328 protein-coding genes, 12 tRNA genes, 6 pseudogenes and 1 riboswitch are annotated in these 383,396 nt (G+C 40.1%); of the genes and pseudogenes, 146 read left to right on the top strand and 200 right to left on the bottom strand.

All coding sequences use genetic code 11. The features are described 5' to 3' along the window. Nucleotides 1-766 precede the first annotated feature (766 nt). From recD to AAEU30_RS03395, 7 genes are all read right to left on the bottom strand, one after another. Nucleotides 767-2,755: an exodeoxyribonuclease V subunit alpha gene (gene recD / locus AAEU30_RS03365; RefSeq protein WP_421959319.1), complete on the bottom strand. Its 1,989-nt coding sequence runs from the start codon at nucleotides 2,753-2,755 to the stop codon at nucleotides 767-769. Next, entirely contained in the window at nucleotides 2,752-6,342 is a 3,591-nt protein-coding gene (recB, locus tag AAEU30_RS03370) for an exodeoxyribonuclease V subunit beta (RefSeq protein ID WP_421959320.1), read from the bottom strand. The genes recD and recB overlap by 4 nt, the downstream gene beginning before the upstream one ends. Beyond that, nucleotides 6,329-9,661 (bottom strand): exodeoxyribonuclease V subunit gamma, encoded by a 3,333-nt coding sequence (gene recC, locus AAEU30_RS03375; protein ID WP_421959321.1) that lies wholly within the window; start codon nucleotides 9,659-9,661, stop codon nucleotides 6,329-6,331. The genes recB and recC overlap by 14 nt, the downstream gene beginning before the upstream one ends. A 147-nt stretch (nucleotides 9,662-9,808) precedes the next feature. Further along, entirely contained in the window at nucleotides 9,809-10,861 is a 1,053-nt protein-coding gene (locus AAEU30_RS03380) for an alkaline phosphatase D family protein (protein ID WP_421959322.1), read from the bottom strand. Further along, nucleotides 10,858-11,985 carry an alkaline phosphatase family protein gene (locus AAEU30_RS03385; RefSeq protein ID WP_421959323.1) on the bottom strand — a complete coding sequence of 376 codons (1,128 nt, stop codon included), beginning with the start codon at nucleotides 11,983-11,985 and terminating at the stop codon, nucleotides 10,858-10,860. Before AAEU30_RS03385 ends, AAEU30_RS03380 begins: the two co-directional genes overlap by 4 nt. A 60-nt stretch (nucleotides 11,986-12,045) precedes the next feature. After that, entirely contained in the window at nucleotides 12,046-14,397 is a 2,352-nt protein-coding gene (locus AAEU30_RS03390) for a TonB-dependent receptor domain-containing protein (protein WP_421959324.1), read from the bottom strand. Between the two features lie 233 nt (nucleotides 14,398-14,630). After that, nucleotides 14,631-15,674, bottom strand: a complete 1,044-nt coding sequence (locus AAEU30_RS03395) for an alkene reductase (protein ID WP_421959325.1) — start codon at nucleotides 15,672-15,674, stop codon at nucleotides 14,631-14,633. Between the two features lie 141 nt (nucleotides 15,675-15,815). On the opposite strand from AAEU30_RS03395, the gene AAEU30_RS03400 reads away from it, so the two are divergent. Together AAEU30_RS03400 and AAEU30_RS03405 are read left to right on the top strand one after the other, a co-directional pair. Then, a complete protein-coding gene (locus AAEU30_RS03400) occupies nucleotides 15,816-16,397 on the top strand; it encodes a TetR/AcrR family transcriptional regulator (protein ID WP_421959326.1) in 582 nt (193 codons plus the stop codon). Between the two features lie 78 nt (nucleotides 16,398-16,475). After that, a complete protein-coding gene (locus tag AAEU30_RS03405; RefSeq protein WP_421959327.1) occupies nucleotides 16,476-16,871 on the top strand; it encodes a DUF2750 domain-containing protein in 396 nt (131 codons plus the stop codon). A 55-nt stretch (nucleotides 16,872-16,926) separates the two neighbouring features. Here AAEU30_RS03405 and AAEU30_RS03410 read toward each other — a convergent pair. From AAEU30_RS03410 to AAEU30_RS03500, 19 genes are all read right to left on the bottom strand, one after another. Next, a tRNA-Ser gene (locus AAEU30_RS03410) sits at nucleotides 16,927-17,014 on the bottom strand. Nucleotides 17,015-17,166: 152 nt separating this feature from the next. Further along, entirely contained in the window at nucleotides 17,167-18,207 is a 1,041-nt protein-coding gene (gene nadA, locus AAEU30_RS03415) for a quinolinate synthase NadA (protein WP_421959328.1), read from the bottom strand. A 120-nt stretch (nucleotides 18,208-18,327) separates the two neighbouring features. Then, a tRNA-Lys gene (locus AAEU30_RS03420) sits at nucleotides 18,328-18,403 on the bottom strand. Between the two features lie 71 nt (nucleotides 18,404-18,474). Next, nucleotides 18,475-18,550, bottom strand: a tRNA-Lys gene (locus tag AAEU30_RS03425). A gap of 71 nt (nucleotides 18,551-18,621) precedes the next feature. After that, a tRNA-Lys gene (locus AAEU30_RS03430) sits at nucleotides 18,622-18,697 on the bottom strand. 78 nt (nucleotides 18,698-18,775) lie between these two features. After that, nucleotides 18,776-18,851: transfer RNA gene (locus AAEU30_RS03435), tRNA-Lys, on the bottom strand. Nucleotides 18,852-18,928: 77 nt separating this feature from the next. Next, nucleotides 18,929-19,004 (bottom strand) — tRNA-Lys (locus tag AAEU30_RS03440). 90 nt (nucleotides 19,005-19,094) lie between these two features. Further along, nucleotides 19,095-19,170: transfer RNA gene (locus AAEU30_RS03445), tRNA-Lys, on the bottom strand. Between the two features lie 168 nt (nucleotides 19,171-19,338). Beyond that, nucleotides 19,339-20,091: a tol-pal system protein YbgF gene (ybgF, locus tag AAEU30_RS03450; protein WP_421959329.1), complete on the bottom strand. Its 753-nt coding sequence runs from the start codon at nucleotides 20,089-20,091 to the stop codon at nucleotides 19,339-19,341. Between the two features lie 13 nt (nucleotides 20,092-20,104). After that, entirely contained in the window at nucleotides 20,105-20,647 is a 543-nt protein-coding gene (gene pal / locus AAEU30_RS03455) for a peptidoglycan-associated lipoprotein Pal (protein WP_421959330.1), read from the bottom strand. Nucleotides 20,648-20,681: 34 nt separating this feature from the next. Next, on the bottom strand, nucleotides 20,682-22,040 hold the full coding sequence (tolB, locus tag AAEU30_RS03460) for a Tol-Pal system beta propeller repeat protein TolB (protein ID WP_087534445.1): 1,359 nt from the start codon (nucleotides 22,038-22,040) through the stop codon (nucleotides 20,682-20,684). Nucleotides 22,041-22,049: 9 nt separating this feature from the next. After that, nucleotides 22,050-22,979: a cell envelope integrity protein TolA gene (gene tolA, locus AAEU30_RS03465; RefSeq protein WP_421959331.1), complete on the bottom strand. Its 930-nt coding sequence runs from the start codon at nucleotides 22,977-22,979 to the stop codon at nucleotides 22,050-22,052. Nucleotide 22,980: 1 nt separating this feature from the next. Then, entirely contained in the window at nucleotides 22,981-23,415 is a 435-nt protein-coding gene (gene tolR, locus AAEU30_RS03470) for a protein TolR (RefSeq protein WP_087534447.1), read from the bottom strand. After that, nucleotides 23,402-24,103: a protein TolQ gene (tolQ, locus tag AAEU30_RS03475; protein WP_421959332.1), complete on the bottom strand. Its 702-nt coding sequence runs from the start codon at nucleotides 24,101-24,103 to the stop codon at nucleotides 23,402-23,404. The genes tolR and tolQ overlap by 14 nt, the downstream gene beginning before the upstream one ends. Nucleotides 24,104-24,996: 893 nt before the next feature. Next, on the bottom strand, nucleotides 24,997-26,004 hold the full coding sequence (ruvB, locus tag AAEU30_RS03480) for a Holliday junction branch migration DNA helicase RuvB (protein ID WP_421959333.1): 1,008 nt from the start codon (nucleotides 26,002-26,004) through the stop codon (nucleotides 24,997-24,999). A 7-nt stretch (nucleotides 26,005-26,011) separates the two neighbouring features. Beyond that, nucleotides 26,012-26,632 carry a Holliday junction branch migration protein RuvA gene (gene ruvA, locus AAEU30_RS03485; RefSeq protein ID WP_421959334.1) on the bottom strand — a complete coding sequence of 207 codons (621 nt, stop codon included), beginning with the start codon at nucleotides 26,630-26,632 and terminating at the stop codon, nucleotides 26,012-26,014. A 2-nt stretch (nucleotides 26,633-26,634) separates the two neighbouring features. Next, nucleotides 26,635-27,159 carry a crossover junction endodeoxyribonuclease RuvC gene (gene ruvC, locus AAEU30_RS03490; RefSeq protein ID WP_290208565.1) on the bottom strand — a complete coding sequence of 175 codons (525 nt, stop codon included), beginning with the start codon at nucleotides 27,157-27,159 and terminating at the stop codon, nucleotides 26,635-26,637. Nucleotides 27,160-27,304: 145 nt separating this feature from the next. Beyond that, nucleotides 27,305-29,806 carry an ABC transporter permease gene (locus tag AAEU30_RS03495; RefSeq protein ID WP_421959335.1) on the bottom strand — a complete coding sequence of 834 codons (2,502 nt, stop codon included), beginning with the start codon at nucleotides 29,804-29,806 and terminating at the stop codon, nucleotides 27,305-27,307. Beyond that, on the bottom strand, nucleotides 29,796-30,509 hold the full coding sequence (locus AAEU30_RS03500; RefSeq protein WP_087534453.1) for an ABC transporter ATP-binding protein: 714 nt from the start codon (nucleotides 30,507-30,509) through the stop codon (nucleotides 29,796-29,798). Before AAEU30_RS03500 ends, AAEU30_RS03495 begins: the two co-directional genes overlap by 11 nt. On the opposite strand from AAEU30_RS03500, the gene AAEU30_RS03505 reads away from it, so the two are divergent. Beyond that, the gene (locus AAEU30_RS03505; RefSeq protein ID WP_421959336.1) at nucleotides 30,510-31,130 is read left to right on the top strand and encodes an arylesterase; all 621 of its coding nucleotides are present in this window, start codon (nucleotides 30,510-30,512) and stop codon (nucleotides 31,128-31,130) included. It abuts the gene before it with no gap. A gap of 109 nt (nucleotides 31,131-31,239) precedes the next feature. Then, nucleotides 31,240-31,316 (top strand) — tRNA-Pro (locus AAEU30_RS03510). 168 nt (nucleotides 31,317-31,484) lie between these two features. Here the strand turns inward: AAEU30_RS03510 and AAEU30_RS03515 are convergent. From AAEU30_RS03515 to AAEU30_RS03535, 5 genes and pseudogenes are all read right to left on the bottom strand, one after another. Further along, the gene (locus AAEU30_RS03515) at nucleotides 31,485-31,772 is read right to left on the bottom strand and encodes a Mu transposase domain-containing protein (RefSeq protein ID WP_421959337.1); all 288 of its coding nucleotides are present in this window, start codon (nucleotides 31,770-31,772) and stop codon (nucleotides 31,485-31,487) included. 38 nt (nucleotides 31,773-31,810) lie between these two features. Further along, nucleotides 31,811-32,370 (bottom strand): annotated as a pseudogene (istA, locus tag AAEU30_RS03520) (IS21 family transposase); the annotation flags it as partial. A 595-nt stretch (nucleotides 32,371-32,965) separates the two neighbouring features. Further along, complete coding sequence (locus tag AAEU30_RS03525) at nucleotides 32,966-34,855, bottom strand: putative bifunctional diguanylate cyclase/phosphodiesterase (protein WP_421959338.1); 1,890 nt, start codon at nucleotides 34,853-34,855, stop codon at nucleotides 32,966-32,968. A 218-nt stretch (nucleotides 34,856-35,073) separates the two neighbouring features. Beyond that, the gene (locus AAEU30_RS03530; protein WP_421959339.1) at nucleotides 35,074-37,599 is read right to left on the bottom strand and encodes an EAL domain-containing protein; all 2,526 of its coding nucleotides are present in this window, start codon (nucleotides 37,597-37,599) and stop codon (nucleotides 35,074-35,076) included. Nucleotides 37,600-37,971: 372 nt separating this feature from the next. Then, nucleotides 37,972-39,018 (bottom strand): annotated as a pseudogene (locus AAEU30_RS03535) (transposase). A gap of 101 nt (nucleotides 39,019-39,119) precedes the next feature. On the opposite strand from AAEU30_RS03535, the pseudogene AAEU30_RS03540 reads away from it, so the two are divergent. After that, nucleotides 39,120-39,308: pseudogene (locus AAEU30_RS03540) on the top strand (cation:dicarboxylate symporter family transporter); the annotation flags it as partial. Between the two features lie 45 nt (nucleotides 39,309-39,353). Here AAEU30_RS03540 and AAEU30_RS03545 read toward each other — a convergent pair. The 6 genes from AAEU30_RS03545 to AAEU30_RS03570 form a co-directional block, all read right to left on the bottom strand. Next, on the bottom strand, nucleotides 39,354-40,349 hold the full coding sequence (locus tag AAEU30_RS03545; protein ID WP_421959340.1) for a sterol desaturase family protein: 996 nt from the start codon (nucleotides 40,347-40,349) through the stop codon (nucleotides 39,354-39,356). A gap of 12 nt (nucleotides 40,350-40,361) precedes the next feature. Next, on the bottom strand, nucleotides 40,362-42,566 hold the full coding sequence (locus tag AAEU30_RS03550; RefSeq protein WP_421959341.1) for a TonB-dependent receptor family protein: 2,205 nt from the start codon (nucleotides 42,564-42,566) through the stop codon (nucleotides 40,362-40,364). A 9-nt stretch (nucleotides 42,567-42,575) separates the two neighbouring features. Further along, on the bottom strand, nucleotides 42,576-43,853 hold the full coding sequence (locus AAEU30_RS03555; RefSeq protein WP_421959342.1) for an imelysin family protein: 1,278 nt from the start codon (nucleotides 43,851-43,853) through the stop codon (nucleotides 42,576-42,578). Nucleotides 43,854-43,946: 93 nt separating this feature from the next. Then, complete coding sequence (locus AAEU30_RS03560; protein ID WP_421959343.1) at nucleotides 43,947-45,719, bottom strand: DUF4856 domain-containing protein; 1,773 nt, start codon at nucleotides 45,717-45,719, stop codon at nucleotides 43,947-43,949. 294 nt (nucleotides 45,720-46,013) lie between these two features. Next, nucleotides 46,014-47,027 (bottom strand): protease SohB, encoded by a 1,014-nt coding sequence (sohB, locus tag AAEU30_RS03565; protein WP_421959344.1) that lies wholly within the window; start codon nucleotides 47,025-47,027, stop codon nucleotides 46,014-46,016. 111 nt (nucleotides 47,028-47,138) lie between these two features. After that, nucleotides 47,139-49,568, bottom strand: a complete 2,430-nt coding sequence (locus AAEU30_RS03570; RefSeq protein ID WP_421959345.1) for a VolA/Pla-1 family phospholipase — start codon at nucleotides 49,566-49,568, stop codon at nucleotides 47,139-47,141. 252 nt (nucleotides 49,569-49,820) lie between these two features. Between AAEU30_RS03570 and AAEU30_RS03575 the strand changes: the two genes are divergently transcribed. Continuing rightward, nucleotides 49,821-50,573 (top strand): YciK family oxidoreductase, encoded by a 753-nt coding sequence (locus AAEU30_RS03575; protein WP_421959346.1) that lies wholly within the window; start codon nucleotides 49,821-49,823, stop codon nucleotides 50,571-50,573. Nucleotides 50,574-50,631: 58 nt separating this feature from the next. Here AAEU30_RS03575 and rluB read toward each other — a convergent pair whose 3' ends face one another. The 4 genes from rluB to AAEU30_RS03595 form a co-directional block, all read right to left on the bottom strand. Beyond that, nucleotides 50,632-51,501, bottom strand: a complete 870-nt coding sequence (gene rluB / locus AAEU30_RS03580) for a 23S rRNA pseudouridine(2605) synthase RluB (protein ID WP_087534338.1) — start codon at nucleotides 51,499-51,501, stop codon at nucleotides 50,632-50,634. Next, nucleotides 51,498-52,088: an SMC-Scp complex subunit ScpB gene (gene scpB, locus AAEU30_RS03585; RefSeq protein ID WP_421959347.1), complete on the bottom strand. Its 591-nt coding sequence runs from the start codon at nucleotides 52,086-52,088 to the stop codon at nucleotides 51,498-51,500. Before scpB ends, rluB begins: the two co-directional genes overlap by 4 nt. Before the next feature lie 148 nt (nucleotides 52,089-52,236). Then, on the bottom strand, nucleotides 52,237-52,758 hold the full coding sequence (locus AAEU30_RS03590) for an EF-hand domain-containing protein (RefSeq protein WP_421959348.1): 522 nt from the start codon (nucleotides 52,756-52,758) through the stop codon (nucleotides 52,237-52,239). A 206-nt stretch (nucleotides 52,759-52,964) separates the two neighbouring features. Beyond that, complete coding sequence (locus AAEU30_RS03595) at nucleotides 52,965-53,396, bottom strand: exonuclease III (protein WP_421959349.1); 432 nt, start codon at nucleotides 53,394-53,396, stop codon at nucleotides 52,965-52,967. Between the two features lie 238 nt (nucleotides 53,397-53,634). Between AAEU30_RS03595 and xthA the strand changes: the two genes are divergently transcribed. From xthA to rlmA, 3 genes are read left to right on the top strand one after another with little or no spacing between them, the layout of a single operon-like run. Beyond that, nucleotides 53,635-54,441, top strand: a complete 807-nt coding sequence (gene xthA / locus AAEU30_RS03600) for an exodeoxyribonuclease III (protein WP_421959350.1) — start codon at nucleotides 53,635-53,637, stop codon at nucleotides 54,439-54,441. A gap of 6 nt (nucleotides 54,442-54,447) precedes the next feature. Next, nucleotides 54,448-55,122, top strand: a complete 675-nt coding sequence (locus tag AAEU30_RS03605) for an energy-coupling factor ABC transporter permease (protein WP_421959351.1) — start codon at nucleotides 54,448-54,450, stop codon at nucleotides 55,120-55,122. After that, nucleotides 55,119-55,919, top strand: coding sequence for a 23S rRNA (guanine(745)-N(1))-methyltransferase (rlmA, locus tag AAEU30_RS03610; RefSeq protein ID WP_421959352.1), 801 nt, complete (start codon nucleotides 55,119-55,121; stop codon nucleotides 55,917-55,919). Before AAEU30_RS03605 ends, rlmA begins: the two co-directional genes overlap by 4 nt. Here rlmA and yfbV read toward each other — a convergent pair. Further along, complete coding sequence (gene yfbV, locus AAEU30_RS03615) at nucleotides 55,916-56,362, bottom strand: terminus macrodomain insulation protein YfbV (protein ID WP_087534345.1); 447 nt, start codon at nucleotides 56,360-56,362, stop codon at nucleotides 55,916-55,918. The two genes, rlmA and yfbV, sit on opposite strands and share 4 nt — an antisense overlap. A gap of 298 nt (nucleotides 56,363-56,660) precedes the next feature. On the opposite strand from yfbV, the gene AAEU30_RS03620 reads away from it, so the two are divergent. From AAEU30_RS03620 to AAEU30_RS03650, 7 genes are all read left to right on the top strand, one after another. After that, nucleotides 56,661-57,875 carry an acetate kinase gene (locus AAEU30_RS03620; RefSeq protein ID WP_421959353.1) on the top strand — a complete coding sequence of 405 codons (1,215 nt, stop codon included), beginning with the start codon at nucleotides 56,661-56,663 and terminating at the stop codon, nucleotides 57,873-57,875. A gap of 1 nt (nucleotide 57,876) precedes the next feature. Next, nucleotides 57,877-60,027: a phosphate acetyltransferase gene (gene pta / locus AAEU30_RS03625; protein ID WP_421959354.1), complete on the top strand. Its 2,151-nt coding sequence runs from the start codon at nucleotides 57,877-57,879 to the stop codon at nucleotides 60,025-60,027. A gap of 218 nt (nucleotides 60,028-60,245) precedes the next feature. Continuing rightward, on the top strand, nucleotides 60,246-60,638 hold the full coding sequence (locus tag AAEU30_RS03630; RefSeq protein ID WP_421959355.1) for an ACT domain-containing protein: 393 nt from the start codon (nucleotides 60,246-60,248) through the stop codon (nucleotides 60,636-60,638). 2 nt (nucleotides 60,639-60,640) lie between these two features. Continuing rightward, on the top strand, nucleotides 60,641-61,135 hold the full coding sequence (locus AAEU30_RS03635; protein ID WP_421959356.1) for a PTS sugar transporter subunit IIA: 495 nt from the start codon (nucleotides 60,641-60,643) through the stop codon (nucleotides 61,133-61,135). A gap of 5 nt (nucleotides 61,136-61,140) precedes the next feature. After that, entirely contained in the window at nucleotides 61,141-61,488 is a 348-nt protein-coding gene (locus tag AAEU30_RS03640) for an ArsC family reductase (RefSeq protein ID WP_421959357.1), read from the top strand. Beyond that, entirely contained in the window at nucleotides 61,485-62,615 is a 1,131-nt protein-coding gene (gene dapE, locus AAEU30_RS03645) for a succinyl-diaminopimelate desuccinylase (RefSeq protein ID WP_421959358.1), read from the top strand. The genes AAEU30_RS03640 and dapE overlap by 4 nt, the downstream gene beginning before the upstream one ends. Next, nucleotides 62,612-63,310 (top strand): M15 family metallopeptidase, encoded by a 699-nt coding sequence (locus AAEU30_RS03650; protein WP_421959359.1) that lies wholly within the window; start codon nucleotides 62,612-62,614, stop codon nucleotides 63,308-63,310. Before dapE ends, AAEU30_RS03650 begins: the two co-directional genes overlap by 4 nt. Here AAEU30_RS03650 and AAEU30_RS03655 read toward each other — a convergent pair. Beyond that, complete coding sequence (locus AAEU30_RS03655; RefSeq protein ID WP_421959360.1) at nucleotides 63,288-64,154, bottom strand: DMT family transporter; 867 nt, start codon at nucleotides 64,152-64,154, stop codon at nucleotides 63,288-63,290. The two genes, AAEU30_RS03650 and AAEU30_RS03655, sit on opposite strands and share 23 nt — an antisense overlap. 172 nt (nucleotides 64,155-64,326) lie before the next feature. Between AAEU30_RS03655 and AAEU30_RS03660 the strand changes: the two genes are divergently transcribed. Genes AAEU30_RS03660 through AAEU30_RS03675 form a run of 4 tightly spaced genes read left to right on the top strand, consistent with a single transcriptional unit; the run spans nucleotide 64,327 to nucleotide 67,259 of the window. Beyond that, nucleotides 64,327-65,700: a COG3014 family protein gene (locus tag AAEU30_RS03660; RefSeq protein ID WP_421959361.1), complete on the top strand. Its 1,374-nt coding sequence runs from the start codon at nucleotides 64,327-64,329 to the stop codon at nucleotides 65,698-65,700. An 8-nt stretch (nucleotides 65,701-65,708) separates the two neighbouring features. Beyond that, nucleotides 65,709-66,134, top strand: a complete 426-nt coding sequence (locus AAEU30_RS03665) for a YcfL family putative periplasmic lipoprotein (RefSeq protein ID WP_087534355.1) — start codon at nucleotides 65,709-65,711, stop codon at nucleotides 66,132-66,134. Nucleotides 66,135-66,144: 10 nt separating this feature from the next. Next, on the top strand, nucleotides 66,145-66,774 hold the full coding sequence (gene lpoB, locus AAEU30_RS03670) for a penicillin-binding protein activator LpoB (protein WP_087534356.1): 630 nt from the start codon (nucleotides 66,145-66,147) through the stop codon (nucleotides 66,772-66,774). Nucleotides 66,775-66,791: 17 nt separating this feature from the next. Then, complete coding sequence (locus AAEU30_RS03675; RefSeq protein WP_421959362.1) at nucleotides 66,792-67,259, top strand: outer membrane lipoprotein; 468 nt, start codon at nucleotides 66,792-66,794, stop codon at nucleotides 67,257-67,259. A gap of 46 nt (nucleotides 67,260-67,305) precedes the next feature. Here AAEU30_RS03675 and AAEU30_RS03680 read toward each other — a convergent pair whose 3' ends face one another. Then, nucleotides 67,306-68,523 (bottom strand): pyridoxal phosphate-dependent aminotransferase, encoded by a 1,218-nt coding sequence (locus tag AAEU30_RS03680; protein ID WP_421959363.1) that lies wholly within the window; start codon nucleotides 68,521-68,523, stop codon nucleotides 67,306-67,308. 118 nt (nucleotides 68,524-68,641) lie between these two features. Further along, nucleotides 68,642-68,986, bottom strand: coding sequence for an Hpt domain-containing protein (locus tag AAEU30_RS03685; protein WP_421959364.1), 345 nt, complete (start codon nucleotides 68,984-68,986; stop codon nucleotides 68,642-68,644). A gap of 138 nt (nucleotides 68,987-69,124) precedes the next feature. On the opposite strand from AAEU30_RS03685, the gene AAEU30_RS03690 reads away from it, so the two are divergent. Both AAEU30_RS03690 and AAEU30_RS03695 read left to right on the top strand, forming a co-directional pair. Beyond that, nucleotides 69,125-69,730, top strand: a complete 606-nt coding sequence (locus AAEU30_RS03690) for a tRNA-uridine aminocarboxypropyltransferase (RefSeq protein ID WP_421959365.1) — start codon at nucleotides 69,125-69,127, stop codon at nucleotides 69,728-69,730. After that, nucleotides 69,727-70,500 (top strand): CLCA_X family protein, encoded by a 774-nt coding sequence (locus AAEU30_RS03695; protein ID WP_421959366.1) that lies wholly within the window; start codon nucleotides 69,727-69,729, stop codon nucleotides 70,498-70,500. The genes AAEU30_RS03690 and AAEU30_RS03695 overlap by 4 nt, the downstream gene beginning before the upstream one ends. A 20-nt stretch (nucleotides 70,501-70,520) precedes the next feature. Here the strand turns inward: AAEU30_RS03695 and AAEU30_RS03700 are convergent, their stop codons facing one another. The 3 genes from AAEU30_RS03700 to apbC form a co-directional block, all read right to left on the bottom strand. After that, nucleotides 70,521-72,998 carry a putative bifunctional diguanylate cyclase/phosphodiesterase gene (locus tag AAEU30_RS03700; RefSeq protein ID WP_421959367.1) on the bottom strand — a complete coding sequence of 826 codons (2,478 nt, stop codon included), beginning with the start codon at nucleotides 72,996-72,998 and terminating at the stop codon, nucleotides 70,521-70,523. Nucleotides 72,999-73,135: 137 nt separating this feature from the next. Further along, on the bottom strand, nucleotides 73,136-73,726 hold the full coding sequence (dcd, locus tag AAEU30_RS03705) for a dCTP deaminase (protein WP_421959368.1): 591 nt from the start codon (nucleotides 73,724-73,726) through the stop codon (nucleotides 73,136-73,138). 4 nt (nucleotides 73,727-73,730) lie between these two features. Beyond that, nucleotides 73,731-74,810, bottom strand: a complete 1,080-nt coding sequence (gene apbC / locus AAEU30_RS03710) for an iron-sulfur cluster carrier protein ApbC (protein ID WP_421959369.1) — start codon at nucleotides 74,808-74,810, stop codon at nucleotides 73,731-73,733. Between the two features lie 176 nt (nucleotides 74,811-74,986). On the opposite strand from apbC, the gene metG reads away from it, so the two are divergent. The 3 genes from metG to AAEU30_RS03725 all read left to right on the top strand — a co-directional run bounded on the left by metG (nucleotide 74,987) and on the right by AAEU30_RS03725 (nucleotide 78,835). Next, complete coding sequence (gene metG / locus AAEU30_RS03715; protein WP_421959370.1) at nucleotides 74,987-77,011, top strand: methionine--tRNA ligase; 2,025 nt, start codon at nucleotides 74,987-74,989, stop codon at nucleotides 77,009-77,011. 149 nt (nucleotides 77,012-77,160) lie between these two features. Next, on the top strand, nucleotides 77,161-77,331 hold the full coding sequence (locus AAEU30_RS03720) for a DUF6435 family protein (RefSeq protein ID WP_421959371.1): 171 nt from the start codon (nucleotides 77,161-77,163) through the stop codon (nucleotides 77,329-77,331). 748 nt (nucleotides 77,332-78,079) lie between these two features. Next, nucleotides 78,080-78,835: an SDR family NAD(P)-dependent oxidoreductase gene (locus AAEU30_RS03725; protein ID WP_256826188.1), complete on the top strand. Its 756-nt coding sequence runs from the start codon at nucleotides 78,080-78,082 to the stop codon at nucleotides 78,833-78,835. Between the two features lie 133 nt (nucleotides 78,836-78,968). On the opposite strand, the gene lepB is transcribed toward AAEU30_RS03725, so the two are convergent. Further along, nucleotides 78,969-79,619 (bottom strand): signal peptidase I, encoded by a 651-nt coding sequence (gene lepB / locus AAEU30_RS03730; protein WP_421959372.1) that lies wholly within the window; start codon nucleotides 79,617-79,619, stop codon nucleotides 78,969-78,971. Between the two features lie 187 nt (nucleotides 79,620-79,806). On the opposite strand from lepB, the gene AAEU30_RS03735 reads away from it, so the two are divergent. Both AAEU30_RS03735 and AAEU30_RS03740 read left to right on the top strand, forming a co-directional pair. Beyond that, a complete protein-coding gene (locus tag AAEU30_RS03735; RefSeq protein WP_421959373.1) occupies nucleotides 79,807-80,502 on the top strand; it encodes a flagellar brake domain-containing protein in 696 nt (231 codons plus the stop codon). 72 nt (nucleotides 80,503-80,574) lie between these two features. After that, nucleotides 80,575-81,024, top strand: coding sequence for a GNAT family N-acetyltransferase (locus tag AAEU30_RS03740; RefSeq protein ID WP_421959589.1), 450 nt, complete (start codon nucleotides 80,575-80,577; stop codon nucleotides 81,022-81,024). Between the two features lie 31 nt (nucleotides 81,025-81,055). On the opposite strand, the gene AAEU30_RS03745 is transcribed toward AAEU30_RS03740, so the two are convergent. The 3 genes from AAEU30_RS03745 to AAEU30_RS03755 form a co-directional block, all read right to left on the bottom strand. Continuing rightward, nucleotides 81,056-82,411, bottom strand: a complete 1,356-nt coding sequence (locus AAEU30_RS03745; protein ID WP_421959374.1) for a hypothetical protein — start codon at nucleotides 82,409-82,411, stop codon at nucleotides 81,056-81,058. 111 nt (nucleotides 82,412-82,522) lie between these two features. Continuing rightward, entirely contained in the window at nucleotides 82,523-85,240 is a 2,718-nt protein-coding gene (locus AAEU30_RS03750; RefSeq protein WP_421959375.1) for a TonB-dependent receptor, read from the bottom strand. 691 nt (nucleotides 85,241-85,931) lie between these two features. Next, nucleotides 85,932-86,354 (bottom strand): hypothetical protein, encoded by a 423-nt coding sequence (locus AAEU30_RS03755; RefSeq protein WP_421959376.1) that lies wholly within the window; start codon nucleotides 86,352-86,354, stop codon nucleotides 85,932-85,934. A 341-nt stretch (nucleotides 86,355-86,695) separates the two neighbouring features. Here AAEU30_RS03755 and ccoN point away from each other — a divergent pair, with 341 nt between their 5' ends. From ccoN to ttcA, 11 genes are all read left to right on the top strand, one after another. Beyond that, on the top strand, nucleotides 86,696-88,129 hold the full coding sequence (gene ccoN / locus AAEU30_RS03760) for a cytochrome-c oxidase, cbb3-type subunit I (RefSeq protein ID WP_421959377.1): 1,434 nt from the start codon (nucleotides 86,696-86,698) through the stop codon (nucleotides 88,127-88,129). Nucleotides 88,130-88,141: 12 nt separating this feature from the next. Then, complete coding sequence (gene ccoO, locus AAEU30_RS03765) at nucleotides 88,142-88,816, top strand: cytochrome-c oxidase, cbb3-type subunit II (protein WP_421959590.1); 675 nt, start codon at nucleotides 88,142-88,144, stop codon at nucleotides 88,814-88,816. Nucleotides 88,817-88,821: 5 nt separating this feature from the next. Then, the gene (locus tag AAEU30_RS03770; protein WP_421959378.1) at nucleotides 88,822-89,007 is read left to right on the top strand and encodes a cbb3-type cytochrome oxidase subunit 3; all 186 of its coding nucleotides are present in this window, start codon (nucleotides 88,822-88,824) and stop codon (nucleotides 89,005-89,007) included. Further along, nucleotides 89,004-89,969: a cytochrome-c oxidase, cbb3-type subunit III gene (gene ccoP / locus AAEU30_RS03775; protein WP_421959379.1), complete on the top strand. Its 966-nt coding sequence runs from the start codon at nucleotides 89,004-89,006 to the stop codon at nucleotides 89,967-89,969. The genes AAEU30_RS03770 and ccoP overlap by 4 nt, the downstream gene beginning before the upstream one ends. Nucleotides 89,970-90,117: 148 nt before the next feature. After that, nucleotides 90,118-90,609, top strand: coding sequence for a FixH family protein (locus AAEU30_RS03780; RefSeq protein WP_421959380.1), 492 nt, complete (start codon nucleotides 90,118-90,120; stop codon nucleotides 90,607-90,609). A 9-nt stretch (nucleotides 90,610-90,618) separates the two neighbouring features. Beyond that, nucleotides 90,619-92,994 carry a heavy metal translocating P-type ATPase gene (locus tag AAEU30_RS03785; RefSeq protein WP_421959381.1) on the top strand — a complete coding sequence of 792 codons (2,376 nt, stop codon included), beginning with the start codon at nucleotides 90,619-90,621 and terminating at the stop codon, nucleotides 92,992-92,994. Continuing rightward, the gene (ccoS, locus tag AAEU30_RS03790; RefSeq protein ID WP_421959382.1) at nucleotides 92,991-93,158 is read left to right on the top strand and encodes a cbb3-type cytochrome oxidase assembly protein CcoS; all 168 of its coding nucleotides are present in this window, start codon (nucleotides 92,991-92,993) and stop codon (nucleotides 93,156-93,158) included. The genes AAEU30_RS03785 and ccoS overlap by 4 nt, the downstream gene beginning before the upstream one ends. Continuing rightward, a complete protein-coding gene (locus AAEU30_RS03795) occupies nucleotides 93,151-93,822 on the top strand; it encodes a sulfite exporter TauE/SafE family protein (protein ID WP_421959383.1) in 672 nt (223 codons plus the stop codon). Before ccoS ends, AAEU30_RS03795 begins: the two co-directional genes overlap by 8 nt. 36 nt (nucleotides 93,823-93,858) lie before the next feature. Beyond that, on the top strand, nucleotides 93,859-94,593 hold the full coding sequence (locus tag AAEU30_RS03800; protein ID WP_421959384.1) for an FNR family transcription factor: 735 nt from the start codon (nucleotides 93,859-93,861) through the stop codon (nucleotides 94,591-94,593). Between the two features lie 92 nt (nucleotides 94,594-94,685). Beyond that, a complete protein-coding gene (uspE, locus tag AAEU30_RS03805) occupies nucleotides 94,686-95,609 on the top strand; it encodes a universal stress protein UspE (RefSeq protein ID WP_421959385.1) in 924 nt (307 codons plus the stop codon). Between the two features lie 87 nt (nucleotides 95,610-95,696). Next, nucleotides 95,697-96,605 (top strand): tRNA 2-thiocytidine(32) synthetase TtcA, encoded by a 909-nt coding sequence (ttcA, locus tag AAEU30_RS03810; RefSeq protein ID WP_421959386.1) that lies wholly within the window; start codon nucleotides 95,697-95,699, stop codon nucleotides 96,603-96,605. A gap of 67 nt (nucleotides 96,606-96,672) precedes the next feature. Here ttcA and secF read toward each other — a convergent pair whose 3' ends face one another. From secF to AAEU30_RS03825, 3 genes are all read right to left on the bottom strand, one after another. Beyond that, nucleotides 96,673-97,590, bottom strand: coding sequence for a protein translocase subunit SecF (gene secF, locus AAEU30_RS03815; protein ID WP_421959387.1), 918 nt, complete (start codon nucleotides 97,588-97,590; stop codon nucleotides 96,673-96,675). Further along, nucleotides 97,587-99,428 (bottom strand): protein translocase subunit SecD, encoded by a 1,842-nt coding sequence (secD, locus tag AAEU30_RS03820; protein WP_421959388.1) that lies wholly within the window; start codon nucleotides 99,426-99,428, stop codon nucleotides 97,587-97,589. The genes secF and secD overlap by 4 nt, the downstream gene beginning before the upstream one ends. Nucleotides 99,429-99,520: 92 nt before the next feature. Further along, nucleotides 99,521-99,991, bottom strand: coding sequence for a hypothetical protein (locus AAEU30_RS03825; RefSeq protein WP_421959389.1), 471 nt, complete (start codon nucleotides 99,989-99,991; stop codon nucleotides 99,521-99,523). Between the two features lie 370 nt (nucleotides 99,992-100,361). Here AAEU30_RS03825 and AAEU30_RS03830 point away from each other — a divergent pair, with 370 nt between their 5' ends. The 4 genes from AAEU30_RS03830 to AAEU30_RS03845 all read left to right on the top strand — a co-directional run bounded on the left by AAEU30_RS03830 (nucleotide 100,362) and on the right by AAEU30_RS03845 (nucleotide 106,573). After that, nucleotides 100,362-102,110 (top strand): ABCB family ABC transporter ATP-binding protein/permease, encoded by a 1,749-nt coding sequence (locus tag AAEU30_RS03830; protein ID WP_421959591.1) that lies wholly within the window; start codon nucleotides 100,362-100,364, stop codon nucleotides 102,108-102,110. Nucleotides 102,111-102,219: 109 nt separating this feature from the next. Next, nucleotides 102,220-104,304 carry a M13 family metallopeptidase gene (locus AAEU30_RS03835; RefSeq protein WP_421959390.1) on the top strand — a complete coding sequence of 695 codons (2,085 nt, stop codon included), beginning with the start codon at nucleotides 102,220-102,222 and terminating at the stop codon, nucleotides 104,302-104,304. Nucleotides 104,305-104,505: 201 nt separating this feature from the next. Next, on the top strand, nucleotides 104,506-105,219 hold the full coding sequence (locus AAEU30_RS03840; RefSeq protein WP_421959391.1) for a YebC/PmpR family DNA-binding transcriptional regulator: 714 nt from the start codon (nucleotides 104,506-104,508) through the stop codon (nucleotides 105,217-105,219). A 79-nt stretch (nucleotides 105,220-105,298) separates the two neighbouring features. Next, nucleotides 105,299-106,573: a leucine-rich repeat-containing protein kinase family protein gene (locus tag AAEU30_RS03845; protein ID WP_421959392.1), complete on the top strand. Its 1,275-nt coding sequence runs from the start codon at nucleotides 105,299-105,301 to the stop codon at nucleotides 106,571-106,573. Nucleotides 106,574-106,642: 69 nt separating this feature from the next. On the opposite strand, the gene gap is transcribed toward AAEU30_RS03845, so the two are convergent. From gap to glk, 5 genes are all read right to left on the bottom strand, one after another. Continuing rightward, a complete protein-coding gene (gene gap, locus AAEU30_RS03850; RefSeq protein ID WP_421959393.1) occupies nucleotides 106,643-107,647 on the bottom strand; it encodes a type I glyceraldehyde-3-phosphate dehydrogenase in 1,005 nt (334 codons plus the stop codon). 18 nt (nucleotides 107,648-107,665) lie between these two features. Then, a complete protein-coding gene (eda, locus tag AAEU30_RS03855) occupies nucleotides 107,666-108,286 on the bottom strand; it encodes a bifunctional 4-hydroxy-2-oxoglutarate aldolase/2-dehydro-3-deoxy-phosphogluconate aldolase (protein WP_421959394.1) in 621 nt (206 codons plus the stop codon). A gap of 34 nt (nucleotides 108,287-108,320) precedes the next feature. Continuing rightward, complete coding sequence (edd, locus tag AAEU30_RS03860; RefSeq protein ID WP_421959592.1) at nucleotides 108,321-110,171, bottom strand: phosphogluconate dehydratase; 1,851 nt, start codon at nucleotides 110,169-110,171, stop codon at nucleotides 108,321-108,323. Nucleotides 110,172-110,597: 426 nt separating this feature from the next. Continuing rightward, on the bottom strand, nucleotides 110,598-111,611 hold the full coding sequence (locus AAEU30_RS03865; RefSeq protein ID WP_421959395.1) for a LacI family DNA-binding transcriptional regulator: 1,014 nt from the start codon (nucleotides 111,609-111,611) through the stop codon (nucleotides 110,598-110,600). A gap of 36 nt (nucleotides 111,612-111,647) precedes the next feature. Then, a complete protein-coding gene (glk, locus tag AAEU30_RS03870) occupies nucleotides 111,648-112,649 on the bottom strand; it encodes a glucokinase (RefSeq protein WP_421959396.1) in 1,002 nt (333 codons plus the stop codon). Nucleotides 112,650-112,973: 324 nt separating this feature from the next. On the opposite strand from glk, the gene AAEU30_RS03875 reads away from it, so the two are divergent. After that, nucleotides 112,974-113,993, top strand: a complete 1,020-nt coding sequence (locus tag AAEU30_RS03875) for a LacI family DNA-binding transcriptional regulator (protein ID WP_421959397.1) — start codon at nucleotides 112,974-112,976, stop codon at nucleotides 113,991-113,993. On the opposite strand, the gene AAEU30_RS03880 is transcribed toward AAEU30_RS03875, so the two are convergent. Continuing rightward, nucleotides 113,990-114,754, bottom strand: coding sequence for a hypothetical protein (locus AAEU30_RS03880; protein ID WP_421959398.1), 765 nt, complete (start codon nucleotides 114,752-114,754; stop codon nucleotides 113,990-113,992). The genes AAEU30_RS03875 and AAEU30_RS03880 overlap by 4 nt on opposite strands. 1,035 nt (nucleotides 114,755-115,789) lie before the next feature. Between AAEU30_RS03880 and AAEU30_RS03885 the strand changes: the two genes are divergently transcribed. The 4 genes from AAEU30_RS03885 (at nucleotide 115,790) to AAEU30_RS03900 (ending at nucleotide 123,128) form a co-directional block, all read left to right on the top strand. Beyond that, the gene (locus AAEU30_RS03885; RefSeq protein ID WP_421959399.1) at nucleotides 115,790-116,719 is read left to right on the top strand and encodes a GGDEF domain-containing protein; all 930 of its coding nucleotides are present in this window, start codon (nucleotides 115,790-115,792) and stop codon (nucleotides 116,717-116,719) included. A gap of 314 nt (nucleotides 116,720-117,033) precedes the next feature. Further along, nucleotides 117,034-120,006, top strand: coding sequence for a TonB-dependent receptor (locus AAEU30_RS03890; protein ID WP_421959400.1), 2,973 nt, complete (start codon nucleotides 117,034-117,036; stop codon nucleotides 120,004-120,006). Between the two features lie 93 nt (nucleotides 120,007-120,099). Beyond that, on the top strand, nucleotides 120,100-121,641 hold the full coding sequence (locus tag AAEU30_RS03895; protein ID WP_421959401.1) for a tryptophan halogenase family protein: 1,542 nt from the start codon (nucleotides 120,100-120,102) through the stop codon (nucleotides 121,639-121,641). Continuing rightward, a complete protein-coding gene (locus tag AAEU30_RS03900; protein ID WP_421959402.1) occupies nucleotides 121,638-123,128 on the top strand; it encodes a tryptophan halogenase family protein in 1,491 nt (496 codons plus the stop codon). Before AAEU30_RS03895 ends, AAEU30_RS03900 begins: the two co-directional genes overlap by 4 nt. Before the next feature lie 95 nt (nucleotides 123,129-123,223). On the opposite strand, the gene AAEU30_RS03905 is transcribed toward AAEU30_RS03900, so the two are convergent. Continuing rightward, the gene (locus tag AAEU30_RS03905) at nucleotides 123,224-125,803 is read right to left on the bottom strand and encodes a glycoside hydrolase family 3 protein (RefSeq protein ID WP_421959403.1); all 2,580 of its coding nucleotides are present in this window, start codon (nucleotides 125,801-125,803) and stop codon (nucleotides 123,224-123,226) included. 295 nt (nucleotides 125,804-126,098) lie between these two features. Here AAEU30_RS03905 and AAEU30_RS03910 point away from each other — a divergent pair, with 295 nt between their 5' ends. The 3 genes from AAEU30_RS03910 to AAEU30_RS03920 all read left to right on the top strand — a co-directional run bounded on the left by AAEU30_RS03910 (nucleotide 126,099) and on the right by AAEU30_RS03920 (nucleotide 130,098). Continuing rightward, nucleotides 126,099-127,427: a GH1 family beta-glucosidase gene (locus AAEU30_RS03910; RefSeq protein ID WP_421959404.1), complete on the top strand. Its 1,329-nt coding sequence runs from the start codon at nucleotides 126,099-126,101 to the stop codon at nucleotides 127,425-127,427. 72 nt (nucleotides 127,428-127,499) lie between these two features. Beyond that, nucleotides 127,500-129,026, top strand: a complete 1,527-nt coding sequence (locus AAEU30_RS03915) for an MFS transporter (protein ID WP_421959405.1) — start codon at nucleotides 127,500-127,502, stop codon at nucleotides 129,024-129,026. 70 nt (nucleotides 129,027-129,096) lie between these two features. After that, nucleotides 129,097-130,098, top strand: a complete 1,002-nt coding sequence (locus AAEU30_RS03920; RefSeq protein ID WP_421959406.1) for a LacI family DNA-binding transcriptional regulator — start codon at nucleotides 129,097-129,099, stop codon at nucleotides 130,096-130,098. A gap of 7 nt (nucleotides 130,099-130,105) precedes the next feature. On the opposite strand, the gene AAEU30_RS03925 is transcribed toward AAEU30_RS03920, so the two are convergent. Continuing rightward, entirely contained in the window at nucleotides 130,106-131,050 is a 945-nt protein-coding gene (locus tag AAEU30_RS03925) for a LysR family transcriptional regulator (RefSeq protein WP_421959407.1), read from the bottom strand. Nucleotides 131,051-131,180: 130 nt separating this feature from the next. Here AAEU30_RS03925 and AAEU30_RS03930 point away from each other — a divergent pair, with 130 nt between their 5' ends. Then, nucleotides 131,181-132,128, top strand: a complete 948-nt coding sequence (locus tag AAEU30_RS03930; protein ID WP_421959408.1) for a sodium-dependent bicarbonate transport family permease — start codon at nucleotides 131,181-131,183, stop codon at nucleotides 132,126-132,128. 86 nt (nucleotides 132,129-132,214) lie between these two features. On the opposite strand, the gene AAEU30_RS03935 is transcribed toward AAEU30_RS03930, so the two are convergent. Beyond that, entirely contained in the window at nucleotides 132,215-132,622 is a 408-nt protein-coding gene (locus tag AAEU30_RS03935) for a hypothetical protein (protein ID WP_290208627.1), read from the bottom strand. Nucleotides 132,623-133,044: 422 nt separating this feature from the next. On the opposite strand from AAEU30_RS03935, the gene AAEU30_RS03940 reads away from it, so the two are divergent. The 6 genes from AAEU30_RS03940 (at nucleotide 133,045) to AAEU30_RS03965 (ending at nucleotide 137,938) form a co-directional block, all read left to right on the top strand. Beyond that, entirely contained in the window at nucleotides 133,045-133,206 is a 162-nt protein-coding gene (locus tag AAEU30_RS03940; protein ID WP_421959409.1) for a hypothetical protein, read from the top strand. Between the two features lie 175 nt (nucleotides 133,207-133,381). Beyond that, complete coding sequence (locus AAEU30_RS03945) at nucleotides 133,382-134,359, top strand: MvdC/MvdD family ATP grasp protein (RefSeq protein ID WP_421959410.1); 978 nt, start codon at nucleotides 133,382-133,384, stop codon at nucleotides 134,357-134,359. Then, entirely contained in the window at nucleotides 134,356-135,243 is an 888-nt protein-coding gene (locus AAEU30_RS03950; protein WP_421959411.1) for an SDH family Clp fold serine proteinase, read from the top strand. Before AAEU30_RS03945 ends, AAEU30_RS03950 begins: the two co-directional genes overlap by 4 nt. 10 nt (nucleotides 135,244-135,253) lie before the next feature. Further along, nucleotides 135,254-135,754: a MauE/DoxX family redox-associated membrane protein gene (locus tag AAEU30_RS03955; protein ID WP_421959412.1), complete on the top strand. Its 501-nt coding sequence runs from the start codon at nucleotides 135,254-135,256 to the stop codon at nucleotides 135,752-135,754. 4 nt (nucleotides 135,755-135,758) lie between these two features. Then, the gene (locus AAEU30_RS03960; protein WP_421959413.1) at nucleotides 135,759-136,301 is read left to right on the top strand and encodes a hypothetical protein; all 543 of its coding nucleotides are present in this window, start codon (nucleotides 135,759-135,761) and stop codon (nucleotides 136,299-136,301) included. 17 nt (nucleotides 136,302-136,318) lie between these two features. After that, nucleotides 136,319-137,938 (top strand): ABC transporter ATP-binding protein, encoded by a 1,620-nt coding sequence (locus AAEU30_RS03965; RefSeq protein ID WP_421959414.1) that lies wholly within the window; start codon nucleotides 136,319-136,321, stop codon nucleotides 137,936-137,938. Nucleotides 137,939-138,206: 268 nt separating this feature from the next. On the opposite strand, the gene AAEU30_RS03970 is transcribed toward AAEU30_RS03965, so the two are convergent. The 5 genes from AAEU30_RS03970 to AAEU30_RS03995 form a co-directional block, all read right to left on the bottom strand. Beyond that, nucleotides 138,207-138,557, bottom strand: a complete 351-nt coding sequence (locus tag AAEU30_RS03970) for a EutQ-related cupin domain-containing protein (RefSeq protein WP_087534535.1) — start codon at nucleotides 138,555-138,557, stop codon at nucleotides 138,207-138,209. Then, nucleotides 138,554-139,870, bottom strand: coding sequence for an NAD(P)/FAD-dependent oxidoreductase (locus tag AAEU30_RS03975; RefSeq protein WP_421959415.1), 1,317 nt, complete (start codon nucleotides 139,868-139,870; stop codon nucleotides 138,554-138,556). The genes AAEU30_RS03970 and AAEU30_RS03975 overlap by 4 nt, the downstream gene beginning before the upstream one ends. Nucleotides 139,871-139,873: 3 nt before the next feature. Next, complete coding sequence (locus AAEU30_RS03980; RefSeq protein WP_498049581.1) at nucleotides 139,874-141,265, bottom strand: FAD-dependent oxidoreductase; 1,392 nt, start codon at nucleotides 141,263-141,265, stop codon at nucleotides 139,874-139,876. A 95-nt stretch (nucleotides 141,266-141,360) separates the two neighbouring features. After that, entirely contained in the window at nucleotides 141,361-142,779 is a 1,419-nt protein-coding gene (locus AAEU30_RS03990) for an aldehyde dehydrogenase family protein (protein ID WP_421959416.1), read from the bottom strand. Next, on the bottom strand, nucleotides 142,780-143,967 hold the full coding sequence (locus AAEU30_RS03995) for an aromatic ring-hydroxylating oxygenase subunit alpha (RefSeq protein WP_087534531.1): 1,188 nt from the start codon (nucleotides 143,965-143,967) through the stop codon (nucleotides 142,780-142,782). 358 nt (nucleotides 143,968-144,325) lie between these two features. Here AAEU30_RS03995 and AAEU30_RS04000 point away from each other — a divergent pair, with 358 nt between their 5' ends. After that, on the top strand, nucleotides 144,326-146,011 hold the full coding sequence (locus AAEU30_RS04000) for a BCCT family transporter (RefSeq protein ID WP_421959417.1): 1,686 nt from the start codon (nucleotides 144,326-144,328) through the stop codon (nucleotides 146,009-146,011). A 70-nt stretch (nucleotides 146,012-146,081) separates the two neighbouring features. Here AAEU30_RS04000 and AAEU30_RS04005 read toward each other — a convergent pair whose 3' ends face one another. Together AAEU30_RS04005 and AAEU30_RS04010 are read right to left on the bottom strand one after the other, a co-directional pair. Then, the gene (locus tag AAEU30_RS04005; RefSeq protein ID WP_087534529.1) at nucleotides 146,082-147,008 is read right to left on the bottom strand and encodes a LysR substrate-binding domain-containing protein; all 927 of its coding nucleotides are present in this window, start codon (nucleotides 147,006-147,008) and stop codon (nucleotides 146,082-146,084) included. A 196-nt stretch (nucleotides 147,009-147,204) separates the two neighbouring features. Continuing rightward, nucleotides 147,205-148,476, bottom strand: coding sequence for a porin (locus AAEU30_RS04010; RefSeq protein WP_421959418.1), 1,272 nt, complete (start codon nucleotides 148,474-148,476; stop codon nucleotides 147,205-147,207). Between AAEU30_RS04010 and AAEU30_RS04015 the strand changes: the two genes are divergently transcribed. After that, nucleotides 148,475-148,597 (top strand): hypothetical protein, encoded by a 123-nt coding sequence (locus AAEU30_RS04015; protein ID WP_254911258.1) that lies wholly within the window; start codon nucleotides 148,475-148,477, stop codon nucleotides 148,595-148,597. The two genes, AAEU30_RS04010 and AAEU30_RS04015, sit on opposite strands and share 2 nt — an antisense overlap. A gap of 192 nt (nucleotides 148,598-148,789) precedes the next feature. On the opposite strand, the gene AAEU30_RS04020 is transcribed toward AAEU30_RS04015, so the two are convergent. Next, entirely contained in the window at nucleotides 148,790-149,197 is a 408-nt protein-coding gene (locus AAEU30_RS04020; RefSeq protein WP_421959419.1) for a hypothetical protein, read from the bottom strand. Nucleotides 149,198-149,539: 342 nt separating this feature from the next. Further along, nucleotides 149,540-151,000 carry a MocR-like pyridoxine biosynthesis transcription factor PdxR gene (gene pdxR, locus AAEU30_RS04025; protein WP_421959420.1) on the bottom strand — a complete coding sequence of 487 codons (1,461 nt, stop codon included), beginning with the start codon at nucleotides 150,998-151,000 and terminating at the stop codon, nucleotides 149,540-149,542. Nucleotides 151,001-151,107: 107 nt separating this feature from the next. Between pdxR and AAEU30_RS04030 the strand changes: the two genes are divergently transcribed. Both AAEU30_RS04030 and AAEU30_RS04035 read left to right on the top strand, forming a co-directional pair. Beyond that, nucleotides 151,108-151,884, top strand: coding sequence for an aldolase (locus AAEU30_RS04030; RefSeq protein ID WP_421959421.1), 777 nt, complete (start codon nucleotides 151,108-151,110; stop codon nucleotides 151,882-151,884). 10 nt (nucleotides 151,885-151,894) lie between these two features. Further along, entirely contained in the window at nucleotides 151,895-152,779 is an 885-nt protein-coding gene (locus AAEU30_RS04035) for a dihydrodipicolinate synthase family protein (protein WP_290208625.1), read from the top strand. A 92-nt stretch (nucleotides 152,780-152,871) separates the two neighbouring features. On the opposite strand, the gene AAEU30_RS04040 is transcribed toward AAEU30_RS04035, so the two are convergent. Both AAEU30_RS04040 and AAEU30_RS04045 read right to left on the bottom strand, forming a co-directional pair. Continuing rightward, complete coding sequence (locus AAEU30_RS04040; RefSeq protein ID WP_421959422.1) at nucleotides 152,872-155,286, bottom strand: collagenase; 2,415 nt, start codon at nucleotides 155,284-155,286, stop codon at nucleotides 152,872-152,874. A gap of 600 nt (nucleotides 155,287-155,886) precedes the next feature. Further along, nucleotides 155,887-156,294 (bottom strand): hypothetical protein, encoded by a 408-nt coding sequence (locus tag AAEU30_RS04045; RefSeq protein ID WP_145233028.1) that lies wholly within the window; start codon nucleotides 156,292-156,294, stop codon nucleotides 155,887-155,889. Between the two features lie 482 nt (nucleotides 156,295-156,776). Here AAEU30_RS04045 and AAEU30_RS04050 point away from each other — a divergent pair. From AAEU30_RS04050 to AAEU30_RS04060, 3 genes and pseudogenes are all read left to right on the top strand, one after another. Then, nucleotides 156,777-157,016: pseudogene (locus tag AAEU30_RS04050) on the top strand (LexA family protein); the annotation flags it as partial. A 16-nt stretch (nucleotides 157,017-157,032) separates the two neighbouring features. Then, nucleotides 157,033-158,061, top strand: a complete 1,029-nt coding sequence (locus AAEU30_RS04055) for a RelA/SpoT domain-containing protein (protein WP_421959423.1) — start codon at nucleotides 157,033-157,035, stop codon at nucleotides 158,059-158,061. Nucleotides 158,062-158,090: 29 nt separating this feature from the next. Further along, nucleotides 158,091-158,858, top strand: coding sequence for a toll/interleukin-1 receptor domain-containing protein (locus tag AAEU30_RS04060; RefSeq protein WP_421959424.1), 768 nt, complete (start codon nucleotides 158,091-158,093; stop codon nucleotides 158,856-158,858). Between the two features lie 40 nt (nucleotides 158,859-158,898). Here AAEU30_RS04060 and AAEU30_RS04065 read toward each other — a convergent pair whose 3' ends face one another. The 7 genes from AAEU30_RS04065 to AAEU30_RS04095 all read right to left on the bottom strand — a co-directional run bounded on the left by AAEU30_RS04065 (nucleotide 158,899) and on the right by AAEU30_RS04095 (nucleotide 163,944). Beyond that, a complete protein-coding gene (locus AAEU30_RS04065) occupies nucleotides 158,899-159,714 on the bottom strand; it encodes a hypothetical protein (RefSeq protein ID WP_421959425.1) in 816 nt (271 codons plus the stop codon). 76 nt (nucleotides 159,715-159,790) lie between these two features. Then, nucleotides 159,791-159,940, bottom strand: a complete 150-nt coding sequence (locus AAEU30_RS04070; protein WP_008111716.1) for a hypothetical protein — start codon at nucleotides 159,938-159,940, stop codon at nucleotides 159,791-159,793. A 168-nt stretch (nucleotides 159,941-160,108) separates the two neighbouring features. Further along, entirely contained in the window at nucleotides 160,109-160,645 is a 537-nt protein-coding gene (locus tag AAEU30_RS04075) for an ImmA/IrrE family metallo-endopeptidase (protein WP_421959426.1), read from the bottom strand. A gap of 10 nt (nucleotides 160,646-160,655) precedes the next feature. Continuing rightward, nucleotides 160,656-161,006, bottom strand: coding sequence for a helix-turn-helix domain-containing protein (locus AAEU30_RS04080; protein WP_421959427.1), 351 nt, complete (start codon nucleotides 161,004-161,006; stop codon nucleotides 160,656-160,658). Nucleotides 161,007-161,644: 638 nt separating this feature from the next. Further along, nucleotides 161,645-162,097 carry a hypothetical protein gene (locus AAEU30_RS04085; RefSeq protein ID WP_421959428.1) on the bottom strand — a complete coding sequence of 151 codons (453 nt, stop codon included), beginning with the start codon at nucleotides 162,095-162,097 and terminating at the stop codon, nucleotides 161,645-161,647. A 128-nt stretch (nucleotides 162,098-162,225) separates the two neighbouring features. Then, the gene (locus AAEU30_RS04090; protein WP_421959429.1) at nucleotides 162,226-162,660 is read right to left on the bottom strand and encodes a GIY-YIG nuclease family protein; all 435 of its coding nucleotides are present in this window, start codon (nucleotides 162,658-162,660) and stop codon (nucleotides 162,226-162,228) included. 69 nt (nucleotides 162,661-162,729) lie between these two features. After that, the gene (locus AAEU30_RS04095; protein ID WP_421959430.1) at nucleotides 162,730-163,944 is read right to left on the bottom strand and encodes a tyrosine-type recombinase/integrase; all 1,215 of its coding nucleotides are present in this window, start codon (nucleotides 163,942-163,944) and stop codon (nucleotides 162,730-162,732) included. A 138-nt stretch (nucleotides 163,945-164,082) separates the two neighbouring features. Here AAEU30_RS04095 and sbcB point away from each other — a divergent pair, with 138 nt between their 5' ends. Further along, a complete protein-coding gene (gene sbcB, locus AAEU30_RS04100; protein WP_421959431.1) occupies nucleotides 164,083-165,534 on the top strand; it encodes an exodeoxyribonuclease I in 1,452 nt (483 codons plus the stop codon). 84 nt (nucleotides 165,535-165,618) lie between these two features. On the opposite strand, the gene AAEU30_RS04105 is transcribed toward sbcB, so the two are convergent. From AAEU30_RS04105 to AAEU30_RS04155, 11 genes are all read right to left on the bottom strand, one after another. Further along, nucleotides 165,619-166,323 (bottom strand): hypothetical protein, encoded by a 705-nt coding sequence (locus AAEU30_RS04105; RefSeq protein ID WP_421959432.1) that lies wholly within the window; start codon nucleotides 166,321-166,323, stop codon nucleotides 165,619-165,621. After that, entirely contained in the window at nucleotides 166,320-167,060 is a 741-nt protein-coding gene (locus AAEU30_RS04110) for an iron transporter (protein WP_421959433.1), read from the bottom strand. The genes AAEU30_RS04105 and AAEU30_RS04110 overlap by 4 nt, the downstream gene beginning before the upstream one ends. Beyond that, on the bottom strand, nucleotides 167,047-167,373 hold the full coding sequence (locus tag AAEU30_RS04115; RefSeq protein WP_421959594.1) for a cupredoxin domain-containing protein: 327 nt from the start codon (nucleotides 167,371-167,373) through the stop codon (nucleotides 167,047-167,049). Before AAEU30_RS04115 ends, AAEU30_RS04110 begins: the two co-directional genes overlap by 14 nt. A 13-nt stretch (nucleotides 167,374-167,386) precedes the next feature. Further along, on the bottom strand, nucleotides 167,387-168,691 hold the full coding sequence (locus tag AAEU30_RS04120) for an ATP-binding protein (protein ID WP_421959434.1): 1,305 nt from the start codon (nucleotides 168,689-168,691) through the stop codon (nucleotides 167,387-167,389). Then, a complete protein-coding gene (locus AAEU30_RS04125) occupies nucleotides 168,691-169,350 on the bottom strand; it encodes a response regulator transcription factor (RefSeq protein WP_421959435.1) in 660 nt (219 codons plus the stop codon). The genes AAEU30_RS04120 and AAEU30_RS04125 overlap by 1 nt, the downstream gene beginning before the upstream one ends. Before the next feature lies 1 nt (nucleotide 169,351). Next, nucleotides 169,352-169,999, bottom strand: coding sequence for a hypothetical protein (locus tag AAEU30_RS04130; protein WP_421959436.1), 648 nt, complete (start codon nucleotides 169,997-169,999; stop codon nucleotides 169,352-169,354). A gap of 2 nt (nucleotides 170,000-170,001) precedes the next feature. Further along, nucleotides 170,002-170,796, bottom strand: coding sequence for an SDR family oxidoreductase (locus AAEU30_RS04135; protein ID WP_421959437.1), 795 nt, complete (start codon nucleotides 170,794-170,796; stop codon nucleotides 170,002-170,004). Continuing rightward, nucleotides 170,793-171,482 carry an iron-containing redox enzyme family protein gene (locus AAEU30_RS04140; RefSeq protein ID WP_421959438.1) on the bottom strand — a complete coding sequence of 230 codons (690 nt, stop codon included), beginning with the start codon at nucleotides 171,480-171,482 and terminating at the stop codon, nucleotides 170,793-170,795. The genes AAEU30_RS04135 and AAEU30_RS04140 overlap by 4 nt, the downstream gene beginning before the upstream one ends. Further along, a complete protein-coding gene (locus tag AAEU30_RS04145) occupies nucleotides 171,479-172,951 on the bottom strand; it encodes an AMP-binding protein (protein WP_421959439.1) in 1,473 nt (490 codons plus the stop codon). Before AAEU30_RS04145 ends, AAEU30_RS04140 begins: the two co-directional genes overlap by 4 nt. Further along, the gene (locus tag AAEU30_RS04150) at nucleotides 172,951-173,589 is read right to left on the bottom strand and encodes a thermostable hemolysin (RefSeq protein ID WP_421959440.1); all 639 of its coding nucleotides are present in this window, start codon (nucleotides 173,587-173,589) and stop codon (nucleotides 172,951-172,953) included. Before AAEU30_RS04150 ends, AAEU30_RS04145 begins: the two co-directional genes overlap by 1 nt. A gap of 190 nt (nucleotides 173,590-173,779) precedes the next feature. Beyond that, entirely contained in the window at nucleotides 173,780-174,661 is an 882-nt protein-coding gene (locus tag AAEU30_RS04155) for an NAD(P)-dependent oxidoreductase (RefSeq protein ID WP_421959441.1), read from the bottom strand. 122 nt (nucleotides 174,662-174,783) lie between these two features. Between AAEU30_RS04155 and AAEU30_RS04160 the strand changes: the two genes are divergently transcribed. The 3 genes from AAEU30_RS04160 to AAEU30_RS04170 all read left to right on the top strand — a co-directional run bounded on the left by AAEU30_RS04160 (nucleotide 174,784) and on the right by AAEU30_RS04170 (nucleotide 177,331). Next, complete coding sequence (locus AAEU30_RS04160; protein ID WP_087531631.1) at nucleotides 174,784-175,305, top strand: glutathione peroxidase; 522 nt, start codon at nucleotides 174,784-174,786, stop codon at nucleotides 175,303-175,305. Further along, nucleotides 175,271-176,251 carry a 2-hydroxyacid dehydrogenase gene (locus AAEU30_RS04165; protein WP_421959595.1) on the top strand — a complete coding sequence of 327 codons (981 nt, stop codon included), beginning with the start codon at nucleotides 175,271-175,273 and terminating at the stop codon, nucleotides 176,249-176,251. The genes AAEU30_RS04160 and AAEU30_RS04165 overlap by 35 nt, the downstream gene beginning before the upstream one ends. A gap of 357 nt (nucleotides 176,252-176,608) precedes the next feature. Further along, the gene (locus AAEU30_RS04170; protein ID WP_421959442.1) at nucleotides 176,609-177,331 is read left to right on the top strand and encodes a hypothetical protein; all 723 of its coding nucleotides are present in this window, start codon (nucleotides 176,609-176,611) and stop codon (nucleotides 177,329-177,331) included. A 195-nt stretch (nucleotides 177,332-177,526) separates the two neighbouring features. Here the strand turns inward: AAEU30_RS04170 and AAEU30_RS04175 are convergent, their stop codons facing one another. The 3 genes from AAEU30_RS04175 to AAEU30_RS04185 form a co-directional block, all read right to left on the bottom strand. After that, nucleotides 177,527-178,006: a zinc-ribbon domain containing protein gene (locus AAEU30_RS04175; RefSeq protein ID WP_421959443.1), complete on the bottom strand. Its 480-nt coding sequence runs from the start codon at nucleotides 178,004-178,006 to the stop codon at nucleotides 177,527-177,529. A gap of 5 nt (nucleotides 178,007-178,011) precedes the next feature. Beyond that, a complete protein-coding gene (locus AAEU30_RS04180) occupies nucleotides 178,012-178,416 on the bottom strand; it encodes a biotin/lipoyl-containing protein (protein WP_421959444.1) in 405 nt (134 codons plus the stop codon). Nucleotides 178,417-178,498: 82 nt separating this feature from the next. Further along, on the bottom strand, nucleotides 178,499-179,821 hold the full coding sequence (locus AAEU30_RS04185; protein ID WP_421959445.1) for a sodium-dependent transporter: 1,323 nt from the start codon (nucleotides 179,819-179,821) through the stop codon (nucleotides 178,499-178,501). Nucleotides 179,822-179,974: 153 nt separating this feature from the next. Between AAEU30_RS04185 and AAEU30_RS04190 the strand changes: the two genes are divergently transcribed. Beyond that, nucleotides 179,975-180,724, top strand: a complete 750-nt coding sequence (locus tag AAEU30_RS04190) for a 4'-phosphopantetheinyl transferase family protein (RefSeq protein ID WP_421959446.1) — start codon at nucleotides 179,975-179,977, stop codon at nucleotides 180,722-180,724. Here AAEU30_RS04190 and lysC read toward each other — a convergent pair. Then, entirely contained in the window at nucleotides 180,698-182,098 is a 1,401-nt protein-coding gene (gene lysC, locus AAEU30_RS04195; protein WP_421959447.1) for a lysine-sensitive aspartokinase 3, read from the bottom strand. The two genes, AAEU30_RS04190 and lysC, sit on opposite strands and share 27 nt — an antisense overlap. A 75-nt stretch (nucleotides 182,099-182,173) precedes the next feature. Further along, a riboswitch (Lysine riboswitch) is annotated at nucleotides 182,174-182,345 on the bottom strand. Nucleotides 182,346-182,459: 114 nt separating this feature from the next. Beyond that, nucleotides 182,460-183,707, bottom strand: a complete 1,248-nt coding sequence (nhaD, locus tag AAEU30_RS04200; protein ID WP_421959596.1) for a sodium:proton antiporter NhaD — start codon at nucleotides 183,705-183,707, stop codon at nucleotides 182,460-182,462. 162 nt (nucleotides 183,708-183,869) lie between these two features. On the opposite strand from nhaD, the gene AAEU30_RS04205 reads away from it, so the two are divergent. The 4 genes from AAEU30_RS04205 to AAEU30_RS04220 all read left to right on the top strand — a co-directional run bounded on the left by AAEU30_RS04205 (nucleotide 183,870) and on the right by AAEU30_RS04220 (nucleotide 189,194). Beyond that, nucleotides 183,870-185,150 carry an MksB family condensin complex protein gene (locus AAEU30_RS04205; RefSeq protein WP_290208656.1) on the top strand — a complete coding sequence of 427 codons (1,281 nt, stop codon included), beginning with the start codon at nucleotides 183,870-183,872 and terminating at the stop codon, nucleotides 185,148-185,150. Nucleotides 185,151-185,155: 5 nt separating this feature from the next. Then, nucleotides 185,156-185,701: a condensin complex protein MksE gene (locus AAEU30_RS04210; RefSeq protein ID WP_087531640.1), complete on the top strand. Its 546-nt coding sequence runs from the start codon at nucleotides 185,156-185,158 to the stop codon at nucleotides 185,699-185,701. Beyond that, nucleotides 185,701-188,478 (top strand): Mks condensin complex protein MksF, encoded by a 2,778-nt coding sequence (locus AAEU30_RS04215; RefSeq protein WP_421959448.1) that lies wholly within the window; start codon nucleotides 185,701-185,703, stop codon nucleotides 188,476-188,478. The genes AAEU30_RS04210 and AAEU30_RS04215 overlap by 1 nt, the downstream gene beginning before the upstream one ends. A gap of 167 nt (nucleotides 188,479-188,645) precedes the next feature. Continuing rightward, nucleotides 188,646-189,194, top strand: coding sequence for a DUF4136 domain-containing protein (locus AAEU30_RS04220; protein WP_290208661.1), 549 nt, complete (start codon nucleotides 188,646-188,648; stop codon nucleotides 189,192-189,194). A gap of 62 nt (nucleotides 189,195-189,256) precedes the next feature. On the opposite strand, the gene AAEU30_RS04225 is transcribed toward AAEU30_RS04220, so the two are convergent. After that, nucleotides 189,257-189,757, bottom strand: a complete 501-nt coding sequence (locus tag AAEU30_RS04225; RefSeq protein WP_421959449.1) for a peptide-methionine (S)-S-oxide reductase — start codon at nucleotides 189,755-189,757, stop codon at nucleotides 189,257-189,259. A 156-nt stretch (nucleotides 189,758-189,913) separates the two neighbouring features. Between AAEU30_RS04225 and AAEU30_RS04230 the strand changes: the two genes are divergently transcribed. Continuing rightward, nucleotides 189,914-191,770, top strand: coding sequence for a TonB-dependent receptor plug domain-containing protein (locus tag AAEU30_RS04230; RefSeq protein ID WP_421959450.1), 1,857 nt, complete (start codon nucleotides 189,914-189,916; stop codon nucleotides 191,768-191,770). 68 nt (nucleotides 191,771-191,838) lie between these two features. Here AAEU30_RS04230 and AAEU30_RS04235 read toward each other — a convergent pair whose 3' ends face one another. Further along, the gene (locus tag AAEU30_RS04235; protein WP_421959451.1) at nucleotides 191,839-192,102 is read right to left on the bottom strand and encodes a YkgJ family cysteine cluster protein; all 264 of its coding nucleotides are present in this window, start codon (nucleotides 192,100-192,102) and stop codon (nucleotides 191,839-191,841) included. Nucleotides 192,103-192,228: 126 nt separating this feature from the next. Between AAEU30_RS04235 and AAEU30_RS04240 the strand changes: the two genes are divergently transcribed. The 3 genes from AAEU30_RS04240 to AAEU30_RS04250 all read left to right on the top strand — a co-directional run bounded on the left by AAEU30_RS04240 (nucleotide 192,229) and on the right by AAEU30_RS04250 (nucleotide 198,211). After that, nucleotides 192,229-193,401, top strand: a complete 1,173-nt coding sequence (locus AAEU30_RS04240) for an efflux RND transporter periplasmic adaptor subunit (RefSeq protein WP_421959452.1) — start codon at nucleotides 192,229-192,231, stop codon at nucleotides 193,399-193,401. Nucleotides 193,402-193,404: 3 nt separating this feature from the next. Then, the gene (locus tag AAEU30_RS04245; RefSeq protein ID WP_421959453.1) at nucleotides 193,405-196,584 is read left to right on the top strand and encodes an efflux RND transporter permease subunit; all 3,180 of its coding nucleotides are present in this window, start codon (nucleotides 193,405-193,407) and stop codon (nucleotides 196,582-196,584) included. A gap of 172 nt (nucleotides 196,585-196,756) precedes the next feature. Next, entirely contained in the window at nucleotides 196,757-198,211 is a 1,455-nt protein-coding gene (locus AAEU30_RS04250) for a serine hydrolase (RefSeq protein WP_421959454.1), read from the top strand. Nucleotides 198,212-198,238: 27 nt separating this feature from the next. Here the strand turns inward: AAEU30_RS04250 and AAEU30_RS04255 are convergent, their stop codons facing one another. Further along, entirely contained in the window at nucleotides 198,239-199,174 is a 936-nt protein-coding gene (locus AAEU30_RS04255) for a LysR family transcriptional regulator (protein ID WP_421959455.1), read from the bottom strand. 110 nt (nucleotides 199,175-199,284) lie between these two features. Here AAEU30_RS04255 and AAEU30_RS04260 point away from each other — a divergent pair, with 110 nt between their 5' ends. Next, nucleotides 199,285-199,941: a nitroreductase family protein gene (locus AAEU30_RS04260; protein ID WP_421959456.1), complete on the top strand. Its 657-nt coding sequence runs from the start codon at nucleotides 199,285-199,287 to the stop codon at nucleotides 199,939-199,941. A 39-nt stretch (nucleotides 199,942-199,980) separates the two neighbouring features. On the opposite strand, the gene AAEU30_RS04265 is transcribed toward AAEU30_RS04260, so the two are convergent. From AAEU30_RS04265 to dapB, 5 genes are all read right to left on the bottom strand, one after another. Next, entirely contained in the window at nucleotides 199,981-201,024 is a 1,044-nt protein-coding gene (locus tag AAEU30_RS04265) for a S66 family peptidase (protein ID WP_421959457.1), read from the bottom strand. A 170-nt stretch (nucleotides 201,025-201,194) separates the two neighbouring features. After that, nucleotides 201,195-201,671 (bottom strand): transcription elongation factor GreA, encoded by a 477-nt coding sequence (gene greA / locus AAEU30_RS04270; protein ID WP_421959458.1) that lies wholly within the window; start codon nucleotides 201,669-201,671, stop codon nucleotides 201,195-201,197. 51 nt (nucleotides 201,672-201,722) lie between these two features. Then, nucleotides 201,723-204,941 carry a carbamoyl-phosphate synthase large subunit gene (gene carB / locus AAEU30_RS04275; protein WP_421959459.1) on the bottom strand — a complete coding sequence of 1,073 codons (3,219 nt, stop codon included), beginning with the start codon at nucleotides 204,939-204,941 and terminating at the stop codon, nucleotides 201,723-201,725. Between the two features lie 16 nt (nucleotides 204,942-204,957). Continuing rightward, nucleotides 204,958-206,094, bottom strand: coding sequence for a glutamine-hydrolyzing carbamoyl-phosphate synthase small subunit (carA, locus tag AAEU30_RS04280; RefSeq protein WP_421959460.1), 1,137 nt, complete (start codon nucleotides 206,092-206,094; stop codon nucleotides 204,958-204,960). Nucleotides 206,095-206,301: 207 nt separating this feature from the next. Beyond that, nucleotides 206,302-207,102, bottom strand: a complete 801-nt coding sequence (dapB, locus tag AAEU30_RS04285) for a 4-hydroxy-tetrahydrodipicolinate reductase (RefSeq protein WP_421959461.1) — start codon at nucleotides 207,100-207,102, stop codon at nucleotides 206,302-206,304. A gap of 267 nt (nucleotides 207,103-207,369) precedes the next feature. On the opposite strand from dapB, the gene AAEU30_RS04290 reads away from it, so the two are divergent. Together AAEU30_RS04290 and AAEU30_RS04295 are read left to right on the top strand one after the other, a co-directional pair. Beyond that, nucleotides 207,370-208,683 carry a Na+/H+ antiporter NhaC family protein gene (locus AAEU30_RS04290; RefSeq protein WP_421959597.1) on the top strand — a complete coding sequence of 438 codons (1,314 nt, stop codon included), beginning with the start codon at nucleotides 207,370-207,372 and terminating at the stop codon, nucleotides 208,681-208,683. 144 nt (nucleotides 208,684-208,827) lie between these two features. Further along, nucleotides 208,828-209,604: a nucleoside-binding protein gene (locus AAEU30_RS04295; RefSeq protein ID WP_421959462.1), complete on the top strand. Its 777-nt coding sequence runs from the start codon at nucleotides 208,828-208,830 to the stop codon at nucleotides 209,602-209,604. A gap of 65 nt (nucleotides 209,605-209,669) precedes the next feature. On the opposite strand, the gene AAEU30_RS04300 is transcribed toward AAEU30_RS04295, so the two are convergent. From AAEU30_RS04300 to AAEU30_RS04360, 13 genes are all read right to left on the bottom strand, one after another. Next, entirely contained in the window at nucleotides 209,670-210,458 is a 789-nt protein-coding gene (locus AAEU30_RS04300) for a putative porin (protein WP_421959463.1), read from the bottom strand. Nucleotides 210,459-210,677: 219 nt separating this feature from the next. Beyond that, entirely contained in the window at nucleotides 210,678-211,052 is a 375-nt protein-coding gene (locus tag AAEU30_RS04305; RefSeq protein ID WP_421959464.1) for a PH domain-containing protein, read from the bottom strand. Further along, nucleotides 211,052-211,963 carry an ABC transporter ATP-binding protein gene (locus AAEU30_RS04310; protein WP_421959465.1) on the bottom strand — a complete coding sequence of 304 codons (912 nt, stop codon included), beginning with the start codon at nucleotides 211,961-211,963 and terminating at the stop codon, nucleotides 211,052-211,054. Before AAEU30_RS04310 ends, AAEU30_RS04305 begins: the two co-directional genes overlap by 1 nt. Continuing rightward, nucleotides 211,960-212,778: a DUF2705 family protein gene (locus tag AAEU30_RS04315; protein ID WP_421959466.1), complete on the bottom strand. Its 819-nt coding sequence runs from the start codon at nucleotides 212,776-212,778 to the stop codon at nucleotides 211,960-211,962. Before AAEU30_RS04315 ends, AAEU30_RS04310 begins: the two co-directional genes overlap by 4 nt. 122 nt (nucleotides 212,779-212,900) lie before the next feature. Then, on the bottom strand, nucleotides 212,901-214,082 hold the full coding sequence (locus AAEU30_RS04320; protein WP_421959467.1) for a cystathionine beta-lyase: 1,182 nt from the start codon (nucleotides 214,080-214,082) through the stop codon (nucleotides 212,901-212,903). 13 nt (nucleotides 214,083-214,095) lie between these two features. Next, nucleotides 214,096-215,019, bottom strand: a complete 924-nt coding sequence (gene nudC, locus AAEU30_RS04325) for an NAD(+) diphosphatase (protein WP_421959468.1) — start codon at nucleotides 215,017-215,019, stop codon at nucleotides 214,096-214,098. Between the two features lie 135 nt (nucleotides 215,020-215,154). Next, nucleotides 215,155-215,949 (bottom strand): glucosamine-6-phosphate deaminase, encoded by a 795-nt coding sequence (gene nagB, locus AAEU30_RS04330; protein WP_087531663.1) that lies wholly within the window; start codon nucleotides 215,947-215,949, stop codon nucleotides 215,155-215,157. A 216-nt stretch (nucleotides 215,950-216,165) separates the two neighbouring features. Further along, on the bottom strand, nucleotides 216,166-217,308 hold the full coding sequence (gene nagX / locus AAEU30_RS04335; protein WP_421959469.1) for a transmembrane glucosamine N-acetyltransferase NagX: 1,143 nt from the start codon (nucleotides 217,306-217,308) through the stop codon (nucleotides 216,166-216,168). A 63-nt stretch (nucleotides 217,309-217,371) separates the two neighbouring features. Next, nucleotides 217,372-218,490: an N-acetylglucosamine-6-phosphate deacetylase gene (gene nagA / locus AAEU30_RS04340; RefSeq protein WP_421959470.1), complete on the bottom strand. Its 1,119-nt coding sequence runs from the start codon at nucleotides 218,488-218,490 to the stop codon at nucleotides 217,372-217,374. Beyond that, nucleotides 218,490-219,404: an N-acetylglucosamine kinase gene (gene nagK / locus AAEU30_RS04345; RefSeq protein ID WP_421959471.1), complete on the bottom strand. Its 915-nt coding sequence runs from the start codon at nucleotides 219,402-219,404 to the stop codon at nucleotides 218,490-218,492. Before nagK ends, nagA begins: the two co-directional genes overlap by 1 nt. A 349-nt stretch (nucleotides 219,405-219,753) precedes the next feature. Further along, entirely contained in the window at nucleotides 219,754-219,966 is a 213-nt protein-coding gene (locus AAEU30_RS04350) for a helix-turn-helix transcriptional regulator (RefSeq protein WP_421959472.1), read from the bottom strand. Between the two features lies 1 nt (nucleotide 219,967). After that, nucleotides 219,968-220,396 carry a hypothetical protein gene (locus tag AAEU30_RS04355; protein ID WP_290208693.1) on the bottom strand — a complete coding sequence of 143 codons (429 nt, stop codon included), beginning with the start codon at nucleotides 220,394-220,396 and terminating at the stop codon, nucleotides 219,968-219,970. Between the two features lie 141 nt (nucleotides 220,397-220,537). Beyond that, a complete protein-coding gene (locus AAEU30_RS04360; RefSeq protein WP_421959473.1) occupies nucleotides 220,538-221,056 on the bottom strand; it encodes a LabA-like NYN domain-containing protein in 519 nt (172 codons plus the stop codon). 154 nt (nucleotides 221,057-221,210) lie between these two features. Here AAEU30_RS04360 and AAEU30_RS04365 point away from each other — a divergent pair, with 154 nt between their 5' ends. Continuing rightward, nucleotides 221,211-221,837, top strand: coding sequence for a hypothetical protein (locus tag AAEU30_RS04365; protein ID WP_421959474.1), 627 nt, complete (start codon nucleotides 221,211-221,213; stop codon nucleotides 221,835-221,837). After that, complete coding sequence (locus tag AAEU30_RS04370) at nucleotides 221,834-222,580, top strand: DUF3307 domain-containing protein (RefSeq protein ID WP_421959475.1); 747 nt, start codon at nucleotides 221,834-221,836, stop codon at nucleotides 222,578-222,580. The genes AAEU30_RS04365 and AAEU30_RS04370 overlap by 4 nt, the downstream gene beginning before the upstream one ends. Nucleotides 222,581-222,623: 43 nt before the next feature. Here the strand turns inward: AAEU30_RS04370 and AAEU30_RS04375 are convergent, their stop codons facing one another. Next, nucleotides 222,624-224,024, bottom strand: a complete 1,401-nt coding sequence (locus AAEU30_RS04375) for a DEAD/DEAH box helicase (protein ID WP_421959476.1) — start codon at nucleotides 224,022-224,024, stop codon at nucleotides 222,624-222,626. Between the two features lie 219 nt (nucleotides 224,025-224,243). After that, nucleotides 224,244-225,083: an isopenicillin N synthase family dioxygenase gene (locus AAEU30_RS04380; protein ID WP_087531673.1), complete on the bottom strand. Its 840-nt coding sequence runs from the start codon at nucleotides 225,081-225,083 to the stop codon at nucleotides 224,244-224,246. Between the two features lie 245 nt (nucleotides 225,084-225,328). Here AAEU30_RS04380 and AAEU30_RS04385 point away from each other — a divergent pair, with 245 nt between their 5' ends. Together AAEU30_RS04385 and AAEU30_RS04390 are read left to right on the top strand one after the other, a co-directional pair. After that, the gene (locus AAEU30_RS04385; RefSeq protein ID WP_421959477.1) at nucleotides 225,329-226,531 is read left to right on the top strand and encodes a bifunctional alpha/beta hydrolase/OsmC family protein; all 1,203 of its coding nucleotides are present in this window, start codon (nucleotides 225,329-225,331) and stop codon (nucleotides 226,529-226,531) included. 91 nt (nucleotides 226,532-226,622) lie between these two features. Then, nucleotides 226,623-226,946, top strand: a complete 324-nt coding sequence (locus tag AAEU30_RS04390) for a hypothetical protein (protein ID WP_421959478.1) — start codon at nucleotides 226,623-226,625, stop codon at nucleotides 226,944-226,946. Between the two features lie 38 nt (nucleotides 226,947-226,984). Here AAEU30_RS04390 and AAEU30_RS04395 read toward each other — a convergent pair whose 3' ends face one another. Together AAEU30_RS04395 and aspS are read right to left on the bottom strand one after the other, a co-directional pair. After that, a complete protein-coding gene (locus AAEU30_RS04395) occupies nucleotides 226,985-227,578 on the bottom strand; it encodes a pentapeptide repeat-containing protein (protein ID WP_421959479.1) in 594 nt (197 codons plus the stop codon). A gap of 88 nt (nucleotides 227,579-227,666) precedes the next feature. Then, nucleotides 227,667-229,445, bottom strand: a complete 1,779-nt coding sequence (gene aspS, locus AAEU30_RS04400; protein WP_421959480.1) for an aspartate--tRNA ligase — start codon at nucleotides 229,443-229,445, stop codon at nucleotides 227,667-227,669. 202 nt (nucleotides 229,446-229,647) lie between these two features. Between aspS and AAEU30_RS04405 the strand changes: the two genes are divergently transcribed. Continuing rightward, entirely contained in the window at nucleotides 229,648-230,496 is an 849-nt protein-coding gene (locus AAEU30_RS04405; protein ID WP_421959481.1) for a DUF72 domain-containing protein, read from the top strand. A 4-nt stretch (nucleotides 230,497-230,500) separates the two neighbouring features. After that, nucleotides 230,501-231,001: pseudogene (locus AAEU30_RS04410) on the top strand (M48 metallopeptidase family protein). A gap of 30 nt (nucleotides 231,002-231,031) precedes the next feature. Here the strand turns inward: AAEU30_RS04410 and AAEU30_RS04415 are convergent. Then, the gene (locus tag AAEU30_RS04415) at nucleotides 231,032-232,045 is read right to left on the bottom strand and encodes a DUF5924 family protein (protein ID WP_421959482.1); all 1,014 of its coding nucleotides are present in this window, start codon (nucleotides 232,043-232,045) and stop codon (nucleotides 231,032-231,034) included. 178 nt (nucleotides 232,046-232,223) lie between these two features. Here AAEU30_RS04415 and AAEU30_RS04420 point away from each other — a divergent pair, with 178 nt between their 5' ends. Both AAEU30_RS04420 and AAEU30_RS04425 read left to right on the top strand, forming a co-directional pair. Beyond that, entirely contained in the window at nucleotides 232,224-232,586 is a 363-nt protein-coding gene (locus AAEU30_RS04420) for a hypothetical protein (RefSeq protein WP_421959483.1), read from the top strand. Nucleotides 232,587-232,657: 71 nt separating this feature from the next. Beyond that, on the top strand, nucleotides 232,658-234,625 hold the full coding sequence (locus tag AAEU30_RS04425) for a TonB-dependent receptor plug domain-containing protein (protein WP_421959484.1): 1,968 nt from the start codon (nucleotides 232,658-232,660) through the stop codon (nucleotides 234,623-234,625). Between the two features lie 79 nt (nucleotides 234,626-234,704). On the opposite strand, the gene queE is transcribed toward AAEU30_RS04425, so the two are convergent. Then, the gene (queE, locus tag AAEU30_RS04430; protein WP_087531683.1) at nucleotides 234,705-235,370 is read right to left on the bottom strand and encodes a 7-carboxy-7-deazaguanine synthase QueE; all 666 of its coding nucleotides are present in this window, start codon (nucleotides 235,368-235,370) and stop codon (nucleotides 234,705-234,707) included. A gap of 130 nt (nucleotides 235,371-235,500) precedes the next feature. Here queE and queC point away from each other — a divergent pair, with 130 nt between their 5' ends. Next, on the top strand, nucleotides 235,501-236,181 hold the full coding sequence (gene queC / locus AAEU30_RS04435; RefSeq protein WP_356948015.1) for a 7-cyano-7-deazaguanine synthase QueC: 681 nt from the start codon (nucleotides 235,501-235,503) through the stop codon (nucleotides 236,179-236,181). Nucleotides 236,182-236,231: 50 nt separating this feature from the next. Here queC and AAEU30_RS04440 read toward each other — a convergent pair whose 3' ends face one another. After that, nucleotides 236,232-236,681 carry a methyltransferase family protein gene (locus tag AAEU30_RS04440; protein ID WP_421959485.1) on the bottom strand — a complete coding sequence of 150 codons (450 nt, stop codon included), beginning with the start codon at nucleotides 236,679-236,681 and terminating at the stop codon, nucleotides 236,232-236,234. Nucleotides 236,682-236,842: 161 nt separating this feature from the next. On the opposite strand from AAEU30_RS04440, the gene AAEU30_RS04445 reads away from it, so the two are divergent. Beyond that, nucleotides 236,843-237,085, top strand: a complete 243-nt coding sequence (locus tag AAEU30_RS04445; protein WP_087531686.1) for a hypothetical protein — start codon at nucleotides 236,843-236,845, stop codon at nucleotides 237,083-237,085. Here AAEU30_RS04445 and AAEU30_RS04450 read toward each other — a convergent pair. From AAEU30_RS04450 to AAEU30_RS04470, 5 genes are read right to left on the bottom strand one after another with little or no spacing between them, the layout of a single operon-like run. Continuing rightward, nucleotides 237,072-238,097 (bottom strand): hypothetical protein, encoded by a 1,026-nt coding sequence (locus AAEU30_RS04450; protein ID WP_421959486.1) that lies wholly within the window; start codon nucleotides 238,095-238,097, stop codon nucleotides 237,072-237,074. The two genes, AAEU30_RS04445 and AAEU30_RS04450, sit on opposite strands and share 14 nt — an antisense overlap. 59 nt (nucleotides 238,098-238,156) lie before the next feature. Continuing rightward, a complete protein-coding gene (locus AAEU30_RS04455) occupies nucleotides 238,157-238,828 on the bottom strand; it encodes a tRNA (adenine(22)-N(1))-methyltransferase TrmK (RefSeq protein WP_421959487.1) in 672 nt (223 codons plus the stop codon). Between the two features lie 7 nt (nucleotides 238,829-238,835). Further along, on the bottom strand, nucleotides 238,836-239,765 hold the full coding sequence (locus AAEU30_RS04460) for a class I SAM-dependent methyltransferase (RefSeq protein ID WP_421959488.1): 930 nt from the start codon (nucleotides 239,763-239,765) through the stop codon (nucleotides 238,836-238,838). Continuing rightward, complete coding sequence (gene uvrB / locus AAEU30_RS04465) at nucleotides 239,758-241,758, bottom strand: excinuclease ABC subunit UvrB (RefSeq protein WP_421959489.1); 2,001 nt, start codon at nucleotides 241,756-241,758, stop codon at nucleotides 239,758-239,760. The genes AAEU30_RS04460 and uvrB overlap by 8 nt, the downstream gene beginning before the upstream one ends. Then, nucleotides 241,755-243,134, bottom strand: coding sequence for an MATE family efflux transporter (locus AAEU30_RS04470; protein ID WP_421959490.1), 1,380 nt, complete (start codon nucleotides 243,132-243,134; stop codon nucleotides 241,755-241,757). Before AAEU30_RS04470 ends, uvrB begins: the two co-directional genes overlap by 4 nt. 1,106 nt (nucleotides 243,135-244,240) lie before the next feature. Here AAEU30_RS04470 and AAEU30_RS04475 point away from each other — a divergent pair. The 12 genes from AAEU30_RS04475 to nth all read left to right on the top strand — a co-directional run bounded on the left by AAEU30_RS04475 (nucleotide 244,241) and on the right by nth (nucleotide 253,529). Beyond that, nucleotides 244,241-244,317, top strand: a tRNA-Asn gene (locus AAEU30_RS04475). Between the two features lie 21 nt (nucleotides 244,318-244,338). Then, a tRNA-Asn gene (locus tag AAEU30_RS04480) sits at nucleotides 244,339-244,415 on the top strand. Nucleotides 244,416-244,439: 24 nt separating this feature from the next. Next, nucleotides 244,440-244,516, top strand: a tRNA-Asn gene (locus AAEU30_RS04485). A 24-nt stretch (nucleotides 244,517-244,540) separates the two neighbouring features. After that, a tRNA-Asn gene (locus AAEU30_RS04490) sits at nucleotides 244,541-244,617 on the top strand. 150 nt (nucleotides 244,618-244,767) lie between these two features. Beyond that, nucleotides 244,768-246,711, top strand: coding sequence for an EAL domain-containing protein (locus AAEU30_RS04495; protein WP_421959491.1), 1,944 nt, complete (start codon nucleotides 244,768-244,770; stop codon nucleotides 246,709-246,711). Nucleotides 246,712-246,917: 206 nt separating this feature from the next. Further along, nucleotides 246,918-247,499 carry an electron transport complex subunit RsxA gene (gene rsxA / locus AAEU30_RS04500; protein WP_087531693.1) on the top strand — a complete coding sequence of 194 codons (582 nt, stop codon included), beginning with the start codon at nucleotides 246,918-246,920 and terminating at the stop codon, nucleotides 247,497-247,499. A 1-nt stretch (nucleotide 247,500) separates the two neighbouring features. Next, nucleotides 247,501-248,055 (top strand): electron transport complex subunit RsxB, encoded by a 555-nt coding sequence (gene rsxB, locus AAEU30_RS04505; RefSeq protein WP_099295825.1) that lies wholly within the window; start codon nucleotides 247,501-247,503, stop codon nucleotides 248,053-248,055. A gap of 8 nt (nucleotides 248,056-248,063) precedes the next feature. Further along, nucleotides 248,064-250,478, top strand: a complete 2,415-nt coding sequence (gene rsxC / locus AAEU30_RS04510; protein WP_421959492.1) for an electron transport complex subunit RsxC — start codon at nucleotides 248,064-248,066, stop codon at nucleotides 250,476-250,478. Then, the gene (gene rsxD / locus AAEU30_RS04515) at nucleotides 250,475-251,533 is read left to right on the top strand and encodes an electron transport complex subunit RsxD (RefSeq protein ID WP_421959493.1); all 1,059 of its coding nucleotides are present in this window, start codon (nucleotides 250,475-250,477) and stop codon (nucleotides 251,531-251,533) included. The genes rsxC and rsxD overlap by 4 nt, the downstream gene beginning before the upstream one ends. After that, complete coding sequence (gene rsxG / locus AAEU30_RS04520; protein ID WP_421959494.1) at nucleotides 251,530-252,165, top strand: electron transport complex subunit RsxG; 636 nt, start codon at nucleotides 251,530-251,532, stop codon at nucleotides 252,163-252,165. The genes rsxD and rsxG overlap by 4 nt, the downstream gene beginning before the upstream one ends. Continuing rightward, complete coding sequence (locus tag AAEU30_RS04525; RefSeq protein ID WP_421959495.1) at nucleotides 252,162-252,860, top strand: electron transport complex subunit E; 699 nt, start codon at nucleotides 252,162-252,164, stop codon at nucleotides 252,858-252,860. Before rsxG ends, AAEU30_RS04525 begins: the two co-directional genes overlap by 4 nt. A gap of 36 nt (nucleotides 252,861-252,896) precedes the next feature. After that, nucleotides 252,897-253,529 (top strand): endonuclease III, encoded by a 633-nt coding sequence (gene nth / locus AAEU30_RS04530; RefSeq protein WP_421959496.1) that lies wholly within the window; start codon nucleotides 252,897-252,899, stop codon nucleotides 253,527-253,529. Nucleotides 253,530-253,599: 70 nt separating this feature from the next. On the opposite strand, the gene AAEU30_RS04535 is transcribed toward nth, so the two are convergent. After that, entirely contained in the window at nucleotides 253,600-254,481 is an 882-nt protein-coding gene (locus AAEU30_RS04535) for a transporter substrate-binding domain-containing protein (protein WP_421959497.1), read from the bottom strand. A 390-nt stretch (nucleotides 254,482-254,871) separates the two neighbouring features. On the opposite strand from AAEU30_RS04535, the gene AAEU30_RS04540 reads away from it, so the two are divergent. The 3 genes from AAEU30_RS04540 (at nucleotide 254,872) to gloA (ending at nucleotide 256,664) form a co-directional block, all read left to right on the top strand. Beyond that, nucleotides 254,872-255,417: a hypothetical protein gene (locus AAEU30_RS04540; protein WP_421959498.1), complete on the top strand. Its 546-nt coding sequence runs from the start codon at nucleotides 254,872-254,874 to the stop codon at nucleotides 255,415-255,417. Continuing rightward, nucleotides 255,323-256,075, top strand: a complete 753-nt coding sequence (locus tag AAEU30_RS04545) for a GGDEF domain-containing protein (protein WP_421959499.1) — start codon at nucleotides 255,323-255,325, stop codon at nucleotides 256,073-256,075. The genes AAEU30_RS04540 and AAEU30_RS04545 overlap by 95 nt, the downstream gene beginning before the upstream one ends. A gap of 190 nt (nucleotides 256,076-256,265) precedes the next feature. Then, complete coding sequence (gene gloA, locus AAEU30_RS04550; protein WP_421959500.1) at nucleotides 256,266-256,664, top strand: lactoylglutathione lyase; 399 nt, start codon at nucleotides 256,266-256,268, stop codon at nucleotides 256,662-256,664. A 465-nt stretch (nucleotides 256,665-257,129) separates the two neighbouring features. Here the strand turns inward: gloA and AAEU30_RS04555 are convergent, their stop codons facing one another. Next, nucleotides 257,130-257,762 carry a GNAT family N-acetyltransferase gene (locus AAEU30_RS04555; RefSeq protein WP_421959501.1) on the bottom strand — a complete coding sequence of 211 codons (633 nt, stop codon included), beginning with the start codon at nucleotides 257,760-257,762 and terminating at the stop codon, nucleotides 257,130-257,132. Between the two features lie 337 nt (nucleotides 257,763-258,099). Between AAEU30_RS04555 and AAEU30_RS04560 the strand changes: the two genes are divergently transcribed. Together AAEU30_RS04560 and AAEU30_RS04565 are read left to right on the top strand one after the other, a co-directional pair. Then, nucleotides 258,100-258,366 carry a hypothetical protein gene (locus AAEU30_RS04560; RefSeq protein ID WP_421959502.1) on the top strand — a complete coding sequence of 89 codons (267 nt, stop codon included), beginning with the start codon at nucleotides 258,100-258,102 and terminating at the stop codon, nucleotides 258,364-258,366. 13 nt (nucleotides 258,367-258,379) lie between these two features. Further along, a complete protein-coding gene (locus AAEU30_RS04565; protein WP_421959503.1) occupies nucleotides 258,380-259,153 on the top strand; it encodes a Zn-ribbon-containing protein in 774 nt (257 codons plus the stop codon). A gap of 39 nt (nucleotides 259,154-259,192) precedes the next feature. Here the strand turns inward: AAEU30_RS04565 and syd are convergent, their stop codons facing one another. After that, entirely contained in the window at nucleotides 259,193-259,732 is a 540-nt protein-coding gene (syd, locus tag AAEU30_RS04570; RefSeq protein ID WP_421959504.1) for a SecY-interacting protein, read from the bottom strand. Between the two features lie 59 nt (nucleotides 259,733-259,791). Here syd and queF point away from each other — a divergent pair, with 59 nt between their 5' ends. Next, nucleotides 259,792-260,637, top strand: coding sequence for an NADPH-dependent 7-cyano-7-deazaguanine reductase QueF (gene queF / locus AAEU30_RS04575; protein ID WP_421959505.1), 846 nt, complete (start codon nucleotides 259,792-259,794; stop codon nucleotides 260,635-260,637). A 13-nt stretch (nucleotides 260,638-260,650) separates the two neighbouring features. Here the strand turns inward: queF and AAEU30_RS04580 are convergent, their stop codons facing one another. The 4 genes from AAEU30_RS04580 to AAEU30_RS04595 are packed head-to-tail and all read right to left on the bottom strand — an operon-like array spanning nucleotide 260,651 to nucleotide 267,812. Further along, nucleotides 260,651-261,523, bottom strand: a complete 873-nt coding sequence (locus AAEU30_RS04580) for a peptidylprolyl isomerase (protein WP_421959506.1) — start codon at nucleotides 261,521-261,523, stop codon at nucleotides 260,651-260,653. A 34-nt stretch (nucleotides 261,524-261,557) separates the two neighbouring features. After that, the gene (locus tag AAEU30_RS04585; RefSeq protein WP_421959507.1) at nucleotides 261,558-262,388 is read right to left on the bottom strand and encodes a transporter substrate-binding domain-containing protein; all 831 of its coding nucleotides are present in this window, start codon (nucleotides 262,386-262,388) and stop codon (nucleotides 261,558-261,560) included. Nucleotides 262,389-262,395: 7 nt separating this feature from the next. Next, complete coding sequence (gene tamB / locus AAEU30_RS04590) at nucleotides 262,396-266,088, bottom strand: autotransporter assembly complex protein TamB (RefSeq protein ID WP_421959508.1); 3,693 nt, start codon at nucleotides 266,086-266,088, stop codon at nucleotides 262,396-262,398. Beyond that, a complete protein-coding gene (locus AAEU30_RS04595) occupies nucleotides 266,088-267,812 on the bottom strand; it encodes an autotransporter assembly complex protein TamA (RefSeq protein WP_421959509.1) in 1,725 nt (574 codons plus the stop codon). Before AAEU30_RS04595 ends, tamB begins: the two co-directional genes overlap by 1 nt. A 163-nt stretch (nucleotides 267,813-267,975) precedes the next feature. Here AAEU30_RS04595 and AAEU30_RS04600 point away from each other — a divergent pair, with 163 nt between their 5' ends. Beyond that, nucleotides 267,976-268,302 carry a ribonuclease E inhibitor RraB gene (locus AAEU30_RS04600; protein WP_421959510.1) on the top strand — a complete coding sequence of 109 codons (327 nt, stop codon included), beginning with the start codon at nucleotides 267,976-267,978 and terminating at the stop codon, nucleotides 268,300-268,302. 34 nt (nucleotides 268,303-268,336) lie between these two features. On the opposite strand, the gene radD is transcribed toward AAEU30_RS04600, so the two are convergent. The 11 genes and pseudogenes from radD to AAEU30_RS04655 form a co-directional block, all read right to left on the bottom strand. Continuing rightward, a complete protein-coding gene (radD, locus tag AAEU30_RS04605) occupies nucleotides 268,337-270,091 on the bottom strand; it encodes a DNA repair helicase RadD (RefSeq protein WP_421959511.1) in 1,755 nt (584 codons plus the stop codon). Nucleotides 270,092-270,155: 64 nt separating this feature from the next. Then, the gene (locus AAEU30_RS04610) at nucleotides 270,156-270,458 is read right to left on the bottom strand and encodes an H-NS family nucleoid-associated regulatory protein (RefSeq protein ID WP_421959512.1); all 303 of its coding nucleotides are present in this window, start codon (nucleotides 270,456-270,458) and stop codon (nucleotides 270,156-270,158) included. 96 nt (nucleotides 270,459-270,554) lie between these two features. Beyond that, complete coding sequence (locus tag AAEU30_RS04615) at nucleotides 270,555-271,145, bottom strand: Hpt domain-containing protein (protein ID WP_421959513.1); 591 nt, start codon at nucleotides 271,143-271,145, stop codon at nucleotides 270,555-270,557. Between the two features lie 452 nt (nucleotides 271,146-271,597). Next, entirely contained in the window at nucleotides 271,598-272,206 is a 609-nt protein-coding gene (gene recR, locus AAEU30_RS04620) for a recombination mediator RecR (protein WP_421959514.1), read from the bottom strand. An 8-nt stretch (nucleotides 272,207-272,214) separates the two neighbouring features. Then, nucleotides 272,215-272,541, bottom strand: coding sequence for a YbaB/EbfC family nucleoid-associated protein (locus AAEU30_RS04625; protein WP_004588122.1), 327 nt, complete (start codon nucleotides 272,539-272,541; stop codon nucleotides 272,215-272,217). A gap of 58 nt (nucleotides 272,542-272,599) precedes the next feature. After that, nucleotides 272,600-275,044: a DNA polymerase III subunit gamma/tau gene (dnaX, locus tag AAEU30_RS04630; protein WP_421959515.1), complete on the bottom strand. Its 2,445-nt coding sequence runs from the start codon at nucleotides 275,042-275,044 to the stop codon at nucleotides 272,600-272,602. 4 nt (nucleotides 275,045-275,048) lie between these two features. Continuing rightward, nucleotides 275,049-275,588, bottom strand: coding sequence for an adenine phosphoribosyltransferase (gene apt / locus AAEU30_RS04635; RefSeq protein WP_099297043.1), 540 nt, complete (start codon nucleotides 275,586-275,588; stop codon nucleotides 275,049-275,051). Nucleotides 275,589-275,716: 128 nt separating this feature from the next. After that, nucleotides 275,717-275,839: a hypothetical protein gene (locus AAEU30_RS04640; protein WP_254911145.1), complete on the bottom strand. Its 123-nt coding sequence runs from the start codon at nucleotides 275,837-275,839 to the stop codon at nucleotides 275,717-275,719. Nucleotides 275,840-275,910: 71 nt separating this feature from the next. Next, the gene (locus tag AAEU30_RS04645; protein WP_421959516.1) at nucleotides 275,911-276,660 is read right to left on the bottom strand and encodes an HvfC family RiPP maturation protein; all 750 of its coding nucleotides are present in this window, start codon (nucleotides 276,658-276,660) and stop codon (nucleotides 275,911-275,913) included. Nucleotides 276,661-276,664: 4 nt separating this feature from the next. Then, on the bottom strand, nucleotides 276,665-277,516 hold the full coding sequence (locus AAEU30_RS04650; RefSeq protein WP_498049582.1) for an HvfB family MNIO-type RiPP peptide maturase: 852 nt from the start codon (nucleotides 277,514-277,516) through the stop codon (nucleotides 276,665-276,667). Between the two features lie 81 nt (nucleotides 277,517-277,597). After that, nucleotides 277,598-277,969, bottom strand: a pseudogene (locus AAEU30_RS04655) (HvfA family oxazolone/thioamide-modified RiPP metallophore); the annotation flags it as partial. A gap of 180 nt (nucleotides 277,970-278,149) precedes the next feature. Between AAEU30_RS04655 and AAEU30_RS04660 the strand changes: the two are divergent. Next, complete coding sequence (locus tag AAEU30_RS04660; protein ID WP_421959517.1) at nucleotides 278,150-279,106, top strand: tRNA-dihydrouridine synthase; 957 nt, start codon at nucleotides 278,150-278,152, stop codon at nucleotides 279,104-279,106. Between the two features lie 72 nt (nucleotides 279,107-279,178). Then, nucleotides 279,179-279,520, top strand: coding sequence for a TraR/DksA C4-type zinc finger protein (locus tag AAEU30_RS04665; RefSeq protein WP_421959518.1), 342 nt, complete (start codon nucleotides 279,179-279,181; stop codon nucleotides 279,518-279,520). A 26-nt stretch (nucleotides 279,521-279,546) separates the two neighbouring features. Here the strand turns inward: AAEU30_RS04665 and AAEU30_RS04670 are convergent, their stop codons facing one another. The 10 genes from AAEU30_RS04670 to pyrC form a co-directional block, all read right to left on the bottom strand. After that, nucleotides 279,547-280,599, bottom strand: a complete 1,053-nt coding sequence (locus AAEU30_RS04670; RefSeq protein ID WP_421959519.1) for a hypothetical protein — start codon at nucleotides 280,597-280,599, stop codon at nucleotides 279,547-279,549. 109 nt (nucleotides 280,600-280,708) lie between these two features. Further along, nucleotides 280,709-281,968, bottom strand: coding sequence for a tetratricopeptide repeat protein (locus AAEU30_RS04675; RefSeq protein WP_421959520.1), 1,260 nt, complete (start codon nucleotides 281,966-281,968; stop codon nucleotides 280,709-280,711). A 10-nt stretch (nucleotides 281,969-281,978) separates the two neighbouring features. After that, nucleotides 281,979-282,596, bottom strand: coding sequence for an energy transducer TonB (locus AAEU30_RS04680; RefSeq protein WP_087531728.1), 618 nt, complete (start codon nucleotides 282,594-282,596; stop codon nucleotides 281,979-281,981). Continuing rightward, complete coding sequence (locus AAEU30_RS04685; RefSeq protein WP_087531729.1) at nucleotides 282,596-283,000, bottom strand: ExbD/TolR family protein; 405 nt, start codon at nucleotides 282,998-283,000, stop codon at nucleotides 282,596-282,598. The genes AAEU30_RS04680 and AAEU30_RS04685 overlap by 1 nt, the downstream gene beginning before the upstream one ends. A gap of 14 nt (nucleotides 283,001-283,014) precedes the next feature. After that, nucleotides 283,015-283,539, bottom strand: coding sequence for a MotA/TolQ/ExbB proton channel family protein (locus AAEU30_RS04690; protein WP_087531730.1), 525 nt, complete (start codon nucleotides 283,537-283,539; stop codon nucleotides 283,015-283,017). After that, the gene (locus AAEU30_RS04695) at nucleotides 283,539-284,903 is read right to left on the bottom strand and encodes a MotA/TolQ/ExbB proton channel family protein (protein WP_421959521.1); all 1,365 of its coding nucleotides are present in this window, start codon (nucleotides 284,901-284,903) and stop codon (nucleotides 283,539-283,541) included. Before AAEU30_RS04695 ends, AAEU30_RS04690 begins: the two co-directional genes overlap by 1 nt. Nucleotides 284,904-284,909: 6 nt before the next feature. Continuing rightward, entirely contained in the window at nucleotides 284,910-285,680 is a 771-nt protein-coding gene (locus tag AAEU30_RS04700; RefSeq protein WP_087531732.1) for a DUF3450 domain-containing protein, read from the bottom strand. Between the two features lie 448 nt (nucleotides 285,681-286,128). Continuing rightward, complete coding sequence (locus AAEU30_RS04705; protein ID WP_421959522.1) at nucleotides 286,129-286,752, bottom strand: response regulator; 624 nt, start codon at nucleotides 286,750-286,752, stop codon at nucleotides 286,129-286,131. A 374-nt stretch (nucleotides 286,753-287,126) separates the two neighbouring features. Next, complete coding sequence (locus tag AAEU30_RS04710; RefSeq protein ID WP_016707789.1) at nucleotides 287,127-287,336, bottom strand: cold-shock protein; 210 nt, start codon at nucleotides 287,334-287,336, stop codon at nucleotides 287,127-287,129. 311 nt (nucleotides 287,337-287,647) lie between these two features. Continuing rightward, entirely contained in the window at nucleotides 287,648-288,700 is a 1,053-nt protein-coding gene (gene pyrC, locus AAEU30_RS04715; protein ID WP_421959523.1) for a dihydroorotase, read from the bottom strand. Nucleotides 288,701-288,920: 220 nt separating this feature from the next. Between pyrC and AAEU30_RS04720 the strand changes: the two genes are divergently transcribed. Next, a complete protein-coding gene (locus AAEU30_RS04720) occupies nucleotides 288,921-291,290 on the top strand; it encodes an EAL domain-containing protein (RefSeq protein WP_421959524.1) in 2,370 nt (789 codons plus the stop codon). Nucleotides 291,291-291,358: 68 nt separating this feature from the next. Here the strand turns inward: AAEU30_RS04720 and AAEU30_RS04725 are convergent, their stop codons facing one another. Both AAEU30_RS04725 and bamC read right to left on the bottom strand, forming a co-directional pair. Next, entirely contained in the window at nucleotides 291,359-292,747 is a 1,389-nt protein-coding gene (locus AAEU30_RS04725; RefSeq protein WP_421959525.1) for a YjiH family protein, read from the bottom strand. Between the two features lie 67 nt (nucleotides 292,748-292,814). Further along, nucleotides 292,815-293,876 carry an NlpB/DapX family lipoprotein gene (bamC, locus tag AAEU30_RS04730; RefSeq protein WP_421959526.1) on the bottom strand — a complete coding sequence of 354 codons (1,062 nt, stop codon included), beginning with the start codon at nucleotides 293,874-293,876 and terminating at the stop codon, nucleotides 292,815-292,817. A 346-nt stretch (nucleotides 293,877-294,222) separates the two neighbouring features. On the opposite strand from bamC, the gene AAEU30_RS04735 reads away from it, so the two are divergent. Continuing rightward, on the top strand, nucleotides 294,223-294,756 hold the full coding sequence (locus AAEU30_RS04735; RefSeq protein WP_421959527.1) for a glycine cleavage system transcriptional repressor: 534 nt from the start codon (nucleotides 294,223-294,225) through the stop codon (nucleotides 294,754-294,756). A gap of 10 nt (nucleotides 294,757-294,766) precedes the next feature. Next, nucleotides 294,767-295,243 carry a thioredoxin-dependent thiol peroxidase gene (gene bcp, locus AAEU30_RS04740; protein WP_421959528.1) on the top strand — a complete coding sequence of 159 codons (477 nt, stop codon included), beginning with the start codon at nucleotides 294,767-294,769 and terminating at the stop codon, nucleotides 295,241-295,243. Between the two features lie 42 nt (nucleotides 295,244-295,285). Here bcp and AAEU30_RS04745 read toward each other — a convergent pair whose 3' ends face one another. After that, nucleotides 295,286-295,972 (bottom strand): DUF3334 family protein, encoded by a 687-nt coding sequence (locus tag AAEU30_RS04745; protein ID WP_421959529.1) that lies wholly within the window; start codon nucleotides 295,970-295,972, stop codon nucleotides 295,286-295,288. A gap of 118 nt (nucleotides 295,973-296,090) precedes the next feature. On the opposite strand from AAEU30_RS04745, the gene cmoA reads away from it, so the two are divergent. From cmoA to AAEU30_RS04770, 5 genes are all read left to right on the top strand, one after another. Further along, a complete protein-coding gene (gene cmoA / locus AAEU30_RS04750) occupies nucleotides 296,091-296,816 on the top strand; it encodes a carboxy-S-adenosyl-L-methionine synthase CmoA (RefSeq protein ID WP_421959530.1) in 726 nt (241 codons plus the stop codon). 15 nt (nucleotides 296,817-296,831) lie between these two features. Then, nucleotides 296,832-297,800: a tRNA 5-methoxyuridine(34)/uridine 5-oxyacetic acid(34) synthase CmoB gene (cmoB, locus tag AAEU30_RS04755; RefSeq protein ID WP_421959531.1), complete on the top strand. Its 969-nt coding sequence runs from the start codon at nucleotides 296,832-296,834 to the stop codon at nucleotides 297,798-297,800. Between the two features lie 209 nt (nucleotides 297,801-298,009). Next, the gene (gene purM, locus AAEU30_RS04760) at nucleotides 298,010-299,062 is read left to right on the top strand and encodes a phosphoribosylformylglycinamidine cyclo-ligase (protein ID WP_421959532.1); all 1,053 of its coding nucleotides are present in this window, start codon (nucleotides 298,010-298,012) and stop codon (nucleotides 299,060-299,062) included. Beyond that, nucleotides 299,062-299,709: a phosphoribosylglycinamide formyltransferase gene (gene purN, locus AAEU30_RS04765; RefSeq protein WP_421959533.1), complete on the top strand. Its 648-nt coding sequence runs from the start codon at nucleotides 299,062-299,064 to the stop codon at nucleotides 299,707-299,709. The genes purM and purN overlap by 1 nt, the downstream gene beginning before the upstream one ends. Beyond that, nucleotides 299,666-300,457, top strand: a complete 792-nt coding sequence (locus tag AAEU30_RS04770; RefSeq protein WP_421959534.1) for a DUF3108 domain-containing protein — start codon at nucleotides 299,666-299,668, stop codon at nucleotides 300,455-300,457. Before purN ends, AAEU30_RS04770 begins: the two co-directional genes overlap by 44 nt. A 577-nt stretch (nucleotides 300,458-301,034) precedes the next feature. On the opposite strand, the gene AAEU30_RS04780 is transcribed toward AAEU30_RS04770, so the two are convergent. Together AAEU30_RS04780 and AAEU30_RS04785 are read right to left on the bottom strand one after the other, a co-directional pair. Further along, entirely contained in the window at nucleotides 301,035-302,066 is a 1,032-nt protein-coding gene (locus tag AAEU30_RS04780) for an RDD family protein (RefSeq protein ID WP_421959535.1), read from the bottom strand. A gap of 31 nt (nucleotides 302,067-302,097) precedes the next feature. After that, nucleotides 302,098-302,814 carry an enoyl-CoA hydratase/isomerase family protein gene (locus AAEU30_RS04785; protein WP_421959536.1) on the bottom strand — a complete coding sequence of 239 codons (717 nt, stop codon included), beginning with the start codon at nucleotides 302,812-302,814 and terminating at the stop codon, nucleotides 302,098-302,100. 192 nt (nucleotides 302,815-303,006) lie between these two features. Here AAEU30_RS04785 and AAEU30_RS04790 point away from each other — a divergent pair, with 192 nt between their 5' ends. From AAEU30_RS04790 to AAEU30_RS04800, 3 genes are all read left to right on the top strand, one after another. Next, complete coding sequence (locus AAEU30_RS04790) at nucleotides 303,007-303,651, top strand: NAD(P)H-binding protein (RefSeq protein WP_421959537.1); 645 nt, start codon at nucleotides 303,007-303,009, stop codon at nucleotides 303,649-303,651. A 199-nt stretch (nucleotides 303,652-303,850) separates the two neighbouring features. After that, entirely contained in the window at nucleotides 303,851-304,435 is a 585-nt protein-coding gene (locus tag AAEU30_RS04795) for a hypothetical protein (protein ID WP_421959538.1), read from the top strand. Between the two features lie 82 nt (nucleotides 304,436-304,517). Next, complete coding sequence (locus tag AAEU30_RS04800; RefSeq protein ID WP_421959539.1) at nucleotides 304,518-304,889, top strand: hypothetical protein; 372 nt, start codon at nucleotides 304,518-304,520, stop codon at nucleotides 304,887-304,889. 73 nt (nucleotides 304,890-304,962) lie between these two features. Here AAEU30_RS04800 and AAEU30_RS04805 read toward each other — a convergent pair whose 3' ends face one another. From AAEU30_RS04805 to AAEU30_RS04840, 8 genes are all read right to left on the bottom strand, one after another. Beyond that, nucleotides 304,963-306,522 (bottom strand): AbgT family transporter, encoded by a 1,560-nt coding sequence (locus AAEU30_RS04805; protein WP_421959540.1) that lies wholly within the window; start codon nucleotides 306,520-306,522, stop codon nucleotides 304,963-304,965. A gap of 160 nt (nucleotides 306,523-306,682) precedes the next feature. Next, nucleotides 306,683-306,958 (bottom strand): YfcL family protein, encoded by a 276-nt coding sequence (locus AAEU30_RS04810; protein WP_256826936.1) that lies wholly within the window; start codon nucleotides 306,956-306,958, stop codon nucleotides 306,683-306,685. Beyond that, nucleotides 306,959-308,101: an ATP-NAD kinase family protein gene (locus tag AAEU30_RS04815; protein WP_421959541.1), complete on the bottom strand. Its 1,143-nt coding sequence runs from the start codon at nucleotides 308,099-308,101 to the stop codon at nucleotides 306,959-306,961. Beyond that, on the bottom strand, nucleotides 308,091-308,645 hold the full coding sequence (locus AAEU30_RS04820) for an elongation factor P hydroxylase (protein WP_421959542.1): 555 nt from the start codon (nucleotides 308,643-308,645) through the stop codon (nucleotides 308,091-308,093). Before AAEU30_RS04820 ends, AAEU30_RS04815 begins: the two co-directional genes overlap by 11 nt. A gap of 294 nt (nucleotides 308,646-308,939) precedes the next feature. Next, on the bottom strand, nucleotides 308,940-309,242 hold the full coding sequence (locus AAEU30_RS04825; RefSeq protein ID WP_421959543.1) for a hypothetical protein: 303 nt from the start codon (nucleotides 309,240-309,242) through the stop codon (nucleotides 308,940-308,942). A 305-nt stretch (nucleotides 309,243-309,547) separates the two neighbouring features. Further along, on the bottom strand, nucleotides 309,548-310,672 hold the full coding sequence (locus tag AAEU30_RS04830) for a GIY-YIG nuclease family protein (protein WP_421959544.1): 1,125 nt from the start codon (nucleotides 310,670-310,672) through the stop codon (nucleotides 309,548-309,550). A gap of 204 nt (nucleotides 310,673-310,876) precedes the next feature. Beyond that, nucleotides 310,877-311,314, bottom strand: a complete 438-nt coding sequence (locus AAEU30_RS04835) for a hypothetical protein (RefSeq protein ID WP_182797760.1) — start codon at nucleotides 311,312-311,314, stop codon at nucleotides 310,877-310,879. A 390-nt stretch (nucleotides 311,315-311,704) separates the two neighbouring features. Beyond that, complete coding sequence (locus AAEU30_RS04840; RefSeq protein WP_421959545.1) at nucleotides 311,705-312,646, bottom strand: hypothetical protein; 942 nt, start codon at nucleotides 312,644-312,646, stop codon at nucleotides 311,705-311,707. A gap of 175 nt (nucleotides 312,647-312,821) precedes the next feature. Between AAEU30_RS04840 and AAEU30_RS04845 the strand changes: the two genes are divergently transcribed. Continuing rightward, nucleotides 312,822-314,368, top strand: a protein-coding gene (locus AAEU30_RS04845) for an IS3 family transposase (RefSeq protein WP_421959546.1) whose coding sequence is annotated in 2 segments (ribosomal slippage) — nucleotides 312,822-313,281 and nucleotides 313,281-314,368 — 1,548 coding nt in all. Because the reading frame shifts where the segments join, the coding sequence is not laid out codon by codon here. Between the two features lie 3 nt (nucleotides 314,369-314,371). On the opposite strand, the gene AAEU30_RS04850 is transcribed toward AAEU30_RS04845, so the two are convergent. The 3 genes from AAEU30_RS04850 to AAEU30_RS04860 all read right to left on the bottom strand — a co-directional run bounded on the left by AAEU30_RS04850 (nucleotide 314,372) and on the right by AAEU30_RS04860 (nucleotide 317,899). After that, a complete protein-coding gene (locus tag AAEU30_RS04850) occupies nucleotides 314,372-315,139 on the bottom strand; it encodes a hypothetical protein (protein WP_421959547.1) in 768 nt (255 codons plus the stop codon). Nucleotides 315,140-315,478: 339 nt separating this feature from the next. Next, complete coding sequence (locus AAEU30_RS04855; RefSeq protein ID WP_421959548.1) at nucleotides 315,479-315,847, bottom strand: DUF4112 domain-containing protein; 369 nt, start codon at nucleotides 315,845-315,847, stop codon at nucleotides 315,479-315,481. Between the two features lie 51 nt (nucleotides 315,848-315,898). After that, nucleotides 315,899-317,899 (bottom strand): winged helix-turn-helix domain-containing protein, encoded by a 2,001-nt coding sequence (locus AAEU30_RS04860; RefSeq protein WP_421959549.1) that lies wholly within the window; start codon nucleotides 317,897-317,899, stop codon nucleotides 315,899-315,901. Between the two features lie 129 nt (nucleotides 317,900-318,028). Here AAEU30_RS04860 and AAEU30_RS04865 point away from each other — a divergent pair, with 129 nt between their 5' ends. Together AAEU30_RS04865 and AAEU30_RS04870 are read left to right on the top strand one after the other, a co-directional pair. After that, a complete protein-coding gene (locus tag AAEU30_RS04865; RefSeq protein WP_421959550.1) occupies nucleotides 318,029-320,029 on the top strand; it encodes a fused MFS/spermidine synthase in 2,001 nt (666 codons plus the stop codon). Nucleotides 320,030-320,133: 104 nt separating this feature from the next. Further along, the gene (locus AAEU30_RS04870) at nucleotides 320,134-321,300 is read left to right on the top strand and encodes an aldo/keto reductase (protein ID WP_421959551.1); all 1,167 of its coding nucleotides are present in this window, start codon (nucleotides 320,134-320,136) and stop codon (nucleotides 321,298-321,300) included. A 39-nt stretch (nucleotides 321,301-321,339) separates the two neighbouring features. On the opposite strand, the gene AAEU30_RS04875 is transcribed toward AAEU30_RS04870, so the two are convergent. The 3 genes from AAEU30_RS04875 to prmB all read right to left on the bottom strand — a co-directional run bounded on the left by AAEU30_RS04875 (nucleotide 321,340) and on the right by prmB (nucleotide 324,177). Further along, entirely contained in the window at nucleotides 321,340-321,990 is a 651-nt protein-coding gene (locus AAEU30_RS04875; RefSeq protein WP_421959552.1) for a glutathione S-transferase family protein, read from the bottom strand. An 87-nt stretch (nucleotides 321,991-322,077) separates the two neighbouring features. Continuing rightward, entirely contained in the window at nucleotides 322,078-323,175 is a 1,098-nt protein-coding gene (gene aroC, locus AAEU30_RS04880) for a chorismate synthase (RefSeq protein WP_421959553.1), read from the bottom strand. A gap of 66 nt (nucleotides 323,176-323,241) precedes the next feature. Beyond that, the gene (gene prmB, locus AAEU30_RS04885) at nucleotides 323,242-324,177 is read right to left on the bottom strand and encodes a 50S ribosomal protein L3 N(5)-glutamine methyltransferase (RefSeq protein ID WP_087531763.1); all 936 of its coding nucleotides are present in this window, start codon (nucleotides 324,175-324,177) and stop codon (nucleotides 323,242-323,244) included. Nucleotides 324,178-324,324: 147 nt separating this feature from the next. Here prmB and smrB point away from each other — a divergent pair, with 147 nt between their 5' ends. Together smrB and AAEU30_RS04895 are read left to right on the top strand one after the other, a co-directional pair. Further along, entirely contained in the window at nucleotides 324,325-324,882 is a 558-nt protein-coding gene (gene smrB / locus AAEU30_RS04890) for an endonuclease SmrB (protein WP_421959554.1), read from the top strand. A 48-nt stretch (nucleotides 324,883-324,930) separates the two neighbouring features. Beyond that, on the top strand, nucleotides 324,931-325,854 hold the full coding sequence (locus tag AAEU30_RS04895; RefSeq protein ID WP_421959555.1) for an AEC family transporter: 924 nt from the start codon (nucleotides 324,931-324,933) through the stop codon (nucleotides 325,852-325,854). A gap of 12 nt (nucleotides 325,855-325,866) precedes the next feature. Here AAEU30_RS04895 and AAEU30_RS04900 read toward each other — a convergent pair whose 3' ends face one another. The 5 genes from AAEU30_RS04900 to sixA all read right to left on the bottom strand — a co-directional run bounded on the left by AAEU30_RS04900 (nucleotide 325,867) and on the right by sixA (nucleotide 333,370). Further along, the gene (locus AAEU30_RS04900) at nucleotides 325,867-329,100 is read right to left on the bottom strand and encodes a toll/interleukin-1 receptor domain-containing protein (RefSeq protein WP_421959556.1); all 3,234 of its coding nucleotides are present in this window, start codon (nucleotides 329,098-329,100) and stop codon (nucleotides 325,867-325,869) included. A 2-nt stretch (nucleotides 329,101-329,102) separates the two neighbouring features. Next, nucleotides 329,103-331,376, bottom strand: a complete 2,274-nt coding sequence (locus AAEU30_RS04905; RefSeq protein WP_421959557.1) for an NAD-binding protein — start codon at nucleotides 331,374-331,376, stop codon at nucleotides 329,103-329,105. A 231-nt stretch (nucleotides 331,377-331,607) separates the two neighbouring features. Further along, a complete protein-coding gene (locus AAEU30_RS04910; RefSeq protein WP_421959558.1) occupies nucleotides 331,608-332,345 on the bottom strand; it encodes an SDR family oxidoreductase in 738 nt (245 codons plus the stop codon). A gap of 95 nt (nucleotides 332,346-332,440) precedes the next feature. Beyond that, complete coding sequence (locus AAEU30_RS04915) at nucleotides 332,441-332,791, bottom strand: RidA family protein (protein ID WP_421959559.1); 351 nt, start codon at nucleotides 332,789-332,791, stop codon at nucleotides 332,441-332,443. A gap of 102 nt (nucleotides 332,792-332,893) precedes the next feature. Next, the gene (sixA, locus tag AAEU30_RS04920) at nucleotides 332,894-333,370 is read right to left on the bottom strand and encodes a phosphohistidine phosphatase SixA (RefSeq protein ID WP_421959560.1); all 477 of its coding nucleotides are present in this window, start codon (nucleotides 333,368-333,370) and stop codon (nucleotides 332,894-332,896) included. Between the two features lie 176 nt (nucleotides 333,371-333,546). Here sixA and AAEU30_RS04925 point away from each other — a divergent pair, with 176 nt between their 5' ends. Next, nucleotides 333,547-336,267, top strand: coding sequence for an insulinase family protein (locus AAEU30_RS04925; protein ID WP_421959561.1), 2,721 nt, complete (start codon nucleotides 333,547-333,549; stop codon nucleotides 336,265-336,267). Nucleotides 336,268-336,436: 169 nt separating this feature from the next. Further along, nucleotides 336,437-338,569 (top strand): putative bifunctional diguanylate cyclase/phosphodiesterase, encoded by a 2,133-nt coding sequence (locus AAEU30_RS04930; RefSeq protein ID WP_421959600.1) that lies wholly within the window; start codon nucleotides 336,437-336,439, stop codon nucleotides 338,567-338,569. 353 nt (nucleotides 338,570-338,922) lie between these two features. On the opposite strand, the gene efpL is transcribed toward AAEU30_RS04930, so the two are convergent. Further along, the gene (gene efpL, locus AAEU30_RS04935) at nucleotides 338,923-339,495 is read right to left on the bottom strand and encodes an elongation factor P-like protein EfpL (protein ID WP_421959562.1); all 573 of its coding nucleotides are present in this window, start codon (nucleotides 339,493-339,495) and stop codon (nucleotides 338,923-338,925) included. 192 nt (nucleotides 339,496-339,687) lie between these two features. On the opposite strand from efpL, the gene AAEU30_RS04940 reads away from it, so the two are divergent. After that, nucleotides 339,688-340,074 (top strand): MmcQ/YjbR family DNA-binding protein, encoded by a 387-nt coding sequence (locus tag AAEU30_RS04940; protein ID WP_421959563.1) that lies wholly within the window; start codon nucleotides 339,688-339,690, stop codon nucleotides 340,072-340,074. A 179-nt stretch (nucleotides 340,075-340,253) separates the two neighbouring features. Here AAEU30_RS04940 and fadJ read toward each other — a convergent pair whose 3' ends face one another. Both fadJ and fadI read right to left on the bottom strand, forming a co-directional pair. Then, nucleotides 340,254-342,527 (bottom strand): fatty acid oxidation complex subunit alpha FadJ, encoded by a 2,274-nt coding sequence (gene fadJ / locus AAEU30_RS04945; protein ID WP_421959564.1) that lies wholly within the window; start codon nucleotides 342,525-342,527, stop codon nucleotides 340,254-340,256. After that, a complete protein-coding gene (gene fadI, locus AAEU30_RS04950; protein WP_421959565.1) occupies nucleotides 342,527-343,837 on the bottom strand; it encodes an acetyl-CoA C-acyltransferase FadI in 1,311 nt (436 codons plus the stop codon). The genes fadJ and fadI overlap by 1 nt, the downstream gene beginning before the upstream one ends. Nucleotides 343,838-344,123: 286 nt before the next feature. On the opposite strand from fadI, the gene AAEU30_RS04955 reads away from it, so the two are divergent. From AAEU30_RS04955 to AAEU30_RS04995, 9 genes are all read left to right on the top strand, one after another. Further along, nucleotides 344,124-345,080: an AAA family ATPase gene (locus AAEU30_RS04955; RefSeq protein ID WP_421959566.1), complete on the top strand. Its 957-nt coding sequence runs from the start codon at nucleotides 344,124-344,126 to the stop codon at nucleotides 345,078-345,080. Between the two features lie 3 nt (nucleotides 345,081-345,083). Continuing rightward, complete coding sequence (locus AAEU30_RS04960; protein WP_421959567.1) at nucleotides 345,084-346,028, top strand: DUF58 domain-containing protein; 945 nt, start codon at nucleotides 345,084-345,086, stop codon at nucleotides 346,026-346,028. A gap of 2 nt (nucleotides 346,029-346,030) precedes the next feature. Further along, a complete protein-coding gene (locus AAEU30_RS04965; RefSeq protein WP_421959568.1) occupies nucleotides 346,031-346,468 on the top strand; it encodes a DUF4381 domain-containing protein in 438 nt (145 codons plus the stop codon). Next, nucleotides 346,461-347,447, top strand: a complete 987-nt coding sequence (locus AAEU30_RS04970; RefSeq protein WP_421959569.1) for a vWA domain-containing protein — start codon at nucleotides 346,461-346,463, stop codon at nucleotides 347,445-347,447. Before AAEU30_RS04965 ends, AAEU30_RS04970 begins: the two co-directional genes overlap by 8 nt. Further along, nucleotides 347,447-349,354 (top strand): vWA domain-containing protein, encoded by a 1,908-nt coding sequence (locus AAEU30_RS04975; protein ID WP_421959570.1) that lies wholly within the window; start codon nucleotides 347,447-347,449, stop codon nucleotides 349,352-349,354. Before AAEU30_RS04970 ends, AAEU30_RS04975 begins: the two co-directional genes overlap by 1 nt. Further along, entirely contained in the window at nucleotides 349,348-350,985 is a 1,638-nt protein-coding gene (locus AAEU30_RS04980; protein WP_421959571.1) for a BatD family protein, read from the top strand. The genes AAEU30_RS04975 and AAEU30_RS04980 overlap by 7 nt, the downstream gene beginning before the upstream one ends. A gap of 63 nt (nucleotides 350,986-351,048) precedes the next feature. Continuing rightward, entirely contained in the window at nucleotides 351,049-351,606 is a 558-nt protein-coding gene (locus AAEU30_RS04985) for a sigma-70 family RNA polymerase sigma factor (RefSeq protein ID WP_087531781.1), read from the top strand. After that, nucleotides 351,606-352,394, top strand: a complete 789-nt coding sequence (locus AAEU30_RS04990) for a DUF3379 family protein (RefSeq protein WP_421959572.1) — start codon at nucleotides 351,606-351,608, stop codon at nucleotides 352,392-352,394. Before AAEU30_RS04985 ends, AAEU30_RS04990 begins: the two co-directional genes overlap by 1 nt. 162 nt (nucleotides 352,395-352,556) lie before the next feature. Beyond that, entirely contained in the window at nucleotides 352,557-353,396 is an 840-nt protein-coding gene (locus AAEU30_RS04995) for a Tim44 domain-containing protein (RefSeq protein WP_421959573.1), read from the top strand. A 68-nt stretch (nucleotides 353,397-353,464) separates the two neighbouring features. Here AAEU30_RS04995 and AAEU30_RS05000 read toward each other — a convergent pair whose 3' ends face one another. Both AAEU30_RS05000 and cysS read right to left on the bottom strand, forming a co-directional pair. Continuing rightward, the gene (locus tag AAEU30_RS05000; protein ID WP_421959574.1) at nucleotides 353,465-354,349 is read right to left on the bottom strand and encodes a DMT family transporter; all 885 of its coding nucleotides are present in this window, start codon (nucleotides 354,347-354,349) and stop codon (nucleotides 353,465-353,467) included. 122 nt (nucleotides 354,350-354,471) lie between these two features. Beyond that, nucleotides 354,472-355,851, bottom strand: a complete 1,380-nt coding sequence (gene cysS / locus AAEU30_RS05005) for a cysteine--tRNA ligase (RefSeq protein WP_421959575.1) — start codon at nucleotides 355,849-355,851, stop codon at nucleotides 354,472-354,474. Nucleotides 355,852-356,001: 150 nt separating this feature from the next. Between cysS and ppiB the strand changes: the two genes are divergently transcribed. Further along, complete coding sequence (gene ppiB, locus AAEU30_RS05010; protein ID WP_421959576.1) at nucleotides 356,002-356,493, top strand: peptidylprolyl isomerase B; 492 nt, start codon at nucleotides 356,002-356,004, stop codon at nucleotides 356,491-356,493. Nucleotides 356,494-356,614: 121 nt separating this feature from the next. Further along, complete coding sequence (locus tag AAEU30_RS05015; RefSeq protein WP_421959601.1) at nucleotides 356,615-357,361, top strand: UDP-2,3-diacylglucosamine diphosphatase; 747 nt, start codon at nucleotides 356,615-356,617, stop codon at nucleotides 357,359-357,361. A gap of 20 nt (nucleotides 357,362-357,381) precedes the next feature. Here the strand turns inward: AAEU30_RS05015 and miaE are convergent, their stop codons facing one another. After that, nucleotides 357,382-358,140, bottom strand: a complete 759-nt coding sequence (gene miaE, locus AAEU30_RS05020) for a tRNA isopentenyl-2-thiomethyl-A-37 hydroxylase MiaE (protein ID WP_421959577.1) — start codon at nucleotides 358,138-358,140, stop codon at nucleotides 357,382-357,384. A 194-nt stretch (nucleotides 358,141-358,334) separates the two neighbouring features. Here miaE and AAEU30_RS05025 point away from each other — a divergent pair, with 194 nt between their 5' ends. Next, entirely contained in the window at nucleotides 358,335-358,934 is a 600-nt protein-coding gene (locus AAEU30_RS05025; RefSeq protein WP_421959578.1) for a Yip1 family protein, read from the top strand. Nucleotides 358,935-359,084: 150 nt separating this feature from the next. On the opposite strand, the gene purF is transcribed toward AAEU30_RS05025, so the two are convergent. The 10 genes from purF to fabB all read right to left on the bottom strand — a co-directional run bounded on the left by purF (nucleotide 359,085) and on the right by fabB (nucleotide 373,218). Further along, nucleotides 359,085-360,611 carry an amidophosphoribosyltransferase gene (gene purF / locus AAEU30_RS05030; protein ID WP_421959579.1) on the bottom strand — a complete coding sequence of 509 codons (1,527 nt, stop codon included), beginning with the start codon at nucleotides 360,609-360,611 and terminating at the stop codon, nucleotides 359,085-359,087. A gap of 18 nt (nucleotides 360,612-360,629) precedes the next feature. After that, nucleotides 360,630-361,124 (bottom strand): CvpA family protein, encoded by a 495-nt coding sequence (locus AAEU30_RS05035; RefSeq protein WP_058561253.1) that lies wholly within the window; start codon nucleotides 361,122-361,124, stop codon nucleotides 360,630-360,632. A 61-nt stretch (nucleotides 361,125-361,185) separates the two neighbouring features. After that, the gene (locus AAEU30_RS05040; RefSeq protein WP_421959602.1) at nucleotides 361,186-361,833 is read right to left on the bottom strand and encodes an SPOR domain-containing protein; all 648 of its coding nucleotides are present in this window, start codon (nucleotides 361,831-361,833) and stop codon (nucleotides 361,186-361,188) included. 11 nt (nucleotides 361,834-361,844) lie between these two features. Beyond that, nucleotides 361,845-363,110 (bottom strand): bifunctional tetrahydrofolate synthase/dihydrofolate synthase, encoded by a 1,266-nt coding sequence (folC, locus tag AAEU30_RS05045; RefSeq protein ID WP_421959580.1) that lies wholly within the window; start codon nucleotides 363,108-363,110, stop codon nucleotides 361,845-361,847. Nucleotides 363,111-363,135: 25 nt separating this feature from the next. After that, nucleotides 363,136-364,011: an acetyl-CoA carboxylase, carboxyltransferase subunit beta gene (gene accD, locus AAEU30_RS05050; protein WP_087534643.1), complete on the bottom strand. Its 876-nt coding sequence runs from the start codon at nucleotides 364,009-364,011 to the stop codon at nucleotides 363,136-363,138. Between the two features lie 151 nt (nucleotides 364,012-364,162). Continuing rightward, a complete protein-coding gene (gene truA, locus AAEU30_RS05055) occupies nucleotides 364,163-364,957 on the bottom strand; it encodes a tRNA pseudouridine(38-40) synthase TruA (RefSeq protein ID WP_421959581.1) in 795 nt (264 codons plus the stop codon). A 117-nt stretch (nucleotides 364,958-365,074) separates the two neighbouring features. Beyond that, a complete protein-coding gene (locus tag AAEU30_RS05060) occupies nucleotides 365,075-369,364 on the bottom strand; it encodes a FimV/HubP family polar landmark protein (RefSeq protein WP_421959582.1) in 4,290 nt (1,429 codons plus the stop codon). 357 nt (nucleotides 369,365-369,721) lie between these two features. Continuing rightward, nucleotides 369,722-370,738, bottom strand: coding sequence for an aspartate-semialdehyde dehydrogenase (locus AAEU30_RS05065; RefSeq protein WP_421959583.1), 1,017 nt, complete (start codon nucleotides 370,736-370,738; stop codon nucleotides 369,722-369,724). A gap of 13 nt (nucleotides 370,739-370,751) precedes the next feature. Beyond that, a complete protein-coding gene (locus AAEU30_RS05070; RefSeq protein WP_421959584.1) occupies nucleotides 370,752-371,894 on the bottom strand; it encodes a 4-phosphoerythronate dehydrogenase in 1,143 nt (380 codons plus the stop codon). A gap of 109 nt (nucleotides 371,895-372,003) precedes the next feature. Further along, on the bottom strand, nucleotides 372,004-373,218 hold the full coding sequence (fabB, locus tag AAEU30_RS05075) for a beta-ketoacyl-ACP synthase I (RefSeq protein WP_087534539.1): 1,215 nt from the start codon (nucleotides 373,216-373,218) through the stop codon (nucleotides 372,004-372,006). Between the two features lie 181 nt (nucleotides 373,219-373,399). Between fabB and mnmC the strand changes: the two genes are divergently transcribed. The 4 genes from mnmC to AAEU30_RS05095 all read left to right on the top strand — a co-directional run bounded on the left by mnmC (nucleotide 373,400) and on the right by AAEU30_RS05095 (nucleotide 378,215). Continuing rightward, nucleotides 373,400-375,418 carry a bifunctional tRNA (5-methylaminomethyl-2-thiouridine)(34)-methyltransferase MnmC2/FAD-dependent 5-carboxymethylaminomethyl-2-thiouridine(34) oxidoreductase MnmC1 gene (gene mnmC, locus AAEU30_RS05080; protein ID WP_421959585.1) on the top strand — a complete coding sequence of 673 codons (2,019 nt, stop codon included), beginning with the start codon at nucleotides 373,400-373,402 and terminating at the stop codon, nucleotides 375,416-375,418. A 25-nt stretch (nucleotides 375,419-375,443) separates the two neighbouring features. Then, on the top strand, nucleotides 375,444-375,770 hold the full coding sequence (locus tag AAEU30_RS05085) for a hypothetical protein (protein ID WP_421959586.1): 327 nt from the start codon (nucleotides 375,444-375,446) through the stop codon (nucleotides 375,768-375,770). A gap of 112 nt (nucleotides 375,771-375,882) precedes the next feature. Further along, complete coding sequence (locus tag AAEU30_RS05090) at nucleotides 375,883-376,737, top strand: transporter substrate-binding domain-containing protein (protein WP_421959587.1); 855 nt, start codon at nucleotides 375,883-375,885, stop codon at nucleotides 376,735-376,737. Beyond that, complete coding sequence (locus AAEU30_RS05095; protein ID WP_421959588.1) at nucleotides 376,734-378,215, top strand: methyl-accepting chemotaxis protein; 1,482 nt, start codon at nucleotides 376,734-376,736, stop codon at nucleotides 378,213-378,215. Before AAEU30_RS05090 ends, AAEU30_RS05095 begins: the two co-directional genes overlap by 4 nt. Before the next feature lie 39 nt (nucleotides 378,216-378,254). Here AAEU30_RS05095 and AAEU30_RS05100 read toward each other — a convergent pair whose 3' ends face one another. Further along, a complete protein-coding gene (locus tag AAEU30_RS05100; protein WP_421959603.1) occupies nucleotides 378,255-383,387 on the bottom strand; it encodes an Ig-like domain-containing protein in 5,133 nt (1,710 codons plus the stop codon). Between the last annotated feature and the right edge of the window lie 9 nt (nucleotides 383,388-383,396).

A 383,396-nucleotide genomic window follows, 5' to 3' on the forward strand; every position in this document is an offset into this window, starting at 1 on the left:
AAAAACATTCTTTGCTAAATCAATAGCCAATATATTAGTATCTTTCATGTATGGACTCCTTTGGTTAATCTTTTGTCGGATTAAGACCGTACCTCCTCAGGGAGAGGGAGTCCATACATCTAGGTTCTAGGTTCTAGGTTCTAGGTTCTAGGTTCTAGGTTCTAGGTTCTATCGTGAATCATGATGCGAGAAAAGCAATACGCGTATATTTATTCTTGAGGCCATGGTTATGTAGAATGGCTTTTAGTTGATGCACTAAAAACTATTAATGGCTAGTGAAACAATTAGCAAATTAAATCTGTTAGCCTTTGTTCTTAGATTTTATAAGAAACTTTACTGCTCCAAAGTAAACAAATGGTGCCATTACATATAAAACTAACAGTGAATCAAAAACTAAGAGCCAGGTTAAGATAACTGATTTGTCTTTTGAGTCACATAGCTCTCGAAATAAAATGCTAAAGCAATCGCCATCAATTGAAGTCAGAATATATACTGCGATGCACAGTAGAATAAAAACAACAAATACTCTTTTGAGCATTTCATCTCGGAGCTTTTTATTGGGTTTAACTTTCAAACATTTCTCCAAAAAACCTTACTCAACTGAAAATATAAGTATGCTGAATACTGTAGCTTCTAATGACTTGCTAACTTTACTCTTGCTAACTCGCAAACTGAAACAATCACGGCTAAAGCCTGTTCCTACAAGAAAAATTTAACACCGCGCTAGTCTATAACCTCGCTAACTTTACTCTTGCTAACTCGCTGGCTAACTCAACCTAGCCAACCTCTCATATAACCCTGATGCGCGGCTGACTGATTTACTCATGGCCGTGAGTAACACGTTTTTGTCAGCTACCAGCTCAAAGGTGTGCTTAGCCCGAGTAATACCCGTGTAGACCAATTGGCGATTTATACCTGCGGTTGCTTGATTTGCAGGGGGTAAAATCATGGCGGTGTAGGCAAATTCTGAGCCTTGTGATTTATGTATAGTCATTACATACACTTTGTCATGAGCAGGGAGTCGTGCTGGAGAAAATGCCCGTTCATTGCCCTGCTCGTCAATAAATACCGCTTTTAGCTGGGCGTTTTCATCATGCAGTAAAATACCAATATCACCATTGAACAGTTTTAATTGATAGTCGTTTTGCGCAATCATAATAGGCAAGCCTAAATAATGGCGGTTATTTGCATGGGTGTTAATCAGGCCAAGGTTATGTAATTGCTTTTCAATGCGTAAGTTTAAGCTGTTTACGCCGTAATCACCTTCACGCACGGCGGCGAGTAATTGGTATTGAGTAAATGCTTGATGAATATCTGCACTCGGCGCACCTTGTTTAATGAGGTTTAAATACTCACTGTAATGGCGAGCACAGCTTTGCACCAGTTTTTCAATTGGCTTAGTGACAATATCGTAATCTAAAACAACGTCGTTAAATTTGCCTGAATAGATTTCCTGTTCAACATAATTAAGCTTACCGCTATTGTTAGTGTTAACCGCAAAGGCCAGCTCACCAATGCCACTTTTAGCATCAAAGCGATAACTGTGTTGTAAAAACGCGATGCAATCGGCCAATGCAAATGGGCTTTGTTGTGGTTGAAGCTTTTGCTCACCTTTAAAACACAGCTGATTAAGCTCGGTGCAGCGCACATCAGAATAACTCGGCGTGTGCCCAAGAGCCAACCCTTGGCATAAGTCGCTCATTACACTGCCGGTATCTACCGACGCTAACTGGTCTTTATCGCCGAGTAATATTAACCTTGCGCGAGCGGGTAATGCCTCGATTAGTTTAGCCATCAGTGATAAATCAACCATCGATGCTTCATCAATGATCAGTACATCAACATGCAATGGGTTACTGCTGTTATGTTTGAACTTATTGGTAAAGGGTTTAACCCCAAGCAATCGGTGAATAGTTTGCGCCGTTTGCGGAATATGTGGCTCAACATCACTTGGGATCAGCGCTTTTAATTGCTGCTTAGCCCCTAAAATAGATTCACTTAACCGCGCGGCGGCTTTACCTGTTGGTGCCACCAGCTTTATGCTTAACGGTGCACTTTGATACAGTGATTGTAAAATGGCTAATAACTTGGTCACTGTGGTGGTTTTACCCGTACCTGGGCCACCTGTAATAACACTAAAACCTTTTGTGGCCGCCATAGCACAAGCTACTTTTTGCCAATCGAGCCCTTCTTTGGGGGCTTTATCTTCGGGGAAATAGTCATTGAGCAACTTAGCAAGCGCTGCTTCGTCTATTTTAATTTCACGCTTACTCATAGCTAACAAGCGTGAAGCGAGCGTTTGTTCGTATCCTGCAAGACGCGCAAAGTAGAGCCTAGTACCAAATAAACACAATGGTTGTTGCTCACCCACACTTGGATGCGACTCTAAACTACGAACCGCTCGGTGAATATCAAACTCATCACTAAATGGGCTAACTGTATCGGGTGATGAGCCTTGTGCTTTATTAAAGTCAGACTTTCGTAAGTTAAAAGGATTTTGCCAATTTACATCATCTAGATTTAAACAGCTGTGTTGGCTTTGCCCTGCTACGCACAGCAGTAAAATTAAATTAAATACATCGCTATTATCAGCACTGCTAACTACATGCCCAGTTAAAAGTTCAGCGAGCTTTACATCAACCACTCGCAGGCGCTCTTCACTCACTAAATAATCAATTAACGGCACAATATCTACTGTGTTATCAGGCTCAGCAGCTAATATTGGTAATTCATTTATTACATCGACTTCGCTCATGATGCCTCTCCTTTGATAGCTGCGGGTTGAGTAAATAAGCCATCTAAAATAGCCACTTGCTCTGTAGTGAGTTTATTAAAGAAGATGCCTTTACCTTCACCCATGCCCCGTAAAAAGGTGTAATACACGCCGCCTAAGTGTTGCTCGACGCTGTAGTTTGCAATGCGCTGCTTTAACAAACGGTGCAGCGCCACCGTGTAAATTAAATACTGCAAGTGGTATTGATGGCTACTCATGGCTTGCTCAAGGGAGTCTTGCTCGTAGTCGCTGGGCTTATTACCTAAGTAATTCGATTTATAGTCCAAAATATAATATTGCCCTTCAAAGCAAAATATTAAATCAACAAAGCCTTTTAATAACCCTTTAACATTCAAAAACTCAAGATTACTTTGGTTAAACCCAAAATGCTTTATAAGCACGGCATTGAGCTGTTTGGCGTTTAGGCTCTCAAGAGGTAAATTAAACTCCATCTCCACTAAGCAATCAGTCGGTGGCAGTACACTTAAGCTTAACCCTTCGTTATTAAGTGGGCATTGCAGGGCGCTGAGTATCCACTGCTCTGCGGTTTCTTGCCAGCTGCTATCTATGTGGTATTTTTTTAAGCTCTTTTCTACGACACACGCGAGGTTTTGCTCACTGTTCGTCGAGTGCGTGATGGGGCTGGTAAAATCAATTTGCTCAAAAATTTCATGTAAGCAACTACCGGGCTTAGCGCCTTTAGGGAAACTGTATGGCGATTTAACGTCTTCTTGCTCTGCAGCAAATTCGTCTTTTTCGTGATCTTCGTCACTGCGACCTGGTTGTATATGATCAGTGTGTTTTTTAAAGCTCAAGGCACTAAAGCTGGTAGCGCGCCAATCTTTTTCAATGTCTACGGTCACATTATTAACGCTGAGATTAAGCTTTGAGCTTTGCGTTGATGCCAATTGCAACGAGCCCTGCTCTAGCAACTGCTCACTGGTAAATTCTGTGTATTGCATCGCTTTGTTTTCATTACAAAATGCCTTTAAGTGATTACGCCATACTTCGCTACTTGTAATATCAAGCCCTGCAAATAAAACATGACCCAGTGAGCTACTTTGTATAGCAAGTCGCTTGCTCTGCCCTTGCCCTAAGTTATACATGCCAATGGCACAAAAATGAATGGCTCGCGTAAGCGCCACATACAATAAGCGTAAATCTTCAGCTAGGCGCTCTTGCTCAGCTTTTTGCAATGCATCATCCGCTTTACTTAAGTCGTAAATAAGTTGCCCATCTTTATGATACAAAGCCTCTTTAGTTTCACGGTACCCACTGGCAAATGGCATAAACACCAACGGGAACTCCAGCCCTTTTGAAGCATGCATAGTCACAATTCGTACTAGGTTAGCGTCACTTTCTAGGCGTACTTGCACCGCCTCACCATCTTGCTGACTAACCTTTTGCGCAAACCAGCGTAATAGCCTTAATGTGCCTTCAAGTTCAATTTGCTTTTGTTGGAGTATTTCACTTAAATGGCGGTAATCGGTGAGCCAGCGCTCTACGTTATAGCCTAAACCTTGCCATTTCGCGCTTAGTTGATTGTGGCTTAACAGGTGCTCTAACATCGCCATGGCACCTTGTTTATGCCACATTGCAGTTAAGGAGGAAAAAAAGTTAAGGTACAATTGCCACTTTTCTTCATCGTCAGCCAGCGCATAAATCTCGTTATAACTTAAACAAAACAGCGGCCCTGCTAATACACCGCGCAGTAATGATTCATTATATTGACCATGCAGCGCAGTTAAAAAGTTAAGCAAATGATGGCTAAGCTCTTGGCTAAATACGCTATCGCGGGATAAATACACACTGGCAATTTTAGCGTCGCTCAGTGCTTTTTTAATAATTTGTGCTTCTAATCGGTCGCGTACCAAAATACAAATATCGGCAGCGGTTACTGGTGTTTCACCAATGCAGGCACGGCCTTCTTGCGCTTGGTTGAGTAAGGTGACTACTTTATTGGCAAAATGGCTTGCTAAATGGTGCTGCCCAACCCCTTTGTTGGTGGGCTTTTTACTGTCATCGGCGGCGGTATCGGTAAATACACAAAACTCAAACGCCTTAGCGGGTTTACCGTCGATTAAGAATGATTCATCGGCCTTTTTGCCTTTGGCTTCCACCGGATTAAATGGAATGGCCTCATTATAAATAAAGCTATTATCGTGCTTAGCAAATAACTTATTAACGCTGCTTACCACATCACTACTTGAGCGAAAATTAGTGCCTAAGGTAAATTGCTTATCCTGCGAAACTGCATGCTTTGCGCCAATATAGGTAAAAATATCTGCGCCCCTAAAGCCGTAAATCGCTTGTTTAGGGTCACCAATCATTGCAAGTGTTGTATTTTCTCGATTATAAATTTTACTAAAAATACCATATTGAATTGGGTCGGTATCTTGAAATTCATCAATCATCGCCACTGGGAATAACTGAGCTATTTTTTGCGAAAGCGTATCGCCTTGCTCACTGTTAAGCGCATTGTGTAAGTTACTTAATAGATCATCAGGGGTGATCACGCTTTGCTCTGCTTTACGTTTAACAATGGCTGTTTTAACCCAGCTTGCAGCGTGTTGAGTAATGGCTATGCCGAGCCCTTCGTTAATGGTGCTGCTTAGCTTTGCAAGCTCATCAAATTGAGGCAGTAATTCATGGCTAAATAAAGGCTGATTCTTTTTATAATTACCCGGGTCGCTTAAGTTATCGCTACTCCAGACTTCAAACGAATACTTACTTGTGCCAAATTTAAAAAATAGCTCATCACCACGACAAAAATCCTCAAGCGCTTGTAAGCTGCCTTTTCGTCCTGGGGTTTTGGAGCCACTGAGTCCTGAGGCTTTTACTGCTGCAATAAATTCGCTGTCTAAACACGCTTGTTTAAAGCTGGGTATTTTATCTAAATACTCTTCACGCGCTTGCCATACATCATCAAGTTTAATCGTAGGAGTAATGAGCGCATTGCCTTTATTTAGCAAACTCGATACTTGACTAAACAATGATTCAGGGGCTGGGAAGATATCTAAAATGGCATCGGTTTTTTCTTTATTCAGCGGGTAGACAAAAGTACGCCAAAAATCTTTAATGGTCTCAAGTAATATCTCACGCTCATCGAGTATAAATTCTAAATTGAACGCTACACCAGATTCAAACGCATGTTGTTTGAGCATACGCTGACAAAAACCATGAATGGTGAAAATGGCCGCTTCATCCATCGACTTTGCCGCGGCATCGAGTAAATCAAAAGCACGGTGTTTATCTTCAATGCTTGCAATGATCTCGCTTACCAAATCATCTTTCGTTTTTAAACCAAGTAATGCATCGCGCGTTGCAATTATACGAGCACGTACTCTGTCTTTAATTTCCTGCGTAGCGGCTTCGGTAAAGGTTACAACCAAAATTTGCTCAACGCTCAGTGGTTTATTTACTTCACAAAGCGGTTCATCCGCTATTTGCATGCCGAGTAAATAACGTAAATACAAGCCAGTAATCGTATAGGTTTTACCTGTGCCTGCACTGGCCTCAATTAAACTTTGCCCCGTAAGTGGCATTGTGAGCGGGTTAAGCGCTTGCATAATCGCTCTCCTTAGCGTGGTTAATTAATGGCGTAAGGAGTGTATTGCTCCACTGGGTAAATTCTTCTTGGCAATCTAATAGTGATTGGGTAGTTAAACGAATATAGGGGTTTTCCCCCTCACCGCGGCCAATGTACTGCGGGCTAAATTTATTAATCGCTTTATTAATATCACCCTCGGATTTTACGTATTCATAACTACTGGCCGGAAAAAACGCCACTGGTGATTGCCTCAGTGCCGCGTATAAACTAAACCACTGGTTTAATTGTTGTTGTGCGTACTCTGCACTTAATGGCGCAAAAGCGATTTGTTTATCTAAACCTAAAATTAAGGTTTCAACAGGATGGCCCATCACTTGAGCCGTTAAATGATAAATAAAGCCTTTAATTAGGTCTTTGGCTTTAATACTGGCGCTTCTGTAAAATACTTGTTTTTGTAAATAAATATGATTGAGCCACCCTTCAAGTTGGCTGCTTTGCGTTTTACCATCAGCATCTTCACACGTGAGTGTTAAAGACACTTCAACTGGCTCATGTTTGCCATTCGCAATATGTGTTTTCACTTGCCCTGCAAGCGCGTCAACACGGTGCTCCATACTTTCAAAAATGAGATCGCCGACATTGGCTTGTGGTAACTCGCCACGTTGCAATATTTGTTCACGACTCAGGGGCATATCGAAAATGGCCGCTTCGAGTATTTCATCTAAATAAAAATAACGTTTAAGGGCATCAACACTAAACGGCTCTTCATCTTTAGCCACATCATTAAACTCAGGTAAGCGCAGGCCCAAGGTTTGCTGATAAAAGCTTTCATGGGGGTTACAAACACTGCGAATAAACACATCAAGATCAAGACTCTCAGGCATAGCAACATCAAGTTTGCTAAGTGACTCAGGATTTATGGCCTCTGCCGGCAACCACACTGGGTTATAACTGTGCTCATCAAACGCTAATTGCGCAGATGATTGCTCGCTTGGCATATAATAGTGGCGATTAAATGGCTGTAGCCGCTGCGCTTTTACTAAACAATCTGGCAAGGTTTGCTCGCTTTCCTCAGCAAAAGTAAAGCTGCGACCAATGTATTCTAATAACTCACTCACCAGCGTGGATGGCATGCGTGGTTGGTTGTCAAAACACGAACGACCAATGTAACTCATATATAAATTATCGCGGGCACTGAGGAGCGCTTCTAAAAATAGATAACGGTCATCAAGTTTTCGTGATCGGTCACCTTTTTGCTTTTTAGAATACGGCACTAAATCAAAACCAATAGGTTGTACAGTACGTGGGTAGTCGGCATCGTTTAGCCCTAGCATACACACTACTTTGAATGGCACGGCGCGCATCGGCATCAGAGTACAAAAATTAACTTGGCCAACTAAAAAGCGCTGGCCAACGCCTTTTTCTTGAATGCCCTGTTTGATTAAATAGCTAACAATACGCTGCGACACCACTTGAGTGTAATCACCATTTTCATGGTGTTTTTTCAGCTCATCGAGCACTTTTTTAAGTACTAAAAGATCCCAGCTATCATCGCTTTCACTTTCATAAATGGCTTCAAGCAGCTCATCTAAAATATCGGCTTTATTTGTTAGGGTGTCATCTGGGCTTAAGCGTTCTTTGAATGTTTGCAATACATCAATAAAGTGTACTAATTTATTGAGTGTATCGAGTGCCATACCCTCGACTTCATCAGCGCTGTAAATGCCCTCAAATGGAATTTGCTCATCACGCTGTGCTATACCGAGCAATAAACGGTTCAAGCCGTGTTGCCAGGTGTTTAAATCTATTGCAGGTAAGTCAAAGCCACTTTTATGTTCGGCATTAATGCCCCATTTTACCCCTACTCGCTCCAGCCAGTATTGAATTTGCTCGTACTCATGAGGCTCTAAACTAAATTTTTCGGCAATTTGTGTTACTTGCAGTAAATCTAAAATATCAGACACGCCAAAACGCGAAAACGGTAAGTTGGCTAGACTTGCAAACGAGCTCAGTACTGGTTTTTCCTGCTCTATGGCTAAATCAGCTAATGCATACGGAATATGGCGCTTGCCTTGCGCACCGCCAAATACCGCTTCAATATACGGGCTGTAGGTGCCAACATCAGGCATCATCACAATGATGTCTTTTGGTGTGAGTGCTGGGTTTTGATGAAACAAGTTAAGCAAATAATCATGCAGGCGCTCAACTTCGCGAAGCGGCGTATAACAATCGCTTACAATAATACTGGTGTCACCTACGCTTATTGGCAGTTTACCTTCATCATTGATAAACCACTCTTTATTTAACATTAATGATTCACCTTTAAATGCCAATTGGTATATTTCGCTTTGAATTTTACTCAGTAGTGAATCATCAAAGCTGTCGGTGAAACCGTCAATCCAGTTAGCGTCAAGTTGTACAAGCTGCTCAAAATAATCGCGGCCTAATTTACCCCACGATGACAGCAGCGGATTGCCAATAAAGTAATATTCTTCATCGGGTTTACTAGCCGTATGCTGAGCAGCATCAATTAACGGAGTTTTAGCGTATTTAGCGGCAATTTTTGCTGCAGTTTTTTCATCAACCACATCCCCCCAATAATGTTCACTGGGGTTAAAAAAGAATAAAAACACCTGTGTTTTTTTACTTAATGCATCAAAAATTTCCAGCTGAGAGCTGGCTATGGCCGATATACCAAATAGACTAATGCGTTTTGGCAATAGGCTCTCGTCCATAGTTTCAAGTGCTGCCAGTAATTTACCTTGCATATTGGCTCGATGAAACTGGCTTTGCCCAAGCTCAACACTTAAAGCAACTATGCGCCGCCATAAATCCGGTTGCCAAGGGGAAATACTAATGTCTACGTCATCAAGGGCATCTTTGCCGCTATCCCAGGTTGCAATCCAGTGTGGGCGATACATTAAATATTGGTCGTACACGTCGGCTATTTTTTCACACAGAGCAAAGGTTTTTTGCCCGTCTAAATCCCCTTCTAAGTAGGTTTTAAGGGGTAAATATAGCGGCTCATCAATGCAATCAGGTAAAATTGTAAATATTTTCCATGCAAGGTTTGGTTTATTAAACGCAGACTCTTTGGGCACGTTTGGCAATAATTGTTGATAAAGCTGCCAAATAAAGCTGGAGGGCAAAGGAAAGTCCACCTGCGCTGCAATACCGAGGTTTTCACTTAAGCCTATTTTTAACCACTGCGACATACCCGGCGATTGCACCAGTACCACTTCTTTTTCAAACGGGCTGGGTAAAGGGTATTTGTTTAGCAGGTTATGAAATTGCGCTTGCAGGGTTTCCATTCGGTTAGATTGAATAATATTGAGCATTGCGACACTGTCCTTGCATGAGATAAAAACAGTGTAAGATATTTTCAATTACAGGGGTAGCCATTAACGGTTAATGGCGTTAATAAATCAGGCGGTTAGCTTAAAGTTAATCGCACAGAGCAACATTTACTCTGTGCATGTGAATTTCTAGTTATACGGGCTAATGCTCGATAAACTAAATTGGCTTTGCATGATCACTTTGCCATCAATGCCTTTGAGCTGTAATGAAATAGCTGGATCTGTTTGTTGCCAATCAATGCTTAAATCACCATAGTTAACTTGATGCGTATAATCGCCGACACGATGTTTATTTGGACTAACATCTTTCCATTTTTCAGTTAGGCCAGAGCTTGTCATTTCAACCAATGGGTAGTTAAGGTTTTTACTGTATTTTGATATTTCACCCCAATGCGTATCACCACTGACAATAATGACCCCATTTACTTTATGCTTTTTTATCAGTGCAAATAAACGATTACGGTCTTCGGGGAAGTTTGCCCATGATTCCCAGCCAGTAAAATCTGGTAATAGCTGTAAACTTGAAGCAATAAGTTTAATAGCAGCAGGCTTTTTAAGCTCTTGCTCAAGCCAAAACCACTGAGCTTCACCTAACATCGATGCTCCCTTAACCTCTGTAGGGCTATATGGACCTTGATTATTCGCTTTACGCTGAGTGTAGTACTGCTTTTCGCTCACGTGATTAAGTGCGTCACGATTCCAGCGTAAATCAGGCATGATCACCCTCACTGTTTGATCTCCCTCACCATACATGTACGAGGTATATATACCATCAGGGCGTGTGCGGCGGATTGAATCTCTTGGTTCGCCAAAAAAGTCGAGCATGATTTGCCGTGATTGCTCTTTGTGTGAGTACTCTTTCCCGGCATCATTTTGACCAAAATCGTGATCGTCCCACATGGCAATAATCGGCGTGTTCGCTTTTAACGTTTTAAACTCTGGCTTTGCACCCAACTTTTGATATTTGTCGGCAAGCACGGTCATATCATTGGTATCACCGTAAATGTTATCCCCTAAAAAGATAAACAAATCGGCATTTTCGTTATTAATTGCATCAAATATTGGAATGGCTTTATCTTGGTGTCCACACGAGCCAAACAGAATTTTATTCGGTGTAATTGCAGCTACTACATTAAAGCTAAAAAAAGCACAGGTTATAAGGGCTATGTTAAATCGTTTCATTTTAAAATCTCGTTAATTGCAGGTGCCATATTTGGGTTAAGTTGCTGTGGATTTTGCCCTAATACTTTTAATACAGTGGCTGCAACTTGTGCTTGTTTAAATTCTTGCTCAGTTTTCACTAAATCTGCTTGCTTTATAGCCGGTCCCATTGCTGCCAGCCATATATGATCAGAGCCAACAATCCCCTCAGGAAATGCTTTACGTCCTTGTTCTGATTGAGCGAGTGCACGCTTTGAGCTATGGTGCTGCCAGTCATTAGCATGACTGCCACGGCCATGATCTGTAATAACAATCAAGGTAGTGTTATTTTTATAGCCTTGTGTTGTTTGCAGCGTTTGCCATAAGTCTTTAATAAACGCATCGCTTTGTTTAGCTGATTTTAAATAGTGATCGTAATCACCATCATGGGCAAAATCATCAGTTTCACCAAGGCTTATTACCAGTAGCTTAGGCTTTTTAGCCAGTAAATAGGCTTTAGCAAAGCGATAGGTAAAGCTGTCTAAACGCACATTATGCCAAGGGCTCGGGATCTCATTTTGCATGGCATTGAGTAAGTCCGCATCATCTGATAGTTCAGCATCAATAGGCATGAACCCCGCATTTACGTATACGCCACTGCGCTTATCATTAACGATATAAGGAAACACATCCCAACTACCAAATAATGCAGTTTTATTTTTGTATTCGTCCTGTTGTTGTAACAGCTCTAAAATGGTTTTATTTGGGTTATAGTTTTTATCGTTACTATTAATATTTTCATCAACAGTACCGGTGAGAATTTCGTTATATCCCGGATATGAAAAATACCATGGGTTACTCACCGACATACGCGAACCATTTTCTCTATCGCCTATAATAACGCCGCCTTCTGCCATAGTTTGAGTAATAAATGGCATCAATAATTGCTGGCGGTGTTCAGGGTTGTTATGCCAAAATTCATTGTTTAATTGTTCTTTATTTTTTACAAAATCCACGTTGTTTATTAATGCTTTGTCAGCGCCAGTAAATACTTCTTGCCAACGTACACCATCAAGTGTTACTAACACGACATTTTCTGCAGCATTTACCCATGTACTCGTTATAGCAAGTAGCCCTAGCACTATTATTTTTCTTAATGTGTTCATTTTATTACCTTAAAAAGTAAAAAGCCCATCAAAGATGGGCTTATAAACTAATGCTAATACTTAAAAATTAGCAGTAAATGTCAGTGCTGCAGTACGCAGCGCACCAATAAAGTAGGTAGAGCCGTTACCTGTGCCGCCGCTTAAGTATTGTTTGTCTGTCACATTTGTCACTGCAAGAGCAATATCAATTGATTTGAATGCCCCTGCATTTATTTCTGCGTAGTAGCCTGCGTTAAAATCAATCACGGTGTAACCATCAACCTCATTGCGCGCGCGTGTTTGTTCGTCAGTCCATGCACCTAAACGCTCACCGGTGTATTTAGCCGAAATACCAAAACGAAAATCTCCGCTGTAGTAATCAGTAGAGAGCACAAACATGTCACTGGGTGAATCAATTACATCATCGCCCGCTGTAAAGCTTGGACCTGCACCATCAATCAGTTCGCCATTAGCGTATGAACTTGGGTCGTCAGATGCATATTCAGAGCTATTATTAGTGTACGAGGTATAGATATTCCACTCGTTTGTTAGCATATAACTTGCGGATAGCTCAAAGCCTTGTGATTCAATACCACCCACATTTATGTATGAGCCATTAGTACCAATAGTGTAATCAATACCACTGGTATCACTGCCTGGCGCAATAAAGGTAATACGGTTTTCAAATTCAATTGAATATGCGGTAGCTGTTAAACTTAAACGGTCAGCTTGGTAACGTACACCAAAATCTAGGTTCTCTGCCGTTTCAGGCTCTATGTCTGTCAGCGCTGAACTATCACGTTCTAAAACACCGTCTTTGATCGCGGCAAAGTTTTCGCTGTAGCTTGTAAATAACTCTGTGCTGCTACTGAGTTGATAAAGCACACCCGCACTAAATAACACATCTGAATCACTATTGATTTTATCTGAGGTTATATCGTTAAAGTGGTCGTACTTTTGTAATTCAACCAAATATTGCTTAGCACCTAGGTTTAGGGTGAAATCCCCTAATGCCATTGAGTCTTGGATATACCATTTGAATGTGTCTGTATCAAACGTGTTTTTGTACTGAGTCCAATATGGTGTGCTATCAAAATGATGATAAACGCGAGCATCAATAACTTTATGCCAATCACGCGATTCATCACGCTCTGATTGCTCATACCAAATACCCGCTTCAATATCATGCATACCAAACGTTACGCTATAGTCTGCAGTTAAGCCCAAACGGTTTTTATCATAATGGGTATGACGATACGACATAACCGGCGTTGCTGAATCATCATAACACGCTGGGTTTAAACTAGGACCTGACTCCCACGGCCAACTTAGGCTTTCGGTACAGTTTTCATCAGGTGCGAGTGGATTACCGTCACTGTCTGCAAACCCATATGAACCCGCATTTGAGCCGCCTTCTGTTGTTGGGTTTCCTTCATCATCAACAGGGGTAGTTAAATAAGGCGGGATCCAATCTCCACGGCCCGAATTTTTATGATAATACGGGCTGATAGTTAATAATGAAGATGGCGTAATCGCGTATTCAAATTTTACATAACCCAATGTATTTTCACGAAGCGTCCCCCAGCCTTCTGCGAACATTTGGTCAAAATGTGGGGTGCCCGTCCAATTCCACGTAAGTTGATCCCAATCAGGCGTTTGTGCAAATTGTTCAAGGCTTACACTGTTGTAGTTAGTTTCGCTGACATCATCATACGATAAACGGCCAGAAACCGTTAATGCATCAAAGTTAGATACAAACTTAGCTTCAGCGTGTTGATTGTCTTTACCGCCATTACTGCCATCACCAATCCAACGACTTGTGTTGGTTTGTGAATAACTCACATACGCTTGAGTGTTATCAAAAATAGTACCTGTTTCATGCTTAAAGTAATAACGTGTGGCGTCATGGTCACCGTTGGTATAAGCAAATGTAGTACTTTTATCAAGGCTTGGATCTTTACTAACAAAGTTAAATGTACCGCCAAGTGCTTCAAGCGATGCTGATGCGATATCAGAGGTTCCTTGACCTACTTCTACAGTTGCAAGGTTTTCACTGTCTAAGTATCGATTCGCTTTAGCGCCACCGCCATAATTCGAGCCCCCATTTGGAATACCATCAACAGTCATACCCAGCTGTTGTTGATTACCATCAATACTAAAGCCTCGCATTGTTATGGTGGTCGACCAATCATCACCGCCAAAGGCGTCACCTTCGTTTATACTTATGCCGGGTAAGTTATCAATAACGGCTAATACACTTGATACAGAACTTTGCTGTTCAAGCATTGAAGGCTCGATAACGTTATTAGCATAACTAGTTGGTTTAGCTACTACTGTAACTTCTTCTATTTCGGTGGCATTGGCAAAGCTATTTGAAGAAAAAGCCAAAGCAATAGCTAAGCTCAAAGTGGTTTTCTTATTGAAAGCGCGCATTGTTGTCCCATTTACAATTGTTGTTTTAAATTCGGGCAAAGTATGGCGACTTTAAATGACAGAAAAATTAGTTTTTACTTACCATACAGTTACAAAGGTATGTACTTTTTGTGGCTAGTAATAAGAAGATATAAGAAAAATCAACTAAATACAGCTCCGTATTTAGTTAAATCGAATTGAATTTTAACTAAGCGCACGGCTTTATTCATGCGCTTAGTGATAGAGTCAAATAGCTATACCAAATTACTTAACATCGCATCATCATATTCAACGAGCTCTTTGTTATTTGCTATCTTATTAATATAATCTGGATTTGCAATAAACGGGCGACCAATAGCAATTAAATCAAACTGATTGTCGTTTATGGCTGCTTTAGCAGATTCAAAGCTATAACTTCCCACCCCAACGAGTGTGCCGGAAAAACTAGCACGTAAATATTCTGAGGTTGTTTTGTCTTCTAAACTGGCAAAGCGCATGCTGTCGTCAAAAATACCTCCATGTAAATAAGCCAACTCTCGTGTGTTTAACTGCGCTATTAAGTAATCAAAAACCGCTTTATCACGATTATCTTCTTGCATATTAAAATACGCCCCCGGAGATAAGCGCAGTGCTGTATTATCTGCTCCAATTGCGTCTATAACTGCATCAACCACCTCAAGTGCAAAACGCGACATATTTTCTGGGGCCTGGCCATATTCATCATCGCGCTGATTAGACGCATAATGTAAAAACTGGTCAATTAAATAACCATTAGCACCGTGTATCTCCACACCATCGAAACCGGCTTCAATCGCATTTTCAGCCGCTTTTGCATAATCAGCCACTAGGCCTTTAATATCTTCAATAGTCGCCGCCTTTGGTGTTTGATAAGTCAGCTCGCGCATTCTGGGTACTGACCCTTCTATGCCAATGGCTGACGGTGCGAGTACTTCGCCATCAAAAAAGTGAGGATGTGCAACACGGCCAACATGCCAAAGTTGAGCAAACATTTTACCGCCATTAGCATGTACGGCATCGGTTACTTTTTTCCAGCCTTGAATTTGTTCACTGCTAAATAAGCCAGGTACGTTAGGGTAACCTTGCGCATCAGGGCGAATAATAGTCGCTTCACTAATAATTAAACCAGCATCAGCACGACGAGCGTAATAATCTACCATAGCTTGTGTTGGCACTAAGTTGTCATCGCTCATGCAGCGGGTTAAGGGTGCCATTAATACACGGTTTTGCAGCTCAATGCTGTTATTAAGTTTAAACGGTTTGAGTAAATCTGTGGCCATTGTAATAAATCCTTATCTTGAGTATATATTCAAGATAAGGATGGTTAGCTTATTATTCAAGGGTAATTTTGAATATTTGTTCAAGATTAAGTAAACTAGAACATTAAGCCCTTCTTACACTATTTGCTATAGAGATAATTAATGAGAGTAGCTGAATTTGACCGTGAATACGTATTACGTCAAGCCATGCTTGCATTTACACAATTTGGTTATGCTAAAACCAGTATGCAAAAGCTCACCCAAGTTACCGCATTACACCCCGGCTCTTTGTACGCTGCATTTAAAAATAAGAAAGGTATTTTTTTAGCCGCAATTGAACAATATCAAACAGATAGAAACCAACAATTTACGGCTCTATTTTGCGATCACAAACCAGTGCTGCCAAGCTTGCGCAACTATATAGACTCTGTGGTGGCTGAATGTTTAAGCGGTAATAGTATGAAAGTATGCCTGCTAACTAAAAGCATCAGTGAAGTAGAAGGACAAGACGAGCAAATTAGTAAAGTATTAAGTGCAAATTTAAATGCCTATGAAAATGCCCTTGCCAAGCAGTTTACTCGCGCTATAGATCAGCAAGAGATAAGCACCACACGTTCGGCCAAACAACTTGCACGATTTTTAGCTATGGGCCTATATGGTCTGCGTACATATGCATTAACCAACAGCAATATTGAAGACATAAATCAGCTAGCAAATGATTTATATACATCAATTACGAATTAATTTTAAAGCAATCGATAATCTGTCATATTAGTCAATATACTAAAGTAAAACGATAGCCAATCAAAAGTGAGCCTCTATATGAATAATGCAACAGCGAGCGCAACTGAAAAGTTCGAAACAATCCTTGGATTAGGAGCAAAAAAACGACTGGCATTTATGTTCGAAACCGTCCAAGAGTACAAACAAGTATGGATATTAAACGACGATGACGGCTGCGTTATGCTGGCAAATGAAGATGATGACTGCGTACCAGTTTGGCCTGAGCGCATTTACGCAGAAGCATGGGCAACCGGCGAGTGGGAAAACTGCACAGCGAAGGCTATTCCTGTGAAAGACTGGCAAAGCCGTTGGACTCCAGGCCTAGAGCAAGATGACTTACTGATCGCGGCTTTTCCAACAGAAGAAGACGACGGCACAATCTTGTTCCCTGATGAATTTGACTCACAATTAAGCGCGAAAAAGAAACGCTATTAATTTAATAACGTAAAAAGCAAAAAAGCGACCTAGGGTCGCTTTTTTTGAATTTGAATGGCGGTGACGGAGAGATTCGAACTCTCGAAAGGTTGCCCTTTACACACTTTCCAGGCGTGCTCCTTCAGCCACTCGGACACGTCACCGCAAGCGTTATTTTATAACGCGGCGTAATAGTATGAAATAGCGCACAATGGTGCAAGGTGTTTTTCAGCATTGTATTTCAATTGCTTAGTATATACACAAAAAAGGCCGTTAATCTTTAAAATAACGGCCTTTCGCAATAACATTTAAGGTATTAACGCTGTAATGATGCTGAGAAATCAAGCATACGATTAAGCGACTTGAGTGCACCTTCACGAAGACCCATATCCACAAAGACCTCTTTACCATTTACATCTAGTAAAGCTTCCTCAATGGCTTTGAGGCCGTTCATTGCCATCCACGGGCAATGCGCACAACTTTTACACGTTGCGCCTTCACCTGCCGTTGGTGCTGCTACAAACTCTTTATCTGGGCATAGCTGCTGCATTTTATAAAAAATGCCACGGTCGGTGGCCACGATAAACTTTTGGTTATCCATTGTTTGCGCCGCTTTGATCAACTGACTGGTTGAGCCTACAGCATCAGCTAACGCGACTATTTCAGCGGGTGACTCAGGGTGAACCAATACGCCAGCATCAGGATACAGGGCTTTCATATCTTTAAGCGCTTTAGTTTTAAACTCATCATGTACAATACACGCGCCATCCCACATGATCATATCAGCGCCGGTGTTCTTCTGAATATAAGCGCCAAGGTGCTTATCAGGGCCCCAGATGATCTTTTCGCCCATTTCATCTAGATGCTCAACTATTTCAAGTGCGCATGATGAAGTAACAATCCAATCAGCACGTGCTTTAACGGCTGTTGAAGTATTGGCGTATACAACCACTTTACGATCAGGGTGCTCGTCACAAAACGCAGAAAACTCATCAATTGGACAGCCAATATCAAGCGAGCATGTTGCTTCAAGCGTTGGCATGACGACGGTTTTATTTGGCGTTAAAATTTTAGCTGTTTCACCCATAAAGCGAACACCAGCAACAATGATCATATCTGCATCATGTTTTGCGCCAAAACGCGCCATTTCTAATGAATCGGCGACACAGCCACCGGTTTCTTCAGCAAGCGCTTGAATTTCAGGATCAGTATAATAATGGGCAACAAGTACCGCATTTTTATCAATTAATAGTTGTTTTATACGTGCCTTATATTGCGCTTGCTCATCAACATTCAATGGAGCTGGCTTAGGAGGAAAGATGTATCCTTCAGGCATAATAGTTTGAGCTAAACTCATTTCTCGACCACTTAAATCTACAGTGCATTTATGGGGTGAATTATACGAGAATATAAAGCTAAATAACAGTAGTGGTTACGAACTCAAAGGGAAAAATATAAAAAGAAAGGATACCAAGAATGGTGGGTCATGATGGACTTGAACCATCGACCAATGGATTAAAAGTCCACTGCTCTACCAACTGAGCTAATGACCCGCTCTTGTGCTACTGATTGAAATAGCTGTTGCGTGAATCCGCCGATTGATACCATTCAATGGTACAAAGAATGGTGGGTCATGATGGACTTGAACCATCGACCAATGGATTAAAAGTCCACTGCTCTACCAACTGAGCTAATGACCCGCTCTTGTGCTACTGATTGAAGTAGCTGCTACGTGAATCCGCCGATTGATACCATTCAATGATACAAAGAATGGTGGGTCATGATGGACTTGAACCATCGACCAATGGATTAAAAGTCCACTGCTCTACCAACTGAGCTAATGACCCGCTCTGATTGTGCAATCTGCACTGCGTAAATCCGCCGATTGATACCATTCAATTCTTAGCATAAAGCCAAATAAAGAATGGTGGGTCATGATGGACTTGAACCATCGACCAATGGATTAAAAGTCCACTGCTCTACCAACTGAGCTAATGACCCGCTCTAATTGTGCAATCTGCACTGCGTAAATCCGCCGATTGATACCATTCAACCCTTAGCATAAAGCCAAAAAAGAATGGTGGGTCATGATGGACTTGAACCATCGACCAATGGATTAAAAGTCCACTGCTCTACCAACTGAGCTAATGACCCGCTCTAATGTTACAACTCAATGTAACTAAACAATACGTAAATCCGCCGATAAAAGACCATTCAAATGTTAACATAAAGCCAACTTTAAAATGGTGGGTCATGATGGACTTGAACCATCGACCAATGGATTAAAAGTCCACTGCTCTACCAACTGAGCTAATGACCCGCTCTTTTTGCCGCAATTTGAGTGGTTGAACCATTCGTTTGCTGCGGGCGCTTATAATACTTATTTAAAAAATGAGTGCAACAGAAAATGTCTCTTTTTTTAAGTTTTTATGTCTAGTTGACCAATTTTAGACCGCTTATGACAAAAAGCAGTCTAATCAAGCTCATTCTACATTTTTGCTAGGCGTTCTGTGGCCAATTTTGCAGCAGTGGTACTTGGGTATTGGTTGATCAGTTCGTTCAAGGTTTTTGTTGCTTGATCTGCTAATCCTTGTTCTTGTAACAAAGTACCTAATTTTAACATCGCATCAGGACGCTTGTTTGAATTAGGAAATTCGTTAACAACTACCCTAAAGTGTTCAGAGGCATTAACTGGATCATTTTTGATTGTCAGTAATTGCCCTAACCAATAATGCGCATTAGAGGCATACACTGATTCTGGGTACGTCGTTAAGAACGTTTGAAATTCCGGAATCGCTTGATCGTACCGCTTATCCTTCATTATTAATGCCACTGCACGTTCATAAGCTTCGTTCTCTGATAAGTCAGAGCTTATTGTTTGTGATGTCGCTTGCTCGGTATAATCGGGCTGAGCGCTTTGGCTAGGTTGTGAGTAAGCTTGGCTAACACGGTTTTCAATTTCTTGATAAAGCTCGCGTTGGCGCTGAAGTACTTTTTCAAGCTTATAGCTTTGTTCTTCGGTAATACCGCGAACTTGGCTAACTTCATCTTGAAGTACATTTAGCTGTTGCTGTAATTCAACTTGTAATAAGTTTCGTGACTGCATCATATTCTCTAATGCAGCTAGGCGTTTTTCAATGCTTGATTGTGAACTTGCAGCTTCTGAAACAGGAGCGGGAGCAGCCCAAACTTGGGTGCTCCCGCTCAATATCATGGCTGCCAAAATAATTTTCGGCTTCATAATGTCTCTAATCTTAGTAAACTAGTACCGCACGGCGGTTTTTTGCGAAAGCTGATTCAGTACGTGACTTAACCATTGGCTTCTCTTCACCATAGCTCACAACTGACATTTGGCTAGCTGAAACACCTAAACTTTGTAAGTATTTTTCAACTGCTTGACCACGGTGCTCACCAAGTGCAATGTTATACTCTGGTGTGCCACGCTCATCTGCATGACCTTCAATAAGTACTTTAACCGATGGGTTTTGTACTAAGAACTCAGCGTGTGCGCGTAAAAGCTCGCCGTACTGACCTTGAATAGTCGCTTTGTCAAAATCAAAGTAAATTACTTGTTCTTGACGAAGTGCTTCATATTTTTCACGAAGCTCTTCTTGTGCTTGCTGTTCAGGAGTTAATGTTGCTACTTCTACAGTATCGTTTTGCGTAGTTTGTTCAACAGTTCCTTGGTTTGATTGGTTTGCAGCACCTTCATCGATATCTGAAGATGAGCTACAAGCCGCTAGAGTCATAACTGGCACAGCGATTAACAGGCCTTTAAGTATTTTATTAAGTTGCATGAGTAGATTCCTATATTGAGTAAACTAGCAATTATTACTGCAAGTATGGCGACCAAGCTGGTGCCTTTACTTGTCCGTTTAGCACAGGTAAGCGTGCCTTAAAGCGACCGTCCATTGATACCAGCGCCAGTACCTGTTTATTATTATGAAGCGTGCTATAGATAATCATTGAGCCATTTGGTGCTATGCTCGGTGATTCATCCAAACGCGTTCGTGTTAATACTTGAAACGCGCCACTAGCCAGCTCTTTCTTAGCAAGATGGTACTGTCCGTTAGTTCGGTTAACCATCACTAATTCTTTGCCGTCTGGGGTAATTGAACCTGCCAGGTTCATGTCGCCATCGAATGTCATTCTTTGTGACCTACCGGTTTGTAAATTTAACTTATAAATCTGAGCATTACCACCCCTTTCAGAGGTAAACAGGATTTCTTGACCATTCGGATGCCAAGATGGCTCGGTATCTATGCTACGGTGATTTGTAAGACGCGTTTCTTTACGCGTTTGCATATCTAACATATAGACTTCTGTTGCACCGTTTCTGTCTTTAGATAACACGAGTAATAATTTTGTACCATCAGGTGAAAATTGAGGCGCTCCATTGATGCCTTCATGGCTGGTGATCAGCTCACGTTTACCTGAGTATAAATCTTGGATAAAAATTTGGCTTTGGCGATTTTCAAACGTTACATAAGCAAGCTTAGTTCCATCAGGAGACCAAGCAGGTGACATAAGCGGCTCTTTTGAGCGTAATAGCACTTGCTCGTTAAACCCATCGTAGTCAGCAACCACTAGTTGATATGGCTTAGGCTCATCATCACGCACGATTACATAGGCAATTTTAGTTAAAAACGCACCGCGCTCGCCAGTTAACTTTTCATAAACAACATCACTTATACGATGAGCGTACCGTCTAAAGCCTGTTTCAGAAATCACACTTTCACGTGCTTCTTGTACGTGATCTTGGCTTTTAATTAGTTTACCGTTACTCATCATTTGTGTTTCGCCTCCCGTGATTTGGCCACGAATAACATCAACAAGTTCATAACTCACTAAATAGCGCCCATCGGTTTGCTGTTCGACATTGCCAACTAATATAGCTTCAACACCCAAATTGACCCACGCAGAGTAATCGATATCACTGTCTTTACTCGGTAATTGCGGCATATCATTTATACTAATAGGCTTAAATTTACCACTGCGCATTAAGTCAGCGGCAATTACTTCACTGAGTTTTTGCGGTATTGGGCCCACACCATTGTATTGAAAAGGCACGATAGCAATGGGGCGTGCACCATCGATCCCTTCTGTAATGACAATTTCAAGTGCAGCATTAGCTACACTTGTAAAGCCAATAACTAAAATTAAACAAACTGCTTTTAACTGGTTGAACATACCATTCCTTTAAAATTGTGGCTTAATTGTTAAGTTAATATTTTTTAATTGCTCAAATACGTCTTTATCTTTCGATACAGGTAACGTGTCAGCCATGCGAACAGCACGAAGAGCAGCTTCACACACCAATTTATCACCCCCTAACGATTTGACCTGAGTCACTAGGCCGTTAAAACCTAAGCGAATATTCACTCGACACTGTTGATTTTTCATTTTTTCATCAATTAACAGATTTTGTTGAATACGGGCCATTATCAGGGCTTTATATTTATCAACTTCAGAAACAACTTGTTGTTGACGTACTTTATTACGTGCAGCTTGCTCTTTCGCTAATTGCTCTTGTAGCATTTGTTCTTGCAACGCTTTTTGACGTGCTTGCTCTGCAGCTTCGGCACGCTTTTTAGCTTCTAGCTCTTGACGCTTTCGCTCTTCTTCTGCTTTTTTAAGGGCATCTTCTTCAGCTTTGCGTTTATCGGCAGCTGCTTTTGCAGCTTCTTCAGCCTCTTGCTTTTGCTTTTCAGCTTGTTGTGCTTTTGCACGCTCTTTCTGTTCAATTTCACGCGCTTTTTTTGCTTGTGCTTGAGCTTGAGCCGTTTCTTTTTCTTTAGCTCTGCGTTCTTGCTCTAACTTTTTGATCCGTCTTGCTTCTGATTCACGTTGCTTACGTGCATCAGACGCTCGGCGTTCTAAGTCACGAATACGCTTATCTTCAGCGCGCTTTTTGTCATTTTCTTTACGTTTTAACTCGGCAACTTTTTGCTCAACCATTTTTTGATCAACAGTGACTGCGGAGACTGCATTTTCAGCCTCTGGCATAGCTTTGGAGTTTAATGTCACTTCTAATACTTTTGGACTCGGCGTATGAAAGTTCGCGGTGCCAAACAGCACACCTATAATCGCCAAGTGTAACAATACAGACTTTACTACTGAAGCACCCATATTAACCTTTACTTCCTTCAAATGACTCAGTCATCAAACCGACCGAAGGTACACCCGCATTCTTTAAAAAGTCCATTAATAATAGAACTTCTTGATAAGATACTTTACCTGAACCTTTAATCATCACTGGTGTTTCTGGGTTTTTCATCAATTGTAGTTTTATAACCGCAGCAACATCGAGTGCCTCCATAGGCTCCTCGGGATCGGTGCCAATACTTACATAATACTTACCCGCTGAGTCAATTGACGCAATAATAGGGGGTGTATCTTTTGTATCAACTAAATCAGACTCTTCCATTTTAGGTAAATCAACTTTAACACCATGAGTAATTAAAGGTGCTGTTGCCATAAATATAATTAGTAGTACCAGCATTACGTCGATGTAAGGAACTACGTTTATCTCTGCAACAGGACGACGCTTCTTACGCTGATACATTCGCTTTTGCCTCTATTTGTGTAGCTGCTTGACGGTGTAAAATATTTGCAAACTCTTCCATAAAGTTAATATAGTTTGATTCAAGCTTTTCTACTTTGTTTGCAAAGCGGTTGTAAGCAATAACGGCTGGGATAGCAGCAAATAAACCCATGGCCGTTGCAATCAAGGCTTCAGCAATCCCTGGGGCTACCATTTGTAGTGTTGCCTGCTTAACTTCACCAAGTGCGATAAAAGCATTCATAATGCCCCATACTGTACCAAACAAACCTATATATGGGCTGATTGAACCCACGGTTGCCAAAAACGATAAACTTGATTCTAATTTTTCAATCTCACGGGATAAAGCAACACGCATTGAACGATGGGTACCTTCCATAACAATACTGGCGCTTTGAAATGAGGTTTTCTTGTGACGAGCAAACTCTTTGAAACCTGCCACAAATAGCGCTTCAATACCAGTGGCACTGCTGCGTGACGAAATTTCATTGTAGAGCTTACTTAAATCGATACCAGACCAAAACTTTTGCTCAAATCGCTTTGCATTTAACAATGCATCTGAAATAGCTTTTTTACGTTGAAAAATAATAGCCCATGACATAATAGACATGCCAACTAACGCTAACATCACTAATTGTACCAATACACTTGCTTCGAGGATTAAATCTACAAAATTAATTCCTGATCCCACAATAAACTCCCAATTCAATTTCTTGTTAAAGTCGTACTTTTTATAAAGTGCGACTATGACCAATAATATAGCCAATAGTTCAGGCTAGTGTATCCACTGCGCAGTGAACTGACAACGCTGTTGCTACGAATTAGCAGCAAAAAACGGTGAAAACCCAACTGAGTGCCTCTTTATTGTGCAACCGACGTAAAATAATAGATTACAGTTAAAATAACAATATTATATAACAACAGCCTATTCGATTATTTATATCAAAAAACCGATAAAAAACCCCTGCTTTATTCATTATCCGTGCATAAACAATCAAAAACCAACAAATAACTAAGATTAGCCAAAAATAAACTAATCTATAACAATAAAACACAAAGCATTAAAAACCTTAAATAACATAACGATAAATAACCTTCATGAATTTAATGAGCAAAAATAAAACAAATTAAAAAGTTTTGATATTAGTTTTTTTAATCTGAAAATAAAATTTTTCTAGTTTGAACAAAGCATCGCTTTTACGTATTATTTACTCATACTGAGCTAGCGCAGTAATAGCTAACACTATTAAGCCCAGTTCATTCGTAATATGATTCTGATTTTTCGTATTACACCGCTTAAAGCACTCATGATAAAACATGATTTAATTAAGCTGTATACTCTGGATTACTTCCTTCAACTTGTTGTTTGCCCGCATGTTTATGCGGGTTTTTTTTGCCCACAGAAAACCCGCTGCTACAAATTATGACTTACACGATAGAGGTTTCTAGCTTAACAGCATGTGAATTTTTAATGGTGGGTTTTAATTATCATCTTAGGTTTGTATAGATGACAATCAGTTGGTCAAGTACCAAACAAAAGTTACAGTAAATACAGCTCTACTGACGTAAAGCTGTATTATAAAATCAATCTTTTTTGGGGAGTAAGCCAAAGTGGTGATAAGCATTATCGGATACTATACGCCCTCGTGGGGTTCGTTGAATAAACCCTTGCTGGATTAAAAATGGCTCAATAACATCTTCAATCGTTTCTTTTTCTTCACCGATGGCAGCTGCAAGATTATCCAGACCAACCGGTCCGCCCATAAATTTTTCAATAATGGCGAGTAAGTATTTACGATCCATGTAGTCAAAACCACTTTTATCAACATCAATCATATTAAGTGCCAGCTCTGCAACTTCGGCGTTTACAGTACCGTCTGATTTAACTTGTGTGTAATCTCGTACACGTCGTAATAACCGGTTAGCAATACGCGGGGTGCCTCGTGAGCGTTTAGCAATTTCAGTTGCACCGTCATCACACATTTCTAAATTTAAATAATGTGCAGAGCGCCCCACTATCGTAGATAAGTCAGTAATTGAATAAAACTCTAACCGCTGCACAATGCCGAATCTATCGCGTAGTGGTGACGTCAAAGAGCCTGCACGCGTTGTTGCACCTATTAATGTAAATGCTGGTAAATCTAATTTTATTGAGCGCGCTGCTGGCCCTTCACCAATCATTAAATCAAGTTGATAATCTTCCATCGCAGGATAAAGTATTTCTTCAACTTGTGGGCTTAATCGGTGTATTTCATCAATAAACAACACATCACCTTCTTCAAGGTTAGTTAATAACGCCGCTAAGTCCCCTGCTTTTTCAAGTACAGGGCCTGATGTAGTTTTAATATTTACATTTAACTCATTGGCTACAATATTAGCTAAAGTTGTTTTACCTAGCCCTGGAGGGCCAAATATTAATAAATGATCGAGTGCTTCACTTCGACTACGTGCCGCTTCAATAAATATTTCCATTTGCTGTTTAACATGAGGCTGACCTGTGTAATCTGCCAGTAATTTTGGCCTTATGGCACGATCAACAACATCTTCGTTACTTTGCTCGCTTGCGTCTATGAGACGATCCGCTTCAATCATGGTTTACTCACAACATTGATTTTAGAGATTCTTTAATTAGATTCTCTGTAGACATACCCGGCTTACCAACAGCTTTAACTGTTTTTTGTGCTTGAGCTAGTTTATAGCCTAAAGAAACGAGTGCAGATACAGCATCGTCTGCTGCATTATTTGCGACCAGCGTATCGTTTGCAACCGGTTCAATAACTGCATTATCGCTAAATGGTGTGAATAAGTCATTACCCCAGTCTTTTAGCCTGTCTTTCATTTCAAGTACAAGGCGTTCTGCGGTTTTTTTACCAACCCCTGGTAGTTTTACTAGGCTGGTTGCATCTTCATTGTTTACACAACTGACAAACTGTTGCGCCGACATACCGGATAAAATTGCAAGTCCTAGCTTTGGTCCTACCCCATTTGCCTTTAATAACTCACGAAACAACGCTCGCTCCACTTTATTATTAAAACCAAATAATAATTGTGCATCTTCTCGAACCACAAAATGGGTATAGACTAGGGTGTTTTCGCCTATATTTGGTAAGTCATAAAAACAGGTCATGGGCATGTTTACTTCGTATCCAACACCGCTGACTTCAATGAGTATTTCTGGCGCTTGTTTTTCAACTAACACACCATTTAAGCGACCGATCATATTTATTTCCTTAATCTTCCTCTAACGGTTTTTGAAGCACTACCCGCTAGTTTTATTAAATTTTGCTCAGAGTGTGCATGGCAGATTGCAATGGCAAGCGCATCTGCAGCATCAGCTTGAGGAGTACCTGGCAACTTTAAAATATTTTTAACCATTTGCTGTACTTGGGATTTGTCAGCCCCGCCGTGCCCAACTACAGCTTGCTTTATCTGCCTAGCTGAATACTCAAACACAGGTAGTTCAGCCATTGATGCACCTACAATGGCAGCCCCTCTGGCTTGACCAAGCTTTAATGCAGAGTCTGGGTTATGAGCCATAAAAACTTTTTCAATTGCAAACGTAGTTGGCGAAAACTGCTCGATAAGCTGGCTAACACCTTGGTAAATCATTTTTAATCGAATAGGAAACTCATGTTCAGCTAATTTGATACAGCCACTGCCTAAGTAGTTAAATTTAGCGCCTTGGTGCTCAATGACACCATATCCCGTTAAACGAGAGCCGGGATCGATCCCTAAAATAATAGCCAAACGCTACCCTACACCTATTAATCTTTTATATGGCAATAATGCCAGAGCACTGTATAAATTACCAGTGCATTGTTAACTTTAAATAAATCAAAAAAATACCCGCTAATGCGGGCATTTAAAATCAACTCATAAGCTTATTTTAGACTTAAGCCAGTGAACGCAATAATCCTTGTGTATTTTTGCGCATAGTTCGGGCAATCATTAAATAACCTAACGCAGCTACAAATACACCACCAGCGATAGGACCAATTAACCAAATATGCGGGTGTAATTTACCTGCTAGTTCAAACATTTCTCTTTGTACAATAAACAATGCTAGATCACTGATAAGCGCTGCGACAAACCCAGCGGTAATACCAAGCAGTAAAAATTCATACAAGGTGGCATTTTTTATTAATCTGCCTTTCGCGCCCAAAGTACGAAGTATTACAATTTCTTGCATACGTTCACCAAGACTTGCCTGCACTTGAGAAATAAGGACTAGAGCACCACACAAAACAACAATCGCTAATACAAAGCCTATTGCCAACGATACTTGCGAAATGGTAGATCGAATTTGCTTAACAAAGCTATCAACATCAATCGCATTAATTGTTGGATATGTACGTAAAAGCTCACTAAAATCTTGTTTTTGCTCTGCTTCAATACGTACTGACGATATATACGTTGCAGGAAAATCGGCTAATACATCTGGGCTTAAAATAATAAAGAAATTAGGTTTTAAGGTCGCCCAGTTTACTTTGCGTACACTAGTTACTTTCGCGTCAAACGACTGTGCGCCAATTAAAAACGTTAACGTGTCTCCGAGTTTAATATCAAGCCTATCAAGCATTGATTGTTCAACTGATGCCTCAGCAGTCGCATCATCAGCAAACCACTGCCCATCAATAATTTCATTATGGGCCGGCGGCGTTGCAAGCCAAGTTAAATTAAGCTCACGACCAATACCTGAGCGAGCTTCTTCATCTTTTTTCTCATTATCTTCAAGTGAGACTTCGCGGGCAACAAGTTCACCATTTACCGCATTTACACGGCCACGTATTGTGGGGTAAAACTCTGAAACAAGGATGTCTTTTTGCGCCAAAAAGGTATTTACTTCAGGCAACTCAGTTTCAGTTATATTGACTAAAAAAGCATTTGGTGCATCGCTGGGAAGTTGTGATTCCCAATCTGAGATCATGTCATTCTTAAGTACAATTAAAAACAAAAGCAATTTGATTGCCAATGAAAAACTAATCAACTGCACGGCATTGGCATTTGCCCGCTTTTGAATAGATGCTATCGCTAACGACCAACTATTACCTGGGCGTAGGCCAAGTTTACGACCCCCACCAAAAATTAATCGCGACAAGCCAAATAATAAACCAATCAGTACAAGGGTAGAGATAAATAAAATTGCAGTTATTTTTAAATTATTACTAAACAACCACATTAATAAAAACACTGTAACGCCAGACATCGCTAAGTGCACTTTACTCACTAATAACTTATCACCTAAATTGCGTCGTAATACCCTCAATGGCGGTATATCGAATAGGTCAAGTAACGGTTTTATTGAAAACATTACCGCACAAATCACACCGGTGCTAATAGCCACAAGCCATGGCTTTATACCTGCAGCGGGTAACGTGTTACTCATTGATTTTGCTAGGTAGTCTGTAGCCACTTCTTGTAAACCAAAGCCAATTAGTAAACCAATCGCAACAGAGAAAAAACACACCATTGATAAATGCAGTAAATAGATTTTACGTATTGTAGTGCGGCTTCCACCAAGGGTTTTCATCATAGCGACAGGATCGTATTGACGCTCACAATAACGTTTTGCCGACACTGCAATTGCCACAGCCGCTAAAATAATACCCAACAAACCCGCTAACAACAAAAAGCTCTCAGCACGGTTTAAGCTTCTCGCAATGGGTGATTGTCTGTCTTTTACACCATACCATTGCTGGTTTTCTTTCATTTGCGGCTTTAACCAGGTGTAAAAATCGCTAATATCTCCTTCGTCGCCGGCATAAAGTTGACGATAATAAACCCGACTACCCGGTTGGATCACTTGCGTTTTCGCTATATCAGCTTCGTTGAGTAGTACCCGTCGACTACTTGAAAATATATTAAAAGGCGCGTCTGGCTCTTCGACTAAAACTTTTTCGATAGTAAATTGCGCAGCACCCAACTCAACTATATCGCCCACTTTTACGTTCAAAGCATAAAAAACAGACTCGCTAAACCAGACATTGCCAACACTTGGCCCTTTTGTTGCTATTTCTACATCGCCTGTCAAAGATGATTTAATTTTTAACTCACCTTTTAACGGGTAGTGCTCAGACACGGCTTTAACGGAACTTAATTGCATTTCATCATTAGCAAAAAGCATAGTGTCAAAGTAAGTTAGTTTGGCCGTTTTTAAATTATAGCTACCGGCCTCAGATAAATAATCATCAGGTAATGCATGGCTACTTGCCAGTACACGGTCTGCAGCGATAAAGGCACTGCTTTTTTGTGCAATACTTTGGCCTATTCGATCAGTTACCATCGATAAAGTTAAAACGGTTAAAACAGCCAATGAAATAGCTGCGCAGATCACCGTTAGCTCGCCGCGACGAAATTCACGGCTAAACAGTTTTAATGCTAATTTAGCCCACATTCGCCACATCCTCACTCGTATCTTTTACGAGCTTGCCCGCTTCGATTTGCAAAATGTGCTGACATTTTTGAGCGAGCGCTTCATCATGGGTCACTAAAATAAGGGTCGTACCGTGGGATTGGTTTAGATCAAACAATAAAGATTCAATCATTTTACCATTTTTACTGTCTAGATTTGCCGATGGCTCATCAGCAAATAAAATCTTAGGCGTGCCAATAAATGCGCGGGCAATCGCAACTCGTTGCTGCTCCCCTCCAGATAGTTGCGACGGATAGTGCTCTACACGATGACTCAAACCTACTTTTTCAAGTAGCTCAAGCGCCTGTTGCTTTGCATTTTGCTCCCCTGCAAGCTCTGCCGGTAGCATCACATTTTCAAGCGCAGTTAAGCTTTGCACTAACATAAAAGATTGAAACACAAAGCCAACTTTAGAAGCTCTTAGTGCGGCACGAGCTTCTTCGTCTAATGAATGCAGTGGTTCGCCATCCAAAAAGATTTCACCTTCGCTTGATTGGTCGAGCCCTGCCAGTAAACTCAATAATGTTGATTTACCTGAGCCAGACGTACCAACAACCGCAACTGAATCGCCAGACTTGACATTAAAGCTGATGTCACTGAGGATGGGCAAATCCCCTTCAAGGGTTGATACCGTTTTAGAAAGACCATTAACCTGAATAATATTTAATTGAGATAGCGCTGACATATGATGCATTCAATCCTACGTTTTATATTCGTTTTACTGTTAGTAATCAAACCACTTACCGCTGCAGCTGACAACACAATTTTAATTTTAGGAGACAGTTTAAGTGCCGCCTACGGGTTAAAACAAGAGCAAGGCTGGGTTAAATTGTTACAAGATAAATACGACGCCGAGCAAGCAAATGTACAGCTTATAAATGCCAGCATCAGCGGTGAAACCACCGGCGGCGCTCTACGTCGTTTAGAAGGCCTACTCAATGAGTTCAGCCCTAGCCATGTACTTATTGAACTTGGCGGCAATGACGGCCTGCGTGGCTTTCCTATTAAAAAGCTACAAGACAATTTAACGTCTCTCGTACAAACCAGTAAACAGGCAGATGCGCAAGTGGCGATTATGGAGATACATATACCACCTAACTACGGGCCACGTTACACAGGTATGTTCACTGATAGCTTTACAAAAATCGCAGATGAAACAAACAGCTACTTGATGCCTTTTTTCGTACTTAAAGTTGCAACAGATAACAGTTTGATGCAGAACGATAATATACACCCTAACAAAACAGCTCAACCAATGCTACGAGATGAGATGTATAAATCGATCAATGATTGGTTAGATGACTAATTTTTTATTAGAGCTAGGTGATTTTTTCGCTTAGCTCGCTCAATAAACGTTCAAACAAACCAAAGCTTATTGATTTTTCAAAAATATTACGTATATTGCTTCACATCGTCGGTATGTAGCGCAGCTTGGTAGCGCACTGTCATGGGGTGGCAGGGGTCGAGAGTTCGAATCTCTCCATACCGACCATTTAATTCAATACCTACCTCTATTGAAAAGTCTCTTTTTAAAACTAGAAACGCTTCATGTAACCCCTGTATTATTTTTTATAGTCAGGCATTCAAACTCATTGCTTTAATTATTTTTGCATACGTAATAGTTGCGAATCCCCTACAGCTTACACATCAAATCCAGCAATCAGCAAAAATGATGTGAGCGAGGATGTTGTGCGATTAAGGTATCGTCATGATAAAGCTGTACTAGCTGATTGGTTATGTTTGCACATAATTGTTTCTTAACCCACTGATACGGCACACTGTAATAATGTCTTTCTATTTCAACATGATAATCAATGTGTACTCGCACCGTTTTGATTTGTGTATTGTGGTAGGGCTTTTGAGGGAATGGCTTTAATACTGGTTTATCAACAATGTCAAAGAGTTGCTTGAGTGACTGTTGATATTGCTTCATCACCTTATTGTTCATTACATCAAGTAGCTTTGCTATTTCTTGATTTAAGTGCGCTAAGCTGTAAAAAAAGTTTGGCTACGCAGACGTGCCATGATCCAACGCTCAACAATTTGTACACCGACTTCAGCCTTCGATTTATCTTTGGGTTTATAAGGTCTAGCGGGTATGACCGCGACGTTAAAATACTCGGCTAGTTGATGATACGTGGGGTTTAAATCTGGCTCGTAGCGACAGGGTTTACTAACGGCACTTTTTAAGTTGTCGGGAATAACAAGCTCAGGCACTCCGCCTAAAAATTCAAAGCAACGCGCATGACTCATCACCCAATCTTCAAGTTGCTGGCTATACGTTGCCTCAGCATAGGTATAATTTGATGCGCCGAGTGCGGCAACAAACACTTGAGCAGTTCGTGTCTCCTGCGTTGTAGGGCATATGATGGTCAGTGTGGGGCCACAATAATCCACAAACAGCTTTTCACCCCTTTATGATGTTGACGCATCGATAACCGTTGTTTTCCCACCCATTGCCGATAGGCGCGCCAGAAGTGGCTGTAGGTGTAATAAGGCTCTCCGACTTTCTCACGTAATTCATCGAATACTAACTGCAACGTTAAATGTTTATGCTGCTTTAAATCCCTGTTGATAGCGAGCTAAACAGGTGTTGGGGATCTTTTTTTACGGGTTGAGAAGTCCCTGATTTTTGTATTAAGAAAAGCACCGTGTTACTTCTCTTCAGGTAACGGCCATTGGTTTAAGCCTAACTCATTGGCCTTTTTAACGTAATTAGCGACGGTCCCAGGGGAGAAATTAAGCTTCTGGCGATCTCTCGATGGGATAACTTTGCTGAATATTTCAGCCGTAAAATAACATGTAATTTACTCATAGATATAGGTATTGTTGAAATGATTGTTATCCTCATCAAATGATTTAGATAACGGTTTAACATACCTACAAAAATGATAAAACGTGAACTCAGAAACGGATGGCATTAAGCTTTGATTGGCAAAATCATTAAGAACTCAAAAGTGATCATTATCGAGTGATTTTCGTGATCAAAGCTGGGGAGAATATGCAATCTACCACTAGACTACTGATTGAACAGAAAAAACAATATGGCAGCAGAACATATAGCACTCGCCCATAAAAGCTTTACTAATTCATCGCGCATAGCAAATGAAGCACTGTTGTGCAATAAGTATTGATAGTCAATCAAGTATTTAAAGCATTAAGGAACTCACCCCATTTAAGTGGGCGCGATAAATAGTAGCCTTGTGCCCAATCACAGCCGTGTTCTCTTAAATATGTTAACTGTGCTTCTGTTTCAACACCCTCGGCAATTACACGAAGATCATAGAGTTTGGCCAAGCTTTGAATTATCATCACCATTTTATTACGCGCCTCACGTTCTGAAAAGAGATCATTCACAAATGACCTATCGATTTTCAAGCAATCAGCTGGGTAGTGGATTAATTGATTAAATGCCGTATAGCCAGTTCCGAAGTCATCTAATGCTATGGACACTCCAAGCTCATCTAAGGCTTTTAAGATCCTTAGGCAAGTAATGTCACCTGCAACGAATGCAGTTTCAGTTACTTCAAGCTCAACACTTTCAGGTTTAATTTTATGATAATCCAATAATTTTTTTATTTGTATAGGAAATGCCTCGTTATGCAATTCTACACCTGAAATATTAATGCAGATCTTTCCTTTAAAATTGTGCTGATTTTGTAAAATACCTTGCGCTTGTAAGGCATTATCGATGACCCATAAATCGATATCTTTGATCAAACCGGTTGCTTCTGCCACGGGAATAAATTGATCAGGCCCAACCCCTTTTAGTTCAGTACTTTGACACCTAAGCAGCACTTCAACAGCAACAATGCTGTTATCTTCGCAGTCAAATATTGGCATATACACTAAAGAAAAATGCTTTTCATTCAGAGCTAGCCTTAGACCCTTCTCAATCAACTGACGTTGTTGCAGTTTGTCAGCAATTTCTTGGGTAAAAAATCTAAAGCAATTACGACCGTTATTTTTAGCGTCATACATCGCAGCATCAGCGTGATGGAGTAAATCAAAGGGCTCAGTGGTAATATCTGGATACACAGCTATTCCTATACTGGCATAGACCATGTGATCAAAATCATCAACCTTAAACCCCCCTTCAAAAATATTCAAGATACGTGTTGCAACGGTGCTAGCATCAAGCGGATCTTTGATGTTGGGTAATAGTACAACGAACTCATCGCCAGCTAATCTTGCTAGTATTTCTGCCTGTGGTTTGTGCAACTCATCAGAAGGACGAATAGTTTCCCTTAGCTGCTCGCTGAATTTAAGTAATAGCCGGTCACCCGCTTCATGACCATACTGATCATTAACCTGCTTAAAATTATCTAGGTCGATATACAACAAGCCTAAGCGTTGTTTATCTTTCTTTGCTCGGGTTAGCATGCGTTCTAGATTAAATTTAAAGCTCCAACGATTGGGGAGACCTGTGAGCATGTCGTAATAAGCCATCTGACGGATATCATCAGCATGCAGTTGCAGAATAGTTTGGTATGCCTGCTCCTCTGAACGCAAGGCTGCGAGGCAGATAGCATTCAGTGCCAACATTGTGAGCATAAAACGAATTGCTTCAGCCAGTGAGTAGCTAGTCATTAACAAATTGGTCAGCGGTGTAAATAATACCAGCATACTGGCAGCACTGAAAATACCAAACACACATACAGCAGGCCAAAAGCGGTTAATAAAGAGGTTGATGGCAACAATAGGGTAAATCCATAACATTCCAGTATTACTCTCACCACCCGTGATTAGTAAACACATTGATAAGATAAGCAGAATACCGCTCAAAATCCTCGCGGCTTGTTCGACATTGCCACTTAGCTTTAATAGATAAAGATTTGCAACACCCAGAATGGCATTGAGTATTAATATGGAGCCTAGGAAGTAAGCACCATTGATTAAGCTTAAACTCCCAAATGTAGTAAGAAATATAACACCCAATATAGTTAAAACCTGACAAAGCGTGTGGCGGCGGCGGTGTCTTACGGCCAACATTTCTTGCTGACCAACTTTCATTTCTTGTATGTAAGTCATGCTAAATATAATTCCTAAAAGGATATAGTAAGCTAAAGTTACTCAGCAATAGTTACTATCCCTAGTTCAAACTTGCCCAAAGACTTGATATATATAGAATAAAAAGCATATCTCATATGTCAAATAAGCTCTTGGATCGGCATGTAGTTTCTACAATAATATATGGCTACTTGATGGTAGTCAGCTGTTAAAGTTGATGATTAAGGGGGAAACCTATTTCAACAATTCTCAATGTAATCAATTAGTTGCTCTATTGGTAAAGGCTTAGAGAAAAAATACCCTTGAATTCGAATGTCTTTATGTTTCGCTAAATAGCTGATTAACCTTTCATCTTCAACCCCTTCCACAACAACTACTTTACCCAAATCAAAACAAGCAGTTATTATAGTGTCTAATAACCGTCTTTCCTTTGAATCTACCTCAGCTCCTAAAGTAAATTCACGGTCAATCTTAATAATATTTGCTGGTTGATTAGCGAGCGAAGACAAACTTGAATATCCTGTGCCAAAGTCATCAATAGCAACGTTTACTCCTAATTCAATCAGGTCATGGAGGGTGTTTTCCAATATCGTTTTTTCCTGAAAAGAGGACTCAGTAACTTCGACTGTAAAGTTGTTGAATAAAATATTCCCTTGTGTAAGTAATGAAGTTAAATTACTAGAAAAACCTTTCTTCACAATGTGTTTTGTTGAAAAATTAACAGCAACAATAATATTTTGTAGCTGTGGATACTTTTTTATATCACTAATAACTTTATTTAAGACTAACTCACCCACTCTAACGACTTGCTCTGTTGTTTCTGCTACAGGAATAAACTTAGCAGGAGAAACCCAGCCTCCTTTTTGTGGCCACCTTACTAGCGCTTCGACTCCGGTAATAGTTTGGTTATTCAAGCAATGAATAGGTTGATAAAAGACCTCTAATTCATTATTTTGAATAGCTTTGTATAAATTATTTCTTATTTCAATAGTTTCTTTATAAATATTTTCCATAGATTGTTGGTAGAGCTCAACTTGATTACCACCATGCTTTCTTGCTTGCTCTAAAGCTATATTCGCTTGTTGCACATTATAATTAATGTCAAAAGAGGCTAGTTGTTCGTAATATACAGCTCCACAACTAGCTGTTAAATTCAATTCAATATTTCCTAAATAATATGCTTTGGAAACCTCTAGCAAGATGTTATTTAATTTCTCTTCTAATTCAGGAAGGTGTGTATTAGTAAAATACAAAATAAAACTATCTCCAGTCCCTCTAGCAACAATAATTGAATTGTCATCGTGTTGGGCTCGACTCGATATTCTCAGAGCAACGTCCTTTAAAAGCTGATCACTAGTTTTGTGCCCGAGCGTATTGTATGTAGCTTCAAAAAAATCTAATTTTAGAACAGCAGTTGAAAAGCCATTTATCACTTTCATTGATTGTAGGTTTGTGAACACTTGATTTAAGGCTTCTAGCCGTAAAAGGCCTGTAACCTCATCATATTTAGCTCTGAGCTCTGCAAGCCTAGATGAATCAGCGATTAAAACGACGACAAAGACAAAAGCGAAAGTAAGCCAGAGAATAAGTTGATTTATAACTGTACTTCGATGGATAGCTATATAATTGTTTATAAAGCTAAATGTATTATGTTCAACTAAGCCCTGCACAGAAATTTTGTTAGCAATGAAATAATTATAGCCTGATTTAAGCTCTGCGAGACTTGCTCTTTTTTTATCTTTAAAATCTACAGAGAAATATACTTGAGGAGTTAACTCGATGTAGGTGTCATACTTGCTAAAATGCTTTAAATAATCCTTTTCCAACAATAAATTCATATCTAATAGCGTTAACAAATAAAACTTACTGCCATCACTAAGCTTGATAGGCGCTAAGAACATGAGTATAGGGATTTCTGAATTCAGAGTTAATGAGTTTGCAGCAAACTGAATATCTTTTGAGCTCTGCCTCATCCACGCTTTTATTGTCGGCTTTTCAAGCATCCCATTAGCGTAAAATGTTTTTGCAAAGTCGTTACCTGAATAGAAATCCAACTTTTTGTCGACAACCAAAACACCTTTAATTACTTCATAGTCTTTTGTGTAACTTTTTGCGTCAATATTTACTAAAGTCTTGAAATTATCATAGCTGAGGCTTTCGACCCTTTCTCTGATTCTAGCAACTGCTTGTTTTTGTGAGCTAAGATTTTTATTTAACATAGATTCAATTAAATGGACTCTTTCTCTTGCGATAGCTTCCTCATTTTTGACTACGTTTAAGGAGCTTTGATGCCAGATTGCCGTTCCAGAGAAAATAATAATAAACGCTACTAGTTTAATACGATTGCCATCAACTGACCGAACGTTTTTAAAATATATCTTAATTAAAAATGCTGAAAATATGATAAACAAAAAAAGAGGTGCTAAAGATAGAGTAAATGGATTTCGATCAATCCAGCCTAGGTTCACATTAACATCCATATGGAACAAAAATGAAAATTGAATGAACAAAAAATACACAAAGAAAACAGGTACCAGTGAGAGACAAAACTTTTTTGATTTTATAGAAGAATCAACATTTTTCAAAAGAAGTAAAATAAGAAAAACTAGAGCTGAAATGATGGCTGCCGTAGGAGTTATTACACTCATAAGTTCATATTTATAAAGCATGAACTCACTAAGACCTAGAATGGAAACCACAAGGCAAAAATAGGATATTATACTATAAAGTACACTCGCTGCATTTCTTGTGACATTGAATTGCATACAGTACCTTTAACATTTTTCTGATTATTCATCATTTTAGAAGTATTAGATTGTTTATGCAACCTAAGAATAATCTACTAGTAATATGCACATGGGACTTCTCGCTTTACAACACACAATCATTATTTATAAACTATTATTCCTTGACTGATAAGTCCGCTATGGTGAAGGGCTAACTTGACACCCACTCTAATTTTACAAGTAAAAGCTGTGTTTTTATATTTATTTTTTAGGTTAATAATTAATGTTTCACGGCTGCGTTACTTCATTTCATTCAGTAAATAAGCCATTATCACCTTTAAACCTAAATTACACGCATAGAAACAACTGCACCATTGCAGTAACAACTTTTTCTGATGAGTAAATTAAGTTTTATGCAAATAGCTTCTCACTGTTACTAATATTCGCGCGCCATTTTCTATTTAAGTTTTCACAGTAACCTGCTTGTGATGATGGTCTCCCTACGGCACCATGAAATACACGTGTAAATTGGGTTGTGAGTTTTAACCAGTTTTCTGGAGATATGTTTAACCTTGCTAGCAAAGGGAGGTTCATATTATCAATATACCCTCGCTTATCCTCTTGCATTACTCGCCCTGTTAGCTCAACTAGTTCAAGGTACGATTTAAGTTCAAACGGTAGCCCTTTTGGCATAATTTGACACGGCATACCTGCAAAGCGAAGTAGTTGTTTTGGTTGTTTACCTTCTTTTGCGTATATTAGCCGCTTTTGAACGCTGGTATGGACAGATTCTTCTGGTGTGTTAGCCATTTTTGCTCTAATCGGATTTAAGTCTACATAAGCCATACAAGCTGCAAGTGCTGCTTCATCTAGTAAAGCGTGTGATTTTAAGCGACCTTCCCACAAATTTATAGGGAATAAATTTGAATCCCGTTAGGCGGCCCGAAGGGTGAGCGCCGTGGATGGCAGCGAATAAAATCGGCCTGTGCAGTTATCTTCTTTATTTGCCCTGCGAGCAATACCTTCATTTAATAGCCGCATAAACCAGCTAATACTTGATAAGCGTTCGCGGTATTGTTTGACAGTTTGATTAAAAAAGATGTGTTCTGATTTGCTTAGCTTTTCACCTTGTACGTATTTTTGCGTTAGCAAGGTGCCTTTACACAGTTTATGCCAGCGAATAACAATTGCTTTGTCATTCAACCTGTTTGCCTTTTTATCATCGACATACAGGACTAAATGGCTGTGGTTACTCATTACAGCATAAGCACACACATCAATACAAAATACTTTGGCTAACTCTAATAGCTTATCTTCAACCCAGTCTCTGCGGTGTTCGTAGGATTGGCCAGTAAAATGATCTTCACCACATAAAAATGCACGCCGAACGCAACGTGAAATACAGTGATAGTACTTTGTATCTGCCAAACTTACTTGACGTTTTCTTGCAGTAGCCATATTTCACCCTGTTTGTTTTTTATACTAATTAAACATTAGTGAAAAATTGGCGAGATACAAACTTTATAATGGGTGTCTCGTTTATTTTTTGTTTATTTTTAATTGAGGGAATTGCAATTATTATTGGTGTTGACCGCTTACTTGACATGACTCGTACAGCCGTTAATGTTACTGGAGATTGTATGGTTACCTGTGTTGTCGCAAAATCAGAAGGCCAATTAGATGAAACTGTATTTAATGACTCTAATGCCGCAAAAGAACTGGAAGACTACCACCAAAAAGTGAGCTAAGTTCTCATAATACATAAAGAGCCAGCCTATGCTGGCTCTTTTAGTTCATACCGTTTTATTTTGTATTTCAGTGGTTTTTTTTGCCAACCTGCTGCGCTTAGGAACAACACTTTTAACCGAGTCAACTATCGGTTTCGTATAAATCGCCCAAATCGAGTTATGCCCCGCATCATAGTTCCCCACACCAATTGAAATTTTTCCGACTTGATCTGCACGGAGCAACGTACCAAAAAGCTTATCCCAAATAGCGAGTGCTGACCCTAAATTGGTATCAAAGTGTTTGGGGTTATCGCTGTGGTGAATTTGATGTTGTGCTGGGCTAATAAACCAATTCTCAGCGCGCCTTCCCCAACTAAGCCAAACATGTGAATGGCGCAGATTTGAACCCATTGTATTAAATACAAACACGAACACGTTAGCCCCAAGTACATCGAACATTGAAAGCTGGGGGCCAAATATGTAAAAACATACACCGACCACCATTCCTTGCGATAAAGCCATCCGACAAGCATATAGATAACTTTCAAACGGGTGCGAGCGGTATATGGTGAAAGGAGTTAGTACTTTAGCCGAATGATGAACTTTGTGATAATGCCATAAAAATGGCACTTTGTGTAGCGCATAATGTAGTAAAAACCTCGAAAAGTCATCGGCAATAAACAGTAAGATTGTAAAAACCGTGATCACTGCGCCTTTTGGTATAATCCATGGGGAGGACTCACCAAAAACCGTTTCTATAAGATCTGTTGTTGCCAAGGCTATAGGCACCATCGTTAACACAATGGGCCCAAACAAAAGCGCTTTTAGAATGCGGTTATAAAACCACAACTGGTAATCTTGGCGAGCACTGGGCGCCCACCAGATTTTTTTTGCAAACATAAAACGAAAAAACCCCTTTGTGGTTTTTTTTGTTTTACGAACGCTATAGACAAATAGAGCGAGTAAAAAAGCCATGATGATATAGCCAATAAAAATGCGTTTATTGGGGTCAAACAAATAACCAGGTGTTTGGGCTAATGTTTGCCAAATTGTATCTATCATGACTTATCTCATTTAAAAACTAAATTTATAACCTACTGTAAGTGTTCTAGGTTTACTCGGTCTTGCACCATATGGACGCCGGCTGACAAGCTTATCGTCATCAAATAGGTTATCTAGTTTTAGATAAATTTGACCATAATTAACTAAATCGTAACCCGCAGCTAAATCAACCACAGTACGAGATGGTACATGTTTGCCCGCTAGCGCAAGATCAAAGCCTTCATACGACACACCTGCTGTTTCAGCCATGTCACTGGTATATTTAACCAGCATATCAACATACCAGTCATTGTGGCGCACACCTAAGTTTAAACTTGCTTGATGATCAGCTAAATAAGGCAAACTATCTCCCGCTCTAACATGACCCCATTGTATAAACTCGGAGAAGAACTCTTCTTTAAATTCACTATCAGTGTATGTGTAAGTAAAATTAATAGGCAAATCGAGTGTGTCTGTTAGTGTATAAGTGTGTTTAAATTGGGTTTCAAGCCCCCAAACATCCACTTCACCACCACTAAAAGAGCGGTCTAGTTGTGCTTGACTGCCGCAATTTGACTGCCCGCAGCTTTCAGTCAGGTTACTGTAATCATTTAAAAAGCCGACAACTTCAAGCGTCGTATTACCGTTATTAAAACGACCACCTAGCTCATAGTTAACGCTTTTTTCAAACTCATCTTCGCCGTCTTTCACTGCCGTTGCGGGGCTCGAAGGAACAAAACCTTGATGAACACCAAATAATAAGCCACTGTTATCGCTTAATTGATAAAAGCCACTAACACCTGGTAACCATATCTGGCTGGTCTTTTGTTGCCAATCATCCCCCTCGCCTGCTGAGTCATTTTGATATTCCATATCCATAAACTCACCACGTAAACCTAAACCGAGAGTTAGTTTATCGAGACTAATTTGATCTTCAACATACACAGACCATGCACCTGTCGATTCAGTGTTTTGGGTTGTAAAACGACGAGAACCATCAACGAGTGTATTTATGCTATCAGTCATAGCATAAGTGTCTTCAAAATGATCGCGCTCGATTTCATCTTGATGCAAACGTATACCAAATGAGAGTGTGTGAGCTAAATCGAATAATGCTAGCTGCCAGTTACCATCGATTTGAATACCTTGCGAATAATAACTTCTGTCGTTAGTACCCATGTTCAAAAAGTAGTTTGTCTCTCCTGCCACTACTGAGTCTCGTTGGCCAGTAATTACGTCATACTGCCCTGAAAACTGCTCTGGGAACGCAATAATATCGGACAAACTTGCACTACTATTTGAAAGACTATTGAGCTTTAACCAAGCGCGTTCATAATCATTTCGATAAATTCGCGTTGTTAGGTTTAAATCTTCACCACTCAATTGGTGGGTAAACATAATTTGCGTGTGCTTAGTATCCATATTCGCAGGTTGGCTAGCTGCATAGCGGCGATATGGATTTTCATTAAAGTCTTCGTCGGTTAATCCTAAGTAAGTTTCATCCGATTCTTCGTCAGCATACGACAATTTAAGCTCAAGGCGTTGATCATATTCCTGGCCTGCGATTTTATAATCTAACTTAACTAAAAAATCGTTTTTATCAAAGCCGGTATCATCACCACCATCTAACTCTTTAAAGCCATCCGCTTTTAAAGTAACACCTTCAACTAAAAAGCCAACGTCACCGATACGATCGCCATAATAACCATGCGCTTTTTTATACCCATCAGAGCCAATGGCTAAATCAAGTGCCCCTGATGCATAATCAGGCACTTGGCGAGTTACCAAATTTAAGGTACCCGCAACAGTTTGAGGACCATATTTAATAGCAGCAGGACCTTTGAAAACCTCAACGGCGGTCATCCGTGTTGTTACTGGGAAATAATATGCAGCCGGGGCAGAATAAGGTGATGGGCCTATTAGTACACCATCTTCTAAAATAGTAATTTTTTTACTTCGCTCAGGCGTCACACCACGAAAGCCTATATTCGGGCGCAAGCCATAGCCATCTTCTTGGCGAATATTCACACCCGGCACTTGAGCTAAAATACGGTGGATATCATCGTATTCAAACTCTTCAAGCTGTGCTTCATCAATTAATGTTGCAGAGCCTGCTTCTGTGCGTAGACTAGTTTGGTGACTAATAATTTGTATATGTTCAAATTCTTTATCTTTTGCAAAACTATTGAAACCTGTAGCGGCAAGACTTACAGCTAAGGCTAATTGCGTGTATCTCATTATTTATCCTTAGTCGTTATCGCCAGCAGACGTTTTTGGTAACTCTAAAGCAAGCTCGTTGATAAAGTCGTTTTTCAACTCATCGGTGATATTTTTTACTTTGCTGTGAACCTCGCGAACCTGCTCTTCATTATCTATTAAAGCAGTGCCAAGATCCGTTTCAATAGCTGTAATGGCCGCTTTACTTTGGGCTATACCCTCTAACATACGCTCTAATGTCGCTGTTGCTTGCTCGTCGTTAAGGTAATCATCAAAACCGATTAGCTCATCGCTACCTTCTAACTGACCAAGTAATAATGCTTCAAAAGCGATAATGTTAGCTTTTATATTGGCTAATGAGCTTTTTGAATCAACACTTTCAACATCTTCTGGACAAGCCGATGTTCCACACGAGTTTGGAAAAATACCAATAGGCTCCGCTATTTTTTTGTCTTTCACTACTTCAGTTAAATAAAATAACGCATCAGAGATATGATTGAGCGCAGCATGTGCACTGTCAAATTGTGAACCTGATTGACCAGCTGTTTTGAGTTGCATTGCAAAACCTGTGTCGCCCAGCCATTTATCGAGAAGTTCTGAACTTGAATTGACAACATCTGTAGCGGCTGTCACTGCAAATTCACAACGGGCTATTTTTCTATCGTGTACAGTGCGGTTATTCCAATTAGCTAGTGCATCATTAGTAACACTGCAATGATGGTCATATTGCTGATTAAATAAAACGTGCTGAAGTGCAAACATGCCGCGACGAGTCGCTGTTCGTGCAGCAATATCATAAGGCCGCGTTTGGTCTTGGTTGATCACTTTATCTTGATGATAAACAACATCTTGGTCGATACCACAACGGCTAATTGCAGGCCATGAGTAAATACGGCTTCTTAATTCACCATTATTGCTAATTAAAGGCCCAACCTGCATCATTTCAACTTGTTGCCAACTAGCCATGGTTTCTAGCCAAGCTGATTGCGCCGATACTAATGCTGTAGCGGCTTGCTCTGAGCTTGATTGAATGCTTTGCTGCTCAAATTGACAATAATTACTAATGGTTTGTTGCTGTAATTGAGCTTGAGTTTGAAATAGTTCAAATGCAGGTGTGATCACATTATCAACGAGACTCGAAACCAATTTTGCTTCATCAAAGCTAGCACCTGAATTTGGCTGCGTATCTTCAGTTACAGAATCATTAAAACCATCGCCTTGGTTACTCGAGGTACTCTCACCGCATCCAGTCAAGGCAAATACAACTGCGAGACTCACAGTGGCTAACTTAATCTTTGCTATATACATATTACATCCTAATACAACGACAAAAAGGCTAGCTTCAAGCTCGGAGCTCTCCACTAACCTTTTAATTTGGCTTAATCGCCTATGTAATTGAACTTACCAGTTACTAACATTCTCAGCATTAAAACCATATACTTGTTGCATAAGTTCACGTGCCTCTTCTAGATCAGTTTTGTATTGAGCAATTGCATCTGCGTCAGTTAACACTGGTGCATCAGCAAATAATGTATGTAATTGAGCAAACTTATCTTCATTACCTTGCGCGTTGAATGGGCTGAACGGGCTAAATTGGAAATTCAAAGCAAAACCTTTCATTTCACCATAGTGTTTAGCTAAAGTGGCAAAGTCCTCTGCTGAGTATTCACCTGTGCTGATAGTCTCTAAGTCAGCAATGGTGTCATTAATGTAATGAACAACCGTCGCTGCAATTGCATATTCCCAGTTAGCAACCGCATCATCACGATACCCTTTAAGCTCTGTCATTTGCTCATCAGTCAAAGCAGTGCCAACGGCTTCATTAATAAGCTTACGACCGGAGATAAATGCATTCATCGCCGCAGCTGTAAAGTCAGTTCGAACCTCAGCACCACGATCACGTTTTGCAGCGTTAGTTGAGTTACCCCAATTATACTCAGACGCTAAATCAATTTGACCATCACTTGAGTAATCGTTATAACCAGCTTTGAATTCATCACGACCATCTTTTGCAGCGATTTCGTCATCGCTGTATTCTAAGTAATTGCGCGCCGCACCAAAATAGCCGAAGCCTTCATCGAATTGATGCTCCAGTGCAGTGTATGAAGTGCCATCTTTTTGGCTTGTTATATTATCGGTCTCTAAACCTTGTTCAAGGTAGTCATCAGTTCCCTGCGAGAACATCACTGCCCCTAGAGTATGCTTTTGAATTAATTGGTTTAAATCTAAACCTTGTGCAGTGATATATAAGTTAGTGATTGGGTTGCCCGCAGGATCCGTTAACACTTCACCACTATTATGTTTATCAATATTGGTAGCTAATAAATCAAAATAATAATAAATTAGACCTTCAGGTGTTTTCGCTTGCGTACCAAAGTCAGTCCAGCCTAGAAATGTGCCATCTACTAACCAGTCTTTGTACATTTTAGCTGCATCTTCACCTGCCACTTTACCCGATAGCTCTTTACCTGAAGAAGAGATATCAGCAAATGATTTTTGCACACTATCTGCTGGCACAAAGCTCATCGTGTTGTCTTTTACAGCTTCATAATCACCCCAAAGCGCCATAAGTTGAGCTTTTACATCATCGCCGGTCAGGCTATTATTGGTAACATATTCTGTTGTTAGCTGGCCTACGTAATGCTTGATTTCAGCTGATAATGCATGGCGTGCAATTTGACCCGTATAACTTACTGAAGAACCATCGCTTCCAAGCTTTGATGCAAATTCATAGATATTTTCACCATCAACAGCCTCTATATCCGTTACGCTCACGTCTAATTCTTTAGTGAAGCTAAGACCGCCTGCGTCTGTAACAGTAATTGCCACAGTTACTTGCGCTTCTTGTTCAAAGTTTAATGCAATACCGCTTTTAAGTTTAAGCGTGGTGTCATTAACAATTTCAAATCTATCTTCGTCATCTGCAAGAGTAAATGTAAGCCCTGAATCAGTATCATCAGTTGCTGATAAAGTCCCCACTTCGCCAGCTATTACATCATCATTTACTACTGCAGCTGATAAAGTGATGTCTGAAGGGGCTGTGTTCGCTGGAGCAGTTGTATCAGAATCATTGCCATTATTGTTGTTATCGTTTGAGTCTGAACCACCACATGCGGTTAAACCAAGTGTTGCTGCAAAAATAGCAGTACTAAGAAGTGTTTTTTTTAAGATCATTATATTACCGTTTAGTTGTAACCATTAATGGTAATCTTACACGCTTTATTAAATGGGAATCAATACTATCCTCATTTATTTGTTAGAAAAACTTAATTTAGTTTTAAATTTTACTAAAACTAATAAAAACCATAGACAGCAAGCAATACAAAAAAACTAAGTTTTTTGTTCAAAGCAGTACATTGAGATGAGTAGGATAATAAATTGTTTAAAGTAAGGGTAATTAGGCAAGCAGTTAAGTAATACAAAGATGAGTATCACTGAGGATACTCATAATATGTTTAAAAAATATAGTTACGGTTTTAGCTTAGCAAAGCGAGAATACAAAGATACACCTACAGATCCAATTGTCGTAGAAAGACCTATTGCAAGCTTATCACTTAGGTTCTTTTTAATTTTATAACTGACTTTATATATCTGTTTTTCTTTGTACTGAGCCATAAGTAAATCATCACTGGTATTGATTTCATCGACTAAGCCTTTATCAAGTGCTTGAGCCGCAAACCAATGTTCCCCTGTCGCAACGCTATCAATGTCTAAGCTAGGGCGTTGTTCAGTCACAAATTGTTTAAACAAACCATGAGTTTGCTCTATTTCTTCTTTAAATTTCTCACGTCCTTTATCGGTGTTTTCGCCAAACAACGTCAATGTACGTTTATATTCACCAGCAGTGATTTGTTCAAACTCTACGTCATTCTTCTTAAGTATTTTATGAAAGTTAGGAATTTGAGCAATCACACCGATTGAACCGACAATCGCAAATGGAGCGGCAACAATTTTATTAGCGACACAAGCCATCATATAGCCGCCACTGGCCGCTACCTTATCAATAGCCACCGTTAAGTTAATACCTGCTTTAGTTAATCGTTGTAGTTGAGACGCCGCTAAGCCATAGCCATGTACTACACCACCACCACTTTCTAATCGTACAAGTACTCTGTCCTTTTCTTTATCAGCAAACGTTAAAATTGCGCTGATTTCTTCACGTAAGCTGTCAACTTCATGAGCGTCAACACTGCCATTAAAGTCAATTACATACAATCTAGGTAATGGTGCTGGTTCGGTTTTTTTTGCCTCAGATTTTTGCTTTTTCTGATACGTTTTTAATTCTTTTTTCGATAAAGTGCTCGAAATAAAGCTATCTTTTAGTTCTGTTAATTGCTCAGATAAGTCATCTACAACAATCTCACCTTTTTTACTTTTAGGCTTAACTGATGAAGCAACAACAATAGTAACAACTGCTATAGTAGCAATCACAAAAGTAATGGTTTTTGCGAAAAACAAACCATATTCATATAAAAATTCCAAAAATATCTCCAAGTACTTTTATTTAATTGGCAACAATTTACCATGCTTTACAATAAAAAAAAGCCACACAAGGTGGCTTTTTACTTATTGGTTGAATTGAGTACTATAAATCTATTCAGTTACGACATCTGAGTTAGTAACTTGTAAAAACAGGCCGCGACTCTTTAAGAAGGTAGCGATTTGCATCTGCATTTCTGAGGTTACAGCAGGGCTTGCTTCAGGTGATAATACTGAACTATGGCCGCCATCAGTAAATTTCACAACATAGCTACCAGGCGCTTCATTTGGTCCTTGCGTAGTTGCTACAGTAGCAAGTCCCATTAGTTTAGCCAGCGGCAACGAACCTGCGATTGGGTTTATCGATGTAGTTGGCGGTATAACTTGATCTTTCTTATTACCTTCGCCATCACCTACAACCACATTCATATATACAGGCGTACCGAGCGCTTTAACAGCCGCAGCATAGTTGGTTGGGTCACCGCTGTCTAATGCAGTTTGAGAAGCAAACGCAAATTGTGACATTACACCTTGAATATTGGCAATTGTAGTTGTTTCGCCCGCAACGGTTAAAGAAGTCATGTATTCAATATAACCACATGAAATGCTTACTTGGCTATCTTCACTTTCGCCACAATTAGCTACTGCTGGACCTTTGCGATAAGCATCAAATTCAGCAGATTCATCGGTGCCAGCGGCAAGTAAAACAGAGCCTTGTACAAAGGGGCCAAAGCTTGCAGATTCTAACAAGAAGCTTGCAATACCGCCACCACCACTTGCTAAAGCAACCGCTTTAACATTGAAAAAGCCATCTACTTGGCTATCTAATGGTGTATTCGCTTGAGTCACAAATGCAGGAGCCACAATTGAACCGAGTGAATGGCCAATAAATGATACATCCTGTGCGTTCAGTGATGGGTCATTAGTAAAGTTCAAACCAAAACGTAAACCCAATAAATCAGCAGCTGACTGCCTTAAATTATCACGCGCTACCAATAATGATTGTAAATTCATATAAGCAAGTACAGAACCCGTTGACGCATTAAAGTCATCGTTCCCATCGCCATCAACATCAATACCACGCTCACCATGAACAGGGTGGTCAATTGCAACAGTAGCAAAACCCTGCAGTGTTAAAATTGCAGTTAACGCTAGCATGTCTTCTTTTTTAGATGTAATACCATGCTGCATAATCACTACAGGCCAGCCGTTCTCTGGCATTGTCAACGCTTCCATATCAAGTTGACCACGAATTGCATTTAAAACAGGCAAAATTGGTTTTGTAACCTGAGTAGGCACATTAGCCATAGCTTGGGTTTTCGGGATAGAATTATATTTAGTTAAGTGCTTCGTTGTATCTAAACCTAAATCACGTAAACGACCATCACTTAAAGCCGCACATGTGGCATCATTAATTGAGATAGGGTCAGTAGGGAATGCATTCCCAGCAGCAGCTTGATAACCTAGAACAGCGACTGCGTTATCACACATGCCTTGCCAATATGTATCAGCTAGATCTGATATTTTTTTACCTGTCGGAGTTGATAGGTACATTGGTAGCATAATACTACCCTTTTGATACTCTGTTGCTTTAAAAAGTGCATACTCTGGTGTATCAGGCAAACCTAATACCGTCTGCACATTGATCATAGTCTCTGGTGTAGAGGTTGGTACTTGCAAAGTTGGCATGGGTAGCGCTGAATTTTGTAAACTTCCAGCAAGCATTGATTTAATGGTGTTAAGTACAGGGCCAACTGATTGGATTGTCATAGCAGCAGAGTAAATAATTTCGTCTTTACTAATGGCGCCACCGGAGGTGACCACATTTTCGTAACTATTTACGGCACCTTGTAAACCCAACTGAGCTTCAGTGATTAATGGAGCTTCTTGTTTAACAAGTCCGTATGTTGAGGAGGGCTCTATCGAGCGACCTAACGAATCTTTTAAATCTGTAGTTAATACATTAACGTAGGAGCTGCCCGCTTTAAACGGCTTAAGAGGAATAACTGCCACGGCATCACCACTGGCTTGAGTTATAAAGTCAACCCCAAAAGTTAACTCGCCAATCAACTTACATGCTGTGCCTGCAGGTGCTTGTGAACATTCTGCATCCGTTAGGCTTGCGCCCATAATTACTTCAAATATTCTTACAGCACCAGGGGCAGCCGCAGAAGATGCATCTAAACTAACACCCTCTGGCACATCGTCACTGACAAATGTTGGCATAACGAGATCTATTTTGTACGGAACTTGGCTAGACCAACCATCTAGGGCTCCTAGTGCCATTGATGGATCAGCATAGTCTGCACGCGGTACTGATACGCCATCTTCATCTAATTCATCCGGAATATTAATCGTGCCATCTTTTGTGCCACTCATTAACAGGTCATTCGGTACGGAAATATCTCCGTTAGCAGGGTCAAAATAAACGGTCGCAGTAGGGATAACCGGTGGTGTGTCGTTCTTCACATCTTCTAACGTTTCACCGCCGCCGCAACCAGCAAGTGCAGCTGTAATTGCGAGTGAGAGTAGCATTTTTTTCATATGATTTGCTCCGCACATAATCTTATTTTTATTGTGTGTTCAGTTGAATAAGTATAGTTAATGGTTCTAATTTATTGTCATGGATATTGTCAATAATAGTTAAAATAATGTAATTAGTTTATTAATGAGACATTAGACCAGTTAAAGTTAACGTAAAGTTTCAAATTTCGCCACCTTATTTTGCAATAAATTCGATAACTTGGGGATTTGCTATGTTAAAATCACAAAAATTGATACTTTTGGACCTCTATTATGCAGACCTATAAAGCGGCTAAAAATGCCCTGCAAGACAAAGTTATTCTGATCACGGGTGCTGGCGATGGTATTGGCCGCGTTGCGGCTTTAACTTACGCGCAACACGGAGCTACAGTAATCTTACTTGGCAAAACAACTAAAAAGCTAGAATGCGTGTATGACGAAATTATTTCTTTAGGTGGACCAAAGCCAGCGATAGTGCCAATGGATTTAAAAGGCGCAACGAAACAAAATTACCGTGATTTAGGCGTTACCATTGAACAGCAATTTGGTAAATTGGATGGTTTATTAAATAACGCAGGCATCATCGGCTCATTAGGCCCTTTAGAGCACTTTTGCGCCTCAACGTTTGACAACATTATGAAAGTGAATGTAACCGCACAAGCGATGATCACTAAATATATGTTTCCAGTATTACGCAAATCACCTAATGCTTCAGTTATCTTTACTTCGTCAGGAGTTGGTCGCCAAGGTCGTGAATTTTGGGGAGCTTATGCTATTTCTAAATTTGCGGTTGAAGGCATGATGCAAACGTGGGCTGCAGAAGTTGGCAAAACTAATATTCGTATAAATTGTATCAACCCTGGCGCTACTCGTACTTCAATGCGTGCAACGGCATACCCTGGTGAAGACCGAGATAAACTAGCAACACCAGAAGACTTAATGCCTACTTACTTATATCTAATGAGTGATGACTCTAAAGATATTAACGGGCAGTCATTAGATGCGCAGGGAAAAAAGCCTGCATAATCCGATGCTAAAATAGAAAAGCCGCTCTAAAGCGGCTTTTTTGATCTAATGCGGTGAGTTAACGGCGTTTAGTTTGCTTCACACGGTTGTTGTGCTTTTTAACCGCTTTACGTATTTGGTTAATTTTGGCGCGTTTATCTTTGCGCTTTTCAGGCATAACTGACAGTTTAGTTTGTGTTTCACGACCCAGTTTTACAGTTTTGCGTAGGTAGTTAACAGTTTCTAAATCAAGTTCGCTCCAGCCACCTTGTGGTAAACGCTTATCAAGCTCTAACTTTCCGTAGCGAATACGAATTAGACGAGAGACTTCCACCTCTTGAGATTGCCATAAACGACGCACTTCACGATTACGCCCCTCAGTTAGTGTGACATTATACCAGCGATTAATTCCCTCACCGCCAAGTGGTTTTATGTTTAGAAATTTAGCCATACCATCTTCAAGCTCAACACCTTTGGTTAAGTTCTTAATAGTCTCATTAGTCACTTCACCAAATACCCGTGCAGAATACTCACGTTCAACTTCATAACTTGGGTGCATTAAACGGTTAGCCAACTCACCATCATTAGTAAATAACATTAAACCAGCTGTATTGATATCCAAACGACCTACAGCAATCCAACGTTCGCCGTCAATGCGTGGTAAGCGATCAAACACGGTGCGGCGCCCTTCTGGGTCTTTACGTGTACACAATTCACCTTCAGGTTTGTTGTACATTATTACGCGGCAAATACGCTCCGCTTTTTCTTCAATTTTAACGGTGTGGCCGTCAACACGGATTTGGTCGGTCTCTTCGACCCGATCACCTAACTTAGCAACTTTACCATTTACACTCACACGATTTGCATCAATGTATTTTTCCATCTCACGACGTGAACCTACGCCAGCACGGGCTAGGACTTTTTGTAACTTTTCACCTTGTATACTCATTCGGATAGTTCTCTCACAGAAGGATCACTCAATAACTGATCTATTTTACTTTGTTGCTGCTTTGGCAAATCCGGTAAATTATCAAGACCCGTTAACGAAAAATAATCTAAAAATTGTTTTGTAGTCGCATATAAAGCAGGCCTTCCTGGCACCTCTTTATGGCCCACCACTTGTACCCACTCTCTTTCAAGTAAGGATTTCATAATTCCAGAACCCACAGCCACACCACGGACTTGCTCGATTTCACCACGTGTAATAGGCTGACGATATGCAATGAGTGACAGTGTTTCTAACAGCGCCCGAGAATATTTAGGCGCTCGCTCTTGAAATAAGTTACTCAGCCATGGAGCTAAACTTGCACAAGCTTGAAACCGATACCCACTGCCGACTTCGACTAATCGAATACCCCGCGTTTGATAATGAATTTGAATATCATCAATAGCATCATTAACTCGCGACATCGATACGCTTAATTCACTTAAAACGGTTTCTTTAAGGTGCCGCTTACTTAACGGCTTACCTGCAACAAAAATTGCCGCTTCAATGATTTCAATAAGTTGCTCATCACTAATTCGTTTTGTTGCCATTTAAATAACCATTTAAGAATAGACGCGCTAAAGGTTGGATATTATGAGCGTTATATTATGACAGAACATTAGCTAGGTTGGAAAATTTATTATCTAAAAAAGCAAAAATGCCAGCATAAAGCTGGCATTAGTATCACTAAAAATAAAATTAGCTATTTTTTACCATTTCAAGAGCTTCATCTTCAGCAACGTCACTACCATGAGTTTTGATATAAGTGACAAATTCGTTTTTGCTTACACGCTTGTCTTTATTGCTATCCATATAACCAAAGTGATTTGAAATATCGTCATCGTTTGCTTCAACGACTGAGATATAACCATTACGATCGTTATCTAATGACTTAAAATCACTTTCAATCGGATCAAATTTTGCAATTTCTGCCTTAAATGCTGACTCAGTTACTTCGCTGTCTGTTGCAACTTTACCTGTATTTAGGTGAGTGTAATTTGCAAATTCTTTGCGGCTAATTTGCTCATCCATATTGGTATCGATGTTTGAAAAATGCTCCCAAATATCGTCATCGTCAGCTTCGACTTTAGAAATATAGCCATCATCATCATTGTCTAAGCTACCAAAATCACTATCGATTTTTGCAAGAGAAGAATTCGCTGAACATGCGCTTAGAGTAAGAGCGGCTAAAATAGTTGATGCAAGTGTTAACTTTTTCATAAGACGTTTCCTTGTAATAAATAAAAATTAAATTCAAACGAAATAATACAAGGACTACGCCAATATTATAAACACCATACTATCAACAAGTTAAGTTGCTATAGATTTCACCTACAGAATGAGACTATAAAATGATTGCACGACTTTTGTAAAAATTGCAGGCATAAAAAAAGCGCTAATCAGCGCTTCTTTACAATAATTAACCGTTATATTGCTGCATTTTGATAACGTTTAACAAAATCAGTTACTGGCTCTCCATTACAGCGTAATGAGTTTAAGTTGCCAATTTTTTCACGCACAGGTGTAAGACCTTGCTTTACTGCAGTAACACAAAGTTGAGTTTCAGTTTGATCATTGGTGGCAAACACTTCTACAACTTTTACATTACGCTTTGTATTACTCTCTTTTTTAGCAATATCACGAATGTCTTGACCATTACATAAAATACTCTGTGAGTGACGAGAGATAAAAATACCATGTTGGTGAGCTACTTTACGTGCGGCAGAAAAACCTTCGTTTGCACTAATTGAGCAAAGTTGAGATTCAATTTTTTTATCAGCACTGAAGTACTGAGCTGCTTGAGCAACGTGAGAGAGTGAAGCTGTTGCAACGAATAAAGTTAAAAGCTGTTTTTTCATGATTTACCTTTATGAATATGGAGTGAACGGGTGAATTTCGCGCATTATATATACAAGAAAAATCAGATCAACTGAATAATCAATTTAATTTTTTAATTAATTTAAGTTTAACAATGTTTAATATTTAATCATCATTTGTTCAACATTAGTCCACTTATATTTCCAAATAATCACATGTACCATCGACATTTTAATGATAGAATTTGTCGCAAATAAATATGCACTTTAGGCCAATAATATGAAAGTTATTTCATTTAACATCAATGGGCTTCGCGCCCGACTTCACCAACTTCAAGCTATCATTGATAAACATCAACCTGATGTTATTGGCTTGCAAGAAATCAAAGTACATGATGAAGCTTTCCCTTTAGATGATGTACAAAAAATGGGTTACCACGTTTACTTTCATGGCCAAAAGGCTCATTACGGTGTAGCTATGCTCTGTAAGAGTGAGCCTAAGTCAGTATTTAAAGGTTTTGCTTCTGATACTGATGAATCACAAAAACGTATGATCAGTGTAACCGTTACACAAGAAAATGGCCGAGACCTAACGGTTATGAATGGCTACTTTCCACAAGGTGACAACATTAATCACGAAACAAAGTTTCCTTATAAGCGCCAATTTTATAAAGATCTTATGACTCACCTTGAGACTAACCATACTTCGGATGAAGATGTCATCGTCATGGGAGATATAAATATTTCTCCAACCGATTTAGACATTGGTATTGGCGAGCCAAACCGTAAACGCTGGTTAAAAACTGGCAAATGCTCTTTTCAACCAGTTGAACGTGAGTGGCTAGCTACATTAATGAATTGGGGCTTTAAGGATACCTACCGTGAACTTTACCCTGACACAGGTGAGCAATACTCTTGGTTTGATTACCGCTCAAAAGGGTTTGATGACAACCGAGGCCTGCGTATCGATGTAGTCCTTGCTACGCCAGCATTAGCAGCACGCTGTACCGATGCAGGTATTGACTATGAATTAAGAGGCATAGAAAAGCCGTCTGATCATGCGCCAATTTGGTCAACTTTTAGTTAATTTACAATGTTTAATAACCCTGATCTTACAGTTCTTATCAGTATGAATATGCTATTGGTTTTATGGCTTGTGGTTGGGGTTATTGCTTGGAGCAGTTTTGATAAAGCACTCTATAAAAGCCTTATTACAACACCTGCACGTCAAACCGGCGTATTTTCCTGCGCAATCGTATTCTGTGTTTTATGGCAGATTAAAGCGGGTATTCTACCAGGCCTTGAACTCCACATATTAGGTGTCACCGCTATCACTTTAGTGCTTGGTTGGCGCTTTGCTATTTTAAGTGCACTGTGCGCAAGTGCTCTGCTTGTAGCTTTTGGCCAACTTAGCTTAGTACAATTGCCCTTACATTTATTATTAACAGCATTTATTCCTATACTGTTTACTTACGCTGTTTTTATTATTTGTTATAACCTATTACCGCGCCATTTCTTTATTTATATATTTATCTGCAGTTTTTTATGCGCAGCGTTAGTCAGTTGCGTTAAAATAGCGACAGTAAGTGCCTTTTATTATTTTTCAGGAAATTATAATTGGTATGAATTAAGTGAAAATTACTTATACCTATGCGCCATTATTTGGTTTCCTGAAGCCATGCTAAACGGCATGGCTATTTCCATACTTATTACTTATCGCCCACACTGGGTGAAAACATTCTATGACAAGGACTATCTAGACTCATGAGTCTCGCGTATCAATGCCCTTTATGCCAAACAACTTTGCAACTAAGTGAAAAATCACTGCGTTGTGTTAATAATCATACTTTCGATTATGCTAAAGAAGGCTATGTTAACCTCTTACCCGTGCAAAATAAAAACTCAAAACAGCCTGGGGATAACCTTGATATGGTGCAAGCTCGACGAGCATTTTTAAGCACCGGGCACTATCAGTTTTTACAACAAGCAATTGCTGAGCTTGTCGCAGGGCTTACTCCAAAGAGTGTGATAGATTTAGGTTGTGGAGAAGGCTTTTACACACACGCAATTGCAAACCAGTGCCAAAGTAAGGTGTATGGTGTTGATATATCTAAGTCAGCCATTAAATATGCCGCCAAACGCTATGAAAACTGCCAATTTAGTGTTGCCTCAATAAGCCAAGCTCCATTTTCTGATAGTCAAGCTGATGTTCTTGTGAGTATTTTTGCGCCATTATTTGAACAAGAGCTCGCTCGTTTATTGAGCCAAAATGGTTCACTGATTGTCGCAAGCCCAGGCCCTTGGCACTTAAAAGAGTTAAAACAAAAAATTTATAGAGAAGTAAACGCACATACACCTATTGATGTGCCTAGAGGTTTTACATTAACCCAACAAGGTTTAATTGAACAACAGGTGAAACTTGGGTTTGAGGACGTTAAAAACCTGATTACTATGACACCATTTGCATGGAAGTTTAGACCAGAACATTGGCAAGAATTAGAGCAACAAGGTGAACACACTGTCACCCTGTCATTTTATGTAAGTCATTTTACTAAAGTTGATTAGAGGTTTTCTTTAGTAAAAGCACGGTCCATTTTATCAAACATATCGTTAAGTAAATGGGCCAAATCTGCGTAGCGTGGTTTGTTTTTACCCAAAGCACCTTGGTAACCATTAGCCACCATTTTAGTATGAAGCTCTTTAAACCAATGTTCCATTGCTGGTTCAAGTGTGGTCTCTGCACGCTTACCTAACCACAACAGCCCTTGTAGCGGCAAAGATAAAAAGAACAGCGCTACGGCAATCGCTTGCGGTAAAAAATCACTTCCTAGATAATTAATTTGCATAAATAACGTTAACATTGCCAATATCGGCATAACTGTAATTGCATGTTCAGTGGCTTTAATGACCTTAAACTCAGCAAATAACGGGGCTAGCTCTTTTCGCATTGGCCACTTTTTTGCGTACTCTCGACCAGTTTGGACTTGTGACATCACACTTTTTTGCATCATGACTCCTAGGTGTCGCTAGTTTAACGGTTAGACTCTTTGAGTGTACCATACCCAAAACGACATTCCTTTGTAAAATCTAATTACTATCCTTGTGTTTGATCAAGGTTATGGCTAACGTTAATTCAATAAATGAGTTAAAATATTTAAGCATTAAGTCAACTAGACTTTGGTTTAATCATAGTTGTTAATCGGCAAAATACTATTTATCTTTAGCCTGTATAGCACTATCACAATAGATATACATCAGCTTAACTTAATGCGCACTTACAGACATACACAATAATGAGACTTTTATATGCCTTTGCAACCGAGTTCCCCCCACCATGTGCTTGTACTTAATTGTGGAAGTTCAAGTTTAAAATTTGCGATTTTAGATGCGCAAACATCTGATGAAGTTATTTCAGGCCTTGCTGAACGATTAGGCTCGGACACTCCATCGATTAAATATAAGTTTCAAGGCAAAAAAACTGTCGTTGAACTTGATAAAGGCCAAGCACATGCAAACGCGATAGATACGTTAGTTAAGCTCATTAAAGATCATAGTTTGGCAGAAAACCTGATTGCTGTTGGTCACCGTGTTGTTCACGGTGGAGAGCATTTTACTAAATCAGTACTCATTGATGAATCTGTTATTGAAGGTATAACAAAAGCTGCGGCTCTTGCTCCATTACATGGCCATGCAAATTTATTGGGTATCGCTGCTGCACAAGCCTCATTTAAAGGGCTCCCACAAATAGCCGTTTTTGATACTGCATTCCATCAAACAATGGAACAAGTTGCTTATCTATATGCCCTACCTTACAAGCTTTACACCGATTATGGAGTGAGGCGCTATGGCTTTCATGGCACCAGCCATTATTACGTTGCAAGTCAAACAGCCAAGTTACTAGAAAAACCTCTAGAGCATAGCAACTTCATAAGTGCGCACTTAGGCAATGGCTGCTCGGTATGCGCCATTAAAAATGGGATAAGCGTTGATACGAGTATGGGACTCACCCCTCTTGAGGGCTTAATGATGGGAACCCGCAGTGGTGATATAGACCCGGGATTATTTAATTTTTTAACTACACAGCTTGATTATAGCGCAGCTCAAATTGATGACTTATTAAATAAAGAAAGTGGTTTATTAGGTATCAGTGAGCTGTCAAATGACTGCAGAACTATTGAAGACGCAGCGGTAACTGGAAACAAAAGAGCGATGCTTGCTCTTGATATGTTTTGTTATCGTCTTGCAAAACAAATTGCCGCATTTATGGTGCCAATACAACGCTTAGACGCACTTATTTTTACCGGCGGCATTGGCGAGAACTCAGATATAATTCGTCAAAAAGTAATCAAGCAACTTGCCTTTTTAGGGTTAGATTGTGATGAGCAAGCAAATTTGAATGCTCGTTTTGGTAGCGAGGGCATAATCAGTTCAGCACATGCTAATACAACCGCTGTTGTAATGCCGACCAATGAAGAGTGGGTAATCGCCCGCGATGCTGCAACCATTGCACAGGAGCAATAATATGGCTCGTCGAATTATGTTAGTCCCAATCTCTACCGGTGTTGGTTTAACGTCGGTGTCAGTCGGTTTAGTACGTGCACTTGAACAAAAAGCGGTAAAAGTAAATTTTTTTAAACCCATCGCACAACCCCGCTCTGGCGAAACAGGGCCTGAAAAATCAACCTTAATTGTTACGCAAGGCTCACCTATAAACCCACCGACACCATTTGCATTAGATTATGCAGAGCAAATGATCGGCGATGGTAAAGGTGATGATTTACTTGAAGAAATTGTAGAACGCTTTGAAAGCACTATCAGTAATGATGAAGTTGCGATTATTGAAGGTATGGTGCCTACACGCCGCCAACCTTACGCTGGCCGGGTAAACCGTGAAATAGCCCAAACCTTAGGTGCTGAAATTATTTTTGTACTGACCCCAGGCAATGACAGTAACGATCACATTGAAGATAGATTAGAAATTGCCGCTGGTTATTATGGTGGCGTAGGCCATGCACGCGTGCTTGGTTGTATATTTAACAAAGTAAATGCCCCGCTTGATGATGAAGGTCGTGCCCGTGCCGACTTAGTTGATTCGCATAACCCTGAGGCGCTTGAAAATGAGCTTAATCGCTTAGCCTCCTTGCCTATATTCAGAAAACACCCTTTTATGTTGCTCGGTTCAATACCTTGGGACTTTGAATTAGTTGCACCTCGTGTAAAAGATTTAAGCAATTATTTAAAAGCACAAGTGCTCAATGAAGGGGATATGGCACACAGGCGATTGCGCCGCGTGACATTTTGCGCACGAACTGTATCAAACATTCTTAATCACTTTACCCCTGGCGCATTACTTGTAACACCAGGAGATCGCTCTGATGTTTTAGTCGCTGCATGCTTGTCTGCAATGAATGGAACTAAAATTGGTGCCATTTTACTAACGGGCGGTTTTATGCCAGAACCTCGCATAATGACGTTATGTGAACAAGCAATGGCAACAGGTCTACCTATTTTATGCACAGACGCAGATACTTGGCGTACCTCTTTGTTATTACATAACTTTAATATGGAAGTACCCTGTGATGATGAACAACGAATTGACAAAGTCAAACATCATAACGCAAGCCATATTGATTCTGACTGGTTAGACACGCTTGCGCAAAGTGTGGGTAGAACCCGTAAAATGTCACCTCCTGCATTTCGTTATTTACTAACAGATAAAGCACGTAACGCCAATAAAACGGTTGTTTTACCTGAAGGCAACGAACCACGTACTATTAAAGCTGCCGCTATCTGCGGACAACGCGGTATCGCAAAAACAATTTTACTTGGCGATCGAGAAGAAATTCGCCGCGTTGCAAGCCAGCAAGGTGTTGAGCTAAATGAAAATGTAACCATCATAGAGCCTCAATCTGTACTCAATGATTATGTTGCACCTATGGTTGAAATTCGAAAAGGCAAAGGCTTAACTGAAGTTGTAGCCCAAGAACAGCTGCAAGATAATGTTGTATTAGGCACCATGATGTTAGAGCGTGGTATTGTTGATGGCTTAGTGTCAGGTGCTGTTAATACCACTGCAAATACAATAAGACCGCCACTGCAATTAATCAAAACAGCCCCAGGCTCTTCGTTAGTATCATCGGTGTTTTTTATGTTGTTACCTGATCAAGTACTGGTCTACGGTGATTGTGCAATTAACCCAGATCCAACCGCCGAGCAACTGGCTGATATTGCAATTCAATCCGCCGACTCTGCTCAAGCGTTCGGTATTGAGCCACGAGTCGCGATGATAAGTTACAGCACAGGTACTTCTGGCACTGGCGCTGATGTTGAGAAAGTTCGTGAAGCAACAAAACTTGCTCAACAAAAGCGTCCTGATTTAATTATTGATGGTCCACTGCAATACGATGCAGCAATTATGGAAAATGTGGCACTGAAAAAAGCGCCGAATAGCCCTGTCGCTGGTAAAGCTACTGTATTTATTTTCCCAGATTTAAATACTGGTAACACAACCTATAAAGCCGTACAAAGAAGCGCCGACTTGATCAGTATTGGTCCAATGCTGCAAGGTATGCGTAAGCCCGTAAACGATTTAAGTCGTGGTGCTTTAGTTGATGACATTGTTTACACGATTGCTTTGACTGCAATTCAAGCAGCTCAAGTGAGTGATAAGTAGTATTTTATGATGGTGTAAAGCAATGCCCTTTTGCTTTACACCATCGCTGTCGTTTATCTACCCAAATTAAAAATGAACGCTATATTAATACCTTAAGTCGGTTATACCTTTTTAATCCCATTGTTATCCACAGAAATTGTGGACAAGATTACTCTTTTATTCGACCCTTTTAAACTATACTATTGATAAACCAAGGTGGTTAAAGAAAAGGGCTTTTAATGTCGAAACAAACGTTACAACTTCACAGTACTGAATTTACTATTCATAGCCTTGATGTTGATAGCCCTGTCCCAACTGAATTATTCAAACAAACACTGTTTTTCATTGCTAAAACGTATGATGAACTATCGATTGTATGTCCAAGTGATTTTGCTATTAAAAGCCTTGATGCTGAGCACAATTGGTTAGCTCTTGAAGTTGTTGGGCCACTCGGGTTTTCACTAACAGGTATCATGGCCAATATTTCTGGCGTATTAGCCCAAGCTAATATCTCTATTTTTGCCATATCAACCTATGATACCGACTACGTGCTGGTGAAAAAACAAGCCATTAATGATGCTATAAAATCACTTAAAAAAGACGGTTACACTGTAATAGGTGACTCAATCTAAGAATGCAAAATAACGATATAACTTATTTGCCACAGCAGCAAATTAAAACTAATACCTTGGCTATTTGCAGTCCTTTTAGCGGCAAAGTTCTCCCATTGAGTGAGCATCCAGAGCCCTTCTTCAGCTATGGCACTGTTGGCCCTGGTATTATGGTGGAGTTAACTAGCCACAAAATATTATCTCCATTTGATGGCATTTTATTACAAGTAAAAAATGCGGGGGGAGAGTTTATTTTGCAAGCAAAAAATGGTCTAAAAGTGTTAATTAATTTGCACTTTGACCAAAAAAACGACATTCACCATACCCATATTGCACAGCTCAATGGTAGTAAAATAACCAAAGGCCAACGACTTGCTTACTTTGATTTACGTGATTTAACCACCCCGCTACTTGCCAGTTTAATTTTGTTAAACGGCCATCAGTTAAAGCCGATGTATTTTTCTTTGTCTCATGTCAATGCTGGGACTGACACTCTTTTAACATTAACTAAGAAGTAAATAATATGACCACTCTTTACGGTATCAGTAATTGCGATACGATAAAAAAAGCAAAAAAATACTTAACAGATAAAAACATCGATTTCACTTTTCATGACTATCGCAAAGATGGTGTAAGCCTTGAGATGATCACAGAGTTTGCTGCCCATATTGATTGGCAAGACTTGGTTAATAAACGTGGCACAACTTATCGCCAATTATCTGATGAGCAAAAGCAAAATCTAGACAAAGACTCCGCACTTAGTTTATTAGTGGAGCAACCTGCAATGATAAAACGCCCTGTTATGATCCATGATCAAAGCTATCATTTAGGTTTTAAACCCGCTCAATTTGATGAGATTTTTGGCCTATGAAAAACCCTGTTATTGAACTTGCCCAAGCACTTATTCAACGCCGCTCTGTAACACCTGAAGATGCAGGTTGCCAAGCGATGATGAACGAACGTTTAGCAGTACTTGGTTTTAATATCGAATCACTGTTTTTTACAGATACTCTAAATACCTGGGCTAGGAAAGGTCAGCAATCTCCTCATTTCTGTTTTGCTGGCCACACTGATGTTGTACCCACCGGACCTGAACAGAACTGGCAACATCCACCTTTTTCAGGATTAGTAGAAAATGGTATGTTACATGGTCGCGGAGCTGCTGACATGAAAGGCTCGCTGGCTGCGATGATTGTAGCTACTGAACGGTTTGTAGCTAAGCACCCTGATCACAAAGGCTCTATTTCATTTTTGATCACCTCCGATGAAGAAGGCCCGTTTATCAATGGCACCACTAAAGTAATTGATACCCTTGAACAGCGTGGCGAAAAAATAGATATGTGTTTAGTCGGTGAGCCTTCTTCTCGCGATATGTTAGGCGATGTGGTTAAAAACGGCCGCCGTGGTTCTTTGACCGGCTTTTTGAAGGTTAAAGGTGTACAAGGGCATGTCGCATACCCGCATCTTGCTAAGAACCCGATCCATCTGGCAGCGCCTGCGCTTAGCGAACTTAGTCAAACTCAATGGGATAATGGGAACGCATTCTTTCCGGCAACCAGTTTTCAAGTGTCTAATATCAATGGCGGTACTGGGGCAGGCAACGTGATACCTGGCGAACTTGAGATTCAGTTTAATTTTAGGTTTAGTACTGAGGTCACGCATCAGCAATTGCAGCAACGTGTGAATACCATATTACAAGACTATGATTTTGATTATGAGCTAAATTGGATCGTGAATGGCCAGCCATTTATTACTGAAGGCGGCCCATTAATAGAGGCCACTGTTGCAGCTATAAAATCAGTAACAGGCCTTGATACTGCACTTGAAACCTCGGGAGGCACATCAGATGGCCGTTTTATAGCGCAGACAGGCGCCAAAGTAATAGAACTTGGTCCTCGTAATGAAACAATTCATAAAGTAGATGAATGTGTAAGCACCGATGACTTGATCGAATTGAGTGATATTTATGAACAAATATTGGAGAAGCTATTAGTATGAGCGCCTTATCACTAAACCCGTTACAGTTATCTGCATGCGCAACGGGTTGCAGTGACGCACATTTGGTTGATTTCGCTAACCACCGTATTCATGTCGGTATAGTGGATGACTTTATAGCATTGCAAAATGCCGCAAAACAAGCTGGCTTTGAGCTTACAATAGCCTCTAGCTTTAGAGATTTTGAGCGACAAAGTACCATTTGGAATGCTAAATTCTCTGGCGTTCGCCCTGTGCTTAACAAAGATCAGCAGCCAGTTGATTTATCAACCTTATCAGAACTCGATATTTGCAATGCAATATTACTCTATAGTGCATTGCCCGGAGCGAGCCGCCACCATTTTGGTACTGATGTTGATATATTTGACCAAGCCGCCATTAAGCAAGGCTACAAATTACAGCTTGAGCCGCATGAGTATGAAGATGAAGGCCCCTTTGCAGCGATGACAACTTGGCTTAACGATAACCTAGTGAAATTTGGTTTTTACCGCCCTTATGAGAAAGATTTAGGCGGGGTTGCACCTGAACCTTGGCATATTAGCCATATTGAGCAATCACATATTATGTGTGAAGCAATCAATATCGAGGTGCTTAGTAAGCTAATTCAGCAAAGTGATCTACTGGGTAAGCAAACCATTTTAACCCACCTACCCGAATTATTTGAACGCTATGTTACTAATGTGTCGGCGCCGATTTAGCCATCAGAAAAACCAATACAGCGCCAAGGATCACGGCGCTGGCTATAACAAATTGCACCGTTAAGGCTTCGCCTAAAAATATCACACCTGCAATAGCCGCCAAGACAGGCACGCATAATTGCACCACTGCTGCCTGACTGCTTTTTAATAATGGAAGAGCGATATACCAAATACTATAACCTACCCCTGAAGCCACAGAGCCTGAAACACACGCAAGTAAAACTCCTTGCCAACTTATTTGAGATACCGCCATAAAGCCTATAATCATCAATACAGGTAATGCGACAATGCTTCTAGCAAAATTATAACTTGTCGCTTTAAAAGGCGCCTCACAGCTTTTACCTCGAATACTATAAATTCCCCAAGCAATACCACTCAAGGTCATTAATAACGCCGGTAATAACGATGGCACAGCAGCAGATGGCAGCATTAAATAAACGAAGCCAGCAAGCGCCACAAAAAATGCTAACCATTGCACCATTGAAAAGCGCTCTTTGTTGAAGATCCCCCACCCTATCATGGTCAACTGCACCGCTGAGAATAATATGAGCGCACCTGTTCCTGTATCCAGCTCAACATAAGCAATAGAAAAGCAAAGCGCATAAACAAGTAAACTCATACCACTTCGCCAACTCCCCCGCTCTTGGGTAATAACAGTGTGCTTAGTTGCAAAACGTTTTTGTTGAATTAATAAAATAACTCCTAAGCATATCGCACCACTGAATAAACGTATCGACGTAAAGTTCCATGGATCAATTGACCCATCGGCTAATGCCATGCGTGCAAGTAAAGAGTTACCAGCAAAGGCAACAAGCGCAAGTACTGTATATATTATTGCTTTCAAATCTATTCCTTATTAGCTGGCTTTTACCTTTGAACAAGCTGTAGCAGGGTATCAGTTTTCATAATACCCATATAGGCTAATATAAATTAAATGCTACGAATTTTTACATTGTTTATCATCAACCATTAATAAGACTATGCTAATGTATATTAAAAGCATAAAGGAGTGACGTGTGAAGCGCCGTTTTATTGTTGGATTGGGTTTTATATTAGCGAGTATCAGTGGCTGTAGCACAGTAGGCTTTGGTGATCTTTTCACTGATTATGCAACGCAAATAAACCCCGTACGTCAAGCGATACGTGTGAATGATGTCACTGAAGCTCAGCAACTTTTACCCAGTAATTCGCAATCGCATAGCAACTATTTGCTCAATCAATTGGAGCATGGGCGGTTAAACGATTTGAGTAATCAAAATAGTAAAGCACAAACAGATTACGAAGCTGTGTATCAACAAATGGAAAACATTCGCCAAGCAGCAAAAGTGCAAGTATCGAGCGGTCTTGAACAAAGTAATGCATTGCTAACCAATGACTCTGTGATTGCCTATGAGCCAGCACCTTACGAAATGAGTATGCTGCACAGCTATAAAGCACTTAATTATGTGTTTAATAATGATATAGAAGGTGCACTGGTTGAAGTACGCCGAGCTAACAAAGTACAAGTTGATGCTTTAGCACAAAACCAAAGTGAAATTGATGCCACGGTTAAGGAAGCACAAAAACATTACCCGAGTATGGATGAGGTAATTAAGAACGTAAAAAATGGCTACCAAAATGCCTTTACGTTTTATCTTTCTGCGCTACTTTATCAAAGTAACAAACAATTCGACGATGCTTACATTGATTATAAAAAAGCATTAGAAATAAACCCTGACAACCGCTACTTACAGCAAGATGTCATGCGTTTAGCAAAGCAACAAGGCTTTGATCAAGATTTAGAGCAATTTATCAAGCGTTTTGGTCAACCTAAGCAAGCAACTAGCAATGGCGAGGTAGTTGTAATTATTGAGCAAGGATTGGTGCCTCAAAAAGATGAGTTTGTATTACGTTTACCCATTTACACCTCTCGAGGTGACGCACGCTTTTACAGTTTAGCGATGCCTGTTTATAAAGACAGTGCATTTGTACCCGCGATTGAGCAGATAAAGATTGCCAGTCAAAATGTATCACTCAGCCCTTTGGTGCGTATAGAAGCGTTAGCAGCTAAAACATTACAAGAGCAAACACCAGCACGTGTTACTCGCCAGGTATTACGGTTAGTTGCAAAAGAAAAAGTACGAGCTGAACTTGCCAGAAGTGGCGGTGATGTTGGGAATATCTTAGCAAATATCTATAACTTAGCATCAGAGCAAGCTGATACACGAAGCTGGTTAACTTTGCCAAATCAAATAAGTGTTGCACGTACAGATATTACAGCTGGAACACATACATTAAACATTGGTAACAATCACCCAGATATAAACTTTGAAGTTAGTAAGCAAGGGTTAACGTTGATTTACCTAACCTCTATTAATAATTACTTTAACTCTCATGTAGTGCAACTTTAGGAGCGACCATGAAAATTTTAATACCAATACTCGCGGTATGTATACTGGCAGGATGTTCCAGCAGACCAACAACATCAGGTGTTGCAGTGGAGCAATCAAGTGCACAATATCAGCAACAGTTAAAAGTAAACAACCCTGAGCTTGGAAAAAAATTAGCAATTACAGACGTCAAGACGCGACAGACAAATCAACTGACTGATGTTGTTGTTACATTGTCGAGTCAATATAAAAAATCACAGTATTTACAATACCAATTTACGTGGTACGACAGTGATGGCTTTGTAATAAAAGGGAATCATTCTCCTTGGCAGGCACTTACATTGTTTGGTTTTGCCAATATACAATTGCCGGGGCTTGCACCTACTTCTGACGCCGTTACTTTTTCGCTCGCGGTACGTGAAGTTTCCACCGAAGCACAAGAATTTGAAGATTAAGGAAATAAACATGAATACTATTAATCAAAAAACGACTTTTAATAAGCTGTCAGGGTTTGCTTTAGTAGGTTTAAGTGTGCTCACTTTAGCCGGTTGTGCTAATAAAGCAGTCGTCAGTTATGGCGATGCACAAGCAGTTGAAACCACGGATATCAATTTTGGTTCTACTGATCTACAAAAAGTAGCAACACAAATGACAGATTCACTACTTTCTTCCCCTGTAGTGGGAACTATGACAGCTAACAGTCGCCCTATCGTATTTGTCGAACGTATAAAAAACAAAACCAGTGAGCATATAGATACTGAATCAATTACTGACTCTATCTCGACTCAGCTGTTACGCAGCGGTAAGTTCCGTTTTGTTGATATGGGTCGTGTTGAAGCTGTACGCGAGCAATTAAACTTTCAAAACGTAGACGCACTAATCGATCCATCTACTGCGGTTGCATTTGGACAACAAGTGGGTGCGCAGTACATGCTTTATGGCAACTTATCGAGCATTGTTAAATCTAACGAAGATAAAGCTGATGTTTATTATAAGTTCACAATGCGTTTAATGGATCTAAAAAGTGGTTTAGTTGAATGGGCCGATGAAACTGAAATACGTAAAACGCGTGAAAAATCAACCTTTGGCTGGTAATAGCTAAGGAGAAAACCATGAAAAAATCAGGGTTAATTCTGTGTACAACACTGTTATTTACTGCACCTAGTTTTGCAGCATATGAACGAAACAAAGCAGTACCAGTGCAACAAGTTCTATTTGGTGAAGTAAGATCAGTACGTAACATCACCGAACAAGAATTGGTACAAGATAAAGCAAATGGCTGGAAAACCTTTGGCGGTGCTTTACTTGGCGGTGTTATTGGTAATCAATTTGGTGGTGGTAGCGGACGTACCGCAGCCACTATCTTAGGTTCAGTGATTGGTGGAAGCATTGCCCACAATAAACAACAAATCAGTCATTATAATGAATACCATTTAGTTGAGTTGATGATAAAAGTCGAAAACGGTGAGCAGTTTATGGTAGTACAAGACGTAGACAGCCAAATGCGCTTTAATACTGGCGATGATGTTCGTTTAGTCTACTTATCTGATAACACAGTCAGAGTTGATAAATCCTATTAGAGTCCTAGTAAAAGCGAGCACTGGTTGCTCGCTTTTATTTTTTAAATCAAGCTTGTCGATAATGAGTAAAAAACCGCTGCATCTTGCCCATCGCCGATTTTAAGTCATCTTTGTTGGGTAAAAAAACCAATCTAAAGTGATCTGGGTTAGGCCAGTTAAATGCCCGACCGTGAACCAGTAATATTTTTTCTGCTTTAAGTAAATCTAAAATCATCTTTTCATCATTTTTGATATTAAAGCGTTCAGTATCTACTTTTGCAAACGCATAAAGCGCACCTTGTGGTTTCGTACACGTTATACCCTCAATTGCATTTAAGCCATGCCATGCAATGTCTCGTTGCTCGTATAAACGCCCACCAGGGTTTATTAAGCTATCTATTGATTGCACCCCACCCAATGCCTGTTGAATAGCATATTGGGCCGGCACGTTTGCGCATAACCGCATAGAAGCCAAAATATTTAGACCTTTACTAAGATCATCCATCAAATCAATACGACCACTTAGCACCATCCACCCCATGCGTAAGCCCGCTGCACGGTATGTTTTGGCTAAGCCGTTAAATGTAATTATTGGCACATCATCGCACAAAGCACCTATAGAGCTATGACTTACTCCATCGTACAAAATCTTTTCGTAGATTTCGTCACTCAGCAGCAGTAACTTATGCTCTCTGGCAACATCAATAAGCTGCTGTAACAGATCGTCACTATAAACCGCCCCAGTTGGGTTGTTTGGATTTATAAGTACAAGCGCCTTTGTTTTTGACGTGATTTTACTGCGTATATCTGCAATATCAGGAAACCAGTCTTGTTCTTCATCACACAGATAATGTACCGGGTTTCCACCAGCCAACTTTACTGATGCTGTCCAAAGTGGGTAATCTGGTGCAGGTATGAGCACTTCATCATCATTATTTAACAATGCTTGTGTGGTCATTTGAATTAGTTCACTGACGCCATTACCGATGTATATATTATCTACGTCTAAGTTATATAAGCCACGTTGTTGGTAGTGCTGATAAATAGCCACACGGGCTGAATAGAGGCCTTTAGAATCACAATAGCCTTGGGCTGAGTATAAATTACGAATAATATCGCGATGCATATCTTCTGGCATATCAAAACCAAATGCAGCGGGATTACCAATATTTAATTTTAATACTTTTTGGCCTTCATCTTCCATTTTACGTGCTTGTACTAAAACAGGCCCGCGAATGTCATAACAAACACCTTCTAATTTGTGACTCTTTTTAATTTGTGACATTTCTACCTCTACTAGTGAATACCCAGATTAACCTAATAGAGGATCTAAATGCTAGCGTATGTTGCTCTTTGTGAATTGAAATTTGTTCAACCTAAGTTGTTTTTATCAACAGAGTATTTTAGCGTGTAGATAACCAATCAATTAAAGCTTGTTTAGAACCCTCAACTTGCTCATCCAATAACTTTGAAGCTGTAATTGCTTGTTCTTGTTGACCATTAGTAAGGCTTTGCTCTATCTCTCTTGCCACATCTGACAAACTTGTTGCACCAAACTGAGATGCATTCGATTTTAAGCTGTGCGCATGACGAATAGATGCTTCTAAATCTTTCCCTATAGTGGCTAACACTTCACCGGCTAAACGTTCAAACTCAGCACAACAAAAGGTCAATGTATCGCTAAATTGCTCTCCAAGTAATGACTCCATACTTTGCAGAGCACTTTCATCAATAACTACTGTATTCATTTTATTTCCTTTTTATTCTGTTTAGTTTCACGCGCAATTTAACTACTTTAACTTTCTTTAGAAAAAAATCCACTTAATCGATATATTAAGCGTATAATTACTGTGTTTTCAAACTAATTGTAATAATAGATTATTTTTATGTCTCGCGCCGTTTGTGAAAAATGCCAATATAGTGTCGTAACTTGCCTTTGTAAAAGCCTGGTGACAATCAAAAACCAAACTCATATTATTATCTTACAGCACCCTAGTGAAACAAAAATAACTAAAAACACAGCAAAGCTACTTAATTTTTGCCTGGCACGCTGTACCCTTATACAAGGTGAAAGTGATAAAGACTTTAAAATTTTAGACACTCTACCAGCAGCCACAACGGCTCTGCTTTACCCCGATGACGATGCAATCATGCTCGATAAAATAAATTCACATACCAAACAGTTTTGTAAACAGCTCACTCATTTAGTGCTCTTGGATGGCACATGGAAAAAAGCATTTAAAATAATGCAATTAACACCCAAGCTAACGATGTTTAAAAAAGTGAGCTTTGCCACTGTTCCTACTAACCGGTATCGGATCCGTAAAGCTCCAAGAGCTGATAGTTTATCAAGTCTCGAAGCCGTTGCGCATAGCTTAATGTTAATAGAACAATGTGATTCCACCCCCTTATACCAAGTTTTAGATGCACTTAATGATAAACAAACGCAATTTATGCCTGAACATGTAAAGGCTCGCTACTTAAACCCATGAGCTACACCAATCGATTAAAGCGTGGCTTTTTCCGACAAGGACCTGATTATCGTTTTGATGACCAAGTGGATTTCACCGATATTAAAGATACTTTTGGTTTTCGCACCATGGTGCTTGGAAAGTGGGTTACAAAAGAAGAGCGTTATATAAGCGCAAATTTAATTTATGATGCATTAGCGGATTTAGCACAAATATTACAGCTACCGCCTAGTGCCATCGGACTCAGAGGTAAATTAAACTTTGCTTTTGGTCATGGTGGACAACAGCACGTACAAGCTCATTATAACAGTGCTACGCAGACGCTAGCTCTGGCTAAAAACGCAGGAGGAGGCGCACTTGCCCATGAATGGTTCCATGCCTTTGATCATCATATAACAGCTCACTTATACCCTGATTTTGGCTCTCATTTTTTTGCTTCCAAGTTATGGCTTGAAGAACCTATAAACAACAGCCACCCACTCAACAGTGCTCTCAATGAATTTTACAAGCACGTATTTTTAACCAATGATGCATTACAAGCAAATAACTACGTAAAACGCTCTATGTTAATCGATGAAAAACAAAAGTTGTTTTATATGAGCATGCCAGAAGAGCTGGCAGCGCGTTGCTTTGAAGCGTGTATCGCAAGTGATAAGAAAATAACTAATCTATTTTTGGTTGATAACTTAGCAAATTCAGATCTAGTTTACCCAGACACCACACATACATCACAGTGTAGAGTCGCGCTTGATAATTACTTTCACCAATTAGGCGCTTTATTACAAGGTTAACTGCAAGATTTATTTCCAACTCAACTCATATGATAAACATCAACTTCTGCCGTTGTTTGTATGTGCTTTTCAAGCCAGAGCAAATAGTCATTAAACGCCAATGGTCGGGAGAAATAATATCCTTGGCCTACTTCACAACCAAACCCCTTTAACCGCTGTAAACTTTCGATGTCTTCTATACCCTCAGCCACCACATAAGAACCTAAACTTTTGGCAATATCACAGGTGGCACGACAGATTGTTTGATCGTTTTTAGAGTATTCAATATTCATCACGAACTGCTTATCTATTTTTATTTCATCAAATCCCATTTTACTCAAATAAGCTAATGAAGAATAACCAGTACCAAAATCATCAATCGCAATTTTTAACCCTATCAACCTATAATCATTTAACGCTGTTTTGATGTTTACACCATCATTTAATGTGGCTGACTCTGTAAGTTCAAGCATTACATTTGCAGCATTTATTTGATACTCATTTAAAAGCGTTAAAAATAATACTGGTAACTCTTTACGCAATAAATCTTTGGCCGATATATTAATGGAAATAATATGCTCAGGGTAAATAGCCTGTACTTCTTTTTGATATGCTAATGCTTGCTCAACTACCCACTCTGTTAGCTCAAAAATCATTCCTGATGATTCAGCTATAGGTATAAATTCATCCGGCGGAACGTGCCCTAGTGTTGGGTGGTGCCAGCGCAATAGGGCTTCTGCACCGTGTAATTTACCTGTGGTTAAACAAATTTGTGGTTGAAAAAACAAGCTTAACTGGTTTTCTTCAATGGCTTCTTTTAAATAAGAAGCAACTTCTAGACGATATTGCGACAAACTTGAGTTTTGCGCATCATACATATGCCAACGCTCACCATGAAGAGGCTTAACACTCAACGCTTGCAAGCCACGTTGAATTAATTGCTCAGCATTTACAGCATGCAGCGGGTAATTAGCCACCCCTATATCAACTTTGTTCACAAAGTGGTTGCTGTTATGGCTAATTCCTTCGGCAAACACCGCCATCGTGACACATACAAACTGCTCTATTTGGCTTAACTCCAACTTACCATTAGCCACAAACGCATAAGTGCTATCATCGAGGCGGGCTATGTAGTGACTTTTAAGTTTCGTCGCTTCTATTTTTGCTGCATTCATAACACTCAATTGATGAGCTAATTTTGTCATCGTTTCTTTTATTTGCTCATTTGCGTGCTCATAACCAAAGTTAGCGCGAGCGTCTAACAATATAGCAGGCTTAAATAAAATAATTGAGTGCGGCTGGGATAACTTTACCTTGCTTTGCAGACAATTCAGTAGCAGCTTTTTATTGGGAAGTGCAGTTTCATCATCATGTAGTAGGTTATAATTATATTGTAAAATTCGTAATCTATCTTGAATTAATACAGCACCGACAAAGACGCAAGTATTAAACACTACGAGAATATCATTTAGTAAGTATAACGATTGAGGCAATAGCAGGGTTAGTTGCCATACAACCGCTTGAACAATAATTAAATACCACGCTAATAAATAAATACCACTGTAAGACGGCTGAGTCTCTTTCCATTGCATGTATAGAAATATCAGTATGGCTGATTCAGCGATAAAACTTGCCATCAATATATACATAGTCAGGTCATACATTAAGATACACGCGATAACACTTAACCCAAATACAGCGAGTAATATTAGTGGCAGTCTTACTCTTGCGATGATAATTTCTCGTCGTCCATAGCTCGAGCGCATAAAAAACATACATGCAAAACCAAGTGCAGCAATGAAGCTCAGTGCACTGGCTGTTAAAGCAAAGCTGGCAGAAACCCTTGTATCAATAAATATAAATACACCTTTGCTTGCCAGCATGCCTATCAGTAAACACAATAAATATGCGAATAAATAAACAAACTTAATGCGTCGCGATAAAAAATAAAATGCACAACTGATTGCCATCGCAACCAAGAGTAAAACTGTAAGGGCTGAAACAGTAAATAATCGCTGCTCCACGAGGTTATAAAAAGCCTGCTCAGGGACTATATTAATGGTTAATTCGCTACTGCGACTATGTTTAAGGTAAAGCGCTGCCCAACCTTGATTTGAGCCTGATTTTAACACGCTATGTGGAATAATTTTATCAAGATAAGCGCCATGACGGTGAGAAGCCGAGCTCAACAATGCAAAATCATTATCTAATAAGTAATATTTAACGGTGTCAATTTGTGTACCGTCAATGTATAAAATATGGTCTTGCTTGGGGCTCAACTCATGAAGATTAAACAGCAACCAATAACCTTGCTGGGGTGGTAGGTTAAATGATGTGGCATCTTTAAGTTCAGCAGTGCGAATTAACTGCTCAAATGGAGGAAGTGTGTCTGACAAAGTATCACTGCGAAGCACAACTGCATTTTCAACAACAGATGCAAGCACACGTGGGCTAACAACACTGCCAAACAACAGTACAGTCAGAATAAAAACTTTAAACAAGGTGCTTATATACCTCACTCTCACTCCATGTGTTGATTGAGCTATACTAAAGTATGGAAGGTATATTTATAAATGCCAGTAAATAGCTAAATTCACTCTAGCAAAATAAAAAAAGCCTGATTTCAGGCCTTTTAGTTTATTTATTAATATTGCATTTATTCGTTTTTATCGTCGCTAATTCGACTTGCTACCGCACTACTTTGATCTTTATATTTTGCATCTTTACGAATGTTATACGGATTCTCTGCTGGACCAGACATCGTCTCAAAGCTCATAGCACCAATCTTCATCATCGGTCTGAGCGCTAGCGGCAGTTTGCCTGAGTTGTAAAACTCCAACACAATATTACCAGACCAACCTGGATCAATACGGTGCGCTGTAACATGCACCATTAAACCTAAACGCGCTAGTGATGAGCGGCCATCGAGCCACCCTACTACATCCGCTGGTAAAGTTACTTTCTCGTGCGTAATTGCTAAAGCAAGTTCACCTGGGTGTAAAAAGAATGCTTGCTCTTGATCAAGCACAATTTCATCACTCATTATCGATTCCATTGCTTTATTAAGCTGATCTTTGGGTCCGCTTAAATCAACATATGCGGCTGTGTGATCTTGAAAAACACGAAACTTATTTCCCAAACGTAAATCAACTGTGACGCCTGAAATCATCTCATCGCTTGGACTTGGCTCTATAACAATGCGTTGTTGTGCAATGTATTCTTTAATATGGGTATCTGATAATCTCATTATTTTAATCGTCCGTAATCACAATCTCTAACGGATTATGATGGGTTTGTTGATAATAAAGCTGGCTTGCTATTAAACGTGCTGCACTGGCATAAGTACTACTAATAGCCGCACCGTTGTCATTGGCAATTAACTTGCCTTGTTCTGAATATTCTCGAATATCTATCGCTAGCGGAATGTGGGAAAGTACCGGCACACCGTGACGCTGCGCGAGTTTAACAGCACCGTCTTTACCAAACACATGATTTGACTCGCCACAATGAGTGCATATAAAATGGCTCATATTTTCTATTAGGCCAAGTACAGGTACATTTACCTTATTGAACATGGCAATGCCCTTTTGCGCATCGGCAAGTGCTAAATCTTGTGGAGTAGTCACAATTACGGTGCCGCTTGAGGGCACTTTTTGGCTCATCGTTAGTTGAATATCGCCAGTACCTGGCGGCATGTCGACAATTAGGTAATCAAGCTCGCCCCAGAGAGTTTCGTTAAGCAACTGAGTTAATGCCCCTGATGCCATTGGCCCACGCCATACAGTTGCATCATCACTGGGGACTAAAAAACCTATAGACTGAGCTTTAATTCCATTAGCATCAAATGGGTATAACTGCTTATCGTCTTTAGCTTTAGGTGTTGCGCCTTCAAGACCAAGTAACATGGGTATAGATGGACCATAAATATCCGCATCTAGAATCCCCACCTTAGCCCCTTCTTGCTGTAGAGCACCTGCTAAATTAACTGCCGTTGTAGATTTACCAACGCCACCTTTGCCAGATGCGACTAATACAATGTGTTTTATTTTTTTGAATTTATACTGCGCAGGTAATGCCACCGTTGCACTAATTTCCACAGATTGTTTTAGTTGTTCACTAACAAACGCCGCTAAAGCGTTCATTTCTGAGCGGGCAGCAAACGGTAAAATTAGTTCAATAACAAAAGATTTATCATCTTTACCGTGGATAGATTTAATAAACTGCTCATCAATTCCCACTGCAAATGCAGCACTGCGATAAGCGGCTAAGGCGGCAATTATCGGTTGTTTTTGCACCGATTTAGAAGAGAATAGTTTTGACAGTCCAAACATAGCAATAAAATAGCGTTTCTTTGATGAAAATTGCCTCGGAATTATGTAACATTCAGGGCATTAACACCAGTCAATTAATAAATATCGGCTAGCCTCGTACGCTCGCGTTACAGTTTAGTGATAAAAATTATGATATTCATCCGTTCCTTTACCGGAACCGTCAATTCGGAATGATTATGACACAGCGAAAGATCCTTATAACCAGCGCATTACCTTATGCCAATGGCCCAACTCATTTAGGCCATTTATTGGAATACATTCAAACTGATATTTGGTCACGTTTTCAAAAACTACAAGGTCACGAAACATATTATGTTTGTGCCGACGATGCCCACGGCACGCCAATTATGCTCAATGCGCAAAAACAAGGGATCACGCCGGAAGAAATGGTAAAAAACGTTAGCATAGAGCGCCAACGTGATTTTGCTGATTTTAATATCAAGTTTGATAACTACCACAGCACTCACAGCCAAGAAAACAAAGAGTTTAGCGAATTAATTTATAATCGCTTAAATGTAGCAGGTCACATTAAAAAGCACACTATCTCTCAGTTGTTCGACCCTGAGAAAGGCATTTTCTTACCAGATCGTTTTGTCACAGGCACCTGCCCTACGTGTAAGTCTGAAGATCAAAATGGCGACAGTTGTGATGCTTGTGGTGCGACTTACAGCCCAACTGAGTTAATTAACCCGCGCTCAGTTATGTCAGGTGCTGAGCCTGTATTAAAAGATTCAGAACATTATTTCTTCGACTTACCCGCCTTTGAAGACATGTTAAAAGAGTGGCTACACTCAGGTACAATTCAGCAAGAAATGGCAAACAAACTTGATGAATGGTTTGCTGATGGCCTACAACAATGGGATATTAGTCGCGACGCCCCTTACTTTGGTTTTGAAATACCTGGTGCGCCAGGTAAATACTTTTATGTATGGCTAGATGCACCGATCGGTTATATGGCCAGCTTTAAAAATTTATGTGATACCAAAGGCATTGATTTTGATTCTTTTTGGGCTGAAGGCTCAGATGCAGAGCTTTATCATTTCATTGGTAAAGATATCATCTACTTCCATAGCCTATTTTGGCCTGCAATGCTGGAAGGCGCGAACTTTAGAAAGCCTACAAACGTATTTGCCCACGGTTTTGTTACCGTAAATGGCGCAAAGATGTCTAAATCAAAAGGCACATTTATCAAAGCGCGTACTTATTTAGATAACTTAGATCCTGAGTTTTTACGTTATTACTACGCAGCTAAACTTAACAGCGGCATTACTGATCTTGATTTAAATTTAGAAGATTTTGCTCAACGTGTTAACTCTGACCTAGTTGGTAAAGTAGTAAATATAGCGAGCCGCTGTGCTGGCTTTATTACTAAAAAGTTTGACGGAAAACTAAGCGACACTATTATGCAGCCTGAACTACTTGCAGAGTTCCAAGCCGCCGCTGACGGTATTGCACAGCATTATGAAAACCGCGAATACAGCCGCGCAATTCGTGAAATAATGGCGCTTGCCGACAAAGCAAACCAATTTATCGATACTGCAGCACCATGGGTATTAATTAAAGACGAAGCAAAACAAGAAGAAGCACATCAAGTTTGTTCATTGGGCCTAAACTTATTCCGTGTACTGATGACTTACTTAAAACCTGTACTTCCGGGAATGGCAGCTAACGTTGAAGTTTTCTTAAATGATGAGCTTGCATGGCAAGGTACGCAAACCGCGTTAGTGAATCATGCAATCAATAAATTTAAACCTTTAATGCAACGTGTAGAAATGGATAAAGTGAATAAAATGGTTGAAGAGTCGAAAGAAAGCTTACTCGCTGAGAAGGATAAGATTGACCCTAATAGCCCACTGGCAAAGGAGCCAATTGCAGATGAAATTGAATTCGATGACTTTGCCAAAGTAGACTTGCGTGTAGCTAAGATTGCCAAAGCAGAGCATGTTGAAGGCGCTGATAAACTACTAAAACTAACACTCGATTTAGGTGGTGAAACACGCCAAGTATTTGCCGGTATTAAATCTGCTTATGCACCTGAGGATATCGAAGGTAAACTGACAGTAATGGTAGCAAACCTTAAACCTCGAAAAATGCGTTTTGGTATGTCAGAAGGCATGGTTTTAGCAGCAGGACCTGGTGGAAAAGAAATCTATATTCTAAACCCAGATGACGGCTCTGAGCCTGGCATGCGTGTAATGTAATTCGATGATGTGACTACAGAAAGCCGCTTTTTATAGCGGCTTTTTTATTGCTGTTTTATCGTTTAAGAATTAATTTAATCTAAATTCATTAATAGCGCGTATAAATCAACTAACTATTACAGAGCGACTTACGCTACCAAGGAAAACTCATGTTCTCATTCTTCAAAGCCGATCCATTAAAGCAATTAAACAAAGACTACAAGATAAAGCTAGAGCAAGCGATGCATGCACAAAGAAATGGTGATATTCGACGTTACGCTGAGCTAACACACGAAGCTGAACAAATATTAGAGCAAATAAAAGTACTAGAAACAGCTTAAGTCATCTGTTAATTTTGAGTTTAAGCGTCTTATTATTTTGCTATCAGCGATAATTGGCTACCACAGTAAAGGCCGCAGATTAACCTTTATGTTAGCCACTCTTTTTCCTCACAAATACCAGCAATATGCTTTTCCTCACCTTGTCCGCTTTAGAAGTGTATTCACTATAAACAAAACTGTGTTTAAAAAATCTTCTGTTCAAGTTACGAAATATATCAAACAACCTAATCTTATAAGCACGCCCATAAGTCAATTGTTTAATACAGCAGGCCACTGTGATTGTAAGACAATAAGTCACTCAAAAGAAAACAAAATATAACAAGTCGAATTGAAATCAGACAAAATTGGTTAACAAGTGTTTTTATTAATGTTATTCGATAAATATAATTTATTAATGAATTACTATTTCAAATAGAGTAAATAGTCCATTTACTCTTTAGTAAAATAAAAATCCACCTATTTTTTATCAATAAAAACAAACAAAAGCGTATTTAAATAATTTTTCAAGCATTGGTTAATAGCCTACAAATAAAATTAAACCAACCTATATTACCAATAACCGCAAACAACCTTTCAAATTCACGATATCTGTATTACAATGAAATGGAATTTATAGCTTGATTGTAAATCGAGTTACTAGAAGGCCCAACATAAACGCCTTCTTTAATAGCCTTTACTTAAGTAAATAGCATTAAGCTCATACCCTTAGGTATCACTAATTAGTTGACTAAATACTGAGAACTTAAATATGTCTAAAAAAATTGCACTAATCACTGGCGCTACCGGTGGTATCGGTTTCCAAGTAGCTAAACGCCTTGGTGAAGATGGTTATACAGTGGTACTTAACGGTATCGAAGATGAAGTTGGCGCTAAGCGTGTTGAAGAACTAACAGCTGCGGGCATTGAAGCTGAATATTATGGTTTTGATGTAACGAATGATGAAGCAGTAACTGAAAACGTTACAGCAATTGGTAATAAATATGGCCAAATTGACGTTGTGATCAACAACGCAGGTGGCCTAGGTGGTCGCAGCCCTATTGAAGGTATGACAACTGAGTTTTTCCGCTTCGTAATGGCGCTTAACCTTGACAGCGCATTTTTTGTGTCTCGTGCAGCTATACCATTTATGAAAAAAACAGAAGGTGGTTCAATCATTAACTACACTTCAAATGCAGCATGGAATGCAGGCGGCCCTGGTGCTGGTATCTATGGCACTTCAAAAGCTGCTGTGCATACATTAACACGTGCGCTTGCAAAAGAGCTTGCACCTGCAGGTATCCGTGTAAATGCAGTATCACCAGGTACTATTGACACTCCTTTCCACGCTCAAATTAAAGAAACTAAGCCAGAAGTTTTCGCTTCTTGGAAAGACAGCATCATGCTAGGTCGTCTTGGTCAACCGGAAGATGTTGCTGGTGTAATTTCTTTCTTAGTAAGTAAAGATGCTGCATTTATTACTGCTGAAACCATCCAAATCGGTGGCGGACAAGCATTAGGTATTTAATTCATTCCTTTATCAATGAATAAACAGCACTGATTTAGCCCGTCAATTAGTTGTTTTTATACATTGATATTGGTTGAAAATTAAAAGTCGTTGTAAGCTGAGCTTACAACGACTTTTTCTTATGTCGCGTACTCTAATCTAATTCTATTAAAAAGCGATTTTTACGGGGTAAATAGTAATTATCATAATCTAACGACGCGATAACACGCTTTGCTTTACCAAGTAGTTCAGCTCTGGGGACAAGACCAATCACGCGAGAGTCTGCACTGTGATCCCTGCTATCACCCATTGCTAAGTAAAACCCTTTAGGAATGATGATAGTATCAAATGATTGCATTTTTGAAGCATACTTCGACACGCGTATTTTATGTTTTATACCCAGCAAATCTTCTTCTTTTGTTTCACTCAAACCTAGTTCACCAACGGTTACATAACTGAGCTTTTCACCATTAATTGTTAATTCATTATCTTCAAAGTTAATCGTATCACCTGGTACGCCAATGACTCGTTTAATGAGGCGATTATTTGCAGCTACTGAGTCAAATACAATGATATCCCCCCTGCTTGGCTGCCCCAGTGTTAGCAAGGATATTTTAGTAAATGGTACACGTAGATCATAGGCCATTTTATCGGTAAGTATTCTATCGCCTTCAATGATTGTTGGCTGCATTGATCCCGTTGGTACTTCATACCAATCAGCAACCGCACTTCTGAAAACACTCATCAAACAAATAAAAATAATTAAAGAGCGATTATTATTCCAAATTTTATATAAATATTTCATAGTCTTCGTCCGTTTATTGAGTAACTTATCAATAGACTCGACCTTGTTCATATCTGTTCACTAGAATTTGTAACAAAGAATGAATGTTAAAATTTGAAACAAACAACAATACCAGCCATTCGTACTAGTGATTTTTGTTCTGATTTAAATAATACTTATTGGAAACAACATAATAAAAAACAACAATATGGAAATTGCTCAAGATCTTCCTGCACCATCAAACAAAGCTAAATTTTTCTTAGATTTATTACCGGGTAAAATTATTGACATTCAATTTACCAACCCTTTGTCATTTAGATTTAAGTTGCCATTAATTGGTTATGAAACCGGTAAATACCTTATTTTAAAGTATCCAAAGCAAGCTAAACTCAATGAATATTCAGATATACTCAAAGAAGGCAATGGGGCGATTGTTCGTTATATCGTCGAAGGAGAGCGAGGAGAGTGTGTTGCTTTTGCTACCACAATTTTAGCCATATCAGTGCGACCAGAAAAGTTACTCTACCTCACTTACCCTAAGCAAATTGAGAGTAGGCAGCTCAGAGAAGTTAACCGATTACAAACACATATCCCAGCAAAAATAAGCATCAAGAAAGATCAAGATTTCAACAGCGAAAATTTATTACAAGGCGTTATTATTGATATATCAGCCACAGGTTGTCGCTTTACAGTACATGTTAATTCAGGTTTTTTAGCACTAAAAAAACGCCAAGTTTTTGTTCACTTGCTCTCGCCAATAGACAGCACTGCAGTGATGATTAGTGCGCATGTACGTAATAACCAAATGCAAGGTAACCGGCTTAATGTAGGAATCGAGTTCGCAGAACATGAACGTGACAAAATGCAAGCGCTGCTGGAAGCGTATGCAATAGATATTAATTGACCAATAACTAATTAATAGTAAACAGTTCACATAACAAATTGCATTTTCTGGAGTAAAGTCATTACGCAATTAATTCCCCCGCAGGAAAGTCACTTTATACAGATGCTAAGTTGGTTTGTAAGTGAGAAAGCACTTCGTGAGTGGGCTGGGCCAGATTTTAGATACCCATTTGATTTAGCGTCATTTAAAAATGATTTACAACTCAATAAAAAAGACTCATTTGTTTTGCTCTCAAAGAAGGGTGAATTTTTAGCTTTTGGGCAATTTTACCTGCGCTTGAGAAGGTGCCATCTGGCACGGCTAGTAGTTAACCCAAAATTTAGAGGTAAAGGGTATGCCCCGATTCTTATTGAGCAATTATGTGAAATAGCTCATAAAAAGCTAAAATTAGAAGAATGTTCTTTGTTTGTTTTCGCAGATAATCAAAGCGCCATTAAATCTTATACTCGGTGCGGCTTTGAAGTTGTAAATTACCCTGATAAAATACCATTAACCAATTGTTTATACATGGTGAGAACATAACTCTGAAACACATACCCAGATAAAAAATTAATTACTCTATTTCACTATAAATCAGTTCAATATTAATAATTTTGCTGCGGTTAAGCGTTATTTTGTAGCGCTGATGCCTAACCTGCTCCCTGTTTTGATACACCACAACAACATTCAATTGATACCTGCGTTCAACACTCTGCTTAGAGATTTTACTATTTTCAAGATGGTATAGCTTACCCTCACCTTTTTTCAAATAACGGGTAAAGGGTGCAAGACTAAACCTAAGAGTTTGTTGCAGTGTATCATAACCGGGTAAGAACTCTTTAGCCCCAACTCGCGTTTCACTCGCAAAATGAAACCATTGTGCAGCAAGCTTATTTTGCTGTCGGCGCTTTGAGAATATATTACGAACACTTTCAGGTATTTTTTTAAACCGAGTATATTCAAGCCAAATGAATTGCGTTGCAACTTTATCTTTTGTCACACTGTTACGAAATACAAAGCGCCATTTCGGCCGTCCTTTTACAATAGTCCGCCAAATGACTCGCGTTATGTCTTCTTTAAAAATCTCACGCATGCCATAAATAGCCCCTAAAATAACTATCAATGTGGCTGTTACTTCGGTAAAACTGCTTCGTGCATTCAGCACAACCAGCATTACCAATGCCATTATAACTGCTGTCACACTTCCTTTTACCAATCGCTTTAGGTAGCTGTTCAAATAGCGCGTATGGCGATTTAGTACCACGCCGTGTTCAATAAGGCGCTGTAGTAAACGCATTTTATTGGTGATGCGGTTTGCATCTTTTAACGTTGAGTCTGAATTGTACTGTTGTTCTAACCGATATGCTTGCTCAGCTTTACAAAAGCTCAATAGATCACTGCGCTCTTTAGCGTGATCACTACTTCTAGGGCCTTCATCAAGTAACTTTAAAAAAGACTGCTCGATTTGCCAACTTAAGTAATTATCTGCATTAGTATAAAAAGAAATTAATTTTTCATTATCCGGTGTATAACGGCGAAGTTTTTTTAGTAACCCCTGACTGAGCTCTGACAATTCAACTGCACGTTGATAAAACTCATCTGTATCGTCAATTTTAAGCGCATCTTTAACATCCGTATCGATTGCTAAACGAACTTGATAGCAGTAAAGGTTTAAGTTTTGTCGATAATCTTGCTGTTCACCCTTATTCTTACTGACAAACCGGCTTCTCACTAAGGGTAAGTGAATATTGTTCGCGTTATAAGCTAGATGAGATTTAAAGTGATTATTAAAGTACGCTTCTTCACTGAGGGTTTGTGGATTAATTCCCATTTCATTGGGGATGGAAAAATACAGGTCAATACGCTGCTCAGAGCGTGGGCTAAGCTCAGGCTCAATAATAAAGGATAGGTTTTCATCCTGTTTTAGCAATCAATGCTCCTTCTAAAAATCAACCTTAAGTCTACGTGTGTCCTTAGCATTATTCAATAAAAAAGGCCTAGTAAAAACCAGGCCTTAATAATTCAGCGTTCTTTGCTTTTATTAGAGCTTAACGTTAACACCAGCGAAGAAACGACGGCCAAGTACATCGAATGTGTACGGGTCAGTATTTGAGTCGTTGTTACCTGTGTAGTAAGGAGGCTGCTTGTCAAATAAATTGTTTACACCTGCATTAAACGAAATAGTTTCGTTAAGCATGTAAGAACCACTTAAGTCATGGTACACAACACTTGGTGTTGTAGGTGCATAACATGTGTCTTCCTTACCGATACAAGCAAAACTATCCATACCCGCGATATAACGAGCTTGGTATTGAGCATCCCAATTATCACCAGCTACGTTAAGAGTAAGATTTGATTTAATCTCTGCGTATCCACCATCCCCAGACGTTACAACACCTGCATAATCAACCGGGTCACCAGTAATTTGCTTAACATATTCATCAAGGTAAGTCGTATCTAAACCTGCTTTCCAGTTAAGGCCTGCCGCATCGAAGCTATACGCTAAGTTTAAGTCGTAACCAGAGGTTTTCTCAGCACCAATATTTTGTAACTGGTTGTTGAAGATAATGCGACCAGTACCGTCAATTGAGATACCAGACGATTGACAAAGTGCCGTACCTGCATTAGCTGCATTATTTAAACATTCATCAACAATGTATTGATTATCAACCGTAACGATTGCATTTTCGATTTCAATGTCGTAGTAATCTAATGTCATTGAGAAACCTTCAAACCACTCTGGCTCGTATACGATACCTGCAGTTAGTGTATCAGCTTCTTCTGGTGTTAACTGGTCGTTACCGCCCACTGTTACTTCTGCTTGATCTTGAGCGCCTGGGTAAGTAACGTTCTCGAAAGAAGGTGAGTTACCTGAGTAAAGCTCAGAAACTGTAGGCGCACGGAATGCTGTTGAAACAACACTACGGAACATTAGTTCGTCGTTTGCTTTCCATGTTAAACCAAGTTTCCACGTCTCGTCAGAGCCAAATGTGCTGTAATCAAACGCACGTATTGCAGCGCTTAATTCAACATTTTGAGCAAATGGAGCATCTGCAAGCAATGGAATTGCAAACTCTACGTACGCTTCGTTTACATCAAAACCGCCCGCAGTTGGCTCTACCATTGGGTCATTCGCAAGACCTTGAGCAGTTAGTGAATCGGGTGTGTACCATGCTTTTTCTTGACGACGCTCAACACCCGCGGCAAATGCTGCATAACCTGCAGGTAGTTCAAACATCTCGCCTGATACTGATGCAGCAATAATAAATAATTGGCTACCGCCGTTATTTACTTCTGTGTAAACGTTTTTGCTGAACTCATCTCCTGACCACGCACTTTGATTAAGTGGATTAAAGCTACCTTCAATAATTTGCTCTTGAATAGCCCCCATGTTGTGAAGATTGGACGTCTTATCAACTGAGTCATTCCGTCCAAAGTTTGCAGATACATCCCAAGAGTAATCGCCTACAAAACCTTCTGCGCCTACAACAGCACGAACAGTATCTACAGATTGCTCATAATAACGTGGACCTGTATCACTCATACGACGACCATAAAAGATATCATCGCCATAAGCATAGTTTGCGATTTCAGTGATGTAGTCACCATTTGCATCAAGATCAGCAATGCCATCGCCATCACGGTCAACTTTACTATTATAAGATTGGTCTAATAGTGAATCACCCATTTCTTCAGTATAGTTAAAACCAAACCATACTGGCTGTGCAGCCATTTGCTGCTCTGACCAACGTTTAGTATAGGTAAACTCAGTAAAAAGATTAGTATCATCATTTAATTCATATGTCGCGATACCAGTAAGGTTTAAACGCTCCATTGGCGTATAAAGGTAGCTAGCTGGAGCAAAGTTATAGCGGTCTGCATCAGTAAATGGGTGAAGACCACCTTGACCACTTAAACCATTATCACCAATAGCAAGACCTGATGTAATTGGATTCCCATCAGCATCAACAGACTCACCATCTGAGTTCACATCACCAATAAGACTGTCTTGCCAAATATGACCGCCTTCATTGTAAGGTGAGCCGCCATTGCAATTTAAACCATTCGCACCTTCAGCGATTGGGCAGCTTGAAAAGCCACGATCAGACTGCTTTGCTTTACCACGGTCAGTATACTGCATTCCGATTACAATGTTACCTTTATCGAATGATGTACCAACAGTAAAGTCGATAGAGTTTTCAGACGCATCGCCTTCACCTGTGATTGCAGCATTTACATTCATGTCTAGGCCTTCGAAATCATCTTTTAAAATGATGTTCACAACGCCTGCAACCGCATCAGTACCATACACGGCAGATGCGCCGTCTTTTAGTACTTCTACTGATTTTATCATTGAAACTGGAATCGTATTAAGGTCAACAGAAGATGCTGCACCAGTACCTGACGCAATCATACGGCGACCATTTACAAGCACTAAAGTGCGCGGTGAGCCTAGACCACGTAAATCTATGCGTGCGTTACCACCAGAGCCATTATTGACTGCAGGGTTTGTCATTGCGCCACCAGTGGCAGTCATTTTTTGTAAAACACTATCAATGCTTGTTGCACCCATAGCTTTAATGTCATCAGCACCGATTAAAGTAACTGGGCTTGCGTTTTCCATATCAGAACGCTTAATACGAGAACCCGTTACTTGGATTTTTTCAATAGATTGTGCTGCTTCGTCTGCAGCTATAACACTTGTTGAGAACATAGGAATTGCTGAAATAACAGCTAAACCAATAATTGATTTTTTCATGTGAAACCCTACTTGTTGGAAAAAGTACCTTATTCAGGTAGTGCTCGTTTTTGTTAGAATGACGAGTCAACGGCAGGCAACTTAGGCTGAATTAACTGAATGAAAACTGAATGAAGGCTCGCAATATAATCTATTGTTTTTATTAGGAACTACAAAAGAAACAAACGTTAATTGATGTTTCAGTGTTAACACTATAAAACATATAAAAATCAGTAGAGTAAGAATATCAAATCACATTAAAAACACGAATGAAATCAAACAGCCGGACTTTGTAACCCAATGTAACCAAACACCAAATATACCCAAAACAGAAATTTTCACATATTGATCACACAGTTTTATAGAAACCGTAAAACTCGCAGCTAAAAACTAACCATAATTATTCAGTAAGAATGCGTAAATAATCGAAATCCCAAAGGATGAGTGGCATATAACACTGGATATGACTATATTCATTTCCGTATATTGCAAAATATAGGTGAAAATATGCAAGAAGCTGAGAGTCTATTTTATAGAGTAATCAAGAAAGGAAGGTTGTTTAAAACTAACGCAATCTAAAGTTGGAATCTTAGGTATTGCAGAGATAAGCCACTTGGTTTATAAATAAATGGTTCTCACACTATATAAAAAATATTTTAACGCTTAGGGTGCAGTAATAATAAATGATAACCCAAACAAAGTTATCACTCCTCTAATACCTAACAATAAAAAAATAATTTATGTGCTGTGTATTGCCCTCAGAGTCTTGCAGTTGTAGCCGTAATTTCCACTCCATGTTCTTTTCAGAACAAATACCCACCATGGTTTGGGCTTGGTATATATCCGCTAGCCGCGAAAATGTCACAGGGATATACCCCATATACATAGTGACTCCCTCTAATTTAGCATCAATAATTACACTGTCTTCGGGAATAGATAAATTGATGTTAAAAGGGGTTTCAGGTGATAAGTCTGTTTCAGGAAGCCAAATTTTTGCTTTATTTGAATAATCGCACGGTTCATTTGGTTGGCAACTTGCAGCAACTGGTTGCTCTTCTATACTTACCTCTTGCGGATTGCATGCGGCCAAAGTGAAAAGTGTGGACATAAAGAACATAGCCTGGCTAAAAGTCATGTATTTTCCCTATTAAATAAAAGCAAATAATAATTAGCACTTGCTACAAACACAACGCAGAAGAGTTAAAAAGCAGGTTAATTTCAAAAAGTGTAACAAAAAATAGTCAACTACATGATAAAAATTGATTGATGTCATAATTTTATGCAATTGACCTATCTTTTTTAGGCCAAAAATTTTATCATTTCCCCCGCAAAAAATAGGGTTTCTCGAGTTTGTTTTCTGAAGCAGTCAAGTATTGGTAGTTTTAGATAACACGCTTGTGGAGTAATAGTAGGCCCCGCTTTTTATTAAGTGGGTAATTCATTTCTAAACGCATATATTGCAGCGGAAGCCAGAAAATGAGCCAAACAGTAGCATCACAAACTGAGTACAATTATAAAGTTGTACGCCAATTCGCTATTATGACAGTGATTTGGGGCATCGTTGGCATGAGTATTGGGGTTCTGATTGCTGCCCAATTAGCTTGGCCAGCACTTAACTTTGATACACCATGGTTAACATACTCTCGACTTCGTCCGTTACATACGAACGCAGTTATTTTCGCATTTGGTACAAGTGCACTTTTCGCAACATCTTATTATGTTGTTCAACGTACTTGTCAAACGCGCCTTCTTTCAGACAAATTAGCAGCCTTTACTTTTTGGGGTTGGCAATTAGTTATCGTATTGGCAGTAATTACACTTCCACTAGGTATCACAAGCTCTAAAGAATATGCAGAGCTAGAGTGGCCTATCGATATTTTAATCGCGATTGTATGGGTAACGTATGCAGTGGTATTTATGGGTACTATTGCTAAGCGTAAAGTGTCGCATATCTATGTTGCTAACTGGTTTTATGCTGGTTTTATTATCACTGTTGCAGTATTACACATTGTAAACAGCATGGCGGTACCTGTATCACTCACTAAATCCTATTCAATCTACGCGGGTGCTGTAGATGCAATGGTACAGTGGTGGTATGGTCATAATGCTGTAGGTTTCTTATTAACAGCTGGTTTCTTAGGTATGATGTATTACTTTGTACCAAAGCAAGCTGGTCGCCCTGTTTATTCATACCGTTTATCTGTTGTTCACTTTTGGGCATTAGTGTCTCTTTATATTTGGGCTGGTCCTCATCACTTGCACTACACAGCGCTTCCTGACTGGACACAAAGCTTAGGCATGGTTATGTCAATTATCTTATTCGTTCCTTCTTGGGGTGGTATGATCAACGGTATTATGACGCTATCTGGTGCATGGCATAAACTACGTACTGATCCAGTACTTCGTTTCTTAGTTGTTTCATTGTCTTTCTATGGTATGTCTACTTTTGAAGGCCCAATGATGGCAATTAAATCTGTAAATGCACTTTCTCACTACACTGACTGGACCGTAGGTCACGTTCACTCAGGTGCATTAGGTTGGGTTGCAATGATTTCTATCGGTGCTATCTATCACCTGATCCCTGCACTGTTCTCACAAGGTCGTATGTACAGTGTGAAATTAGTTAACACGCATTTCTGGTTACATACAGTAGGTGTAGTGCTTTACATTGTTGCAATGTGGATTTCAGGTGTAATGCAAGGTCTAATGTGGCGTGCTGTTAATGCTGACGGTACATTAATGTACAGCTTTGTTCAGTCACTACAAGCATCACACCCTTTCTATGTTATGCGCTTCTTAGGCGGTGTATTTATCGTCGCGGGCATGCTAGTTATGGCTTATAACGTTTACCGTACAATTACAGCGAAAAATGACTCGTTGAAATTAGACGCGCAAGCACAGTTAGCATAACGGAGTGAGATGATGAGCAATAATAATTCACAAAATAAACATGAAATAGTCGAAAAAAATATCGGCCTAATGGCTATATTGACTGTTTTTGCTATCAGCTTTGGTGCATTAGTAGAGATTACTCCTCTAATGTTCCAAGACGATACAACTAAACCTGTTGATGGCTTACGTCCACTAAATGCACTTGAAATGGAAGGTCGTGATATCTATGTACGTGAAGGTTGTTACAACTGTCACTCACAAATGATTCGCCCATTCCGTGATGAAGTAGAGCGTTATGGTCACTATTCTGTTGCAGGTGAGTCTGTATGGGATCACCCTTTTCAATGGGGTTCAAAACGTACTGGTCCTGATCTTGCCCGTGTAGGTAAGCGTTACTCAGATGATTGGCATTATGCTCACTTAATGGACCCACGTGCTGTGGTGCCTGAGTCTAATATGCCAGCATTCCCTTGGTTAGATGAGAATCGTGTTGATACGAGTCTAACTCTTAAAAAGCTTAAAATTTTCCGTGATACGTTCGCTATCAACCCACAAAATCCAGCTCACCCTGGCTTAGGTTATGGTAGTGATGAAGAATTAATCGCTGATGTTGCTAAAGTTGATGCAATGAATGACGGTAAAGGGGCAACAGAAATGCAAGCCCTTATCGCTTACTTGCAACAACTTGGCACGCACTTGAAGTAATTATTATGGATTACGGAACATACAGAGGCATTTTAACTCTGGTAATTTTAGTACTATTTATTGTTATTGTTGTGTGGGCTTACAGCAAGCGTAGTAAAAACCGTTTTAGTGACGCTGCTAATGCCATCTTTGAAGATGAGAAAACACATAACGATACAATCTCTAACGAGGAAAAGGGGTCTGAGAAATGACTAGCTTTTGGAGTATATGGGTTATTGTATTAACCCTATCGTGTCTTTTCATTTTGTTTGGTTTGTTAGTTTGGAATTTAAAAAACTACGCAGGCGTTGAAGAAGGTGAAAGCTGTGGCCATGAATTTGATGGCATTGAAGAATTAAACAATCCACTACCAAAATGGTGGACCTATATGTTCTTCGCAACATTCGTATGGTCAGTATATTATTTAGCCGCTTATCCTGGTTTAGGTAATTGGGAAGGTTTAGCTAAATGGACTAGTTCTAACCAAGGCGTGACATCTTTAGCTGAGTCTAAAAAAGCAATTGAAGAAGCCAAAGCTAATGGTGAGTTTGTTAAGCTTGATAAAGAGTATGAAGCTGCAGACGAACGTTTTGGCCCAATCTTTGAAGGTTTTGCTAAACAAGATATTGAAACCTTGGTTAAAGATGAAAAAGCACTTGAGATTGGTCAACGTTTATTCGCTCAAAACTGTTCACAGTGTCATGGCTCTGATGCCCGTGGTGGACAAGGTTTCCCTAACCTAACTGATAAAGACTGGTTATATGGCGGTACACCTGACAAAATTAAAGAAACTCTTTTATATGGTCGTATTGCTGCAATGCCACCATGGGGTGATGCATTAGGTGAACAAGGCGTTAAAGAAATGACTGCACATGTATTAAGCCTTTCGGGTCGTACTGTGAATCAAAAAGACGCTAAAGCTGGTGCTGCTAAGTTTGCTATGTGTGCCGCATGTCACGGTGCTGATGGTAAAGGTTCAGTCGCTCATAACTTGCCATTTGGTGCACCTAACCTTACAGACAATATCTGGTTATATGGTGGTTCTCAACGTGCTGTTGAAGAAACACTTGTTAACGGCCGTGCTGGTGTAATGCCTGCTTGGAAAGATATTTTAGGTGAAGACAAAGTACACTTATTAACAGCCTATGTTTACAGTTTATCGCAAGATAAATAACCATAACGTTAATAAAATGTTTAAACTTTAATCTTTTATATCAATAGATTAATTAAGATCAAAAAAGCTTCCATCTGGAGGCTTTTTTTTAGTCTTTTCATGGCAAATCCTATAAAATGCCCATACCACAAACTAATTAAGTGTTTTTATGAAGCCTACTCCTTGGTATAAAAATTTCTGGCCTTGGTTCCTAATTTTTTTTCCACTAGTTGCCATTATTGGTTGTATTTCATTGTTAATCACAGCAATAGGTAATGGCCCTGACATGGTTGTTGATGACTATTATAAAAAAGGCAAAGCGATCAATTTAGAATTAAGTAAATTTGATAAAGCCAAAGCGTTATACTTACATGGTGATTTAACCGTAGAACACGACAAAGTTAGCTTTAAATTTAATAAAGGTGACACCAGTAATATTCATTCGTTAAAAATGTCTTTTTATCACCGCACAATTGGTGAACATGATTTTAGCGCGCACTTAACACCGAATGCGAACGGCGAATTTACCGCAATCATTGACCCTTACAGCGAAGGCACTTACACCGTATTTATTGAGCCAATCGACGCTAGCTGGAAGCTAAAAGAAAATATTACTTTGCCAAATGAGCAAAGTATTGCGATAAATCCGGAATATAAGTAGTAATTTATCATGTCTAAAAACTGCTTTCATTGCCTTGAAAGTGTACCAACTGGGTTTAATGCTACCGTTGAAATAGACGGTAGCCCTGAACCTATGTGTTGCATTGGCTGTCAGACTGTCGCCGAAACAATTGTTGCTCAAGGCATGACTGATTACTATAAATTCAGAACTGTGCGAGCTGGTAAAGTTGAACAACTCGTTCCTGAGCAGTTAAAGCTTGTTGAAAGTTATGATAACCCTGACATCCAAGAAGAGTTTATTTCTCAAACTAACGATATTAGTGAAGTTTTATTAACCGTTGAAGGCATTACCTGTGCAGCATGTGCATGGCTTATCGAAAAACAACTATTAAATATGCCTGCTGTAAAGCGTGTTGATGTAAATACTTCAACTAACCGCGCCATGATCCAATGGCATAAAGAAGCCCTCCCCCTTAGTGAAATAATTAAATCTCTTCTTGAAATCGGCTACAAAGCATACCCATTTCAAGCCGATATCGAAGCCAGTCAAAAGCAACAAACTGCAAAAGCCTATATTCGCCGTTTAGGTGTAGCTGGCCTTATGACCATGCAAGTGATGATGTTTGCCTTTGCTATGTACTTCGGTATGTTCTCTGGCATGGAAGAAAACTTTGAACAGTATTTTCGCTGGATCAGTTTAATTCTTGCGTCTCCAGTTATTTTATACAGTGCTCTGCCATTTTTAACCAATGCTATAAATGGCCTTAAAGCCAAACAGCTAAACATGGATTTACCTGTTTCCTTAGCCATTTTTGGAGCCTATGGTGCAAGTTGCTATGCAACTATTATGGCAGTGGGCGAGGTTTACTTTGAATCAATTTGTATGTTTACCTTCTTACTTTTATTAGGTAAATATTTAGAATTCAGAGCACGTCTTAAAGCCAGTGAATTCACCGCAAACCTACAAAAGTTGTTACCTTTAACCGCACGTACACTGGATGAGCAAGGTAATGAGCAGATTATCGCGGCTAAAAAACTTAAATTAGATGACCGAGTACTAATAAAGGCAGGCGAAACAATTCCAGCGGATGGTATTGTATCAGCGGGAACCACGAGTGTTGATGAGTCAATGATGACTGGTGAACACCTCCCGGTTAACAAGTACATTGAACATCAAGTGTTTGCAGGCACCGTGAATCACGATGGTGTTATTGAAATTCGCATTAATAAGCTTGGTCAAAATACATTATTGAACCAAATTATAAAGTTACAACACAGCGCCCTTGCGACTCGCCCCAAACTTGTAGAAATTACTGATAAAGTAGCTCAATGGTTTGTGGCATGCTTACTAATATTTGCATCGATTACAGCAGTTGGTTGGTATCAAATTGACCCAGAGCATGCTTTTTGGATAACGATATCTGTTCTTGTAGCCACTTGCCCCTGTGCTCTAAGTTTAGCGATTCCAACTGCGTTAACCTGTGCTGTTGCCACACTCACACGTAAGGGTATTTTAATCAAACAAGCCCATGTGCTTGAAACTTTGCCGCAGTTGACACGCGTTGCGTTTGATAAAACAGGCACTTTGACACAAGGACGCTTTAGTCTCGATGCGGTGGATATACTTGCAAAGAATATCAGTAAAGAAGATATATTAGCGCTGGCTGCCCAGCTGGAAAGTTACTCTGAGCACCCTATCGCTTCAGCGTTTGCTCAGTTTACTCCCCAAAACCGTCACCTCGAAGGTATCAAAGTGCATCCGGGGTTAGGTATTACAGGTACAGATGAAAGCCACCGCTATGCCATTGGTAAAAGTGGGTGGTTTGACTCTAAAAAAACCAATGCCCAAGCAACTTTCTATATTGATGAGCAACCCGTTGCACATTTTTATTTTGTTGATGAAGTAAAACAAAATGCCCATGGCTTAATTGCTTCACTAAAAAATCAAGGCTTGAGCTGTCATATGTTGACAGGTGATGCTTCAAATGCAGGGCAGAAGATAGCCAAAAAGCTAAATCTCGATAGTTTTACAACGGGCTGTTCACCTCAAGATAAACAAAAACAAGTTGAGGCTTGGTCTGCTCAAGGTGAAATCGTCGCTATGGTTGGTGATGGCGTAAACGACAGCCCTGTTTTTAACAGTGCGCATTTATCTATCGCCATGGAGACTGGTGCTGATATTTCCAAAAACACGGCCGATGTGGTATTACTCAACAGTGACTTAGCAGCTATTTCGCACTTGCTTAGCGTATCGAAAAAAACGCGCCGTATTATTAAACAAAATTTAGCCATTTCATTACTTTATAATGGGTCAATTTTACCACTTGCTGCAATGGGCCTAGTTGCTCCGTGGATGGCAGTGATTGGGATGTCTGCCAGTTCAATCATTGTTATAACTAACTCACTGAGGTTATTAAAGTTATGAGTATAATTTATATCTTGATCCCGATTGCTATCTTGTTTGTTATTATCGCCATAGGAGTATTCTTTTGGGCTGTACGAGGTGAGCAATTTTCAGATCTAAACAAACAAGGCCACAGTATCTTGTTTGAAGACGATAAAGAGCAACACAAAAAAAGTAATGATTGATCCCCTTTTTGTTAGTGCATTCATTATGGGGTTAATTGGGAGCGGCCACTGCATTGCTATGTGCGGAGGAATTGCCAGCTCTTTACAATTGGCAACCGATAAAACGCGGCCTTTTGCCTACTCAGTAGCCTATAACTTAGGCCGTGCAGCGAGCTATATGCTAGCAGGGGCACTTGTAGCTGGGATCAGTAGCCATTTTGCAAGCCAAAGCCACTGGTTTTCCCTGCTATTAGCATTTTTAAGCGGTTTGTTCATGCTGCTTGTTGGTTTGTATGTTATGCGCTTAGGAGTGAGTTTACAGTGGCTCGAATCACTTGGTAAAACACTAGTTTGGCGGCACTTAGTTAAGCTAAATCGTTTCATAATGCCAATAAACTCATTACCAAAAGCTGCGGCTTACGGTGCACTTTGGGGCTGGTTACCTTGTGGTTTAGTCTACTCAGCTTTAACATGGGCAATGACTAGCAAAACAACAATAGACGGCGCCTTAGTGATGCTATTTTTTGCGTTAGGTACTTTTCCCGCCATGTTAAGTATTGGTATGGGCGCACAAGTGTTACATAAAATACTCAATCATCCATGGGCCCGTATCGCCATGGGCAGTATACTTATATGGTACGGTATATACTTACTTATTATTGCAACTGACAAATTAGTGCATTAGTCTAACTAAAAATACGCACTTTAATGGATTTAACTGATGGATTTATCTCACAATAAAGCAAAAAGTAACTGCACAATTAGCTGTAATGACTGCAGCATCAGCCAACTATGCTTACCATTTACGCTTAACGGCCAAGAAATGGATAGACTTGACGAAATTATTGAGCGTAAAAAGCCCTTACATAAAGGGGACTATTTATTTGAATCTGGCGCACCATTAAATGCAATTTTTGCTGTACGCTCTGGTTCATTTAAATCTTACACATTATCTGAACAAGGGGATGAACAAATTACCGGCTTTCACTTAGCCGGAGATTTAGTCGGGTTTGATGCAATAAACAAAATGCAACATCAGAGCTTTTCCCAAGCACTTGAAACATCAATGGTTTGCGAAATACCGTTTGATACACTCGATGAGCTCTCAGGTAAGTTACCTAAGCTGCGCCAGCAAATAATGCGCTTAATGAGTAACGAAATAAATTACGATCAAGAAATGCTATTACTCTTAAATAAAAAATCCGCTGAAGAACGCCTAGCCAGCTTTATCTATAACTTATCTAATCGGTTTGGTGAACGGGGGTTTTCTCGTAAAGAATTCAGATTTACTATGACCCGGGGTGAAATCGGTAATTACTTAGGCCTTACCGTTGAAACAATCAGCCGTCTGCTTAGCCGTTTTCAAAAAGCTGATTTGATCAAAGTAGAAGGTAAATTCATTACTATTTTAGATAGTGAAGGTTTACGCGAAGCTGCTGCAATACACACAAAATAAACTTTGATCTAAAACAACTCTTCTTTAGCTACACCTTTAACTACGCAAATAATACGTTACACTGTATATAAAGTAGTTAAAGGAGCAGCTCAATGAATACTATCAAACAAATTCTTGCCGTTATTGATCCCACTGCTGATTCCCAGCATGGTTTATCTCGCTCAATTGATTTAGCTAAAAAGTCTGGCGCTAGCATTACCGCCTTTATGAGTATCTACGACTTCTCATATGAAATGACCACTATGCTTTCATCTGATGAACGCGAGGCTATGCGAAACGCAGTTGTTAAAGACCGTCAAGCCTGGCTTGATGAAATACTCGCGCAATACCCTGAGTTAGAAATTAACAGCCAAGTGGTGTGGCACAATCGCACTTACGAAGCTATTATCGATACAGTCATTAATCAAGGTTTTGATTTAGTTGTCAAAGGCACCCACCAACATGACACTCTTAAATCTGTTATCTTCACACCAACAGATTGGCACTTAATTCGTAAATGCCCTGCCCCAGTATTATTAGTTAAAGAACATGCATGGCCAGCGCAAGGAAATATTTTAGCTGCCGTGAACGCGGTCAGTGAAAACGAGCAACATCTAGCATTAAATAATCGTATTATAAAAGACGCACAATTTTTATGTGAGCTTGCCAATGCTAAATTAAACCTTGTGAATGCCTACCCTGCAACACCGGTTAATATTGCTATAGAAATCCCTGAGTTTAACCCAAGTGTTTACAACGAATCAGTGAAAAAGCATCACTTAGAGTCTACCTATGAATTAGCCGACAAGCATCAAATCGCTCATCAGAACTGTGCGATTGAAGAGGGCTTACCCGAAGACGTGATCCCAGATGTTGCCGCACGTTTAAACAGTGAGCTAGTGGTTATTGGTACTGTTGGCCGCACAGGGTTAAGCGCGGCCTTAGTTGGCAATACCGCAGAGCATGTAATAGACAGCTTAGATTGCGATGTGTTGGCATTAAAGCCTGACGGTTATATCTCTCCATTGGCAAAGTAAATTAGCCAATAAATAAGTTTTGAGCATTGCCATTTTCAGCATATAATACGCCCCTTATTTTTACGTATAGTATCTCAAGGGGCCGTAATGTCGTATTCTGTTCAAGCCAAAGCTCAATTTAACTTCAATAAGTTACAAAAGCGCTTACGCCGCCAAACTGGTCAAGCAGTGATCGACTTCAATATGATTGAAGAAGGCGACCGCATCATGGTGTGTTTATCAGGGGGGAAAGACAGCTATACCCTTTTAGAAATGCTGAAGCACTTGCAGCGTGTTGCGCCGATTAAATTTGATCTTTTTGTTGTCAACCTTGATCAAAAACAGCCCGGATTCCCAGAGCATGTATTGCCTGAGTATCTAGACACTCAAGACGTAGAATATAAAATTGTCGAAGAAGATACCTACAGTATTGTTACCGATATAATCCCTGAAGGTAAAACAACCTGTTCATTATGTTCTCGCCTGCGCCGCGGTATTTTATACCGCACAGCAAAAGAGCTCGGTGCCACTAAAATAGCACTTGGGCATCACCGCGATGACATGATAGAAACCTTATTCTTAAATATGTTCTACGGCGGTAAGTTAAAAAGTATGCCAGCCAAATTAATGAGCGATAACGGCGAGCACATGGTTATTCGCCCACTTGCCTACTGCAAAGAAGCGGATATTGAACAATATGCTATACACCAAGCATACCCGATCATTCCGTGTAATTTATGTGGCTCACAAGAAAACCTACAACGTAAGCACACAAAAGCGATGCTTGCTAAGTGGAATACCGAGCACCCAGGGCGTATAGAAAGTATTTTTACTGCAATGCAAAACGTGGTGCCTTCTCACCTAGCTGACAATGAACTGTTTGATTTTGCCAACTTGCAAACCGGTGATGTAATCGATGGCGGTGATATTGCTCTAGATAAACCTGATATTCCAAAACAGCCTAGCGTAGAGCCTGAACAAGAAACGGCTGATGTGGTCACTATCAACTTAAGTTAATTGCCCCCCCTTATTTATATTAAAAATGCCGCGTTAATCGCGGCATTTTTGATCATAGAACGAAAAGTTAAGGCATATCCATTAATGCTTGGCTTTTTTCATCCAATTTCACTTTATAATTTTCAGCACTTAAGCCTAAAAGTTGAGGTAGCGTGGCAGCGATACAAATTGATGATAGCGTGCCTACAACTATCCCTGTAAATAATGCAATTGAGAACCCTTGAAGTGGTGCCCCAGCTAGCAGCCAAACACTTGCGACAGTAGCAAGTGTCGTACCTGAGGTAATTAACGTTCGCGTTAATGTGCTGCTAATTGCATTATTGATCACTTTATCTACCGCAAGGTTCTGCGCGGTCTCAATACGTAATAGCTCCCTAACCCTATCTCCTACAATAATAGAATCATTAAGGGAATAACCGATTATGGCGAGTAAGCTTGCAAGCACGGTTAAATTAAATTCAAGCTGTAACCAAGCAAAAAGCCCTACAATAATAATAATATCGTGTAACAATGCAACCACAGCCCCCAGTGCTAAACGCCACTCAAACCGCATAGCTAAATACAACATCACCGCAACCATGGCCGCAAACAAAGCTAAGCAACCTTGCTCAAACAATTCATCACCTACTTGCGAGCCTAAATAAGAAGAGGACAAAACATTCACTGAAAAATCCTCGTTCAGCTCAAGTGTATCTAACCAAGGGTTATGCTGCTCACTTTCTCTTAGTTGAAAATGCTGAGCCGACTGCGCAGCTACAGTATAATTCTCTAACCCTGAGGCATCAATTTTACTGCTCAACTGACTTAGTGTCAGTGGCGTACTTGTCGTAAATTCAGTTAAATAACCCCCAGTAAAATCGAGGCCAAAATTAAGCCCTTTGCTGGCAATACCAAATGTTGAAATAAATATTAACACTAGTGAGATTACCAAGCCTGCAAAACGCATTTTGGAGCCACTTTTTAACCAATTATAATTGATTTTCATGCGCTTGCTCCTTGTTTATCAGCCAGTTTTAAGTACAAAGATTGGCTTAATGCTTTTGAAACATAGACGCCTGTAAACACACTAGTAATAAGCCCTAGCGCTAACGTAATAGCGAACCCTTTAATAGGCCCATACCCTATGCTGTATAAAATAATCGCAGTGATCATGGTAGTTATGTTGGCATCGAAAATAGTGCTAAATGCTTGGTTATACCCTTGTTCGATAGCTTGATAAGGCGCTCGCCCTTTACGACGCTCCTCCCTAATACGCTCAAAAATAATCACATTAGTATCGACCGCCATACCTATTGTTAGCACTAAGCCTGCGATTCCTGGCAGTGTTAATACAACACCTGGTAGCAACGACATTAAACCGACAAGTGCGGTTAAGTTTAGCAATAACGCTATATTTGCAATCAAGCCTAAACGGCGATACCACAGCGCCATAAAAACGAGTGTAATTCCCATTCCAAGCATTAAGGCTGCTAAGCCATTGGTTATGTTATCAGCCCCTAAGCTTGGCCCAATGGTTTGTTCTTGAACTATGGTAACTGGCGCGGTTAATGACCCTGCACGTAACAAAAGAGCTAAGTCTTGTGCTGCTTGTGCACTTTGCATATTGGTAATACTAAACCGACTACTCAAATGCTGAATAATATTGGCTACATTGATGACTTCGCTATTTTTTACAATCTCACCCTGCTCATTTTGGTAATACTCAGAGTAGACTGTAGCCATCGGTTTACCTATATTGCGTTTTGAGAACGCTGACATAGCCTCACCACCTTGGCTATCTAAACTTAATTGAACTAATGGTTTTCCCCACTCATCTCGTCCGGATTGAGCATTATTAATATGCTGCCCTGAAAAAATAGCCACCGGATCTAAGTTAATTGTTCCGCCGTCTTTATGCTTAAATGATTTACCTCCCACTTCTTTTAATTGATAAAAATCTAAAGACGCTGTCGCACCAATTATACGCTTTGCTTCTGCTGGGTCTTGCACGCCTGGTAATTCAATACGAATACGTTGCTTGCCTTGACGCTGAGTGACTGCTTCGGTAATTCCTAGCTCTTCAATACGGCCTCTGAGCGTTGTGAGTGTTTGGCTCATCACTTCTTTTGTAAATGAGCTGACTCCGCTCTCGCTAAAGCTAAATGCCATTGATGTCATATTCCCTTGATTATGACTCGTTGCTTGCAAACGCTCAAAACGTGCTAAAACTTCATCCTTAACGCTTTCTAAGTCAGAGAGGGATTTATCTAAAGCATGAAGTTCAAATCCAGCGTCATTTTTTTGCACTCTGACTCCTCGAGCTTTTTGTTCCCGAATAATGGTTTTGGTTTGCTCAAATGCACTATCAAGCTGCTCTTGCTGTGCTTTATCTAGATCAACGTCTAAAACAAAGAGCACACCGCCATTTAAATCTAACCCTAGTTTGATAGGAGCAAGCCCAAGTCCTTGGACCCACGAGGGACTTGTTTGATGAGTCACAACCTTAGTTTCAAGTGAAGTAAATTCGGCTTTTAATACCTGTTGTGCTGCCGCACTTTTACTAGGCGTGTTAAGTAAGATATTTAACGAGCCGCCATTCAATTGTGGCTCATCAATAGATTGCGCAACTTGAAAACCATGCTGATTAAGAAACGCGATAACATCTTTTTGCTTGTCTACTTGCACTGCAATTTGACTATCTTGCATTTGGATATGCAGCCAAGATTTAGCGGGGTATAAATTAGGTAACGCACTGATAGCTAATAGCATCAGTGCCATAAACATTGCCACATAGCTAATTTTAAGCCGTTGCCACAACGGTTTTTTCGAACTTTTTTTAAACATAACTTTCCTTTAAACCAACGCATAGCATTGGTTTATGCCTATTAGGCACATTAATTTTTTAATTGGTTTAGGTTTATAAATTAATGTAGGAATTAACTATGGTAAGTGTTTCTTGCTCGATAAATCAGATTAGCGTCTTTCCAACCACTTAAACGTGATTTTCTCCCCTCATAAGCCGTATACCATGGTTGCTTTATTGGCGGCTCTAAAGGTTGTAAAAACAGTTCTTTGCCAAGGGTTGGAGTAAAAAATTCAAAGATAGGGGCATAATTAGGCTCAACTTGAACCTGATGTAAAAATAAAGATGAATTACTAACAACTAAACGAAAGTAAGCTGGCTCAAAACCAGAGGGATTTTGCTCATGGGAAACATGTTTAACTAATTCAGTCTTATCAAATAATTGTATTTTTATGCTGTGTTCACTATTCAAATCTATAAGGGACTCATGAGCAGTAAAAGATTGACCCCAATTTGCTTTATCTGCTCCCGCAGCATTGCTTTGTGCACTAAAAAATGCAACAACAAATAACAACACAGAAAAAATTAGCCGAAAGCGAATCATTTTATAATCTATTAATATCAGTAAGCAGATATATGGGGGCAATTTGAAATAATTCAATGATTAATTAAACCGCAATATAAAATTTCAATGGCAACATCTTCATCATGTAACTCCCGTCTTTCAAAATGAAAAGACTCAAGTGGTGTATTTTCTTTATGTGCGGCCTATTCAATCATTTTCATATTCTTACATCCTGTATTTAACTCAGTGTTAAGAATTTATTATACCCAAGGGTATGGCTGAATTATTTGAGTATAGCTGTCATTAAAGTTTATACTCGGCTTTACTATCAGACTTAATAACGTATTAATTAATCAGGAAAAATATGCGCGGCGCCGGCCAAAAAGAAGTAACGAAACATCAAGACGCGATGAATCTCAGCCAAAGTATTAAAACACTTTGGCCCTATTTAATGGCATTTAAAGGTCGTGTCGTTTTAGCTTTACTGGCACTTGTAGGCGCAAAAGGTGCCACACTTTTAATGCCTTGGGCGTTAAAAGAAATCATTGATACAGTCGACGGTAACTTACATGCCGTATTGATAGTGCCTATAGCCTTATTAGTACTGTATGGTGGGCTTCGCTTTGCTGGCGTGTTTTTAGGTGAAGTGCGAGATGCCCTATTCGGACGTGTCACAGAACATGCCATGCGTCACATTGGTCTAAAAGTGTTTAAGCATCTACATGCTCTTGAACTGGGTTTTCATTTAGATAGACAAACCGGTGGCATTAGCCGTGATATTGAGCGTGGTACTAAAGGCCTCAGTTTTTTAATGCGTTTCTTAATGTTTAACATCGTGCCAACATTACTAGAAATAGTGATTGTTGCGGTTATATTTGCGACATTATTTTCACCTTGGTTTGCGCTTGTGACTTTGCTCGCAGTAATTGTTTATATTACCTTTACTGTTAGTGTCACTCAATGGCGTAACCGATTCATCCGCGAAGCTAACCAAGCCGATAACAACAGTAATAGTCGCGCAGTAGATAGCCTACTTAATTATGAAACCGTGAAATACTTTAATAATGAACAATTTGAAGAAAGTAATTACGATACTTTTTTAGCTACCTGGGAGCATGCCAGGCTTAAAAACAGATTGTCTCTATTAGCACTCAATTCAGGCCAAGCATTAATCATAGCAGGTGCCATTACCGCATTAATGTGGCTTGGCGCAGCAGATGTTGTATCTGGGCAACTGACTATTGGTGAACTGGTTATGATTAACGCCTACATGATTCAGTTATTTTTACCGCTCAACTTTTTAGGCTTTGTGTATAGGGAAATTCGCCGCGCTCTTACCGACTTAGAAAACATGCTCGGGCTTCTTACTCGAAAACCAACCATAATAGATAAAGTAGGTGCTAAACCGCTATTACTAACTAAAGGAGAGATAAGCTTTAACGCTGTAGAATTCTACTACCATACTAATCGCCCTATCATTAATAATTTAAGTTTTAAAATAGCTGCTAACAGTAAAGTTGCCATTGTAGGCGCAAGTGGTGCAGGTAAAAGTACATTAGCACGCTTATTTTATCGTTTTTACGATACAACTGCAGGCACTATAACCATTGACGGACAAGCAATTAACGAAGTAACACTACATAGTTTACGCCAAGCCATCGCCATCGTGCCGCAAGACACCGTATTGTTTAATACCAGCATACGCGAAAACATTGCCTACGGGCGACCTGCGGCCACTGATGAAGAGATTGATACAGCCATTACCATGGCACATTTAACTGATTTTATTAACAGCTTAGAAAAAGGCGATCAAACCTTAGTAGGTGAGCGCGGATTAAAAGTATCTGGCGGCGAAAAACAGCGCATAGCAATTGCCCGGGCTATCTTAAAAAAATCCCCTATTTTAATTTTTGACGAAGCAACTTCAGCACTTGACTCTCATTCTGAGCAAGCTATTTTGAGCGCAATGCAAGAAGTTGCTAGCAGTCATACAAGTATTGTTATTGCTCATCGATTATCAACCATTACTGATGCTGATAATATAATTGTGCTTAAACACGGTCGATTAGTTGAGCAGGGTACTCATCAAGTATTGCTTGAAAAACAAGGAGAGTATGCACATATGTGGCAGTTACAACAAACCAAATCCACAAACTAGCTCAACTTATCGAGCTGTTAAGGGATTCAACTCAAATAATTTGTTTTGTACACCATTCTCAATAACAATTGTTCATTAAAACTAAATAAAAAATAATAAAGGCAATTTAATGAAAAAAACACTTGTTGCAGCAGCAATCGCAGCCCTATTCTTAGCAGGCTGCTCAAAGCCTGAAACAACCGAAGTTGAAACACAAACAGCTAAAACAGCCGAAGCAACGACAACAACCGAACAAAAAGCAGAGCTTGGTAGTTTTGGTGTTGATCTTACAGCGCGTAATGATGCAGTGAAACCTGGCGACGACTTTTTTATGTACGCCAGTGGTACATGGTATGACAACTACGAAATGCCAGCAGACAAAACTCGCTATGGCGCGTTTTCAGGATTAGCAGAGCGCAGCGAAGAGCGTGTTAAAGAAATCATTGAAGAAATCGCAGCACGTGATGATTTAAATGCAGAAGAGCAACTCATTGCAGATTTTTACAATGCCTATATGGATACACAAACGCTCAATAAATTGGGTTTAGCTCCTATAAAACCGCTGCTTGATAACATTAAGGCCGTTTCATCGATTGATGATTTAACTACGTTATTTGGGCAAGCGTGGCTATCGGGTGTAAACTCCCCAATTGGCGGTGGTATGTGGTTCAACCGTCTAGACCCTAATAAGTATGAAATGTCATTAGGCGCCGGTGGCTTAGGTTTACCTGACCGCTCCTATTATCTTGAAGATTCTGAGCGTTTTGTAAAAACACGCGCAGCCTATGTTGCACATATCAGTGAAATGCTAACATTGGCAGGCGTTGATAACAGTGAAGAACGTGCAAAATCAGTCTTAGCGCTTGAGACAAAAATTGCACAAGGTCATTGGCCGCGTGAAAAACGCCGTAATCGCGATCTTACATTAAATCAAATAAAACGTGACGAACTCAGCACAACCTACCCCGATTTTGATTGGGATCTTTATTTTGCGCAAACGGGCTATAAAGTACCGCAGCTTAATGTTTCTCAACCAGAACCTGTTAAAGCCATGATTGAGCTAATCAATCAAGAAGATTTAGCTGTATGGAAAGACTACTTAACTTATCACGCACTGAGCGGTAACGCGTCACTATTATCAGAAGAAGTCTTTAATACCAACTTTGATTTTTATGGTAAAGAGTTAAACGGTCAACAGCAGCCTCGTCCTCGCTGGAAACGTGCTATTAACCAAATGTCAGGAACCACATCGTTAGGTTTTGCGATTGGTAAAGTGTATGTTGAACGTTACTTCCCTGAGTCATCCAAACAACAAATGTCTGAGCTAGTTGAAAACTTACGCACCGCCCTCGGTGAACGTATTGATAACCTCGATTGGATGGGCGAAGAAACCAAAGTAAATGCGCATGCTAAATTAGCCGCATTTGTACCAAAAATTGGTTACCCAGATATATGGCAGTCATATAATGGTTTAACAATTAGTAAAACTGATTTGATGGAAAATGTTAAAAACACCCGTAAATTTTTTAGAGCTGATAGCGTTGCCAAAGAGCTTGAAAAAACCGATCGTAATCGCTGGGGAATGACACCACAACGCGTTAACGCTTATTACAATAGCTCATTTAATGAGATTGTATTTCCTGCTGCTATTTTACAACCGCCATTTTTTGATCCAAATGCCGATTCAGCGGTTAACTATGGCGGCATAGGTGCTGTTATTGGTCATGAAATGGGGCATGGCTTTGACGATCAAGGCTCTAAATCAGATGCCAATGGTGTTCAACGTAACTGGTGGACTGACGCCGACCGTGCAGCATTTGATGCTAAAGCCGATCAGCTTGCAGCCCAGTACAGCCAGTACGAGCCAATCCCAGGTAATTTCGTAAATGGTCGTAACAGCTTAGGTGAAAACATTGGTGACGTGGGCGGCTTAGCAATGGCTTACCATGCATATAAATTAAGCTTAAATGGTAAGGAAGCCCCTGTGATTGATGGCTTAACGGGCGATCAACGTTTCTTTCTAGCTTGGGCGCAAGTATGGAAAGAAAAACGCACAGAGCAAAGTATGCTAAATCAACTGCGTGGTGGCACGCACGCACCAGGTCGCTTCAGAGCACAAGCCCCGCGTAATCATGATGCTTGGTACAAAGCATTTGATGTAAAACCTGGTGATGAACTTTACTTACCTGAGGAAGAGCGTGTACGTATTTGGTAACTTATACCCGTGAATAAAAAATCATAAACCGTAAAATAACCCGCATTCGCGGGTTATTTTATTCGTACAGCCCTAAAGCGGGCTCATTATCACTGCTCGCACTTTAATCTTCGAATACTTACTAGCCCTACCCGAAATTTACCTTTAGAATACGGCATTACAAAATTTATACTTTTAAAAATCATTTAAGGCGAAACGCAGATGGGAAGAGCTTACCAAAACAAAAAAGATTCAATGGCTAAAACTGCGGGTGCTAAAACAAAAGTTTACTCAAAGTACGGAAAAGAAATTTATATTTGCGCTAAAAATGGTGGCGTTGATCCAGATGGCAACTTAGCACTTCGTCGTTTAATAGAACGCGCAAAGAAAGACCAAGTGCCTGCCCATGTTATTGAGCGAGCTATCGACAAAGCCAAGGGTGGCGGCGGTGAAGATTACGCTGCAACCCGCTATGAAGGTTATGGCCCAGGTAACTGCATGATTATTGTTGATTGTTTAACTGACAACAACAAGCGTACTTTTGCCGATGTACGTGTATGTTTTACTAAAGCCAACGCTAAAATTGGCGCACAAAATTCGGTATCTCACTTATTTGATCACCTAGCAATTTTTGTGTTTGATGGCGATGATGACGAAACAGTTCTTGAAGCACTAATGATGGCAGATGTTGATGTTACTGACGTAGAAGTTGAAGCTGGTAAAGTAACAGTATTTGCTCCTCACACTGAGTACAACAACACCCGTACAGCGCTTGAAGAAATGGGCATCACTGAGTTTGACGAAGATTTAATTGCGTTTGTACCACAAGTTGAAGCCCCTATCGAGGGTGAAGACGTAGAATTGATGGAGCGCTTTTTAGCTATGCTTGAAGATTGTGACGATGTACAAAACGTGTACCACAACGCACAGTTTTAATTGCATTCATTAAAACTTAAAAAGAGGCCAACTTAGTTTGGCCTTTTTAATTTTTAAACATAATAAACGGAATTGTATTTTGAATACCCTTGAACAGCTTCGCAGTGGTCAATTAGTTGGGGCAAAACGCTTACAATTAGTTGAGCAGCTAGACACATTCCCAAAAGAGATTTTTACGCTTGCAGACACCCTTGAAGTACTTGACCTCTCTAATAATAACCTCAAAGATTTACCCGATGAATTTGCCTGCTTAACAAAGCTAAAACGAGTGTTTTTGTCGTTTAATCAGTTTAAGCATATTCCTGCAGTATTAGCCAAGTGCCCAGCCCTTATTATGATTGCGTTTAAAGGGAATCAGGTTAGTGAATTTGCCGAGCATAGCTTACCGGTTACAACTCAATGGCTAATTTTAACCGATAATCAGATTGAGCAATTACCAGCGTCATTTGGTGAGTTAACACAGCTGCGTAAATTGGCACTGGCGGGCAATAAATTAACAAGCTTGCCGCAGAGTATGAAAAACTGCCAAGCACTAGAGCTTGTGCGTTTATCAGCAAATAAACTGACTCAACTAGATGATTGGCTGTTTGAACTTCCCAAGCTAACTTGGCTTGCCTTTGCTGGAAACGAGTTTAATAAATCGCAATCGTTACACAATGCTGACTTAATGCAAGCCGAACTCAACGAGTTTACGCTTCTAAAACAAATTGGTGAGGGTGCATCGGGCATAATTCATTTAGCTGATTGGCAACAACAAAGCGTGGCATTAAAGTTATTTAAAGGGGCAATAACCAGTGATGGCTACCCTCTCGATGAAGTAAACTGCTGTTTACAAGCCGGCGTTCACGCTAATCTTATCAAGGTGCTTGCGTATATTGATAACCCACAGCAATTAGGCCTTGTTATGGAGCTTATAAGCCAAGATTATCAAAACCTTGGTTTACCACCCACACTTGAAACCTGTACTCGCGACACCTTTACAGAGTACACGCAATTTAGTGCTGCTGCCATTTCACACATAGCGAAACAAATGGTCAGTACCTTAGCCCATTTACATGCTAATAAAATAAGCCATGGTGATGTCTATGCCCATAATATTATGATAAACGATGATTACAACGTATTGTTTGGTGATTTTGGTGCAGCGACTGATCTAAACTCACTCACTGACTATCAACGCCTGCAAATGCAGATGATAGAAGTAAGGGCAATTGGCTGCTTAATTGATGACTTACTCATTGTTTGTAACGAGGATTCACAAAAATCCGCTCAGCTTAATCTCATTGCGCAGCAATGTATGAGCATAGAAATAGCAAAGCGCCCAAATCTTTCAACCCTCAGTGCTCAATTATAAAAATGAGAACGCAAAAAAGCCGCGATTTACGCGGCTTTGGTGGATAAAGCTAAACTTTTATAAAGTCAATTATAAGTACTGACCTAATGCTTTAACTTGGTCTAACATGCGGTTTGAAAAACCCCACTCGTTATCATACCAAGCCATTACTTTAACTAATTTACCTTCGGCTTTAGTTTGCGTTGAATCAAAAATTGATGACGCTGGGTTATGATTAAAATCAATAGAAACAAGCGGAAGCTCGTTGTACTCTAGGATTTCTTTCATCGAACCTTCAGAAGCGGCTTTCATTACTTCATTGATTTCAGCAGCTGTTGTTTCGCGCTTAGTGATAAACGTGAAATCAACCAATGATACGTTAATTGTTGGAACACGTACCGACATACCATCAAGTTTACCCGCAAGTTCAGGTAATACTAAGCCAACTGCTTTTGCTGCACCTGTTTTAGTTGGGATCATAGACTGAGTCGCACTACGTGCACGGTATAAATCAGGGTGATAAACATCTGATAGGTTTTGGTCATTCGTGTAAGCATGGATTGTTGTCATGCTACCTTGCTCAATACCTACAGTGTCGTTAATAGCTTTTGCAATTGGCGCTAAACAGTTAGTCGTACAAGATGCGTTTGAGATGATGTTGCTATCAGCATTAATTACGTCGCTGTTAACACCATGAACAACTGTTGCGTCTAAATCAGTACCAGGAGCAGAAACAATTACTTTTTTCGCGCCGGCAGTAATGTGCTTAGCTGCGTCATCACGCTTAGTGAAAAAGCCTGTACATTCTAAAACGATATCTACGTTTAGCTCTTTCCATGGTAAATTTGCTGGATCGCGCTCTTGAGTCAGGGTAATTACGTCATCGCCAATAAGCATTGTATTATCAGCAAGCGTTACTTTTTGAGAGAATTGACCATGCACTGAGTCAAATTGAGTAAGGTGTGCGTTTACGTTCGCTGGTGCTAAGTCATTAATTGCAACGATTTTAATATCGTTATTTTGAGCTGACTCATAAAGTGCACGTAATACATTGCGACCAATTCGGCCATAGCCATTAATTGCTACATTAATCATTTTAAAATTCCCCTTAAATTATTTAACTTCACTTGCTTGGCGAGCAAGCGCTTCAATGGCTTGCCAGTCTTTGTTTTCAATAAGTTGTTTATCCAGCATCCAGGTGCCACCTACACAAATCACGTTGTTCAGTGCCAAGTAATTTGGTGCCGTCGCTAAACTAATGCCACCTGTTGGGCAGAAGGTAACCTGTGGCAATGGTGCGCCAATAGATTTAAGCATGGCAGTGCCGCCCGCAGCTTCAGCTGGGAAGAACTTTAAAAACTTAAAACCATGGCTCGCCAGTTTCATCACTTCACTAGGCGTTGCTGCGCCCGGTAAAAATGGGATATCACTGTCTTTAGCTAATGCTAAAAGCTCGTCATTTACACCTGGGCTGACCATAAAGTCAGCACCTGCAGCAACAGATGCATCAAAGCTTGCTTTATCAACCACAGTACCTGTGCCTACATAGGCTTGTGGTACTTCTGCTTTCATCAATTTAACTGCTTCTGCGGCAATTGGTGTACGCAGTGTAATTTCCAATGCTTTTAGGCCGCCGTTATAAAGTGCTCTAGCAAGCGGTGCAGCATCTTCAAGTTTGTCTATCACCACAACTGGCACAACCGGTGCCGATGATAGGATTTTTTCTATGCTCATTGTATGTCCTCATTACCCTGTGAATGGCTAATTATTATTCTATTCCAAACGCACTAGCGCCTAAATCTGCGCTACTTACAATGTTTCTGAATCCTTCAAACAACTCACGTCCAGTACCAAATGTTAAGGCAGCAGGACTAAGCTGTAGTTCACGCTGTGCAAGTTCATCCTCACTCACGTGAAGTTTTAAAATACCTGCCGGTGCATCGAGTGTGACTACATCACCCTCATGAATTTTTGCGATAATGCCCCCTTCAACCGCTTCAGGTGCCAAATGGATTGCCGCAGGTACTTTGCCTGATGCACCTGACATACGACCATCGGTTACAATTGCAACTTTAAAACCTTGATCCTGAAGTGTTGCCATAACAGGTGTGAGCTTATGAAGCTCCGGCATGCCTTTCGCTTTAGGGCCTTGTTCTTTTAATACAGCGATAAAGTCTTGATTTAATTCGCCACGAGAATAAGCTTCTTGCAGCGCACCTTGCGAGCTAAATACTTTAGCAGGTGCAGTTACCACTTGATGCTCTATTGCTACAGCAGATACTTTAATAACCGCTTTGCCCAAATTACCCGTTAATAGCTGTAAGCCACCTTGCTTGCTAAATGGGTTATCAATAGGACGAAGTACTTCTTCATCAAGTGATTTTTCAGGGCAAGGAACCCATTTAACTTTGCTCGGACCAGAGCTGTCGGTCATGATCAAGTTATTATCAGTGTCTAATCGAGGCTCTTGGGTATACGCTTCTAGGCCTTCGCCTACAATCGTCTTAACATCATTGTGTAAGAATCCAGCGCCAACTAGCTGCTTCATTAAAAAGCCCATACCACCTGCTGCTTGGAAGTGATTTACATCAGCAGAACCATTTGGGTAGATACGAGTTAACAGAGGCACCACTTCAGATAAGTCTGACATGTCTTTCCATGTAAGCTGGACACCCGCGGCTTTTGCAATGGCGACTAAGTGGATTGCATGGTTAGTAGAGCCACCCGTAGATAATAAACCAACTAAGCCATTGATAATGGTTTTTTCAGTTACCACATCAGCAAGAGTATTAGCATCTTTACTTTGGATTAACTGTTTAAGCATAGTCTCAACTGCATTACCAGTTAAGCCATCACGTAACTCTGTGTAAGGGTTAATGAATGAGCTACCTGGAAGGTGTAACCCCATTATTTCCATTAACATTTGGTTTGAGTTGGCAGTCCCGTAAAAAGTACAAGTACCGGCACTGTGATATGACGCACTTTCAGCTTCTAATAGTTCATCACGACTCACTAGGCCTTGTGCAAACTTTTGACGTACACGGGCTTTTTCTTTATTAGGAATACCTGATTGCATTGGCCCTGCTGGTAAGAAATACACAGGTAAATGACCGAAAGATAATGCGCCAATTAAAAGGCCTGGGACAATTTTGTCACACACACCTAAACAAAACACACCGTCAAATACATCGTGCGACAGTGATACCGCTGTAGACATCGCAATAACGTCACGAGAAAAAAGCGATAACTCCATGCCATCACGACCCTGTGTCACACCATCACACATAGCGGGTACACCACCGGCTACTTGCGCTGTGGCATCATATTTAGTCGCAATGTCTTTAATTAGATCTGGAAAATCTTTATACGGTACATGCGCAGAAAGCATGTCGTTATATGAATTGATAATAGCCAAATTTGGCTGCTCGTCTGCTTTTAAGCGAGCTTTGTCATCGCTGCTACATGCAGCCATAACATGGGCAATATTTCCGCAACCTAGACCTGAACGAACTCTTGTTTGTTTTTTTGCGTGATTAATACGTTCTAAATAGGCTTGGCGGGTTGTTTTACTGCGTTCGATGACGCGTTCGGTGACTTCTTGAATACGAGGATGCAACATAAAATTCGACTCATCTCTATGGTTAGAGGATAAAGGCTCAGTGGCAACAACATACTCCACGAATGTAATTGCACTGAGCATCTTTGATTTACCCGTTCAAAGGTATACGTTGTCAGGTTGTCTCTCACAATCAACCTGACACCGGTGTCACTGTATTAACGCATGACTGTGACACCGGTGTCAACCTTATCACTTAAATTTAGTATAATTATTTTAAATGACCAAATAATGAACACCTAAAATTTAAAATAAAGCTAGCTTCTCGGCTTTAATCCATGCAAATACATCTTATTATCATTTAGTTGGGGTTATTTAAAGGGAGGGTATAAGCAAAAAGTGATGCTGAGCAAAAACACCCAAGTGCAGATTATTCAGCACTCAGGTAAGCTATTAAATGATTTAATAAGATTAGCGAAGCGCTAACAGTTATTTGATTTGCGCAGTAGACTCACGAGTGATTAAACGTGCTTCTAATGTTACTTGGTAAGGTTGTTCTTGTGGCTCACCTATGTGCTCTATTAATTTAGTCACTGCTTGTTTTGTCATGTCTTCAACTGGCTGAGCTATCGTTGTTAAGCCAGGCCAAATGTGCCTTGCGATTGGTGCATTATCAAAGCCCGCAATCGAAATATCATCAGGTACCTTTAGCTGGCGCTGAGTAGCGAGTTTAAGTACCGCTGCAGCCATGTAATCATTCGATGCAAATACTGCTGTTGGTCTAGGCGTTAAATCTAATATGCTACGTGCACTATCAACACCTGAATGATAACTAAAGTTACCTTCTTCAACTAAACGCTCGTTGAATTCAATACCATGAGTATTAAGCGCTCTTAAATACCCATTAAAACGCTGCTCAGTTGCACTGTGATCTGGATGACCTTTAATAAATGCGATTGACTTGTGGCCCAAACGAATTAAATGCTCTGTAATTTCAAATGCGCCCTGCTCATCATTACTGCGCACAGATATTGACTCATCATCAAGTACTGCTGATGCAACCCGAGCATACGGTATTTTTTTAGCTTTGAGGAAATCAACCAACACTTTGAAGTCTGAAAATGGCGGGGTAAGTACCAAGCCATCGAGGCGTGAAGTTTGAATCAAATGCTCAATGTTGCTGATCAAGGCATCGCCACGCAAATCACACGGGTGAATCAACAAGTTATAATTATTTTCTTGGCAGGCAGCTAAAGCACCGGTTTGCACACGCGTGATATAACTTTTACTAGGATTATCGTAAATACAACCAATAATAAAACTTCGGTTCTGCGCTAAACCCCGGGCAATTGGATTGGGCGTGTAATCAAGTTCTTTAAATACTTTTAGAACTTTTTCACGAGTCGCATCACTGACGTTAGGTTCGTTGTTTAGAACCCGTGACACCGTCTTTTTAGACACGCCAGCATAACTTGCAACACTATTTATAGTAACTTTTTTCATCCAAACTTCCCAATGACACCCTTATAAAGCGGTGTTTTATGCCTGCTCATTAACATGCAAACAAGCTGCTGCCCCAATAAGCGGAATATTATCCTGAATAACCAAGGTTACAGGTATCTGGCCAACATACTGAGACATAATCCCTTTTGCCGTGAAGCGCTCAACAAAACGACTCGCTAATAAGCGAGCTTGCATGCGAGGTAAAATACCGCCACCAATAAATACACCACCTAACGCACCAAAAGTAAGTGCCAAATCCCCTGCTACACTACCGATCCAATCACAAAATTGGTTCAAGGTTGCATCGCACACAGTACACTCACCGCTGTTTGCTAACTCACTGATTTGTGCTGCTGTTAAGTTTTTTGCTTCAACACCCTTAACGGCTGCCATAGCTTGATACAAGTGGCTAATACCAGGGCCTGAAAATACAGTTTCTACTGATACATGTGGTAGTTGCTTACGTAGTTCATTAATAAGCTGTGAGTCGAGTTCATTAACTGCGGCGAGGCTAATATGGCCGGCTTCACAGCTAAGAACGGCACTGCCTTGACTACTTCTCACTAAACTTGCTGCGCCAAAACCAGTACCAGGGCCCATAACGGCTATAGTTGCATCTACATCAGCTTGTCCAGCTTTAACAGTAATATTCTGTTGTAAATCCAAGTAAGGTGCCGCATAAGCGAATGCTGCAAAGTCATTAATAACTTCAAGTTGTGCAAAATTAAATTCGGTTTTAACGTGATCAACACTAAAATGCCAACCTAAGTTTGTCAGGTGTACTTGCCCTGCTTTTATAGGGCCTGCAACAGCAAGGCATGCGCGAGTAGGTTTAATATGGCTTACTCGCGATAGATAATGTGCAAGTGCGGCTTCTAAAGAAGCAAAGTCTGCGCTTGGAAATGTGATATTATGCTCAATTACAAATTGGTTCAGCTCAGGCTTGAACGCCGTAATCATAGCAAAGCGAGCATTAGTGCCGCCAATATCGGCGACTAAAATGGGGGCGAATTCTGTATTTAGGTTGCAACTGTTCATGTTTTCTCTTTTGTCTAAGCGGTTTATTAAATAGCTATAACCAAGCTTATTATTATAGTTTCAACGGCTTTGCCATCGCTAAGAGATAAACTTTGAGCTATCACCTCAAAGTAGCTATCCTAGTAAAAAATGCTGCCCATAAATGGGCAGCCAATACGTTTTGACAACAAAATGATAAAACACCAACATTATGACACCGGTGTCAGGTTCGAATCAATATAAATATTCAAATCCTGATAAATTGCTTGAAAAAATTAACAAATCAACGAAAATGGTACGAAGTGTTAGCAGTTTGCTTACGTCGTCTCTTACTAGGTTGTGTATATGAAAGGTAAAGCTACATCATTTGATATTGCCCACTACGCAGGGGTTTCACAATCTACTGTATCGCGCGCATTACGTAATAGTCCGTTAGTGAATGAAGAAACGCGTAAACGTGTTTTTGACGTAGCCAAACAGTTAAATTACAAAGTAGATAAAAATGCCAGTAATTTGCGTACACAACAAAGTAGTACTCTCGCTTTGTTACTGTTTGAAGACCCGACTGCTGATGACTCGCAAATAAACCCATTCTTTCTCGCCATGCTTGGCAGTATTACACGTGCATGCGCTAGCGAAGGCTATGATTTACTGGTTTCATTCCAATCCACTAGCGCAGACTGGCAAGCCGATTATGAAGATAGCCATCGCGCTGATGGCATCATATTATTAGGTTACGGTGATTATGTAGATTACCAGGCCAAGTTCAGAAGCCTAATAGAGCAAAATACAAAATTTGTTTGTTGGGGAGCCAGTGTTGATAACCGCCCAGACTTAACGGTTAGCTGTGATAATTACGGAGGCGGAAGACTTGCGGCTGAGCATCTGTTAAAAAGCAATCGCAAAGATTGCGCATTTATTGGTGATGCATCAGAACACAGCCCTGAATTTTTTGCCCGATATCAAGGTTTCAAAGACGAGTTTAACCGCAACGGTGTAAGCTTAAGCGAACGTAAGATGGCCAACGCTATTTCTACTGAAGAGTCTGGCTACCACGCCACGCGTTCGTTAATTGCTAATAATATTGCGTTTAACTCGTTGTTTGCAGCAAGTGATTTAATTGCGATAGGTGCTATTAGAGCACTGAAAGAAGCCGGTATAAAAGTACCCAGTGATGTGCATGTAGTTGGGTTTGATAACATTGCAGTAGCCAGTTTCACAAACCCCCCACTGACTACGGTACAACAGGACACAACCCTTGCAGGTCAAATGCTGGTAAATAATTTACTCAAGCTGATACGCGGTGATGAGGTTGAAAACACTTTACTACCACCACGATTGATCATTCGCGGTTCAAGTGTTTAATCATCAGGTGTGATTGCCTCTACTAAGGTGTTAAATTTACTTTGTAATGCCACTGTATTTACGTTTTTTTCAAGTTGAATATTGTACGATGCCTGTGGTGTTAACCATGAAAGCTGCGTAGACGCGTTACCTGTCTTATCTTGCAATACATAAAGTATAGCGGGACTGCCTTTTACCTGATAATTTATCGCATCAGCGTCCATTACCGCCCCTGAGCTTTCATCAAATGCTTGAACTTCAATTACCACAACTTCGTAGTCGGGATGGGTAACTATATAGGTGAGGTGATCCCACCCTTTACCTGCAATAAAATTCCCCCCCAAGTTTTTACTTTTCACTGTAAACTCTTTGCTTATTAGAGATTCCAGATTATCGATATCTGCAGCAAAATTATTGACTAAATAGCTTTGATCATAATCTGATTGCTCAGCCAATATTAAAGGTTTTAATTTTCTTGAGAAAGTCTCGCTGTACTGTGCAAAACCTTCTATCCAAGTAGTTAAATCAATAACCTTGTCAGGCTCTACTAAGGCAAAACCATTAACTTGAGTTTGCTTTGCCAGTTCAACATAGCTAGATCCGTTAAAAATATCAGGGACCCTTTCTGGCTGATTTGAAAAAGAAAACACTTGTGGCCCTTGCGAGGGTTTATTTTCCTCTAGAAACGGGTTTGAATTTAAATTCACCTCTGCACTAAATGCATTAATTGATATTAACGATATAAACGCTAAACTTGTCATTAAAAAGTTGGGGGTTTCCATATCACTTTTCTCTATATATAGAACACTCCCTAAAGTACCTTTATTGATACAGCAAAGCCAGTTAAATAGTACTTCTTTTTTAGGGCGTGTTGACCTTTGTGGATTGAAATTTGTTCAATCTAGGGGCGATTTAATCGCGGCGCGAGGTTTGTAACCTAGCGGGCTAAGTAAAAACCGAGCAAAGCTTCCGCGTCCTGCTCACGCCCCTTACCTACAATCCATGTAGGCAACAAAGAGTTAATCGCCCCTAGGAAGACCCCATGGCAGCGCATGTTTGGTATTTATACTACGTTATCGCCTATTTATGGGGAACAACCACACTACATAGGCTCTGCCTTGCCTAAATACCAAACATACTGCTGCAAAATCAATCGCGAAAGGTCAACACGCCTTAATACTCTGACTTTTAAATTCAAAAAATACAGTATCGACTCTACCGACAACAAAAGTGGCCAAAATAACGTCAGTAAATAGGGAATGAATATTCACAATACCGTATTAACAACATCCGCTGGTTTATCTTTACTTTTTATAATTACTTTATTTTGATTATCACCACCGTACTTGACCCTGTTGTAACTGTTTTGTGGAAACATCAGAAATAAACATAGTTTATTTATTTTCCATATTAAGTAAGTTGAATGAGACTTTTCCAACTATTCAGCATTGATAAAGCACAACTATATTATTATTTTTAACTAGTTAATTAGCATTGTCTTGCTATAGACAAACTAATACATAATACTTAACCGATTAATACAGTTAAACACAGAGCAACTTCAAATGCTGCATTTACCTACAGTAATAGGCATCTCACTACTTTTAAATATTTTAATAAGTTGTTTCTTTTTATCTGTATATTATTATAAAAGGCAGCGCTGCTACTTATACTTTTCACTTGCATGCGCTACCTTTGCTGGTGCACAAGTGCTAGCCTGCCTAAGATTAGTTATTGACCAACCTTTTATAACGCATTATTTAGCTGATTTATTTATAATTGCGAGCCCCCTTTTAGCAATTATTGGCTTGCAAATAGTGTCACATAAAACAAAAGCAGCCCTACCATATTTTATTGTATTAGCTACAAGTGCTCTACTGCTATTGCCTTTATACGATCTTAGCGGTGGGCAATTATTAACGACTATCATCATCGCCACCCTATTTTTGCATGCCGCAACAATAGTTTATAAAATACATACCAATGCCCACATACAACAAAAAATTCTACTTGCTTGCTTTTGTATTCACAGTTTAATTATGTTTATTCAGGCTGCACTTTTAGCAGTACCGATAATAAGTGCCACTGTTTATGATTTTACCCAGCCATTACAAGTCATCCTAATTAATCACTTAATACTGGCAACCGCTACCGCCGTGGTGATGCCATTCGTGCTATTTGCAGATTTAGAAGCTAAATTACAACGTTTAGTTAATCGCGATGCACTCACCAACTTGCTAAACCGCAGGGGCTTCTTTATCAACGGTGATAAAATAAGCAAAGAATTAAAATCCCATAAACACGCATTATCAGTTGTAATGATAGACATAGATCACTTTAAAAAAGTGAATGATCAATATGGTCATAGTACCGGTGATATGGCAATAAAGTGGATTGCTCAGCATATTTTAAACCAACTTAATGACAATGATATCGCTGCACGCATCGGTGGTGAAGAGTTTGCTATTTTGTTACCTGAGCAAACCCTCAATCAAGCAAAACGCACTACACAAAATATTTGTTTAGCCATAAGAGAAAACACCTTAAAATATAAAGGCAATACACTTAACCTTTCAGTTAGTGCCGGAGTAAGTTGTTGTGACACCCACTCATGCTCAATTAAGCGCCTATTAGAGTTTGCAGATAAACGTTTGTACATTGCGAAATCTCAAGGGCGTGACCAAGTCGTAAGCACTGACCAAAATCAATTCCTACCAAATGAAAATATAGCAGCACAAATAAGATGACTTAACTGAGTTTCAAATCATTTCACGACACTGTTTTTCATATAATATTTAATTAAAGAAAAATATTGTCATTTATTAAATACTGCCAACCCGCTTATTTTGCATAGCTTTTTTTATATTGTTAATTATTAAATACATTTTAAAAACATTTTATTAATCACAACAGTTGACGATACGGGAAAAATCCACTAGCCTTTCTGGAAGCGCTTCCAACAAATAGATCCACAACTTTCTGGAAGCGCTTCCACACACAGTAATATCGCTTAATTTTATTTTGCGGTTAATAATAATGATAAAAGTACGAGGGAAACCTAATGTCGAATCATATTTTGAAGAAAACAAAGTTGGCTACTAGCCTATCTTTAGTTTTAAGTGCATCAACTGCATTGCCGATCTTAGCCGCTGAAGTTGAGCCACTAGATGATGTAGAAGTCATTCAAGTAACGGGGTTTAAAGGAAGTATTAAAGAGTCAACACAACTCAAGCGTTATTCATCGGGTGTGGTTGATGCTATTTCTTCTGAGGACATTGGTAAGTTCCCTGATACTAATTTAGCCGAATCACTGCAACGCATTACTGGTGTTTCAATAGACCGTAGTAACGGTGAAGGCTCCAAAGTAACTGTGCGTGGTTTTGGCCCAGATTATAATATGGTGACCTTGAATGGCCGTACAATGCCTGCAGCTTCTTTACCAGCCGGCGGTGGTACACCAAATTCACGTGCATATGACTTTGCTAACCTTGCATCTGAAAGTGTTAAATCTGTTGAAGTTTATAAAACAGGTAAAGCACAAATTGCGTCTGGCGGTATTGGCGCCACTATCAATATAAACACCGCCCGCCCGCTTGATAACCCAGGCCTTGTTGCCAATATTGGTGTAAAAGCCCAACATGATACTACAAACCGCGTAGGTGATGATATCACCCCTGAAATCTCAGGTATTTTTAGCTGGACGGATGAAGATGCTCAATTTGGCGCATCCCTTACCGCCAGTATGCAACAACGTGATAGCTCAGGCACCGGCGCATTTGTAAACGAATGGCGTACCACTGAGTATGACGGCACTATCCCTCAAGCTGCCGATGACATAATTGTCGAAAACGCACCTGCCATGGGCCAGTACTATTCGATGCCATCCGATTTACGCTACACAATTGCCGATCGCGAACGTACACGTACGAATGCACAGCTAACATTACAATACAGCCCGATTGACTCATTTACAGCCACCCTTGATTACACTTACTCGCAACAAGAGTTGTTTGAAGCCCGCGCTGAGCAATCAATTTGGATGGATAACTATAAAACTCATTTAACTTTTGATGACAATGACGTAAAAACACCGATTTATTACCGCGAAGAACGTCGTGACTTGTCAACCCGTGACCTAGGTTTAGCACTACAAGAACAAAACCAAGTAAACGAAAATAATTCGATCGGTTTAAACATTGAATATTTTTTTAATGATCAACTGAGCTTTATGCTTGATGTCCATAGCTCAAAAGCCACTAGCAAACCTGATGCCGAATACGGTAGTTGGGTAAATGCAGGTTTAGGAGCCAATGTAGTCGCTGCTCAAGAAGTTGATTTTAGCCGTGATTTACCATCAATGATCATTGATTTTGATGACTGTAGCCGCACCAATTTAAACTGCACAAATACACTGGAACAATCTGATGTAGGAACCTCTATTTTAGATTCAAACTTTGCTAGTCAAGAGTCTACTGTTGATGAATTTCGTTTACACGGTAGCTATGAAATGGATAACGGCAGTATCGACTTCGGTGTAGAAGCTCGCTCAATGGAGAGCCACTCACTGCAATCACTTACTCGTAATACCATGGGTAACTGGGGCATTGAAAATCCAGGTGAGCTGCCTGAAGGTTATTTAGATCCAACCAATTTCCTAGCTGAGTTTGATGACTACAATACGGATGGCTCATTTAATCAAGGTTTTACAGGTAGTGCATCTGAAGTTGGCTACTGGGCGGCTGAACAATACGGTTTTAATTTTGCAGCCGATGGCGCGTTTGCAACCAATCGCACCATAGAAGAAGACATTAAAGCGGCATTTGTACAATATAACTACACCAATGAAATTGGCAATATGCCATTTAATCTAGTTATTGGTGCACGCTATGAGACAACCGATATAACCTCAACAGCGAACATAGATTTACCCGATGCCGTAGCATGGGAAGGAAATAACGACTTTAATGTACGCTACGGAACAAACAAAGAAGATTACTCATTAAGCTCAAGTTACAATCACTTTTTACCTAGTTTAGATTTTGATATCAATGTACTTGATGATGTAACATTACGTGCATCTTATAGCACCACAATCGCCCGCCCTACCTATGATAGTTTAAGTTCAGCGGCTACCGTTGGCGTACCTACCGGACCCACAATTATTCCTGGAACAACCAATGCACCTGCTGCAACGGGTAATCCTGGGCTTGTACCACTTGAATCTGATAACTTTGATGTATCAGCTGAATGGTATTTTACTGATGTTAGTTATATCTCATTAGGTTACTTTAACAAAAAAGTAGATAACTTTATTGGTTTATCACCAATGACACAAAACTATTATGGTCTTCGCGATGTATCGGCAGGGCCTCGTGCCGAAGCAGCGAGAGCTGAACTAGAAGCACAAGGTTTAGCGTTAACAGATTCAAATTTATTCCAAATGGTCGCTGCGATGGAAAATGGCGTTGCTTTTGACTCGATGAGCTACGAAGAATTTGAAGCCGCTTATGATGTATTGCCAAACAGTGACGACCCACTGATGGACTTTACAGCACAAGTACCCACCAATAATAAAGACGCTAAAATTGATGGATATGAATTTGCTGTTCAACACTTCTTTGGTGATACTGGCTTTGGTTTACAAGCAAACTACACAATCGTAAACGGTGATATCGACTTTGACGTTGCCGCCGATCCGACCACCACTCAGTTTGCATTAGTAGGTTTAAGTGATACAGCTAACTTTATCGCCATGTATGAAAATGATAAGTTTCAAGCGCGTATTGCCTATAACTGGCGTGATAAATTCTTAAACAGTGCTGCAAGATACGTTAATGAGCCAAGTTTTACTGAAGAGTATTATCAAATTGATTTTAATGTTGCCTATAATTACAGTGAACAGATGTCGTTCTTTATTGAAGGTATTAATATAACTGAGCAAAATATGCGTCAACATGGCCGCTATGAAGCTCAATTATGGAACCTTGAACAAAACGGCGCTCGCTATAATATCGGTATGCGCTACAACTTTTAATTAATAGTGATAAACGCTATATATTAATAAAGCATTATTAAGCCGCTACTGTGTTAGCGGCTTTTTACATTTAAGAATAAAAGCGCTCAATTTATGAATAAAACAATACAACATATTGTGGTGTTAGGTGGCGGTTCAGCAGGCTGGCTAAGTGCAGGGTTACTTGCCGCTGAGCACCCAGATAAAAAAATCACATTAATTGAATCAGCTAACATCGCTATTTCAGGTGTTGGTGAAGGTACTTGGCCATCTATGCGCAATACCTTAAAGCGGATTGGCATTAAAGAAGTCGACTTTTTACGTCACTGTGATGCATCGTTTAAGCAAGGCTCTAAATTTATTAACTGGCGTAATTTAACGGCGGGTGAAAACTACTACCACCCCTTTATGACGCCCTCAGGCTATTTAGACACTGACTTACACGCCTATTGGCAGCAACATGCTGCAAGCCAAAAGTATGCAGATGCTATTAATATGCAAAGCTTTGTTTGCCAAGCCGCTTTAGCCCCAAAACAGCTCAATACCCCCGAGTACGCAGCAGTAACTAACTACGGCTACCACCTAGATGCAGGAAAGTTTGCCACATTTCTAAACCAGCATTGTGTCAGTAATCTTGGTGTTAAGCATATTATTGATGATGTAACCTATGTGCACAATGACCTTGATGGCTATATTCAATACTTACAAACATCTCATCATGGCAACCTATGTGCTGACTTATTTATTGATTGCTCAGGGAGTCATGCTCATTTGATTAGCGAGCACTACAACACGCCACTGATAACTCAAGATCATATATTATTTAATAACCGTGCTATTGCAACGCATCTTCCTTATACAGAGCAACAACAAGATATCGCCTCAGCGACCTTATCAACAGCGCAGCAATTTGGTTGGATATGGGATATAGGCTTACCCAGTCGCCGTGGCATTGGCTATACCTATAGCAGCCAGTATTGTGATGAACAAACCGCAATCGACACTTTACAGCAGTATGCAGCGCAATCTATAGGTCATGACGCTGCAGCTCAATTGCAAACCCGCACTTTGCACTTTACCCCAGGCTATCGAGCACAGTTTTGGGTTAAAAACTGCCTTGCGATTGGTATGTCACAAGGGTTTATTGAACCCCTTGAAGCATCGGCACTTGCTATGGTGGAGCTGTCACTGAACATGTTAAGTGAACAAATGCCACAGAGCCGTGAACATATGGCATTATTAGCAACACGCTTTAATAGCCGCTTTAACTATCGATGGCAGCGTGTAATCGACTTTTTAAAATTACACTATGTATTAAGCGAACGAAATGACAGCCAATACTGGAAAGATATTAAAACACCTCGTAGTACACCTGCGCGCTTAAAAGAGTTGCTGAATTTGTGGCAATATCAAGCGCCAAGTCGGTTTGATTTAATTGAAAACGAGGAAGTTTTTCCTTCTGCCAGTTACCAATACGTACTTTATGGCATGGGGTTTCAAACACAAACAGCTAACAGCAACAACGCATTTAACAATCCTGCAGTTGGGCAGTATTTTTATCAGCACAACCGTGAAAAAATCGCTAAATATTTGCATGGTTTACCCTCAAACCGCGCTCTATTAAATCAATTATTAAGTAACAAGGCTGACACATGACACACAATAAACAAATAAAAAATGTGGTGATCGCAGGCGGCGGAACCGCCGGCTGGATGGCAGGCGCAGCATTGTGCAAACTATTGGGTAAAAATATAACCGTAACGCTAATTGAATCAGATGAGATTGCCACTGTCGGTGTTGGCGAAGCCACAATACCGCCTATACGCACATTTCATAAGTTATTAGGGATCAATGAGCAGGCCTTCATGAAAGCCACCCAAGCGAGTTTTAAACTGGGGATCAGTTTTGAAAGCTGGGGCCAAAAAGAAACCGATTATATCCACTCATTTGGTATGACAGGTAAAGAATGTTGGGCCGGTGAATTCCATCATTTTTGGCTCCATAGTTTATCACTTGGCTTAGAATCTGAGTTTGGCCAATACTGCTATGAACTCCAAGCGGCTAAACAAGGTAAATTTGCCTTCAACCCGAGAAACCCAATTAATTATGCCTTTCACATGGATGCCAGTCGCTATGCATTATTTTTGCGTGAATTCTCTGAAAATTTAGGTATAAAGCGCCGAGAAGGTAAAATAACTCAGGTTAATAAATCTGCCGATACAGGTTATATAAACAGTTTAACCCTTGAAGATGGCAACACTGTTACCGGAGATTTCTTTATTGATTGTACCGGCTTTAGAGGGTTATTGATCGAGCAAGCGCTACATACCGGTTACGAAGACTGGTCTCATTTACTACCGTGTGACAGTGCAATTGCCGTGCAAACTAAAGCCATAAGTGACGATATTCTTCCTTACACGCGGGCTATTGCCCACGACGCGGGATGGCAATGGCAAATCCCTTTACAACAACGTGTCGGCAATGGTCTAGTGTATTGCAGCCGCTATCTCGCCGATGCTGATGCCAAGCAATTATTGCTAAATAATATCCAAGGTGAAACCTTAACTGAGCCCAGGGTTATAAAATTCAAAACTGGCCGCCGACGTAAAGGTTGGAATAAAAACTGCCTCGCGCTTGGTTTGGCGAGTGGCTTTGTTGAACCTCTTGAGTCCACCAGTATTCATTTAATTATGTCTGGCATTATTCGTTTTATGCGGTTATTTCCATTTAATGGCATTACAGAGCAAGCCATAAATGAATACAACAAGCAGCTTAAAAGTGAGATCGAAAATATTCGCGATTTCATCGTGCTGCACTATAAAGTCACTGAACGTACTGACAGTGAATTTTGGCAACACTGCCAGAGTATGGAAGTGCCAGACACTCTTGCCCATAAAATTAGCTTATTTAAACAAACTGGTCGGGTATTTTTAGATGATGGTGATATTTTCAGAGTCGATTCGTGGGTGCAAGTTATGTTGGGGCAAGGGATAATGCCAAAACAACATCATTTGATTGCAAGTTTAATGAGTGACGATGAATTAACCCGCTTTTTAAATAGCATTAAACAACAAATCAGCCAACGAGTATCACAACTTCCCTCACACCAAGCCTTTTTGCAACAATATTGCCCTGCTGAATAACCGCTAAAAAAGCCCTTTAATTGCTTAAAGGGCTTTGGACAACACAACAAAATATAAACCAACTAACGTATTAACTGAGTTGGTATACTTAGCATTTAATTACCTGGGCAGGTCATCATGGCATCTGTAGCGCTGTGGGGCACATAATTAACATTCGCGATGGAAATAGCCGCATCACCGTCTGTTTGTAAAGAGAAAGGGCTCGTTACTCTGGCAAAATCAAGTCCTTTTTCGGCAAAACAATTTAGGTCAATAGTGAGAGTTTGCCAGCTGTTTAGCTCTACACTTTGCAGTTGATTACTAATATCAACACGCGCGCCGCAGCCATGCTCACAGGTCATGGCAATATAAAACGCAGAACTTGGTAACTGGCTGATTTTGTATTCAAAACTTAGCGCTGAGTTGGCCTCAACATAAGCGACCTTATCTTCCGTAAAGTTACTGTTGATTTCAGCTGTCGCTAAACCTGAACCTGTAAATACAAATGACATCGCATCTTCTTGAATATCTTTATCTTCTGTTCGGTATTCAACCCCAGCAAACTTCACACTATTACTTGTCACTTGCTGTTGTTGGTCAGCTGATCTTATAAATAATCGCCATGGATTAATCAATGCACCATTAAAAATGGCTAGGGGTGCTAAATTATCAATACTCACACCTGAGTCTTCATTTAAGTCATCAGCCAACGTATTGCCATCACCATAACTTAAACCAAAGCCATACGGCAGTAAGGGTGAATAGTCATCATCGCCTCTATTGACTGTCGTTTGCAGCGGTGTATTTGGCCATGAAAACGATAACTTACCTTTAAAATCATGCTGTATACCACCTTCAGCGTTTGTAAGCAGCACATCAGCAATACCTTCTCCTTGCGTACCAGGCAGCCAAGCCGCAACAAAGGCATCTGATGCATTTAATTCAGCATTAACCCACATTGGGCGGCCAGATATAAATACTGACACAACAGGGACACCTTGTGATTTAAGTTGCTTTAATAACGCCAATGACTTTTTATTATTGCGTTCAAATTCTAGGTTGTCTCTATCGCCATGCCCTTCTGCATAAGGCTCTTCGCCAAAGACAACAATTGCCACGTCTGGTTTTTTATCGTATTCACCTTCCGCACTTAGTGTTGCCGTACCACCAGCAGCAGTTATTTGCGCCTCTAAGCCAGCGTAAATTGATGTCGCACCGGGAAAATCCGCATTTTCATTATTGGTGCCTTGCCACGTAATACTCCAACCACCTGACTGTTTACCAATATTGTCTGCGCCATCACCCGCCACCAACACATGTGAATTGGCAGAAAGCGGTAAAATATTGTTTTTATTTTTCAGTAATACCAATGATTCTCGTACTGCTTGGCGAGCAATATCACGGTGCGCTTGCGCACCAATCAACTGCGTTTTACCCGAAAATTGACGTTTCGCGGGACTTGGTTTTTCAAATAAACCCGCTCTTAGCTTGACTCTTAAAATACGAGAAACGGCATCATCAATACGACTCATGGCTATCTCACCCGATTTAACCTGTGCAATTGTATTTTCGTACAAAGGTTTCCAAGCACCTGTTGGCACCATAAAGATATCAAGCCCAGCATTCACCGCTTGCGGGCAGCTTTCATTGCTACAACCTGCCACTTGTCCATGACCGTTCCAGTCACCTACAACAAAGCCATCAAAGCCCATTTTTGTTTTCAGTACATCGGTGAGCAGGTATTTATTACCGTGATTTTTCTTGCCGTGCCAGCTATTAAACGATGCCATCACCGATTGACTACCAGCGCTCAAACCACCAACATAGCCTTGCGCATGGATATCAAATAACACCTTTTCAGAGTCAATATTATTACCCTGATCATCGCCAGCCACAGTGCCGCCATCACCTAAAAAGTGTTTTACTGTACTCACAACGCGACTATCACTTAAAAAGTCGCGATCAGCATGACCTTGTAAACCATTTACGATAGCTGCAGCATACTCACGAACAATTTCAGGATCTTCAGAATACCCTTCATAGGTGCGGCCCCACCTGTCATCACGGACCACAGCAACAGTTGGCGCAAACACCCAATCAATGCCTGTTACCATTACTTCAATAGCGGTTGCTGCGGCAATTTTTTCAATTAGCTCAGGATTATTTGCAGCACCTAATCCTATATTGTGAGGGAACAACGTGGCACCAATAACATTATTATGCCCGTGTACGGCATCAGTGCCCCACATCGTAGGGATCGCGCTACCATCTAACGAATCATCCACCGATGCTTGATACATTGCCTCAGCAAGGGCTATCCAATCTTGTGGCGTTGCGTGTTTATTCGCATTAGGAAACGATCCCCCGCCATTCAAATATGATCCAAAGCCATATTTACGCATATCTTCCACGCTAATATCACGGATTTCAGGTTGAATCATTTGTGCTACTTTTTGTTCAAGTGTCATCGATTCAAGGTAATGTTTGATTTTCGCTTCAAGTTTAGGGTCTTGCTTGACTGAATACTCAAGCTTGGGCCATATCTCTAGGTTATTCGTGGGCGCTTCAACCTGCTGTGAAGATTGAGTCGTCTCGGTTTGTTTATCAATATCATCTTTTGCGCAGCCTGTAAGAATCGCCAAGCTTGTTAATAAGCTAAGCGCAGTTAACTTAGTTGTGTGTAAGTGTTTTATCATTTTTGTCTCTACCCTATGTCACTTGTTGTTTATAAAACGCGGGCTGACCCATATATTCACCCCAGTGTGGTTTTACTCTTAGCATTTCAGCAAGTATTTATTGTTATCTAAATTTAACTATTGACCTGCCAAGAAATAGTCACTAACCTGAATATGGAAGCGCTTCCCTAAATCACATTAAATACCATAGCAGAGCATTAATCAAATTAATTATGGAAGCGCTTTCACATAATGACAAATTTGAATTAAAGAAATACGTTTATCGACCGTATCAGCAAGCAGAGGTTTTCTATTAATGAAACAACTATCATTACCCGCTAACTCACCGCTTCTTAGCAAAGAGTTTACTTTTGGTGTTGCCACAGCATCATTTCAAATTGAGGGCGGTGCAGACGACCGACTTCCATGCATTTGGGATACCTTTTGCGCAACACCAGGTAAAATTGCCGATAATTCCGACGGGCTAATTGCTTGCGATCACTATAATAATTGGCCTAATGACATCGCATTAATCGACTCATTAGGCGTAGATGCCTATCGTCTATCAATATCTTGGCCTAGGGTAATGACAGCGGATGGTCATTTAAATCCAGTAGGTGTTAAATTTTATACCGATATTTTAGATGAGCTTAAACGTAGAAACATTAAAGCATTTGTTACGCTCTACCATTGGGATTTACCACAATACCTAGAAGATGATGGAGGGTGGTTAAATCGCAACACAGCTTATGAATATGCAAAATACGCCGATTTAATCAGTACAGCCTTTGGCGAGCGTGTTCACTCATACGCAACATTAAACGAACCTTTTTGTAGCTCATACTTAGGTTACGAAATAGGTGTACATGCCCCCGGTATTGTGGGACGTGAATATGGCCGCAAAGCGGCGCATCACCTATTACTAGGCCATGGTTTAGCGATGCAAGTACTGACCAAAAATTGTCCTAACGCCTTAAATGGCATCGTGCTTAATTTTACTCCTTGCTACCCTGTGAGTCAGTCTGATGCGGATTTACAAGCCACAGCCTTTGCTGATGATTACATAAACCAATGGTATATGCGCCCTGTGATGGAAGGTAAATACCCTGAAATAATCAATCAACTCCCTCCTGAGCAGCGCCCTGACATTCAGCCAGGAGATATGGAAATTATCGCTCAGCCTTTAGATTATTTAGGGGTTAATTTTTATACCCGTTTGCATTACCAAGCAAGCGACACTGATTTTTATCATGAGCTACCCCATCAAGGCCCATTAACTGATATCGGTTGGGAAATTTACCCGCAAGCATTAACTGACTTACTAGTCTCATTAAATGAAAAATACACCTTGCCGCCTATTTATATTACCGAGAATGGTGCAGCCATGGCTGACACGATACAAAACGGTGAGGTAAACGATGCAGATCGGATAAATTACTATCAAGACCATCTCAATGCACTGCATAATGCAACTGAGCAAGGTGTGGTTGTCGACGGTTATTTTGCCTGGAGCTTAATGGATAATTTTGAATGGGCTGAAGGCTACTTAAAACGTTTTGGTATTGTTTACGTTGATTATCAAACTCAACAACGTACAGTAAAAGCCAGTGGTCTTGCGTATAGTAAATTAATTACTAGCAGATAACCCCTTTTATAAGCGGCCTGAATTTTTCACAAACTAGGCCGCCAATTTAAACAACAATAAGAAACACACACAGTGAATAAAATCCCTTTATATGAAAAAATAGGCTATGCCATGGGCGATGCCGGCGCTAACTTAGTCTGGCGTGGTGCACTTGCCTATCTTGCCGTATTTTATACCGACACCTTTGGTATCTCAGCCGCCGCCGCTGCCATGTTATTTTTGGTAGTAAGACTCTCTGATGGTGTTACCGACATAATTATGGGTATGATTGCTGATCGCACCCACACCCGCTTTGGTAAGTTTAGACCATGGATTTTATGGTCAGCCCCATTTTTAGGCTTGTTTATGGTGCTGTGCTTTACCACACCAGACTTTAGTGAAACAAATAAGCTTATTTATGCCTACGTCACGTATATTGGTCTAACGCTAGCCTATACTGTAAGCAATGTGCCCTACTCAGCCTTAATGGGGGTCATGACTCCTGATGATACTGAGCGAACTAAGCTCTCGAGCTTCCGCTTTGCTGGTGCTTTTGCCGGTGGCTTGTTAGTAATGGGATTTTTACCTGAGTTAGTTGCTTATTTTGGGGCTGGCGATAATGCCAAAGGCTATCAGTTTACCATGTATTTATTCGCCGCACTGCTCATTGCCCTCATGGTAATCACCTTTGTCTCAACCAAAGAGCGAGTGATCCCCCACTCATCAAACGAGGGCAGTTTGAAAACAGAGTTAAAAGATCTGACTAAAAACCTCCCCTTTATTATTTTACCCCTGCTTGCAACCACACTGTTTTTTTATTATCGCGATATATACAGTGGGTTATTCTTCACGGGTGTGATGGCCGCAATGACTTATGTTATAAAAAAATTGCTCAATAAAGATCAGTCAAGCTTAACTGGCACACAACAAGACATGGTTGACTTACTCACCAATAAACCTTGGTTAATTTTACTCGGTATTGGCTTTTTAACCATGATGTTCAACGGTATCAAATACGGTGTGATTGCCTATTACTTTAAGTACCAAGTGGCGGATGAACTTATGGCGGGGCAATATTTTGTCGCCTTATTAGTGGTGTCTATTTTTGGTGCACTTGCTACAGGTAAGCTTGCTGAACTGATTGGTAAGCGTAATTTGTTTATTATTTCGCTGGTATTAAGTGGGTTGTTAACAACCGCATTTTATTGGGTGCCCAGTGATAATATTGTTGCAATATTTACCTTTGGTTGTGCCGCGGAGTTTTTTGCAGCCATGATGCCGACTCTCTTTTTTAGCATGCTAGGTGATTCTGCCGATTACTCAGAATGGAAACACCACCGCCGTGCTACTGGCCTAATTTATTCAGCAGGCACATTTGTACAAAAAACCGGTGGTGGTTTTGCCGGCGCATTAGTGCTTGTTGTGTTAGCAGGTTATGGCTATAGCGGAATGGATGAGTCAACTATCAGCCAATCATTACCAGGTATGCAATTATTAATGAGCTGGATACCTGCTGCATTTGCATTTTTAGGGGCTGCCTTGATGTTAATTTATCCGCTTACCTCAGTAATGACACAAAAAATTACAGAAGACTTGGCAATTAGGCGCGGTAATGTGTAAATTACGGGACACGCACAATACTGCTTTATAAAAGTATTTTACATAACAACGCATTAAAGTTAGGAAAACAATGGCGACAATTTATCAGGTATCAGAGCTTGCAGGCGTATCCCTGTCCACTGTGTCCAGAGTTCTGAACAATAATGACTATGTTAGTAAAAAAACCAAGAAAAAAGTAATGGAAGCAATGCAAGAGCTTGGTTATCAACCAAGCTCTATTGCCCGTTCACTTGCTTCAAGTCGAACCAGCAGCGTTGGCATTTTAGTCTCAGAGCTTGACGGTCCCTTTTTCGGTCAGATGATGTCAGCAATTGAAGAACAACTTCGGGCTGCAGGTAAGCACGTCATTATTACGCCAGGGCACAGTGACGAAAGCAAAGAAAAAAGTGGTTTTGAGTTTTTAATTAGTCGTAATTGTGACGCCATTATTGCCCATGTTGAAGCGGTATCAAACGAGTATTTAATTGGGCTTAGTAAAGGTAAAACCCCAATCTACTTAATGAGTCGTTACGTCGAAGAAATCAAGGATAACTGCATCAGTTTAGACAATGAAATGGGTGGTTACCTTGCGACTAAAACAATGATCACTAAAGGTCATACTAACATTGCCTATATTGCTGGACCACAATTTAAACCCGATGCATCAGACCGTTTTAAAGGCCATAAGCGAGCACTCGCTGAGTTTGATTTAACTTTTAACGAAAACTTATTTTACATCGGTGATTTTAAAGAAACCGGTGGTAATGATGGTTTAAAACACTTTATTGATAATAAAGCCACATTTACTGCTTTAGTCTGTGCTAATGATGAAATGGCCTCTGGTGCAATGAAGTATGCTCGCGAACACGGGTTTAATCTCCCTAGAGACTTAGCCATTATGGGTTACGATAACGTGATATTCACCAATTACTTATACCCAACATTAACCACTATCAACAACCCAGTGCCAGAGATGGGGAAAATGGCTGCTAATTTAGTATTGAAAGATATATACAAGCACACAGGAATAACAATAAATCACGTGTTCCAACCTAATTTAATACTTAGAGATTCAACACCAAGCATTAAATAGTAATAAATTAATTGAGTTTAAGTTCATTTAACTCATTGCACACCCAACGAGCATCAAGGTATTGCTCTAAGTGATTTTGCGCAAATTGTAAAAAACTACGTGCTGCATGAGATATATGACGGTCAGTACGCACAACAAAATACCAATGGCTCGCAAGCTGCGTCTCTTTTACTTTTAGAACTTTAAAGCCATGCTCCCCTTGCGGCAGAACGTGACGAGAAAGCACCCCAACTCCCATCCCTGACGAAACCGCAACACGTATTGCTTCATTACTGGCCATTTGAACACTGTTGCTGAGCACGAACCCTCTCGTTTGCAACTCACTTTCAAATAACATACGGGTTGCTGATCCTGGTTCACGTAATAAGAAACGGTACCTCGTAAGTTGACCTAAACTAATATCTGTAGCATTTACTAAGGGGTGATCAAAAGGCACAATAAACTCAAGCGGGTTTTGTAAAAACCGTGCCGCTTGAGCATGTTCAAGTGATGGTGGGTGGCTGAATACATAAATATCATCTTCCCCTCGTTCAAATCGAGCAAGCACTTCAGCTCTATTACCAATCTCTAGTGGCAATTCAACGTGAGGATGCAAGTTACTATAAGGGCCCAGTAGTTTGGGCAAAATATATTGTGCCGTATTTACCATGGCGATTTTACAGCGCCCTCGTTCACCGCCTCGAAGCTCAGTTAAAAAATCTTTATAATCATCAAACTGACCAAAAACTTGCTGACACGTTTTAAACAGTTCAAGGCCGGCCTCGGTTACGACTAACTTTTGTTGCTGCATAAGAACTAATGGTTCACCAACTGCTTCTTGCAACCGTTTCATTTGTAGTGACACCGTAGGCTGAGTTAAGTGCAGACTGCGAGCGGTTTCACTAATAGAGCCCGTTTTTACTACACTCATAAATACTTCTAGCAGCCGAAAAGAAATATGTCTTAAATCCATCGCTATCTAAACACCTCTAGTATTAATTAACCCATAGATAATAACCTATAACTAATTACCAATCATTTTATTATTTACAATGCATGATTTTATCTACAATAGCGAAACTTTAAATTAAAAGGGGAAAGGTGTGCCTGATATTGTTGTAATGTTTTTTGTTTTGGGTTTAGTTGCGGGGGTTTTACGTTCTGATCTCGTTATTCCAAAAGCAACTTACGAGACCTTAAGTTTACTATTAATGCTGACCATCGGCTTAAAAGGCGGCATGGTATTACACGGTAATTTAAGCTGGCAGTTGCTACCAGAAATGGGCTCAGTAATGTTGTTGGGAGCACTTATTCCGCTGATGCTCTACCCCGTTTTAAAATACCTTGTTAGACTTTCTGTCGCTAATAGCGCAAGTATTGCAGCCCATTACGGCTCGGTCAGCGCGGGGACATTTGCGGTAGCACTGGCCTATGCAGAATCATCACAGCTAGTGGTTGGTGCCGAAGTAACGCTTTATTTAGTAATGCTGGAGTTGCCTGCCATTATTGTCGGCCTATTGCTATACCGACGACTTGATAAAGAAAACAGCGGAGCACACACGCTGCCATTAAAAGCTCTCTGGCATGAGACTCTTACCAATAAAAGCATTATCCTTTTAGTGGGAGGCGTGATCATCGGCATGCTGTACGGCACGCAGCAAGGTAGCCAAGTTACCAGCCTACTAACCAGCAGCTTTAAGGTTGTGTTGGCATTATTTTTATTAGAAATGGGCTTAACAGCAGCCAAAACATTGCGCCCTATTCCATGGCACCACTGGCGTGTTGCTTTATTCGCGTTAATTTCACCACTGTTTTTAGGTGTCATCGGTGTAGCAGTTGGAACAATGTTAAATCTTGAGCTAGGCTCTGTGGTTGTATTAGCAAGTTTAGTGGCGAGTGCCTCCTATATTGCAGCCCCTGCGGCTATCAAAGCCGCGATCCCTAAAGCAGACATCGGCCTTGCTATGCTTAGCTCTTTAGGAGTCACCTTTGCCTTTAACGTCACCATCGGAATTGGCCTGTATCACCAACTAGCAGTAGCAATGCAATAAAATATATTCTAAACGCAAAAAAACCACGTTAGCGATAACTAGCGTGGCTTTAAAATATGCTTTAGATTGTGTTAATCAATAAATACTTATAAAGATAAGTCTTCTTTAGCAAGCGTTAGGTTATGAGACACTAACGTGTTATTTGAAATCTGTGTTGCTTCATATAAATCTGCCAAACCCGCTGTATCATTTTTTGACTTGATACGTGATATACCACGGTTGCTTAAAGCGAATGATGTCAGCTCGCGTACTTTGAGTTTACGCCCTTTTGTCACTTTTAATAACTCAATTGCTTTTGTGCAAATGGCTTCAGCTTCTGCATAGTTTTTTGATTTAACATTTAATGCACAACCATTGAAAGACTCTTCTAATTGCTGCGGCGCTGTTGCCTGTTCAATAACCATTAACTTATAGTCACTGCCGCCAGCCATAGCCGCTGCTGAGCAAGTTAATAATGAGCCAAGTGCGATGGTTTTGATTAGTGTAAGTTTCACGATTATATTCCTATTAAGTTACGTCGTCTTTGTTGCCGACAACTGAACTTTAAGCGCTTCTAACAATTTCAACAAACGATAAAAACAAACCCAATGAGTGAAAAAATTTAACTCATAGACTTTAGTCTCGTACTACCACGAGCAATTAAACTTCGGGCAATAGAGTTAGTTATTTTTATTGCAAAACACTATGAACGAGCCCATAACTCCTAAATTTTTTAATATTATTAGTTCACTGATATAAAAACTTTAGAATAAAAGTTCATAATCACTTTTAAAAATTCCTACGCTAACTAACACTCTTAACCAAACCATTTAATTAACAAAAAAAACAATTTAGATACATATTGACCTATAAGAGAAACGCATGTAGTTTGGTATTTGACCACAAGGTCATAATATACAAACAAAAGGATATTAATATGAAAAACACTAAACCTTTCGCTTTTGCAGCTGCTAATAAAAATACAGTGAAACAAGATAAGAAATGGAAAGCGACAGATAAGGCAGCTACTGCAGGTTGTTCAGGGCCTTGGGCTCGAGGTGATACTCGCTGGGCTCGTGATAATGGTATTTGGTGCTAATAAGTTAGTATCAAAAAAAGACAATCAGATGTTTGTAGTTGATTGTCTTTTTAGCATTAATCTTTGTATGAGATCGTTATTAATCACTATTTACGTCCTAATCATTAAAGTGTTCAGCTGTACTTAATAATAGTTTTAAAGTATTGGGTATATAATTATTTTACATGGAGGGAAAATGAAAACTGTACTTATTATAAGTTATTGTGAAGATTACCATGTAGAGAAAGCCATACAATTTCTCAAACAAAAAAAAGCAAATTATTTTTTTTTAACATTAAATGAATTTCCCAAAAATTATAGCTTTAACCAATCAATCAATTGTAACTCTGCATCCGCCACCTTAGAAAATAATCTAACAAAACAAAAAATTGAATTAAGTGAAATTGGTGCTGTCTGGTTAAGAAAATCCGCAAATTTTTCATATTTATCAACTGATATGGAAAAAGAGACCAACACATTCGCAAATGATGAAACTGAACATGCTTTGTTTAGTGCTTTATACACGCTAGATTGCTTTTGGATGAGCCACCCAAAATCTTTGCGCGCTGCAATGTGGAAAGGTGAGCAATTAAAAAGAGCTACAGAGCTTGGTTTAAATATACCAGATACATTAATCAGCAATGATCCTTGTGAAATCAGAGCTTTTTATATGAGACATAAAAAAATAGTTTTTAAAGTTATGTCTGATCCCGTAATTCACAGCGATACAGGACAAAGTGTAGGGGTAGCTACTACATTGATTGACAGCGATATGTTAGAAAATACTGAAGCATTGCGTTTAATTCCAAACCAATTTCAAGCTTATATTGAGAAAGCATATGAACTGCGAATAACTATTATTGGTAAAAAAGTATTCGCTGCAAAAATAGACTCTCAAGTACACCCTGAAACAAAAATTGACTGTAGAAATTTAAATGTTCGCGTTCCAATGTCTGTTTATAAATTACCAAAAGAATTAGAAGATGCATGTTTAAAATTGATGAAAAGTTATAACCTCAACTATTCTGCACTTGATTTTATTGTGACACCAAAAGGCGAATATGTTTTTTTAGAGAACAATCCATGTGGTCAATTTCACTATATTGAAGAGAACGTACCTGAATTAAAAATGATTGAAGCATTAACGAATACATTATTGAGCGCATGTATATGAATGAATCGACTTTTAATGAAAATATTAATGAAATAACAATCCCTGCTATAAATAAACTACAGAAGGAACTAAACAGCCACCCTGTGATAATCATTGCAGCTTCACACCTTGATATGGCTATTCTAAGCGAGCTTTATAATCATTTAAATAGCATTGGCTATCAAAGCACAATTAACATCGTAGTTTATACTCGAGGAGGCGATATAAATGCAGGAAGGAGAATAGCACTACTAATAAGTGATTACTGTGATCATTTCAATATTATTGCACCTCATTATTGCCAATCATCTGGAACATTGTTGGCCTTAGGTGCAAATACTATTTATTACTCTCCATTATCTATATTTTCAGCGATTGATCCTCATTTGCATGGAGGTCAAGAAGATGGCTGCTCGGCGCTATCCAGTGCCGATATAAAATTATTCAGCAAAATGTCGAAGGAATGGTTTGACGCAGAGATATCACCCGAAAGTAACATGCTAGGGATGCTCTGTGAGCATATTTTCCCGCCTACATTAACCGCTTTTTATCGGACAGTCCTTGAAGTTAAAGAAATAGCCCAGGAACTATTAATGCTCGAAGATAAGCATTCAAACACTTCACAAAATAATATCATAGAAGCGTTAATGTTTAGTTTTCACAGTCACGATTACGCTGTAACTGGTAAACAGCTTGAAGCATTAACACTGCCATGTATCAATAACAATGAAATTAATGCTATTACTTGGCCAGTAATAGAAGCCTTTATAGGTCTTATTGGTGGTGGAAACCGTGCAGATATAGAGTCGCCTTGGTGTGACACTGTGATTGTAAGCTCACAGCGTGTTGCCAGTCGTTGGAAAGACACCTCTGGATTAAACCCGAAATGGCAAGTTAATAGCTAAGGGAGCCCCCATGTTTTTGATAAGTATATTCTGTGCAATGCTTTTAATAACAACTTTCACCTATGCAGGCATAAAAAAACTAACTATTTTTAAGGAGTTTGCAGCTTCATTAGAGCTTACTTTCAAAGTCCCTAACACAATATCTAAAGTAGTTGCTTCAATTATTGTTACTGTTGAACTCGCTATTTTTCCAATATTGCTCCTAGCAGATGACCTACCTTCCATTTATATTATTTTGAATATTGTTATGTTTTTATTTGTTTGTATTCCGGCTTATTCACTATTTTCAGGTAAGAAAATCCAATGTTCGTGTTTTGGAGAACAAAATACTCTCGGGTGGCAAGACTTATTCAGAAATATTATTTTACTGGTTGCGAGTTTAGTTTTATCCATATGGCATGCTGAATTAAAATTAGAACTATATAACGCCAGTTTAATGTTCCTTGCAGTAGCTACAATGGCAATACTTATAAATATTAGACCTATTTATTCATTTATTTTAGCGAAGTAACTAAATGCATATTAATACTATTTGGCAAGTAATTATTACTGGGCTGGCTTTTTTCACTTTATTGAGCCTAATTTTAAACATTATCATCATAAAAAAATTAATGGATGCAAAAAACCAACTCAGTGCACCTACGTTTAATCTCAGTACATTCCCAATTACTTCAGCTATTTCACTTTGGGATCACTCCTCTTTAGAAACCAAGATAGAAACCCCAAGTGCGCTTATATTCCTCGCTACAAACTGCCCTAAATGTAAAAGTAAGATTAAAAAAATTGAAAAACTGATTTCAATTGCACATGAACAAGGTGTCGCAGTAAAAATAGTAATTCACAATAAAATGATCAATATTGACAAGTTTTTTAATAACTCCTCACTAATTAAGGATATATGGCAACTAAATTTCGAAGATTATAAAGCCATTAACCCGCAGGAAATATCACCGGCATACTTATTTGTAAACGAACAACGTGAAGTTGAAGGGCAAGGAATGGTTGATGATGAAAATTGGCATTATTTTGAACAACAACTACTAGGAAATGAAAGTTGAGATATTCATCAGAGCACATGCAACGATTAGGCTTATTGTTTGCTTTCAAATATGATGTATGTATTGCAATAATTATTATGTTAATCACGGCTGCGGCTCAGCTAATGCTACCAAAAATAGTAAATTATTATGTAGATGGCAACGCTCCGCCGTCATTATTTGATATATTTCACTTATTAGTTCTAATCGCGATAATTCTTTTTTCTATCGTCAGTGCCGTTCGTTTTTATTTATTTGAAAAGTTAGGTATTAAAGTAATAACCCAGCTGAGACTAAAATTACATAAAAATTTACTTATTAAAACAGCCAGTTATTATGATAAAAACAATATTGCTGAACTTGCTGGTAGGATTCAATCTGACACTCAAACACTCAAAGATGTATTAACAACGAGTGCAGCTTTAGCTCTACGTTCTGCGATAGTTGCTACTGGTTGCATTATAATGATGTTTACTTTATCAACAATGTTATCCCTAATTCTATTATTTAGTATTCCAATCTTTATTTTGGCTACTAAAATACTTAGCAAAAAGGTGGAAGCCTTATCAGAGTCTGAACAAAACGCATTAGCCAAAACAAATAAGGTTGCATTTGATAACTTAAATTGTCACACACTGATTAAACTTTATAATTGGTTTAAATCCAGTCAAAAAAGATATAGTAATACCAATTCGCACTATGCATCGTGTGCAAAAAAAACAGCATCAGCTATCGCTATATTTCAAGGTTTTTTTAACTTTTTAATCTTCAGTAGCCTCATTTTAATGCTTATTCTTGGTAGTCACCTTATCCAGCAAAAAGCGATCACTATTGGCGAGTTAGCCTCTTACGTTTTATATCTAGGTATGACATTCACCAGCTTAAATATGCTTGCAGGGTTTTGGGCTGAATGGATGCACTCTTTAGGAGCAACCCGTTACTTGTTTGATCTTCTCAAAAGTAAAGATGATATTGAACCTCAATACCCCATAGAAAAAGTAACGTTTGGTGATATTCACTTCGAAGATATCAGTTTTCATTATCCTGACCACGAAACGCAACTCATTTTTGATGAACTCAATCTACATATCAAACATGGGCAAACAACTATAATTTCTGGTCCATCCGGAAAAGGAAAATCAACACTCGCAAAACTATTATTAGGCTATTATTTACCAACTGATGGAAAGATCCGTATTGGCAATCTATATCTAACTAGCCAGAATATAAATAGCTATAGAAACTCCATTGCATATGTTGAACAAGATCCTATTTTATTTTCGTCCTCAATCCTAGAAAACCTCATTCCTGATTGTGGTTCAACGCCCACCGAATTGCAGATGGAAAAAGTAATCTCGGCTTGTAAAAAAGCAAATGCGCATAGTTTTATTTCACAGCTACCGCAAGGTTATAACACTAAAATAGGTGATCGAGGCAGCTTACTATCTGGAGGTCAAAAGCAGCGTATTGCTATCGCTAGGGCTTTTTTGCAAGAACCGGAGCTAGTGATTTTAGATGAATTCACTAGTGCCCTAGATAAAGAGAACCAACTTAGTATAGAACAAGCACTAAAAAATCTACTTATAGAAAAAACTGTAATCATTATTTCGCATAAACGATCGCAGATAAATGAAGGAGAAAATTTAATTCAGCTATGATAATTTGCTAGCAAAATTATGTTTCTGAGCTACAGCTCGGCCTTGCTGCTTACTTACTTCAGCTAACAGCACTTTGCTGTATTTTGGCGATTGTTTATTTACTGCCTGTTTTTATAGGCACAACCGTTGAATAGTCCTTCTATTGCTATGACAAAATTGCCTACTCAATAAGCATTATTTATCCGTAATTAATTACTAAATTAACTAAAAAAGCCCTTAACGGCGGGTTGAATTAAGGGCTTGGGAACTAAGTTTAACGTTATAGGCTTTAGACGATACCGTGAAGTTCCTTCCAATTTCCAGGGTGCACTACATAACCAAATAGTGCATAGCCACCGTAAACCAATTCTGTTCCTTCGGGTATCCAAAGCATTTGACCCGGATATACATGATGGGTTTTGCCATCTGCAGTGAGCTCAAAACAACCTTCAATAACAAAAATAACCTCATCGTAGAGCACAGTCCATGCAACCTCTGCGCCCTCCCATTTAGCAAATCCGACACCAATATTAGGTGATATTTCAGTGCTCAGCGCTCGCGCGACATAAGCCATACCAGGGTTATCACCACGTACATTGAAATTAAGTAGTTTGCTGTCAACTAATTTTACTTGTTTCATATTTCACTCCTGCTTTGCCATTTCGCCAGCTTGATCCGGCTTTTTACCCCTAAACCTAAGAATGGTTCTGGTGGATTTAAGCTCGGTATGCCGGTTACTTTTTGTATATCACTCAACGCATTTGACGTTGCGCCGACGACGTAATCAGCCAGTAAACTACCTGATACTGTTCCCCAAGCGACACCCACACCGTTATCACAAGCACTGGCGTAGACCCCATCATCAAGTTCGCCAAAGAAATTGGTGAAATTTCGTGAAATAGCATAGCTCCCTCCCCACGTATGAGTGAAAGGTACATGAGCTAATTGGGGATACCTAGCTAGAAAGACTTTGCGATGTTCGCTCTGAATGTCTGCACGCACTTTATCGTTAATGCTGTTGCCATATTTCGTAACGTGCTTATAGGTATTGCGAATTAAAATGCGTCGATCAGCGGTCATTCTCAAAGTTGTGCCAGCATGGTCAGCAGGTGTGAGCCCCCAATCAAGCGTCCCGCTGTAGTGGTGCATTTCATGATCGGTTAATGGTCGGGTCCAGCTCGCAAAGGTCATCACGGGTAATAGCCGGTTCTTTAAAAAACCAAACTCGCGGGTGAAAATACTGGTGCCTAATAACAGCTTTGCTGTTTTAATACTGCCATTTTCTCCGTGTAACTGCCAAGCTCCCTGCTCTTTTGTTAAACGTTGGATAGGCGAATTTTCAAGTACTTCAACATTGCTTGGTAGACTCGCTGCAAGCCCACAAGCCAACGCAGCAGGTTGAACTAAATAACCACCGGGGGTATAAATAGCACGGCTGTAGTAATCTGTGCCCAGTACTTTAGCTAGTTGATTACTATCAACATGTTCAAATGGCTCCCCTAAGTCTGTCATTAAATGTTCAAAGTGGTCTAAATAAGCTTCACCACGAGGCCCCACCGCGCCTTGGTATTTGCCGGCTGCGGACCATTGACAATCAATATTGTGTTTATCAATTAAAGATGACAGCTGCTTAATTGCAGCACGATTTAACGACAATAGCCTTTGTTTATGGGCAGGATCTGGGTGCTCTAATGAAAATTTATGCGGCAAATCGATTACAAATCCAGAATTGCGCCCTGATGCGCCTTGGCCAACTTGTTGCGCATCAATTAGAACAATACGAGAATTGGGTTCAAGTTCAGCCAAACGTCTTGCCATTGCAAGTCCTGCGAACCCAGCCCCTAAAACAACATAATCGGCACTTTGAGCGCCCTTTAAGCTCGGCTTTTCAACTTGAGGTGTTAGCGCGTGATACCAGCCGCAAGTATTATCATCATGTGGTAGATTAATCATTTGCTACTCCGTTACAACATGTGTTGGTAAATCAATCTGTCCAAGCCAATAATTGCGTGTCGATTGCACCTGTTTACCCAATAAAGCAAAACCTAATACTTTACCCTCTGCACAGTTAAACACGGCAGTAAACTCTTCTTCTTGCTGCTTAATATGCCATTGTCCTTGTGCTTGCGCTGCAACGGGGTAAATTGATAAAGGCATGATAGGTGTTTTCACTAACACAGGTGACGCGACAAACTCAGCTTTTTCAAATTTACCTAATAAGCTATTAACCAACGCTGGGAGCATTTGATTAATTGGTGCTATATAAGGTTGCCAACCTTGTGATGTTTGAGCACAATCTCCTAAAGAAAAAATAGCTTCATCGCTGGTTTGGCCATAATCATTCACAATTATGCCTCGCTCAACATCAAGTCCTGCTTGCTCTGCTAAGTATGTGTTGGGCTTTAAACCAACCGCAGACAGTACAATATCAACTTCGAGTTCTTCGCCAGTGCTTAGTTTAACGATTGAGCCCGAATCATTATTTGGCCCTATATGGCTAATACTGTTTTGAAGAAACCATTGAACACCTAACTCTGACATTTTTTCTTGTAAAGCTTCACCTAAAACACGTGGGATCAAACGTGACATAGGCCATTGACCTAACCCAATGACAGAAACTTGGTAGCCACTAGCTATTAAATCATTAGCAAACTCACAACCAATTAAACCATCCCCTAAAATTGCAACGCGTTTTTTTTGACCAAGGTGGCGTGTAAATCGATCATGATCCATCAAGTCATTGACGCTAAATACGTGACTGCAATCACCTGAAATAGGTACTTCGATGGCTGTTGCCCCAGTAGCGATCACTAAACGCCCGTACTGGTATGTGCCAATACTTGTCAAGAGGGTTTTCGTTTCACGGTTTATGTGTTCAACACGCGTAAAAGGATAAACACGAATATTGAGTCTACTTTCCCAATCAAGGGCCATTTCGATTTGTAAGTCTGCTGTTTTCTTAGCTTGTGCAAATGAGTTAGACAACGCAGGCTTACTGTATAAAGCACCATCATCAGCTGTAAATACTGTAATATCGACTGTTTTTGATTGTCTACGTAATGCAGCTGCAACTTGATAACCACTGTGTCCACTGCCAACAATAACGATAGGTGCGCTCAGTGGTGCTATATCGTCAGGTTGAGCCGCAATAGCTTGGGCTGATACAAGCGTATTTTCATCGTCGCTTAACTCCATCATTTCAAAATCAGCTTTACCAACAAGGCAATCAGGGCATACCCAATCCTCAGGTACATCTTCCCAGCGAGTGCCTGGTAAAATTCCATCTGCAGGCCAGCCTTCAGCTTCATCGTAGATCAGACCACAAATAATACAAAGCCACTTTTTCATTTTTCTAATCCTACTGATTGAGCTAAAAATGACCTACTCACTGTATATAAATGTAAGCATACAGGTCATTTTAAGCTAATATAATTACCCTAAAGCTATAAACGAACGGCTATATTGCGTGTTTGTACATAGCTATAAATTGCTTCTTGGCCTTTTTCTCGGCCAAAACCAGACAAGCCAACGCCACCAAATGGTGTTTCAATCCCTCCAGCAAACCATTCATTAATAAAGACCTGTCCACCACGTAGCTGTTGCGCAATTTGCAGAGTCGGATTCAACCTTTCACCAAATACACCGGCAACTAAACCAAATTCAGTGCCATTTGCAATGGCAACAGCGTGTTGTTCATCTTCAAAAGGCATCACAACTAACACAGGGCCAAACACCTCTTGTTGAGCAATCGACATATCAGCTGTCGCTTCAATCACCGTTGGGGCGACGAAATAGCCGGGTAAATCAGGTGCAAAACCACCTGTGAGTATATTTGCACCTTCTTCCTTTGCTTGTTCAATCATTGCTAATACACTGGTTTGTTGTTCTTTAGAAACCACGGGCGTTAAATCAACTTGGTGTTCACCTGAGCCAATCACTAAGCTTTGTGCCATTGCAACCACAGCATCTTTTATTTCTTGATACCGTGATTGATGGATTAAAAGACGTGACATAGCTGAGCAAACTTGCCCTGCGTTAAAGAAAATTCCAGCGCGCACACTGTTAATAACCTTATGTATGTCTGCATCATCGAGAGCTATAGCTGCGGACTTCCCGCCTAACTCCATGACTGAAGGAGTAGCTCGTGCAGCGGCATCTTTTAATATTCGCTGACCGGTAGGAACTGAGCCTGTAAAAACAATCTGATTTACATCTTTATGCGAAACTAAGTGGCTGCCGACAGTGGAGCCTTTACCACACAGTAAGTTAATAGCCCCTTTAGGAAAGCCTGCTTTTTGCAGCGCTTTTATTAAGTACACCATACCAATAGGAGATATTTCGGGTGACTTAATTACCACGGCATTTCCTGCTGCCAATGCCGGAGCTAAAGAACGTGCACAAATTGATACGGGGAAATTCCATGGAACAATTTGTACCGACACGCCCATTGGCACGTATTGTGTAAAATCAATATAGTTTTTACCTAAAGGGATAGATGTGCCTTCAAGTTTGTCCGCCATACCACCGTAATATTCAAAATAACGAGCTGCTTCTAAAAACTCATCTTTTGCATCAATAAGTGATTTGCCATTTTCACGGCAAAGAACTAAAGCTCCTTCATCCGCTATATCTCTAATTGCTTTTGCAGCATTGAGCATCCATGTAGTGCGAATGGCTGGGCGCACCTGCGAAAGCTCACCGCCTTGCACGCATAGGCTTGCAGCTTGCATTGCATTATCTGCATCTTTTATCGTGGCACTTGCTATTGTTGCATATGTCATGGCCGATGAAGGGTTCATCACAGTAAGTTGCTGCTCAGAATCGACCCACTGACCATTGATATAATTTAAATAATGCTTCATTTAAGCCTCCGATACTGATTTAACTTGCTGCGCTAACCAAATTTGGAAAAAGTGAGTTGGCGTATCCATTTCAGGTGAAAATGCACCGCCACCGAATCCCGGTGAATAACGACCTTGCTGCATCCCCTCAACAGCCCCGATATCTTCTCCAAACACAACTCGCCAAGATTCAAGTGTTGCAGTACGACACGCAGCATATTCATCTTTAATTGCTTCATCTGTGATATAAAATATGCGTAGCCGCTCAATTGTTTTGTCAGTGCTAATTGGGTCAATCATCATGGCAAATGCATGATCGGCTTGAATGCCAATTAATACATTTGGAAACAACGCAATGTATTCGGCATGGCGCAGTTTATCTTCTGGCCAGCTAGGAAATTTAGGAAGATGTGTACCTGCAGTATCGGATAAATTATATTTATAGCTTCCTTGACCAGAAAAACGTTCATCAAACATAATATTGTAATGATCTTCTAGCTTCGAATAAGTGTTCAATGCTGGGTGAACCCAAGGTAAGTGATAGGCTTCACAAAAGTTCTCTATGGTTAGCTTCCAGTTACTTTTAACTTCAATTTCGAGGTGACCGCCCATATTTGCTCTGCGTAACAAACTAAGCCCATCATCGCCTAAAAATTCATGCCAACGCTTTTGAAGAGGCGCAATGTGTTGCTCAAAACTTGGCGCATCAGCAGATAAATTGACGAATACCATATCCATCCATATAGCTGAACGCAGTGGTTTTAAGCCGTGTTGCTCACATTTAAAGCGATCGTCCTTATGTTTGCCTATACCTCCCACATGAGGTGTGCCTTTTAGACTGCCATTTAAATCATATGTCCAAGAGTGATAAGGGCAGCGGATCATGCCCTGAACTTCACCCGCTTCGTGTACTAACTTCATTCCACGGTGGCTACATACATTATGAAATACTTGCACATCACCTTGGCGGTTTTTCATCATCAATAAGGGCAAGTCCATAAAATCAATAGGTAAAACATACCCATTTTTTATTAAATCAGATGCAAAACCGACACACACCCAAGTGTTACTAAAGACGTGGTCACGCTCAAATTTAAAATATTCTGGATTTGTATAAGCTTCATTAGGCATACCCGTTGCTTCATGGATAGGGTTTAGTACTTGGTCAATTTGTTGAATAGGAATAATTGTTTGTTTTGCAATGCTCATTGTTGTATCTCCAAGTGTGGAAGTGACGGTACATACAATTGCAGAAACACCATGGCTTTCTTTAAATGTTAGATACAACCCAACTTCAAATAAGCCTATTCAGCGCAACTACATTTTGTTATCAATTGAGTTGATTTTGATTAACAAAAACGCACTAAACAAACGATTAATTAGCCTCCTATCTATGAGTTTTTATCATGCGTTGTCATTTTATTCATTTTTGAAGCTCACAGTGCTAAGCGCTCACATAACCAAAACTCATGAACCAATGAGAATTAATCATTTGTAAAATACTGGTTAATTTTTTAGTTTCTTAAAACTTATTCAACAACAAGAAAAACAACATCGGGGCACACACATGAAAAAATCCGTCATTCGAGCTAAGTCGGGGGTCCTCAAAGGACTAAATCCCACGGTGACGATAGCGTCAAAAGTTATACTCATTGCGTTTATATTATTTATTGTGATACTTGCAAATAAAGCGGGGCAATATTTCGAAACTTTATCTACCTTTCTACTTTACAATATGAAGTGGTTTTCTATCGGCTTAGTCACTTTAGTCGTTGGATTTTTAGCTTACCTTATGGTTAGCCGTTATGGTCATATTAGGTTAAGTGAAAATGATGACGATAAACCCGAGTTCAGTTTTTGGGCATGGATTGCCATGTTATTTTCAGGGGGAATGGGTATAGGGTTAGTTTTTTGGTCAGTCGCTGAGCCAATGTGGCACTATGCCTCTAATCCATTTACTAAGGGACTAACTGATGAGGCGGCTTCAATGTCTATGCAGCTCACCTTTTACCATTGGGGACTCCACCCATGGTCGTTATTTGTCATTGTTGCACTGGCACTTTCTTACTTTTCGTACCGTAAAGGCTTACCTTTTACATTTAGATCGATTTTATATCCTATTGTTGGCGAGCGTATTTACGGACCTATTGGCCATATTGCAGATATTATTACTGTTGCCGTAACTGCATTTGGTATTGCCCAAACATTAAGTTTAGGTGTTATTCAGATCAACTCAGGATTAGAGCAAACTTTTGGTATTGAGGTGAGCTTAATGACCCAATCAATATTAATTGTTACTTTGTGTACAATTGCTGTTGGATCTGTGTTGTCAGGGGTTGGCCGTGGTATTCGGCTTTTATCTCAATGGAATATGTTACTGTCACTTTTATTAGTACTAATTGTTCTAGCAATAGGTCCTACCCGGTATGTTCTTAATATTTTTATGGAAAGTACTGGTAACTATATGCAAAACCTAGTCAGTATGGGCCTATGGACCGACACTCAAAGTGATTCAGGTTGGCAAAGCTCTTGGACTGCTTTTTATTGGCCTTGGTGGATGACGTGGGCACCTTTTGTAGGGATGTTTATAGCGCGTATTTCCCGCGGGCGCACGATCAGAGAGCTCATTGGAGGTGCACTTGTTGCTCCAACAGTCATTGCCTTTATCTGGCTATCTGTTTTTGGTGGAAGTGCACTTAAAATGGAACAAAATGAGCGAGTTGCTCACCAACAACAAACCGTAATAGCAGACTCAGAAGCTCAAATAGACACTGTCGAATTTACTGGCGGTCAAATATTAAATGCAACGAAGAAAGATAGTACGCGTGCATTATTCACTTTATTTGATAACTTAGATGGTGCGATCCTTGGTAAGTTATTAAGCGTACTTGCTTGCATTTTACTTGCAACTTACTTTATTACATCGGCTGATTCAGGAACTTTAATTTTATGTATCCTAGATGCAGCTGGCGATACTGAACCACCAAAATCAATTCGTATTTTATGGGGTATTGTTATCGCGCTAATTGCATGGGTTTTAATATACGCGGGTGGCCTACAGGCGATTAAATATGCCTCTATTATCATTGGCTTCCCTATTTCCATTTTTATATTAATGATGGGAGTCACACTTTTTTACAGTATACGTCGTGAGCCAAAACCTTGGGCTATGCTGCCACAGCATGTTCATCCCTGTAAAGAGCAGCTAGATGGGCCTGTTGAGCATTTAAACCCCACTCATAAAACAGAGTAACTTTAATTTTAATTTTAATTCGTTATAAAAAAGCTCCCGCAGTATACGGGAGCTTTCTCGTATCATAAAATCAAATTAAGCCTGTATCACCAACCTCTATGGGTAATTGTGTTAGTAACCATTCCCTGAACAATTTAACACTTGCAGGCACACGCCCACCATTATTAGGCTCAAGCATTGAAAACTTAGAGTTTGTTGCCAGCACGTGTTCTGTTGGACGTATTAATACCCCACTTTGTAAATATTCATCAACAAGTGATCCCCATGCCAAAGCAATGCCTTGACCATTAATGCACGCCTGCAACAGCATAGGGTAATTATTTATATTGACTCGATTTTTTGGTTCAATAAAATCAAGATCTACGCCTGTAAACCATTCCTCCCAATTCACCCAACCCATTTGCATTTCATCTAAGTTTAAAATAGTTTTTGAAAATATCTCGCTTGCTGCTGTTGGGTTGCCAATTTTACTTAAATATCCAGGGCTACAGACAGGAAATACTTCCTCACTAAATAAGGGGGTAACATTTACATCTAGAGGAGGCGTGCGACAATAAAAAAGACCTATATCAGATTCTAACTTTGTTAAATCAACGATATTGTCAGAAGCAAGAATTCGTAAATCTATATCATCATGTAAATTTTGAAACTCCGCAACTTTGGGCAATAACCATAATGAAGCCATAGCATTAGTGGTTGCAACCGTTATTTTTTTATCTCCTTGCCACTTTTTAACCTGACCGGTTATGTCTGCTATGTCTAACAATGAACGGTTTACTGTTTGATAGTATTGTAAGCCTGCCGGGGTTAGGTGAATGCTTCGGCTTGCTCTTGTGAACAAAGTCTTACCTAAATAATCCTCTAATTGGCGAATCTGTCGACTAATCGCCCCCTGCGTAACATTTAGCTCTTGTGCTGCTAAAGTAAAACTAAGGTGGCGAGCTGACGCTTCAAATGCAACCAAACTATTTAACGGCGGTAACGGGTTTATTTTCATTGTGCTTCCTACTTACAACTATTTAAGGACATGGAAGGTGCGGGTGGGTCATAATTAGAATAGATGCACAGGTGTGCAATACCTCAATTTAAAGTATCAATTAGTCATACAGAGTGCAAATTGTATTAACGATATATTTACACTCTTACTCCCAAACCACCCACATTTTGAGATGGCTTGGGTATAGTTACTTTCCTTAGAAGTAGTAGCCAATATTAATGTTGAAGCGTTGTTCTACATCATCACTATCACCGGCAATAGAGCCTCCAACAAAAGGCTGATTCTTCGCATTTACAAAATCAAAGTAAGTAAAAAGTCCACCAGCTGCGACTGAAAATCCTGTCACATTCATCCAAGTATCTTCACTATTATCTGACTTGTCATAAATAATTCCATAGTCATTATAAAATTGTACCCCTGTAACAGGCCCCCAATCCACAGCTAAATTATAGGCAATATTAGCATTCGATGTTGTTGCTTTCGCTGCAATACTATCGTAAAAAGAGTAGGCACCAACGGCCATGCGATTTGCATTTTCAATATCATAATCGTACTCACCGTGCTGAATCTGAAAATTCCAAGGACCAATATGACTATTTAAGTGTAACGCCCAAGATTGATAGTCACCAGCTCGATCATTACCATCATGAAGGCCTCCACTTAAAGCTGAAAATCCAATTTCTGTTTTACCATTTTCATGTTCAACGTGATAACCATAACGCATTGACAAAGTGTTATACTCTGCTATCTCGTCGATTGGCTCAGCATACACACCTTCATCAAGGGTTCTAAAACCAACCACATCATAGGAGTAGCGATCGCTGCGATTATCAACATAGCCATCTATTCCTCCCTGTTCATCATTTTTAAAAAAGCCAATATCAAGTTGCCAGTTATCCGCTACTTTACGCTTTAGAACGACTCCTAAATCATGATCATCCTCTAAACCGATATAATAATTGGTACTAAAAAAATAACTATGTGAATTATAGGGCCAATTGCCAAATGGTACTTTGGTAATGCCCGCTTGTATTTGCCATTGAGAACTAAAGTCATATGCAGCATAGGCATATTTAATTGCCGTCATATAGTCAAAAAAGCGAATTTCAGCATTGAGCTCTACATCACCTACCTCTCCTGAAAAGTTAAGTCTAAAAATATCAAAGTCAAAATCTCCCCCCCTGTCTTTTGTGCCATCATCATAGGAGATGTAACTATAATTAGTCCTTACAGCACCGCCTATTTTTATACCTTCTGGCTTTGGGGCTTCAGTGCTATTTTGCTTTTCAACACTTTCTACATGTTTACTTTGCATTGTTACTTTTGATAGCTTTTTTTGTAATAACTCAATTTGCTCATTTAAGTCAGCTAGTTGCTGGTCAACTGTATCGAGAGCTGTGGTAGCTTGCGCTTGGTGCGTAAAGAAAAACACAGCACTCGCCAATACCGACGGTTTTATAAAAGTCATGAATACCCTTGTTGTTAATGTTGATATAGTGCATGGCCGGGTGTACAAAGCACAAATAATTGAAGCTAAAAGCAACAACAACCCTATTTATCGGCCATTAGCACCAACAGATATTGCTTAACAAATTAGTAACAAACAAACGACTTTTTCGAAGGGTGGCGATGAGGAAATGTAATAGATGTGAATAGCTAAAAATAGAAATAGAAAAGAAAGGTAGAGATCTTACAATCGATAATAAAATCAAAAACATTAAAGCCACGTTAGAGTTAACTAACGTGGCTTTTTTAAGCGTATTTATAGCTTGGGTAAAACCTTATAAAGAAAGGTCTTCTTTAGCACGCGTTAGGTTATGAGACACTAACGTGTTATCAGAGATTTGTGTCGCTTCGTATAAATCAGCTAAACCTGCTGTATCGTTTTTAGCCATGATACGAGATACACCACGGTTGCTTAGTGCAAACGATGTTAATTGACGTACTTTAAATTTTGGCCCTTCGCTTTCTTTTAAAAGTGCGATAGCTTTTGTACAGATTGATTCCGCTTGTTCGTAATTTTTAGACTGAACATTTGAAACACAGCTGTTAAATGACTCTTCAAGTTGCTGCGGTGCAGTTTCATGTTGAATAACCATTAACTTATAGTCACTTCCACCAGCCATAGCAGCTGCCGAGCAAGTTAATAATGAGCCAAGTGCAATGGTTTTGATTAGTGTAAGTTTCATGATTATATTCCTATTAAGTTACGCCGTCATTGTTGCCGACAGATGAACTTTAGAGCTTTTGCTCAAACGGGACAAACGATAAAAACAAACCCGATAGATGAAGAAATTTAACCTATAGACTTTAGTCTAATACCAAGTGGTGAGTTCTTGATATGACTTGCTAAATAGGTGATCTTTTAGTGTTAAATAATCGGTAAAACAGCCCATTTAGCCGATAATAAATCCGTTTTATTATTCTTTATTTTTTTAAGGTATTTAATGTAAAAATGATATTTATAAATATGGCCTGTATAAACAACCTCGGATTTGTGCCGATTATGAAACCGCACTAACAATAATTTGTTAGGTAATTAACTCATCAGCTAATTTTTCTATCGATCTTGTGATTTCATCCATACTAATCGCGCCAAAGCCAAACCTGATATGGGTAGGTGTTTTTTGCTCTGCAGCAAAAAAAGTATTTAATGTTGAATCACTATTGTTGAAATCAGCTATATTTTTACCTGTCACTAACTTGGATATATCAACCCATATTGCCAGCCCGCCTGTCGGTAATAAAAATGTCACTTTTCCTTTAAACAACCTAGTAAACTCTTTTGCTGTATGGTCTCTTCGTGCTTTGTACTCTCGCCTGACCTTTCTGATGTGTCGTTTGACTTCACCTGAATCCATTAAATCTGCAATAACATGCTCAGTAATAGTGTTCCCCTGCCTATCAATTAAAACAATTTCCTGAGCGGCTCTTTCTATAAACCGAGTATCAGCAACAATATAACCAAGTCGTAACCCTGGTGCGAACACCTTTGACATTGAGCCAATATGCACTACATTTTCAGAATTAGGTAAGCTCGCAAGTGGCGGGATAGGGTTAGCTTCATAATGAAACTCATGATCATAATCATCTTCGATCACAGAGAATTGGTATCTCTTGGACAACTCCAGTAAGGCTAGCCGCCGCTGCATTGGCAAACAGACTGTTGTTGGGTATTGATGATGAGGGGTTACATATATACCTGATACTTCATTAGTGCTAAGTATTTCACGTAAGTGATCAATATCAAGGCCCTGCTCATCTAGCCGACATTTTATAATTTTAAAACCATTAGCCTCAAATGCAGCATGCGCAGGCAAATAACTCAACTCTTCCATAATTATGGCGCCTTTTTTAGCATCTAATATTCGTGATGCTAAATAAATCCCCATTTGGCTGCCTCTTACGATGCATATATCTTGATTGGAGCAATTTATAAAACGGTCGCTAAAAAGCATTTTTTGTATTGAGTTACGAAGTTCAATAGCACCGCGAGGATCGCCATACCCAAGCCTGGCTTGCCGACTCAAATTAACACAAACACGCCTATAAGTTCTCGCAAGTAACTCATAGGGGATCAAACGCGCATCCGGCGTACCATCATTTGTTATCGAAACACAATCTGCTAATGCAACGGCATCAAGGTACAGGTTTTCAGCTAACTCAGATGAGGGCTTAGTTTTAATTGTATTATTGATCAAACTTGAATCTGAAGCAGATAAGCCTTGCTCCGGCATGATTTCAGATACAAACGTACCGCTTCGCAGTTTGCTTTTCAACCAACCTTGAGCTTCAAGCTCTTCATAGACTTGCTGTACAGTTTTTCGATTTATCCCCAACTGCTTCGCAAGGGAACGAGTTCCGGGCAACATAACGCCAGCTGCCAGCCTCCCGTTTTTGATGTCCGCTGTTATGCAATTCAATAACTTAGAATGCAGTGTCTTTGCGGGGCTATCTTCAAACGAGAATTGAATATCCCAAGGTCTTAACATAACCACCCCACAACTGGACCCCTTAACTTTATATTTCTGGCTCTTATTTTCAATCCAGACTATCGCTATCTTGTTGTCATTGTCAAAACATAAATGAGAGAACTCAGATGAAGACACTAAACACAACAAAAGAAACCTTGATGCAAGATGCACAAAATCAAATGCAAAGGCTTATTGACCAAGAACAGTTATCTCAGCGTGAAAAACTGGCGCTAACTTGCAGAATTTTATTCGATAAAGGGCATGATTCAGGGCTTGCAGGACAAATAACAAGCCGCACTGATGCTAAAAACACTTTTTTAACACAGCAGTTTGGACTAGGGTTTGACGAAGTTTCAGCTAATAATTTGATTGAAGTCGATCAAGATTTAGAGCCGTTAAACGGTGAAGGCATGGCTAATCCAGCAAACCGTTTTCACACCTGGATTTATAACGAGCACCCGCAAGTAAATTGTATTATTCACACACACCCGACGCATATTGCCGCACTGTCTATGCTAGAAGTTCCTTTAATCATATCTCAAATGGATACCTGTGGTTTATACAATGACTGCTCATTTGTAGCCAATTGGCCTGGAGTGCCGGTAGGAAATGAAGAAGGCATGCTTATTTCTCAAGCACTGGGAAATAACAGAGCTGTATTTCTAGCTCACCATGGGCAGCTTGTTATAGGCAAAACGATTGAAGAAGCATGCAACCTGGCAATTTTAATTGAACGAGCAGCGAAGTTGCAATTATTAGCAATGGCTGCAGGCGAAATAAAGCCGCTCCCCCATGACTTGGCACAAGAAGCACATGACTGGGTATCAACCGATAAACGAAACAAAATTAACTTTGCCTACTATGCAAGACAGGCATTAAAAAACCACAAAGACTGTATTTAGGAGTATTAAAATGAAATTAGCAGGCATCATAGGTTACCCAATCACACCATTTAACGCTAACGGTGAAGGCGTTGATTTATCCAAGCTAGAAATGGTCATTGATACATTAATAGCATCAGAGGTAAATGCGATTGCAGCTCTGGGAAGCGCAGGGGAAGCCGCCTATTTAAGTGAAAAAGAATGGCAAGACGTTGCAAGTCATACTGTAAAGCATGTGCAAGGTAGAGTGCCTGTCGTGATTGGTATTGCTGAGTTAACGACAGAGCAAGCCGTTAAACGTGCTAAGTATGCACACCAAATTGGAGCTGATGTAATTATGCTCTCGCCTTTTTCATATTATAAATTGGTTGAAGCAGAAATTTATTCACATTATCAAAGCGTATCAGATGCAACCCCTCTACCTATCATGGTCTACAATAATCCTGCAACATGTGGTGTTGATATGTCGCCCCAATTTATGCTCAAGATGATTGCTAATATAAAAAATGCCAGCATGATCAAAGAAAGTACGGGTGATATTCAACGTATGCATAAAATTTATAAACTTTCAGGGGCAATGGTGCCATTTTTCAATGGCTGTAATCATATGGCACTAGAAGCACTAAATGCAGGTGCAAGTGGTTGGTGTACTGCTGCGCCATGCTTAATTGCAGATAAGCCAAAGCAACTTTTTGATGCTGTTCAAAAGGGTGATCAAAATAAAGCTCGCGAGCTGTTTTATCAGCAATATAATTTTTTAGAATTTATAGTTAAAGCAGGTTTAGCAGCTGCAATTAAATCTGGCTTCGACTTACAAGGCAATAAAGTGGGCCCTCCTAGAAAACCATTACTACCTTTAGCAATGCTAGAACAAGAGCAGTTAAAAGATATGCTGGCAACATTAGGCCATATTTAAAGAAGTGAAATAAAAAAGGCGCTCATTATAACGAGCGCCTTTATTTAATTACCTATCGGTTAACCGATGAAATAACCCTACATACCGATTGTTTAGTTACCTAAAACGAATACGTTGTCAGTATCATTCAAATCAAGTACACCGATACAGCTATTATTTTCATCAGTTACCATCATTCGATCACCCGCGGACCAAAAAGTCTCAGTATAAACTTCACCCTCAGCTAAGGTTGCATAGGCATTACTAAGTGCAGGCTCACCTGTAGTATTATTAATCCAGTACAGTTTTACAGAACCACTCATGGTATTTACAACTTGAAGATTTGGTGCGTTATTCGATGTTCTCTCATAGGGCACTGCGAGATCACAACTTTGCATCACTGCTGTTGCTTCTGGAATTTCAGCCGGTGGGGCTTCATCCAATGCATCAACAACCATTTCTTCAGTGACGTTAAACGTGTTATTTTCATCATTCAATAACGCAACACCTAAACAGTTATCAGCACCATCGGTTAACATGATACGGTGACCAATATTCCAATCATCCGAGACATAACTCTCATCTTGGCCTAACGTTACATAAGGATTACCGCCTTTGTCGCCCGTATTTCTGTTAAGCCAATAAACTTTAACAAGTTTCTCTGTTGGGTTTGTAATACTCAAATCAAGCGCAGGTTTACTTGAATTATAGTATGTTTCACCCAAGCTACATGTACCAAGCGTCCCTTTTTCAGGCCAATGAGGTAGATAAGGTTCTGTCACCGTCACCAATGCTTGCTGTTCTGGTGTAGCGACTGTACAGTCATCTCCAGCGCAGGCACTAAAGTAAAGATCTACAACATCTGCGCCAACAAAGTCAGAAGCCACTGCAATATAATATTTACCAGACTCAGGCATGCTTATTGTGCAGTTTTCTGTATTGGTACCTTCTGTTATTGAAGTACAAGTGAACTCAGTATCAAGTGCAGGATGAAGAGCAGCCCCTTTTTTCACCCACAAGTCTACGCTAGCAGACCCTCCCTGAGTTGCAAAAGTAATTGAAGGTAACCCTGCAGGAACATCGACAGAAAACAACCACCCTCCTCGGCCATTGATTTGCTTGTAGTCACCAAGAGTAAGAACCTCAACACTTTCTTTATATTGATCAACTAAGGTTGTTGATAACCACGTTGTAAACTCAGCTTGATTGTCTGTTGCTATATTGTCCAATAACAGTTCAAAGTCTTCCCATTCACCGGCACGCATATGAACAAGCATTTGATAAACCAATTCAGGGTGATTTTCTATTAGAAACGCAACAGCTAACTGTCCCCATGAATATGCATCCGCGTTACCAGCAAAAATATCAGCCAATGAAGCAGCTTCACCATCATGAGCAGTCGATACGCGGGTGTAATATAACTCGTTAAATGTACCAAGGTATTCAGCAAGTCCTTCCGTCCACCAATTTACACTACTTTTATAAGCACCTTCTTTATTATAACGCCCATCTAATGCATGCACATATTCATGAGCTAGAGAACGAATCACTGAACGTCCTTCAGTCCATTCAAGAGCATCAAAGGTCCAAATATCAGAGCTATGCCACCACTGAGTAGGTGAAGTCTCAAAGTAAATGCCGCTGGTGTTATTTGTATTAACAAGATGCTCTGCCCAAGCTGCATGATTAGAAAGGCTAGAGAAAATATGAATATTCGTGATCTCATTTAAATCATCTGGTACCGCTTGTTGAAACTCAGGCGTAAGCCCTGAGTGCAGCGTTTCATCGAATAACCTTTTTGTCTGGGTGATCACTGTACATGCTTCTTCAAGCTCAGCATTTGACATTGATTGCGCACGGATCCTTACAGGCTCTTCACACATCATATTCGCGCTAAATAAACCCGTAGTGGCGAACATAGACGCATTAACTGCATCACCGCCTTCATAAGCATCCATATAAATATGGTATCTACCTGCCATAGGTTTATCAATAATGCATGTTTCGTTATTGTTGCTACCTTTATATGATACGCAATCAAAAACGCCCTCAGCTCCTGCACTTGCTTCACTCTCGTATTTAACATACAAGTCTGGATCACCAAGATCTTTGTTTTCTACCCCTGAAAATAAGCTTACAACTAAAGTTTCTGACTCTTGTGCTAAGTCAACATAAAATGATTGGCCCTCACCTCCCACAGTATTGATATTGGTTTTAACCACATCAAGTGCTAAAGCTGGCTCTAGCGCACTGGTGTAATCAACCTCAGGTTCAGTTGGTTCAACTTCAGGGTCGCTTGGCTCAACTTCAGGGTCACTTGGTTCAACCTCTGGGTCACTTGGTTCAACCTCTGGGTCGCTTGGTTCAACTTCAGGATCAGTTGTTTCAACCTCTGGGTCCGGATCAGCTGGCGTTGTTGTAACTGGTGGGGTTGGCTCAGGTAAGGAGTTTGTGGAATCATCACTGCCACCACAGCCAGAAAGTGCACACAATATCGCACTGGTTAAAGTCAATTTTTTAAAAAACATTTGGGTTTCCTTTTATTATTTTATTTAATATTCGATTTAACTGCTGATGGCGATAATATTTCATGGATAAGGCAACAACTTTAATTAACCAGCTTAGATATATTTATATATAATTCAGTTGGTTAACTAAATACTGTATGCGTTCCCCTTAAATCAGCTATACATAAGTTGTTGCTCACCATAAATATTCGTGCCGTTCTTAATACCCAATTGTTGAGTTTCGCGCTTACACTAAAACCCAATAAACACTGATACCAAGTTCAACAAAGTATTTGTAGCACATTTGTTTGCATAATGTAAATTGTATACAGTATATTTATTTATAAATAATTTACACTTTTGATAGTCATTAATTTGGTTAGGCAGTCGTCATAAAGGGAGTTCTTACACAGCTCATGATGTCAGAACATAAAATAATATTATTTACTTTATGTTGCACTTTTATCAATAAATACAGAACTTTAATATTTGAGCAAAGCGAGCGCTTCATTCAATAAGTGGATAAAACTGATAGGATTTTTGTTAAAAAAGCAAAAAACCACGTCGTAGTAACTAACGTGGTTTTTAAAAATGCTTTAGATTGTATTAATCAATAAATACTTATAAAGATAAGTCTTCTTTAGCAAGCGTTAGGTTATGAGACACTAACGTGTTATTTGAAATCTGTGTTGCTTCATATAAATCTGCCAAACCCGCTGTATCATTTTTTGCCTTGATACGTGATATACCACGGTTGCTTAAAGCGAATGATGTCAGCTCGCGTACCTTGAGTTTACGCCCTTTTGTCACTTTTAATAACTCAATTGCTTTTGTGCAAATCGCTTCAGCTTCTGCATAGTTTTTTGACTTAACATTTAATGCACAACCATTGAACGACTCTTCTAGTTGCTGTGGCGCTGTTGCCTGCTCAATAACCATTAACTTATAGTCACTGCCGCCAGCCATAGCCGCTGCTGAGCAAGTTAATAATGAGCCAAGTGCGATGGTTTTGATTAGTGTAAGTTTCATGATTATATTCCTATTAAGTTACGTCGTCTTTGTTGCCGACAACATAACTTTAAGCGCTTCTAACAATTTCAACAAACGATAAAAACAAACCCAATAGATGAAGAAAATTAACCTATAGACTTAAGTCTAATACCGAGTAATTGCTTATAACTATCAAATGATAATCAAAGGTAACTTTAATGTTGCTTAACCACTGCAACACCCTACTTTCACTAACTGCTCATCGATTAAAACAAGGCTACAGCTCAGCAAAATAATTATTACACTGCCTATTCATCTATAAAAACATTATTGCCACTGGTAAAACTTAATCAGTTTGAGAGTAGCTATAATTAACCTACAAACTGCCCCGCCCATATGCCATAATCTAAATAATTCATAAATTTAGTAACTTGGCGGTATTTCAACCGTTGCAAGCTAACTTAAAGGTTTTTTTAATGGCTTATCAAGAGCAAAAATGTTACTTATCGCCTTCTGAGTGTGAGACTAAATTCCATGAAGGTGATTTGATTTTTGTAGACCCAGAGGCCGAATGCATCCACGGTTCATACGTAGTAGCCCGCCTAGATGACGACAACCAAGCCACGTTTAAACAGCTCATTATCGAAGGTGGCCACAAATTCCTAAAAGCCGCCAACCCCAACTGGCCTGATCAACTAATACCAATAAACGGCAACTGTACATTGGTCGGTAAAGTTATATTTACAGGCAAGTCACTTTAAAAAATAAGGGAATGATATGAATATAGAAGACATGGAATTAAATGAGTTCCTATCAAGAAACAACATCTCTGAAGAAGAATTTACTGAATGCGCACTTGACTGGAAGCTAATACAATCAATTGGCGCTGATCATCAATCTAAAATCGATGACCTTGAAGATTTAGCTGAATCATACGCAAAAACAATCCAACGTTTTGCTAAAGTTCATTCTGTGCGCTGGAGAATTAAAGATCCCGAACATTTGATGGAAAAAATTGTACGAAAAGCCACCAAAGGCTCAGGCTCTTATAATAAAAAATATATAAATATATCTGTAAGTAACTACTCTACAAAAATTACGGACTTAATTGGTATACGCGCCCTACACTTGTTTAAACAAGATTGCGTTGAAATAATCAATTCACTTGAAGAAAGATGGAAAAAATCTGAAAAAATAACTGCATATATCCGCGAAGGCGATAGTAAAGAAGATTACAAAGACCGAGTTGCTTGGGTAGTCAAAGAACATAAAGCTGGCTATCGCTCAATACACTTCGTTTTTTCTACATCACCTCATAAATCAAAAGTATTTACTGAAGTACAAGTACGAACTATTTTTGAGGAGGGTTGGAGTGAAATTGACCACAAGATCAGATATCCAAATTTTTCAAATAACCAAGATATTGCTGCTTTTTTAAATATCTTTAATCGATTGGCAGGTAGTGCTGACGAGATGGGCTCTTTCGTTAAAGCTTTGAGTACAATGATCCAGCAAAATAAAAATGAAGTTGAGCGGTTAGAAAGCGAGAATCAAGAGCATAAAAAGAAAATAAATGCTTTATTAGAAGAACTGAAAAACAAAAAATCAACAGATGATATTTCTAATTTAGTGACTAATTTACAAAGAGAAATTATGAATTATGATTCCATAACACAAGTAGCAACACAATTACAAAATCCGGCTATCTATAATGCGATTGAACACTTTTCTAATACAACAAGAATTACAGATGGACTAACTAGCGCCCTTGTTAATTCCTATAGTGAATTAGTAAATAAGAAGTAAAATAAAAATAACAAATATAAGGAAATACCATGAACGTCACTGTCCCTAAAGTATTTATTTCATATTCCCATGACACCCAAACTCATAAGAAATGGGTGTTAGAATTAGCACAGCGTTTACGTAATTCAGGAGTAGATGCAATTTTAGATCAATTTCGTGTAGGCCTTGGTGATGACCTAGGCGGATTCATGGAAAGAAGCGTCGCTGAGTCTGACCGTATTATAATGGTATGTACTGACAACTATGTAACTAAAGCTAACAGTGGCTTAGGTGGGGTTGGATATGAAAAAATGATTATGACTGCGGAATATATGACTAATATCGATAGCAATAAAGTCATTCCTCTGATTCGTCAGAACGGCACTCATAACGTACCTATATTCCTACAAACCCGTTTGCATATCAATTTTTCTCGTGAAGATGAATATGAATTACAATTTGACAACCTTTTACGTGAAATTCATCAAGCTCCTTTATTTAAAGAACCACCTGTTGGTAATAACCCATTTGAATCAGTAATCGAGAAACCTGCAGAAAGTGTAACAGACAAGAAAATGGAGCTGCTAAAAGAGATGGTAAATTTTTATAATAAAGGAACAACCCATTTATACTTTGATGATCTTCATCGTTTGCTTGGTTGCTCAAAAATATTTGCTGAAATCTACATAGCTGATTTATTAGAAAATGAATTTATTCAAAGTGTGCACCATTACGCAATAGGTGCTGGCATCGAAGCTTACCATTTAACTAATAAAGCGAAGTTACATGCAATTGAGCAGGGGTGGGTTACAGAATAGAATATAAAGCCCGCACTTTGCGGGCTTTATAAGACACGTTTTAAGTTTTATTGACTGTTATATAACTTAAACTATCGCATTTAATGTATTGCTTCCCCTTTTGAGAAGTGTATTTAGTGCCTAGTGCTAATACATTTGTTCCTGCTAATGACTCTTCATCCTCAAGCTTGAATCGCTCAAAAAAAGTCTTCACGTCCTCTTTAGCTATAAATATACTCACAGAGTCAGGGCCTCCTGAATTTAGCCAAAGATTACCGCTCATAAATTTTGCATCTGTTATAGCGCCCCAGTAACCATGAAACTTACCATCATGTTTGTCTCTAATGTATGGAAACTTCACAAAAAAGTCTTTAATCTTAGTTTTCTCATGGCCACTAAGTTCAATCAGTTGCTCTGAATTTCTATACTCAGATGAGCGAAGCAAATTTCTTAGTAGAGTACTCAATCGACGATGTGAATTAGCATTTGGTCTATTCCCTTTACCTGTATGCCTACCTTTACCGGCTGTATTCGTATCGTCGCCGCCAGGCTTAATATCGACATTATCAGGAACTGAGCCACCAAAATTTAGATCAATCTCGATTATATTTCCAGGGTTATGAATAATGTCTTCATCACCGCCTTCACCTTCGCTCTTTCCTGCCTCAGGTGCAGATAGTTCACACCCCTCTTTGTGAGGCGTTGCGCCAAAACATGCTGCTTGGCCGCTTTTTGATTCTTTTCGAAAAAAAGCATCAGCCTTACATTCTGTACAAATTAGATTTCTTCTTTTTTCTGTTAACTCATCTTCAGGTAACTTTGCAAAATTTACTGCTGTATATGTCTTTCCGTTGATGGTGCAATTAGCAATATCCATAAATATTATACCTCTTTACTTTTATTAGATTAAAAAGCCCACAATCGTGGGCTTGTATGTGCAGACCTACTGGTTACTATGCTCGGACTAAGAATGCCCAAGCTTGATAACCATACTCGTGAGCGTCTAACTGTTTTTCTGATTTACCGCGTACTTTGCGGTAGCGACAGAAAATCCACTTAAACCCTTTCGGAGCAGGCTTGTTACCTAACTTTTTTAGTTTCACTCATACAACACCTCCTTACTGAGATAAATTGTTTCCTTGAGTTTTTGGTATTATGGTGCTAAATTCACCATTGACTTAATACGAAAACGCAAGGTCTCGATGCTACTCAGTACATCAAGCTTTTTGTTTTAAGACTCTAATTGAGTTGGCGCTCACTTAGAGTCTACCCTACCTAAAAAATTTACTTTGGTAGGTTGCTGCTTCTAAAGATACACCACACAGGTCTGCAATTTCTTGCGGTGTTTTCCCTATCAACAAATCTTTTTTTGTATATGGCATTAGTATTTCACCACCAAAACAATTGGCCTGCCATTCGCTATCTTCGAACGGTCTTAGCTCTTCATTAGTTCTGGCTAAAGTAACTTCTAAGTTTGAGTGTAATATATAATGCCCCAATTCATGTGCGGCAGTCATTCTATCGCGTCCACAACCATCCAGCGCTCGCTCGTAAACATCTTCTCTTAGCATTATTGTTTTTTGTTCTGGTATAGTAAGTCCATGATTACTCTGCATTACTGATTTTGGAAGAACTTCAAAATTAAACTCATTATCAAGTTTAGGTAATGTAAATTCCAACATTTCAATAATGGGTAAGTATAGTGAACTACTACCCTTCTTTTTTTCTAATGTTAAACGCACAATCGAAGCAGCTTCACGAATAGCATGCCTAGATTCAGGTGGTACTTTGATAGAATAACCGCTCAAATCACATTCCTTATTTCTCTAATAGTCGTTTTAAATTTTCATAATCTTCATTGTTTAAGTCATCAAAATTTCTTGCAAATAGAAGTGCTGCTTCTCTTGCGGTTTGATTTTTACCTTGTAAATTAACCTCTACGGAAGTTTGCGACAGCTCTGCATTCTTACGTAGCTCTTTTTCCATTTCAGTATTCGGCTTTAGACAATTAATAATCTGCTCTAATATGTCATTTGTAACAGGCCTTTTACCTGTTTCTATTGCCGAAATATAAGATGAAGTTTTACCTAGCGATTCAGCTAAATTTTTTAACGATACCTCTAGGTCAATCCTCAGTTTCCGTACTGATTTTCCAAAAGGACTTAACATATTTATTCTCCCAACACTTGCCGTGGTAATGAGTGAAATTCACCCAACATGAAGATAGTAACTTAACCAAGAAATTAAATCAACTAAAAATTGTTGATTTAATTTCTTGGTTAAGATGAACGGGATGTCTTCTTCAAGTTACAAGATTTTTTAGGTTTCATTTTGGCGCTTAGCTTTAATACAGTAAAACTATAAACATAATTTAACTGTGCATCTATACAGGCTCAGGCTATCTTTGAATAAATTAATAAACCTAATTTAATACTATACTTACTAAAAACGTTTTTTTTGGTCCAAAGTTCAATGAGCCTACTGCTAATTTAAATAAGATCTTGCTAAGTAACTCAACTTTTATAGGCCGAGCTAGTGGGTACAGTATGGAAGGTGTCTGAATTTTTGATGGCAACTTACTTATTATCAAGAGAGCTATAAAGGTAAAGCAAAACGATGTGATAGTTGCCTGCTTAAACAACCTATTTATATGCAAGATTGCTGAATTAAAGAACAAGCGCCTGCTTTCAGCAAGCCCAGAATACTAACCGGTTAGGATAACTGAATTTGATCAATATAATGTTGAAGGTGTTGTTGCTCAACCCATCAGAATGCATAGAACAACGAGTTTTCTGGGGTGATTTTAATCATATAAGTAACAAGAAATCATCACCTCTGAAAATAACTTCCACCCTTTCTAACTTTTTCAGCTCACCAGCATCTAAATTTAATAGAGTAGCCTCAACTTCAAATACAGCTTTTTGATCTTGTGTATCAACGCTAATCACTTTTACTCTAGCTGAAGTTGGCGAGTTAGCGGCTCTCATTAAAGTCTCTTCATTGATATCAGCAAACACAGCAAAGTTAGTATTATTTTTTGATTCAGAAAAAAGTTCAGTCCCTGTTTTAATATACTTTTTTTTAATCGCAAATGAGTAGTGGTTTTGTGGGTTTTCTCCAAATGAAACTACGACTGATTTTTCAGGTCCTTGGATGAAGTTAAATGCGGTTACTTCTGTATATTTGTGTGTTTCTTCATCTGAGCAACCTGATAAAAGTAATACTAACCCTGTTGCTACAATCAATATTTTGGTATTCATCCTAGCTACCTTACTTGTCCCTAATTTATTTAATATAGTAAAAATAAGCGTTAATTCAATTAATTTAAATTTTTAGGTACTCACAAATTTCTAAAAGCTGCATGACTGAAACCAAATTCAATCTTTTATCAATTCAAATGATCCCATGGGATTCCATATTCATCTACGATGGGAGCTGGTCCGAAAAATGACAGGATACCTTCCTCCCAAAAACGAACAATCATATTACCATTAGGATCAAAACAATCTGTAATCGGTATGCCTAACTCGTCAAATACTGATTCTACTATAAAATATGCATCTCTAGGGTCTCCCGGAAACCATTCAGACACACCCCCGTCATGAAATTCGACTCGGTTACCCAGCATATTATGAAGTTTTTTCTCTAAATCACGCGCCTTTCCGACAGAGTTTGGAACAAAATACGCCACTTGGAAACCTATACCAGGGTCACCTGTTCTTAGGTGCTTCATTCGTTTTATTGGGTCATTCCGCGTATATCCAATTTTAAAGCGATCATAATCTGATGATGTCATAAGAACATAAATCCATTCACCGTCCATTTTTTCTCCTAAAAATCAAGTAAGTTTTACTAATTTTAAAATACATTATATAAATATTTAATAATACTATTATTTTTGCAGCTCTATTGTGATTGCGTTATCTATTAGCTGGCAATATAATTCGTACCCTTCGCCCTGTTCTTTTATCCAGTCGTGTTTGTTGTATACGGCCATTACTCCGCGCATTGTATGACCTAGCATTTTTTCGGTTACGTGCGGTGCAACGCCATTTTCACTAAGCAGTGTTGATATTGATCGACGGGAATCGTGTGGTAGAAACTTAGGCGTTTTGTATTTTTCAAATAGGTGATCCCACATTCGACAGCAATAGCGGTTAATGCTGTGGGTGGTCATTGGTTTGTTTGGTTTACTGCCCGGTATTAAATACCCGCTGCGACCATATACCATGGCAAGGGTGTCTAAGATGCTTTTCATTTTGGTTGATATTGGCCGGCGGATGGCTTTATTTGTTTTTGAGTTTTCAGGCGGTACTGTCCAAGTATTATTTTCAAAATCAAAATGCTCCCACTTTGCTAAACGAACCTCTGATTGCCGCGCACCGGTTATATATATTAGTTGCAAACAAGCTTTGGTTGCTGGGGTCGCTTTTGATCTCTCAATTTGTGTCCATAGTTTTGCAATTTCGTCAAAGCGCATGACTCGCTGGCCTACCGATGATTGCTCACCTACATCATTTACTTTTAGTGTTAGTACTGGGTTAAATGGTTTTACATCACCGCGCTTTTCAGCCCAGCCAATTATGGATTTTATGCGCACTAATATTGTGCCCGCTGTTTTTGCACTACCCTGCGCTTTTACTTCATCAAAATATTTTATCCAATCTTTGATGGTCATTAAATCAAGTGGCTTGGCTTCATCATTTAAAAGTGGCAAAACCCATTTGCTGACTTGATGTGTATAAAGTATTTGTGTTTTTTCTTTTAGGTCTGGTACTTTTTTTTCAACCCAATCGGCTGCAACCTTTGCCATTGTAGGTAAACCTTTGCCTTCGTTGCGCATAAGTTTTAGCTCTATGCGTGGGTCTTTACCTTGGCTGAGCCAGTTTTGAAAATGGGGTATATAATCTTGTGCTTGTTTAATGGTTAAACCAGGATAACGGCCAAGCGAGATAATGGCTTGTTTACCATCAACACGACAACGGTATTGCCATGTAATTGTGCCTTTAGCTGATACCCTTACACTTAAACTATCTCTGTGCGATAATACGCAAGGTGTTTGATTTTTATCTAGCAGCTTTCTTAATTTGGTGTCGTTGATCGCCATTTAATTTTTTATACACAGTTAGCAAAAAATTTATACACGACACTATACACACAATGCGCAGATTGCAACATACTCGAAAATACAAGAACAAATGAAAGCGCAGTAAAAACCCGCATAAGTAAAGGGCTAAGAGACAGAATGAGCGAACCAACATATTACGAAAACCAACCTACAATATACTGGCACGATTACGAAACTTGGGGGGCCAGCCCGCAAAAGGATAAGCCGAGCCAGTTTGCAGGTATTCGTACCGATCTTGATCTAAATATTATTGGTGAGCCACTGATTGAATATTGCAAACCAGTGGCTGATTACTTACCGCACCCTGAAGCATGTTTAATCACAGGGATTACTCCACAAGTGGCAATGCAAAAAGGCTTAGTTGAAGCTGACTTTATAGCAAAAATTCATGCCGAATTTAGTGTGTCCAATACCTGTGTGGCTGGGTATAACAGTATTCGCTTTGATGATGAAGTAAGCCGTTATAGCTTTTATCGTAACTTTTACGACCCTTATGAGCGTGAATACAAAAACAGTAACAGTCGCTGGGATATTATTGATTTAGTTCGTGCGTGTTATGCCCTTCGCCCTGAAGGCATAGAGTGGCCGCTTAAAGAAGATGGCAGCCCAAGCTTTAAATTAGAACATTTAACCGTTGCTAACGGCATTGAACACGCCGCCGCCCATGATGCACTAAGTGATGTAACCGCAACTATTGCCCTAGCAAAACTAATAAAAGAAAAGCAGCCAAAACTGTATAACTTCTTTTTTAGTTTACGTGGTAAAAAAGCGCTCGCTGAACTTGTTGATGTGTTTAACATGACGCCGCTAGTGCATACCTCATCACGTATTCCTGCAACGCAAGGTTGCACCAGTTGGATTGCGCCGATGAGTTTTCACCCTACAAATAAAAATGCAGTGGTATGCTTTAATTTAACTGAAGATCCACAAGTATTAATTGATTTATCGGTAGAAGACCTTCGCACTCGCCTTTATACAAAGCGCAGTGAGCTTGGAGAAGATGAGCTGCCTGTTGGTTTAAAACTGGTACATTTAAATAAATGCCCTATTTTGGCACCCGCTAAAACGTTATTACCTGAAAACGCCGCGCGCTTGGGTATTGACCGTGAGCAGTGTTTAAAAAATCTTGCCGTGCTAAAAGCAAACTCCAGCCTTCGCGACAAAGTCACTGAGGTATTTAACGACAGCCCTGATTACGGCAAAACCACTAACACTGATTACATGCTCTATGATGGTTTTACCAGCAACGCAGATAAAGCCAAGTTTGCTATTATTCGTGATGCCAGCCCTGAACAATTAGCAGGTATGCAACTTGATTTTGAAGATAAGAAGTTTGATAACTTATTATTTAAATACCGTGCCCGCAATTGGCCACAATCACTTAGTCAAGATGAGCTCGATCAATGGCGTCAGTATTGCCAAAACAAACTCATGCATGGTGAAGATCAACCATCGATCAGCGCGCAAGATTTTATGATCACGCTTGAAAATCTTGCCCATGAACATGACGATAATGAAAAGAATTTAACTATTTTAAAGGCGCTGTATAACTACGCGCAGAGTATGTAGTTTCCCTATTGCTTATAAACAAACAGCGCTAGTTTGCAAAACTAGCGACGAGATTTAAGGCCGCGATTAGTCGCGGCTTTTTACTTAAAATTCAAACTCTAGGGCAAGACGAAAACTGTGATCTTTACCTGGTTGGCTAAGCTCGGTGACAAACCCTGCTTCCCACTTGAGTTGTCGCTTCGCCGAAAATCGATGCAGGCCAATAAAACCGGGGCCAATCCCCAAGAAGTCTTCTCCGGCGTATAGCTCTAAAGCAGGCTGAAACTCAGAGCGAAAACGATAGCGATACTGTGCGCGAAACTCAGTTTCCCATTCGTTTTTAATATCACCGCCCCATTCATACACTAAAAATGCATTTATAGTGAGGCTAGTACGCCCAAACTCTTTTTCCCATAAAAAGCCCGTTGTGGCTTCATAACTGTCTTTGCCTTCTTGCATTTCAAGTTCAAATAAAGCGCCCCAGTCAGCCCAAAAGCGCCCTTGTTCAACCAACTGCCAACGCAGTTCTAGCTCGTAGGCTGAAAAGCCAAAGTTACCGTTATCATCGCGCTCTCCAACCGCATAGCCTTCCAAACTCATGGTGTCGTTAAATGAGCCACCTAAGCCAACTCGTTGGGCTAAAATATTGCCTTTATCGGTTTGATGAGAGATCAAACGCCATTCAAATTCGCGTTCAAATGGTAAAACGTAAGGGTGGTAAACTTTATCTACGACTATTCCATCGGCTCGCACATTAAACGATGTTATAAACAAAAGTGAAGTTAAGCACCACGCGAGAATAAATCTCATGATTGCTCCCTTTGAGAAAATTGCCGATTAAATGCCATACTGGTGCCAATAAAGACTAAAACCGCTACTAGATACAACCATAATGCAGTTTTGCTTGGCGTTGCTTCATAGCCCACTAAGGCCTTTAGTACACGACCTAACTCCGAGTTTTCGACTAGCACTGCACGCCAATCAAAGTAATTGGAGGTAATATTGATCAAATCAATTTGGCTGGCTAAATCTAATGCGATAAGTAGTTTTGCCGAGGCATTAAAAGCCAAAAATAATATCAGTGGATATACACCAAACCGTGCTTTAACACTGTGCAGTAAAAATAATAGCAATACACCAAAACTACCGCAGATCCCTATTCCCAGAGATGTCCCTATTAGCAAAGGTCTTGCCGTGTCAGTGTTATGCCAAAAACCAACCAGATATATAAAATAGTGACTCAAATACAACGCCATAACCGCAACTATTGCAAGTAATGCGACTACACGCTGATGCTTACAACTTACAAGTGACGCAACATACACAATGACGCACAATAGCATTTGGCTAAACTCTAGGCCGCGATAATCAAATAACTGGCTCAACCAGGCTGCACTTTGTACATAAATAATACTACACAGCAACCCAACAAAAGCGAATGCTATTAACACGCGTGGGCTTATTTTTAGCAATGACTGTAATAGCACGAGTAAAATTACGACTGGTAAAAGCTGATTAATACTCATCAATAAACTAGTTATCAGCATCAGTCTTTCCTTCTACTAATACTGCACCACGGGCCGTGTTAGGTGAAAACTCACCAAAAAACTCATACCGCCCTGGGCTTAGTGGCCCGATGTAAATCACACTACGACGATTAGGATACAGCACTTTCTCACGATTTAAGTCAAAGCTGTCAAACTCTTCTGGCGTGCTATCTTGATTTTCAATTAAAAGTTTTAGTTTAGTATTTGCCGGTACGATGATCTCCGCAGGATAAAAAAGATGATCTTTTAAAATTAATTTATATTCTTTAGCAACACACGAAAAAGGTAATATGCTAAATAGCAGTAGGCTGATAAACCTTAAGCTGTTATTCACTCCCTGCTCCTTGCATAAATTCAACTCGCACTTGTACGCCGCCTAATTCACTGTCGGCTAAAGAAATACTTGCACCATAAATTGTTACTATATGTTCAACTATCGCCATACCTAATCCGGCACCTTGCTCACCAGAGGGGTGTTTATCACCTCCAACACGGTAAAAACGGTTAAAAATTCGCGCCTTATGGGCATCATCAATGCCAGGGCCTGAGTCATCAATCTGCCAACCAAACCCACCGTGTTGATTGTTTAAGCGGATCACTATATTACCACCACTGGGCGTATACTTTATGGCGTTGCTTAATAAATTGCTAAATAGGGTTGCTAAGGTAAATTGGTCACCATTAATAACATAATCATCGCCTTCAATACTGATCGTATGTTGTTTTTCATCAAGTCGTTCGTATAGTTGTGCAACCACTTGCTGGCTGATCTCAAGCACTGAAATTGGGCTAAATTGTGCCTGCCATTGTTCAGGATATGTGCGCCCTAAAATCAGCATTTGTTCAACAATATTACTTAGTTTATCGATACCTTGTGCCATTGCATCAAGCTCTAAACTATTATTACCTTGGGTGCGTAAGTTATGTACATTAATTTTTAAACTACTCAATGGCGTGCGTAACTCATGGGCCGCATCTGAGGCAAAAAAGCGCTCCCTTAAGTAAGCACTTTCTACACGTTTAAACAGGTCGTTTAAACGTGAGATCACCGGTTTGATCTCATGCGCGTTTACTTGCCAATCAATCGCAGTGAAGTCATTAGCTTGTCTAGTCTTTAATAGCTTTGAAAGACGAGTTAGTGGGCTTAGACCTTGTTTAACGAATAAACTAATTAATATCGCAAGTAACGGCACGCTCCACAGTAAAGGGGTCATTGCTGATAAAATCATAGTCTCGCTAAGGGCATAGCGTTTATTCAGAGGCTCTGCCACCAGCACTTGTTTTGTCTGCATGGTTAACCTGAATACTCGCATACGCTGCCCAGCTAAGTTTTCAACACTAAATCCATTCAGGCTTGGTTTTTGCGCAAGCTCGGCTAGTGATTTAGACGCACTGAGTAAATTGTTATCTTGCCAGATTTGAAACAATAATTGGGTGAGATCACTGCGTAGAATAGGCGTATTTGTGTGAATAGGTTGTTCGATTAGTACATGAGCAATAGTCTTTAATTCATTATCAAGTAACTGCTCAGCTTGCATCATGCTTTCACGGTAACCTTTACTAAAGGCTAAAAAACAAGTCAAAATCACTGTCGATAATATAATCAGCGTGAGTCTGCGTTTGATAGACACTAGCGTTTTCCTACCACATAACCGATACCTCGTAAGGTTTTAATGAGATCTTTCGGCAGTTTTTTACGTAAATGATGAATGTGCACTTCGATAGTATTTGACCCGACTTCTTCTCCCCATTCGTAGAGTTTGCTCTCTAATTGTTGTTTGGATAACACGCGCCCTTGGTTTTCGAACAGTGCTTTAAGAAGCATAAACTCTTTACGTGGTAAATTAATAGCTTGCTGATCAACTGACACAGAAAATGCTGAAGTATCCATCACAATGTTAGCCACTGTAATTTTACTTGATTGCGTTTGAGTTACGCGCCGACTAGCGACTCTTAAACGGGCAAATAATTCAGCAGGGTCGAATGGCTTAGCTAAATAATCATCAGCACCTAAATCTAATCCTAGTACTTTGTCGTCAATACTACCGCGTGCCGTTAAGATTACTACAGGTAAATTAGGGCGATGCTTTTTAACGTGTTTTAAAACATCAATACCATCGCCATCAGGTAGTCCTAAATCCAATATTAGCAGTTCAATTTCGTCGTTTTGTAACCATTGCATGGCTGAACTTATACTCGCACAATGCTCAACACTGTACCCTTGTTGACGAAGTGATCGACACAAGCCTTCAGCCACCAATTTATCATCTTCAACAAGCAATAAATGCATATTATCTCTTTAGTTTCTTCTCGACTTTGGCCAACAGTTGAGTTATTTCTTGCTGTCGGTATAAATCCGCTTTTGGTCTATATGGGCGTGCTGGTGCCTGTTGGGCGACAAGTAAATATTTTTTGGCTTTTTTGTAGTCTCTTTCGTCATACAAAAATGCCGCGTATAAATAATTACTATCGATGCCGTTTGGATTTATAGCAAGCGCTTGGTTGAATAATGCATTCGCTTTGTCATCATCACCAAATCCAATTGGCCAACCCGGTACTTTACTGTAAAGAGTCGCTAAACTGGTGTAAGCAGAGCCCGATAACGCATTGCCATCTATTTCTATAGCTTGCTCTAACTGTGCTTTAGCATCTTTTGCAAATCCTAACGCACCTAAGCCCCCTTTTGCTCCGGCGTAACTTGAAAGCACAATACCATACCAAATATGGCTTTGTGCCTGATCATCATAGGACTTTGCAAACCCAGCGGCCTGCTCTGATAACTTTTCAAATGCATTGAGCTGCGCTTTATCTACTAATTCATAATTCACAGTTGCCCAACTGGTTTGTATCTGAGCTAGTTCGCTAGCAAGATCAGCATGCGCAGTACTCGTTAAAAATATCCCAGATAACAAGCAGCTAATATAAAGTAGTTTAGTCATAATCATTCACCTTTATCAATTTTATCTACAATAAAACTTTTAATTTTAGGAAGTTGCTTTGCAATTGCGTTATCTACTAATGATGGAAATGCCCCATTTAATTTGACAAATAAGCGTTCAGGAAAGCCAATGTAACTGCGTGAATTTCCAGATTTCAATAATGAAATAAGCGCATCTGCCACTTTATCAGGTGGATCCATTGTATTGCCTAACGCTTTATTCATCGCGCGTACTTGCACTGAATTGATATTGGTATCAGTTGCTCTAGGAGCCAAATATAATATTTTTACATCACAGTGACTGAGTTCGCGGGCCAGGGCTTCGGTCATTCCTCGTAAACCAAATTTACTTGCGCAATATAAGGTTTGATAAGGGTAACCAATACTGCCAAACGATGATCCCACATTAACTATTGAGCCTTTTTTAGCCAGTATTTGTGGTAGAAATAGTTGGCATAGCTTAATTGGCACCGACAAATTAACTATCAGTAAGTCATCTATTTGCTGCTCCGTCATTTCACTAAAACCTTGCATTACATTAATGCCAGCGCTATTTATAAGCATTGTTGCACCGCCAAGTGATTGAGCATGTTCGAGTAAATTTTGGCGAGTCTGTGGTGATGTTAAATCACCAATAAATATCTCACAGCTTTCGCCACTCTTAACTTGTAATGCCTCAAGCTGTGCTTGCTGACGACCCACTAACAGTAAACGCCAGCCATGCTGAATCAACTTTAATGCCACGGCTTTACCAATTCCGCCTGTCGCACCTGTTAACACGCAAAGTGGACGATTCATGCAATTTGCTCCAAGTCGCTACTTACAAATTGTGGATCTGTATCTAATTCACGAAAAATATTGCCATATAACTTATAAAAACATTTAGCGGCATGCACAATCGCTTGTTGATCTGCAGGAGACTCTATTTTATTCATCAGGTCTTCAAAAAACTTCACATGCTCAATATCCAAAGCGCCATGAGATGTTAAATAGCTAAATGCCTTTTTAGGTAATCCGGTCATATTCGCTATGTTACTTGCCGCATTATCGGCTAACGCAATTGACGTGCCTTCGAGCACATGCACCATGCCAAAAAATGCCAATGGATTACCCCGATTAATTGTATCGTAGGCATAAGCAACCATTAACTCTGTGGCAAATTTGGGAGCACTTTGACGTACTTTTTGTTTATCAAAACCACAGGCTGCAATATCATTGAGCACCCATTCTTGATGACCTATTTCTTCTTCTATATATTCTGCAACAGCCTCGCGGATCCACTCTTGTTCAGTCGATAATTTCGCGCCCACGGCCATCATTAATGGCACCGTATGTTTAACGTGATGATAAGCTTGAGCTAAAAATGAAGCATACTCAGTCGTGCTTACTTGTCCCTTGAATACTCGAAAAATGATCGGTGCAGCCAATAAATACTCGCGCTCTGCTTGGGTGTGTGATTTTAATGTCTCGAAAAAATTACTCATAATATTGCCTCACTGTACAGTGCTGTTAGTTGTGCATGATAATAGTTTGCTATTGCTTGACGTTTAGGACGGTTATTACTGGTTAATAACCCCCTCTCTGCAGTAAGTGGTTCAGCTAAGCGATGAAATGTTTTAATTTGGGCATATTCAGGCAATTGTGCGTTAATACCTCTAAAATGCTCGGCTAACACAGCATCAGCCATATTTACTGATGTATAAATAAGCGCCACTAAATGCGCTTTACCTTCACCAAAGACTACAGCTTGTTGTACTTCGCTGTTACTGAGTAGCAAAGATTCAGGCCACTCAGCGCTGATGTTGCGCCCAAAGCTAGTAATAATTTGGTTTTTTAAACGCCCCTTAATAGTTAACCGACCTTGTTGTTGAGAAACCAAATCTCCCGTTGCATACCAACTCGTTTGATCATGAGACTGTTGGCCTAAATAGCCTAAAAATAAGGGTCCTTTAATAAATAGCTGTCCGTCTACCAGTTTGCTTTGCAAGTGATTTAACACCCGCCCTGCACACTCTATATCATCATCATTTGGCGTGTTTAAGCTCACGACTGATGAAGCTTCAGATAAGCCATAACCTTGGTAAACTGGTAACCCTAAACTGCGCGCTATACTGATCAATTCACTGCTGAGTACAGCGCCACCAACGGCAATAAACTTCAGGCTCTTTGGTACTGTCCATCCCCGCTTGGTAAACCAGACTAAACAGGTCAATAATTCAGGTACCAAAATAAGCGTGTTCGGTTGCACACGATCAATGGCGTTGATCAGTTGACTGGCATCATTTAATTTTGCTCCAGAGAAGCCTAATGCTGGCAGTGTCATAACATGCACTTCACCTGCGGCTAATAACGGTGCAAAAACCCCTGCAATGTTTTCAAGTAATACTGGCAAAGGTAATAAACACAGATGTTTTGGCTGTTTTATCGCTATTTTTTTATGTAATGAGGTCGCCACTTGTAATTGACTTTGTAAAGATAAACACACTCCCTTTGGCTCACCGGTAGAGCCTGAAGTAAATGTCACCTTTTGGGTATCTGTAAAAAATGTTGTTGGGCTCGAAGCGCATACTTTATAGATATAAAGCGGGTAGCGGGTTAACACGCTCAACGTCGTAATACATTCTAAGCCGTCAAGTTCACAGTGGGTGTCGCTGATAAAATGCGAAACGCCGCTTTTATTCACGCTATTAGTTAGCTGTTGTGGACTAAAAAAGGTTGGCAGCGGAATGCTTACTTGTTGTAACTCAATCAATGCAAAGTCTACAATTAACCAAGCTGGTGTATTGTCCATTACAAACGCCACAGCTGATATATCAAGCGCTTTTAAGTCGTTAATTAACTCGGCCACTGCTTGCATCAGCGTTTGTTTATTGATCGGCTGCATTTGTTGTTCATGATGATCAACAATCACAGTATCAAGCGAGGCATGTGGTAGTTGCGATAAAAACCCCATTATGCCTCCAATTGCGATGCTAATTGGCAACTCGCTTGATGATAGCGCTGTTTAATATTAAATAAATGAGGAGTGTTTAATACACAATCATGAGCAGCCGCTAAATCAACTACACACAGTGTTGGTTTATTTTCATAATAAGTCCCCCAATCAGCTGGGTTATCAAGTGCCTGACTATTAGCTAATGCAATTTCAGTGCAATTAACCCCCAGCACTTTTAATAATGCTCTCACCTTTGCAGTGGCACAAAATACTAAGCATTTTGCGCCAACTTGGTAAAGTGCTTCAGTCGTTAGTACAAAATGAGCGAGAGTTGCTTTGCGATTGGTTGAACATAAATTACCAAGCTCGTAAATATCTTCCCTCGGTACATCAACAAAGGTTTCAATCGGCTCTGGTAAGTATTGCTCAATAAATAGTGATTGAGTAGCAGCTCTAAGTCCTAATGTGCAAGAATCAGCGGCAATACTTAATTGGCATAATACCGGCATAAACTGCTTAATATTAGCGCCATAGGCTCTGGCAAAACTCGCTTTAACGACGTGCTCTAATTGCACACGCAAGGGCATGTTTGCATTAGCACACACATAATCGTGTGTGTTCGTAACAGGCAAGTTAGTAACTTGAAGTGATTGCATAGTGTTCGCTCTTTTTAGACTATGGTTAAAATCTAACGAGCAAAACTTAAATAAACCTTAAGAAAAATTAATTTTTATAAAAAACCCAAACAATGTTTGGGTCAGTGATTACCTAAGCGAAGATTTCAGAGATAACAAAGCACATCTACCCGCTAACTACATGCTGAAAATAGATTTATTATCCGATAATCTACTTTTTATGAAGTGCTTCAATACGTGCTAATAAGCTTGAAGTATCATAGCGACCACCACCAAGTGCTTGTACATCTGCGTAATATTGATCAACCGTTGCAGTCATCGGTAATGTAGCGCCGTTGTTTTTCGCTTCATCTAACGCAATACCTAAGTCTTTTCGCATCCAATCGACGGCAAAACCAAATTCGTACTCGCCCTGCCACATGGTTTTATAACGGTTTTCCATTTGCCACGAACCCGCCGCACCTTTTGAGATGGTTTCAATCACTTTTTCACCATCAAGACCTGCTTGCTTTGCAAAATGTAACCCTTCAGCTAAACCTTGTACCACACCAGCAATACAGATTTGATTCACCATTTTACACAATTGACCAGAGCCGACTTCACCAAGCAGCTGGCTAAAGCGACTAAAAGCAGCCATCACGGGTTGCACTTTAGCAAAGACGGTTTCGTCACCACCAGCCATTACCGTCAATACGCCATTCTCAGCGCCTGCTTGACCGCCTGAGACAGGCGCATCAATAAACGCGATATTTTGTAATGCCGCGTTTGCAGACACTTCGCGGGCAACTTCTGCTGAGGTTGTCGTGTGATCCACTAAAATAGTGCCATCTGTCATTCCCGCCAGAACGCCATCGTTACCATAAACCACTGAACGTAAATCATCGTCATTCCCAACACACATAAAAACAATATCAGCACCTTTAGCTGCAAGTGCTGGAGTCAGAGCAACATTACCTTTGTACTGTTGTGTCCATTGCTGTGCTTTAGCCGTTGTGCGGTTATACACAGTAACATTGTGCCCAGCATTGGCTAAATGGCCGGCCATTGGGAAACCCATTACGCCTAAACCGATAAATGATACATTCATTGACATAAAACTGTCCTATTTCAGTGGTAACTTAAAAAGATACTTTGATTATCTCAACCGAATAGACAAAAAGCGAATGAAAAAGTCTTCATTAAATTTCTTCATGGACGACACAGTACAGGTAAACTATGGATAGCATATATCAATTCAGTGCCCCCCTTTATAACGGCGAAGATTTTGCTTTGAGCCAGTTAAAAGGTAAAACTATTTTAATCGTCAATACAGCGAGTAAATGTAACTTTTCAGTGCAATTAGCTGCGCTTGAAAAGCTGTACCAACAATATAAATCGCAAGGCTTTATCGTTTTGGCTTTTCCATGTAATCAATTTGATTACAATGAGCCTCTAGAAAACGCTGATATAAAAGATTTTTATCACCATCATTTTAATGTTAGTTTTCCAGTGTTTAGTAAGGTAATGGTAAACGGGCCTGACGCCCACCCGTTGTTTAACTATTTAAAAACACATACTCGGGGAATTGCACAAAACCGCGCAATAAAATGGAATTTTACAAAATTTCTTATAAACTCAGAAGGTCAGTTGTCTGTGCGTTATGCCCCGCGCACAAAACCCGAAACCTTAAAAATGGTGATAGAGAGTACCCTCAATGAATCAGATGACAGTAGCGCTTTTCAGTTCGCAAAAATATGAGCAAGCCCCCTTTGATACATGCTTGCAAGACCAACCAAGCATTTCAATCACTCATTTCGAACAAGCGCTCACTGAGCAAAGCACCATTTTATGCAAAGGTTTTGATGCTGTATGCATATTTGTAAATGATCTCGCTAATGAAGCAGTAATAAAACAACTAGCAGAGCAAGGAATTAAATGTATTTTATTACGCTGTGCAGGCTTTAATAATGTGGATTTAACAGCTGCTAAAGCTCACAATATAAAAGTATGCCGCGTACCTGCTTACAGCCCTGAAGCGGTTGCCGAGCATTGTGTAGCCTTAATGCTCACGCTGAACCGTAAAACCCACAAAGCGTATAACCGTATTCGTGAAGATAACTTTGATTTAAACGGCTTACTTGGTTTTAACTTATTCAAAAAAACCATTGGCATAATTGGCTGTGGTAAAATAGGCCTTGCGCTGGTAAACATTCTAAACGGCTTTGGTGCCAACGTTTTAGTATGCGACCCCTACGCCGAGCAAGGTGACTATACACTTTGCGACCTTGATACATTACTAAGCCAAAGTGACGTCATCTCATTACATTGCCCCCTGAACGACCAAACACACCACATAATTAATGAGCACGCCTTTAGTAAAATGAAGCCAGGCGTAATGATTATTAACACCTCACGCGGTGCATTAGTCGATAGTAAAGCATGCATTAGCGCACTCAAAAGCAAAAAACTTGGCTACTTAGGCCTTGATGTTTACGAGCAAGAATCAGAGCTCTTTTTTAAAGACCGCCGCGACGAAATAATGCAAGACGATATATTTTCACGCTTAGTAAGCTTTCCTAACGTATTAGTTACCGGGCACCAAGGTTTTTTCACCAAAGAAGCATTAAGTGAAATAGCCCAAACGACAATTAATAACGCGATTGAATTTGCTAATAACCAGCCGCTGAGTAATGAGGTTAAATAGTGCTAGGTCAATGATCTGGATCCGCTAGAGTAGGCTCGGGGTTTTAATTTATTGATGCTATTAACTTAGGTATCGCGAAAATTGAATAGCGCGAACGAGTTAGCAACCTTGCTTGCTGCATAAAATCAATGAGTTAACCTGCTCCACGGCTCAGGCTAGTCGCGACTATGTGTAAGAAAAACATCATTGCTTAACGGTTAAATATTCGGTTTAATAAGCACATAATAAAGGCTGAGTGACGCAGGGATAGCTTGCTTACGATAGACACGCCAATGAAATTGTTTTGATATCACTTAGGCCATAAAAACAAATTCCCATAGCATAAATACTAAAAATGTTATGAGACCACGGAGTTTTATGAATCGTTCAGTAGAAATAACGGATAATACATTTTTTTCTATTTTCTCAGATGCAGTTTTACTATATGAACTTGCATCTTCGGAGAGTAATAAAAATACGCAAAATACCTTGGCAAAATCTAGTATTTTATCTGTTAACTATGCTTTAGAAGCTGCTGCGAATTCATTTCTTACATCGGTCGAAGTAACCTCTAAAATCAAAGATAAAATTGATAAATTTTCGACCTTAGACAAACTTGATTTTGTTCTTCAATGGCATAAAGACGATTCGTTGCCTCGTGGAGAAAAAGAAACACAGATTGTTAAAAAGCTAATTGATCAACGTAATTCATTGGTACATCCGAAAGTAAAAACTTTAAAGCAGGAGGTGTCTACTGTTGTTGGTAATGAGACAATTGCTTATTATCATAAAGCACTTCATGATGACTCAAATGAAAAGTGCAAAATAACTAAGATGTCACTCAATTCAGAGCATTACTCAGCAGAAGATTCCCTTATTGCTTTAAAATCATTAGTTAATTTTCTGAATAAATATGTTGAGAGTTGGTGGGGAATAGACGTAGAAAGCTCTGCCATATTATTAATGAGATCTTGGAATGGTTCTGTGCAAGCCAATTCGATTATGTATCAAAAGCATGAGTTAGAAATAGTTCTAAAACACAATGATCATTTAGATGTGAGATTTGTTGGCTTATACGGCATACTTGAACAATACACATAATCGGGTAGCCGGAGGTCTCTAACTTCCAGCCCCCACACCACCCATCATGCGTAAAGCCAAAGGGGTCAAATCTTGACTTCAGACATTAAAACTTCTCAACGTCTGCAATTAACATACTTCTGACTATCAGGTTTGGTTAAGCCCTGTTTATCGGCTGTTATAAATCAACCACTTAGGTCACTTAAATACTGATACTTACATTTTACGAATAGCGTTTAGTTTATTTACCTTGTTGATAACACCTAAATCAAACAGTTGCTGCGTTGTAGACTTGAGCAATTGCGTTTTTTCAGGCGTTCTATGCTCTTTAATAATTAAGTTTGCATAGCTAATTTGCAGTTGGTTTATTGATCGGGTTTTATTTCGGCATTCACAGCACTTGATTGCATGTGCATCAATCCAAAACTTTAATTGTTCAAACCAATATTGCTGCTCTATAGCAAAAAATATAAATGTTCTGTGACAATCGACACACTGCTCTTGTATATCAACATAGAGTTTCCTTGGATATACACTGTAACTTTGTTTTTTGGTTGCAGCGGGGATTGCAGTTTCTGGAAAGTAGCGAACACTTTTATAGCGCCAATAGGCATTATCGATTTCTTGCTTAGTATAGCTATTACCAGAAGAAATTGGCTCGCTGCCATATAGTGGGTGGCTTACATATTTAGTCATGTTAGCTATTTACCAAGCACATAAAGGATAGCCAATCCCCCTACTGCTAGAGCAATAATCAAACTTTTATTTAGCTTACTTAACCAAGGAGAAACAGTAGCGTTTTCTTCTGAGTCGCTTACTCGTGGTTGAGGCTGTTCAACAGTTGGTCGTGCTGGCAGCTCGCTGTCGGCAAGCTGTTTTATAGTCATGACAACTTGCTCGCCAGTAACGGCATCGCCATTAGCAATCGTTATATTCTCAATAATGCCATTACAGTCTGCCATCACTTCTAACACGACTTTGTCTGTTTCAACATCAAATAACACATCGTCTACGTAGGCTAATTTACCTTCATTAACATAAAGGTTAGTAATTTTTGCTGTTGATACCGAGTCAGGTAAAGTCGGTATTTTAACTTCTCTATTCATAATCCCTCCTTGGATGTACTAACCCTCAAAACTAAAAAACTGACGACTGACGACTGACGACTGACGACTGACGGCTAAACTATTAACCAAACGCTACATTAGCAAACACGGCGGTCATTAATATTGGGCACACAAAACGGATATACTGAGCAAACCAAAACTTAAAACCACTGCTTGCTTGGTGCAGTTGGTTACCACGGCGCCATAACCAACCTACCGTAACAAAGTAAAATAGCCCCATTAATGGTAATTGATACTGGGTAAGTACCATGATCACTAAGCCAAATAACCAATCAAAATTAAAGATGATTAATGAAGAGGCAGCCAGTACGGTGAGACTCACAATAAAGGTCGCTGACTTGCGTTCTACTTGGTGATTTTCAACTAAAAATGCAACGGGGATTTCGGTCGATGAAATGGTTGAGGTTAATGATGCTATCGACATCAAAACAAAAAACAGTAAGCCTACCACTAAGCCTATTTCACCCATGGTATTAAATAGCTCTGGTAAAATTGCAAAAATAAGTTGGCCTTCACCAATGAGTTTACCGTCACTAAAAACTTGTACACCGTTGTGTTGCGCCACATAAATAGCAGGAATAATCAACAAACCTGCTAAAAATGCCACGCCAGTATCAAGCAATGCCACCGAAGCGGTTAAGCGCGGTAAGTTAGCATCGGGTTGTAAATACGAGCCGTAAATCATCATACAGCCGACACCGAGCGACAATGAAAAGAATGCCTGCCCCATGGCCGCTATAATTAAGTTTGGGTCAAATATATGGCTAAAATTAGGCACTAAGTAAGCTGCAAACCCTTCACTTGCGCCATCGAGGGTGGCAATGTAGGCAATTAAACCCACTAATAAAACTAACAACATTGGCATCAAACGACGAGACCAAGTTTCAATGCCCGATTTAACCCCTTTTAAAATAATGCTGGCAGTCAAGATGAGCATCAGCGGCGTAAATACAAAATTTCGCGCCATTGAATCTGTTTGTAAAAAATTACTTATATCTGTAAAACCGAAAAAGGTAGTTATGGGTTCCAATGCATAGGCCAGCATCCACCCTGCTACAATCGAGTAAAAACTTAGCATCACTATAGCGCCTGCTAGGCCTAAATAGCCCGCAGCCGCACCCACTTTGGGTGCTTGATCTTGCCACGCGTTTTTCAGCGCTTTAACCGGATTCGCTTGTGCTTGGTGCCCTAAATACAGCTCGGTGTATAAAGCAGGCACAGCCAAAAGAAATATAACAATAAAATAAACCAGTAAGAACGCACCACCACCGTGATTCGCCGCTTGTGTAGGAAAGCCCCAAATATTACCTAAACCAACCGCAGCACCAGAAGCCGCTAAAACAAAACCAAGGCGGCTTTGAAAACCATCACGCAATTGTGCCATACATCTACTATCTGTTATTATTTTTCATTATTGTGAATTAAACCATATTTCACAGCGACTGAGTAATAAATTTGTCAATGCTGGCACAGACCATTAGTAAATGCGCACTTTATACCCAGCTTTTATATTTTCACTGCTAGCCACCTGGACTTTATGCTTAACCAATACTTTGATCAGTACCTGACTGTAAACCCATTTAATGCCTCTGAGATTAATGCACAAAGCCTTTTATTGTTGAACGCAGAGTCTATTAACTTTGCTGATTTCGCATTAGATAATTTACTCAGCCCATTTGAGCAAGCTGTTATTGAACGTAGAAAAAGCAGTAAAGCAAAACAAGAGTATCTCGCCACACGTTTACTGCTTAAATTTTTAGTTAAACACTGTTTTACTGAATTTGCCGATACACCCGCTCATCACATTAGCTCTGAATTTGATGAGCAAAGCAGCAAACTTTTATTGCACATCAAAAATACCAATACCGTTTTGAGTAGTTGTTTATCTCATTCAAACGGTTTTGTTGGTGCGGCGCTCAATATTGAGCGGGTCGAGTTTGGATTTGATATTGAGAAGGTAAGCTTAAAACGCCCGTTTGCAAAACTAGCTAAGCATTTTTATCATCAACAAGAAGTCGACTTAATAACCCAAACCGAGCAATGTGCTGCCCAGCGTTTTTTTAGGATTTGGACCTTAAAAGAAGCACTCGCCAAAGCGACTAGCCGCCCTATTGCTCAACTTCTCAGTCCACATGTTTTCACCGAGCTCGCAACGGCTAATTTAAATGCTAAAAGCACAATATTTGAAGGCTTTGACATATCTATCGTGAATAAAAAAAGCACTGACTGGCAGTGCTTTTATATCACTGACTTACAGCAATTAAGCAGCGCTTTCGAACTCAAGTAAACGGCTATGGATAGCTTGAACAACTAAATCTGATTCAGCTTGTTCAACTAAAAAGCATAAATTGTGTTTGCTCGCACCGTGGCAAATTAAACGAATGTTAAAGTCGCTAAGCACATTCATTAAGTTTACTTCTTGTTGGCGCAGCTGAATTTCAGAGCCAATGAGCGCCACCAGCGTTAGGTTATTTTCAACCGATACATGGCAAAATTCAGCAAGTTTATCTAAACAATCTTGATCAAGCTCAGGGCGAGACGCATTCGGTGCATTATCAAGTGTAATTGCCACACTGATTTCAGAGGTTGTCACTAAATCAACTGAGATATTAAACTCACTCAATATAGTAAATACGCGCGCTAAGAAACCACTGGCTAAAAGCATTTCAGGGCTTTTTAGGGTTAACAAAATTTGGTTTTTACGTTGCGTAACAGCACGAATACCTGGCACTTGAGATTTTTCACGTTCGATCCACGTACCACCACGCTCAGGCTCTCGGCTTGAACCTACAAACACACTAATGTGGCTTCTACTGGCTGGTAAAATTGTTGCTGGGTGCAATACCTTTGCGCCAAAGGTGGCCATTTCTGCCGCTTCATCAAAGCTTAAACGGGCAATCGGTGTGGCTTTTACGCACAAACGCGGATCGGTGCTAAAAATACCCACAACGTCTGTCCAAATATGTACACTTTTCGCGTTGACAGCCTCTGCTAATAACGCTGCGCTGTAATCTGAACCACCACGGCCAAGGGTAGTTGTTTGCCCATGGGCATCACTACCAATAAAACCTTGAGTAACAACAACATGTTCTTTTAGTAATGGAATTAAATGCGCTTTTGCCGCCATTGCAGTTGCTTCTACATCTGGCGTTGCTTTTGAGAATTGGCTATCAGTTTTTAATACTTGGCGTACATCAAAACGCACCGCATCTAAACCATTTAGGCGTAATACTTGGGTAAATAAATACGACGATAAACGCTCACCAAAGCTTAATAATTCATCGTGTTGTTGCTTAGATTTAAGCGTTTCACTGGCAAGCGATTTAAACGCTTTAATTGTTTCAGTAAAACCATGCGCTAAATCAGCATCAAGCGACAGTTCATTTAAAATGGCGTCTTGAATAGCAATCACACCATTAATGTGTTCGCTACGCTCTTGGGCAGTTAAGTCTTTTTTGCATAAAGCAACGAGGTGATTTGTTACACCTGCGCTGGCACTCACAGCCACAACGCGCACTGTGTTATCAGCTACAATAATTTCACTACAACGGCTCATAGCGTCAAAATTAGCTACGCTTGTACCACCAAATTTAGCGACAACGTAATCTGATTTTGCATTGCTTAATTGTTGCGTGTTATTTGTAACTACTTGGGTATTCATGTCGTCTCCTGTTGTGGCATTAACCACGATAATACAAGAAGAACTTGGCAAGGGGGTGCTTGATAAGAAAAGTCCACTGCCAGAAGCTCTCCACCTAAATTGGTGACAGTTTTGAGGATTCAGCCCCATAAACCGAAAAACCACTGTGACGTCAGTTGTTCTTCTCGGCGAGTATTTCCCTCCTTAATGATCAAAAGCAAACGTCGCTTCACATTAAGTACCTAAATATCGCACCTCTTCTGAATGTTAGATTAACTACTTTAAATTAGTGGCTAAAATAACAAAGCCCGCTATAAAGCGGGCTTTGAAAGTTATCGTTTAGACGTCTAGCTGTCAAGTTGTTTTATTAAATCTCGTACGATTAAATAAAACTCCCGGCAACATAAGAGCCAACATAACCTACCGTATAAGCAATTAATAAATAAACCGACATACGTAAATAGCTCATAAAGGTCAGCGCTTTTACTTTACTCATGGCAATAATACCCGCGGCCGAACCTATAATAAGCATAGACCCACCCACACCTGTGGCATAGGTAAACGACAGCCACTGCTGCGGGCTCATTATGATATCGGCTTTTAACAATGCAGCTGTTAGCGGCACGTTATCAACCGCAGCTGATAGAATACCCATGAGGTAATTTGCATATTGCGCAGGCATTAGCTCATATAAGTTAGTGAACTTACTAAGCATACCCACTTCTTTTAATGCACCAACGAGTAACAGCACACCAACAAAAAATAGCAAAGTGTCGTATTCTATTTCGCGAATGTAATCGATGATTTTTTTGTTTACGTCTTTTTTGCGCATTAAAAACTGTGCAGTTAAAAACATCAGTGACAAACCAAACAAAAAGGTCAACAACGGCGGTACATGGTAAAGCACGCTAAGCGTTAATGTAGCCATAATGGTTGATAAGAAAATAACCGCGATAGTGATATCGGTTTTTTCAATGCGACGCTCTTCTTGTTTGGTAAACTCAACAGCACCATTTAAGCCAAACGACAGCATAATTGCCAACAGTGCAACACTTGAAAGTGCTGGCACAATAAGCAATAGCAAGTTTGCTATGCTGACTTTACCATCGAGGAAAATCATCAAGGTCGTTACATCACCGGTTATGAGTGACACCCCACCAGAGTTCACACTAAAAACAATTAACGTAGCGTATTTAATGAGCTTTTTCGGATCGAGTTTTAACGACATCACGACTGCAAGTGAGATAAGCGTAGCGGTAATGTTGTCTGATATCGACGAAAATAAGAAGGAAAAGCCACCAATTAAAAACATCAGCTTACGTTCGCTAATGGCACTTGGCATCACTCTGTGCACAATATTTTGGATAAAACCTTTGGAGTTCAAATAGGCAACAAAAGTCATTGCAGCCATTAAAAACAACCATAGTGTGGCAATCTCTAAAATATTGTGATCAAGTTGATGTTGTATATTTTCGGGGCTTTGCCCGTTAAGCGGCGAGATAAATAAGATAATCCAGCATAAAGTGCCAAAGAAAAGCGTAGTTTTGGCCTTGTTTACATGGATAATATCCTCTATAACGATGAGCACGAATGCCAGCGTTATCAGGGTTAGGATAATTGACGTTACCATGGTATTTGAACAACCTTTAGAAAAATGTAAAAATTGCATTCTTGATGTCACTTATGTGACACGGCGCGCAGTCTAGCACCAAAGGCTTTGTAAAACTATTGCCAATTACCTATTTTATTACTAATCGCTGATACAGCCCAAAAAGAGATTTACTGGAGCGTTATGATCCCAGCTAAAAAGTTACTAAATACCCTAACCGAGCACTGGGGAATGCTAGAACTATTATTTAAACGATTTAAAATGGCTGATTTTAGCTTAAAAGACGTACAAAATGCGATCAAACAAAAACAACCAACTTGGTCAAACGAGCGTATTTACAAAGAAACCAACCGACTTTTAAATCAAGATATTATTATTCCATTAGCAAAATCGTCTCAGCTTGAGATTAACCGTGCTATTGCTGATTTTGCGACCTTTTTATTGCAAGAAGAACATTTGGGGCTTGCGCAAGAAATCAGTGTTTTAGTTGAAGATTTAGCACGCTTAGGCAACCGCTTAGCCAATGCTGGTGAAATTGAAGACTACGATGAATTACGCCGCTTTAGTCGCATTATGGATGACCGGGTACGTAAAATAATGAAGCTGTTTGCTCATAACGAAAACGCGATTTTAAATATTGTGGAGCAAGCAAAAGCGAATAACGCGGTGCAATCGTTGCAAAAACGCTACAAAGCAGTCATTGAAGCCTTTGACGAATACATCGAACCCATGCTCGAAATGGTTGATATTCGTGGTGACTTTCATGCTTGTTTTAGCACCATTGAAGAGCAGATAAGTACGCAAATAGTGCATATAGAGCGCTCCGGTAAAGCGTACCAAGATAAACGTATGCTTGAACAATTGCGTACGCGTATTTTAGAAATGCACCTTGTTGGACGCGAGAGCTTACGTAAAAGTGCCGATATGCTTATGCCTCTGCGCGAAGAGCTGCGTCGTAATAATATGATCACCCGCCAAGCAGCGAAAGTACTTGGCTTAATTCGTAAAAATGGCGTAGACAACATGCTAAGCAGTGTGCAACCGCATTTTGTTTCTGACGCACAACGTTTTTCACTGGGTCAACAACGCCACATGGTGGCTTATATGGCTGGCTTAGTGGAGTTTGAACACAGTGAATATGAATTGCCTGACCAACAAGATGTGCCAGCATATGTGACACCGAATATTCCAGATTATAACAATGTTAAAACCAGCTTTAAAAAGCGTTTTAATGCTAAACGTAAAAAGCCAGAGCCTCTATTAACTTTTCTTGGAGAAAGTTACCCAGAACTCGAAGCCGACGAAATGCTGTTTTTATATCAAAAACTCGTTAGCGATACTGATATTGAAATCAGTCAAAGCGATGAAAAAATGCGGGTTAAAATCGCCGGACAACACTTTTCACTCTTTCCATTTAATACAAAGCCTGTTGATCCCAAGCATAACCAAACAGGGAATGAGTAACCTCTATGACACAAATTAATTTACATGAATTAACCCACCTACAAGCCATCAATAAAAAACTGGTAACGGGTTATCACATTAGTGAACAAGACACCTTAATGTGGCAAGAGCTTGATCAACACATTGAGCAATACAGCGCGCTATTTAGTTCACTCGGCCATGACTTACAACACGATAGCCGCGGCTTTTATTATTTTGCCAGCGACGAAAGCACGCCAAACATGGGCAAAATCTCCCGTGCCATTGCACTCACTGTTTACATATTAATTGAACACTACGCTAATACGGGTAAAGACCCGATGCGTGCACTATTTGATGAAGTAAACGATTTAGAGTTGATGCAAACCTTAGTGCAAATGAACAAACACTTGTTTGATCAGCTCGAGATTTTTTCAGGCTCAGATTTACGTAAAGATGTGTACTTACGTATGATTCGCTTAGGCCTAGCTCGTGAAGTTGAAGGTGGCTTTATGTTGCAAGCCCCTGTTTATCGTTATATCGATGCATTAATGGAAGTTAACGAAGAAACCTACCTAGGTGAGGACGAATAATGAAAAATCTTTACGGCCTCAGTAAACTGGCGCTTTTAAACACCGCAGGTTATGCCAAGTGTGTTATCCCGCTTGATAAAAGTAGCTCCATTTGTGCCCCTAATAACACGGGTAAAAGCTCAGTAATCAATGCCCTGCAATTTCCACTGATCAACGATTTGCGCCTTACCGAATGGGATGGCCATGATTTAGATGAAACCCGTAAGTTTTATTTTTCATCTGATCAATCTTACATTTTACTCGAAGCAAACTTACCGCAAGGCCCTGTGGTCATCGGTGTTGCGGGTCTTGGGAAAATTGCCGGTTACGCCCATCAGTTTTTTTGTTATCAAGGCAAGCTGGAGCTTGAGCAATACACTCAAGGTAAAACCATCATTAAGTTCACTAAGCTGTTTAATCACTTAAAAGAGCAAGGTTTTAACCCTATTGAACTTAAAGCACAAGAACTAAACGCCCTGCTTACAGGTGGAGCAACACCATTTGATGGCGACATTAACTTAAAAATGATCCCACTGAACAATGTGCAAGATTCAGCAATTTATAAAGAGATATTCCGCCGGATCTTAAACTTACATAAGCTCGGCGCTGCAGATGTTAAACGCTTTATGCTGCGGGTGTTTGAGCGTCATATGTCTAACTCAAAAGTCGATTTTTATGAAGTATGGCGTCGCTCATTTGATAAAGTGAATCGGGCTAAGCGAGAGTTAAAAGCCCTTGAATCAATGCAAGAGCCAATCAGTGCACTTGAGTCAATGCTTGAAAATCAAACCGTGCTTAAAGGGAAATTGGCTGCATATGCACCAAAGATTGACCAAGCATTAGTAGATTTTGATACGTACCAAGAGGCACAATTGAGCGAGCTTAATGTTGCCCTTGAGGACATTGAGCACGAAAAACACGAGTTTGAGCAAAAGCAGCAGCTCTATGTGCAGCAATCGCGTGATATAGAACGTAAGCAGACCCAAATTGAACAATGGTTTTTAGACTTTAATGCATTAAAAGCTGAGTTTGAACTGGTTAATATGGCAACGCTAAAAGTGAGCCTTAGTCAGTTAAAACAGGATTACGAGTCGCTGTCACATTCAATAAATAGTGCACAAGGGCAAAGTTTACATACGCTTGATTACCGTATCAGCGAAACCCAAAAACAAATTAAAAGTTTAAAACTGCAACTTAAAAACCTTGAATTTAATTTGTTCACCCGAATGCGTGAGGATTTATCGCTTAAAGAAGTGGAAGAAATTTCACGTATATTAAACCCTGATATCCTCTCGTTTGCGACCACCAGCAGTGGCGATATTGATATTAGCGATGAAGATGTCTTTGGCGAATTTTTAGCGCAATTATCTGATAACGTAAAAGGCGGCGTACTTACCCTACCCGGCGCGACCATTAAATTGAAAAAGCTCTCTGTTGTGCAAATGCAAACAGGTGAGAATAAAGAGCAACTTACAGCACAGCTAAGCGCCCTTGAAAATTCATTAAAAGAATTTAAACAGCAGCGTGAAGTAGCGGCTAATGTGGCTGATAAGCAAAAAGAAAAAGATGCCTTATATGATGAGTTAATGAGCCTTGAGAGCGCACTAAAACGCTTTGAGCAATATGAGGTAATGTTGCAGTCAATTGACGCTCAAGCCATGCTAAAAGAGCAGTTAGTCGCCGAGCGCGATCAGGTTGATGACTACTTACAAGATATTCAAAAAAATAGCGGTTCAATTGCAGACAGACGCTCGATTATTAAATCTAAAAAGGAGCTGATATCACGCCAAGCTGATCGCCTGCGCCAAGTTAAATCTGAGCGAATCGACCATACCCTTGATTTATACAGTGGTAAAGTCACCCCTTATATGATTGATATTCAAATCGACTTTGATAACTTGAGCGATTTAGTGCATCACTTTAATAAAGACTGCCAAGAGCTGCGTAATTTTGATATCAACGTTCGAAATACCTATCTGCACATTTATAATGCAGGCATTACTAAGTTTGATAACGAAAACGATGAGTTTACTAAATACCAAAAATTGATTAGTGCATTTCATAATATTGATAACGAACGTGATGCAGTTGAGCGCCAAGCTCGTGTTGCACTGACCGAAGTTGCGGCAACCATTAAAGGCTTGCGTGAAGACTTAGACCGCTTGCGCCGTGAAATGAATAGCTTTAATAAAGGCATAAGTCAGCACCGTATATCAAACCTACAAGCGTTTAAAATTAACGTAATACCGCGCAAAATGTTGGTTGATAGTATTGATACGATCATCAGCACTTCCAATCAGTTTGAGCAAGGCGACACCCTTGATTTATTAAGCCAAGAACCTTACAGCGAAAGCGCAGTGAACGAGGCAAAAGATCACTTGATTCAACTGGCTTCTGATAAAGCAGGTTTAACCCTAACCGACTTATTTGATATTCGCTTTGAAGTGGTTAATCGTGCCGGTGAGACTGAACACTTTGATAAAATTGATTCAGCAGGCTCAAACGGTACTCGTATAACCATTAAACTATTATGCGGCATGCTGTTTATTCGTTATTTATTAAGCGACCAAGAACAAAACCTTTACCGTATACCTATTTATATCGATGAAGCGGCCGATATTGATCCGCAAAACCAAAAGGCAATTATTGAAACCGCCTTAAGCTTTGGCTTCGTGCCAATTTTTGCTTCAGTTAAACCACAAGTAAGCTGCGACTACATAGTGCCTATTCGCTCAGTAAAAGATGGTGCGCAAAACTGGGTAGACGAAAAAGATTGGATTGAAGTAGAGCATGAATAAGACCAGAGCGACATTTCTATAAATTAATATTTCATTCAGTCAAGGACGACTAAACTGATTAGTACGTATCGTTTATACAAATTACAGGCAAAAATAACATTTCCTTGAATTCATTCTATGTTATGTTATCCAACGAATAGTCATTAAATTTGCCAGGAGCAAACTCCATGAAAAATATATTAATTGCAGCTGCTGTATTACTACTTGCAGCCTGTGCAAAAACCCCTGATATTGATTACGACAAATCTGTGGACTTTGGTAACTACAAAACGTTTGCTTGGTTTCCACAAGCGACTTTGGCTAACGCTGATAATTATCAAATCAGCCCATTGATGGAAAAACGTGTGCGTGAAGCGGTAAATACACAATTACAAGCACACGGTATGACACCTGCCGACGAAGCCTCAGCAGATGTATTAATTAACTATCATGCCTCTGTTGATACTAAAGTTGATGTTGATACATTTAAGGTAGGTTATGGCGCACGTTGGAATTACTGGGGTATGGGTTATAACACACAAACAACAACCCATGAATATGATGTAGGTACTTTAGTTATTGATGTTGTTGATCGTGCCTCTAATCAGCTTGTTTGGCGCGGTGCTCGTGAAGGTCGCTTACAGAAAAAACAAACGCCTGAACAGCGTAACAAAGCTGTTCAACAAGCTGTTGCGACTATTCTAAGTGGTTTTCCACCAGAAAAGCTTGCACAATAAACTGCTATAATTAATTTTTAAAAAGCTCACTTTTTAGTGGGCTTTTTTGTATCTGAACAAATTTAATCCATTTTATACTTATACAAAAGATCATGCGGTATATGGCAGTAATCATCGGGGAAGTTAGTTAAGCGGTCTTGATGCTCGGGATCGCTTGCAACGTAGTTTATTAATGGTTGCACTTCTACTACGACTTTAGCGGCATCATCACGTTGGTTGATATAATCTTGCGCTATGGTTAGGTGTGTTTGCTGTTTACTATAGATGGCTGTGCGGTACTTCGGACCAATATCATCGCCTTGCTTGTTAATACTGTAAGGGTCGATAATTTCAAAAAAGTATTCTATTAAACTGTTGAGCTCAACTTTAGCGGCATCAAAAACCACTCTCACACATTCAGCATAGCCGTCATATTCACCAATTGTATTATTACTAGTGCCATTCGCACGCCCAGCTTCTGTACCCACGACACCAGGTAAATGCTTAATAAACTCTTGCACTCCCCACAAGCAGCCGCCAGCAAAATAAACGGTTTCTAAATTGGTGTTATGTAATGTGTTCATATATTAAACCTATGTGAATAGACATGAATGATTATCAAATGCAATTTTCTCTCAATCAGATACAATAGCGCCCTATTTATGACGCCCATTCACTACGTAATAAAACTAGAATGGCGAGTAATCAAACAAATATAAAAAGCACAAAGAGATTTTAACGTGATCAAAACTGTACACCTAGCAATTCCTGCCGTGTTATGTAGTTTTTCAACACTGACATTGGCCTCAGATAATACAAATAATACCGATGATATTGAACAAATAACAGTGCGTGCCTCTGCCACAGCAAACCAACTCCCTGTGGGTACATTTGATGCTCCAGTGTCTAATTTAGAATATGATCCACGGGTTGATTTACAATCACGTAATATGGCTGAGGCACAAGCCGATGTCACAATACGTGGCGGCATTTTTGAAAATACTGGTTTTAGTGTTGGTAGCGTCACTTTATTCGACCCACAATCGGGTCACTACTTTGCTGAAATCCCTATTGCCCCACAAATGCTTAGTGGTGCTAAAATTTTTACTGGGGTTGATAATGCGTTCAATGGCATGAATAGCTCAGTAGGAACGGTTGCTTTTGGGTGGACACCAATCAATACTGGCGGCAGTGCCTCTTTAGGCGTTGGTAATAACGACTTTAATCTACAAAGTGTCAATGCAGGCATTAGTACTCCTCTTCAAGGGATGAACGATTGGCAGTTAGGCTTTCAAGGTGAATATTCGCACTCACAAAGTGACGGAACAATAGAGTATGGCGATCATGACTTTAGTCGCGCCTCAGGACGAGTACAATTAACTGGCCCGCAATCACAAACTGATATTTTTTATGGCTCACAGCAAAAGTTTTTTGGCTGGCCAAATATGTACACCCCTTTTGGGGTAAATGAAACCGAAGACTTAGACACTGAACTGTTTTTGGTTAATCATCAGCAAAACTATGCCGCTGATAGCTCATTTGAAGTATCGGCTTATTATCGTAAGAATAACGATCATTATATATATTCTCGTGAAAACCCTAGCGCCTTTGAGGCTTTTCATGAGACCGAAGTTAAATCGATTGGTTTTTCAGGACGCCATGCTCAAAATCAATCCTTTGCTTTAAACTACTCGGCTCAATTTATTGAAGACTCAATAGAATCAACCACCCTTGAAAATAACTTTACCTCGCGTAATTATTATAAGCTAAGTGTATTACCTGAATACCAAACAGCCATTGCCAACAATCAGTTACTAACCGTTCGTTTAGGTGCTACCTATGATGATACCAATAGAGATGACTCTGAGCTTTCGTTAATGGGTGATATAAACTGGAACACAGTAAATAGTGATGGAACAGAGCGCACTATTTATCTATCGTTTGCGCAAGCAAGCCAAGTGGCAGGCTATACGGCGATTGGCGGCAGTGAATCAGGCGGCTTATTTAGAAGTAATTATAATTTAGAGCGCGAAACCACGCAAAATTTAGAGTTTGGTTTGTTACTTGAACAGCAAACTTGGCAATTAAATTCTGCTTTGTTTTATCGACAAGATGACAACTTAACAGACTGGACTTACAGCTTTGACTCTGTGTATGCCCGTGCTGCAAACCCGGTAGATATTGATACGTCTGGCATCGAACTTTTAGCAACTAAACAATTCGATACTGTTGAATTGATTACAAGTTATACTTACCTGCATAAATCAGAGACATATGGTGCAGAAGAAATTGATGCCAGTTTTTATGCACTTAACTTTCCAGATCATCGTATAACACTCGGCGCAGTGTGGACACCTACTGACATGTTAGAGTTTCGTGTTGATAATGAATGGCGTAAGCAGCATGAAAATGCATTACGCAGTGGCGATGACTCAGCGCTTTTTACCCACTTAACCTTAAAAGTCACACCAACAGGGTTTGATAATTTATTTATCACGCTTGCTGCTGATAATTTATGGGGTGAATCGTTTGAAGAAATCCCTGGTACACCAGGTCGCGGTGAACAATATACTTTAAGTGCGACTTATAGTTGGTAAGATAAAAAAGATATGTCAAAAGCCGCGTTCGGAACGCGGCTTTTTTATAACTACACAACAGTAAAAGCCTAGGTCATTTGCTCTAATTCGGTTATTAATTGTAACGCTTGGGCATTAGTCGTACCGCACACATCAATAGTCGCACTAAAGTCGCTGCACACTTTTGGTCGGCTTTCATCACCAAAAAGTTTACACAAGTTATTGTTATCTAATTGAATACAACGTTCACCAGCTTTTTTCCCCTGAGGCATTCCTGGGATTGGAGAGCTTATACTCGGCGCTATACAACACGCCCCGCAGCCTAACCTGCACGTCATTGATTGTGTATTCATTTTTACCCCTAGATTACCTATTACCGACACTTTGTTACTTATGTAATGCTTTGTTACATCTTCATACGACTTGTAAATACTTTATTTATTATGCTTATCATGTCACCCAATTATGAGGAAAGCCTTGTGGCTACTAAAAAACAAATAATTCTACCTATTGCCGTACTGGTTGGCGGCATCGCCTTGGCAGCTGGTTTCTCATCAATGAAACAGCCACCAGAAGAAAAACCAGAACAAGATACTCGCCCTTTAGTCTCCGCTGATGTAGTTCACCTTGATGCCATCACCCTTGATGTAAAATCGTATGGTGTAGTTAAAGCAAAAGACCATACACAGTTAGTTGCTCAAGTTGCAGGACAAGTCGTGTATGTCTCTGAGCAATTTGTTCAAGGTGGATTTGTTAAGCAAGGCGACATTCTAGCACGAATTGACCCAAATGATTATGAAGCTGCACTCATTGAAGCGCAAGCAGGCTTAGCGCAAGCAAGTTCAGCGCTTGAAATTGAACGAGCGCAAGCCCATGTTGCACAAGCTGAGTGGGATCGTATTAAAGATGATTCAAACGAACTGATCCCTTCTAACCTCTATTTACGCAAGCCTCAGCTGGCTGAAAAGCTGGCTCGCTATCACGCAGCACAAGCAAGTGAAAAACGCGCCAGCCGTAATTTAGAACGCACCTATATTAAAGCCCCGTATGATGCCATTATTTCAGCGCGGGATATAAGCCTTGGCAGTGTAGTCAGCCTTGGTAGTAAATTTGGTGAACTAAGCTCAACATCTATTGCTGAAATCCGCTTGCCTGTTGCCGACAAAGAACTGCAATACTTAACAAATGGCGGGATCGGTGCAACAGTAACGATTAATGCCGAGTTTGCAGGTAAACCTACCACTTGGCAGGCTAGCGTTGTGCGCAGTGAAGGCGTGATTGATCAAACAAGCCGCATGAGCTATTTAGTCGCGCAAGTTAAAACACCGTATGCCAGCAAACAACCGCTTCGCTTTGGCTCGTATATAAATGCCACCATTTCAGGGCGCTCATTAGATAATGCCATTGTAGTACCACATCATTTAGTAAAAGATAATAAAATTGCAGTACTCAACGATGACCTAACGCTCTCGTTTAAAACACTCAATATTGTGCGTGAACAAAACGGTATGATAATAGCCGATGCCGGCTTAAATGAAGGCCAGCAATTAATTACTTCTGCACTGGAATTTCCAACCGAAGGCATGCAAGTCAAACTTAACGATAGCCCTGCTCCTTCAGGCGCAACGCAGCTTGCGTTAAAAGAGGAGTAAGCCATGACCATTCATAGTGAAAAAGGGCTAATAGCCTGGTTTGCCCGCAACCCTGTTGCAGCCAATTTAATGATGATTTTTATCTTAGTTGGCGGCATCTTAACTGCGTTTTCAATTCGCAAACAGATGTTTCCACAATTTGAAAACAACTGGATCAGTGTACAAGCTGTCTACCCTGGGGCTGCGCCTCAAGAGGTAGAAGAAGGTATCACAATCAAGGTCGAAGAAGCGATTGAAGGGCTCGAAGGCTTAAAGCGTAAAATTACCTATTCTAACCGAGGCTATTCTCAAGCATGGATTGAAATAGACGAGAAATACGATACTAAAGAAGTACTCGACGAAATTAAAATGCAGGTTGATTCAATCAATACTTTTCCTGCAGACATGGAACGCCCTATTGTTCGCCATGACAAATTTGAACAAGAAGTGATGATACTCGCGCTGTATGGTGACATGAGTAACTACCAGCTAAAAGAGCTTGGCAATAATATTAAAGATGAGCTACAAGCGTTACCGCAAATAAACCTTGTTGAGTTTAATGGTGGTTTAAATTACGAAATTGGTATTGAAGTCAGCCCAGATAAACTACGCGAATACGGACTAACTTTTAGAGATATTTCAAATGCTGTGCGTGCCTTTTCAGCGAATATGTCAGCAGGACAAATCCGTTCTGACAATGGCTATATTTCTATGCGTGTAGAAAAACAAGCCTATCGTGGCAACGAGTTTGAAAAACTGCCACTAATACTTCTCCCTGATGGTGCCCAGATTTTTTTAGGGGATGTTGCAACAATTAATGATGCCTTTGAAGAAGGCTTACAATATTCAAAATATAACGGTAAAAACTCCCTCTCCTTTGAAGTTAATGCATCAAAAGATCAAGACATCACAAAAGTAGCTAAAGTATTAAAGCAGTACCTAGCCGATAAAAAAGATCAGCTGCCTGCTGGTGTAAAACTCTCACCTATTGTTGATTTAACTTACTACCTTGAAGGTCGCTTAGATATGATGATCGACAACATGGTGTGGGGTGGCATTTTAGTGATGGTTGTTTTAGCTTTGTTTTTACCACTACGCTTAGCGTTTTGGGTGATGATGGGCTTACCTGTATCCTTCCTAGGTGCTTTTTTAATGATGCCAATGGGCTTTTTAGACGTCACGATCAATTTGGCATCACTGTTTGCATTTATTTTAGTACTAGGGATAGTGGTAGATGATGCCATTGTTGTTGGTGAGTCAGCTAGCGCTGAAATTGAAAAACACGGCCACTCACTCGATAACGTTGTTCGCGGCGTAAAGCGTGTCGCTATGCCGGCCACTTTTGGTGTATTAACAACAATTGCCGCGTTTTTACCGCAAACGTTAGCAACAGGTCCTGGCGCTGCATTTTCTAAAGCCATCGGTGGTGTAATTATTTTATGCTTAATTTTTTCTTTGATTGAATCAAAGTTAATCCTCCCAGCTCACTTAGCAGCAATGAAAGATCGTAAACCTAATCCTAAAAATCCATTACATCGCTTACGTAAGGTGATGGATGGTGGCTTAAAACGGTTTGTCGATAACTATTACACGCCGTTTATTGCACGTTGTATTCACTATCGTTATACCGTCATCATTGGTTTTGTGTGTGTGCTTATTGTTAGTGGCGGTATGTTTGCCGGTGGCTTAGTCAAATTTGTAGCTAACCCGAAAATCCCTCATGATTTTCCTCGAATTTCAGTAGAAATGAACTTAGCTTCTTCCGAGCAAGCAACATTAGAAACTGCTAAAAAAATAGAAGACGTTATCTTAAAAGTTGATCAACAACTGAAAGAACAATATGGCACAGCGATGGTACGTGATTTATCAGTAAGTCTTCGCGGTCGTACAAATGCCAGTTTGATGGCTGTGCTTATTGAGCCTGATTTACGCCCTATTGATACCTTTGCACTAAGCGCACTTTGGCGCGAGCAGATGCCACCTCTTCCAGGTGTTAAAACACTCACAATTGAAGACAGCATTATGAATGGCGGCCGTGACGATGGTGATATTAGCTTCCGCCTTGAAGGTAAAGATGCAAAGCAGCTTAAAGCAGTAGCAGCTCAACTAAAACAAAAGTTAAACAGCATGGAAGGTGTTGGTGATGTGAATGACTCAATGCAAAGTGCTACTGACGAAGTTCAACTTGACTTAAAACCACTGGCTTACAGCATGGGCCTAACTCTTGCTGATGTTGCATCACAAGTAAGCTTTAGTTACTACGGCTTAGAAGCGCAACGTATATTACGTGATGGCGAAGAAGTCAAAGTGATGATCCGCTACCCTCAAGAAGCGCGTAATTCAATTAGCGATATACAAAGCGTACGTATCATTACACCGAGTGGTGTTGAGGTTCCGCTCACTGAAGTCGCCACTGTCAGCCTAGTAGATGGTGTTAACCGGATACGCCGCGAAAATTCAAAACGTACGGTCAACGTATGGGCCGCAATCAATACGGATAAAGTTGAGCCGTTCGCGATTGCACAAGAGATTCGTGATGAATACTTACCTGCCTTACTGAAAAACTACCCTGGTGTGCAAAGTAGTGTTGCAGGACGAATTCAAGAAGAAATGGACAGTGTTGCAGAACAAGTACGTGATTTTGCTCTGTCTATGATGATTATATTTGCATTATTAGCAATACCGCTTCGCTCATATTCACAACCCTTTATTATTATGTCTGTGATCCCATTTGGTGTCATTGGTGCCATGTTTGGTCACATGATTTTAGGCATGACTATGAGTGGCCTATCAATCTTCGGTATTATCGCTGTTGCAGGTGTTGTGGTGAATGATTCACTTGTTATGGTTGATTTTGTTAATAAAGCACGCGCAGAAGGCGTCGCAATAAAAGACGCCGTTATGCAAGCGGGTGCACGCCGTTTTAGAGCAATCTTACTGACCTCTATCACCACCTTTATCGGTGTACTGCCTATTATTATGGAAACTAGCTTACAAGCTAAAATAGTTATCCCAATGGCGGTATCACTGGCCTTTGGTGTGCTATTTGCCACTGTTATCACGTTAATTTTAATTCCATGTCAATATGTTGCACTAGAAGATATGAAGCGAGTGATACGTAAATTACGTGGTAAAGAAGCACTGATAGATGGTGCGCCAATTAATAACCAGGAAGATACGAAAGTCAGTCATTCAGCGTTATAAAATTTGTTATCCCAACCATCAAGCCCGAGCTGTTTACAACTCGGGCTTTTTATTGCAAAAAATAAAAAACAAACAAACTGAACACATAAGTGCAACACGAAATGAGTTTACTTTTCATACTAACCACGCTAATAATTGATTTTAAAACAAACAATAATAATTAAGGGAAATTATGAGTCACAAAACTAGAGTCTGGCTAACTCAGTTATTAGCTATGAGTTTATTTTTTATATCTACAATAAGCTTAGCCGCTAATAAAGCCACAGAAATTGACTCTTTCATACAAGGCTTTCATGAGTTAAAACAATTCAATGGTAACGTGTTAGTGGCTAAACACGGCGAAGTTATTTTCGAAAAAAGCTATGGTTACGCAAACTTTGAATGGGATATTAAGAATACATCACAGACCAAGTTTCGAATAGGCTCGATTACAAAGCAATTTACAGCCCTAATCATTCTGCAATTGGTTCAACAAAACAAAATACAGCTCGATGCACCATTAAGCACTTACCTACCCGACTACCGTAAAGATATTGGCGATAAAATTACCATACGCCAAATCCTTAACCATACTTCAGGCCTAAGTAATTATACTCATGCAAAAGCATTTAGAGATGATTACAGTCGTAACCCTTACAGCGTTGATGAGTTTATAACGCTGTTATGCAGTGATGATTTATTATTTGAGCCCGGTACACAATTTCGCTACAGCAATTCAGGCTATTTTATTTTAGGTGCCGTGATTGAAAAGGTCACTCAACAAGCATACCAAGACGTACTACAGCAGAACATTTTTACCCCGCTGAATATGCATAACACCGGTTATGATTCTCATGAAATGCTGCTCAAACAACGTGCATCTGGTTATAACAATAACTTAGACGGTTACACTAATGCCGATTATCTAGATATGTCTATTCCCTATGCTGCAGGCTCACTCTACTCAACCGCACGTGATTTAGTTAAGTGGGATCAAGCACTTTATGCAAATAAGCTAATAAATAAAGAGCTAAAAAAACAAATGTATGCAATTTCTAAACAACGTAATTACGCACTTGGCTGGGAAGTTAATCAACTCGATGCTGATAAATATGGCAAACCACTAACACAAGTGCAACATGGCGGTGGTATCGAGGGGTTTAATGCCTTTATTAGTCGTATAGTGGAGGATCAACTACTCATCGTGATTTTAAATAACACCGGCGGGGCTCCACTTACACCTATGACGAAAGGCCTGACTAATATTGTTTATAGTAAATCTTACGAGGTAGCAACCGAAAATGTTGATAGCATGCTGTTTCAGGCAATAAAAAGTGGTGGCATTAGTGAGTTAAATAAGAAATACGCAGAATTGGTCTCTAGTGGCGATACTCCTCGCGAGCGCTCAATTAATTATTTTGGCTATGAACTACTCGAAATGAAGATGATTAAAGAAGCCATTGCTGTATTTAAACTCAATGTGCAAACACATCCAGACTCTGCGAATGCTCACGACAGTTTAGCTGAAGCATATTTAGCTGATGGTAACATTGCAAAGTCACTTGAGTTTTATCAACAAACTTTAAAGCTCGACCCTACGAGTGATAATGCATCCCAGGCAATAAAAACACTCAGCAGCAAACTTTAAATCAACATGCACTTGGCTGAAAAAACATCATTCAAGTGCACTTTTTGCTAAAACACCTTTATCAACTAACTGTTGCAACAAACGAGTAGCTTTTTCTCTGCACGCATCTCTTAGCAATCTCACTGCAGGCGTAATGGATTGGCGGCTTGGGCAGATTAACCAAAGTTCGCCACAGGTGTGTTGATAACCGGGCATCAGCGTGATCACGCGATCATTTAGTAAATCATCAGCAATATCCAATGCCGACTTTACTGCAAGCCCTTTGCCAGCAACGCACCAACGACGCACTAAATCCCCATCATTGGAGGCACGTATTCCATTCATTTTAACTTTGAATTTAGTATCACCATCAGTAAATTCCCACACGTTGTTGATAATATCTTGCAACTGATAAAACAGCCCTTGGTGCTGGTTTAAATCATCTGGGTGCTGTGGATTGCCATGTTGTTGTACGTAGTCTTTTGTAGCGCACAGTAAACGTGGAACATTGCAGATTTTAAATCCATACACGTTTGCGTCACTCGGTGAGCCATATCGAAGTGCAATATCGACAGAGTCGCGGTAAAAATCAATATTACTGTCGCTTATATGTGCGCGTAAGCTTACCTTGGGGTACTTATCCATAATTTCATCAATCCATGGAATGACTATATTGCGACCCAAATCAGACGATAGCGCGACTCTCAGCTCACCTTCAATTTCATCGTGTTCACCCTTTAAGTTTTGCCGTGCGTTTTCAAGTACAACTAAAGCTTGCTCACATTGCGGTATATATCGCTCTCCTGCTGCTGAGAGTCTTAGGTGACGGGTTGTGCGCACAAACAGGTCAACGCCTAATGCTGCTTCTACACGTTTGATAGCAGCACTTGCTGTGGCGGTTCGCATATCAAGTTTTGCCGCTGCTAAAGTAATACTTTTAAATTCAGCGACTTTCAATATTAGTTTTAAATCATCTAACTGCATATTATCTATTTTATTTTGATAATGATTCAATAATTATGCTGTTTATCAAAAACAAAGCAAGGGCTATTATCCGTTTCATACGATTACAATGATTTAAGCAGGAATTCATTATGACACACCCTATTATTACAGATTTAGAAGCACGTTATACGGCTAAAAAATACGATGCAACAAAGCGTGTATCAGCACAAGACTTAGCAGTACTAATTGAAGCAATGCGCCTTTCGCCGTCTTCAATTAATTCACAGCCGTGGAAGTTTATTGTGATTGAATCTGACGAAGCAAAAGAACGTATGCACAATACGTTTGCTAATAAGTTTCAATTCAATCAGCCGCACATTAAAACAGCTTCGCATACGATTCTATTTGCCTACAATCCACAGTACACTCGCGAAGATTATGCACACGTCATTGATACCGATATAGAAAATGGACGCACACCAGCTGAAAATCGTGAACAAGCATTTGGCGCTTACGCATTTGTAGATTTAAATACGGATGAAGGCGGTAACAATGCTACTTGGACCAAAGCACAAACCTATATTGCTTTAGGCAACACTATGCACGCAGCAGCACGCTTAGGTATTGATTCAACCCCAATGGAAGGTGTTGATGCACAGCTTATCGGTGAAGAGTTTAAACAAGAGCTTGGTGGTTATATTTGCGATGTAGCCTTAGTCATTGGCTACCATGATAACGCTGAAGACTACAACGCTAAACTGCCCAAGTCACGCTTAGCACAAGAGCATATTATCAATATTTTATAAATTCAGAAGGCTCATGGGCAAGCATGAGCCTTACTCACCTTATTTTAATGAAGTTGTTACACTCACTTCACTGGCTAAGCCTTTATTAATTTTTGCTGTCAATGTGCAAAATGCGCCATTAACTAAACTCATATTAGGTGCAACATGGCCTATATCGGCATCAATAATTACTGGAAAAATACACTTTCCAAGAGCAAACTCAATTGCATCGTAATAATCAATACCTTGGTAAGGTGATTTAACTAATGCGCTTCTTCCTAGTATAATTCCATTAATGTCAGCAAAAACACCATTTAGCTTCAACGCCATTAAGCTGCGCGCAACCGCACTCGGTGACAACTCTGCATTTTCTAAATAAAGTACCAGCCCCTCTTGAGCAAACTCTTGTTTAAAGCTGTGTAAGTCTAAATAAGGTGTCGCAAGTAATACATTTAAAGTATCTAAACAACCGCCAAAGAGTCGCCCTGTTAATTCTATCTCACGCTTATCTTTGTAATTTAAACATCGCCATTGGCTAGGCTCTGTTAAGTTAAACAATGTATCGGGTTCGTTTGCGTAATCAATCGCCTTGCTTTGGTAAAACTTAGCAGGCTTTTGAATAAACTGATCCCCTTTAGTAAAGGTCAACACATCAAATACTTGCAAGCATGCACTATCAGTTTCGTCTGGGTGAAGCTGCATTAAATTTGCTGTGTGTAAAGTTGCCCAGCCACAACGTGCTGTTAGCATACACATAAAAGTGCTGATATCTGAAAAACCAACAACCCATTTCGGGCGACACTTTTTAAGTGCACTAAAGTCAATATATTGCAGTATTTCCATCGCTAACTCACCACCCCAAGGTGGCATAACTGCAGCGATAGTATCATCCTTTAAAAAGGCCATTAACTCATCTGCGCGGTCTTTGGCTGAATTGAGTTCTCTGAGGCACTGCCCTTCAATAACATCATAACCACGGGTTTTAAGCCCATGTAGAACTTTATCCAAACGTGGCTGAAATTCAGTATCTACACAGCTTGAGAATGCACAAATTGCAATTTTATCACCTTGTTCCAAAGGTGCAGGAAAAATAATTGGTTCCATAAAACTCCTTGGTAAACTTCTGCGCCACTAAAAATGTAAACTTAATGGAATGGTTTTTACAAGACTCTAAGCTACCGAAATAATCAAGCTGTGTCTAATTTAGCTCACGCATAAAAAAACCGCTGCGATAACGCAGCGGTTTCTATCAAAACGCAAAGTCAGGAAAGTATTTAAACGTACTCAACCTCGATAACTTCGTATTCAACATCGCCGTTAGGGGTTTTAATGATCACAGCATCATCTGCCTGTTTACCAATTAAACCGCGTGCGATTGGTGAGTTTACCGAAATACGATTATTTTTTATATCTGCTTCGTCATCACCCACAATTTGGTACGTTACTTCAGCATCAGTTTCAACATTAACGATTGTTACTGTAGTGCCAAAGATCACTTTACCGGTGTTTGGTAATTTTGTTACATCAATAATTTGTACGTTTGAAAGCTTCGCTTCAATTTCTTGAATACGGCCTTCGCAAAAACCCTGTTGTTCACGCGCCGCGTGATATTCAGCATTTTCTTTTAAGTCACCATGTTCTCGTGCGTCTGCTATATCAGCAACGATTTTAGGACGGGTAACTGTTTTTAATTCGTTAAGCTCTTGGCGCAATAATTCTGCTCCACGAACTGTCATCGGAATTGTTTGCATACTTTTCTCACTTAATCCCAAGGCCGCAAAACACGGCCTTGGCACATTTCCTTAGTTCAATCGCTGATGTAGTTCTTGAACTGACGTCACTTTGCTACGGTCATCCGCTTGGTTAGCAGTACAGTTAGCAAATGCCGCATTCAAGGTTGTCGTGTAATTGGTTTTGTTTTGCAATGCACCACGACGCAACACCTTCGAGTCTTCGATCGCTTGGCGACCTTCGGTAGTATTTACGATATAGCTGTATTCTTTATTCTTGATGTTATCAAGAATATGAGGGCGGCCTTCAAATACTTTGTTTACACGGCGTACTTCAATACCTGCAGCTTTAAGGGCTTCGGCTGTACCACCTGTAGCATCTATTTTAAAACCAAGATCAGTCATGGTTTTAGCGAGTTCTACAATACGTGGCTTATCGCTATTACGTACCGATAGTAACGCGCGACCGCCGCGTGGTAAAGTATTGCTTGCACCTAATTGTGCTTTTGCGAATGCTTCGGCGAAAGTATCACCAACACCCATTACCTCACCCGTTGAGCGCATTTCTGGGCCTCGGATTGGATCAACACCTTGGAACTTAGCAAACGGTAATACAACTTCTTTTACGCTGTAATACGGTGGAATAACTTCTTTGGTGATCCCTTGGCTTGCAAGTGATTGACCTGCCATACAACGTGCCGCTACTTTGGCAAGAGCTACACCTGTCGCTTTAGATACAAATGGTACTGTACGTGCGGCACGCGGGTTTACTTCGATTAAATACACTTTGCCATCTTTAACAGCAAACTGTGTATTCATTAAACCAACTACGCCAAGCTCAAGTGCCATATCTGTCACTTGCTTACGCATCACATCTTGCACTTCTTGCGTTAATGAGTGCGCAGGCAATGAACACGCTGAGTCACCTGAGTGAACACCGGCTTGTTCAATGTGTTCCATGATACCACCGATAATTACTTGCTCGCCGTCGCAAATCGCGTCAACGTCAACTTCAATCGCGTTATCTAAGAAACGGTCAAGTAGTACTGGCGCTTCGTTTGATGCAGATACGGCTTCAGTCATGTAACGACGTAAATCTTGCTCGTCATACACAATTTCCATTGCACGGCCACCGAGTACATACGAAGGACGTACCACTAGAGGGAAACCAATTTCAGTTGATTTAGCAATCGCTTCTTCTGTTGAAGTCACTGTCGCGTTTTCTGGCTGTAATAAATCAAGACGTTCAACTAATTGTTGGAAACGTTCACGGTCTTCTGCTCGGTCGATTGCATCTGGAGAAGTACCAATCACTGGCACACCATTGGCTTCAAGTTCACGGGCAAGTTTAAGTGGTGTTTGACCACCATATTGCACGATAACGCCTTTTGGCTTTTCAACTCGTACGATTTCTAGTACGTCTTCAAGAGTAATTGGCTCGAAGAATAAGCGATCTGATGTGTCATAGTCAGTCGAAACCGTTTCTGGGTTACAGTTAACCATGATTGTTTCATAACCATCATCACGAAGTGCAAGGGCTGCGTGAACACAACAGTAATCAAACTCAATGCCTTGACCGATACGGTTAGGACCACCACCGATAACCATGATTTTATCACGATCAGATGGGTTCGCTTCACACTCTTCATCGTATGATGAGTACATGTAAGCAGTATCAGAGCTAAACTCTGCCGCGCAGGTATCAACGCGCTTATAAACTGGCACGATGTTTAACTGATGACGTTTTTTACGAATTTCAGCTTCAGATACACCGGCAATTTCAGCGATACGTGGGTCTGCAAAACCTTTACGCTTTAATTTACGTAGGAAGTCAGCATTTAAGCCTGCCATACCTACTTCTGAAATTTTAGCTTCGTCTTTTAAGATGTCTTCAATCTGTACTAAGTACCAAGGGTCAATCTTAGTCAGTTCGAACACATCATCAACGCTCATGCCATGGCGCATTGCATCTGCAATGTACCAAATGCGCTCTGCACCGGGCTCACGTAATTCACGAATGATTTTTTCTTTCGCTTTCGGGTCATCCAAGGCAACTATCGGGTTAAAGCCCGTTGCGCCAACTTCAAGACCACGTAATGCTTTGTGTAATGACTCTTGTTGGTTACGACCAATCGCCATTACTTCACCAACAGACTTCATTTGCGTTGTTAGACGGTCGTTAGCACCGGCAAATTTTTCAAAGTTAAAGCGTGGGATCTTAGTAACAACATAGTCAATTGAAGGCTCAAACGATGCAGGTGTTTTGCCGCCTGTGATATCGTTTTGTAGCTCATCAAGGGTGTAACCTACAGCAAGCTTTGCTGCGATTTTAGCAATTGGGAAACCCGTTGCTTTAGAAGCGAGTGCAGATGAACGTGATACACGAGGGTTCATCTCAATGATAACCATACGGCCATCAACTGGATTAACACCAAACTGTACGTTAGAACCACCCGTTTCAACACCAATTTCACGTAGTACCGCCATAGAGGCATTACGCATTAATTGATATTCTTTGTCGGTAAGTGTTTGCGCTGGTGCAACTGTGATTGAGTCACCTGTGTGCACACCCATTGGGTCAAAGTTTTCAATAGAACACACGATAATACAGTTGTCTTTTTTGTCGCGGACAACTTCCATTTCGTATTCTTTCCAGCCGATTAATGATTCATCAATCAATAATTCACTGGTTGGCGAAAGGTCTAAGCCGCGCTCACAGATTTCTTCAAACTCTTCCATGTTGTAAGCCACACCACCACCGGTGCCGCCCATAGTGAAAGAAGGACGAATAATACATGGTAGGCCAATGCGCGTCATTGTATCGCGAGCTTCATCCATTGAGTGAGCAATTTCTGCACGTGGGCATTCTAAGCCGATGTTTCTCATTGCAACATCGAAACGCTCACGGTTTTCTGCTTTATCAATTGCATCCGCTGTTGCGCCAATTAGCTCAACGCCGTGCTTAGCCAATACACCGTGCTTGTCTAAATCAAGCGCACAGTTTAATGCCGTTTGACCACCCATTGTAGGAAGGACTGCATCAGGCTTTTCTTTTTCAATGATTTTTTCTACTACTTCCCAATGAATTGGTTCGATGTACGTCGCATCAGCCATTTCAGGGTCAGTCATAATTGTTGCAGGGTTAGAGTTAACTAAGATAACTCGATAACCCTCTTCTCTAAGTGCTTTACACGCTTGAGCACCAGAGTAGTCAAATTCACAGGCCTGGCCGATTACAATCGGGCCAGCGCCTAGGATAAGAATGCTTTTTAAATCGGTACGTTTTGGCATTATTACTCCAGTCTAATTAGTTGTTACGCGCTTGCATCAAGTCGATGAAGTGGTCAAATAATGGGGCTGCATCGTGCGGACCTGGGCTTGCTTCTGGGTGACCTTGGAAGCTAAACGCTGGCTTATCGGTGCGGTGAATACCTTGTAATGTGCCGTCAAATAATGATTTGTGCGTTGCACGAAGGTTAGCTGGCAAGCTTGCTTCGTCAGCAGCAAAACCGTGGTTTTGTGCAGTGATCATTACAACGTCGCGGTCTAAGTCTTTTACAGGGTGGTTACCACCATGATGACCGAACTTCATTTTTGCGGTTTTTGCACCTGATGCTAATGCTAATAATTGATGGCCTAAACAAATACCAAATATTGGCGTATCTGTTTCTAAAAAGGCTTTGATTGCATCAATTGCGTATGTACATGGCTCTGGATCACCTGGACCATTTGATAAAAAGATACCATCTGGGTTTAGTGCTAATACGTCTGCTGCCGAGGTTTGTGCAGGCACAACGGTTAGTTTACAGCCACGGTCTACTAACATACGTAAGATATTACGCTTTACACCGAAGTCGTAGGCTACAACGTGAAACTTTTCATCAGCCGCATCTAAGGTTTTAAACCCTGCGCCTAATGCCCAGCTTGATTCACGCCACTCAAAATTTTCCTTGGTTGAGACTACTTTTGCTAAATCCATGCCTTTTAAGCCTGGGAAGGCTTGCGCAGCTGCGAGCGCTTTGCTTTCGTCGATATCATCACCAGCTATAATACAGCCGTTTTGAGCACCTTTATCGCGCAAAATACGCGTCAGTTTACGAGTGTCGATATCTGCAATACCTAAGATATTGCGTTGTTTTAAGTAATCATCTAACGATTGCTCGTTACGGAAATTACTTGCTAGCAGTGGCAAATCACGGATCACTAGGCCTTTCGCCCAAATGTGACCCGCTTCTTCGTCTTCGCTGTTAGTACCCGTATTACCGATATGTGGGTACGTCAAAGTTACGATTTGTTCCGCGTATGAAGGGTCAGTCAGGATTTCCTGATAACCAGTCATAGACGTATTGAATACTACTTCACCGACTGACATGCCGTCAGCGCCGATTGCAGTACCGCGAAACACTGTGCCGTCTTCTAGAACTAACAGAGCGGATTTAGTCAAGTTAACCTCCTAACAGTAAAAAACGGGAGTAAAGTCATTTGCTTTACTACCCGTTTATAGCGATTGGAAACACGCAATTATGAATTTTTGGCAAATTGGCGCTATTTTATAGCAATTTACGCTTTAGGTCTAACGATAATTCATTAAATAGCAAAAATAAGCACTACCAACCAAAAAACACTTCAAACCGCCAAAAATGCACCTTAACTACTTCAAGTCAAGCACATCTTGCATATCATAAAGTCCAACCGGTTTGTTTTTCAACCAGCCTGCAGCTCTTACCGCACCTAATGCAAAGGTCATTCGAGAACTCGCTTTGTGAGTTAATTCTAGCCTTTCGCCAGAAGTTGCGAAATATGCTGTGTGTTCACCAACTATATCGCCACCTCTGAGTACTGAATAGCCGATTTCTTTTTGTGATTTAGCTTGTTCAACTTGGCTACGATCATAAACGGCAACTTCATCGTGCTCCCACCCTTTCGCCTGTGCAATTGCTTCGCCAATGGCTAATGCCGTGCCCGATGGCGCATCAATTTTATGGCGATGATGTGCTTCAAATATTTCGATATCAAGATCATCACCAAATTTCGTCGCGGCAGTTTGCACTAAGTTAAGCAGCAAATTAACGCCAACGCTATAATTGCGGGCAAAAACGATTGGGATATGCTTAGCGGCTTCATTTAGAGCCTGCATATCATCATCACTTAGGCCCGTGGTGCCGATAACCATTGCGATATTATTTGCTACGGCAGTTTTTAAATGTGCGCGCATACCAGCAGGTAAAGTAAAATCGATTAAAACGTCAATATCATTTGCCAATTCACGCTCATCACTAAAAGTAACATCGAGTGGCGCAGCGCTATTTAATTTATTCACCGCAATATTTAACAAAGGTGAACTACTACGGACATAGGCTGCAGCTAACTCGGCATTGTTATTTTTGTGTGCGGCTTCTACTAACGCCAACCCCATTCTTCCGTTTGCGCCAAATACGCCAATTCGATTCATATTAATAACCTTTGCAAATTAAGTGAACTAGATTTTATCTAAAACTCGTGTAATAGTCAGGTAACCCTTTTAAAAAATAATAATAACAGATACCCATAGACTTTAGCCATCTATACATTTAAACTTCCTTTTTGCGCCGATTTGGTCTTTGGCTTGCGGGCGCTGTTGTTCATCTTATCATTTTGATAAGACAACCAACTAAATTCAGCTAAAAAAGGGAAGTTTTGGCTGTATTTAGTTGAGAAAAGTTATCTAACGAGGAATATGATGCAGCCATCATTTAATAAAACTAACGCAAAGCTCTCTTTGCTGCCCCTACTTACCTTTGTAGCCTTATTTTTAGGCGCAGGTCTATATTTACAATCACAAGGGGTCGATTACGCCTTTTATCAGCTTCCAGCTCCTGTTGCGATTTTACCCGCCATTATGTTGGCGTTTATCCTCAATAAAAACACCATCAATCACAGCGTTGAAACCTTTATAAAGGGCGCTGGGCATAACAATATTATTACCATGTGTTTAATTTACCTACTCGCAGGTGCTTTTTCTGCTGTAGCAGGTGCCACTGGTGGTGTTGATGCGGTTGTAAATGCAGGTTTATCACTTATTCCTCCTGCTTTATTACTGCCTGGTTTATTTTTAATTGCCGCAGTAGTATCAACAGCAATGGGTACCTCAATGGGCACTATCGGCGCTATTGGCCCTATTGCGTATGCGGTATCAATTAAAACCGGTATCGACCCTGCCTTAATGGCAGGTACCATTGTATCTGGCGCCATGTTTGGTGATAATTTATCAATCATTTCAGACACCACAATTGCTGCCACACGTACTCAAGGTTGTGAAATGAAAGATAAGTTTCGTGAGAATTTAAAAATCGCCTTACCAGCGGCTATTCTTACTATAGGCCTATTATTCTTCTTAACCCCTGCAGCACAAGCGGTAGAAACCAAAGATTACGATCTTCTACTAGTACTCCCGTATGCCTTTATTTTAGTACTGGCGGTAATGGGCTTTAATGTATTTGTGGTGTTATTTAGCGGTATTATATTTGCGGCATTGATGGGCTTTACTGGCAGTTATGAAGGCGCCAGTTTTGTAAAAGACATTTACAAAGGCTTTACCGATATGCAGGAAATCTTTTTGTTATCAATGTTCATTGGTGGCTTATCTGAATTTATTCGCATTAATGGTGGTCTTGATTACATTGCACAAAAAATTCAAGCCATTACAAAAGTAATCGCTAAGTGGCACAGAAAAGTGGCTGATCAGCTAGGCATAGCCGCACTCGTAATGACCAGTAACTTATGCATTGCAAATAATACCGTATCGATAATTGTTGCAGGCCCTATCGCCAAAAAGTTAGCGGATGACGGTGAAATAAGCTCTAAGCGCTCTGCCAGCTTATTAGATATATTTGCCTGTGTTACACAGGGCTCGTTGCCATATGGCGCACAAGCGCTATTACTCGGAGCCACCTTTAAAATTAGTCCATGGGAAGTATCCACATCCTCATACTACTGCTTTATCCTTGCTTTTACAGCGGTTACAGTAATTTGTCTGCGTCGTAATAAGGCTTAATATCTTTTGCAGATACGCTCAAAATTGCGCGTATCTGCTATAATCTTGTCTTGAACTAGAGCATGTTGCACCTTTAGGATTAAAGCTTAGTTAGTCATAAAGTGAAGCATGTTCAGATAACAACCTTAGATTTGAGATAAAACATTGAACAAAACCATTGCCTTAGCTGCCATTTGTTTGGTCAGCGCTTCTAGCCAAGCGGCTAATTGGAGCACCACCGCACTACACCTTAACAATGGTGACTTTAAAAACCCATTTACAGGGCAAGAGTCAAATACCACCATCGCATCACTACAGCACGCTTCGGCTTATGATTATGGCGATAACTTTTTCTTCATTGATTACATTAACGATGCCACTGATGATGGCTACCAAGATAAAGACTTTTATGGTGAATGGTACTCAACGTTTAGCCTGTCGAAAATATCTGGCAACGATATGTCATACGGCGCAATTGCAGATATTGGCCTAACGGCTGGTTTTAATGCAGCTGGCGATTCAAAGGTGTTGAAGTATTTACCAGGTGTAAAAGTAAACTGGCAAGCGCCTGGTTTTACTTTTCTGTCTACATTAGTTACAGCCTACATTGATGATAATGATGGTATAGCCCGCGGTGGGGCGCCAATTGAAACAAATAGCTGGATGTTGGATGTTGCTTGGGGTTACCCATTTTCAATAGGCTCACAAAAATTCAATGTAACAGGCCACGTGGAGTACATCGCTGAACGTGAAAATGAATTTGGTGAAAATGTAAAAGCGTGGATTTTAGCTCAGCCTATTATTACTTGGGATTTAGGCCATGCTATGAGTATGAAAGAGAACACCTTACTGCTTGGCCTTGAATGGCAATATTGGCATAACAAACTTGGTACAGATACCACTGAGTCAGTGCCACAGTTCCACGTAGAGTGGACGTTCTAAACAAAAAATAATTTGTTAACCAAAAAAAGCCTACTTAAAGTAGGCTTTTTTATACAAATTCATAATTAGAACTGTAAGCTTACATTTGCAAAGTAAGCATCATAATCTGAGTCATCCCAGTTATTCGCGTAACCCGCTTTTAAACCTACGTTCTTGTTGAAGAAGTGTTGTGCACCAAAGCTGTAGTCATCATTTTTGTCAAACGTAACAAATGCCGATGTAGCTTTAGAGAAATAGTAGTTAGAGCCTAACTCCCATGAACTACCTGAGTTGTCAGTGTCTGAAATAGTTCCTTCAACTGTTAAGTAGTTACCTTGTTGAAGATCCATGAAGTATTTAGCATTTACGGCACGGTAATCAAACTCATCATCTGATGTTACTGTAAAGCCAACATAATCTGTGCTGTTTAACTGGTGGTTATACGCTAAATCAAATAAAACACGGTTTTCACCGTCTTCAACATCTTCAAATGTTGCTTTTAAAAGCAGATTTGGGTTGAAAAAATAACCTGCTGAAAGCTTAATTACATCAGTGCTAGATGCGTAATCTAGGTTTGAATATTCTGCACCTAGTACAAAGTCTTGTACAAAGTATTCGCCACCAATTGTAGCAACATCACCAAAGTCATCATCACTGTATGCACCATATACATTAGATTGCTTATTGATATAGTCAAATTGGTCGTAAGGACCTAAAGTCGCTTTTGGAGAAAAGTAATAAGTAGAGTCAACGCTGATAGTATCATTGTTGTCTGTATCCTTGTACCCTACATGGCTAATTGAATTGTAGCTATCCGCAGCAGTCGCGGCGCTAGAAAGAAGAATGCTCGAAATAATAACTGCTAATTTTTTCATTGTAAGATTTCCCTATTTATCTTGTTACATTGCTGTTGTGCCTAGCCCATTGACTAAGACGGATGCATGCTAACGCGAGGAAACTGAACGAAAACTTAATCAAGCTATTGTTTTTAAATAACTAATTGTAATAAATTGTGGGAAAATGTAAATAAAAAGTTTGCCAGCACATAAAAGCACTGGCATCAATACAGGTAAAAAACCCGTTATATCAGCGAATTACAAAGCGTATTTAGCGATTATTTTATATACTTCATTAATGTTATCGCCAGCTTTGAAATCTTTACTAATTGGCGTTGGATCAGAGCCAACCCAAATTTTAAGTTCAGCGTCGAGGTCAAAATGCCCTGCACTTTCTTTACTGAACTTCGTTATTTTAGAATAAGCGACACTGATCATTTCCATTTTAGAGCCTGTCATGCCTTGCTTATCAATGAGAATAAGACGCTTATTTGTGAATATAAACATGTCACGTACCACTTTATAGGCTTTTTCGACTTGCTCACCATCAATCATGGTGTTCGCTAAAACTTTTTCTAAATCGCCATCATCTACTTCGCTAGCATTACCCATTAACCCACTTAATAAACCCATTATACTTTCTCCTGTGTAAAAATTTGATTTTCTAAAGTGTGACCATTCACCAATTGACGGTAACGCCACCCTTGTTGATAGCAAAAGTTTAATAACTCAATATCAAACAAATTATCCGATTTTTGATATTCAATAACATACTCTTTGGCCTGACTCATATACACCCGACTAACACCATTTAATGATTGTATTGTTTGCTCAACATTAGAGTAGTTATCAGCAAGTAGTAGGGTCATGAAGTGTTGTGTTTGTTGCTGGCTGCTATCAGCTTGGTGCTCTGTCAACTGGCCTTTATTTAAGTGCAAAACCTGGCCGCAAAGTCGCTCTAACTCTGTTAGATCATGTGAACTTAAAATAAATGTAGCTTCGTTACTTAAAGTTGCTACCAATTCACGTACTTCTCGCGCATGAATTGGATCAAGCCCTGCTGTGGCTTCATCGAGCATGACTATTTCAGGTTTACCTATCAGCGCTTGAGCAATTGTTACGCGTTTACGCATCCCGTGGGATAAATCGTCAGAGCGTTGCTTAGCGACCTCCCCTAATCCGACTAAATCAAGTACCCGCAGTGCTTCAATTTGACTTTGCTTGTTAGAAAGCCCTTGTAGTTGCCCATAAAATGCTAACTGGTGCGCAATACTAAAACGAGGGTCTAATTGCGCATCTTGTGGGAGCGCACTTAGTTTACCAAATAATTCACTGCTGCCAGGCTTATGCCCTAAGACAGTTAGCTGACCATGCGTCGGTAAAATATACCCACATAGCAAGCTAAATAAAGTGGTTTTTCCTGCGCCATTTGGGCCAACTAACGCAACGGGAGCGCCCTTATTTATTTCAAAGCTAACATCATCCAGTGCAAGCTTACTACCGTAATGCTTAGATAATGATTGCGCCTGTATTAAAGTAGTCATAGCGAACTCCTGGCAAAAATACGTTGAGCAACAGCGAGAAAAATAGCACTTTGTAATAAGGGGATGCCGACACTATTTAACAAGTTTGAATTTTGACCCGCCATTTGATCAAGTTGAACACCTGGGAATACATAATCAAGCGCAGCTAAAGCTGGCACCTGCCATGATAAAATTCCTACCACAATATTACCTAACGCAAAGAATAATATTGCTAGCACTAATGCCAGCCTTGCCGAACGTGCAAATGTGTTTAATAAAGTCATTAACGCTATAAAAGGCATAACCGCTATCATCAAGTAACACAACAGTATAAAGCTACGACTAAGGCCACTCATTAATAAACTTGACTCTCTAAATACCATTACAGCTAACGTGGCAATCAAGGTCACTGCCATCAAGGCTGCTAAAATCAGTAATTGGCCTAAAAATCGGCCAAATAAAATTTCATTTCTTGTTGAGCGCAAAGTTAGAAAGCGCAATGTGCCGCGCTGCTTATCTCCGACAATTTGGTCACTGCACAAAAACAAGCAAAAACTCGGAAAGCTATACAAGGCTATCAACCAATACATAGCCAGTTCGGCTTCGGGCCAATCGAGTAATTTACTTAACCCAATCGCACCAAAAACTTGTTGTGCAAGTTCGGCCATCTCATCAGAGCTAATAATACTCACCGCTTGACCTATGGGGTAACGTAAAACTAACAACCAACAAATGGTAAAGGCTGCTACTGCAAGTAGCCCGCGCTTAGTCATAAATAGCCTGACAAGCTCAAACTGTGCGATTTTAAATAATCGCTGTGGGTGTATCTGCGTCACTGATGTTCCTCTTTAATACAACATACTTAGTACACTAAGGGCAAACGTATTGAATTACTAGCAAAAAAAAGCTCACCAACGGTGAGCTTTGTAACAATTGATGAAAATGTAACAGCTAAATTTTAAAGGTGCTGTTGATATACGTCTAACGCTTGCGCTAAATCAGCAATTAAATCATCCACATCTTCAAGGCCTATATGTAAGCGGATCACTGGCCCTTGCTCCCAGCCGGTTGCAGAGCGTAAGTTTTTCATCGTTAAATTAGCGGTGACTAAGCTTTCGAATCCCCCCCATGAGAAACCCATTTTAAAATGAGTTAAGCTATCTAAGAATGCATCTATAGCTTGCTGGTTTCCTTGCTTCATAACAAATGAAAATAAACCATTACTGCCATCAAAGTCACGCTTGAAAAACTCATGCCCTGGGCATGTACTAAACGCAGGGTGGCGAATATGATCAACAAGACTGTGTTGCTCCAACCACGTTGCCACTTCAATCGCCGCTTTTTCATGCTGGTTTAACCGCACAGCCATGGTTCGTAATCCGCGAAGTGCTAGATACGCATCATCTGCTGAAGTGCATTGACCTAATAAGTAAGATTGCTCTCGCAGCCTTGGCCAATACTTTTTATTGGCAACCGCAACGCCCATCATCACATCTGAATGGCCAACAATATACTTTGTTGCAGCTTGAATACTAATATCAACACCATGCTCCAAAGGGCGATAATGTAAACCATTACCATAGGTGTTATCTAACATGGTCATGACGCCTTGTTCATTCGCAACAGCAACCATGGCAGGCACATCTTGGATTTCCATAGTGATTGAACCTGGTGACTCTAAAAACAATACTTTTGTATTCTCTTTAATAAGCGACTTTATTCCGGCGCCAATAGTCGCTGGGTAGTAAGTTGTTTCCACACCAAAACCAGCTAAAATCTTATCGCAAAAATCACGAGTTGGCTCATACGCGGTATCGACCATAAGTATATGATCACCCGCTTTCACAAAGGCTAGCAATGCACTGCTAATCGCTGCTGCACCACACGGATACAGCGCACAACCTTCACCACCTTCAAGCTCAGTGATTGCCTCTTGCAAAGCAAAGTGAGTAGTGGTGCCACGGCGACCATAAAAAAGTGTTTTATCGCCACGTTTTTTTGCCGCATTTTTTAGTTCATCAACCGAATCGAATACCACGGTTGATGCGCGTTGTACCACTGGATTTACAACGCCATGTGTATAAGCTTTTTTTCTACCGCTACTGACTAATTGCGTGTTCAAATTTGTTTTACTGGTCATTATTAATCCTTCTTTAGTCTTTTTGGTTAAGCCAATAGTTTATTAAATAGCGAGAAATTGAGTCAGTCCGGGGTAACTTTAAGTGATCCCCTTCTTCATGCCAATTGCCAAATTTTCTCAGCTCTTCGCGGCTAAACCACTGTGCATCATCTAATTCATCTTTATCTACTTGGATATTTTCTGTCACTGCTTCACAGATAAAGCCAAGCATAATAGATGAAGGAAATGGCCAAGGCTGTGAAGCAATATAACGAACATTGTCAACCACAATCCCAGCCTCTTCCATCACTTCTCGGGCAACAGCTTGTTCAAGGGTTTCACCGGGGTCAACAAAACCAGCAAGAGATGAATACATACCTTGAGCCCATACAGCTTGTCGACCAAGTAAACAACGCTCAACTCCATCAGCGAATGTACGTGTTACCACCATGATAACGGCAGGATCGGTTCGAGGAAACGTTTGATGTTTACATGCAGAATTACTACACAAACGTGAGTGACCTGCCTCAACTAATTGATTTTGCGCGCCGCAACGACCACAAAATTTATGGGTTGCATGCCAATAACACAGCCCTCGAGCGAGTGCAGCCATTGATCCATGTAGCATATCAACTTGCGCACCATAACGACGAATATCGACAAATTCAGCGCCTTCACTAAGCGCTAGTAAATCAGTGTCGCATAGCTCACTGACATCCAAAGCAAAGTGATTTATTTTTTGTTCGTCGAAACCAAGAAAAATACTCTGTTCCAAATCAAGATGACTGACTTTATCGTGGGCTAAAAAAGTCACTGCAACACTGTCTTTATTAAAGAGCGTATGATTGTTATGAACTAATAACCACCTACTCTGCTGATTTTTTTGTGCTGACAACCATTGCGCATTTTTTCTTAAATTAGATGCACGATCCAATGCCATATTGCTGTAATTTAGCATTGCTGCCCCTTTTACTGTTTAGATGGCTAAAACTAACATAACACCGTGTTAAACCCAATTGATTAATCAACTAAAAAACAAGCAAAAAAAAAGCCCCACAGGGCTTTTTTGAACACACAATAAATTAGCTTCTTATTACAAGGCTGCAAGTTGCGCCTGTAACTTTTGATTTTCAGCTTCGATATGCTGATAAAACTCTAAATCTTCTAGTTTACTTGCTGCGGCTTTATCAATCACGATAACAGCATCTTTATGTAATTGCAGTGCCGAAGCTGGACACTTCGCCATTAATGGCCCCTCAATCATTGCCAAAACTGCGTCAGCTTTATTTTCACCCGTTGCTAATAGTACGACTTTTTTAGCTTCTAAAATTGTGCCAATACCCATCGTAATAGATAAGTGTGGCTGGTATTCATCAGCGGCAAAAAAACGTGCATTATCGTCGATGGTCGCTTTTGTCAGCGTTTTAACGCGTGTACGCGATGTTAAGCCTGATGATGGTTCGTTAAAGCCTATATGACCATTACGACCAATGCCTAATAACTGCACATCGACTCCACCTGCAGCTTTAATTTTGTCTTCGTATTCATTGCAAGCTGTCACAGGGTTTGTTGCATCACCCGGTGGTACGAATGTATTGGCAGTATTAATATCAACATGATTAAACAATTGTTCATTCATAAAAAAGCGATAACTTTGAGGGTGCTCACCTGTAAGGCCAAGGTATTCATCCAGGTTAAATGTTGTCGCTTGTGAAAAAGAGATGTCACCCGCTTTGTTTTTAGCGATTAACTGTTGATATAAAGCAACAGGTGTAGACCCCGTTGCTAAACCGAGCACTGATGTTGGCTTTTGTTGTAATTGTTGTGCGAAGATATTTGCGCCATATGCCGCTACGGCTGCCGCATCATTTAAAATGACTATTTGCATATTAGTTTGCTCAGTTATTAATTAGTTGATAAAAAAATGGGATCTAAAACCCAACTCCACGTGCAATCGAGTTGGGTTTTAGATCAAACCTGACTGGGATACATCAGTCTAGGTTAATACCATTATGACAACGCTGTCATTATTACTATTTACAATTGGTTTGTAAAGTAAAAGTGAATAAAAAAACTGTTTTTTATTGCACTAATCAAAGTTCGTCTAAACACTTACGAATATTTTACGTTTATACATCCAGTGCAATACCAGCAGTTGCACCAGTAAAAGTGCAATCACGCCAATTAAAGGCTGCCATTGCTCGCTGGCGGCTGAGATAAAACCACCAAATACGCTGCGGCTTACAAACTCCCAATTCACTAAGCTAGAAGCTAAATAGATAATGATCGAGTTAGCGCCAATAATCACAAACGGGTAGGCCAACTTTTGTCCATTGAGAATATCGACCAATGCATAAAATACAGCCAATAATATGGCACTCCAGCCAACGGTAACGAGTACAAAAGAGCTGGTCCATAACTCTTTATTTACTGGGAACTGTAAATCCCACAGCCAGCCTAAACAAATACTGATAACACCTGCTACAAATAATATTGCTGCCGTTTTCCACTCACCAATTTTACTTGCTTTAGCAATTAGCTGGCCTGCAAATACCCCTATCATAGCATTGACAATCGCAGGTAAATTAGACAAGACCCCTTCAGGATCAACCGCTCTATTTTGATAGCTTATTCCGGGTAAGAAGTATTTATCAAACCATGCATTCCAGCTACCAGCAGCACTTAAGTCACCAGCACTGCCCCCTGGTACAGGTATAAAGCTCATTAATACCCAATAGCCAAGCAGCAAACCAATGGCAGTAAATACTTGGGTACGAATACTTGTGTGCCAAACTAACATGGCACAAAAAAACCAAGCAACTGCAATCCTGCCTAGTACACTGGCATAACGTATTTCATCCAAGGCCAAGGGAATACCCGTTCCCCAGCCATGGTTATACATGACACCTAATGCACTTAATAATAGTAACCGCTTAATCGCTTTACGATAAAACTCTTTTCGTTCATTCCAAGGCAGGTGATCTATGCGCTTTGGCGCAAGTCCCATGGCCACACCTGACAAAAATATAAATAACGGAAAAATTAAATCGTAAAATGTAAATCCATGCCATTGACTGTGAACTGTATGCGCCTCAAACGCCTTCCAGCCAGTCCAACCTGTTAATATAAATAAAGCGGCAAAAATTGATTGCCCCCCTAAAATCCAAAACATGTCCATACCGCGTAACGCATCCAGTGATGCTAAACGTTTTTTAACCGGTTTTACTTGTGCTTGCGTTGTTGTCATATTTTTCTTCTCTTAATACAAAAAGCCCCGCGATACAACGGCGGGGTTTTTTCCAGGGAAACGTTAAATTGCTTTACCTGCAATATAAGTAGCTTTGACATATTGATGCTCATCAAGCACCACAAAATCTGCATCAAAGCCATCAAGTAAACGTCCCTTTTTCTTGAGGTTTAAATATTGTGCTGGGTACAGTGACGCCATTCGTAAGCTTTCTGCAAGACTTACATCCAGTGCATTCACTGTATTTCTAACCGCACTAGCCATATCAAGCACACTGCCTGCAAGCTCTCCAGTGCTAGAATTAAGTCTGTCGCCTGTTCGGATCACCTTGCGGCCATCAAAAAAGTCGAACTCCATATCATCGGTACCTACTGGCGGCATAGCATCTGTTACCAGCATTATTTTACCACGTTGCTTAGTACGAATTGCCAATTGAGCTGATAATGGATGAACATGATGACCATCAACTATCAAACCACACCAGCTGTTATCATGCCAAAGCGCGGCACCAACAACACCTGGTTCACGTGAGGTAAATGCAGACATCGCATTATATAAATGGGTAAACCCATCAGCACCTGCATTGAGCGCTGCCATCGTGGTTGCGTAATCCGCATTTGTATGACCAATTGATACTTTAACGCCACATTCAACTAAGCGCTCAACATCAGCAACACTGACATTTTCCGGCGCTAAAGTGACCATTTTGATACCTAAATCTTGCCGTGCATAAATTGCAAATTCTTTTTCGCTGATAGGACGAATGAACTGCTCACTATGCGTGCCTTTTTTAGGCAATGATAAGTGCGGGCCTTCAAAGTGAATACCTAAAACGCCCGGTACACCTTCGCTAATTGCTTTTGCTGTGGCATCAGCCGCTGCTTGCATGATTTCGACTTTATCAGTAATGAGCGTTGGCATTAATGCCGTACTGCCAAATTGAGCGTGTGCTTTGGCTATTCTATTTAAGCATTGTGGCGTTTGTTCAGCATTAAAAAACGCCCCGCCGCCGCCATTAACTTGTACATCAATAAACCCTGGTGCCACTAGGCCTTCAAGTTCTGTAATAGTGCTATCGGTATCACTTTCTAATTGAAAAACCCCATTCGCTACACTAAATAACGCGTCATCAATAAAGTTTTCACCAGTGAATAAACACTCAGCACGGTAAAATGTTTTCATTACAAAGCTACCTTTTGATTTTGTTCTAATACTGATTGCTGCGCAAAATAAATAGCGCCCATTTCAGGGGGTTGGATTGGTGCTTCAACCAGTTTTGCAATAGCAGGGTCAAGCCATTTATTAAGCGGCTCAGCAAGCCCGCCTATCATCGTTAGACGTGGTGGGTTGTTCTCTAATAAACGATGTGCTAATTGACTTACGTACGCTGCGCCTTCTTTTACTATCGCTAATGCAATTTCATCGTTTTGATGTGCAACATCAAATACATATCGAGCAAGTTTAGCATAACTGCTTGAAGGCTGACCGGCCATCTGCTCAGCTATACCCATCGCGTTATCAGTATTAAAGTGTTCTTTAATAATTGCTGTCAGGGCAGTTTTAGGCCCTAAACCATCTAAATCAATTAATGCCGCTTTTATTGCTTCAAGTCCCATCCAGGCACCACTGCCTTTATCACCTAATGCAAAACCATGACCGCCATAATTCACTGACTGACCTTTAACATATGAAAAACCACACGATCCAGTTCCCGTGATTATAACCGCGCCATCACCGCCATCATGTGCGCCAATGCACGCAGTATGCAGATCTGTGGTTAAAAACATTTGTTTAAATGGATGTTCCCATTCACTTATTTTTTCATATAAGCTGGGTAGGTTTACGCCAGCCAAGCCAAGACCCGCATATATTTGATGAATTCTCTCTAGGGATAAGCCTGCGTCACGCATAGCGAGTTGTGTAGACACCATTATTGACTCTAATGTGCGCTCTAACCCATGTAATGGATTCGCGGGGCCGCCAAGACCAGTTCCTAATACCCCATTTTGTACAGAGTATATAGTTGCACGGCACTTTGTTCCGCCACCATCGATACCAATAAACAATTGGTCCTCATTCGCACTCTTAGCCATCATCTAACGACCTCTAACCTTCGTTTTATATTTGTTTCAACCGCACTTTTTTTATTATATTAATGCGATTCACCCTCAACCCATGTTGAATTAATGTTACACAACAAATGACAGCGTTGTCATTATATTTTTGATAAAAATTCATATAACTTTTATATTTATTCGTAATCACCTGAATTAACTATAAATTTAGCGAAAATAAATTTATACCGGTTATTTTAAATACTGGTTAGATTTATAGTTTTCACTCGTTTTTGTATCGATAATAGTTAAAAGTTGTTTAAGAACGTTATTTTCATTTGAAATCAAATAACATTCTTAAGGTACAACTTAAAAATAAATTAGTAAAGTTTTAAGGTGAATATTGGAATATATTTTCTAGAGGCTGACCAAATACCGCTGCAATTTTAAATGCTACTTCCAATGAAGGAGAGTACCTAGCGGCTTCTATTGCAGCAATTGTTTGACGCGTAACGCCAACGTGATCGGCTAACTGTTGCTGAGTCATTTCGTTATGGTGAAATCGTTGGGTTCGAATTGTATTTATGATTGCTAATTTTGCCATTCTAACCTCTGTGCAGTAACCATGTTTCAACAGCGGCGCCAATCACCTCACTCAATAAAGCAGCAATAACTAACTGATGTACTGGGCTCATTGGTATTGGGTAAACTTGGTCAACTAATAGGGCAAAAACAGCATTAACAACACCCAGCTGTAAAATAAATAAGCTCACACTTTTAGCTTTCAAGGCAATTGCTTGTTCACGCTCATCTTTTGCCTGGTTAGCGTATTTTGAGTTAAAAGCAGCTAAAATACTATGCATAATTACCAGCATTACGACCGTCTGAATCACTAACTTAATTAGTAAGCCACTGGCAAGTGTGGGATCCATCTGTGCTTCTGGGGTCATCGACAGCACAGCTTGTAAATAATTAAACAGCACAACTAACGTGATGCCTGCTTCTAATAACCGTGTTTTTTGTGTGTAACTCATTATTTGCTCCTCGTGTAAAAAATTACAAGCTCAATGTTAAAAATAGTTAACATAAGCAAATATAGAAACACTCGCCCCATATGTCAAACATTTTTAACATAAGGGCCAAGTTATTTTACATCAAAATTGAATAACTTTTCTTTAAAGCAATAATGTGTCATCAATACAATAAAAATGCTCTGCACTGTGTTTTAACGCTTCGGCAGTTAATTTATCTGCGCCATAAACATCAGCAGGTACATTATACTTATGTTCTAAATGACCTAGTAATAACGCAAAATCACCATCACCTGAGAGCAAAATAACACGATCAAGGTTTTTACCCTGCTCGAGCATATCGATGGTTATACCTACGTCCCAGTCCCCTTTCGCACTGCCATCTTTACGCTGAATGAACGGTTTTAGCTTTACCTCAAAACCTATTGCCCGCAAGATATTTTGAAATTGTGATTGTTTATCATCACCTCGATAAATAGCGTAAGCAAAGGCGCAGTCAATATCGTAACGCTTACTTACGTGTGCCCAAAATGCATTGTAATCAAAATTTTTGTCATAACTTTGTCGGCAGGTGTAGTAAATATTTTGCACATCAACAAATATTCCGACTTTGGGCTTTGAGGCTATTTTTGATGTATCTAACAACTGTGATGATTGCGCCATAAACTGCTCTTCAATTAAGTTTTAAACAATGTAGCATAGTTAACTTGAAAAAAAGCTAAAAGTAACCTAAATTGGTTACTTAGTGACAAGTAACTGAATTTGGTTACATAACAAAAAGTAACTGATATAGGTTACATATAGTTGGGAAAAAATAATGATTGCTGTCATTAGTGGCGACTTGATCAAATCACAAAAAATTCCACAACAACAATACGATGATATGCTTTATCAACTAGATCAAAGCTTACGCTTTATTGAAAGTAAGTTTAATGGCCAATTTAGTGTTTATCGTGGTGATGCCCTACAAATACAGTTACCCGATCCAACTGATGTTTGCAGTGCTGCTGTATTACTCTATTTACAGCTAAAATCAGCCAATTACTCATTACGCCAAAGCCTAGCTGTTGGGGGGCTTGATAACCCTCGCGCTGATATAAAAACAGCCACGGGCTCTGCGTATACGCTCTCTGGCCAAGGTTTAGATGCAATGAATCAACTTTTATTATTGCAAATTGAGCATAGTCCGCTCGATATAAGCTTCGCACTTAATATTGATTTCATTAATGTTTTACTCGATAAAATGAGCCAAAAACAAGCTAATGCGTTGTTCTACTATTTAACCACTAACAATAACAGCCATAGCGAATTGGCCAAAGAGCTTAACACTAGTCGCGAAAATGTGACTAAGTTACTTAATTTAGCACATTACCAATTAATAGAACGCTTTTTGAATTACAGTAAACACGCTATCGAGCAGCAACTAAAAGGAGTGACAACGTGAGCTTTTATTTATTATTAATAGGCCTGGTTATTGCTCATTTACTTGCCGATTTTTATTGGCAACCCATGAACTGGGTGCATGATAGAAACACACGACACTTTAGAGCGAGCAAGCTTTATTTACATGTTTTAATGCACAGCTTAGTCAGCGCAGTCGTGGTTGCTATATGGGAATACCACTACGGTTGGAAGGACTGGTTAAATATAACCCTTGCAGCGGGGGTAATTGCGATTACGCATTATTTTATAGATATTGCCAAATCATACTCAAATAAAGGGGTGGTCCCTTTTGTACTCGATCAATGTGCTCATTTAATAGTTATCGTCATGGTCGCTGTGTGGCTTGCTGATTACCACGAATTTTACAATCAACTATTACACCAGCTTATTGCCCTTGATACTTTAATTGTACTAACAGGCTACCTATTAGTGCTTAACCCAAGCTCAGTATTTATTCGCATGGCACTTGAGCGTATAACCAATGGCTTTGCAACATCAGGCAGCATTCCCGCAGCTGGGCACAGCATTGGTATATTAGAGCGCGTTTTGATGCTGACATTTATTTTAATAGGTGAGTATGCAGGTGTTGGCTTCTTACTAGCGGCTAAGTCTATTTTTCGTTTTGGGGATTTACGTGCCAGTGAAGAAAAGCAGCTTACTGAGTATGTGATGCTAGGTACTTTGTTAAGCGTAACAGTAACTTTATTTATCGGTCTAACCATTAACTTTATAAGTGCACAATAAAAAACGCGCCATTAAAGCGCGTTATATATTATTACAGCAAAGGTTACGTGTTGCCCTGCGAGCCGCCATTACTTGGACGACGACGGCGCTGTGAGTTACCACCAACCGATTGGCGTTTTGCCCATGGGTTTTGTTGCTCCCCCTCGCCTTTAGCAGCAGGCTTTTTAGAACCACCACGGCGTGGACCTGTACCGTTGCCACCATTGTTTGGCTTTTTGCTATCAGACTTAGGTTTTGAAAACGGCTGTTTAGCTTTTTTAGGCTTTTTCGGTTTTATTGGCCTTGCATCAAGCGCTCTTTCTGGCACTGGGTTGCTTGGCTCAAAACCCGGCTCAGAAGCACGAGGAATAAGCTCACCAATAAAGCGTTCAATACCATACAAGTCAGCAGCATCATCGGTCGTTACAAACGAGATAGCATGGCCTGTGGCACCCGCACGACCTGTGCGGCCAATACGGTGAACGTAATCTTCATAAATGTTTGGTAAGTCATAATTAACCACATGCGGAAGCTCAACAATATCAAGACCACGAGCCACAATATCTGTTGCCACTAATACACGCACTTCACCACTTTTAAAGCCATCTAATGCTTTGACGCGCGCACCTTGAGATTTATTACCATGAATCGCAGCTCCCACAATATCATCACGTTCAAGTTGTTTAACTAAGCGGTTTGCACCATGCTTAGTCCGACTAAAAACTAAAACTTGCTGCCAATCATTACTGCGAATTAAATGACTCAAAAGTGCCGTTTTACGTGCTTTATCTACAGCATACACTGACTGTGTAACGCTTTTAGCCGTGGTGTTTTTTGCTGCTACAGAAATCTCAACAGGATCATTAATCAAGCCTTTTGCAAGTGCACGAATTTCATCTGAGAAAGTAGCTGAAAACATTAAGTTTTGACGTTTTGCAGGTAATTTACTAATAATGCGTTTAATGTCGTGAATAAAGCCCATATCGAGCATACGGTCAGCTTCATCAAGCACTAACACTTCAAGGTTATCAAACTTCAAAGCATTTTGATTATGTAAATCAATTAAACGTCCCGGTGTTGCCACTAAAATATCCACACCTTTACGAAGTCTTTGCATTTGCGGGTTTATTTTAACCCCACCATAAACAACAAATGAGCTGATGTTAGAGTGCTTAGCATACTCTTCAACGTTTTCACTTACTTGCAACGCAAGCTCACGAGTGGGCGCTAAAATTAAGGCGCGTACTTGGTTACCTTTGGCTTTATGCCCTTTGGCTAACGACTCAATCAACGGTAACGTAAAACCAGCAGTTTTACCTGTGCCTGTTTGCGCTGCTGCCATTACATCACGACCTTCGATGATCGCAGGAATGGCCTGAGCCTGAATTGGTGTTGGCGTTTCATAGCCCTTTTCTAAAACTGCATTAACTAAAGACTGTGATAAACCTAACCCATCAAAACTCATATAAACTCTCTTTTAAATAAGGCCAAAGTGGCCAGTTGCGCGCATTATACCGATCGTGGCCAATAATGCATTGAATATTAACCTTACTCTTTATACGCTAGCTAGAAGTTGAGTGCTTATGTGTTCAAAGTGGCGATAAAAACACAAGCTAATAAAAGTAAATATCCTGCAAAATAAAAAAGCGGCATTAAGCCGCTTTCATCTCACGAGAAAGAGTGATTACTTCACACCTAACTCACGTAAACGCTCTTGTAAGTAGCTGTCAGCGGTATAACGCTCTGACAACACCACATCTGGACGCGGATGTAAGAATAACGGCAGCGAAATACGTGACTTAGTAGACGCCTTGCCTGTTGGGTTAATTACCCTGTGAATCGTTGATGGAAAATACCCGCCTGACGCTTCTTGTAACATGTCACCAATATTTATGATCAAACTGCCAAAATCACACGGTACGTCTAACCAACCACCGTCAGTTTTTTGCACTTGTAAGCCGGGCTCATTAGAGGCAGGTAAAACCGTTAATAAATTGATGTCGCCGTGCGCTGCAGCGCGGATTGCGCCAGGCTCTTCATCACCCGTCATCGGTGGGTAATGCAATATACGCAATAACGTTTGCTCAGAGTCAGCAATCATGTCTTTCAAATCGATTGAAAATTTAGCACGAACATCAGCTGGCGCTTCAGCTTGAACCCAGCTTAATAATGTTGCCGCAAACTCATTCGCTAAACGGTAATATTCACGCACGTCAGCTTCAAGCTGTTCAGGCACACGGCCTTTTGGATAAACATGAAAATATTCTTTAATGTCTTTTACTGTAAAACCTTTAGCAACCTCAGATACTGACGGTGGAAAATACCCATCTTGTGTATCTTTAGAGAATAAGAAATCATGCTTTTGCTCAGAGTTAAAAAATTCCTGCCAGTTGTGGTAAATCGATTCAACTAAAGATTGCGGAATTGGATGGTTTTTTAATACACCAAAGCCAGTGTTTCTAAGAGATTCAACAAATTGAGCGGCTGCATCGCTCGCTTGATAATCAACGGTAGGTAGTTGCATGTTCGTATCCAATGAATTAAGTTGTCAAAAGCCTGTGCTAATCATAGCAGTTGCTCTATTGTTGCGCTCCGCGAGGATAATAAAATAGCCTTAAAAACATAAGGACTTATGTCCGCACCTTTACCGAGTTCAACTAATAGTTGATATAGATCAAACGCTAAAAATCAGCACGATTAAATTGAAATCATACCGTTATTATATTGGTCTACTCTTTCTAATTACTATACAGAGTGAAGGTACATTCAATGCGACAAAAAATAACCTTTCAAAGTGGTGAGTTACAACTTGCCGGACAATTAGAGTCACCGGCTGACGATATTAAATTTTACGCCCTATTTGCCCATTGTTTTACGTGCGGTAAAGACATTGCAGCAGCCACTCGTATTAGCCGTGCATTAACACAACAAGGTATTGCTGTTTTACGGTTTGACTTTACTGGTCTGGGTAACAGCGATGGCGACTTTGCCAATAGTAACTTTTCATCAAATATTCAAGATTTAATTGCAGCTGCTGACCATTTAAGAGAGCATTTCAAGGCTCCACAACTATTAATCGGACATAGTTTAGGTGGTGCTGCGGTCCTTGCAGCTGCTGAGCATATAAGTGAAGTACAAGCCATTACAACTATTGGTGCTCCATCAGATGCACAACATGTAGCGCATAACTTTAGTGCCCACCTTGATGAAATAAACAGCGCGGGCGAAGCAAAGGTAAGTTTAGCTGGGCGTGAATTCACCATTAAAAAGCAGTTTGTTGACGATATAGCTAAATACGATCGTAGCCATATTAGTAAATTAAAACGCGCTTTACTGGTTATGCACTCTCCCATTGATGCCACGGTTAGTATCAATGAGGCTGAAAAAATTTACGCAGCAGCAAAACACCCTAAAAGTTTTATTAGTTTAGATAAAGCTGATCACTTGCTCACTAACAAAGAAGATGCCGACTACGCAGCTGAGGTTATCGCATCATGGGCCAAGCGCTATGTCGATCACAATAAAACTCAATACTCTGGCAAACTAACCAATGGCAATGTATTAGTAGAAGAAAAAGACCATGTGTTTACTCAACATGTTAGCACTAAGGATCATACTTGGCTTGCCGATGAACCTTCAAAAGTCGGAGGCAATAATTTAGGACCCGATCCGTATCATCATTTACTCGCCGGACTTGGAGCCTGTACAGCAATGACACTGCGTATGTATGCGAGTCGCAAAAAGTTACCACTTGAACATGTAAAGGTAGAACTTGACCATACCCGCGATTACCACGCAGATTGTGATGACTGCGATAAAGACGCTAAAATTGAAGCCATCACCCGAAAAATCACCCTAATAGGCGATTTAGCCGATGAACAACGCAAGCGTTTGCTAGAAATAGCAGACAAATGCCCTGTGCATAAAACCTTGCATAACGCTCCATTAATCGTAAGTGAGCTGGCTAAATAAATACAAAGGCGCTGTGTCGTGTTTAGCAGCGCCATAATTGTAAATATATGCGATAATAGCGCTAATATTTATGTTTATTTAAAAGTGTCCCATGAAATCATACAGCAGCATCGAACAACGAATCGACATTTTACAAAGTCGTATTGAAGCCTATAACGAAGAAATTAAAGTGTTACAAGCCGAACCAAAAAGTAATAACGAACGTATTATTTTTAAATTTATTGAAACCGGCAGCACAGGTAAAACCAAAGACTTCGTCAGAGAGCTTGGCATTAAATCACCCCGTGATAGCTTATACTCATCTGGCGATGTGACTAAGTTGATCAAAGATGGCGCTGATGATATTAACCCTGCGCTGCTTGAAATTGCTCGCGCCCTTGCCAGCGCTCGCAATAAAAACGGCCCCGCTTGCTAAATTAAAGGTTAATAGGTGGATTAGCTTGGTAATAGCGGCTAATCCACCAGCTCGATATCAAGTCCTGCTAATAAATTTAACGCTTCAAGTCGTTCAAACTTAGCACCACTTACATCATTATTTTTTATATCAATATTAAACTGTGTGGCACCGACAAAATTAGCGTTACTTAAATTGGTTTGATGAAACACACTGTCTCTAAAATCTGTGCCTATAAACTGGCTTTTCGCTAAATTGGCATGCCTAAAATCGACATCCTTTGCAAAGCAATCCGTCATTGTTAACGCTTTTAATGACAACTCAAAAAATGAGCTATGGCTAAGCTCGCAATCTTTAAAGCTAACAGGTGCTGTTAATGCCAGTTGCGGCCAGTTTACTTGTCCCCAAACAATGCTATTGAGCTTACATCCTTTAAAGTTCACCTCTTCTAATGAGCTGTAGCTCCAACTTAAATCACTCAAATTGCAATTAATAAATTCGCAATCAATAAAACGACAGTTACTGAATTGAGCTTGGCTAAAGTCACACTCAATAAATTGGCATTGCTCAAATTCAATGTCACTAAAGCGCTGTGCTGTTGCTTTAACTTTTAAAAATTCATGTTCATAATAATCGTTTTGTGAAAATAACATGCTTCTGGCATTACCTCTCTTAAAACAGCAATAAAAAAACCCTAAGTATCAGCTTAGGGTTTTTAACATTAAACTAGTTTTTCGTGATTTATTCAGCTGGTTTTTCAGCTTTTTCAACAACGTTGATAGCAAGCTCAGTCAATGAATCAGCATTAGCTTTACTTGGTGCATCAGTTAGTAAACATGAAGCTTGTGTTGTCTTAGGGAAAGCAATAACGTCACGAATGTTATCAGTACCACACAGTAGCATTACTAAACGGTCTAAACCAAACGCAAGACCAGCATGCGGTGGCGTGCCGTATTTAAGCGCGTCAAGTAAGAAGCCAAACTTGTCTTGTTGCTCTTGTGCTTCAATTCCTAGGATTCTAAAAGCCGCTTCTTGCATATCTGCATTGTGAATACGCACAGATCCGCCGCCTACTTCGTAGCCGTTTAATACCATATCGTAGGCATCTGAGATAGCCGCTGCTGGATTTGCTTCAAGAGTTGCTGCATCAATGTCTTTTGGTGCAGTAAATGGGTGGTGTACAGCATGAAGAGTGCCTTCGTCATCTTCTTCAAACATTGGGAAGTCAACAACCCAAAGTGGTGCCCAGCTATCAAGGTTGGTAATTTCTAAATCAACACCAATCTTCAAGCGTAATGCGCCCATGGCTTCATTTACTGTGTTGCGTTTATCTGCACCAAATAAAATGATGTCGCCCGTTTGTGCATTAGTACGTGCTAGAAGTTCGTTAATCACTTCTTCGTTTAAGAACTTGGCAATTGGCGATTGAACACCTTCAGCGCCTGCATCACGGTCGTTAACTTTCATCCAAGCTAGACCTTTCGCACCGTAAATACCAATAAACTTGGTGTAGTCATCTAACTGCTTACGAGAAAGCTTAGCACCACCTGGTACTGTTAATACAGCAACACGGCCTTTTTCATCATTGGCAGGGCCTGAGAATACTTTAAACTCAACGTCTTTTACCAAATCAGCAACGTCAATCAGCTTCATTGGGTTACGTAAGTCAGGTTTATCAGAGCCGTACAAGCTCATGGCTTCTGAATAAGGCATGATTGGGAACTCGCCTAAATCAACGTTAAGCAATGACTGCCACATTTCACGGATCATCTTTTCAGTCATACCGCGTACTTGATCAGAGCTCATGAACGACGTTTCTAAATCTATTTGAGTAAATTCAGGTTGACGATCAGCACGTAAATCTTCATCACGGAAACATTTAACGATTTGGTAGTAACGATCAAAACCAGACATCATCAATAATTGCTTAAACAACTGTGGTGATTGCGGTAATGCGTAAAAGCTGCCTTTGTGAACACGGCTTGGTACTAAATAGTCACGCGCACCTTCAGGTGTTGCTTTAGTTAAAACAGGTGTTTCAATATCTAAAAATGCATTTTCATCTAAAAAGCGACGAACAAAGCTGCTTGCTTTAGCACGTAACTTAATACGGTCGCTCATCTCTAAACGACGTAAATCTAAATAACGGTACTTTAAACGGCGCTCTTCTGAATTTACTTGGTTAAAATCAAGCGGTAACGGCTCAGAGCGGTTGATGATAGTTAAGCTAGTGCCTAAAATTTCAACTTCACCTGTTGCCATATCTTTGTTTACTTGGCTCTCTGGGCGTGCACGAACAACACCTTTAAGCTGCACACAAAATTCTTGACGAAGTTTATTAGCTGTATCCATTAAGCCTTCAACTTCAGGATCGAATACAACTTGCACTAAGCCTTCTCTGTCGCGTAAGTCGACAAAAATAAGACCACCAAGGTCACGTCGTTTATTTATCCAGCCACATAGTTCAACTTCTTGATCCACATGAGTTTTATTAAGCTGTCCGCAGTATATAGAGCGCATAGTATTCCTGTCAGTTTAAGACTCATAGCCGCTTTCCCTAAGAATTTGCTGTTTTTGGGGAGTTAAAGCCACTATTTATTAATCATTTTAGGGGGTGCATTATACCCAAGTTACTTAAAAATGCGAGCGCGGCAGCGGTCACTGTGCTTTCAATTTATAGATTTGATATACTAGCTAAAACACACAATCAGTTAACCGTTTTATGTTGTATTTAGGGTGTCCGCAGTGGTCAAGCACCGCGTGGAAAGGCAATTTGTTATCCAGCCATTGTAAAAATGCTGACATGCTGCATGAATACGCGCAGGTGTTCAATTCTGTTGAAGGTAATACAAGCTTTTACGCCGACCCTAGTATTGAGTCACTCAAGCGCTGGCGTGATGCTGTTAATAACGATTTTAAATTTACCTTTAAATTTCACCGCCGCTTTAGCCACGAATTACAATTAACCAATATTGATGACGAGCTAAAAGCTTGGTTTAATTTGTTCGAACCGCTATTACCTTATATTGGGCAAATCATGCTACAACTACCCAATAGCTTTAGCCCTGCACAATTGCCCCTTCTCGCTCAGTTTATTAGTAAGTTGCCACACGATATAAATTACGGCGTTGAAGTACGCCACGGTGAGTTTTTTAAAAAAGGCGATGCAGAAGTTGCATTAAACCAGTTATTAATGGTCAACAACATAAACCGCATTGCCATGGATACGCGCGCCCTGTTTGCGGTAAAACCTAATACCGAAGCCTTGATAGATGCCCAACAAAAAAAGCCTCATTTACCTGTTCATGCTATCGCCACTGGTGAGCAGCCGATGGCAAGGTTTGTGATTGCCAGTTTAGAGCATGACTATAAAAGTTATTACCAGCCGTGGCTGAAAAAAATAAAACAATGGCTCGATGAAGGTAAAACCCCTTATGTGTTTTTTCATACCGCCGATAATCGCCAAGCTCCATTGTTAGCGCGTCAATTTTGCCAAGACTTAAATTATAACCACCGCGTTTTATCACCTTTTGTAGGTGAAAAAGAAGCCACTCAATCGAGCTTATTTTAAATTTATGAAAGACTACTCTCGTTATTTTACAGGCTACCCTGAACAAATTGTCACACAAGTGATGCAGCTCATTAATAACAACAAACACGGCGCATACTTAACTAAAAAATACCCCAATGCCCATAACATCACCAGTGACAAGTCGTTATACGCGTACGCCACTGAACTTAAAAAACGCTATTAAAAAAATGCCCCGCCGTTTGGCCGCGCCGCATTTAAAAAGCAAGGTGATATGGTGACTAACGCACTGGGTACGCATACCTACCGTATGCAAGGTAAAACTCGCAAACATGATTTAGCTATAAACAGCGATTTACTGCGTGCACCAGAGCCATTATTAAAAGCATTAGTGATACATGAACTCGCCCATTTTAAAGAAAAAGATCACAACAAAAGCTTTTACGCCCTGTGTTGTCACATGGAGCCAGAGTACCACCAGCTGGAGTTAGATTTACGGATATTTTGTGTCTTGGTCGAACAAAATAACAACCCATATATAACCTAATGGGCACCTATTCATAATAAGGACAACTGATTATAGACTAACATTAAATTTAGCTAGTCCTATCAATTGTCCTGATTCAGTAACAACGTGTACTTGCCATTTCCCAACCGGATCTGCGGGAAAGTTCACTTTATGGGTCCACGCTCTATAACCTTGCTCACGCCCACCTGTAATATCTAATGTAATTCGTTCCACGACTTGGTTATTAAGGATCCAAACATGAAAAATCTTTTCGTTTAACCCTCTTGGTGCCTTTACCGCTGTCCAACTATACAAACCTTTGCTCTGTAATGTTTTTACATCTAACTGCTTAACATTACCAATGGGCTTGCGTTGTTCAATATCGACTTCATGGGATAGTGCGATATCGGTTAAGCGCAGCGCTGCCGGCGGTACCCAGCTGCGAAGTTGCCATAAACCAGCGCTAAGCGCACTCAATAATAAAACGAGTAAAGGAAAGCGCCACCAGCGCGCATTTGGCATTAAATTACCCAAGCTTGGCAGTGTACAAATAACTGAGGTGATCAATGCTATTGTTAGGCTTTCACTGGTGGTGAGATTAAGTAAAATAGGCAAAGTAACGAGAATAACAACGAACAGTGCGAAGTTGTGAAACACCGTAAATAATATACTGTGCTTAGCTAATTTTTTATAATACAGCGGATCGACAACCGATATAAATGCGCAAAGTATAATTAATGATGTAAAAACAGCCTGTGGATGATTCCACGAAGTCACCGCGAGAAAAAATGGCAATGCAAAAAACAAGCTTTCTTGTTGTACCATTTGTAATGCAAAACGCATAAAATTAGGTGAAACAGCAACACCGAAGCGCTGCTCAACTTTATCGCGCAGCCAATTATCAACGATTAACCACACCCAACTGATGAGTAAAAGTATAGCTATAATTTGCGAAAACGACTCCTTTCGCTCAACTAACACATAACTTGCCACACCACTGCAAAAAGCAAATACGGCCAGCAAGCCTGGATGCTGCTGCATCATTAAAATAAATTTTGTTATTATATTTTTAAAATAGCTCATGCAAAAATAAGATCCTTTTACAACTTAACATCTTAGTTAGTCACCTAAACAATATACCTTAATACATGAACAACGGATTTACACTTTTACTCTAAAATTATTTAGTTATGAGTCACAAGTATTCACATCACATTGTAAATTCAATATAATGCTCACACTTTTTCCTTTTGAGATTACTATGCCTAAGCCATTTTCAAACATGTTGGCTGTTTTGTTTATTTTGCTCACCTTTGCTGAACAAAGTATGGCGTATAGTGTATCTCCTTCGAATAGTACTCACCTTTACAGTCAAACGTTAAATATTGACGGTCCTCTGGTAACTGAAAACACCGCAAAGAGTGACGATGACTGTTGCGAAATAGAGTGTTGTGATAACACCTGTTTTTGCCCTGCAAATACTTGTGTATCAGCCTTTTACCTGCCGTCAGAAATCACGACAACTCAAATTGATATGCAAAATCATCACGCTACAAAACAAAATATTGCAAAAATAATCTCCGTTGCCACTTATATTTACCGCCCTCCTATCGCTATCTCATAAATACAGTTCCCATGTTTTTTAGCCACGTTAAGGGCTAATTCGCTCTACTTTAATACAATTATGAGACAAATATGTTTACAAAAACATCTAAGCTAGCTGTTGTTGCTGCGTTACTCCCTGCTTATTCGTTCGCCAACGAACAGCATCATGACCATGACGAACATGAAAAAAAACCGATAGAGAAAATACAAGTCACCGCTTCTCGTCTTGGTCGCATTGTTACCGAGTCAGCTACTCGTACTGAAATTATCAATGCTGAAGAAATACATGAAAAAGCGTTAATGCGTCCTGGCAACATTTCAATGCTAGTGGCAGAAACTGGTGGTGTACGCGTGCAAAACACTTCACCCGCTTTAGGCAGTGCAAATATCCGTTTGCAAAGCCTATATGGCCGCTATACCCAGCTACTTAGTGACGGACTGCCATTATATGGCGGTCAATCAATAGGCTTATTACAAATCCCGCCGACTGATCTTGCCAATGTTGAGATCATAAAAGGCTCTGCGTCTTCATTATATGGAGGCTCTGCGCTAGGTGGTGTGATCAATTTGATTTCACGTACGCCGAGCGATGAATTTGAGGGCGAAGTTCTCCTCAATGCGACCTCAAAAAATGGCCAAGATGTTACCTCTTACTTTGCGGCCCCGTTAACTGACTCAATCAGCGCCTCTGTTACCGCAGGGCTTCATCATCAAGAAGAGCAAGACTTAGATGATGATGGCTGGCTTGATATGGCAAGCTATAACAGAGCAAGTGTACGCCCCCGTATCTATTGGGAAGGTGATAATGGCGCCAATTTATACGTCACTGTAGGTGCAATGACCGAGCAACGAGATGGCGGCACAGTTGAAAACGCAACCATGCCAGATGGCAACCCATTTGCACAAACACAAGACAGCTTAAGGCTCGATACTGGGTTTATATTTGATAAACCATTAAATGAAGTACTGGCCTTAAATGTACGTGGTTCTGCAATGCAGCAAGATCATGATCACGTGTATGGCACAGTAAACGAAGATGACAATCATGAAAGTTATTTATTTGAGTCAAGTATCTCTGGTTATACCGACAACATAGCATGGCTAGTCGGTGCCGCTTACCAGTCTGAAAAATACCATTCTGAAGACTTTTCTGCGTTTGACTACAGCTACGAAGTGCCGGGCGTTTTTTCACAGCTTGATTATGAAGCCAGCGAAAATGTGTCGCTGTCATTAAGTGCACGTGCCGATTGGCACAATGAATACGGTACGCAATTTAGCCCACGTATTTCAATGCTATACAACCCAGAAAATTGGACTGTACGAGGCTCTTACGGCAAAGGATTCTTTGCCCCGACTCCATTTATTGAAGACATTGAGGATGCCGGTTTATCCCATTTAGAACCGCTCGAAAATATTGAAGAAGAACATGCAAACACCGCCTCTATCGATATCAGCTATGCATTTGATAGCGTAGAAACAAGTGTTACCTTTTTCTCCTCCGATGTTGAAAACGTCACTGAGTTAGAAGTTATTAATCAGCAACTCACACCTTCTGATAAAAATGTTCGCATTGTCAACGCACCTGGCCAAAGTGAAATACGCGGTGCAGAATTTCTATTACGTTACCGCTGGAATGATATCAAGCTAACGGGTAGTTATTTATATACAGATGCAAGTAAACAAAGCAGCTCAGGAACAGGTCGTGTACCCCTTACTCTCACTCCAGAACACTCAGCGGGTGCAGTAATCATGTGGGAAGAACATGGTAGTCACTTAGTTGGTTTTGAAGCCTACTACACCGGCACACAACACCTTGAGAATAACCCGTACAGAGATAAAAGTGATGCTTACTGGCACTTAGGTTTACTTGGGCAAATTACCGTTGGGCGGATTAGCTATTTTGTTAATGCAGAGAATTTACTCAATGTAAGACAAACAAAAGAAGACTCTCTCATATTGCCACAACAAGCACCGAGCGGCCGTTGGACGACAGATATTTGGTCTCGAAACGATGGCTTTACTGTCAATGCTGGCATTCGTATCAAGTTTAACGATTAATGAAGGGCAAACACGCTGGTAAGATAATCACCGGCGTGTTTTTACAAATTCAGCTATAAAAAATAAAAGACAACGTTTGCTAACTGATCCCCAAGTACTTGTGTACTTGCACAGATAAACGCCAGTTTTTATCAATGCACGTTTCTATTGCCAATTTCGTTGCAGAAACTTTTTGGCTAATAGGTTGCAAGTAGACCAATTTAGGGTCAACACCCGTTTTAGCAAATAATGCTTCAAGCTCTTCTACATGTTTTTGCATTGCAATTGGGTGCTTTATTTCATCTGCGCGCTTCATTGCCGAGGTCAGCACTTCATAGCCACCACGCATATTAATTTTTGGCGATACAGTAACCCACGTTTGTGTTGGCACTAAAATTTCAAAAGTGCCGCTAGTTTCTATTTGCGTACTAAAACCATTCTCATGAAGTAATTCGCATACTGGGTTTAAGTCATACATGCATGGCTCGCCACCGGTGATCACCACATGTTTTGCACGGTAACCTCGCGATTTAAATAGCGCTAATATTTGCTGTGCTGATGCATCAGCCCAGTGATCTGAGTCGGCTTTTTTTTCTACCGTCTCATCAAGTGAAACTTTATATACGTTATCGACATCCCAAGTTTGTTTTGTATCACACCAAGCACACCCAACCGGGCAGCCCTGTAGACGCAAAAATATTGAAGGCGTGCCTGTAAAACTTGCTTCACCTTGGATTGTTTCAAATACTTCATTTATTTTGTACAAACGTTATCTCACTTACTACTTGGCATATTTATCGGATAAAATAGCGATAAAATAGAAATCAAAAAGCACGGGCAAAAATTGTTATTTATGCTCCAGCCGTGTAGTATATCGCGCCCTGATATAAACCTCTATTAAAACTAAGAGCAAAACAGATATGACGCAAAAAGTAGTTGTGATTTATTCCGGCGGTATGGATTCATTTACCGTATTAAATAAAGCCCTGCAAGAAGGCCACGATGTTTACGCCTTGTCATTTGATTATGGTCAGCGTCATGTTAAAGAGCTAAAAGTCGCCGCACAAGTATGTGAAAAGCTTAATGTTCCACATAAAATCGTTGATATCTCTGCCATCAACCAACTTATTGGTGGCTCATCATTAACTGACGATATTGACGTGCCTGAAGGCCATTACGAAGAAGAAAGCATGAAAAGTACTATCGTGCCTAACCGTAATATGATTTTACTGTCATTAGCTGTTGGGTATGCTGTTTCTCTTAAAGCCAGCCAAGTTTATTATGGTGCCCATTCGGGCGATCATGCTATTTATCCTGATTGTCGCCCTGAGTTTGTGAAGAAAATGGACGATTTATGCCGTATTGCTAATTACGATGCTGTCGAAATTTTTAGCCCTTACTTAAACAATACTAAAATTGATATTTTAACCGATGGTATAAAAATGGGGCTAGACTACAGCCAAACTTGGACCTGTTATAACGGCCGAGAAAAAGCCTGTGGTAAATGTGGTGCGTGCCAAGAACGCCTTGAAGCATTTAAACTTAACGACGTTACAGACCCACTTGAGTATGAATAAGCTTATTTGAAGCTAAATTAAAGGCTATCATTGATAGCCTTTTTTATTGTTTATAACCAGCGTCTTACTCGGTTCATGTAATCTGTGTATTGTTGACCAAATATTTTGCTCAATGCGCGCTCCTCTGGAATTATCTGAAAAAGCGTTAAATACGCAACAAACCCCGCAATGCAAGCGATAGCCCAAATAGACATTAGCCATACGCCCCAGCCTAATAATATAAACGCAAAACCAACATACATAGGATTACGAGACAACTTATACACTCCTGTTGTTACAAGCTCCGTAGCCTGCTCAGGGTTATTAGGATTAACAGTAGTTTTAGCTAAACGAAAACTCACTACACCGGCAATACAAAAAATACCCCCTATAACCACAAAAATAGCGGCAACATAGCTAATAAATGCGCTCAAATCGATAACACTATAGTGAGCAACTAACGCCATAATCCCGGCGAAAAAAAGTACTACCAATACCGGCGGTATTTTATTATTTAACATACATATCCTTCTAGATAGTTTCACTTATACTGACTTAGTAAACGGCCTTAATTTAACCTCTCAGACTAAGAATACAAATAAAGTTACAATTGTCAGCTTTCTGGGTGCGTAAAGCAGGTTATACTTTATACTAATAAAAACGAATAAAGGAAATAAAAGTTATGTCAGGTACAACGATGATCGTGTTAATTGTGTTTATTTCGGTTGGCTCTGGAGTCATATACGATATGTACAAAAAGCACCTTGAGTTTAAACATAAAATGCAAAACAACAATAACGATGCAAATAAACAACTAGATGCGGTAAATGCTGAAGTACGCGCACTAAAAGAGCGCGTACAAACACTGGAAGCTATCGTAACCGACTCAAGTTATGATGTTAAACAAGAAATTAATCGACTTTAAACTGCTTTGAGTACAAATGCGCATTTTCTGGCCGTTCGATACCATGAGCGGCTAAAAAGCCCGTAATTTCGCTATCACAACCTTGTGGAACGCGTGCACTATCGATTTCAAAATTAAGTTGATTCGCGTTTTGTTTACCCAAAGAGCATAATTGTAAGGTATTATGCGATCTCAACTTGATGCTCAACTCCCCCACTTTTTCAACTGCAATACATCGACCAAACCGCGTTAATCCAGCGTAACTGAATTGCTCACTCACATATTCGTTGCTTTTATCCACAAGCGCATTCATTAAGCCATGTAAAAACCCGTTACTTGTATTATCAGTAACCAAAAATGTAATGGATGCATTATTAAATTCACTAAGCTGACACTCACTACACATAAGCTGAACTCGGTACACCCAACAGGTTGGATCAATATTCTGCACCGAAACTAATTCAAGCGCTTCACCTGCAAACAGACAATGACTTAAGAGTGTGTGTATATCGATGTCATCCTCATCGCTTAGATGTACTAAAGCTGCATTGTCAGCCATTAAGGGAAGATCATGATGGTTATTAAATGGTGTACTAGTACCGTGACGGTGTTTGAACTGAAATAACTCTCTTACTTCATGTTCTCTTGCGATTTTTAGCGCTAAAAAAGCGGTTTGAATTAACTCCGAGGTGGGTAGGTTTTCTTCCACGTACCAGCGCCGACCAAAAAGTAACTTTTTAGCATCAGGACTTTGTGTATTAGTTTGATAATTATCAGGGCTCAGAACCGCTACTTGTAAGTATATTTGGTTATCTTTTTGCGCTGCGAGCACTGTAAAGTGTGCTGAAAACTTGATTTTTTCAAGCACTTCATTGACTGACGTTAACGTATGCTTGTAACGTAAAAAGTGCTGCGGCACGACCCAATTATTATTAGCAAGTTGAACAAGTGGCGCATAAGAGATGGGCTGTTCATAACTATTCGGCCACTTTTCATTATTATTGCTTGAAGGTCTCATTGTTTGACGATTCATACTTACTTCAATTCATCTACAGGTTATCTTTGTATTACGAATTAACAGTATTAAATAGATCACTCAATGCTTAACAATTGTTTGTAATCATTGATCACTTTTTCAAAGCGTTGTGGGCTCTGATGTGCCATTCGCGTATAATGCAAAAGCAGTTTATTTAGATAGCTACGATGATGTTTATTACTCATATCCCACATCGTATTGCCTGTTGGGGTTATTTTAGTTGTGCTTTCAAAACTAAGGTGTAGGGCTTCATAAAAACGCTTATTTTCAACAATAATTTGTTCTGATATCAGGCCTAAATCAAGCTCGTTTAGCCCCTCTCTTAAACTGTAGGTATGATGAACTGGGCAGATAATAAAGCTTATTTGAGCTAATTCTTGTTGAGTGTGGTTGGCTATAATTTGCTGCATCAACTTAAGTAGTAACTCGCCTCCCACACCGGCGATAATCACTAACTGTTTGGCGTTTTTCTCAAGTGTAATACCGCCTACATCTTTACACATTACTTGCCAGTCACTGCTTGACTGAGGACCTGCAAAACGCGTCAACGTCACATTAAGCTCGCTCATCAGCTCAGGTACAATATCAACAAACACCACTTTTTTTGCAATCTCGCGCTTGAGAATTGCCATACCCAGTAAACCATGATCGCAACAGCAATCCCAAATCACATCATAGGGCTGAGTGATTAATGCATTGATCGCATTTAAACGATTACTCAGTTTCATTCATACCCTATTTTTCTGAGGTTTTATAAATAAGCGCTTTTAAGCTACGGTCACTGTCTATTTCAATAAAACCAGCCGTAGGAGCTAGGCGCTCAACAAACTCAATGGCATCGTGGGTATGCTCTGCAATCAGTGCTTTGAATGCACTTTCACTTAGCTCGGGACTATTTGCGCAGAGCAAAAGCTGGGTATTGCTATTAAGTAACTCTGGTAAACGTCGTAATACTTTTTGATAGTCTTTGGTGAGTATAAAACTGCCTTTTTGAAAGCTAGGCGGATCGACAATGATCAAATCAAACGGTGCCGCTTTTTTTAGCTTACCAAACGATTTCAAAATATCATGAGGTAAAAAGCTCACACCACGCTCAAAACCATTCAGTTGATGATTTTGTTTACCTGTGCGTAATACACCTTTATTCATGTCCATGTTGATCACTGAATCAGCCCCACCTTGCATCGCACTGACTGAAAAACCACACGTATAAGAGAATAAATTAAGGACCTTTGCATTTTGGCTATTGTTGCTCACAAACTCGCGGCCACTTCGCATATCTGGAAAAATACCGGTGTTTTGCCGACTCATTAAATCTACAATAAATTCAACGGCACCTTCTTTAACCGTATGAGGTTCGGGCAGTATTCCCTGCACTAATTTATTTTGCGTTTGTAATCCAGCTCTTTGCTGATAAACCATCGCAGTAACCTGATCAGGTGCATGTTGTTGCGCCCATTGCCACACCTGATCGGTTAATACCTTTAATGTGTCATCGTCAATTTCTTCATACGATACTAAAAACAAGCTCGGTGGGTAAAAGTCTAAATTTAAATGACTTAAATGTTCAACACTGTGACCACGGCCATGAAAAATACGGCACAGCTCATTGGCTGCAAGCGGTGCACTTTCAAGTGCACTAATAAGAGGAGAAAAATTATGCATTTTTGATCAACTGTTGTTGTAATTCGTGTATTTCATCGCGTACTGAGGCGGCCTTTTCAAACTCAAGGTCGCTCGCATAGGCGTGCATTTTACTCTCAAGTTGTTTAATCTGCGCCGCAATCTCTTTCGCACTAAGCACTTGTGTGGTTTCTTTACGAATAAGTTTTAGGTTATCTTGTGGACCGGCTTGCTCACCTACATCCATAATGTCAGTTATTTTCTTCAGCAGTGCTTTAGGCTCTATACCATGCTTAACATTGTAAGCATGTTGGATATCACGACGACGCTGAGTTTCGTCCATCGCTTTGGCCATCGACTTAGTTACCCGATCAGCGTATAAAATTGCTCGGCCATTTAAGTGCCGTGCAGCACGCCCTATTGTTTGTATAAGCGAACGAGCCGAGCGTAAAAAGCCTTCTTTATCAGCATCAAGTATCGCCACTAACGACACTTCTGGCATGTCTAATCCTTCACGTAGTAAGTTAATACCCACTAACACATCAAACACCCCAGCACGAAAGTCACGAATAATCTCAACGCGCTCGACAGTGTCTATGTCTGAGTGTAAATAACGTACTTTTACATTATGCTCATTGAGGTAGTCGGTTAAATCTTCGGCCATGCGCTTAGTCAGTGTTGTAACTAACACCCGCTCATCAATTTCAACCCTTTTGTAAATTTCAGAGAGTAAATCATCAACCTGGGTGCCCACAGGGCGCACTTCTATTTCAGGGTCGAGTAAACCAGTTGGGCGAATAACTTGCTCAGCAATATCATCGCCACAGCGCTCTAGTTCAAAGTCCCCTGGGGTTGCTGAAACATAAATGGTCTGTGGCGCAATGGCTTCAAACTCTTCAAAACGAAGTGGCCGGTTATCCATTGCTGATGGCATCCGAAAACCGTATTCAACTAAATTTTCTTTACGGCTGCGATCACCTTTATACATAGCCCCAATTTGCGATATGGTAACGTGTGATTCATCAATGATCATTAATGCATCGTCAGGCAAATAATCCAGTAACGTAGGTGGTGGATCGCCAGGCGTACGGCCCGATAAATAACGGCTGTAGTTTTCTATGCCTGAACAATAACCAAGCTCGGTCATCATTTCTATGTCGTACTGGGTTCGCTGTGCAACGCGCTGCTCTTCAACCAGCTTATTAGCACTGAGCAGTTGTGCACGGCGTTCTTTAAGTTCTGCTTTGATATGCTCTACCGCATCAAGAATCTTCTCGCGTGGCGTAACATAGTGCGTTTTAGGGTAAATAGTCGCACGTACAATGTGCTTCTCAATTGCACCAGTGAGTGGATCAAAAATACTTAAGCGCTCTATTTCGTCATCAAACATTTCAACGCGTACGGCATAGGTGTCTGACTCTGCAGGAAATATATCGATTACTTCGCCCCGCACTCGATAGGTACCACGACTAAAATCAATGTCGTTACGGGTGTATTGTAATTCAGCTAACCTACGTAACATATCGCGTTGGTCAACGGTTTCACCGACTTTTAATAACAGCATCATTTTCATGTATGAATCAGGGTCACCCAAACCATAAATGGCTGATACTGAGGCCACTATTATCGTGTCACGGCGCTCTAACAAGGCTTTAGTCGCACTTAAACGCATTTGTTCTATGTGTTCATTAATTGAAGCGTCTTTTTCGATAAATGTATCGCTGGCAACAACATAAGCCTCAGGTTGGTAATAATCATAATAAGACACAAAATATTCAACAGCATTATTAGGGAAGAACTCTTTCATCTCACCGTAAAGTTGTGCTGCTAATGTTTTATTGTGCGCCATAATAATCGTTGGGCGATTTAAATCATTAATAATGTTCGCCATGGTAAATGTTTTACCGGTCCCGGTTGCACCGAGTAAAGTTTGATGTGCCAAACCGGCTTCTAAACCTTCACAAAGCTGGGCTATCGCAGTGGGTTGATCGCCGCTTGGGGTAAACTGTGATACCAATTGGAAATGGTCACTCATGCTTGGCACTCCTTAACTGGTTGATTATTAATAGCGTCTAGCTCTTTTATAAACCACTTATACGCCACAATACCGGTAAATACATTGCCTATTGCAGCACCGATTAGCAGCCCTGACAACCCTGCAAGCACACTTCCCACATAAGCAAATGGAACATAAAATACAAATAAACGCACAACACTCAAAATAAGCGCATTCATTGGTTTATGTAAGGCATTAAATGACGAATTAGATAAAATTATCACCCCTTGAAAGCCATAACTAAGCGGTAATGTGTATATAAAGAGTTTGATAACATCAATAACCATTTGCTCTTTACCAAACAATTGGCTGATGACACCTGAAAACACAATTAATACTAAATAAATAATAAATTGCCATACCATGACAAATTTTAACGTTGTACTGTACGCACTCTTCACTCTACTCAGCTTACCAGCACCAAAGTTTTGACTAATAAATGGGGGCAATGTCATTGATAAGGCAAGTACAACCAAACTTGCAATGGATTCAATTCGACTGCCGACGCCAAAAGCGGCGACTGCTTCTGGACCATACCCCGCCACTAATGCTGTCATCACGGCCATAGCAATTGGGGTTAACATATTGGCTCCCGCTGCCGGAAAACCTATTTTTAATATCTTTTGTATTGATGCTAAAGGCGTTTGGTTTTTTGCGTGTAAGCTTAATAGCCCTTTTTTTACGGCTAAAATATATAAAATGATCACCACAGCAACTGACCATGCAATAACACTGGCAATCGCTGCACCTTGAATCCCCAGTGAAGGAATAGGACCAAAGCCAAAAATTAACACAGGATCAAGCACCGCATTAATAAGCCCTGCTCCCCCCATAACAATACTCGGTGTTTTTGTATCGCCACTGGCGCGAAGCACTGAGTTACCAACCATAGGTGTAATCAAAAATACACTACCCAGAAACCAAACACTCATATATTCATGTATTAATGGAAGAGTGTGCTGTCCTGCCCCAAGTAAACTAAATATGGGTTCAAGCATTAAATAACCAAAAAGTGATAAACACAAAACCATCACTACAGCAATTACCAACGCCATACTGGCATCAAAGCGTGCTTCTTCTATATTGTTACTGCCAAGTGCTTTGGCAATCACTGCAGATGTACCAATACCTAAGCCAATTGCCAAACTAATAACAGTAAACGTGACAGGAAAAGTAAAGCTCACAGCAGCTAAAGGCTCTGTTCCAAGCATACTGATAAAAAAAGTATCAACAAGATTAAACATCATTAACGTGATCATGCCAAAAATCATTGGTATGGTCATTCGTTTAAGTGTTGGAACTATTGGGGCATTTAATAAATCAGGAGATGTGTTTGTTTGCAAATTAGCGCGCATGGGAATAAATAAGCCTCTTTTATTAAGCGTGCTATTTTAAAGCATGATGCCTTTTCAAGCCATGCATTTATCAAATGAATCCCAGCTAGCAGCAATAATCATTAAGAATAAGTAAACAGAAGCTACTTTCTCTACGAAAACTCACTATTTCAAGCTGTTTAACGAAAATTGTAGCCAACCTCTAGTAAAAAACAATAAAAATACAGTTGTGCAACTTTTTATTATATAAAACGCGTGGCCGCTGCTGTATTTTTACACAAAACTTACTGATATCTAATCATCACGAATAAATTTACTCACCAATCAATTGTTTTCCACCCTTAATTTTTAAGTTATTGTTTTTATTTATAATAAAAAAACTGTTTTAAAGACTTGATATCCTTACAGCGCCCGAAAAATCAGGCTCAAACGATGTTCTTAAAGTTTCATAAACAGAGTTATCCACAGAAACCGTGGATAACTCTCTCAAACCCGCATTAATAAAGGCGTACAACCATACTCAAATTTCTATTCAAACTTCATGTTGGCGAATACTAACTTTAATGTATTTAATCAATCAGTTCAAAAAACATACTCAAACCAAACATTGCAGAAATATTAATGTAAGTGAATTATTTTTTATTATCGTATCTGAACAACTATATAACTGATATAGAATAACTTTTACTAACCTCCTACTCAGATACTAAAAACCAAATTTAATTAAAGCAAAATATAATCATGGATTTTATTGCTTGGGAATAATGAAATGCTTACTCATTAACTTAATTTATGTCGCTGGCAAGCTCAACTTAGCTAAATATTCTTTCTGCCTCTTAAAATACTTTTTTATGATTTTGATGCCTTTGAGCGAGGCAACTGCATTTTTAATACATTTATTACTCGCGTAACCCTAGCGAATTTTTGTACAAAACTAATTTTATTTTCGGCATTTGCTATTTCGACTGCTATTTTCGTGCGCTATAAAGCGTACGATTAAAGCTATAAAACACACAGATCGAACATAAAAACATCGAATAGACTACTTTTTTGAATTTATGAAGTTTTTATGTTGACACTTTGCGGCTCCATCATTAATATTTCGCCCCGTTGAAAGGCATGACGCTTCCCCCTTAGCTCAGTTGGTTAGAGCGACGGACTGTTAATCCGCAGGTCCCCCGTTCGAGTCGGGGAGGGGGAGCCAAGTTTTTCAGCCATAAACGCTTCCCCCTTAGCTCAGTTGGTTAGAGCGACGGACTGTTAATCCGCAGGTCCCCCGTTCGAGTCGGGGAGGGGGAGCCAAGTTTATGTAATATGATATGTAGTTCCCCCTTAGCTCAGTTGGTTAGAGCGACGGACTGTTAATCCGCAGGTCCCCCGTTCGAGTCGGGGAGGGGGAGCCAAATCATATAATAAGTTATTGTAGTTCCCCCTTAGCTCAGTTGGTTAGAGCGACGGACTGTTAATCCGCAGGTCCCCCGTTCGAGTCGGGGAGGGGGAGCCAACTTAACGAATCAATTAGACTTTTCTTAATAATTCCTCTACTCTACACCTGTTAGATAAATAATCATTGTTATAATATAAACAAAATACAAAAGATTTGATTTATCAAGGATCTGATTCCTTCCCTTTTGAACGAGTGAAAGACTAAAACATGGCTGGTTTTAAAAAACTTATATTTATACAACTCATATCTTGGTTATTACTTGCAAGCGCTGGTGGTTACTTTGCTGCTTCAGCTTTTGATAGTGCAGCGAGCTCTGCGCAAAAGAAAGCACAAAATGTTGTAAGTAATTACATTAATAATCACACCCTTGAAGATATTTCCCCACAACAAATTCAGCAAGCACTGGCTGATGGCAATACGTTTTCATCATTTATTCTTCGTGATTACGACGGAAAAGAACTTATAAATATCCAGTCCCCTACTCCATTACCCAGTTTTGCTGCATTTGTTGAAAATAGTTTTAACTCTATCCGTCCACAGTTTGCCGTTAACACAGCATCTGATATCAAAGTGGAATTCACCATTAATGCTCACAACTTAGGACTATTATTACAACAAGCTATGTTCATTGTCATTTTAGTATCTGGCTTAATGGCAATCATCCCCGTCATATTCATGAAAGCAATGCTTAAACGGCTTAACAGAAACATAAGTATGACTGTGGCTGAGATTGTTGACGTATACATCAATCAAAACCAAGTAAATAATGGATTAGAAACATCGATTGATAGTACAAAAATTAAAAAACTTGCCGCTGATTTAGTGCCAAGCTTTAATCGGCTGTCATATTTTTTACAATCTAAACATGAAGATATTCAAAATGCTGCCCTCTCTATTAAGCAAGAAGCATATAAAGACGTAGTCACTGAACTTGGTAACCGTAATATGTTTGTTGAATATTATGAAAAGCATATTGAAAGCAGCGAAAAAAGTACATTTGGCTCCCTTGCTATGGTCAGATGCAGCGAACTGCAATCTATTAACCAAACTCGCGGCTACCAAAAAGGCGATGAATACGTTAAAGCCGTAGCGGATATTATTAAGCATATAAGTGGTACGTATACCGGAAGCAAAGTTTTTCGTTTAAATAGCTCTGACTTTGCTGTAGTGCTGCCAAACATTCCACTAAAAGAATCTGAACGTTTTGGTGATAACTTGCAGTCCCGTTTTACCCAGTATCAACAAAACCAAGAACTCAGCTCCGTTGCAAATACAGGTATTGTTGGTTATGAAAAAGGGAAACCGCTAGGTGAGTTGTTGTCAATTGTTGATAATGCAATGAGCATGGCACAATCAAAACAAGCAAATGCATGGCATGTACAACGTGATACTGACTTAATAAATAACGTCAGCGCTGGTTTTGGCAACCAAAATTGGCGCAAAGTCATAAACGAAGTGATTGAAGCTGAACGCGTACATTTAGTAATGCAAAGCATTATGCCAATAGGCAAAAGTATTAAAGCTTATGCTGAAATTCAAGTGCGTTTTAAAACCGAAGAAAATCAAGTACTACCTACAGCCTCTTTCTTAGCCATGGCTGAAAAGCTTGATATGGCCATTGAAATTGACCGGCTTATTATTGACACTTCATTAGAAAAAATTAAGAGCCGTAATTTTTCAGAAAAATACTTCGGTATCAACGTAACTGCGTCGAGCGCTCATAATGACCAATTTGTCATTTGGCTAGAACGCCGCCTATTAAAAGATACTAATATTGCTTCTAAACTGGTTTTTGAAGTCAGTGAATTTGGACTACAACAAAACATTAAAGCCAGTAAACGCTTTATTGACATGGTGCACCGTGTGGGTGCTCGTATTACCGTTGAACGTTTTGGTGTTGGTTTAACCTCATTTAAGTTTTTCCGAGATTTAAAACCTGACTTTATCAAAATGGATGCAAGCTATACCCGCGGTTTAGAAGAAGACAAAAACAATCAATACTTTATGCGTTTAATGGTTGATTTAGCGCACCGCATAGGTGTCAGTGTGTTTGCTGAGGGTATTGAAAGCCAAGAAGAAAAACATATCGTTGAAACACTCTGCCTAGACGGTGTCCAAGGCTATTACATAGAAAAACCAAAAGATATCTAACATTTCACATTTCAAATAAGGCGCGTCTAGCGCCTTATTGCTGCCCGTAAGAACACGCCGATACTAACAAGATATAACTGAGTTATATTGCAAAATTGTAAATGATAGTAAGTATCATTACTAAAGTAGCTTTTTTCCTTTTGATGTGTTGTTAAACTAGTGAGAAAAAAGGATAATGTCGACGATTATGATAGCTTGAGGCGAATATGACAGAATATGTCTTGCTGTTAATTGGCACTGTGCTGGTTAATAACTTTGTTTTAGTACAGTTTTTAGGTTTATGCCCTTTTATGGGGGTATCAGGTAAATTAGATACTGCTATTGGTATGTCTCTCGCGACGACCTTTGTACTGACGCTCGCCTCTGTAACAAGCTATTTAGTCAATCAGTATATTTTAGTTCCTCTAGATATCACTTTTTTACGTACAATGAGTTTTATTTTGGTGATTGCGGTCGTCGTTCAATTTACCGAGATGGTGGTTAAAAAAACGAGCCCTACACTCTATCGCTTGCTAGGCATATTCTTACCTTTGATCACCACTAACTGTGCTGTATTGGGGGTTGCGATATTGAATATTAAAGAAGACCATACTTTCTTACAATCAGCTGTTTATGGCTTTGGCGCTGCCGTTGGTTTTTCATTAGTGTTAGTTTTATTTGCCGCCCTACGCGAGCGCTTAGCTGCCGCAGACGTCCCCTCTCCTTTTAAAGGTGCATCTATTGCGATGATCACCGCAGGCCTTATGTCTATGGCCTTTATGGGTTTTACCGGATTAGTGAAGTTTTAACATGACCTTGTTTTATGCATTGCTGGCGCTCGGATCGCTGGCACTTATTTTTGGCTTAATTTTAGGCTTTGCTGCTGTACGATTTCGCGTACAAGGCAGCCCTATTGTTGAGCAAATAGACACCATTTTACCGCAAACTCAATGTGGTCAATGTGGTTACCCTGGTTGCCGCCCTTATGCTGAAGCTATCGCCAATGGTGATGAAATCAATAAGTGCCCACCAGGTGGTGAAGCAACCGTTAAAAAGCTGGCTGATTTAATGGGTGTTGAAGCCAAACCGCTTGCCGGAGGTGAGCAAGCTGAACCGGTTAAAACTGTTGCCTATATACGTGAAGATGAATGTATTGGCTGTACCAAATGTATTCAAGCTTGCCCTGTTGATGCCATTGTTGGTGCAACAAGGCAAATGCACACTGTACTGATAGATGAATGTACTGGCTGTGATTTATGTGTTGAACCTTGTCCTGTTGATTGTATTGATATGTTGCCCGTAGAAACCACAAAACAAACGTGGAAATGGCAACTAGATGCAATCCCAGTTACACAAATAGATTAAGGTCACACATGGAAAAGTTAATTCAGCAAATCAAGCAAGGTAAAGTGTGGCCGTTTCCAGGTGGAATTCACCCACCGGGACAAAAAGCACTGTCGAATACTCAGGCTATTTCGCGACTCCCGTTACCTGATAAGCTTATTGTGCCGCTTAAACAGCATATCGGTGCAAACGGTCAGCTCATCGTCGAAAAAGGTCAGTCGGTTTTAAAAGGCCAAGCACTCACTAAGCCTGTTGCTAATTGGTCAGTGCCTGTGCATGCACCTACATCCGGTGTTATCGCTGATATTTGCCAGATGCCATCAGCGCACCCATCAGCATTGCCAGAGTTAAGCATTATCATAACACCTGACGGCCAAGATACATGGTGTGAGCTTAATCCTATTGCCGATCCCAGTAACCTTACTCATCAAGAGTTAATCGATATTATTCATAACAGCGGTATTGCTGGCATGGGGGGAGCTGGTTTTCCTACATATATAAAAGCTGATAGTCGCAAGCCGATTGAATTTTTTATTGTTAATGCCGTTGAGTGTGAGCCTTACATCACTGCCGACGATGTTCTCATGCGCGAACACGCAGCTCAAATCGTAAAAGGGATAGAACTGATGCAACAGTTACTATCTCCTACATTAACAATCATTGGCATCGAAGATAACAAACCTGAAGCCATTGCAGCGATGAAGCAAGCCGCTCAGCACAATGATAAAATCATCGTGCAGACCGTGCCGACCGTCTACCCGTCAGGTGGTGAAAAGCAGTTAATTCAATTATTAACTGACAAAGAAGTTCCCAGTGGTGGAATTCCTGCCGATATTGGCGTATTGGTGCAAAACGTGGGGACCTTGTTTGCCATTGAACAAGCGGTGACACAAGGCAAGCCACTTATAGAGCGTGTGGTCACTGTCACTGGTAATACAATTCACAATGCAGGAAATGTTTGGGCTCTATTAGGCACTGAGATAAAGCACTTATTAGATTGCCAAGGTTTTTCGCCTGTCCCGCAGCAACGTGTAGTAATGGGTGGGCCTATGATGGGCTTTACTCTTCCTACAGTTCGTATTGGTGTAGTTAAAACTACAAACTGTATTTTAGCGCCTGATCATAACGAGCTAGCAGAGCCAGGCCCAGAGCAAGCATGTATTCGCTGTAGTGCCTGCGCTGATGCATGCCCTGCTTCTTTATTACCTCAACAGTTACAATGGTTCGCTAAGTCAAAAGAATACGACAAACTCAAAGAATATAACTTATTTGACTGTATTGAATGTGGGGCATGTGCGTATGTATGCCCAAGCGAAATTCCTTTAGTTCAATACTACCGTGTCGCTAAAGTAGAGATAAAAGAGCAACAAGCAGAACAAGTTAAAGCTGAACGGGCAAAAGAGCGATTTGAACTGAGAAAAGAGCGCTTAGAACGTGAACAAGAAGCAAGGCAAAATCGCCATAAACGCAAGCCTGCTGTCAAATCGGCTGATGAAAAGCAAAAAGTCGCAGATGCGCTAGCACGAGTTAAAAAATCAGACGATAAAGCGGACAGCAAATCAGCCGTCGCAGCTGCAATCGCTCGTGCAAAAGCGAAAAAGCAAACTGGTGAATTAGAGCCAGATAATAGCGAAGTAGCACAAGAACGTGCTGCACGTAAAGAACAGGCACGGGCCTACAAAGCGCAAAAAGAAGCTGAGAAAAACTCAACAACGCAAGAAACTGGCGATAAAAAGTCAGCCGTCGCTGCCGCAATCGCCCGCGCTAAAGCTAAAAAAGCCACACAAGCTGATACCAGCGAAACCGCTGATGCTCCTGTTGATGACAAAAAAGCAGCCGTTGCTGCCGCTATCGCCCGCGCTAAAGCTAAAAAAGCCACACAAGCTGATACCAGCGAAACCGCTGATGCCCCTGTTGATGACAAAAAAGCGGCCGTTGCAGCCGCTATCGCCCGCGCTAAAGCTAAAAAAGCCGCACAAACAGATACCAGCGAAACCGCTGATGCCCCTGTTGATGACAAAAAAGCAGCCGTTGCTGCCGCTATCGCCCGCGCTAAAGCTAAAAAAGCCGCACAAACAGATACCAGAGAAACCGCTGATGTTCCTGTTGATGACAAAAAAGCGGCCAAGCAGACTGATGCTCAGCAATCGGATGAACTAACACCCGATGCCGAATCAAGCCAAACGCAAGAAGCTGCACCGCAAACCGCAGATGATAAAAAGAAAGCTGCCGTCGCCACAGCTATCGCCCGCGCTAAAGCTAAAAAAGCCGCCAAACAGACTGATGCTCAGCAATCGGATGAACTAACACCCGATGCCGAATCAAGCCAAGCGCAAGAACCTGCGCCGCAAACCGCAGATGATAAAAAGAAAGCTGCCGTCGCTGCAGCTATCGCCCGAGCGAAAGCTAAGAAACGCCAACAAGAAGGAAGTGATAAGTCATGAAATTAACCATGGCCAGCTCGCCCCACAATCATAGCCATAAATCACTTAATAAACTGATGCTAACTGTGATTTTAGCCTGTATTCCGGGTTTAATTGCTCAGTTGGTATTTTTTGGCACAGGTGTTTTAATTCAATTGCTCCTAGCACTGCTCACCGTCAGTGTTGCAGAAGCGGCTATCATGCGAATACGTAAACGCTCAGCACTCACAGCGTTAAGTGACGGCAGTGCATGGCTAACCGCTGTATTACTCGCTCTAAGTATTCCGCCACTCGCCCCTTGGTGGATTATTGTGATTGGTTGTTTATTTGCTATCGTAATTGTGAAACAGCTATATGGTGGCTTAGGGTTTAACCTATTTAACCCAGCCATGGCTGCCTATGTATTACTGCTTATCTCATTTCCAGTACAGATGACTGCTTGGCTCCCTACGGTCGATTTACTGGCAAAGCCAATCACCTTTACCCAACAATTAAGTGTTATTTTTAATGGTTATACAACAGCTGGTTTTAGCGTTGATCAACTAAGGGTCGGCATTGATGGGATGACGATGGCCACCCCCCTTGATACGGTTAAAACTGATGTCGCTCATGGTTTAACAATCACTGAAAGCATGCAGTCGCCGCTTTTTGATCAATGGCTTGGTAAAGGCTGGGGATGGGTAAACCTGAGCTTTTTAGTAGGTGGTTTATATTTAATTAAAAGCAAAGTGATTAATTGGCACATCCCGGTTAGTTTTATCGTGACCCTTGCAATTTGTAGTGGCATTGGCTATCTCGTTGCACCAGGCACAGAGCCTGGAATTGTATTTCACCTATTTAGTGGTGCAACCATGCTCGGTGCATTTTTCATAGCAACAGACCCTGTTTCAGCTGCCACAACGAATCGTGGGCGTTTAGTATACGGTGCATTAATTGGTTTATTAATTTATCTAATACGTACATTCGGTGGTTTTCCTGATGCTGTCGCCTTTTCGGTGTTGCTTTTAAATATGGCAGTCCCTTTAATTGACTATTACACACAGCCTCGAACATACGGCCATGGGATGAAAAAATGATCCTACCTTCAATGACTAAAAATGGCGCGATATTGACCCTTTTTGCGCTGCTTACAACCGGTGCTGTTGCTATTGTTCAGCAATTTACAGCTGACAGTATTGCAGAGCAAGAACGCAAGCAACTATCAACTCAATTACAAGAAGTACTAGATCCGACTTTTTACGATAATATTTTATATAATGATTGCGCTCTCATTAATGAACCATTATTAGCTAAAACACCACAAATTGTTTACCGTGCTCGAAAAAATGGTGAACCTGTTGCCTTAGTTATGCGCCATGTAACTCCAAAAGGCTACAGTGGTGATATTGAGCTGTTAACCGCGGTATTTGCTAATGGTGATATTGCAGGTGTTCGTGTGACTAAGCACGAGGAAACCCCTGGCCTTGGTGACAAAATTGAAATTAAAAAATCACCTTGGATCACTGTATTTAATGATAAAACAGTCCTGGGTGAAAACGACGAACGCTGGGCGGTAAAAAAAGATGGCGGTAGTTTTGACCAGTTCACTGGTGCCACAATTACACCTCGCGCTGTTGTTGGCTCTGTAAAACACGCTGTGCTATTCTCTCAAACTCAATTTGATGCTGTATTTAATGCATCTAACGCATGCAAAGTAGGTGAGTCATGAGCCAATTAAAAGAACTTTTTAACGAAGGAATGTGGAAAAACAACCCTGCCCTCGTCCAGTTACTTGGTTTATGTCCATTACTCGCTGTCACGTCAACTGTCACCAATGCAATGGGGCTGGGACTGGCAACTTTAATGGTGCTAGTCGGTTCTAATGTTACTATTTCTGCGGTTAGAAACTGGGTACCAAAAGATATTCGTATTCCTGTCTTTGTGATGATCATCGCAGCCTTTGTAACGATTATTCAGCTTTTAATGAATGCCTATACATTTGGCCTGTATCAGTCTTTGGGGATTTTCATACCCCTCATTGTTACTAACTGCGCCATTATTGGCCGCGCTGAAGCGTTTGCATCTAAAAATCCAGTGCATTTATCAGCCTTTGACGGACTCATGATGGGCGCAGGCTTTATGGTGGTATTATTAGTTTTGGGAGCAATGCGAGAAATTATTGGTCAAGGCACCCTTTTTGACGGTGCCGACTTATTACTTGGCCCGTGGGCTGCAGCTTTACGTATCGAAATATTTAGTTTTGACAATCAATTTTTACTGGCCATATTACCGCCAGGTGCTTTTTTAGGGTTAGGTTTATTAATTGCAGCTAAAAATGTGATAGATGCACAAATAAAAGCAAAGCAAGTAGCACCGCCAGAAGCAGAAAAAGGCCCTAGGGCACGAGTAACTAGTTTAACTTAAGGGGAAGCGTACAGCTTGGCTGTGCGTTTAAGTTGCATGAATAAAGAAAAACGCTACGAGATTTTAACTCGTCTACGCGATGATAATCCGCATCCAGAAACTGAGCTTGAATATTCAAGCCCATTTGAATTACTTGTCGCAGTCACACTCTCAGCGCAAGCCACAGACGTAGGCGTCAACAAAGCCACCCGAAAACTGTTTCCAGTTGCTAATACACCACAAGCTATTTTAGATATTGGCCACGATACACTGCGAGACTACATTAAAACCATCGGCTTATTTAATTCAAAAGCTGCTAACGTTTATAAAATGTGTGAAATTCTCGTCAACCAACACAACAGCGAAGTACCTGAAAACCGCGAAGCATTAGAAGCTCTGCCCGGTGTCGGCCGTAAAACAGCTAATGTCGTTTTAAACACCGCTTTTGGCTGGCCTACCATTGCCGTAGACACGCATATTTTTCGAGTTTCTAATCGTACTAAGCTTGCTATGGGTAAAGATGTTGTAGCTGTTGAACAAAAGCTCGAAAAAGTGATCCCAAAAGAGTTTAAAGTAGACGTACATCACTGGCTTATACTCCATGGGCGTTATACTTGTGTTGCTCGTAAGCCCAAGTGTGGTAGCTGTATTATTGAAGACTTGTGTGAGTTTAAAGAGAAGGTTGAATAACTATTATTGTTTTGAATTAAAAGAACAAAGGCGAAATTTTGGCAATCTCTTTTCATAATTTTTCGGCCATTTAATCTAGGAGATCTAGCATTTCATTAACTTGTTTTTCAGTCATGCGTATACCATTTCTTTCAAGAAAGTGTATTTGTCTTTCACGTAAGTTTAGTGCTGATATACTCTTGCTGTGAATTGGATGTTCAGTTAGTATTTTCAAGTATTTTCCGCTTAACTCTAATTTCTGAAGGCCGTACTCTATTCGTTTGGCAAGGTATTCATTATCTTTATTAACGAAGAAATAAATGCTAGAGGGATAGATAAAGGCGTGATTTTGATCAAGTTTCAAATTTTTTTCGATTGTACTTTGAAACTCATTGTGCGCTTCAAACATGCCTCTTAAAGTATAATCATATAACCCCTTTGAGATATCTGAATATAGGGATTCAAGTTTACTCGTAGTATGAACATTAAATTGATTTGACTTTAATATGTTTGAATCAGGCCAATCATGTCCTTGTATGACTGTTAGCTGCTTTATTGCAGAAAGCGGTGTCTTTGGGGTAAATGTCTCTTTTACTGTTGAGTTATATACAGCAATCCTAAATCCTAAAAACCCTTTTAGTAAAGGAAACTTTATCGCTCTTACTCTGCTTTCTCTAGCTGGCGTACTAACAGTCCAAACTACATCTATAAGGTTTTTTTCTAGACTTTTTAACTGCCTATCTTGAAGCATAGGAAGTGAAATAGGAGATAACTCACAAGAACCATATATACTCTTTGTTACAGTGCAAATTTCATCGAGAATTTTGATATAAAAAGAGTTTTGAGGATCGTCTTCTCCACTTTGCTCCATATGACGAATAACTGTTGAAGTACTTCTCTCATTAGAGTTCGCAGGCGGGCTCACAAACGTTACAATTAATAAAGTAAGCCCGATAATATTGAATAATTGCATCTAGGTAGGCCCTAATCAACAAGTCTTTAATTAGTATGATTATAGATCCTGATTTTAGCAAATACCTTACTTTATAGTGTAATTACCAAATGAATTGAAACATATATCTTGTGTTCTTATACTATCTATTGTTTATCCAAAATAAGTAGGTATTAGTATCTAACTACTGTTTTACCTTTCGCCTGACCGGCAAGGCTGTAGATATAATATATGGCGTGTACCTAGTCGCACCAAGTGGGAAATGTGAATGAAGTAGAAAAAATTTGAAAAAGTGACTCCAAAAGAGTTTAAATACACTTACATCACTGCCTAATAATACATGAGTTTACTTACATAGCGCGTAAACCCATGTATTATTGAAGGCCTAGGTGAGTTTAAATATAAGATATAATGAAATCAAAACAAAATTATTTATTAATAACCTTAATTGCTTTATCCGCACTATTTATTTGGCTAAGTAAAAGCTTTATTATTTTTATTGTTTTTAACAATGAAGTACAAGGTATTGCCTTTGCCGATTTGATAAGATCATTCACAGAGCTTAATATAATTAAAATTATGAGCTTTCCAGAGTTCTGGGCAGCAAATAAGAATTACACTATGTTTGATGCCCTTAACTATATGTTCGAACCTATGACCGCTTTGTCGGGAGTAGCATCTTTTATTTTGATTTTAAGCTTTTCACATTTTGTTTCGCCTCTAAAGCCAGCTTCCATATCGCTATCATTTCTCTTAATTGGTTTTTTATATATTATAGTGGCATGGTCAGTGCTACTAGATGTACAAGAAACTAAAATGGTCGGTGCATTCCTAAGTATTGGCGTGCAAGGTTTACTCATACATGCAATTATTTGTTGTGCTTTTTCAATCTTCATGTTGGTTAAAGATGTATCTATTAAAAATAATAATAATATTAAGCCTGATATTACTTCCTAATATTGGCTATTGCAGTGGAATCGATTGGAGAGAAGAAGCTATTGAGCATATTCGGCTGAATATAATTTTATTTACAAATATTACCATTATTTGTCTCACACTTTTAGCGACCATGGTTTATTTTCGTGCGATGAAGACAAAAACCAAGCTTATGTCAGCCCAAAGTTTAATGGATCCACTCACCAATACACTAAATAGACGAGGCTTCCACCAGCGACTCGACTTACTAGCAGACAAAGATGGTATATTACTTATCGCTGATATCGACAACTTTAAATCTATTAATGATCGTTTTGGTCACAATACCGGTGATAAAGTATTGCGAAGAGTAGCTGACACATTGCACAAGCAGGTTCGTAGTAAAGATATCGTTTCACGTTATGGGGGAGAAGAGTTTTTTATTTTCTTTGCCCACCAGAACTGTGAAATAGCTAAAAAGATAACTGATCGATTAATTACGGCTATCGCAAATATAGACGTCAGCGATTTAGCTCCTAACTTAAACCAAGTCACTATAAGTATTGGGGTTGAGAAAGGAAATGCAGGAAAACATAACTTTGAATTTTTGTCTGAAAGTACTGATAAATATTTGTACCAAGCTAAAACCTCAGGAAAAAATAAAGCGATTTATGGGTTTACTGTACCTAGCTCCTTTTGAACTACACTCTCAAACCCTATTATTTGAAGTATATAATATAAAATCGCTGAGCCATAAGGCTAGTACCGAAGTCGTAATTAAAATTATATCATTACTCTCAAGCCAAAGGTGAAAACTCATTTTCGGTTATAGAGTATAAACGACTATTTTTCAGTATATTTAATTCATTCAATGAGAGGACAATACGTCAATGCGTTTATTACACACCATGTTGCGAGTAGCTGATTTAGAAAAATCAATTGCATTTTATACCCAAGTATTAGGCATGAAGGAACTGCGCCGTAATGATAACGAGGAATATCGTTATACTCTGGCTTTCGTTGGCTATGGTGACGAAAAAGATAGCACAGTATTAGAGCTAACTTATAATTGGGATACCGATAGCTATGATTTAGGTAATGCCTATGGTCACATTGCGATTGAATTTGATGATATTTACAAAGCATGCGAAGCAATAAAAGCTGCTGGCGGTAATGTAAGCCGAGAGCCTGGTCCTGTTAAGGGTGGCACAACCGAAATTGCATTTGTCAAAGACCCTGATGGTTATGCTATAGAGCTTATTCAAAAAAAAGATAATTCACTCCTTTAATTTGCTAAATTTAATTTATATTAACCCACATCAATTTATCACCTCATGCCGAGCCTACACTTTACTGGTGTGAGAATTTAAAGGGTTAGTCACTTGCAAATGCAAACTTCAATCTGGTTACTAGCGGCTCGCTTTAGAATATCTCAATTTTAGGGAGTCGCTGTTACTTAACTCATTAACCTTTTGAAAAGTAGACGTTATACCGTAATTTCTGCAACTCTAAAGCAAACGAACATGCTTTATCTCACCGGCGAAGTCATAGTCGATTGAGCATTATAAATGAGTGCTCGCGGCACGGCATATTAAACGCGAACAATATGCTGCAAGATCCATCGTATGTATATAACCTAACGTTCGTTGGTAGTAATTATTACGACGAATTAAACTCAATTAATCTCCTCTAGCCAGTCTTTGACTGGCTTTTTTATTAATCCCACCATTGAATATTAATCGTTTAAGTCTTAATCACTTAAACAACAACTCTCCCTCTACGCTATTAAACGATAAATTCTTCAACAGACTAAACCCTTCACTTTTAAAAAAAGTGTTGTGTTGGTGACGCGTTACAAAAACAGCTATCCCAGTTGCCGCTGCGTTGCTTTGTACTAAATCATCTAAACCCCGTAATAAGTGCCTTCCTAGCCCTTGCCCTTGAAAATGAGGATCTACTGCAATAAAAGCTAAAAAGTAATAGTTTCCTTGTTCTTTAAGCGCATTACGAATAGTTGTTTCTTTTTCGATTAATTGATTCGTTTGTAAATATCCGGCACTGAGCATTAGCTTTAATCGCCAGTGCCAATATCGCTGCGCTTGTAGTTGACTATTAGATTCAAACACACACGCTACCGCTTTGAGCCTTTCATTACGGTACAAGCCTACTAAGGGCTGCTTATCTTGCCAAAATGTATTTAACTCTTCTCGGATCAATGCGCGTAATCTCTTTTCATAAGCGCTAAGGTTTTGTTCAGAGTAATTGAGTACTTGCTGCAATACTGGATCATCATGATAGGCTTGGTATATTAAGCTTGCAGCTACGCTAATATCTTCTGCTGTAATGTATTGCACGCTATAAGCGTCATCTTGCATGGTGGTTGTCATAAGCACCCCTTATTATTGTTGATTGTTTGCGTACTCCCATCTATAGGTATATTCCGATCCACGACAAAACGCAAATTCAGCGAGAGTTAAACTCACTCACTTCATCATCAGTTAACATTTCCTTAAAGGAGAATGATATGGACACAACAAAGCATGATATTACTGAGTCTTAATGTTGTGACTGAAGTAAAACAATTGACCAGCTAGACTTAAGGCTGCGTCGTTAACACCTATTTATTCTTGCGCACACTTTTATTGAGCGTAACTGAGTATATTGATATTATACCCGCACAGTACACTACAGTGCTGTGCATTACTTTTTAAGAGTTTATAATTAATGAATTCCATCGTTATTGATGCTATCAAAGCCCTTCTCGAAGAAGGCAAAACCCCTACAGTTGCTTTAACTAAAAATAAATTATCTCAGCCTGTACCCATGCCGATTATTATTGCAGCGGTAAGCCAGTATAAAAATAATCCTGATTCAATCCACAGTTTAATCAAACAGCCAAGTACAGAACAAAGTAGCAACGCTCATGAAAGCCAACTTGATCGTATTGAAGCTAAACTTGATAAACTATTAGCGCTGCTAGATAAAAATTAATTGAGAAAATGTAATGTTTGTTGTTGATTTAACTTTTGACTGTTACCAAGACACCACCCTTGAAAGCGCAGAGCAAGCAATTAACCGTTTAGTGAATGCATTGCGTTTTAACGGTCAAATTATGGGGGAAGAATTCCCTACCGTTTTGAAAGATGGTTACTTTATTACTCGGGTCATGTGCCCGACTGATGACGCTATGCATCCATTAAATCACAGCCCTTTTGTCAAACACAGTATTGATAAATTACATGATGCCGGCTTGCTTGCACCAAAAGTTAAAGTAATAGGACAAGATATTCACTCTAACGGCGCTGATGCATGCCACGAGCCTTCGTCATATATTTTATATACCACGTATGTTCACACCTGTAGCCCGCTTTATTGTGGAGATGATTTTTTACCCGTACCATTATTTAAAATCCCCGCTATAGCAAACGGCGATTATAAAACATTAATTAAATGGCAAGAAGACTGGCAAGCATGCGACCAGATTCAAATTAATGGCGCAACGCGCTGTGAATTCCCTGCGTTAGATGAAATATCTAATCTTGAGAGTGATCTTTCTCGCCGTGGTAAAGATATTGCTAAACGCATAAAGTTTTTAACCCAAAAGCCCGTTTACTATTATTTATACCGTGTGGGCGGTAAAGATAAAGCATCAGAGCTCGCTAGAAAATGCCCCAGCTGTAACGGAGAATGGAAATTACCTGAGTCGTGGTTTGGCTTATTTGATTTTAAATGTGAACCATGTGGATTGGTATCAAACATTTCGTGGGATTTTCAATAATCCAATTGCTGCGGAGTAAGTTGTACTCCGCTAATTTTTTTAAACCTTAAGTGCTTTTATAAACTCTTCAAGGTTAGGTGCAAGTACATGGTGAGGTTTTTTACCCACATACTCTAGACACACTTCACCGCTTTGAACTAACACAGTAACCAATAAGTCTTCTTGATCAGTCAGACCGATAAATACACTAGGCGGCTGCTTTAGTTTTTGTTTCATCAAAACATGTCCCGTTATATTCTGTTGCAGTAAGTCAAAGTCGTCCTCACTCCAAGTTTGTAATAACTCAATAGTATGTTCATCAATTTTTGCAATAATTGAGCCTGCGTAAAATGTGCCATAGTAACCATTGAGTGCATCGGGGAATTCTAAGTTCAGCGCAGCGGCTAAATCATTGAGCGACCCAGTGGTTTCTCTGCGTGTTGCCTGCCATTGAATAAAACCATCATCATTGGGGGTGCCTACTTCTGCAGGGCTTGGCCAGCTTTCGTCGTGCTCAATCTGAGGCAAAACACTGGTTTTACTTAATGTATGCTGTGCAAAATTTTTATGAAGTTGTTCTAATTGGGTAACAATAGACATACTGCGAAACTCATTAGCTTTAGGTATAATACCCGTATTATAACTACAAAAGACGCAACATGACAGATTACAGCAACTCTCCTGAACTAAAAGGCAGTGTACTTGGGCAATCAACTGAGTACGTTGACACTTACACGCCAAGTTTATTATTTCCTATCGCTCGCAAACTTAACCGTGATGATTTAAATATTGACGAGGCAAACCTGCCTTTTAAAGGGCAAGATATTTGGACTGGTTATGAGTTGTCATGGCTCAATAACAAGGGGAAGCCTATGGTTGCTGTGGCAACTTTCGCGTTTCCTTGTCAAACAAGTCATATTATTGAGTCTAAATCATTTAAGCTGTATTTAAATAGTTTTAACCAAACTCGATTTGACAGTATCGAACAGGTAAAAAATACTTTAACAAATGATTTATCACATGCGGTAGCAATGCCAATTGCCGTCACTCTTTATCATGCAGATGATTTTAATTGCCTTCCTTGCACACCACTACCCGGTGAGTGTATTGATGATCTAGATATTGAAATTAACGATTATGATCTAGACGCAAATACACTTAAGAGTGTGTCTAAAGAGCTCGTTAGCGAAACTTTACACAGCCATTTACTTAAATCTAACTGCTTAATTACCTCACAACCTGATTGGGCGAGTATTATTATTCGATATACTGGTGAGAAGATTTGTAAAGAGTCCATATTACGATACTTGATTTCATTTCGTACTCACAATGAATTTCATGAACAGTGTGTAGAACGCATATACTGTGACTTAACAAGTATGCTTAATATTACTGAGCTTGAAGTGTATGCGCGTTATACTCGTCGTGGCGGCCTTGATATAAACCCATATCGCTCCACCCACAATGATGTCGTGCCATTTAGTGTCAAAATAAACCGCCAATAAAGGCGGTTTGTGACTACGCTTTATTTACTCTCTGCGTAGGTATAGGCATGGCACATACATCTATGTAATTAGGCGTTTCTACAAACCATGCTTCACTACGGTTCTTTCGTGCTTCAATTAGCGCTTTAAAAGCCGTTGAGTCTGTTCGCATAACTTTAAATTGGCTGCTATCGTACTCAGCAATATCAGCCAATACTTGTATATCAGTGATTGGGTTCAAAAGCTCTTTATCGTTTGCTTGTCTATTGAGTCGATTAAAGTGCTGCATTCCTTCAAGAACACGCCCAAAAACAGTAATGTTTCTATCTAAATAACGCTGGCTGTTACCAATCGTTACATAGAACTCTGTTCCACCACTGTTAATATCATTACCCCGGGCCATGGCAAAAATACCATTACAATGCACTTGCCAAGTTTCGGTCTTGTTTTTATTTTGTGCCACGGCAAAACCATCTAGAAAACCTGTAATTGGAGCATAGCCATCCTGGTTATCAAGCTCGGTGATAGCCACAGGTGCTTTAGTTGTTAAATAAAACTCTGCGGGAAGTGTTTTACTCGCTTTCGTAATTACTTTTTTGCCACTAGCATCCCCCCCTTGAGCAACAAACCCTTCAACAAAACGATAAACATTGAGCTCTTTATAAAAACCCTGCTGCGCTAACAGTTTTATATTGCTTGTGTGCTTAGGGGCAAGATATGGATTAAGCTCTATATATGCAGAGCCTGTAGCTAGGGTTATTTTCAATACATTATTTGGCTCAACTGCTCGCCACTGAGAGGCATCGGCACGCTCTAAAATACTGCTCACTGTAGGCTCTTGAGCATGAGCTAGCGGCGATTTAGTCAATAGCGTCAATAAAACTGGGACTAACGATTTTTTAAACATAAAACAGCTTATTATAGGTAGTTATAGCGACAGATTATTGATTAAGCTCTTTAACATCAAGCCAATAATGTTCACTATTTAATGGTGCACTTAAGGGAAGAAGCGGGTTTTTTAATTCAATAATACGTCTATTTTTTAAATTAGCTTGAGCAATGGCATCCGCAAAATGACGATAAAAAAGTTCATCGAAGGAGCCATCGGCAATTGCAAGCTCTAAACCTTTGTGTATTTGACCATGTAATTGCATGTTGTCATTTGCGACGAAAAAGTAAACTGCGCTAGGATAATGAATAGCAATGTTCTGATCGTTTACTAAACTTTTATGTCTCGCTTTTGTGACTTCAAATATTTCATAAGGTAATGCATCAAAACGCCCTGTTACCAGCATGTGCAATGGGTCTGCACCTTGTCCATAAGTTGTTATTTTCAACTCGTTACTTTGGAAGATAGCAGCGTCCGGCCAATCTTCTCGTAAACCAAAAATAAAACGCTGTAACTCGCGCGAATGACGCACACCTCTAAATAACTCTTTATTATTAATATGAACTAGAGGGATACGATAGCCAAGTAGTCCTTTAACAATAGGGATTAATATAGCCTTTGCTTTTTTTTCAGATTCAGAATTTGTTACTTTCCATACAACGTCAATCCCCTTTTCAGTGCCCAATAAACGAATTGCCCGAGTTTGACTTGGAATATTATCAACAGGCTGCATATTAATTGTAATATCCGATTTACTGAGTGCTAATTGGAGTAACTCGATAGCATAAGGGTGTCCACCAGCACTATAACGTACTGTAACCTGCTGAGCTATTGCATTTGGTACTAGCATCAACATAAAACCAATTAGCATAAGTAATTGCATGTTTTACTTAATCATCCCAATCAAATTTATATAATATGTCGGCACTTCGAGTTAAGCCACTGGTAATTTCGATATATAACTGGGACAACAATTGATAGCGCACAGCAACTTCGCTGAGCGACTCAAAAACCCCGACACTGTATTTTACTTGGACACCTGGCGCAACATAACCTGAAATTTCCACTTTAGTGTCATCTCCGCTACCTTTAGAGCTGAGACTAACGTCTGATAAACCAAAGCTCTCACCCACTTTTGACACCACACCTTCACTTCGACTTACCCCTTGGGCTAATAATAGCTGCGTTAACATTGCATCGGTCGAGCTGTCGCCTTCATCAAGCGGCTGACCGTTGAGTAGGTACGCTAGAGATTGCCCCTGATCCATTGCAGGCTCAGAAAAGACTTTTAATGAAGGCTGTTCGACGTTACCTGTTAAAGTAATGCCAGCAACCACATCGTTCGCGGTATTTTCAGGGTTACGAATTGCCTTAATATTTAAATAGGGTTTGTCTATCGGCCCGCTAAAACCAACCTGCCCTGTGCTGATAATTAAGTCTTGGCCAAACGCGCGATAAGTACCTTCACGTAAGTTTAGTTCACCCGTCGCTATCATGGGTGTTTGCTGATCCATCTTAATTGTTAAATCACCCGCAATTTTAGATTCGAGCCCAAACGAATCAATGCGTACATCATTCTGCACAATTAGTTTTAGATTAATATCGTAATCAAAGGGAACGGCTGTTGATTGCTCTATTTGTTGATCAATGATGATTTCATCATCACTTACCTGCACAGCCCCCTCTGGTAACTCTTCGATTGTAATACGCCCGTAAGGCACTACAACTTGGCCAGCTAGTTTGAATGCGTTGTCGGCAAGGTTAATGTCTAAATCCGGTGATACCTTAAACAGTACACCCTGTTGCGCTTTAATATAAAACTGTTCACCATTTATGGCTAAATTAACTGCCGGCTTAGCCCCTCCCCAGTCAATATCCCCACTAAGAGTGATATTGCCACCTTCAGTGTCATTGAGCTTTCCATCTAATGTCGCTTTTGTTTTATCAAAGCCAATATTTATCCTTGAGTCAACGACGGATACTGGGAGCTGTTCACCTTGAAGATCAACTTCATCAATACTAACTTGCCCATTTAATAATGGCTCGGTTAACGAACCATTCAAAGCTATCTGGCCACTAATATCACCCTTAAGTTGCTCTAGTGTACCGATAAATGGTTGCAAATCGGCTAACAATATTTTATCAATATTTATATTACCAGATAGCGTTTGGCTTGACGGTAAATCTTGCACCGAAATATCAGCATTAATGTCACCTAACAGACTCGAATTTAACGTTGCCTGCAGTTGACCACTTTGTGAGTTAGCCTCCGCTTTTAGGTTCAACGTTTCGATAGGCACTCGATATCTTTTTTCTTCATCAATAAATATTGCAGCCAAATCTTGAGACTGCAATGATGCAGTTAGCTTTTTCAAATTTGCTGACTGCCAATTGGCTGCAACTTGACCCGTTATGCCGCCTTTGGTGACTAGGTTTTCAGGTAATAAATGCTTAAGCTCTGCTAAATCTAAGTTATCAAGACTAGCAACTAAAGAACCAATATCATTCGCTTGCGTGAGTTGATCAACACATAGTTTACTGCTTTGAGTCTGCCAACAGTGTTTATCGACAGAGAAATTGCCATTTTCAGTATTAAATGTTACTGCAACTTTGGGAGCAGCTGTTAGCTCTAAGGTATTGTCAGTCAATAACACATCACTTAGCTGGCCTTGCCAGGTTTTATTGACCATTGCACCTGCAATTTCAAATTCGGCTTTTCCCTCAAGTGCATCAAGCTCAAATTGCACGAGGTGATCTTTTTTATCCCCAGTAGCATTCACGCTAATACTATTAATTTGTTGCCCTGCAAGTTTTGCATTGCGTACTTTTATATTGGCGTTTGTTTGCCAATCGGCAGCATAATTAAAATCAGACTTTATAGATAGCGCTGCAACAGCGATGTCGTCATAAGTTAAATCCTGCAAGGCTAAGTCTAAATTAACTACCGGCTCTAAACGTTTACCGCGAATGGAAAGGTTACCATCACCAGTCCCTGTAAAAGGCAGCTTTTTTTGTTCTGGTTTATTTAAATACAACTTGCCATCAATATTCCATTGCTGCTCGATATGGCCCGCTAAAGACAACTTATTTTCGCCACTTGTTAGCTCAAGTGCTTTTATATTTGCATGTAAATTACTGTTTAAATCGAAGTCTGATATAAAGTTAAAGTTAACTTCATCAATAACCCCCGTTAATTGACTATCTTGCATAGATAATTGCCAATTGTTATTCGAAGCATTAAAAGAGCCAGCAAATTGACCTGAAATATCACTGGTGACCATATCTGTTAAGTATTGCGCTTTTAGTTGGTCTAACTGCCCAGAAAATTGGCTTTTTATACCATTTTCCCAGTTTGCTGATGCTTTTATCGTTGCGCGGCTTTCGTTTGCAGCTAAAGCGAGTCGTTCCACATTTATTTGTGTTAATCCACCGTTTAATATTGCATTTAGGTTTACCTCAGGATAAGCGCCCAGTTGGCTGTTTCCGGTCAGAGTTAACATATAGTCATCTGCGTTACCTTCACCATTCAAAGCAACATTTGTCACTTTTACTGGGTTACTTTGCGCATCTAATTGCCATTGTTTTATATAGGCTTCAAGCGTAAAAGGAAAGTTTACAGTCTTCAGATCAGCTTGTAATTTGGCTGATAAAGGGTAAAAGCCTTGAGTATTCACATCGAGCTTTAAATCTGATAAATCACCACTGGCTAGTAAAGTTAATTGTTGTTCAACACTAGTAACGTCAATTTTAGCATCTAAAGGGGTTTGCCCTTTGAACTTAGCGTTCAGTTCAGTTGATAAATGCCATTGCTGGTACTCAGCAGTAAGCGTTTCTAAAACCAGTTCACTGCTATCTATTGAAAGTGCAGTACGAATGCTTTTTACTTCATGTTGCTGTTCAGCTTGGGTAATTCGAACCAAGTCTATTGCTATCTCTTCAATATTTGCTGCTATAGGTGAAGTAAACTCAATATCAGGTAATGGAGCCAGTGCTGTTAAAGGTTCTGCAGGGGGCTTCTCAACCTCTTTAACTAACACGTCAACCTGCTTAATACTTAAAGACCTGAGTGTAACTAAGGACTCTTCTGCTTTAGCACTTAACTGAAATTGCTGGACAGTCACATCAGCACTAGCATGTGACAAGTTAAAAGTATTAATAGCAACCCGTTTTACTGACAGCGCAATAGGTAGATTAATCTGCGAGGGCTGTTCAAGCATGTCTTCATTTGACGGTACATCATCAATTTCTTCAATTTGGGTTTGGTCCACGTTTTTAATATTTAAAGTAACTGTTTTAGCACTGAAATTTTCAACACACACCCCATCACAGTGCCACCAGTATAAATCAAGTTTTAGTTGCTCTGCTGCGAAGTCTAAGCTTGGAGATGTATATGTTATATTGAACGAGTCGTTATATAAGAAGCGACCATTTTTGATATTAATAGAAAGTCCGTCGACTAATTTATTCGCAGTATAAGCGATTAATTGATTACCTGGTGCTGTAAATAGCAAACAAAACAATATCACTAATAAGGTGCTAATAACGATAGTTAGTAAAGCGGTGATTTTTTTCATTTTTAACATTAAATTTCAGGCCCTATAGTAATACTTAAACGCGTACTCTTACTTTCTTTTGTCAAACCCCACGCATGGTCAACTCTGACAGGGCCAACGGGTGTTAAATAACGAAAACCAAAGCCAGCACCTACTTCAACCCGATCTGAAAAATCATTCGTCGCTGTACCACTGTCAACAAACAAAGCTAGCCGCCAACTTTGTGCAAACTGATAGTTATACTCAATAGTACCTGAAAGTAAGTATTTCCCCCCAATTAAGCGTCCTTCATCATCCTTTGGAGAAATAGATTCGTAAGCAAAGCCTCGCACACTTTGATCACCCCCAGCGTAAAAGCGAAGTGATAAAGGCACATTGTTTATATCATCCACTAGCATTGCGCCAACATTAGCTTTTAGAAACACTAAATGTTTATCCATATAAGTACGTAACCACGCATTTTGCAATTGAACACGTATAATATTGGTTGTTGAAAAAGCATCTTCTAAACCAAATTCAGCTGAGACTAACCACTGTTCCCCCCAATACGGTGTGGTGCCACCTTTAGTGTCTTTTTTTGCATAACTAATGCCCGGCATTAACATCTTAGAACTTTGTTCATCATCCCCTAAACGATACGTTTCATAGTCTCGACGAATAAATGCAGTACGCACCCAGTCGTTCTCAGTTAACCATTGGCGCTGTAATTGTGCTGTAAATATTTTGCTATAAATATCATCGGTCAATTCATCTTCAAGTTTGTAACCAACTGAGTAACGCCATAAATCGTCATTGGGATCATCCACGGGAATGGTATAACCCAAAGAGATATCCTGCTGACGTTCGGAGACATTTAAGTTACTTTCAAGGTAGTGGCCATTTTCTGTGATCCAGGGCTTAGACCATTTGAACCTTACTTTCGGTCCTAAGTCAGTGTCAAACCCTCCGCCAACTTCAAAACTGTTTGCTGGTTTATGTAGTACATCTATGTTTATTGGTACTTGTTGATTTGCTCGATTGGCGATATCAGCATAAACTCTCACACTATTAAAATAAGGGGTCGTAGATAGTGACAAGTTATATTCAGAAACTGTTGTGGCTTGATATGGTTCACCTTGTTCGAATTTAGCTAATGAACGGATGTATTTTTCTGCTGGACTTTCATTACCTATAATTAGTTCACCAAATTGATACCTTGTACCAGTATCAAAGGTTAAAATGACTTCCGCGCTATTTAATTTTAGTGAAATAGCTAATTGATGAGTTTCCCATTTGACATCAAAATAACCTAGCTCCAATAATTGGCTTTCTATTTTCTTTCGCGCCGCATCATAATGACTGTGATTGAGAATATCACCTTGTTTTAAGTTTATTCTGTTAACAACATCCATTAATTGAATGTCATTTTTTCCTGCTCCATGTACAGTCACACGAATATCGGCAATACGAGTGACTGGGCCTCGCTCAATAGTTGCAACCAACTCTTGTGACTGTGAAATATAATCTAATTTAATTTCAGGTTTATAATACCCTAATGCCTTTAGACTACTAGCTACTTGTTTTTTAGCATGACTGAGTACTGTACGCGTTACTTTTTCGCCTTCAAGTTGCTTTAAATATAGCTCTACATTTTTTTCAAGGTCACCACTTAGACCATTAATTTCATAACTTTTTACAATATTGGATGCAGCAACTAAATTGCTTGAAATAAAAAAGAATACGACTGCAATAAGCGTAAATATTCGACTAGGCAAGTAATTTCCTTACTAAAAAACAAGTTAACTTTAATGAGCTTAAATAATACCACAAGCCAGTGCAGTGACACAGCAACTCAAATGTGAAAATTAGTACGCTTAATTGCTTTATTTTGGTTACAATAGCGATAACGAATTTGAGATATTATTATAGAGTTTCTAAATGCAATTTCCTGATGACGACAATGGTCAATTACTAACTGAAATAGCTGATGCTGGTATTGATTTAGCACAAATGCACAAAATTGATTTCTACATTTTATTTGAACAAAAAATAGAAGCTGAAAAATTTGCTAACATAATTAGTGAAGACGAGCTAGCGCCAAGCACTGAGCTTGTACAATGTAAAGATACCGGTATTTGGGAAGTAGTCACACAAGTTCAAATGGTGCCAGATCACACCTTACTGGGTCAAACTGAGCAGTATTTAGAAAGCATCGCCAATGGTCATAATGGATATGGTGATGGTTGGGGCTTAGAAAGCGAATAAGCTTTATACCCAAATATTTAAACCAGTTAAGTATTTAGCGACTTAACTGGTTAGCTTTTCTAAAATTCCCCTGATAGTCAAATAATTTATCGGCCACTTTCCAGCCATACTTTTTATTTTTTCGCGCAATAACAAAATCAGGTGCAGTTAAATTAAGCTCATCTGCAATTACATCACTGGCCGTTTTATACTCAATAGGTGTTCGCCCTTGTGAAGTACGTATGCCAAACTGTTTATTAAATATATAACGGGCTCCCGGATGAGAAAAATCAAATATTTCATCACAACTAGCGCCATCTTCATCAAAATAGGTTAATTTAATAATATCACTATTAGAATTCAGTGCCTGCACACTCAAACCGCTGCAACGCAATACTAAGGCGTCTTTTAAATTTAACGCTGCGCGTAATTTGTCATCAGGATCTGCAAGGGTTGCATCACATGTTTGACATTGTCTTGCGGCAATATCATTCTGCGCTCCACATTGCTCACACTCTTTAAATCTAAAACGATAATCGCACTGCTCAGAACAGATATCTGATTCAAGTAACCCTTGGCAACGTCGGCCAAAATGCTCAATCACTTTGCCTTGGCTATCAGTTTTACCCCAAAAGATGTTAGCAAATCCGCAGCCGGGGCAAAGTACCTGAACTGGCTCGTTATCGCTTTGTGACTTTTTATTGCCAACTTCAGGATAAAATAAGTCAAACCCGTTACCTGCGTAATCTATCACCAAGCAATCACGTTTTCCTTCACTAAGACGTAGGCCTCGCCCAACAATTTGCTGGTACAGGCTAACAGATTCTGTTGGTCTTAAAATAGCAATAAAATCTACATGCGGTGCATCAAAGCCAGTTGTTAATACAGATACATTGATTAAAAATTTTATCTTTTTTTGCTTAAAAGCCGCTATAACAGCATCCCTCTGAGCTGCAGCTGTATCGCCTGTAATTAGGGCGCTTAGCTCTACAGGAAAATAACTTAAGATCTCTTGTGCATGTCTGACTGTTGCAGCAAAAACCATTACCCCTTGACGGCCTTCACTTAATTTTAAAATATCATTACAAATGGATTTTGTCGCTCGCGTATTTGCTTTTAATAATTTATTTATATCATCTTGATTATACCGACCAAACGAGTCACTTGTTAACGAGGAAAAGTCATAATGACTCAATGCCGCATCCACTTCTTTCGGTGGTGTTAAATACTGATTTTTAATCATATATCTTAGTGGGAGTTCGAATATACATGCTTTAAATGGGCTTTCATTACTACCTCGCACAAATCCATGATAATGCTTATGATATACCCAACCTATACCGAGCCTAAAAGGTGTCGCGGTCAAGCCTAATACTTTTAACCTTGGGTTAAATGACTTCAGTGCGGCAATTACTTTTGCATACTGGCTATTATTATCATCGCTAACACGATGACATTCATCAATAATCACTAGTGAATAGTGTTCATTTAATTCATCTAAATTTCGTGATAAAGACTGAATGCTAGCAAAGGTAACTTGGTGTGCTAAGGATTTTTGATTCAAACCTGCTGAAAATATACTCGCCTCAAGACCAAAGCTAGTATATTTTTCTGCGTTTTGCTCAACTAGCTCTTTAACGTGCGCTAACACCAAAATCTTTTGCTTTGCAATACGAGCGAGTTCAGCGATAACCAAACTTTTACCAGCACCTGTGGGTAAGACTATTAATGCGGCATCATCGGTTTTTCTAAAGTGGGAAACAGTACGCTCTACAGCCTCTTGCTGATAAGGCCTTAATATATAACTCATCAATACTACTTAAACAAAAAAGCCAATGACTTGATCATTGGCATATTAACGGGCATATTAGCTTTTATGCAAGATGCTTAGTTAGCTCTACACCTTGGAATGCTTTAGGGCGTTTACCACGTCCCGTCCACTCGACGATTTTGCCTTCAAATTCGATGCGATACTTTGGCATAACTTTGGTGCGTTTATCACCCGCTACATCCTGTAGATCATCTAACGTTAAGCCTTTTTCTCTTAATAAATCTAACACTTCCTGCTTAGCTTGTTGCTGCTGGGTATATTTAGCAATGGCATTTTCAATTAAAGCTTGTGCTTTTTCTAAATCAGTTAAACTTGCACTTTTAATAAATGATCTTATTTCTTTCATTCTTTTCTCACTACGTTGATAAGTTTAATTTAGATAATAGATTCAACTAAATTATAAGCGCATTTTTAAAATTAATCCAAGTCACTATTATATTATTTAATCAAGCCAAACTTTCACTGACCTATTCAACATTAAAAGCTCCCGGATTAATGTAAACATACTATTATTTATTTGTTTCGTATTTGATATACTCTCTTCGCAATTTTCAATTTTAATACGAAGATGGTCAATTTTTAACACCATGATAGAGCCCTTAATTTTATGTAACAACGCTTCACATTTATTTAAGTCTTTATGTTCAGCGGCTATTAAAAGGGCTGATAAATCAGCGTTTAGTGTATCGTAAAAAACGTTTGCCACAGCGATAGCGTCTTGCTCGCTACCAAAAATCGTAATCCAATAAGATAAACTTGTTTCATCTTCGGTATTTAATGTGCTCTGCGTAGTTTTAGACATGTGCCCTGCTCCTAATACTTCAACAACGGGTGTATCTTCAAAGCTAACACCACGTTGCTGTAAAAATAATTTTTGTTCTGGATCGGGCTGGTATTTACCTTGCAAGAAATAGCTAGTTACGCCCCAATCAGGGATCACTCCTGCTTGATGTAAAGACATTGCCCCCGTTGCAATAACACCTAAAGAACGATTACGTAACTCATAACCGTGGCAGTAAGGGCAATGTATCACTGTTTTGCCCCAACGCGCTTATGATTCCACATGTAAGCTTTAACATTGCGTAGATATAAAAACATAAACCGCCCCCTAATTTCGCTGACACAGGCTTAAATCCAATAGCAACGCTGCAACTTCCTCATTTTCATCAGACAGTTTTGGCGTATAGGGATAGCATGCTTCACTTATCATGAAAGTACGACAGGCTAAGGCAATACTCATTTTATTTGTGCTAACAACTTCATGTGCCAATGCTTTGCGTTCAGAAGCCTTTACTACTTTTTCTATTGCCTTCTGTGTTTACAATAAGAGAAAATTCTACATTTGGCTTCTATTATTTTTTGGGGGATTACCATGGGGCGCATCATTCGAACTTCAAGGAAAAAATAAAAAAGGTTTCTCAATAAGCAATAAAAAGCCCGCGCTCATAATTAACAAGCACGGGCTTTTTTAATTCAGTTATAAAGTTATTCTTGGCCAACTGCTTTTCGGCCAGAAAATGCATGCATTAAGGTCATGCCATCTAATAAATCAAGCTCTCCACCAACAGGAATACCGTGGGCTATACGTGATGCTTCCACTTTATAGCGATGACAAAGCTGGGCAATATAATGCGCGGTTGTTTCGCCTTCAACTGTTGGGTTAGTCGCTAAAATTACTTCATTAATGCCGCCTTGGCTTAATTTTTTTTCAAAAATATCAAGGCCAATTTCATTCGGGCCAATACCATCAATTGGTGATAAGTGTCCCATTAACACAAAGTATAAACCTTTATATTGCCCAGTCTGCTCAATAGCTAGTACATCAGTGGGTGATTCAACCACACATAAAATGCCGCTATCTTGACGTTTTGGGCTTAAACAGATTTCACATTGTGGTTGCTCAGAAAAAGTACGGCATGACTGACAATGCCCTACAGCAGTCATCGCTTTGGTCAGTGCATTACCAAGTTGCGTACCACCCTTACGGTCGCGCTCAAGTAAATGAAACGCGATACGCTGCGCTGACTTTGGGCCTATGCCCGGCTGACAGCGCAGTGCTTCAATGAGTTGGCTTAAACTTTGTGAAAGTTGCATCGATTACCTTAAAACGGCATTTTCATACCTGGTGGTAATTGCATACCGCCAGTTACTTTTCCCATGCGCTCTTGCGTTTCATCTGCTACACGGCGAACTGCGTCATTACACGCTGCGGCAAGTAAATCTTCAATCATGTCTTTGTCGTCTTCCATTAAGCTTTCATCAAGCTCAACGCGGCGTACATTGTGATTACCAAGCATGGTTACTTTTACCAGGCCTGCGCCGGCTTCACCAACTACTTCCATAGTAGCGATTTCGTCTTGGGCTTTTTGCATGCGCTCTTGCATTTGCTGCGCTTGCTTCATCATGTTACCCATTCCACCTTTAAACATAATTCTCTCTCTTTGTGTAATCTTTAATTGTCATGAAGATAAGGGCTATTGTAACTAATTACAATGCCTGAATACTGTTTTCGTCAATAATTGCTGAAAATAGCTGCTGAAATTGCACTATATTTTCATCTGAGGTAATCACATCAATTGCTTGCTGGTGACGCCCTACATCAATTTTTTGCTGTATTAAATACGGTGAGTCAATAACCCCTTGCGCAAAATTAATACTGAGTGTGACGTTATGCTCATAAATATTAGAAAGCGCTGCATCGAGCTTTTGTCTTAGCATTGGCGTATCGAGGTGCTTTTGAGACTCGTCCACGTCGATATGTAAATTGTTACCTTGTTTGGTAAAAATAGAATGCAACGCAAATTGGCGCATTCTACCGCCGAGCCCCATTCGCTTGATTAAATAAGCCCATTCATCTTGTTGATGAGCAAACCGGATCTCACTAATGGGACTTTGAAAGTCATCAGGTACTGGGATGCTAGGCTCTTGCGCAACTACTTCAGGCTTTTTTTGTGGGTTAATTTGCTCAAGTAGTTCAGGCGCCAAATTCTCAGTAATTGTTTGATGCTTTTCTTTAAAGTCTACTTTTTTTGGTGCGACTTGGTTATTTGAGCGCGTTTGGCTCCCCGTCTCTGGGAGCGCTGGCTTTTTTACGGTTTGGCCTGTGTCATCATTCGACCAAGGTGGCGCATCGTTAAACACAGGTTGCCGCTGTGCAGCTTGCTGTGACTCTGCCAATGGTGCTTGAGGCTCAGGTTTAGAGCTATTTTGCGCAGCATGCGTAACTTGTTGTTCAGTGGTTTGTGTACTTTTAATATTCGCACCAGACAACTTACCTGCGCCAGATATATTTCTATCACGTAGGATGCGCGCTATGGCTGATTGTGCTTGTGACTCTTGTTGTGCAATTGAGGTGTGCGGTGCTCTATTTTGGCTATTAACGTCAGGCTCAGCATGTGTTGTATGAGTATGCTCCTCAAAGCCTTGCTCTACAGCGCTGTTCATGATGTCATCAAACTGTGTCGCTAACGTCTGTTCAGCGTCGCTGTGCTGTTGATAGGCATCATCTTGACTTTGGCGTTGAGCGTGTTCATCACTGTGGGCAACTTCAGTATTTAGTGATGCTTGTGCAGAATCTACTTTTTCTACTGGTGATGCGTGTTCAACACCTTGTACCTTAGTGCTGTGCTGCTCTAATTGATTGTCCACTGTCGTTTTAGTATCAGGCTGCGTTTGATCAGCTGAATTAATATCACTGCTTAATGACTGCACATCACTATTTGTCTCGACACTTGGACTTTGCTGCACCGCTTTATTTTTATTAATAATATCGCGAAGTGCACTCGCTCGCCCTGCTTTGTTTTGTAGCGGTTGCACTGTGCTTGGTGGTGCTTGCGTAGACGAAGTACCTGCAGGCTCAAAAGCAAGTAACCTTAGCATAATCATTTCAAAACCAAGACGTGGCTCAGGCGCCCACTGCAAATCTTTTTTACCGTTAAGTAATAACTGATAATAAATTTGTATTTGTTGGCTGTCGCTTGCTTGCGCTACTTCCTGGATAAACTCAGCATTATTCTCATCTAACTTAGCTGCATCGGGCACTAGTTGAGTTAACTGAATAAGGTGTGTTAAGCCAATTAAATCATCTAGAAGAGCATTATATTGCGGGTTTTGACTTGCAACTTGTTCTATTTGGGTCAGTAATAAAGCCCCATCTTGAGCTAGTAACGCTGCTAACAAATGTTGACTGTAATGGTTATCCATTAAGCCCAACATGCTTTGCACTGACTGGTGTTGTATATTACCGTTGGTTTGGGCAATAGCTTGATCGGTCAAGCTAAGCGCATCGCGCATACTGCCATCAGCGGCTTTAGCTATAATTTGTAATGCTTGAGTTTCAAAACTCAATTGCTCCTCGCCCAACACGTACTCAAGTTGTTGCAAGATTTCAGATTGCGACAATGCATTAAGGTTGAACTGTAAACAACGCGATAAAATAGTCACCGGTAATTTTTGTGGATCAGTGGTCGCGAGTAAAAACTTTACGTGTTCTGGTGGCTCTTCTAATGTTTTTAATAACGCGTTGAAGCTGTGCTTAGAAAGCATATGCACTTCATCGATAAGGTAAACCTTATAACGGCCGCGCGTTGGTGCGTATTGCACGTTATCAAGGATTTCACGCGTATCTTCGACCTTTGTTCGCGACGCAGCATCTATTTCTAGCAGATCGATGTAGCGGCCAGATTCGATATCTTTACAACTACTACACTGACCACAAGGCTGAGAAGAAATTCCTTCGTCGCAATTTAAGCTTTTAGCGAATATACGCGCGATGGTGGTTTTACCCACTCCGCGAGTCCCAGTGAATAAATAAGCATGATGCAGTCGGTTTTGTGTTAACGCATTAACAAGCGCTTGTTTCACATGTGACTGACCGACCAATTCGTGAAAGGTCTGAGGACGCCATTTTCTCGCTAGGACTTGGTAACTCATTTAATTATTCGCCTTCGAATTCAACCAATTTAAGGATGTTAATCCCCATTTTCTCAATGCGTTGCTCACCACCTAATTCTGGTAACGAGACAACAAAGGCAGCATCAGTTGCATTGCCACCAAGCTTATTGACTAATTTTGCTGTTGCTTCAATCGTACCACCCGTAGCTAATAAGTCATCAACTAAAAGGACTTTATCGCCAGGTACTATCGCGTCTGTATGAAGCTCAAGCACATCTTCGCCATATTCAAGTTGGTAATCTTGAGAAATAACAGCACGAGGTAATTTACCCGGCTTACGTACAGGAATAAACGGGATGCCTAACGCGTATGAAAGTGGTGCACCAAAAATAAAGCCTCGCGACTCTGTACCAATAATTTTAGTAAACCCTTGGTCTTTATAGGCGTCTATGAATGCGTTGATTGTAGCTTGGAATGCAGCAGGGTCAGCCATTAACGTAGTTACATCGCGAAACATAATGCCGGCTTTAGGGTAATCTGCAATAGTGGTAATGCTGTCTTTAATAATAGAAGGAGTAGTCATAATTTAAGCTGTTTGATTGTTTATATTACAAAGCCAGCAATTATAACACTAGAAATATGGATTGTCGGTAAGAAGTTAACTAATTAAAATATAAGGCTGCAATAGCAGCCCATAACTTGATAAGCAAATTAAGAAACTGTAGTTATCCAGCCCAGAATTGCGTTCAAACAGCCAATTCCAACAAAAATTGCTAAAAATGCTAGGAAATACATTGCATTAAACGGGTCTTTAAAATCTTTATCTTCTGACATGGTACTACCTTTATTAAGCGCGACATTTTAAAGCGCACATAATAGTCCATGTAAAATAATCATTAAAGCCTTTAAGCTTGATTTTTTGTCACGATCACACCTTTGTTAGCCATCGCTTGTAGTGTTTGTTCAGCCCCAATACTAACTTGCTCATAACTAAACTGAGGTGCATGTTGAATAACCTGATGGCAAAGTTGATCAAAAGAAATCGCTGGTGATGCTTCTATCAATGATAACAAAAGTGCAGTCATCGGGTTAGTAGTCAAAAAATGTACTTCGTCATCAAAGTCTCTATAAACAACAAAGTAATTGGGTTGGCTGCTTGGTGTCACTGGTTGGTGATCAACACTTATTTGTTGAACAGCAAATTGATAGCTTAAATTACGTGCTGTTTGGCTAAAATACAAAGGCGTTACAGCCAGTGCTGTGTTTATTAAAATCTCATTGTCATCTTGTTGGCAAATAGACACATCAAGTTCAACCCATTCGTAATGCGCCAACTCAATCATGAAAACCGGATCGGTGGCTGTTTTTACATAGCCATGACTAAGGTAGTTAACAAATTCCCCTGCAATATCTAAAAAATAAGGTGATACACAATCATGTTCAACAAAAAATCGCCTTACTAAAATATTCCAATCATCATTTGAGTAAAGCGTTCTTAATACAGGAAAACCCGATGTAATAAAGCCTTCAATATTATTAAAAAATAAGTCACGGTAAATAGCCATACGACGCTCTTCAATCCCTTTTGGAGCAGGCTGGCTTGCAGATTGTCTAATGTGGGCCATAAAGGTATTTTGAATATCTTGAAAACTCATAATGTTAAGCTCGCTTTTGTTTACTTACACCGTGCTTAGCTTGCAACTGGGTAATAATATCAAGCTCATTGACTAGCACATCCATAGCTGGGATATTGAAGTCACGTTCTAATAGAGTAGGAAATACACCATGAAATTCATATGCTTTATCTAAAAGTTGCCAGACGGGATCAATTACATCTGCACCATGTGTATCAACAATCAAATCATCAGCCTCATTGTAATGCCCCGCCACGTGACCGTAGTCAACTCTCTCACAAGGTAACCCTTGTAAGAACTCAAGCGCATCATAGCCATGATTAACCGAGTTTACGTAAATGTTATTTACATCGAGCAAAAGTTTGCAATCAGCTTGGACTAGCACTTCGTTGGTAAATTCAAGTTCAGTTAATTCTTGGCCTGGCGCCGCATAGTATGAAACGTTTTCAATTGTGATTTGTTGCTCAAGAATGTCCTGTACTTGCTTAATTCTTGACACAACGTGCTTAACTGCTTGCTCAGTAAAAGGGATCGGCATTAAATCATACATATGACCTGTGCCAGAGCAGTAACTTAGGTGTTCGCTATAACGCTTGATACCATGGTCGATAAAAAAACTTTTTAACGCTTTAACAAAATCAATATCAAGGGGCGCGGGTGAACCAAGCGAGAGTGATAGGCCATGGCATACAAAATGATGGTTGTTGGTTAATGACTTAAATTGCTTTTGAAAACGCCCTCCTAATTTAAGCCAGTTTTCAGGGGCAACTTCCATAAAATCAATTTGCTTTGGAACGTGAACAAGTAACTCATCCAACATTTCTCGGCGTAAACCAAGCCCTACCATACCAAACTCATCTTTATCAGATACAACCATTACAACCCCTTTATGTAAAAGGGCCAAAATAGGCCCTTTCATAATTAAATAGAATCGTACCAATAACCAAGTTTAATGGCTACCACCACACTTGCCTTCACCGCATTTACCTTCTTTTTTAGTTTTTTTATCGCTTGATTTAGTATCACCACCGCATTTGCCTTCGCCGCATTTGCCTTCAGTTTTAGCTTTAGCATCCTTTGATTTTGCATCCCCACCACACTTGCCTTCACCGCACTTACCTTCAGTTTTCGCTTTGGCGTTTTTTGTCTTTGCATCACCACCACATTTTCCTTCACCACATTTCCCCTCAGTGGCATCTACTTGATAACCTGTAACGAGTTCTTGGTACTCAAAAGGATTGGCTTGTGCATTTGTTGATACTAAACTTGCACCAGTGATCACTACTGCACCTAATGTTAATGCGATTGAATTATTTTTTACTGTGTTCATAATCTAACTCTCTATTTTTACTCAACGGGTATACTTAATAGACCCAGCATAAAAGAATAACTTTCACAAAAGACGAAAATAATATTATTTTTTATTGTACACATAGAGCTATTAGTGATTTATCAATTTAAACGGACAAGGTAAACTACGCCACCATTTTTACAAATAAAGTTACACCCAATGAAATTAGTATTAGCACCAATGGAAGGCGTAGTCGATTTTAAAATGCGCCAATTACTTACCGATATTGGTGGCTTTGATTTGTGCGTAACTGAATTCGTCAGAGTAATTGATGCTTGCTTACCTGATAAAGTATTTAATCGCTACTGCCCTGAATTGCAAAATAATGGCTTTACTCGAGCCGGCACACCTGTACGTATCCAATTATTGGGTCAAGTTGCTGAGGCGCTGGCAGAAAATGCAGTTAGAGTCATTGAGCTGGGTTCCCATGGTGTAGATTTAAATTTTGGCTGCCCAGCAAAAACAGTAAACCGCAGTAAAGGCGGCGCAGTGCTTTTGAAAGATCCTGAACACATGTATGAAATAATTAAAGCTGTACGTGATGCTGTACCGATTCAACATCAAGTTAGTGCCAAGATTCGTTTAGGCTTTGACGATGACAGTAATAGCCAAGAAATCGTCGATGCTGTTGTTAGCGCAGGTGCTGATAGTATTGCTATCCATGCACGTACTAAACGTGATGGCTACAACCCACCGGCCTATTGGGAAAAAATCCCGCCACTAATCGAGGGTAAAGCGATTGATGTTGTTGCTAACGGTGAAATATGGCAAGTATCAGACGCATTGTTATGTCAGCAAAGAAGTGGCTGTACTGATCTTATGCTTGGACGAGGCGCACTTTCACATCCTGATTTGGCAAAAAAGATTAAAGCAACAATGAGTGGTGAGCAATATCAAGGCTTGCAATGGGAACACATTCTTTATCATATAATTCATTCATCGATGCATCACGACCCAACTAAAGATGAAAAATATTTTGCATCTCGTACTAAACAATGGCTCGGCTATTTGAAACGTGAGTATCAGCAAGCACATGCTTTATTTGATGAAATTAGACGCTTAAAAACCAAAGAAGACGTTGCTGATGTATTAAAGAAGTACGCAATCGCTCCCTAAATTGATACATATCATATTTCGTCTCACTGAATTTATGGATAATGCTTTCATTATTTAGTGAGGAAGCCAAACATGTATCAATCACAACAAACTTTAGCGCGTTTAAACAGTGAGCTTACCTTAAAACGTCAATCACTATTGACGGCTCTGACACAATCAAACAATCTAGCTCATCACTCACTTCTACTTACTCTTGAAACGAGCAACCCTGAGCATTGGCTAGAGTTGGCACAGAAGCAACTAGGCTCAGAATACAATGAACTCATACTACGTTTAGAAAAGTTAGAGGCCGCGATTTGTCAGATTGAAATAGGTCAGTATGGATATTGCTGTGATTGTGAAGAAAAAATTGATGCACAGCGCCTTTTAGCAGATCCTGCTAATCAACGCTGTAGAAATTGCGAACCAGACTAACATTCGTTCACCTGAATATAAGTTAATTAATCCGCTTTTAATAAACTTGCAAAAGAAAAACTAAACGCAGGATAAAAAACAATATCGTTTACTAAATATTCTGCAGTTTCTGATGATAGATTTAGTCTTTTTGATAAGTTAACCTTTGCTTGTTGTATCGTCCAAGCATGATAATGAATGCCTATATCGGTTTCCATCATTGCCAACCAAAAGTACTTTTCATCATTGGACATGTTTTGAAGAGCGCGTGATGCAGACAAAGGCAAGTTATAATAACCTTGTGACCAGTCAAACCCCGATACCATATCAAGCGATTTACTCTCAAGCCACTGCTCTAACACTGACTGGCGATGTTCTTGCTGTAATGTCAATGTAAACGGTATATTATCGATGTTTGCTAACTGTTTTTGAATTTTAACCAGCCACTTTAAAGGAGCATCGGTTTTACCCGCAAAGTAATTGAGCTTACTTTGATACCAAGGTGAGCCATTAGGTAAGCCATGCAAACCAACACTGCCTCTTGGTGTGTATTGCTGTAAATAGGTATTAAAGCTATTTAAAGACTTAGTTAAGCCTTCTGTTAAATCATCCCGACTTTTAAGCTCAGTCAAACGTAAGTGAAATTCTGCCAATTCTATTTTATTTAACTTAAGCTTGCTTTGTAAGCCTAATGAAAGCTGTTCGGCTGTAAAGTCAATCCAATCGGAAATTTGCTGCTGTGGCACATTATTATTTAGCATATTCTCAACCACATTTACCTGAGACGGCCATGGAAAGTAGCGTGCAGGAAAGCGCTCACTGATGCTTAAATAATCAGCTAATTGTTGGGTGTTTTCGTCCAACGTCAACGCTCTTAATGATTTATAAATAGTATGACGTTGTTCTAAATACTGCTCTGAAAAGGGTAGTTGAGCAAGCTTGATTACACTAACAGATATAGGTGTTTTATTCGGCTGAAGTAATACATTCTGTATTTTAATTTGCTGATCTATTTGCTCTATGCTCGAATATTTTAACTCGGGTTCACTGCAACCCCAGAGTAATAAAACCAATATGCTAACTGCTAGATTTTTAATCATTTTGTATCCAAGTGATGCTTATAAATTGAGAAACTGTATAATTTTATATGTTTATATTAGGTATAAAAAAAGCCCCATAGGGGCTTTTTAAACTGTAAAGCATTATAAATTAAATTTTAACACCGTTGCGAGCGGCTTTATCTTTAATATATGTAGACCAACCTTTCGCAAACTTACGTGTGCGAGGGTCATCCATAGCTTTAACAATAGCAGCATATGCTTGCTTATACTTTTCTTGATAGTAATAAGCTTCTGCTAAATCTGTGTATATAGTTCCTTTTTTATCAGAACCTAATTCCAGAGCTTTGTTCAAACGAACAACGGCAGAACTATAGTTTTGCGACTGAAGTAATAATGAACCCGCTTTACGATATAGTTCAGCGTCGTCATCAAACTTAGCGGCTTCTTCATAGAACTTAGCTGCTTTTTCAATATTTTTTGAGCGATGATAGTTACTTGCTACTGCGCTGACATTTTGTTTATTACGCTTCACAATCTTATCATTCATAGACTCTTCAAGGATTTTTGCAGCCTTGAAAGGAATTTCATTCAAAGAATAGAAGTTAGATAAAACTTTATAATCAACTTCAGCTTCAAAATAACCATTTTTGTAAGCTACTTCCATTGTCGCAAGACCTTTTTTATAGTCTTCCGTTTGAAGGTAGTACTTACCTAAGCTTACCCACGCTTTTTTATCGTCAGGCCAGATACGTACAATTTCTTCGCCAACTTTAACCATATTGTTATAGTCTTTAAGTTCAAAGTACGAACCTAATTTAAGTTGGTAAGGGCCTTTATTTGGCTCTTTTTGAAGTTTAATTGCTTTATCTGCCGGCTCAAAAACGTCACGGAATTGTTCTAACTGATAATTAGCTTGAGCAATACGGGTATAAACCGTTGCATCTTCTTCACCAGTAAAATCCATCCATCTAACGTAAGCTTCTTTAGCTTTTTTGAACTGCTCAGTACCAGCATACATATCACCTAATGTTTTTAAAGCTTGCTGTTGATCAGCGAAGTTTAAAACATCAGGGGCTACAGCTAATTCTAGGTGTTTAATCGCAGTTTTATACTGCTCTTTTTGACCATACATGCTACCTAGGTAGCGATTAACTGTTGCCTTGTCAAAGTCATCTGAAGGTTCAAGCTCTTTAAGCATTGCAATTGCTTCATCAAGCTTGTCTTCATTATACAAATCAAATGCTTTAACAACTTTTTTACCAGTGCGCTCACCCATGATTTTAGTTTTTGCTTTCTTACGCTCTTCAATCTTGGCGTAATCTGGCGCGGCTAAAACTGGTGCAGTAATCACTGCACCCGAGAGAGACATAAGTACCGCAAGTGCTGTTACTTTAGATAAATTTCTCATACTTGCCTCCTTAGTTGCCTTGGTTAAGTTTAAAGTCTAGCTGAACTTGTAAACCAACTTGCTTTTGTGGTTTACCGTCGATGATTTTAGGACGGTATTTCCACTTACGCAGTGCACGTTTAGCTTCTCTATCAAAAATACGTTTAGGGTCTGCGTCAATTACTTCAACGTCTGTAACCCCACCCAATTCATCGATTGAGAATGAAAGTTGTACCCAACCTTCTTTACCATCACGTGCCGCTTGTGTTGGATATTTTGGTTCAATACGAACGATAGGTGTCGCATCACCGTCACGTCCGAATGCACCTGGACCACTTAAGCCACCAGCCGAACTTCCCACATCGATGCTACCCATATTAAATGACATAGCACCCGGATTAGGGTTGTTGTTTTCCGGCTGAGGCGGCTGCGGTTTAGGCGGCTGCTTTGGCGGTGGTGGAGGCGGAGGCGGAACACGCTTCCTCTCCTGCACCTTAGATTCAGGCGGATTCGTCATAATTTCGACTACGATTTGTTCTTTTTGCTCCGTGTTACGGTCAGCCCCACCAGAGATGAGGAAGGCCATGAAGTAGAACAAGCCGAAAGTAACTGCCCCACCTGCAATCAGTGAAAACAGAAAACGAATCATTACTGATCTCCAGCTATTGAAATTCTCAGGTTATCACCCGTCGCTTTGATCTGGTCCATAACTTTAACCACAGTGCCATGTTTTGCATCTTTGTCAGCCTGCAAAATTACAACGTCTGTAGGTTGTTCTGCTAATAAACTTTCGATCTTTGCTGAAACACGTTCAACATCAACTTGTTGTTTATCAATCCAGATCTCGCCGTTGTCACGAATAGCAATGAAAATGTTAGCATTTTTTTGCTTCGTAGCTTGGGCCGCTTTTGGTTTATTGACCTCGATACCAGCCTCTTTAACGAACGATGTAGTTACGATAAAGAAAATAAGCATGATAAATACGATGTCAAGCATCGGCGTCATATCTACCGCTGCTTCTTCTTCTTCACGAAAACGTTGTTTACGTGCCATATTTAATTCTCTCTCTAGTGATGAGGCATGCTATCTATAAGTTTGGCTTTCACCATTCTCGCTCTTGCCTCAAGGCGTGAGCTAAAGAAAACTCCAGATAGTGCCGCAACCATTCCAGCCATTGTTGGGATTGTTGCCATTGAAATACCAGATGCCATTAAACGTGCGTTACCAGTACCTTGGGTAGCCATGGTTTCGAAAACCGATATCATACCCGTTACTGTACCCAGTAAGCCGATTAAAGGACAAATAGCTACTAATGTTTTAATCAACAACATACGCTGATCTAATTTTTCAGACGCTTCAGAAATCCATGCTTCACGGATTCTGTGTGCGTACCAAGACGTAGTGTCTTGGCGGGCATCCCACTTTCCTACAATTTCCTTCGTCATACGAGGAAACTCAGAAAGTAAGAACCAATAGCGCTCAATCATTAAAACCCACATAAGAAAGAGTGCTATCGCGACCACGTATAATACCTGGCCGCCTGTGCCAACAAAATCCCTGATAGATTCCCAGATCTCCATCAGGACTAGCATTAGGCTTTCTCCTTCTCCGCGTGAGTAGCAACGATACCCGCGCTTTGCTCATCAAGGATGTGTAATACCGACTTACTGCGACCCGCTACAACAGCGTGAAGAAGGATAAGTGGTAATGCAGCAATTAGACCTAGCGCAGTAGTTACAAGTGCTAGAGAGATGTTACCTGCCATGATCTTCGGATCACCTGTACCAAACAATGTGATTGTTTGGAACGTTAAGATCATACCGATTACCGTACCTAGTAGACCAAGTAGTGGCGCGATTGCAGCAAGGATTTTGATGATGTTGATACCAGCTTCGATGCGAGGCGTTTCACGAAGAATCGCTTCGTCAAGCTTAAGCTCAAGATTTTCAACGTCTTGGTTTTTGTTCTCTTGATACACTTTAAGGATACGACCCAGTGGGTTGTTACCGTTTGGTGTAGACACATTTTTAAGTTGGCTCTTGATTTTGCTCGTAGTGATAGTTAAATCAACAAAACGAACTAAGAAGATTAATAGACCAAATGCTAATAAAGCAGTGATGATATAACCAACTACGTCACCTTGATGGTAATATTCCATCAGTGACTTTTTCTGTGTATTGATACGTAAGATAGCACCACGTGTAGGATCCACGTATACGCCTGCATAGCTATCAGCAGATGTAGCAGCTAAATCATCAATACCAGCAAGGATGAAACCGTCTGGTTGCTTACCTAGTGGCTGAATAGACTTAGTCTCAGGTGAATAGATTAGGTAACCGTCGTCTGTAACTAAGTTAAAGTTACCGATACGCGTTACTTTCTTCACAGAAGAGTTACCGTCAAGACCTGCAACTTCAGTTTCAAATGTAGAAACTTTAGCTGACTCAGTCATTTCAGTTTGTAGTGCAATCCAAAGCTCTTCTAGTTCACGAACTGTAGGAAGCTCTTTAGCTGCTGCTAGTGAACGTAAGATTTCAGCACGACCTGGCTTTTCAGCAGATACAAGTGACGCTTCGATTGAACCGATTGCATCTTGAGCTGCACGACGTACAACACCAAACATCTCACCTAACGTACCTTGAGCGTTTTGAAGAGCTTGCTCTTTTTCCGCTAAAGTATTTTCGTTTTGTGCGTATTGCTTAGTTAAGTTATCACCGCGAGTTTTCTCAGCAGATAGCTGGCTTTTCGCTTTATTAAGTAACGCTTGCTTATCAGCACGAGCAGAAAGGAACTCTTGCTCACGTTGCTTATTGATTTTGCCTTCAGAGATACGCTCTTGCTTTACTTGCTCTAGGATTTTATCTAAAGCATCAGTATTTGCATGTGCATTTAACGCGGTACCTGCAGAAACAGACAGTACTGCTGCAACAGCAAAACCTTTAAATAGTTTCTTCATTATTGATTACTCCGCGCCAAAGATAGGTAGTTTAACAAGTTCTAATGTCGCTTGCTTACGCGCCATACGAATAACTTCTTTAACAGGTTTTAGGTATTCTTCACCTAATTCTTTCCACTGCTTAGTGTTGTTATCCCAAACCCACGCATGCTTTAAGTCGAAAGACTGTGCAACATAAGTGATACGACCTAGTTGGCCGAAATCAACATTGATGCTCTTACCATCGATTTCAAGCGTACCTTGAGAAGCCGCAACTAATGAGCTGTAAGCAGCTTCAATAGTGTATGACTCTAGTACTTGACGGAATTTCTCTGAAGTTGTTACAGAAGAAGAAACCATTGTTTCACGTAATCTCTCAACACGCGCTAAACGAGTGTCAATGTTAAACGGAACGTCCGCTTTGATGAATTGCTCAAGCGTATCGATCATGCGATACATCAAAGGCACAACGTTTTGTTTAGTGTTGTCGATAGTCGCAATCTGGCGATCAAACGATTCGATTTGTGCATTTTGGTCTGCGACCAAACGTGCAACGTGATCGTTGTATACTTTCAAAAGCTCAGTTTCATCAACAATGCCACGGTACTCAGCGATAAGCTCTTGAGTTTGACCGTATACGTTGTCAATTTTAGTTTGAGACTTAACCGCAGCCGTTTGAATTTGTTGACCTGCTTTTTGCACGTCATTCAAAGGATCTGCAATCACATTGCTGCTTGCGAATGCAAAAGCGCCAACCAACGCAGTTGCTACAAGACTCTTTCTGATTTTAACAGACATAGTTCCCAACCAATTAAGTAATGTTACTTTTATAATTTAATTACCTCCCGAGGGAGACAACCCTGATATCTTTTAATAGATATCAACCCTCCAATAATGCTAAATGCAATGCACGCTGTCAACTTGATGTTTATAATAAAACGTAAATAAATAACAAATAAGAATAGAAACTAAATTCAAAAAAACAGAGGGTTAACACAAATGTAACATTGATGAATGACGGCTTTATGCAAACCCCACTAGTACTAACGGTTTTATAGGTAAACCTTAAATAAAAAACATAAATGTAACATTTTGTGATGAACTAGAAATGGTGAGAAAAACTTCAAAAAAAATTCAATTTAGAGTAATCATTCAGTAATAAAGCGTATTTATTCAGCTAACTTTATAAAAAAAGCAACTGATCCCCGCATAAAATTACACTTTTTACTTAAACGTGAATTGATATTTACAGTTTATTTGAATAAGGATCGTTATTTACCAACTTAGCAAGCGAGATCACAGAGTCTACTCCAAGTTTTTCGAATATTTTGGTTTTATACGTACTGACCGTTTTATTGCTGATGAACAACTTTTCGCCAATATCCTTATTAGAAAGCCCCTCAACCAGGTAACTCATCACTGTCAGTTCCCTGTCCGTTAAAATTTGGTCAATGTCTTTCTCATTAATGAGTAAATCGTCTTGGTGGAAAAACGTAAATCCTCTCAAGATAAGTTCAACTGCAGACGTTATATCTTCTAAACTCTCGGCTTTATTTATAAATCCCTGCGCACCCAGCTTAGCTGCGGTTCTTATAATGTGCTTATCTTGTTTTGCAGAAAGAAACAGTACCTTTCCTTTGTATCCCTCGAGTAAAGCACGCTTAAAAAGGCTAAAACCATCAGACTCCTCAAGTTCAATATCAAGAATGAGAAGCTCACAGCGATAACTTTTTATATGATCTAGTGCTGACTTTTGATCTGCTACTGCATAGATGTCATTAACGAAAGGTGATTTGCTCAATGCTGTTTTAATAGCAGCACAAACCATTGGGTGATCATCAACAATTAGTACATCATTTGTCGTATTCATTCAGTAATAAACCTTTGCTTAATATATTTTTATTAGCTTAGCCTAGTGTAAACCATGATTAAGAATAGTTCCTTCTTGTATTAATGAGCTTATGTTGATTGCTACACACTAAAATTGGATAGTAAATATTAGTACCTAAATAGCAATGAATAATAGTTATGAATTAAATGCTCAATACAACTATTCTAATTTCTTGGCTTATATGAGATTAATAGAATACCTAATTTATTTCGTTTGATACAGAAATAAACAATGTAGTCGAATTTTTTAGAAATAAGATGTGGTAAAAATGAAAAAGTAGAATACAAAAGGGGAAATTATGGTGAAACAGGAGCCTGTTTCACCAAGATGAACTTAGGTTCACATAATTAAAATTATGCTACTTCTACGTTCTCAGCTTCAGGGCCTTTTTGACCTTGCTTGATGCCGAAAGACACTTGTTGGCCTTCGCTTAGAGTGCGAAAACCTGAGCCTGTAATAGCGCTGAAATGTACGAATACGTCAGGACCATTTTCTTGTTCAATAAAACCAAAGCCTTTAGCTTCGTTGAAGAACTTAACTTTACCAGTAACCGTGTTTGACATACTAAATTTTCCTGTAAGTCAATAATTAAAATTCAGCCAGATTGGCTATATCCTCCCTGAGTGAATGCCCAAAAATCTTTGGGGTATAGTACAGGAAGAAGCAAAACCATTAACCGGTAACCTTACACGCCGCACAATATCCGTAAATTCTATACGCAAAAACTCAAAGCAAGATAAGGTTAACACAATAAAATCGTTTTAGCTCTATTAATTAAAAAATATTTTATAAGCCGTATATCAAAAGGTGAAATACGGCTTAACTGATTAATTTTAAGACTAAAAAATGCACCTATGGCTTAAATTACAGTTAATTATTTTACTTGCCAGTCAATAACAGACTCAGCTTTAATTGGCACAACATGATCGCCGCCTAATGGGTAGCTTGCAGGAACTGTCCAAGGCTGTTTAATTAAAGTGACTGTGTCTGTATTTCTTGCTAGGCCATAAAAATCAGGTCCAAAGTGGCTAGCAAACCCTTCAAGTTTATCTAACGCACCCGCGTCCTCAAACGCCTCAGCGTAAAGCTCAAGGGCCGCATGAGCAGTGTAAGCACCGGCACAGCCGCATGCAGCTTCTTTTTTATCTTTGTAATGTGGTGCAGAGTCAGTGCCTAAAAAGAACTTCTTACTGCCACTGGTCGCCGCTTCAATTAACGCTTGCTGATGCGTATTACGCTTTAAAATAGGTAAGCAATAGTAATGAGGGCGAATCCCCCCTACTAACATATGATTACGGTTATACAATAAATGATGGGCTGTAATGGTCGCAGCCACATTATCAGACGCATTATTAACAAAATCCACCGCATCTTTTGTGGTGATATGCTCAAGCACAATTTTTAAATCCGGAAAATCTTTTACAACGTCGCCCATGATAGTGTCTAAAAACACTTTTTCCCGATCAAAAATATCAATCGATGAATCAGTTACTTCACCGTGAATAAGCAACAACATGCCAACTTCTTGCATTGCTTCAAGTACCGGGTAAATATTCTTCATTGAAGTAACGCCAGAATCGGAGTTCGTTGTTGCACCTGCAGGGTATACTTTAGCAGCCACTATTTGGCCTGTAGCATACGCTTTTTTTATCTCTTCAGGGGCGGTATTGTCTGTCAAATAAAGTACCATTAATGGCTCAAAGTTACCTTGCGGACCGGCTGCCATGATACGCTCGCGATACGCTAACGCAGAATCAGTGCACACTGCTGGCGGAACCAGGTTAGGCATGATAATCGCACGTCCCATGTAACGGCTAATATCGCGTACTGTATCTGGTAGCTGAGCACCGTCACGTAAATGTACGTGCCAATCATCTGGACGAGTTAGGGTTAATGTAGGTGTATTTTGAATTTCTTGCTTAGACATTACTTTGTTCCACGGCTGAATTTAGTTGATCATAGGCATATGGCTAACCCGAGTAAAGTATTATCGAAAGTAAAAATTGATATTTATCGGCAATTTTAGTGTGGATTAGTTTTTACAGTCACAGCAAGTAATTTTGACTGATTTCTTTGTACCTTGGTTAATATTAAGTTAACGTGGTACATATAATTATGATGACGAAGCAGTTTCCTGACTAATTTCTATGTCAAATATAGTAGATATTCCCACAGCGCTTGAGCTCAAAACAGAGCAATTAAGTATTATTAACCAATTTTCATCAAGCTTATTACAGCTTGATGAACTTGATGAGTTGTTCGAATACGTAACAACTCAGGTAGTTAAGCGTTTAGGTTTTGTCGATTGCGTTATCTATTTAGCCGACCATAGTCAAAACACTTTAAATGAAGTCGCCGCTATGGGCGTGTCAGCTATCGCCACCGACTATTACATTGAACGCAATACAATACCGTTTAATCAAGGTATTACTGGCTATGTAGCAACAACGGGCCAAGCAGTTATTATTGGTGATGTCAGTGCTGATGTGCGTTATATTGCTGATGCCCGCCCTGCCATGTCTGAGCTATGCGTGCCACTTATTTATAAAAATAAAGTACTAGGGGTTATTGACTGCGAACACCCAAAGCGTAATTATTTTACCGATGCACACCTAGAAATACTCACCACTGTCGCGCACCTTTTAAGCGCCAAAATTAACCAAGTACGTACAGTTAATAATTTACAAAAAACAGTTAATCAGCTTAATGATGCTCAAAAATTAGAAGCAACCCTCTTACAAATAGCGAACTTAACTTATCAAGCAAATGACCTAGATGCTTTTTTAGAATCGCTGCATAACATCATGACTAATTTGCTGCGAACAGATAACTTTTTGGTCGGATTGTATGATAAGAATGTCGATATACTCGAAATTGTTTACATTATCGAAGAAGGAGTTCGCTCTAACGCTCATAAAAAGATTTCAAAACAACAGTTGAAGCATACTGCGTCATATTATTTACTTACCGCTGAACAATCTTTGTTATTAGACAAATCTGAATATCAACAGCATATTGATGCTGGGCATTTCAAAATGGTTGGTAGGCCGTCAGAATCATGGCTAGGTGTGCCTTTTACTGTAAATGATCATACAACGGGAGTTATTGTCGTACAGAGCTATCAGGAGCAATATCACTACAGTGAGCATGATAGAGATATATTAACCTATGTTAGTCGTCAAATTAGTATGGCGATTGACAGGCAGCTATCGCGGCAAGCGCTAGAATATAGAGCCCTGCACGATGAACTAACAGGTCTAGCTAATCGCTCACTGCTTATTGAACAAATGCAACATGCTATTTTACGACTCGCACGTGCACCAAAAAAAGTCAGTCACTGCTTGCTTTACTTAGACTTTGATCGCTTTAAAAGTATTAATGACTCATTGGGACACGAAGTGGGCGATCATTTCCTAGTTTCTATTTGTAAGGCAATTAAAAGCACTATTCGTAACACAGATACATTTGCTCGCTTAGGAGGAGATGAATTTGCAATTTTTATGGAGAATATTAGCCATAAAAACCAAGTAAACGAAGCACTCAAAAGAATTGCGACTGCTCTTAATGCGCCACTTAATATCGATGGTCACTTATTACAAGCATCAACCAGTATTGGCGTCGCATTCACTCATAGTCATGAAGACAAAGCTTATAAATTATTACAGCACGCCGACGCCGCTATGTATGAAGCTAAGTCATCTGGCCGAGGACAAGTGAAATTTTTCAATGGCACTATGCGTAAAAAGTTAAAAACCCATGCTGATATTGAAAATGACTTGCAGCATGGTATCGAGCACGATGATTTTGAGCTTTACTACCAACCCATTTTTTCAATACAAACAAGTGAAGTTGTCGGTTTTGAAGCACTTGTACGCTGGCATCACCCTAACAAAGGGTTTGTGCCACCAAACGACTTTATTCCTGTAGCTGAACATACAGGGCAAATAATAAACCTAGACCTACACTTGCTCAATCTTGCAGCGAAACAAATTGCCGCTTGGACTAAGCAAGACAAACGCTTTTTGCGCATCACCGTTAATGTTTCATCTAGGCACTTTGCGAGCCTCGATTTTGTTTCACAAATTCATAGCCTTTATAATAAATACCAGCTTCCATTGGGCTCTCTGTGTTTAGAAATAACAGAGTCTGGCTTGATTGAAAACCTTGAGCTGGCAACTGAAATTATTGAAGGCTTAGCGCCTTTGAAAGTGAAATTATGTTTGGATGATTTTGGCACAGGTTACTCTGCATTAGGTTATCTACACCAGTTACCTATCCATGTGCTAAAGATAGACAAAAGCTTCATAGATAATCTACAAGATAGCGCCAACCCATTGGTCGATGCTATCTTATCGCTTGCCAGTTCTCTTGAATTAGATGTAGTTGCCGAAGGTATTGAAACTCAAGCACAGCTTTCAATTTTACAAAATACACAATGTAATTTTGGCCAAGGCTTTTTAAAATCTAAGCCTTTACCAGCAAATGAAGCTATCAAACTTATTGACGCGCCGCTTTAAACTATACAGCCAATACTAAGATACAAAAAAGCCCTGAATAATCAGGGCTTTTTAGTTAATACTGATTACTAGCCAACTAACCAATGCGCCATTAAGGCTATTACCGGTAAGGTCACTAAAGTACGTAATATAAATACAATAAATAATTCCACGATATTTACTGGTATTTTACTGCCTAATAACAGCGCCCCTACTTCTGACATATATATCAATTGCGTTACACTCATTGCCGCAATAATAAATCGGGTAACGTTACTCTCTATTGAGCCTGCAGCTAAAATAGAGGGGATAAACATATCGGCAAAACCAACCATAATTGTTTGTGCAGCGGCTTCAGCTTCAGGTACTTGAAGAAGTTCTAAAAATGGTACAAATGGCATGCCAAGATACTGAAATATAGGCGTATACTCTGCGATAATCAGTGCAAATGTACCCACAGCCATAACAACTGGCAGTACAGCAAACACCATATCTAAGGCATTATGAATTCCCTCTTGTAACGTACCTTTAAAGCCTGGTGCTTTTTTAGCTTTTTCAAGTGCGACATCAAGAGAATGTTTAAACAAAGTTTTACCCTCAGGCACAAGCTCTGCGTTACCATCCGGTTCAGAACCATCAATATAGATATCTTTTTTAAACCTTAATGGGGGTAAACGCGGCACAATAATCGCGGCAACTACACCAGCTAAACATACGGTTAAATAGAAAGGTGCAAATAGATACTCAAGTTTTACTTGGCCTATAACAACCAAACAAAACGTAATAGATACAGCCGAGAACGTAGTTCCGATGATAGCGGCTTCACGTTGAGTGTAATATTTATCTTCATATTGGCGTGCCGTCATCAAAATACCTACACTGCCGTCGCCTAACCAAGAGGCTACACAATTTACAGCGCTTCTTCCTGGTACGCCAAATAGAGGTCTCATGACTTTAGTTAATAAGGTACCTGCCAGCTCAAGTAAGCCAAAGTTTAATAACAACGGCAGTAACAGACCTGCTAAAATAAAAACAGAGAATAAAACAGGCAATAAATCCTTTAATACTAACAACCCTGTATTTTCAGAGCTAATGGCATGCGGCCCCACTTGAAAATATGTAAGCAACACAAACACCATGCCAAATAAACGGGTTACTAACCAAATCCAACTGACATTAAATAAATGATTAAGTAAATGGAGTTTCGTTAAGCTTTTTGGTTTAAATAAACTAAAAATCAGGGACATAACACCTGTTATGCAAATAATAACTGCGATTATTTCTAATGCAATTTCACTAAATGACGCTTGTATAGCTTTGGCCATTACCGCGATAGGTATTGTCATGATCTCCCCTGAAGGTACAGGGGTCATAAACAAAAACACACCAATTAACGAAGGAATTAAAAAGGTTAACCAAACTTTTAAATCATAACTTGGCGCGACTGATTTAGGTGCTGGCGAATTAAACTGAGACATATTTTCAACCTGTAGAAACCACAAAAAGAGCCAAAGCTCTTTTTGTGGTGATATTTTTATTGTTTACTTAAATTTTTATACCGCGTTGACGCAACGCATTTTCTAATGCTTGTTGTAAGTCATTCATAGTGCCCGGCTCTAAGGTTGTCCCCTCATCATCCATCCAGGTTAAACTTGTGCCACCCTCTTTTGTTCGGCTCACAAGGATTTGATACTGACCGTCTTCAATCGGTAATTCAGCTAAATCTTCACCCCAAATTGAATCCCAAACACTTGATTCAGGTTTATTATAATCAGCAGTGATCAAACCACGTTCTTGATCAATTTCAACAATCGTAAATGATAAACGCTCCAAAAAGCCTGAGAAACGGTCAAATACTGCAAAGTAATCTTGTTCGGTAACTAATGCCGCATTACCTTTATTATCAAAACCCATTTCAAGTGAGATAATGCCTTGATTTTTACGCATTTCAACTTCAAGCTGGCGGTAGCGATAATCAAACTCACCAATAATCTGGTTTAAAGCTCGCACTTCTAACTGCTGTTGTAATAACGGCGTTAATTCTTCGCTCTTGCTTTTATAATCCACTAGCTTAGAGGTTAAAGATGCCGTGCGTTGGTGTGACTTTTCTTCAATACTAAATATAAAGCGCTGTTGTGAAACTTCAGTTTCACTATCCCACAACCAACCTTCCTCAGGTTGTATTATTGCGTACCAACCAGTTTCAACGTTGCCTAATAATTTATCTTGCTTTACCGGTTTTGTTTGATGCTCAGCCAAAACAGCCTGAATAGAATCCCAAATAAACTCATCTAAATCGACAATACCGTCATTTTTATCAAAATAAACACGCGCTTGTTTATCACCTTCTTCAACCCAGCTACCTTTTGCAATCGTCAGCACCTGTGCTGGTGGACGATAATTAGTCGAATCTGGGTTGTTATCGTACTCTGCCACTTCCATTTTATAAGTGGGATCTTGCGCAGGTTGCGCTAATTGGCCTGGTACCTGTACAGGCTCACCGGCTTTATAGTTACGCTTATGATGCGCCTCGTCAGTAAAAACGCCACACCCTGATAAACTAACCAATACGCCTACAGTCAGCGCTTTTGGGATCCAATACTGCACAGATAATTCTCCTTAGCATACCCTTAATTGTTTTAACAAATATATGAGTGGGTTATGCCGATTTGGTTCAGTGTAAAATCAAGATTAACTTTACATTTCTTATTTTTATGCAAACTCAATAAAACTGGTGGCTATCATTAAACTACCAGTGGTTATGCAAAATTTTAACTATGGTACTTTCCCATGCCACTAAAAACAAGAAACACTGTGCTTTAAATAGTAGCTTAATGCAGATGTATTGTAGTTTAGCGCTAAATTTGTGCTAAACTTCGCCGCCGTGCATGTGTATTTGCCGGCAGAGCTCACTCTGGCTGTTATTACTAATATAACCTAGGTACTTGAATTCATGACTGCTTTTTCAAATCATCAAATCGTTTTAACTGCTATTGGCGAAGACCGCCCTGGTATCGTCAGCGAATTAACGCAATTAGTGAGTGACTGCCACTGCAATATTATTGATAGCCGTATAGCTATTTTAGGCAGCGAGTTTACATTTATCATGCTGTTAGCAGGTGATATGTCTGCGATAAGCCGCATTGAGCATACCTTGCCCGTTAAGGGAATGGAACTTGGTTTACTTACCATGATGAAGCGCACAGCCAGTCATACGCAAAGTGAATTTTGTGCAGGTTACACCTTAGAGTACACAGGCATAGATACTCCTGGTACGCTCAGTAAAGTAACGCGGTTTTTTGCTGACAGCCAAATAAGTATTTGCTCATTAAAATCAGATACGTATGGTGAAGATGAGCAAACAAAAATGCGTTGCGAACTAGAGTTTAACATTCCGGTAGATGTAAATATCGATGAATTTAAAATTGATTTTGAAGCACTCTCTCGTACACTCGATGTAGATTATATTTTTAGACGTATTCGCTAAGGAGCAAAATATGAACGTGATTAGCCCATTACAAGCCGGTGATACCGCACCTGCTTTTAGCTTACAAAACCAAGATGGTGAAACAATCCAACTTGCTGACCTACTTAAAGAGAAACAAGTATTAGTGTATTTTTACCCTAAAGCATCCACTCCAGGGTGCACCGTTCAAGCTGAAAACTTACGTGATGAAAAAGCAGAGCTTGCTAAATTAAATACTCGAGTGGTAGGAATTAGCCCTGATCCTGTTAAGCGTTTAAAAAACTTTGAAACCAAAAAAGAATTAAATTTTGATCTGTTATCAGATGAAGACCACGCTATTGCTGAAGCATTTGGTGTATGGGGTTACAAGAAATTCATGGGCAAAGAATACGATGGCATCCATCGCTTAAGTTTCTTAATTGGCCAGGATGGTAAAGTCAAACACTTGTTTGATAAGTTTAAAACCAAAGACCATCATCAAGTTGTTTTAGATTTTCTAAAAGACTAGACTAAAAAACCCCGATTTTATCGGGGTTTTAACACTAAATATTTACAGTCCTAACTCCGCCATAAAATCATCATCTGCATCGCCTGCTGCATCCGCTTTGGCTGCTTGCTCTTTTGCCGCTTTTTGTTTTGCTTCATTTTCAATGATGTCATCAGGGTCTACAGCTTCACTAATATCAAAATCATGCAATTTAATGAACTCAGTTTTATCCATTGCTAATTCTAGATAGAATATATTTTGCTTACTTGTGGTAAAGGTTACACGTCGTGCCTGTGGTCTATCCATTGTGGTATCAACAGAAATTTGCACTTGTTTATTGATTGCCATCATTTTCGGTTGATTTTGTGTAATAGACGTATGTAACTGCTCGCGCACTTTTGAAGTAAAGTCGCCCACTATTTGGTTCATTAACTCACCAAGTACATTTGATACATCGTCTGACAAATGGCTGTGTGCAATTTCTTCTTCCGGCATACCCATACTACGCATATAGTCTTGGTAAATTTCCATTGCTGCTTGCGAAGTGAAGTTAGTGATTACCAACCCTGTAAACCCACCATCAAATAAAACAAAGCAACCAATATCAGGTCGCATACATGTACGGGTTATTTTTTGTACCATCGCTGAATAGCTTATGCTGTTGCCACTAGCCGATGACAGTACCCCGGTAACTGAATGACAAAGAGTAGATAAAATATCCTCAGTGCTGATCACTTTACTTTTGCTCATTAAAACGTCTCATTTTATACTTGTTATTGATTATTCTAGCCAAGCTACTGAAATTATCACTGACTATCCAGTATAAAATGCTAAAATAACCTTATTATTTTTCAAAGAGACTGTTTGTGTGACTGTAAAAGACAGTATTTATGCCACAGAGCAAGCGGTTAAAGATTTTAGCTTTGACCAAAACGTAGTAGAAGTTTTCCCAGATATGATTCAGCGCTCGGTGCCAGGATACGCAACGATCGTTAGTACAATGGGTAAACTCGCTGGAGAATATGCGCAAAGTAACTCTAACTTATATGACTTAGGTTGCTCATTAGGTGCGGTTACTTTGAGTATGCGACGAAATATTCGTACCGATAACTGCCATATTATCGCAGTTGATAACTCAGAAGCCATGGTTGAGCGTTGTAAGCTACATTTACAAGGTTTTCGCTCTGAAGTACCAGTCACTGTAACCCTTGGCGATATTAACGACCTTAATATTGAAAATGCGTCAGTCGTTGCGATGAACTTTACTCTTCAGTTTATACCGCCGGCACAACGTCACGCCGTACTTGAAAAAATTTACGCTAACTTAAAACCCGGTGGTGTGTTGCTACTAAGTGAAAAAGTAAAAGGCGAAAACGAGCAATGCGATAATTTACTGATTGATTTACATCATGATTTTAAACGTCACAATGGCTATTCAGAACTAGAAATAAGCCAAAAACGTACAGCTATCGAAAATGTAATGCGACCAGATACATTAAGCGAGCATTACTCTCGCCTAAAAGAGATTGGCTTTAGTCAAACTCAAGTGTGGTACCAATGTTTTAACTTTTGCTCATTAGTTGCAATAAAGTAATTTAGGAAATATTTAATGTCTTCATGGTTTAACCAGTTTTACGCTGCAATTGCACAAACACCTCTTAGCCACTGGCTTGAAACACTGCCGAGTCAATTAAAGCATTGGCAGAATGAAGCCAGCCATGGTGACTTACCTAAATGGCAAAAAGTATTAAAAAACTTACCACAAGTTCACACTAAGCACGTAAATATCACCGATAAAGTAGAAATCGGCGCAGCAGGTGAAATGAGCGAAGGTGAGCAAAAGCAAACTACACACCTGCTCAAGCGTATGATGCCATGGCGTAAAGGCCCCTTTAGTGTGCATGGAATTGAAATTGACACCGAATGGCGCAGTGATTGGAAGTGGGACAGGCTATTACCCCATATTGAGCCCCTTAAAGGCCGCACAGTGCTAGATATTGGCTGTGGCTCTGGTTATCACTTGTGGCGAATGCGCGGTGAAGGTGCTGAATTTGTTGTTGGTATCGACCCATCTGATTTGTTTTTGTGTCAGTTTCAAGCCATTAAGCATTTCAACCCTGATGAAAACGTGCATTTACTTCCACTCGGTGTTGAAGCACTGCCAGAATTAAAAGCATTTGATACGGTTTTTTCGATGGGCGTACTTTATCACCGTCGTTCACCAATTGATTTTTTAGCACAATTAAAAGCGCAACTTCGCCCTGGTGGTGAGCTCGTTCTTGAGACACTCGTCATCGAAGGTGATGAAAACACCGTGCTCGTGCCAACCGACCGTTACGCAAAAATGCGAAATGTATGGTTTATTCCAAGTACCGCTGCATTGAAGCTATGGATGGAACGCATCGGTTTTAAAGATGTGCAAGTTAAAGACTGTGCAATCACCACACTTGAAGAACAACGTAAATCAGATTGGATGGAAAACGAATCACTGATCGACTTTTTAGACCCTAATGACACAAGCAAAACCATTGAAGGGTATCCTGCACCACTGCGGGCAATTTTAACGGCTAAAGCCTAACAACAGTTTAAAAATACGAGTTCAATGGTGAAAGTCTATAGACTCATAACTTTCACCTTGCCACTTGAAACTTTACTTATGCGGACAACTGTCCTTGTCATTATAGCTAAACTTATATTTGAACTAGCCGCGCACCAGCAATTGTTGTAAAATACGCGCGTTTCTAAGCATACACATGCAAAACCATGCAACTTTTTTGAGGAAAACCTGTGAGCGAACAAAAACAGTCTCTAAGTTATAAAGACGCGGGCGTAGATATCGATGCCGGTAACGCACTTGTTGAGCGTATTAAAGGCGTAGTAAAAAAAACCCGTCGTCCTGAAGTTATGGGCGGAATTGGTGGTTTTGGCGCACTTTGCGAAATCCCTGAGGGTTACAAGCAACCAGTTTTAGTTGCAGGCACTGATGGTGTAGGTACTAAATTACGTTTAGCTATCGACCTGAAAAAACACGATACCGTGGGCATCGACTTAGTTGCTATGTGTGTAAATGACCTTATCGTTCAAGGTGCTGAACCATTATTCTTCTTAGATTACTATGCAACAGGTAAGCTTGATGTTGATACTGCTGCTGATGTGGTCACTGGTATTGGCAAAGGCTGTGAGCTTTCTGGTTGTGCTTTAATCGGTGGTGAAACTGCTGAAATGCCAGGCATGTATGAAGGCGAAGATTACGACATGGCTGGTTTTTGTACTGGTGTAGTTGAAAAAGCAAACATCATCGACGGTACTAAAGTGGCAGCTGGCGATCAACTAATCGCACTTGCATCAAGTGGTCCTCATTCAAATGGTTTCTCATTAATTCGTAAAGTGCTTGAAGTATCAAACGCTGATACTAACGCTGAGTTTGAAGGTAAAACACTGGGCGAAACACTGCTTGAACCTACACGTATCTACGTTAAACAGTTACTAGAACTGTTCAAACAAGTAGATGTTCATGCTCTTTCTCATATCACCGGTGGTGGCTTTTGGGAAAATATCCCACGTGTGTTACCTGAATCTGCAAAAGCAGTTGTAAAAGGTGATAGCTGGCAATGGCCTGGTATCTTCAACTGGTTACAAGAAAACGGTAATATCACGACTCATGAAATGTACCGCACATTTAACTGTGGTGTAGGCATGGTTTTAGTGGTTCCTGCCGACAAACTTGAGCAAAGCTTAAGCATTTTAAAAGAGCTTGGCGAAAATGCATGGCACCTTGGTGAAATCCAAGATGCTAAAGCAGGCGAAGAACAAGTAGAAATCCTAGGCGGCCGTGATTAATGGCCCCTTCTCGTCTAGTAGTCTTAATTTCAGGTAGTGGCTCTAACTTACAAGCCATTATTGATGCCTGTAATAATGGCGAGATAAACGCAAACATAGCGGCTGTCATTAGTAATAAAGCAAACGCTTATGGCCTTGAGCGAGCAAAACAAGCTGGCATTGCAACCGCAGTGCTCAGCCATAAAGATTTTGACTCGCGCGAAGCCTATGATGCAAAATTAATGGACGTTATTGACTCTTTTACACCAAATCTAGTTGTATTAGCTGGTTTTATGCGTATTCTTACTCCTAGCTTAGTGCAAAAATTTAAAGGAAAAATGTTGAACATTCATCCTTCTTTGTTGCCTAAGTATCAGGGTCTGAATACCCACCAAAGAGCAATAGATGCAAAAGACGACGTTCATGGCGTGAGTGTGCACTTTGTCACTGAAGAATTAGACGGCGGTCCCGTTATTCTTCAAGCCAAAGTTCCGGTGTTAGCTGATGATACAGCTGACACACTAGCAAAACGTGTGCATGCGCAAGAACATATAATCTATCCTTTGGTGGTCAAATGGTTCAGTGAACAACGACTTACGATGGAAGCAGATTATGCAGTTCTTGATGAAAAACAACTCCCAGTACACGGCGCAGACTACCCACAATAAAAAATTAAGTGCCCTACTTTTGTGTGCGGGCACTTTACTTCCTACCAGTTTATTCGCGGGCGAACTTACTCAATTCGAAGCCAACTATGACATTTTGCGCAAAGGTGAAAATCACGGTCAGGGTATACGAACTTTAAAAAAACTTGCTGATGATAATTACCAAGTGAGTTACCACAGTGATATTGAGTGGATGATCTTCTCTGATTCTCGTAAAGAGACGTCTAATTTCACTTTTAGCAACAATAAAGTATCTCCTGTAGATTACAGTATGATCCGTACAGGCACAGGGCCTGATAAAGAATACACCCTAGCGTTTAACGATGCAGAAAAACTCGTCAACAGCAGCGAAAGTAAATACCCTATTGAATGTCAATGGAGTGATGAATTTCAGGACTCTATTTCATATCAAGTGCAAGTCCGCGAAGATCTAAAAAAAGGTAAAACCAACTTATCGTACCCGTTAGTGGATAAAAAAGGTAACTGCCGTGACTATAACTTCGAAGTCGTTGGCACTGAAATGATTTCACTGCCTATAGGTAATATTGAAGCGATAAAAGTAAAACGCCTGTACGACAATGACAAACGCCAAGCATTAGCCTGGTTTGCGCCAGAAATGAACTATATGTTAGTTAGAATGTGGAAAGGTGAAAAAGGTGTAGAACAATTTGAAGTGCAGATGAAATCTTTCACCGTGACCAGCCCTGTGGCGATACCAAAAGACATAAATAGCAAAATAGCACCAGAGTAACTTGGGTCTGGTATATCAAGCTAATGTTCAAAAACCTGTGCCATTTCATTAAATTGATAATAAAGGAATGGCGCATTACAAATACATTTTTTAAGCCGTTTAAATAATCTGCTCAACCTTTGATTTTTTAGCTACCACAGAAGTTTAAACACCCTTAAAGTGGCAAATGTGCCATAGGTCTCGTCCGCAAAACAGCACTATTTTATCATTTTCTTTATGCTAGAGTTTACGTTCAGTTTGACTACAACGTTCAACATCCACTGATAATTTATTACAGCAAAATGACCATAAATATGAGCTAACTTTAGGCCTTTTATAGCTATCGCTTTTGTGGCACTCTATTTTCTGTACTCACTATTTCGTAAATAGCTTCTCAAAAAGTAGCTCTGCTTTTAAGACTTCTTCGGTCAGTACGACTGATTTAGCTTTACCAATAGGATTATCTATTAAACCCTAAGGTTGCACTGTATTGTTCAATAAAAGCGCTTTTGCCATAAATGGCGACCTGCAATTTATAGCCGAATGCCGTAGTTTGAGTAAGCCAGAGCTAAAATATTTATTAAAGCAGACTTTTAATTTATTCCTTAATCGCCTTTTCTATCGTTTCAGGAGTGGCGGACTGATTCAGACTCCCTTTTATAACAACTGTCGCTGATATTTTATCTTGAATGGCTTGACGGTTTGGGTCCCAGTAGACTTGTATGAACCCCAATAAACCGGTAGCAAAGCCTGCACCATAGCCACCGTAACGGCCAAAGCAGTCAAGTAAACCTAACTGCTCGCCATTCAAAGCTACAACACGAATATTACACACCTTTTTACCCGGCGTTTGCCCTTTCCATAAAAGAGAAAACAAAGTGAAATAAATCGCTGCCCAGCCAAAGCCTAGACCTAAATCCTCTATAATCCCTATACCCCACTTTAAAATACTATGCGATGTTGCTGAGTTTGACTGTGGCTCTATAGATTCAATTTTCTCTAATCGTTGTTCATCGTGCGATTGCTGGCTAGCCTCAATTATCAAGTGCAGCAGCCCTTTTGCCATATTAATATATTCAATCTCGTTAACTTCACTGAGCTCATTTAGTTCAGTGAGTTTTGGTACTTGAGAGACTAAACTAGCCAGCTCAGTTGTCTGACATGCTTGATCACACAACTGCGTATCTGAGGTTTGTTTTAAATACGTACTAACAGCCTGCTTTTCTTCTGAATTTAATATTATATCTTGCTGAGTACTTACGCTTTCAGCCACCGTGTCACCATCAAAGTAATCAATTGCTACTGACAATAAATAAAGCGAGCTGAAAAATAACAAACTAGCAGCCGTTAATTTTAATACTCGCCGCCATAGCGAGTTCATTTTAGGTAAGTGTTTTTGCGCAGTCCCTTTATAAAAAGCCACTGCAGCTACGAATGCAATTAAAGCAGCGCTGAGCTTTGCCGCAAGAAAGATTAACATAACATCGATAATCATCGCTGCCGCTCGTCTTGTTGGCGAGGCCAGCGATAATCCTAATAATGCTTCATCTATTTTAAATGCATAAGGTGTAATGACTTCCTTGGTTTCAGAGCGTGTTAAATTTAACTCTTCGATCTGTTCAGCCTTCATAACGTTCTTATCCTTGAGTAATTATTAGCAGCTAAACCATTAGCGCAAGTTTATCAATAAACGGTTTATTCTGTTCATCTATAATTTGAATTATTTCTTTATGTAAACGCTTTTTATGTTCAGCAAAAATAGTCCGCTTTTTGTCAAATGTACTGGCAAACTCCATCACATCGGAAAGTAAAGTATCGTTATCTTTTGAAGCCTTTTCAATTACGTGATCATTTGCTAAGTCAGCAGCAGGCACACGACGTCCGGTTAATTTCATTTCATTAAAACGGTAATAAGGTATCGCTTTTTTTACAAAGGCTATCATTCCCGGTAAGAATGGGATTGATAAATCAACTTCTGGGAAGCAAAAGAACCCACGATCTGCTCGCATAAACCTAAAATCACAGGCGCATGATAAAATCGCCCCATTACCAAAAGCATGACCATTAATCGCCGCAATCACTGGCATCGGGAACAGTAATAAAGTTTTAAAAACCTCGTCCATATCGTACATAAAGCCACGTATTTCATCCGCTTTATTCGCTTTCATTGCAGGCATGAGCCAATCTGTATCGATACCTAGACTCCAGCTCTTTTCATCACTTGACGTAATAACTAAGGCTTTATGATTTTCGTTTTCAAGCACTTCACTTAATAGCGTCTTCAAAGTAGCGGCGAAAGTGGGGTTTTGGCGATTTTCGCCGTTGGTAAATGTAATCACTGCCACGCTCTCATGCGTAGATAACGTCATAATACTCATAGTCATACCTTTTGATTTTTATTGTGTGATTAGATTGCCCCTTTAACTTTACATAACATTACAGGCGCTTATTGTTAATAATGCCATGGTTAATGTTTAAGTTACTAGGACTAAAGGTGTCGAATTGATTGTCTAAAGCATAAATATTGATCACAATGCTCACTCTATAGTTTAACGCAGTGGTAATTACATATGAATAAAACGGCAATTGTTATCGGTGCTACGGGATTAATAGGTAGCCATTTAGTTGAGCAGTTAATTAGCGCAGCCCATATCACTCAAGTAATTACACTTACTCGCCGCCCTATTAGTTATAACAGTGATAAAGTCATTAATTATGTGGTGGACTTTGCACAATTAGAGCAACACTCAAATTTATTTAAAGCTGATATTTTATTTTCATGCTTAGGCACTACGAAGAAAGCCGCAGGCTCAATTGATGCACAGCGAAGAGTAGACCTTAATTACCAACTCCATGCAGCTCAACTTGCTGCAAAGAGTGGTGTTGAACACTATTTATTAGTGTCGTCTAGCGGTGCGAATACTAACAGTCGCAGTGCGTATTTAAAAATGAAAGGAGAGCTAGAGCAAGCGGTAACCCAGCTTAACTTTAAACAGATTAGCATTATTCAGCCATCGTTATTACTTGGCGAGCGAGATGATGATTTTAGGCTTGGCGAAAAACTGGGAAGTATATTGTTACCTGTTTTATGTAGGCTTCCCGGCCTTAAAAAATTTAGGCCAATAAGTGGCAAACAAGTCGCTATAAAAATGTGCAACATAAGTGCCCAACCAGCTCAGGGGCTAAAATATTATAAACTGGATGAGTTATTTTAAAACAGTTTGACCAACCCAATATGCAACTGACCATTATGATCACACTTCAAACTTGTGCCCTAAATCTATTGCTTACATCATTATCGTTATGTAATGGGTTGTAATGTTTAATCGACATTTTATCAACTATAACGTTTGTTGAGTAAGGAATGCTTCCTTATTTGTACTTTGCTTCACAAACCTTAAATGGAGATTTATTATGTCAAATACACTTACCATACTACCAAACCCAAAAACTCTCGCTGTAGCGAGCACAAGCCCTTCTAACACAGCAGCACTTGCTGCGGGTGGTGCAGAAACATGGCAAATTTCAGAAAAAAAAGGGACTATTTCAGGTGTTGGCGTTACTGTATCAGGCGCGGGAGCCTGGGCTAAAATGTCTGGTTCTTTTGATTTCTCGATTGTAAATCTAGAAAGCTCTAGCACATATCAAAAAATGGTTTCTGAATATAGTATATCAGGTGGTGTTAGCGGCTTTTGGGGATGGCTTGGCTTCGGTGCAAATGCAGAAACGCACAAACAAGACATCAAAGAAACAATGCAAGAACTTAGTCAGCAACAAAAAGTAAATGGCTCTGTGGATGTTGATCTTATGGTCACTGGTTTGATCCCAGGCTTTGAGGTAAGTGCCTCGGCGTATATTCTGGTACTTCAAATCCAAAGCTCATCTGGTGCCACATATAATATTGCTTCATCAACAAGCCCATCAACAGATGTTGGGGCACAAGATCAAAACCAGCAAAACCTACCTACATCAGATAATAATTCAACTATTAGCCTATAAAAATCAATTTAAGATCACCACTACAACTTTGCATTGGTGATCTTTTAATTATAACTATCCTATTATTATTAAAGGAAATACCATGAGGCCTATTACCCTCGCACTTCTTTTATTGCTTACTTCTGCTGTTAGAGCTGACTCATCTGTAATATCTGCAATAAATGATAATTTAAGCTCAACAGTATGGACGGATAATTTTAAAATAAGTGTAGCTTTCACTGACACCAGCTATGAAATACAAGAGACGAGTGTTACCCCCTCCCCTTTTGTGATCAATAGAAGAAACGAGCTCATTTTCTCTACTTTTACTCGTTTGAAAAAACAAAAAGAAATTGTCATAAAAGATATTACTGGCGACGGTTTACCAGACATACGTATAACTAATATGCTAGATAAAAATGGGGAAGTTTTATCTTCATCTACTGAAAAAATTGTAATTACCTATGAAAAATAATTTAATTCAGTTTCATAGGTAATCGTTCAGAAAAAGTCTCATTAGTTAATGAGTCTAATTACATAACCTTGTGCTACGGCGTTACAGCTGGATAAACGTAGCTGGCATCAAGACCTAGCGGGATACCAAGTGCCCAATAACCGAGTAAAAACAAACTCCAACCAATCATAAAGGCAATTGAGTACGGCAACATCATTGCAATCAAGGTGCCGATACCTGTGCCTTTAACATACTTCTGACAGTACACTACCACAAGCGGGAAGTAAGGCATTAACGGTGTAATAATGTTTGAGCTTGAATCCCCAACACGATATGCAGCTTGGGTTAAATCTGGCGAAATACCTAACTGCATCAACATAGGCACAAATACAGGCCCAAGTAACGCCCATTTGGCCGAGCTTGAACCTACAAACAAGTTAACAAACCCTGTTAAGAAGATTATTCCTACGACGGTTACTGCGCTAGGTAATTCCATCGCCTTTAACAGTTGTGCCCCTTCAATAGCTAATAGCGCCCCCAAATTTGATTTACTAAATGCAGCAATAAACAGCGAGCAGAAAAATGCCATTACAATATAATAAGCCATACCACTCATTGCTTTGCTCATCGCATCAATCATATCTTTAGAGCTTTTAAAGGTACCAACCGTGAAGCCATATACTGCACCGGGTATCCAAAACAATAAGAAAATCAGCGGTACAATTGACTGCATTAAAGGTGATCTAAAGTTTGTGAGCGAGCCATCTGCACTGCGCATCGCTGAATCTGCTGGCGCAGAAACATAGGCAAGCAAAGCCAGACCTGCAATCATTACGCTACTTGCGATAAAAAACGCGCGCTTTTCGTCACTACGAGCATCTTCAAACGCCGGTAAATCTTCGGTTTCACCATCGACAGCAGTATTTTTTAACCGTGGCTCAATAATTTTATCAGTGATATACCAGCCTAATAAAACGATAAATAAGCTCGATGCAGAGGTAAATGCCCAGTTATTTAATGGGTTAATCGACATAGTCGGGTTAATTATTTGCGCCGCACTTTGGGTAAAACTCTGTAATAATGGGTCGATGCCTGAAGGAATAAAGTTAGCACCAAAGCCGCCACTTACACCAGCGAATGCCGCAGCAATACCCGCAAGTGGATGACGTCCAGCCGCATAAAAAATAACCCCAGCGAGTGGAATAACTAACACATACCCAGCATCAGTTGCTGTATGGCTAACAATAGCGACTAAAATAATAGAAGGTGTAAGCAGCTGTTTAGGCGTTACTTTTAACATGAGCTTTAAGCCCGTATTAATAAAGCCAGAGTGCTCAGCAACCCCTACACCTAACATAGCAACTAAAACCACGCCCAAAGGTGCAAAACCGGTAAAAGTTTTTACCATTGAAGACAAAAAGGTAGCGAGTGAATCACTGGCTAACATGTTATTGATTATAATAGCTTCGCCAGTACGTGGGTCGATTGCATCAAAATTAACGCCCGAAAACCACCACGACAAAAACCAAATAAGTAACATCGCAAATAAAAATATAATTGCGGGGTCAGGTAGTTTGTTTCCTACCCTTTCTACAAAGTTTAAAAATCGTGCAACTAGCCCGCTCGGCATCGTCGCATCATTATTGTTGTTCATTTCGCTTGTTCCTTAGAATTTTAACCAGCATACATTACCGTAAATGCTGCGTTAGGTAAATTTTAAGTAAACAATAAAGCTATTAATTAGGAACAAACATTTGTAGCGCACAAAAAAACGGCCATACAGCCGTTTTTATTTGTACAACAATAAATCACATTTAAGCGAGTGCTTTTACTTCTTCCCAAATACGTACTACAAGTGCTTTATCATCTTCGTTTAGTTCACCATTGCGATAAGCTTTAACTAAGCTTTTTTCAACCGTTTCATTGAGCTCTGACACTTCTAAATTAAGCTCTTCAACTTGCGCATACCCAACAGCTAAATCAAAATGACCACGTAGATAACCACCTGCAAAAAGCTCATCATCAGTGGCTTTTATTACTAAATCGTCAAAATATTGCTGCGCTGCATCAATGTAACTTACTAAACTCATTTAATTCTCCTGTGCTTGCAGGGTGTCTTGGTGACCCACAGCATACATAACATGGTCGTTAAATCCGGTTGTAACCCGCATATAACCGCTTAATTCATCATCTAGTTCGCTATCGCCGGTATCAGCAATGAGCGGCCGGCCATTTAAGGCCTGTAATTTTGTTTTGGTTGCCACAACGATAATATTGTCTTTACCGATAGCACGGATAAGTGCAGGGCTTAATTGTTGATTACCCCGACCAAATATATGCCCTTGCCCGCCGATCAAAGTGATCACCAACTTTGTTGGCACACCTTTGGTTAAATCAATTAATTGTTGAGCGGTTAAATCTTGTTCTATAAGGGTTTGATCTTGTACTAAATCAACACCTAATAAAGTGTTATTTAGACCCATTTCTTCCATAACGGCCTCAACGGTTGAGCCACTGCCCATAATGTACTGAGTATCTTCTTCCATTTCTGACACAACATAGGCTGCTATATCAGCCAGTACTAATTCGTCGGTTTCTTTTCCGCCATTTTTAACTGCTTGTACATAACGTACTTCACTCGGTACTTGCATTTCACCATAGCGTTTTGCTTTTACTGTTCCTTGGCGAAAAGCATCTTCATCAATATCCATTACATCTGCATCTGCTAATGTAACGAGCTCGCCTTTGACCAGCATTTCGACAACGCGACCTGCCGCTTTAGGGGTAATGGCATAAACACCTGAATGAATTTTACAGCCAGCAGGAATACCAAGCACTGGTACGCTATCATCCACCGCATGACAAATATTACGTGCAGTGCCATCGCCACCAGCAAATAAAATTAAATCAACACCGAGTTGTTGCAATGCTTTGGCAGCCTGCTCTGTGTCATCACTCGTTGTAGCACACTCACTACGATAAATAACTTGTGTGGCAAAACCTAACGCCTTCGCTGTGTTTTCACCCATGGCGTCATTAACTGTGAATATTGTTAATTGCTCTTTATAGGGTAATAATACCTCAAGAGCAGCTTTAGTGCGTAAGTTGGCTTTAGGCTCAGCACCGAGCGCTAAGGCTTTGGCAGTAGTAGCTACGCCATCGCTGCCCTTTAGTGCAACACTGCCACCTAAACCCGCCACAGGGTTTACAATTAAGCCTAATTTAAACTGCATTCTTTAGCTCCTTTGGGTGCTGCCATGTAAACTGCGCGTTATTCATCGGCCACGGTGTTTTATAAAATTCACTTATGGCCTTCAGTAATTTATTCGTGCGCACATTAAAGCCATTACTCAATAAATTTAAAAGGTGTTGATGGACGCGCGCTTGAAAGTCAAATCGGCAAGTTTGTTCACCATTTAAATTATCAACCGACACTTTAAAATCAAAACCGGCGGCAACACTGAGCGCCCACTCGATGGCTTGAGGCTTAATTTCTACACTTTCAAACTCAGCTTGCTGCGCTTTATCGCGGCCATCAGGGCAATACCAATAACCGTAATCTTCTAATAATCGTCGTTTTTCACCGGCTACTAGCCAATGGGCAATCTCATGCAGTGCACTGGCATAAAAACCATGGGCAAAAATAATTTGATGATAGGGAGTTTGCTTATTTGCTGGGATATAAATAGGCTCATGCTCACCTTTTACTAAGCGCGTATTATGGCTTTGATAAAACGTTGACTCAAAAATAGATATTAGATCGGCTATTTGGTGCATAAGGTTTAATAATTCGCCTCAGTAAACAGGAATAAGTACTCGCTAAAAACGAGGCGAATTGTACGGGCTTTTAAAGGGAAAGTAAAAAAGCGATACGCATAGACTAAAGTGAATAAGTCTTAACTTAATCTGTCAGGTTTGACTTTTAGATTTTGATCAAATCTGACAGTCGCATATGTGCCATGAGCAGACATTGGTAACTTCCAAAAATGGGCGCAGACATACACTAGAAAATGGCGAGACCGCATGCGTATTTATGTACCAGCCGCCTTGGCGGGCGACATAATTTGTTTGTTATGTTTCATGCTTCAATAACCCACCGTATTTATCCAGATAGTGGTCATAAGTAACGAAGTGTCTTTGCCTGCTTAAATAGTGAGGATATCGTTCATAATGCCAACGGCAAAATGTTAAAAAATTATCAATATCTTCACCTAATTGGTTCGCTAACTCTTCTAATTGATAGGTGGCCTTCATTAATTCAACACACTGAGATTCGGAAGCTCCATTTGCGTCATAAAGTACCCCAGCGGGCAGTTCGTGGAGCGTATAGTCCAAATATTGGTATAGCTTGTTGAATTCTTCGTGCTTACTCATGCCTATCCGATAACATCTTTATCAGAGGACACTTGCCCTATTTAGGGTTAGTATGTCCTTGTCTTATTAACATATATTAATAGCAAATAGTGTAAGTTATTACCAGTTATAAATATTATGCTTGATGTAGCTTATTTAAATATGTGGAAAGGGGTAAGTTTCCTCTTATAGTTACTAAGTTAAGGACGACTCACCTGAATGTCTGCTTCACGCTTAATAGCTGCCTGTCAGGCAACAGCCTAATAGGATTCATCGAAACTGTAAGCTTAAATATGAGCTACTACATTCAATCAGCTGAAAACACTCTACTCGACTCGAGTGTACGTTTTGTCTTTAAGTACACGTTTAACCTGAACGACGTTTTTCGCACCGATTCGGTCACAAATTTCTTCAGCAGGGTATTCTTTACCAAGTTTGCGTATCGCTTGAACCTGCTCAGCAAATAATCTACCATCGCGTCCACAGATCTGTGCAACAGCCCACTCGTTGTCGCGCCACTTCTCTGCCACCCAAGGTGCGGGGAGACCTTTTCTCGGATGATGCTTAAGCCATCCACTGAGAATTACACTCCTATCATCTGGCATTGGAATAGCAGAGTTTTGAAGCAATCCATTCTCACGAAGGTACAACAAACCAGATTTTCCACCAGGGATCATATTTAAACGTCGTTCATCGTCCCAATGCCCTTCAATCAGGAATTCCTCAGCCTCATACAGTTCCTCAAGATTATCAGTGATGCCCATTACTTTGTGATGTAAATACGTAACCTTCCCGGACTTAGTTTCTTCTCGAAACTTCCGATGAAACAATAGATGACTTCCACTTTTGATTGCACGTTTATGTTCAGCCCATCGTTTCTGCCAGCTTCGGGTTGTCACCCCAACGTAAAAATATCCATCATTAGGGTATGAACCACCATTGCCAAAAATATGTTGGTATAAAACATACGATTTTTTTGGAAAATATTTTGGTGTTAGTAGGAAATGAGCAGGTATTGAAAAAACTAGACTTGGCTGTTTAATCAGGGCTTCATCTATTGTAATCAAACCACGCCTTGCCGCCTCAAGAAATAATGGGTCGGTTACCAACTCTACTTGAATTATTGGAGGAATTGTTTTCTCATCACTTTCAAGCTCCTTCCCCGACAGATACTTTGTCTCTCTTACGACTGTCCGATGATCTGGCTTTAACATTTTTAGTGGAGCAATAAATCCAGGTATGTTTTTCATAAAGGTCATATGGATCACAGGAATTACCTGACCCGGTTTAAGTCTAAATATCCCCTCTGGATTTCGCGCCACCTTAAACCACTCTTTGCCGTAAGGTTGGGATTGTATGAAATGCTTCAAAAGAGCTTCGACCTCTCTGAGACGAGAAATTAATGGCTTTGGAGCCAAATGTTCCCACCATAATTTGTTCAATTTCAGCATATTTTCTACCTATCTCGGACTATCATTGAACCAGTAAACAGCTTACTGAACTCCATGATGGTGGCTAATAATGGTATTGTAAAAAATTAGGGTCCAACTCATCAAAACAGGACTTAGTTTAACTTTATCAGCGTTCGATTATCGCTCTAAGCTGAAGTACACTTAGAGGAAGAAGCGGTCGTTAGTAACGTTCTGTTATGTTTTTTACTTTATGCGCTGTACTTTGGCCGATGTGCCCGCGACATGCATAACATTACCACCACCTGGGTTATAAATGAGAACTTCAGGTCGGTGAGCATATTTATACTTATATTTATAGTGAGATTGTTGCCAGACCTGTCCATTTTGCAACTGATAAGATGTGTCTCCTTCCCAACCTTTGAAATCTCCATTTATTCTACTTTTAATGACACCTTCTATTTGACGAATCGAGACAATTTCGTTTTGACCATCGACCTGAAGATAAAGCCTGCCATTACGCCGAAGAATATGCACCAGAGGACAATAAGAATAGTAATACCAGTACTTATATTCATCTTGAACCCAGCATGTCCCATCCATTAATTGAAATAAAACCTCGTCATCAAAACCTTCAAATTCCCCATCAACTTGAGAAGAATGTACAATCTCATACCCTTGCATGATATCTCCTTAAAAAACATGATAAGCCTGTAGAATTACTCGCTTTAAATTTGTTTGTTATTGACATATTAACCATAGCCGAGTTCCTATTTTGATTCAATCGGGTACTTCGATTATACGTAAAATATAAAAAGGATTTGCTGTTGCTCTCATTGGCGTTTTGGAAGGGATTACAGTGCTTTCGTGGCTTATTTGGTAATCCCACCGAAAATTAACATTGCGCTAGGCAATAACTACTTAGCTTCACAAGGTTTAGTGTCATTGAAAGATATTTGGATCAATATTCATTACGGGAGGTGAACCGCCCATTGCACTCCTTGTTAATAAAAAGCGCATGATGGGTGGTGTGGGGGCTGGAGGTTAGAGACCTCCGGCCACCCGATTATATTTTTAATCTTCTATTCCAATTATATGGAATTCGGCCCCCGAAGATCGTATGGCGTTCTCTGCGCTAACTAATAGTACATCTAATTGCTTTTTACTATTTGAATTACTGGTACTCTCATAGGTTTTCTTCCTTGTATGAGGTTGAACAATAATCACTCTAGTTCTTGATTTACTTACACCGTGGATATTAGCAAGTTCATTTATAAAGTCTTCCGCCTTGGCGGGTTTTCCATTAAACCAACACTCTTTACTCGCAGAGTTATCTAATCTTTCCTGTAGATCAACAGTCAGGTTTTTACGCATACAGTATCTTAAATTTTTAACACCTTGGTTCAATACTACGTCATGAGCACCAACTGATATACGCCGTTTATTCGAATCAGATTTTGCAGCTTTGACATGTATTAAAGAAATCAGATTTTCTCCTTTATATTTTGTTAAGTGTATAAAATCTGCTTTCTCTCCTGCACCATCGTCACAATAAAGCCAACCTGTAGGAGTTTCTGTTGTATTAAATGTTGATGGATCTAACCAATCGCCATTCCAGCGATTTTTAACCCAGCAAAATAATGACTTTTCTTTACCTATTTTGTTTAATTCAGGTTTGATTGGTGATTTACCTGGCTTCTCTTTTTTTAAATTATAATCTTCAAAGTCAGCCCATAGGAATTGGCCATAAGTTACGTCTTGATAACCTGTTTTGAAGATCATTCCGTTAATAATCGCATGTCCCGATTCAAACCAACATTTAATAATTTCTGGATATTTTATTATTTTAATATATTCGTTGAACTGGGCTTTTTTGATAGGATTCTGAGATTTTATGTTAAATGTAACTTGGTAGTCATTAATTAAAGGCTCAAGAGTTACATCACCAACTTTTGTGCCCAAGTGATATATGTCTAATAATATATCTGTACCATTAAAACTAGGCTGTAATTCCACTGAGTAATCATATTGAAGTTTTCTTAATAAATCTTTTCTATGCTGTCCATCTTCTTCTGGGAAAAACTCATAATCAATAAGTGAAAAATCATATGGCTCATTTAAATCATCGCAACTAGGTATCCCCCTGTGTCAGGATAGTTGTCGCCTCTAACTTTTAATAGAGGCAGATGAAATGAGACGTCGATTTACTCAAGAATTTAAAGTTCAAGCTGTTGAAAAAGCATTATCTCAATGTGATGATGTTCGTCTAGAAGATATTGCTGATGATTTAGGCGTCGGCTATTCAACGCTACAGCGATGGATAGCACTTGCTAAAAACCATGAACTTGAAACTAAAAATAACGGTAGTCACATGACAACAGAAAAACGCCCTCATGACTGGAGCTTAGAAGACAGGCTCAACGCCATTATTGAATGTGCGAGTTTAGATGAAGCAGCTCTTAATGAATATTGTCGTGCCAAAGGACTTTACCCGCATCATATTCAACAATGGAAGCAAGATTTTGCTAAAGGGCCAGCAACGAAGCCTGTAAAATCAGACAGCAAGCAGCTCAAACAAGAAATTAAGCAGCTTCAAAAAGAGCTTAATCGTAAAGATAAAGCATTAGCAGAAACAGCCGCTTTACTTGTACTCAAAAAAAAAGCAGATGCGCTTTGGGGTTTCAACGAGGACGATTAACCAGCTCAACTGAACGTCATGAATTGATAAAGCTCATTACAGACGCGCAGAAATCAGGAGCAAGGCAAGCAAAAGCATGTGAGTTACTTGGTTTAACAACAAGAACAATCCAACGCTGGATTGAAGCTGAAGATATGATAGATAAGCGGACAAGTACGATAAAACGACCACCTAATAAGTTAACTGAATTAGAGCAACAGCGTATAATTAAGACGGTTAATTCAATAGAGTACGGGCATTTACCACCCTGCAAGATAGTCCCTAAACTATTGGATAAAGGTATGTGGATAGCATCAGAAAGTTCGTTTTATCGCGTTATGAAATCACATAACTTACTAACACACAAAGAAAAAGTAAAACCAAATAAAAAGATAAAAAAGCCAAAAGCGCTCAAGGCAACACGTGCAAACGAAATTTATACATGGGATATCACGTATTTGCCGACAGCAGTTAAAGGTCAGTTTTTATACTTATATTTAGTGATGGATATTTATAGTCGAAAAATAGTTGGTTGGCAGGTTCATGACACACAACTAAGCACACTGGCGGCTGATTTAATGGTAGATATTTGCAGGCGAGAGCAGGTAAAACCTGAGCAAGTCACGTTGCACTCTGATAATGGCAGTCCAATGAAAGGAGCAACGTTATTAGCGACATTGCAGGAGTTAGGGATTGTGCCTTCATTTAGCCGACCATCTGTGAGTAACGATAATCCGTATTCTGAGTCATTATTTAAAACATTAAAGTATCGCCCAGAATACCCTGAAAAAGCCTTCGAAGATATCGCGAGCGCAAGGAAATGGGTTAACGGATTTGTAGATTGGTACAACGATGAACATTTACATAGCGGTATTAAGTTTGTCACGCCAAATCAGCGTCATTTAGGTTTAGATAAAGCGATCCTAGCGGAACGTCATCGGGTTAATGAAATAGCGAAATTAAAGAATCCAAGTCGTTGGTCAGGAAAGTCTCGAAATTGGACAATGATCAATGAAGTAAATTTGAATCCAGAGAAAAAAGAGGAAGTGCGGGCGGCATAAAATTTAACTTGATGCGACAACTAACTTGAAAAACTCCGGTATGGGATAAGAAAGTATACTAATAGGGTCTGAAGTTTGTTTTGCGTTAGAGCTTAATAAATCTAATATTTCTATAACTCTGTTTTCAAAAGTTTGCCAATCTTTACAAGGCCCTCTCCAGATAGAGGACTTAAAAGGGTTGATTCCTATAGTTGTCTTAGCATTATTTAATGCTTCAGTTCTAACTGCTGACATCATGTATGATTGATCAATTAATGGATCTAAAGTATCAGCGACACTTTCTCCACCTAGAACTTTCGAATCGGCCTTAAAGTTACTCTTACCATGTATACCTGTTAACCAAAGCATTTTTATCTTGTCTTCGTTTATGAAGTTACCGTTAAGATGATTTATTGAGACAGGTTTAACATTCGGTAAGGACTTAGAATTAAAGTATTCTCTTATTTCATCTTTCTTTCCTTGCTCAGAGAAGTAGAAACCATAATAATTATTTACGTTAAAGGAGACAAAAACATGATGTTCAACATCGAGTGCTTCATGTCCTTTTAACCAACTAGGAGACTTCAATAACCTATAAGGCGTAAAGGTTACTTCCGCTATTTCTCCTATGAACTCTTTTTTTGAATCAGAAATAACTATTTCATTTGATGACTCATCTTTAAGGATTTTTATTATGTTTGGATGAATATCACAAGGCTGCTTTTGGTCGGACTTAACTCCCATCAATATAGAGAGATAAGGTGCAATATTCTCTTTTTCCAACTCAATCATTAGATACAACTCCATTTGTGACAAAAATATAACAGCTTAGTGAACACCGTTTTGGTGGTTTATAACACACCAAAACAGTGTATATTACATCCCCTAATAATTTCACCAATAATTACCTTTGTAAACAAGTAATTAAAATAGCTAGGAATTAAGCTTGTTATCTCGCACAAAACGGCGGTTATTAATGTTATCGGACAAAATTAGATTTCTACTCAAAGCACAGGAATAAATTTAACTTTTTCAATGACCGGTTATCGCTCATAGCTGTCTGTCAGATGAAGTCTAAACCTGTTCACTTAATCTGTAAGCTCAAATATGAGCTAGTACCAAGTTACAAATTTATAAATCTTCTTTCTTACTTCGCTCATCAAGATAGCGCTTTAACAACTTAGTATTTCGCGTATTTGCTTTAAAAAACGCATCAAAAATATCGCCAAAAAACGGGATTAACCCACCAAAAAAATCAATGAGCATATTTAAAATGATACGAGACTTTACTCGCCAACCAACGCCAAGCCGCTGCGCCTCAAAAAGTACGTAACTTGAAAGTATTAGTCCGGCAGCATCTCCAACGCCGGGAATAACTCCAATCAGCGCCTCAACTCCAAATTTAAATCGAGTAAAAGGAATACCTATACTGCTGTCGGTAAACCGGCTGAATCTTTCTAAGCGTTTTAACGTTGCTTGGTGCTCTATGTTGTTCTTCATTATACAACCTCACTTCACCACCTTAATTAGGGTACTTCTTTATTAAAGTCGTTAATTTAAGCGCACTAAGGTGCGTGTTCTTTTTGGCTCTGTTAAATAAAGGAATTGCTGAAAATCATGGGATGCGTTTATTAGCATTTTGCCATCATCTTTGCCGTTGAATATTGTTTTATTGCCACCTGTTTTAAGATCTATTTCGTTCATCACATAACCGTCCTTATCTGCAAGTGTGACTGTCATCGCCGACTCTTCTGCGCTCAGGCCGATGATCTCTTTTGCTGGTGATTGCCAAACAGTTTCAAGCTCTTTGTTTTTGTTCAATCTAAAGACTTGTTTTTCATTAGAAAAGTAAACCTGATCCTGCTCATCTATATCCATTGCATAACATGCCAAACGCTCTCCAGAGCCTGTATAAGGTGTTAACTCAAGCGTTTCTAAGTCAAATTTAGCAGGATGAAAAGTAACCCCGTCTGCAGCGCGATAAGAAACTAAAATAGCGTCTTCGTGGTGATACATTTCTCGTAGATAAAATGAATGATAAGAATGAGGAATACTCACAAAGCTTTCTTCTTTTAGATTAATTCTAAAGAGTGTATTTTTACTGGCAGTGATCACTTCCTCACCGTCTTTTGACCACACTATACCAAATAATTCTTCATTATCTGGGTTCGAAAAAATCAGCGTTTGCGTACCATTTTCATACAAAAACAACTGCTTTATACCAAATCGATGAGATTCAAATACAAATTTAGAGGAATCAGGGGAGTAAACAGGTAAAAAGTCGACTGATGAGGTATCTACAAGCGTTTCAAATTGCGTTGGTTCTTGACGAGTTGAGCGGATGATATCTACATCAACCTTAACTAATTCCATTAATATGTCGTTGCCTGACAGCGAAAAATGCGCATCTCTGATAATGTGGTAGTTATTAAACGCCAACTTTGTTAGTTGACCCTGTAAATCTATTAGCTGGAGCTCATGCTTATTACTAATCAATAATTGGTGTTCATCGGGGTGCCAGCTCAACCCATGTACTGCATCTTCAACAATCGCTAATGTTTTCGTTTTACTTGTTGCAACATCGAACAAATCAATTCTGTATTTATTTTGCCCCGCCTCAGAAGCTAGCGCAATATATTGCTGATTCGGTGATAAAGCATGCAACTTCATCCAATCTTGCCCAGCGGATGACTTAATGGCGCGCTTTTCTTGCGTTGTTAAATCTATTGCACTTAGTTGAGTATGGTTATCGCTTTGGCGTTTTTCAATAAAATAAATGTGGTTGTCACTGGCCCACGCTAACTGCTGGCTCGTCACTTTAAAGTCTTTAAAAGTAAAAATCTCTCTGTAGTTTGCAGGTTGTAATGTCAGTTTGTCTAAAGTGAAATATCCCAATGTTTGGGTATCTTGCTGGTGCACAAATGCGATTTCACTGTCGTCGCTGCTCCACCCTAGGCTGTGATAGGTTGATTGCTTTTGGGTTAATCTAACTTCTTTTCCTGAGCGTAAGTTTTTTAACCAGATAGTTTGGTTTGACTTATCACCACGCACAAACGCTATATATTTACCATTATGTGATAAGGAAATACTGGATTCATTTTCTTCACTCGAAGAAATAGGCACCAATTTAGTAAAGTGTGTTTTTACTTGCGGTGTATCTGGGTAAAGCCAATTTGCAATTCCAATAAACGTGACGATTAAAATTACCAACGCTGATAAGTAAATACGCTTAGGTATATTTCGCTGAGGTTCAGCTACTTCGAGGCTATACCCCCGCTTTGGGTGAGTAATAATATAGCGTGGATTTTTTGAGTCTTCACTCAATGCTTTTCTCAGCAATGCAATACAACGCTGCACATAGCTTGGGCTAAATGTCGCATTTGGCCATACGGCTGAAAAAATTTGCTCTTGGCTAACCACCTCACCTCGATGTGAATACAAATATTGCAGTACATCCATGACTTTAGGTTCAACGACTTGCTCTGTATCAGCTGATGATATTTTGCATCGGCTCACATCAATAGCAAATTCCCCTATTACAAACTTGCCCACTGGCTACTCCAATAAATTATTATAAATCATATATTAAGGTTTTCTTAAGAGAAATTCTAGGCTAATTCCATTGCTGCTTAGCCTGTTACCCGCAATGCTGCTCACATGATTCATTAATAATTAAAATCCATGCTTCGTATCTTATTTATCTTAACCATTTTTGTTAGCGCTTTTTTACTATTTCAAATTCAGCCTATGCTATCTAAAGAGCTATTACCTCGATTTGGAGGCGGTGCATCGGTGTGGTCGGCTAGTCTGTTTTTTTATCAAACTGTTTTATTACTTGGCTACTTTTACGCACACTTTCTAAGTCGCTATTCACTAAAAAAACAAATGGTAATCCATATTTCGCTTGTTGTTTTAGCAAGCCTAATTAGCCTAAACAAGTTCCACGTTAATTTAAATTTAGCCCCTAACTGGTCAGTAATGGCAAACTTACTAAATCAAATTGGCTTAGTGTTTATGTTACTAAGCGCGACCAGTGTACTTATGCAACGATGGTACATTGAGCATGGTAAAAATACCGTCCCTTATCATTGGTATTCGGTTTCTAACCTTGGGTCTTTATTAGCCTTAATGAGCTACCCAATCATATTTGAGGTGTTTTTCTCATTGTCGCAACAAAAACATTACTGGCAAATAGGGCTACTTATCTACTGCATACTCTTAATCTGTTTAGCTTATAAACTATTAAGCAAGAGCAACAAAGAAAATTGCTCGGCGATACCGCGTGTACAAACCATTGTCAAAAAACCAAATATGCTTTGGATTATTTTATCCGCAACAAGCTCAATCATGTTAATTGCGACCACACAAATGATCAGCACCAACATCCCACCTATGCCACTTGTATGGGTGGTGCCACTCGCTATCTATTTAGGTAGTTTTAGTTATACGTTTGCTAATAAAAGCAACTATAACCGTTCTGTTTGGATATATGCTTTTATATTCAGCGCGTTTGCAGGTCTAATAATGTACTTCTTAGGAAGTCAGTTTAATGCAATTGCACAAATTACTATTTATAGCGTTATATTATTGAGTGGCTGTATGATTTGCCACGGAGAGCTTAGACAACTCGCACCACAAGGTACATTACTAACACATTTTTATTTGTATATAGCTTTAGGTGGTGCGCTTGGCAGCTTCTTTACCACGTTACTTGCCCCGGTGCTGTTTGAACAAATCACCGAGTATATCGTCGGTTTAGCTGTGCTGCTTATTCTCATTAGTTACATACAACTGACTCAATTAAAAAAAATAAATACGATATTGATCGGTGCTACAGCTCTGTGGTGTGGCTGTTTTCTCGTTCTTTATTTTAGTTTTAATCAATATAACGTTGCATCGCAAAGAAATTTTTATGGTTACCTCACAGTAAAAGATATCAATACGGCCGATCTTGCACAAAGGCGCTTAATTGATGGCACAACGGTACATGGCTCGCAGCCCTTGCCTGGTCAAAATGTAGTCGCTAGCAGTTACTATCATCAGCATACAGGCGTCGCGAAGTCACTCGCGATACTTAAAAGCCAAGAAAAGCTCAACATGGGCGTGGTAGGTTTAGGGGCTGGGGTGTTGGCTAGTCTCGCTGATGAGCACGATTCAGTGCATTTTTATGAGCTAAACCCTGCGGTATACACAATGGCAAATACGTATTTTGATTACCTTAGAAACAGCCCAGCCAAAATAAATGTCACCATTGGTGATGGCAGAATCGCATTAGTAAACGAGCTTAAAAGTAATGCACCTTTAATGAATGCATTGGTTATCGATGCATTTTCAAGTGATGTCATCCCCGCTCACCTATTAACTCAAGAAGCGTTTGAACTTTACTGGCAACGTTTAAGTAAAAATGGCATTTTAATCATCCACATCTCAAATAACCATATAGATTTATTGCCAGTGATCCAAGCACACAGTGCTTACTTTGATAAAGCATTAATCAAGTTTAAGCATAGTGCAAACAAGTTAACGGCACTAGGCTCTGAATGGGTTGTATTAACAAACAACCAACTGTTTTTAGATGCCATAGAAATCAGTGAATTATCGCCTATAAAACCCTATCCAAACACTCAGTTAGTGCACTGGACGGATAATAAAAATAGTCAGCTTCCTTTGCTAAAATTTTAACTTTGGCCCAACTATGTGTACATAAAATAAACTAAACTTGAGTTTTTAAAGTAATTACACTAACGTAGGTGAGGATATTTTAGTCAATCAAGGAGAAAGGTTACATGGTATCTCGCAGAAATTTCATGAAAGCTAGTGCAGCGCTAGGTATTGGATCAGTGCTAAGCGCACCAACTCTAGCCCAGCAACTAAAAGTAAAGATGTCGTCGGGTAAGGTAATGCAAACCAAAGGTCAAGTAGACCCAACCGCCTCTCTACCCAAAAATGATATTTCCAATAGTAAACATTACCGACCTCAATTTAGAATGGGCCTTGGAGGACTAGCAGCAGGTAATGGTTTTAACACAATCTCTCCTGATGAAGAGATTCTACAAATGCTCAACGCTGCATGGGATTCAGGCATTAGGCACTTTGATACATCCCCTTTTTATGGTTTAAGTTTAAGTGAAAGACGTTTTGGGGATTTACTACGCAATAAGAATCGAGATGAATATGTGCTGTCATCAAAAGTTGGGCGGCTCCTAACACCTTCATCTGAACCTTTAGAAAACAGTTGGCATTGGGCTAACCACTCCCCCTTCCATTATAAGTATGATTACACCGCTGCCGGTACTCGCCGCTCTGTAGAAGATACCCTGCATCGTATTGGTGTTTCCTCATTAGATATCGTCTATATTCATGATTTATCACCTCAAAATAGTGATATGGGAGAAGATTGGCTTAAATACTTCGACCAAGCAGCTAAAGGTGCTATTCCTGAACTTACAAAAATGCGGGATGAAGGAATTATAAAAGGATGGGGCTTTGGTATAAATACCCCTCATGCGGTGTCTAAATCTCTGGAAATATCGGACCCTGATATTTTCTTGCTTGCATTACAGTACTCAATTCTCGATCATCAACAAGCTTTGGATGAGACATTTCCAATGCTAGATAAGCGAGATATGTCTGTTGTTGTTGGGGCACCACTTAACGGCGGCTTTTTAGCTGGGAGAAACCGATTCAATTACTCACCTAAGATACCGCAGCCAATGCAACAAAAATACTTAGCGATGAGTAAGATTGCAGCTAAACATGGTATTGATATGAAAACGGCCGCTTTACAATTCGCTGAAGCACCTTCAACGGTTTCATCAATCATCCCTGGAGCAAGAACCGCCGAGCAAATAAACGCAAACATTGCTGCAATGAAAGTCAAAATACCTAACGCATTTTGGGCTGAGTTAAAATCTGAAAAACTGATCGCACAAAACGCTCCTATACCAACATAAATTTAACGTCTTAATAAAAGCGCCATTCGGCGCTTTTTATTAAATAACATTAATACCAGCTTCATCCGCCTGTACGATATCAGTCTCTTTGCATGACCCTTTTATCCACTCTTGTAATACAGGGCAAGCTATTACTGTGTCACAGTATTGCTGCGCTAATGGGGATAAACTAATTTGATATGTTTTTAAACGTAAAACAACAGGTGCAAACATAGCATCTGCAATACTAAAATCGCCAAATAGCCAGCCGTTTGGGTAAAACTTTTGTTGTACAGAAAAAATTTCATCGATGCGAGCAATGTCCTTCTTTGCTGCATCGGATAACTCAAGATTACGAGTTGCGCGAATATTCATGGGCATTTCATTACGCAATGCCAGAAACCCGGAATGCATTTCGGCACTTACACTTCGTGCTTGTGCTCGCAAAGCGACTGCTTTTGGCCACGCTGCGTTAGATAAATAAGCATCATTGATATATTCGCATATAGCCAACGAATCCCATACCTGTAAATCGCCATCTATCAACGCGGGTACTTTTGCGACTGTAAAGTGTTTTTGCAGTTCGCTATAAAACTCAGGCGTATCTAAAACAAGTTGTTGCTCAGTAAATTCAACCTTGAATTTACTCATTAAGTACCATGCTCTGAGCGACCATGAAGAGTAATTTTTATTGCCAATAAATAATTGCATTTATCTTCCTTTTACAAAGCGAAAAAAAACGCGATAAAAATCGCGTTTTGAAAAGTAAAAACTGACTTTCAGCCAAGTCTAAATCATTTAAACCGAGCCGTTAATAGGCCCATGCTCATGACTCACATGTGGGTTTTGCCCGCGCTGACGCAGTAAATGATCCATTAAAGTAATCGCCATCATGGCTTCGGCTATTGGAATAGCACGAATACCAACACACGGGTCATGACGACCTTTGGTGATCATCTCAACCGCTTCATTTTCAGTATTAATACTGTTACCAGGTATCGTAATACTTGATGTTGGTTTGAGTGCAATTGACGCGATAATATCTTGCCCTGTAGAAATACCCGCTAGTACGCCACCTGCGTGATTTGAGGTAAAGCCATCAGGTGTTAGTTCATCACGGTGCTCTGAGCCTTTTTGCTCAACCACATCAAAGCCATCACCAATTTCAACACCTTTAACGGCATTAATGCTCATCAGTGAATGTGCAAGCTCTGCATCAAGTCTATCAAAAACAGGTTCTCCTAGGCCTACAGGAACGTTTCTAGCCACAACTTTGACCTTGGCGCCCACTGAGTCACCCTGCTTTTTTAAATCTCGCATGTACTCATCTAACGCTTCAAGTTTGCTAGCATCAGGAAAGAAAAACAGGTTGTTTTCGACTTCATCCCAATCATAGTTCTCAGCTTTTATTGGCCCAAGTTGGCTTAAACACGCACGTACTTCAATTCCATGAAACTGTTTTAGGTATTTTTTAGCAATACTACCTGCTGCAACGCGAATTGCAGTTTCACGAGCCGATGAACGCCCACCACCACGGTAATCGCGCAAACCATATTTATGCCAATAGGTGTAATCACCATGACCGGGGCGAAATACATCTTTAATTTTACCGTAATCTTTTGAGCGTTGATCGGTGTTTTCAATCAGTAAACCAATGCTGGTACCTGTGGTTTTACCTTCAAATACGCCTGAAAGAATTTTAATTTGGTCGTCTTCACGGCGCTGCGTTGTATAACGGCTTTGCCCAGGTTTACGACGGTCTAAATCTATTTGTAAGTCGGCCTCTGTGATTTCAAGGCCTGCGGGCGTGCCATCCACAACGCCGCCTAATGCGACGCCATGGCTCTCGCCAAAAGTGGACACTTTAAACAACTGCCCTATGCTATTACCTGCCATTGCTTTCCTCATTCCTAATGACTACTGAGTACCGAGCCTAAGGCTCGGCTTTAATTTTTTATTTGTTTAGTCAGCAAAATAAGCGATTAATTGCTTTTTGCTGATCACAAATACACCTAGACCGCCTTGTTCAAACTCTATCCATTCAAACGGCGCGCCAGGGTAAAGTGCATCCATGTGTACCATAGAGTTGCCTACTTCGACAAATAACAAACCGTTATCAGTTAGATGTTCTGCCGCTTCACTTAAAATTGTGCGGGTAACATCTAGGCCATCGTGACCAGATGCAAGGCCAAGCTCTGGTTCATGGTGGAACTCACGCGGTAAATCTGCCATATCCTCAGCGTCAACATACGGTGGATTAGCGACGATCAGATCGTATTTTTGTCCTGGCACACCACTAAATACATCAGACTGTATTGGCAATACGCGATCATTTAACTGGTAATCAGTAATATTGATATCAGCCACTTCAAGCGCTTCATAAGAAATATCAACCGCATCAACTTGTGCATCGTCAAATGCTTGTGCAAGCGCAATCGCAATACAGCCAGAGCCAGTGCATAAGTCTAAAATACGGTTCACCGATTCAGGCTGTTCTAACCACGGCGTAAAACGATTATTAATAAGCTCAGCAAACGGCGAGCGTGGAATTAGTACGCGCTCATCAACGTAAAATGGCATATTTGCAAACCATGCAATGTTTGTTAAATAAGGAACTGGTGTAAAATCGTTAATTCGCTCTGCGATTAAACCGGCTAAACGGTTCTTTTCCGTACTGGTTAACCGTGCATGCATTAACTCTTTTGGCGCATCAACTGGTAAACTTAACGCAGGAAGTAATAAGCTTACCGCTTCATCCCATGCATTGTCGGTCCCGTGACCAAAGAAGATACCACTACTGGCAAACTGGCTAGTCGTCCAACGTAACCAATCATGCAATGTTGAAAGTTCTGCAACAGCTTCATCTAAGGTTGCTTCTTCTATTAGTAATTCGCTCATGTGTGTTATCTGCCTGCTCACTTTCAAAATATTAACTCAATCGAGGCACAATTAAGGCCCCATGATTGCCCTATTGTAACGCCTTTTCTCTTGGTTTTAACTCGCTTTCCACTCGATTTTTAGCATTTTTTTGTTTAGACTGCCGCTATGAAAAAAGATCCTCACTCAAACAGCCTAATCAGCACTGACGACATTGACTTGTTTCGTCAAAGTATTAATGGTGCCCGTGTACTTAAACAAGACACTCATCGTTTTGCCAATAAACCTAAAGTGTCACAAGCGAAGCAATTTGCCCAGCAAAAAAAGCAACAACAGTCAGAATTTTTCTTTTCTGATGAATATGTGCCAGACATAGACACTAATGGTACGGTCAATTATGTGCAAGATGGCCAAGACCGCTTTTTAGCTAAGCAATTGCGTCGTGGGGATTTTATTCCTGATCTAACCTTGGATTTACACGGTTTAAATAAAGAAATAGCAAAAGATGAATTAGCAGGCTTAATACATGAATGCAAAAAAAAGCATTATTACTGTGCTTGCGTCGTTCATGGTATTGGTGGACACATCCTCAGACATAAAGTCCCGCAATATCTAGTGCAACACCCTGATGTAATCGCGATTCACCAAGCACCGCTGGAGTATGGTGGAAAAGGGGCTGTGCTCATTTTGATCAATTTACCGCAAAATGATGAGTTCAGACGATAAACACCATTTTTGATTTTCCAACCACTTTAAATTTAGGGCAATAAAGCAGTGCATATTTTTTCAATTATTTTTCCACTGATCTTTATTGTTGCTCTTGGATACAGTTGCTGCAAATTAAAATTTTTTCAGCAGCAGCACATTGCAGGACTTAGTAAATTTACGTTTTATGTGAGTTTACCTGCATTTTTGTTGCTAAATATGTCCCGTATCGACTTACAGCAAAGCATTAGTCTATCTGCTTTTTTGAGCTTCTACATTCCTGTCTTGTTGGTGTTTGCCAGCGGTATAACTATCGACCGTTTTTATCTGGCTAAACAAAAAAACTATCAAGAACATGGCGTATTTGGCTTAGCGTCAAGTTATTCAAACATGGTACTTGTGGGCATACCTATCGTCATAGCCTCATTAGGCAAAGACATGATAGCCATAGCGTTTATGATTATTACTTTTCATAGCACATTATTATTCGCATTGACGTATTTGATTGGTGCAAAAGGCAGTGAACACGCATTTTCGTGGCCAACTTTCATCAAAAGTATGGTACTAAACCCAATAGTATTAAGTATAGGGTGTGGGCTTTTACTCAACGTCAGTGGTTTACACCTGTTTGATAATTTAGCCAATAGTTTAGAGCTGCTCGCAACGCCTGCCATAGCCTGTGCGCTGTTTGTATTAGGTGCTAACTTAGCGTTTTATAAAATAGCGGCTAATTGGCAGCCGGCATTAATAGCGTCATTAATGAAGATTTTTGTACTACCTGCGGGGGTGTTTTTCATAGGTAGCTATGCATTCTCACTCGATAGAAACATTTTAAATGTACTGGTACTGTTAAGCGCCTCTCCTGTTGGGGTTAACGCCTACCTCATTGCTAGCCAAATTGGTAAGCATCAAGTTACGCTTGCAGGTGCTGTGGTACTTTCAACCGTATTAAGTGTAGTTAGCTTTAGTTTTTGGTTATCGGTGCTTTTGTAGCCATAGTGTGCATTAATTAATTCCCAAACAATCCCTGTTCAATTGCTGTTGTTTCTTTAACGGCGAAATAAAGTTTTCTTCGCGTTCTTTATTTGTTAGACAATGACGTTTATAAGGAAGTGCATTGATTGCTGCTTGTGCGATACCCTCGCTAATTGCAGGCAATGTATATACTTTATTCGTATTTGAAAGCAGCAATAGACGGTCATTTTGTTCATCAAACGCCAACGATTGATTTTGATAATCCTCACTTTGATAAAATAGTTTTCCAGTTGCAACTTCATATATGCTCGGCTTGCTGCCATTTAAAATAACGTACTTATTCGACACAGTGGCCGTTAAGTTATTAGGTTCGGTTAAAGTATTGAAGCGATGCTGTTCCTGTGCGTTTTGACTATCATACACGATTAATTCTTGATCTTTTAAACCAACAATAAATTGTTGTTGATGCGATTTGTACGATTTAATGTCAGAATCAAATTCCAATTGTTTCAGCACCTCCCCAGTGTTGAGATCATACATAAGCAAACTACGTTTTGACTTTTGCACTATCAACCGCTGCGTCGCTTCAATAAAAAATCCACTATCAATGTTGGTCAACTTATCTATTGTGGCAATCTGCATGGCTGTATTTAAGTTATATACTTGCCCACCCGCATTATAGCTTGTGGTAAGTGCAAACAGGCCTGTTTCACTAACTATAAGTTTATCAACCGTAATATCATCTGCTAATTTAAACTCAGCCAATAAAGCTTTACTTTCTATATCAAATTTTGACAGAGTGTTACTTTTCCAATCACTTTTCAAAAGAACAAGCTGAGCTTCGTTAGCTGTGAGTGCAATATTAGCAATATTAATATCATCGCTGTCTTGACCAAAATTAAGGTAGTCAGCTTTTTTAATATCAAACACCTTGGTACTGTTAAACTGACAATTAACAGTTAAGTAGCGGCCACTTTTTGACCAAGCATTAGCTGCTAGTCTAGCTGAATTGCATAATGTAAGTGTTTGCTGGATATCACCTTGCCCGGTACCGATTAGGTAATAACGCTGTTCATTTTCATGACTTGGTGTTAAAAGTTGCTTACCATCAGCACTAAATTGGCTACCCCATACTTTACTGTCAGGTGATAATGCAAAGTGGGGTTGAGTTTTATCTAGTTGCCACAATGCAATTGATTTTTCTTTACTGGACACCCCGAGTAATAAATTATTTTTCAACTGTAACTTAGGTGCGCCCTGCAATTTAAAATTCGTCATTTCTGTGCCTGTTTTTACATCCCATACCCTCACTGTGCTATAAGATATGGTCAATAACATAGTGCCATCACTGGTAAAGGCTGCATCAGTTACATCACCAAAGTGGCTCAATGGGCCGCCTGTATTTGTTTTAATATTCCAAAGGACTGGCGCTTTTTGTAAACCTCGAATAAATTCAGCATTAGTAGCATCATTTACAATGGGCTGAAAATTCGACATAACAAACATATATTCGCCTGAATTATCGGTCAGCGCGTGCATTCCTGAGCTTTCCCCTTGGATTTCTCCAGTTACTATTGTTTCAACTCGAGTACCCTTATTATCATAAATCAATAGACCTTGACTATCTGATGTAAAGCGCAATTGTCTTGCCAAGCTACTCGTCGTCCCATAGCTGATATCTAATTCGATATGTCGGATCAGGGCCCCAGTAAACGCATCAAATATACTGGCCTTACCAAATGCAACAGGAGAGATCACGAGATATTTACCATCTGGACTTAGAAGTAATTTATCATTAGTAAAATTGTTGGATGTTGTGTGATCAAAAATAACTTTCTGCTCTGACACTGACCAGGCAATGATGCGATTCATAGCAGACAAGGTGTAAACTATACTGCCGTCTGGACTTAGCAATACCTGCACTATATCTACATTGAGCTTCGTTGTTGCTAACTGCGTTAATGATTTACTATCCCACAAAGTGACTTGGCCTTTATTTGATGCCGTGACTAATTTTGTTGCATCTTCACTTTGCGCAAAAGCAACAATCGCCTGCTCTGCGGCAATCACTTGATCTTGAGCCATTTGATGATATGACAAATACTGTAACTTGCCATCACTCAAAGCAAAAAAACCTTGCTCTGCATTAAATTCAACCTGTGAAAAATTTTCGTCACCTTGATAGTGAAAGCGCTTATTAGTGGCATAAATTGCTGTTCTTATTTGACCAATATCATCAGGCATTGGCCGCTCCCCCCCATAACGGCCTGGTAACGCATTCAAACCTAATAACAAAGCAAGGTCGTGCTCGCCATTGCTATTCGCTTGGCGCGCTCGATCCATTAAAAAACGACTTTGATTTAGCAGTGACGCATCACGTTGCTCGGTCGCTAATTGTTCATTTTTTACTGCTCGTTGTTGAGCAAAAAAAGCCGTGATCCCTGCCGCAATTGCAACAATAGCTAAGATAGCAACGCCACTTAACCATTGTCGTAAGCGCTTGGTTTTTTGCTGAGCAAGCTCTAATTGGTAAGCTTGATCGCGCTTTGTTAATGCGCCCAGCGGTACTGCGATAATGCCAGCAATAATTTTTAATAGCATTAGCTGCTGCTGAGCTTGATAACGAGTTACTCGTTCGTTTATTACTTTAGCCGACACAGAACCTAAGGCTTTTAAATACTGTCGATAAGCTTCTACCGATGCCCATCCCTGCTCAAGCACCCCATCATGGTTAACCCTAAAATCTGCTGCCAACGGCTCAGCAAGTTGTGATGTAGGCTGACCGTTAGCATCATAAGCATATTGTAAAGGCTTCGGAAAACATTCATCACTGGCGGTAAAACCCTGCTCTTGTTTACTGGTATCCCAACTTGCGTTTGGTTCGCCATCTATCATTGCTGCAATAATTTGATCCGAACGACCTAGTTTTTTAAAGTAATCAATTTCGTCAGCTACATAAGTTGAAGCAACCGCATTAGGTGAACACAACACGATTAACAAGCCAGTATTATCAAGTGCTCGGGTAATCGCGTTGGCTAAATCGGCATCTGCGGGGAGCTCTTCTTCGTCACGAAAAATAGGAAAGATCCGTTCTGGGATGACATCCCCTCGAGCATTCTTTTGACCAACTAAATCTTTAGGTATTTCATAGGTTTCTATTGCCTGGTGTAACCAGGTTGCCCATTGACGCCCTGTTTGTTTATTGTCTGCGTGACGATACGAAATAAATGCTAAATATTGATGAGTTAACTGTGACTCACTCATATTTAACTACCTCTTACAAAATCAACAATATACAAATCACCCTTCGCAGTTTGCGGTTTTAACGGGTAGCTCACTGCAAACTCTTCTGGAACTTTATTTTTCCACCAATCAACAACATCTGCGGTGCCACCTAAACCTCGTCCACCGTTACCATCCCATACTGCAATTAAATCATCCGCAATAGCCACTAAATGTGCGCCTAATGCAGCATATTGATTAGCGCGAGCAGGATTAGTTACCTCTTCCATATCAGCAACATGCTGATACACAGGTGGGATCTCGCTATACCAAAGTGATTTCGCAATGAATTGTTCAAATTCATTATTGTCATTATCAAAATCCATTTTATAGAGCTCATAAGCCATTGGCAGTAACGCTATAAATGGGGCACCCAAAATAATTTTGGCGCGCTCAACAACCAACCGATCAGCTCCTTGAGCCAAGCCACTAACAAATTGAAAATGATCATTTGGGTATCGCTGTTTAATTTGCAATAAGGTAGCATCAATCGCGGCTACCAACTCGCTGTATTTTGACGCCGATAAATCATTAAAACGATGCCCTGTTACCGCAATTGTTCTGACTCGTTGCAAGCCAAATTCAAATTCTCTGTTACTCGCCATGGCTTGTAGGTCGGTTACTGTAGTTGCAAAAAAATCATTATTCCCTTGCCGCTGCGTAGTGTTGAGTTCACACCAAGGTTTTAATAATGGGTGCTGTTTGATTAAGTTAGACCGAACATCATAAAATTGCCAACCATCTATGCGGCGCTCAGCACACCAACGCGTGTGCTCCATAGCTGACATAAGATTAAGCTCACTGGCACTGATTTCAATTCCCTGAGCAGTTGTACAAAATCGTGCGCCTATTGCTGCGAGCTTGTTATCCCAACTCATAGCAAACGCACGGTTTGCTTCTTTTAAGCTATATGGTAATCCTTGCCATGAGGTAGGCTGGCTGTTGTCATTGTTACTGGCCATGTAACTGTGCTCATGAGTGCGTTTTGCTATTAAACTGCCAAGCGGCTGGGTAATAGCACTGATATTGATGTCTTTACTATTGTTATTGAAAGCATATAAATTATCTGGAATCTTTTGATTTTGCTGCGCGGGACTTTCACCAATTTCAGTATGATCTGTGGCATAAATAATCGGTGCCATAAACAAGCAATGGCTAAACATTACATTTCGTAGCGCCAATGCCACTTCAAAGCTATTTAAGCTTTCACTTTCAAATATATATACTTGTGTTACATCATTGAGTAGCATTGCAAGACGTTGCTGCTCAGCAACTAACTGAGCAACATCTTCTTCAATGACCTTCAACTGTGTTGCTGCAGCAATAGCAGCAAACTCAGCTTTCAAGCTACCATTATTCGGCTTATCAATAATGAACGTAATCGTTGGCGTTTGTAAACTCTTATAAATTGCATTTTTGGCTATCGTTCGTGCTAAATCTAGCGCATTATCATTACAGCCAAATATAATAATATGCGCCCGCGATGCACCTTGAATATTGGCATAAGGCTGTATTGGATAACGCTGTAATAAGTGTTCCGCTAAAATTTGGCTTTTGCGCCAAAATCGCAATTCAGTTTGAGTGTTACTCATAAAGCGCGGTAATTGATTTAATTTATCAGCCAATATTCGGCTATGTAAATGTACAAAAACCTGAGGAGAGTTTTCGCCTTCAACCGCATTTAAATAAGGGAGCACTTGCTCTGCTATGGCGATATTTTTATTGTCATCACCACAGCAAAAAAATATATTTTTCGCATGCCATACATTTAACTTTTTAACCACCTTTAGATTAATTTCACCATTGAAAACAATCGCACCTCGGCGTTTTAACAGTGCAATATTGCTATTTTGACTTTGATGCTCTATCGCAATTACTTTTTTACCTTGCTCTAGCGCCGACACGGCAATAGCAGAACCTTTATTACCAAGGCCTATGACCAACTCAAAACCAGTACGCGGACGTAATAAAAATGCCAATAATTGTTTTGCACCATCAAAAATCAATACAAAGAAAATTAAAGCCGTGGTTAGGGGGGCTGCAAAACGTGCAAACTCAATAAAAATATTCATATGCTGAGTTTTATGAAGATCTTGTGTCCAATCTCCACTAAAGGCGAATAACCCAGCTATAGCGTATATATTATTTGCTAACGGTTCATTCCATTTAGGGGTAAGTGACAGCCCTAGTAAGCCAACCAACATAATGAAAATAAATAACCCGAATAGAAACAAACTCGATTTTTTTTCAGTATCCATAACACCTAAATTATTATTTATAAATTCACTCTTAATAATAACGGCACATCTTAGTTACTGCCAGCTATTCCGAGTAAAGTATTAACAATTATATTGCATAAGTAACCTATTATTACAACAATGTAAGGTTTATGATTAGGTTAGTTTCCTATTATCAGCAGCTTTCTTTAAGGTCATGCATTGGGGATATAAACAACGAGTATGCTTTTGTTTTAATTTCACTTTTCTTAGTTATAAACCGCCTGCAACATCAATAAAACTTCCGGTTGTAAAAGAAGCTTGCTCAGACGCTAAAAAGTATATTGCAGCGGCCACTTCTTCGCTCTGTCCGCCGCGCCCTAAAGGTAGCTTTTGTTTGAGCCTATCAACTCTATTAGCATCGCCACCATCACGATGCATATCAGTATAAATAAGCCCTGGCCTTACGCCATTCACTCGTATGTTTTGCTGCGCAACCTCTTTGGCAAGACCAATAGTTAACGTATCCATCGCGCCTTTAGACGCTGCATAATCAATATACTCGTTTGGCGATCCAGTTTTAGCCGCACCTGATGACACATTGACAACACTACCACCGTTTGGCATTCGCTTTATCGCTTCGCGGCTACATAAAAATGCGCTGGTGATATTGGTAGTCAGTATTTCATTAATACGTTGTGCGTCCGTATCAAGTAGCGTCATCTGTGGTTTTAAAATACCAGCGTTGTTGACCAAAACATCGAGCTTGCCAAATACCCTATCAATACTTTCGAACATCGCTATTACATCGACTTCTTTAGATACATCAGCTTGCAGCCTTAGCACCTTTACTCCTAAGGCTTGAACTTGCTGCGCTACTTTTTTTGCTTCAACGTCATTGGTTTTGTAATTAAGACAGATATCGTAACCATGGCGAGCGAAATAAATTGCAGTTGCAGCGCCTATTCCACGACTAGCGCCGGTTATTAATACCACTGGATTTGCACTCATCGTCTATCCTGAAGTTAAGCGAGATTAAATATATGAATGGATTTTAGTAAGCGACTTGTTGGAGCATAATTGTATGAACAAGTCGCTACACATCATTATTTCACAGCCGCGACGACTGATATTTCAACTAATAATGCTTCTCGAGCCATTTTAGCTTCCACGCAAGCACGCGCGGGAGCATGTCCTTGGGGAACCCATGCATCCCACACTGCATTCATATCTGCAAAGTACTCCATACTTTTGACATAAATTGTCGCACTAAGCATGTGCTCTTTTGAGCTACCCGCTTCATCTAAAAGTGCTTCTACTTTATCTAACATGGTTTGGGTTTGCTCTTTAATGCCTTGCTCTGCATCTGCACACACTTGGCCGCACAAATACACTGTGCCGTTATGTTTAACAATGCGGCTCATACGCGCACCTGTTTGAAGACGTTCGATACTCATGGTCACTCTCTATCAATTAGTTTGCGCTAATTTAGCAAAATTATGCCGATGAAGTTAACTTTTCGCATTGAAATAATTTCAAATTACAATGAGATACATACATTAAGCTATGACATTTGCTGGAGCATGAATACTCACATACTGGCTTGTTTGATTAGTGTCGTCATACTGAATGACAGCCACAGCCCCAGTATTAAAGATGGGCATATTACCCTTGCTTAATTGATCAACCATGTAGCTGACTATCGGCATGTGCGCCACTACCAGCCAAGTATCACACTCAGGGTGTAATGCTATTAAGGTTTCAAGGTAATCGGCCGCAACTTGCGGATTTCCCTCTGGGGTAATATCAGTACAGGTTTCTTCAAATAAAAACGCGTTATTCTTTTTAACGCCGTGCGCTGTTTGCTGAGCCCTTATAAAAGGACTCACTAATAACGCTGTTGGAGTATGGGTTGCGTGCAGCCACTTACCCATTTTTTCAGCTTGTTGTTGGCCAACTAAGGTCAAATTTCTACTTGCATCGTCAGCTTGCATCGGTGTTGCTTCGCCGTGGCGCATAATTAGGATTGTTTTCATAAAAAATCAACCGATTAAAGAATATAAAACAGTAGCCAGTTTGCCCGTTTGTCCGCTATATTAAAGCAATATAACCTATCGCTTATGATATTCAGGTATTAAGGCATTGCATTAAAACACAGCCCTGAAGATATCATGTGTTGTAAACAAGTAAACGTAAGTTTCAGGAGCATCATTTGAATATCAGCCGTAATGATAACAGAACATACCACTCCCTAACACTGGACAATGGTCTAAAAGTCCTGTTAGTGCAAGATAAAGATTCAACTAAAGCTGCCGCTTCAATGGCTGTTAATGCCGGACACTTTGATGATCCCGATGATAGGCAAGGCTTAGCACACTTTTTAGAGCACATGCTGTTTTTAGGCACTGACCAATTTCCTGAATCAAATAGCTTTAGTAACTTTGTGTCCCAATCTGGTGGCAATACGAATGCGTGGACAGGAACTGAACACACCTGTTACTTCTTTGATATTAATAATCAAGAGTTTGAACATGCTCTCACTCAGTTTAGTCGCTTTTTTATCGCGCCACTTTTGAGCCCAGCTGAAACAGAAAAAGAACGTAATGCCATAGAAGCTGAATTTAAATTAAAAATTAAAGATGATGGGCGCCGTATATATCAAGCACACAAAGAAACCGTTAACCCGGCTCACCCTTTTGCTAAATTTTCTGTCGGTAATTTACAAACCTTAGCGGATCGTGAACTATGTATAAGTGATGAGTTAAGAGCTTTTTTTGACACCCATTATCAAGCTCAGTGGATGACTCTCGTTGTTTGTGCAAATGCTGAAATAGCACAAATGCAACACTGGGTAACGGCGCTGTTTAGTGATATCAAAGGCGCTAATGCTACAAAGCCGCCGATAGAAGCTCAACTCTACCGCGAGCAAGATTTATGTAAAGTGTTACATATTGAGCCTCATAAACATATGCAAAAGCTCATTGTTAGCTTTGCAATGCCCAATATTGATGAGTTTTATCGTCATAAAACCGTCAGCTTTATTGCCCACCTCTTAGGGTATGAAGGGCAAGGATCCTTATATTCCATTTTAAAAGAGCAAGGCTGGATCAATGCCCTTTCCGCAGGTGGCGGAATAAATGGTAGTAATTTTAAAGATTTTAATATCAGTATGGCACTGACAGATGAAGGCATTGAGTACTATGAAGATATCGTCGAAATGGTGTTTGAATACATATGCTTAATTAATCAAAATATCGACAAGCTACCACGACTTTATCAAGATAAGAAAAACCTATTAAAAATAGCGTTTGATAACCAAGAAAAAGCACGGCTCATAGATTGGGTAAGTAATTTAAGCGTTAATATGCAACATTACGACGAAGCTAACTATGTGCAAGGTGATTATTTAATGGAGGGGTTTAATCAGCATGCCCACGAAATAGCCATGCAGTGGTTAGTACCACACAATATGCGTTTGGTACTCATTCACCCCGATGTTGAACCAGAGCATAAAACTCAGTGGTATCACACACCTTATCGTGTAGAAGGATTATCGAGCTGTTGGCTCGAAGCGCTTAGTGAAATCAACACACCACTGCCTGAAATGTTATTGCCAACGGCAAATCCTTATTTAACCAAAGACGTCGTCTTATTTGATGTGCAGCAGCCACAAACTAAACCTGTGCTATTAGTGCAAGAACCTGGTTTTGATTTTTGGTTTAAACAAGACAACACTTTTCGGGTCGCTAAAGGGCACTTTTACTTAGCTATGGACTCTGATTATGCGGTTAAAGATATTAAACACATGGCACTAACACGGCTATTTGCTGATTTATTTATGGATAGCGTAGCCGAACAATTTTACCCAGCTGAATTAGCAGGCTTGAGCTACCATTTAACCTCGCACCAGGGCGGACTAACACTGCATACTGCGGGCTTATCATCAAGCCAATTGGAGCTTGTAGATGAGCTACTAGATGCCCTGTTTAACGTTGATATCTGTGCCAAACGCTTCGCTGAATATAAAAAGCAGTTGGTACGCCATTGGCGAAATAGCAACCAAAACAAACCAGTTGGCGAGTTATTCAGTGTGCTTGGCGCGAAAGTCATGCCATGGAACCCTGAACCTGAAGAGCTCGCCACGGCGTTAAAAGACACCAGCTTTCATCAGTTTAACTGCTTTCGAAAAGAGTTTTTTAAAGCACTACATGTTGAGTCTTTCTTACACGGGAACTGGCGAGAAAGCGATGCGAAAGAATTCCAAAAAGAAGTGGCAAATCACTTAGCCAAGTCTGCAACGATTGCAGATTTAACACGCCCGTTGTACGAAATTGATAAAATTACCCGTGCCCAGCTGGAGTTAAATTGCAGTGATAACGCTATGGTGATCTATTACCAAGCATTAACTGGCGAAGTAGACGAAAAAATTAAAATGATGGCTTTAAACCATTTAATTAATCATGATTACTTTAATGAGCTGCGCACCAAGCAACAATTAGGTTACTTAGTAGGAGCTGGGTATGCGCCCTTTAATACTCGCGCCGGCATTGCTTTTTATGTCCAGTCACCAAATTATAGTACGACAACATTGCTTGAACGACATAATGAATTTTTAGCCAACTTTGTTAAAAATCTGGACTCCATAAATGAGCAACAGTGGCAAATGCAAAAACACGGCCTTAAAACTCACATAGCTGAAAAAGATAAGAACTTACGTTTACGCTCACAACGGTTGTGGCTTGCGATTGGTAATCGAGATCATCAATTTCATATGCAGAAAAAACTGTTAAGCGCACTAAACGAGCTCACGTTATCACAAATGAAAAACTATATACTTGCAACTTTCGATGATAATAGAGCAAGATATGAGCTTTTAAGTGTGGCTAAATTAAAGAAACAAACAAAAGACGCTATTTACTCGCATTCTCTTTGACACAACCTAGCGCTTCTATTAAATTATCTGGTGAAAATTAAAGAAGCGCATAATGAAAATTAAAAATATAATAAAAAAAATAACATCAAAATTTACATTATTTGTATTGTTACTCCTCAGCTATAGTCCTTTATCATATAGTGAGCAGTTATTTGATCATAAAACGACCATGATTTACATACCAAGTGCTTTTGTGGCGCTGGTTTTACCCTACCTGTTATTTACAATCCATAGGTTGCGTCGCTCGCGTAAGCAACTACGCATCTCCGAGCACCGTTTAAAAAGCACCGTTGAAGGTAGTGGCGATACTCTATGGGATTGGAATATTGATTCAGGTACCGTACTGCGTATTAATGACAAATACATGATGGATAAAAACACGGCAAGTGATTTTCCGCCTAATAAGTCCCTTATTCATCCAAATGATTTATCCAGTGTTGAACTTTTACTCAAACAGCACTTTGCTGAGCAAACGGCCTTTTTTGAAGCAAGTTACCGTATTAAAGATAGTTTCGGCCGTTGGCGCTGGGTACTTGACCGCGGCAAAATCATCGAAAAAGATGCAAGCCTTAATCCATTACGGATGACCGGCACTGTCCGTGACATTTCTTTATTAAAATCAACTGAAGCCCGCTTAAATCTATTTGCAAAATGTGTTGAATCACTTACTGATGCACTGGCTATTTACGATAAAAATTTCAATTTGGTTGATTTAAATCCTAGCTTTTTGAGCCAATTTGGTGGCAACCGTGAAAACTACCTAAATAAGCCTTTCAGCCTGCAGGGCTATGAAGAGAGTTATATAGAAGAAATAAAAAATACCGTGCGTCGCACCGAGCATTGGCAACAAGAAGTTAAACTGCGTAATAGTGATCGTAAAGTATTGCCTATTGAAATTTCAATCGACGAAATCAAAAACGAATACAATCAAATCTGTAACTACGTGGTGGTATTTTCAGATTTAACAGAGCGCAAAAAAGCTGAATCGCAGTTACATAATTTATCAAACCGAGATAGAACCACAGGCTTACCTAATCGTAACTTGTTTTTTACTGATCTAAAAAAACTGGCAAAACAAGACGAGCATCATGCCTTATTAGTATTCGATTTAGATAACTTCAAAAAAATCAATGACTCACTAGGCCATCAACTGGGTGACAGCTTACTGGCTAAACTCGCGATGCGATTGAACAAGCTTACCCGTGAAAAAGATGTATTTTACCGCTTAGGTGGCGATGAGTTTGCCCTTGTAATGTCTGGTACAAATGACATTCATACCATTACCCGCATGGCAAAACAGTTTTTAGCAGCAATTGCTACACCATTTAAAATGGCCGGCCATGAATTAGTAATCACGTCAAGCTTAGGTATAGTGCTATTCCCTGAAGATGGTAATACGCCAGAGCTGTTACTTAAAAACGCCGATACGGCCATGTATCACGCAAAAAAGAAAGGTAATAGTTACCTATTCTTTAACGATACAATGAATCGCCAAGCTGTTAAACGCTTACAAATCGAAAACTTAATGCGATTTGGCTTAAAAGAAGATCATTTTGAGGTTTATTACCAACCGAAAATGAACATTCGTACTGGCAAATTTACCGGTATGGAAGCCCTTGTTAGGTTTATTACACCAAAAAAAGGCATTATTAGCCCAGGCGTGTTTATCCCTATTGCCGAAGAAACAGGACAAATTATTGAAATAGGTGAAGTGGTATTAAACAAAGCTTGTCGTGATGTGAAAGAGTGGCTCGATGCTGGTTTATTTAACGGCAGAGTAGCGGTAAATTTGTCAGCAAAACAATTTAGCTTGCCAGATTTAACCACGCGTATTGACGTGATTTTACAAAAAAATGCACTACCGTCTTACTTTTTAGAGCTTGAGATCACTGAAGGTACTGTAATGGATGACCCACAAGACGCTATATCGATTATGCGTTCACTCAGTGCACGCGGTATTCACTTAGCTATGGATGACTTTGGCACAGGCTATTCATCACTTGCATACTTAAAGCAATTTCCACTTAATACGTTAAAAGTTGATAAAGCATTTATTGATGATATGGAAAATGAACGTGGCCGCAATATGGTTGACTCGATTGTCACTATTGCCCACAACTTAGATTTACATGTTGTTGCAGAAGGTGTTGAAGAAGCACAGCAAATAGCAATTTTAGAGCAACTTAATTGCGAAACTATGCAAGGTTATTATTACTCTAAGCCATTATCAAAAACCGAATTTACCGCATTTTTGCAAAAACAACTTAATGAATCAGCGCCAAGTTTAATCCATCAAGCTTAAGGGCGCCAAATGCACGCATTGACCCCAACACCCCGTAATAGAGCTCTACGGTAATGCACGTTAAATAAACACCATGCTATCGGTCCTAGCAAGCCTGCAAGCATAACCCAGCGCTTAACCGGCATGCCTTTTTTGATTACTTCTAAATACATAATTGCGATAAAAATTGCGCTTATCAAAAAATACAAAATAGACCTTAATGAAACTGATTAAAAATAAAGCGCGCAGTGTAACTTATGTGCAATGTCGTTTAAACTCTAATATATGAATAATGGGTATTCGTGTCATTCATAATAGATACAAAAAAAGCCGATGTTGTATCGGCTTTCAATCGCTATTTAATGAGCTAAAGGTTACTTTTCAGCACGGCCCATAAATTTATGTTCAGCTGTATTAATACGGATGCGGTCACCCGTTGAAATATGTTCAGGCACTTGAATAGTTAAACCAGTTGATAAACGTGCTGGTTTAGAACGTGCGCTGGCTGATGCCCCTTTAATAGATGGATCTGTTTCTTCAACTACCAGCTCAACACTTGATGGTAAGTCTAAGCCCACAGGTGCGCCATCAATCACAATAACGTGTACGCCTTGTGTTTCTTCATTAACAAATAAAATCTCTTCGCTGATAGCGTCTTTATTTAGATTATATGGCGTGTAGTCTTCGTTATCCATGAACACGTATTCATCGCCATCGATATAAGAAAACATTGACTCACGGCGAATTAAGTCAGCAAGCTTTAGCATATCACTGTCTTTAAACGTTTCGTCAACTTTCGCACCTGTTACTACATCATATAGACGCATGCGGTATAAACTACCACCAGCGCGACCTTGGGGCACAGAACGAACAATATCTTTAACCACTAAAGCGCGGTTATTGAACTCAATGGCAGTACCTTTTTTAACTTCACTTGCCTTAGGCATTAGTGTATTCCTATAATTTTTAAATCATCAGAAACATACCACGAAGTTATTTTTCTGCAACAAGAAAATCCCAGCAAGTAACGTTATGATTGATTATTCTAATAAATTATACCTATTGGACGTTTTTTCATGACTAAACTACGAAAAAGCTGCTATGGTTAAGATACCGTAAATGACTTCAAGGACTGGATCATGGATCAACACACAGCACATGAGTATTTAACAACTAAGCCTCTGGTTATGGTTACCAAACCCTTTGGCCAAGAAGTTGATGTATATAAAGTAAATCATAAAATGTTTGCTACATTATCGGTCGGTAATGAAGGCGAAACAGATGAAGATGGCAACCTAATTTGGTGGATGAATTTAAAATGCGACCCGGATGAAGCACAAGCTCTACGGGATATTTTTCCTTCAGTGATACCAGGCTATCATATGAATAAACGGTTATGGAATACTGTTATTCTGGATGGCTCTATCCCGCAAGGCGAAATTGAGCGCATGATTGATAATTCATTTAGTTTAGTTGTAGCAAACATGCCTGAAAAAGATCGCAAAGCGATCGAGATTCACATGTGATGCATCTATTGCACTGGGCACCTCGCTTAGTGCAATACTTTCCCCACAAGTTTTCTTTTTAAATACACACCTCGACTATGGATAAAACAGTCTTTATGCAATGTAATTTTATGCGTTAGTGATTTTATGTAGGCATAAAAAAACGCACCTCAAGGGTGCGCTTTTAGCAGATTTAAACCTTAAGCCTTTTTATCGTCTTGTTGTTTTTCATCTGCGGTTTCATCTTCACTCTCAGGCTCAGGAGCTTGCGTGATAATAACTTCATCCGTTGCAACGTCAACTGACGACTCTTCAACAACGCTTGGTTGTTTTTCAGTTTGAGGTGCGCTGTCTGTTGTAGCTACAGGCTCAACCTGATAAAAACTCGCGCCTTTATCTGCCATATCGACCAAGGTATCACAAGGGGTAAATACAGGGTTGTAGTTAGCAAAGGTCGCCATTTCTGAGCTCACTTTACTTGCGCCAAGTTTATCCATATAGCTAAATGGGCCGCCCAAGAATGGTGGGAAGCCAATACCAAATATCGCACCAATGTCGCCATCACGTGGGCTTGCAATAATACCATCATCTAAACAACGCACGGCTTCATTGAGCATTTGGGCTACACAACGCTTAGCAATTTCACTTTTGTTTAAACGTGGAGATGGGCTTACACCAAGTAACTCATAGATTGACTCATCCACTTTCTTGGCTTTTTTATCATAAATATAAAAACCACGGCCAGTTTTACGACCTAAGCGTTTTGCATCAATTAAACGGCTAAATGCATCAGGGGCTTTAAAGCGCTCACCCAGTTCCTTTTCAAGAATTGGGGCTATTTTAGAGCCAATATCAATACCAACTTCATCCAATAATGCCAACGGCCCAACAGGGAAACCAAATTCTACAAGTGCCGCATCAATTTTATCAATTGGCTCACCCGCTAGCAGTAAATTAGCCGCTTCGTTTACATAAGGCGCTAAAATACGGTTTACATAAAACCCTGCCATGTCTTTAACAACAATCGGTGTTTTGCCTTGCTTACGGGCAAAGTTTACCACGCGAGCAATAGTTTCTTGAGACGTACCTTCATGCGGGATGATTTCGACCAGTGGCATTTTTTCAACTGGTGAAAAGTAATGTAAGCCAATTACATTTTCAGGACGTGTGGCCTCTGCCGCTATTTGTGAAATAGGCAGTGATGAGGTATTGCTGGCAAAAATAGTGTTGTCTTGGCATTGCTGTTCAACATCAGCAACCATACCTTGTTTAAGACTTAGATCTTCAAATACCGCTTCAATAACAATATCAATGTGTTTAAAGCCACTGTAATTAGTCGTACCGGTTATTTTACTCATGGTTTGCTGTAGGTCAGCTTTAGATAAAATACGACGCTTTTGCTTTTTATCTAAAATTTTGTAGCTGTAGTTCATGGCATTACTAATGCCCTGCTCTGCTACATCTTTAATACGCACTGGCACGCCCGCTTTAACAGCACTCACATGAGTAATACCTGCGCCCATTAAGCCACCGCCTAATACAGCAGCTTTTTCAATGGCTGGAGCATCATCGTTGCGCCACTCTTTTTTCATCTCTGTGGTTGCAAAAAAGATCCCACGCAGTGATTTTGATTCATCACTCATCACCAAGGTTGCAAAACCTTCGGCTTCTGTTTTGTACGCTTTTAATTCATCAAGCTCAACACTTGCACGCACTGCTTTAATGATTGCCAATGGTGCTGGGTAATGACCACCAGTTTTCTTCAGCACGTTTTCTTGAGCTTTTTTAAAGATGATATTACGGCCAAATGGGTTTGACTCAAGCAATTGGCTAATACGGTCAAGCTTGGGTTTTGGCGCTTTTGCTTTGCCTTTTAAAGCAAACTCTTTCGCCACACGCAGTAAAACAGTCTGCGGTACGCAGTCATCCACTAAACCTGCTTTCTTAGCTTGCTTAGCACGAACCTGCTTACCGGTTAGCATCCACTCAAGGGCTTTTTGTAGCCCAACTAATTTTGGTAAACGTTGTGTGCCACCGCCACCAGGCAATAAGCCAAGTTGTACTTCTGGCAGGCCTAATTTAGTTATATCGCTGTTTGAACACACACGATAATCGCACGCTAGTGCAAACTCTAAACCACCACCGAGAGCTGCACCATGAATAGCACTGACCGTTGGGAATGGTAGTTTTTTCATATCAAAAAACGCACGATGACACAGCTCACTGATTGCTAGTGCATCTTCACGTTTTTCAACGTTATCAAGCATTTTTACATCAGCACCGGCAATAAAGTTATCGCTCTTACCGCTGATAAATACCATACCTTTCACTGCTTGTTGTTTTGCATCATCAAGCAGTGCTTTTAAATCATCGGCAAAGGTATCGCGCAGGGTGTTCATTTTTTCACCCGGCACATCAATAGTTACAACGGCTAAACCGTCTTCAATTTCTAAACTAAATACTGAATCTGTCATTACGCACTCTCCAATACAAAAGCTGCACCTAAACCACCCGCCGCACAGGCTGTAGTCAGGGCTAAACCACCGCCACGGCGGTTAAGTTCGTGTAAGCTTTGAGTGATAAGTCGTGCGCCAGTTGCTGCAAATGGGTGTCCATATGCAAGCGAGCCGCCCATCACGTTAAACTTATCCATGTTAATTTCACCAATGGCTTTACTGCGGCCAAGTTTTTCTTGGGCAAACTTATCTGATGCAAACATTTTCATGTTAGCAAGTGTTTGCGCTGCAAATGCTTCATGCATTTCAATTAAATCTAGATCACCCAGTGTGATCCCTGCTCTATCAAGGGCAATCGGTGTTGAATGTGCAGGACCCATCAGCATGTCTTCATGCACACCAATAGCTGAAAAGGCAAAGCTACGTACATAACCTAAAATATTGTAGCCTAACGCTTTTGCTTTGCTTTCGCTCATCATTAATACAGCTGCCGCACCATCGGTTAATGGTGTAGAGTTTGCAGCGGTAACTGATCCATGTTGACGGTCAAATGCAGGTTTTAATTTAGCATAACCTTCAACGGTTGAGTTATGGCGAATATTATTATCTTGTTCGATAAAGCTCTTATAAGGTGGTAAATGCGCTGTCATTACTTCTTCCGCTAATTTGCCATCAGCCCATGATTGGCTGGCAAGCGAATGTGAACGATGTGCTAACGCATCTTGATCTGCACGGCTAATATTATGCGTTTTAGCCATTTGCTCAGCGGTTTGGCCCATTGATAAGCCTGTTGAATACTCGGCCACTGCTGGCGGTACTGGCATTAAATCTTTTAAACGCAGCTTTGAAAATATTTTTAAACGCTGGCTAAAAGTACGCGCTTTGTTTAAGTCAACCAAGCTACCCGCCAGTTTTTTGCTTACACCGATAGGTAACACTGAAGAAGAATCTGCGCCACCGGCAACACCTACTTGGACAGAACCGGCCATTATTGACTCAGCAACATTCGCAATGGCCTGAAAGCTAGTCGCGCATGCACGAGACACTGAATAAGCATCAACCGATACCGGCATACCTGTGCCTAACACAATTTCGCGAGCAATATTTGGCGCTTCAGGCATTTGTACCACTTGGCCAAATACCAATTGATCAATTTCTGACTTATCAAAATTTAAGCGTTCTAGCATTTCATTAACCACTAGTTTACCCATATCAAGGGCTGTTACATGATGGAATGCAGTTGCTTGTTTTGCGAACGGTGTACGTAAACCACTAACGATGGCGATACGATCGCCTTTTGCTGTTTTAAGTATGTTTTGCTCAGACATTTATGCTCTCCCGCTGACAGGTCTGACCTGTTTGTTTTCCTCGATTCTAAACAACCCGTGTACTAAAGCCAATAGCGAAATTGAAAATAGTGTAATTAGTTACCAACAATAGGCTTTTTTTTAACTATTTACAAAATTATCGGTTCTTTATATGTTAGGGTAAAAATCGTTAAAAAATAACGAACTATTTTGTAAAATTAGGTCTAACACTTGTGTTTTACCCTATTTACCCATATTACAAGTTAAGCTTTTTTAAACCCGTGCTAACGAGGATACTCTTTTTACTATGGCCGCTAACGCTTTTTCACAACTAAAAACTTACTTAGATAGCCAAATTATTGGCCAGCCAGAATTAACTCAAGCATTACTGATCGCCATTTTAGCCGATGGCCACTTATTAGTAGAAGGCCCGCCAGGGCTTGCAAAGACTCGTGCTGTAAATGCATTAGCCAAAGGTGTTGAGGGCTCATTTCAACGCGTACAGTTTACGCCTGACTTGTTACCTGCGGATGTAACCGGTACTGACATCTACCGCCAGCAAACCAGTGAATTTGTATTTGAAAAAGGCCCCCTATTTCATAACCTAATTTTAGCCGATGAAATAAACCGTGCCCCAGCCAAAGTTCAATCTGCATTATTAGAAGCGATGGCTGAACGCCAAGTTACTGTGGGGAAAAATACCTACCCACTGTCTGATTTGTTTATGGTAATGGCAACACAAAATCCGCTAGAGCAAGAAGGTACTTATCCATTACCAGAAGCCCAACTTGATCGCTTTTTATTACACTTAAGCATTAATTACCCAGGGGCTGAGCATGAGCGTGATATTTTACGTCTTACCCGCGGTGAAGCATTAAGTGAACATCAAGTACCAGAACAACAAATAAGCCAAGCAGATTTATTTGCCGCCCGTAAAGATATTTTAGGTTTATATCTTGCCGAGCCACTTGAACAGTATTTAGTGCAACTGATTATTGCCACCCGAGAAGGTGCACAATTTGACGAACAACTAGGTCGCTGGATTGAATATGGCGCAAGCCCACGAGCAACAATCGCTCTTGATAAATGCGCGCGCGCGCACGCTTGGCTACATGGTCGCGACTTTGTTGCACCTGATGATATTCAAGCCGTGCTGCATAATGTATTACGTCACCGTATTATATTAAGTTATGAAGCCCAAGCAGATGGCGTAACAAAAGATCAAGTGATCAGCCGTATTTTAGAACTTGTTGCCGTACCCTAAATTATGCAAAGCGAATTAGATAATCAAAGCTGGCTTAAAACCAGCCACAGTCATGGCGTAAACTTAGCGTTAAAAGAGCTAATGTATTATAAAGCTAAGGCTCGGCTTTTAGAGCTTGCACCCAAAGTAAAAATTAAAAACAGTTTAACAGGACAATACCTAGCACCGCATAAAGGGCGTGGTATGGAGTTTGCCGAAGTACGTCATTATCAGCAAGGTGATGATATTCGCTCTATTGATTGGCGCGTTACTGCACGTACAGGTGAAACCCACACTAAGTTGTTTCAAGAAGAAAAAGAGCGACCAGTATTTGTTTTTACTGATTTTTCTAATTCGATGTTGTTTGGCTCAAAGTTATTATTAAAATCAATACAAGCCGCGCACATTAGTGCGTTAGTTGCGTGGTCAGCCTGCCAACGAGGTGATCGTATTGGCGGTATCGTATTTAATCAGCACGAACATTTAGAGCTAAAGCCCAGTGCCCGAGAAAAAGCTGTATTAAAACTTTGTCATAATCTATGTGATAGCCACCAACAGGCGCTTGCCAAGATTGACCAACCTGCAACAAATAATTTTAGTGATAATTTAAAACGCCTCAACCATTTAGCAAAGCCTGGTAGCCTGGTTTATTTGGTCTCAGATTTTAGCGCACTAGACGATGCTAGCTTTAAACAGCTCGAAATATTGAGCCGTCACTGTGAGTTAATTGGTTGTCATATTAGCGACCCATTTGAACACCAGCTACCTGCTTTTAAGCAAACCGTGACCGTCAACGCTAATGGAAGTGACTTTGCATTGCCGTTAATGGATAAAGGCTTTCGCGATACCTTTGCTAAAACGGCAGCTCAAGCATTTAGCACGCGAATGGACAGGTTAACTAAGTCAGGCCTTAATTTAATATCATTCAATGCAGCCTCTCCTTTAGAACTGCAGTTAGTGAGAAAGTAAATATGCAAGCATCCCCGTTAGATGGCCTTAATGATGTCATTGTGCCAGAGCAAGTAGCATGGTGGCCGCTGGCGCCAATTTGGTGGTTCATTATCGCTGCTATTGCTGTAGCCGCTATTTTATTAGCTATAAAACTATACCGTGATAACCAATTTAAAAAAGCAAAGCGTTACGCCATTGCACAAAGCGAGGCCGTAGCAAACGACAGCGCACAGCTACATATACTGATAAAACGTTTAGTTTTGCATTACTACAGCCCTGAACACGCCAGTGCTGGAACAAAAGAATGGTGTATCACTTTAAATAAACTCACTGAGCAACATTTTAGTGAAAAAGAACTCATGAGCCTTTATCAAGCAAATACAGCACAACCAGAGTTGGCTACCAAGCTAAAAGCTGGTATTAAACAATTTAAGCTTAAGGAGTCGCTAAATGTTTGAATTTAGTTGGCCTTGGCTATTTATGTTATTACCTTTACCACTACTATTACGCCTATTTAAACCCGCGACCAGTGACACACAAACGCAATTACGTATTCCTGGCTTTGCTAGGCATAATTTAGCAAGTCAGGTAGCAAAACAGCATCCACGTAACATTAATGTATTAGAATGGCTTATTTGGCTGTTACTAGTATGTGCTGTTGCAAACCCTACATGGCTTGATGAACCAATTACTCTGCCTAATGAAGGCCGCGACATTATGCTTGCAGTTGATTTGTCTGGCTCAATGACAGAGCAAGACATGGCTTATCAAGGGCAATATGTTGACCGCTTAACCATGGTCAAAGCCGTACTGAGTGACTTTATAGAGCAACGCCAAGGCGACCGCCTAGGGCTCATTTTGTTTGGTGATACCGCCTTTTTACAAACCCCACTCACACGAGATGTTAAAACGGTCAGCCAAATGCTTTCAGAAGCACAAATTGGTTTAGTAGGCCGCGCGACAGCAATCGGTGACGCGTTAGGGTTATCTGTAAAACGGTTTGCGAATAGAGATGAAAGTAATCGAATTGTAGTACTGCTTACTGACGGTCAAAACACCGCTGGTAACTTAGACCCAGAAGAAGCCCTACTTTTGGCACGTGAAGAAGGCATAAAAGTGTATACCATAGGTGTTGGCTCAGATAACCCACGCGGCTTTAGCTTATTTAATATGGGTGGAGCCAGTGGTGGCAGCTTAGATGAAAGTCTATTAAAACGCATTGCAGAACAAACCGGTGGTTTGTATTTTCGTGCTAAAGACGTGGCTGGATTACAACAAATTTACCAAGAGTTAGATAAACTCGAGCCAATCAGTGCTGATGAACAAACATTTAGGCCTCAGAGCTCACTGTTTTATATCCCTTTATTAATGGTACTCGCCATTGTCACCCTGCGAGTAATATTGATCACTGCCCGCACTTTTAAACAGGAGGCCTAATGGACTTTGAATTTATACGCCCAACTGTTTTATGGTTACTTATTCCCGTGGCCGCATTATTTATTATTGCGTTAATTAAGCATAAAAAAACCAACCAAGGTGAATTAATAGCCCCGCATTTGGCACAATTTGTTATGAGCTCTGAAAATAAAATGACCGGGCAACCCATGTGGTTAGTGGCATTATTTTGCGTATTAGCAGTGCTATTTAGTGCAGGTCCTAGCTTTGAAGAAAAACAAGTGCCTGTATTTCAGAGTAAAAATGCCCGCGTGATTGTAATGGATATGTCATTGTCAATGTACAGCACAGATATAGCCCCGAGCAGACTTGTCCAAGCTCGCTTTAAAGCACTTGATATGGTTGATCTGTTTAAAGAAGGCGACACAGCACTTGTCGCTTATGCAGGCACTGCTTACACAATTTCACCACTAACAAATGACGCAGCGACTCTTGAAAACTTAATTCCGAGTCTTAGCCCTGAGATCATGCCAGATAAAGGTTCAAACGTACTAGCAGGCCTAGACGAAGCAAAAGAGTTACTAACCCAAGCGGGTTATTTAGACGGCGATATTATTTTGATCACCGATGGCATTGAGCAAAATGAGCAATCTGATATTAATCAATTTACTGCGGCTAATCGTTACCGGCTCAATGTATATGGTGTAGGCACAGAGCAAGGCGCCCCGATAAAGTTACCTGAAGGCGGCTTTTTAAAAGACAGCTATGGTCAAATTGTCGTACCTACGATTAATACATCTCGCTTATCGAGTATTGCTAATAACAGCGGCGGAAAGTTTGCACTATATCAACCAAGCGCCCGTGATATTTCCGTATTCGCGCCCAGTGCCAATACTGAAACCCTCAAAGATGAAAAGCAAAGCCAAGCGTTATGGCGGATTGATGCGGGTATTTACGGTTTGTTTATTTTACTACCCTTAATGATGTGGTTTTTTAGAAAGAGTGCACTACTCGGCGCATTTATGATTATATGTTTTGTTCCTCAACAAAATGCCTATGCAGTAGAGTTACCCAGTATTTTTAAAAACCAAGACCAACGCGCATTAGAGGCCTATAAGCAAGGCGAATATGAACAGGCCGCAAGCGCTGCCGATTCAAGCCAACTTAAAGGGGCTGCACTTTATCAGCAAGGTGATTTTGAAGGTGCATTAAACGCATTTAGTCAAGATAGCAGCGCCACAGGTTTATATAATTATGGTAATGCCTTAGCCAAAGCCGGCAAATTAGATGAAGCGATTAACGCTTATAAACAAGCACAAGCATTGCAACCAAATTTTGACCAAGCCAAAGAAAACCAAGCCTTAGTGGAGCAGTTAAAAAACCAACAGCAACAAAACCAAGATTCACAGGATGGTGATCAAGGCGATAATCAAGAGCAACAGAACGACGAGCAAGGCCAAGATCAAAAAGATCAGAATGAATCACAGCAAGGTGAGCAGTCAAAACAAGACTCTCAATCGCAGCAAAACGATCAACAGGGCGAGCAATCTGACGAGCAAGATAAGTCGCAAGACGGCGAGCCTTCTGCTGAGCAAAGTGATGAGCAAAATAAGCCCGAGATGGAAGCAGAGCCTGATCAAGCACAACAAAGTGAATCAAACGATTCACAACAAACAGCAAATGAAGAGCAGCCTGAACCAAGTGAGCAAACTCAGCCGCAAATGAGCCCTGAGCAACAAAAGCAGGCAGAAGAAGCGGCAAAGCAACAAGCGATGCAAGCACAAGCTGCCCAGCTGACTAATGAAGAAAAAGAAAAAGCGCAGCAACTAAATCAATTGCTGCGTAAAGTGCCCGATGATCCTGCTATTTTGTTACGTAACAAAATGCAATTAGAAGCACAAAAACGAAACTATCAACGTCGTCCACAAGGAGTCGAAAAATCATGGTAATGCGATTATTTTGCTGTTTATTGCTTATCAGCGCTATGCCCCTGTGGGCTATGACACAACTACAAGCCAGTGTTGACAAAAACCCTGTGTTAGCCGGTGAGTTTTTTATGCTAACAATCAGCGCTGATGACACAATAAAGAACGATCAGCCCGACACATCAGTGCTATTAAAAGATTTTGTAGTTGGCCCGACGAGTGTAAGCACCCGCACCAATATCGTTAATGGCAGTATTTCTAAACAAACAAACTGGTCAATTAAATTGATGACCCGAAATGCTGGCGATTACACAATCCCAGCCTTTAATGTTGCAGGTATCAGCTCACAACCAATCTCATTGAAGGTGTCTGAGCGCAGCAAAGCAACGGAACAAAATAACGACATTTTTATAAAGTCATCCATGTCATCTGACTCTTTATTTGTGCAAGAAGCCGGTTTATACACAGTTAAACTCTACCTTGCAAAGGAGTTACTCGATGGTAATTTAACTGCGCCAAGTATGCCTGATGCGCAACTAAGTCAAATCGGAAAACAGCAAGAAGAATACGAGCTAGTTGATGGTAAACGCTATTTAGTGATCACGCGTGAGTATTTAGTACAACCGCAAAAAAGCGGGGTGTATAGCATTGAAGCCCCAGTATTTCAGGGTCGAGTTAGACAAAACTACCGCCAGTTAGAAGTATCAGCTATGGGTGAAAGTACCGATGTTGAGATCAAACCAATACCAAATGATTATCAAGGTGCGTGGTTACCCAGTGAGTTGGTTAACTTAGACGAGCAATGGCAACCAGACAGCGATACTGTCGAAGTAGGCACCCCCATTACCCGTACACTAACGCTTACTGCCTTGGGCATAACCAAAGAGCAGTTACCTGATATTGAACTCCCTGAGATCAACGGCATTCGTAGCTACCCTGATGAAAAAGAAAATAACCACCTTGTGCGTGATGGCCGTGTTATTTCGCAGCAAACTGCCTCGTATGCACTGTTACCACAAACGCCAGGTACATACACCCTACCTGAAGTCAGCGTACCTTGGTACAACACTAAAATTAAGCGTATTAGTTATGCAACTTTGCCTGCACGCACAATTACTGTTACGGCAAGTAGCCATTTACCTGCTGCAGTCCCTGCGATACCACAACAAACTGAAGACATGACACCGCTAAATGAAAACTCAACCAATATCAGCACAATAGCAGTAAATAAAACGCCAATGTGGTTAATCATTGTTTGTGTAATTGGTTACTTGCTGTGGCTAATCACCTTGTTACTTTGGTGGCGTAGTAAAACAACCCACAAGCCAAATACACAACCGCAGCATGTATCAACAATGGCAGCTCCTTCACTTAATGAGTTAAAAGCCAAGAGCAAAAGCAACGATCTGTCTGCATTTCATCACGCACTTAATCGATACGCAATAAAGGTGACTAAGCAATCAAATAACGCTATTGATGCTTTAATCGAGCAAGTAAATGATCAGCAACTTAGCGAACAAATTGCTAAACTAAGGGCTGCACTCTATAGTTCAAATAGTGAAACGGTTGATTTAAGTGTGATAATTAAAGCGTTAGAGCTACACACTCACTCAGCACAAAAAAATCAGAAAAATGTTTTAAAAGGACTTTATTAGTATACTCAACAGCTTGCATAGTAAATATGCAAGCAAACTATCCCTTAATATAAAAAAGTAATTATGCCGGGAAATAATAATTCTAAAAGTCAGGTCTTAGTTGATGTGGCAGAGAAAAAAGTACGTTATGAAAAACTTGTTCATGTTTATCATAGCGAATTATATCGCTTTGCCTATTGGTTATGCCGCGACCCTAATATAGCCGAAGATCTCGTTCAAGAAACTTTCTTGCGAGCTTGGCGTTCGCTTGATTCGCTATTGGATCAAAAAGCAGCTAAACCATGGTTATTGACGATTGTACGCCGTGAAAATGCACGGCGTTTTGAACGCAAACAATTTGATTACAGCGATGTAGAAAACGATACGATCGTCGATGAGAAAAGCGTAACGTTAGATGACGAAATGGAACAAACGGTGATCCAACGTCAAATCGCTAAATTATCTGATGAATACAAAGAGCCCTTATTACTACAAGTAGTTATGGGCTGCTCTGGAGATGAGATTGCTGATATTTTAGATTTAAACAAAAACACGGTAATGACCCGACTCTTCCGTGCCAGAAACCAGTTAAAAGAGGCGTTAAGCCGTGATGATGAACAACTTAAAGGGGCATCAAAGTAATGGATGATCTCGAGTTTCGTCGCCGAGTAATCGCACAGCCAAACAGTGAAGACCAGGATATTCTGGATTTTGCTGGGCAAGATCCTGAGCGACAAGAACTAATTGATCAAATGCAAGAGTTTGACAATGCATTGAACCAAGCACTGGATATTCCTGTGCCTGAAGGCTTAGCTGAGCGTATTTTAGCAAACACTGAACTGTACGCCGATGAGCATACTTCTGAACCAAGCACTGTAAGTAATGAGCCCGTTGCTGATAAGGCTGCGCAAAGTAATGTAATAGAAGCTAGCTCGCGTTTTAAGCTAGGTAAACTTCCTCTTGCTATGGCAGCTTCATTGCTAGTGGCAGTGGGTGCGTTTTTCTTTAGTAGCGAACAAAATGTTAATTATGGTGCAGGAGAACATGCACTTGCACATGTATATCATGAACTTGGCTCGTTAGAAAAAACAAACGAGATCAGTTTAGAGCGCGTAAATGAACAGTTTGCAAAGCTTGGTGGTGAACTAGAAGAGTTACCAGGTAAAGTAACTTACTTAATGTTTTGTGACTTCAAAGGACAACGTGGATTACACCTAGTATTTGAGTCCGAGCACGGGCCGATGACCGTCTTCATTGTCCCCTCAGAAAAACAATCTTTTGGCCATGGGGAAAGTGACTTCCACGATGAGCGGTTTGCTGGGCATATTGAGCGTGGACCTGGGGCAGATACTATATTAGTCGCCAGTTTAGGCAGCCCTGTTGATCGCTATACAGGTCGAATCAACGACGCCATTCGCTGGTTGCACTAAATGCTTACGTTGCCGCTGTTTCAGCGGCAACGCCTTATATTTCAGCAGTTTGTATTAAATATAAACACTTAACTCAATTCGAATTAGTTATCCTACTGACTCTATTTATATAACCCTAGAACTCATTTAGAATCGCCGCTCTAATTTGTTTTGAGGATGTTCATGAAAAACCTAATCGTTATTTTTTCTTTACTGGCATTATTATGTACTGCTAGTTTTGATGCACAAGCACGTAAAAAGTTTGGTAGTAAAAAACGCGGCAAAACCCCAGAAACCCAACAAACGGCACAAAAACAACAAACCGACACAAACACAATCTCTCCTGCAGCTAAACCAAAATCTAACAAAAAAGGCATGATGGCCGGTATTTTTGGTGGTTTATTAGCAGGAGGCCTAATTGCCTCAATGATGGGGGATGACTTCGAAGGAATGCAATTACTTGAAATGTTACTCATGGCAGGTATCGCGTTTTTTATCATCAAACTTATTCTTGGTATGGTACGTCGTAAAAACTCACCTGCAATGGCGCATGCTCAACAAGCTTTTAATGCTCCACAAATGAAACAAAATGCAGTAGAGCCAACCCCTACCAGCGGATTTTCAGCAACGAATTCAATCCCTTTTAACTTGCCGCCAAATTTTGACACAAATGGTTTTTTACAAGGTGCTCGCAGTCATTACCATACATTACAAACGGCTTGGAATAACGCAGATTACAACACCATGGCTGAATACTTAAGCCCTGAACTTGTTGCTGAGTTTAAAGCTGAGCGCGACGCCATAGAGTGCGTAGCGACCGAAGTGATGTTTATTGACGCTGAATTAGTGCGTGCAGATACAGATGCAGACAAATGGCAAGTAAGCGTGCGTTTCAAAGGTAAATACCGCGATTTAGCTGATAAAAAGGAGCAGCCTATTTTAGAAATTTGGCATTTAGAGCGCTTAACACGTGACGATGCTCCTTGGTTGATTGTTGGTGTGGAAGATTTAATTGACGCCTAAACACAAAATATTGTGAGAATGAAAAAGGGTTGCTAGTTAGCAGCCCTTTATTTTTAAGTTAAACCAAGTTATTTAGCTAATTGAGCAGGTCGCATCAATTTTATTAATTGAGGCAAAACAGAAAACAAAATCATTAATGCCATCAACATATACTGCCACCCTTGGTATTGCTCATTTAATAAAACAACGGCACAAATAATACCTGCAATTGGGTTAGCAATCGTGCCAAAGGTAAATTCAACCACACTCATGCGCCCAAGAAGCCAAACATATAACGCATAAGCAAGCGCTGTATTGGGCACAACTAACCAAAATAGTACAAACCATTGGTTTGGGGTAAATGCCTGTGTGAGAACCTGATAAGCTTGTGGCTCGATATAGAATGCTTGCACTGATGCCGCAATCGCAAGCACTGAACCACCTAAAATCAATTGCCAAGTCAGCACCGTCCACCAATGGATATGCGTGGTAATTTTCTGTACTAATGTACTACCAATAACGATTGTTAATAACGCCCCTATCAGCGCAAAAATACCGAGTAAGTTAAGCGTAACGTGCTGTGGGTCGAACAACCGCCATGCTAAATATACCAGCATTAACGCACAAACTGACTGTAATAGCGCGGGTCGCTGCCCTTTAAACAGCCATGCATATAATAAAGCCACAACAGGCACAGAGACCATTCCCACGCCCGCTATTGCAGCAGGCAAGTTGATCGCCATAACAAAAATAAAGCTAAAGAATAAAGCGATATTAACTAATGCTAATACAATTAAACCTCGCCACTGCCTTAACTGTGGCCAAGTCGGTTTGATCAATAGTAATACTAAACCAGCTGGTAATGCTCGTATCGCACCGAGTAAAATTGGCGGCCAATCAGGTGTTGCATACTTAGTTACCGCATACGTGGTGCCCCATAAAAAAGCAGGGATCATGGCAAGAAGAATATTCATTTCATTCCTTTGTGAAAAATTAGAGACGCAAAGATAAAACCTAAAGCTAGGTTGAGGTCAATATACAAAAACAAAAAAAGTTGCCAATGTGGCAACCTTTTACATTGACGGGTAAATTTAATTTACGCTTTGCGCCAAGTCGTTTTACCCGCTGAATCTTCAAGCACGACACCCAACGCATTAAGCGCATCGCGAGCCTCATCAGCAGCAGCCCAATCTTTATTAGCACGGGCGTCGTTACGCTTAACAATTAACGCTTCTATCTGAGCCACTTCATCATCCGCTTGTCCACCTTGTAAAAACGCTTCAGGAGCTTGTTGTGCGACCCCAAGTACTTCACCAATACTGCGTAAAATATAAGCCAGTTTACCAGCTTGTGTTGCATCTGAGTCTTTAACACGGTTAAGCTCTTTAGCGAGTTCAAATAGCACGGGTAATGCTTCAGGCGTATTAAAGTCATCGTTCATGGCTTTTCTGAACTTAGCGATATACTCGTTACTTTCAAGCTCACATACGATAGGCTCAACACCACGAAGTGCTGTATAAATACGTTCAAGTGAAGAGCGTGCTTGGTCTAAATTCTCTTGCGAGTAATTTAGCTGGCTACGGTAATGACCTGAGATCAAAAAGTAACGTACCGACTCAGCGTCATACTCTTTAAGTACATCGCGTACGGTAAAAAAGTTATCTAATGACTTAGACATCTTTTCTTTGTTTACCTGCACCATTCCGGTGTGGATCCACGTATTTACGTATTTACCATTATTTGCACAGCATGATTGTGCGATTTCATTCTCATGGTGAGGAAATTGTAAGTCTGAGCCGCCACCGTGAATATCAAAATGCTCGCCTAAATGCTTTGAGCTCATTGCTGAACATTCAATGTGCCAACCAGGACGACCTTCGCCCCAAGGTGAAGACCACGATGGTTCACCTGCTTTGGCTTTTTTCCACAATACAAAATCAAGTGGATCGTCTTTATCTTGTGCAACTTCAACTCGCGAGCCTGCTTGGAGCATAGTTAAATCTTGTTGCGATAGCGCACCGTATTGCTCAAACGTAGAAACATCAAACAATACATCGCCATCTGCAGCCACATAGGCATGGCCCTTTGTAATCAAACGCTCAACCATTTCGATGATCTCATCCATGTGCCCCGTGACTTTCGGTTCAATATCTGGACGCAACATGTTTAAGCTATCAAAATCTTCATGCATAGCGACAGTCATACGGGTCGTTAAGTCATTGATAGATTCACCGTTTTCATTCGCACGTTTAATAATTTTATCATCAACATCGGTGATATTACGTACATACTTTAAATCATAACCAAGGTGGCGAAGATAACGCACGATAACGTCAAAACCTACAAATGTACGAGCGTGACCAATGTGACAGTAATCATAAATGGTGATACCACACACATACATGTCGATTTTGCCTTCGACCATAGGTTTAAACTGCTCTTTTTGACGCGTGAGTGTGTTGTATATATTTACCATTTACTTTAAGTCCTTGACTGTTTACTTGATTGACTATGTTACCACTTGAAAAGCCCCTGCTCTAGCGCTTTATCAAATCAATAAGCACTTTGTTAATCTTAGCTAACTAAGATAAAATAGCGCCAAATAAATCAGCTAATAGGAAACCTCATGGTTGTTCTACATACAAACTTTGGTGATATCACCATTAACATGCACAAAACCGAAGCACCAAACACTGTTAAAAACTTTTTACAGTATGCAAATGCAGGCTTTTACGACGGTACAATCTTCCACCGCGTAATTGATGGCTTTATGGTTCAAGGTGGTGGTTTTGAGCCTGGTATGACACAAAAAGAAGTACATGATCCTATTCAAAACGAAGCAAACAATGGCCTTTCAAATAAAAAAGGCACATTGGCTATGGCACGTACACCGGATCCACATTCTGCGACAGCCCAGTTTTTCATTAACGTGAACGACAATGACTTCTTAAACTTTAGCAGCGAAACTTCACAAGGTTGGGGTTACTGCGTATTTGCTGAAGTTGTTGAAGGCATGGATGTGGTTGAGAAAATCAAAGCCGTTGCTACAGGTAGCTCAGGCTTTCATCAAGATGTACCACTTGATGATGTTATTATCAAAAGCGTAACGGTAGACTAAGTTAGGCTTATACCTAAACCATCTCAAGGTGCAGAATTCGCATCTTGAGGTGATTTGGGTATATTATTATAGCGGGTGAAGTTAATCCGCTTTTTATTTATTCAGCTCTAGCCCTCGAGTCATCATGCGCCAAACCTACTTTATAGCCGACCTACACTTATCTGAAAGCCGCCCAGACATTAGCGCGGCTTTTTACCAGTTTTTAGATACCCACATTGTTAATAAAGATGTCGATGCTTTATATATCTTAGGTGACTTTTTTGAAGTCTGGGTAGGTGATGATTATGTCACTCCATTATCAACTGAAGTCGCTGCACGCCTCAAACAAGTAAGCGACAACGGCACGCCGGTGTTTTTTATTCATGGGAACCGTGACTTTATCATGCGTGATGGCTACGCCAACAAAGCCGGTATGACTATACTTGATGAACAAACCGTAATTGATTTATATGGCACACCTACTGTCATTTTGCATGGCGATGAAATGTGCACCCAAGATATTGAGTATCAAAACTTTCGTAAAAAAGGCCGCGGTTGGTGGTGGCCACGTTTGATGCTGGCTTTGCCATTATGGTATCGTAGAGGCGTAGCGACAAAAGCCCGCGAAAAATCAAAGCAAAACCAAGCAGGTAAATCCTTAGACATTCTCGACGTCACCGAAGACGCCGTACTGGACGTTTTTGCTAAACACCAAGTAACTAACATGATCCACGGCCATACTCATCGCCCTAATGTGCACCATTATAATGTAGCTGGCACACAACTAACGCGCACTGTTTTAGGTGACTGGTACAGCCAAGGCTCTTACCTTGTTGTAACCGAAAAACAACAAACGCTAATTAACGAGCCATTTGAAAATACTAAATAATCCTAAATAATGATACTTTGTTAATTCGGTACACCTGAATGGAACTTAAAATCAGTATCTGAAGTTATGATTAGCTCGCGTTCTTTTTCAGCAAAAAATGCCACTCGTTCGGTAATATCAAAACCCGCGATTTCTTGCGCCAATGTTAAGTAGTCTTGATAATGACGTGCTTCAGAGCGTAGCAATGAAATATAAAAATCACCTAAACGTTTATCTAAATGTGGTGCCAATTTGGCAAAACGTTCACATGAGCGCGCTTCAATGTAAGCACCCACTATAAGTTTATCGACCAATGCATCAGGCTCATAGGTTTTAACATGCCTGAGCATGCCCTTCGCATATCGACATGGCGTAATACTTTGATATTCAACACCGTATTCGTCCATAATCTCGAGCACTTGATAAAAGTGGTGCAGTTCTTCTTTTATCAACATCACCATCTTATCAATCAAATCTTGCCCATAGGGTGAATCCGATTTTGGGATCACTGATTTATTCAACTTATTCTTAGCCGCTAAATCTTGCCAATTACCTTCGCGTTTATAGATGAGTGTTTCAAATGGCTTGAGCCACTCAAGCAGTGCATCGCTACTTTGTTTATCAACCGCGTACTTGCGAATTAAGAACATGGCAGACTGCGCAGCCTTAAGCTCGCAGATCAGATGATCAATCAGTAAAACGTTTAAGTTTTCTGGTTTTATAGCTTCATCTATCCAAGCTTGTGGGGTTTCGCATTGGAGAAAATTATTGATTGGTTGTAAAAGCTCGCTGTAAGGCACGGTCTGAACTGCTTATATAAATGGTTTCATTGTGGTTATTTTACCACGAAAATAACCTGAGAATAACTTTAAACTAATGTCTAATAGCCCTAGATAAATCACTGTACCTTGACAACCCCTAGCAACTGAACCATAACTTAATACAAGCTGTATAAAAATAAAACAGCAGACAACTTTTTTAAGGGGCACACACAATGATATTAAACCATTTATGGGGCATCTATGCCCATCCACTCGAAGAGTGGCAAACCATAGATAACCGTCATGAGAGTTTAACCTATAGCTTATCGCATATACTGCTGATTGCTTTATTTCCCTCGGCTATGGGCTATTATTCTTCAGTCTATTTAGGTTGGAGTATTGGCGCAGGTAACCCGGTATTCTTAACCCACGATAGTGCTATGCTTATTGCAGTTGCTATGTACGCCGCTTTAATTGTGGGTGTGTTCGCACTGGCTTATTTAGCACACTGGATGGCGGTAACATTTGGATCAGAGCCTACCTTTACGCAAACTTTAGAGCTTGCAGCTTATACCTCTACACCTGTGTTTATGTCAGCGTTAGCAGCGTTTTTACCTGAGCTTTGGTTTGTTGTTTGTGTAGGCATGGTTGCATTGGCTTATTCGGTGTATTTACTTTACACCGGCGTACCAATTTTAATGCATATCCCCCAAGAGCGAGGCTTCATTTATGCAAGCTCAGTGGTGACATGCGGGCTTATTTTGCTGGTGATTATTTTAGCTGTAACAGCAATGCTTTGGACTAATGGAATTGTTGATCCAACCTTTACATAGTGTAAATGTTGATAGAGGGGTTCCTCAGTAGTAAGAAGTAAAAAGCAGTAAATATAGTAGTATATAGAGTGTTCGTTATTTCCTTTCCTTTACAAAAAAGGAGCTAAATTTAGCTCCTTTTTTTATCTCTAAACAGGCTAACCAAACGTTTTAGTCTGACCCATTTTCTTCTTGATTATGTAACTCTAAACCAGAAGACATCGCGCTTTCACGTGTAGTCTTAGCTGAGTCATTACGTAATCTATCAATACGATTTAGGTAATCTTGATCGATGCCACCTGTAATGTATTGACCATCAAATACTGACGTTTCAAAACGGCTTATCTCTGGATTTTCTTGGCGAACTGCAGCAATCAAATCATCTAAAGATTGGAAAATTAAGCCATCTGCGCCAATGCTTGCGTTGATGTCTTCAACTTCACGGCCATGAGCAATTAGCTCAGCAGCTGATGGCATATCAATACCATACACATTCGGGAAGCGAATTTCAGGTGCTGCTGATGCAAAGTAAACATTTTTAGCGCCTGATTCACGGGCCATTTCAACGATTTGTGCTGAAGTAGTACCACGTACAATTGAGTCATCAACAAGTAAAACGTTCTTGCCTTTAAACTCACGGTCAATGGCGTTAAGCTTTTGACGCACTGATTTTTTACGCATCTCTTGGCCAGGCATAATGAACGTACGACCAATATAGCGATTTTTAACAAAACCTTGACGGTAAGGCAAATCAAGTACACGGGCAATTTCAAGTGCTACATCACACGATGTTTCAGGGATAGGAATAACCACATCGATGTCTTTATCTGCCCAGTCACGCGCTATTTTTTCGCCTAACTTGGTGCCCATATTTACACGTGTTGCATATACCGACATACGGTCAATGTTTGAATCTGGACGAGCAAAATAAACAAACTCAAAGATACACGGAGCATAAGACGCTTTATCAGCACAGGCTTGAGAATAAAACTCACCGGCTTCGGTCACATAAATAGCTTCACCTGGTGCTACATCTCGTACAAATTCAAAACCATCGGTTTTCAGTGCCACACTCTCTGAAGCGAACATATATTCTGTACCGCTTGCAGATTCACGCTTACCAAATACCAAAGGGCGAATACCATTAGGGTCACGAAATGCGAGCACGCCATGGCCAATGACCATTGCGATGGCAGCATAGCCACCTTGTACTTTGCTAATAACTTCAGTAACAGCGGTAAATACATCTTCAGGGTCAAGCTTTAGCTTATCTGCTTTGCTCAACTCATGGGCCATGATGTTAAGTAAGATTTCAGAGTCTGAAGTGGTATTAACGTGGCGGCGTGCTTCAGAGAATAGTTGCTCTTTAAGCTGCTCTGCATTGGTTAAGTTACCATTATGCGCAAGTGCGATACCAAACGGTGAATTAACGTAAAAAGGTTGTGCCTCTGACGAGCTAGACGAACCAGCTGTCGGGTAGCGTACATGGCCGATACCAATAGTCCCTTGTAAACGTTTCATATGGCGGGTGTGAAAAACATCTTTCACTAAGCCATTTGCTTTACGTAAGCTAAAGGTGTTGTTTTCAATGGTGATGATGCCCGCAGCATCTTGACCACGGTGTTGCAAAACAGTTAAGCCATCATATATCGCCTGATTTACAGGAGATGTTCCGACTATTCCAACGATACCGCACATGCAATTTTTCCTCGGTGATTAACGGTTGACCGAATTTAAAAAGCTTGAATTGTTTTCGAGGTACGAAAAGAACCACTCAACAACAAAGCCAAATTCTGGGATCAAAATAGAATTACCCCACCAATGCGTATTAGGCGCACCGGTAAAAGCATCAAGAAAGAAGAGTAACGCGCTCACGACCAACACGCCACGCAGCGCACCAAACACAATGCCAAAGACACGGTCGGTGCCAGATAAGCCTGTACGCTGTACAAGTTCACCTAAGAGGTAGTTTAACATTCCGCCTAACAATAGCGTCGCAAAGAATAATATGGCTATGGCCGCTGCATTTCTTAAAAGGGGTTCAGAAATACTGGTTAGGAAGGAGGCTAAATATTGATAAAACAAACTGGATATGATGAATGCACCAGCCCATACAGCTAAAGACATTGCTTCTTTTATAAAGCCACGAATTAAACCTATGATAGTAGACAGTGCAATAATGCCAAGTATGGCGTAATCAACCCAGATCATAATAACCAACTAGTCGTTAATTTGGGGCGCATTCTATAAGAGGATGACGCTAATTGCCAGATCATTTTGTTACTTCGAATTGCGTAACCTTACCGTTTAATTTTGTAAGTTGTTTTAATTCAGGTAGTTTGCTTTGAAGTTGTGCTTTATCTAGCGATGGCCCCACAAAAACTTTGGTTAAAGTACCGTTAGGAGTTTTAACTGGGCGAGTAAAGGTTTTAAACCCTTTTGCCGTGAGTTTAGCTTGTAGAGATTTAACATTAGCCGCATGAGAAAAACTGCCTAATTGAATGACATAAGCCATTTTCGTGAGGTTCTCTTCTGGCTTACGAGTAGGTTCAGGCTGAGGTTTAGCAACTTTAGAAACAACTTGCGCTGTTGGTTCATTGCTTGGTGCTGACACTGTCATCACTTTTTGTTCATCGGCAAATTCAGCTACTGCGTCACCCGTTTCAGTTTTCTCTTCTAGTAATGCGTCATCACTGGAAATATCTTCAATGGCTTGTGTATCGGGTTGTTCAACATGCGCTACACTGTCATCGATGGCTTCTTGTAAATCAATAGTTTTGAACTCAGGACGTTCAGGGATGGCTTTGAAGCCTTCTTTATAATGTACTTTCTCGCCATCCAAAATATTTGGAATAAATATAATAGCTGCAATCACTACAATGCTTGTGCCGACTAAACGATTTATAAAGCCTGAGTTCACCGTATTTCTCTCTATTTTTTCCAATATTGAATTGCTGCTGCAACCGTAAAAAATGAGCCAAAAATAATTAACACTGATTGCTCATCAATATTTGGCAACACACTATTTAACGCCTGCTCAACACTTTGATGCTGAGTTTGCGGTGCATCAGTGCACACATTGTCCATTGCTTTTGCTAGATTTTTTACTGTATCACCACGGTAACAGTCAAGCCCAGCAAGGTGCCACTGATCAACCACAGCGTTTACTTCGCTCAAAACAGCAACTTTGTCTTTATCTGCAAGCATAGCGACTAACGCATGAACTTTAAAGCCTTGATCTCGCAAGTGCTTTAACTTTTGCGTTAAGTAACGGGCCGATTCAGGGTTATGGGCTACATCCGTATACACCAAAGGCGCAGTACTGAGCTGTTGAAAACGCCCTTCTACCACAAGGTTTGTGAGGCAATCTTTTATTACCTCTTGTGTTGGTAATAAATCAAGAACCGCCAAAGTTGTCAATGCAGTCGCTGCATTTTGACACGGTATACCCGGTTTTGCGAACTGATAGCTCAGCTCATTAAATTGCCAGCTGAAGCTTTCTGCTTGCTCATTAAACGTGAACTCTTGGCCAGATAGGTACATATTAGCCGCAATTTCTGTACCGTAATCGGTTACCGTGTGAGGTATATTTAAATCACCAACAATTGCTGGGGTGGCCGTTCTAAAAATACCGGCTTTATCATAGCCAACTAATTCGCGGGTATCACCGAGGTATTCTTTATGGTCTAAATCAATCGTAGTAATAACACTGGCATACGGGGTAACAATGTTGGTTGCATCAAACCGACCACCCAAACCCACTTCAAGCAGCACGTAATCCACGCTATGGCGTTTAAATATAGCCAGCGCACCCAAAGTACCATATTCAAAATACGTTAATGGGGTTTCACCACGGCCCTGCTCTAACAAATCAAAAGCATCAACATGGAATTGATCATCTAGCTCAGCACCATTTATACGAACGCGTTCATTGTAATGAATTAGATGCGGAGAAGCATACGTACCCACGCTGTAACCTTGAGCCAATAATAGTGACTCTAAACAACGCGCGGTGGTGCCTTTGCCGTTCGTTCCAGCAATCAAAATAATTTTACTTGGGGTGTCTAATAAACCAATGTTATTGGCAACATCGGCTACGCGTTCGAGGCCCATGGCAATATTTGCAGGGTGAACACTTTCTAAATAACAAAGCCAATCATCAAGGCTTGATGATTGGCTAGGAATACTTTTTGTCATAGCGTGTAATCAGTTAAGCTGAAATTTACGCTACTCTATGCTCTTGTTCGGTAGAAGGCAAGTTCATAAATTTAGCCAGTACACGTGCTAGGGTATCGCGCATCTCACGACGATCTACAATCATGTCGATTGCACCGTGCTCTAATAAGAATTCACTGCGCTGGAAACCTTCAGGTAAGGTTTCACGTACTGTTTGTTCGATGACGCGAGGACCAGCAAAACCAATTAACGCTTTTGGCTCTGCAACATTGATATCACCTAACATTGCTAATGACGCTGATACACCACCCATTGTAGGGTCGGTCATAACAGAGATAAACGGCAAGCCTTTTTCACTCATTTTAGCAAGTGCAGCACTGGTTTTAGCCATTTGCATTAGCGACATCAGCGCTTCTTGCATGCGTGCACCGCCTGAGGCAGAAAAACAAATAAGCGGCATATTATGTTCTAAGCATTGGTCAACGGCATCAACAAAACGCGCGCCAACAACCGACGCCATTGAGCCCCCCATAAATGAGAACTCAAATGCAACAGCGGCAACTGGAATCCCCTTAAGGCGACCTTTCATTGCAACTAGTGCGTCTTTTTCACCACTGGCTTTTTGCGCTGCACTAATACGGTCTGAATATTTTTTAGAATCTTTAAATTTTAAAACATCTTTTGGCTCGTGTTCAATGCCAAGCTCTTGACGATCTGCATCATCAAGGAAATGCTCTAGGCGTTTACGCCCACTCACACGCATATGGTGATCGCACTTAGGGCAGACATTTAATGATTTTTCTAATTCTGCTTTATATAAAATCGAATCACAATCTGTACATTTAGCCCAAACCCCTTCAGGGATCTCTTTACGGCCTGAAGATTTTGTCGTTTTAGGTAAGATTTTTTCTAACCAACTCATTTGCAACTCTCTTAATGCTGTTCTGTGTCGCTTCCTGCCCGTATATACAGGCAGACAATTTTTTCAATTAAAACATGAATTACGCGTCGACGGTATAAAAAACTGGTCTTAGTAGTGGGATAACCGTGAGTTTTTATCGCCTTAAAAGCACTTATTTATCTGAATCTGCTAAAAACAACGGCCCTAAAGGGGTTGATGGTATTTCAAATTGTGCAGGGTAATCCACGTCAACTAAATACAAGCCCGCTGCTTTGGCCGTGGCACTGGCTTTTGCGCGCTCTTTTAAGTCCAATAATTCTTTCAACCATACGGGCTGATGCTTATGCAAGCCAATATCCATCAAGCATCCGGTAATATTTCGCACCATATGATGTAAAAAAGCATTCGCTTTAATATCTATGATCACATAATCACCTTGGCGTTCTACTGATAAGTGATGAATAGTACGATTAGCCGTATTTGCTTGGCAATGTAACGCACGAAACGAAGTAAAGTCATGTTCACCAATTAGATACTGACATGCTTGTTGCATTTTCACTTCATCTAATGGGTGATGAAAGTGCGTAACTCCCTCATTCATAATGGCGCCGCGGTATGAATAATTGTAGATTACGTAGCGGTAACGTCTTGCGGTTGCACTGAAGCGGGCGTGAAAATCTTCACTGACAGGTTTGGCAAAGCGTATGGCAATATCTTTAGGTAATAAGGTGTTCATACCCATAGTAAAGGCCACCATTTCACGCTCAGCGTTTGTTTCAAAGTGTACCACTTGACCGGTGCCATGCACGCCGGCATCTGTGCGCCCAGCACACACGATTTCAACCGGATGATTACAAATACGCGAAAGCGCTGTCTCTACTTCTTGTTGTACACTATTAACATGTGATTGACGCTGCCAACCACTGTATCGGGCGCCGTTGTATTCAACTCCAAGTGCTACTCGCATAATTACTGCTTTACCTACTGTGCTAATGAACGGGGCATTTTATGCTATATAGCAAGCTAATAAAAGTAAAAAGGGCATAAACTCGCGCTCATGCCCTTTGCTGCTAATTGTTATTTTTTACACCAATTTGGCTTTTAAGCTTTGCGCTTCTTGCTGTACTTCTTCAGGACCATTAGCAATGACATCCTCAATCGCATCAAGTGCTGAGTCCATATCGTCAATTTCAATATATGCCCTGGCTAAGTCGAGTTTTGCTGAATAACCCCCACTTTCTAAATCAACATCAGTCGGGTTATCTCCTGCTAATAAAGCATCAAACTCACCTAAGCCTACATCCATATCTACATCGTCATAAGGTTCATGCTCTGCTGTTGCATCATCACTTTGTTCAATTAAAGCATCAATATCAACAAACTCATCATCAGCAACTTGTTCTGCCTGTGGGGCTGCTGGCACATCAGCCTCTTCTGTTAATTCATCAAGTTGTGCTAAGTCTTCATTTAGCAGCGCATTAAAATCAACGTCAAACTCTGCACTATCATCTAAATTGAGTGGCTCAGGCTCGGCAAGTTCACTGAGTAATGCATCAAAATCCGTTTGCGTAAGATCAGCCATAAAGTCATCATCGAGCTGATCATCAGATAAGTTACTTTCATCAATCGTGCTTTCTAACTCATTAGCTACATCGCCGCTATTTGTGTTAGTTAGTGACTCTTCATTGAGTTCATCATTGTCAACATCGTGACTATCAAATGTTGGCTCATGCTTGAGCTGCTCTTCGTTTTCAGCATTATCTTGATCATCAGCAAGCAGCTCATCACCTATTAATGGCTCGTCATCAAATTCTTGCTCTAATGAGTCAAAATCTTGATTGTTTGACATAGCATCAGCGAGGTCTTGTTCAGCTTGGCTTAGCTGTAAGTCTGCTTGCTCATCCTGTTGTAACTGATCAGATGAATCCTGCTCTGTTTGCTGTGATTCACTTATTGCATCTTCAGAAATAGAGGTATCTGCTTGCGCTGGCTCAGGCTCTGTTGTTTCCGCTATATCTGTTGGGTTATCTAACAATACATCGTCAAGTAACTCATCTTCGATTAGCTGTTCGTCATCAAAATCGTGTTCTAAGCTATCTAAGTCTTGTCCACCTGCCATCGCACTGGCAAGATCTTGCTCGGCTTGGCTTACTTGTAACTCGCCAGTATCTTGTGCTAAATCTTCAACTAGCTCTTCGCTATCTAACTCCAGCTCTGGATACTCATCAAGTTCTTCGCTGGGTGTAACGAGTTCACTGTCAAGCTCTTCACTTTCTTGCTCAAGATCTGGAGTGGCCTCTTCGTCAGCAAGAGGGTCATCACCTAAATCAATCTCGATTTCTTCGATTTCATCATCAAGTGTATCGTTTAACTCTTTATTGAGATCATCAACATCAGACCACTCTGGCGTTGGTACGTAGTCGTCTTCTTGCTGTAGCTCATTTAAGAGTTCATCAACACTTTTTAATGATGGATCGTTATATTCATCTAATAAATCGTCCTCATCCATCATCACTTCTGATGAGTCATCTTCAAGCTCTGGCTCGTCTTCAAACTCTGGCTCAGCTTCTGGTTCTGGCTCATCTTCTAGCTCTGGCTCAGCTTCAAGTTCTGGCTCAGCTTCAAGTTCAGGCTCAGCTTCTAGCTCTGGCTCAGCTTCTAGCTCTGGCTCGTCTTCAAGCTCTGACTCAGCTTCAAGTTCTGGCTCAGCTTCTAGCTCTGGCTCATCTTCTAATTCAAGCTCATCTTCTAATTCAGGCTCATCTTCTAGCTCTGGCTCAGCTTCAAGTTCTGACTCAGCTTCAAGTTCTGGCTCAGCTTCTAGCTCTGGCTCGTCTGTAAGTGAAGATGCAATGCTTTCTACTTCATCAATATTGAGATCGTCTTCTGCACCTGACAACTCCTCAATTGAATCGGCAAGAGCTTCATCTAATTCAGAATTACGCTCATCAGCAAGCTCTTCGATATCATCTAAATCAAACTCATCGTCTTCTTCAACTAATTCAGCTGGCTGCTCTGGAGCTGGTTCTGATTCTGACTCTGCAGCTTCATCAATAAGGCTGTCGATATCATCTAAATCAAACTCATCGTCTTCTTCAACTAATTCGGCTGGCTGCTCTGGTTCTGAATCTGATTCTGACTCTGCAGCTTCATCAATAAGACTATCGATATCATCTAAATCAAATTCATCGTCCTCTTCAACTAATTCGGCTGGCTGCTCTGCTGCTGACTCTGACTCGGCTGCTTCATCAATCAGGCTGTCGATATCATCTAAATCGAATTCATCGTCTTTTTCAACTAATTCAGCTGGCTGCTCTGCTGCTGACTCTGACTCGGCTGCTTCATCAATCAGGCTGTCGATATCATCTAAATCGAATTCATCGTCTTCTTCAACTAATTCAGCTGGCTGCTCTGGTGCTGGTTCTGGCTCGGCAGCTTCATCAATAAGACTGTCGATATCGTCTAAATCAAATTCATCGTCTTCTTCAACTAATTCAGCTGGCTGCTCTGGTGCTGGTTCTGAATCTGGCGCGGCAGCTTCATCAATAAGACTGTCGATATCATCTAAATCAAATTCATCGTCTTCTTCAACTAATTCAGCTGGCTGCTCTGGGTCTGGCGTGGCTGCTTCATCAATAAGGCTGTCGATATCATCTAAATCAAACTCATCGTCTTCTTCAACTAATTCAGCTGGCTGCTCTGGTGCTGACTCTGACTCGGCTGCTTCATCAATAAGACTGTCGATATCATCTAAATCAAATTCATCGTCTTCTTCAACTAATTCAGCTGGCTGCTCTGGTGCTGGTTCTGATTCTGGCGCGGCAGCTTCATCAATAAGGCTGTCGATATCATCTAAATCGAATTCATCGTCTTCTTCGACTAATTCAGTTGGCTGCTCTGGGGCTGGTTCTGATTCTGACTCGGCAGCTTCATCAATAAGACTGTCGATATCAAAATCGTCATCTTCATCAGCAAGCTCTTCGCTGAGCGCAGCCAGTTCATCATCCGTGTTTTCCTGTGCTGCATCCTCTGACTTTTCGCTTGTTTGCACAGACTCATCTGCTTCATTTGCAAATAAATCGTCTAAGTCACTGGCACTTAAAATATCGCCATCGTTTTTATCCGCGTCTAGGTCAATATCATCCCCTAAACTATCGTCATCACTTTGATCAAAGTCTTGCTGTAAGAAAATATCTAGGTCATCATCTTGAGCTTCAGATTTTTCATCGTCAAAAACAATGTCATCACCAAGCAACCCATCAAGCTCATCTTGATCTAGAAGACTGTCGCCCTCTTCAAATGTATCGTCAATATTGTCATCAAAGATAATGTCATCATCATCAGGCAACATATCCGCTTCTAGGGTGTCATCAAGTTGAACACCAATGTCGTTCAGTTCGTCATCAACAGGATCAGGAATGATAGGATCTAATGAAGGGCCTAAGTCAAGGTCATCTTCTTCAGGGTAAGTTGGGCTTTGCGGTAAAAACTCATCATCGTCGTCACTTGGCTCTTCTTTATTATTACGCTTACGTAAAAACATAACTACAGCGAAAATAACCAACAATGCAGGAATTGTCATGAGCAATATGAGGACAATTGGATTATTTAACAGTGCAGCAAAGTCGAACCCACTGTCCTCTTCAATCTTTTTTGCTTTTTGCTGCTCGATTATTTCATTTTGTTTTGCAATGAGCTCTTTTAATTGCTGTTGTATTTCGCTGTCTTGGCCTAATTGGTTACGAACATTTTCTAATTCTTTTGAAATTCCAGTTAATTGCTCTTTCAGCTTATTATTTTCAACTAATATTTCTTCTACATTTTCTACAGATGACTTGAATTGGTTTTGCAGTTCAACAAGCTGAGTTCCTTGCTCAGTTTTAATGGTGTTTATTTCTTGTTTTAGTTCTTGTTTAGCCTCGTCCACGTCAACTTTACGAGCTTGTGTAACTTTTTTCTGTGAAGCTGAAATTTCACTTTTTGTTAGTGTGCCATTTTTCTTCTTTTCCCATAGTTCATCATCTTGCTCTGAGCGTTGTTTAGCAAGCTGTGGGTTTACGCTGCGAATTTCAGCAAGTGTGGGGATTTTTAAGTATGCGCCATCACGCATATGATTTAAGTTTTGATCTAAAAATGAACTAGGATTTTTCTCATACAAGGCTTGCATGACTTGGTAAATGCTAACGGAGTTATCTTGGCGCACCTTCGCTGCGATACGCCAAAGTGTATCGGTTGGTTTAATTGGCCCAATTGAGCGCCCTTGAACGCCATAATCAACCCCTTTTGGTCCCTTAAGTTGGGCACCATCTTGGCCGAAAACTGGTGTAACCACCAATGCAGACGCTAATAAAAGAAGTATTGCTAAACCGCGCATGCTGATCCTTTAATGTTTAAATGTTAACGCAGCGCTGCTATATAGCGAGTATGAGCGCTTAAACATTGATTATTTCATACAGAAATAACTTATATAAATTAAAATAACTTACATAAATTAAATTACACAAACTAATAGTTAATTAAAATTTCCTGCAAGCTTTATTCCAGTTTCAAACTATAAACCAGTTAGGTTGTAATATCTATCGCAACGTATTGAAACATAATTACTTAAACTTAATTAGCAGAAAATTTTTTTATTGTTATGGTTAAGTTTATACGCTTTTAGTTACGTTGCGGCAATTATTTGGCAGTTTAAAAGTAAAAAGCGGCAAATATGCCGCTTTAAAAGATGTGACTAAAGGTAGTTTTCTACTAGCTCTTCAGCGATTTGTACGCTGTTAGTTGCTGCACCCTTACGAGTATTGTCACTAACAACCCACATATTAAGTCCATGTGGGTGAGAAATATCTTGGCGCAAACGCCCGACATAAACTGTATCGTTACCACTGGCATCAGAAACAGCCGTTGGATAATCCCCTTCATCTTCAATAAGCTCAAGCCCTGGTGCGTCATTTAGTAATTGCTTAACATGCTCAAAATCATAAGGCATGCGCGTTTCAATACTAATTGCTTCTGAGTGACCAAAAAATACTGGCACTCTTACACACGTTGGATTTACAGCCACTGTGGTATCACCAAGAATTTTATGGGTTTCATTTACCATTTTCATCTCTTCTCGGGTGTAACCGTTTTCTTCGAAGGTATCAATCTGTGGAATAACATTAAACGCAATTTGCTTAGGGAATATTTCATTCTCCATTGGGCGTGCGTTCATTAAATTAGCAGTTTGTTTAGCAAGCTCATCAACGGCTTCTTTACCTGCGCCAGATACAGCTTGATACGTTGATACATTGATACGATCAATACCATACGCATCATAAATTGGCTTCAAAGCAACCATCATTTGAATGGTTGAGCAATTAGGATTCGCGATGATATTGCGGTTTCTAAAATCAGCTAAACTTGCTGCATTTACTTCAGGCACTACTAAAGGTACTTCAAAGTCATTTCTAAAGTGAGAGGTGTTGTCGATAACAACACAACCTGCATCTGCTGCAATTGGTGCATACTTTTCAGATACGCTGCCACCAGCTGAGAATAGACCAATGTGGGCTTGGCTAAAGTCAAACCCTTCAACATTTTGTACTTCAATGTTTTCGCCACGAAACTTAATATCTTCGCCAGCGCTGCGGCTACTTGCTAATAAAAATAATTGATCAACAGGAAACTTACGATCTTCTAAAGTTTCGATGATTTGACGACCAACTAGGCCAGTAGCACCGAGTACAGCAACATTGTATTTTTGTGACATGTTTATTCCTCTATTAATAATCGCCAATGTGGCCATTATTTAAAATGTTAAAACCGAGCTCCCGCAGTGTGGGTGCGTAGTCCCCAGCACCCGTTATATTTACGGTGCTGAATTCTCGTCTAATGGGGTAGTTTTTTCTTAAACTATCAAACCCTTGCAATGCTAGATGACGACGTAAAATACCATCATCACGGCGCACGTCATAAACTAGGTGTATCAGTTGGCCAAGATCAGCAAGAGTAAATGTGTCTTGCAATGAAACATCTGTAACACTTGGCTTAGGTAAAAAATCAGCCAAAGACTTATCAGCTTTTAGCCCTTCGATATTACACAGTGCTTGATACAACATTTGTGTACCGCGCGCTTTACCTTCTAACGTGTGCCCTGCTATGTGAACACTGGCAAAGCGCACGTAATCAAGTAGCTCGGTTAAAATAGTGGGTTCGTTTTCCCACACATCTAACACTAAATCGAGTGCAGCGCCACCTTGCATTAGTTCAAGTAACGCGTGGTTGTCAATAACATCTCCACGACTGGCATTGATCAAAGTCACACCACTTTTTAAAGCAGCTAATCGTGCTTTGTTCATTAAATGTAAGGTACTGTGTTTGCCTGTTTTTACTAAGGGCACATGAAAAGTCACAATATCAGATTGTGCAAGGAGTGTGTCAAGATCGCAATGCTCTGCCAGCAAACCTGCTTCATGCTTAGGCGGGTCGCAAACAAGTATATTTACATCTAAGGCCGCAAGCTTCTTTCGTAGGCAACTACCAATGCTGCCAACTCCAACAATACCAATAGTCTTGCCTTCAATACTGCTGGCATTTTCTTGTGCTAGCGCAAATAGGCTGCTTATCACATACTCTGCAACCGCAACGGCATTACAACCCGGCGCACTGGTGAAGGCTATTCCTCGTTGAGTGAGTAAATCAGTGTCAATATGATCCACCCCGATGGTAGCAGTCCCGACAAATTTAAGCTTATTTGCTTTATTTAATAACGCCTCGTTTACTTGCGTAACTGAGCGGGTAAGTAACACATCGACATCCACTAATTGATCGCTTTGCAATGAACGACCATCAAAACGTTCAACTCGCCCTAAATCTGCGAAGTATTGTTCAACTAAGGGCATATTTTGATCTGCAAGTATCTTCATTAACGGACTCGTTTACTCAAAGGAGCGGTATTGTAACGAACAACCCCCTACTAGCACAAACGAAAAAGCCGAGCATTTTTGCTCGGCTTTTATATATTAAAGCTTTTATCTAGCCTTTATATTTGCTCATAACAAGTGTGGCATTTGTGCCACCAAAGCCAAAGCTATTAGACATAACAGTGTTTAACTCAACGTCTTTACGCTCAGTAACAATGTTTAAGCCTGCAGCTTGCTCATCTAATTCATCAATATTAATTGATGGAGCAACAAAGCCATGCTCAAGCATAAGCAGTGAGAAAATAGCTTCATGCACACCAGCCGCCCCAAGAGCGTGCCCTGTCATTGCTTTCGTTGCGCTTATCATCGGTGAATTACCACCAAATACTTCTTGAATAGCACCTAGCTCTTTTACATCACCTACCGGCGTAGATGTACCATGCGTGTTTAAGTAGTCAATGCCACCATCAAGATCTTGCATCGCTTGGCGCATACAACGTACTGCACCTTCACCTGATGGTGCGACCATGTCGTAGCCGTCAGATGTTGCACCATAGCCAGTAATTTCAGCATAAATGTGCGCACCACGAGCAAGAGCATGCTCAAGTTCTTCAACAACAACGATACCGCCGCCGCCAGAAATAACAAAACCATCGCGGTTTGCATCATATGTACGTGATGCTTGCTCTGGTGTTTCATTGTATTTAGTAGAAAGTGCACCCATTGCGTCAAATTCCATTGCAAGGGTCCAGTGTAACTCTTCACCACCACCGGCAAAAATTACATCTTGTTTGCCAAGTTGAATTTGTTCAACAGCATGACCAATACAGTGCGCAGAAGTAGCACACGCAGAACTAATTGAATAGTTAACACCTTTGATTTTAAATGGTGTAGCTAAACACGCAGAAGTGGTGCTCGCCATGGTACGTGGTACCATATAGGGGCCTACACGTTTTACGCCTTTTTCACGTAAAATGTCTGCCGCTTCTACTTGCCATTTAGATGAACCGCCACCAGAGCCTACTAATAGTCCTGTGCGTTCATTTGAAACTTGTTCTTCATTTAAGCCAGCATCTTCAATCGCTTGTTGCATTGAAATGTAAGAATAAGCAGCTGCATCGCCCATAAAGCGCATGGCTTTACGGTCAACAAACTCTTTTACGTCAAGGTCGATTTTACCAGACACGTTACTGCGTAACTTGTAATCGGCAAATTCCTGGTTAAAAGCGATGCCGCTTTTACCTGTTTTTAACGATTCTAAAACTTCTTCTTTGTTGTTGCCGATGCTTGAAACAACACCGATGCCCGTAATAACGGCTCTTCTCATGGGTAATTACCTTAGCTTGATACTAAATTGTGATCTATTTTACGCTGAATTTTATAACTAAGTGGTCAGCTTTCTAGCGTACACATGTACTCTGAACGTATAGCTTATAAATAACGCCAGACTATTTCAAAGAAAACACGTAAAATAATGAAAAAAAGTACTCTTTAATTAATTGCATGCCATGATCAAAAACGCTGATATTCACTTTAATCACCTAGGCACTCCCGTTGCAGATAACTTCGACGACGTGTATTTCTCTAACGACGACGGTCTGGCAGAGTCTAATTACGTATTCTATCAACAAAATGATATTCCCAGACGATTACAAAATCATGACCAAGCACATTTTGTTATTGGAGAAACAGGCTTTGGTACTGGGCTTAACTTTCTTAATTCGTGGCTGCAATTTAAAAATCACTTAGCTAATAGGCAGCATGACGAGAATAAAGTTCAAAAGCAACAAAACGTTAACCGCTTACACTTTATTTCTTTTGAAAAATACCCAATGAAAAAAGCCGATTTGGCAAAAGCATTACAAGCTTGGCCCGAATTGGCACCATTGAGTGAGCAACTTGTTGCGAACTACCCGATGAACTTAGCTGGCTGCCACCGTCTTGAGTTTGAAAACGGCCAAATAGTGCTCGACTTACATTTTGGTGATGTGCAAGACGCAATTAACAACATGAGTTATTCACCATCGGGAGTTATCGATGCGTGGTATCTAGACGGCTTTGCACCGAGTAAAAACCCCGAAATGTGGCAGCAAAGTTTATTTAATTTGATGGTTGATATCTCTCGTAACAGTGCAACATTAGCCACCTTCACGGCAGCAGGTTTTGTACGAAGAGGATTAATAGCTGCAGGCTTTGAGATCCAAAAAGCCAAAGGGTTTGGCCGCAAACGAGAAATGCTAACGGGCAAGTTAGCACAAGCAAATGCCGCGCATTCTGCCCCGCCCTATTTTGCTAACCAAGCAAGTGAATTAAACAATGTTGCGGTGATAGGCGGTGGCATTGCCAGCAGTGCAGTGCTTTATAGCTTGGCCAAACGCGGTATTCATAGCCAGCTATTTTGCCAAGACAGTCAACTTGCGATGGGCGCCTCTCATAATGTGCAAGGTGCTGTTTACCCTCATCTTCAGGCAAAAAACTCACCTCACAGCGAATTTTTTGCCCATAGCTTTTTATATGCAAAACGTGTGTATCAACAACTAACAAATAATGGCTTTAGCTATGACCATCAATGGTGTGGTGTATTACAACACGCCGTAAAGCAACCTCTGGCTGAGCGGCATCAAAATATTGAAACCAAACAACTGTGGCCAAATGAGTTAATGCACAACGTAACCTGTGAGCAGGCAGATGAAATAGCAGGGGTTGAGTCTGGCTACGCTGGAGTGTACTTTCCCTTAGCTGGTTGGGTTAATCCGCCGCAACTAGTTAGCGCTCTTTTTGAGCAAGCACGTGCGCTGTCAGACATACAAAGTCACTTTAACTGTGACATTGATACACTTGAAAAAACAGCCAATGGTTGGATACTCAAAAGTGAGCATAAACAATTCGGTCCATTTACTGATGTTATTATTTGCGCTGGTGAGCACAGTGACCGCTTTACACAAACTAAAGCACTGCCCATCGTAGGGGTGCGAGGTCAAGTGTCCCATGTAACAGCTAGCGAGGCATCTAAAAAACTTAAAACGGTACTGTGCCATAAAGGATATTTTACGCCAGCCTATTTAGATAAACATTGTATGGGTGCCACTTTTGAAAAAAATTCAAAAAGTCGCGACGTTACCGAACAAGACAACATCACTAATCGTGAGCAGCTGCTTAATTTTTATGGCCAATGTGATTTTGCAACCAGCTTAGGCGCAATCGATTCTGCTAAAGCCGCTGTAAGATGTAGCTTTATTGATCACTTACCTATGGCAGGTCAGTGGGCTGAGCAAAGCGATTATATTAATGCGTTTGCTAACTTACGTTTAGGCAAGAGGTATCAGTATCAACCACTACAAAAGTCGCAGCAAGGCTTACACCTATTAACAGGCTTTGGCGCACGAGGGTTTTGCAGCGCCCCCTTGGCTGCTGAGTATTTAATTGCAAATTTGAATAACGAGCCAAGCCCGCTCAGTGAGCGGGTTAGCCAAGCTATTCATCCCGCACGCTTTATAGTGCGTGATTTAATCCGTAATAAAATTTAATAACATTCATTGTAAAGGAAAGAGTGTGAACAAAATAATAACGACCGTGCTCGTCGCATTTGCGCTTACGGCATTTAACAGCGTAGCTGATTTAGACGCAGTACCTCTGCCCGATGACTTTAAACCTACGCTACAAGTTACTGATGAGTACCCGCTTGTACAAACCGGTTATTCTGCGCAATCTGTTGCTGATATTGCTGAATTTTATATTTCTGAACTAGGTAAACCACAATTAACCCGCGGTGATAACTCACGTATGACACTATTTTACGCGGTAGGAAATGAAAATATCCGCATCAGTCTATACACAAATGACTATAAAACTGAGATTGCAATAATGCTTACAAAGTAGTCATGACCGGTCCCTAAATCACAGTGAATACGTATGCATATAACAAAAGGTTGAGCTGACTTTAAAACAACCGTAGTTTGTAATTAACACAATTATAACAACGCGGTTTTATATGCGCTATTTACTCTTAACCCTAGTGCTCTTCATTAGCTTTTTTAGCTATGGCGAGCCTATAAAATTACAAAGTTACTCAAAGGATACATCCCTCCCCCACAAGCTACTCATTGCAGCATTAAACAATGCCGACTTAGATTACATTCACCCATACGAAAGTGATAAAGACATTTCTAATGCGCGCATTTTAAACGATGTGAAGATAGGCCAACTCGATGTAATGTGGAGCATGACATCACAATCCCTTGAGCAAGATTATCAAGCAATATACATCCCGCTTTTTAGAGGGCTGCTAGGGATGCGTTTAGCGATCGTAACCCAACAAAATGTCGAAATATTTAGGCATGTAAGCAACATAGCTGATTTAAAAAAGTTTCGCGCTGGCCAAGGCAAAACGTGGCCTGATACAACCATTTTAAAAGAAAACGGCCTCAATGTAGTCACTACATTAAAATACCCAAACCTGTTCCCAATGCTTGAAGGTGGTCGTTTCGATTATTTTCCTCGTGGTGTAAATGAACCCTGGGATGAAATAGTCAATTATCAAGATTTAAATTTAACTGTAGACCCATACATATTATTAAAATACACCGCACCGCTGTATTTTTTTGTTGCCAAAGAAAACGCGCAACTAGCACAAAAGCTGACGCAATCACTGAATAATATGATCAAAGATGGCAGCTTTAGCAGTATGTTTTTTAACGATAGCCAAGTACAAATGGTATTGAAAAAAGCAAATTTAAAACAACGTATTTTTATCCCTCTTAACAACCCTAATTTAAGTTCAATGACCCCTTTATCTCGTTCAGAGCTTTGGTTCGACCCACTTAATGAGAGTACAACAACACAATGAAATCATTACAATACAAAATAACCATCGCACTGAGCATTTGTCTCGTTATCATATTTGGCTTTGTTGTAAGCGTTAACTATTACTTATTAAAAAATAGTGAAACGCAGCAATGGCAAGAAAACATCACAGCACTGGATCAACAGTTAACCGTTATTTTGGCTGAGCCTGTTTTTTCATACGATAAGCCACTGATTGAACAAATAATTAATGCTTTTGCTAAAAACCAAAACATTCAGTATATCGAAGTAGTTGATCATCGTAATAAACGTTTAGGCAACGTAGGCCAACAAAGTAATGCAAAAAACGTAATCGCTCATCAGTTACCCTTGTCTGTTTCAGATCAAGCAATTGGCACTATAAAGATAAAATACAGCCAAGATGCGCTCAATAAGGGTATTTTCAAAGCGGTTAAAACTATGGTGATCACTTTAGCTATTTCGTTTTTACTGCTCGGTGTAACAATTATTTATGTGTGTCGCTTTATCATTATCAAGCCTATTGTTGGTGTAAACCAACTTGTTGATGAGCTGGTACGCGGTGGAGGTGATTTAACCCAGCGTATTAACTATCAATCAAGTGATGAAATTGGGTATTTAGTGGCAGGGTTTAATCGCTTTATTAACGAAGTACAGCAAATCATTGCCAGCCTTGGTAAAACAGCCACCGAATTAGAAATCATCGCAGGCTCTGTGAACGAAGCCACAGTGAGATCTAAATACGAAGCTGAGCAAGAATATGCACTGACTGATGCTGCAACGTCATCCTTGAGTCAACTCAGTGAGGCCACAAAAGAAATTGCATTTGGCGCAACTCAAACGGCAGATCAAACAACAAAAGTGCAAAACTTGTGTCAAGATGGCCAATTAAGTATGAGTAATAACAGTACCTTAATCCATGAACTTGAAAACCAACTTGATCATACTTCAAGCGTGGTGGATCAACTGAACAGTCGCAGCAGTGAAATAAGCCAAGTACTCGATGTAATAAAAAGTATCGCCGAGCAGACCAATTTACTTGCCCTTAACGCCGCTATAGAGGCAGCAAGAGCTGGGGAGTCAGGCCGAGGCTTTGCCGTGGTTGCTGATGAAGTACGTGCACTGGCGAGTAAAACTTACCATTCAACCTCTGAAATAGAGAGTATTATTGGTGCACTGCAAACTAACGCCAGTGAATGCGTAGCCGCCTCACAAAAAAGCAAACACGTTAGTAGCCAAGTGATCAATGCTAATAAACAAAGCCAACACGTGTTTCATAATATTGCCGAGCAAGTCGACGAAATAAACCTCATGAATGAGCGCATTGCCGCAAGCTCAGAACAACAAACCTTGACCACCCAAGGAGTTTTAACCACGATGGAACAAATTAACCACGGTGCAAAATCATTAGCACAAGAAGCCGAACACCTTGACGAGACCATAAAGCAACTAAATGATCTTGAAAAAGGCATTGTACAAAAATTAGGGCTATTTAAATATTAAACGTTAGCGGCCAGCCAGCTTGGCTGGCCAACTAGATTGTTAAAATTTATATTCAAAACCCAGAGTCCACTCATTCACATCATTTTCGTTTAATGTGTAATGGCTAAAGTTAAGCGAAACATCTGTATTTTTTAATATAGGATAAGCCAATTGCCCACCAAAATAAGGGCGAGTATTTGACTCATTATACTCAACTTTTTGCCCCGAATTATTAAGACTCTCAATAGAATAATGATAATAAAAAGCGCCTATAAACAGCTTACTCTTTACTTGGCCAAACAAAGGAAACACATAGGCAGTTTGCAGTGCAGGCCCTTGGCCCAAAACTGGCACCTTGTTAGATAAACTCAGGTGAGTATTGGTCGGGTCAAGTGTGTCGCCAACAAAAGTCGTACTTCCTTCACCTAAATTAATATAGCGCAGGCCAAATTGCCAATTAGAAGCCAAAGTGTAATTACCTGCGATAGACCAACTAACATCGGTGTCGTCGTAAGCTGTATTCGCGAAAACCGACTCACTCATTACTGATGGAGTCCCGGCCACTGCGGCATAACCAATCTGCCCATCAAGTGACCATGTACCTGCTACCGCGGGCTGGCTCGCAATAGATACGGTTGCAAGTAAAGCCCAAGGTGCCACCTTGGTTGTACGACGAATTAGCACCCCACCAAGCAACATTATCACTAACATTCCTCCCATGCTCCCTGATGAACTATTATTCACTGCTGTGGTTGTATAAGCTTTTACAGTCACTTTTACTTCACCCTGGCTACTTGCGCCTTTGCTATCTGTTACTGTGTATTCAATTAGATCTACACCGTCAAATCCCTGTTTTGGTTGGTAACTCAATGTTCCATCTGAGTTAACAGCCACTTCACCTTCATTAGCGACTGCACTAGTTAGCGTTAGTGTATCGCCATCTACATCGCTATCGTTACTGAGTACGTCAATCACAATTTGGGTGCGGTCATTGGTCGATGCATTATCGGCCGCTGTAGTTGGCGCACTATTAACAACAACATTAACTGTAGCAACATCAAATGCTGTACCTCCTTGTCCATCAGATACACTGTAACGAATAGTGGCTGTACCGATGAAATTACTTAATGGCGTATAACTAAGTTGATTATCAATAATTGTGACTTCGCCAAAATCAACATTTGCACCAGTAAGTTTCAATACATTTGTATCTTCATCACTGTCATTATTAAGTACATCAAATATTATTGTACTACCTACTGCTATGACTGCTTGGTCAGACTGAGTAATTGGGTTGTTATTATCTGTTTTCATAACAGCAACACCACCTGGATCCACAATTTGACCGTTTACTGACGCATCGACATCATTAAGGCCGCCATCGGCTATACGCAGCCGCACACACCAATCTCCCTCTTGGAGGCCCTCTTGCCACAGCTCGCTTGATGGAGATGGACAATAACCTCGCTCGCCTTGGGTAGAATAAACTTGGTCTCCTTCAGTCGTGTCAAAGTCTCTCCATTCATTGCTCATGAGTTTACGGTAAACAGCGTTAGCAGGTATTGGCATGCGTTGCGGCAATACAATGTTATAGCGCGAACCTACAGGTTCAATATCTGTAACAATAAAGCCAAAATAACCGCTTATGTTGAGCATTCCCTCATCGGCAGGCAATTCTGATGACAGAAACTGCAGCGCACCACTACTATTTTCTAAGCCTGAATAAGCTTTTCTTAAGCAGCCATCGATATCCCCTTCTACTAAGAATTGCGTTGTCTGCGTGACTTGCTCTGGCATGACATAACACATGCTGATTGGATCTAAATAATCTGCAATACCATCATTGTCACTGTCTTGGTAACCTTCTAAAACATCTGGGAGTAAATCTTTATCAGTATCAGTGTTTGTTAACTCAGGTAATTGTGCTACCACCTCAACATACCGAGTTACTGTACTTGATAAGCTCTGTTGCGCATTATCAGTAGCAGTAACAGCAATATCATAAATACCTTCTGTCAGATCAGCTGTTGAAAACACAAACGTATCAGAGTGATCTGCTAAGTTGATAATTCGCTCATCGTCTACTTGCCAGCTTATTGAAATTGTATCCGTTGGGTTATTATCCGTAGCGAACGCCCGAACTGTAACCAAGTCGTCATTGGCTAATACAAATGGTCGAGTCTGGTTATTTTGCTCAATAGTCGTTGATAACGTTGGCGCAATATTTTGCTCCGTAATTGTTATAACGCTCGAAGCATTTACACCTGTGTTAAGGCTTTCATCTAGCGTAATGGTCAAAACCTCATCAGCTTCAACTTCACTATCGGCGAATACATTAAAGCTAATTTCGCCCACCAAACCTTGCTCTATCACGACTTCACCAGCAGTTAAGTCATGGTCATCCTCAGTCGCTGTTCCTGAGATAGTATATGGTATCGTTATTGGATAGCTTGGCGCCTCGCCGTTTAAATAAACATAGGTGGTATAACTTTGTTGTTCAGCGACTTTTTTACCCTTATCAAGAGATACTTGTGGATGAACAAGTACCTGCTGCTCAGCCAGGGCCATGTTGCCAGCACTATCGGTTGTTTGCCAATATACTTGATGTGCGCCGGGGGCAAACAACATACTTGGCTCTACAGTGCTAACTGGTAGTGGATTTCCTTGAGCATCAAAGGCTGTTGCCGTGCCCAATTTAACTCGTGTAAATAAGCCCGTAGCATTTATGCTCACATCTACTGGTGCTGTTATTGTTGGCGCTCCGTCCATCTTTTCATTAAAACTAAGCGTAGCATTAGCATGGCTATTAGCATTGTGAGGATCAGTAATCATATATTCAATATTAATACTGCTTAGTGTGCTTGCAGCCAACTCAAAAAGTAATTGATTATCAACAATTGAGACTGTACCCACACTCGCTTTAGCGCCAATAATATTGAGCGTATCACCGTCAACGTCGGTGTCATTAGCAAGCACGTCGAGGGTATATTGACCACTTTGTGAAGGCGTTAGATTAAATGTATCTGCCAAGGCCTGCGGCTCATCATTCACTGACGCAACGTTTATTGCTACTGTCGCAATTTGCGAGTTATCTTTACCGTCAAATACTGAGTAACTAAAGCTGTCACTGCCATGATAGTTTTCCTCAGGTTGATAGCTAAATACTCGCCCTTGCACTGTTAAGCTACCAAATTGTGGCTCAGTGACTAGCTGTATCGCTAAACTATCTTCATCACTATCACTAATTTTCGCGCTCACACTGATAGCGGTATCTTCTTCAAGATTCAGCTGCATGTCATTAGCAATAGGCGGCGCATTTACATACGTTACATCAATACTAAATGGATTAAGCCTACTACTTAGTTGCCCATCAGTTACGCTAATCAAAATGTTGCTATGTAAACCGACGTTTTCCCGTGTTGGTACTCCGCTTAGGGTTCCGCTGGTACTATCAAAAGTGGCCCAGTCCGGCTTATTGGTAATACTAAATGATAGCGTTGTACTATCAATATCTGACACTGTTGGTGTAAATGAGTACGATTTATCTTGGGCAATTGAAGTTAATGGTTCACCGTTAATCATTGGTGCATCATTAATATTTACCACACTCAACGTAAATGGCGCTAAACTTTGTGTCGCAATGCCATCAGTGACACTCAGTGTTATATCTGAATAGAGACCTACATCCGCATTACTTGGCGTACCGCTAAGTTGCCCTGTTGTAGTATCAAACGCTAACCAACTTGGTTGATTCTCAATACTAAAACTTAAACTATCACCATCGTTATCGGTTGCCGTTGGTATAAAGCGATACAATGCATTTTCATCAATAGTTAGGCTTGGCGTACCACTTATGATGGGCAGATCATTCACACTATTTATAGTAACTGACACAGTATTAGCCACTGAATCAAGCAAGCCATCATTCGCGATGTAAGTAAACTGATCTTCGCCAAAGTAATTTGCATGACCTTGATAAGTTACTTGCTCGCCAGAGATAGTCGCAGTACCGTGAGCTGGCTGCTCAACAACTAAATACGTTAAAGTATCTCCTTCAATATCATTACCAAGTAAGTTAATAACAACCGCGGTATCTTCGTCAACATTGGCACTTTGTGCGCGGACCGTTGGTGCATCATTAACTGCAGTAATAACTAACGAAATAGCTGTGCTTGCAGAATCTAATTGGCCATCATTAACAACAAAATTAAAGCCATCATTGCCGTTATAATTAGCGTTTGGCGTATATAACCAACTGTCATTACTTTGCTGCACGAGCGAGCCATGTAATGCACCTTCATCAATACGATAGCTTAGATCATCGTTCTCTATATCAGAGCCTACTAAAGTGATCAATAATGCTTCATCTTCTGCTAGGACAAGTTCCTGTGCAATACCTATTGGTGCGTCATTGACCGGGTTGACCGTCATGGTCACAGTAGCCTCGTTGGAGGTTGCGCCGTTACTGTCTTTAACAGTATAAGTGAAGCTGTCGCTGCCGAAGTAATCAGCATTGGCGGTGTAAATAATTGCCCCGGTCGCTGTTACTTGAGTTTGCCCGTTGCTTGGTGCACTGACAACCGTCACACTGCTGACATCTAAACTGTCGCCAGTATCCACATCGCTGTCGTTACCCAGTACGTTGACCTCAAATGAGCCTTCTTCTTGCAGTTGCGCGGTGTTATCCATGGCTACGGGAGCGTCATTCACCGCATTAATAGTCAGTGTCACTGTAGCAGGCGTTGAGCTTAAGCCTTCACTGTCGGTGAGTGTGTAAGTAAAGCTAAACACACCGTTGACATCTTGTTTAGGTGTTATCGCTAAACTGCCATCAAGATTGACACTCACATCCGCAAAGTCGTACATGCCGGCGCCTGAGCCTTTGCTCTCTAAGCTGACGTTCGCCGCATTAAAGCCGCTGTCTTCCACGTCTGAGTCGTTGGCTAAAATAGCCAAACTCACTGCGGTGTCTTCATCGGTTGTCACTGCATCATTCACAACTACAGGACGGTCATTCACTGCACCAATATTTACCGTAACAGTGCCTGGCAATGATACCCCACCTTCGCTATCGGTAACCGTATAGGTAAAACTGTCTTGCCCTGTCACATTCGCATCTGGGGTATACACAAAGGTGCCCGCGGCTTGGTCTAACACCACTTGCCCTGACGTTGGCCCGCTGACAAGGGAGATATCCCCTGT

This window comes from Pseudoalteromonas mucoides, from assembly GCF_049257175.1.
Classification (GTDB): Bacteria; Pseudomonadota; Gammaproteobacteria; order Enterobacterales; family Alteromonadaceae; genus Pseudoalteromonas.

Excerpts from the sequence above, each read along its gene's own strand:
- AAEU30_RS03500 (WP_087534453.1), bottom strand. The coding sequence starts at position 30,509 with ATGTCAGCGCTATCTCAATTAAATATTATTCAGGTTAATGGTCTTTCT.
- AAEU30_RS04420 (WP_421959483.1), top strand. The coding sequence starts at position 232,224 with ATGCCTAAGCCATTTTCAAACATGTTGGCTGTTTTGTTTATTTTGCTC.
- AAEU30_RS03905 (WP_421959403.1), bottom strand. The coding sequence starts at position 125,803 with ATGATAAAACACTTACACACAACTAAGTTAACTGCGCTTAGCTTATTA.
- AAEU30_RS04800 (WP_421959539.1), top strand. The coding sequence starts at position 304,518 with ATGAGGCCTATTACCCTCGCACTTCTTTTATTGCTTACTTCTGCTGTT.
- AAEU30_RS04985 (WP_087531781.1), top strand. The coding sequence starts at position 351,049 with ATGCCGGGAAATAATAATTCTAAAAGTCAGGTCTTAGTTGATGTGGCA.
- nudC (WP_421959468.1), bottom strand. The coding sequence starts at position 215,019 with ATGCTAAATTACAGCAATATGGCATTGGATCGTGCATCTAATTTAAGA.
- AAEU30_RS04970 (WP_421959569.1), top strand. The coding sequence starts at position 346,461 with ATGTTTGAATTTAGTTGGCCTTGGCTATTTATGTTATTACCTTTACCA.
- yfbV (WP_087534345.1), bottom strand. The coding sequence starts at position 56,362 with ATGCAAAAAAGTGTGATGTCACAAGTCCAAACTGGTCGAGAGTACGCA.
- recB (WP_421959320.1), bottom strand. The coding sequence starts at position 6,342 with ATGCAAGCGCTTAACCCGCTCACAATGCCACTTACGGGGCAAAGTTTA.
- AAEU30_RS04585 (WP_421959507.1), bottom strand. The coding sequence starts at position 262,388 with ATGCAATTACTTATGCTAATTGGTTTTATGTTGATGCTAGTACCAAAT.
- aspS (WP_421959480.1), bottom strand. The coding sequence starts at position 229,445 with ATGCGCTCTATATACTGCGGACAGCTTAATAAAACTCATGTGGATCAA.
- folC (WP_421959580.1), bottom strand. The coding sequence starts at position 363,110 with ATGACAAAAAGTATTCCTAGCCAATCATCAAGCCTTGATGATTGGCTT.
- AAEU30_RS03800 (WP_421959384.1), top strand. The coding sequence starts at position 93,859 with ATGGATTTATCTCACAATAAAGCAAAAAGTAACTGCACAATTAGCTGT.
- AAEU30_RS04265 (WP_421959457.1), bottom strand. The coding sequence starts at position 201,024 with ATGGAACCAATTATTTTTCCTGCACCTTTGGAACAAGGTGATAAAATT.
- AAEU30_RS04685 (WP_087531729.1), bottom strand. The coding sequence starts at position 283,000 with ATGGCACGTAAACAACGTTTTCGTGAAGAAGAAGAAGCAGCGGTAGAT.
- AAEU30_RS04580 (WP_421959506.1), bottom strand. The coding sequence starts at position 261,523 with ATGTTTAAAAAATCGTTAGTCCCAGTTTTATTGACGCTATTGACTAAA.
- AAEU30_RS03590 (WP_421959348.1), bottom strand. The coding sequence starts at position 52,758 with ATGAAAAAGTTAACACTTGCATCAACTATTTTAGCCGCTCTTACTCTA.
- AAEU30_RS04395 (WP_421959479.1), bottom strand. The coding sequence starts at position 227,578 with ATGTTATTTTCACAAAACGATTATTATGAACATGAATTTTTAAAAGTT.
- AAEU30_RS04690 (WP_087531730.1), bottom strand. The coding sequence starts at position 283,539 with ATGCTAGTCCTGATGGAGATCTGGGAATCTATCAGGGATTTTGTTGGC.
- AAEU30_RS04910 (WP_421959558.1), bottom strand. The coding sequence starts at position 332,345 with ATGAGTGCAAATCCAGTGGTATTAATAACCGGCGCTAGTCGTGGAATA.
- nagX (WP_421959469.1), bottom strand. The coding sequence starts at position 217,308 with ATGACAACAACGCAAGCACAAGTAAAACCGGTTAAAAAACGTTTAGCA.
- AAEU30_RS04255 (WP_421959455.1), bottom strand. The coding sequence starts at position 199,174 with ATGCAGTTAGATGATTTAAAACTAATATTGAAAGTCGCTGAATTTAAA.
- AAEU30_RS04170 (WP_421959442.1), top strand. The coding sequence starts at position 176,609 with ATGAATCGTTCAGTAGAAATAACGGATAATACATTTTTTTCTATTTTC.
- AAEU30_RS03825 (WP_421959389.1), bottom strand. The coding sequence starts at position 99,991 with ATGATTCGCTTTCGGCTAATTTTTTCTGTGTTGTTATTTGTTGTTGCA.
- AAEU30_RS04865 (WP_421959550.1), top strand. The coding sequence starts at position 318,029 with ATGCTTCGTATCTTATTTATCTTAACCATTTTTGTTAGCGCTTTTTTA.
- apt (WP_099297043.1), bottom strand. The coding sequence starts at position 275,588 with ATGACTACTCCTTCTATTATTAAAGACAGCATTACCACTATTGCAGAT.
- AAEU30_RS04640 (WP_254911145.1), bottom strand. The coding sequence starts at position 275,839 with ATGTCAGAAGATAAAGATTTTAAAGACCCGTTTAATGCAATGTATTTC.
- AAEU30_RS03750 (WP_421959375.1), bottom strand. The coding sequence starts at position 85,240 with ATGAAAAAATCAATTATTGGTTTAGCTGTTATTTCAGCAATTCCTATG.
- dcd (WP_421959368.1), bottom strand. The coding sequence starts at position 73,726 with ATGAGATTATCAGATACCCATATTAAAGAATACATTGCACAACAACGC.
- AAEU30_RS03545 (WP_421959340.1), bottom strand. The coding sequence starts at position 40,349 with ATGATAGATACAATTTGGCAAACATTAGCCCAAACACCTGGTTATTTG.
- dapE (WP_421959358.1), top strand. The coding sequence starts at position 61,485 with ATGAAAAACCCTGTTATTGAACTTGCCCAAGCACTTATTCAACGCCGC.
- AAEU30_RS05070 (WP_421959584.1), bottom strand. The coding sequence starts at position 371,894 with ATGAAGATACTTGCAGATCAAAATATGCCCTTAGTTGAACAATACTTC.
- dnaX (WP_421959515.1), bottom strand. The coding sequence starts at position 275,044 with ATGAGTTACCAAGTCCTAGCGAGAAAATGGCGTCCTCAGACCTTTCAC.
- prmB (WP_087531763.1), bottom strand. The coding sequence starts at position 324,177 with ATGAGCGAATTACTAATAGAAGAAGCAACCTTAGATGAAGCTGTTGCA.
- AAEU30_RS03385 (WP_421959323.1), bottom strand. The coding sequence starts at position 11,985 with ATGAACACATTAAGAAAAATAATAGTGCTAGGGCTACTTGCTATAACG.
- AAEU30_RS04565 (WP_421959503.1), top strand. The coding sequence starts at position 258,380 with ATGTTTGTTGTTGATTTAACTTTTGACTGTTACCAAGACACCACCCTT.
- AAEU30_RS04035 (WP_290208625.1), top strand. The coding sequence starts at position 151,895 with ATGAAATTAGCAGGCATCATAGGTTACCCAATCACACCATTTAACGCT.
- AAEU30_RS04375 (WP_421959476.1), bottom strand. The coding sequence starts at position 224,024 with ATGAGTTTTGATGGGTTAGGTTTATCACAGTCTTTAGTTAATGCAGTT.
- AAEU30_RS05000 (WP_421959574.1), bottom strand. The coding sequence starts at position 354,349 with ATGAATATTCTTCTTGCCATGATCCCTGCTTTTTTATGGGGCACCACG.
- AAEU30_RS03530 (WP_421959339.1), bottom strand. The coding sequence starts at position 37,599 with ATGCAATTCAATGTCACAAGAAATGCAGCGAGTGTACTTTATAGTATA.
- AAEU30_RS03575 (WP_421959346.1), top strand. The coding sequence starts at position 49,821 with ATGCAGACCTATAAAGCGGCTAAAAATGCCCTGCAAGACAAAGTTATT.
- AAEU30_RS03940 (WP_421959409.1), top strand. The coding sequence starts at position 133,045 with ATGAAAAACACTAAACCTTTCGCTTTTGCAGCTGCTAATAAAAATACA.
- AAEU30_RS03735 (WP_421959373.1), top strand. The coding sequence starts at position 79,807 with ATGGAAATTGCTCAAGATCTTCCTGCACCATCAAACAAAGCTAAATTT.
- AAEU30_RS04545 (WP_421959499.1), top strand. The coding sequence starts at position 255,323 with ATGCAATTATTTGTTGTGCTTTTTCAATCTTCATGTTGGTTAAAGATG.
- xthA (WP_421959350.1), top strand. The coding sequence starts at position 53,635 with ATGAAAGTTATTTCATTTAACATCAATGGGCTTCGCGCCCGACTTCAC.
- AAEU30_RS04105 (WP_421959432.1), bottom strand. The coding sequence starts at position 166,323 with ATGAGATTTATTCTCGCGTGGTGCTTAACTTCACTTTTGTTTATAACA.
- AAEU30_RS03495 (WP_421959335.1), bottom strand. The coding sequence starts at position 29,806 with ATGTGGGCTAAATTAGCATTAAAACTGTTTAGCCGTGAATTTCGTCGC.
- AAEU30_RS03680 (WP_421959363.1), bottom strand. The coding sequence starts at position 68,523 with ATGTCACAAATTAAAAAGAGTCACAAATTAGAAGGTGTTTGTTATGAC.
- fadI (WP_421959565.1), bottom strand. The coding sequence starts at position 343,837 with ATGTCTGAGCAAAACATACTTAAAACAGCAAAAGGCGATCGTATCGCC.
- AAEU30_RS04250 (WP_421959454.1), top strand. The coding sequence starts at position 196,757 with ATGAGTCACAAAACTAGAGTCTGGCTAACTCAGTTATTAGCTATGAGT.
- AAEU30_RS04015 (WP_254911258.1), top strand. The coding sequence starts at position 148,475 with ATGAATACCCTTGTTGTTAATGTTGATATAGTGCATGGCCGGGTGTAC.
- AAEU30_RS04160 (WP_087531631.1), top strand. The coding sequence starts at position 174,784 with ATGGATAGCATATATCAATTCAGTGCCCCCCTTTATAACGGCGAAGAT.
- AAEU30_RS04385 (WP_421959477.1), top strand. The coding sequence starts at position 225,329 with ATGCGACAAAAAATAACCTTTCAAAGTGGTGAGTTACAACTTGCCGGA.
- queF (WP_421959505.1), top strand. The coding sequence starts at position 259,792 with ATGACAGATTACAGCAACTCTCCTGAACTAAAAGGCAGTGTACTTGGG.
- ruvA (WP_421959334.1), bottom strand. The coding sequence starts at position 26,632 with ATGATCGGTCGCTTAAATGGTGTGTTAGTTGAAAAACAAGCGCCAGAA.
- greA (WP_421959458.1), bottom strand. The coding sequence starts at position 201,671 with ATGCAAACAATTCCGATGACAGTTCGTGGAGCAGAATTATTGCGCCAA.
- AAEU30_RS04610 (WP_421959512.1), bottom strand. The coding sequence starts at position 270,458 with ATGAAAGAAATAAGATCATTTATTAAAAGTGCAAGTTTAACTGATTTA.
- AAEU30_RS03895 (WP_421959401.1), top strand. The coding sequence starts at position 120,100 with ATGAATAAAACAATACAACATATTGTGGTGTTAGGTGGCGGTTCAGCA.
- aroC (WP_421959553.1), bottom strand. The coding sequence starts at position 323,175 with ATGGCAGGTAATAGCATAGGGCAGTTGTTTAAAGTGTCCACTTTTGGC.
- AAEU30_RS04870 (WP_421959551.1), top strand. The coding sequence starts at position 320,134 with ATGGTATCTCGCAGAAATTTCATGAAAGCTAGTGCAGCGCTAGGTATT.
- AAEU30_RS04045 (WP_145233028.1), bottom strand. The coding sequence starts at position 156,294 with ATGAAACTTACACTAATCAAAACCATCGCACTTGGCTCATTATTAACT.
- AAEU30_RS04940 (WP_421959563.1), top strand. The coding sequence starts at position 339,688 with ATGGATCAACACACAGCACATGAGTATTTAACAACTAAGCCTCTGGTT.
- AAEU30_RS03685 (WP_421959364.1), bottom strand. The coding sequence starts at position 68,986 with ATGAATACAGTAGTTATTGATGAAAGTGCTCTGCAAAGTATGGAGTCA.
- AAEU30_RS04745 (WP_421959529.1), bottom strand. The coding sequence starts at position 295,972 with ATGAGCAAAAGTAAAGTGATCAGCACTGAGGATATTTTATCTACTCTT.
- AAEU30_RS04020 (WP_421959419.1), bottom strand. The coding sequence starts at position 149,197 with ATGAAACTTACACTAATCAAAACCATTGCACTTGGCTCATTATTAACT.
- AAEU30_RS03560 (WP_421959343.1), bottom strand. The coding sequence starts at position 45,719 with ATGATCTTAAAAAAAACACTTCTTAGTACTGCTATTTTTGCAGCAACA.
- AAEU30_RS04425 (WP_421959484.1), top strand. The coding sequence starts at position 232,658 with ATGTTTACAAAAACATCTAAGCTAGCTGTTGTTGCTGCGTTACTCCCT.
- AAEU30_RS03690 (WP_421959365.1), top strand. The coding sequence starts at position 69,125 with ATGTCTCGCGCCGTTTGTGAAAAATGCCAATATAGTGTCGTAACTTGC.
- cysS (WP_421959575.1), bottom strand. The coding sequence starts at position 355,851 with ATGGTAAATATATACAACACACTCACGCGTCAAAAAGAGCAGTTTAAA.
- AAEU30_RS03990 (WP_421959416.1), bottom strand. The coding sequence starts at position 142,779 with ATGAAGCATTATTTAAATTATATCAATGGTCAGTGGGTCGATTCTGAG.
- accD (WP_087534643.1), bottom strand. The coding sequence starts at position 364,011 with ATGAGTTGGTTAGAAAAAATCTTACCTAAAACGACAAAATCTTCAGGC.
- AAEU30_RS04770 (WP_421959534.1), top strand. The coding sequence starts at position 299,666 with ATGAAAAACAACTCCCAGTACACGGCGCAGACTACCCACAATAAAAAA.
- rsxB (WP_099295825.1), top strand. The coding sequence starts at position 247,501 with ATGACCTTGTTTTATGCATTGCTGGCGCTCGGATCGCTGGCACTTATT.
- AAEU30_RS04830 (WP_421959544.1), bottom strand. The coding sequence starts at position 310,672 with ATGCTGAAATTGAACAAATTATGGTGGGAACATTTGGCTCCAAAGCCA.
- rluB (WP_087534338.1), bottom strand. The coding sequence starts at position 51,501 with ATGAGTATACAAGGTGAAAAGTTACAAAAAGTCCTAGCCCGTGCTGGC.
- ruvB (WP_421959333.1), bottom strand. The coding sequence starts at position 26,004 with ATGATTGAAGCGGATCGTCTCATAGACGCAAGCGAGCAAAGTAACGAA.
- AAEU30_RS03900 (WP_421959402.1), top strand. The coding sequence starts at position 121,638 with ATGACACACAATAAACAAATAAAAAATGTGGTGATCGCAGGCGGCGGA.
- AAEU30_RS03770 (WP_421959378.1), top strand. The coding sequence starts at position 88,822 with ATGGATTACGGAACATACAGAGGCATTTTAACTCTGGTAATTTTAGTA.
- AAEU30_RS03635 (WP_421959356.1), top strand. The coding sequence starts at position 60,641 with ATGCAAAATAACGATATAACTTATTTGCCACAGCAGCAAATTAAAACT.
- recR (WP_421959514.1), bottom strand. The coding sequence starts at position 272,206 with ATGCAACTTTCACAAAGTTTAAGCCAACTCATTGAAGCACTGCGCTGT.
- gap (WP_421959393.1), bottom strand. The coding sequence starts at position 107,647 with ATGATTAATGTAGCAATTAATGGCTATGGCCGAATTGGTCGCAATGTA.
- nagA (WP_421959470.1), bottom strand. The coding sequence starts at position 218,490 with ATGAAAACATTTTACCGTGCTGAGTGTTTATTCACTGGTGAAAACTTT.
- AAEU30_RS03550 (WP_421959341.1), bottom strand. The coding sequence starts at position 42,566 with ATGAGATACACGCAATTAGCCTTAGCTGTAAGTCTTGCCGCTACAGGT.
- nadA (WP_421959328.1), bottom strand. The coding sequence starts at position 18,207 with ATGAGTTTAGCTCAAACTATTATGCCTGAAGGATACATCTTTCCTCCT.
- mnmC (WP_421959585.1), top strand. The coding sequence starts at position 373,400 with ATGATCAAAAACGCTGATATTCACTTTAATCACCTAGGCACTCCCGTT.
- sbcB (WP_421959431.1), top strand. The coding sequence starts at position 164,083 with ATGAGCGAACCAACATATTACGAAAACCAACCTACAATATACTGGCAC.
- AAEU30_RS03720 (WP_421959371.1), top strand. The coding sequence starts at position 77,161 with ATGTTCTCATTCTTCAAAGCCGATCCATTAAAGCAATTAAACAAAGAC.
- AAEU30_RS04835 (WP_182797760.1), bottom strand. The coding sequence starts at position 311,314 with ATGCAAGGGTATGAGATTGTACATTCTTCTCAAGTTGATGGGGAATTT.
- AAEU30_RS05025 (WP_421959578.1), top strand. The coding sequence starts at position 358,335 with ATGATATTAAACCATTTATGGGGCATCTATGCCCATCCACTCGAAGAG.
- AAEU30_RS03570 (WP_421959345.1), bottom strand. The coding sequence starts at position 49,568 with ATGAAAAAAATGCTACTCTCACTCGCAATTACAGCTGCACTTGCTGGT.
- AAEU30_RS04600 (WP_421959510.1), top strand. The coding sequence starts at position 267,976 with ATGCAATTTCCTGATGACGACAATGGTCAATTACTAACTGAAATAGCT.
- AAEU30_RS03640 (WP_421959357.1), top strand. The coding sequence starts at position 61,141 with ATGACCACTCTTTACGGTATCAGTAATTGCGATACGATAAAAAAAGCA.
- AAEU30_RS03605 (WP_421959351.1), top strand. The coding sequence starts at position 54,448 with ATGTTTAATAACCCTGATCTTACAGTTCTTATCAGTATGAATATGCTA.
- AAEU30_RS03865 (WP_421959395.1), bottom strand. The coding sequence starts at position 111,611 with ATGAAAAAAGTTACTATAAATAGTGTTGCAAGTTATGCTGGCGTGTCT.
- AAEU30_RS04650 (WP_498049582.1), bottom strand. The coding sequence starts at position 277,516 with ATGGTTGTATCTGATAAAGATGAGTTTGGTATGGTAGGGCTTGGTTTA.
- AAEU30_RS03980 (WP_498049581.1), bottom strand. The coding sequence starts at position 141,265 with ATGAAAAAGTGGCTTTGTATTATTTGTGGTCTGATCTACGATGAAGCT.
- apbC (WP_421959369.1), bottom strand. The coding sequence starts at position 74,810 with ATGTTTGGACTGTCAAAACTATTCTCTTCTAAATCGGTGCAAAAACAA.
- AAEU30_RS03975 (WP_421959415.1), bottom strand. The coding sequence starts at position 139,870 with ATGATTAATCTACCACATGATGATAATACTTGCGGCTGGTATCACGCG.
- AAEU30_RS04190 (WP_421959446.1), top strand. The coding sequence starts at position 179,975 with ATGCTTAACCAATACTTTGATCAGTACCTGACTGTAAACCCATTTAAT.
- AAEU30_RS04665 (WP_421959518.1), top strand. The coding sequence starts at position 279,179 with ATGTATCAATCACAACAAACTTTAGCGCGTTTAAACAGTGAGCTTACC.
- AAEU30_RS04415 (WP_421959482.1), bottom strand. The coding sequence starts at position 232,045 with ATGAGCTATTTTAAAAATATAATAACAAAATTTATTTTAATGATGCAG.
- AAEU30_RS04355 (WP_290208693.1), bottom strand. The coding sequence starts at position 220,396 with ATGAGTTACACACAAAAAACACGGTTATTAGAAGCAGGCATCACGTTA.
- AAEU30_RS04440 (WP_421959485.1), bottom strand. The coding sequence starts at position 236,681 with ATGTTAAATAATAAAATACCGCCGGTATTGGTAGTACTTTTTTTCGCC.
- AAEU30_RS04975 (WP_421959570.1), top strand. The coding sequence starts at position 347,447 with ATGGACTTTGAATTTATACGCCCAACTGTTTTATGGTTACTTATTCCC.
- AAEU30_RS04090 (WP_421959429.1), bottom strand. The coding sequence starts at position 162,660 with ATGGACGGTGAATGGATTTATGTTCTTATGACATCATCAGATTATGAT.
- AAEU30_RS04155 (WP_421959441.1), bottom strand. The coding sequence starts at position 174,661 with ATGTCAATGAATGTATCATTTATCGGTTTAGGCGTAATGGGTTTCCCA.
- AAEU30_RS04955 (WP_421959566.1), top strand. The coding sequence starts at position 344,124 with ATGGCCGCTAACGCTTTTTCACAACTAAAAACTTACTTAGATAGCCAA.
- uspE (WP_421959385.1), top strand. The coding sequence starts at position 94,686 with ATGAATACTATCAAACAAATTCTTGCCGTTATTGATCCCACTGCTGAT.
- AAEU30_RS03675 (WP_421959362.1), top strand. The coding sequence starts at position 66,792 with ATGAAAAAATCAGGGTTAATTCTGTGTACAACACTGTTATTTACTGCA.
- AAEU30_RS03725 (WP_256826188.1), top strand. The coding sequence starts at position 78,080 with ATGTCTAAAAAAATTGCACTAATCACTGGCGCTACCGGTGGTATCGGT.
- radD (WP_421959511.1), bottom strand. The coding sequence starts at position 270,091 with ATGAGTTATATATTAAGGCCTTATCAGCAAGAGGCTGTAGAGCGTACT.
- AAEU30_RS03910 (WP_421959404.1), top strand. The coding sequence starts at position 126,099 with ATGAAACAACTATCATTACCCGCTAACTCACCGCTTCTTAGCAAAGAG.
- AAEU30_RS04980 (WP_421959571.1), top strand. The coding sequence starts at position 349,348 with ATGGTAATGCGATTATTTTGCTGTTTATTGCTTATCAGCGCTATGCCC.
- AAEU30_RS04780 (WP_421959535.1), bottom strand. The coding sequence starts at position 302,066 with ATGAAGGCTGAACAGATCGAAGAGTTAAATTTAACACGCTCTGAAACC.
- AAEU30_RS04235 (WP_421959451.1), bottom strand. The coding sequence starts at position 192,102 with ATGAATACACAATCAATGACGTGCAGGTTAGGCTGCGGGGCGTGTTGT.
- AAEU30_RS03405 (WP_421959327.1), top strand. The coding sequence starts at position 16,476 with ATGAATAATGCAACAGCGAGCGCAACTGAAAAGTTCGAAACAATCCTT.
- AAEU30_RS03380 (WP_421959322.1), bottom strand. The coding sequence starts at position 10,861 with ATGAAACGATTTAACATAGCCCTTATAACCTGTGCTTTTTTTAGCTTT.
- AAEU30_RS03595 (WP_421959349.1), bottom strand. The coding sequence starts at position 53,396 with ATGAAAAAACAGCTTTTAACTTTATTCGTTGCAACAGCTTCACTCTCT.
- AAEU30_RS04305 (WP_421959464.1), bottom strand. The coding sequence starts at position 211,052 with ATGGGTTTATTAAGTGGGTTAATGGGTAATGCTAGCGAAGTAGATGAT.
- AAEU30_RS04130 (WP_421959436.1), bottom strand. The coding sequence starts at position 169,999 with ATGACTAAACTACTTTATATTAGCTGCTTGTTATCTGGGATATTTTTA.
- AAEU30_RS04795 (WP_421959538.1), top strand. The coding sequence starts at position 303,851 with ATGTCAAATACACTTACCATACTACCAAACCCAAAAACTCTCGCTGTA.
- smrB (WP_421959554.1), top strand. The coding sequence starts at position 324,325 with ATGAAAAAAGATCCTCACTCAAACAGCCTAATCAGCACTGACGACATT.
- recC (WP_421959321.1), bottom strand. The coding sequence starts at position 9,661 with ATGCTCAATATTATTCAATCTAACCGAATGGAAACCCTGCAAGCGCAA.
- AAEU30_RS05060 (WP_421959582.1), bottom strand. The coding sequence starts at position 369,364 with ATGCGCGGTTTAGCAATACTTCTTTTATTAGCGTCTGCATTGGTGGTT.
- AAEU30_RS04030 (WP_421959421.1), top strand. The coding sequence starts at position 151,108 with ATGAAGACACTAAACACAACAAAAGAAACCTTGATGCAAGATGCACAA.
- AAEU30_RS05090 (WP_421959587.1), top strand. The coding sequence starts at position 375,883 with ATGCGCTATTTACTCTTAACCCTAGTGCTCTTCATTAGCTTTTTTAGC.
- AAEU30_RS04175 (WP_421959443.1), bottom strand. The coding sequence starts at position 178,006 with ATGACTAAATATGTAAGCCACCCACTATATGGCAGCGAGCCAATTTCT.
- AAEU30_RS04365 (WP_421959474.1), top strand. The coding sequence starts at position 221,211 with ATGATTGCTGTCATTAGTGGCGACTTGATCAAATCACAAAAAATTCCA.
- AAEU30_RS04645 (WP_421959516.1), bottom strand. The coding sequence starts at position 276,660 with ATGAGTTTTCAAGATATTCAAAATACCTTTATGGCCCACATTAGACAA.
- AAEU30_RS04850 (WP_421959547.1), bottom strand. The coding sequence starts at position 315,139 with ATGATTGAGTTGGAAAAAGAGAATATTGCACCTTATCTCTCTATATTG.
- AAEU30_RS04810 (WP_256826936.1), bottom strand. The coding sequence starts at position 306,958 with ATGAGTTTAGTAAGTTACATTGATGCAGCGCAGCAATATTTTGACGAT.
- purN (WP_421959533.1), top strand. The coding sequence starts at position 299,062 with ATGGCCCCTTCTCGTCTAGTAGTCTTAATTTCAGGTAGTGGCTCTAAC.
- AAEU30_RS04350 (WP_421959472.1), bottom strand. The coding sequence starts at position 219,966 with ATGGCAAAATTAGCAATCATAAATACAATTCGAACCCAACGATTTCAC.
- nhaD (WP_421959596.1), bottom strand. The coding sequence starts at position 183,707 with ATGGTAACGTCAATTATCCTAACCCTGATAACGCTGGCATTCGTGCTC.
- AAEU30_RS04540 (WP_421959498.1), top strand. The coding sequence starts at position 254,872 with ATGAAATCAAAACAAAATTATTTATTAATAACCTTAATTGCTTTATCC.
- AAEU30_RS04225 (WP_421959449.1), bottom strand. The coding sequence starts at position 189,757 with ATGAACACATTACATAACACCAATTTAGAAACCGTTTATTTTGCTGGC.
- AAEU30_RS03945 (WP_421959410.1), top strand. The coding sequence starts at position 133,382 with ATGAAAACTGTACTTATTATAAGTTATTGTGAAGATTACCATGTAGAG.
- tolA (WP_421959331.1), bottom strand. The coding sequence starts at position 22,979 with ATGGGTGCTTCAGTAGTAAAGTCTGTATTGTTACACTTGGCGATTATA.
- pyrC (WP_421959523.1), bottom strand. The coding sequence starts at position 288,700 with ATGTCTAAGCAAGAAATTCAAAATACACCTACATTAACCCTAACTCGT.
- AAEU30_RS03995 (WP_087534531.1), bottom strand. The coding sequence starts at position 143,967 with ATGAGCATTGCAAAACAAACAATTATTCCTATTCAACAAATTGACCAA.
- AAEU30_RS04995 (WP_421959573.1), top strand. The coding sequence starts at position 352,557 with ATGAAAAACCTAATCGTTATTTTTTCTTTACTGGCATTATTATGTACT.
- AAEU30_RS04720 (WP_421959524.1), top strand. The coding sequence starts at position 288,921 with ATGTCAAATATAGTAGATATTCCCACAGCGCTTGAGCTCAAAACAGAG.
- nagB (WP_087531663.1), bottom strand. The coding sequence starts at position 215,949 with ATGCAAATAGTCATTTTAAATGATGCGGCAGCCGTAGCGGCATATGGC.
- AAEU30_RS04135 (WP_421959437.1), bottom strand. The coding sequence starts at position 170,796 with ATGAATCGTCCACTTTGCGTGTTAACAGGTGCGACAGGCGGAATTGGT.
- AAEU30_RS04915 (WP_421959559.1), bottom strand. The coding sequence starts at position 332,791 with ATGAGTATCGAACGTCTTCAAACAGGTGCGCGTATGAGCCGCATTGTT.
- AAEU30_RS03400 (WP_421959326.1), top strand. The coding sequence starts at position 15,816 with ATGAGAGTAGCTGAATTTGACCGTGAATACGTATTACGTCAAGCCATG.
- AAEU30_RS04710 (WP_016707789.1), bottom strand. The coding sequence starts at position 287,336 with ATGTCAAACACGGTTACTGGTAAAGTTAAGTTCTTCAACGAAGCTAAA.
- AAEU30_RS04825 (WP_421959543.1), bottom strand. The coding sequence starts at position 309,242 with ATGAGTAAGCACGAAGAATTCAACAAGCTATACCAATATTTGGACTAT.
- AAEU30_RS04725 (WP_421959525.1), bottom strand. The coding sequence starts at position 292,747 with ATGTCTCAGTTTAATTCGCCAGCACCTAAATCAGTCGCGCCAAGTTAT.
- AAEU30_RS04670 (WP_421959519.1), bottom strand. The coding sequence starts at position 280,599 with ATGATTAAAAATCTAGCAGTTAGCATATTGGTTTTATTACTCTGGGGT.
- AAEU30_RS03840 (WP_421959391.1), top strand. The coding sequence starts at position 104,506 with ATGGGAAGAGCTTACCAAAACAAAAAAGATTCAATGGCTAAAACTGCG.
- AAEU30_RS03795 (WP_421959383.1), top strand. The coding sequence starts at position 93,151 with ATGATTGATCCCCTTTTTGTTAGTGCATTCATTATGGGGTTAATTGGG.
- AAEU30_RS03880 (WP_421959398.1), bottom strand. The coding sequence starts at position 114,754 with ATGGAAACCCCCAACTTTTTAATGACAAGTTTAGCGTTTATATCGTTA.
- pal (WP_421959330.1), bottom strand. The coding sequence starts at position 20,647 with ATGCAACTTAATAAAATACTTAAAGGCCTGTTAATCGCTGTGCCAGTT.
- dapB (WP_421959461.1), bottom strand. The coding sequence starts at position 207,102 with ATGAATCGAATTGGCGTATTTGGCGCAAACGGAAGAATGGGGTTGGCG.
- bcp (WP_421959528.1), top strand. The coding sequence starts at position 294,767 with ATGAACGTGATTAGCCCATTACAAGCCGGTGATACCGCACCTGCTTTT.
- AAEU30_RS04820 (WP_421959542.1), bottom strand. The coding sequence starts at position 308,645 with ATGCACCAAATAGCCGATCTAATATCTATTTTTGAGTCAACGTTTTAT.
- pdxR (WP_421959420.1), bottom strand. The coding sequence starts at position 151,000 with ATGTTAAGACCTTGGGATATTCAATTCTCGTTTGAAGATAGCCCCGCA.
- AAEU30_RS04805 (WP_421959540.1), bottom strand. The coding sequence starts at position 306,522 with ATGAACAACAATAATGATGCGACGATGCCGAGCGGGCTAGTTGCACGA.
- AAEU30_RS04260 (WP_421959456.1), top strand. The coding sequence starts at position 199,285 with ATGACACACCCTATTATTACAGATTTAGAAGCACGTTATACGGCTAAA.
- ccoP (WP_421959379.1), top strand. The coding sequence starts at position 89,004 with ATGACTAGCTTTTGGAGTATATGGGTTATTGTATTAACCCTATCGTGT.
- rsxG (WP_421959494.1), top strand. The coding sequence starts at position 251,530 with ATGATCCTACCTTCAATGACTAAAAATGGCGCGATATTGACCCTTTTT.
- AAEU30_RS04000 (WP_421959417.1), top strand. The coding sequence starts at position 144,326 with ATGAAAAAATCCGTCATTCGAGCTAAGTCGGGGGTCCTCAAAGGACTA.
- AAEU30_RS03555 (WP_421959342.1), bottom strand. The coding sequence starts at position 43,853 with ATGTATATAGCAAAGATTAAGTTAGCCACTGTGAGTCTCGCAGTTGTA.
- ttcA (WP_421959386.1), top strand. The coding sequence starts at position 95,697 with ATGTCGTATTCTGTTCAAGCCAAAGCTCAATTTAACTTCAATAAGTTA.
- AAEU30_RS04205 (WP_290208656.1), top strand. The coding sequence starts at position 183,870 with ATGATCCCAGCTAAAAAGTTACTAAATACCCTAACCGAGCACTGGGGA.
- AAEU30_RS03960 (WP_421959413.1), top strand. The coding sequence starts at position 135,759 with ATGCATATTAATACTATTTGGCAAGTAATTATTACTGGGCTGGCTTTT.
- AAEU30_RS04675 (WP_421959520.1), bottom strand. The coding sequence starts at position 281,968 with ATGAGAAATTTATCTAAAGTAACAGCACTTGCGGTACTTATGTCTCTC.
- AAEU30_RS05095 (WP_421959588.1), top strand. The coding sequence starts at position 376,734 with ATGAAATCATTACAATACAAAATAACCATCGCACTGAGCATTTGTCTC.
- AAEU30_RS04360 (WP_421959473.1), bottom strand. The coding sequence starts at position 221,056 with ATGGCGCAATCATCACAGTTGTTAGATACATCAAAAATAGCCTCAAAG.
- AAEU30_RS03965 (WP_421959414.1), top strand. The coding sequence starts at position 136,319 with ATGCAACGATTAGGCTTATTGTTTGCTTTCAAATATGATGTATGTATT.
- AAEU30_RS04495 (WP_421959491.1), top strand. The coding sequence starts at position 244,768 with ATGGCTGGTTTTAAAAAACTTATATTTATACAACTCATATCTTGGTTA.
- syd (WP_421959504.1), bottom strand. The coding sequence starts at position 259,732 with ATGTCTATTGTTACCCAATTAGAACAACTTCATAAAAATTTTGCACAG.
- AAEU30_RS04010 (WP_421959418.1), bottom strand. The coding sequence starts at position 148,476 with ATGACTTTTATAAAACCGTCGGTATTGGCGAGTGCTGTGTTTTTCTTT.
- AAEU30_RS04905 (WP_421959557.1), bottom strand. The coding sequence starts at position 331,376 with ATGGATACTGAAAAAAAATCGAGTTTGTTTCTATTCGGGTTATTTATT.
- AAEU30_RS03950 (WP_421959411.1), top strand. The coding sequence starts at position 134,356 with ATGAATGAATCGACTTTTAATGAAAATATTAATGAAATAACAATCCCT.
- AAEU30_RS04380 (WP_087531673.1), bottom strand. The coding sequence starts at position 225,083 with ATGCAACTACCTACCGTTGATTATCAAGCGAGCGATGCAGCCGCTCAA.
- gloA (WP_421959500.1), top strand. The coding sequence starts at position 256,266 with ATGCGTTTATTACACACCATGTTGCGAGTAGCTGATTTAGAAAAATCA.
- lepB (WP_421959372.1), bottom strand. The coding sequence starts at position 79,619 with ATGAAATATTTATATAAAATTTGGAATAATAATCGCTCTTTAATTATT.
- AAEU30_RS04040 (WP_421959422.1), bottom strand. The coding sequence starts at position 155,286 with ATGTTTTTTAAAAAATTGACTTTAACCAGTGCGATATTGTGTGCACTT.
- AAEU30_RS04900 (WP_421959556.1), bottom strand. The coding sequence starts at position 329,100 with ATGAGTGAGTCACAGTTAACTCATCAATATTTAGCATTTATTTCGTAT.
- AAEU30_RS04560 (WP_421959502.1), top strand. The coding sequence starts at position 258,100 with ATGAATTCCATCGTTATTGATGCTATCAAAGCCCTTCTCGAAGAAGGC.
- AAEU30_RS04055 (WP_421959423.1), top strand. The coding sequence starts at position 157,033 with ATGAATATAGAAGACATGGAATTAAATGAGTTCCTATCAAGAAACAAC.
- AAEU30_RS04145 (WP_421959439.1), bottom strand. The coding sequence starts at position 172,951 with ATGGGGTTTTTATCGCAACTACCACATGCCTCGCTTGATACTGTGATT.
- ccoS (WP_421959382.1), top strand. The coding sequence starts at position 92,991 with ATGAGTATAATTTATATCTTGATCCCGATTGCTATCTTGTTTGTTATT.
- AAEU30_RS03785 (WP_421959381.1), top strand. The coding sequence starts at position 90,619 with ATGTCTAAAAACTGCTTTCATTGCCTTGAAAGTGTACCAACTGGGTTT.
- nagK (WP_421959471.1), bottom strand. The coding sequence starts at position 219,404 with ATGATGGCTAAGAGTGCGAATGAGGACCAATTGTTTATTGGTATCGAT.
- AAEU30_RS03650 (WP_421959359.1), top strand. The coding sequence starts at position 62,612 with ATGAGCGCCTTATCACTAAACCCGTTACAGTTATCTGCATGCGCAACG.
- eda (WP_421959394.1), bottom strand. The coding sequence starts at position 108,286 with ATGAGCATAGAAAAAATCCTATCATCGGCACCGGTTGTGCCAGTTGTG.
- ccoN (WP_421959377.1), top strand. The coding sequence starts at position 86,696 with ATGAGCCAAACAGTAGCATCACAAACTGAGTACAATTATAAAGTTGTA.
- truA (WP_421959581.1), bottom strand. The coding sequence starts at position 364,957 with ATGCGAGTAGCACTTGGAGTTGAATACAACGGCGCCCGATACAGTGGT.
- AAEU30_RS03505 (WP_421959336.1), top strand. The coding sequence starts at position 30,510 with ATGATGCATTCAATCCTACGTTTTATATTCGTTTTACTGTTAGTAATC.
- AAEU30_RS03890 (WP_421959400.1), top strand. The coding sequence starts at position 117,034 with ATGTCGAATCATATTTTGAAGAAAACAAAGTTGGCTACTAGCCTATCT.
- AAEU30_RS03830 (WP_421959591.1), top strand. The coding sequence starts at position 100,362 with ATGAATCTCAGCCAAAGTATTAAAACACTTTGGCCCTATTTAATGGCA.
- AAEU30_RS04220 (WP_290208661.1), top strand. The coding sequence starts at position 188,646 with ATGAAAAATATATTAATTGCAGCTGCTGTATTACTACTTGCAGCCTGT.
- metG (WP_421959370.1), top strand. The coding sequence starts at position 74,987 with ATGACACAGCGAAAGATCCTTATAACCAGCGCATTACCTTATGCCAAT.
- AAEU30_RS04405 (WP_421959481.1), top strand. The coding sequence starts at position 229,648 with ATGTTGTATTTAGGGTGTCCGCAGTGGTCAAGCACCGCGTGGAAAGGC.
- AAEU30_RS04210 (WP_087531640.1), top strand. The coding sequence starts at position 185,156 with ATGACACAAATTAATTTACATGAATTAACCCACCTACAAGCCATCAAT.
- carB (WP_421959459.1), bottom strand. The coding sequence starts at position 204,941 with ATGCCAAAACGTACCGATTTAAAAAGCATTCTTATCCTAGGCGCTGGC.
- AAEU30_RS04150 (WP_421959440.1), bottom strand. The coding sequence starts at position 173,589 with ATGCAATCACTTCAAGTTACTAACTTGCCTGTTACGAACACACACGAT.
- AAEU30_RS04390 (WP_421959478.1), top strand. The coding sequence starts at position 226,623 with ATGAAATCATACAGCAGCATCGAACAACGAATCGACATTTTACAAAGT.
- AAEU30_RS03620 (WP_421959353.1), top strand. The coding sequence starts at position 56,661 with ATGCCTTTGCAACCGAGTTCCCCCCACCATGTGCTTGTACTTAATTGT.
- AAEU30_RS04855 (WP_421959548.1), bottom strand. The coding sequence starts at position 315,847 with ATGAAGAACAACATAGAGCACCAAGCAACGTTAAAACGCTTAGAAAGA.
- ppiB (WP_421959576.1), top strand. The coding sequence starts at position 356,002 with ATGGTTGTTCTACATACAAACTTTGGTGATATCACCATTAACATGCAC.
- AAEU30_RS04185 (WP_421959445.1), bottom strand. The coding sequence starts at position 179,821 with ATGGCACAATTGCGTGATGGTTTTCAAAGCCGCCTTGGTTTTGTTTTA.
- AAEU30_RS03515 (WP_421959337.1), bottom strand. The coding sequence starts at position 31,772 with ATGAACAATAAGGTGATGAAGCAATATCAACAGTCACTCAAGCAACTC.
- AAEU30_RS04680 (WP_087531728.1), bottom strand. The coding sequence starts at position 282,596 with ATGATTCGTTTTCTGTTTTCACTGATTGCAGGTGGGGCAGTTACTTTC.
- AAEU30_RS03630 (WP_421959355.1), top strand. The coding sequence starts at position 60,246 with ATGTCGAAACAAACGTTACAACTTCACAGTACTGAATTTACTATTCAT.
- AAEU30_RS04450 (WP_421959486.1), bottom strand. The coding sequence starts at position 238,097 with ATGAATCGTCAAACAATGAGACCTTCAAGCAATAATAATGAAAAGTGG.
- AAEU30_RS03955 (WP_421959412.1), top strand. The coding sequence starts at position 135,254 with ATGTTTTTGATAAGTATATTCTGTGCAATGCTTTTAATAACAACTTTC.
- ccoO (WP_421959590.1), top strand. The coding sequence starts at position 88,142 with ATGAGCAATAATAATTCACAAAATAAACATGAAATAGTCGAAAAAAAT.
- AAEU30_RS04875 (WP_421959552.1), bottom strand. The coding sequence starts at position 321,990 with ATGCAATTATTTATTGGCAATAAAAATTACTCTTCATGGTCGCTCAGA.
- AAEU30_RS04555 (WP_421959501.1), bottom strand. The coding sequence starts at position 257,762 with ATGACAACCACCATGCAAGATGACGCTTATAGCGTGCAATACATTACA.
- AAEU30_RS03875 (WP_421959397.1), top strand. The coding sequence starts at position 112,974 with ATGAAAGGTAAAGCTACATCATTTGATATTGCCCACTACGCAGGGGTT.
- AAEU30_RS04525 (WP_421959495.1), top strand. The coding sequence starts at position 252,162 with ATGAGCCAATTAAAAGAACTTTTTAACGAAGGAATGTGGAAAAACAAC.
- tamB (WP_421959508.1), bottom strand. The coding sequence starts at position 266,088 with ATGTTAAAAATGAAAAAAATCACCGCTTTACTAACTATCGTTATTAGC.
- AAEU30_RS04060 (WP_421959424.1), top strand. The coding sequence starts at position 158,091 with ATGAACGTCACTGTCCCTAAAGTATTTATTTCATATTCCCATGACACC.
- AAEU30_RS04965 (WP_421959568.1), top strand. The coding sequence starts at position 346,031 with ATGCAAGCATCCCCGTTAGATGGCCTTAATGATGTCATTGTGCCAGAG.
- cmoB (WP_421959531.1), top strand. The coding sequence starts at position 296,832 with ATGTCTTCATGGTTTAACCAGTTTTACGCTGCAATTGCACAAACACCT.
- purF (WP_421959579.1), bottom strand. The coding sequence starts at position 360,611 with ATGTGCGGTATCGTTGGAATAGTCGGAACATCTCCTGTAAATCAGGCG.
- AAEU30_RS04320 (WP_421959467.1), bottom strand. The coding sequence starts at position 214,082 with ATGACCAGTAAAACAAATTTGAACACGCAATTAGTCAGTAGCGGTAGA.
- AAEU30_RS04310 (WP_421959465.1), bottom strand. The coding sequence starts at position 211,963 with ATGACTACTTTAATACAGGCGCAATCATTATCTAAGCATTACGGTAGT.
- fadJ (WP_421959564.1), bottom strand. The coding sequence starts at position 342,527 with ATGACAGATTCAGTATTTAGTTTAGAAATTGAAGACGGTTTAGCCGTT.
- secD (WP_421959388.1), bottom strand. The coding sequence starts at position 99,428 with ATGTTTAAAAAAAGTTCGAAAAAACCGTTGTGGCAACGGCTTAAAATT.
- AAEU30_RS04125 (WP_421959435.1), bottom strand. The coding sequence starts at position 169,350 with ATGCATTTATTGCTTGTTGAAGATGATAAATTGGTGGCTGAAGGCTTG.
- AAEU30_RS04660 (WP_421959517.1), top strand. The coding sequence starts at position 278,150 with ATGAAATTAGTATTAGCACCAATGGAAGGCGTAGTCGATTTTAAAATG.
- AAEU30_RS04290 (WP_421959597.1), top strand. The coding sequence starts at position 207,370 with ATGCAGCCATCATTTAATAAAACTAACGCAAAGCTCTCTTTGCTGCCC.
- AAEU30_RS03925 (WP_421959407.1), bottom strand. The coding sequence starts at position 131,050 with ATGGATTTAAGACATATTTCTTTTCGGCTGCTAGAAGTATTTATGAGT.
- pta (WP_421959354.1), top strand. The coding sequence starts at position 57,877 with ATGGCTCGTCGAATTATGTTAGTCCCAATCTCTACCGGTGTTGGTTTA.
- AAEU30_RS05035 (WP_058561253.1), bottom strand. The coding sequence starts at position 361,124 with ATGATCTGGGTTGATTACGCCATACTTGGCATTATTGCACTGTCTACT.
- rsxA (WP_087531693.1), top strand. The coding sequence starts at position 246,918 with ATGACAGAATATGTCTTGCTGTTAATTGGCACTGTGCTGGTTAATAAC.
- sixA (WP_421959560.1), bottom strand. The coding sequence starts at position 333,370 with ATGAAAACAATCCTAATTATGCGCCACGGCGAAGCAACACCGATGCAA.
- AAEU30_RS04535 (WP_421959497.1), bottom strand. The coding sequence starts at position 254,481 with ATGCAATTATTCAATATTATCGGGCTTACTTTATTAATTGTAACGTTT.
- AAEU30_RS04080 (WP_421959427.1), bottom strand. The coding sequence starts at position 161,006 with ATGTTAAGTCCTTTTGGAAAATCAGTACGGAAACTGAGGATTGACCTA.
- AAEU30_RS04960 (WP_421959567.1), top strand. The coding sequence starts at position 345,084 with ATGCAAAGCGAATTAGATAATCAAAGCTGGCTTAAAACCAGCCACAGT.
- AAEU30_RS04695 (WP_421959521.1), bottom strand. The coding sequence starts at position 284,903 with ATGAAGAAACTATTTAAAGGTTTTGCTGTTGCAGCAGTACTGTCTGTT.
- AAEU30_RS04470 (WP_421959490.1), bottom strand. The coding sequence starts at position 243,134 with ATGCGCGCTAATTTGCAAACAAACACATCTCCTGATTTATTAAATGCC.
- AAEU30_RS04300 (WP_421959463.1), bottom strand. The coding sequence starts at position 210,458 with ATGAAAAAATTAGCAGTTATTATTTCGAGCATTCTTCTTTCTAGCGCC.
- secF (WP_421959387.1), bottom strand. The coding sequence starts at position 97,590 with ATGAAAATCAATTATAATTGGTTAAAAAGTGGCTCCAAAATGCGTTTT.
- ybgF (WP_421959329.1), bottom strand. The coding sequence starts at position 20,091 with ATGAAGCCGAAAATTATTTTGGCAGCCATGATATTGAGCGGGAGCACC.
- tolR (WP_087534447.1), bottom strand. The coding sequence starts at position 23,415 with ATGTATCAGCGTAAGAAGCGTCGTCCTGTTGCAGAGATAAACGTAGTT.
- rlmA (WP_421959352.1), top strand. The coding sequence starts at position 55,119 with ATGAGTCTCGCGTATCAATGCCCTTTATGCCAAACAACTTTGCAACTA.
- AAEU30_RS04990 (WP_421959572.1), top strand. The coding sequence starts at position 351,606 with ATGGATGATCTCGAGTTTCGTCGCCGAGTAATCGCACAGCCAAACAGT.
- AAEU30_RS03390 (WP_421959324.1), bottom strand. The coding sequence starts at position 14,397 with ATGCGCGCTTTCAATAAGAAAACCACTTTGAGCTTAGCTATTGCTTTG.
- AAEU30_RS04095 (WP_421959430.1), bottom strand. The coding sequence starts at position 163,944 with ATGGCGATCAACGACACCAAATTAAGAAAGCTGCTAGATAAAAATCAA.
- efpL (WP_421959562.1), bottom strand. The coding sequence starts at position 339,495 with ATGCCTAAGGCAAGTGAAGTTAAAAAAGGTACTGCCATTGAGTTCAAT.
- AAEU30_RS04085 (WP_421959428.1), bottom strand. The coding sequence starts at position 162,097 with ATGAATACCAAAATATTGATTGTAGCAACAGGGTTAGTATTACTTTTA.
- AAEU30_RS04790 (WP_421959537.1), top strand. The coding sequence starts at position 303,007 with ATGAATAAAACGGCAATTGTTATCGGTGCTACGGGATTAATAGGTAGC.
- AAEU30_RS04700 (WP_087531732.1), bottom strand. The coding sequence starts at position 285,680 with ATGTCTGTTAAAATCAGAAAGAGTCTTGTAGCAACTGCGTTGGTTGGC.
- scpB (WP_421959347.1), bottom strand. The coding sequence starts at position 52,088 with ATGGCAACAAAACGAATTAGTGATGAGCAACTTATTGAAATCATTGAA.
- glk (WP_421959396.1), bottom strand. The coding sequence starts at position 112,649 with ATGAACAGTTGCAACCTAAATACAGAATTCGCCCCCATTTTAGTCGCC.
- AAEU30_RS03755 (WP_421959376.1), bottom strand. The coding sequence starts at position 86,354 with ATGACTTTTAGCCAGGCTATGTTCTTTATGTCCACACTTTTCACTTTG.
- edd (WP_421959592.1), bottom strand. The coding sequence starts at position 110,171 with ATGTTGCATCCTCGTATTCAAGAAGTCACCGAACGCGTCATCGAACGC.
- tolB (WP_087534445.1), bottom strand. The coding sequence starts at position 22,040 with ATGTTCAACCAGTTAAAAGCAGTTTGTTTAATTTTAGTTATTGGCTTT.
- AAEU30_RS04785 (WP_421959536.1), bottom strand. The coding sequence starts at position 302,814 with ATGAGTATTATGACGTTATCTACGCATGAGAGCGTGGCAGTGATTACA.
- lpoB (WP_087534356.1), top strand. The coding sequence starts at position 66,145 with ATGAATACTATTAATCAAAAAACGACTTTTAATAAGCTGTCAGGGTTT.
- AAEU30_RS03525 (WP_421959338.1), bottom strand. The coding sequence starts at position 34,855 with ATGACTTACATACAAGAAATGAAAGTTGGTCAGCAAGAAATGTTGGCC.
- AAEU30_RS04005 (WP_087534529.1), bottom strand. The coding sequence starts at position 147,008 with ATGAAAATAAACCCGTTACCGCCGTTAAATAGTTTGGTTGCATTTGAA.
- AAEU30_RS04815 (WP_421959541.1), bottom strand. The coding sequence starts at position 308,101 with ATGCAGTTTAAATTAGGCTTAATTGTAAACCCTGTGGCGGGTTTAGGT.
- AAEU30_RS03665 (WP_087534355.1), top strand. The coding sequence starts at position 65,709 with ATGAAAATTTTAATACCAATACTCGCGGTATGTATACTGGCAGGATGT.
- nth (WP_421959496.1), top strand. The coding sequence starts at position 252,897 with ATGAATAAAGAAAAACGCTACGAGATTTTAACTCGTCTACGCGATGAT.
- AAEU30_RS04140 (WP_421959438.1), bottom strand. The coding sequence starts at position 171,482 with ATGAGTAATTTTTTCGAGACATTAAAATCACACACCCAAGCAGAGCGC.
- AAEU30_RS03835 (WP_421959390.1), top strand. The coding sequence starts at position 102,220 with ATGAAAAAAACACTTGTTGCAGCAGCAATCGCAGCCCTATTCTTAGCA.
- AAEU30_RS04460 (WP_421959488.1), bottom strand. The coding sequence starts at position 239,765 with ATGCATAATTTTTCTCCTCTTATTAGTGCACTTGAAAGTGCACCGCTT.
- AAEU30_RS04735 (WP_421959527.1), top strand. The coding sequence starts at position 294,223 with ATGACTGCTTTTTCAAATCATCAAATCGTTTTAACTGCTATTGGCGAA.
- AAEU30_RS04625 (WP_004588122.1), bottom strand. The coding sequence starts at position 272,541 with ATGTTTAAAGGTGGAATGGGTAACATGATGAAGCAAGCGCAGCAAATG.
- AAEU30_RS03920 (WP_421959406.1), top strand. The coding sequence starts at position 129,097 with ATGGCGACAATTTATCAGGTATCAGAGCTTGCAGGCGTATCCCTGTCC.
- AAEU30_RS05065 (WP_421959583.1), bottom strand. The coding sequence starts at position 370,738 with ATGTCACAAAAATACAATGTTGCTGTACTCGGTGCTACTGGCCTAGTT.
- fabB (WP_087534539.1), bottom strand. The coding sequence starts at position 373,218 with ATGAGAAGAGCCGTTATTACGGGCATCGGTGTTGTTTCAAGCATCGGC.
- AAEU30_RS03395 (WP_421959325.1), bottom strand. The coding sequence starts at position 15,674 with ATGGCCACAGATTTACTCAAACCGTTTAAACTTAATAACAGCATTGAG.
- AAEU30_RS04215 (WP_421959448.1), top strand. The coding sequence starts at position 185,701 with ATGAAAAATCTTTACGGCCTCAGTAAACTGGCGCTTTTAAACACCGCA.
- AAEU30_RS04705 (WP_421959522.1), bottom strand. The coding sequence starts at position 286,752 with ATGAATACGACAAATGATGTACTAATTGTTGATGATCACCCAATGGTT.
- AAEU30_RS04445 (WP_087531686.1), top strand. The coding sequence starts at position 236,843 with ATGTCAGGTACAACGATGATCGTGTTAATTGTGTTTATTTCGGTTGGC.
- AAEU30_RS04930 (WP_421959600.1), top strand. The coding sequence starts at position 336,437 with ATGATTTACATACCAAGTGCTTTTGTGGCGCTGGTTTTACCCTACCTG.
- rsxD (WP_421959493.1), top strand. The coding sequence starts at position 250,475 with ATGAAATTAACCATGGCCAGCTCGCCCCACAATCATAGCCATAAATCA.
- AAEU30_RS04110 (WP_421959433.1), bottom strand. The coding sequence starts at position 167,060 with ATGCTGATAACTAGTTTATTGATGAGTATTAATCAGCTTTTACCAGTC.
- AAEU30_RS04455 (WP_421959487.1), bottom strand. The coding sequence starts at position 238,828 with ATGAAACTGAGTAATCGTTTAAATGCGATCAATGCATTAATCACTCAG.
- uvrB (WP_421959489.1), bottom strand. The coding sequence starts at position 241,758 with ATGAGTGACCATTTCCAATTGGTATCACAGTTTACCCCAAGCGGCGAT.
- AAEU30_RS03970 (WP_087534535.1), bottom strand. The coding sequence starts at position 138,557 with ATGAAACAAGTAAAATTAGTTGACAGCAAACTACTTAATTTCAATGTA.
- lysC (WP_421959447.1), bottom strand. The coding sequence starts at position 182,098 with ATGAATACCCAAGTAGTTACAAATAACACGCAACAATTAAGCAATGCA.
- AAEU30_RS04065 (WP_421959425.1), bottom strand. The coding sequence starts at position 159,714 with ATGGATATTGCTAATTGCACCATCAACGGAAAGACATATACAGCAGTA.
- recD (WP_421959319.1), bottom strand. The coding sequence starts at position 2,755 with ATGAGCGAAGTCGATGTAATAAATGAATTACCAATATTAGCTGCTGAG.
- AAEU30_RS04180 (WP_421959444.1), bottom strand. The coding sequence starts at position 178,416 with ATGAATAGAGAAGTTAAAATACCGACTTTACCTGACTCGGTATCAACA.
- AAEU30_RS03695 (WP_421959366.1), top strand. The coding sequence starts at position 69,727 with ATGAGCTACACCAATCGATTAAAGCGTGGCTTTTTCCGACAAGGACCT.
- AAEU30_RS04245 (WP_421959453.1), top strand. The coding sequence starts at position 193,405 with ATGACCATTCATAGTGAAAAAGGGCTAATAGCCTGGTTTGCCCGCAAC.
- rsxC (WP_421959492.1), top strand. The coding sequence starts at position 248,064 with ATGGAAAAGTTAATTCAGCAAATCAAGCAAGGTAAAGTGTGGCCGTTT.
- AAEU30_RS04165 (WP_421959595.1), top strand. The coding sequence starts at position 175,271 with ATGACAGTAGCGCTTTTCAGTTCGCAAAAATATGAGCAAGCCCCCTTT.
- AAEU30_RS03780 (WP_421959380.1), top strand. The coding sequence starts at position 90,118 with ATGAAGCCTACTCCTTGGTATAAAAATTTCTGGCCTTGGTTCCTAATT.